Origin of the sequence: Echinicola soli, from assembly GCF_006575665.1 — a bacterium.
Classification (GTDB): domain Bacteria; phylum Bacteroidota; class Bacteroidia; order Cytophagales; family Cyclobacteriaceae; genus Echinicola; species Echinicola soli.
Window position 1 is genome coordinate 644,214 of sequence record NZ_CP041253.1, and the last position, 461,373, is coordinate 1,105,586.

The 461,373-nt window shown below is 44.4% G+C and carries 363 protein-coding genes and 3 tRNA genes (2 of these 366 running past the window's edge); 177 read left to right on the forward strand and 189 right to left on the reverse strand.

What is annotated here, in order from left to right:
• Together FKX85_RS02775 and uvrC are read left to right on the forward strand one after the other, a co-directional pair.
• Positions 1-1,961: the 3' portion of a penicillin-binding protein 1A gene (locus FKX85_RS02775; RefSeq protein ID WP_141613278.1), read on the forward strand. 352 nt of this gene lie to the left of the window's left edge; 1,961 of the gene's 2,313 nt are visible here — the last part of the coding sequence; its start codon lies beyond the left edge, outside the window; it ends in the stop codon at positions 1,959-1,961.
• Between the two features lie 209 nt (positions 1,962-2,170).
• Positions 2,171-3,973: an excinuclease ABC subunit UvrC gene (uvrC, locus tag FKX85_RS02780; RefSeq protein WP_141613279.1), complete on the forward strand. Its 1,803-nt coding sequence runs from the start codon at positions 2,171-2,173 to the stop codon at positions 3,971-3,973.
• Between the two features lie 45 nt (positions 3,974-4,018).
• Here the strand turns inward: uvrC and porN are convergent, their stop codons facing one another.
• The 8 genes from porN to FKX85_RS02820 all read right to left on the reverse strand — a co-directional run bounded on the left by porN (position 4,019) and on the right by FKX85_RS02820 (position 13,335).
• Positions 4,019-4,840: a type IX secretion system ring subunit PorN/GldN gene (gene porN, locus FKX85_RS02785; protein WP_141613280.1), complete on the reverse strand. Its 822-nt coding sequence runs from the start codon at positions 4,838-4,840 to the stop codon at positions 4,019-4,021.
• Positions 4,841-4,887: 47 nt separating this feature from the next.
• Entirely contained in the window at positions 4,888-6,489 is a 1,602-nt protein-coding gene (gene porM, locus FKX85_RS02790; protein ID WP_141613281.1) for a type IX secretion system motor protein PorM/GldM, read from the reverse strand.
• A 39-nt stretch (positions 6,490-6,528) separates the two neighbouring features.
• On the reverse strand, positions 6,529-7,344 hold the full coding sequence (gene porL / locus FKX85_RS02795) for a type IX secretion system motor protein PorL/GldL (protein WP_141613282.1): 816 nt from the start codon (positions 7,342-7,344) through the stop codon (positions 6,529-6,531).
• A gap of 71 nt (positions 7,345-7,415) precedes the next feature.
• Positions 7,416-8,504 (reverse strand): T9SS ring complex lipoprotein PorK/GldK, encoded by a 1,089-nt coding sequence (gene porK, locus FKX85_RS02800; protein ID WP_141613283.1) that lies wholly within the window; start codon positions 8,502-8,504, stop codon positions 7,416-7,418.
• A gap of 116 nt (positions 8,505-8,620) precedes the next feature.
• Complete coding sequence (locus FKX85_RS02805) at positions 8,621-9,598, reverse strand: PorP/SprF family type IX secretion system membrane protein (protein WP_141613284.1); 978 nt, start codon at positions 9,596-9,598, stop codon at positions 8,621-8,623.
• Between the two features lie 79 nt (positions 9,599-9,677).
• Positions 9,678-10,451, reverse strand: coding sequence for a uroporphyrinogen-III synthase (locus FKX85_RS02810; RefSeq protein ID WP_141613285.1), 774 nt, complete (start codon positions 10,449-10,451; stop codon positions 9,678-9,680).
• A gap of 42 nt (positions 10,452-10,493) precedes the next feature.
• Positions 10,494-11,600, reverse strand: coding sequence for a DUF4271 domain-containing protein (locus FKX85_RS02815; RefSeq protein ID WP_229239743.1), 1,107 nt, complete (start codon positions 11,598-11,600; stop codon positions 10,494-10,496).
• A 4-nt stretch (positions 11,601-11,604) separates the two neighbouring features.
• On the reverse strand, positions 11,605-13,335 hold the full coding sequence (locus tag FKX85_RS02820) for a POTRA domain-containing protein (protein ID WP_141613286.1): 1,731 nt from the start codon (positions 13,333-13,335) through the stop codon (positions 11,605-11,607).
• 50 nt (positions 13,336-13,385) lie between these two features.
• On the opposite strand from FKX85_RS02820, the gene hemW reads away from it, so the two are divergent.
• The 4 genes from hemW (at position 13,386) to pheS (ending at position 21,459) form a co-directional block, all read left to right on the forward strand.
• Positions 13,386-14,510, forward strand: coding sequence for a radical SAM family heme chaperone HemW (hemW, locus tag FKX85_RS02825; RefSeq protein ID WP_141613287.1), 1,125 nt, complete (start codon positions 13,386-13,388; stop codon positions 14,508-14,510).
• A gap of 206 nt (positions 14,511-14,716) precedes the next feature.
• Positions 14,717-15,031 carry a DUF721 domain-containing protein gene (locus FKX85_RS02830; protein WP_141613288.1) on the forward strand — a complete coding sequence of 105 codons (315 nt, stop codon included), beginning with the start codon at positions 14,717-14,719 and terminating at the stop codon, positions 15,029-15,031.
• Between the two features lie 949 nt (positions 15,032-15,980).
• Positions 15,981-20,291 (forward strand): hypothetical protein, encoded by a 4,311-nt coding sequence (locus FKX85_RS02835; protein ID WP_141613289.1) that lies wholly within the window; start codon positions 15,981-15,983, stop codon positions 20,289-20,291.
• 139 nt (positions 20,292-20,430) lie between these two features.
• Positions 20,431-21,459: a phenylalanine--tRNA ligase subunit alpha gene (pheS, locus tag FKX85_RS02840; protein WP_141613290.1), complete on the forward strand. Its 1,029-nt coding sequence runs from the start codon at positions 20,431-20,433 to the stop codon at positions 21,457-21,459.
• A 70-nt stretch (positions 21,460-21,529) separates the two neighbouring features.
• Here pheS and FKX85_RS02845 read toward each other — a convergent pair whose 3' ends face one another.
• From FKX85_RS02845 to FKX85_RS02870, 6 genes are all read right to left on the reverse strand, one after another.
• A complete protein-coding gene (locus tag FKX85_RS02845; RefSeq protein ID WP_141613291.1) occupies positions 21,530-22,939 on the reverse strand; it encodes a peptidylprolyl isomerase in 1,410 nt (469 codons plus the stop codon).
• The gene (locus tag FKX85_RS02850) at positions 22,932-23,816 is read right to left on the reverse strand and encodes a peptidylprolyl isomerase (protein ID WP_317130664.1); all 885 of its coding nucleotides are present in this window, start codon (positions 23,814-23,816) and stop codon (positions 22,932-22,934) included. The genes FKX85_RS02845 and FKX85_RS02850 overlap by 8 nt, the downstream gene beginning before the upstream one ends.
• Positions 23,803-25,818, reverse strand: coding sequence for a peptidylprolyl isomerase (locus FKX85_RS02855; RefSeq protein WP_141613293.1), 2,016 nt, complete (start codon positions 25,816-25,818; stop codon positions 23,803-23,805). The genes FKX85_RS02850 and FKX85_RS02855 overlap by 14 nt, the downstream gene beginning before the upstream one ends.
• Positions 25,819-25,910: 92 nt before the next feature.
• Positions 25,911-26,339, reverse strand: coding sequence for an ATP-binding protein (locus tag FKX85_RS02860; protein ID WP_141613294.1), 429 nt, complete (start codon positions 26,337-26,339; stop codon positions 25,911-25,913).
• The gene (locus FKX85_RS02865; RefSeq protein ID WP_141613295.1) at positions 26,329-26,673 is read right to left on the reverse strand and encodes an STAS domain-containing protein; all 345 of its coding nucleotides are present in this window, start codon (positions 26,671-26,673) and stop codon (positions 26,329-26,331) included. Before FKX85_RS02865 ends, FKX85_RS02860 begins: the two co-directional genes overlap by 11 nt.
• Before the next feature lie 33 nt (positions 26,674-26,706).
• Positions 26,707-28,764 (reverse strand): GAF domain-containing SpoIIE family protein phosphatase, encoded by a 2,058-nt coding sequence (locus FKX85_RS02870; protein ID WP_141613296.1) that lies wholly within the window; start codon positions 28,762-28,764, stop codon positions 26,707-26,709.
• Positions 28,765-28,846: 82 nt separating this feature from the next.
• On the opposite strand from FKX85_RS02870, the gene FKX85_RS02875 reads away from it, so the two are divergent.
• A complete protein-coding gene (locus tag FKX85_RS02875; protein WP_141616682.1) occupies positions 28,847-29,563 on the forward strand; it encodes a DUF4197 domain-containing protein in 717 nt (238 codons plus the stop codon).
• 1,651 nt (positions 29,564-31,214) lie between these two features.
• Here FKX85_RS02875 and FKX85_RS02880 read toward each other — a convergent pair.
• Positions 31,215-32,288, reverse strand: coding sequence for an RluA family pseudouridine synthase (locus FKX85_RS02880; RefSeq protein WP_141613297.1), 1,074 nt, complete (start codon positions 32,286-32,288; stop codon positions 31,215-31,217).
• Between the two features lie 66 nt (positions 32,289-32,354).
• Here FKX85_RS02880 and FKX85_RS02885 point away from each other — a divergent pair, with 66 nt between their 5' ends.
• Complete coding sequence (locus tag FKX85_RS02885; protein ID WP_317130665.1) at positions 32,355-33,272, forward strand: 1-aminocyclopropane-1-carboxylate deaminase/D-cysteine desulfhydrase; 918 nt, start codon at positions 32,355-32,357, stop codon at positions 33,270-33,272.
• Between the two features lie 244 nt (positions 33,273-33,516).
• On the opposite strand, the gene FKX85_RS02890 is transcribed toward FKX85_RS02885, so the two are convergent.
• The 16 genes from FKX85_RS02890 to FKX85_RS02965 all read right to left on the reverse strand — a co-directional run bounded on the left by FKX85_RS02890 (position 33,517) and on the right by FKX85_RS02965 (position 49,124).
• Entirely contained in the window at positions 33,517-34,026 is a 510-nt protein-coding gene (locus FKX85_RS02890) for a hypothetical protein (protein WP_141613298.1), read from the reverse strand.
• A 6-nt stretch (positions 34,027-34,032) separates the two neighbouring features.
• A complete protein-coding gene (locus tag FKX85_RS02895; protein WP_141613299.1) occupies positions 34,033-34,635 on the reverse strand; it encodes a DUF2179 domain-containing protein in 603 nt (200 codons plus the stop codon).
• Positions 34,636-34,661: 26 nt separating this feature from the next.
• Positions 34,662-35,840, reverse strand: coding sequence for a CynX/NimT family MFS transporter (locus FKX85_RS02900; protein ID WP_141613300.1), 1,179 nt, complete (start codon positions 35,838-35,840; stop codon positions 34,662-34,664).
• A 295-nt stretch (positions 35,841-36,135) separates the two neighbouring features.
• Entirely contained in the window at positions 36,136-37,167 is a 1,032-nt protein-coding gene (hemH, locus tag FKX85_RS02905; protein WP_141613301.1) for a ferrochelatase, read from the reverse strand.
• A gap of 722 nt (positions 37,168-37,889) precedes the next feature.
• Positions 37,890-38,378, reverse strand: coding sequence for a DUF4168 domain-containing protein (locus tag FKX85_RS02910; RefSeq protein WP_229239744.1), 489 nt, complete (start codon positions 38,376-38,378; stop codon positions 37,890-37,892).
• A gap of 609 nt (positions 38,379-38,987) precedes the next feature.
• A complete protein-coding gene (gene trxA, locus FKX85_RS02915) occupies positions 38,988-39,293 on the reverse strand; it encodes a thioredoxin (RefSeq protein ID WP_141613303.1) in 306 nt (101 codons plus the stop codon).
• Positions 39,294-39,501: 208 nt separating this feature from the next.
• On the reverse strand, positions 39,502-40,062 hold the full coding sequence (locus FKX85_RS02920; protein ID WP_141613304.1) for an OmpH family outer membrane protein: 561 nt from the start codon (positions 40,060-40,062) through the stop codon (positions 39,502-39,504).
• Positions 40,063-40,081: 19 nt separating this feature from the next.
• On the reverse strand, positions 40,082-40,621 hold the full coding sequence (locus FKX85_RS02925; RefSeq protein ID WP_141613305.1) for an OmpH family outer membrane protein: 540 nt from the start codon (positions 40,619-40,621) through the stop codon (positions 40,082-40,084).
• A 3-nt stretch (positions 40,622-40,624) separates the two neighbouring features.
• The gene (locus FKX85_RS02930) at positions 40,625-43,336 is read right to left on the reverse strand and encodes a BamA/OMP85 family outer membrane protein (protein WP_141616684.1); all 2,712 of its coding nucleotides are present in this window, start codon (positions 43,334-43,336) and stop codon (positions 40,625-40,627) included.
• Between the two features lie 5 nt (positions 43,337-43,341).
• Positions 43,342-44,079, reverse strand: a complete 738-nt coding sequence (locus FKX85_RS02935; RefSeq protein ID WP_141613306.1) for an isoprenyl transferase — start codon at positions 44,077-44,079, stop codon at positions 43,342-43,344.
• An 82-nt stretch (positions 44,080-44,161) separates the two neighbouring features.
• Positions 44,162-44,905, reverse strand: coding sequence for a type IX secretion system protein PorG (gene porG, locus FKX85_RS02940; RefSeq protein ID WP_449390384.1), 744 nt, complete (start codon positions 44,903-44,905; stop codon positions 44,162-44,164).
• A 122-nt stretch (positions 44,906-45,027) separates the two neighbouring features.
• A complete protein-coding gene (locus FKX85_RS02945) occupies positions 45,028-45,903 on the reverse strand; it encodes an NAD kinase (protein ID WP_141613308.1) in 876 nt (291 codons plus the stop codon).
• Between the two features lie 10 nt (positions 45,904-45,913).
• Entirely contained in the window at positions 45,914-46,579 is a 666-nt protein-coding gene (locus FKX85_RS02950; protein ID WP_141613309.1) for a CBS domain-containing protein, read from the reverse strand.
• 686 nt (positions 46,580-47,265) lie between these two features.
• Positions 47,266-47,835, reverse strand: coding sequence for an anthranilate synthase component II (locus FKX85_RS02955; RefSeq protein WP_141613310.1), 570 nt, complete (start codon positions 47,833-47,835; stop codon positions 47,266-47,268).
• Positions 47,819-48,364, reverse strand: coding sequence for a CvpA family protein (locus tag FKX85_RS02960; RefSeq protein WP_141613311.1), 546 nt, complete (start codon positions 48,362-48,364; stop codon positions 47,819-47,821). Before FKX85_RS02960 ends, FKX85_RS02955 begins: the two co-directional genes overlap by 17 nt.
• A 313-nt stretch (positions 48,365-48,677) precedes the next feature.
• Complete coding sequence (locus tag FKX85_RS02965; protein ID WP_141613312.1) at positions 48,678-49,124, reverse strand: GatB/YqeY domain-containing protein; 447 nt, start codon at positions 49,122-49,124, stop codon at positions 48,678-48,680.
• Positions 49,125-49,187: 63 nt separating this feature from the next.
• Here FKX85_RS02965 and FKX85_RS02970 point away from each other — a divergent pair, with 63 nt between their 5' ends.
• The 4 genes from FKX85_RS02970 (at position 49,188) to FKX85_RS02985 (ending at position 52,429) form a co-directional block, all read left to right on the forward strand.
• Positions 49,188-49,913 carry a pyridoxine 5'-phosphate synthase gene (locus FKX85_RS02970; protein WP_141613313.1) on the forward strand — a complete coding sequence of 242 codons (726 nt, stop codon included), beginning with the start codon at positions 49,188-49,190 and terminating at the stop codon, positions 49,911-49,913.
• Between the two features lie 119 nt (positions 49,914-50,032).
• Positions 50,033-50,794, forward strand: coding sequence for an alpha/beta fold hydrolase (locus tag FKX85_RS02975; RefSeq protein WP_141613314.1), 762 nt, complete (start codon positions 50,033-50,035; stop codon positions 50,792-50,794).
• A 104-nt stretch (positions 50,795-50,898) separates the two neighbouring features.
• On the forward strand, positions 50,899-51,612 hold the full coding sequence (locus tag FKX85_RS02980) for an SAM-dependent methyltransferase (RefSeq protein ID WP_141613315.1): 714 nt from the start codon (positions 50,899-50,901) through the stop codon (positions 51,610-51,612).
• 100 nt (positions 51,613-51,712) lie between these two features.
• Complete coding sequence (locus FKX85_RS02985) at positions 51,713-52,429, forward strand: class I SAM-dependent methyltransferase (protein WP_141613316.1); 717 nt, start codon at positions 51,713-51,715, stop codon at positions 52,427-52,429.
• A 101-nt stretch (positions 52,430-52,530) separates the two neighbouring features.
• Here the strand turns inward: FKX85_RS02985 and FKX85_RS02990 are convergent, their stop codons facing one another.
• The 6 genes from FKX85_RS02990 to lipB form a co-directional block, all read right to left on the reverse strand.
• Positions 52,531-53,160 (reverse strand): rhomboid family intramembrane serine protease, encoded by a 630-nt coding sequence (locus FKX85_RS02990; RefSeq protein ID WP_141613317.1) that lies wholly within the window; start codon positions 53,158-53,160, stop codon positions 52,531-52,533.
• A 36-nt stretch (positions 53,161-53,196) separates the two neighbouring features.
• Positions 53,197-54,189 (reverse strand): polyprenyl synthetase family protein, encoded by a 993-nt coding sequence (locus tag FKX85_RS02995; protein ID WP_141613318.1) that lies wholly within the window; start codon positions 54,187-54,189, stop codon positions 53,197-53,199.
• The gene (rnr, locus tag FKX85_RS03000) at positions 54,176-56,350 is read right to left on the reverse strand and encodes a ribonuclease R (RefSeq protein WP_141613319.1); all 2,175 of its coding nucleotides are present in this window, start codon (positions 56,348-56,350) and stop codon (positions 54,176-54,178) included. The genes FKX85_RS02995 and rnr overlap by 14 nt, the downstream gene beginning before the upstream one ends.
• 217 nt (positions 56,351-56,567) lie before the next feature.
• Positions 56,568-57,302, reverse strand: coding sequence for a 3'-5' exonuclease (locus FKX85_RS03005; protein WP_141613320.1), 735 nt, complete (start codon positions 57,300-57,302; stop codon positions 56,568-56,570).
• 8 nt (positions 57,303-57,310) lie between these two features.
• Positions 57,311-57,712, reverse strand: a complete 402-nt coding sequence (locus FKX85_RS03010) for a hypothetical protein (protein WP_141613321.1) — start codon at positions 57,710-57,712, stop codon at positions 57,311-57,313.
• A gap of 45 nt (positions 57,713-57,757) precedes the next feature.
• Positions 57,758-58,480 (reverse strand): lipoyl(octanoyl) transferase LipB, encoded by a 723-nt coding sequence (lipB, locus tag FKX85_RS03015; protein ID WP_141613322.1) that lies wholly within the window; start codon positions 58,478-58,480, stop codon positions 57,758-57,760.
• A 130-nt stretch (positions 58,481-58,610) separates the two neighbouring features.
• Here lipB and FKX85_RS03020 point away from each other — a divergent pair, with 130 nt between their 5' ends.
• Positions 58,611-58,967: a YraN family protein gene (locus FKX85_RS03020; protein WP_141613323.1), complete on the forward strand. Its 357-nt coding sequence runs from the start codon at positions 58,611-58,613 to the stop codon at positions 58,965-58,967.
• 552 nt (positions 58,968-59,519) lie between these two features.
• On the opposite strand, the gene FKX85_RS03025 is transcribed toward FKX85_RS03020, so the two are convergent.
• Complete coding sequence (locus tag FKX85_RS03025; RefSeq protein WP_141613324.1) at positions 59,520-60,383, reverse strand: toxin-antitoxin system YwqK family antitoxin; 864 nt, start codon at positions 60,381-60,383, stop codon at positions 59,520-59,522.
• 206 nt (positions 60,384-60,589) lie between these two features.
• Between FKX85_RS03025 and FKX85_RS03030 the strand changes: the two genes are divergently transcribed.
• Both FKX85_RS03030 and FKX85_RS03035 read left to right on the forward strand, forming a co-directional pair.
• The gene (locus FKX85_RS03030; RefSeq protein WP_141613325.1) at positions 60,590-61,792 is read left to right on the forward strand and encodes a pyridoxal phosphate-dependent aminotransferase; all 1,203 of its coding nucleotides are present in this window, start codon (positions 60,590-60,592) and stop codon (positions 61,790-61,792) included.
• Positions 61,793-61,920: 128 nt separating this feature from the next.
• Positions 61,921-62,631, forward strand: coding sequence for a glycosyltransferase (locus FKX85_RS03035; RefSeq protein WP_141613326.1), 711 nt, complete (start codon positions 61,921-61,923; stop codon positions 62,629-62,631).
• Here the strand turns inward: FKX85_RS03035 and FKX85_RS03040 are convergent.
• A complete protein-coding gene (locus tag FKX85_RS03040) occupies positions 62,628-63,422 on the reverse strand; it encodes a glycosyltransferase family 2 protein (protein WP_141613327.1) in 795 nt (264 codons plus the stop codon). The genes FKX85_RS03035 and FKX85_RS03040 overlap by 4 nt on opposite strands.
• A 1,645-nt stretch (positions 63,423-65,067) precedes the next feature.
• Between FKX85_RS03040 and FKX85_RS03045 the strand changes: the two genes are divergently transcribed.
• From FKX85_RS03045 to FKX85_RS03070, 6 genes are all read left to right on the forward strand, one after another.
• Positions 65,068-65,271, forward strand: a complete 204-nt coding sequence (locus FKX85_RS03045; RefSeq protein ID WP_141613328.1) for a hypothetical protein — start codon at positions 65,068-65,070, stop codon at positions 65,269-65,271.
• 149 nt (positions 65,272-65,420) lie between these two features.
• Positions 65,421-66,410, forward strand: coding sequence for a DUF4421 domain-containing protein (locus tag FKX85_RS03050; protein WP_229239746.1), 990 nt, complete (start codon positions 65,421-65,423; stop codon positions 66,408-66,410).
• A gap of 194 nt (positions 66,411-66,604) precedes the next feature.
• Positions 66,605-67,687, forward strand: a complete 1,083-nt coding sequence (locus tag FKX85_RS03055; protein WP_141613329.1) for an efflux RND transporter periplasmic adaptor subunit — start codon at positions 66,605-66,607, stop codon at positions 67,685-67,687.
• Between the two features lies 1 nt (position 67,688).
• The gene (locus FKX85_RS03060) at positions 67,689-70,751 is read left to right on the forward strand and encodes an efflux RND transporter permease subunit (RefSeq protein ID WP_141613330.1); all 3,063 of its coding nucleotides are present in this window, start codon (positions 67,689-67,691) and stop codon (positions 70,749-70,751) included.
• The gene (locus FKX85_RS03065; RefSeq protein ID WP_141613331.1) at positions 70,748-72,076 is read left to right on the forward strand and encodes a TolC family protein; all 1,329 of its coding nucleotides are present in this window, start codon (positions 70,748-70,750) and stop codon (positions 72,074-72,076) included. The genes FKX85_RS03060 and FKX85_RS03065 overlap by 4 nt, the downstream gene beginning before the upstream one ends.
• An 86-nt stretch (positions 72,077-72,162) precedes the next feature.
• Positions 72,163-74,328: a histidine kinase gene (locus FKX85_RS03070; RefSeq protein WP_141613332.1), complete on the forward strand. Its 2,166-nt coding sequence runs from the start codon at positions 72,163-72,165 to the stop codon at positions 74,326-74,328.
• On the opposite strand, the gene FKX85_RS03075 is transcribed toward FKX85_RS03070, so the two are convergent.
• Positions 74,325-74,804, reverse strand: coding sequence for a hypothetical protein (locus FKX85_RS03075; protein WP_141613333.1), 480 nt, complete (start codon positions 74,802-74,804; stop codon positions 74,325-74,327). The two genes, FKX85_RS03070 and FKX85_RS03075, sit on opposite strands and share 4 nt — an antisense overlap.
• A gap of 327 nt (positions 74,805-75,131) precedes the next feature.
• On the opposite strand from FKX85_RS03075, the gene FKX85_RS03080 reads away from it, so the two are divergent.
• Positions 75,132-75,902, forward strand: coding sequence for a LytR/AlgR family response regulator transcription factor (locus FKX85_RS03080; RefSeq protein ID WP_141613334.1), 771 nt, complete (start codon positions 75,132-75,134; stop codon positions 75,900-75,902).
• A 108-nt stretch (positions 75,903-76,010) separates the two neighbouring features.
• Positions 76,011-77,486, forward strand: a complete 1,476-nt coding sequence (locus FKX85_RS03085) for an MltF family protein (RefSeq protein ID WP_229239747.1) — start codon at positions 76,011-76,013, stop codon at positions 77,484-77,486.
• Between the two features lie 61 nt (positions 77,487-77,547).
• On the opposite strand, the gene FKX85_RS03090 is transcribed toward FKX85_RS03085, so the two are convergent.
• The 4 genes from FKX85_RS03090 to FKX85_RS03105 form a co-directional block, all read right to left on the reverse strand.
• Positions 77,548-79,014, reverse strand: coding sequence for a glycine--tRNA ligase (locus FKX85_RS03090; protein ID WP_141613335.1), 1,467 nt, complete (start codon positions 79,012-79,014; stop codon positions 77,548-77,550).
• A 435-nt stretch (positions 79,015-79,449) separates the two neighbouring features.
• Entirely contained in the window at positions 79,450-79,914 is a 465-nt protein-coding gene (locus FKX85_RS03095) for a Clp protease ClpB (RefSeq protein WP_141613336.1), read from the reverse strand.
• Positions 79,915-79,965: 51 nt separating this feature from the next.
• The gene (locus FKX85_RS03100) at positions 79,966-80,340 is read right to left on the reverse strand and encodes a hypothetical protein (protein WP_141613337.1); all 375 of its coding nucleotides are present in this window, start codon (positions 80,338-80,340) and stop codon (positions 79,966-79,968) included.
• A gap of 79 nt (positions 80,341-80,419) precedes the next feature.
• Positions 80,420-82,597 carry a S9 family peptidase gene (locus tag FKX85_RS03105; protein ID WP_141613338.1) on the reverse strand — a complete coding sequence of 726 codons (2,178 nt, stop codon included), beginning with the start codon at positions 82,595-82,597 and terminating at the stop codon, positions 80,420-80,422.
• Positions 82,598-82,824: 227 nt separating this feature from the next.
• Between FKX85_RS03105 and FKX85_RS03110 the strand changes: the two genes are divergently transcribed.
• On the forward strand, positions 82,825-83,058 hold the full coding sequence (locus tag FKX85_RS03110; RefSeq protein WP_141613339.1) for a hypothetical protein: 234 nt from the start codon (positions 82,825-82,827) through the stop codon (positions 83,056-83,058).
• Between the two features lie 1,291 nt (positions 83,059-84,349).
• Positions 84,350-85,336, forward strand: a complete 987-nt coding sequence (locus tag FKX85_RS03115; RefSeq protein WP_141613340.1) for a D-alanine--D-alanine ligase — start codon at positions 84,350-84,352, stop codon at positions 85,334-85,336.
• A gap of 1,030 nt (positions 85,337-86,366) precedes the next feature.
• Here the strand turns inward: FKX85_RS03115 and metK are convergent.
• From metK to cysS, 13 genes are all read right to left on the reverse strand, one after another.
• Positions 86,367-87,620 carry a methionine adenosyltransferase gene (gene metK / locus FKX85_RS03120; RefSeq protein WP_141613341.1) on the reverse strand — a complete coding sequence of 418 codons (1,254 nt, stop codon included), beginning with the start codon at positions 87,618-87,620 and terminating at the stop codon, positions 86,367-86,369.
• Positions 87,621-89,193: 1,573 nt separating this feature from the next.
• Entirely contained in the window at positions 89,194-89,511 is a 318-nt protein-coding gene (locus tag FKX85_RS03125; RefSeq protein ID WP_141613342.1) for a hypothetical protein, read from the reverse strand.
• 146 nt (positions 89,512-89,657) lie between these two features.
• A complete protein-coding gene (locus tag FKX85_RS03130) occupies positions 89,658-90,101 on the reverse strand; it encodes a hypothetical protein (RefSeq protein WP_141613343.1) in 444 nt (147 codons plus the stop codon).
• A 346-nt stretch (positions 90,102-90,447) separates the two neighbouring features.
• Positions 90,448-90,903, reverse strand: a complete 456-nt coding sequence (locus tag FKX85_RS03135) for a hypothetical protein (RefSeq protein ID WP_141613344.1) — start codon at positions 90,901-90,903, stop codon at positions 90,448-90,450.
• Between the two features lie 5 nt (positions 90,904-90,908).
• A complete protein-coding gene (locus FKX85_RS03140; protein ID WP_141613345.1) occupies positions 90,909-91,676 on the reverse strand; it encodes a M48 family metalloprotease in 768 nt (255 codons plus the stop codon).
• On the reverse strand, positions 91,673-92,464 hold the full coding sequence (locus FKX85_RS03145) for a hypothetical protein (RefSeq protein ID WP_141613346.1): 792 nt from the start codon (positions 92,462-92,464) through the stop codon (positions 91,673-91,675). The genes FKX85_RS03140 and FKX85_RS03145 overlap by 4 nt, the downstream gene beginning before the upstream one ends.
• A 5-nt stretch (positions 92,465-92,469) precedes the next feature.
• On the reverse strand, positions 92,470-92,637 hold the full coding sequence (locus FKX85_RS21375) for a hypothetical protein (protein ID WP_168196206.1): 168 nt from the start codon (positions 92,635-92,637) through the stop codon (positions 92,470-92,472).
• Positions 92,638-93,200: 563 nt separating this feature from the next.
• The gene (locus FKX85_RS03150) at positions 93,201-94,250 is read right to left on the reverse strand and encodes a UDP-glucose--hexose-1-phosphate uridylyltransferase (protein ID WP_141613347.1); all 1,050 of its coding nucleotides are present in this window, start codon (positions 94,248-94,250) and stop codon (positions 93,201-93,203) included.
• A gap of 138 nt (positions 94,251-94,388) precedes the next feature.
• Positions 94,389-95,540: a galactokinase gene (locus tag FKX85_RS03155; RefSeq protein ID WP_141613348.1), complete on the reverse strand. Its 1,152-nt coding sequence runs from the start codon at positions 95,538-95,540 to the stop codon at positions 94,389-94,391.
• A gap of 15 nt (positions 95,541-95,555) precedes the next feature.
• Positions 95,556-96,635 (reverse strand): aldose epimerase family protein, encoded by a 1,080-nt coding sequence (locus FKX85_RS03160; protein WP_141613349.1) that lies wholly within the window; start codon positions 96,633-96,635, stop codon positions 95,556-95,558.
• Positions 96,636-96,765: 130 nt separating this feature from the next.
• The gene (locus FKX85_RS03165) at positions 96,766-97,782 is read right to left on the reverse strand and encodes a LacI family DNA-binding transcriptional regulator (RefSeq protein WP_141613350.1); all 1,017 of its coding nucleotides are present in this window, start codon (positions 97,780-97,782) and stop codon (positions 96,766-96,768) included.
• Positions 97,783-98,159: 377 nt separating this feature from the next.
• Positions 98,160-99,146, reverse strand: coding sequence for a M28 family peptidase (locus FKX85_RS03170; protein WP_141613351.1), 987 nt, complete (start codon positions 99,144-99,146; stop codon positions 98,160-98,162).
• The gene (cysS, locus tag FKX85_RS03175) at positions 99,136-100,629 is read right to left on the reverse strand and encodes a cysteine--tRNA ligase (protein ID WP_141613352.1); all 1,494 of its coding nucleotides are present in this window, start codon (positions 100,627-100,629) and stop codon (positions 99,136-99,138) included. Before cysS ends, FKX85_RS03170 begins: the two co-directional genes overlap by 11 nt.
• Before the next feature lie 463 nt (positions 100,630-101,092).
• Here cysS and FKX85_RS03180 point away from each other — a divergent pair, with 463 nt between their 5' ends.
• The 4 genes from FKX85_RS03180 (at position 101,093) to FKX85_RS03195 (ending at position 106,655) form a co-directional block, all read left to right on the forward strand.
• Positions 101,093-101,563: a ribosome maturation factor RimP gene (locus FKX85_RS03180; RefSeq protein WP_141613353.1), complete on the forward strand. Its 471-nt coding sequence runs from the start codon at positions 101,093-101,095 to the stop codon at positions 101,561-101,563.
• Positions 101,564-101,568: 5 nt separating this feature from the next.
• Positions 101,569-102,816, forward strand: a complete 1,248-nt coding sequence (nusA, locus tag FKX85_RS03185; RefSeq protein ID WP_141613354.1) for a transcription termination factor NusA — start codon at positions 101,569-101,571, stop codon at positions 102,814-102,816.
• Between the two features lie 76 nt (positions 102,817-102,892).
• Positions 102,893-105,895, forward strand: a complete 3,003-nt coding sequence (gene infB / locus FKX85_RS03190) for a translation initiation factor IF-2 (protein ID WP_141613355.1) — start codon at positions 102,893-102,895, stop codon at positions 105,893-105,895.
• Positions 105,896-106,409: 514 nt separating this feature from the next.
• Complete coding sequence (locus tag FKX85_RS03195) at positions 106,410-106,655, forward strand: hypothetical protein (RefSeq protein WP_141613356.1); 246 nt, start codon at positions 106,410-106,412, stop codon at positions 106,653-106,655.
• Between the two features lie 48 nt (positions 106,656-106,703).
• Here the strand turns inward: FKX85_RS03195 and FKX85_RS03200 are convergent, their stop codons facing one another.
• A complete protein-coding gene (locus FKX85_RS03200) occupies positions 106,704-107,900 on the reverse strand; it encodes a THUMP-like domain-containing protein (RefSeq protein ID WP_141613357.1) in 1,197 nt (398 codons plus the stop codon).
• 2 nt (positions 107,901-107,902) lie between these two features.
• Complete coding sequence (locus FKX85_RS03205) at positions 107,903-108,892, reverse strand: aspartate-semialdehyde dehydrogenase (RefSeq protein ID WP_141613358.1); 990 nt, start codon at positions 108,890-108,892, stop codon at positions 107,903-107,905.
• Positions 108,893-109,105: 213 nt separating this feature from the next.
• Here FKX85_RS03205 and FKX85_RS03210 point away from each other — a divergent pair, with 213 nt between their 5' ends.
• Entirely contained in the window at positions 109,106-111,127 is a 2,022-nt protein-coding gene (locus FKX85_RS03210; protein WP_141613359.1) for a lamin tail domain-containing protein, read from the forward strand.
• A gap of 11 nt (positions 111,128-111,138) precedes the next feature.
• Here the strand turns inward: FKX85_RS03210 and FKX85_RS21380 are convergent, their stop codons facing one another.
• Together FKX85_RS21380 and FKX85_RS03215 are read right to left on the reverse strand one after the other, a co-directional pair.
• The gene (locus FKX85_RS21380; protein ID WP_168196207.1) at positions 111,139-111,285 is read right to left on the reverse strand and encodes a hypothetical protein; all 147 of its coding nucleotides are present in this window, start codon (positions 111,283-111,285) and stop codon (positions 111,139-111,141) included.
• 97 nt (positions 111,286-111,382) lie between these two features.
• A complete protein-coding gene (locus tag FKX85_RS03215) occupies positions 111,383-112,471 on the reverse strand; it encodes an isoaspartyl peptidase/L-asparaginase family protein (RefSeq protein WP_141613360.1) in 1,089 nt (362 codons plus the stop codon).
• A gap of 194 nt (positions 112,472-112,665) precedes the next feature.
• On the opposite strand from FKX85_RS03215, the gene FKX85_RS03220 reads away from it, so the two are divergent.
• The 5 genes from FKX85_RS03220 to FKX85_RS03240 all read left to right on the forward strand — a co-directional run bounded on the left by FKX85_RS03220 (position 112,666) and on the right by FKX85_RS03240 (position 117,262).
• On the forward strand, positions 112,666-113,049 hold the full coding sequence (locus tag FKX85_RS03220; protein WP_015264560.1) for a TraR/DksA family transcriptional regulator: 384 nt from the start codon (positions 112,666-112,668) through the stop codon (positions 113,047-113,049).
• A gap of 23 nt (positions 113,050-113,072) precedes the next feature.
• On the forward strand, positions 113,073-113,633 hold the full coding sequence (gene scpB, locus FKX85_RS03225; RefSeq protein ID WP_141613361.1) for an SMC-Scp complex subunit ScpB: 561 nt from the start codon (positions 113,073-113,075) through the stop codon (positions 113,631-113,633).
• Positions 113,634-113,851: 218 nt separating this feature from the next.
• Complete coding sequence (locus FKX85_RS03230) at positions 113,852-114,997, forward strand: pseudouridine synthase (protein WP_141613362.1); 1,146 nt, start codon at positions 113,852-113,854, stop codon at positions 114,995-114,997.
• Positions 114,998-115,598: 601 nt separating this feature from the next.
• Complete coding sequence (locus tag FKX85_RS03235; protein ID WP_141613363.1) at positions 115,599-115,880, forward strand: DUF427 domain-containing protein; 282 nt, start codon at positions 115,599-115,601, stop codon at positions 115,878-115,880.
• 5 nt (positions 115,881-115,885) lie between these two features.
• The gene (locus tag FKX85_RS03240; protein ID WP_141613364.1) at positions 115,886-117,262 is read left to right on the forward strand and encodes a mercuric reductase; all 1,377 of its coding nucleotides are present in this window, start codon (positions 115,886-115,888) and stop codon (positions 117,260-117,262) included.
• 64 nt (positions 117,263-117,326) lie between these two features.
• Here FKX85_RS03240 and FKX85_RS03245 read toward each other — a convergent pair whose 3' ends face one another.
• From FKX85_RS03245 to FKX85_RS03265, 5 genes are all read right to left on the reverse strand, one after another.
• Positions 117,327-117,800, reverse strand: a complete 474-nt coding sequence (locus FKX85_RS03245; protein ID WP_141613365.1) for a DUF4252 domain-containing protein — start codon at positions 117,798-117,800, stop codon at positions 117,327-117,329.
• Between the two features lie 30 nt (positions 117,801-117,830).
• Positions 117,831-118,370: a DUF4252 domain-containing protein gene (locus FKX85_RS03250; protein ID WP_141613366.1), complete on the reverse strand. Its 540-nt coding sequence runs from the start codon at positions 118,368-118,370 to the stop codon at positions 117,831-117,833.
• Positions 118,367-118,807, reverse strand: a complete 441-nt coding sequence (locus tag FKX85_RS03255) for a hypothetical protein (protein ID WP_141613367.1) — start codon at positions 118,805-118,807, stop codon at positions 118,367-118,369. The genes FKX85_RS03250 and FKX85_RS03255 overlap by 4 nt, the downstream gene beginning before the upstream one ends.
• Positions 118,804-119,292: an RNA polymerase sigma factor gene (locus FKX85_RS03260; RefSeq protein ID WP_141613368.1), complete on the reverse strand. Its 489-nt coding sequence runs from the start codon at positions 119,290-119,292 to the stop codon at positions 118,804-118,806. Before FKX85_RS03260 ends, FKX85_RS03255 begins: the two co-directional genes overlap by 4 nt.
• 980 nt (positions 119,293-120,272) lie before the next feature.
• Positions 120,273-120,345, reverse strand: a tRNA-Phe gene (locus tag FKX85_RS03265).
• Between the two features lie 101 nt (positions 120,346-120,446).
• Between FKX85_RS03265 and FKX85_RS03270 the strand changes: the two genes are divergently transcribed.
• The 6 genes from FKX85_RS03270 to FKX85_RS03295 all read left to right on the forward strand — a co-directional run bounded on the left by FKX85_RS03270 (position 120,447) and on the right by FKX85_RS03295 (position 128,250).
• A complete protein-coding gene (locus FKX85_RS03270) occupies positions 120,447-121,781 on the forward strand; it encodes a 4Fe-4S dicluster domain-containing protein (RefSeq protein ID WP_141613369.1) in 1,335 nt (444 codons plus the stop codon).
• Positions 121,782-121,800: 19 nt separating this feature from the next.
• Positions 121,801-122,595: a (Fe-S)-binding protein gene (locus FKX85_RS03275; protein ID WP_141613370.1), complete on the forward strand. Its 795-nt coding sequence runs from the start codon at positions 121,801-121,803 to the stop codon at positions 122,593-122,595.
• A gap of 179 nt (positions 122,596-122,774) precedes the next feature.
• Entirely contained in the window at positions 122,775-123,242 is a 468-nt protein-coding gene (locus FKX85_RS03280) for a hypothetical protein (protein ID WP_317130666.1), read from the forward strand.
• A 54-nt stretch (positions 123,243-123,296) separates the two neighbouring features.
• The gene (locus FKX85_RS03285) at positions 123,297-125,219 is read left to right on the forward strand and encodes an OmpA family protein (RefSeq protein WP_210416902.1); all 1,923 of its coding nucleotides are present in this window, start codon (positions 123,297-123,299) and stop codon (positions 125,217-125,219) included.
• Positions 125,220-125,749: 530 nt separating this feature from the next.
• Complete coding sequence (locus FKX85_RS03290; protein WP_141613372.1) at positions 125,750-126,913, forward strand: AIR synthase related protein; 1,164 nt, start codon at positions 125,750-125,752, stop codon at positions 126,911-126,913.
• 11 nt (positions 126,914-126,924) lie between these two features.
• On the forward strand, positions 126,925-128,250 hold the full coding sequence (locus FKX85_RS03295; RefSeq protein ID WP_141613373.1) for a neutral/alkaline non-lysosomal ceramidase N-terminal domain-containing protein: 1,326 nt from the start codon (positions 126,925-126,927) through the stop codon (positions 128,248-128,250).
• On the opposite strand, the gene FKX85_RS03300 is transcribed toward FKX85_RS03295, so the two are convergent.
• Together FKX85_RS03300 and FKX85_RS03305 are read right to left on the reverse strand one after the other, a co-directional pair.
• On the reverse strand, positions 128,231-128,608 hold the full coding sequence (locus FKX85_RS03300; RefSeq protein ID WP_141613374.1) for a hypothetical protein: 378 nt from the start codon (positions 128,606-128,608) through the stop codon (positions 128,231-128,233). The genes FKX85_RS03295 and FKX85_RS03300 overlap by 20 nt on opposite strands.
• A 566-nt stretch (positions 128,609-129,174) precedes the next feature.
• The gene (locus FKX85_RS03305) at positions 129,175-129,798 is read right to left on the reverse strand and encodes a class I SAM-dependent methyltransferase (protein ID WP_141613375.1); all 624 of its coding nucleotides are present in this window, start codon (positions 129,796-129,798) and stop codon (positions 129,175-129,177) included.
• A 260-nt stretch (positions 129,799-130,058) separates the two neighbouring features.
• Here FKX85_RS03305 and FKX85_RS03310 point away from each other — a divergent pair, with 260 nt between their 5' ends.
• Positions 130,059-131,417 (forward strand): acyl-CoA dehydrogenase family protein, encoded by a 1,359-nt coding sequence (locus tag FKX85_RS03310; protein WP_141613376.1) that lies wholly within the window; start codon positions 130,059-130,061, stop codon positions 131,415-131,417.
• Positions 131,418-131,620: 203 nt separating this feature from the next.
• On the opposite strand, the gene FKX85_RS03315 is transcribed toward FKX85_RS03310, so the two are convergent.
• Complete coding sequence (locus FKX85_RS03315; protein WP_141613377.1) at positions 131,621-132,475, reverse strand: hypothetical protein; 855 nt, start codon at positions 132,473-132,475, stop codon at positions 131,621-131,623.
• 85 nt (positions 132,476-132,560) lie between these two features.
• Here FKX85_RS03315 and FKX85_RS03320 point away from each other — a divergent pair, with 85 nt between their 5' ends.
• Positions 132,561-133,196 carry a GDSL-type esterase/lipase family protein gene (locus FKX85_RS03320; RefSeq protein ID WP_141613378.1) on the forward strand — a complete coding sequence of 212 codons (636 nt, stop codon included), beginning with the start codon at positions 132,561-132,563 and terminating at the stop codon, positions 133,194-133,196.
• Between the two features lie 249 nt (positions 133,197-133,445).
• Here the strand turns inward: FKX85_RS03320 and FKX85_RS03325 are convergent, their stop codons facing one another.
• The 6 genes from FKX85_RS03325 to FKX85_RS03350 all read right to left on the reverse strand — a co-directional run bounded on the left by FKX85_RS03325 (position 133,446) and on the right by FKX85_RS03350 (position 137,328).
• Positions 133,446-134,024 (reverse strand): NAD(P)H-dependent oxidoreductase, encoded by a 579-nt coding sequence (locus FKX85_RS03325; protein WP_141613379.1) that lies wholly within the window; start codon positions 134,022-134,024, stop codon positions 133,446-133,448.
• A 5-nt stretch (positions 134,025-134,029) separates the two neighbouring features.
• The gene (locus FKX85_RS03330) at positions 134,030-134,347 is read right to left on the reverse strand and encodes a hypothetical protein (protein WP_141613380.1); all 318 of its coding nucleotides are present in this window, start codon (positions 134,345-134,347) and stop codon (positions 134,030-134,032) included.
• 56 nt (positions 134,348-134,403) lie between these two features.
• Complete coding sequence (locus FKX85_RS03335) at positions 134,404-134,985, reverse strand: Crp/Fnr family transcriptional regulator (RefSeq protein WP_141613381.1); 582 nt, start codon at positions 134,983-134,985, stop codon at positions 134,404-134,406.
• A gap of 43 nt (positions 134,986-135,028) precedes the next feature.
• A complete protein-coding gene (locus tag FKX85_RS03340; protein WP_141613382.1) occupies positions 135,029-135,784 on the reverse strand; it encodes a hypothetical protein in 756 nt (251 codons plus the stop codon).
• A 15-nt stretch (positions 135,785-135,799) separates the two neighbouring features.
• On the reverse strand, positions 135,800-136,015 hold the full coding sequence (locus FKX85_RS03345; protein WP_141613383.1) for a helix-turn-helix domain-containing protein: 216 nt from the start codon (positions 136,013-136,015) through the stop codon (positions 135,800-135,802).
• 131 nt (positions 136,016-136,146) lie between these two features.
• Positions 136,147-137,328, reverse strand: coding sequence for an IS4 family transposase (locus FKX85_RS03350; protein ID WP_141613384.1), 1,182 nt, complete (start codon positions 137,326-137,328; stop codon positions 136,147-136,149).
• Between the two features lie 309 nt (positions 137,329-137,637).
• Here FKX85_RS03350 and FKX85_RS03355 point away from each other — a divergent pair, with 309 nt between their 5' ends.
• Positions 137,638-137,883 carry a hypothetical protein gene (locus FKX85_RS03355; protein ID WP_141613385.1) on the forward strand — a complete coding sequence of 82 codons (246 nt, stop codon included), beginning with the start codon at positions 137,638-137,640 and terminating at the stop codon, positions 137,881-137,883.
• A gap of 10 nt (positions 137,884-137,893) precedes the next feature.
• On the opposite strand, the gene gcvP is transcribed toward FKX85_RS03355, so the two are convergent.
• Entirely contained in the window at positions 137,894-140,794 is a 2,901-nt protein-coding gene (gene gcvP / locus FKX85_RS03360) for an aminomethyl-transferring glycine dehydrogenase (RefSeq protein ID WP_141613386.1), read from the reverse strand.
• Between the two features lie 401 nt (positions 140,795-141,195).
• Here gcvP and FKX85_RS03365 point away from each other — a divergent pair, with 401 nt between their 5' ends.
• Positions 141,196-142,692 carry a M28 family peptidase gene (locus FKX85_RS03365; protein ID WP_141613387.1) on the forward strand — a complete coding sequence of 499 codons (1,497 nt, stop codon included), beginning with the start codon at positions 141,196-141,198 and terminating at the stop codon, positions 142,690-142,692.
• Positions 142,693-142,840: 148 nt separating this feature from the next.
• On the opposite strand, the gene FKX85_RS03370 is transcribed toward FKX85_RS03365, so the two are convergent.
• On the reverse strand, positions 142,841-143,329 hold the full coding sequence (locus FKX85_RS03370) for a hypothetical protein (protein ID WP_141613388.1): 489 nt from the start codon (positions 143,327-143,329) through the stop codon (positions 142,841-142,843).
• Between the two features lie 301 nt (positions 143,330-143,630).
• Entirely contained in the window at positions 143,631-144,992 is a 1,362-nt protein-coding gene (locus FKX85_RS03375; RefSeq protein WP_141613389.1) for a DEAD/DEAH box helicase, read from the reverse strand.
• Positions 144,993-145,063: 71 nt separating this feature from the next.
• Here FKX85_RS03375 and FKX85_RS03380 point away from each other — a divergent pair, with 71 nt between their 5' ends.
• The 5 genes from FKX85_RS03380 to FKX85_RS03400 all read left to right on the forward strand — a co-directional run bounded on the left by FKX85_RS03380 (position 145,064) and on the right by FKX85_RS03400 (position 151,368).
• Complete coding sequence (locus FKX85_RS03380) at positions 145,064-146,413, forward strand: dihydroorotase (RefSeq protein WP_141613390.1); 1,350 nt, start codon at positions 145,064-145,066, stop codon at positions 146,411-146,413.
• A gap of 86 nt (positions 146,414-146,499) precedes the next feature.
• Positions 146,500-146,575, forward strand: a tRNA-His gene (locus FKX85_RS03385).
• 366 nt (positions 146,576-146,941) lie between these two features.
• Positions 146,942-148,858, forward strand: a complete 1,917-nt coding sequence (locus FKX85_RS03390) for an amylo-alpha-1,6-glucosidase (RefSeq protein WP_141613391.1) — start codon at positions 146,942-146,944, stop codon at positions 148,856-148,858.
• Positions 148,859-148,870: 12 nt separating this feature from the next.
• A complete protein-coding gene (locus FKX85_RS03395) occupies positions 148,871-150,160 on the forward strand; it encodes a glycosyltransferase family 4 protein (protein WP_141613392.1) in 1,290 nt (429 codons plus the stop codon).
• On the forward strand, positions 150,157-151,368 hold the full coding sequence (locus FKX85_RS03400) for a glycoside hydrolase family 57 protein (protein ID WP_141613393.1): 1,212 nt from the start codon (positions 150,157-150,159) through the stop codon (positions 151,366-151,368). The genes FKX85_RS03395 and FKX85_RS03400 overlap by 4 nt, the downstream gene beginning before the upstream one ends.
• A 97-nt stretch (positions 151,369-151,465) precedes the next feature.
• Here FKX85_RS03400 and clpB read toward each other — a convergent pair whose 3' ends face one another.
• The gene (gene clpB / locus FKX85_RS03405; protein ID WP_141613394.1) at positions 151,466-154,078 is read right to left on the reverse strand and encodes an ATP-dependent chaperone ClpB; all 2,613 of its coding nucleotides are present in this window, start codon (positions 154,076-154,078) and stop codon (positions 151,466-151,468) included.
• A gap of 470 nt (positions 154,079-154,548) precedes the next feature.
• Here clpB and rlmN point away from each other — a divergent pair, with 470 nt between their 5' ends.
• Both rlmN and FKX85_RS03415 read left to right on the forward strand, forming a co-directional pair.
• Positions 154,549-155,607 (forward strand): 23S rRNA (adenine(2503)-C(2))-methyltransferase RlmN, encoded by a 1,059-nt coding sequence (gene rlmN / locus FKX85_RS03410; RefSeq protein WP_141613395.1) that lies wholly within the window; start codon positions 154,549-154,551, stop codon positions 155,605-155,607.
• Positions 155,608-155,757: 150 nt separating this feature from the next.
• Entirely contained in the window at positions 155,758-156,228 is a 471-nt protein-coding gene (locus FKX85_RS03415) for an outer membrane beta-barrel protein (protein WP_141613396.1), read from the forward strand.
• 59 nt (positions 156,229-156,287) lie between these two features.
• Here FKX85_RS03415 and murQ read toward each other — a convergent pair whose 3' ends face one another.
• From murQ to FKX85_RS03450, 7 genes are all read right to left on the reverse strand, one after another.
• On the reverse strand, positions 156,288-157,094 hold the full coding sequence (gene murQ, locus FKX85_RS03420) for an N-acetylmuramic acid 6-phosphate etherase (protein ID WP_141613397.1): 807 nt from the start codon (positions 157,092-157,094) through the stop codon (positions 156,288-156,290).
• A gap of 126 nt (positions 157,095-157,220) precedes the next feature.
• Positions 157,221-158,063 (reverse strand): N-acetylglucosamine kinase, encoded by an 843-nt coding sequence (locus FKX85_RS03425; RefSeq protein WP_141613398.1) that lies wholly within the window; start codon positions 158,061-158,063, stop codon positions 157,221-157,223.
• On the reverse strand, positions 158,060-158,293 hold the full coding sequence (locus FKX85_RS03430) for a cytochrome b5 domain-containing protein (protein WP_141613399.1): 234 nt from the start codon (positions 158,291-158,293) through the stop codon (positions 158,060-158,062). Before FKX85_RS03430 ends, FKX85_RS03425 begins: the two co-directional genes overlap by 4 nt.
• Positions 158,294-158,295: 2 nt before the next feature.
• Entirely contained in the window at positions 158,296-159,447 is a 1,152-nt protein-coding gene (locus FKX85_RS03435; RefSeq protein WP_141613400.1) for a formimidoylglutamase, read from the reverse strand.
• A gap of 154 nt (positions 159,448-159,601) precedes the next feature.
• Entirely contained in the window at positions 159,602-160,906 is a 1,305-nt protein-coding gene (gene nqrF / locus FKX85_RS03440; RefSeq protein WP_141613401.1) for an NADH:ubiquinone reductase (Na(+)-transporting) subunit F, read from the reverse strand.
• A 128-nt stretch (positions 160,907-161,034) separates the two neighbouring features.
• Positions 161,035-161,877 (reverse strand): acetyl-CoA carboxylase, carboxyltransferase subunit beta, encoded by an 843-nt coding sequence (gene accD, locus FKX85_RS03445; RefSeq protein WP_141613402.1) that lies wholly within the window; start codon positions 161,875-161,877, stop codon positions 161,035-161,037.
• A 103-nt stretch (positions 161,878-161,980) separates the two neighbouring features.
• Entirely contained in the window at positions 161,981-163,030 is a 1,050-nt protein-coding gene (locus FKX85_RS03450; RefSeq protein ID WP_141613403.1) for a mechanosensitive ion channel family protein, read from the reverse strand.
• 228 nt (positions 163,031-163,258) lie between these two features.
• On the opposite strand from FKX85_RS03450, the gene FKX85_RS03455 reads away from it, so the two are divergent.
• A complete protein-coding gene (locus FKX85_RS03455; protein WP_141613404.1) occupies positions 163,259-164,893 on the forward strand; it encodes a carbon starvation CstA family protein in 1,635 nt (544 codons plus the stop codon).
• Positions 164,894-164,977: 84 nt separating this feature from the next.
• The gene (locus tag FKX85_RS03460; protein ID WP_141613405.1) at positions 164,978-165,772 is read left to right on the forward strand and encodes a zinc metalloprotease; all 795 of its coding nucleotides are present in this window, start codon (positions 164,978-164,980) and stop codon (positions 165,770-165,772) included.
• Positions 165,773-166,595: 823 nt separating this feature from the next.
• On the opposite strand, the gene FKX85_RS03465 is transcribed toward FKX85_RS03460, so the two are convergent.
• The 13 genes from FKX85_RS03465 to FKX85_RS03525 form a co-directional block, all read right to left on the reverse strand.
• Positions 166,596-166,850 (reverse strand): DUF4834 family protein, encoded by a 255-nt coding sequence (locus tag FKX85_RS03465; protein WP_137401287.1) that lies wholly within the window; start codon positions 166,848-166,850, stop codon positions 166,596-166,598.
• A 23-nt stretch (positions 166,851-166,873) separates the two neighbouring features.
• A complete protein-coding gene (gene carB, locus FKX85_RS03470) occupies positions 166,874-169,693 on the reverse strand; it encodes a carbamoyl-phosphate synthase large subunit (protein ID WP_141613406.1) in 2,820 nt (939 codons plus the stop codon).
• Between the two features lie 312 nt (positions 169,694-170,005).
• Positions 170,006-171,625: an LVIVD repeat-containing protein gene (locus tag FKX85_RS03475; RefSeq protein ID WP_141613407.1), complete on the reverse strand. Its 1,620-nt coding sequence runs from the start codon at positions 171,623-171,625 to the stop codon at positions 170,006-170,008.
• A 393-nt stretch (positions 171,626-172,018) separates the two neighbouring features.
• The gene (gene lpdA, locus FKX85_RS03480; protein WP_141613408.1) at positions 172,019-173,419 is read right to left on the reverse strand and encodes a dihydrolipoyl dehydrogenase; all 1,401 of its coding nucleotides are present in this window, start codon (positions 173,417-173,419) and stop codon (positions 172,019-172,021) included.
• A 55-nt stretch (positions 173,420-173,474) separates the two neighbouring features.
• Positions 173,475-173,828: a four helix bundle protein gene (locus tag FKX85_RS03485; RefSeq protein WP_141613409.1), complete on the reverse strand. Its 354-nt coding sequence runs from the start codon at positions 173,826-173,828 to the stop codon at positions 173,475-173,477.
• A gap of 132 nt (positions 173,829-173,960) precedes the next feature.
• On the reverse strand, positions 173,961-175,523 hold the full coding sequence (gene odhB, locus FKX85_RS03490) for a 2-oxoglutarate dehydrogenase complex dihydrolipoyllysine-residue succinyltransferase (protein WP_141613410.1): 1,563 nt from the start codon (positions 175,521-175,523) through the stop codon (positions 173,961-173,963).
• A gap of 120 nt (positions 175,524-175,643) precedes the next feature.
• Positions 175,644-178,442 carry a 2-oxoglutarate dehydrogenase E1 component gene (locus FKX85_RS03495; protein WP_141613411.1) on the reverse strand — a complete coding sequence of 933 codons (2,799 nt, stop codon included), beginning with the start codon at positions 178,440-178,442 and terminating at the stop codon, positions 175,644-175,646.
• A 239-nt stretch (positions 178,443-178,681) separates the two neighbouring features.
• A complete protein-coding gene (locus FKX85_RS03500; protein ID WP_141613412.1) occupies positions 178,682-179,500 on the reverse strand; it encodes an NAD(P)-binding domain-containing protein in 819 nt (272 codons plus the stop codon).
• A gap of 923 nt (positions 179,501-180,423) precedes the next feature.
• A complete protein-coding gene (locus FKX85_RS03505; protein WP_141613413.1) occupies positions 180,424-181,281 on the reverse strand; it encodes a hypothetical protein in 858 nt (285 codons plus the stop codon).
• 62 nt (positions 181,282-181,343) lie between these two features.
• Positions 181,344-182,495 (reverse strand): 6-bladed beta-propeller, encoded by a 1,152-nt coding sequence (locus FKX85_RS03510; protein ID WP_141613414.1) that lies wholly within the window; start codon positions 182,493-182,495, stop codon positions 181,344-181,346.
• Between the two features lie 1,012 nt (positions 182,496-183,507).
• On the reverse strand, positions 183,508-184,137 hold the full coding sequence (locus FKX85_RS03515) for a sterol desaturase family protein (protein WP_141613415.1): 630 nt from the start codon (positions 184,135-184,137) through the stop codon (positions 183,508-183,510).
• A 154-nt stretch (positions 184,138-184,291) separates the two neighbouring features.
• Positions 184,292-185,431: an N-acetyl-alpha-D-glucosaminyl L-malate synthase BshA gene (gene bshA / locus FKX85_RS03520; protein WP_141613416.1), complete on the reverse strand. Its 1,140-nt coding sequence runs from the start codon at positions 185,429-185,431 to the stop codon at positions 184,292-184,294.
• Between the two features lie 87 nt (positions 185,432-185,518).
• Entirely contained in the window at positions 185,519-188,494 is a 2,976-nt protein-coding gene (locus FKX85_RS03525) for a glycoside hydrolase family 3 N-terminal domain-containing protein (protein ID WP_141613417.1), read from the reverse strand.
• Positions 188,495-188,679: 185 nt separating this feature from the next.
• Here FKX85_RS03525 and FKX85_RS03530 point away from each other — a divergent pair, with 185 nt between their 5' ends.
• From FKX85_RS03530 to recQ, 6 genes are all read left to right on the forward strand, one after another.
• Positions 188,680-189,096, forward strand: coding sequence for a hypothetical protein (locus FKX85_RS03530; RefSeq protein ID WP_141613418.1), 417 nt, complete (start codon positions 188,680-188,682; stop codon positions 189,094-189,096).
• A complete protein-coding gene (mutL, locus tag FKX85_RS03535) occupies positions 189,089-190,963 on the forward strand; it encodes a DNA mismatch repair endonuclease MutL (protein ID WP_141613419.1) in 1,875 nt (624 codons plus the stop codon). Before FKX85_RS03530 ends, mutL begins: the two co-directional genes overlap by 8 nt.
• A 3-nt stretch (positions 190,964-190,966) precedes the next feature.
• Entirely contained in the window at positions 190,967-191,758 is a 792-nt protein-coding gene (locus FKX85_RS03540) for a rhomboid family intramembrane serine protease (protein ID WP_141613420.1), read from the forward strand.
• Between the two features lie 2 nt (positions 191,759-191,760).
• The gene (locus FKX85_RS03545) at positions 191,761-192,681 is read left to right on the forward strand and encodes a rhomboid family protein (protein WP_141613421.1); all 921 of its coding nucleotides are present in this window, start codon (positions 191,761-191,763) and stop codon (positions 192,679-192,681) included.
• Between the two features lie 803 nt (positions 192,682-193,484).
• Positions 193,485-195,002 carry a hypothetical protein gene (locus tag FKX85_RS03550; RefSeq protein ID WP_141613422.1) on the forward strand — a complete coding sequence of 506 codons (1,518 nt, stop codon included), beginning with the start codon at positions 193,485-193,487 and terminating at the stop codon, positions 195,000-195,002.
• A gap of 229 nt (positions 195,003-195,231) precedes the next feature.
• Positions 195,232-197,358 (forward strand): DNA helicase RecQ, encoded by a 2,127-nt coding sequence (gene recQ / locus FKX85_RS03555; protein ID WP_141613423.1) that lies wholly within the window; start codon positions 195,232-195,234, stop codon positions 197,356-197,358.
• 1,321 nt (positions 197,359-198,679) lie between these two features.
• On the opposite strand, the gene FKX85_RS03560 is transcribed toward recQ, so the two are convergent.
• The 4 genes from FKX85_RS03560 to FKX85_RS03575 all read right to left on the reverse strand — a co-directional run bounded on the left by FKX85_RS03560 (position 198,680) and on the right by FKX85_RS03575 (position 206,459).
• Complete coding sequence (locus FKX85_RS03560) at positions 198,680-199,681, reverse strand: acyl-ACP desaturase (protein WP_141613424.1); 1,002 nt, start codon at positions 199,679-199,681, stop codon at positions 198,680-198,682.
• A gap of 316 nt (positions 199,682-199,997) precedes the next feature.
• The gene (locus FKX85_RS03565) at positions 199,998-201,443 is read right to left on the reverse strand and encodes a SusD/RagB family nutrient-binding outer membrane lipoprotein (protein ID WP_141613425.1); all 1,446 of its coding nucleotides are present in this window, start codon (positions 201,441-201,443) and stop codon (positions 199,998-200,000) included.
• Positions 201,444-201,453: 10 nt separating this feature from the next.
• Positions 201,454-204,678 carry a SusC/RagA family TonB-linked outer membrane protein gene (locus FKX85_RS03570; protein WP_141613426.1) on the reverse strand — a complete coding sequence of 1,075 codons (3,225 nt, stop codon included), beginning with the start codon at positions 204,676-204,678 and terminating at the stop codon, positions 201,454-201,456.
• A gap of 893 nt (positions 204,679-205,571) precedes the next feature.
• Entirely contained in the window at positions 205,572-206,459 is an 888-nt protein-coding gene (locus FKX85_RS03575) for an SMP-30/gluconolactonase/LRE family protein (protein ID WP_141613427.1), read from the reverse strand.
• Positions 206,460-206,661: 202 nt separating this feature from the next.
• Between FKX85_RS03575 and FKX85_RS03580 the strand changes: the two genes are divergently transcribed.
• Positions 206,662-207,915: a dipeptidase gene (locus FKX85_RS03580; protein WP_141613428.1), complete on the forward strand. Its 1,254-nt coding sequence runs from the start codon at positions 206,662-206,664 to the stop codon at positions 207,913-207,915.
• A 2,716-nt stretch (positions 207,916-210,631) separates the two neighbouring features.
• On the opposite strand, the gene FKX85_RS03585 is transcribed toward FKX85_RS03580, so the two are convergent.
• Positions 210,632-212,257, reverse strand: a complete 1,626-nt coding sequence (locus tag FKX85_RS03585; protein WP_141613429.1) for a M1 family metallopeptidase — start codon at positions 212,255-212,257, stop codon at positions 210,632-210,634.
• Positions 212,258-212,539: 282 nt separating this feature from the next.
• On the opposite strand from FKX85_RS03585, the gene FKX85_RS03590 reads away from it, so the two are divergent.
• From FKX85_RS03590 to FKX85_RS03600, 3 genes are read left to right on the forward strand one after another with little or no spacing between them, the layout of a single operon-like run.
• The gene (locus tag FKX85_RS03590; protein ID WP_141613430.1) at positions 212,540-213,904 is read left to right on the forward strand and encodes a porin; all 1,365 of its coding nucleotides are present in this window, start codon (positions 212,540-212,542) and stop codon (positions 213,902-213,904) included.
• 11 nt (positions 213,905-213,915) lie between these two features.
• Entirely contained in the window at positions 213,916-215,505 is a 1,590-nt protein-coding gene (locus FKX85_RS03595) for a BCCT family transporter (RefSeq protein WP_141613431.1), read from the forward strand.
• On the forward strand, positions 215,502-216,359 hold the full coding sequence (locus tag FKX85_RS03600) for a universal stress protein (protein ID WP_141613432.1): 858 nt from the start codon (positions 215,502-215,504) through the stop codon (positions 216,357-216,359). The genes FKX85_RS03595 and FKX85_RS03600 overlap by 4 nt, the downstream gene beginning before the upstream one ends.
• 862 nt (positions 216,360-217,221) lie before the next feature.
• Here the strand turns inward: FKX85_RS03600 and FKX85_RS03605 are convergent.
• The 8 genes from FKX85_RS03605 to FKX85_RS03640 all read right to left on the reverse strand — a co-directional run bounded on the left by FKX85_RS03605 (position 217,222) and on the right by FKX85_RS03640 (position 226,244).
• On the reverse strand, positions 217,222-217,662 hold the full coding sequence (locus tag FKX85_RS03605) for a UPF0158 family protein (RefSeq protein ID WP_141613433.1): 441 nt from the start codon (positions 217,660-217,662) through the stop codon (positions 217,222-217,224).
• A gap of 259 nt (positions 217,663-217,921) precedes the next feature.
• Positions 217,922-218,701, reverse strand: coding sequence for a Rossmann-like and DUF2520 domain-containing protein (locus FKX85_RS03610; protein WP_141613434.1), 780 nt, complete (start codon positions 218,699-218,701; stop codon positions 217,922-217,924).
• 67 nt (positions 218,702-218,768) lie between these two features.
• A complete protein-coding gene (locus tag FKX85_RS03615) occupies positions 218,769-220,115 on the reverse strand; it encodes an IS4 family transposase (RefSeq protein ID WP_141613435.1) in 1,347 nt (448 codons plus the stop codon).
• A gap of 292 nt (positions 220,116-220,407) precedes the next feature.
• Complete coding sequence (ccsA, locus tag FKX85_RS03620) at positions 220,408-222,936, reverse strand: cytochrome c biogenesis protein CcsA (protein WP_141613436.1); 2,529 nt, start codon at positions 222,934-222,936, stop codon at positions 220,408-220,410.
• Between the two features lie 41 nt (positions 222,937-222,977).
• Positions 222,978-223,403 carry a cytochrome c maturation protein CcmE domain-containing protein gene (locus FKX85_RS03625; RefSeq protein ID WP_141613437.1) on the reverse strand — a complete coding sequence of 142 codons (426 nt, stop codon included), beginning with the start codon at positions 223,401-223,403 and terminating at the stop codon, positions 222,978-222,980.
• Positions 223,404-223,486: 83 nt separating this feature from the next.
• Positions 223,487-223,729 (reverse strand): CcmD family protein, encoded by a 243-nt coding sequence (locus FKX85_RS03630; protein ID WP_210416903.1) that lies wholly within the window; start codon positions 223,727-223,729, stop codon positions 223,487-223,489.
• 3 nt (positions 223,730-223,732) lie between these two features.
• Positions 223,733-224,434 carry a cytochrome c biogenesis protein gene (locus FKX85_RS03635; protein WP_262711619.1) on the reverse strand — a complete coding sequence of 234 codons (702 nt, stop codon included), beginning with the start codon at positions 224,432-224,434 and terminating at the stop codon, positions 223,733-223,735.
• Between the two features lie 1,144 nt (positions 224,435-225,578).
• Positions 225,579-226,244 carry a heme exporter protein CcmB gene (locus FKX85_RS03640; RefSeq protein ID WP_141613439.1) on the reverse strand — a complete coding sequence of 222 codons (666 nt, stop codon included), beginning with the start codon at positions 226,242-226,244 and terminating at the stop codon, positions 225,579-225,581.
• 643 nt (positions 226,245-226,887) lie between these two features.
• Here FKX85_RS03640 and FKX85_RS03645 point away from each other — a divergent pair.
• Entirely contained in the window at positions 226,888-228,312 is a 1,425-nt protein-coding gene (locus FKX85_RS03645; RefSeq protein WP_168196208.1) for a TlpA family protein disulfide reductase, read from the forward strand.
• A gap of 305 nt (positions 228,313-228,617) precedes the next feature.
• Here FKX85_RS03645 and serS read toward each other — a convergent pair whose 3' ends face one another.
• Positions 228,618-229,892, reverse strand: coding sequence for a serine--tRNA ligase (gene serS, locus FKX85_RS03650; RefSeq protein ID WP_141613441.1), 1,275 nt, complete (start codon positions 229,890-229,892; stop codon positions 228,618-228,620).
• Between the two features lie 593 nt (positions 229,893-230,485).
• Between serS and rho the strand changes: the two genes are divergently transcribed.
• From rho to FKX85_RS03665, 3 genes are all read left to right on the forward strand, one after another.
• Positions 230,486-232,291, forward strand: coding sequence for a transcription termination factor Rho (gene rho, locus FKX85_RS03655; protein WP_141613442.1), 1,806 nt, complete (start codon positions 230,486-230,488; stop codon positions 232,289-232,291).
• A 359-nt stretch (positions 232,292-232,650) separates the two neighbouring features.
• Positions 232,651-235,227, forward strand: coding sequence for a fibronectin type III domain-containing protein (locus tag FKX85_RS03660; RefSeq protein ID WP_141613443.1), 2,577 nt, complete (start codon positions 232,651-232,653; stop codon positions 235,225-235,227).
• Between the two features lie 381 nt (positions 235,228-235,608).
• Positions 235,609-237,486 (forward strand): glycine-rich domain-containing protein, encoded by a 1,878-nt coding sequence (locus FKX85_RS03665; RefSeq protein ID WP_168196209.1) that lies wholly within the window; start codon positions 235,609-235,611, stop codon positions 237,484-237,486.
• 29 nt (positions 237,487-237,515) lie between these two features.
• Here the strand turns inward: FKX85_RS03665 and FKX85_RS03670 are convergent, their stop codons facing one another.
• The 4 genes from FKX85_RS03670 to era form a co-directional block, all read right to left on the reverse strand.
• Positions 237,516-238,118, reverse strand: coding sequence for a SprT family zinc-dependent metalloprotease (locus FKX85_RS03670; RefSeq protein WP_229239748.1), 603 nt, complete (start codon positions 238,116-238,118; stop codon positions 237,516-237,518).
• Between the two features lie 107 nt (positions 238,119-238,225).
• A complete protein-coding gene (locus FKX85_RS03675; RefSeq protein WP_141613446.1) occupies positions 238,226-238,447 on the reverse strand; it encodes a hypothetical protein in 222 nt (73 codons plus the stop codon).
• 77 nt (positions 238,448-238,524) lie between these two features.
• Positions 238,525-239,838 carry a ribosome biogenesis GTPase Der gene (gene der / locus FKX85_RS03680; protein ID WP_141613447.1) on the reverse strand — a complete coding sequence of 438 codons (1,314 nt, stop codon included), beginning with the start codon at positions 239,836-239,838 and terminating at the stop codon, positions 238,525-238,527.
• Positions 239,839-239,858: 20 nt separating this feature from the next.
• A complete protein-coding gene (gene era / locus FKX85_RS03685) occupies positions 239,859-240,749 on the reverse strand; it encodes a GTPase Era (RefSeq protein ID WP_141613448.1) in 891 nt (296 codons plus the stop codon).
• Positions 240,750-240,888: 139 nt separating this feature from the next.
• Between era and FKX85_RS03690 the strand changes: the two genes are divergently transcribed.
• Positions 240,889-240,961: transfer RNA gene (locus FKX85_RS03690), tRNA-Met, on the forward strand.
• A gap of 450 nt (positions 240,962-241,411) precedes the next feature.
• Here the strand turns inward: FKX85_RS03690 and istB are convergent.
• Positions 241,412-242,131 carry an IS21-like element helper ATPase IstB gene (gene istB / locus FKX85_RS03695; protein WP_141613449.1) on the reverse strand — a complete coding sequence of 240 codons (720 nt, stop codon included), beginning with the start codon at positions 242,129-242,131 and terminating at the stop codon, positions 241,412-241,414.
• 12 nt (positions 242,132-242,143) lie between these two features.
• Positions 242,144-243,703 (reverse strand): IS21 family transposase, encoded by a 1,560-nt coding sequence (istA, locus tag FKX85_RS03700; protein WP_229239749.1) that lies wholly within the window; start codon positions 243,701-243,703, stop codon positions 242,144-242,146.
• A gap of 565 nt (positions 243,704-244,268) precedes the next feature.
• Here istA and FKX85_RS03705 point away from each other — a divergent pair.
• The 11 genes from FKX85_RS03705 (at position 244,269) to FKX85_RS03755 (ending at position 254,711) form a co-directional block, all read left to right on the forward strand.
• Positions 244,269-245,450, forward strand: coding sequence for an IS4 family transposase (locus FKX85_RS03705; RefSeq protein ID WP_141613451.1), 1,182 nt, complete (start codon positions 244,269-244,271; stop codon positions 245,448-245,450).
• Between the two features lie 238 nt (positions 245,451-245,688).
• A complete protein-coding gene (locus FKX85_RS03710; RefSeq protein WP_141613452.1) occupies positions 245,689-245,904 on the forward strand; it encodes a hypothetical protein in 216 nt (71 codons plus the stop codon).
• The gene (locus tag FKX85_RS03715) at positions 245,904-246,608 is read left to right on the forward strand and encodes a zeta toxin family protein (protein WP_141613453.1); all 705 of its coding nucleotides are present in this window, start codon (positions 245,904-245,906) and stop codon (positions 246,606-246,608) included. Before FKX85_RS03710 ends, FKX85_RS03715 begins: the two co-directional genes overlap by 1 nt.
• Positions 246,609-246,915: 307 nt before the next feature.
• The gene (locus tag FKX85_RS03720; RefSeq protein ID WP_141613454.1) at positions 246,916-247,191 is read left to right on the forward strand and encodes a hypothetical protein; all 276 of its coding nucleotides are present in this window, start codon (positions 246,916-246,918) and stop codon (positions 247,189-247,191) included.
• A 62-nt stretch (positions 247,192-247,253) separates the two neighbouring features.
• The gene (locus FKX85_RS03725) at positions 247,254-248,348 is read left to right on the forward strand and encodes an ADP-ribosylglycohydrolase family protein (RefSeq protein ID WP_141613455.1); all 1,095 of its coding nucleotides are present in this window, start codon (positions 247,254-247,256) and stop codon (positions 248,346-248,348) included.
• Positions 248,349-248,375: 27 nt separating this feature from the next.
• Positions 248,376-248,858, forward strand: a complete 483-nt coding sequence (locus FKX85_RS03730) for a 5' nucleotidase, NT5C type (protein WP_141613456.1) — start codon at positions 248,376-248,378, stop codon at positions 248,856-248,858.
• Entirely contained in the window at positions 248,839-249,189 is a 351-nt protein-coding gene (locus FKX85_RS21850) for an SOS response-associated peptidase (RefSeq protein WP_141613457.1), read from the forward strand. The genes FKX85_RS03730 and FKX85_RS21850 overlap by 20 nt, the downstream gene beginning before the upstream one ends.
• A gap of 1,029 nt (positions 249,190-250,218) precedes the next feature.
• Entirely contained in the window at positions 250,219-251,904 is a 1,686-nt protein-coding gene (locus FKX85_RS03740) for a PAS domain-containing protein (protein ID WP_141613458.1), read from the forward strand.
• A gap of 230 nt (positions 251,905-252,134) precedes the next feature.
• Entirely contained in the window at positions 252,135-253,676 is a 1,542-nt protein-coding gene (gene gltX / locus FKX85_RS03745) for a glutamate--tRNA ligase (RefSeq protein WP_141613459.1), read from the forward strand.
• Positions 253,677-253,754: 78 nt separating this feature from the next.
• Positions 253,755-253,958, forward strand: coding sequence for a hypothetical protein (locus FKX85_RS03750; RefSeq protein ID WP_141613460.1), 204 nt, complete (start codon positions 253,755-253,757; stop codon positions 253,956-253,958).
• A gap of 81 nt (positions 253,959-254,039) precedes the next feature.
• The gene (locus FKX85_RS03755) at positions 254,040-254,711 is read left to right on the forward strand and encodes a porin family protein (RefSeq protein ID WP_449390385.1); all 672 of its coding nucleotides are present in this window, start codon (positions 254,040-254,042) and stop codon (positions 254,709-254,711) included.
• 267 nt (positions 254,712-254,978) lie between these two features.
• On the opposite strand, the gene FKX85_RS03760 is transcribed toward FKX85_RS03755, so the two are convergent.
• The 4 genes from FKX85_RS03760 to FKX85_RS03775 all read right to left on the reverse strand — a co-directional run bounded on the left by FKX85_RS03760 (position 254,979) and on the right by FKX85_RS03775 (position 259,247).
• Positions 254,979-256,097 (reverse strand): DUF4221 family protein, encoded by a 1,119-nt coding sequence (locus FKX85_RS03760; protein WP_141613462.1) that lies wholly within the window; start codon positions 256,095-256,097, stop codon positions 254,979-254,981.
• A gap of 342 nt (positions 256,098-256,439) precedes the next feature.
• Positions 256,440-258,071 carry an L-glutamate gamma-semialdehyde dehydrogenase gene (gene pruA / locus FKX85_RS03765; protein ID WP_141613463.1) on the reverse strand — a complete coding sequence of 544 codons (1,632 nt, stop codon included), beginning with the start codon at positions 258,069-258,071 and terminating at the stop codon, positions 256,440-256,442.
• Positions 258,072-258,156: 85 nt separating this feature from the next.
• Positions 258,157-258,852 carry a YjjG family noncanonical pyrimidine nucleotidase gene (locus FKX85_RS03770; protein ID WP_141613464.1) on the reverse strand — a complete coding sequence of 232 codons (696 nt, stop codon included), beginning with the start codon at positions 258,850-258,852 and terminating at the stop codon, positions 258,157-258,159.
• Between the two features lie 14 nt (positions 258,853-258,866).
• Positions 258,867-259,247 carry an ArsR/SmtB family transcription factor gene (locus tag FKX85_RS03775; RefSeq protein WP_141613465.1) on the reverse strand — a complete coding sequence of 127 codons (381 nt, stop codon included), beginning with the start codon at positions 259,245-259,247 and terminating at the stop codon, positions 258,867-258,869.
• 135 nt (positions 259,248-259,382) lie between these two features.
• On the opposite strand from FKX85_RS03775, the gene FKX85_RS03780 reads away from it, so the two are divergent.
• Both FKX85_RS03780 and FKX85_RS03785 read left to right on the forward strand, forming a co-directional pair.
• On the forward strand, positions 259,383-260,030 hold the full coding sequence (locus FKX85_RS03780) for a carboxypeptidase-like regulatory domain-containing protein (protein ID WP_141613466.1): 648 nt from the start codon (positions 259,383-259,385) through the stop codon (positions 260,028-260,030).
• A 125-nt stretch (positions 260,031-260,155) separates the two neighbouring features.
• Entirely contained in the window at positions 260,156-260,470 is a 315-nt protein-coding gene (locus FKX85_RS03785; RefSeq protein WP_141613467.1) for a hypothetical protein, read from the forward strand.
• 122 nt (positions 260,471-260,592) lie between these two features.
• Here FKX85_RS03785 and FKX85_RS03790 read toward each other — a convergent pair whose 3' ends face one another.
• Positions 260,593-262,197 carry an aminopeptidase P N-terminal domain-containing protein gene (locus FKX85_RS03790; protein WP_141613468.1) on the reverse strand — a complete coding sequence of 535 codons (1,605 nt, stop codon included), beginning with the start codon at positions 262,195-262,197 and terminating at the stop codon, positions 260,593-260,595.
• A 215-nt stretch (positions 262,198-262,412) separates the two neighbouring features.
• Between FKX85_RS03790 and pafA the strand changes: the two genes are divergently transcribed.
• Positions 262,413-264,035, forward strand: a complete 1,623-nt coding sequence (gene pafA, locus FKX85_RS03795; RefSeq protein WP_141613469.1) for an alkaline phosphatase PafA — start codon at positions 262,413-262,415, stop codon at positions 264,033-264,035.
• A 94-nt stretch (positions 264,036-264,129) separates the two neighbouring features.
• Here pafA and FKX85_RS03800 read toward each other — a convergent pair whose 3' ends face one another.
• The 7 genes from FKX85_RS03800 to FKX85_RS03830 all read right to left on the reverse strand — a co-directional run bounded on the left by FKX85_RS03800 (position 264,130) and on the right by FKX85_RS03830 (position 277,010).
• Positions 264,130-266,898 carry a YCF48-related protein gene (locus FKX85_RS03800; RefSeq protein ID WP_229239750.1) on the reverse strand — a complete coding sequence of 923 codons (2,769 nt, stop codon included), beginning with the start codon at positions 266,896-266,898 and terminating at the stop codon, positions 264,130-264,132.
• 219 nt (positions 266,899-267,117) lie between these two features.
• Positions 267,118-269,550: a S9 family peptidase gene (locus FKX85_RS03805; RefSeq protein ID WP_141613470.1), complete on the reverse strand. Its 2,433-nt coding sequence runs from the start codon at positions 269,548-269,550 to the stop codon at positions 267,118-267,120.
• Positions 269,551-269,707: 157 nt separating this feature from the next.
• Positions 269,708-270,937 (reverse strand): gliding motility lipoprotein GldJ, encoded by a 1,230-nt coding sequence (gene gldJ / locus FKX85_RS03810; RefSeq protein WP_141613471.1) that lies wholly within the window; start codon positions 270,935-270,937, stop codon positions 269,708-269,710.
• Positions 270,938-271,105: 168 nt separating this feature from the next.
• Positions 271,106-274,456 carry a transcription-repair coupling factor gene (mfd, locus tag FKX85_RS03815; RefSeq protein WP_141613472.1) on the reverse strand — a complete coding sequence of 1,117 codons (3,351 nt, stop codon included), beginning with the start codon at positions 274,454-274,456 and terminating at the stop codon, positions 271,106-271,108.
• A 249-nt stretch (positions 274,457-274,705) separates the two neighbouring features.
• Positions 274,706-275,368 carry a class I SAM-dependent methyltransferase gene (locus FKX85_RS03820; protein ID WP_141613473.1) on the reverse strand — a complete coding sequence of 221 codons (663 nt, stop codon included), beginning with the start codon at positions 275,366-275,368 and terminating at the stop codon, positions 274,706-274,708.
• A gap of 74 nt (positions 275,369-275,442) precedes the next feature.
• On the reverse strand, positions 275,443-275,637 hold the full coding sequence (locus FKX85_RS03825) for a hypothetical protein (protein WP_141613474.1): 195 nt from the start codon (positions 275,635-275,637) through the stop codon (positions 275,443-275,445).
• A gap of 2 nt (positions 275,638-275,639) precedes the next feature.
• Positions 275,640-277,010, reverse strand: a complete 1,371-nt coding sequence (locus FKX85_RS03830) for an exopolysaccharide biosynthesis polyprenyl glycosylphosphotransferase (protein ID WP_141613475.1) — start codon at positions 277,008-277,010, stop codon at positions 275,640-275,642.
• Positions 277,011-277,595: 585 nt separating this feature from the next.
• Here FKX85_RS03830 and FKX85_RS03835 point away from each other — a divergent pair.
• Positions 277,596-279,023, forward strand: a complete 1,428-nt coding sequence (locus tag FKX85_RS03835) for an MBOAT family O-acyltransferase (RefSeq protein WP_141613476.1) — start codon at positions 277,596-277,598, stop codon at positions 279,021-279,023.
• A 6-nt stretch (positions 279,024-279,029) separates the two neighbouring features.
• A complete protein-coding gene (locus FKX85_RS03840; protein ID WP_141613477.1) occupies positions 279,030-279,992 on the forward strand; it encodes a hypothetical protein in 963 nt (320 codons plus the stop codon).
• Positions 279,993-279,994: 2 nt separating this feature from the next.
• Here FKX85_RS03840 and FKX85_RS03845 read toward each other — a convergent pair whose 3' ends face one another.
• Positions 279,995-281,341, reverse strand: coding sequence for a fasciclin domain-containing protein (locus FKX85_RS03845; protein WP_141613478.1), 1,347 nt, complete (start codon positions 281,339-281,341; stop codon positions 279,995-279,997).
• A 125-nt stretch (positions 281,342-281,466) separates the two neighbouring features.
• Here FKX85_RS03845 and gldB point away from each other — a divergent pair, with 125 nt between their 5' ends.
• From gldB to FKX85_RS03880, 7 genes are all read left to right on the forward strand, one after another.
• Positions 281,467-282,459 (forward strand): gliding motility lipoprotein GldB, encoded by a 993-nt coding sequence (gldB, locus tag FKX85_RS03850; RefSeq protein ID WP_141616690.1) that lies wholly within the window; start codon positions 281,467-281,469, stop codon positions 282,457-282,459.
• Positions 282,460-283,242: 783 nt separating this feature from the next.
• On the forward strand, positions 283,243-284,865 hold the full coding sequence (locus FKX85_RS03855; RefSeq protein WP_141613479.1) for a glycoside hydrolase family 28 protein: 1,623 nt from the start codon (positions 283,243-283,245) through the stop codon (positions 284,863-284,865).
• Positions 284,858-285,946 (forward strand): pectate lyase, encoded by a 1,089-nt coding sequence (gene pelA / locus FKX85_RS03860; protein WP_141613480.1) that lies wholly within the window; start codon positions 284,858-284,860, stop codon positions 285,944-285,946. The genes FKX85_RS03855 and pelA overlap by 8 nt, the downstream gene beginning before the upstream one ends.
• Positions 285,947-286,448: 502 nt before the next feature.
• A complete protein-coding gene (locus FKX85_RS03865; RefSeq protein ID WP_141613481.1) occupies positions 286,449-287,021 on the forward strand; it encodes an RNA polymerase sigma factor in 573 nt (190 codons plus the stop codon).
• A gap of 148 nt (positions 287,022-287,169) precedes the next feature.
• On the forward strand, positions 287,170-288,246 hold the full coding sequence (locus FKX85_RS03870) for a FecR family protein (RefSeq protein WP_141613482.1): 1,077 nt from the start codon (positions 287,170-287,172) through the stop codon (positions 288,244-288,246).
• A 112-nt stretch (positions 288,247-288,358) separates the two neighbouring features.
• Positions 288,359-291,880, forward strand: a complete 3,522-nt coding sequence (locus FKX85_RS03875; protein ID WP_141613483.1) for a TonB-dependent receptor — start codon at positions 288,359-288,361, stop codon at positions 291,878-291,880.
• A gap of 17 nt (positions 291,881-291,897) precedes the next feature.
• Positions 291,898-293,865 carry a RagB/SusD family nutrient uptake outer membrane protein gene (locus FKX85_RS03880; protein WP_141613484.1) on the forward strand — a complete coding sequence of 656 codons (1,968 nt, stop codon included), beginning with the start codon at positions 291,898-291,900 and terminating at the stop codon, positions 293,863-293,865.
• Positions 293,866-294,139: 274 nt separating this feature from the next.
• On the opposite strand, the gene FKX85_RS03885 is transcribed toward FKX85_RS03880, so the two are convergent.
• The 4 genes from FKX85_RS03885 to rpsU all read right to left on the reverse strand — a co-directional run bounded on the left by FKX85_RS03885 (position 294,140) and on the right by rpsU (position 296,464).
• Positions 294,140-294,856, reverse strand: a complete 717-nt coding sequence (locus tag FKX85_RS03885) for a phosphatase PAP2 family protein (RefSeq protein WP_141613485.1) — start codon at positions 294,854-294,856, stop codon at positions 294,140-294,142.
• A 137-nt stretch (positions 294,857-294,993) separates the two neighbouring features.
• Positions 294,994-295,299: a ribosome hibernation-promoting factor, HPF/YfiA family gene (gene hpf, locus FKX85_RS03890; protein ID WP_137401364.1), complete on the reverse strand. Its 306-nt coding sequence runs from the start codon at positions 295,297-295,299 to the stop codon at positions 294,994-294,996.
• A gap of 31 nt (positions 295,300-295,330) precedes the next feature.
• Positions 295,331-296,215 carry a tyrosine-type recombinase/integrase gene (locus tag FKX85_RS03895; RefSeq protein WP_141613486.1) on the reverse strand — a complete coding sequence of 295 codons (885 nt, stop codon included), beginning with the start codon at positions 296,213-296,215 and terminating at the stop codon, positions 295,331-295,333.
• Positions 296,216-296,269: 54 nt separating this feature from the next.
• Complete coding sequence (rpsU, locus tag FKX85_RS03900; protein WP_015264664.1) at positions 296,270-296,464, reverse strand: 30S ribosomal protein S21; 195 nt, start codon at positions 296,462-296,464, stop codon at positions 296,270-296,272.
• A gap of 298 nt (positions 296,465-296,762) precedes the next feature.
• Here rpsU and ruvB point away from each other — a divergent pair, with 298 nt between their 5' ends.
• Together ruvB and queG are read left to right on the forward strand one after the other, a co-directional pair.
• Positions 296,763-297,800, forward strand: coding sequence for a Holliday junction branch migration DNA helicase RuvB (ruvB, locus tag FKX85_RS03905; RefSeq protein ID WP_141613487.1), 1,038 nt, complete (start codon positions 296,763-296,765; stop codon positions 297,798-297,800).
• Between the two features lie 34 nt (positions 297,801-297,834).
• Positions 297,835-298,812, forward strand: coding sequence for a tRNA epoxyqueuosine(34) reductase QueG (queG, locus tag FKX85_RS03910; RefSeq protein WP_141613488.1), 978 nt, complete (start codon positions 297,835-297,837; stop codon positions 298,810-298,812).
• Positions 298,813-299,405: 593 nt separating this feature from the next.
• Here the strand turns inward: queG and lysA are convergent.
• Positions 299,406-300,638 (reverse strand): diaminopimelate decarboxylase, encoded by a 1,233-nt coding sequence (lysA, locus tag FKX85_RS03915; RefSeq protein WP_141613489.1) that lies wholly within the window; start codon positions 300,636-300,638, stop codon positions 299,406-299,408.
• A 150-nt stretch (positions 300,639-300,788) separates the two neighbouring features.
• On the reverse strand, positions 300,789-301,433 hold the full coding sequence (locus FKX85_RS03920; RefSeq protein WP_141613490.1) for a hypothetical protein: 645 nt from the start codon (positions 301,431-301,433) through the stop codon (positions 300,789-300,791).
• 195 nt (positions 301,434-301,628) lie between these two features.
• Here FKX85_RS03920 and FKX85_RS03925 point away from each other — a divergent pair, with 195 nt between their 5' ends.
• From FKX85_RS03925 to FKX85_RS04005, 17 genes are all read left to right on the forward strand, one after another.
• The gene (locus FKX85_RS03925) at positions 301,629-303,344 is read left to right on the forward strand and encodes a sensor histidine kinase (RefSeq protein ID WP_229239751.1); all 1,716 of its coding nucleotides are present in this window, start codon (positions 301,629-301,631) and stop codon (positions 303,342-303,344) included.
• A complete protein-coding gene (locus tag FKX85_RS03930; protein WP_141613491.1) occupies positions 303,341-304,039 on the forward strand; it encodes a response regulator transcription factor in 699 nt (232 codons plus the stop codon). The genes FKX85_RS03925 and FKX85_RS03930 overlap by 4 nt, the downstream gene beginning before the upstream one ends.
• Before the next feature lie 637 nt (positions 304,040-304,676).
• Positions 304,677-305,714: a FecR family protein gene (locus tag FKX85_RS03935; protein ID WP_141613492.1), complete on the forward strand. Its 1,038-nt coding sequence runs from the start codon at positions 304,677-304,679 to the stop codon at positions 305,712-305,714.
• 54 nt (positions 305,715-305,768) lie between these two features.
• Positions 305,769-309,146, forward strand: a complete 3,378-nt coding sequence (locus FKX85_RS03940) for a SusC/RagA family TonB-linked outer membrane protein (RefSeq protein WP_141613493.1) — start codon at positions 305,769-305,771, stop codon at positions 309,144-309,146.
• Positions 309,147-309,150: 4 nt separating this feature from the next.
• A complete protein-coding gene (locus FKX85_RS03945) occupies positions 309,151-310,776 on the forward strand; it encodes a RagB/SusD family nutrient uptake outer membrane protein (protein WP_141613494.1) in 1,626 nt (541 codons plus the stop codon).
• Positions 310,777-311,205: 429 nt separating this feature from the next.
• Positions 311,206-312,633: an L-fucose/L-arabinose isomerase family protein gene (locus FKX85_RS03950; protein WP_141613495.1), complete on the forward strand. Its 1,428-nt coding sequence runs from the start codon at positions 311,206-311,208 to the stop codon at positions 312,631-312,633.
• Positions 312,634-312,700: 67 nt separating this feature from the next.
• Positions 312,701-313,540 carry a transketolase gene (locus tag FKX85_RS03955; RefSeq protein WP_141613496.1) on the forward strand — a complete coding sequence of 280 codons (840 nt, stop codon included), beginning with the start codon at positions 312,701-312,703 and terminating at the stop codon, positions 313,538-313,540.
• The gene (locus FKX85_RS03960) at positions 313,540-314,499 is read left to right on the forward strand and encodes a transketolase family protein (protein WP_141613497.1); all 960 of its coding nucleotides are present in this window, start codon (positions 313,540-313,542) and stop codon (positions 314,497-314,499) included. Before FKX85_RS03955 ends, FKX85_RS03960 begins: the two co-directional genes overlap by 1 nt.
• Before the next feature lie 62 nt (positions 314,500-314,561).
• Positions 314,562-315,512 carry a D-ribose ABC transporter substrate-binding protein gene (locus FKX85_RS03965; protein WP_141613498.1) on the forward strand — a complete coding sequence of 317 codons (951 nt, stop codon included), beginning with the start codon at positions 314,562-314,564 and terminating at the stop codon, positions 315,510-315,512.
• A gap of 268 nt (positions 315,513-315,780) precedes the next feature.
• Positions 315,781-316,446, forward strand: a complete 666-nt coding sequence (locus tag FKX85_RS03970) for a DUF2291 domain-containing protein (RefSeq protein ID WP_141613499.1) — start codon at positions 315,781-315,783, stop codon at positions 316,444-316,446.
• Positions 316,433-317,950 (forward strand): sugar ABC transporter ATP-binding protein, encoded by a 1,518-nt coding sequence (locus FKX85_RS03975; protein WP_141613500.1) that lies wholly within the window; start codon positions 316,433-316,435, stop codon positions 317,948-317,950. Before FKX85_RS03970 ends, FKX85_RS03975 begins: the two co-directional genes overlap by 14 nt.
• A 200-nt stretch (positions 317,951-318,150) precedes the next feature.
• Positions 318,151-319,098 (forward strand): ABC transporter permease, encoded by a 948-nt coding sequence (locus FKX85_RS03980; protein ID WP_229239752.1) that lies wholly within the window; start codon positions 318,151-318,153, stop codon positions 319,096-319,098.
• A 93-nt stretch (positions 319,099-319,191) separates the two neighbouring features.
• Positions 319,192-320,688, forward strand: a complete 1,497-nt coding sequence (locus FKX85_RS03985; RefSeq protein ID WP_141613502.1) for an FGGY family carbohydrate kinase — start codon at positions 319,192-319,194, stop codon at positions 320,686-320,688.
• Between the two features lie 605 nt (positions 320,689-321,293).
• Complete coding sequence (locus tag FKX85_RS03990) at positions 321,294-322,220, forward strand: dihydrodipicolinate synthase family protein (protein WP_141613503.1); 927 nt, start codon at positions 321,294-321,296, stop codon at positions 322,218-322,220.
• Positions 322,221-322,260: 40 nt separating this feature from the next.
• Complete coding sequence (locus FKX85_RS03995; protein WP_141613504.1) at positions 322,261-323,760, forward strand: sodium:solute symporter; 1,500 nt, start codon at positions 322,261-322,263, stop codon at positions 323,758-323,760.
• A gap of 91 nt (positions 323,761-323,851) precedes the next feature.
• Positions 323,852-325,567, forward strand: a complete 1,716-nt coding sequence (locus FKX85_RS04000) for a hypothetical protein (protein ID WP_141613505.1) — start codon at positions 323,852-323,854, stop codon at positions 325,565-325,567.
• Between the two features lie 1,374 nt (positions 325,568-326,941).
• On the forward strand, positions 326,942-328,327 hold the full coding sequence (locus FKX85_RS04005; protein ID WP_141613506.1) for a DUF4403 family protein: 1,386 nt from the start codon (positions 326,942-326,944) through the stop codon (positions 328,325-328,327).
• Positions 328,328-328,330: 3 nt separating this feature from the next.
• Here the strand turns inward: FKX85_RS04005 and FKX85_RS04010 are convergent, their stop codons facing one another.
• From FKX85_RS04010 to FKX85_RS04040, 7 genes are all read right to left on the reverse strand, one after another.
• Positions 328,331-328,615 (reverse strand): DUF2442 domain-containing protein, encoded by a 285-nt coding sequence (locus FKX85_RS04010; RefSeq protein ID WP_141613507.1) that lies wholly within the window; start codon positions 328,613-328,615, stop codon positions 328,331-328,333.
• Between the two features lie 75 nt (positions 328,616-328,690).
• Positions 328,691-328,918 carry a DUF4160 domain-containing protein gene (locus FKX85_RS21855; protein ID WP_210416904.1) on the reverse strand — a complete coding sequence of 76 codons (228 nt, stop codon included), beginning with the start codon at positions 328,916-328,918 and terminating at the stop codon, positions 328,691-328,693.
• A gap of 46 nt (positions 328,919-328,964) precedes the next feature.
• The gene (locus FKX85_RS04020; RefSeq protein WP_229239753.1) at positions 328,965-329,639 is read right to left on the reverse strand and encodes a 3'-5' exonuclease; all 675 of its coding nucleotides are present in this window, start codon (positions 329,637-329,639) and stop codon (positions 328,965-328,967) included.
• On the reverse strand, positions 329,636-331,582 hold the full coding sequence (locus FKX85_RS04025; RefSeq protein WP_141613508.1) for a DUF294 nucleotidyltransferase-like domain-containing protein: 1,947 nt from the start codon (positions 331,580-331,582) through the stop codon (positions 329,636-329,638). Before FKX85_RS04025 ends, FKX85_RS04020 begins: the two co-directional genes overlap by 4 nt.
• A 264-nt stretch (positions 331,583-331,846) precedes the next feature.
• Complete coding sequence (acs, locus tag FKX85_RS04030) at positions 331,847-333,745, reverse strand: acetate--CoA ligase (RefSeq protein WP_141613509.1); 1,899 nt, start codon at positions 333,743-333,745, stop codon at positions 331,847-331,849.
• Between the two features lie 614 nt (positions 333,746-334,359).
• A complete protein-coding gene (locus tag FKX85_RS04035; protein ID WP_141613510.1) occupies positions 334,360-336,063 on the reverse strand; it encodes a sodium:solute symporter family protein in 1,704 nt (567 codons plus the stop codon).
• A 36-nt stretch (positions 336,064-336,099) separates the two neighbouring features.
• On the reverse strand, positions 336,100-336,357 hold the full coding sequence (locus FKX85_RS04040) for a DUF4212 domain-containing protein (protein ID WP_141613511.1): 258 nt from the start codon (positions 336,355-336,357) through the stop codon (positions 336,100-336,102).
• A 436-nt stretch (positions 336,358-336,793) separates the two neighbouring features.
• Here FKX85_RS04040 and nth point away from each other — a divergent pair, with 436 nt between their 5' ends.
• The 7 genes from nth (at position 336,794) to FKX85_RS04075 (ending at position 343,205) form a co-directional block, all read left to right on the forward strand.
• The gene (gene nth / locus FKX85_RS04045) at positions 336,794-337,477 is read left to right on the forward strand and encodes an endonuclease III (protein ID WP_141613512.1); all 684 of its coding nucleotides are present in this window, start codon (positions 336,794-336,796) and stop codon (positions 337,475-337,477) included.
• Between the two features lie 2 nt (positions 337,478-337,479).
• Positions 337,480-339,276: an asparagine synthase (glutamine-hydrolyzing) gene (asnB, locus tag FKX85_RS04050; protein ID WP_141613513.1), complete on the forward strand. Its 1,797-nt coding sequence runs from the start codon at positions 337,480-337,482 to the stop codon at positions 339,274-339,276.
• Positions 339,273-340,466 carry a glycosyltransferase family 4 protein gene (locus FKX85_RS04055; protein ID WP_141613514.1) on the forward strand — a complete coding sequence of 398 codons (1,194 nt, stop codon included), beginning with the start codon at positions 339,273-339,275 and terminating at the stop codon, positions 340,464-340,466. The genes asnB and FKX85_RS04055 overlap by 4 nt, the downstream gene beginning before the upstream one ends.
• Before the next feature lie 552 nt (positions 340,467-341,018).
• Entirely contained in the window at positions 341,019-341,357 is a 339-nt protein-coding gene (locus FKX85_RS21610; RefSeq protein WP_229239755.1) for a hypothetical protein, read from the forward strand.
• A gap of 360 nt (positions 341,358-341,717) precedes the next feature.
• Complete coding sequence (locus tag FKX85_RS04065) at positions 341,718-342,461, forward strand: hypothetical protein (RefSeq protein WP_141613515.1); 744 nt, start codon at positions 341,718-341,720, stop codon at positions 342,459-342,461.
• A gap of 184 nt (positions 342,462-342,645) precedes the next feature.
• On the forward strand, positions 342,646-343,089 hold the full coding sequence (msrB, locus tag FKX85_RS04070) for a peptide-methionine (R)-S-oxide reductase MsrB (protein ID WP_141613516.1): 444 nt from the start codon (positions 342,646-342,648) through the stop codon (positions 343,087-343,089).
• A gap of 20 nt (positions 343,090-343,109) precedes the next feature.
• Positions 343,110-343,205, forward strand: a complete 96-nt coding sequence (locus FKX85_RS04075) for a peptide-methionine (S)-S-oxide reductase (protein WP_141616693.1) — start codon at positions 343,110-343,112, stop codon at positions 343,203-343,205.
• Positions 343,206-343,307: 102 nt separating this feature from the next.
• On the opposite strand, the gene FKX85_RS04080 is transcribed toward FKX85_RS04075, so the two are convergent.
• The 4 genes from FKX85_RS04080 to FKX85_RS04095 all read right to left on the reverse strand — a co-directional run bounded on the left by FKX85_RS04080 (position 343,308) and on the right by FKX85_RS04095 (position 348,065).
• Positions 343,308-343,982 carry a TetR/AcrR family transcriptional regulator gene (locus tag FKX85_RS04080; protein ID WP_141613517.1) on the reverse strand — a complete coding sequence of 225 codons (675 nt, stop codon included), beginning with the start codon at positions 343,980-343,982 and terminating at the stop codon, positions 343,308-343,310.
• Between the two features lie 1,193 nt (positions 343,983-345,175).
• The gene (locus FKX85_RS04085; protein ID WP_229239756.1) at positions 345,176-346,654 is read right to left on the reverse strand and encodes a sulfatase family protein; all 1,479 of its coding nucleotides are present in this window, start codon (positions 346,652-346,654) and stop codon (positions 345,176-345,178) included.
• Between the two features lie 68 nt (positions 346,655-346,722).
• A complete protein-coding gene (locus FKX85_RS04090; protein WP_141613518.1) occupies positions 346,723-347,622 on the reverse strand; it encodes a MerR family transcriptional regulator in 900 nt (299 codons plus the stop codon).
• Positions 347,619-348,065, reverse strand: coding sequence for a sterol desaturase family protein (locus FKX85_RS04095; protein WP_141613519.1), 447 nt, complete (start codon positions 348,063-348,065; stop codon positions 347,619-347,621). The genes FKX85_RS04090 and FKX85_RS04095 overlap by 4 nt, the downstream gene beginning before the upstream one ends.
• A 185-nt stretch (positions 348,066-348,250) precedes the next feature.
• Between FKX85_RS04095 and FKX85_RS04100 the strand changes: the two genes are divergently transcribed.
• Positions 348,251-348,553, forward strand: a complete 303-nt coding sequence (locus FKX85_RS04100; RefSeq protein WP_141613520.1) for a DUF4286 family protein — start codon at positions 348,251-348,253, stop codon at positions 348,551-348,553.
• Between the two features lie 137 nt (positions 348,554-348,690).
• Here FKX85_RS04100 and FKX85_RS04105 read toward each other — a convergent pair whose 3' ends face one another.
• Positions 348,691-349,170, reverse strand: coding sequence for a GNAT family N-acetyltransferase (locus FKX85_RS04105; RefSeq protein WP_141613521.1), 480 nt, complete (start codon positions 349,168-349,170; stop codon positions 348,691-348,693).
• A 170-nt stretch (positions 349,171-349,340) separates the two neighbouring features.
• Between FKX85_RS04105 and FKX85_RS04110 the strand changes: the two genes are divergently transcribed.
• Positions 349,341-350,111: a type III pantothenate kinase gene (locus FKX85_RS04110; RefSeq protein ID WP_141613522.1), complete on the forward strand. Its 771-nt coding sequence runs from the start codon at positions 349,341-349,343 to the stop codon at positions 350,109-350,111.
• Between the two features lie 431 nt (positions 350,112-350,542).
• Positions 350,543-351,832, forward strand: coding sequence for a hypothetical protein (locus FKX85_RS04115; protein ID WP_141613523.1), 1,290 nt, complete (start codon positions 350,543-350,545; stop codon positions 351,830-351,832).
• 287 nt (positions 351,833-352,119) lie between these two features.
• Here FKX85_RS04115 and FKX85_RS04120 read toward each other — a convergent pair whose 3' ends face one another.
• The 3 genes from FKX85_RS04120 to FKX85_RS04130 all read right to left on the reverse strand — a co-directional run bounded on the left by FKX85_RS04120 (position 352,120) and on the right by FKX85_RS04130 (position 355,022).
• On the reverse strand, positions 352,120-353,691 hold the full coding sequence (locus tag FKX85_RS04120; protein WP_141613524.1) for an Rne/Rng family ribonuclease: 1,572 nt from the start codon (positions 353,689-353,691) through the stop codon (positions 352,120-352,122).
• A 182-nt stretch (positions 353,692-353,873) separates the two neighbouring features.
• Positions 353,874-354,692 (reverse strand): tetratricopeptide repeat protein, encoded by an 819-nt coding sequence (locus FKX85_RS04125; RefSeq protein ID WP_141613525.1) that lies wholly within the window; start codon positions 354,690-354,692, stop codon positions 353,874-353,876.
• A gap of 21 nt (positions 354,693-354,713) precedes the next feature.
• Complete coding sequence (locus FKX85_RS04130; protein ID WP_112784269.1) at positions 354,714-355,022, reverse strand: HU family DNA-binding protein; 309 nt, start codon at positions 355,020-355,022, stop codon at positions 354,714-354,716.
• A 158-nt stretch (positions 355,023-355,180) separates the two neighbouring features.
• On the opposite strand from FKX85_RS04130, the gene mutY reads away from it, so the two are divergent.
• From mutY to FKX85_RS04155, 5 genes are all read left to right on the forward strand, one after another.
• Positions 355,181-356,254: an A/G-specific adenine glycosylase gene (mutY, locus tag FKX85_RS04135; protein ID WP_141613526.1), complete on the forward strand. Its 1,074-nt coding sequence runs from the start codon at positions 355,181-355,183 to the stop codon at positions 356,252-356,254.
• 114 nt (positions 356,255-356,368) lie between these two features.
• Entirely contained in the window at positions 356,369-356,842 is a 474-nt protein-coding gene (locus FKX85_RS04140) for a single-stranded DNA-binding protein (RefSeq protein ID WP_141613527.1), read from the forward strand.
• A gap of 66 nt (positions 356,843-356,908) precedes the next feature.
• Positions 356,909-358,258 (forward strand): gliding motility-associated protein GldE, encoded by a 1,350-nt coding sequence (gldE, locus tag FKX85_RS04145; RefSeq protein ID WP_141613528.1) that lies wholly within the window; start codon positions 356,909-356,911, stop codon positions 358,256-358,258.
• A 485-nt stretch (positions 358,259-358,743) separates the two neighbouring features.
• On the forward strand, positions 358,744-363,243 hold the full coding sequence (gltB, locus tag FKX85_RS04150; protein WP_141613529.1) for a glutamate synthase large subunit: 4,500 nt from the start codon (positions 358,744-358,746) through the stop codon (positions 363,241-363,243).
• 1 nt (position 363,244) lies between these two features.
• Positions 363,245-364,726 carry a glutamate synthase subunit beta gene (locus FKX85_RS04155; protein WP_141613530.1) on the forward strand — a complete coding sequence of 494 codons (1,482 nt, stop codon included), beginning with the start codon at positions 363,245-363,247 and terminating at the stop codon, positions 364,724-364,726.
• Between the two features lie 395 nt (positions 364,727-365,121).
• On the opposite strand, the gene FKX85_RS04160 is transcribed toward FKX85_RS04155, so the two are convergent.
• Positions 365,122-365,727, reverse strand: coding sequence for a TIGR04282 family arsenosugar biosynthesis glycosyltransferase (locus FKX85_RS04160; protein ID WP_141613531.1), 606 nt, complete (start codon positions 365,725-365,727; stop codon positions 365,122-365,124).
• A gap of 159 nt (positions 365,728-365,886) precedes the next feature.
• Positions 365,887-366,291, reverse strand: coding sequence for a DUF4890 domain-containing protein (locus FKX85_RS04165; protein ID WP_141613532.1), 405 nt, complete (start codon positions 366,289-366,291; stop codon positions 365,887-365,889).
• A gap of 461 nt (positions 366,292-366,752) precedes the next feature.
• On the opposite strand from FKX85_RS04165, the gene FKX85_RS04170 reads away from it, so the two are divergent.
• Together FKX85_RS04170 and FKX85_RS04175 are read left to right on the forward strand one after the other, a co-directional pair.
• Positions 366,753-367,214, forward strand: a complete 462-nt coding sequence (locus tag FKX85_RS04170) for a CPBP family glutamic-type intramembrane protease (protein ID WP_168196210.1) — start codon at positions 366,753-366,755, stop codon at positions 367,212-367,214.
• 674 nt (positions 367,215-367,888) lie between these two features.
• Positions 367,889-368,335 (forward strand): gamma-glutamylcyclotransferase family protein, encoded by a 447-nt coding sequence (locus FKX85_RS04175; protein ID WP_141613534.1) that lies wholly within the window; start codon positions 367,889-367,891, stop codon positions 368,333-368,335.
• Between the two features lie 282 nt (positions 368,336-368,617).
• On the opposite strand, the gene FKX85_RS04180 is transcribed toward FKX85_RS04175, so the two are convergent.
• Positions 368,618-369,958: an NAD(P)/FAD-dependent oxidoreductase gene (locus FKX85_RS04180; protein WP_141613535.1), complete on the reverse strand. Its 1,341-nt coding sequence runs from the start codon at positions 369,956-369,958 to the stop codon at positions 368,618-368,620.
• A gap of 842 nt (positions 369,959-370,800) precedes the next feature.
• On the opposite strand from FKX85_RS04180, the gene FKX85_RS04185 reads away from it, so the two are divergent.
• The 4 genes from FKX85_RS04185 (at position 370,801) to FKX85_RS04200 (ending at position 372,802) form a co-directional block, all read left to right on the forward strand.
• Positions 370,801-371,508, forward strand: a complete 708-nt coding sequence (locus FKX85_RS04185) for a YebC/PmpR family DNA-binding transcriptional regulator (RefSeq protein WP_141613536.1) — start codon at positions 370,801-370,803, stop codon at positions 371,506-371,508.
• Positions 371,509-371,568: 60 nt separating this feature from the next.
• Entirely contained in the window at positions 371,569-372,153 is a 585-nt protein-coding gene (yjjX, locus tag FKX85_RS04190) for an inosine/xanthosine triphosphatase (protein ID WP_141613537.1), read from the forward strand.
• A 96-nt stretch (positions 372,154-372,249) separates the two neighbouring features.
• Positions 372,250-372,564: a thioredoxin family protein gene (locus tag FKX85_RS04195; protein ID WP_137401441.1), complete on the forward strand. Its 315-nt coding sequence runs from the start codon at positions 372,250-372,252 to the stop codon at positions 372,562-372,564.
• On the forward strand, positions 372,545-372,802 hold the full coding sequence (locus FKX85_RS04200) for a DUF6952 family protein (protein WP_141613538.1): 258 nt from the start codon (positions 372,545-372,547) through the stop codon (positions 372,800-372,802). The genes FKX85_RS04195 and FKX85_RS04200 overlap by 20 nt, the downstream gene beginning before the upstream one ends.
• 65 nt (positions 372,803-372,867) lie before the next feature.
• Here FKX85_RS04200 and FKX85_RS04205 read toward each other — a convergent pair whose 3' ends face one another.
• Positions 372,868-373,473 carry a nitroreductase family protein gene (locus FKX85_RS04205; RefSeq protein WP_141613539.1) on the reverse strand — a complete coding sequence of 202 codons (606 nt, stop codon included), beginning with the start codon at positions 373,471-373,473 and terminating at the stop codon, positions 372,868-372,870.
• 242 nt (positions 373,474-373,715) lie between these two features.
• Here FKX85_RS04205 and FKX85_RS04210 point away from each other — a divergent pair, with 242 nt between their 5' ends.
• The 8 genes from FKX85_RS04210 to FKX85_RS04245 all read left to right on the forward strand — a co-directional run bounded on the left by FKX85_RS04210 (position 373,716) and on the right by FKX85_RS04245 (position 385,400).
• On the forward strand, positions 373,716-374,153 hold the full coding sequence (locus tag FKX85_RS04210; RefSeq protein WP_141613540.1) for a VOC family protein: 438 nt from the start codon (positions 373,716-373,718) through the stop codon (positions 374,151-374,153).
• Between the two features lie 172 nt (positions 374,154-374,325).
• Positions 374,326-375,651, forward strand: a complete 1,326-nt coding sequence (locus FKX85_RS04215; protein WP_168196211.1) for a MutS-related protein — start codon at positions 374,326-374,328, stop codon at positions 375,649-375,651.
• Between the two features lie 98 nt (positions 375,652-375,749).
• Positions 375,750-376,091, forward strand: a complete 342-nt coding sequence (locus FKX85_RS04220; RefSeq protein WP_141613542.1) for a TfoX/Sxy family protein — start codon at positions 375,750-375,752, stop codon at positions 376,089-376,091.
• A 21-nt stretch (positions 376,092-376,112) separates the two neighbouring features.
• A complete protein-coding gene (locus FKX85_RS04225; RefSeq protein WP_141613543.1) occupies positions 376,113-377,285 on the forward strand; it encodes an MFS transporter in 1,173 nt (390 codons plus the stop codon).
• Between the two features lie 595 nt (positions 377,286-377,880).
• Positions 377,881-381,057: a SusC/RagA family TonB-linked outer membrane protein gene (locus FKX85_RS04230; RefSeq protein ID WP_141613544.1), complete on the forward strand. Its 3,177-nt coding sequence runs from the start codon at positions 377,881-377,883 to the stop codon at positions 381,055-381,057.
• A 20-nt stretch (positions 381,058-381,077) separates the two neighbouring features.
• Positions 381,078-382,781 carry a SusD/RagB family nutrient-binding outer membrane lipoprotein gene (locus FKX85_RS04235; protein WP_141613545.1) on the forward strand — a complete coding sequence of 568 codons (1,704 nt, stop codon included), beginning with the start codon at positions 381,078-381,080 and terminating at the stop codon, positions 382,779-382,781.
• A 234-nt stretch (positions 382,782-383,015) separates the two neighbouring features.
• Entirely contained in the window at positions 383,016-383,858 is an 843-nt protein-coding gene (locus FKX85_RS04240; protein WP_141613546.1) for a helix-turn-helix domain-containing protein, read from the forward strand.
• 138 nt (positions 383,859-383,996) lie between these two features.
• Positions 383,997-385,400: an FAD-binding oxidoreductase gene (locus tag FKX85_RS04245; RefSeq protein WP_229239757.1), complete on the forward strand. Its 1,404-nt coding sequence runs from the start codon at positions 383,997-383,999 to the stop codon at positions 385,398-385,400.
• Positions 385,401-385,489: 89 nt separating this feature from the next.
• Here the strand turns inward: FKX85_RS04245 and FKX85_RS04250 are convergent, their stop codons facing one another.
• Positions 385,490-386,536 (reverse strand): phosphotransferase enzyme family protein, encoded by a 1,047-nt coding sequence (locus FKX85_RS04250; RefSeq protein ID WP_229239758.1) that lies wholly within the window; start codon positions 386,534-386,536, stop codon positions 385,490-385,492.
• Between the two features lie 395 nt (positions 386,537-386,931).
• Between FKX85_RS04250 and FKX85_RS04255 the strand changes: the two genes are divergently transcribed.
• Positions 386,932-388,713: a sodium:solute symporter family protein gene (locus FKX85_RS04255; RefSeq protein WP_141613548.1), complete on the forward strand. Its 1,782-nt coding sequence runs from the start codon at positions 386,932-386,934 to the stop codon at positions 388,711-388,713.
• A 230-nt stretch (positions 388,714-388,943) separates the two neighbouring features.
• Here FKX85_RS04255 and FKX85_RS04260 read toward each other — a convergent pair whose 3' ends face one another.
• Complete coding sequence (locus tag FKX85_RS04260; protein WP_141613549.1) at positions 388,944-390,557, reverse strand: glycoside hydrolase family 10 protein; 1,614 nt, start codon at positions 390,555-390,557, stop codon at positions 388,944-388,946.
• Positions 390,558-390,611: 54 nt separating this feature from the next.
• Complete coding sequence (gene gldD, locus FKX85_RS04265) at positions 390,612-391,190, reverse strand: gliding motility lipoprotein GldD (protein ID WP_141613550.1); 579 nt, start codon at positions 391,188-391,190, stop codon at positions 390,612-390,614.
• 206 nt (positions 391,191-391,396) lie between these two features.
• On the opposite strand from gldD, the gene FKX85_RS04270 reads away from it, so the two are divergent.
• The 6 genes from FKX85_RS04270 (at position 391,397) to FKX85_RS04295 (ending at position 397,760) form a co-directional block, all read left to right on the forward strand.
• Positions 391,397-391,921 carry a DinB family protein gene (locus FKX85_RS04270; RefSeq protein ID WP_141613551.1) on the forward strand — a complete coding sequence of 175 codons (525 nt, stop codon included), beginning with the start codon at positions 391,397-391,399 and terminating at the stop codon, positions 391,919-391,921.
• Between the two features lie 789 nt (positions 391,922-392,710).
• Positions 392,711-393,715, forward strand: a complete 1,005-nt coding sequence (locus tag FKX85_RS04275; RefSeq protein ID WP_141613552.1) for a glycoside hydrolase family 43 protein — start codon at positions 392,711-392,713, stop codon at positions 393,713-393,715.
• A 249-nt stretch (positions 393,716-393,964) separates the two neighbouring features.
• Positions 393,965-394,987: a pyruvate dehydrogenase (acetyl-transferring) E1 component subunit alpha gene (gene pdhA, locus FKX85_RS04280; RefSeq protein WP_141613553.1), complete on the forward strand. Its 1,023-nt coding sequence runs from the start codon at positions 393,965-393,967 to the stop codon at positions 394,985-394,987.
• 122 nt (positions 394,988-395,109) lie between these two features.
• Positions 395,110-395,823, forward strand: a complete 714-nt coding sequence (locus FKX85_RS04285; RefSeq protein ID WP_141613554.1) for a tetratricopeptide repeat protein — start codon at positions 395,110-395,112, stop codon at positions 395,821-395,823.
• A gap of 99 nt (positions 395,824-395,922) precedes the next feature.
• On the forward strand, positions 395,923-396,399 hold the full coding sequence (gene ribH / locus FKX85_RS04290) for a 6,7-dimethyl-8-ribityllumazine synthase (protein ID WP_141613555.1): 477 nt from the start codon (positions 395,923-395,925) through the stop codon (positions 396,397-396,399).
• Positions 396,400-396,440: 41 nt separating this feature from the next.
• Entirely contained in the window at positions 396,441-397,760 is a 1,320-nt protein-coding gene (locus FKX85_RS04295) for an aspartate kinase (protein WP_141613556.1), read from the forward strand.
• 233 nt (positions 397,761-397,993) lie between these two features.
• Here FKX85_RS04295 and FKX85_RS04300 read toward each other — a convergent pair whose 3' ends face one another.
• Genes FKX85_RS04300 through FKX85_RS04315 form a run of 4 tightly spaced genes read right to left on the reverse strand, consistent with a single transcriptional unit; the run spans position 397,994 to position 402,356 of the window.
• Entirely contained in the window at positions 397,994-398,632 is a 639-nt protein-coding gene (locus tag FKX85_RS04300; protein ID WP_141613557.1) for an AlbA family DNA-binding domain-containing protein, read from the reverse strand.
• A 13-nt stretch (positions 398,633-398,645) separates the two neighbouring features.
• Complete coding sequence (locus FKX85_RS04305; RefSeq protein ID WP_141613558.1) at positions 398,646-399,083, reverse strand: hypothetical protein; 438 nt, start codon at positions 399,081-399,083, stop codon at positions 398,646-398,648.
• Positions 399,080-401,119 (reverse strand): excinuclease ABC subunit UvrB, encoded by a 2,040-nt coding sequence (gene uvrB / locus FKX85_RS04310; protein ID WP_141613559.1) that lies wholly within the window; start codon positions 401,117-401,119, stop codon positions 399,080-399,082. Before uvrB ends, FKX85_RS04305 begins: the two co-directional genes overlap by 4 nt.
• 52 nt (positions 401,120-401,171) lie before the next feature.
• Positions 401,172-402,356 (reverse strand): Lnb N-terminal periplasmic domain-containing protein, encoded by a 1,185-nt coding sequence (locus FKX85_RS04315; RefSeq protein WP_141613560.1) that lies wholly within the window; start codon positions 402,354-402,356, stop codon positions 401,172-401,174.
• Between the two features lie 20 nt (positions 402,357-402,376).
• Here FKX85_RS04315 and FKX85_RS04320 point away from each other — a divergent pair, with 20 nt between their 5' ends.
• From FKX85_RS04320 to FKX85_RS04330, 3 genes are all read left to right on the forward strand, one after another.
• Positions 402,377-404,710, forward strand: coding sequence for a T9SS type A sorting domain-containing protein (locus tag FKX85_RS04320; protein WP_141613561.1), 2,334 nt, complete (start codon positions 402,377-402,379; stop codon positions 404,708-404,710).
• 89 nt (positions 404,711-404,799) lie between these two features.
• On the forward strand, positions 404,800-405,939 hold the full coding sequence (locus FKX85_RS04325) for an acyl-CoA dehydrogenase (protein WP_141613562.1): 1,140 nt from the start codon (positions 404,800-404,802) through the stop codon (positions 405,937-405,939).
• 138 nt (positions 405,940-406,077) lie between these two features.
• Positions 406,078-407,007 carry an AraC family transcriptional regulator gene (locus FKX85_RS04330; RefSeq protein WP_141613563.1) on the forward strand — a complete coding sequence of 310 codons (930 nt, stop codon included), beginning with the start codon at positions 406,078-406,080 and terminating at the stop codon, positions 407,005-407,007.
• Here the strand turns inward: FKX85_RS04330 and FKX85_RS04335 are convergent.
• The 4 genes from FKX85_RS04335 to FKX85_RS04350 all read right to left on the reverse strand — a co-directional run bounded on the left by FKX85_RS04335 (position 406,990) and on the right by FKX85_RS04350 (position 409,146).
• Positions 406,990-407,772: a geranylgeranylglyceryl/heptaprenylglyceryl phosphate synthase gene (locus FKX85_RS04335; protein ID WP_229239759.1), complete on the reverse strand. Its 783-nt coding sequence runs from the start codon at positions 407,770-407,772 to the stop codon at positions 406,990-406,992. The genes FKX85_RS04330 and FKX85_RS04335 overlap by 18 nt on opposite strands.
• Positions 407,756-408,121: a hypothetical protein gene (locus FKX85_RS04340; RefSeq protein ID WP_141613565.1), complete on the reverse strand. Its 366-nt coding sequence runs from the start codon at positions 408,119-408,121 to the stop codon at positions 407,756-407,758. Before FKX85_RS04340 ends, FKX85_RS04335 begins: the two co-directional genes overlap by 17 nt.
• Positions 408,114-408,476: a phage holin family protein gene (locus FKX85_RS04345; protein ID WP_141613566.1), complete on the reverse strand. Its 363-nt coding sequence runs from the start codon at positions 408,474-408,476 to the stop codon at positions 408,114-408,116. The genes FKX85_RS04340 and FKX85_RS04345 overlap by 8 nt, the downstream gene beginning before the upstream one ends.
• A gap of 76 nt (positions 408,477-408,552) precedes the next feature.
• Entirely contained in the window at positions 408,553-409,146 is a 594-nt protein-coding gene (locus FKX85_RS04350; protein ID WP_229239760.1) for a YkgJ family cysteine cluster protein, read from the reverse strand.
• Positions 409,147-409,448: 302 nt separating this feature from the next.
• Here FKX85_RS04350 and FKX85_RS04355 point away from each other — a divergent pair, with 302 nt between their 5' ends.
• From FKX85_RS04355 to FKX85_RS04370, 4 genes are all read left to right on the forward strand, one after another.
• Positions 409,449-410,180 (forward strand): LOG family protein, encoded by a 732-nt coding sequence (locus FKX85_RS04355; RefSeq protein WP_141613567.1) that lies wholly within the window; start codon positions 409,449-409,451, stop codon positions 410,178-410,180.
• A 2-nt stretch (positions 410,181-410,182) separates the two neighbouring features.
• Positions 410,183-411,139, forward strand: coding sequence for a lytic transglycosylase domain-containing protein (locus tag FKX85_RS04360; RefSeq protein ID WP_229239761.1), 957 nt, complete (start codon positions 410,183-410,185; stop codon positions 411,137-411,139).
• 178 nt (positions 411,140-411,317) lie between these two features.
• Positions 411,318-412,211: a LysR family transcriptional regulator gene (locus tag FKX85_RS04365; RefSeq protein ID WP_141613568.1), complete on the forward strand. Its 894-nt coding sequence runs from the start codon at positions 411,318-411,320 to the stop codon at positions 412,209-412,211.
• Positions 412,212-412,289: 78 nt separating this feature from the next.
• Positions 412,290-413,267, forward strand: coding sequence for a YeiH family protein (locus FKX85_RS04370; RefSeq protein ID WP_229239762.1), 978 nt, complete (start codon positions 412,290-412,292; stop codon positions 413,265-413,267).
• Positions 413,268-413,320: 53 nt separating this feature from the next.
• Here the strand turns inward: FKX85_RS04370 and FKX85_RS21385 are convergent, their stop codons facing one another.
• The 7 genes from FKX85_RS21385 to FKX85_RS04400 form a co-directional block, all read right to left on the reverse strand.
• The gene (locus FKX85_RS21385) at positions 413,321-413,473 is read right to left on the reverse strand and encodes a hypothetical protein (protein WP_168196212.1); all 153 of its coding nucleotides are present in this window, start codon (positions 413,471-413,473) and stop codon (positions 413,321-413,323) included.
• Positions 413,474-413,593: 120 nt separating this feature from the next.
• Positions 413,594-415,738 (reverse strand): protein-disulfide reductase DsbD family protein, encoded by a 2,145-nt coding sequence (locus FKX85_RS04375; RefSeq protein WP_141613570.1) that lies wholly within the window; start codon positions 415,736-415,738, stop codon positions 413,594-413,596.
• A gap of 152 nt (positions 415,739-415,890) precedes the next feature.
• On the reverse strand, positions 415,891-417,279 hold the full coding sequence (locus FKX85_RS04380) for a dipeptidase (RefSeq protein WP_141613571.1): 1,389 nt from the start codon (positions 417,277-417,279) through the stop codon (positions 415,891-415,893).
• A 946-nt stretch (positions 417,280-418,225) separates the two neighbouring features.
• Positions 418,226-418,618 carry a GxxExxY protein gene (locus FKX85_RS04385; protein ID WP_141613572.1) on the reverse strand — a complete coding sequence of 131 codons (393 nt, stop codon included), beginning with the start codon at positions 418,616-418,618 and terminating at the stop codon, positions 418,226-418,228.
• A gap of 1,161 nt (positions 418,619-419,779) precedes the next feature.
• Positions 419,780-420,391, reverse strand: coding sequence for a trimeric intracellular cation channel family protein (locus FKX85_RS04390; protein WP_141613573.1), 612 nt, complete (start codon positions 420,389-420,391; stop codon positions 419,780-419,782).
• A gap of 161 nt (positions 420,392-420,552) precedes the next feature.
• Positions 420,553-421,173 carry a class I SAM-dependent methyltransferase gene (locus FKX85_RS04395; RefSeq protein WP_141613574.1) on the reverse strand — a complete coding sequence of 207 codons (621 nt, stop codon included), beginning with the start codon at positions 421,171-421,173 and terminating at the stop codon, positions 420,553-420,555.
• Entirely contained in the window at positions 421,170-422,057 is an 888-nt protein-coding gene (locus FKX85_RS04400) for a patatin-like phospholipase family protein (protein WP_141613575.1), read from the reverse strand. The genes FKX85_RS04395 and FKX85_RS04400 overlap by 4 nt, the downstream gene beginning before the upstream one ends.
• A gap of 290 nt (positions 422,058-422,347) precedes the next feature.
• On the opposite strand from FKX85_RS04400, the gene FKX85_RS04405 reads away from it, so the two are divergent.
• A complete protein-coding gene (locus tag FKX85_RS04405; RefSeq protein ID WP_141613576.1) occupies positions 422,348-423,217 on the forward strand; it encodes a hypothetical protein in 870 nt (289 codons plus the stop codon).
• 111 nt (positions 423,218-423,328) lie between these two features.
• Here the strand turns inward: FKX85_RS04405 and prmA are convergent, their stop codons facing one another.
• Together prmA and tpiA are read right to left on the reverse strand one after the other, a co-directional pair.
• Positions 423,329-424,159, reverse strand: coding sequence for a 50S ribosomal protein L11 methyltransferase (gene prmA / locus FKX85_RS04410; protein ID WP_141613577.1), 831 nt, complete (start codon positions 424,157-424,159; stop codon positions 423,329-423,331).
• A 175-nt stretch (positions 424,160-424,334) separates the two neighbouring features.
• On the reverse strand, positions 424,335-425,093 hold the full coding sequence (tpiA, locus tag FKX85_RS04415) for a triose-phosphate isomerase (RefSeq protein ID WP_141613578.1): 759 nt from the start codon (positions 425,091-425,093) through the stop codon (positions 424,335-424,337).
• Between the two features lie 95 nt (positions 425,094-425,188).
• Between tpiA and FKX85_RS04420 the strand changes: the two genes are divergently transcribed.
• From FKX85_RS04420 to FKX85_RS04435, 4 genes are all read left to right on the forward strand, one after another.
• Positions 425,189-425,716 (forward strand): regulatory protein RecX, encoded by a 528-nt coding sequence (locus FKX85_RS04420; RefSeq protein ID WP_141613579.1) that lies wholly within the window; start codon positions 425,189-425,191, stop codon positions 425,714-425,716.
• Positions 425,717-426,291: 575 nt separating this feature from the next.
• Positions 426,292-428,022, forward strand: coding sequence for a M14 family metallopeptidase (locus FKX85_RS04425; protein WP_141613580.1), 1,731 nt, complete (start codon positions 426,292-426,294; stop codon positions 428,020-428,022).
• Positions 428,023-428,214: 192 nt separating this feature from the next.
• Positions 428,215-428,538, forward strand: coding sequence for a DUF6787 family protein (locus FKX85_RS04430; RefSeq protein ID WP_141613581.1), 324 nt, complete (start codon positions 428,215-428,217; stop codon positions 428,536-428,538).
• Between the two features lie 123 nt (positions 428,539-428,661).
• Entirely contained in the window at positions 428,662-430,449 is a 1,788-nt protein-coding gene (locus tag FKX85_RS04435) for an ABC transporter ATP-binding protein (protein WP_141613582.1), read from the forward strand.
• A 132-nt stretch (positions 430,450-430,581) separates the two neighbouring features.
• Here the strand turns inward: FKX85_RS04435 and FKX85_RS04440 are convergent, their stop codons facing one another.
• Entirely contained in the window at positions 430,582-431,271 is a 690-nt protein-coding gene (locus tag FKX85_RS04440; RefSeq protein ID WP_141613583.1) for a peptidoglycan DD-metalloendopeptidase family protein, read from the reverse strand.
• Between the two features lie 57 nt (positions 431,272-431,328).
• Here FKX85_RS04440 and FKX85_RS04445 point away from each other — a divergent pair, with 57 nt between their 5' ends.
• The 4 genes from FKX85_RS04445 (at position 431,329) to rpiB (ending at position 435,588) form a co-directional block, all read left to right on the forward strand.
• Positions 431,329-432,288, forward strand: coding sequence for a pyridoxal-phosphate dependent enzyme (locus tag FKX85_RS04445; RefSeq protein WP_141613584.1), 960 nt, complete (start codon positions 431,329-431,331; stop codon positions 432,286-432,288).
• A 722-nt stretch (positions 432,289-433,010) separates the two neighbouring features.
• A complete protein-coding gene (locus FKX85_RS04450) occupies positions 433,011-434,279 on the forward strand; it encodes a serine hydroxymethyltransferase (RefSeq protein ID WP_141613585.1) in 1,269 nt (422 codons plus the stop codon).
• Between the two features lie 16 nt (positions 434,280-434,295).
• Positions 434,296-435,138 (forward strand): twin-arginine translocase subunit TatC, encoded by an 843-nt coding sequence (gene tatC / locus FKX85_RS04455; protein ID WP_141613586.1) that lies wholly within the window; start codon positions 434,296-434,298, stop codon positions 435,136-435,138.
• A gap of 12 nt (positions 435,139-435,150) precedes the next feature.
• Positions 435,151-435,588 (forward strand): ribose 5-phosphate isomerase B, encoded by a 438-nt coding sequence (rpiB, locus tag FKX85_RS04460; protein ID WP_141613587.1) that lies wholly within the window; start codon positions 435,151-435,153, stop codon positions 435,586-435,588.
• Positions 435,589-435,729: 141 nt separating this feature from the next.
• Here rpiB and FKX85_RS04465 read toward each other — a convergent pair whose 3' ends face one another.
• The 3 genes from FKX85_RS04465 to FKX85_RS04475 form a co-directional block, all read right to left on the reverse strand.
• Positions 435,730-436,164 (reverse strand): outer membrane insertion C- signal, encoded by a 435-nt coding sequence (locus tag FKX85_RS04465; RefSeq protein ID WP_229239763.1) that lies wholly within the window; start codon positions 436,162-436,164, stop codon positions 435,730-435,732.
• 298 nt (positions 436,165-436,462) lie between these two features.
• Positions 436,463-437,095, reverse strand: a complete 633-nt coding sequence (gene udk, locus FKX85_RS04470) for a uridine kinase (RefSeq protein ID WP_141613588.1) — start codon at positions 437,093-437,095, stop codon at positions 436,463-436,465.
• Positions 437,096-437,239: 144 nt separating this feature from the next.
• The gene (locus FKX85_RS04475) at positions 437,240-437,818 is read right to left on the reverse strand and encodes a non-canonical purine NTP diphosphatase (protein ID WP_141613589.1); all 579 of its coding nucleotides are present in this window, start codon (positions 437,816-437,818) and stop codon (positions 437,240-437,242) included.
• A gap of 533 nt (positions 437,819-438,351) precedes the next feature.
• Here FKX85_RS04475 and FKX85_RS04480 point away from each other — a divergent pair.
• From FKX85_RS04480 to FKX85_RS04515, 8 genes are all read left to right on the forward strand, one after another.
• Complete coding sequence (locus FKX85_RS04480) at positions 438,352-438,684, forward strand: hypothetical protein (RefSeq protein WP_229239764.1); 333 nt, start codon at positions 438,352-438,354, stop codon at positions 438,682-438,684.
• Positions 438,685-438,786: 102 nt separating this feature from the next.
• Positions 438,787-441,753 (forward strand): protein translocase subunit SecDF, encoded by a 2,967-nt coding sequence (secDF, locus tag FKX85_RS04485; protein WP_141613591.1) that lies wholly within the window; start codon positions 438,787-438,789, stop codon positions 441,751-441,753.
• Between the two features lie 264 nt (positions 441,754-442,017).
• A complete protein-coding gene (locus FKX85_RS04490) occupies positions 442,018-442,683 on the forward strand; it encodes a hypothetical protein (protein WP_141613592.1) in 666 nt (221 codons plus the stop codon).
• Between the two features lie 212 nt (positions 442,684-442,895).
• Positions 442,896-443,324, forward strand: coding sequence for a hypothetical protein (locus tag FKX85_RS04495; RefSeq protein WP_141613593.1), 429 nt, complete (start codon positions 442,896-442,898; stop codon positions 443,322-443,324).
• Positions 443,325-443,483: 159 nt separating this feature from the next.
• Positions 443,484-444,146, forward strand: a complete 663-nt coding sequence (locus FKX85_RS04500) for a hypothetical protein (RefSeq protein WP_141613594.1) — start codon at positions 443,484-443,486, stop codon at positions 444,144-444,146.
• A 1-nt stretch (position 444,147) separates the two neighbouring features.
• Positions 444,148-444,906 (forward strand): sensor histidine kinase, encoded by a 759-nt coding sequence (locus tag FKX85_RS04505; RefSeq protein WP_141616698.1) that lies wholly within the window; start codon positions 444,148-444,150, stop codon positions 444,904-444,906.
• A 155-nt stretch (positions 444,907-445,061) separates the two neighbouring features.
• Positions 445,062-445,688, forward strand: coding sequence for a response regulator transcription factor (locus FKX85_RS04510; RefSeq protein ID WP_141613595.1), 627 nt, complete (start codon positions 445,062-445,064; stop codon positions 445,686-445,688).
• On the forward strand, positions 445,689-446,720 hold the full coding sequence (locus FKX85_RS04515; RefSeq protein WP_141613596.1) for an oxidoreductase: 1,032 nt from the start codon (positions 445,689-445,691) through the stop codon (positions 446,718-446,720).
• A gap of 613 nt (positions 446,721-447,333) precedes the next feature.
• Here FKX85_RS04515 and FKX85_RS04520 read toward each other — a convergent pair.
• Positions 447,334-447,759, reverse strand: coding sequence for an SRPBCC domain-containing protein (locus FKX85_RS04520; RefSeq protein WP_141613597.1), 426 nt, complete (start codon positions 447,757-447,759; stop codon positions 447,334-447,336).
• A 61-nt stretch (positions 447,760-447,820) separates the two neighbouring features.
• Positions 447,821-448,411 (reverse strand): Crp/Fnr family transcriptional regulator, encoded by a 591-nt coding sequence (locus tag FKX85_RS04525; RefSeq protein ID WP_141613598.1) that lies wholly within the window; start codon positions 448,409-448,411, stop codon positions 447,821-447,823.
• Positions 448,412-448,862: 451 nt separating this feature from the next.
• Here FKX85_RS04525 and FKX85_RS04530 point away from each other — a divergent pair, with 451 nt between their 5' ends.
• Entirely contained in the window at positions 448,863-449,924 is a 1,062-nt protein-coding gene (locus FKX85_RS04530) for a copper resistance protein NlpE N-terminal domain-containing protein (RefSeq protein ID WP_141613599.1), read from the forward strand.
• A 10-nt stretch (positions 449,925-449,934) separates the two neighbouring features.
• Here the strand turns inward: FKX85_RS04530 and FKX85_RS04535 are convergent, their stop codons facing one another.
• The 5 genes from FKX85_RS04535 to mtgA all read right to left on the reverse strand — a co-directional run bounded on the left by FKX85_RS04535 (position 449,935) and on the right by mtgA (position 455,388).
• Complete coding sequence (locus FKX85_RS04535) at positions 449,935-450,471, reverse strand: hypothetical protein (protein ID WP_141613600.1); 537 nt, start codon at positions 450,469-450,471, stop codon at positions 449,935-449,937.
• Positions 450,472-450,588: 117 nt separating this feature from the next.
• Positions 450,589-450,882 carry an SGNH/GDSL hydrolase family protein gene (locus FKX85_RS04540; RefSeq protein ID WP_141613601.1) on the reverse strand — a complete coding sequence of 98 codons (294 nt, stop codon included), beginning with the start codon at positions 450,880-450,882 and terminating at the stop codon, positions 450,589-450,591.
• A 434-nt stretch (positions 450,883-451,316) separates the two neighbouring features.
• Positions 451,317-452,906, reverse strand: a complete 1,590-nt coding sequence (locus tag FKX85_RS04545) for an ATP-dependent DNA helicase (RefSeq protein ID WP_141613602.1) — start codon at positions 452,904-452,906, stop codon at positions 451,317-451,319.
• 132 nt (positions 452,907-453,038) lie between these two features.
• Positions 453,039-454,370, reverse strand: a complete 1,332-nt coding sequence (locus FKX85_RS04550; RefSeq protein WP_141613603.1) for a Gfo/Idh/MocA family protein — start codon at positions 454,368-454,370, stop codon at positions 453,039-453,041.
• A 325-nt stretch (positions 454,371-454,695) separates the two neighbouring features.
• Complete coding sequence (mtgA, locus tag FKX85_RS04555; RefSeq protein ID WP_141613604.1) at positions 454,696-455,388, reverse strand: monofunctional biosynthetic peptidoglycan transglycosylase; 693 nt, start codon at positions 455,386-455,388, stop codon at positions 454,696-454,698.
• A gap of 149 nt (positions 455,389-455,537) precedes the next feature.
• Here mtgA and FKX85_RS04560 point away from each other — a divergent pair, with 149 nt between their 5' ends.
• Entirely contained in the window at positions 455,538-456,935 is a 1,398-nt protein-coding gene (locus FKX85_RS04560) for a methyltransferase RsmF C-terminal domain-like protein (RefSeq protein WP_141613605.1), read from the forward strand.
• A 119-nt stretch (positions 456,936-457,054) separates the two neighbouring features.
• Here FKX85_RS04560 and hflX read toward each other — a convergent pair whose 3' ends face one another.
• Positions 457,055-458,320: a GTPase HflX gene (gene hflX, locus FKX85_RS04565; protein WP_141613606.1), complete on the reverse strand. Its 1,266-nt coding sequence runs from the start codon at positions 458,318-458,320 to the stop codon at positions 457,055-457,057.
• 233 nt (positions 458,321-458,553) lie between these two features.
• On the opposite strand from hflX, the gene rfbC reads away from it, so the two are divergent.
• The 4 genes from rfbC to FKX85_RS04585 all read left to right on the forward strand — a co-directional run.
• Entirely contained in the window at positions 458,554-459,105 is a 552-nt protein-coding gene (gene rfbC, locus FKX85_RS04570; protein WP_141613607.1) for a dTDP-4-dehydrorhamnose 3,5-epimerase, read from the forward strand.
• A 1-nt stretch (position 459,106) separates the two neighbouring features.
• Positions 459,107-459,850 carry a tyrosine-protein phosphatase gene (locus tag FKX85_RS04575; protein WP_141613608.1) on the forward strand — a complete coding sequence of 248 codons (744 nt, stop codon included), beginning with the start codon at positions 459,107-459,109 and terminating at the stop codon, positions 459,848-459,850.
• Positions 459,847-460,806 (forward strand): NAD-dependent epimerase/dehydratase family protein, encoded by a 960-nt coding sequence (locus tag FKX85_RS04580; protein WP_141613609.1) that lies wholly within the window; start codon positions 459,847-459,849, stop codon positions 460,804-460,806. The genes FKX85_RS04575 and FKX85_RS04580 overlap by 4 nt, the downstream gene beginning before the upstream one ends.
• A 122-nt stretch (positions 460,807-460,928) precedes the next feature.
• Positions 460,929-461,373: the beginning of a tetratricopeptide repeat protein gene (locus tag FKX85_RS04585; RefSeq protein WP_141613610.1), read on the forward strand. The gene runs 962 nt beyond the window's last position; only the first 445 of its 1,407 coding nucleotides appear in the window; it begins with the start codon at positions 460,929-460,931; its stop codon lies off the right edge, out of view.

Below are 461,373 nucleotides of genomic sequence, written 5' to 3' on the forward strand. Positions count from 1 at the left end.
TGGCAAGGGTCCTTTTTAAGACCATCCTAATGGGACAAAGCAGTGCCGGCGGGGGCAGTACACTCAGTCAGCAAACTGCCAAAAACCTCTTTAAAACCAGGGGAGAGGCATCACAAGGCACCTTAAGCGGCGTCCCCGGCCTTGGGATGCTCATTATCAAAACCAAAGAGTGGATCGTGGCCACACAGCTGGAAAAAGCCTATACCAAGGATGAGATCCTTACCATGTACCTGAATACTTCCGAGTTTGGCAGTAATGCTTTTGGCATCAAAACGGCTGCCAAGACCTTCTTCAACAAAGCTCCAAAAGACCTTAATATCCAGGAATCAGCTGTATTGGTAGGACTTTTCAAAGCTCCGACCTATTACAGTCCAGTTTATAATCCCGAAAATTCCACCAGAAGAAGAAATACGGTACTCGGTCAACTGATGAAGTATGACTACCTCACGCAAGCTCAGTACGACAGTATTTCCCAAATGCCAATTGAGCTGGACTACAACGTGGAAAGCCATAACAGAGGACTGGCCACCTATTTCCGTGAAATCGTGAAATCTGACCTTCTCAAATGGGCTAAGGAAAACCTTAAAGCTGATGGAGAGCCTTATGACCTTTATGGAGATGGGCTGAGAATTTATACGACCATTGACAGCCGTTTGCAGAAATATGCTGAGGAATCCGTTGATGAACACATGAGGGAACTCCAAGCTAAGTTCGTTACCGAACTCCGGGGTAGAGAGCCCTGGGTGGACAGTAACAACAGGGTAATACCAAACTTCCTGGAAACCATGATCAAAAGGACGGAAGCCTATCGTGTACTCGTCAATAAATACGGATCAGAATCTGATTCGGTGGCCATCAAGTTGAACGAGAAGAAAAAAATGAAAGTGTTCTCTTGGGAAAAAGGAGAAATCGATACCGTGATGAGCTCTATGGACTCTTTGCGCTATTACAAAACATTTCTGCAGGCAGGTTTTGTTTCGATGGACCCCCGATCTGGCCATATCAAAGCTTGGGTAGGTGGGCTGAACCACAAATACTTCAAGTATGATCACGTCCGAGAAGGGAGACGACAGCCAGGGTCTACCTTTAAGCCATTCGTCTATGCCGCAGCCATTGAAAATGGTTACAGCCCTTGCTATACGGTAGTGGACCAGCCGGTAGAAGTAAACATCCCCGGTCAACCTACTTGGAGCCCAAGCAATGCGGACGGTAAATTCACTTATGAAAAGATGACTATCCGCCAGGCCATGGCCCAATCCATCAACTCTATTACTGCTTACATGATGAAGCAGATAAGTCCTGAAGTGGTGGTCGAAATGGCCCATAGGCTTGGAATTACCAGCGACCTGGATCCCGTACCAGCATTGGCATTAGGAACAAGTGATGTTTCCATTTTGGAAATGGTAGGTGCCATGAGCACTTTTGCCAATAAAGGTGAACACATTAAACCTTACTATATCGATCGCATAGAAGATAAAAACGGCAATGTACTCCACCAGTTCCCAGCACGTAAAAGCCCTGCCATGAGTGAAGAGGACGCTTACTTAATGCTCCACATGCTACAAGGTGGCTTTCAAGAACGCGGCGGTACCAGCCAAGGCGTTCCGATGCACCTCAGGGAAGGCAATGAACTAGGGGGTAAAACAGGAACTACTCAGAATGCTTCGGACGGCTGGTATATCGGACTTAGCAAAGATTTGGTATCTGGCGTTTGGGTAGGCGGTGACGATAGGGCCGTCCACTTCAGAAGCTGGATCAGTGGTCAAGGAGCCAGAACCGCTCGTCCGATATGGGTAAAATACATGACCAAAGTGTATGAAGATCCTACCTTGGGAATCACCAAAGGTGCTTTTGAAAAGCCCGAAAGGCCACTTAGTGTCGAGCTGAACTGTGACGAATACGAAATCCAAACAGATGAATATACCGACTTCGACTATGACCAACGAAGCAATGACTTCTAATGGCCAAATGCCTTAGTCAAGCCACGGAAAGTTATCAAAAAACGAGGCTGTCTCATAAATTGACTCGACATCGCAGAAGGAGCGAAGTGATCTCAAGGAGCTATTTCTGCTACTACAAAGGGATTGCTTCAGCTAATATTCATCCGAATCATTCCCTTTGGGACAATGATGTAGTATTATGAGACAGCCCTTTTTTTTATATTTGTTTTATGCAAAGCCCTTCATACAGCCCTGAAGAATACAATAAGCTCCCTGATGTACCTGGGGTATACAAATATTACAATGATGACAGCAAGCTCATCTATGTAGGCAAGGCTAAGAGCCTCAAAAAACGGGTAGCCAGCTATTTCGTAAAGAGTACTGGACTAAACCTTAAAACACGACGAATGGTCAAAGAAATCCGTCGGATCGAATTTACCATTGTCAATTCGGAGTTTGATGCTTTGCTGCTGGAAAATAACCTGATCAAAAAAAACCAACCTCGGTATAATATCCTCCTAAAGGACGACAAAACATACCCCTACTTGTTGCTTACCAAGGAGCATTTCCCTCAGCTCTATCCCACCCGTAAGCTCATTCCTTCCAGAGGCACCTACTATGGCCCTTTTGCCAGTGTCAAGGCTATGAACAACGTGTTGGAACTGATCAGGAGTCTTTTTACAATACGTACTTGTAAGCTAGATCTAAATCCGTATAAAATCGCTGAGCAGAAATACAAAGTCTGTTTGGAATACCATATCGGTAATTGCCTGGGACCATGTGAAGGCTTACAGGGCGAACCTGACTATATGAAAGACATCGATCAGGCAAAGAACATCCTCAAAGGCAACCTTGGAGTGCCAAAGGCCTACTTTAAAAGCAGAATGCACGAAGCTGCCCAAAACCTAGCTTTTGAAAAAGCCCAGCGAATTAAGGACAAACTGGATCTGCTCGAAAAATACCAGGCCAAATCACTGGTGACCAACCCCCACGTCACGGACCTGGATGTCTTTGCCATTGTCTCTGCGGATAAATTTGCCTTTGTCAATTACCTAAACATCAAAAACGGGGCGATCAACATCACCAAAACCGTAGAGCTCAAGAAGAAACTCGACGAAACCGAACAAGAACTCCTTCTCACGGCCATCTTCCACCTGAAGGATCAGTTCCAAAGTGATGCAAAGGAGATCCTCAGTAATATTGACCTGGATGAACCTATCGAAGGATTGCACCTTACCGTGCCTAAAATAGGGGACAAGCGAAAGCTGGTCGAACTTTCCCTTAAAAATGCCATGTACTACAAAAAGGAAAAGGCATTGCTCAGCGGAAAGGCCAAAGAAAAGAAAAACAGGGTATTGCTCCAACTCCAAAAAGATCTCTCCCTTAAGGATATTCCTGATCATATCGAGTGCTTTGACAATTCCAATATACAAGGCAACTATCCTGTAGCCAGCATGGTGTGTTTTCTGGACGGAAAGCCCGCCAAAAAAGAATACAGGCACTTCCATGTCAAAACAGTAGAAGGGCCTGACGACTTTGCGAGTATGACAGAGATCGTAGGCAGAAGGTATAAAAGACTCATCAAGGAAGACAAGCCCCTTCCAAAACTCATTGTGATCGATGGTGGAAAAGGTCAACTTTCTGCAGCAGTGGAAGCCTTAAAATCCTTGGGCATCTACGGACAAGTACCTATCATCGGCATTGCCAAAAAACTGGAAGAGATCTATTTTCCTGGTGACTCATTTCCACTACATATCGACAAAAAATCTGAATCATTGCGTCTTATCCAGCGCACCAGGGACGAAGCCCACCGTTTTGCCATCACCTTTCACAGGGATATCCGCAGCAAAGACGCTTTTAAGACAGCACTTGATACCATCGAGGGCATTGGTCCCTCTACTTCCAATAAACTCTTAAAGCATTTCAAATCCTTGAAAAAAATCAGGGAAGCTTCTGAAGATGACCTTGCCGAGATCATTGGCAAAGACAAGGCCAGTAGGATCATCAACTTTATAAAACTGGAAAGCAGGTAATTTTACATCACCTGCTTTCCAGTTAATTTACTTAGCTTTTGGAAATTACCATTCCCAAAGACTGTTTTCGAATTCCAAAAGATCGTATTCAAATTTCAGCCCATCCAAATACGCCTGTAGCTCCGGATTGGGATTTTCAGGATTTACCATATCTGCAATCAGGGCATTGTCCGCATTGGAGTATTTCCTCACCACCGATTTAAACAGTCTCAGGTCAAAAGCCTGGCTATAGGAAAGATCCTTTGAAGTATTGCTGAAATTTATCCATTTTGCCTCGGGGTGGTTCTTGAAATACTCATAAAAGTCCTTGAACCGAATATAAGCGATGCTTTTTTCACCGGCATTGGCATTGGTCTGCGAAGGCATCACCAAGTGGATGTATTTCACATCAAATTTCACTTGGGAATGGTGCTTGTCAAACAAGAAATCTTCCCTGAAATCCAAATAATAAAGGTTCTTCACAAAGATGCTGTCACCATTGGCAGACATCCAGAAGTTATTCTGAAAATCAGCAATGGACAGGGGCTCAGTAAACTCCTCATCGGCAAATAGCTCAAATGCATTTTCCTCAGTCACTGCCTTATAAATGCTATAAATGATGCCATTACGTTTGGTATCTCCTGTACCGTAAAGGGGATGGTTGTATTTTTCACGAAGGTCTACCCTTCTCCACACACCTATCTGGTACATCTTATCGTCTTCCCGGATAGGATGGGCAGAAAAAACAGTATCCACCTCAAATTGCCTATCTCCAGTCGCCGAAGGATCTACACTCGTGGAACCAGTCTGTCCAAAGACACTTGGACTGACAGCCATCAAGATCACCATCAACAATGGAGCGATGTATTTTGCTTCTATTCGTTTCATAACCATGTATTTTGCTTCATAAGAAAAGCCATTAACCACACACCGAATTACTTAATTGCAATACGCTCTATATGGTTAACATTACTTTTTATCTTTTGACCTTGGAAGTTAGTTCTGGTCACTTCCGTTACTTGAATCACCAGATAATCACCACTTCGGGCAGCGGCAAGCAATTGTCTTATTGCTATATCCTCGCCACTAATATTGACCTGGTCCCTAGGCACTTCATTTCTCAGCAGTTTTACTACACCACCAGAAACCTGAAACCGTGCATCCTTAGGCATGGTCCTGCCAAAGGTAGGCTCTGGTACAGCTTTTATCTTTAGCTGAGAAGGTCCCGGAGCCGGAAAAGGCACACTGGTATCTATTTCTCTTTCCCCGTTAAAGGCTGTGATAGTCGGTGCAGGAACTGGGCGGATATCATAATTAACCGTTCCGATTTTGGCACCACCACTGCTTACGCCAATGTTTACTTTTCCTGAATTAGCAGGAATAATGGTCACATCACCAGGATTACTGCCCTTTATGGCCTGTCCATTGGTAACGGAAAACTCAGGTGCATAGCTATTGCCCAATGCGGGCACTTTAATGCTCAGTTCGTTTGCACATTGTGCATAAAGCTGCTGAATAGCCTCAGCGGTCACTTCGATGGTCGGATTGGCCACGAAATAGTCATAGTTTACACTCAACAGACTATCCTTACCATCGATATTTACAACCACTTCACCTTCCAAGGTACGCTTGGCAAGTCCCCTGTCATCATAACTGTCGGCAGGACCTACTGGAAAGCTAATTTTACCAAAACCGTTCTCCACAGGAACTTCTTTTCCGTTCACGCGCATTTTCGGTTGGGCCGAAGAAGAGGCCGAAGCGATAAACAGGTTGCCTTCAAATTTGGTCCCCGCCGCCACGATATTGGAGTTGGCAGCGACCATTGGTTCGAAGATATCGGCTTTATAGTAAAACGATCCCAAAGAGCGGGTAAGTGCTCCCAGGGATTCGGATTCGATATTTAGCACTTCGTTCTGATACTGACTTATAATGGCCAGCACCGCTCCGATAGGAGATTTTACAAAGTTCAGGTTTACGAAATCCTTGTACCTTACATCTGGGTCATTCTTGAACAAGTCGATTTCCTCGGCATCCTTGGCGATTCGCTCAAACTCCAACGGAATTCCAATTCCGCTCATTAATCCTTCGATCTCCTCCGGGTACCGATTAAGACGCTCTTGCATCTCATACCCTTTCTTGTTGTTATTAAAGATATTGCCAGCAATATCCGTATTTTTCAGAGCGCTGTTTTTGAATTGCCCTTCATCATTTTTTGCATTTGACTGCGTAATCAGTTCTTGTTTTAATCCTTCCAAATAGGAGAAAATCTCCGAAGTCTTTTCCCTGATTTGTTTAGCAGCTTCTACTTTGGGCAGGTCTTTTTCATTATTTCCCTGCTGTTCTACTGTTGCTTCAATATTACTGACGATCGATGCATTCTTTTCGATGTAGTTTTTGGAAGTTCTTTCCAAGCCATCGTTTAGAAGAATGAACTTTTGCAGTATTTGATTACTTACCTGTAGCGCCAAAAGAGCGGTCAGAACGAGATACATCATCCCGATCATCTTCTGCCTTGGCGTTTCTTTTCCACCGGCCATATATATCCAGTTAAATTATTAGTCCTACAATAAATTAAATTACCCCTTCATGGCCGTAAGCATACCGCCATAAATGCTGTTCAGGGAGCTAACGTTTTTATTTAGCTTGGCCAGTTCAGCTTTGAATGTTTCGGTTTCTTTACCTGCTTCATTCAAGCCTTCCATGGCTGCAGTAACGTTAGAATAGAATTTATTGAGCACCTTAACATGACTGTTAGCATCCTGCAATTCCATCTCATACACTGCGTTCAGTGCAGATAAATTTTGGGTCACTGAGACTACCTGATCTCTATACTCTTTGGCTTCATGGGAAGCATTTGACATTTCAGAAAGGGCCGCGGCAGTTTTACTGTAAGACTGGTTAATGTCCACCAAAGTCTTGGAAGCTACTTTTACATTTTCTGCATATTCATTGGTAGCCAGTGCAGCATCTGCTACTGTTCCCATTTTTTGGGTTGAATCAGCTAGATTTCTAAGCCCTTTACCAAGATTATCAATAAGGTCAGATCCAATATTGGCATCTTCAAGCATTTTGTCCAGCTTCTGAGCGGTCTGGTCACCGGAAGTCTGAACGGCCGCTCTTGCTTTCGGAGATGCCATCGGAGTAGATTCATCTGCAAGTTCTGGGTAGACCCTGCTCCAGTCCACCTCTTGGGATTTTGGTTCGAAAGCAGAAAGAAAGAAAATAACTGCTTCGGTGGACAATCCTACGCCGATCATTAGTGAAGCGAAAGGCCAATCCAAAATCTTGAACATTGCTCCCAAGATCACGACAGAGGCACCGATCCCATAAATTTTTGGCATTACTGAACCATAAAATTTGTGGGTGAAAGAAGTTTCGTTGTGTTTAGCCATAGGTAGTAAAAGTATGGTTTGTTAAATTAATGTGTAAGTGTGTGTGTGTGTGTGTGTATGTGTATAATTGATTAACGCCTTCTGGTAGCCCTAACATCCATGGAGCCAGATCGACCAATAAAGGTCATTACAGTTCTGAACCCAATATGGGCAGTTTTTACATCTTGGTACTCATAGGTGCGCGTACTGGTCTCCAGGTAATGGGCAATATCTTTCCAAGAGCCTCCACGAACGACCTTACGGGATTCGTTTATATCTTCATACTTGGGATCCAAGTCCCAGGTAAGTGCACTTCCTGCGGGATTATAAGCATCTTCTACCCATTCGGATACATTTCCTGCCATATTATAAATACCGAAATTGTTCGGGGCATAAGTATCTACCGGTGCCGTATACGCAAAACCATCATCGATATAGTTACCACGGCCTGGCTTAAAGTTGGCCATAAGGCATCCCCTCCTGTTTTTCAGGTAAGGACCTCCCCAAGGGTATTTGGCAATTTCCTTTCCTCCTTTGGCGGCATATTCCCATTCAGCTTCAGATGGCAACCTAAACCTTGGCATGTCATATTCCGACTTATCATTGGCATTCATATGGTAGCTCTTCCACTCACAAAACTTCTTGGCTTGTTCCCAACTGATTCCCACCACAGGATAATCATCAAAGGCAGGATGCTCAAAGTAGTATTCCATCAAAGGATCACCATAGTGGTGGGTAAAGCTCTGCGACCAAACAGTGGTGTCCGGCACGAGTTCATCGATATTAAACTGAGGAGGGTCTTTAAGCGTAGTTGGAGTAGACAGGGCCAATTCTCCCATTCTTACCGCTTCCAAAAACTGGCGGTATTTATTATTGGACACTTCGTATTTGTCCATATAAAACTCTGATATCGTTACCTGCTTGTTCAGCGAGGACTTGCTGACCGCAATATCTTCATCTGCTTGTCCCATCCAAAAAGTACCCGCTTTTACAGGCACCATCTCATGGGGAAGGGTCTGTTGCCATCCTGACCGATCCGGCACACCCGTAACTTCTCCAGACCTGTTGGCCTTTTCGCTAGCAGAACCCTTGCTACCAAATAGGCCGCATCCCTGCAGCAGTGCCATGGAAAGTAGCATCACGACCCCTGTCAAAAATCGTGAGTTCATTTTCTTGTACATATAAGACAATTTTGTTGACAATTCTTTATTTCTTCGATTAACGTGTTTTTACCAAGATCGAAATTTAAGAGAAAATACCAAAACATTGCAAAAAATCGGACAAAATTAACGGTTAATTAAAACCGGAATCTTGGTGTTCGTTGTATGATACTCTCTATTCTTTTAGTTACTGCTGGTAAATTATACGTTAACATAAACTCATGAGAGGTCGGGGCTTTTGCCTCGTTTCCACCCATCACCACATCAAAAGCATACCCTATCTTGAGGGATTTATCTCTCAACAATTTATACCCCAACAATACTGATAGGGACTCTTCGCCCCTATAGGCCAACCCACCGCTCATACGGTCATCATATGTCGCTATAACGCTCACATCATATGAAAAATTATTAAACCCTTCACTTTTTAATAAGATACTTGGGTCAAACGTTACTTGTGCAAAAGTCCTGATCTTATATCCCACCATCAAATAACTGTGATTGACCAGCTGGTTATCAAAAGTGTTTTCGCCAAAATCAAACGTCGGTTCATTGATATGACGACTGCTCAGTGCCAAGTAATACTTCGGTGCTTCATAAAGGATCCCTGCTCCAAAATTTGCACTCATCTGGCTTTCATTACCACTGGATGGGATGGAGGGGTCTGGATTCACCACATCGATCTCATCAAATTTGATGGTATTGGAAAACATTCCGCCCGAAACCCCTAAGCTCAAAACACCTCTTCTTATTTTCTTATGATAAGCTAAGGAAATATTCGCTTCTTGGCTGGTAGCAGGCCCAATGTCATCATTGATAAAAGTCACTCCCCAACCGAATGATGTCCCCGGGATCCTTCCGGAAGCTGTTACCAGTTGCGTGGTCGGAGCACCACCGTTTCCTGAGGATGTGGTGTAACCTAACCATTGGCTTCTATGCAATGCCGTAAATCGATAACCCGTATGATTTCCGGAGAAAGCAGGATTATAGTAGAGCCCATTATACATATACTGGGTAAACTGGGCATCTTGCTGTGCATAAACCATCGATGGACCAATACCCACAAGTAGTATTCCTGAAAAAAAAATAAAACTAAGGTAAATTCTCTTTTTCATGCGCTTCAAAAGTATATTGAATCTATATGACTAGTCTACACAATTATAATCGAATTTACCTTATAAATGTTGGGATTTTTTAGATGTTATTCACTTTTTTTATGTATAATTCAAGTGCCCCTGTCATACTTGGCGCATTGGGCATCGGTGCCTCAATGTCCAAAATCAAGTTTTGGTCCCGCACGCTTTTGGAAGTGGTAGGGCCAAAAGCAGCTATCCTGGTCGCTCCCTGATCAAAATCAGAAAAGTTGTGAATCAATGATTTGATGCCTGAAGGGCTGTAGAAAGCAAGGATGTCATACTTGATATCTTTCAAATCCGACAAATCGGCTGCCACCGTATGATAGATTACTGCTTCTGTAAATTCTATATTGGTCTTGGCCAAGTAATCTGGAATGTCATTTTTACGGATATCCGAACATGGGAAAAGATATTTTTCTCCTTTATGCTTCTTGAAGTAATCAAACAAATCCGCAGCTGTCCTTACGCCGACAAACAACTTACGCTTTCTGATCACGATGTACTTCTGAAGATAGTGAGCTGTCTGCTCAGAAATACAAAAGTACTTCATATCAGCAGGCATTTCGATTTTGAGTTCCTGGCAAATCTTAAAGAAATGATCGATGGCGTTACGGCTCGTAAAAATGACTGCCGTGTGCTTTAGAATATCGATTTTTTGCTTTCTAAACTCCCGGATTGAAACAGGTTCTACCTGTATAAAAGGCCTGAAATCAATTTTCAGATTGTATTTCTCGGCCAACTGAAAATAAGGAGATTTGGCATCTGAAGGTCGAGGCTGAGAAACCAAAATACTCTTCACCGGCCTAAATCTGTCCTTGGTAGATTTTGTCATATGCTCTTTTTCTTCTTTTGTTTTCTCTGGTATTTTTCCCGATTAGCCAACGATCAGTTTAACGATCACTAAAAAGGGAACCAATTCCGAACTGCAAAGGTAAGAAAATAAATGGTAACTTTTAAATGGGACTTTTTTTAACATTAAGTAAAAAAGTCTAAAAATTCCCACCAAATAGACCACCAGAAACAACCAAACGGCATAATTCATCATTTCGTCCATCGCTGTATATCCCTGTAGATAGAACCCCATGACGACAACATACAAAATCAACAACACCAACATCAAACTCTTTACCATGTAAAAAAACTGACTGAAATCAATTTTATCCAAGTGATAAACCACCGCAAAAATCTTAATCCACAGGTATTTTAAAAATGACATTACCATAAATATCACCGAACCCGACAGCCATATCAGCAAAAGTGAGTTAAGTCCATCCCCCAAAAATTCATCCAAAAGCCCAATCCCCGCAAAATGCAAATAGGAAAAAGCAAACAATGACATAAGCATACTGAACACCAGCATGTAAAAGATCACATCTGACGAAAATAACTTCATACCACTACTACCTTCGGAAAACTCTTCCTGAAACAATGAAACCGGCCTAAGAACGGACTGAAAAACCATCGGATAGGTCACCTTAAACAATGCCACCAATGCCAACACCACCACAAAAGCCAAAATCATAAAGTCTTTTACCGTATCCTTTTCTCTCAGCTGCTCATTGGGAACGTTGACTCCTCCTGCTACCGGCCTTCCCTTCCGAAAAACGCCTTTTTTCACAGATAACTGGTCACTGTCTATTCCCTCTTTATAAACCATCAGCGAGAGGGTTTTGGTGTTTTCCCCACTGATTTTTTTAAGCTGCTCCATAGGAATGACAAAACTGGTATCCGATACCGCATATAGCCAAAGTTTATCCCCTAAAAAAACAGCTGATTTTTCAGGGAATTCCAGTTGAAATGAAGACATTGGATAATCTTTTAGATTCAGATCTGCAATGGCTATCACTGAGGAAGGGATTAGCTCATATTTGTGTTCGATCACGATCTTTGGATTATAGTTTTCCAACACTTGGCCATGTAGTGCACCAAAAAGAAATCCCATAGCCAAGGTCACTACCAGCCTTTTTAAATCTTTCTTCATAAAACTAAAATCTGCCAATGTATCCAAAGTGAATCTTTGCGTAATTTATCCCCATTTTCTGCTCATTTGATTTCCCCATTCCATACAAAAACCTAAACTCTCCACTCCCCGTGCTTAAGTTAAGCCCACCGCCAAACGACAGCACCTTATCCCGGCTTTTGGGAACCGACCAGCCTGATTGCTCCAATGCCCCTACATCTGTAAACAGCAGAAAATAAGAATTTTCTTCAAAATAAAACCTGGGCTCAAAATTAGCATAAACATATCGGTTTGCGAAAAAGAAATTCTCATTAAACCCTCTGATGCTCCTTAGTCCTCCCAGTCGGTACATGTCATTCTTCAGGATGTTGTCCCCATAAAGCAGCCCTCCCCGCAGCCGCAAAAAACCGACCAATCTTTTGCTCACCCGCCAATATTCCTCTGCCGAAAACGTCCCAAAGGCCTGCAGCGCTTCCCGCCCCACTGACTCATAGAACACCTCCTCTATCGCTGTATTATGCAGAATCTTTTTATTGCCTACCCCCCCCTCAGCCATCAGCCTCCAACCGCTCATGGGAAGATAGCCGTCATCCAGGTCGTGATAACTTAGCCGTACACCATAACTGTGGTAACGGAAATCCAGTACTTCTGGCAGTTCATCGGCCGAACTGACTTCTGGTACCGAGAGCAAATCCCCTGATTGCCATCTGCTAAAAAAATCCATATATAACTGGGGCGTTACCTGAAATCCAAACCCGAACCTAAAATCCCTGTTCACAAAGCTCGTGTCCTCTTTGAGCAGGAAAAAGGAAGCATTCACATCTATCCCTGTCCCGAAAATCTGCGGTTCCAACGCCGCTATCTCCAGGTTTTGGCTGTACTGGGTGAGCCTTTGCCAGTGGAGCCCATATTGTCGGCCCTTACCAGCTGGATTATAAATATCCAAATCAAACTGTCCCGTCACCAGCAACTTATTGGCCTCCGCTTCGTTTGGCAGTAGCCCAATGATCCCATCAAGGGTATTGATCTTTCTGTTTTTCAAGGTAAGATATAGCGTTGCCTCGCTGTTTTGGAAACTCACCCTTGGCGGCTCTTCGAGTTTGTAATACGGTATATTTTGAATGGTTCGGATTGCAGCCTGGACTTTTTTCTGGGAATAGGGCTCCCCAGGCACAATACCAAGACTCCTCGCAAGAAACTCCACTTTCACACGGGCATTTCCCAGCACATTCAAACTGTCAAAACGGATATAAGGCCCCTCTTCCAGCGCTAGATGGGCACGAAGTGAATGGTCTCCTTGACGGATGCTATCAAGCCTTACGGCAGCAAAGGGGAACCCTTCGTTTTCCTTGAGCTCCAATATACGGTCAAAGAGGCGAGCCACCTGCTGATACGAAACAGGCTGCCCCTGAAAGAGACGGGCATCATAGCCTGCCCTCCTTAATAATTGGTCCGGTAAATTCCCACTTTCCAATGAAACCCAATCAAATCGCCCATGAGTCTGGATATGCGCTGTAACCAGGCTATCGCGAAACACTTTTCTCTCCACCTCAGCCATCAAATACCCCTCTTCCCGTAAACGCTCAATATGCGCTTTCATGAAAGCATTTACGGCAAGTGAATCGACCAATTGCGCCGAGCCTCTTTCACTCTTTTCACCTCTAATCTCATAATGCAATGCATACCGCTGCTGGGCCAGTAAAGACGTACTGAACCAACAAGCAAAAAACAATGCTATAATGAATCGGCGTTTCAAAAATCCTTCTCGTTGTTTTACTTAACTTTGTGTCGATAAAAGTAATCAATTTGGCAGGAATTTATATTCATATCCCCTTTTGCAGACAAGCGTGTCATTACTGTGACTTTCACTTCAGCACTTCTATAGCGCTGAAAGCCAAAATGGTCAGTATGATCTGCAAGGAACTCGTATTCCAAAAAAACTACTTTGGCAAAAACACCTCGATCAAAACCATTTATTTTGGAGGGGGAACCCCCTCATTGCTTTCATCGTCGGAGCTTTCTGCTATTTTGGATACTATTTCGCTTCACTATCGGCTTGACTTGGAAGAAATGACCATCGAAACCAATCCAGATGATCTCAGCCATGAAAAGCTGAAAGCACTGAAGGCACTTGGCTTTGATCGACTAAGCATCGGTATCCAGAGTTTCAGCGATGAGGTCTTGCGATTTTATAATCGCACGCACACTGCCAAAGAATCCTTACATTCCATTGAGGAAGCCAGGAAAACCGGTTTTGACAAACTGTCCATCGACCTGATGTATGGCTTTCCCGCTGGAGATCACCAGCTCTGGGAACATGATCTCAAACAGGCCATCCAGCTAGCACCGGGGCACATCAGCAGCTATTGCCTTACTGTAGAGGCGGATACTGCATTGGGGAAATGGGTTCAAAAAGGCACCTTCAATCCCGCCTCTGAGGATTTCAGTGCTGACCAGTTTGAACTGATGCAAAAACGGCTGGAAGACGCCGGATATATCCAGTATGAAATTTCCAATTTTGGCAAACCAGGCGCATTTGCCCTGCACAATAGCAACTATTGGAAAGGTATCCCTTATCTGGGCATTGGCCCGAGTGCCCATTCCTTTGACGGCACCTCTAGACAGCATAACCTCGCCAACAACCCCAAGTACATCAAGGCGCTGGAAAATGACTCCATCCCATTCGAAAAAGATATCCTTAGCCAAGATGACCTGCTAAACGAATACCTGCTCACTGCCCTTCGGACGATTTGGGGAGTCGACCTGCATAAAATCAAACAGCAGTTTGGCGTAGACATTATGCAGACCAAAGGAACACTGATCGAGCGCTTTCGCAAAGAAAAACTGGTGGAAGCAGATGCTGATCACCTTCGCCTCACTAAACAGGGAAAGCTTTTGGCAGACTATATCGCCGGTAAGCTGTTTGTTTAAATTAAAGGTATGCGATTAAAAAATCAGTACTTTCTTCTTTTCTCTCGACTCTTTTCCCTCCATCTAGTCCCTTGATACGGAGAGAGGACTTTCCTCTCTTGATGCTTGGGGTCAACTACTTGGCACGTTTTCCCTACTTTTCTGCCTAATCTTTTATGCCTGCTCATCATTGTTACTATGACAAAGTAACGCTACCTTTGACTACCATGAAAAAATATAAGGACTATAACCCGCGCAAAAAAGAAATCACCCCACTTAAGGAAGCGTTTGAGGACTTGCTTCAAGCCTACAAGCTCAAAGACCGCTTTAATGAAAGGAAGATCGTCAGTGCTTGGGGAGAAATGATGGGAAACTCTATTGCCAACAGGACATCCAGCATCTATGCCAAGGATAAAAAGTTGTTCGTAAAACTCTCCTCAGGCCCCATCAAAAAAGAACTTATGATGAACAAGTCACGTGTCCTCAACATCATCGAAGAAAAATTCGGAAAAGGAGCGATAGAAGACATCACATTTCTATAATAGCCATAAAAGCTTATTATTCTATTTTGGCATTTTTTTGTTTAATTGTTTTGCAGGGACCACCAAACCACCTATTGATCAATCATTAATTCTGCAAACACCAATATCACCACACTATTTTTTCGTCAAATCAAACTATTACTTCAATGTAAACTGCATGTTGCCATATTATTAAAATTTACCTTTATTTTTCATGATGAATTACAAATCAACATGCAACAACACCCATATAATTAAAATAATGTAAAATTCAACCGTTTTAATTGTGTAATTTTTAAAATTTAAACCTATTCATTACCTTTGAGCAATCCTTTAGTCAAAAGAGGCTAATTATACTGTAGGATGTTGAAATTGGCAGACAAGCCCTCCTGTCTCGGGGGTGGAGATTCTGGGATAAAGCACACATAGAGCTCTTGTGTTGCCTAACTTCTCCGTGGAGGTTCGAGTCCTTCTCCTACAGCATTGTGTTAAATTATTCAAAGAGGATGTTTTTATGGCAAAGGAGAGTGGGCAACCATTATGCATAAGAACGTTCTCTTTTTTTATTACAGATTTTTTTCAGGGATACAAGTATCAATTATAACCTAATTATAGTTTTTTTTCACCAGTCCATTTATTTCGGATTACCGAATATTTTGCCCTCCTTATCTCCCTATAATCCACATCTAACGTTTAAGGCATGAATTTTGAAAAGAACTTATTAAGGTAATCGAAAGGAGATCTTGACGCTACTTAGCAGCGGCGCTAACTATCGCGTTAAAATCATTCACAGATAACTTAACAGTCTTGTAGACGGCGTAATTATTTGGGGGATATCCTCTTTTGACTATCTTAGGAAAAGAAACTCCGTAGTTTTTCAGACTCTATTTTTTTAGGGGCTTGTGAACTTTGTTATGATCAACTTTATTTTATTTATAATAAAGTTTATTTTGCTTTATATGGTTAATTTATGGTAAAAAAGAACCAAAATAAAAAAAAACTGAAACGATCCCAGAGGCGGTTGATCCGGTTTTTTGCCATAGTCATTTTCTCTCTGGTACTTCTTCAAGTAGGGCTATACTTTGGATCTGATCTGCTATTACGAAGTTATGTCCAATCCAAGGTGGATGAAGCCTCGGGGGGGAAATACGAGGTGAGCTTTGATCGCTTCCACTTATCCATTTTTCAGCGGGGCTTTTACTTTGAAGGCTTCAGCCTTAGCCCTAATACATCAATTCTGGACTCACTCCCTGATGACAAACCGGTCTATAAAATCCAAGTTCCTCAAATAGCCGTAAAAGGCATTGGGTATAATTTTTCGGATAAAATACTGAGTGTAGGCAACTTGCAGTTTGTAGAGCCGATGATTCAGACCAAGCAGCGGCTCGACAGTCTCAGCTCAAACACCAAACTGGAACAACTTCAGCTGGAAATCAAAAAATCCTTGGATCGCGTTCCTTTGGAAGAAATCATTATTCATAACTTATTCATAGAACAGGCTGATTTACTGGTGGAGAACTTTGTCAGCCAAAAATCAGTAAAAGCTGAAAACACAAACTTTCACTTAAAGGATGTACACCTCTTAAACCCCAGGCCCGATCCCACCCCATTCAACGCCAAGGGATTTCGCTTGAACTTTGAAAACTTTGAAATGCTGCTGGCGGATAGTGTCCATACACTGCATGCGGAACAAATAGAGGTTTCCTCTCTGGACAATCATATCACTGCCAAGGAAGTAGCGCTTCGTCCCGACTTACAGAAGCCCGGGGAAGTCTACTACAGCATGAAACTCGATAACTTGATGCTTACCGATGCCGATATCAATCAGGTATTTTACACTACCGATGTAGCAGTCGGGAACCTCAACTTGAGCCATCCGGAGTTTCTGGTCTATTCAGAACTTTCACCGGAAGTGCAGGAAAAGTCCTTAATGGATTACAGCCTATATCCGTTGATAAAAGACATTTTATCATCCATAAACATCCGTCATCTGCAGATCGAAGAAGGAAGCTTCCTCCAAAGAGGTGTCCAGGACGAATATAAAAACAGGATTGAAACCGACAAGATCAATTTCGAAATGGAACAGGTCTATATCGGCCCTGATACAGAGCGTTCAAAGAACCAATTTTTCTATGCCGAAGAAGCTACTCTTTCCCTTTCCAATGTAAAAGTAGTCCTAGCAGATGGCGTACACTGGATCACCGGTAAGAAAGTATACTTATCCTCAAAAGAAGATGAGGTAAAGGTCACTGGAGCTAAGTTGGAGCCGTTTAGGAAGGTCACTGAGCAAATCCCGCTTTTCGAAATTGAAATCCCGGAATTCAACCTTGAAAACGCCAACCTTAAAAAGGTCTATAACCATAACATACTGGATGTAAAGGACATGGTATTCCGCCACCCCACCGTGAAATTCAGCAACCTTCAGAAAAAGGGAGGAGACATGAAAGGCCAGACGATCCAGGAGCTTACCAAAAACTTCCTGAGAGCGATCTACATTGACAGGCTCGAGCTTATTGAAGGAGACATGATCCTTAACAACACCCTAAAAGTCAATAAGGACAGTGTCTCATTCAAAAAAGCCAGCATGGTTTTGGAAAATTTTGCGGTAGACGAAAGAATCGAGCAGGATTCCTCCAGAATGTTTTTGGCAGAAGACCTTCAGCTAGAGCTGGATAATTATGCCATGAAGCTGACAGATGACATGCACCTTTTCAAGGCAGCCAAGATCTTTGTGGACACCAAGGAAAAGATGCTGAAAATAGAAGGATTCAGTTTTGAACCACTCCAGCCAGACAAGGTCATGGAAAACCTGCGCCGTCTAAACAAGAAAATGGTGCTTGAAGTACGTGTACCCGAGTTCTATCTGAGGGATGTGGATATTAGGAAGGCTTATTTTGATGGGATATTGGAGATAGGAATGGTAGAAGTCCCATCACCGGACATTAGGCTCAGCCGCTACATTGCCCCAAACCAAAGCAGGGAAAAAGTACAGATCAACGACTTATACCAGCTGGTAACAAGTTATTTTTCCCATGTCACCATCGACTCGCTCAATGTTATTGATGGATCCATTGCCTATGAAAATTATGTACAAAACAAGATCAAAACCTTCGCAGAGGATGATGTTTCCATCAAGATCAAAAATTTTGTACTGGATGAAAATGTAACCCCTCGCAATGCTGAAACTTTCTTTGCCGAAGAACTGGACATCAGCCTGAACAACTATGTCTTTAATATAGCCGATGGAAAATATTCCCTGCACGCAGATCAAATCAGCTATAATTCTTCGAAAGACGAACTCATCACGTCCAATGTGCGCCTACGTCCGCGAAGGGACCTAGGAGTAAAAGTAACTATCGGTGCCGATATCTCCAACCTTAACTTTACTGGTGTGGATATGGATCGGTTCTTCTTTGAAAACACTTTGGCCATGTCAAAGGTAAGCCTATCAGATGCCGAAGTAAACTTATTTATCGACCAAAACGGAACAAAGAGGAGCCAACGGAAAAAGTCCCCCAATAAGAAGCGAAATCTTCCCAAGAGGTTTGACATTATCCAAATCGACACCATCGAGGCTAAAAATGCCCGGTTCAATGCATTTTATAGCGACAATGGCAAAGAGCGAAACCTTATCAATTCGGGCATCAACCTTTCCTTTTATGGCTTTCTTTTGGATTCCACCAAACTGGCGAAAGGAGATATCGTAGGATTTTTCAACAACATGGCCTTGGACATTGATAATTTTAACCTGGCATTAAACGATAGTGTCCACACGCTTAATTTCAGCAAGGTGGAACTGGACACCAAAAGCGATATGATCGTGTTTGAAAACTTCAAGGTCATCCCAAAAAACTACACCGGTCAGCCCGGCAAACCCGTCATTGCTGCAGCCGTGCCCATGGTAAAGCTCCAAACCCATTCATTAACAAGTTTTCAAGAAACTGGTAAAATCGATTTTCAGCGTATAGAACTTCTAAACCCTGAAATAAGTGTGTATTTGGATCAAAAGGAGGTGAACAAGACAAGCGGAAAATCCGGTGAGGAAGCTGTCCAGGACATCATCAAAAACTTAAAAATAAATGATTTTAAGCTCATTGGCGGCAAACTTAATATCCTGGAGAAAGATTCGGCGTCTACCCTCCAATCCTTCAATGGCCTGAACATCGCCTTGAATGACCTCAGTTTTGACCTGTCCAAGACGGCGGCTTTTGATAAGGACATTTTTCTCGACAAGGACTTTTCCGTAGAATTGCCCGATTATGAAATCAAGCTTCCTGATAGCCTGAATGTCCTTCACATTGGTTTAGTCTCCATCCGTAGGGATCAAATGACACTTAAAGACGTGACATTAAGCCCTCGCTATGGCAAATATGAATACGTTCGTAAAGTAGGTTATCAGACCGATGTGGTAAAAGCGTATTTTCCGGCGATTAGGTTTGATGCGATCGATTTAAAAAAACTCATTGAACACCGAGAGATCGACGCTACGAAAATGGCTGTCCAAACGCCAAACATCCAGGTGTTCAGGGATAAACGGGTACCTTTCAATGACAGTATCTATAGGCCAATGCCCCAAGAACTGATGAGAAAATCGGGCATAAAACTGAAATTGGACACATTGGATTTAATCAATGCAGTCATTACATATGAAGAGTTCCCAGAGAAAGGGATGGTCCCGGGAAGCATCACCTTTGACTCATTATATGCCAAAATGTATCCATTTCATCTCAGTAAAACACTGGAAGACACCTTTGCGGTTGACAGCAGCTACCTGAAGGCTGCTGCCAGGATAAATGGCGTGGCCCCTATTGACATGACGGGGCAGTTTGGTTATAAGGCCCCATACCCAATGGACATCAATGTTCACTCGGGGAAATTTGACTTAAGGGCGGTAAACACCATTACGACCAGAAATGCCTTCCTCAAGATACGTGAAGGAATCGCGCAGCCATCCACATGGAGATTTACCGCTGACAATGAAACTGCCCATGGAACCATGACTTTTCATTACAACAACTTAAAAGTACAGCTCCTAAACGACAGGACCTTGAAAAAGGCAAAAGGAAGAAAGGCCATGCTAACCTTTGTCCTCAATGCCATTGCCTTGAGGGGCAATAACCCAAGAAAGATTTTTGGCACAGAAAAAGTCGCTCCCATTTATGTTCAAAGAGACAAAAGCAAATTTATCTTTAACTACTGGTGGAAAGCTTCCCTTTCAGGATTCCAGGGTTCTTTGGGACTTGGAGAAGCCGGCCCAGCCAAAAAGGAAGAGGACGAGTAGCCCATCTTCTACCACCCTTTAATTTAAGAAAACGGAGTTTTGTTGGTTTTAAAAGCCCCAGTACAAGAAACCAATTGATGAAATATGAGGTCATTAATTGATAATATTTTAGATTTGCATGTCAAAAAAGAACAGCTCTATGCATCAGGATAAAATTGAAGCATTAAAAATAGAAATTTCAGAGGCAGACGCCAGCAATCCGGAGGAACTGGAAGCATACCGTATGCGCTATATTAGTAAAAAGAGTGTCGTGGGAGCACTTTTTTCAGAAATGAAAAATGTACCGAATGATCAAAAAAAGGCTTATGGCCAAATGGTCAATAGTGTAAAGCAAGCGGCCGAGGAAAAGTTCAAGGCATTGATAGACAAGGTCAATGATGGAGAAAGCAAGTCGAAATCTTCCGATATAGACCTAACCCTCCCTGCCACTAACCAACCAGTAGGTGGCATTCATCCACTAACAGCTACCCGTCAGCGGATCATTGAGATTTTCGAAAGAATAGGCTTTAATTTATCCGAAGGGCCTGAAATAGAAGATGACTGGCATAATTTCACCGCATTGAATTTTCCTGAAAACCACCCTGCCAGAGAAATGCAGGACACGTTTTTTATCGAAAAGAATCCGGACATCGCACTGAGGACCCACACCTCCTCTGTCCAAGTAAGGGTAATGGAAAATCAAAAACCTCCTATCCGAACCTTATCACCAGGAAGGGTATTCAGAAACGAAGCGATCTCAGCAAGGGCACATTGTATATTCCATCAAGTAGAAGGCCTATATGTGGATGAAAACGTGAGCTTCGCCGACTTGAAGCAAACCCTCTACCACTTTGCCAAAGAAATGTTTGGTAAAGAGACCAAGGTTCGTTTTCGCCCATCGTATTTTCCCTTTACAGAGCCAAGTGCTGAAATCGATATTTCTTGCCTGCTATGTGGTGGTGATGGCTGCAATGTGTGCAAGGGAACAGGATGGGTAGAAATCGGAGGTTCCGGTATGGTAGACCCAAATGTACTTGAAAATTGTGGTATTGATTCGGAGAAATATACTGGCTTTGCATTTGGCATGGGTATCGAGCGCATCGCCATGCTGAAGTATCAAATCAAAGATTTAAGGCTATTTACTGAAAACGATATTCGATTCCTAAAGCAGTTTAAGCCACTGCTATAAAGTTAATAGAAACGAAAAAAGAGCACTTGATCAGATCAAGTGCTCTTTTTTTGTCAGTCAGCTGGGCTGGCTAATCCTCGTCTTCCTTAAGGGCATTACAGCGGTCATACGCTGGATCGATGTCAATATACACTTCATCCTTGGCAATTTTAAACCAATCTTCCAATGCCTCAGATTCTTTCTGCTTTTTGGTAGCCGCTTTGAGCTTTTCGTAATCATCCTCCAGATTTGCACGGTGTGCCGGATACTCATTTTTGAAATAAAGTAGGCGAACGGCCTTTTCTGGTTCACCTGTACGCTGATTCTGCTCTTCATAGCGCAAGGCATGGCTAATAGTACCTACCTGCATAGTATCTATAGTGAAATACAGAATAGGATCTTCAAGGGTCCTGGCAGAAAGCCTGTTTGCCCCAGTCGTAGGATCAGAAAAGAATCCACCATTATCAGAGGTGTTCCTATCTTCAGAAAAATCCTTAGCAGCCTTAGCAAAGCTCATGCTGTCTAATTTAATCAGGTTCCTGAGGCTGTCCAGTTCCCTTTCTGCTACAGCAATATCCTGTTCTGTAGGCCTTGGCTTAATGAGGATATGCCGGGTATTAAAGGAATCCGTCCTCTTTTCCAGCAGCTGGATCAAGTGGATTCCAAACTGCGATTCGACCGGCTCTCCAATTTCTCCTTCCCGGAGACTAAGTGCCATTGCTTCATATTCTGGTGCCAACTCCCCTTTACGGAAAAATCCCAAATCCCCGCCTTGGTTTTTTGACCCAGGATCTTCGGAATATTTGACGGCCATGGAGGCAAAATCCACCTCTCCTTCCAGGATCTGCTGCTTGATATCATTTAATTGCTTGATTACACGATCCTTTTCCTTCCGGCTGGGCGCGGGCTTTTTTACGATCTGGCCCACAGAAACCTCCGCAGAGAAAAACGGCAAAGAGTCTTTGGGTATCTTGTTATAAAATTCCCGCACCTCAGCAGGTGACACGGACATGCTCTGCACGATAGAGCTTCTCATCTTGGCAATGGTTTTTTGCTCTTTTACCAGGTCGTGGATCTCTGACTTCAGCTGTTCAGCAGTCTTGCCGTACGCCTCCACGAGGGTTTCCTCATTTCCTCCAAACTGCTGCAAAACCATATTGAACCGCTGGTTTACATCCATGATTACCTCTGCATCCGTAACGATTACGGAGTCTATTTCAGCCTTGGCCAGCATTAATTTATTCACCAACAGCGACTCAAACACTTCACACCTGGAAGGTGCTTCAAAGCCTTCCTGGGATTGTGAAATCGCCTCCAGGTATGACTTCTGGAGATCAGACTCCAAGATGATGTAATTATCTACCTTGGCGATGATTTTATCCAGTATCTGGCCTGAGGGCTTGGTTTCTTCCGTGCTGGTACTGTCTTTCTCCTGAGCATAAACTGTAATAGTGCTCAAAAAGCATAAAATAACGGCCAGCGTTTTAGTAAGGTTATTCATATATTTTAAATTCATTATTACCTTTTGCTCTCGAATAAACTTCATTTTGAAGGCGTTCTGCTAGGTTGACTTTTCTTTTATTGACAATAATTTTAGAGATTTCATCTCTGACAAATTCCACAGGAGGAACTTGATCTTGGAGCTTATATTCCAGCACCTTAAAATAGTACTTATATTGATCATCCTCGACTTTTATCAGGGACTTGCCCCTGGTAAGCAGCTGGACTTTGTTTTGGTTCTCTGCCAAAGGCGTATTTGTAATGATTTCATCGAATTTTACCCATGTGGAATCTTCCAAATAATAGTTTGCTGCAGACTTGATCGCTAATTCCCTCAACTCTTGTTTGGCAGATTCACTGGTTTGGGTTAACAGCTGGTCTGCTTGTTCATTTTGGGAAAGCGACTTGTCCATTTTGATAAAATTGGCCCGTACAATGATTTCTTTAAGGGTGAAATTATGAATATTTTCTTCATAATACGCTTTGATCTCCTCCTCTGTCACCGCCTTGTTTAGGTTTTTTTCGATATAGGCCTTTTCATACTCATAGACTATCAACGCATACTTATAGTCCAATAATTTCTTGTCGAGCTCCGCTTTACTGACAGACACCTTTTGACTGGCTTCTTTGATCATCAAGTGCTTCTTCACCCAAGATTGTACGTAACGATTTGCCAGGTCAGTGCTGTCACTTGCGGTGGTCGCTTCCCTGGTCACAAAATTTAAATCCGATTTACGCAAATAGATATCATCTACCGAGGCTACTGCAGGGCTATTACTGGAAGTGGCATCTTCTTCAGATTTTACCCTGAAAAATCCACAACCAGTCACCAGTCCCATCATAATGGACAGGAGTATGGCCCAGCTAGTTCTGTGCAACAACGATATTTTCGACTCTCGACTTTTCATCCTCATTAATCTGGATGATGAAATTCTGTTTTAGTAAACTGATCAATGTTTGGTTTAGATATTCTTGGTAATCCTGTATGACCTTCCCACGCGTTTCGTTAAATGCTTTTGGCCCCTCTGGATACTGTTTGCCCAAGAGCGCAATATAACGCTTATTATTCACCTCTACTTCCTGAAGCCCTGACTGTATTTCCATGGCCTTAAGAACGGGATTGTTATCGACTTCAAAAACCCCTTCTTCCACTTTATAAGATAACGTCGAAAGCGACGGTAAATGATCCACCAACGCTTCTTTTAAGCCTGCTTGATAATGGGTGCCGGCCAGGAAATCCTTGATGGGCTTTTCTGCTTCCGGTGCTAAAACCGATACGATCAACGCCTCAGTACGTTCTTCCCACATGTACTGATCTCGATGGCCTTCAAAATATTCCATTAGCCCAGCAGTATCCTTAAGTGCTTTCTGCCAAACCTGTTCATTCATTAGGTTAAACAGCAGGATTCCTTCCCTATATTCATTTACCAAAAGCCTAAAATCATCATTATTGGCCATGAGATCTGCTTCTTCGGCCTGGTCAAGCGTGGTTTCGACGAATTTACTGAACCACGCATCAAATGGATTTTTCCGCCCCACTTTCACGACCACTTCGTCACGCTCTACGAAATCCACCAAATCCGCCACCTTCTTGCTTTCTCCTTTAACAGTGAATAAGGTGCTGTCCATAATGTTTTGGGAAGTATATACCTCGCGAAGATCCTTTAATGCGGTGGACTGCCCAGTGACCAGCTCTTTGGCAGTGGCGATCACCGTACCATTTTCCATAAAATCATATCGTGATTTTTGGATGGCGATCACTTGGCTGTTGATAAGCCCAGATCGACTGTCTCTTAGGATCTTTGACTTCAGGCTTTCTTCCACTTGTTCATACGGCGCAAGTGGTTTTTCATCCTCTAACCGGATAATGTGATATCCGTAGGAAGTCTTGACCGGAGAAGAGATTTCACCAATTTCAGTTAGTCCGAAAGCCGCATCTTCAAACTCTTTCAGAAAAGCCCCTACCCCAAACCAGGGCAGCTCGCCGCCATTCTCCTTGGTGTTGGTATCTTCTGAAAACAACTCACATACCTCTTCCCAACTGGTATCCTCTTTCTGGAGGGCGGCATAAATATCGGTAATCTTCCGCTTGGCACGATCTTCGGAAAGAGGATCAGTAGGATCCGTCCGTATCAGAATATGAGACACCTTCACTTGGCCGGGGTTTGGTTTCCGGTCCAGGAGTTTGATGACATGATAGCCGAAATCCGTGAGCACAGGATCAGAAACCTGCCCAGGCTTCAATTGATAAACAGCGTCTTCAAATGGGTACACCATCTGCAGCGAAGTAAAATAGCCCAGATCACCTTGGTTGTTTTTGACGGAAGGGTCCTGGGAATATTCTTCTGCAAGTTTGGAAAACACTTCACCGGCCTCTGCCCGCTCTTTAATTTTTACAGCCATTCGAAACACTGCCACAGAGTCTTCTCGACCGGAATTGGCCGGAAAACGCAATAAGATATGCTGGGCATGGACGATTTCCTGCATTCTGGAATAGGCCTTTCTGATTTCCCCCTCTTGGAGAGAAGTCTCCAGGATGTATGGTTTCTTTAAATCCTCCTTAAACGCATTAAACTCTCGCTGAAACTCCACAGTCTCGTCCATACCAAGCGCCTCTGCTTCCTTCACCTTGAGTTTATAGTTCAGAAAAAGGTCAAAGTTCTCCTCAAACTCCTGTTTGCTGAGCTTATCCTCCTTCTGGTCAAACTCCCTATTCTTTGACAACATATGCATAAACTCCTCTGCAGACACGTTTTCGTTGCCTACTGTGAGAAGATACTGCGGCTCATCCGATAGTGGAGTGCTCTGTGAAACCTTGGAGTTTGGTGAACACGCCACCAATAGACCCAACACCCAAAGACACTGGTATGTAGTTTTCATCTTATTTACCATGCCAAAAACAATTGTGCAATGTTACAAATTTTAATGTAGAATGTGTGGATTTGCGGGTGATAAGTGGCAAGAATTAACAATTATTTGGAATTCAATCGCTTGATCAGTCTTACCATGTACCAAGATGGGTGGGATTCAATTTCTATGGTGTCCATGATGCGTTTCACCAGCAAAATACCTACGCCACCACCTGATTTGTTTTTTTGCCTGTCTTTAATGATCTCTTTTAAGTCCGGAGTCTTGTAATCCAAAATATCAAAAGGCTCTCCGTTATCGGTAATTTCAAAAATAATCCGGTCGTCTTGTTGATGGACTTTCACGTGGAGGTGATTGGAGGGATTGCAGCCGTGGGTGTGGATGATGCGGTTTGCGCACACCTCTTCCACGGCCAGCACCAATTCGTTTTTCAACACATCGGTGAGCTTGGCATGGGACAGCTCTGTGACCAAGAAATCTCTCAGATCAGCCAGTTTGGTCTTTTCGCAATATAGTCTCAATTCATGCTTCATGGATGGTCTCTAAGGCCTCGTCCTTGCTTGGTTTTATGGTGATTAACTGGTCCAACCCAAGGATATGGAACACATTGGCTACCTTTTCGGATAGCCCATAAATCAAAAAATGAATGTTTTTTTCTTCAAACTCCTCCAAATAAGACATAAAAACGCCTAATCCTGCGGAGGAAATATATTCTAACTTATTGCCGTCTACCAAGATATTCTTATGGTCTTGGGCCACGACATCATTTATTGCTTCATCCAGCTCTACTGAGTTGCTGGCATCCACCTGTCCATCGAGGATGAGGAGGATGTGATTGTCTTCTTGCTTCTTACTAATTGTCAACATAACTGATTATACGCTAAGTTTTTGCTAATGTTGTTATAAGAATTTTAATACCATCAAGGAGTAATCATCATCGGGTAATGATGCTTCTCCGACAAATTCATAGACCGACCGGATCAGGTGATTTTTGATCTTTTCAGGAGATTCGTTTTTATAGGTGTTCAATATTTCTTTTAGTCTCCCATAACCAAATTCCTCGCCGTTTTGATCCTTGCTCTCGATTATTCCGTCGGTATACATGACCAAAATATCACCAGGGTGATAGTGAATGGTCCTTTCATTCAAATATTCAGGGTACTTATCGCTCCGCAAAATACCTAAGCCCATCCCCTCCAAGTTGATGTAATCCGCCTCTCCGGCATTACTGTCATAGTACAGTGTGGGACAGTGTCCCGCCCTACAGAAGGTAATGGTTCCTTGAGCAGTATCGATCAAGTAGTAGGTAGTCGTGATAAACAGATTTTTGGCCAAACAACTGCTAAGGGCATTATTTGCCTTGGAGAGGAACTCCTTGGGTGAGAGGTCCAACTGCACGAGACTATGGAATACCCCCTTCATTTGCGACATGTTAAAGGCCGCAGAAAGCCCCTTTCCGGAGACGTCTCCTATGATCAGGGCAAACCGATTTTCATCAAACTGATATGTCTCATAGTAATCTCCTCCTACCTCATCGGCAGCCTCTGAAAACCCAAAAATATCAAAGTGGCTATTGTGATGCAGGTCAGAAGGCAATAAGCTGCGCTGCACCCGCTGGGCAATCTTCAATTCCTCCTTATATCGTTCATTTTTGATGGCCTCATTGAGCAACCGGTGGTTTTCGACAGAGATACTTGCTTGGCCCACAAAGGTGGCCACGATATTCAGCATCTCTTTGTTAAATCCATTTTTCACCTCCTTGAGCAAGAAAAGATAGCCCAAAAGATGCTTGTTTACCCAGATCGGAACGATCAGTGCAGACTTGTAAAGATCGTGCTCCACCACACTGTTAATATGATCAGTGGCAGATGGTGTCCTGAGGCTAAGGAAGCTACTGAAAATTTTATTCCTATCCATCAGCTCTTTGATCTCCTTACGGTCTTTGTTGGTAATAAACCGCTGGTGCAGAATCTGGAGTTTATTTTCCTCATCCACGATTTCAAGCCATGCAGCATCTGCATAGGCCGCGCTCATACAGCTGTCCACCAGAATATCCAGCACCTGGGTTTCACTTTGGCCCGGCTGGATGGATTGGCTCAGTTTTTGAAAATTAATAGCCTCGGTAAGTTTCTGTTCAAAAACCGAAGAGGTAGGCAGGTTAAACAGTGTCACCAAAAAGCTAAAAAGTGAATAGACAAACACAAACCCAAAAAGCCCCATCAGAAACAAATTGTCCATCAGGTTGATTTCTGCATGATGGCTTTGGTAGCTCATTGACTGCATGAAGAGAAAAGAAACCGTGATCAGGATGATCACAAAAAACAGGATAGATTTCCACTTGTCCTTAAAGGTAAGATAAGGAATCCACTTAAGGTTTACCGAAATGATGACCCCAAAGATAAGCAGGAATACCAAGCCAAAGAGGAAGGTGAAATCAAATGTATTCTGATTAAAATATACATAAAACATGCTCACTAAGAGCATGACTTCATATATTTGCCATTGCTGGACGGTATTTTTGTTCTTTTGGTATAAAATGAGTTTTTTCCACAATAAAGAACATGAAACAAGAAATAATGTCGTCAGGCCGAAATTCACATGGTAAAAGAAATTTCCCAAAAGGGGATCAGTGCTGAGACGGGTATCGTCCAGTGCTACATAGAATATCCTGATCAAAAACGCTACTCCAATGACGATAAGCCCCGTGGAAGCGGCTCGCCAGATAAGTTGAATAAAATTATTTTGTTCACTTCGATCTATGGAGCGGGAACAAAACAAATACACCAGGATAAAAAATATGATTTCAAGCGACCAAGTGATTTCGTGGGCAATGCCCAAATTCAGACGGTTTACTGTACCGAAAAGGCGTAGCAAGTCTACAAAAAGTAGTCCCAACCAGGTGAGCACAGTCACCAGGATCAGTATTTTTCCGATATTTATGTTGGGAAATTTGACCATGTACAAAACCATTACAATTATACGTAATGTCAACCAAATAACCTGAATCAATTTTAGTGGAAGTTTTTAACAAATGATAAAGATGCAAAAATGTGTACTGGCCGGTATGATGGCCATTCTAGTAATAATGATGAGCTGTACCACAGCAGATGTAAACAAGTTTATTCAAGGCGCTACTGAAGCCAGCCTCTCTGAAGCTGACGTGAGCAATGGACTGAAGGAAGCACTCCAAAAAGGCATTTCTGAAGGAGTGGGAATAGCAGGCAAACAAGATGGCTATTTGGGAAACGAGCTACTAAGAATCGGACTACCAGAAGATGTGCAAAAAGTAGAAAGCACCCTACGGAAAATCGGCCTTGGTGCGGAAGTGGACAAAGTAATCACCACCATCAACAGAGGTGCGGAAGATGCTGCCAAAGAGGCTAAGCCAATCTTCATAAGTGCCATTAAGCAAATGACGATTCAAGACGCTTGGGCAATTTTAAAGGGAGATGATGACGCGGCTACGCAGTATCTACAGCGAACCACGACGGACCAGCTGATAGCATTGTTTAAACCTCATGTGCAGGAATCCCTGGACAAAGTGGGCGCCGCCCGATACTACGGTGACCTCGTAAATAGCTATAATACCTTCCCTACCACCAATAAAAAATTGGACCCCGACCTGAACAGCTATGTCACGGACAAGGCAATAGAAGGATTGTTCAAATTGATCGCTGAAGAAGAAAAGGCCATCAGAGAAAATCCTCTAGAACGGACCAGCAGCATCTTGAAAAGGGTATTTGCTGCCCAGGATTAACAGGTCTTGGGGCCAGCGGAAAAGCCGGGGGCTATGTAGCTTCGCTTTTGGATAGCACGCAGATGACGCTGATTGGCCAGATTCTCGCCGATTCTATTTTAAAATTTGAAAAGCCCAGAGACGACAAATAAGCCCTGACAGGATTGGCAACTCTGTGGCTTCCATTATAAATGCCACAAAGGCTCCAAGGCACAAAAAGGTTTAGTTGGATTTTGGGACCAGCGGAAAAGCGGGGGCTATGTAGCTTCGCTTTTGGATAGCACGCAGATGACGCTGATTGGCCAGATTCTCGCCGATTCTATTTTAAAATTTGAAAAGCCCTGACAGGATTGGCAACTCCGTGGCTTCCATTATAAATGCCACAAAGGCTCCAAGGCACAAAAAGGTTTAGTTGGATTTTGGATCAAGCGGAAAAGCCGGGGGCTATGTAGCTTCGCTTTTGGATAGCACGCAGATGACGCTGTTTGGCCAGATTCTCGCTGATTCTATTTTAAAATTTGAAAAGCCCTGACCGGATTGGCAACTCCGCGGCTTCCATTATAAATGCCACAAAGGCTCCAAGGCACAAAAGGTTTAGTTGGATTTTGGATCAAGCGGAAAAGCCGGGGGCTATGTAGCTTCGCTTTTGGATAGCACGCAGGTGGCGCAGATCAATAAGATTTTCGCTGAATTTTTTATAATAACCTGAGCTCGATTTAAAATACCGTCATTGCGAGGAAGTATAGCCTGTCCCGAGCTATCGGGAACGTGGCAATCCCGTCTTAGGAATACGAGATTGCTTCCTCCCTCCGGTTGTCGCAATGACGTTTAACTAACCGGGATTGCTTCACTCCGCTACCACTGCGTTCGCCCCGATACTATCGGGGACGGATTTATACTGATTTTATAATCTACACATTCCTATTGCTAAATTAAAGAGAAATATGCTTACCAAAACCACCTGGAAATCTCTCATCTTCCAGAAATATTGCTTGGTTCTCAAAATGTGCTAAAAAGGAGGCAAGCGAAAAAGTTGAGGGCATGAATCCCTTTATTTTAAAAGGATTTCTTTTTTGTTTTTTTTCCACAAAGATTCTAAGACCCAAAGCTGTTTGTTTTCCATGAAATTTGGAATCCGCCTACAAAACACTTCGTGTCTTGGCGACTTCGTGGCGACATACCAAATGAATATAAATCTTCTCCCGCCCCCAGAAATATTGCTTGGTCTCTTGTTCGTGTAACCTCGAAAAATCAGGCAATAAAAAAAGCTATGAAATAGAATCTCATAGCTTTAGTCAATTAACAATAAACCCAAAATAACCTGTTGTAAGAAAAGGATTCGAACCTTATTGAGTGTTTCCACTGCCCACGTGCGGAATTTCCGCCTTACAATTCAATAACCAAACATTTTTTGCCTTTGATTACATCACAAAGATACGTCGAGAATTTTAAACTCAAAAATTTTCAAAAAAGTTTAACATATTTTTACATTTTTTTCAATGACAACGCTTACTATTTGAAAATATTATCCAGGAAACCTATTGATTCCGGTGATTTATTGAAAACTTAACAACGTACTTTGGGTTTCCTTTTGAAATCCCTTTAATGTTTATGTAGTAAAGTTAACGTATAGGCAATTATAAAGTTCATTTTTTAACATTTTTTTAAATAATTAATTTTCACCGTCAAAATTCACATAGTTTTCCCATCTTCCCAAAACGTTTTGCATATCTTCTGGTAAACCAGAATCAAACTGCATAAATTCATTGCTGACTGGATGAATAAAACCCAAAGATTTTGCGTGCAAAGCCTGTCGAGGAAGTAACTTAAAGCAATTGTTCACAAAAGCCTTATACTTGGAAAATTGGGTCCCTTTTCGGATCTTATCTCCTCCATACACAGCATCATTAAACAACGGATGCCCCAAAAACTTCATATGTGCACGAATCTGATGGGTTCTCCCTGTTTCTAGATTACATTGAACCAGCGAAATATAGCGGAGCCGCCGAAGCACCTTCCAGTGGGTAATGGCATTTTTTCCCTGATCGCCATCAGGAAACACATCCATGACTTTCCTATCACGTGCACTACGTCCTACATGTGCATTAATGATCCCTGCATCTTCCTTAGGCTCCCCCCATACGAGGGCAAGGTATGTACGCTCTATGGAATGATCAAAAAACTGTCGGGCCAGCTGTGTCATGGCCAGTTCGGACTTCGCGATCACCAACAGGCCACTTGTATCTTTATCAATCCGATGGACCAACCCCGGCCTACCACTATTTCCTGGCATTTCGGGAAGCTGGTTAAAGTGATACACCAGCCCATTGACCAAAGTACCCGTCCAGTTTCCATGGGCAGGATGGACGACCATTCCCGCTGGTTTATTGACCACCAGCAAGTGGTCATCTTCATAGACAATATCCAAATCAATTTTTTCCGGCAGTACCTCAGTCTCCCGCGGCTCCATCTCCAAGACTACCGTGATCACATCACCAGGTTTGATCTTATAATTGGCTTTGGTCTGCGCATCATTGATCCTGACCTGCCCAGTATCAATGGCCTGCTGCACCTTGTTCCGGGTGACATTGGCCACCTTGTCTGTCAGGAACTTATCTACCCTGACAGCCGCTTGCCCCTTGTCCACCTCAATCCTCAAGTGTTCATATCCCAAAGCTGCTCCTTCTTGGCCACCATCTGATGTCTCCTCAGATTCAAACAATTCGTCGTCCATTTCATCATTCATTCTGCAAAAATAACGGTATCCTGCCAAAGTTTTTGATAATTTTGAATCTATTCGAATAAGATCGGTGTGCTGGAAGCTAAAAAACATATTACCCAGGAGGTATCCTTGCCTGAAATGGAGGGAAAAGATGTCCGTCTTTTCGTTAAACGCCTGGACCTTATCCACCCCCTGGCCAGTGGCAACAAGTTCTACAAACTCAAATACAATCTGGAAACTGCCCAGCAATCCGGCCACGACACCGTATTGACATTTGGTGGTGCTTTTTCCAATCATATTTTTGCAACAGCAGCCGCTGCTAAAGCCGAAGGACTAAAGAGTATCGGCATCATCCGTGGAGAAAACACCTCACAGCTAAACGCTACGCTGCAACAAGCCCAAGCAAACGGAATGGTCCTTTCCTTTATGGACAGGAAGACATACCGCACCAAACATGAAGCGCAACACATTGACCAGTTGCGAGAGCAATTTGGTCGTTTTTTCCTGATTCCTGAAGGCGGTACCAACGCACTTGCCATCAAGGGTACCACGGAGATCTTAACCTCCGAAGACCAGCACATGGACTATCTTTGTTGCAGCATTGGCACTGGAGGTACTATCGCTGGTATGATTAATGCAGCCAAGCCTCATCAAAAAGTCCTCGGCTTCAGCTCCTTGAAAGGAAATTTTATCCACCAGGAGCTGCTGGACCTCCTAGAAACGCATCATATCGGATTTCAAAATAAATACGAACTGTTTACCAACTATCACTTTGGCGGATATGCCAAACACAAACCTGAGCTGATCACTTTTATAAAAAAATTCAAAAAAGAAACCGGCATCCCCTTGGATCCTGTATACACTGGAAAACTATTCTATGGCGTAGTCGATAAAATCAAATCCGGTTACTTTCCAAGTGGCAGCAGCATCCTTTTGATCCATTCGGGTGGTCTTCAAGGGATCAGTGGTTTTAACCAACGTTTTAACGAAACACTGGAAACGAAATAAGAACCTAAGTTCGACTAATAATTATTATAAAACGTCCCTGAAAATACCGGGGCAGTCTATTGCGAGCCTGTCTGATGCCAGGCAGGCTTGTCTGTAGCCAAACAGGCTTTTACTTTTAGGCTGGATAGTGGGTCGTAAAAGGGAGCAGTAATACCAAGACTCCGGTCGACCGGGATGACGATTTATAAATCGAACTGAGGTTAAGAAGAAAAGTCATACTTCAGTAGAGATGGTAAAATTCCTCTCAAAGCTTTGGCAAAATCTTACTGGCCCGGCTTTTAAAGCCGGCGCTTGCATAGGGCAAGGATGATTCGATTATTGCCTTCAGTTCTGGTTTGATCTCAGGGTATCTTTTCGAAAGGTTATAAACCACCTGCATCGAAAACACCCTAATGGCTATTGGTTCACTGGTATCTTCCAGCAGCCGAAAAGTAAGATCCAAAACCTCCCCTTCAAATTCCTCTGGAACTTCTTGATATTGCAGTATTCGGAGGATATTCCTTTTGATGCCCGCAAGGATATTTGGTTTTCCCAGCATCGAAATCACCGCACCATAATAAGGTATCAGCAAAGACGGGTATTTCTCCACCGCCATTGCCATCGGCCAGGAAGCTCGCTGGGTAATCCTGTAAGGGCCTGCAGCAAAAACCCCCATCAGCTCCCTGAACCTTTCTGGGTCATTACCTATATAAGATACGATACCGCTCGCCACTTCCTTCGAATGTGCCAGCCAAAGTTCGGCCTTAATGTCCATTCACATTTATTTTCGAACCCTGTTAAACACTCGTGTCGTAAACCGTGGTCTGTCTTCCATCACATTGAGATCATCTTCACTGATCCTTTTGACACTTTCTATGGTATAGAACGCCTTGTCATTAAATGATTTGATTTTACTCACAAAATCCTTTAGGCTCTCTCTTTTCATGACCGTAAATAACAAGTTTACTTTACCATACCTCCCTTCTGCGCCGACATTGGTAAACCGAAAATCCCTTTCTTTCATATATTCGATCAGCTCAGGCATCGGTTCCTTGGTAATCACCCTGACCAGCACCCTTCCAAGTGCCAATTTTTCCTCGAAAACCATTCCGATGTATGTCCCAGCTCCAAACCCACCAGCATACGCCAAATAAGACATGGGATTATCGATATTCTGAAAAATCTGCCCAATGGCCAACAGCCAGATCAAGGCTTCAAAAAAACCCAAAATGGGCGCCACATTCTTTTTTCCGTTCAGGACAAACATGATCCTTAAGGTGTTGATGGACACATCTCCCACCCTGGCCAAGAAAATCAACAAGGGCATGATGACATAGTTAAACAAATCGTCGTCCATTCCTATTCCGCTAAAGAATTCCTGCATAATTCAGCTGCTTTTAACTATTGAATTTAAATTTTTACATTTCTGCCCACCTTGGTTCCCAGCCATGTAAATGAAAGTGCACAAATAACCATCAGTATAATCAGCAGGTTATAATTTTGGAACAAGTCAAACAAGGCTCCTATCAGTAGCGGCCCCAAAGCCGCCAAATAATATCCCGCCGACTGCGCCATTCCTGATAACCTGGCCGTAGTGGCCCCTTCGGTACGTAATCCTATCAAAGTATACGCCAAACTGATGCTTGCTCCAAGACAAAAACCTATTAATGTCAGGGCAATGTAAATTACCCAATTTGCATCAAAAAACAGTCCAAGAAACCCAATGAAATAGATCATTCCGATACCAAAGGAAATCTTCACCTGTTTGGTATTCCTTACCGCTACCAAAGGAGCCGTAAAAGACCCCACAAGACCGACCACCTGCATCAGGCTCATCATCAGTCCCGCCTGTCCTGCGGTAAACCCTTTATGGATCAGCAAATCCGGCAGCCAAGCGATCAGGGTATAAAACATTGTGGACTGGATTCCCATGAAGATGCTGACTTGCCAGGCAAGCTTGGATTTCCAGACATTCTTTCCTCCAGTGAGTCCCTCATCCGGACCTTTTACTTTGTTGGGCTTGACCTGAGGTAACCAGATCACGATCGCCAAAGCAACAAGGGCCACCCATGCAAGCAAGGATCCCCTCCAGCCAAGCCCCATGCCCACTGCCAACGGCACACTTAGCCCCGTACCTACCGCGGCAAAAGCGGACATTCCTGTGGTATAGGAGCTCGTCATGATGCCGATTTTATGGGGAAGTTTTACTTTGATCAATGGAATGAGCAGTACGTTACAGATCACGATGCCTATTCCCGACACCGCCGTACCAAAATACAGCAAAAAGGAACCTCCCTGTACCCGCACAAATATACCAAAGGCAATTAGGAACAAGCCCATCAGGATCGCCCTTACATTACCAAGACGCGCTCCAATAGCGGAAGAGAACAGCGAAAATGTAGCAAATGACAGTAACGGTAAAGTGGTCAGAAAGCCTGCCCAGGCATTAGAAAGCCCGAGGTCCTCACGAATCGTCGGGATCAATGGCCCCACAGATGTAATCGAAGGCCTTAAACAAAAGGAGACCAAAATGATCCCTGTGATAAGCAATCCTTCAGATAAACCCTTGGTTGCAGTTGTCTTTTTCATTGGCCTACAAATTTCAGCAATTAAGAAGTACCTACAACCATTGGGACGCCAAAAAAATTCTTCTTTAACCGAAATTCTTCGACTTGGGATTATAGGTGGACAACAAAAATTCAAAAACCGTCACCCCGGTCGACCGGTGTCCCCGTATTACGGAAACAGATTGCTTCGTCACAAGCTCCCTGCCTATGACCGCAACTGGCTATGGTCCGGTGCCAAGCAGGATCGTACCAAAGGCATCCCGGTGTGGCAATGACAGTTTAATCCAATTTAATAGCCAAAACTCAGGTTAATAACATCAGTTCTGCTCCAACACCAGTGCCTTCACACAATCCACCCAGGTATCATGGGAGTTCAGGCAAGGCACCAAATCCCACTGCTGACCACCTTCTTCCTCAAAGACTTCTTTATATTCCTCTCCGACTTCCACTGTAGTCTCCAAGCAATCTGCCACAAAAGCGGGAGAAAAGGCCAGAACTTTTTTTGCCCCATTGCGGGCCAATTGCCGGATGGTATCTTCCGTATATGGCTGTATCCACGGATCCTTGCCCAGGCGGGACTGGAAAGCTGTATGAACTTTCTCCGCTGGTAAGCCTAGTTTATCGATCAATAGCCGTGTATTGTAAAAGCACTGTGCACGATAGCAGTATTGATTAGCAGGGGTCTGACGTGCACAGCATTTATCATTCAACTGGCAATAACCTTCACAAGAAGCCTTATTGATTTGCCTTTCCGGAATCCCATGGTAAGAAAACAGATAAGCATCATATTCTTCCTCTCCAATAAAATCAGCCGCAATGTCCTTCCAAGCTTGTAAATAAAGCGGGTGATCAACAAACCGTGGCACATAACTGATCGCAGGAATCACCTGCCATTCCTTCACGATTTCCATGACTTTATCGATCACCGACCCGTTCGTGGCAGAAGCATATTGTGGAAATAAGGGGAGGACAATGATTTTTTTTACACGTGCTTTTTGGAGCGCTTTTAGTCCCCGTTCGATGCTTGGGGATTGGTAACGCATCGCAATTTCTACATGGTACTTGGCTGTATCAAGTTTGTGTACGAGCTTATCCTTCAGATCTTCTGTGTGAAACAGCAATGGCGAACCACGATCTGTCCAAAGCTTCCGGTATTCCGCAGCAGATTTGGGCGCCCGAAATGGTGCTATAATACCGTTTACCAACAGCCAACGGGACAAAAAAGGAATATCAATAACCCGTCCATCCATTAAAAACTCCCTTAGGTACTTTCTCACATGTGGTACTGCCGTGCTGTCCGGCGTTCCTAAGTTAACCAGTAATACTCCAGTTTTTGCCTCTTTACTCATTGGTTTTGATCTCTTTACACGAATATACGTTTTCATGTCAGGAAAAGGATGTCCAGCAACCCAACAATGTCTCCCAATTGCCCGTAAATTCCTGAATTATGAATCCCGTATAATTTTTATGCTCATTAAAGCAAACCAAAAGTACGACCAATTGTTTCAAAATGCCAATGAATAAATCCACCTGCTCATAGACAACAGCTATCAGCAGTCTTAAGATCAAATATGAGGATTGAGCTCTAATTTAACGTGAGTTCGGGGTAAAGACTGTCATTCTGAGCCTGTCTGAAGTGTACATCCCTGATTAGTGTTGACCGGATTAATGATTGGGTTTAATTGTCAAACATAGTAATCATTGGTCTTTCAAACTCCTCCGGACTTTTGCTCATTATTGGTTATGACGGGTACTGCGCCCAGGCAGGGACTCAATATTTCTTAGCACCAGGGCAGAGGTCCGGTACTACCGCGTTTTAGCGTTGTCCCGCCGTCTCTGACGCGGGAGCACAAAGACTGAGTCTCCCGACTCAACCTAATATTTTTAATATCTGCATTTTTATTTTGCTCTTTTCCCCGATCTATCCCACCTAACCTCCCCGCCGTGTCGGGGAGCAGGTCTCTTTCTTCTTGGTCCTTTCATCTTTTGTCTATTAAGGCTTTACCTACTTCCAAAAAAAAAGCACCCGCCAGGCGGATGCTTTTTCAATCTATAATAAACACGTGATAACTTACTGCCCTTCCATTTTTTTGCTGATCAGTGTGTCCACCTTTGCCCGCACTTCTTGGCTTTGGTTATAGGCCATGGACATCTGCTGGAATTTCTGAACAGACAATTCATTGTCCTCGATCAAGCCCTCTGCTTTCGTCTGTATTTCTTTTTGGATTTCCATTACTTTCTGACCTGCTTTGTTAAACTTCCCAATCTCTTCAGGATCATCAGATGCGTCTGTCAACTTTCCTGTCTGCTGTGCCTGCATCAATTCTTGGAAGCGCTGTACGTCCAGTCCCTCTTCCTTGATCGCATCCATCATTTTCCCTTGGACTTCCTGCTGTACAGGAATCAGTTCTGCATTGATAGCCACAAATTTGTCGTATTCATCATTAGTGAAATCTGATGCTTTGGGAGCATCTTGAGGCGCTTGTGGTGAAATCTGCTGTGCATGCAGACCTAGCCCCATCAATAACAACAATGCTGAAAATAAACTTACCTTTTTCATTTGCTTGAAATTAATCATAATCGGTTGGTTTTTCATTTTACAATTTTCAAGGTACAAAAACTTCTACCCTTTGCCATAAAAACGAAAATTGAGATGTTAAATTATCCTAAAAAAGCAAAATAATACAAAAAAATCATAAATTTCAAATAAGAACCTAGTGCTTAGGCCTTTGCCACAAAGGCAACAAGTCTCTAAGTTTTTCCAAAGGCTGAAAGCCTAACTTACCAATTCATTCGTGTAAAAAAATTTATAGAACACCCAACCAATCTTTATATAAATGCCCTTACAGGGCGTTAGATGTATTGGATCGTACAATTTCACCCAAAGCGATTCATTGGGCTGGCATGAACCACCCGTTCAGGGTTCGATTTATTATCAATAATCTTGAACTGCGCACCGTGGTCAGTGAACTGAATACTAATATTCACCACTTTTAGTATTTAACCGTAAAAGCACAGCATCTGTTGGCCGAGGACCATAAACTACAACCCAATAACCAAACTCCAATCCTTCTTCCTTTGCCACAAAGGTACCAAGCCATTAAGTTTTGCCGAATCCCAAAGGCTAAAAGCCTTTCATTACCTTAATCCCAGACAACGCCTTGGGACATCAAACAAAACCCTTAAGTTGCTGCAAAAGCTCCCGCTTGGTCATCAACCCTCCCTTTCTCCACAGGATCTTTCCGCGCTTAAAAAGTATAAAATGGGGGATCGACCTCACCGCAAAGTGGTATGTCGCTTGTTGATTTTTGTCAATGTTTATTTTCAGTATTTTGACCTTACCACCAAGTTCTTTGGAGACTTCTTCCAGTAATGGAGACATCGTTTGGCAAGGCCCACACCAATCGGCATAAAAGTCCACCAACAACGGAACATCGGATTGCTGGATGATATCTTTAAATTTCTTCTTTGCCATAATCAAGATCTTTAATGAAATCTACAATTTAACAAGACGCTAAATATTGCTGCCACTAAGGCGCGAAGACACTAAGCTTTTTTTACTGGACACTAAAACCTAAGCCAACAACAACATCTTCGTGACTTGGTGACTTCGTGGCCTTCATTTCTTTAAAACAAAAAAAGCCCGGAAAACCCGGGCTCTTTGTTTCTAATGTCTCTACTGATTACTGAGGAAGGTCAGCATTTTCAGGCATTTGCTCAGGAAGTTCGATCCCCAATTTAGCTGCTACCAGTTCCGTAAACTTATCCGCTTCTTTGGTATAAAGCAGCACGGGAGATTGACCGGCAGTCTCCGACAAGATATGCGTATAATTATTTTCTGCTGCAACGGCGTTGATGGCATTAAATACCTTTGTTTGTACCGGCTCCAGCAGTTCGCTAAGCTTTCTCTGATAAGAAGTCTGCGCATCTTGCTCGTATTTGGCTACCTCATCTCTCAATTTGGTCAATTCCTGCTCTTTGGTAGCTCTGGCTTCTTCAGTCATGGTTTGCATGGCTTGCTGATAAGACTGTACTTCTCTTTGGAAGTTTTGTGTTTTTGTCTGTACGTTGGTTTGCAATTGCTTGCCATAATCCTGCATGTCGGCGTCGATCTGCTGCATCTCCGGCATCAGGCTCATCAGTACCTCCACATTCGTATAGCCAATTTTGATATCTTGCTGGGCTTTTGCCACAAAGCTCAAACAAAATAAAGCAACGGCTGATAAGATAATTCTCACTTTCATAATCTGTTGTTTAATTAAGTTATTTGTTTTCTTCTGTTTCCGTATTTTCGTCTATCCCCAATTCATCAATGACAAAATCAGAATAGTCATGGACGGGATCGGTATAGATCATGGACAAATCGGCAGCCTTGTCAAACATAATAGCGATGCCATTTCTTTTTGACACTTTGTCAATGGCATCGAAAATCTTTGACTGCAGGGGCTTCATCAGCTCATCCTGCTTCTGGTAGTATTCGCCATTGATGCCAAAGACCCTCGTATTATAGTTGCTGGCGGCTTTTTCTTGCTGTCGGATGTCCTCCATCCGCTCTTTGTACATATCCTCGGTCAGCAAGACTTCCTCCGCTTTCAGGGCATTGTACATTTCCTTGATCTCGTTCTCCAAATTCTGTGCCTCTTTTTTCCATGCTGATGCCTGCTTCTTAAGCTCTTCCTGGACGACTTTATAGTCCGGATGCTTGTTTAGGATGTATTCTGAGTCCACAAACCCTATTTTTTGGGCTTGTACCACAGATGCAGTCATCATCAGAAAAAATACTATTTTAAGACACTTTAACATTTCTTACCTGAATTGTTGACCAATGGTAAAGTGGAACATCCCTCCACTAGGCTGATAGGTACCAGGCGCAGCATCGAAGCCATAGCCCCAGTCGATCCCCAGCAGTCCGAAGGCCGGCATAAAGATCCTGGCACCAAACCCTGCTGACTTTTTCAAGTCATACGGGTTAAACTCCGCATAGTCACCCCAGTTGTTACCCGCTTCGGCAAAGCCCAATAGGAAGATGGTAGCCGATGGGTTGGGCGATACCAAGTAACGCAGTTCCATCACGTATTTGTTATAGACAATACCACCATACGGATCTGCCCCTTCTATCCCCCTGGTATTCCTACCTGGCGTCAACACCTGGTTTTCATACCCTCTCAGACCGATAATATCTTGTCCTAAGGAGAAGTTATTGAAAGTCATACCGTCACCCCCCATTACAAAGCGTTCTACTGGGATCATCCCCACTTTCTTGCTGTAGGATCCAAGAAAGCCCATATGCGTCCTTGCACTGACCACGAATTTACTGGAGCCAAATATAGGTGTATAAAATTTGGCATCAAACATCCATTTATGATATTCCAGCCATCTATACTTCTCCTGATCGGGGGAATCTTCTGTGATATTCTTGTTCAGCGAAGCATAAGGTGGTGTGAAGTTTACCCCCAAGGAAATATTGGATCCCATTCTAGGATAAATCGGGCTATCCACGTTTGATCGTGAAACGGTAGTATTAAAGACAAAGCTCTTCAGTCTTCCTGTTGGGAAGCTCAGTCCGAAACTGGTTCCGTATTGGTCAAATTCATATACCTGATACTGCAGGGAATTACTGATACTGAAGTAATCATCCGGCCAGGTCACCCGCTTGGCAAGGCCAACAGTAATACCGGTAATCTTGAAGAACCCTAGTTCATTACCAAAATTGGACTGGTTATAGATATCGATCTGTCGCTGCACAGAGTGGTTAAGACTTACGCTGAGGGCATTGGGTTTTTTGCCGCCAAACCAAGGTTCAGTAAAAGAGAAGCTATAGTTCTGGAAACTTTTACCATTGGCCTGGACCCTTAGGCTAAGCTTCTGGCCATCGCCCACCGGAAGTGGTCGCCACTTAGAAAAATCCCCGATATTTCGCACGGAGAAATTATTAAACACCAGACCTACGGTACCAACGAAGCCATAAAAGCCTCCCCAACCACCGGACAATTCAATCTGGTCATTTGGACGCTCTTCCAGCTGGAATACGATATCCACTGTCGCATCCTCAAAATTAGGCCTCAAGTCAGGATTGATCGTTTCTGGATCGAAGTACCCAATCTGCGAAAGTTCCCGAATCGTCCTTACCAATAAAGATCGATCAAATTTCTGTCCGGGAAGGATCCTGATTTCACGCATGACCACGTGATCGGATGTCCGCTCATTTCCTTCGATCGACACACTGTTTACGGTCACTTGTGGTCCCTCGAAGATCCGCATTTCGATATCGATGCTATCTGCAGCCACATTCACCTCTACCGGATCAATCTGGAAAAACAGGTAGCCATCATCTTGGTATAGCGAACTGATATCATCTCCCTTGGTAGGGTCATAGTTCAATCGCTTGTCCAAAAGCTCTTTATTATAGGTGTCCCCCGATTGAATCCCTAATTTTGCCAGGAGTTCAGCATCATCATGGATATAGTTACCCGTAAAGGAAATATTTCTATAATAGTATTTTCTGCCTTCTTCTAGGTCAATATCGATATTGACGGTTCGCTCATCAAAGTTGTAAACCGAATCGGCCAGGATTTCTGCGTCACGATAACCTTTGGTCTGGTAGAAGTTAATGACATTATCCTTATCGTTTCGGTACTCCTTCTTGTTGAACTTAGAGCTGTTGAAGAAATTTAGCTTGAAATTCTTGTTGATGTAGGTTTTCACCTCTTCATCAGTCACCGGATTACGGTGGGCGATGCTATTGCCTACCTTTTCGGCATCGGCATTTTTAAGTCTTTCGAAGACATCCTTAAAGATCCATACACGAGCATGCTCATTGGTCTTTTTCATCTTCTTTTTGAGCTTGCCGTCGGTGATTTCCTCATTTCCAGTGATGGCGATCTCATTGATTTTGACCTTGGACTTTTTGTCCACCTCAAAACGTAGTTTCACACTGTTTGGAAAAGAAGTGTCCCTTTCCTGGATGATTTTCACCTCCGTATTCAGGTAACCCTTCTCTACGAAATAATTGGTAATTTTTCTTTTGGAGGAATTCAGTACATCTTCACGGACCACACGTCCCCGAATCTGTACTTTGTCACGCAATTCGCTTTCCTGGGTGGAAGTCACTCCCAAAAATTCCACTATACTGAATCGCGGGCGTTCTGTCAGGTCCAGCAGTAGGTAAATTTCATCTCCTTCTATCTTGGTGACCAAGATCTTCACATCCCCGATGATCCCCTGTTGCCAGAGTTTTTTCAACGCATCGGAAACGGCATCTCCTGGCACGCTGATCTCATCGCCGACTTTCAGGCCGGAAAGGGAGATAATAGCTGTCTCATCCAAGGTGGAAAGCCCCACGGCCTTGATCTCTGCTATTTTATATTTCTTTGGCTGTGCATAGTTCAGCTCAAGAATATCGATAGGCTTTTGTGCGGAATAACGACTCTGCCCCAGTCTAATCTGGGCCTGCGTGACACCGGTAATCCCGATAAGCATCGGGAGGAATAAGCATATTACAAGTAAGCTCCTTCTCATTAATCTCATGATTTTATCTGGGCACCCGTTTTGCCAAAGCGTCTTTCTCTACGTTGATAATCCGCGACAGCTTCCATCAGGTGCTCTTTTCTAAAGTCCGGCCATAATACCTCTGTAAAATACAGTTCAGTATAGGCCAATTGCCAAAGCAGAAAATTACTGATCCTCAGCTCACCACTGGTCCTGATCAGGAGTTCCGGATCGGGATAGTCTTTGGTCAGCAGGTGATCGGCGATCATATCTTCTGTGATCTCATCTACATCAATTTCTTTGTCAGCTACTTTTTTGGCAATGTCTTTTACGGTATTGGTGATCTCCCATCTTCCACTGTAGCTCAGTGCCAGGATCAAGGTCAAGCCTGTATTTCCTGAAGTTTGTTCGATGGCTTCTTTAAGTTTTGTTTTTCCCCTTGAAGGCAGCATGTCCATATCGCCCACGAGGGTGAGCTTCACATTATCCTTCATCAGGTTAGGCACCTGGTCTGTCAGGGTTTTCACCAGCAGCTCCATGATGGCCTTTACCTCGAGTTTTGGTCTGGACCAGTTTTCTGTGGAAAATGTGTAAAGCGTCAAATACGCTACGCCCAAGTCATTGGCTCCTGTAATGGTCTCCCGCACGGCAGTGATGGCATTTCTGTGGCCAAATACACGCTTGGCACCCTTGCCCTGCGCCCACCGACCGTTACCATCCATGATTACAGCAATGTGCTTGGGAATCCTTTCCTTGTCTATCGCTTCCTTCATTCCAGTTTTATCCGAGCTTAATTTTTTTGGAGGTACAAAAATGCTATTTCTTTTTTAATATTCTATCCCCGATGCCAATTAATTAATAATTAAAGCATTCGATCTTGTGGAAGGAGTAACTGAGCGTTACGCCTAAAAAATAATACCAGTCCTTGTCCGCCTTGTTTCCATAGTTTGCACCATAGGGCAACGGGTAGGCGTCCGGGTCATCCGGAAGGGGTGTATCAGGATCAAGTGGAAACCGCGGCAAATAGGTGTCGTTTGGCTCGATCTTGTCCAAAAAGTCTGATAGGGTAGGCCTAAAACCAAACTCCACGGATAAAAACATCCGCTCTTTCAATTGATATTTCACACCTAAACCAAAGGGAATCACTGGCGTGGACAAGGAGTAATCACCCTCATCATTTGGAGGGATTTCCCCTTCATAAGATCGCCCTTCTCCGAAGAACATCGTATATCCTATCCCAAAGAAACCATATGGGGAATATCTCACCGGAGAATGCGGAGCCAGGTAATCGAGAAAATGATATTCCATCATGATATGCCCTTCTACCAACAGTCCTTTGAAATAAGCATTCCGCGCTTGGGCCATTGCATCCAGTGGTCTTACACTGTCCGCAGCATTTAAGCCGGACAAGGCTATCCCATACCGTAAACTCCAAACATTGTCAAATTTTCGTCTGCCAAACAACGTGCCTTGAAGTCCAATCTGGGAGGGATCCAATCTCCGGATAATATCTCCGGAATACGTCGCCACTCCTAGACCTAAGCCATATTCACTGGTCTTTTGTGCGTATCCTTGTCCAGCCGAAATTGACATAAACATCAAAATCAGAAGGGAATGACACAATAACTGAAAATTGACTTTTTTCAAGACGCTGCAATTTATAAAGTACTCAACGAATAAAAAACCCTGCCCAGTATTCTCCGGGTTAATTTATGTTAAAACTAATTTCTCATATCAAAGCCCCAATTCAGCTTTTTCCGCAAGGTATCAAAGAAGCTGTAATCGTGGAACTTAACCAATCTCGCCACAAATTTTTCCCGCTTGACCTTTAGCTTCACGGAAGCATCCACCGCCGTAGACCGGGAGTCCAATGATATCAAAAACTTCTTGCTTCTTCCTTCTATTGAAAAGGTGATTTCACTTTCCTCTGACACGATCATGGGCCTCACGTTCAAATTATGTGGGCTCACCGGTGTAATGACAAAGTTCTTTGCCGAAGGCGATATCAACGGCCCCCCACAACTAAGGGAATAGCCTGTGGAGCCTGTGGGAGTCGCGACTATCAGTCCATCCGCCCAGTAGCTGTTCAGGTACTCCCCATCAATATAGGTATGCACGATGATCATGGATGAAGTATCACGCTTATGAATCGTAAACTCGTTAAGGCCGTAAGGAACGCCGTTAAAAAGCTTCTGATCTGCCTCCAGGTGAATTAATATCCTGTCCTGAATGGTAAAATCCCCATCGAATAGCACCTGAACAGCCTTCTCCACATCCTCCTTCGCGATGGTGGCCAAGAATCCCATTCTGCCGGTATTGATTCCTACGATGGGCACTTCATACTCTCCCACCAGTGACACTGTATCCAGCAATGTACCGTCACCGCCCACAGAAATCACAAAGTCCATATCTGCAAGCTCATTCCGATCACCCAATACAGTGAATCCGGTAGCCTTTGCCCCGGATTTCATAAAATATTTTGAAAATGTCTCCGTCAGGAACAGATCGGTTCCGTGACCGTGCAGCACATCTATCAACTTCTCTATATATGGCACAAATTCCTTTTGAAAACTTATACCATGAATGGTTATCTTCATTTGTTTCCCGTTAGATATTTAAAAATCTCATCAGGTTATCCAGACGGTCTTGCTCTTTGTTTTCGTCCATTTCTTCCTGATAATGATCGATCACCTTGTACCCAAACCGCTCCAAGGTGGCCTTGATGTGCCGAAGTTCGGTTTTATCTACTTTTAACACCACTTTTATTTTACTTTCATCCAAGGGATCACTGGTTAAAAAGCTGCTCAGTACTTTAGCATTTTCAGACTCGATTACCCGGGCTATCTCATAGAGGCTGTAATCTGTCATAAACATGGACAGCACTAACACCCCGCCCTGCGCTTGAATGGACAAGGTATCCGCGAAGGCGGCTATGGCGTCCTCTAGCGTGACCACACCATGATAAATATGGTCACTATCCACCACGGCCACCATATTGCTTTGGAATTCTGAAGATACGCGGAGCACATCGTAGATATGCTTGTCCTTCAGCACAAAACAGCCTTCCGACTCTAATGGAACATCCGCCACAGGGATATCTTCTCTATTGATATTATAGATCATTTCATCGGTGACCAAGCCCCTGAACATCCCCTCCTCCACAACAGGCAATACATCCGTACGGATTTCTTCCATCCATGACAAAGCCATCTTCGTTTTATCAGTGAGTTTTAATGGGGGAATCATGTTGTTGATAAATTCGTACGCCTGCATATTTTAAAGATATTAAATAGTATCCATTTATTAAAACGTAAAAAGAATATACCTCGTCCAGCTATTGGTGTTTTTTATTTTCCCTGAATTCAACGTACGAGGTATAATGTACGAATTACCAAGGTTTGATTTTTTGGCCACGGATATATGGATACTTTTTAAGTATTCTTCAAAAACCGTCATTGCAGGCCTGTCTGAAGCCAAAGGCAGGCCTGTCTGAAGCCAAAGGCGGGCCTGTCTGAAGCCAGGCAGGCCTGTCTGAAGCCAAAGGCGGGCCTGTCTGAAGCCAAAGGCGAGCCTGTCTGAAGCCAGGCAGAGAGGAACGATGAGGCAGTCTCGTCCTAAGAGCAGGAGATTGCTTCACACCGTTGCTCTGCGTTCGCAATAAGGTTACCGACATGTCATGCCCATCTTTCGTACACAATGTACTTCCCTGATTATAGTTGACCGGATTAATTATTGGATTTCATTGTCAAACATAGTAACAACTGGTCTTTCCCTGGATGAAAGTTTTGACCAATTCCTTTCAAACTCCTCTGGATTTTTGCTCATTTTTGCTTTAACGAGAGCTGCAACCATCCATAACGAATTGTGCTTCTCTGCTCCGATCTACCCCACCTAACCTCCCCGTCGCCGCGGGGAGGAATTTGTCTCATATCTCAAGTCTCACATCTTGATACTATATACTAAAGTTTCACACAATTCCTTGCCCAGTTTTTGATCAATTCGACACCATACTCACTCAGATACGCTTCGGGATGAAATTGAATCCCTACAATAGGGAGCGTTCGGTGGGCCATGGCCATCAATTCGTGCTGGGCTGTTTCCAGCAATGGCTCCAAACAAGTTGGTAAATCCCTCAACTCCAAAGAATGATACCTTGTCACCATAAATCGATCGGGCAAGTCTTTCAGCAAGGGGTGGTCAGTAAGTTTGATAACGGGATATACCTTGCCATGCACCGGACGAGTACCTTTAACCAACTTTGCCCCAAAGAACTCTCCAATACACTGATGCCCCAAACACACGCCCATCACAGGCAGCTTATCGTGAAAATACTCAAAAATGCCCTGGAGATTACCTGCCCTTGATGGCGTCTCTGGCCCTGGAGAAAGAATCACTCCAGCATATTTTTTTTCTTTTAACAGTGCCAGCGGCGTGTCATTCCTGACGATGTCCAGATCAAAACCAGCCTGTCTAAAGTAATCAGCCAGGATATGTGAAAAAGAATCAAAATTATCAATTAGTAACAGCATCCTGCGATTTTTTTACCAGTTCATTGATCCGTCCCACGGCATCCTGAATGGCTGGCGTAATGGTTCCTACAGCATCAATCACCAATGGTGCAAAAGGCTCCAAGACCCCAAAAAGAGAACTCTTCTCCAATTCTTCTTGAGGCATCTCCATTCCAAAGGAGTCGGCCGCCCAAATCAGTAGGCTAAGCATAAAGCCCCATTTCAGCAAACCTAGAATAGCCCCCGCAAAATTATCAAAAGTCCCTAAAATGGTCAGGTCCAAGGTTTTCTTGACCAGAAAAGCCAAAATCCGTATCGTAATGGTCACTAACAAAAATATGATCAAAAAGGAGATAAAGGGCAGCATGAAAGTCAGGCTCTCCACGCGCGCCGCCAAAAGATCTGCCCCCCAATGCATAAACTTAAAAGCAAATACAATCCCAATAATAAAAGCCACAATAGATAATATGCCAATAAACAGTCCTTGCTTATAGCCACTATATGCCCCTATGGCCAATAAAATCAGTATAATTATATCGATTGTATTCAAATAAATACCTTTAACTACCTATTTTATCGAATTCTACAATGCCCAATACTTGTCACAAGTAATTTGCAGATTTACGATCTTTTTGTAGTGTTTAATACTATTTTTTTAGCTTACCCATTGGGCGAGTTGCTTCGTTTTCTTAGAGGGTAATCCCATAACATTATTTTAAAGGGGGGCATCAATTATGTTCCACTATTGATTTACCCTGTTCTCAATGTTTAGCTCTTCATCTCTTTTCCTTAGATGAAAAGAAACGAAGCAAGGAAAAAGACACAGCAATGCTTTCCTTTTAATGGCTTTAGACTTCCACGCTCTACGTCAAAAGCTGCTTTACTTTCTGTGAGATCAACTTACCATCAGCCTTCCCAGCCAGTTTCTTGGTAGCAGTGCCCATCACTTTGCCCATGTCTTTTGGCCCTTCAGCGCCCACTTCAGCAATAATGGCTTTCAGTTCGCCTTCAAGCTCTTCTTCGCTGAGTTGCTTTGGCAAAAATTCATTGATGATATCCAGCTCTGATTGCTCGGTAGCTGCCAAATCTTCACGCCCCTGCTGCTCGTAAATCTCCAGTGAATCCCTGCGCTGCTTGGCCGCTTTGGTCAAAAGTTTCATCTCTTCATCCTCGGTCATTCCTTTTTCTGCACCCTTGGTCTCTTCCAGCATGATCATGGACTTAATGGACCGCAAAGCACGCAAACGGTCTTTGTCCTTGGCACGCATAGCATTCTTGATCTCGGTTTCTATACTTTGCTTTAAACTCATTATCTTTATGTTTATGATATTTAAGGTGTAATTTTGAACAAAATTAGAGCATAATTTAATAAAATGACCAAACTCAGCGTAAATATTAACAAGATCGCCACCATCAGAAATGCCCGTGGCGGGAACAATCCAGATGTGGTCAAGGTCGCCTTGGATGCTGAAAAATTCGGTTCTCAAGGCATCACTGTACACCCTAGGCCGGACGAAAGGCACATTCGCTATGACGATGTCATGAAGCTCAAGGATGTCGTTACCACCGAATTTAATATCGAAGGCTATCCTGACAAACGTTTTATGGAAATAATTCGGCTGGTGCGACCTGCGCAGGCAACTTTGGTACCTGACCCACCCCATGTGCTCACTTCCAATACCGGCTGGGACACCATCGCCCATCAAGAGGAGCTAAAAGATATCATTGCTGAATTGCACCAATACGGTACACGCACTTCTATTTTCATCAATCCTGACAAAAAATACTTCGAACCGGCCAAACTCACGGGAACCGACAGAGTGGAGCTTTACACCGAGCCTTACGCCAGTCATTTCCATAAAAACAAACAGGAGGCCGTAAAACCCTACGTAGAAGTAGCCAAAATAGCCAAAGAACTTGGACTTGGCCTCAATGCCGGACATGACCTGGACCTGGACAACCTCCGCTTTCTCAAGGAAAGCATCCCTTTCTTAGACGAAGTATCCATTGGCCATGCGCTGATCTGCGATGCACTTTATTACGGACTGGAAAACACCATCCAAATGTACCGAAGGCAGTTGGAAATGGATGAAGAATAACCAGTAATGAGTATTGAGTCGTGAGAAACTAAAGCAGTTTTACCGAGGGCTGTGCCCCGATACAAAGTAAAGTTGAGCTTTTAGCTCGACAGTAAAACAATTCGACAAAAAACTACAGCATGAAACTAAACTATAAGAAAGTAGGTCAAGGCAAACCGCTGATCATTCTGCATGGACTTTTTGGCTCGGCTGACAACTGGCTCAGTGTCGCCAAGGAACTGGAAGAAGATTATACCATGTACCTCCTGGACCAGCGAAACCATGGCGACTCGCCCAAAAGTGATGAATGGAGCTATAAAGGAATGGTCGACGACCTGGCTGCATTTATGACTTCCCAAGGATTGGAAGCTGCCTATATCATGGGGCATTCCATGGGGGGAAAAACGGCCATGAACTTTGCACTAAAACACCCCAACAAAGTCCAAAAACTCATCATTGCGGACATTGCGCCACGATATTATCCTCCACACCACCAAAATATCCTGGCAGGACTAAATGCCATCGACATGGAATCCCTCAAGTCCAGAAAGGAGGCCGATGAAACCCTTGCCGAGCATATCCCTGAAGCAGGGGTAAGGCAATTTCTCATGAAAAGCCTGGGCAGGGATGAAAACCGCAAATTCGTATGGAAGATCAACCTTCCTGTCATCACCGAAAAGATCGAAAATGTCGGTGAAGGAATCGACAGCGACAAGGCCTATGATGGCCCGACCCTTTTTATGCGTGGTGCCAATTCTGATTATATCCAAGACAAGGACAAGGAAGATCTGGAAAAATATTTTCCAGAACACAAACTGATCACCATTAAAAACGCCGGCCATTGGCTCCATGCCGAGCAGCCCGGTGCCGTAGTGGAGACCGTCAAAGCATTTCTGGGATAAGAGACCATACCGGTGCTACCTCATACATCACCATCCGTGTTTTTCTGCAATATCCGGGAGAAATACCCCCTGACCGAGACAATACACACCATTAACCACTGATTATGAAAAAAGGAAAACTCTATCTGATCCCCAATGTTTTGGCAGAAGGCACATGCCAGGAGATCATCAGTCCCCAAGTAAAAGAGGTCATTCGTCATACTGCTTACTTTTTGGCTGAAAACCTCCGTACAGCCAGAAGGTACATTTCCAGCCTGAAGCTTGGACTGACGATCGAAGAGTTGCAGTTTGAGGTGTTGGATAAAAAGACCAAGGCCACCAATATGCCTCAATTGCTCCAGCCGATCTTTGACGGCCAGGACATAGGCATCATCTCGGAGGCCGGCTGTCCGGGGATCGCAGATCCGGGCGCAGTAGCCGTGGCATTTGCCCACCAAAACAACATCCAAGTAGTGCCACTTTCAGGACCTTCTTCCATGTTCATGGCGCTGATGGGCGCAGGATTCAATGGGCAGTCGTTTACCTTTCATGGCTATCTTCCCATTGACAAAAAAGCCCGTATACAGGCCATCAAAACCCTGGAAAGTGAGTCATCCCAGTACCGACGGACGCAACTTTTTATGGAAACCCCCTTCCGCAATAACCACCTGCTGGAAGACCTGAAAACCCACCTCCATCCCAACACCAAACTCTGCATCGCCAAAAACCTAACCGCCAAGGACGAATTTATCCAAACCAAAACGGTAGCTGAATGGCGAAAAATAAAAATTGACCTCCATAAAATCCCCACGGTTTTTGTACTGGACACGAATTATTGAGGTTGTGAGGCTAAAAGGTTTGAAGGTTTAACCCGAATTTAGCCTATCTATTGCAACCTGAAAGTGCTTCAAAACATCTATCAAAGTTTAACCGCAAATCATGACAACCAAATCAACCTTATCAGAAATTGAAAAGCGGTTCGACAACGATGTTGATCGATTTTCCGATCTCGAAACCGGCCAGGCTTCCACTGTGGATGCCCTTTTCAACTTGGAATTGATCACAGATGGCATCGCCCAGCTGTACCCGGATCTGACCCAACTTTTGGACATCGGATGCGGAGCGGGGAATTACACCGTAAAACTCTTGTCAAAGCTCAATGCTGCCACAAATGTCACCTTGGCAGACCTTAGCCAGCCCATGCTGGATCGGGCAAAAGAGAGAAGTGCTCCGCTCACTGATGGCGAAGTGACCACCACTAAAGGAGATTTTAGAAGTTTACCCTTAAAAGAAAACGCTTATGAAGTCATCATCGCCACGGCCGTATTGCATCACCTAAGGGATGATGAGGATTGGGAAACAGCCTTTGCCAAACTACATCGCCTATTAAAGCCGGACGGAAGCTTGTGGGTCTTTGATTTGGTCGCCCATAATGACACAAAAATCCAGGATTTTCTGTACCGGCAAAAATACGGACAGTTCTTAACCAACCTGAAAGATGAAAATTACCGTGATCATGTATTCGATTATATCGAAAAGGAAGACAGTCCAAGAAGCATCCTCTACCAGACCGATCTGCTTCGAAAAGTAGGCTTTCGCTCAGTGGAAATAATACACAAGCACCTTTGTTTCACCTCCTATGTGGCCTTCAAATAATCACACCGAAATCTGATGATCTAAACCACCGCTTGGTCTGAGTCAGGAGACTCCGACCCAAAGTCTATAGACTTTTTTCAAAACATCAGCGATCCATCCACTTAAAACAGGCTAAAATTCTTCACCTGATCGATAAAGTGCAGTCCACTTTCCGGTGATAGCACCAATATAAATACTATCCCAAATAAGGCCCCGTACAAATGGGCATCATGATTAATGCTGTCATTTTCCTGTTTGCTCTTGATGGCCGAATAGCCCAAGAACAGAATCCCCAGAATAAACCCGGGGAGGCACAGCAAACCGAAAAGACAAATATCAGCCATCGGCATAAGGATGATGCTGGCAAAAACCGCAGCAGCAGTTCCACCAGAAGCCCCTAAGGCCTGATAATGGGAATTATTCTTATGTTTGAGAAAAGTAGGGATATCTGCAATCACAATCGCTGCCACGTAAAACGCCACAAAAACAACGATGCCCACCATTCCCCCAAAACGATAGGTTAAATATTGCTCCACTAGCCTCCCAAAAAAGTAAAAGGTAATCATATTGAACAGCAAGTGCATGCCATCTTTGTGAATAAACCCAGAAAGGACAAAACGATCATATTGACCTTTTTGCTTTATTTGGTAAGGATTAAACATGCTTCTGGATAAGAAGGTATAATTCTTCCAGGCATAAAATGAGCTAAGGGCTGTGATGATGATGATCAGTACGGTTGCGGATAATTGCATTTCAAAAACTATTGGAAGGTGAACAATGCCGGGAAATTACTTTTCCCGGTCGATTAGATTTTGGGTCAGCTCTTTAAGTGCCGCCAATACTTCTGGCTTTTTGATCTCCAGGGCACTCAGCTGGGCAAACCCCTGCCGGAAATAACTTTCCATTTTTGTCTCAGCGATCTGCTTTATCCCCAAGGCATCATAAATGGCCGTAACCTTTTCCACCTTCTCCTCTTGGTCAAAATCATCTTTGCTCAACCAACTTTCCAGTTGTTGTTTTTCTTCTCCCGTGGCCAGTTCCCTGGCTTTGATCAGCAAAAAAGTCTTCTTGTTTGCCAAAATATCTCCGCCCACTTGCTTGCCAAATTTGGCCTTGTCCGCATACACATCCAGCAAATCGTCCTTCAGCTGAAACCCAATCCCCACATTAACGCCAAACTCATACAGGTGCCGGGAATCTTCCAGTGAAGCACCGCCCAGAATGGCACCATATTGCAAAGCAAAGCCCAACAACACCGCGGTCTTTTGCCTGATCATCTCCAGGTATTCCGGCTCAGAAACATGTCCCCGGGTTTCAAAATTCATATCATGCTGCTGCCCTTCGCAGACTTCGGCGGCGGTTTGGTTAAAAAGCCGGAGGCACACGGCCAATTTATCCTCCGGAACATGCAATAACATATCATACACCTTTACCAACATCACATCACCAGAGAGAATTGCCGTATTGGTGTCCCACTTTTTATGGACAGTAGTCTTTCCCCTTCTCAGGGGAGCCTCATCCATGATATCATCATGCACTAGGGTGAAATTATGAAAAACCTCCACCGCTGCTGCCGGGGTAAGGATTTTTTCATAATCATCCCGATAAAGGGAATATGCCAATAAGGTCAGCAGCGGCCTGATGCGCTTCCCGCCAAGCCCCATGATATAGGCAATAGGATCATAAAGCTCCTGTGGATTGTTACCAAAAGAATACGCTCCTATGTGCTTTTCCAGCTGTACCACCAGCTCATGGCTGAGGTTGGTTTTAGTCGTTGTCATCTGCAAATTCCAAATCTATGGTTCTTCTGTCTATATCCGTGTTCGTTACACGGACCCTTACCTGGTCTCCCAGCGTAATCATTTTTTTATTTTTTGCCCCAATCAGGCGCATGTTTTTCTCATCAAACTCGTAATAATCGTCCTCCAAATCCTGCAGCCTGATCATCCCTTCACATTTGGTCTCGGTGATTTCTACAAAAATCCCCCATTCGGTGACACCTGAGATGATGCCATCGTAGGCTTTGTCTTCGGCCAGGGACATAAATTCCACCTGTTTGTACTTAATAGAGGCCCTTTCGGCATCCGCAGCCCGTTTTTCACGCTCGCTGGAATGGATACACTTATCCTCCCAAGCTTCCTTATCGGCAGATTTACCACCATCCAGGTAATGCTGCAACAGACGATGCACCATCATATCCGGGTACCTTCGGATCGGAGAGGTAAAGTGGGTATAGTGCTTAAACGCCAATCCAAAGTGCCCTTTTGGCTCTGTGGTGTAGCGGGCTTTAGCCATACTCCTGATCGCTAGTTGCTCCAGCAGGTTCTGCTCTGGCTTACCTTCGATTTCTCCCATGAGCTTGTTCAAGGTGGAAGCGACACGAGTCTCTTCCGTCATGGAAACCTCATGGCCAAACTTTTTGGCGAAGTTCGCAAAAGTCTCCAAGCGTTCCAAGTCCGGATGGTCATGTGTTCTGTAAACAAAGGTATCATCGCCTTTGTTTTTATTAAATACAAATTCTGCCACCGCCTTATTGGCCAAAAGCATATACTCCTCGATCATTTTGTGGATATCCTTCCGCTCTTTTACCATGAGGCCAAGCGGTGTTCCCCGCTCGTCTAACTTAAACTTGACTTCCACGGTCTCAAAATTGATGGCGCCATGCTGGAACCTACGCTTACGGATCTTTTTGGCGAGGTTGTTCAGCAAGGTAAGCTCGGAATAAAAATCCCCTTCCTGCTTGTCTATATTTTCCTGTGCTTCTTCATAAGCAAACCTCCTGTCCGAGTGGATAATGGTTCGGCCAATCCAATGTTTTAGCACCTGCCCATCTTCATCCATTTCAAATACACAGGAAAACGTCAGCTTATCCTCATTGGGACGAAGAGAGCAAAGCCCATTGCTTAGCCGCTCTGGCAGCATGGGAATGGTCCGATCCACCAAATACACCGAGGTGGCCCGATCATACGCCTCCTTCTCCAAGTTGGTGTTGGGTTTCACATAATGGGTCACATCGGCGATGTGTACCCCCATTTCTATATTTCCATTGGGCAGACGCTGGTAGGATATCGCATCATCAAAATCCTTGGCATCCGCCGGGTCAATGGTGAAGGTGGTCACATCCCTGAAATCCTTTCTGGATTTGATTTCTGTTTTGGGAATCTTTTCGGAAATGGCTTCTGCCTCCTTCACGATTTCCTCTGGATATTCGAAAGGTAAACCAAACTCCGCCATGATGGAGTGAATTTCCACTTCATGCTCCCCTGCTTCACCGAGCACCTGCATCACCTTACCAGTTGGATTTTTATCTTCCTCCCGCCAATCAGTGATCTTGACCACTACTTTTTGGTTATGCTCGGCACCATTCAGGTCTGATTTACGAATGAAAATATCATGGTGCATCTTTTTGAAATCAGACACCACAAATGCAAATCGGGGGGAAATCTCCACACGACCGACAAATTCCTCGCGTGCTCGCTTGACGACCTCCAGCACCCTACCTTCCCGTTTTTGGCCGGGATGCTTGGGTGGATTTACCATCACGCGGACTTTGTCGTCATCCAGGGCATTTTTCATATCACGTGCCTTTACCAAAATATCCTCCTCATCCTTTCCCTTATTGTCCGGTACTACAAATGCAAACCGTGCATTAACAAAATCTACCGTTCCTTCGATAAAATCAGGTGTCTTGGTGGATGCAAAATGGTTTCGGGGATTTTTGGAGACACTACCAGCAGCCATCAGTTTGTTCAATACCGGCTCTACACCACCTTTGGTGATCTTGTCCCTGATGTTCAATTTCCTGATAATCTGCTTTAGCGAATATTCCTCACCATAGTGGCTATCCAAAAAATTGAGAATCCGCTCAGCCAGCTGGGCAGCATTATCGATTTTGCCCGGCTTGCCCTTGCCTTTTCCTTGTTTTCTTGATCTTTTGCTCATAAAAATTCTTTGTTTTCTTTGGCAGGTAGCTACCTGCTTTAAATCTCTTTTGGTGCCATACGTCTTTGCTGTTTTGTGACGCTTTGGCTATTTACTCTTTCTGACCGCCTCTTTATCTTAAAGACATTAAAACTTAGGTGATTGTTTTGTAAGCTTGGCGGATTTCAGATGAATTTACACATTAATTGGTTCTAATCACCATAACCTCATATTGGGCTTACCCTTCATTTTCGACGGAATGGATTATATTGATCTTCATGTCACCCGGGAGCCCTTGATAAGCCAAGTAAATTCTTGCAGTCACTTCTACATCTTTCAGACAGTAAGTGGCGATGGCCTTAAGGTCTCTTTGCTTATAGAAAACGGTATTGACCTCACTGCCGTCGATATTGTCCTTAGAACTCGGAATGTCAAAGATAGCCGCCAGCAGTTCTAATCTGGTATAATGCTTATAATCTCCAAACTTCCACAGTTCCAATGTGTCCAGATGCCTGATTTCCCATGGCTTTTTACCCGCCATTTGGAGCACTTCCGGTAAGGGCACTTTATTGATCAGCAACCTCCTGCAAAGATAGGGAAAGTCAAACTCTTTGCCGTTATGGGCGCAGAGTGTCCAGTGCTTTTTTTCAAGGATTTCTCTCAGCTCCAACAGTGTATCGTGCTCCTCTTCATGGGCGATGGCCTTGGTACGGAACTGCAGCTGGTCTTGGTCGGGATCATAAAGGAAATAGCCAAGTCCTACACAAACTACCCTTCCGAATTCAGCATATATACCCGCTTTCTCGAAATAAAGTTCCTCCGTACTTATATTGTTTTCATTGGACAGATGGCTTGATTTCTTGGCCCACTCTTCTTGCAGCCTTGGTGACAGGGCATCAATATGCCCCGTTAAAGAAGCTGTTTCGATGTCCAAAAATAAAATATCCTTCAAGTCACTCAAAAAATCTGCCATAGTCCAATTCAGGGATGTAAAACGCCTTCTAGGTCGAGCGCCGGAATATGTTGGATGTTTTTTTCGTCCATGCTGCCCTCCACGAAGACAAATTTCTTATCAAATATCTGATCCAATATATAATAACTTACCCAGAATTCATTATTCAGCACAAACAATTTAGGGTCAATGGGTTCGATCTTAGCAATACTCTCCGAGCCCAGTTCTTCGATCATATGTCTTAGTGTAGAAGTCTTGGTTTCTTCACCATTGAGCATGCCATACCCCTTGGAGGTTACCATCAGGTTCTTAAGCTCAATCAGGTTGTGGTTTATGATATATACGCCCCACTCCGTATTACCATTTACTTCCTCTCTGGCAATGGCCAGTTTCACTCCGGTGACCGGATGAAAATCAATATCTTTTTTCATGTAATTCCTCGAACATTTAAACCTTACTACTTTTAAACCTATAGGCTATGAATCTTCCCACTCCATCTCAAACAAATTGGCCAGGTGTTGCTTCACTTTTACCTTCACCTCTTCCTCATCCACCGGTCTCCCGAGCTCAAGGTGTAAGGAGGTCACGGCCTTGTCAGCAATGCCACAGGGAACGATATTACCGAAATAAGAAAGGTCGGCATTGACATTAAAAGCAAACCCGTGCATGGTCACCCATCTGCTGGATTTTACACCCAAAGCACAGATTTTCCGGGGATTAAGGCGCTCCTTATGGTCCAGCCAGACACCAGTAAGCCCTTCGATCCTTCCGGCCTCCACCCCATACTCTGCCAAGGTAAGTATGATCGCTTCTTCCAAATAGCGAAGGTATTTGTGGATATCCGTGAAGAAATTATCCAGGTCCAACAGCGGATAGCCCACCAGCTGCCCCGGACCATGATAGGTGATATCACCACCCCTGTTGATCTTATAGAATGTAGCATCTTTCCCGGCCAGCTGTGCTTCATCCAAAAGCAAGTGAGAAAGCTCCCCGCTCTTTCCCAAAGTGTACACATGGGGATGCTCCACAAAGAGCAGGTAATTGGTGGTAACCTGCTGATCTTTCAGCCCTTTTTTTCGATTTTCGATCTTAGTGGCCACGATCTCAGCAAAAAGCAACTCCTGATAATCCCAGGTCTCTTTATAGTCTTTCTTGCCTAAATCGATAAATTTTACTTTTTTATTAATAAAATGATTCACAACGGGTTCCTTCCAATGATTTATGGTGATCAACACCATTTTTTGACGATGGGTTCTATTTTTTGGCAATCCGCCCTTAACTGATCACGGTACCAAAACTTAACGTTTGACAAAATTAACAAAAAATATCATGGCACAGCACAATACAACAGGAAGCGATGCTGAAGGATTCGCAGCTGATTTTTTGATTTCCAAACACTACACCCTCTTGGAGAAAAACTACCGGCACAAACATGCGGAAATTGACCTGATCATGGAGCATCGGGGGCTACTGATTTTCGTGGAAGTAAAATTCCGTAGCGGAACGGGCTTTGGCTATGCGGAGGAATTTGTTGATTACAAAAAACGACAACTGATTATCAGGGCTGCCGACCATTACATTCACGAAAAAGGCTGGCATAAAGACATCCGTTTTGATATTGTCGGTGTCTACAAGGACAAGAAAGGTACAGTCAGGTTTAAGCATTTTGAAGATGCTTTTTACTAGTAAGCGGAGACTGAAGGAAGAGGGTTGCAAATCCCCACTGGTTTCAGTTCGGTGTTTCCCCAAAGGTACCCTCGGCGGCGGATAAATCCCAAACAGCCTGACGACAACAAGGTGATCTTGGTATCACTCTTTATGGCGCTAGACAGGCGCTCCGAGGTTGGCGATTCCATACATCTTGCCAACTCCGCTCAAGGCCTGTTACATCCTGAGTTTAATTGACACTTTTTTATTAATTCTTCCTTAATTACTTGCCATGGGCATTAGCGAAAAGGAAATAACAATGGTGCAGCCCTCGCCGCTAATGCCAAACTGCTACGCTTCATCTATTGCCAAGGGTGAAACCCATGTCCGCGGAGGCGGATTTCATCCCTACAGGGTTATAGCATGGCACATCTATTTCTATTATCATTCCTTTTACTATTTTGCCGTCCCTCCTGCACTTGATATTTCTTTATTCCCGTGTCTCACATCTCATGTCTCAATACTCACATCTCGGCTACTTAATACTTCTTATCTAACTCATGGGAGGAGAATCATCGTATTTCAAGCCCATTATCGTCCAGCCTGATAAATCAGCTGTCCATCAGCATTCCACTCGGCTTTGATATAAGGCCTGAAATTCTTGGTAAAAGGCTCGTCTTGGTATTGGATTTCGCGCTTGCGAATGGTCTTTCCACCATCGGTATTCCAGTATTCTGTCCATAGGCCCACTTTCTCACCATAACGGTATTCACCCATAACGGCCAACTGACCATTTTCATAAAAATGGAAAAAGTTACCTTCCTTCAGCTCATACTCCACCGGGATGACTTTCTCAATTTGTTGTTCGCCCTTGTTGTAATAAGTCACCCTGGAATCCTTCGGCCACCCTTCATAATAATGCCCCTTGTTCAGCAGGATGTTTTTTTGGTCAAAGGTCATCCAGCGCTCATGCTTGGTACCAAAATAAAACATCCCTTTCTCCACCACGGCATCATCAATGCGCCTTTCATAAGGGCCATGCAGCAAATACCCTCTTTCGGGATTGAATCCTTTAGTCCTGATCACATCATCTTTGGTATCCAACCAATACACATCCCTCACGTAAGGATTGACCATTTTATTTCTGGCAGTATAGTGAAACAGCTGATAATGGGTCTTTCCTCTGGCATCCACACGTATAAAGTCCTTGCGGGTGCGCTCGCCATAATAGATGTTTTTCTTCTGCTTTTTCCGCTTCTTTTTCTTCGCTTCTTTTCTTTTCTCATCGTCAAAAAGAAGAATGGGAGCGGTAGTAGGCAGTAGCATGCTCTCCACGACCCCTGAGGAGTCCGCTGCAGGCGATACCGACGACAGAGAATCAAAACGCTGCGCCTTTAGGACGCTGACCTTGACCAATAAAAGAAGTAGGATGAGGTATTTTTTCATGCCAAGCATATGCTAAACACTGGACTATTTTTAATGGTAACGTTTTAAATGGCAGATTCTATGCTCTAAATAAAAGAAAGGTTTAGAATTAACAAGCATAATCCTTAATTTTGCCCAATTATTAAAACGTCAGCGATCATTTCGATTGCATCTTGGGCAGAAAAGAAAAATAAAGGTAACAATAAACTGACCATATAAAAACAATTATAAAGCAAATGAGCAGTATTTTATCAGACCGTATTAATAATATGGAAGAGTCAGCTACGCTGGCGATGGCCAAAAAAGCAAGAGAGCTGAAAGGCCAAGGAATCGACATCATCAGTTTGAGTTTGGGAGAGCCTGATTTCAAGACTCCTCAGCACATCCAGGATGCAGCCAAGGCTGCCATAGATGAGGGGAAGTATTTCTCTTATTCTCCAGTAGCGGGTTACCAGGACCTCAGAGAGGCCATTGCCCAAAAGCTACAATCCCAAAATAAAATCACTGAAGCTAAGGCGGAAAATATCGTCCTTTCTACTGGCGCGAAACACTCCATTGCCAACATCTTCATGTGCCTGCTCAATGAAGGTGATGAAGTGGTGATCTTCTCCCCTTACTGGGTAAGTTACGCCGAAATCATCAAGCTGGCTGGCGGTGTACCCGTACTGATCGAAGGTACCCTTGAAAACAACTTCAAAGCGTCTGCTGACCAGCTGGAGGAGGCCATCACGGACAAGACCAAGGCAGTCATCTATTCTTCTCCCTGTAACCCAACAGGGTCTGTATTCAGCAAAGAAGAACTCGAAGCTATCGCTGAGGTCATCAAAAAGCACAAGGATATCTATATCGTAGCAGACGAGATCTACGAACTGATCAATTATACCGGACAGCATGCCAGCATGGCGGCACTTCCCGGAATGTTTGACAGGACCATCACGGTCAATGGCTTTTCCAAAGGATACGCCATGACCGGCTGGAGAGTGGGCTATATCTGCGCCCCGCTTTTCATTGCCAAGGCTTGTGAAAAAATCCAGGGACAATTCACTTCTGGCGGAACAGGCATCGCCCAACGTGCGGCACTGGCAGCCATCACTGGCGACCAGACGCCTTCTGTGGAAATGGAAAAAGCCTACAAAAAACGAAGAGAACTTGTGCTGGAATTGCTCAGAGGCATTCCAGGCATCAAGACACACGTGCCTGAAGGAGCTTTCTATTTCTTTCCTGACGTGACGGCCTTCTTTGGCAAGTCTGCAGGTGAGATCAAGATCGATAATGCAGATGACTTCTGCCTTTACATCCTGAACACGGCCCACGTTTCTGTAGTAACCGGTGCTGCTTTTGGAGCCCCTAACTGCGTGAGACTTTCTTATGCTGCTTCAGAAGAAGACCTTAAGGAAGCCCTGAAACGAATTAAAGAAGCCGTGGCTAAACTTAGCTAATGAAAAAGTAATCCGTCATTGCGAACGGCGTGAAGCAATCCCGAATAGATCGAGATCACTTCACCCCCCACTCGTGATGACGGTTATTTCCATTTAGAGTCCATCATTTTTTGTATCTTGCCGCTGTTATGGCCAAAGCACTTGTAATCACACCTGTCAAAAACTCGATCGAGACCACGCTGGAAACAGCCGAAGCCATCAAGGCATCATCCGTTCCGGTCATTCATAAAATCTTCAATGATTTCAGCACGGCCGAAACCAAAGCCTCCCTGGACAAAAACGCCCCAAAGACAGGCTATGAACTGGTGCACCTGGAAGAGGTCACCGACACTCCCTCCCCCAACTACAAACTGGTCCTGCAGATGGCCCAAAAAGAAGCCGTCGAAAAACAGCTCCCCTTGCTGGTGGTGGAATCTGATGTTACAGTAGAAAAAGACACCATCGAAAAAATGCTACAGTTCCTTCAGTCCCATCAAAACGCTGGCCTGGTAGGAGCCATCACGGTGGGCTATGACCAGAAGGTCAATTTCCCTTACCTTAAGTTCAAAGATGTCAGGGAAAAGATCATTGATACAAAAAGGAGCCTAAGTTTTTGCTGCACCCTGTTCAGCCCTGACTTTCTGGGAGCTTACGATTTCATGCAGCTGGATCAGTCCAAAGACTGGTACGACACATTTATCTCCAAAAAAGCCATCGAACTGGGGTATAGCAATTATGTACTGATGGACGTCCCTGTCCTTCACAAGCCCCACGGCAGCCGCCCTTGGAAGCAACTCAAATACAAAAATCCGCTAAAATACTACTTCCTGAAATTTTGGAAAGGGATGGACAAAATCTAAAGTATCCCAAGCCATTTCAGCATGGTATTGTAAGGCTTAGACCAGGACCGACGAAAACGAAGGGGGCCATTTAGTTCTCTTGAAAAATATGCTGCGTGCCTGGAGTTAAGAAATGCAATTCGTTCTCTTTTTATGGCAGCGCTTGACGTCTTCTTTCGCTTGCTATTTGGTGTAAGGCGATAGTAAAACCCTATAAAAGGCAACTGCACCACTTCCCCTCCATCTTTTAGCATTTTGATCCAAAACTCCCAGTCTTCCCTGCCCATAAAGCGCATTTCGACCGAGTATTTTCCTGCCTTTAGCCAGTCTTCCTTTCTAAACAAGGCGGAACAAAAAATCATATTGTCCAGTGCTAATTGATGTCGACTAAAAGGCTTTAAATTCCAGTTTTTCTCACCAGATTCATCAAACTTCACCCCTTGACTGTACACCACTTTCACCTCTGGATCATTCTTTAAAACCTTAACCCCAGCTTCGATGTAGTCTTTTGAAATAAGATCATCACCATCTAGCGGAAGTATGATACTGCCATTTGCTGCTTCGATCCCGGTATTTCTCGCCTTGGAAACTCCTCCATTTTCTTGATCAATGACTTTTACTTCTGAAAATTCTTCTTCCAGTGCTCCTGCAGCCTGAAGGGAATTGTCCTTTGACCCATCATTTACGATAATTACTTCCAGAGGGCAATAGGTAGAGTCAAGCACTGAAAGGACAGTTTCCCTGAGGTACTCCCCTTGGTTATAACACGGGATGACAACACTTACCAGATTTTCCTGTTCCGAAGCATGCATTGGTGGTGGGTTTTGCAAAGTTTCTTTCAAATGTCAAATATAAAAAGCTAATTCATTTCTTCACCTACAATAAACAATATATCATCGGATTATCTCTTTAGCCACCAAAGGAATCTATAGCATACCCTATAGAAAAGGCAGTAACCCTACTTTTTCATATGATGTTTATAATGAAATAAATCGTATCAGTAAAACAGTATATGATTATACGCAATTCTGCCAGTTTGAGCATATTCAGCAAACTGCCTTATATCAATCAATGATTAACATAAAAAAATTCGTGGCAATCCGTGTAATTCGTGGACTTTCTTCTAATGAATTTGATTACTTGCACAATTCCGTATAATCACAAAACAGTAAATTGACTGAAACACACTAAGACCATTCCACTCTTTTACGACTTTTCATTTAAAAAAACTATCCTACATCCATCCATACTGCTAAACATCCATTCTTGGAAAGAATATGCTTACCTAAACAAAAACCAACAGAACCTTTCATAAATACCTATATCATCCACAAATCACCTTTTATAGGTCTATACATCTTTTTTTGTTAAAAAACACTTAATAAACTTCATTTTGTCATTATTCCAGTAATAAATCCGATAATTTATAGAAATATATTTTGCTTTATATTGAAAAAAATCATTACATTTGTCTCGGGTGATTAAGCAACTTTTTCTACTACCGACTTTTAGTGTGTGTAATTGAGTTGGAGGTTATTTTAATAATTATTTTTTATCAACCTCCATTTTATTTTAAACGAAACAATAAAAACATCGATACCATTCTTACCAAAGCAAGAGTGGTTTTATTGATTATAACTTTCACGCTCTCCTCACACGTATTGATACAATCATCCCATGTAAAACAGTATCAAGCGAAAAAAATTGGGGCTGGGCATACCTGTCTAAGCGTCAGTTAGAGCTGAAGCTGTTTTATATGGAACGCAGGTAATGCTGATCCGCCCCGGCGGGACAGGTTGGGCAGATTTCCGCTGATTTTTTTTAAAAATTGGAAAGCCAAGAGGAGATAAATCAAGACTTGAAATGGCGTTATATCCATAGCCATGGGCAACGCCTATGGTAAACAGTCTAGCAAACCGATGTAGGTTTTAGGGATCGAGCGGAAAAGTTTTTGGGGGGGAATAGGGTTGCAGATGGCGCTGATTAATAAGATTTACGCTGATTTTTTATAATAAACGCGATTTAAAATACCGTCATAGCGAAGAAGTATAGCCTGTCCCGAGCTATCGGGAACGTGGCAATCCCGTATTAAGAAAACGAGATTGCTTCACTCCGTTGCTCTGCATTCGCAATGACGGATTTATACTGATTTTATAATCTACACATTCCTATTGCTACATTAAAGAGAAATATGCTTGCCAAAACCACCTGGAAATCTCGCATCTTCCAGAAATATGGCTTGGCCCCTAATTACCTTGCAGATTATTTTCCCTAAAAAAATAACTAACCATCGATAGTTAAACTCGAAAAATTCAGGAAGCGGTCACATAGGAAATCCATCAAAACCACAACTTTTTGAAAAACCACTCACCTAAACACCACCGAAAACACTGGTTTTCTGAATATTAACATAAACTTAAAATTGGATATTCCTCGGATTGCATAAAATTACCTTCCTTGCAGGAAGTTCAAAACAGCAAGGATACCATGATTCAGACAATTGCCAGTGCGTTTCTTTTATTTACTGCTTACTCCTTGGCCACTTTATCCTTCTTTAAATATCACGGTCAGGTCAAAGCCTTTTTCATCAAAGCCTTTTTAGTTTCGGGCACGGTAGCAGGCGCTTTGACCTTTTTTTACATGCAGCTCTTTGTCGGTTAAAAATTCTGGCATAGAGATCTGCACCTTTTTACTATAAACTCCCATATTTTTTTTATACTTACTGGATACTTTTTTGGCTATACCAAAGACTGTAATCCTTAAATACCATGTTCATGCGAAAACGGGGCTTTATACTGGCAATAATCGGAATGTTATTTTATACAGACCTCTTTGCGCAAATCCAGCATGACACCACTTATTTTGAGCGCTTCACCGAAATGGTGACGAGCAGGATATACTTCTCCAGAAAATACACTGGTATTGACATTAAGGATCGCCTGAAAGACGCGCCTTTGTTGCGTTACAGGCCAAATTCCACCCTGAACATGGGCGTGGGTGCATCTTACGATGTCTTCACGCTTAATCTTGCCCTGGGATTTGGCTTCTTAAATCCTGAAAGGGGCAAAGGTGACACCAAATACCTCGATGCTCAACTGCACGCATACCCCGATAAATGGGCCATTGACGGTTTCATACAGCTGTACAATGGATACCACTTGGTACCAGAAGGTGAATTTACAGCGGAAAACCAACACTACTATTACCGGCCGGACATCAAGGTTCGTGAGATCGGTGCTTCTGTGAAATATGTTTTTAATGGAGAAAAATTCAGCTATAAAGCAGCTTTCCTCCAGACAGAATGGCAAAAAAAATCTGCAGGAACCCTCTTGTTGGGCGGTGAAATATATGGAGGATTGGTAAAAGGCGATAGTTCCCTTATCCCAGGAAGCGTCATGCTCGACCCGTCCAGAGATTTTGACAAGTTGTTCTTTATGGAACTTGGCCCAAACATCGGATACGCCTATACGCTGGTAATTGCCAAACACTATTTCTTGATGGGATCTGCCACTGGGAACATTGGTGTTGGTTTTACCAACCAATACGGTCAGGAAAAATCCACCAATTGGTCGGTCAATGCCAACTACCTCCTGAAAGCCAGTGTGGGGTACAATTCCAAGCGCTGGGCCATCAATGCCAATTATGTCTACAGCAAGGTCCGGTTGGCACAGAACAACGATTTTAACAGCAGTCTCTTGACTGGAAATTACCGACTAAACCTCGTCTACCGGTTTGTCCCCAGTCCAAAAGGAAGAAAGATCCTGGACGCCATTAACCCTTACCAGTATTTGGACCAATAGGCCACCAACAGCAAAAACCTTTTAACCGAAACTTTTGCTAAATTATAACAGCAAAGTCAATGACCACTAAAAGTTTTCATTGACCACCTGTATTTTAATTGAGGTATGTTCCTGATTAATTGACTTACTTTAAAGTTTAGGAAAGGAAACTATTCTATAAACATCTCGAAGTATTCGACATTTTCATTAACCCAATGAAGAAACAAACTAAAATATTATTGATTGTGGCCATCATCGTGGTCATCGCTATTATTTTTCTATTCCCTCGCTTACAAGGAGACAGTGCCACCAAAAGTCCGAGCGAAACCACGCCAAGTGCCCCTGAAGAAATGACCGCGCTGCCTGTTGATGTCATAGAAGTCAAACCAGAAAGACTGGAAAACAACCTCAATGTCACCGGCAATGTGCTTTCGAATGAATCAGTAACGTTACGACCTGAAATCACAGGACTGGTAGAGTCCATCAACTTCGAAGAAGGCCAATTCGTTAAAAAGGGAACCCCGTTGGTCTACATCAATGACGACGAACTATCTGCCCAATTGGACAGGTTAGAATATACCAAGAAGCTATACGAGGGTCAGGAAAGCCGTCAGAAACAGCTTTTGGCCAGAGAAGCAATCAGTCAGGAAGAATACGACATTATCCTAAATCAATATAACACCACCCTTTCTGACATTAAACTCGTAAAGGCCCAACTGGACAAAACGGTGATCAAAGCGCCTTTTGACGGAGTGCTCGGTTTACGGCAAATTTCGGCGGGGTCCGTCATCAGCACCACTGATATCATCGCCAATATCGTCAATATCGACCCGATAAAAATCGAGTTTTCCATTCCTGAAAGGTACGCTGGCCAGGTGCAAGTAGGCTCTACCATTCAGTTTTCAAACAATGCATCCGATGGGCTCAAAAATGGAAAAGTCTATGCATACGAACCGGTAATCGATGCTGATACCAGGACATTGACACTGCGCGCCATCAGCCCAAACAAAGACAGGAAATTCCTCCCGGGCATGTTTGTGAACATTCGCTTTAACCTGGAAGTGGAAGAAGAAGCCCTTTTGGTACCTTCGGAATCCTTAATTCCTGAACTGAACGGCTACAAGGTTTTTCTGGTAAACAAAGAAGGAATCGTGGAAGAAAGGAAGGTAGAAATAGGCATCAGAACCGATAGCGAAGTACAAGTTTTAGAGGGCCTAAAAATTGGAGACCTGGTTCTGACCACCGGAGTCCTCCAAGCCAAGGAAGGTCTGCGGGTAAATCACAATAAAATCAACTGATATGGCAGGCCTATCCACCATAAGCATTAGAAGGCCGGTACTGGCCATCGTTTTCTCACTGACCATCTTGCTCTTTGGGATCATCGGCATGACCTTTTTGGGCGTCAGGGAGTATCCCAGCGTGGATCCTCCCATCATCAATGTCCGGACCACTTATGTAGGTGCCAATGCCGATGTCATCGAAGCCCAAATCACCGAACCTCTGGAAGAATCCATCAACGGTATTTCGGGCATCAAATCCCTTACTTCCACCAGTAATGATGGCACGAGTAATATCACTGTCGAATTTGATGTGGGAGCCGATATGGAAGCGGCAGCCAACGATGTCCGGGACAAAGTCTCCAGAGCACAGCGGAACCTGCCTCCTGATGCAGAGCCTCCGGTGGTTTCCAAGGCTGATGCTGATTCTGAGCCCATTGTTTTCCTCAATGTAAAGAGCGAACAAAAAACCCTGCTCCAGCTTTCTGACATTGCTGACAACATCTTCAAAGAGCGGCTCCAAACTATCCCTGGGGTGAGTGAAGTCAGGATTTGGGGCGAAAAAGAGTATGCGATGCGCCTCCGAATGGATCCCATCCGCATGGCATCCTACGGTGTCACCCCCTTGGATGTCCTCACTAAGGTACAAAGCGAAAATGTAGAATTGCCCTCTGGACGAATAGAAGGCAGCACGATCGAGCTATCGGTCCGTACCAAAAGCCGTCTTTCTACGCCTGATGAGTTCAATGACCTCATCATCAAAGAAAGCGAAAACAATATCGTCCGTTTTCAGGATGTTGGCAACGCCGAACTGGCCCCGCTCAATGAACGTACGGTCTTAAAGCGTGATGGCGTCCCGATGGTGGGCGTGGTCCTGGTGCCTCTGCCAGGTTCCAACAGTATTGAAATCGTAGACGAATTTTACAGAAGATTGGAGTTTATAAAAAAAGACCTTCCCGACGACATTGAGTTGGGAATTGGCTTTGACTCCACAGAATATATCCGAAACTCCATCAGTGAAGTGCAGGAAACCATCCTCTTGGCATTTTTGCTGGTGGTGGCCATCATCTTCCTGTTTTTAAGGGACTGGCGAACCACCTTTATCCCTGTCATCACCATACCAATTTCGCTGGTAGGAGTGTTTTTCGTCATGTACACGATGGATTTTTCGATCAATGTACTCACCTTGCTTGGGATCGTGTTATCCATTGGTTTGGTGGTAGATGATGCCATCGTAGTGCTGGAAAACATCTATGCCAAAATTGAAAAAGGGGAACAGCCTGAAGCAGCAGCGGAGAAAGGAGCAGAGGAAATCTTCTTTGCGGTCATTGCCACGACCATTGCCTTGGCAGCCGTATTTCTGCCGGTAATTTTCCTTACGGGCACCACTGGTAGGCTTTTCAGGGAATTCGGTGTGGTCGTAGCGGGATCAGTGATCATTTCCTCTTTTGTGGCACTGACCATGACCCCCATGCTCAGCTCCAAACTCCTAAAAAAGCGCGAAAAGCACAATTGGTTTTACAATGTCACTGAACCGGTTTTCCTTTGGCTCAACAGAAAATATGAAGCTGCCCTGGTTTGGTTCATGCAGTTTCGATGGGTGTCGTTTGTCATCATTTTGGTCATGGGCGGTGGTATTTACATGCTGTTCCATGCCATCCCTTCCGAGCTTGCCCCTACGGAAGACCGTGGCGAAATGCGCATCAACATGAGTGGACCCGAGGGTGCTACTTTTGACTACATGGACAGGGTCATCGACGAACTATTGTACGAGATGATGACCACAATCCCGGAGGACGTTTGGGACAGTTTTATATCCGTAACCTCTCCTGGATTTGGGACGGCCAGTACCAATTCCGGTTTTATCCGTGTCCGGCTCGTAGATGCTAGCCAGCGGACGGAAAGCCAGCAAGAAGTCTTCGAGGATGTGGCAGAAATTTTACGTAAAAAAACAGATGTGAAGGCATTTGCCTCACAGCCCCAGTCCATCGGAGACCGAAGGGGAGGACTGCCCATACAATACGTCCTCCAGGCACAAAACCTCGAAAAGCTGAAGGAGGTCATTCCTACCTTTATGGACGAGGTAAACCAATCCTCCATTTTCCAATTTTCGGATATCAACCTAAAGTTTACCAAGCCGGAAATCGAGGTAGAAATAGATCGAGATAAAGCCCGAAACATTGGTGTATCCGTACAGGAAATTGCCCGGACCCTACAGCTTTCCTATTCCGGTCAGCGCTTTGATTATTTTATTATGAACGGCAAACAATACCAGGTCGTCGGTGAAATGCAAAAAGAAGACAGGAATGCCCCTATAAACTTACGCATGCTTTACGTAAGGGCAGAAAACGGTCAATTGGTGCAGCTGGATAACCTGGTGAATATTACGGAAAAAAGCACGCCTCCACAGCTCTATCGCTTTAATCGTTTCGTGAGTGCCACGGTATCGGCTGGCCTTGCGCCAAAGTACACCATTGGTGACGGGCTGGACGAGATGGACCGTATCGCGGCAGAAGTACTGGACGAAAGCTTTACCACAGATGTGGCCGGCGTATCCAAAGAATTCCGTGAAAGCTCCAACAGTTTGATATTTGCCTTTCTTTTTGCCCTAATACTGATCTATTTAGTGCTTTCAGCACAATTTGAAAGCTTCACGGATCCACTGACCATCATGATCACAGTACCCTTGGCCTTGTTTGGGGCCCTGCTGTCCTTATGGCTGGGCGACTTCACCCTGAACATCTTTAGCCAAATCGGCATTATCATGCTCATCGGTCTGGTGACCAAAAACGGCATCCTGATCGTGGAATTTGCCAATCAACGAAAAGCCCATGGATTGGATGTAGACGAAGCGATCGTCGGTGCTGCCGTCGCTCGTTTCCGTCCCATCCTGATGACCAGTCTTTCCACTATTTTAGGGATATTGCCCATCGCCCTGGCCCTCGGAGCGGGCGCAGAAAGCCGAAGCCCAATGGGCGTGGCCGTTATTGGAGGCTTGGTACTTTCCACCATTTTGACCCTCTTCATAATACCGGGAGTTTATACTTATTTGACATCAAAATCATCAAGATTAGCAAGAATATGAGGAAGCAGTGTTTGGTTGTATTGTGCATGATGGCAGCGATATATTCGGCATTCGGACAGGAAGAGCTTTCTTTCGAAGAGGCCATCATCAAAGGGTTGGAAAACAATTATGATGTAAAGATTGCCCTTCAGGATAAAAAAATCACTGAAATCGATAAAAAAATAGGCGTAGGAGCTTTATTGCCCAGCCTGGATGCCACCTACGGCAGGACCACCAGTACAGAAGATGTGGAGCAGCAGTTTGTAAACGATAACAGTCCCAGAAACATCGATGGTGCCAAATCCACTGGAGAGAATTTTAACATCAATGCCATTTATGGGTTTCGTTACGATGCCGTGGTAGCCTTACAGCGGCTGGGAAAACTCGACGAAATCGGCGAATTACAAGCAAAGGTGGTTATAGAAAACACAGTAGCTGCGATTTCTGAAGCATATTACCGCCTCACCACCGAACTGGAGCGCTACAAGGTGCTCCAGGAAACCCTGGAACTCTCCCAGCAGCGTTTGGACATTGCCAAGTCCCAGTATGAGCTTGGCGGAAGCTCCAAAACAGAATATCTTGCCGCCCAAGTGGACTTTAACACGGACAGGTCTATGCTCGTCTCCCAAGAGCAGGTCATCCGTACCGCCCGCATTAACCTCAATGAGTTGATGGCGCTGGGAGATGAACAAAAATTCTCGATTATAGACAGCATCATGATCAATGATGACTTAAAATTGGGTCCCTTACTGGATCAGGCCATGGATCAAAACAAGATGTTACTCATCAATAGAAGGCAAGAAAATGTCGCCTACTTGGAGCTGAAGGAAATCCAGGCACAGCGCTTACCGTATTTATCATTGGACGGCAATTACCGTCAATCAGTGTCCAATTCTGATGCCGGATTCCTGATCCAAAACAAACGAGAAGGGTATTCCTTCGGCGCCACTGTCGGCATCAACCTCTTCAGCGGCTTTACCCTAAACCGCCAAATCCAACGAGCCCGCGTACAACAAGAAAGTCAAGCCCATATCCTTGACCAGTACGAAGTCCAGCTGAAATCGGATATTTACAGGGCTTTTAATGTCTATGAAAACAGCAAGCAGCGGCTGGATATTGAACGTGAAAATTACAAAGTAGTCCAAGAAAATACCGATATCGCTTTTGACAGGTTTAAGACCGGACTGACCAGCTACCTGGAATTCAGGGATGCCCAGGTCAATAGGCTGAATGCCGAAAGCCGGCTTATCGACGCCATTTTCAGTACGAAGGTGGCAGAAGTGGAACTGATGCGGCTGGCAGGAAAGATTTATTACAAGAGTAATGACGAAGAAATCCTAAGATAACGGATCTTCTCCTATCAAAAGCCGGGATCTTTTATGCATATATAAAATTTATTATGGATATTCATAAGGTATAAACAAAAATCCTTATGAAAGGGAATTGGCACTTTAGTGGGTATTTGCTTTATTTAGTACTGGCAATTTCATTGCCCGGAAGAGTTCTTGCAGAGGCAAGGCACATTCAAGATGGCCCTTTCAGTAGTGAAAGAAAGGCAAACCTGGCTGACTCTTTAGCGGTGGTCAATGCCATCCAGCTGTCGCGCGATATCCACAGGAGCAACCACGATGAGGATACAGAATACCAAGAAGCGGAGAAAGCAGTAAGCCTTTCCATAGAACTGGGTGATACCTTACTATACGCGAAAGCAATGGATAACCTCGGCCTGATGTACCGCTATCATCAGCGGTATGAAGAAGCCATCCCGCTACATGCCAAGGCCCTTGAACTGATAGCGGAGGAAGACTCCAGTTTCATGGAAAAAATGATCTTCGCCAATAATGCCGGCGTAGCCAGCCGCTATGCGGAAGATTTTGACCAAGCGGTGTACTTTTACTTGGAAGCCCTGAAAGTGGCAGAAGCGCAAAACAACTTAAGAAATATCGCTATTTCCTGTAATGGACTGGGCAACACCCTACTCCACCTCCCCGGCCGGGAAGAAGATGCATTGGCCTACTTCGAACGCTCCCTTGAAGCGGAGCGCAAGCGCAACAACACCCTTGGGATAGCGATGAACTATCTTTCTATTGGTGATTACTTCACTGAAAAAAAAGAATTCAACACTGCCAGAAGCTATCTGAATAAACTATTGGAAATAAACCAAGCCCGAAAGGACACTTTTGGATTGGGGATAACCTATGAATATTTTGGGCAGAACTACTTTCAGGAAGGGAAGGATTTGCAAAAAGCGGCGGCCTATTTTAACCAATCCAAAGATTTCTTTGAACACTTGGGAGACCTTCACAAACAAGCTGACATTGCCAAGCGACAAGGGGATGTTTACCGAAAATTAGGCCATTCAGAAGAAGCCATCAAGCTGTATAACGATTCTTGGGAACTTGCCGAAAAGGTCAAAAACAAAGGCCTCATCAAAGAATGTTCGTATTGGCTTTCCACTATCTATAAGCAGCGGGGCGAGTACCAGAAGGCACTCGAGTACCTCACCCTTTCTCAGCAGTATAAAGACAGTGTCGCACTCCTAAACCAGCAAACACAAATAGCGGCCATTGAAAAACGCTATGCCATCGAAAAAAAGGAATCACAGATTGAGCTTTTGCAAAAAGACAAAGCGCTGCAAAAGACCCAACTGGAAAGCCAACAAGCAGCCCTGAAGAGCCATCAGGTTATTCTGATCCTATTGGTGATCTTATTGGCCTTTATCGTGGTGATCGCATTTATGCAATTCCGAAATATCAAAGCCAAGAAACGAGCAAATGAGCTCCTCCATCGCCAAAACGACCAAATCAAAGAACAGCGGGACGAAATCAAGAAGGTCAACCAGCAGCTGGAAGTCACCTTTGAAGAGCTTATCCAGGAGCAAAAGAACACCGAAGAAAAGCGCATCAAACTGCTCGAAAGCAAATTTGAAAATCGCATCCAATCCTTGGCGATCCAATCCCTTGAATCACAAATGAACCCACATTTTTTGTTTAACGGCATGAATGCAGTACGCTGGCTGGTGATAAAAAACAAAAACGAAGAAGCCAAGGAGTATATTGATACCTTTGCACGACTACTTCGCATGAGCCTGACCAATAACCGCAAAAAATCCATTTCACTGGATGAGGAGCTCAAGTCTACCGCCCTCTACTTAAAAATCGAGCAGCTAAGGTTTGACAGTGAGTTTAATTATCATATCAATATTTCGCCTAGTGTAAACCCCAAAATGGTCAAAGTGCCACCCAAAATCCTACAACCACTGGTAGAAAATGCCATCAAACACGGACTCCTTCCAAGTCGTAAATCACCCAAGATCCTTGATATCAATGTCACTGAAACCGAAGAAGGTGTCAAGGTAGAAGTACTGGACAATGGAAAAGGCTTTTCCATCTCCAAGGAAAGCCCCAGCGAGCCTAAGCCTGACGGAACCCATCTAGGCTTGAAACTTATCGAAGAACGTCTAGTGATTTTTAATCAACAGCATCAAGGCAAAGTAACATTTGCTGTTACACCCAAGGATAGCTCGGGGGAAGATGCTACCGGTACCAGGGCTACCATATACATTATACATGTGGGCTCCTTAAATCCAACCTCCTAATCCCTCCTAAATAGGCCCGATACCCACAAACTGAAGAAGGACGAAAAGCCTGCTTTGCTTTCCGAAAAACGAATTGTCGAGACCGCATCGGCCTTTTCCAACTTAAACCGCTGATAGTGCCCCTCCCCCATATTTACCCGTATAATAATTTCACGATAATGGGTTAGCTTGGTTCCACAAAAATACTTTCTGCCATAATCCATCATCTTATAATTGGAGTCTCCGTTTACAAAAAACTGAAAGCCCGAAGTGGTTACCGAGGGATGAACCAACACTTCTGTTTTGAAAAAGTGATTGCAAGGATCATGCTCCAAAGCCACCCAACCAAAATCCCCCTCACTGACCTCCAAAACAATACGATCCCCTGGATCGGGTATTAGTATATAATATTGCACAACTGGCTTGCCTTCTGCTCCTACACAATGCCAAAAGACACTTTCAAGCAATAGGCAAAGAAGAATTAGTACTGATTTCATCACAGATTATTTTATCCCTTTGCACAAAAGCACGCCCCAGAGCCTTGGAGGAAACCCTGGAGCTAGCTTTTGCTTACTGATGTTAATAAAAAAGTAGTGTGTAAATAGTCAGTCATAAAATAATATACCTAAAGCTATCATAAATAATTCGTCGCAGGAATAGTAAAATAGTAGATAGAACCCAACAGTGAGTAGCCGAATGATTTCAGTTATTATTACGCAAAACCTCCCATATCCCACCAAAAATTTGCCTAATATTGATTATAGGCTAAGATGTTTCCTATATTAGCACTGGAAATAAATTTATTTGACCTCAAAAGATCATTAATGAAAGTTGGGATAATCGACGATGAAGTCCACTGCGTAGAAAGCTTGGCACTTGAGCTAGCGCAATTTAAGGATGAAGTAGAAATCGCTTTTTCCACCTCAAAAGTTGAGGAAGCACTGGCCTACCTTAAATCATCTCCCATCGACTTGATGTTTCTGGACGTGGAAATGCCTCGGCTGAATGGCTTTGAACTACTCGACATGATTGATGAGGTAGATTTTGAAGTCGTATTCACCACTGCCTACAGCCAATACGCCTTAAAAGCCTTTCAATACAAGGCCTTTGATTACCTGCTAAAACCTATCGGACACGAAGAACTCGCCGAAGTCTTAAAAAAATACAAAGGATATCACCAACATCTAAAAAAAGAACGCGAAGGTGATTTGATGGAATTTATTTCCTCATTAAAGAAAGACAATATCATCAAGTCCAAAATCGCGGTTCCCGTAAGTGAGGGCTTGGAGTTCATTAAGGTGGATGAAATTATTTTTGCCCAAAGCCAAAACAATTACACAATCCTGCACTTAAACAATAATTCCACGCTACTATTTAGCAAAACCCTGAAAGAGGTAGAAAGGACTTTAAAAAAGTATTTTTTCATACGAATCCACCAATCCTACTTGATTAACCCGAACTACATGAAAAAGTACTTTCGTCATGACGGAGGGGAAGTACAGATGGAAAACGGCAAATCCTTGCCCATCAGCCAACGAAAAAAAGAAGAAATCATCACCCTTTTTGAAGCTATCGTAAAGAACAAATCGCTTTAATCTATTTCATACACAGAATCATTTGATTCACCTCCAAAAAAAACCGATACTTTAAATGGTTCCTGTTGCTTTTTTGTAGATGTGGTGTAATTGTGTTATTATTGATCTATGCCACTTCACCAACACCTTGGCCAGGCCACGAATTTCAGACAGCGGATAGTAAGTATGCTATTACTGTGCATATTTTCCTTTCTGATAGGATGTGGTGAGGACAATAAAAAGAAAAAAGCAGCGGTTCCGTTCTGGGAAAAGCCTGTGCAGCTGGACTTGGAAGGCATCAAAAAGCGGGGTTTTATTAGAGCTGTCGTGGATAATTCCTCTACCAGTTATTACATCTATCGTGGCCGCAGAATGGGCTATGAATACGAACTCCTTCGCAACTTGGCCAAACAGCTGGATGTACAGCTGAGGCTTATCGTCAACGAAGATATAGAGAAAGCTTTCAAGATGCTCAATAACGGAAAAGCTGATATTGTGGCCATCAACCTTGTCGTAAATGAGGAGCGAAAAAAATACGGGAGTTTTACCACCAAACTAAATTTGCTCTCCTCTGTCCTCGTCCAAAGCCGAAAAACCCCGGTACTTGATTCCCTTCAGCAGTTGGACAATAAAACAGTCTACGTAAGAAAATCAGCCGTCTACAAGGATCAGCTCACGCTATTGGAGGACAGTTTACAGATTGATATTGACATCGTCGAGACCCCAAAAAACTCTGATGAATTAGTCGATGATGTGGTGATGGAAAATATAGACTTCACGTTAGTGGATGAAGATGTAGCATTGGTCAACTCAACGTATTATAGTGAAATCGACATTGGCCTGCACATCAACGCCCCATCACCTGTAGCTTGGCTCGTGCGAAAAAATTCACCTAACCTACTGGCCGCAGTGAATGACTGGATAGATAAGGGAAAACAATCTACCTACTTTGCAATCTTATATGGAAAATACTTCCTGAACAAAAAAAACAGCTATTACCGAAACAAAAGCCCGTTTTCTTCCATCTCCGGTGACCAGATTTCGAAGTACGATGAACTTATAAAGAAAGGGGGAGATTACCTGGGCTGGGATTGGCGACTTTTGGCTTCGTTGGTTTATAAAGAATCCAGGTTTAACACGGAAGCGACCAGCTACGCTGGTGCCAGGGGGCTCCTACAGCTGATGCCTGTAACATTGGAGCGTTTTGGAGTCGAAAACCCAAATGATCCTTCCGAAAGCCTCATGGGCGGGGTAAGGTACCTGAAGTACTTGGATAAGTTTTGGCTCGAAAGAGTCCCTGAAACCAATGAACGCATCAAGTTTATCCTGGCTTCCTACAATGTGGGGCATGGCCACGTTAATGATGCGTGGCGATTGGCGCTAAAATTCGGGAAAGATACCAGAAGATGGAGTGATGTCGCTTACTATCTTGAGCGAAAATCACAGCCAAAATATTATCGTGACCCTGTAGTCAGAAGTGGCTATGCCAAAGGCCATCTGGCAGTCGCCTATGTACGGGATATCCTGAGCATTTATGAATCCTACAGGATCTTGGTGAATCCATACCCTAAAAAAATAGAAGACCAGCCACTCGCTAGCAACTGATAGAAAAAAAGCATGGCACTAACAGCACCATGCCTTCTCTAACAGTAGCTTATCATGCTGTTTATATCTTGTTAAAGATATTTCTAAAGCTTGTTGCGGCTGCCAATTTACCATGGAGTTCATCGATATGGACACGCTCCTGTTCTGTAGTATCCCGATGACGGATGGTCACGGTATTATCTTCCAGGGTTTGGTGATCCACTGCGATACAGAACGGTGTTCCGATCAGGTCCTGGCGCGTATAACGCTTACCAATAGATGCCGCTTCTTCATACACCACATTGAAATCAAATTTCAATTTATCAAAGATTTCCCTGCCTTTGTCCGGCAAACCGTCTTTTTTGGTCAGCGGAAGTATCGCTGCTTTTACAGGAGCGATAGCCGGGTGAAACTTCAGGTAAGTTCTCTTTTTTCCCTCCTGCTCTTCTTCCGTAAAGGCATTGCAAAGTGTCATCAAGAACAAGCGATCAGCACCAATGGAAGTTTCGATCACATAAGGTATATAGTTCTGGTTTACCTCAGGATCAAAGTACTGCTGCTTCTTCTTGGAATATTCCTGATGACTCTTCAGGTCAAAGTCCGTTCTGGAGTGAATCCCTTCTACTTCCTTAAAGCCAAATGGAAAATCAAACTCAATATCCATGGCAGCATTAGCATAGTGGGCCAATTTATCGTGGTCGTGTGTCCTGAGTTTCTCATCAGGCACACCTAGTGCTTTGTGCCATTTCAAGCGGGTTTCCGACCAATTTTTGTACCAGTCCAGCTCAGTGCCAGGACGGACAAAATATTGCATTTCCATCTGCTCAAATTCCCGCATGCGGAAAATAAACTGACGTGCCACAATTTCATTTCTAAAAGCCTTCCCAATTTGTGCGATACCAAATGGCACCTTCATACGGGCAGTTTTTTGTACATTCAGGAAGTTGACAAAAATCCCTTGGGCGGTTTCTGGTCGTAGGTAGATGGTAGAAGCATCTTCGGCCACTGAGCCTACCTGTGTGGCAAACATCAGGTTAAATTGACGCACATCTGTCCAATTAGCCGTACCACTGACAGGGCAGGTGATGTTTTCATTTACGATCAGATCACGGACACCCTCCAGGTCTTCGGCTTCCAACAGCCTTCCCATTGCGGCAAGTAGTGATTTAGCTTCCTGCTCTTTTCCTGCTTTCTCCAGCTCGGCAGCCTTGTCTTCGATCAGTACATCGGCACGGTACCGTTTCTTACTGTCCTTATTATCGATCATAGGATCATTAAAGCTGTCCACGTGACCGGAAGCTTTCCAGGTGGTGGGATGCATAAAAATCGACGCATCGATTCCCACTATATTATCATTCAACCTGGTCATGGACTCCCACCATAGGCGCTTCAGGTTATTTTTGAGTTCCACGCCATAAGCGCCATAATCATAAACGGCCTGAAGGCCATCGTATATTTCGGATGAAGGATACACAAAGCCATATTCCTTGGCATGTGAGATAATGTCCTTCAATTGTGCATTTTCGGTTGCTTGTTCTGTCTTTGCCATAGCCGCAAAAATAGGGAAATAGGTTTTAAGATTGAAAGATAAGAAGATTGAAAAATCGGAAAATTATGGATTTAAAGAATATTCCTTCCAAATAGCCTTATGATACTGTCCTGTGCTTAACAATGAAATCGATGTCAATCCGTCATTGCTCCATCAGAATGCCTTTGGCACGAGCCTTTTTTAGGATGGGCTATGGAGCGAAAAGGGGGTGGAAGCGACAGTTTTTAAATCGAACCCAAATACTCCTTTAAACTACTGACGTCCGACTAAATTTCAAATATGATCAAAAACTATCTTTAAATAGAAATTTGAGGATTTTTATTCCAATCCCTAAAATGCCCCCATCCCCTAAAGGGGAGCTTTAGGGGATGGGGGGGGTGTAAACAGTTGATTTTTTTTTCAATTTGACGATTGTTTTCTCGGACACCAGTAACTTTAAACCTGCTTTTTTGTTCGATAAAACAGGTAACCTGCCGTTAGTGAGGTCAAGAAAAAAATCAATGTCGTCCACTCATAAGTCCTTTTGTTTGCTGCCACTGCAGCGATCTCATCATCTTTATTGTTCAATGCTCTTTTCAATTTGACAATGTCCTGCTCTTGTTTTTGGGCGATGTATTTATAATCATCCTTTTCGTATTTGATCTCGGTGGTTTCGATATTTTTAAGCATTTCCAGCTCATCCATAATCAAATTATCCTTAAGTATGATACGCTCCATCCACTCATTGGTTTTGATCATATCCTTCTTGGTGCGGTTGCCAAAAATACCGGATTTTTCCTTCTCGGAAGCCTTCCATTGCTGATGGAGTGCCTGTCGCTCCTCCACGAGCTTTCCCAATCGATCTTGTGCCACAGAAACCATCGGAACCAGTAGGCAAAATAACAGTAAGTATTTTATCATGGTAGTGAATTTTACGCCCATCATGATCAAATAACGTGCCGATTGGCACGATTACAACTTGAATTTACTGGTCTTCTTTCGCTTAAACTGCCCCTTCCGCCGCTTATTATTGGTATAGAAATTATAGAGATAATTGATCGCAAACGTGATCACGGCCAAGGGAACAAAGAAATCAGGCAACATTCTTTTAATCCCCAGAAGGATGAGGAGTGTGGCAATAATACCTACCTTAAAGGTGGTATGGCTCTCAGGATAAGTTTTTCGAATCAGAATAAGGCTTAGTATCTCTATAAATACCAAAAGAATAATCAGATAGGTAAGAAGCTTGAGGGCAGAAAGCTGGTCGTAAAATACCGACCAGCCTGCCAAACCGGCCACAGCAATAAGGCTAATCGACTGTAGAGAAGTGTTCAATCTTTCTTTCATAGGTAATTGGGTTTCTAACCAAGATAGCTGCTTTTCAGCTAAAAATCAATTCCTTAAAATCTTATCGCCTTTAAACCTCTTACAGCTTCTCTTTGATAAAGTTGGTCATCAGGTTATACAAATGCCAAGTGGTATTCCCTCCATAAATACCGTGGTTTCTATTTGGATAGTAAAAGGTCTCAAACTGCTTGTCGGCAGCCACCAAAGCATCCAAAAGTGCCACTGAATTTTGGAAATGGACATTATCATCACCTGTACCATGGATCAACAGGAAATTGCCCTTCAACTTGTCCACATGGGTCAGTGGGCTGTAATCATCATATCCTGAAGGATTCAGTTGGGGTGTCTGCAAGTACCTTTCAGTATAAATGGTATCGTAATACCTCCATGTGGTCACTGGCGCCACAGCGATGGCTGTCTTGAAGACATCATTGCCCAGCATCAGTGACAGAGAGCTCATGTAGCCACCATAAGACCAGCCCCAAATGCCAATCCTAGCTCCATCCACATATGGAAGGGAAGACAGGTATTTTGCCCCAGCAAGTTGATCCTGCACCTCCAAATTACCCAACTGGGCATACGTGGCGTGCTTAAAGGCACGGCCTCTTCCGCCCGTTCCTCTATTGTCCACACAAACTACGATATAACCTTCCGCTGCCAGGTGATGGTGCCAAAAGTCCCTTGTACCTCCCCAGCCATTTTTCACATTCACTGAACCAGGCCCGCCATAAACGTACATGAGCACGGGGTACTCTTTGCTTTCATCAAAATCCGCAGGCTTGATCATATAGCCATTGAGCGGTGTCCCGTCCACTGTCTGGAACTGGAAAAATTCCTTTTCACTCAACGCATATTCTCCCAAGCGATCTTTCAATGCTTGATTGTCCTCCAGTACTTTGATCACCTTCCCTTTGGTATCATGTAGGGTAATATGCAGCGGCTGATTGGCAGTGCTGTAATAGTCAATAAAATACTTCTGGTCACGGCTCATATTGATAGAATGGGATCCCTGAGCGGGCGTCAGTTCCTTTTTGCCTTTGCCATTAAGCTTGACCACATAAAGGTTTCTTTCCAGCGGTGACTTCTCTGTAGACACATAAAAGATCTTTTTGGATTTATCATCCACGCCGACCACTTCGGTCACTTCCCAATCTCCTGAAGTTACTTGCCGGATCAGCTCACCTTCCATATCATGATGGTAGATATGCTTATAACCATCTTGCTCAGAAGTCCTGATAAAGCCCTTACCGTCTTCGAGGTAAAGAAGATTGTCATTATAGTTGAGGTCTACATATGTTTCAGCGGCCTCCTTCAAAATCACTTTGCTGTCCCCTGTCTCCGAATCGGCATGGAAAAGATCCAGCTGGTTTTGCAGTCGATTGAGACGGATAAATGCCAAAGTCCGGCTATTACCAGCCCAGTAGATCCGGGGCAGATAGATATCCTTCTCCTGACCGGCTTCCATCTCGGTGGTAGCTTCCTTCTGAAGGTCGAAGACATGAATACTTACTTCTGCATTTTTCTCACCTGCCTTTGGGTATTTAAACTTATAGTCCTGTGGGTAAAGCGGCCCCCAAAGCTGCATGTTATATTCCGGCACTGCCGATTCATCAAAACGGATAAAAGCGATTTTCTGGCCGTCGGGAGACCACTCAAAAGCCTGAGCCATGGAAAACTCCTCTTCATACACCCAATCTGCCGAACCGTTGATCACATGGTTCCACTCGCCATCACTGGTGATCTGGTGTACCTTATTGTCCTGTAATGTGATATAATAAAGGTCATTCTCCTTTACAAAAGCCACTTTTGTATTGTCAGGTGAAAGGGTGGCATAGGAAATCTTCTCTCCGTCCATCAGTTTTTGGGATACCCCTGTAGTAATATCCACTACATAAAACACGCCTTTGGAAGACCTTCTATAGATGCTTTCCACCTCCGTAGCGACCAACGCTTTGGTTTCATCGTTATTGAAAGAATAGCTGGAAAATTCGATGCCCAGCTTATTGCCGTCTATCAGCACCCCCTCCTGCTCTCCTGTACTGATATTCATTTTGACCACCTTGGAGACACCGTCCTCTTTGACCAATGAGCTGTAGTACTGCCCGTCTTTCATCCAGTTGATTCCTCGAACAGTCTCTTGATCAAATACTCCTTCTTTGAAAATGGAGGCTAAGGAAACCTCCTTTTGCTGTGCGTAAATTTCTGTACACATACTGATCATTAATGCCGCTAGCGCGAAAATGCTTATTCGGTTCATAAATAGTTATATTGTGGATTTTATTCTGTGGGCTAAATATAATGAAATTGACCTGCAAGGTCACTATCTCTGGTACTGAGTTCACGTCACAGGTTGCTTTTCAATGATATTTTTAAGTTTTCACCCCTATTGTGCAATTATTATGCACAGACAAAAAGTAGATTTGGTCTTATCAAAGGTGTCCCATCCCTTAAGATGGGGTTATTTTAATCACAAACTGTACTTTTATGAAATCTTTTGAACAAAACGCATTCGATCTTAAAGAAATGGGCGTAGAAGAAATCTCCGATCTTCAGCAAAATGAAATCAACGGAGGACTTTCCCTTACCCTTCCGTCACTTTCTTCGCTATCCCTGCCCTCTGTAGATGCTTCTGCAGGATTAGGGCTAAGCCTGGCTGCAGTATTGGGCGGATTGACCGTTGGACTTGGACTTAACCTGGGGCTATCCGTGGATGCTTAATACAGGACGGTTATACACCATTTTAAAGCAGGAAAACTGATCGTTTTCCTGCTTTTTTAGTTTTTAACCATTGGCTTCCGAGTAAAGATTTTGCTTACGAATGAAATTCGTCAAAGTCCACCCTTAAATCCCCTACAGGGGACTTTCTGATCAGCCCTTCAGAGGACGGGACTGCCGCATCGTGCCTCCTCGCAGTGACGGTATTTAAAATCTAAATTGAAAGTAATCGTTTCTATTGCCACCAAGGTTTTTGTTTGCCTTTTTGGTGACCTCAGTTTGATTTAAAACATAATGACTATCGGTAATTTTACACGTAGTGGTACCATTACAAAATGCGATTTGGAAAGTTAAGGAAGTCCCTTGATGAGACCGGTTTAAGAAAAATGAGCAGGCCGTTAAGAAAATGAATTAGCTTGCGTCGTGGAACAGCGAGATCCATTCATTTTCAGGCCGGAGCAGTTTTCTTAAATTAAATTGGGTAACGTATTGTCCTCCCTGGAAAACGTGTCCTTCCCAAATTAAAGGGCTCACCACCGGACTGGATTTTCCGCCCTTTTCATCAATGGAAATGCGTAGCATTCATGAAGATCTATTAAAAGCAATTTTACCCCTGAATAAAAGGACGGAAACACTATTTATTCAATTATGCTTGGCTACGTCTATGATTACCGAGACTCATATAAAACATCCTAGCTGTCGAAGTAGGTCCTGCATTGTTATTTTAAACCACAGTAGATTTTCTGATGTATACTTACGGGTTAAAACCGAAATTTGCTTATGCCCAGGTCAAATGTGATTTTTAGCCCTTCCCCCTATCGAGAGCCAAAAGCTGAAAGCCTTTCCTGACCTTACTCCAATGCAAGGCCTAGGGGCATCGTCGTAATACATTCCCCTACCGCAGGCTGAAAGCCTTGCCCACCACTTCCATCTAGCCAAACAATATTCACAGGAGTACTTGGTTTTAGCTGCCCTTACAGGGCGCGCGTAGTATTCCCCCATAAATTAGCCCAATGCGTTACATTGGGCTGGATGAAGTCCCCCTTCCAGGGGAGCGTTCTAAAAACACCTTCAAACCTGCCTCTACGGTCGAACAGAGATTAGTAGGATAGGTAATTCGACATTTTGTGGTTTAGTCCTGCTTACATGATCACCAATATTGTTTGATTCGGTTATTCGCCTCTGGTCATCGGACTCTCCCTAAACCCTTTGTGACCTGGGGACTTAGTGGCAATATTTTTATTAATCCAGAAGAATATTTAGAAATCATAGGGAAGTCATTTAAATTTACTCCATGAAGAAAAGAATAGCTTTGGTAACGGGTGGTTTTACAGGAGAATCAGTGGTTTCACTGAAAAGTGCCGCTGTGGTGGAAACCCAGATCGACAGGAATCGCTATGACGTTTATAAAATAATCGTTGAAAAAAGCCATTGGTACTACACCGGCCAAGGTGGTCAAAAACACACTGTGGACCTTAACGACTTTTCTGTACTGGTCAATAAGGAAAAGATCACCTTTGACGGAGTATTTAACATCCTTCACGGGTCACCTGGAGAAGATGGTAAGCTGGCGGGATACTTTGATATGGTGGGGATTCCATATACTACCTGTGATCCGCTGACCTCAGCAATCACCATGAACAAGGGCTACACTAAAGCCATCATCCAGGACATCGAAGGCCTCCACGTTGCCAAGTCTCTTCAACTCTTCAAAAACACCCCTCAAAACACCCAGCGGGTAATTGATGAACTCAGCCTTCCCTACTTTGTGAAGCCGAATAATGGCGGCAGCAGCATCGGCATGAGCAAGGTGAAAAGCGAAGGCGAAGTCCAGGAAGCCTTGGACAAAGCTTTTGCTGAAGACAATCAAGTGCTGATCGAGGAATTTGTCTCAGGAAGGGAATTCTCGATCGGGATGTACAAGGTGGATGATGACGTCATCGTCCTTCCCGCTACGGAAATTGTCAGTTCCAAAGAGTTTTTCGACTTTGAAGCCAAATATACCGCTGGGGTCACCGAAGAAATCACCCCTGGGCGCATGACTGAAGAGGAAGTGAGCAGAGTAAAAGCCGTAGCCGAAAAAGTCTATCTAAAACTCAACTGTAAAGGGGCCGTGAGAATGGATTATTTCCTGGAGCAAAACACCGGAAAAATCTTCTTTATCGAAATCAACACCGTACCCGGCCAAACCGAAACCAGCCTTATTTCGCAGCAGGTAAGGGCCATTGGCAAAACGGTCAAAGAGTTCTATACAGAGATCATCGAGGAAATGTGGAAGTGAGGAAAATTATCTTCTACAAAGCCCATCATCACAAGAGGGATCTCTTCACTTCAATCTAAATTCACAACTTGCCCAGAAAGAATGATTCCGGGTTAAACCGTCATAGCGAGCCTGTCTGGCACCAGACAGGGAGGATGCGACAGTCCCGTCTTAAGAATACGAGATTGCTTCCTTCCTCTGGTCGTCGCAATGACGGTTTGAAATAAATCATACAGTCAAATTTAGGTTTATAAGGGGGAAGCGGAAAAATTGGGGATTAGGGTTGGTTTCGATAGCACGCAGATGATGCAGATTAATAAGATTTACGCTGATTTTTTATAATAAACGCGATTTAAAATACCGTCCTTGCGAATGCAGAGCAACGGAGTGAAGCAATCTCGTTTTCTTAATACGGGATTGCCACGTCGCAAGCTCCTCGCAATGACGGATTTATACTGATTTTATAATCTACACATTACTATTGCTTAATTAAAGAGAAATATGCTTACCAAAACCACCTGGAAATCTCTCATCTTCCAGAAATATTGCTTGATCCAAAATTGGGGGGGCATGATTCCTTTTATTTTAATATGCTTTCTTTTTTGTGTTTTTGCCACAAAGACGCGAAGGCACTAAGTTTTTTTGGGAAACAAAGGTGCAGACTACACGACACTTCCCAACAGATCTACTTTGTGACTTCGAGCCTTCGTGGAAAAAAAAACAGGCCACCTGTTGTTCCGGCAGCTGTACTGCGGAACCACTAGCGTTGGGTTTCTAACTCAACACTTGCCAAAGTACGGGCAGCATAGAACGTTAGTTCTTTTCTATTAAGTGGTAATCAACGCCAATTTGTTGCCCCGCCGCTAGGTGGGCTAGCTTGGTAACGTATAAGATACGGTCAACCACAAAGCTCTAAGACCCAAAGCTGTTTGTTTTCCATGAAGTTTGGAATCCTGCTATAAAACCCTTCGTACCTTGTCTTGGTGACTTCGTGGCGACGCACCAAATGAATGAAAATCTTATCCCGCCCACAGAAATATTGCTTGATCCTTTATAAGTTAAACTCTTTTTTCAGCCTATCCACATAATCCAGCTTTTCCCAAGTAAAGAGCTCCACATCCAAGGTGATGGAGGTGCCGTCCGGAGAAACAAAGGTCTTCTGCACCACCTCATTGGTTCTGCCCATGTGACCATAAGCGGCCGTTTCTTCATAAATAGGATTTCGAAGCTTCAGCCTTTGTTCGATCGCATAAGGACGCATGTCGAATATCTTTTGGATTTTTTCAGCGATTTCCCCATCCTTCATGTCCACTTTGCCAGTGCGGTAAGTATTGATATAAATGCCCATTGGCTCGGCCACGCCGATGGCATAGGACACCTGTACCAGCACTTCATCGGCAATTCCCGCGGCGACCATATTCTTGGCAATATGCCTAGTGGCGTAAGCGGCAGAACGATCCACTTTTGAGGGATCTTTTCCCGAAAATGCCCCTCCTCCGTGGGCTCCCTTACCACCATAGGTATCCACGATGATCTTACGACCTGTCAGACCAGCATCTCCATGTGGGCCACCGATCACAAACTTACCCGTAGGATTGATATGATAGGTAATGTCATCGGTAAAGAGTGACTGGATTTCCGGGATCAGCTGTGCCTTTACCCTTGGGATCAAGATACTGATCAGGTCCTCTTTGATCTTTTTCAACATGGTAGGCTCATCGGCAAACTCATCATGCTGCGTCGAAATCACAATGGCCTTGATCCGCTGGGGAACATTGTCGTCACTATATTCGATCGTCACCTGTGCTTTGGCATCCGGACGGAGGTAAGTGATTTCCTCATTCTCCCTTCTCAGCTCCGCAAGCTCCCTCAGCAGCCTGTGTGAAAGATCCAGGGCCAACGGCATGAAATTCTGGGTCTCATTGGTCGCATAACCAAACATCATCCCTTGGTCACCCGCTCCTTGCTCTTCGGGACTGGTACGGTCCACGCCTTGGTTGATATCAGGTGACTGGTCATGGATGGCCGAAAGCACCCCACAAGAACTCCCGTCAAACATGTATTCTCCCTTTACGTAGCCGATCCTGTTGATCACATCGCGGGCAATTTTCTGGACGTCCAGATAAGTATTGGACTTTACCTCTCCTGCCAAGACCACTTGTCCAGTGGTCACCAGCGTTTCACAAGCCACCTTGGACTGGGGATCAAACGCCAAAAAATTATCAATCAGTGCATCTGAGATCTGATCAGAGATTTTATCAGGATGTCCCTCAGAAACAGACTCCGAGGTAAATAAATAAGGCATATATCGAATTTTTAATTACAAGTAGAAATGGCGTGTAAAATTAAAGCATAAGCAGGAAATAAAAAACTTTTACTTTGGGATAAATGATTTCAGGGCTATACGCTTGCTCAATGGCTATTTTGGCCAGTAAAAGTCCAGCCATGCTGGCCGAGATTTTCCAGACTAATAGGTTTCAGTAAATGGTTGTTATTAGCCACAAAGATGCTGTGTTAAAAGCCAAGGTATAAGCCTATTTTTTTACCTGTTGTTCCGGCAGCTGTATTGCGGAACCACTAGCGTTGGGTTTTTAACTCAACACTTGCCAAAGTACGGGCAGCATAGAACGTTAGTTCTTTTCTTTTAAGTGGTATATCAACACCAATTGGTCTGCCCCGCCGTTAGCTGCGCTAGGTTGGTAACAAATAGGATACAGGTAAGCCACAAAGTCACCAAGCCACTAAGTTTTTTTGGGGAATCAAAGGTGCAGACTGCACGACACTTCCCAACCAATTCACTTTGTGACTTCGAGCCTTCGTGGCAAAAAAACAGGCCACCTGTTGTTCCGGCAGCTGTACTGCGGAACCACTAGCGTTGGGTTTTTAACTCAACACTTGCCAAAGTACGGGCAGCATAGAGCGTTAGTTCTTTTCTATTAATCGGTATATCAACACCAATTGGTCTGCCCCGCCGTTAGCTGCGCTAGCTTGGTAACAAATAGGATACGGGTAAGCCACAAAGTCACTAAGTTTTTTTTGGGGAATCAAAGGTGCAGACTGCACGACACTTCCCAACCAATTCACTTTGTGACTTCGAGCCTTCGTGGAAAAAAAACAGGCCACCTGTTGTTCCGGCAGCTGTACTGCGGAACCACTAGCGGTGGGTTTCTAACTCAACACTTGCCAAAGTATGGGCAGCATAGAACGTTAGTTCTTTTCTTTTAAGTGGTATATCAATGCCAATTGGTCTGCCCCGCCGTTAGCTGCGCTAGGTTGGTAACAAATAGGATACGGGTAAGCCACAAAGTCACCAAGCCACTAAGTTTTTTTTGGGGAATCAAAGGTGCAGACTGCACGACACTTCCCAACCAATTCACTTTGTGACTTCGAGCCTTCGTGGAAAAAAAACAGGCCACCTGTTGTTCCGGCAGCTGTACTGCGGAACCACTAGCGTTGGGTTTTTAACTCAACACTTGCCAAAGTACGGGCAGCATAGAACGTTAGTTCTTTTCTTTTAAGTGGTATATCAACACCAATTGGTCTGCCCCGCCGTTAGGTGGGCTAGCTTGGTAAAGAATAAGATATGGTAAACCTGATATGTGCCGTAGGTACATCAGCTGTGCAACCACCTTTTGGTAATGTACCTACGGCACATTTGGAGTGAATCCATTCCTGCTACCGTTACCAAGCTATTTTAATAGCTGATTAATAGTAAGCCACAAAGACTCGAAGGTGCAAAGTTTCTTATGGTGCCCAAGTCTCACGACTTCGACCAAAACTCCCAAATATCTTCGAACTTTGACATGGATTATCGATCATCTCCATGCATTTACAAAAAGGAAAGCCAAAAGGGATCTCCCTTCCGGCTTTGTCTATTATCAATCTCCCTCAATGACCTCCGCATTCTGGTAATCCTCTTCCGTGAAAGTGAAGCGGTAAATCTCCTCATCGATTATTTGATACGATGCTTCAAGCAGGATATTCCGTTCTGAGGGAGCAATATTGGCCCAGTCCTTTCCTGAAAAATTCACGTAAACCTGTTCCTTATCGCTATTAAAGGTCACCCGCACAGAATCTGCCCTGAAGGCATTACTAGGATTAAACTTAACCCCATGGTCATTATGCATTCGACGTTCTACAATCATTCCATTCGCATCCAAATATTCTGAAACGTACAATTTATTAAACTCGTACATTTCCACCGTTATCGGTTTACCGGTACCATTATAAAGCTGGTAGGTCCTAAATTCTTTTTTTGAAAACCCTCCACAACCTTACAGAACGATTAAAAAGAATACAATAACAGAAATATTTTTCATCTTACCGGCCTTGGGGCGTTTACTTATTCATTATCGATCAATACTGCATTTTTGTAGTCTTCTTCGGTTACATTATACCTCCTAACTACGTGAGTATCGTCAATGGATACCTTGGCATAATTCTCTTCAAAAAGGATATTTCTATCGGAGTATACTTCTGAGTAAACCAGTACTTTTTCCTTATTGAATAATATCCTAACAGAATCTCCTTCCAATAACATTTTGACAGGGATTTGCCTCCCTCCTGGTTCAGAAATTTGAAATTTATCGGACACCCATTCCCCCGCATTTTGAGCAAGTTCTATTTTCCTTACAAAAGTCCCATTAGTCCTTTCAAATATCAAAAACTCCAACTGATAGCCAGTATTGTTAACAATTCGATAACTTGAATAAATTTTCTTTCCACTATCACAAGAACATAATAGGAAAACCACAAGAGACATCCATATTTTAATATCTTTTTTCATCTTTTTAATACCAATTTTCAAATAATTCGCCAATGTATTTACTTGAATGATTCGTTGTCAGGTTTCCCATATTCTCTTTCCATCTCTTCCAAGATGTTGCCCCCTTTAATCCATCCTCAATCTGTTTTATGGTATATCATTAACCCTGTCCTTCGGATATTTAACAAACTCCTTTGAGTGAATATATTTATCATAACAACGCTCGACACCTTGATTACCATCATCTATCATATCGACCACAATGAAGTGTAAATTAGATCATTTGGATTTACTGCAGTGGGAGTGCTCTTTTGATTTTGGTAATTACCATTATTATAAGGATAATATCCTTCGGCTTTGTCTATTATCAATCTCCCTCAATGACCTCCGCATTCTGGTAATCCTCTTCCGTGAAAGTGAAACGGTATAGAATATTACTAACGACTTCAAAAACTCTATCATCTAAGATATTCCTAGTCGATTCCGGTAAACTTAAAAGTTCGTGGTCTTTATATGAATAATAGTATATTTGTCTTCTCGTATCATTATAAGTTACACCGACAGAATCCATTGATAAGGCTTCCGCACCACTAATATAATTGCCACCATCATTTGAAGACATTCCTTTTCTGATCAAACCGGTTCCTGAAATAATGACAGTTCCGGTATGATGCCCCATTTGATAAAAATCGACTTTCATATTATGTGACGTTCCATTTTTCAACTCATAATCCCTATTTACCCGTTCAAGTCTGTCAGTACCAATGCATGAACTTAGCAGCCATACGGAAATAATTTCCAATATAAAATTTTTACCTTTCATTTGTATCAATACCAATTCCCAAATAACTCTTCGAGATAGCCCTCAGTGGAATTATTCTCTCTGATTTTCATGTTATCTAACCAATCTTCCCATGAGGAAGCACCCTTTAGGCCGTTCTCTATTTGCTTAATTGTATAACCTGACACCCGATCCATTGGGTATGCCATACTGCCCCCATGACCTCTACTGTATCGTTGATTCTCTTCATCTATCATATCTACGACTGTAGGAGTATAGATTTTATCTATTGAGCGTACTGCATATTCAGTAACCTTTTGTTCTTGGTAATTCCCATTGCTTTTTCCCGAGATAAAAATATTAAATCCATACTCATATCCCTCTATTTTAAGCTTATTCTTATACCTCTCTTGGGCAAACATCCATTCCACTCCACGAGCCCAGCTTTCTATTACTGCTACATAGCTTTCTGTGCCTGTGTAAATATGTGAAAAATAACTAAAGGGAGGGACATACGCCTTCAAGATCATGGCCCTGAACACATCCCTATCCATGTCCCAATGGGCATAGTGCGCCAGCTCATGGGCAGTCACCGCATACACCCGATCAGCATCTTCTTCAAATGTACGGATATAAATGGACGGTAAAATCCCACCTGTCCTCGCATAAATGGCCGCATGGCTGGGCTTATCGTTCTGCCTCTCGGTAATGTCAGCGGCGATCTTGGTCTGTGGATTCAATGGGCCGTTTCTCGGGGGACTTGAAAGTCCAAACCGATGGTCATAGTAGTAGTCCCTGGCTGCCTGGAAGATCAATGCATAATCTGGAAGATCAATGCATAATATTGATGGGCATCACGGACCCCGGACGTGCCGCCAGTACCGCCCAAAATCTGGTGCCAGGCATTCCTGGTCTTTGGCCCGGACAGCTCCGCTTGGCCAAACGTCCCGGTACGTACACTGAAATGGTACTTTTCATATTTATAACTGTAGTTCGCCTTATTACTGAAAGTGCCGTCACAGGTAAAATTACCATTTCGATCGGTAGTTCCCTCATGGGTCGTAAACCACCGACGTGCCCTTACTTCCAGTCCCTCCACACCTACATGGCGCCCTGCCCTGTCGTCCCAGACCTTAATACTTCCTTTTGGAGTATAACGTGATCGCGAAGCTTCTGTTGCAGAACGTTTGTCCCCTTCTTCGAGATTCCCTGTAATGCGTAATGCCTCTGTTACGAGCAGTTCACTTAGACTGCGCGAAGTAATACGGCTTTCCGGTAATTCCTCCGGAATGAACAGTTCCTCCAGCACTTCATACGCCACACTATTTGTAAGCTGTTTGCCCTTGGGGACGGCACAGTACTGATAGGTAGGCTGTCCTTCGGGAACTTCGGGATCATGGTAATGGTCGCCACCTTCGGGGATCTCATGGTCCAGCGGATAGCTGTACAAGGCCAAAGTGGAGTCACTGTTCAGAATATCCAATTCAGCTTCGTCCCGTGGCTTGAACCTGATGTAAAGATGACTGGCATCGATGGTGATATCCTCATTGGCCAGTTTGCTGTTTGGATGAGACGCTTTTAGGTTTTGGTAGGCCTTGCGCATATTGGTCACCGAGTAAGGGTTCTCCAGCTTTTCCCCAATTGGATCATCCCATCACCACTCACTTCCTGAGTAGTCTGGTCTATGTGATGGGGGGGAATAATTTCTTCCTGGCAGGAACTGAATGCTGCCAAACTAATGACCATGGCGGCGAGGAGGTTATGGTGTTTCTTCATCTTAAAAGTGCTTAAGGTAAATACTTGCTGTAATGTAATAAGATGCATTTTTTATAAAGATCGCTACTCCTATCGATTCATAACAGTTCAAAAAAAACCTAAATACCAGCGATTTGTACATGAAAAATTAAATAAATCACCTTAAGTATTCAACGTCTTACGGCTTAGCCCCATCTTCGGACTTGCTATTGGTCGTAAAAAAAGAGGTCTTATGAAAAAGAGGTTTTCTCAGAAGTCATTCCCAAGGCAAACGCATTTAAAAAATTCAGTCCCTTTGGGGTTGCTAAATCTAGCCAAGCAATATGCACGGGATTACTTTTGACCATTAAGACTCTTAACTGGCCTTACAGGCCGCGGGTAGTGTCATCATCACCTATTCCAATGCGTTTCATTGGGCTGGATTAAGCACCCTTTTCAGGGGAGCGATTTAAAAACAATTTCCCTGATCCTTTTCGGTAAGTTGAGATATTCCCATAAGTGCCGAAAAGGTTAATATGCACAACCAATGGTCAGCTGTCCAACCCTTGAGGATCGAACAGTTAGGCCTGTTTTATTCATAAATACTACTTCCCTGCTTTATAATGCTCCTTTGGCTGGCTTTTCAGGATTTTCACGGCCGATTCTGCAGTGATATCACGTTGCGGATTGGCCAGCATCTCGTAGCCCACCATAAATTTCTTCACAGTAGCAGACCGTAGCAATGGCGGATAAAACACCATGTGCAGGTCCCATTCAGGATGGTTTTGGCCGTCCGTCGGAGCTTGGTGGATTCCTGCCGAATAGGGGAAAGAAACCTTAAAAACATTGTCATACATGATCGCCAGCTGTCGATATGCATCTGCCAAGGCTGCCATCTGGCCTTCATCCATGTCCGCCAGACTGGCTATATGCGTCTTGGGTGCGATCATCGCCTCAAAGGGCCATACCGCCCAAAATGGTACCAAGCCCACGAAATAATCATTCTCAAAAAGAATACGCTCGCCTTTCTTTAGTTCCTCGTATACATAATCAAGAACCATACTCCGTCCGTATTTTTGGTAATAATCACCAAACTTCACCTGCTTTTTGGCTGGCTCGACAGGAATGGATTCCTGTGCCCATATCTGCCCATGGGGATGGGGATTGGAGCAGCCCATCACGGATCCTTTATTCTCGAAAATCTGGACATGGTTGATAAAATCCTTGCTGCCCAATTCCCGGTACTCTGCCTTCCAGAGCTCCACCACCTTGGTAATCGCTTGTACATCCAGCTCCGGAATGGTCAGGTCATGTCGGGGCGAAAAACAGATTACTTTGCACGTCCCCCGTTCACTTTTGGCCTTGAAAAATTCTCCTTCGGACAGCTCGCCATTGGGGATATCTTCCGTCAAGGCTCCAAAATCATTTTGGAACACATAAGCCCCGGTGTAATCGGGGTTTTTCTCTCCATTTATCCGGGTATTGCCTGGACATAGATAGCACTTTTCATCATAGGCGGGCTTTGGGGCTTCGGAAGTATCTTCCTCCTGTCCCTGCCATGGTCGCTTGCCACGGTGCGGGGATACTTGTAGCCAGTCGCCGGTAAATGGATTATATCTTCGATGACTGTGATCTTCAAAATTAAAATCAGACATAAGGGTTGAATGTTGTAATGTTATATGGTTTTGAATGTTAATGGAACACAATTCACTTTATTGAGTCAGAGACTCAATTTTAGGGCGTGCTGGGACAGAGACCCAGCACAGCGAGTGCTTGCATCTAGCTACTTGATACTATCCAACCACCCTTGTTCCATCGGTAACGTCCACTTCATAGATCTTGAGGGATTTGTCGAAGGCTTCTTTATAGGCAGCGGCTACCTCTTTTTCAAAGGTCTCTTTGGAAGCTTTTGCTACCAAGTTAATGGTACAGCCGCCAAAGCCGCCACCCATCATCCGGGCACCGGCAACATCCTCACGGGATTTGGCAAAATCAGCTAAAAAATCCAACTCTTTACAACTCACCTCATACATCTCTGAAAGTCCATCATGGGAACCGTACATCTGCTGGCCGAAGCCTTTGATATCCCCTTTTTCCAGCAGCTCACATCCCCTCAGCAAACGGGCATTTTCTTCGATAACAAATTTGCAGCGCCTATAGACGACCTCACTGATTTTTGATTTGGCATCCTCCAGCATTTCCAGTGTCACATCACGGAGGCTCTTTACCGTTTGGTTGGTCTGCTGTACAGCGGCGACACCTTCTTGGCATTCTTTTCTGCGGTCATTATACGCCGAATCCGCAAGAGAATGCTTCACCTGTGTGTCACAAAGGATAATCTGGTATTCTCCCAGCTCCATGGGGAAATAGCTGTATTCCAGGGATCGGCAGTCCAAGCGGATGGCGTGGTTCTCCTTGCCCATCATGGAAGCAAACTGGTCCATGATCCCACACTGGACTCCAGCAAACTCGTGCTCTGCCTTTTGGGCAAACTTCAACATGTCCAAGCGCTCAAGTCCAAGGCCAAACAATTCTGACAAGGCCAGGCAAACGCCGTTTTCCACAGCGGCAGATGACGATAATCCCGCCCCCACGGGTACATCACCCCCAAATACCAGGTCAAACCCTTCGATAGGGTAGCCGGCTTTCTGCAATTGGGCCACTACGCCCATGACGTAATTGCCCCATCCACCTTCCATCCGCTCAAAATCGTTGAGGTCAAAGCTCAGGGATTCCTGAAAATCATGGGAAAACAAGCGGCATTCCTCGCTGTTATTCTTTTGGACAGCGATGATAATCTCCTTGTTGATCGCTGCAGGAAGGACAAAACCTTCGTTATAATCGGTATGCTCCCCGATCAGGTTGATCCTGCCGGGAGACTTCACAACAATAGGTTTTTTCCCAAACAATTCGACGAATGCTGACTTGATAATTTCTGGGTTCATGATAATATGGTTACGTTACTTAATGACTGAAAATTTAAAAGATGTATAGCTCTGAAATTGCTCTCCTGGATGGAGCACTACAGTAGGGAAATGGGCTTGGTTGGGCGAATCCGGGAAATGCTGTGTCTCAAGTGCTATCCCTCCATGCTTCGGATAAGTCTTCCCTTTTCCATGAAGTGTACCATCAAAATAATTGGCAGAATACAATTGAATGCCTGGCTCTGACGTGGCTACTTCCATGCGGATGCCAGACGATTCGGAAAAGAGCACTGCTGCGGGTTGATTTTTATCAAATACCAAGGTTTGGTCCAGCCCATTGGCAATCACCGTCTGTGGATGATCCGACTTCACTGCTTCCTTCACTTTCTTGGTTTGGAGAAAATCCAATGGCGTGTCTTTTACTGATAGTATTTCACCAGTAGGAATACTGCCCTCTTTGACTGCTATATAAAATGGTGCATTGACTTGCAGGTCATGCTCCAAAATAGTAGAGGAAAACTCCCCTGAAAGGTTAAAATAAGAATGGTTGGTAAGATTGATCACGGTAGTTTTATCCGTCTTGGCGCCGTAGGTAAGCTTCAGCTCATTTTCTTCCGAAAGCGTAAAGGCTACCGTCACGGTCAGCGTCCCGGGGTAGTTTTCCTCCCCGTCGGGGCTGGTATAGGTAAATTCCACACCCCCTTCGATGGTTTTTGCCTCCCAGATTTTTTTATCAAAACCTTCCTGCCCTCCATGTAGATGGTGCTCACCGTTATTCGCGGCCATCTGGTACAGTTTACCTTCCAGCCTAAACCGCCCATGGCCGATGCGATTACACACCCTGCCCACGGTACATCCCATAAAGGCTCCAGCTTTCCGGCTAGCCCCACTCACATAATCCTCAAAACGGTCAAAGCCAAGCACCACATCGGTCATTTTTCCCTCCTTGTCGGGAACCACCAAGTGGGTGAGCGTAGCACCGTAATTGGTCACGCAGGCTTTTGCTCCTTTGGAATTTTTCAGGGTAAACAAATGAATATCGCTGCCGGTGGTACTTTGACCAAAAACGGTCCTTTCGACAGTAATCTTATCGTGGCTAATGCTTTTTGTAGACAAAGGTAAAAGGTTTATTGACTGACAGTTTTCATAAATGTAACAGCCAATTTAAGGGATTAAAAAATGTTAATCAGGGCATTTTGAGCTAAATTCTGAAAAAAACGTTCCCGAAAACGTTTTCAAAAGCCAACTACTTTTCTGAGGACTTTCTAATGATCAATTCCGTATCCAAAACGATATTCTGCGGCTTGAAACTATCCGGATCCATAAGCTGGTCCAAGAGATTGTTGGCTGCCAGACGTCCCATCTCATAGGCAGGTTGGTCCACCGTGGACAGTGCCGGGTCAAGCGCATCGGACACGGGCATATTGGTAAAACCCACCAAGGCAATGTCCTGCGGAATGCGAATTCCTCTCCCTTTCAAAAACTTCATCACATCTATCGCCACAGGATCATTGATCGCAAAAATGGCGTCCGGCTGTTCAGGTTGGTTCAGCAGTTCATCCACCAGTGCCTGATTACTTACTGTGGTCAGCCCACTATTTTTGACCAAACTTGGCTCCACGGCTAAACCCTCTTCCTTAAGGGCTTTTTCATAACCCGCCATGCGCTTTTGGCTGATGTACATGCCTTCTGGCCCTGAAATAAAAGCGATACGCTTACAGCCCTGCGCTATCAAGTGCCGCGTCACCTTGTAGGCACCCAAGGTATCATCCACCGTCACCGTAGACACCGGCAAGCCTTCCAGGATCCGGTCAAAGAGTACAAAAGGAATTTCCCGATCGATCAGGTTTTGAAGATGCTCGAAGGAGACCGTCTCCCGGCTCAAGGAAATCAAAAGGCCATCTACCCGACTGGAAACCAGTGTACGGATATCGGATTTCTCCTGCTCAAAATTCTCATTGGACTGACAGATCATCACGTTATAACCTCTGCGATAGGCCGTGTCTTGGATGCCGCTGATATTGGAAGCAAAAAAATGAGAGGCAAGTTCGGGCACGACGATCCCGAGGGTCTTGGTCTTATTGACCCTTAAACTCTGGGCGACCACATTGGGCGAATAATTCAGTTTATCGGCCATGGCCAATACCTTCTTTCTTGTCTCCAGTTTGATTTCTGGCGAATTCCGCAAAGCCCTGGAAACAGTAGAAATGCTGATATTCAACTTTAACGCTATGTCCCTGATCGTGACTTGTCCTTTTTTCATTTTCTTCCAATTGACTTAAAAAATGAATATACAGTTTTTTTGCGGAAATAGCCTTTACCGTCAGTTCCGGATTACCTTTTTCAATCGGGACATTGCTCAACTTCCGAACAACTTAGGTTGGTGCGTTGGGTGTAATCTTTGCCCCAATACTGATAGCCATTGGGCCCCCGGCTCAAGAAATGAAGTGTAAAATACAAGTAGCACTAGCTTTCTGAAGAGAATTCAACGCCCAAAATTGATATTTAATCCCGAAACATGCATTAACCTATCTTTTGCGCCTGAAATTGCTCCAAAAAAAACCTCCTAACCTCCCCGCCGCGGCGGGGGAGGAACGTATCTTAAGTCTCAAGTCTCAGTACTCACTACTTGATACTCTTTTACTCTTGATAAATCGTAAACATCACCGTTTCTCCCACCGCTTTCAATGTCCGGGGGTCAATGAGATCCATATTATCTGAATGTTTATGATGGTAACGGCCAAACCCAAAGTCAGGCGAATAATCGATGATGTCGATCATAGGGATTTTGGCCACTTCGTTGACTGGAATATGGTCATCGGTGATCGGATGGGAATTACGCATCTGGAAAAAGTCGCTATGACCAATCGAGTGAGCATAGTTCCACACTTTATTCACGATTCCTTTGGCATATTGCATGGACACCCCTTCCTTATAAAAACGAGCACCCTTGGCGCCCACCATATCCAGAAGAATACCATAGTAAGCCGCATAGCCACGCTCATGGGGTGTTTTTGCCCAATGCTGCGAACCCAGGCACCACCATTTTGCGTCATTGGCACCTGCTTTCGATGATTCGGGCTTGCCGTCGTCTTCCCCATCAAAAAGGATAAAGTCAATCCCTACGTCTGGTTGCTTGGAAGCCGAAGTGATCACTCGTGCGATCTCCAACAAAACACCAACACCACTGGCACCGTCATTGGCGCCATCGATGGGCTCATTGATACGCTCAGTATCCTTATCTGCCACCCTCCGTGTATCCCAGTGGGCCCCCAAGAGTATCCGTTTCTTGGCATTGGGATTATAGGAAGCAATGATATTGGTCAGTTCCAGCTTCTTTCCATCATAGGCTTCCGCTGTAAATTCCTGTGCCTGTACCGTTAGCCCGTAAGAGGCCAACTTATCCTGTAGCCACTGGGAGGTGGCTCTATGACCTTCTGTATTAGGCACACGTGGGCCAAAATCCACTTGCTTTTGAATAAAAAGGTAAGCAGAATCAGCATTAAAAGCAGGAACTTCTGCCACAGGAACCTCAATAACTGGCTCCTGGACCGTTTCTTTTTTTGTTTCTCCACAAGCTGCCAGCAATAACCCAATGGCTACTGCCCAGATTATATTATTCTTCATAAGCCCAATCTACTTTTTCTTTCATGTCCTTGACCACAATACCGATGGATTTGAGTGCGGCACGGATCTCATCCACCTTGTCATAATTTTTGGCCAGTTTTGCTTCTTTATATAATTTCAGCAAAAGCTCCAACAGGGCTTGCTGCTTGTCGGACTTTTCCTCTACCAAACCTAAAATATCTTCTACAAAAACGATGAAAGTCTGGATTAATTTTTCGAAAACTTCTTTTCCCAAGATCGCCGCCTTAAGCTGTCCGGTAAAGATGCTATTGATCTTTTTGAGTAAATTAAAAAGCTGACCAATCGCCTGGGCCGTGTTAAAGTCATCGTTCATCGCACGATAGGCATTTTCAATGCTCTTCTCCACTTGCTGCACCTGCTTCTCATCCAGCACCACACCATCTGCTTGCTCATACTGCAAATCTTTGGCAATGCGAAGGGCATTGATGATCTTTTTGTAGCCCTTCTGGGCCGCCTTCAGGGCATCATTGGAAAAGTCCAAAGTAGACCTGTAATGCGCCGTAAGGATAAAATAACGGATGGTCATGGGACTATAGGCCTGCTCAAGTAAATCATGCTTGCCTTTGAAGAGCTCCTGTAGGGTAATGAAATTCCCCAGGGATTTTCCCATCTTTTGGCCATTAATGGTGATCATATTGTTGTGCATCCAGTACTTGGCCGGATCATGGCCATGGCCTGCATTGCCCTGGGCGATCTCGCACTCATGGTGGGGAAACATCAGGTCCATGCCACCACCATGGATATCAAACTGGTTGCCGAGGTATTTGGAGCTCATGGCCGTACATTCCAAGTGCCAGCCGGGAAAGCCGACACCCCAGGGAGAGTCCCACTTCATCAGGTGCTCAGGAGCGGCATTTTTCCAAAGTGCAAAGTCAATGGGATTGCGCTTTTCATCCTGCCCGTCCAGCTCACGACTTCCGCTCATCAGCTCTTCCACGACCCTTCCAGAAAGCTTTCCGTAAGGCTTCTCTTCGTTATATTTTACCACATCAAAATACACCGAGCCATTCACTTCATAAGCAAATCCAGCATCGAGGATATCCTGCACCAGCTTGATCTGTTCTGGAATGTGCCCTGTGGCCCTGGGTTCGATGTTAGGCTTAAAGGTATTGAGCAGGTCCATATCGCGATGGTAGGAATCGGTATAATGCTGGGCTACCTCCATGGGCTCCAATTGCTCCAATTTGGCCTTTTTGGCAATCTTATCCTCGCCATCATCCGCATCTCCTTGCAAGTGCCCCACATCGGTAATATTCCTTACATAACGTACCTTATATCCCTGATGCTTCAAGTACCTGTACACTGTATCAAACGTCACCGCCGGCCGGGCATGTCCCAAATGGGCATCTCCATACACTGTAGGACCACACACATACATCCCTACGAAGGGCGGTTTAAAAGGCTCAAAAAGTTCTTTTTCACGGCTAAGCGTGTTGTAAATCTTCAAATCTTTGGAAATCATAAAACAAATTTAATTAAACCGATAGGAAATCTGTAGGTATTTGGGCTACAAAACTATTCTTTAAAATTCAAATTCCATTTTATCAGAAGATAAAACTCCAGTACATTAAGAAAAATTCCATATTATTTTCAAATATAAAGTTTCTTTCCAAAACAATTAACGAGATTACGGTCACTGGAGAATTTACTTTACACTTGACCAAATCCATCTTGAAGACCATTACTTGGAGTAAGTATTCTTCACTTCCCCATGGATTTACTTGAAGCTATCTAAATAACAAGTAATTTCTATAAGGCATCATGACACTATTCATGGCTTATATTGCCCAAATTGCAGCCATACAAAAAATTATTCTCAACATCCCCACTTTTTTTCCGAAAAAAAATTCATTACATTTGTATCGTATTTAGTCGTTTATAAGAGGGGACACATCGTCCCCTCTTTCATTATAGGTAAATGTAATATGAGTTTGAAACAGACCATCGAAGAGATCGTCACCAAGCATTTGCCCGATGACGCCCATTTTGTAGTGGATGTCCTTCTTAATGAAAAAGGTCCAAAACAAAAAATCAGTATCCTCATCGATGCTGACGAAGGCTTAAACATCGACACCTGTGCCACAGTCAGCCGGGCTGTGGGTGAAGAGCTTGAAGCCAAGAATATGATAGACGATGCCTATGTCCTGGAAGTTTCTTCTCCAGGGCTGGATCATCCGCTGACAGGGAAAAGGCAGTATCAAAAGAACATTGGCCGGAACCTAAAAGTCACCATGGAAAATGGGGACACAATGGAAGGCAAGCTTACCGCAGTGGACCAATCGGAGATCACCTTGCTGGTAAAGCATAAAGAAAAAGGTAAGAAAGCTGTCGAGAAAGAAGAAAAGGTAGCTTTCGAACAAGTTAAGAAATCAATTGTATTAGTCTCTTTTAAATAAATAAAATGGATGCTAAAGTTCTGATAGATTCGTTTGCTGAATTTGCAAGATCTAAAAATGTGGATCGTCCTACGATGATCCGCATTCTGGAAGATGTGTTTAGAGCGATGATTCGCAAGAAATACGAAACAGACGAGAATTTTGATGTGATCATCAATGCCGATAAAGGAGACCTCGAAATCTGGAGAATCCGTGAGATTGTAGATGACAACTCCGAAGACATCTGGGACCACGATAAGATCAGCCATTCCGAGGCAAAGAAAATCGAGCCCGACTTCGAAATCGGCGAAGAGACTTACGAAAGAATCGAGCTGGAAGACTTTGGCAGGAGAGCTGTCATGATGGCCAGACAGACATTGATCCAAAAAATAAAGGATTTGGAGAAAGATTTGCTGTTTCAGCAATATGAAGAGCTGGTCGGTGAAATCATCACTGCAGAGGTTTACCAGATACTTGGGCGTGAAATGCTGCTGATGGACGGAGAAGGCAATGAACTGATCCTCCCCAAAGGCGAGCAAATCCCAAAAGACCGGTTCCGCAAAGGAGACACCATCCGCTCCATTGTCCATAAAGTGGAAATGGTAAATGGCAATCCACGTATTATCCTTTCAAGAACTTCTCCTATATTCTTGGAAAGATTATTCGAAAACGAAGTACCTGAAGTATACGATGGATTGATCACGATCAAGAAAATCGTCCGCGAACCAGGGGAACGGGCCAAAGTGGCCGTAGAATCCTACGATGACCGCATCGATCCGGTAGGTGCTTGTGTGGGCATGAAAGGAAGCCGTATCCACGCAGTGGTGCGCGAGCTCCAAAATGAAAACATCGATGTAATCAATTACACCGATAACCTGGAACTATATGTATCCCGGGCACTTAGCCCCGCCAAAGTAAGTTCCATTCAGGCCAATGAAGAAGAAAAGCGACTTTCTGTCTTTTTAAAGCCTGATCAAGTATCTTTGGCAATTGGAAAAGGAGGATATAACATCCGACTGGCCAGCAGGCTGGTAGGGTATGAAATCGACGTCTTCCGTGAACTTTCTGACTATGAAGAGGAAGAAGATGTTGACTTGTCTGAATTTTCCGATGAAATTGAGGGTTGGATAATTGAGGAGTTGAAAAAAACGGGTCTGGACACTGCGAAGAGTGTTTTGGCACTTTCCAGAGAAGACTTGACCCGAAGAACAGAACTTGAAGAAGAAACGATAGAAGAAATCTTCAGAATTTTAAAACAAGAATTTGAACAGTAAATTATTTGCCTAAGCGCAATATTAGTCAACGGCAGTATATATTTACATCAAAAAAATAAGCAAGAGGTTTTAGCGTATGTCAGAAGAAAAAATGATGCGATTAGGCCAGGTAGCCAGAAAACTCAACGTGGGTATTTCCACGATTGTTGAGTCTATGGCCAAGAAAGGCTTTGATGTAGAGAGTAACCCGAATTCCAAGATCAGCCAAGAGCAATTCAATATGCTGGCCAAGGAGTTTAAGTCCTCTGCTCAGGATAAGGAGGAAGCATCCCACCTGTCCATAGGTAAGCGGCACAATGAGACGTTTACCATCAAAGCTGAATCTGAGTCTGTGCCTGAAGAAGCAAAAAAAGAAGAGCCGGCCAAGCCCGCTCCCAAAAAAGAAGAAGCGCCCCAGAAAGCTCCAGAAAAAGAGGACAAAGTCACTTCTGAAGCAGAAAAACTTCCGGGCATAAAGGTTTTGGGCAAAATTGACCTTTCCAACAAGGAACAGGCCCAGAAAGAAGCGCCCAAAAAAGAAGCGCCTAAGCAAAAAGAAGCTGCTCCCAAGAAAGAGGAGAAAAAGCCAGCCGAGGAAACTCCCAAAGCAGAAAAACCTGCTGAGAAAGCTCCGGAAAAAGCTGTTGAAAAACCTAAAGATGAATCACCTAAGGCTGAGAAGTCTGAGCAAAAAGAAAACGCTAAACCTTCGACACCTGAAGCTGGGAAGCCACAGGAATCAAACGATGCATCTAAAGGCCAAAAGCAACAACCTGCTGAAAAACCAGCAACCCCTCCTTCTGACAACAAGCCAAAAGCTAAACCTGCTGAATCTACTGAACCAAAAGAAGCTAAAGAAACGCCTTCCAAAGAGGAAAAAAGTACTTCTGGATCTGTCATTTCTGCCAAAGCGGATGCCTTGAAAGGGCTGACCGTTCTTGGCAAGATAGAACTTCCCAAGGACAGGCCCAAGAAAAAGGCCAAACCAGTAGCTTCTTCAGACGAAAGAAACAAAGACAAAAAGAAAAGACCGCGCAAGCGGATAGACAAGCCAGGTACAGGCGGACCTCAAGGTGGCAACCGGGGAGGTGGCCCACAAGGAGGAAGAGGCGATAACCGTAACCAGGGCGGCGGCGGCCGAAAAAGACCGGTCGGTAATAACAGAGGTGGAGGAAAAGGCGGAAACCGTTTCCAAAAAGCGGAACCTACCCAAAAAGAAATCCAAGACCAAATCAAGCAGACACTGGCCCGTCTCCAAGGCGGTGGCAAGTCCGGTGGCGGCAAGAAAACCAGAAGAGATAAACAACGCGAAAGGGCCAAAGACCATCAGTCCGAAGGAATAGAGGAAAGCAAAGTACTTAAAGTGACCGAATTTATTTCGGCCAATGACCTGGCTTCCTTATTGGACGTTTCTGTAAACGAAATCATCTCAGTGTGCATGTCACTGGGAATGTTCGTTTCCATTAACCAACGTTTGGATGCGGAAGCAATCACCATCATTGCAGATGAATTTGGCTATGAAGTAGAATTTACCAAAGCAGACGAAGAAGAGGAGGTAGAGGAAGAAGTAGACAGCCCGGAAGATTTGGACGACAGAGCGCCAATCGTAACCATCATGGGTCACGTCGATCATGGTAAGACCTCCTTGCTTGATTATATCAGAAGTTCTAAAGTAACCAGCGGTGAAGCCGGTGGTATTACGCAGCACATCGGTGCATATGACGTAAGAACAGACAATGGCGACAAGATTGCCTTCTTGGACACCCCTGGTCACGAGGCCTTTACAGCCATGCGAGCCCGTGGTGCCAAAATCACCGATGTAGCGATTATTGTAATCGCTGCGGACGACAACATCATGCCGCAGACCAAAGAGGCCATTAATCACGCTCAGGTCGCTGGTGTACCGATGATCTTTGCGATCAATAAAATCGATAAGCCTAACGCAAATCCTAACAAGATCAAGGAAGAGCTGGCCAATATGAACCTCTTGGTGGAAGACTGGGGCGGTAAATACCAATCCCAAGAGATCTCCGCAAAAACGGGCCAAGGGGTGGATGAGCTTCTAGAGAAAGTACTGCTGGAAGCTGAAATCCTGGAACTAAAAGCAAACCCTGACCGTAAGGCAACTGGTACGGTAGTGGAAGCTTCCCTTGACAAAGGCAGAGGCTATGTATCTACTGTAATGATCCAAAACGGAACATTAAAAATAGGCGACATCATGCTTGCGGGCCAGCATTATGGCCGTGTGAAAGCGATGTTTGACCACCTGGGACAGAAAGTCGATAAGGCTGAGCCGTCTACACCTGTACAGGTACTGGGACTGAGCGGTGCGCCTCAGGCAGGTGATATTCTGAAAGTGTACGACACAGAGCGTGAAGCTAGGGAAATCGCTAACTCCAGAGAGCAGATCAACCGTGAACAAAGCATGCGTACCAAGAAACACATTACCTTGGACGAAATCGGAAGACGTCTTGCAATCGGAAGCTTTAAGGAACTTAACATCATCATCAAAGGTGACGTGGATGGATCTGTGGAAGCATTGTCTGATTCATTGCTGAAGCTTTCCAAAGACGAAGTAAGTGTAAACATCATCCACAAAGCCGTAGGTCAGATTTCAGAATCCGATGTGCTATTGGCCTCTGCTTCTGATGCGATTATCGTTGGTTTCCAAGTAAGGCCTTCCACCAGTGCGAAACGCATTGCTGAGCAGGAAGAAATCGAAATCAGACATTACTCGATCATCTATGATGCCATTAACCAAATCAAGGATGCCATCGAAGGTATGCTTGAGCCGGAATTTGAAGAAGTCATCACCGGAAACATCCAAGTGAGAGAAGTCTTCAAAATCTCTAAAGTGGGTACAGTGGCAGGTTGTTACGTTACCGACGGCTATGTGACCAGAAAGAACAAAATCAGAGTGGTCCGCGACGGTATCGTGATCCACGATGGCGAGATCGATCAGCTTAAGCGCTACAAAGACGATGTCTCTGAGGTGAAAGCAGGTTACGAATGTGGTATCTCTATCAAGGGCTACAATGACATCAAACTTGATGACACCATCGAAGGATACGAAATGCGAGAAATTAAACGAAAAAAGTAATTTAACTTAAGCATACACTTTAAGTAAAAAGGACAGTTTTATAAACTGTCCTTTTTATGTTTGGCCCCAATAGTAGATAAAACCATTTAGCTCATCAAATCCATCTATTAGCCGTACATAGTAGTGAGCAAGGGAAAATTGAAACATGATTACTCGTCACTCCCAGGCAATCAAGGATGATACATCACCAAGCTTTCTTTTGTATATGTCCAGAAGATCCAAGACAATACCAGGAAACACATCTTCCTACTAAATTATATTCATTATAGACAAGAAGTGGAAATACCTAAAATAAAATTAAACATATGTTGATCGCACTGGTTTTACTGTTGAAGACTTTCTGCTATGCTTCACTTGTGAGCATCATTGTGGGCTTCATCCGACCGGTTTTTGTACTTTGGTTTATGGACAAATGTAACCGTATGCGAGTTTTAACGTTCTATGGAACATTAGCACTAGTGTTTTATGTTTTATATGAACTAGTTAATCACCTACTACTCTAAAAATTAAAATTATGGAATACAATCCTGTAAACTCCAGCTACCATGATAGACTAGAAGCATGGTCTATAATAGGCACCGAATGTGACATTACCTATATCAAAGATGGGAAAGAAATATCTGTTCACTCCAAGGTGATCGGTATGCTGAACGTAAAAGATGGCGAATACCTTTTTGGTGAAAATGGCCTGGCCATTAGAATAGACAGTTTAGTAGCAATCAACGGTATCCCTGCAAAAAAAGAAGCGGTTGGAAAGTGACCCTTTTCCGAAAAACAGCACAGTCATCATGACCCTTATTAAACAGCTTTAGCCCATGCGCTTACATCGAAAAGCCTTAGGGGTACCATCCTGTACCGTACAGGCAATCAAATAATCTTCCCCTCCATCCTTTAGGCGAAACTTCTTCTTGATGATTTCAGGTTTCATAGGATAGTTGCGGGTGATGACATTGACCTGGCCAGAAGGGAATACCTTTCCGATGGTCTTTCTGTCCATCTTCACTTCCCCTTGGATCATAAATACCCTTCCTAGAATACCGGACGTCTTAGCTAGTTCATCTGTAGTGTAGAGGTGAGTATGCGGATGCAGTTTATGGAGCTGATAGCGGTTTCCAAAAGACTTAAAAGCCCCCGCCTTTAGGATAGCAGCAGAGGGAAGCACCAAATACTTTTCTGGCAAGCTGAAGGTGGCTGTGGCATGCTCCTCTTCTCCAAGCTTAAAACGAAAAGGCTCATCGGAAGGCAGGTCCCAAGTAATCACACGGGAAGATTCCTTCTCTCCCTCTTTCCACACCAACAACAATTCCTTTACTTCATTTTTTACCGCCACCACATGCACTTCACTGAGTGCCGGCAATTCTCGGATCGCTTCTTTGATGTCCAGCATCGGTGATGCCTTGACCATGATATTATGGGTCTTTTGGGTAAGGATATCCCAATGACTGATGATATTAGGCTCACAGTCTGCTAGTTTGTACAACTTTTGATTTCCCCCGCCCCGTCTGGCAGGATCCGCATATATCCAGTCTGCTTTTTCCTTAACAGTTTTCAGGAATGCCAAAGCATCATCACAATGCACCTGATACGTTCCTTCCATCCCACTTAGTACCGAAAAATTATAATCAGCTATAGCAGCAAGTTTTTCCTGCCTTTCTACATACACTACCTTTTCGAAATGCTTCCCGAGGTAGTAGGCATCTACGCCAAATCCCCCGGTAAGGTCCAGCAAAAACGCCCCCTTGGCGAGGCGCTGCTTAAAAGTGGCGGTTTGTTCCGAGGAACACTGCTCCATCGAAACAGCGGGAGGAAAAATCACGGCTTCATTGGCTGCCCATTCAGGGAGCTTCCGTAGCCCCTTTTGCCTGGCAGCGATCTGTGCGACGGCTTCTTTAAGGTCAAACTTATCAGACTGGCGATGCCTTAAAAGCAGTTGTGCAGGATCCTCAGTAAGATGATCCTGCACAAATTGAAATAGTTCCGGCGTATATATAGTGGATAGCTCCAAGCTTACACAAGGCTATGCTTTACCAAGTATTCGGCAATCTGAACAGCATTGGTAGCAGCACCTTTTCTCAGATTATCAGCCACGATCCACATGTTCAGCGTATTTGGCTGAGACTCGTCTCTTCGTAGTCTACCTACAAACACCTCATCTTTTTTATGGGCATTCATGGGCATGGGATAAACGTTATTGGCTACATCATCTTCCACGACTACGCCAGGAGTAGCTGCCAAAAGCTCCTTCACCTCTTCCAAATCAAAATCTTCCTTAAACTCAACATTTACAGCTTCCGAGTGACCTCCCATAACAGGAATTCTCACCGTAGTCGCCGTCACCTGGATGGATGGATCTTCGAAGATCTTCTTGGTCTCATTGATCATTTTCATTTCCTCTTTGGTGTAGCCGTTATCTTGGAACACATCGATATGTGGCAACACGTTAAGGTCAATTTTGTGAGGATAAGCTTTTTCACCTTCTTTTCCTGCACGTTCATCTTGGAGCTGGTTCACTGCTTTGAGACCACTACCGGTAACAGATTGGTAAGTGGAGACCACCACCCTCTTGATGCCATAGCGATCACGAAGCTTGGTCAGCGCCAATACCATCTGGATGGTCGAGCAGTTAGGATTAGCGATGATCCTATCGTCAATCTTCAGTGATTTAGCGTTGATCTCAGGAACCACCAGTTTCTTGGTAGGATCCATTCTCCAAGCAGAAGAATTATCTACCACGATAGTGCCCGCCTCAGCAAATTTCGGTGCCCATTCTTTGGACGTATCCCCTCCTGCAGAGAAAATGGCAATGTCTGGCTTTTCAGAAACCGCCTGAGCCAAACCTATCACTGTGTATTCCTTATCCTTGAATGCAATCTTTTTGCCTGCGGACCTTTCACTGGCCACCAACAGCAGTTCATCAAAAGGAAAATTGTGCTCTGCAAGCACTTCAAGAATCTCGGAGCCCACTAGACCTGTGGCTCCCACAACAGCTAATTTCATTGTTGAAAACTTTCTATTAATTGAAATTTATATTACTTTTTCTGTACGCCGACTTTCGTTTGCTGTAAACAAGATCGTTTTTACAGGCCACATTTAGTTTTTGCATACTTTCTGCCAAAAACACTACCTCAGCACATTTAATTTTTAATCACTACCCACAGAGACCATTTATTGTGACGCTTTTACTGTGCGTAGTCGAAAACCTCAAACGTTATGAACACCTCATATTGCTATTTACTAGGGTTGTGCTTCTTTGCCATACTTTCGGCCTTGTCCCCACTAACAAATGTTAACGTTTCTACAGTTCCGAAAACACAAGAGGACATCACGTTAAAGTCCACATTTATTTTTGGTGCCGCAAGTTACGGAAAATCATTCATTAACGAAGTAGAAAACCCTAAAATATACTATAACCACTCTATAAAGAGCCAAAAACTATTCCCCTTTCCAAATAACACCAAAGTCAAATCACCATATAACCACATAAACGGTCGTTTGGATCCCCAAGCATCCCCCTCCAGCCCTCTATACGGAAGGATGGTGTATCAAAACGAAAGACTCCTGTTACAAACAGCCAAGAAAAGTGATGCGGTGGACTTCAAAGCCATAGTTATCAATGAAGTCATGGCGGCCCCTAAAAAGAACAACCCGTTGCCTTACGCAGAATATGTGGAAATCTTCAATCCCTCGGACCAGGTCATTGACCTGGGTGGCTTCTACCTGAAAGACGCCAAAAAGGACGTGAAGCTGCCCGCGTACTCGATGGCACCAGAGGAATATCTAGTCCTGGTGGACAAAGATGACGCTCAGGATTTTGAGCCATTCGGAAAAGTACTTCCCTTATCCAGCTGGCCAGGCTATACCAACAGTCAAGGGGAAGTCTATCTATGTGATGACAATAAGGTGATCATCGATAGCTTAGTCTACAGCAACAAAAGCTACGGCAGTAGCAGCAAAGCCTCGGACGGGTTTAGCCTGGAAGTGGTCAATCCTTTCCTTACCTGTGATCAATCGTTGCTACTTCAGGCTTCTGCAGCCCCCAAAAAAGGCACACCGGGAAAGGAAAACTCAGTTTTTGACATTACACCTGACATGATGGGGCCTCAGGTGATCAGTGCTACCGTCCAAGATAGCATCAGCATTTTAGTGACCTTTGACAAAACGCTTTCTTCGTCTGCCTTATCTGCGAAATGGACACTCAGTAACGGGCTGAATATTATCCAGAACAACTTTGCCGAAGGTGCTATCAATGCCGTATCACTCACCCTTGACAGGCCATTAGAAGAAAAAACTGCATATAAAGTCACCGTGAGCGACCTGTACGACTGTGCTGGAAATAGTGTAGATCCTGCAGCCAATTCGGCTACCTTCCAGCTTCCTTCTTTGGCATCAGGAGGAGAAATAATCCTCAATGAACTGCTCTCCAATCCTCGCAGCGGTACACCCAAATTCGTAGAAATCTACAACCACAGCAGCAAATACATTGATCTAAATGGCTGGAAACTGGCCAATATTGATGATGGCACCATTGATAGCAGAAAAACCATTTCTGATGTTGCCAAAATCATTGCTCCCTTTGACTACCTGGTGGTCACAAAGGACATTGCAGAATTAAGTCTACAATATCCAAATGGGAAGAAAGAAAAATGGATAGAACTGAGTTCTTTGCCCAGCTACCCGATCAAAGGAGGAGCCGTCGTCTTACTGAGCCCCGATGAAAAATGGATTGAGCGACTGGACTACACCGAAAAGATGCACCATCCGCTCATTCAAAACCCAAAGGGCATTTCATTGGAGCGTTTTTCTCCTGAGGAATATGGCAACAACCCGGAGAACTGGCACTCTGCCGCTGCTGCCGCTGGTTATGCCACGCCAGGGTATAAAAATTCCCAACGGTTCTCACTGGAGCACACCGGTGCCGCTATCAGTATCCAGCCAAAGGTTTTTATTCCTGAAGCAGCTGGAGAACAGCCATTTACTACCATTTCATACGAACTGGCAGACGCTGGGTACCTGGGAACACTCAGGATCTTTGGAACAGACGGCCGGCTAGTGATGACGATTTGCCAAAATGAATTGTGGGGTACCAAGGGGTTTTACACCTGGAACGGCACCAACGAAAAAGGCCGTAGAGTCAGGCCTGGTTACTATATTCTATTGGCCGGCCTTGTCCACCCTAATGGCCATGTGAAGCAGATAAAAAAAACAATTGTAGTGGGAAGTAAGTTGAGGTGAAAGAGGACTTATCAGCAACAGGCATTACCAAACAGTCGGTTTTTGTTAAACCCAAAATCAATGCCGTTTAGTGAACGTATGCCCCCGATATCGGGAAGGTGGCAGTCCCATGTTTCGAAGCCGAGATTGCTTCCTTCCTCTGGTCGTCGCAACGTCATGATTATGACGTTCCCGTTTCTCGGCACCGTCGAAACTCAGGTTAAAAGCGACTTCTCTGGCATCCCGGCTAACTATTCGCCAAGATGCCAAGCTTGCCTAAAGCCCCTCGTTCTCATCATCATAGATGAAGGTATGAGGCTTTCCTTTTTCCTTGATATAGCCTCTGTACATCCCTGCAGAATTAAAGGGCATGGCGATGTTCCCATTTTTGTCCACAGCGATCACTCCGCCGCTACCTTCCATTTCTACCAACTGCTTCATCACTACTTCGTCGGCAGCATCAGAGATCGTTTTTCCTGTGTAGCGCATAATGGATGCTATTTCATGGGCCACCACATTCCTAATGAAAAACTCTCCATGCCCAGTAGCCGAAACTGCACAAGTAGCGTTATCGGCATAGGTACCGGCTCCGATTACCGGCACGTCACCTACTCTCCCATAGCGTTTATTGGTCATACCTCCAGTAGAGGTGGCAGCGGCCACATTGCCATCTTCATCCACTGCCACGGCTCCCACCGTGCCGTACTTTCTGTCATTGAAGTAGGGATCTTCGAGTTCCATCTCCCTAAGGGAAGAATGATCCAGTTGCGTCTTTTCAGCATCGATGATTCGCATCAATTGCTTGTATCTGCGCTCGTCCCTGAAATATTCAGGATCTACAATATCCAAATGCTGCTCAGCGGCAAATTGCTCGGCCCCTTTACCCACCATAAAAACATGTGGACTGCTCACCATAACCTCATAAGCGGCCGTAATGGGATTTTTGACCGTAGTAATACCAGCCACCGCTCCTGCATTGCGCGTCTTTCCATCCATGATGGCGGCATCCATTTCATTTTTTCCATCATGTGTAAAGACCGCCCCCTTCCCGGCATTGAAAAGCGGAGAGTCTTCCATTACCTTGATGGCTGTCATCACCGCCTGTAGCGCGGGCTTGCCTGACTCCAGCTCGGCATATCCCGCATTAAGGGCTTCACTCAACTTCTCGCGATAGGCTTTCTCCCGTTCTGGGGACATATTTTCCCTTCTGATCGTCCCCGCCCCTCCATGGATCACCAACGCTATAGGCTGCTCCCCGGTTGCTGATGCTATGGGTTTTTTATGCCCGTCGGTCTTTTTTTCGGAACATGCAGACCACAGCAAAAGAATAATTACGAATAAACCTTGAACTTTTAATCTCTTCATAGAATTTTATTAAACCATTTTGATACTATTAACCGTATTAAGATAATAAAGATAGCAGTATATCCACATGATGAATCTGAGCTAGTGTGAAATATGCCAGTGAATTTTTGATTCTAAAAAGTGCACCTTATTTTAGGGGACTTTTTGAAATCCAAAAAGATTATTTAGCTATCATCACTTAACGCCTGAGAACTATGAGTCAAGAAGAGAAAACATCATATTCCAGAGAAGAACTGAAAGAGTTTGAGGAATTGATCAACAACAAACTTGCTGTGGCAAGGGAAGAGCTAAACTCGTTAAAAGAAACGCTTAGCAAGAAGAATGACAGTGGAACCGACTTTACGGCCTCCACATCCAAATTATTGGAAGATGGTGCTGATACACTAGAAAGGGAAAGCCTCAGTCAGCTTGCTGCCCGCCAGCAAAAATTCATTATTAACCTGGAAAAAGCATTGATCCGAATAAAAAACGGAACATATGGCGTCTGTGTGGACACAGGGAAACTTATCGCTAAAGAAAGGCTTAAAGCCGTGCCGCACACCATGCATTCTATCGAAGCTAAACTTTCCAAAAAATAACCTAATCAGCGCCAATAAAATCAGTGGAATTTCTACACAGGCATATTGAAGCATTGATATTCTGTTCACCATCTCCGTTGGGCTTGGAAGATATCCGTAGATGCCTTTCGGAGATGTTTGAATCGGATGTACCCAAGGACCATGTAGAGGAAGCTATTGGAGAGTTGCAGGAAAAATACCTGCAGGATGATTTTTCCTTTGCTTTGGAACACTTGGGTAATGGCTATCAATTTCTGACCAAACCCGCCTATCAAACCAGCATTTCGATCCTCCTCAAGCAGCAATCCACCAAAAGACTGTCCACAGCCCAGATGGAAACGCTCTCTATCATTGCCTACAAACAGCCCGTCACCAAATCCGAAATGGAGCAAATCCGTGGCGTAAACTGTGACTATTCCGTTCAAAAACTCCTCGAAAAAGAGCTCGTGACCATCAAAGGAAAATCCGACAGCATCGGAAGGCCGCTCTTATATGGCACCAGTGACAAGTTTATGGAGTATTTTGGCATCAACAGTATCAAAGACCTCCCCCAGCCAAAAGACTTCAGCCAAGAGGAAAACCAGATCGGAAAGGAACAGGAGTAAGAAACCGAGCATGGCACAAGTGACACACAGACGGATAACTATAATATGCGAGATTCCATCTGGCCAATGGAAATAAATCATAAACAGATGAAATATTTCGTTACTTCATCAATAATCCATCAATAAGTCCTTATCTTTGCAGCCCATTTAGAATGGAGCACAATTCGCTCATATTAAAGGATTTAGAAACACTTATACAGCAGAGATGCTGCAATACTATGAAAAAGCATAACAGGAACAACAGGGACGGAAAGAGAAACTCAGGAGGGTCATCTTCCCGCACTAATAAATCTTCCGATTTCCGTTCTCAAGGCAAGCCTAGAAGAACAGAAAACAAATTTAGAAATTCTGACGATGACAGAGGAAAAAGGTCCAATTCAGATTTCTCTCCTCTACAAAAATACCGAAAAGATACGCCAAGTACTCCAAAAAACGACAAAGAAGACGAAACGCAATATAAGACCGTTTACAAAGGCCGTGGCAAAGACCAAAAACCCGTCTTTGGAAGTGAAAAGATAAGCGAACATAACCCTCGTTTAAAGGGTGGAAAATTCAATCAAAACCGCTTCATTAAAGGCAACCGGTTCGATCAGGAAGAAAAACCTGAATACAACCTTAAAAAGGTCAAGCCACAGCTTACCAAGTCAGACAGCAGAGAAATCAGGCTTAACAAATACATCGCCAACGCCGGCATATGCTCCAGAAGAGATGCTGACAAGCTGATCGAAAAGGGAGAGATCAAGGTAAACGGAGAAGTGATCACAGAACTTGGCCATAGAGTACTCCTGACGGACAAAGTGGTTTATAAAGGCAAACTGATCAATCCGGAAAAGCCAGTTTACGTATTGCTGAACAAACCTAAAGATTTCATCACCACCACCGACGACCCCATGAACCGCAAAACGGTCATGCACTTGGTCTCGGCTGCATGTGAGGAAAGGATTTTTCCTGTGGGAAGGCTTGACCGAAACACTACTGGCCTTTTGCTGTTCACCAATGATGGCGAACTGGCTGCCAAGCTCTCTCACCCAGCTGAAAAAATCAGGAAAATCTACCAAGTCACACTTGACAACCCCATTACCAAAGCACATATCGAGGAAATTGTAGAAGGCATTACACTGGAAGATGGACTTGTCAATGTGGATGATATCCAAATACTCTCCAAAGACAGGACCATTTTGGGACTGGAGATTCATGTCGGCAAAAACAGGATTGTGAGAAGGATTTTCGCACACTTGGGATACGAAGTTATTGCCCTTGACAGGGTGACTTATGCCGGTCTGACCAAAAAAGACCTTTCTAGGGGAAAATGGAGATTCCTGACAGAAAAAGAAGTCATAAACCTGAAGTTTATGAAAAAATAAGGAAATTCATATGCTTTAGCAACTGGAAACTGTATCAAAGAAAGGACTCCCTTCTTTTGTACAGTTTTTTTTTGCCCTGATAAAAGTAAGGGATCAGAAAATTTACATCACATTTTACTGCCATTCCATTACATCAATTTTTCCTCTCCGGAGGCATCAACATTACTTTTGATCTTTAAAAAGCACTTTCCATTCATTGAATAGCAATTAAACATTACCGAAACAAGATTTATAACTTTTTAAACAATAAATTATACTTTAAGACCCTTTAGATATCATAACATTACTTATTACCTTCACATCAGAACATTTAGCGATGTTCATATTTGTAGATGGGGAAGCCGAAAACCATTTTTTTTAGAGTAGGCAAGAATCTTTTAACCATAAAAAACCATGGATCTTATCACAAACTTACTTGATGTTGTTCTTGGTCTATTGTCTAGCCTTCTAGGTGGACTTTAATAGGAACCACTACTTTGAACTTAGCTGAAAACTTTTCAGCATGGGAACATTGTAAGAACGAAGCTGTCTTCATTAAGGAGGCAGCTTTCTTTTTTTAGGAAAGTTTTTGTTAAATTAAGGAACACTAACTTTTATACTTATGAGAGCCATCTGGAACGACCAAGTAATAGCCGACTCGGACACCACCATTATGATCGAAAACAACCATTATTTCCCACCGGCATCCATAAAAAAACCTTTTTTCACCCCATCAGAGACCACCTCGTCCTGTCCTTGGAAAGGAGAGGCAAGCTACTTTGATATCTGTGTAAATGGTGAGACGAACAAAGACGCCGCCTGGCACTATTATCAACCAAAAGAAGCTGCAATCCAAATCAAGGGGTACGTCGCATTTTGGAAAGGCGTAAAGATAACGAGATAACAAAGATGAAAAACTACGACGCTGTCATCGTAGGCGCAGGCCAATCAGGCATGCCCTTAGCAAAAAAAATCAGCAATTTAGGCCTTTCTGTTGCCCTGGTTGAGAAAAGGGCCATTGGCGGTACTTGCATCAATGACGGATGCTCACCTACCAAAACCATGGTCAGCTCAGCACGCCTAGCCCACCTCGTCTCCCGGGCAGCGGACTATGGCGTCATCCTGCCCAGCTACCACATTGATCAGGAAACCGTCAAAAAGCGGAAAGATCATATCGTGACGCTCTTTCGGGGCGGAGCTGAAAAAAGCCTCCGAAAAAATAAAAACATCGACATCCTGATGGGAACGGCCACCTTTAAAGACCGTCATACCATCGAAATCACCACCTCAGCAGGAACTACTAAAACGATAAAAGGTGAAAAAATCTTTATCAATACGGGTTCCGAACCTCGAATCCCGGAAATTGACGGCTTGGACAACACCCCATATCTCACCAGCACCACGATCATGGAACTGGAAGAAACACCAGAACACCTCTTGATAATGGGAGGAGGCTACATCGGACTGGAGTTTGCCCAGATGTTTCGCAGGTTTGGCAGCAAGGTTACCATTATTGACCGGGCCGGAAGGCTGGTCAGTAAGGAAGACGAAGATGTATGCAAAGAAATTTCGCAGATCTTTTCCGATGAAGGCATTGACACCATCTTTAATTCAGAAGTAAAGAAAGTCACCTATCAGGACGGCTTTAGCATTACCTCCAAGACTCCAGAAGGAGATATATCCCTTAAAGGCTCACACCTGCTGGTAGCCACCGGAAGAGTACCTTCCTCTGCTCGCCTAGGCCTGGAAAACACCAAAGTAAAAACGAGCGACAAAGGATTCCTCCATACGGATGATTTTCTCAAAACAGACGAAAATCACATATACGCTTTAGGCGATGTAGCCGGAAGTGCTCCATTTACCCATATCGCTTATCATGATGCACATATTGCGTTTCAGCATGCTTATAAAGGAAATGGGGTTTCGAAAAATAAGAGACTTGTGCCTTACTGTGTATTTATCGATCCACAGCTGGGCAGAATAGGCTTAAACGAACAAGAAGCCAAGACCAAAGGCATCCAATACAAAACAGGAAAATTCCTGATGAAACATGCCGGCAGGGCATTGGAAGTAGATGAAACACGTGGCTTTTTTAAAGTCCTGGTAGATCCCGAATCCAAAAAAATCCTTGGAGCCACCATCCTCAGCCTAGACGGTGGTGAAATCCTGGCTACGCTACAAATGGCCATGGTAGGAGGCGTCACCTATGACACGATTGCCACATTGCCCATTGCACACCCTACCTTGGCTGAAAGTTTGAACAATCTAATGGGACAAATTGAATAAACAATGACCTTGCTGGGAAGGTATTGCCAGCAAGGTCGTTTATCAAATCAACAGGAAAGTGTCTTTAAGGTATCGTCTGTGCCAAGGCCTGGCTTTCAAATTCACCTTCCAACTCAATGACCATAAAATCGTCATCGTCATCACCGGCAATCATCAGCACCAAGTCACTCAAAATGTCGTTCCCTTTGCTATAGATGATCACCTGACTGTCCTTTTCGGCGACTTCCATCATGAGGTCATACTTTTCCTTTCGAAGCCCTTTTTGGAGATCCTTGAAATCTGACTTCGCTATATTCTTTCCCACAGGAAGCTTAAAAAACTTCATTCTGTCCACTGACTTGGCAATGGTAGCCATCCCATCTTCCCCAAAGTCAAAATCAAGTCCATCGGCAAAATCAAAAAAACTTCCCGCCATGTCCAAATGAAAAAAATCTTCATTCCCCTCATACTTTTCGTATAGTTCACCTACACTTTTACTCTGAGCTTGCGCTACAATACACATACCCATCAGGGCAACAAACAAGCCTATCTTTTTCATAGTTATCTTATTTTAATGTTAGGTAATCGACTATTTATCTTTTTTCTTTCCTGAATTATATTCATTCATTCCTGGCAAATCGGTATTTTCTGCCAGCATATTAAGGTCCTGGTAAGTAAAATTCCCCAGCATACTCAGTAGCGTAAACTCACTCTTTGAGCCGGAGATCATCAACAGCTCCACCACCTTGCCATTTTCCTCCCGCACCATAAACTTCAGGCTACTCTCCTTGTCCTGCACATCCATGAGGTCTTCGTACTTGTTTTGTGTCAGTGTACCCATGGCCTCTTGGTACAATCGTTTACCATCTACTTTTTCTCCGCTCAAGATCCGGATTCCCCTGACTTTACTTATCAGCTGCCCCATCTCCTGGGCATCCTTGTCATTACCTTCATCGGCAGCTGATTTCAGAAAACCACCGGCCATCTGCATCATCTTTGGACTTATATAAACCCTGCTAAATTCATCGTTCTCCATGTACTTGGAGAAGAACTTCACAATGGCATCATCCTGCGCCTGTGCTGCAGATGCCATCATTACCAACACGATTATGCTTATCCATTTTTTCATTTCTCCTCCTCTTTGATTTCCTTGATATTAAATAATTCATTTGTAGCTCCGAGGTACCTGATATCTTCCAATGGCTTCATCGAAGCCCTCCCCTTTTCCATATTTTTCTGGATCAGGGCCAGCGCCTCCACGACCTGACGATAGGCTTCCTCCTCCTGCATCCTCTTTTGCTGCTCAAAGAAAAGCCATCCCAGCGCCAGAAAAACAACGGCGATCGCTGCTACCTTTTGCCAAGCGCCCAAACCTTTTCCTGCTCTTGGCACAGCCTTGTGGGAAGGCGCATTTAGGACCATTTCTTCCAATCCCAACACAAACATCCGCTCATCCTCAAACGCTGTTGATTGTCTCAACAGCTCCTTGAGGCGACCTTCCTCTTCCAAGGACGTTTCACCATCATAATACCTTGCCAGCAATGCCTTGATTTCCTCTTCCATCATTTCCGTTGATTTGTTAAAAACGATTGCAGCTTTTTTCGGGCCCTGAACATGTTTACTTTTACTTGCTCCATGGAAATTTCCATATATTCGGCAATCTCTTCATATGTCAGCCCTTCTACCTCCCTTAGCTGGAAAACTTCCTGCTGCTTTTCGGGAAGTTCCTTCAGAAACCTAAAGACCATCCTCACAGCCGGAGAGACCTCATCCACTTCATCGACCGCAATTTCCGGTAAAGATTCTTCGGATTCGATCACCACCCACCTCTGCTTGTCCCGCAGTTTCTGCAAACTTTGATTTTTCACCACTCGCACCATCCATCCTGTGGGATTGTCCATCTTTTGAAGCATTTCACGCTGGTACCAGGCCTTTTCCAGCGCTTCTTGCACCGCATCTTCGGCTTCATCCCGGTTCTTTAGCCAGAGATAAGCCATGCGGTATAGTTTGCTTCGCAAGGACCAGATATATGCTTCAAAAAATGTCTTCATTTAAGTAGGTGATGATCCCGGACAGTAAATGTTACAGGTAATTGGAAAATATTTTAAAAATAATCTAAAAACGTTCAGTCTAATAATGGGTCAAGTAAAAAAGTTGGGGGATTAGGGTTGGTTCCGATAGCACGCAGATGGCAGATTAATAAGATTTGCGCTGATTTTTTTATACTGGAGCACGCATTCCTATTGCTAAATTAAAGAGAAATATGCTTACCATAGTAACTACCTAGAAGTCTCTCATCCCTTAGAAATATTGCTTGGCCCCTAATAATCACCAAATGCCAGACAAAATAATGACTTTTTGCTACAAAGAGTCCCAAGGCACAAAATGCATACCTGTTGTTTTGACAGCTGTGCTGCGGAACAACAGGTAGGTACCTTCGTGTCTTTGTGCCTTTGTGGCCTCTGCTGTTAGTGCCACGAAGTCGCCAAGACACGAAGTGTTTTGTAGGAGGGGCCCAAATTTCACGGAAAAGAAACAGCTTTGGGTCTTAGAATCTTTGTGGCAGAAAAACCAAGTCACCAAGACCCCAAGTTATTTGCCAATAAAAGGTACCGATTGCAAGACAAATCCCTATCAATCTACCTTGTACCTTCGGATCTTTGTGGCAGAAAAACAAAAATTAAAATAAAGGGATTCATGCCCTCAACTTTTCCGCTTGCCCCCAAAAGAGGCTTAGCGTCTTAGGGCCTTTGTGGCTGTCGCTATAATTTGCAGACGATGTCCTCCAATGGGAAACCTCTCTAATGGATAAGAGCATTTCCAAATTCCACACCCTAAAATAGGCTGCATTCAAACAAAATAGATTAATTTTAAATTATCATTACAAATGGTATGCATGCGTACTAATTTGGTTAATTTGTACCATAGATTAAAAACCTGGCAATAGACTCATGAAAACAAACATAAAAACATACGGGAAGTTATCTTCAGCAAAGGGCATAAAAAAAGCCTTGAATTTCTTCAAGGCTTGTGGTGATGAGTGGGCTCGAACCACCGACTCACGGATTTTCAGTCCGATGCTCTACCAACTGAGCTACATCACCGTTGTAAAGTGATGCAAAGGTAGGTAAATGTTCTTTTGATGCAAACCTATAGAATAAAAAAATTACAACAAATTTAAAGAAACAACTTTAATTTATTCACTATGAGTATTTTACCTCAGGTAATTTTTCTCGTGATTTTTGTCGCTGCAGGATATGTGCTTTACAGAAGGATTTCCTTTCTGAAGAGAAACATCATGTTGGGCAAAAAGGAAGAAAGAAATGATCAGCCTGGAGAAAGATGGAAGACAATGCTATTGGTCGCTTTCGGCCAGCAGAAGATGTTTAAGCGATGGTTGCCAGCATTCCTGCACTTTCTAGTCTACGCAGGATTCATCATCATCAACTTGGAAGTAGCCGAGTTTATCATAGACGGATTCACAGGCCAGCACCGCATTTTTGCCCCTTTTCTAGGAGGCTTTTATACTTTTGCCATGAATGCATTTGAGTTCTTGGCAGTTGGTGTGTTGGTAGCATGTGTGGTCTTTTTGATCAGAAGGAATATCACGAAAGTGCCCCGCCTGACCATGAAAGAGCTCAAAGGGTGGCCGGCCATGGATGCCAATCTGATCCTAATCATTGAGATCTGTTTAATGATGGTCATTCTCAAAATGAATGCGGCCGATCAGATCCTGGCATCAAGAGGAGTGGAGCATTACACCCAATTGGGCACCCTCTTTTTCAGCAGCTTGCTAACACCGCTTCTGGAAGGGTTCAGCACCTCCTTTCTGGTTTTCACCGAAAGGGCAGCCTGGTGGTTCCACATTGTGGGAATATTGGGCTTTGCTATTTACGTAACCTATTCCAAGCACCTGCATATTTTCTTGGCATTTCCTAACACTTGGTATTCCAAGCTCCAGCCCAAAGGTGAAATGACCAATATGCCAGAGGTCACCAACGAAGTCAACATGATGTTGGGCATCCCCACCGAAGGAGCCCAGGAATCACCTGCAGAAATTGGCCGTTTTGGTGCCAAAGATGTTAACGACCTCAGTTGGATCAACATCATGAACGCCTACTCCTGCACGGAGTGTGGCCGGTGTACTGCCGAATGTCCTGCCAATATCACAGGCAAAAAGCTCTCGCCTCGTAAAATCATGATGGATGTCAGGGATAGGGCCGAAGAAGTCGGGAAAAGCGTAGACGCTGGAGGTAAAGGCCTGGAAGATGGCAAAAGCCTCTTGGGTGACTATACCACTGCGGAAGAGATCAACGCATGTACCAGCTGCAATGCCTGCGTGGAGGCTTGTCCGGTAAACATCGACCCATTATCTATCATTCTGCAAATGCGGCGCTACGTGGCCATGGAAGAAAGCGGCTCTCCAGCCCAATGGAACGCCATGTTCCAAAACATGGAAACCAGCTTCTCGCCATGGAAATTTGCTCCTACCGACCGCTTCAACTGGGCGGAGTCAGTAAAGGATGAAGAAATCAAGTAAAAAGAACGAACCGAACAATATGTCAAATTACAAAGTGCCTACCATGGCCGAAATGGCAGCCTCCGGCGAATCACCGGAAATCCTCTTTTGGGTAGGCTGTGCAGGCTCATTTGATGATCGCTACAAAGCCGTCACACAGGCTTTCGTAAAAATCCTCAACAAAGTCGGCGTAAGCTTTGCCGTCCTGGGGCCCGAAGAGACCTGTACAGGTGACCCTGCCAGAAGAGCGGGCAACGAGTTCCTCTTCCAAATGCAAGCAGTGGCCAATATTCAGGTAATGAACGGCTATAATATCAAGAAAGTAGTAACCGCCTGTCCGCACTGCTTTAACACCATCAAAAACGAATATCCTGCCCTTGGCGGAGCGTACGAGGTCATCCACCACAGCCAGTTTCTCCAATCGCTCATCAATGAGGGCAAAATCGTCATGAAGGGCGGCGGGGAATTCAAAGGCAAAAAAATCACCTTCCACGATTCCTGCTTCCTCGGCAGGGCAAACAACGTCTACGAGGCCCCAAGGGAAATTATCAAGGCACTGGATGTAGAATTGGTAGAGATGAAGCGATGCCGCACCAAAGGGCTTTGCTGTGGCGCCGGTGGCGCACAGATGTTCAAAGAACCGGAGCCTGGCAAAAAAGACATCAATGTCGAACGTACGGAAGAAGCACTCGGGACCGGAGCATCTGCCATCGCAGTAGGTTGTCCTTTCTGCCTGACCATGATGGCCGATGGCGTGAAGAACAAAGAAAAAGAGAACGAAGTGAAGGTAGTTGACCTGGCCGAACTTATCGCAAAAGACCTAGGGTTGGATTAAAGTGAAGTACATACCATTTGGCATCTAGCGTAAAGTTAAAAAATCGGAATTAACAGAATCATTCCTGCCCTTTTTAACGTTCTATATAAAAAGACACTTTGTATCCAAAGTGCTTTGGGTTTATATTTAATTATTGAATTAAAAGATTACAAGCGATTATGTATGTGCCATTCGAAACCATGCCCGATTCCGCAAGGGTATGGATATACCAAGCCAGCCGCCCATTTACGCAGGAAGAAAAAGAACTGATTACTTCCAGAATGACGGCATTCTGTAATCAGTGGAATACCCACGGCAATCTCATGCCTACTTCATTTGACATCAAGTACGACCAATTTATCATCCTTTCGGTAGACGAATCCAAACTTGGTGCGAGTGGATGTTCTATTGACAGTTCTGTCAGAACACTGCGGGAGCTCGACGAAGTTTTACAGGTAAACTTACTGGACCAAGGGAAGATTTCTTTCGTAAATCAGGATGAAATCACCATTAGCAACCTAGCCAAAATAAAAGCATTCATTCAAGAGGGGCAGCTCACTGAGACCACCAAGGTTTTTAACCCGATGATCCAGCGAAAAGAAGACCTCAATAGCAAATGGTTGATTCCTGCCAGCGAAAGTTGGTTAAGCAGATATTTTAGCAACTAATTATTTTAAAAGTTTTATATTAGAGGATACACATATTGATGACAGCCTGACTTTATGATGAAAAATTGTTTTCTGAGTTCTCTTTTTATCTTCCTTTTTTTGGTAGGGTGTACCAGTCTTCAGCAAAAAGGTGAAAAACAGTTTGCGGCTGGCGAATACCAAATGGCCATTGGTACTTTTTCAAAGGTACTCGCTGACAATCCGGATAACAGTGACGCAAACTATTACGTCGCTGAAAGCTATCGACTGTCCAACCGTATCGAAGACGCACTTCCCTATTATGACAAACTGCTGGAGGAAGAAGGGTCATTTGAGAATTACATGAAGAAAGCAAAAAGTCTGCGTGATCAAGGAGAATATGAAGCAGCCACAGAAGCTTACCGGCAGGCCAAAGAACATACCACCAGTGATTCCCTGATTGCACTCGCCGATTTGGGAGAAGAAAACATGTCCAAGATCGAATCCATCACCGATTATTGGCCTTACCATGAACTCCAAAATTATGAATTGCTCAACACTTCGGGAATAGATTACGCCCCTGTGGTCAGCGAAGATTTTCTGTATTTCACCAGTTCCAGGCGTGCCAGTGGCGTATATCCAGCCACCGGCCAGGGCTATACCAAACTCTATCGTGCAAGGGCCAACGGGGTAAAAGTGGATGTCCAAAACATTCAGGCTCTGCCAGAATTCCGAAATGAGGAAAACCTCAACCAAGGGGCTATCGCCATCAGTCCTGACGGCAACACCATCATCTACGCTCGTGGGAATAGCCTGAGCAAAAAAGACCTTCCTGAAGTCAACTTATTCATCAGCTATTTCAGGGGATCGGGTTTTACGGACCCGGTCTGGATGCCCGTAAATGAAGATGAAACATACTGGAACTCCACTCCTGCTTTCAGTGTGGATGGAGAGGTCCTTTATTTCGCTTCGAATAGACCTGGCGGTTATGGTGGAATTGACCTCTATAAAGCCACCAAACTGGCCAATGGAGACTTTGGCAACCCACAAAACCTAGGCGCAGAAATCAACACACCGGGTAATGAGATGTTTCCCCGTCCGGTGGGAGAGCAACTGTATTTTGCTTCTGATGGACATCCTGGGTTTGGCAAGCTAGATCTTTTTGTGGCCGAGGCCAAAGAAGGAAAGACCACTATCACTAACCTTGGCAAAAACATCAATTCCATCAGTGATGACTTTGGTATATTCTTCACCAATTTCCCCAAGGAGGGATTCCTCACCTCCAATCGAGAAGGAGGAGTGGGTGATGACGACATTTACTATTTTCAGGACAATACACCCAAGCCGAAAGTGGTCAATGTTTTCCTTAATGTAAAAACCCTGCAAAAAACTACTGAAGGCGAAACAGTGCTTCCAAGTGCCAGGGTAGCCCTTTATGACAGTACCAAACAAACGGTAGGTGGAGACTTCTCCAATGAACAAGGCCGACTAAGATTTAGACTGGAGCCTAATGCCGATTTCACATTGATCGCATCCAAAAACGGATATTTCACTAAAAGCGTCCCCTACAGTACTCTCGGCAAAACGCCAGCTCAAGAAGACCTGATCCAAGATGTCACCAATGTCACCCTTGACACGACTATTGTACTGGATAAGCTGGAACTGGAAAAGGCCATCGTACTGGAAAACATCTACTACGACCTGGACAAAGCTGACATCCGTCCAGACGCTGCCATAGAACTGGACAAACTGGTCAAAATACTTCAGGACAATCCTGAAATCAGCATTGAACTCAGCTCTCATACCGACAGCCGTGCCAGTGACGAATACAATAGGGACCTTTCCCAACGCAGGGCACAGTCTGCCGTGGACTACATCATTTCCCAAGGGATCGACAAATCACGCCTAGTGGCCAAAGGCTATGGTGAAGAGCAGCCGGTGATCGAAAATGCCCAAACAGAAGAGGAACACCAGCGCAACCGACGTACCGAATTTAAAGTTATCGACATTGAGGAATAAAAGGGTCGAAAGGTTAAAATGTTGGAAGGTTTTAAGGGTACTTCGGTACTATAAAAACTTCCCAGTGGCCTTCACCAGACAAACCTCATGGGCTAGTATCAACTGTCTCCATTCCCTCTAAATATCCTCCATTCTTTTACACTTTATAGGGTATGACGGAGGCTTTGCCCCGGCAGGGACTCAATGTTTCTTAGTATCAGGGCAGAGCCCCAGTACAACCACTTCGTAGCGTTGTCCCGCCGTCTCTGACGCGGGAGCACAAAGACTGAGTCTCCCGACTCAACCTTATATTTCTGCTATCTGAATTTTTACTTTGCTCTTTTTTCCGATCTACCCCACCTAACCTCCCCGGCCGCAGCGGGGAGTAACATGAAGCTCATGTCTCAATACTCATGTCTTACTACTTTTTTCTCTAACCTAGCTACTTCATACTTGACTTTTTTCTATCAGTGATACTTTCAAACATATATTTTCCCAATCCTTGCCAAAATCCTTAACTTTACGACAACATTAACCAAGTCGTTATTCAGATGGACGAAAGATACATGCAACGGGGCGTATCCGCCTCAAAAGAGGACGTACATAATGCCATATCGAATTTAGACAAAGGGCTGTACCCAAAAGCTTTTTGCAAAATCGTGGAAGACACCCTCGGCAATGACCCTGCCTATTGCAATGTCATGCATGCGGATGGCGCGGGAACAAAATCCTCTTTGGCATATCTTTACTGGAAAGAAACCGGTGACCTGAGTGTCTGGAAGGGTATTGCCCAAGATGCCATCATCATGAATACCGATGACCTGCTTTGTGTGGGCGCGGTCAACAACATCCTGGTATCCTCCACGATCGGAAGGAACAAAAACCTTATCCCGGGGGAAGTGATTTCGGCTATCATCAACGGCACCGAAGAAGTCCTCCAAATGCTTCGCGACAATGGCGTCAACATCGTCCTCACGGGAGGTGAAACAGCCGACGTAGGCGACTTGGTAAGGACAGTCATCGTGGACAGCACTGTCACCTGTCGTATGCGTAGGGACGAAGTGATCTCCAATGATCATATCAAACCAGGAGATGTCATCGTCGGACTGGCATCCCATGGCCAGGCCAAATACGAAGATAGCTATAACGGGGGCATGGGCAGCAATGGTCTTACCTCTGCCCGTCATGATGTCTTTAACAAAGTCCTGAAAACCAAGTATCCTGAAAGTTTTGACCCATCCGTACCGGACGATTTGGTTTATACAGGAAAGTATAACCTGACCGATCCTGCACCAGAAACTCCCGTGAATATGGGCAAGCTAGTGCTTTCCCCTACACGGACCTATGCCCCTATCATGGTAGAGGCCCTCAAATACCTCCAGCCACAAATCCACGGCCTGGTACACTGCAGCGGTGGAGCCCAGACCAAAGTCCTTCACTTCGTAGACAATGTCCACGTGGTCAAGGATAACCTTTTCGAAACGCCACCATTGTTCAAGATCATCCAAGAAGAAAGTGCCACGGACTGGAAAGAAATGTACAAGGTCTTCAACATGGGGCACCGTATGGAGGTCTATTTAGAAGAAAAATATGCCGAAGAAATCATTGATATCGCGGAATTCCACGGGGTGGATGCCCAGATCATCGGTCGCGTGGAGCCTTATGATGGCAAAAAAGTCACCATCAAAAGCGAACATGGTACATTTGAGTATTGATCTTCATTAACATGCGAAAACTCCTTAAAATACTGGCCTGGATAACGGGCCTTTTACTTTTGTTGGCAGTAACACTGCTCACTACGGTAAATTGGGCTGAGCCAAAGGATCAAGATTACTACAAAAGCTCGTTAAAGGCTATCCAAAACCTGCAACCAACCAAGTCTTCTGGCAATGCATGGATGGCCGGATGGGCGCAGGTCAATGTCACCCCCCAAGAGCCTATAGATCTAGTGGGCTATAAGCCTCGAGGTGCTTACGAATTTGTCCAGGACAGTAGTTTTGTCAAAGCCCTGGTCGTGGGAAGCGGTAACCAACAAGTAGCCTTTCTAAACTATGAACTACTAATTGTACATCCCGCTCTGGCCAAAGCTGTGGAAGCTGCCATCCGCAAGGCTAATATACCTGTCGATTTGGTGTACTTTACGGGCACCCACACACACAGCGGAATGGGAGGATATATGCCAGGCATCATGGGTAAAATCGCATTTGGGGGATATGACAAAAAAGTGGTCAATATGTTGGCAGAAAAATCTGCCCAAGCGGTAAAAAATGCACTTTCGACGCAGGATTCCGTTTCGATCGCTTACCAAAAATACAGCGCCCCACAGTTCGTGGCAAATCGATTTATCCCTGATGGCCCCATTGATCCATTTATCCGCCAGCTGGTCTTCACCAAAAATGATGGCACCAAGGGCACCTTCTTCACCTACACGGCCCATGCCACCTGCCTCAATAGCAATTTTATGGGACTTTCGGGGGATTATCCGTACTACCTGACACAGGATATGCTGAATGATTATTCGTTTTCGATGTTTGCCGCAGGAACTGTAGGCAGCCACCAGCCTTTGGCACCTGGAAGAGCCCTTGAGGATATCAAAGTCTATGCCCAGCAACTGGACAGCCTGATGGAACAGCCCGCTATTTTCCGAGATACTGTCAAACGTAGCATCCTTCGTCTGGGCACACTCACGCCGCAGCTCCCAGATGCTACCTATCGGATCTCCGACAATATCCGCCTCCGCCCATGGGTATTCAATGGCCTCTTCGGGGATACCAATGCGCATTTTGATATGGTACAGATAGGAAATACCTTAATGATCTCTTCAAGTGGAGAAATCTCCGGGATGTTTTACAAAAAATGGGAAGAATTTGCCAGCCAAAAAGACCTAAACCTCATCATCACCTCTTTCAATGGCGGCTACATGGGTTATATCGTCCCAGATCAATATTATGACCGCACCTATTTTGAGGCCAGGGACATGAATTGGTTTGGCCCGTACAGTGGCTCATTCTATGATATGATCGTCACTAACCTTATTCTTTCTGCGGAATGATCTCTAGTACTTCTTCCGGTTTCTTGAACTTTACTATAGGCATCTTGGCAGGATAATCTTCCGGCAACTCTTTCCTTTTTAGCTTATAATCCTTATCCGCGGGAAGCTGATAGATCGGAAAATTATGGTCAATAACATCCACATGGTCTTGCAGGTTAAAGTGTTTTGCAGCATAAGCTGTACTACCGAAGCCCATATCTTCAATGGCCGCCCTCAGACTATCAGTATTAAGTGGCTTTACATTTAGACTAAAACGATCGAAAGCAGGTTTATCAAAGTCCAATTCTTCCTGGGCATACAAATTCCCACCAACTACAAATAGCACACTAGTGATTACAGCACATTTAATATTCATCATGTAAAAGTTTAGTATGTTGCAAGTTACAAAATATCCCGGATCTATCTAACCTGAAAAAACGTTAAAAGTATTAATAAAATCAGCAATACTTGCCCCTGGTTTTTATCAGGATAGTTTTGGCACCTGATATTAAAATGGCTCTATGTGGAATACTGTGCGTAAATTATTCACGGGACTGTCCCACTTGTGCGGATAGATCAGGGAAATAGTTTTGTTCCTACGGCACAAAGCCCTCTCAAGGCAACCTGATTCTACCAGGCTTAAATGCCCAGTGGCATTGGTCAAGACTCCCTTCTCACTATTTTAGCCGACAGAAGTGTCAGCAGGGATGCTCCGTTAGGAGCATTAGCTTGGTAACAGAAATTGGATACAGCATCCTAACAGTGCCGTAGGTACTGACCATGGGCAAGGAAAACATATATCATTATCGACCGCATCAGGAGCATGGGCACCCAAATTCATCCGTCCACGCGATGCTTCGATCTCCATATCCTGCTAGGGCTCAGTTTGCCCATAGTAAATCATATAGAACCATTAAAATTGGCCCCCTAGACGGGACCGATGTCCTAAACCTTTTTAAAACAAGCTGCCTTTATCCAGCCTCCCTTGAAATTTTCTTCCTCCCTGAGCTTCCATCCATGTTTTTCGAAAAATTGGTGATACTTTGGCAGATCATTTCGAGGATTCCCAGTAGTTAACCTAAAAAATCGGATCATTATCCACTGAAGCCACCGCTTAGCGGGCTGATCAAAAAAATCTACCAAAATCCAGTGGGCCGATGGCTTTTCCCTCTGTTTGATCGCCAAAAACAAGCTATCAATCTCCTTATCAGACAGAATATCCAGCAGATATTGGGTGATTATCCAATCAAATAGTTGGTTCGGCAACACACTAAAATCTGTTTGATGTAGAAAGACCACACGGTCAAGCAGGTCTGCAGTGAGTTGGCTTTTGGCGCTCCCCATCATTTTTTGTGAAGCTTCTACGAAGTAAACTTTCCCTAGCCTACCTACCTTATTAGCTAGCACCGGAAGATTTTCTCCAGTGCCTCCACCTATGCATAATACCTGATCCCCTTCGCTCACCCTGTCTAAAAAAGCGTATTTACTTTCTTTATGTGCCGTTCCCAACACAGTCATCGCCAACCGATCATAAAAAAACACCACCTTGTCGTACAGGTTCTTTTTCATGCTTAAAGTTAAGACTAAGGGAGGGAAAGTTGGAAGGTTTTAAGGTTAAAAGCTAGTTTGTCCTTCTAGGCCAAAAAAATGGCTTCACTTATCTTTCCCCTGAAATTAATTGGTTACAATTCTGGACCATAATCCAAAGAAATTCAAGAATTAATTCGTGAAAATCATTGTAATCCGTGGACAACTCTTTTATTGTTAGTATTATTGGTACGATAGTGGATGTAACATCCGATCCTATTCACTTTTAACCCAAATACCGTATGAAAAATTTACTGCAGTCCTTTTCCAATATCAAATCACTGATCAAAAACATAGATTTTGCCAAACTCAACCAACTATCCCAGAAGGTCGACCTCAATGAAATGGTGGGAATCGTCTCACAAATGAGTGAATCAGACCTGGCCAAGATGATGAAAATGATGAAAGGAGGTGGCAAAAAAAGGGAGCTTCCACCGGTGAACGGAGATTTTTATGAATTGGAAAAAACGTTGGCACCGCACGAACAGGAAATCGTGGCCAAAGTCCGCGATTTTATGGAAAAAGAAGTACGTCCCATCGCCAATGAATACTGGAACAAGGGGCATTTCCCCATGCATATCATTCCAAAGATGGCCGAATTGGGCATTGCTGGCTTGACCTACAAAGGTTATGGCTGTCCGGGACACTCCGCACTGCTGGAAGGTTTTCTTGCCATGGAAATGGCCCGGGTAGACACGTCTATTTCCACCTTCTTTGGCGTACAATCCGGTCTGGCCATGGGCTCGATCTACGTCTGTGGTTCGGAAGAACAAAAGCAGGAATGGCTCCCTAAAATGCAAAAAATGGACGTTATCGGTGCCTTTGGATTGACGGAGCCCAAAGTAGGCTCAGGTGTGGCTGGAGGCCTGACAACCACCTGCAAACGAGAAGGAGACGAATGGGTCATCAATGGCCAGAAAAAGTGGATCGGCAATGCCACCTTCTCTGATATTACCGTGATCTGGGCAAGGGATTTGGACGACCATCAGGTCAAGGGGTTCATCGTCCGCAAAGACAACCCAGGCTTTCATCCAGAGAAAATTGAAAATAAAATGGCACTGCGAACGGTCCAAAATGCCTTGATCACCATGAAAGACTGCCGCGTTCCGGAAAGTGACCGCCTCCAAAATGCCAATTCATTTAAAGACACTTCCGAAATACTCAGACTTACCCGTGCTGGGGTGGCTTGGCAAGCTGTGGGCTGCGGACGAGGTGCTTACGAGGCCGCACTTCGCTATACCAATGAGCGAAAGCAATTTGGTCGGCCTATTGCTAGTTTCCAGCTGGTCCAGGACTTACTGGTCACCATGCTGGGAGATCTTACCGCCATGCAGACCATGGTCTACCGCCTGTCCAAAATGCAAGATGCCGGAGAACTAAAAGACGAACATGCTTCCCTAGCAAAAGTTTTCTGCACCCTGCGCATGCGTACCATTGTGGACCACTCACGTGAGCTGTTTGGCGGCAATGGCATACTCCTGGAATACGACATCGCCCGCTTTGTGGCCGATGCAGAGGCCATCTACTCCTATGAAGGCACCAAGGAAATCAACTCCCTCATCGTCGGCCGTGCCATCACAGGGCACAGTGCATTTGTGTAGTGGGCTGCCGACGGGCAACAGTCCATCGTCCAGTAAAAATTAAAAGCTTGGGAAAATCAGTTAAGCTAAAGCGAACGGAGGATTATGAAGCCGTTTCAGGCCGTAACAAAGGACTAATGCATATACCCTGGATTCAATTTTCAATAAAGCCCAAACCGAGTTAAGCGTTGAAACCTCAAACTTTCAAACATTGTAACATTATATTAAGCCACCAAAAAAAGCACAAAAGGAAGTAAATAGGCTGCATCGATCTGACGTCGGACGGCTTCTTTGCTGCGTTTGGCTTGTAGAAACGCACTTATATGGATCAAAAACATAATCACCAAAATGACCAGATAGATATAGTAAAAGGAACCTAATACAAAAAACATCCCCATCAAATACACCAGTTCCACCCACATCAATCCTGTCAAAAGGCTATGGGTCATGGAAATTCCCAAAACGCTGACGATGGAGCCCATCTCATCCCTGCTATCGCTGTCATAATCCATATAGGCCAGCAGAAGCAGGTTAAACCAGGCCATCAAAAAATACCCAAAGGCAAAATACCAAAACACCCTTGGCACGCCATCGTTGGTAAAGCGGATCATTGGCACGAGGGTAATTCCAGCGGTGTACAGGGCTGCTGTGGTAATCTCTTTCAGGATGGATACTTTCTTTCCAAAGAATTTCATGAAGACGATATTTCCAATGATCACCGTTCCCAATAGCATCCCAAAGGACATTAAATGCGAAAATTTGATAAAGTCAAAGGCCAAAATCACCGCGGTAACCACCACCAAGACTAACCAAATCAACAGGGTATTGAAGTTCACTTGATGAAACAAGTGCCTAGCTGAGCTGGCTTTCCCTTGGATATTGCGTGCATCCATCAGATGGTCAAAGGTATAAATTCCCCATACGGCCAGCGCCATCAGCAGATATACCACAGGTGTAAAACTAAGCTCCAGCAAGTGTTGGAAAAAATAAAGCCCCGCACAAGCCCCTAGCACCACATCCAGTGAAAGCCACTGAAAATAATTGTAATATTTCTTGAGTCCCTGTGTCTTCACAAACATAAATATACAACTCAAGTAATAGTTTTCGAATGATTCCCTATATTTAACACCATTGATTTTAAATTAACACCAAAAAACCACTAGAATGAAAAAATTCCTTCTGAGCCTCCTATTGCTCACGAGTATTTTCTTTAGCGCCACAGCCCAATCACCAATTAAGGTAGCCTGCGTTGGCAATAGCATTACCCAAGGACCTGGCAGAGACCACCCCGATAGCTGGCCACTGCTGATGCAAAACGTACTGGGTGATGATTACCTGGTCAAAAACTTCGGGGTCAGCGGACGTACCCTCCTCAAAAACGGTGATTACCCTTTCTGGAACGAGCCGCAGTTTCAAGAAGTCCAGGACTTTGGTGCTGACATCTTGGTCATCAAGCTGGGCACCAACGATTCCAAGCCCCAAAACTGGAAGTATAAAGATGAGTTTGTCCAGAATTATATTGACATGATCAATGTCTTCAGGGAAACTATGCCGGATGATGGTGAAGTATATGTCTGCATTCCCGTGCCGGTATTCAAAGATAATTTTGGCATCACTGAAAGTGTGATGGTCGATGAAATGCGCCCCATGCTAAAGGAAATCGCCAAAGCCACCAACTCCAAAATGATCAACCTCTACAAACCACTGAAAAAACACGGGGACCTATTTGCCGACGGCGTCCACCCAAACAAAGAAGGCAACCAGCTGATGGCCGAAGCCGTGGCCAAAAAGATTAAGTAGTTGGAGGTTGGAGGGTTTTAGTTGTTCCCAGCGGAACACTGTACAATAAATCTCTGCGAGTAACATACAGCATCCTCCTCCTTTGAAATAGAGGAGGATGCAATCCAGCCAGGTGATGTATCAAAACATTCCAGCCACCAGTTTGACAAAATAGCCACCAAAACCCTTCTATAAAATTGGAGCTTACCCTTCGAAACTTGTACGTGGCCAATTCATGCGCTATTATTTTCCTCAAACGATAGCTAAATTTTATATATGCTTTTGTCCCAGCTTTTCAACCTTCTCCAACCACCTTTCCCTAAACGTATCCTTTGATAGCCTTATCGGGCCAATACAGGTGATCCTTACCTTTTTTACCCCTATAAAGTTCAATGTCCCCTTTTTCATGGCATTATGGCTTGGACTTCCATAAATCAATCGATAATACCAAGCCGGTTGATCCAAGGTGCAAATTATCCTTGCTGTTTTGCCTATAAAGCATCTTTCCCACCACAAGGAATCCTTCCTTTTCTTAAAGGCAAAACCCGGCAGCAAGACACGATCCAAGAAGCCTTTCATCATAGCAGGCACAGAACCCCACCAAACTGGATAAACCCACACCAGGTGTTCGGCCCATTTCAGCTTCTCTTGCGCATCCAATAAGTCTGGTTCAAGCTCGGTTCGCTTTCGATAGCCAAATTGCAAGTTAGGGTTGAAATCCAAATCCCTGATATGAATTTCCTTTACGTCGGCACCTGATTTTTCAGCACCTGTCTTATAGGCTTCTGACAATCCAAAATTATAACTTTTCCTATCCGGATGGCCGTTGATGATCAGTATTTTTCTCATAGGATTTAAAAAATAGTTTTCAATTTCCCTTCCAACAGGGTGCTTGTCAAGCTTGGTGACTCGAAGAACTTATATAGAATAAAGCACGCTGGCACGGTTAAGAAAACCGAGCAAATAGCAAACGTAGCGACACCAAAAAACAGAGCCATGGCTTCAGCGCCAAAGGCTCCGACATAAGTGACGATTTGATCCTGTTGTGCTAAAAGATAACCGTATACCGATTGTCCATAGTCATAAAAGCGGATGCTTGTTTCGTAGCCCAGCCAGGTGGGATAAAACCATTTTCCCCAAAACGATGTAAGTAGTACGTTGTTTCTTTCCATTTCGCTTCTTTTTTTTCAAAAGTCGTTTTAATGGAAGTACCATCATTTGATCTAGATCAAATTCGGACTTTAGGACTCCGTATTCTGCTCAGGGTCTCCAAGGTAATTCCCAGGTATGAAGCAATATGGGTAAGGGGAATTCTATTGGTAATGTCAGGATGAATTTCTAAAAGTTGGCGATATCTTTCTTCAGCTCTGCTAAACTGAATGGTATCCAATCGCTCACACAGTCCCAGCATCGTCTCGGTGACCACTTTTCTGATCAACCGTTCAAAATCATGGTGCTTTTCAGAAAGGCCGTCCACGATGTCTTTTGAAAACTCCAACACGGTGGAATCTTCGACAAATTCCACATAATGGGGGCTTGGCTTGTCGCTAAAAAAGCTGACCACGGAGGCCATAAATTGATTTTCAAAGGTAAACCAGTCAGATATGTCCTTGCCGTTTTTTAGATAATAGGCCCTTGAGCATCCTTTTACGATCAGGTAACCACTTTTGGAATATTGACCTTCACGTACGACCACCTCTCCTTTCTTGAAGGTGCGAATTTTCAAACTGGCCATAAATTCCCGTCGGCATTCAGCGGATAGCGGAGAATAGACCGCTCCGACTTCGTTCAGGATGTTTTCAATATTCATTTTTAAATACACTTATGTTGCACTTTATCTCGGTCAATAACGGTTACTCTCTGTTTTTCATAATATCATTTTGTATTATGCTTTTTAGATAAATTTCTATAATCAGTATAAGCTTATTTTCCCAACCCACAAGCTCATCATCGGAGAAACCCGATAAAAATGCAAAAGCAAGTAAAGACGGACTAGGACTTTCTTCAAACTCGGTAATTAATGAAACATACGCTATAATATCATCATTATTTGTTTGAGCCTTTGCTAAGGCATAATAAAACAAACCGTTTCTATTTGGCTTCGGAAACTTATCTTTTAATTGTTGAAATTCCAGTTCATCTTTTATAACCCCTTTTTCATTCCCTTCACTTGTTAATGGAATCTCAATAATTTCTTCAAAATTCTCATCAATTTCACCGGAATTGCTAATTTCCTCACTTGATTCGTACTCTTCTATATATTTTTCAAAAGGGAACCGCTCATGATAAGCTTCACTTTCATAAAGCAAAATATCTTTCCTTAATCCTGATTTTTCTATTTGTAAAAGTGTTGAATAGCTCAAACTGTCATCAAATGTCCAGTTAATATTTTGTTTTTGAATATCTTTCAAAAACCCTTTAATCCTTTCTGATAAACTGTGTCTATTTGCATAATTTGATTTCAAAAATTTCTCAAAAGATCCTTCAAGCACAGAGTAAGCATATGCTTTTTCTTCACCTAGCGTTGAATCAAAAATGTCCCTGTCTACCTGCTGGCAAACGGAAACCCGTGAAAAAATAAAAAACAACAGAAAAAGATATAATCGCATGACTTTATATGGTTATTATTTCAGATTGTTTAGATCTTTACTGTTGACAGGTGCTAGTTCATGCCCAAACATCTGAAGAACTAAGTTAACCTTATCCATATTCAGATTTGTTTTGCCCTGTTCGATTTTGCGTACCACAGTTAGTGCGATTCCTGCACGTTCCGCAAATTCTTCCTGAGTTAGGTTAACTTTTTTTCTCCGTTCTTTCACAAACTCTGCTAATGGCTTCATTATATGTATTTGGATATAATATTGAACAAACACACTAAATTATATGTAATTAAATATAATTCAATCAATGCTGTCCTAAATAATTTTTGATTTACCCTTTAGTCTGTATTTGAAAGCAAATTGGGGACATATTAAGGAGTTTGAGCAAACAGATCCCCCTGTACTATTTTCAGGGGTGGTTTTTCGGGTTCCGTAAATGGGCTATCAAGCCATTTTTGCAGTTCGATTTTCACGAATATATTGAGCCGGATAAAGGCCACCAGATTGGACAGGTGCCAGCCGAATTTAGCTGTTGCCTTCATGACTTTGATCAGCAGGATGGTGATCAAAGCCGTCCATATCTGGATCATTACTGCATTTTTAGAGGTTCCGATAAAGGTTTTGATATGCAATAGCTGCTTGATGTCCCGAAAAAACACCTCAATCTCCCATCTTGATTTGTAGAGGTCCCCAATGGTCTGGGCCGCCCAGGCAAAGTTGTTGGTGATCAGTTCAATGGTCTGCCGGTTTTCCTCATCCCACACGGCCACTCTTCTGAGCCTTCCCTTATACTTGGTTTTGGATTGTGGGTTGGTCAGTTCGATTTCTTCGTCTTTGAGCACATGTTGGGCGGTTGTTTCGGGCAGCTCCCGTTCTTCGACGGTGCTGAAGGCAAGGTTTCCCTTGTGCCTGATCACGAAGAACACCCCTTTGCTGTCCCAGACGTTGAGCATGGGGAAGTCATTGTAATACCGGTCGGCGACGATCACCGAGCCCTTTTCCAAGGGAATGTCGTAAGCTCCTTTATTATCCCCGACACTCCCCTCGGTAATGTTCACGTAAACAGGGAGTTTCCCGTCATATTCCAGCAGGGTGTGCATCTTTACAGCTCCCTTTTTGGTACGGAAAGTAGCCCAGTCAAACACCGAAAGACAAAGGCTGATCACCGTGGCATCGAGCAGGTAAACGGGGACCTTGATCCTGAGTTTGGACCTCTTGACAGCTGCCTGCTGTCCTAAACTTCCCAGTAGGGAATAGTAAAGGTCCCTGAACAGGTCCGAATCCCTTCGTTTGTTCTGATAGCTGATACTTGATTTGGAGGGGGCTTTGGCAATACCAAGATGGTTAAGGTTCCCGGTAGCAGACCGGAGTCCGTTGGAAATGTCCCTTACCGAGGTGCTCTTGGCAAAATGGCAGAACAACATCGAGACAAGATGCGTCCAGCTGTCAAATCCCTTGCAGCCCTTATCGGTTTGCTTTTCCTTGACCAATTTCTTGAAAATTGATCGGTCTATCTTTTTAATAATCTGTGAAAACAATGTAATATTACACATGAGAGGTTCGTGTTTTTTGGTGCAAACCCAAAATAACTTTTTTGGGCAAAAAATAGAACCTCTCATTTTTTATTTAGGACGCTATTGTAATTCAATAATAAAACATATATTTATATGCTTTAGCATATAGTTAAAAAATCAAACAAAGTCTACTTAGATCTTAAAAACTTTCCTCATTTGAAATGAGGCGATCCCGAGCTGAACAATTACAACGCCAGTCATATCATTCCATCATCTTTTATCTCCTAAAAAATATTCGTGTAAATTCACCTAGACCAATCTAATTGGATCAAGCAATATTTTCGGGGGATGAGAGATTTACAGGCAGCTATGGTGAGCATATTTCTCTTTAATTTATTAATAGGAATGCGTGCTCCAGAAAAACAATCAGCGCAAATCTTATTAACCTGCGCCATCTGCGTGCTATCCGAACCAACCCTAATCCCCCAACTTTTTCACTTGCCCCATTTAATTTTAAGCAGTCCATTTGAGCCATTTCCCAAAAATGAAAAAGGCTCCACTTATGATGGAGCCTTTTCTATATCATTAATCTAACGAGCTGTTACTAAATGTTAGATACTTCTTCGGCATAATCTTCCGTAGGAATGCAGCTGCAGACCAAGTTCCTGTCACCGTAAGCAGAATCGATCCTTCTGACGGTTGGCCAGAATTTGCTGTTTTTTACATATTCCAGTGGATAAACCGCTTTTTCTCTGCTGTAAGGTAAGTTCCAGGCATCACTCATTACCATGCCAGCCGTATGCGGGGCATTTTTCAGCACATTGTTTTCAGCATCTGCCTTACCTTCTTCGATCTCACGGATTTCGCCGCGGATGGAGATCAGCGCATCACAGAACCTGTCCAGCTCGGCTTTGCTTTCTGATTCGGTAGGCTCGATCATCATGGTGCCCGCCACTGGGAAAGAAACGGTCGGTGAATGGAAGCCGTAATCGATCAATCGCTTGGCAATGTCTTCCACTTCCACACCTACTGTCTTAAACTCCCTGAAATCCACAATCATCTCGTGAGCCGCTCTCCCTTGCGCACCTGTGTAAAGTGTCGGGAAAAACTCACCAAGGCGTGCTTTGATATAGTTGGCATTCAGGATGGCCGTTTGAGTGGCATGTTTCAGACCTTCCCTGCCCATCATGGCGATGTAAGCATAGGATATTGGCAGGATGCTGGCACTACCGAAAGGTGCTGCTGAAATGGCAGAAATAGATTGCTGGCCTCCTGTCTTCACCAATGGGCTGCTCGGCAAAAATTCCTCCAGGTGCTTGGCCACACAAATTGGCCCCATGCCTGGCCCACCGCCGCCGTGAGGGATGCAGAAGGTTTTGTGCAGGTTGAGGTGGCACACATCAGCACCGATAACACCTGGACTGGTAAGCCCTACCTGTGCATTCATATTGGCACCGTCCATGTACACCTGACCGCCATTTTCATGAACGATCCGGCACATTTCCCGAATAGCCTCTTCGAACACTCCGTGAGTGGACGGATAGGTCACCAGGAAGGAAGATAGGTTATCTTTATGCTTTTCTGCTTTTTCTTTCAGGTCGCCAAGGTCAATATTTCCCTTGTCATCACATTTTACGATGACTACTTTCATACCGGCCATAACGGCTGAGGCGGGATTGGTACCGTGTGCGGATGAAGGGATCAAGGCGATATTTCGATGGCTTTCGCCCCTGCTTTCGTGGTAAGCACGTATCACCATGAGTCCGGCAAATTCCCCTTGCGCCCCTGAGTTGGGCTGAAGGGAAGTTTCGGCAAAGCCAGTGATCTCTGACAGCCAATTTCTTAAGTCTTGGAACAGCGCATAGTAGCCTGCTGCCTGATCCTGCGGCACAAATGGATGCAGCTGACCAAACTCTGGCCAAGTAACCGGAATCATCTCAGCAGTTGCATTCAGCTTCATCGTACATGAACCAAGCGAAATCATGGAATGCACCAGAGACAGGTCCCTGTTTTCCAATCGCTTGATATAACGCAACATCTCGTGCTCAGAGTGAAATGCATTGAAGATCATATGGTCCATGTAGTCAGATGTCCTTTTCAGGCCATCGGCTACCTCAAAGCTGAGATGATCTACCATGGATCCCAAATCCACCACATCGGCACTTGAGTGCGTCGTCCGGGCAAATACTTCAATGATCTCTTGGACATCCTCCACCGTCTTGGCTTCATCAAATGCCAAATAAATATACCCCGGCTCGTAGCGGAAGTTCATTTCATGTGACAGCGCAAAGGCCTTGATCTTGGACTGCTTCACATCATCCACTTTGATCTTAAGGGTGTCGAAGTAGTTTTCGTTTTCTTGCTCAAAACCCAGCTTGGCCAATCCCTGGGCGGTCAGCTTGGCCAGCCCGTGGATTTTCAAAGCAATGTCTTTCAGCCCCTTTGGTCCGTGGTATACGGCGTACATCCCCGCCATCACGGCCAATAGCACCTGTGCGGTACAGATATTGGATGTGGCTCTTTCGCGCTTGATGTGCTGCTCCCGTGTCTGCAAGGCCATTCTGTAGGCCTTATTGCCGTCTCTGTCGACCGAAATACCGATGATTCGGCCAGGCACTTGACGCTTATAAGCATCCTTGGTCGCAAAATAAGCGGCATGGGGCCCTCCAAAGCCCATTGGTACACCAAATCGCTGCGTGGTTCCAACAACCACATCGGCTCCCATTTCACCCGGAGGGGTCAGCAGGGTAAGGGCAAGCAGATCCGCAGAGAAAGCGGTGGCTACGCTATTTTCCTTGGCTGTTTCCACCAAGGCTTTATAATCTATCGCTTCCCCGTCAGCATTCGGGTACTGAAGCAGTACACCATAAAGTTCCGGATCTTCTAGGTTCAGTTCTCTCAATGGCCCTTCCACCAAGGTCACGCCTATCGGAAGCGCCCTGGTTTTAAGGATTTCTTTGGTTTGGACAAATACCTTCTCGTCCACAAAAAACTTTGTGGCTTTTTTCTTGTCCCTTGGACGGGTTGCAAACAGCATATTCATCGCTTCAGCGGCTGCTGTGCCCTCATCCAATAGGGAGGCATTGGCCAGCTCCATACCGGTAAGGTCCATTACCATGGTCTGGAAATTCACCAGTGCTTCCAGTCTTCCCTGGGCGATTTCTGCCTGATAAGGAGTATAAGCCGTGTACCATCCTGGGTTTTCGAGTACATTTCTCAAAATCACACCAGGCGTGATGGTATCGTAATAACCTAATCCGATAAATGACTTATAGATTTTGTTTTTAGCGGCCATTTTTCGGAAATCCTTCAGAAATGCGGCTTCTGATTTTGCCTCGGGCAGGTTAAGGGGATTGTCCAGTTGGATGGCTTTGGGGATGGTTTGATCGATCAGCTCATCAATGCTGGCAGCACCGATTTTCGCAAGCATCTCCGACACGTCGTTGGCGGAGGGGCCGTTATGGCGATCTTCAAACTTCACGGAGGGGGTCAAATCAATTTTCATAGTCCAGATAATGCGTAATATACTTGGGTAATATTCCTCTTTTCGTACAGATGTGCAAAGGTATAAATTCTTGAGCGATAATGATTTTCTTTTCCAAATTTTCTACGGTATGTAAAGGGGTAATTTATGCAAAGAGAGAAGTAACATTATTTTTAAGAGAAAGATGAAATTAATCACAGATGAATAGAATAAACACAAATGATTTTGATCCTCCTATAAATCCGTATTCATCTATATGTATATCCGTAGATAGCTTATTGGAGTAGGGGAAAGGTACACCAGTGGGCAAGCACCCTCATCAACACCACCAATATCCCGGCCATTTCGACCATCTATTTGACAGATTCAGAAAATAATAGCTAGCTTTAGGGGCAAATTTTACTAATAACTCAAATATAGGCATGAAGAGAAATTATATCTTGGCCGCTGCCATGGGCCTTATGCTTTCCTGGCAAGCCACTGCCCAAGAGCAGTCACTGGCTGAAAAATACGCCGGTACGATCAGTGATGCAGACTTAGAGGAACACCTTTCCTATTTGGCATCAGATGAAATGGAAGGCAGGGAAACAGGTGAAAAAGGCCAGAAAATGGCTGCAGAATACCTGAGCGGATTTTATAACGAAATCGGACTGGAAGGACCAGTCGATGGCAAATACAGCCAGCCGTTCTCCTTGGCCAGCGTTTCCTTTGGAGACATTTACCTCAAAGTGGGCAAGCAAAAGCTGGTCAACAACGAAGACTTTGTGTTCATCGGTGACGGTGATGTGAAAAAGGAAAAAACAGAGCTGGTTTTCCTGGGCCTTGCCAATGAAGAGAACCTCGAAAAGGTGGACGTGGAAGGTAAATTCGTCGGCCTGTGGGCCATCGGCCAGCAAGCAGGCGGCTTGATGGACCAAATCTGGGAAGCAGGCGCCACAGGTATCATCGTGGTGACCATGGAAGGCCAATCCAACTTTGACCGCTTGGCCAACCGCTACAAATCTCTTAGCGGAAAAGGCCGATTGGGCTTTGAAAAGCCAACCGAGCAAAAGCCGGTATTCCTGGTAAGCTCCGATAAAATGGCCAGCTTGTTCGAGAAATCCGTAGAAGAACTTAAGCAAGCTGCCAAAGACGATCCTGCCAGCATTTCTTCCCAAAAAGTGCGCTACAAGATCGAAAAGAACAAAGAAATGGTAGGCACCGAAAATGTAATGGGCTACCTAGAAGGCACGGACAAAAAAGATGAAGTCCTCGTGATCTCTTCCCACTATGACCACATTGGTATCAATAGCAAAGGGGAAATCAACAATGGTGCAGATGATGATGGCTCCGGTACAGTTTCTGTCATGGAAATAGCCCAGGCATTTGCTACCGCCGCAAAGGAAGGCGACCGACCAAGGAGATCGGTACTTTTCCTCAATGTCTCTGGTGAAGAAAAAGGCCTCTTGGGATCGGAGTATTATACCGAAAACCCCATTTTCCCGCTCGAAAACACCGTAAATAACCTTAACATCGACATGGTGGGCCGAGTGGACTACGAATACCAAGATGCCGAAGACCAGGATTATGTCTATGTGATCGGTTCTGAAATGCTGGCTTCTCAGCTGAAAACCATCATCGAATACAATAACATTACCCACACGGATTTGATATTGGATTACCGCTATGATGCGGAAGATGATCCGAACAGGTTCTACTACCGTTCTGACCATTATAACTTCGCCAAGCACAATATCCCCGTAGCATTCTTCTTTAACGGTGTGCATGACGACTATCACCAGCCTACTGACACCGTGGACAAGATCGAATTTGGTCTACTGGAAAAAAGGGCCAAACTGATCTTCTACACCGCCTGGGACCTGGCCAACAGGGACAAAAGAACGCCCGTGGACGGCAGCAACGACCGGGGTGAACGATAATATCACCAAAAGCTAAAGGCCTGAATGCCAAAAGTAAAAAACCGCAGATCTATCGATACTGCGGTTTTTTTGGCTTTTACCGACCCTCGTTTATAACAAGCGGCCGAATGAGCATGGCATTTGTTATGCCAGTAAAGCGTTATTTATATCACCTGGTCAGTTCCAAATAAGGTTCGGTGTTAACCTCTGAATCATTCCAGATACTATCACCATTATACCATACTTCTTCTTGGATTACCCCGTTCTTTGGATAACGAAAAACAGCTTCCAATGTATCTGTGTCATTTTCATTCCATTCCAGGTAAGTAACAGGTTTCTCTTCGGATTCAGTATAGTTTAGAGAGATTCGAAGCCTGTATTCATTTTGATGCTCAATATGGCTTATATTCCTTGGAGAACTCAAATTCCCATCATAAACTTCTTGCACCTCACCATCTACTTTATAAAATAACCGTAAGGCCTCCACGTCTATCGCATCCGGATGGGATGGATCCAATATATCTTCTCCATCTTCATTTTTTACGGCTAATTCAACTGCCGTATCGATTATTGTGTTATCGCTTGGTTCGTCCACTTTATCACATGAAGTCACCGCCAAAAAAAACAATAAAAACAAAATTCTAGAGTAGTGTAACATAAAAAAACTGTTTAGTATGAAATAATAATATTCAATGAATCACTAAGGAGAAGAAAAAAAATTAAAATACCAAAAGTACTATTCCTGACCCTCACCAATAACGAGTGGCCGAATAAGTCCGGCATTTGTAATGCCAGTAAAGCATTGCTTATATCACCTGATCCGTTCCAAAGACGGTTATCATCCATCGAGTCAAAGATGTGACACTAGCCAGTGCCGGGGCACAGCCCCAAATGTCTCATATCTCAAGTCCCAATACTCATATCTCACTACTCGATACTTACATCTTGATACTCTATTCTTAGCGTTTGCCGCCTTTTTTCTTCATCTGGTTACGGTTCTTTTTGGCTTTGCTGTTCTTGTTGCCACGGACTTTTTTCTTATCTGGATTATAGTGGGGATTGCTGGTGGCACGGGCTTTTTTCTCATGAAAGGCACCTTTGAAGGTCGGGTCTGCTTTTTGTTTTTGCTTGTCGATCTCACGGTCATAGGCCTGCTTTTCAGCAAATGGCGTCTCGGCAATGCGCACCTCCTTGGGAATCGGCTCTTCGGGAACATCCATACGGATGATTTCCTCGATCCGACCAAAATGGTATTCTTCTGCCGGATTGATAAAAGTAAAAGCCGCACCTTCCTGTTCTGCTCGTCCGGTCCGTCCCACACGATGGACATAGTCCTCATAGATCAGCGGCACATCAAAATTCACCACATGGCTGACCATGCTGATATCCAGCCCCCTGGCCGCCACATCCGTCGCCACGAGAATCCGTACATTTCCTGACTTAAAATCATCCACGGAATTGATACGGGTATTTTGGCCTTTGTTGGCATGGATCACGCGGATTTCACCGTGTTTTCTACGCTCCAGGTATTGGTAGACTGCCTCAGCATTTTTACGGGATTTGGTAAAGACGATTACCCGATTGATCTCCTGATTCTGAAGGAGATGGTCCAGCAGGGTGATCTTGGTCTTCAGATTGGGAACAAAATACTTGGTCTGTGACACCGTATCTGCCGTAGTCGCTTGCAGCGCTATTTCAATCCGCTCCGGAAACTCCAGAAATTCGTGTGAAATACCCTCCACCCTTTCGGAGAAAGTCGCCGAAAAAAGCATGTTTTGCCGCTTTACCGGAATGACTTCCAAAATCGATCGGATCTGTGGCATAAAACCCATGTCCATCATTTTATCCGCTTCGTCCATCACCATGGTCTTGATATTGCGCACGAAGATTTCTCCTTTGCTATAGATATCCATAAATCGACCGGGAGTGGCGATGATAATGTCCACGCCCTCACGGATCTTTTCGATCTGTGGTGTAGGCCCGATACCTCCGTACAGGCACACATACCGCAGGTCAGTATATTTTCCAAGATCCAGGATAGCCTGTTCTATCTGAATCACCAGTTCCCGCGTCGGCGCCAAGATCAATGCCCTGGCATGTTCACCTTGGGCATATTTGGCCTTCATGAGTAGTGGGAGCACATAGGCAGCCGTCTTGCCGGTTCCGGTCTGGGCGATGCCCAAAATGTCCTGGCCACCGAGTGCCAGCGGAATGGTTTTTTCCTGAATAGGGGTAGGCTTGGTGTAGCCTGCCTCTTTCACTGCTTCCAAAAGCTGCTTATTCAGTTTAAAATTCTCGAAAGACTGCGGGCTATCGGACATGATTTATTAATTTTAGCTTCAAATTGATTTGGGATATTTTCTACTCCTGCAAACTCGAATAAAATAGTGTTATGAAGAAGCGTATATTGATCACTGATGCAAATATAGTAAATGAAGGTAAGATTATTCGTGGGGATGTCTTTATACAGGACGGATTGATTTTCTCAGCAGGAGGAAACCTAAAGGATTTTAAAGCAGAGGCGGATGTGACCATTGATGCAAAAGGAAAATATTTGCTTCCCGGGCTGATCGATGACCAAGTCCACTTCCGCGAGCCCGGCCTTACGCATAAAGCCGAAATCTACACCGAGGCGAAGGCTGCCGTGGCTGGCGGGGTCACCACTTTTATGGAAATGCCCAACACCGTTCCACAAGCTACTACATTGGAGCTCTTGGAGGAAAAATATAACATCGCTGCTGAGAAATCACTGGCAAACTACTCTTTTTACCTTGGCGCCACCAATGACAACCTGGACGAGCTACTCAAAGCCGATCCTAGCACCATCTGTGGCATCAAGGTGTTCCAGGGCTCTTCTACGGGCAATATGCTGGTGGACAATCAGGAGACCCTGGAAAGCATCTTCGAAAAATGCGAGATGCTCATCGCTACGCACAGCGAAAATGATGACATCATCAAGGCCAACCTTGAAAAATACAAAGCGGAATACGGCGATGACATTCCCGTGAAATACCACCCTAAAATCCGCTCGGCAGAAGCCTGCTATGATGCCTCCAAGCGCGTGGTGGACCTGGCCAGAAAATACGGCACCAAACTTCACATCCTCCACATCAGCACGGCCAAGGAGGTGATGCTCTTTGACAACACCCTTCCGCTGGAGGAAAAACGCATCACAGCAGAAGCCTGTATTCACCATATGTGGTTTTCCGAGGAAGATTATGATAAAAAAGGCACCTTGATCAAGTGGAATCCTGCCGTAAAAACGGCCAAAGACCGTGACGAGATCCTAAAAGGTGTACTGGATGACCATATCGACGTCATTGCTACGGATCACGCTCCACACACCCTGGAAGAAAAGGACAATCCTTACACCAAAGCCCCTTCCGGTGGCCCGTTGGTGCAGCACAGTTTGGTCGCACTGCTGGAAATGTATCATCAAGGCAAGATTTCCTTGGAGCAAATTGTTCAAAAGGCCTGTCATAATGTCGCAATCCTATTTGAAATTGATAAAAGAGGCTATATCCGTCCTGGTTATCATGCCGATTTGGTGCTAGTGGATTTGGATGCTCCCTGGGAAGTAAAAAAAGAAAACATCCTTTCGAAATGCGGCTGGTCGCCTTTTGAAGGACAAACTTTCCAGTCAAAAATCACGCACACAATAGTTTCCGGACACATTGCGTACGAAAATGAGACATTCCACGAAGATCAAAAAGGACAACGACTTAAATTTTCCAGAAAATAATCAGCATTAGCTATTGTTTGAAAAAAAACCGTGTATTACCTTTGCAGTCCGTTCAGGGAAAAGACCTGAATAGAACTGATAAATATGGTGGTTGTAGCTCAGCTGGTTAGAGCGCTGGTTTGTGGCACCAGAGGTCGCCGGTTCGAACCCGGTCTTCCACCCAAAACCCCTCATAATGAGGGGTTTTTATTTTTATAGACACCACAAGGAACTAATTCGGCATACTATTTGTCGGAAGAATGTATCATCAAAACAGTGTAGTAATGTTTACATTATTCAAACAACGACCTACCTTTCCAAAGGTAAAACCTGTAAATTTGAAGGATATTCAAATGTATATGGCAAAATTCGAGGAATCTTTGAAGAACTTCGATGAGGTACAAAAAGAAAACGTTAAGTCAATTACCAGATAAAAGTAAAAAGGTCACAATTTAGTGACCTTTATTTTTTCGGATTTTATTTTTCTTTTCGCAGTATTAGGGTATTTTTAGTAAACACTCAAGAACCACTTTTAACTGCAAAAATTCAATGAGCTACATCCATTTTGATAAGACAGAATTAATTAACTTAAATTATTCTCTCGAAAAAGAAACCATCAGGTCTAACCGTTCAGGATGCTATACCAGCACCACGATTATCGGATGTAACACTAGAAAGTACCATGGATTACTGGTGGCACCACAACCACAGATCGACACCCAGCTCCATGTCCTGTTATCCACCATTCACGAAACGGTCATCCAGCGAGGTGCCAGCTTTAACTTGGGCATCTGCAAATACCCGGGCACATACTCCCCCAGAGGACATAAATACCTGGAGGACTATAGCTCCGAACCTATCCCCAACCTTATTTATCGAGTGGGCGGTGTGGTCTTACAAAAAGAAATCATTCTCGACACCACCGCGGACAGAATGATGATCAAATACACACTGCTCGATGCCCATTCACCCACCACCTTACGGCTTAGCCCTTTTTTGGCCTTCAGAGGATATCACGGCTTATCCAAGGCCAACACCTTTGTCAATAAAAAATACAACAAAGTAAAAAATGGCCTTGAATTCAAACTGTACGACGCCTACTCTCCTTTATCCCTACAAATCTCCAAAAAAAGTGATTTTATAGCGGTTCCTGATTGGTATTACGATATTGAATACATCAGGGAAAAAGAGCGAGGCTACGATTTCCTGGAAGACCTTTATGTACCTGGCTACTTTGAATTCCCCATCGAAAAGGGGGAATCTGTCATATTCGCCGCCGGTCTGAAGGAAGCAGATCCTGATTCATTGGCAGGAGCTTTTGACCGGGAACTCAAGAGAAGAACCCCAAGGGACAATTTTGAAAACTGCCTCAAAAATGCTGCGGGGCAATTTATAAGTCGCCGCGGTGACGAAACCAGGGTCATCGCCGGATACCCTTGGTTTGGCTGGTGGGGCAGGGATACCTTGATCGCTCTCCCTGGACTCACCCTTACTCAAGGCGACTACACCACCTTTAAAGATGTCATGCACACCCTCTCCAATGACATCCAAGGAGCCATGTTTCCCAATATTGGCAGCGGAGGACAATTTAACATGAACACCTTGGATGCTCCACTATGGTATTTTTGGGCTTGGCAGCAATATGAAAGCTATACTGGCGACCGTAAAACCATCACCGATCAGTACCTCCCTAAACTTAAAGGCATCATCGACGGTCTCTTGGCCGGAAGTGACTTTAACATCAAAGTTCAAGAGAATGGCTTGCTCTATGGCGGTAAAGAAGGCGTCGCACTGACCTGGATGGATGCGGTGACCACCGATGGCCCAGTCACCCCCAGGATCGGCTGTCCAGTAGAAATCAACGCCCTTTGGTACAATGCGCTGTGCTATTACCATGAACTCACCAATGAAGCTTTCGCCAAGGAGCTCGCTGAAAGGGTAAAATCCTCTTTTATCGATGCGTTTTGGGACAAAGGAAAAGGCTACCTCGCTGATGTCGTCAATGGCGACTACAAAGACTGGTCAATCCGTCCCAATATGGTTTTCAGCACCTCCTTACCCTATAGTCCCCTGGAAGAGACCCAAAAGGCGGAAGTCCTGGAAGCCATTAAACTCTACCTCCTCACCCCTAGAGGACTGAGAACCCTTGCTCCGGGAAATCCCGCCTACAAAGGCTATTACCAAGGCAATCAATATCAACGGGACAACGCCTATCACCAAGGCACGGTCTGGCCATGGCTTCTCGGCCACTTTGTAGAAGGCTATTTGAAAATTCACGGCAAAGCCGGCAAAAGTATGATCGAAAAGCTGATCAGAGGCTTTGATGATACGATGTCCCAGTATGGGGTTGGCACCATAGCGGAGATTTACGATGGCGATCCACCACATAGAGCAAAAGGGGCTATATCACAAGCCTGGAGTGTCGGAGAACTTCTCCGGAGCATGCATTTAGTTAATCACTATTAAACGTCACTTTTTATGAAGGTATTAATGTTTGGATGGGAATTTCCACCGCATATCTCAGGTGGATTGGGAACGGCCTGTTATGGGCTACTGAAAGGAATGTCACATTTTGATCATGAAGTGATTTTTGTCGTCCCAAAACTATATGGAGACGAAGATCCTTTAGCTGATTTCGTAAATGCCAGTGAGGTCGAAATCGATTACAGGGAAAAGCGATTCAAACAGATTTGGAAAAACCTCACTTATCTGGAAGTGAGCTCCTTTTTGATACCATATTTGGGTCCTGAGGAATTTTCCCGCTTTACAGACAAAGCACTCCATGATCGTACGGACGTGGACGAAAGCATCTTTGCCAATAAATTTTCCTTTAGCGGAAAATACAATAAGGACCTTATTATGGAAGTATCGCGCTATGCCTTAGTAGCCGGTCAAATTGCCAAAAACAAGGAACATGACATCATCCATGCGCACGACTGGCTCTCCTTCCCTGCTGGAATCGCTGCGAAACAAATTAGCGGCAAACCACTCGTCGTGCATGTTCATGCCACGGAATTTGATCGTTCTGGAGAAAATGTCAACCAGCGTGTATATGACATCGAGCGGTCAGGAATGGAAATGGCAGATAAAATCATCGCAGTAAGCCACCTTACAAAAAAAACGATCATCACCCGTTATGGCATTCCGGAAGAAAAGGTCACTGTCATCCATAATGCTGTCCTTGACACCAGCATCATCACCAGTACAGCCACCAAAAAAGTCCCGGAAAAAATAGTCACCTTCCTCGGCAGGATCACCTTCCAAAAAGGCCCTGAATACTTTATCGAAGCAGCCAACAAAGTCCTCAAAAAAGACGATAATGTCCGCTTTGTGATGGCGGGATCCGGCGACCTGATGAACAGGATGATCGACCGTGTGGCGGAATTGCGAATAGCCACCAAATTCCATTTCACTGGCTTTCTAAAAGGCGAAGATGTAGACCAGATGTTTGCCATCAGCGATGTCTACGTAATGCCCTCCGTCTCCGAGCCTTTTGGCATCTCCCCCCTGGAAGCCGTCCGGTATAATACGCCCGTGATTATCTCAAAGCAGTCGGGAGTCGCAGAAGTCCTTACCAATGCCCTAAAAATAGATTTTTGGGACATTGATGCCATGGCGGACGCCATCTTTGCCCTGCTTCACTATGGGGGTATATCTACGATGTTCCGACAATGCGGAAGCGAAGAACTCAAAAAAATGAAATGGGAGCACGTCGCTGAAAAAATCTTCGCCCTATATGATAAAACTCTAACCGTAACACATTCATGAGAACCATTTGTTTTTATTTCCAGGTACACCAGCCCTATCGGCTAAAACCATATCGATTCTTTGACATTGGCGAAGACCACCATTACTGGGATGAATTTGCCAATAAAAGCATCATGCGAAAAGTAGCAGAAAAATGCTATCTGCCCATGAATGCCCTGCTGCTGGAGTTGATAGAAAAATATCAAGGCCAGTTTAAAGTCAGCTTTTCCCTGTCGGGAGTATTTATGGACCAGATGGAAGAGTATGCCCCTGACGTTCTGGAGAGCTTCCAGAAACTCGTAGCCACCGGCCATGTAGAGCTAATGAACGAAACCTACGCCCACGCCCTTTCTGCCTTAAAAAGCAAAGAAGAATTTCATGACATGGTACGCGCACAGCAAGAGAAAGTCAAAAAACTCTTTAACGGATACACCCCTAAAGTATTCCGTAATACCGAATTGATCTATTCGGATATCATCGGAGAAATGGTCGCAGAACTTGGCTATGAGGCCATCCTTACAGAAGGTGCCAAACATATTCTGGGCTGGAAGAGCCCCAATTATGTCTATTGCAATGCCATCGAACCAAAGTTGAAAGTGCTGCTTAAGAACTTCCGCTTAAGTGATGATATCGCCTTCCGGTTTGGAGAAAAAGCATGGCCAGATTGGCCGCTCACCACGGACAAATTTGTCAACTGGATCAATCAAATCCCTCAAGAAGAAGAGGTTATCAACTTGTTTATGGACTATGAAACCTTTGGTGAACACCAATGGGCGGAAAGTGGGATTTTTGAATTTATGCGCCACCTACCTGACGCAGTACTGAGCCAATCAAACTTCACTTTCTCCACACCATCAGAGGTGGTAGCAGAAGCAGCTCCTGTCGGTAAAATCCACGTTCCCGTCCCTATTTCCTGGGCCGATGAAGAGCGCGACCTTACCGCATGGCTAGGCAACGACCTTCAGGATGAAGCTTTTGATCGCCTCTACGAACTGGAACCGCTGGTCCGACAGTCCAAGGATCCACAAATCCAAAAAGACTGGAAATACCTCCAGACCAGTGACCACTTCTATTACATGTGTACCAAGTTCTTCTCAGATGGAGATATTCACGCTTATTTCAGTCCTTATGAAAGTCCTTATGAGGCATTTATCAATTTCATGAATGTCCTTAGCGATTTTATGCTAAGGCTGAAAAAAGAGCAGAATGCACCCGTCACGGAAGAATAAAAAAATAAAAAATCCCCGGAATCACTACCGGGGATTTTTTTATAAGATTCATCCATGAACACCTGCATGAGCACCGTCATCGGTATTCTGTTCTACATCACACTTCCACATCTTCCACATTCTTAAAGTACACCTGTTTATCTGCATCCAAGTCCACCAACACCGCCGCATCATTTTTGATGTATCCACTTAAGATCTGTTTGGACAATTCATTCAAGACCAGTCGCTGCATGGTACGCTTCAGTGGCCTCGCACCAAACTGGGGATCAAAACCTACCTCTCCTAGATAGCCCAGAACTTCCCTTGTAGCGTCGATCTCAATGCCTGCGTTAGCTAACCTTTGCTGGATTTCCTTCCACTGGATGTCGACAATCTTACGGGTAATCGCCCTGTTTAATGGTTCAAACATGACGGTCTCATCTATTCTGTTCAAGAATTCCGGCCGAACCGAATTTTTCAACAGCTCAAACACTTCCTTCTTGGTGTCTTCCATCACCTGCTCTTTGTTCCAGTCCTCGATGGCAGAAAACCGTTCTTGGATCAACTGCGAACCGATGTTAGTAGTGAGGATAATGATGGTATTTTTGAAATTGGCGATACGGCCCTTATTATCCGTCAGCCTACCATCATCCAATACCTGCAAGAGGATATTGAACACATCTGGGTGGGCTTTCTCTATCTCATCCAAAAGAATGACGGAATAAGGCTTCCTTCTCACCGCTTCTGTCAACTGGCCACCTTCGTCATAGCCCACATAACCTGGAGGCGCTCCCACCAGCCTGCTGACTGCATGCCGCTCCTGGTATTCGGACATATCGATCCGCACCATGGCATTATCGTCATTGAAAAGGTATTCGGCCAGCGCTTTGGCCAGCTCCGTCTTACCTACTCCAGTGGTCCCCATAAAGATGAAGGAACCAATGGGCCGTTTTGGATCCTGCAGCCCAGCCCGGCTTCTGCGTACGGCATCGGACAAAGCAGCAATTGCTTCTTGCTGGCCAGCCACGCGCTTGCCAAGTTCATCTTCCAGGTGGAGTAACTTCTCCCGTTCACTTTCCAGCATCCTGGAAAGGGGGATGCCCGTCCACTTGGCCACTACTGCCGCTACATCCTCAGTGTCCACTTCCTCCTTCAGCAATGGCGAACCTTCCTGCATCTCCTGAAGCTGCTGCTTGAACGACTCCAGTTTTTGTTCACTTTCGCTGATCTTCCCGTAACGGATCTCCGCTACTTTTCCAAAATCCCCCGCACGTTCAGCTTGCTCGGCTTCCAATTTAAACTTGTCGATATTCTCCTTCTCGCGCTGAATGCCCATAATGACCGCCTTTTCACTTTCCCATTTGGCCTTTACTGCCTGACGCTTTTCGGATAGCTCCGCAATTTCCCTGCTCAGCACCGATTCCTTGTCCTTGTTTTTCTCTCGACGGATGGCCTCTCGTTCGATTTCCAATTGCATGATCCGCCTGTTCAGCTCATCCAATTCCTGAGGAAGTGAGTCAATTTCCATCCTCAGCTTGGCAGCGGCCTCATCCATCAAGTCAATGGCCTTATCAGGCAAGAACCGATCAGAAATATAACGTTGGGACAGTTCCACCGCAGAAATGACCGCATCATCTTTAACCCTCACACCATGGTGAAGCTCGTACTTGTCCTTGATACCTCGCAAGATGGAAATGGCATCGGCAGCATCCGGCTCGTCCACCAGTACCGCCTGAAATCTCCGCTCCAGTGCCTTGTCCTTCTCCACGTATTTTTGATATTCCTTCAGCGTGGTGGCACCAATAGCATGAAGCTCCCCTCGTGCCAATGCAGGCTTAAGCAAGTTGGCCGCATCCATGGCACCTTCACCTCCTCCACCGGCACCGATCAACGTATGGATCTCATCGATGAAAAGGATGATCTCTCCATCAGAATCGGTCACCTCTTTTATTACCGCTTTCAGTCTTTCTTCAAATTCACCTTTATATTTGGCCCCTGCTACCAGCAGCCCCATATCCAGGGATATCAAGGTTTTGGACTTCAGGTTTTCAGGAACATCACCACTGACAATCCGCTGCGCCAATCCTTCCACTATGGCCGTCTTTCCCACACCCGGTTCACCCAGCAGGATTGGGTTGTTTTTGGTTCTTCGTGCCAAAATCTGTAGCACTCGCCTAATCTCTTCATCACGACCAATGACAGGATCAATTTTCCCTTTCTTGGCCAATTCATTCAGGTTCTTTGAGTACTTCTCCAGGGACCTGTATTTTGATTCTGCGTTTTGGTCGGTCACTTTATTGCCTTGTCTTAATTCATTGATGGCTTCGATCAGCCCTTTTTCGGTCATGCCCTGATCTTTTAGCAATTGGGCAGATTTATCGCTACCGGAAAGGATTCCAAGTAGCAAATGCTCTATCGCCACAAACTCATCCCCAAAGGTCTTCAAATAACCTTTCGCCTTGGCCAATGCTTGGTTTCCTGCATTGGACAGGTACGGTTGCTGTCCACTGACCTTGGGAAACGATTGGATGATTTCTTCCAGTTTCTGGGAAATAAGTTTCCTGTTTACCCCAAGTTTTTTGAAAACAAAATCAACCACACTCTCATCCTCAGCAAGGATCCCTTTAAGCACGTGCGCCGGCTCAATGGCCTGCTGCTGCTCTGCCATACAGAGCTCCGCGGCTTTCTGAATGGCCTCCTGCGATTTGATCGTAAATTGTTTAAAATCCATTTTTATCTATTGCTTATTTTTTTCAATATTATCCTTGAGCTTTGCGCTCAGTATTACATTTATCAAATCCAGCACCAATCCCTAAAAATCGACTTTTTCGGAAAAAATGTCCGAAAACACTTGTTAAAAACTAATTTTTAGGACTTTATGGCAGTAAAATTGCATCATCAAGGGAAAACAGGCTCCATATTCGTCACAGGCCAAAGCTACTTACCCACCGCTCTCTGCTAACCTCAATTCGATTTAAAAATCGTCACTGCGAAGCGTGAAAAGGGAAATTTGAGGGCTTTTATTCCAATCCCTAAAATGCCCCCATCCCCTAAAGGGAGCTTTAGAAAGTCCCCTTTAGGGGATTTAGGGGTAAAAACAGTTCATTTTTTCAATTTGACGATTGTTTTCTCGGACGCCAGTAATATATAACCATACTTTTGCAAGGTTTAACAATCCCATAAATTCCCTACCTTTGCATTATGATAACGGGTGAGAAAAAAGATATCAGGAAATTGAGCTTGGAAGAACTCCAAGACTTCTTCCTATCTGTAGGGGATAAAAAATTCAGGGCCAATCAAGTTTATGACTGGCTGTGGAACAAGTCATTGAAGAACTTTGATGACATGACCAATATTTCCCTGCCCACCCGTGAAATGCTCAAGGCCAATTTTACCATCAACCACGTCAAGGTGGACCTGATGCAGCATTCCAATGATGGCACCATCAAAAATGCTGTCAAACTCTACGACAATAAAATCGTGGAATCCGTGTTGATCCCTACCTCCAAGCGGATCACGGCCTGTGTTTCGTCCCAAGTGGGCTGCAGTCTTGACTGTAATTTCTGTGCAACTGCCCGGCTAAAAAGGATGCGAAACCTGAACCCAGATGAAATCTATGACCAGGTCGTGGCCATCAAAGATGAGGCGGAGAAGTACTTCCAACGTCCCCTGACGAATATCGTCTTTATGGGCATGGGCGAGCCCTTGCTAAATTACGCAAATGTCATTGGCGCCATCGACAAGATCACCGCCCCAGAGGGACTTGGCATGGCACCGAGGAGAATTACACTTTCTACGGTAGGCATTCCCAAGATAATCAAGAAAATGGCTGACGATGAAGTGAAATTTAACCTGGCCATCTCTCTCCATTCCGCTATCAACGCCACCAGAAGCCGCCTGATGCCCATCAATGACAAAAGCCCGGTAGAGGAGCTGGCGGAAGCCTTGAAATACTGGTACCAAAAAACCCAGCGCAAAGTTACTTATGAGTACGTGATATGGGACGGCATCAACGACGATGAAGAACACGCACTAGCCCTGGCCAAATTCTGCAAGCACATTCCTTCCAAGGTCAACATCATCCAGTACAACCCCATCGATGAAGGGGAGTTTAGGCAAGCCTCACAAGAAGCAGTGGATATGTACGTCCGTACCCTCGAAGGCCGAGGAATCATGGCCAAAGTCAGGAAATCCAGAGGCCAGGACATCGATGCTGCCTGTGGTCAGCTAGCCAACAAAAATGAAGTAGCAGAAATATAACCATTTGAACATTTAATTGTCGAAAATCACAACTATTTTTGCAACCCAGCGTTTGACAAAAGGAAAACAACATTAGGTATACCAATTTAACTTTAAATGATTATCTCCTTTGCTTTTGGATTTTATTTAACCAAACTTTTATAAACAATTATGAAAAAGTTATTCTTACTAGGACTGTTCGCATTGACAGTATCATTTGCACAAGCACAAAGTGCGGGCGATATCAGATTACAAGTCGGTGGTGATTTTGGATTCGATACGGAGCTTTTCGGATTGAATTTTGGTGGTGAATACCTCATCACAGACAATATATCTGCCGCTCCAAATTTCACCATCTATTTCCCTGACGGTTACAATGCCAGCACATTGAACATTGACGCTCGGTATTATTTTACCCGCGACATCTTGCAGTGGTATGGTCTTTTGGGATTTACCAATAACTGGGCATCAGCTGAATATATGGGGTTTGAAGATAAAAACAGCCGGGCTGGCGCCAATATCGGTGCTGGTGGAGTGTTAAAGTTTGCGGATAATTTCGCCTTTAATCCTGAGCTGAAGTACCAAGCCCAAAAAGGTGGCCAGGCAGTATTCAGACTTGCCTTGGTATATCTCTTGCCATAAATTTAGCCATAAGGCTAATAGATTATATACAAAAGGCTCCGATCGGAGCCTTTTGTATTTTACTTTTGCTTCCAATCTTCAAGGGCATCTTTTACCGAGCCAAATTTCAAAAGGCGCTCCTTAGCTTGGGCTTCGTCCAAGCCAGTCGTTTCCATGACCATCTTGGTTCCCCTTTCTACCAACTTTTCATTGGAAAGCTGCATATTGACCATTTTATTGCCCTTCACTTTCCCGAGCTTGATCATCACGGAAGTGGAAATCATGTTGAGTACCAATTTCTGTGCTGTCCCTGATTTCATTCGGGTACTGCCCGTCACAAACTCCGGCCCCACCACCACCTCAACGGGGTATTCTGCCGCAGCGGCCAAGGGGGAGCCTTCGTTACACGTAACACAGCCTGTAAGTAGCCCTTGTTCCCTTGCAGTTTTCAGCCCACCAATGACATAAGGTGTCGTCCCCGAAGCTGCTATTCCAATCACTGTATCCAATTCCTTGATGCCATTGGCTTTTAAGTCTTGCCAGGATTGATCCGGATCATCCTCTGCCTTCTCTACGGATTTCCGGATGGCCGTATCCCCACCGGCAATCAGCCCGATCACCATATCGTGCGATACGCCATAAGTCGGCGGGCATTCGGAAGCATCCAGAATGCCCAGACGCCCACTTGTGCCCGCGCCAATGTAAAAAAGTCTTCCTCCTTTTTCCATCCGTAGGACAATTTGTTCGATCAGCCTTTCGATTGCCGGCAGTGCTTTGCCCACCGCCTTAGGCACCGTTTGATCTTCTTTATTCATATTGGTAATGAGCTCGATCACGCTCATATTTTCCAAGTTGTCGTAATGGGAACTGCTCTCAGTCGTTTTCATGTGTTTTTATTGATTTTAGAGGCCACAAAGCTCGTCCCGAACCTCTCTGCCTCAGGCAGGTTTAAATCGGGAGCATCCTACACGGTGATAATTACCTTCTATGTATCACTTTTGTCAACCTCGATTTCATGGGTTGTTTTTATGGTATAATGTCAAACCTGCTATCGGGCTTTCCAGAATCAAATGCACTTTGACCTGCATATCTCTAGCGGCTTTACGCAAAATATCACTATTATAAAAAGCTACAGAACCTACAAAACTTACCGGCTTCTCTTTATAGCCCTTATACCTCATGACATGCTTTTTGAAGAAATCCTGGAAGCTGTTATAGTACAATAAATAGCAATAAGGATCGGCCACATGCTCTGTGATAAACCGGCAAAAGCTCGCCATGTACCTACCTGGAAATGGTTTTCGGTAAACATTGTCTTGTATTACCTGCGCTGTAAGCTGAAACCGCTCGGAGACTTTCCGCTTAAGTGCTGCTGGCATTTCATCATGGATAAAATCTTGAAGGAATCGTTTACCAATATAGGTACCACCGCCTTCATCACCCAAAATAAACCCCGGGGAAGGCCTGGAATCGACGATTTCCTCACCATCATAATCGCAGCTATTTGAGCCTGTGCCCAGGATGCAAGCGATGCCTTCCTCATGACCGCATGTGGCCCTCGCGGCTGCCAGCAGATCATGTTCAATTTTTATGGTGGCATTACCAAACAGATTGCCCAAGGCTGTAGCCACCCCCGTTTTATTTTCAGGAGTGGAGCAGCCCGCACCATAATAATAAATGGCCACTACCTCTTCTTTGAGGTTCAGCAAAAACTCATCGTTCAGCTCTGTGGCCATTTCTTCAGGCGTCTGGTAGTAAGGATTAAAACCTACCCCCCTGAATTGGCTGACATTGCCGTCCCTGTCGATTCCTCGCCAGTCCGTTTTGCTCGATCCACTGTCTGCGATTAATATCATTGCTCTATCAATTGGCCAATCGGCTCAAATTTATCAAATACATTGGCGGTATGGGGAGCATCTACCAGCTCAGCCGTCAAATCCTGCCCTGCCCAATGCTCATAATGTTTCCCATTCTTCCACAACCGCGAACGGGAGACATCATAGATTTTCCCCTGAAAAGCCACCCATATTTCAGGTCTATCCTGGCCATTTCTCAAGGCCAGCTGTTGTCGGGTATATGTTTTCATGCTCAGTATAACTTTAACTGGGCATTGACCCATCTGTCGGGCACCTCTCCCCTTTGGGCAGTTTGGTAATCCTGATAGCTACAAGGGATAATGGTATCCCGTTCAAATTTCTCCTTGCTTGTCTGGGGCACCTCCATCCACCATTTAGCACTGAGTTTACTTTTGTAGAAAACAATCGTCGATGGCTTAGAATCCAACGAAACGGTGTATTTGGTATAATCGTTACTCTTAAAAGACAAACTGTCCTTGCGGTGGTAAAATCCTTCGATAAAATACCATACCATCGTAGCCATGACAGAAGCTGTCTTGAACCTTCTATCGTCATAGGAAGGCTGGTAACCATAAACCCCCATGGAGCTGAGTTTCTCGTTCATTCCCGCAAACCAAGCAATTTGACAGGCCTCCTCCGCCGTCAACCCAAAAGGTTGCGCATCACAGGCTCCTGGTGCATCTGCAGATTGTATGGCGCAAACGTCAAAACTCAACAGGTCAGCATTACGGATGAGAGGTTCCACCTCTTTAAAATTATCCCTTAGCTGTCCCAGCCTTACATGATCAAAATACAATTTTTCCATGACATTAACTAGGTCTCGATCAGTCAAAAAACTTTGGTAAGCAAGCTGGGTATAATTAAACAAGAAATTGGGCTGGTGCAGGATAATGTCCTGGGAATGCACCTCAAAGGGCCGGCCCTCATCATCCATATCTATTTTGGCATCCACGGTAAGCATGCTGACCAATTTCTTCATCCCCTCATAAGAAAGGTACTGGCCAATATCCAAATCATGGGTACCACCGATATAAATAGGAAGGATCTGTTTCTTCATCAACTCTTCCCCCACTGTCTTGATCCGAATATACGTTTCCTTAAGGTCCACACCGCTTCGGAGATTGCCCAAATCGGCTATTTTATAATGGGCCAAGCCGCGCTTAAGCTGAAAAAGACGTTTCCGTACTTCATGTGCCGCTTGATCAACGGACTCGGCATCATCCGTCCCACGCACCTCTTCCAGGCCAATGATCGCAATCTGTATTCCCTTTAAGTCAGGAAAAAGCTCACCGTGGTAATTGATATGCTTAAAGAAGGAATTGTGCGCATATTTATGTTGCGTAATTGATTCCGGAACAGGGTCAAAGAATAGCTTAAGATCCATAATTGATAGTTTAATGCCATCGGGCAATAAAATGATGGTCGCCCAATAAGATGGAAACTGTCCAAGCTCGGAAAAGCGGACTTTCCTTCAAAATTAAACAAAAAAGTCAAGGGGGGAATTAAAAAAGGCCCTGCATTTGCAGAGCCTTTTTCTTTTAACCACCGAAGTCGTCAAATCTAATATTTTCCTTGGGAACACCCATGTCATCCAACAGCTTCAACACGGCTGAGTTCATCAACGGAGGTCCGCAGAGGTAATACTCTACCTCATCTGGTTCAGGATGGTCTTTCAGGTAATTATCATACAGTACCTGGTGGATAAAGCCCACATAACCATCTCCTTCCCTATCTTCCAAATCCTTCTTGATCTTCCAGTTATCTTCCGGAAGTGGCTCAGAAAGCCCGATATGGAACCTAAAGTTATCAAAGTCTTTTTCGATATCCCTGAAGTGAGGAACGTAGAACAATTCTTTCTTGGATCTACCACCGTACCAGTAGGACACTTTTCTATTGGTCTTTTCAGTATGGAAAAGGTGGAAAATGTGCGACCTCAACGGTGCCATACCTGCTCCACCACCGATATAGATCATTTCTCTTTCGGTAGGGTTGATGTGGAATTCCCCATAAGGTCCGGAAATCGTCACTTTATCACCTGGCTTACGAGAGAATACGTAAGAAGAGCATACACCAGGGTTTACATCCATCCATTTGTTATTTGCCCTGTCCCATGGTGGGGTCGCGATACGAATGGTCAGCATGATGATGTTACCTTCTGCAGGGTGGTTGGCCATGGAGTAAGCACGGAAGAGCTCTTCATCATTCTTCATCACCAAATCCCACAGTCCAAACTTGTCCCAATCACTTTGGTAAACGTCGTCAGGGTGCTCCAGCTCAGGGTGAGGAGCGATGTCGATGTCCTTAAAGTTAACAGTAATTTCAGGAACGTCGATTTGAATATATCCACCGGATTCGAAATCCAAGTTTTCGCCTTCAGGAAGTTTTACCTTAAATTCCTTGATGAAGGTAGAAACGTTGTAGTTTGAAACCACTTCGCATTCCCACTTCTTAATACCAAAGATTTCTTCTGGAATACGGATTCTCATATCCTGCTTCACCTTCACCTGACAGGAAAGCCTCACGTTGCTTTGCTGCTCGGCTCTGCTAAGGTGCCCTACTTCGGTAGGCAGCACTTCTCCCCCGCCTTCTTCGACAGTACATTTGCACATCGCACATGTACCACCGCCTCCACAGGCAGAAGGAAGAAAGATTTTTTGGCCACCCAAGGTAGATAACAAGGTAGAACCCGCAGAAGCCACCACAGGGTTGGACTCATCTCCATTGATAATAATGTTTACATCTCCCGATGCTACCAGCTTAGACTGTGCAAACAGCAGAATAAAAACAAGTAGCAATATGATCAAAGTAAATGCTACAATTGACGTAATAATTACTGAACTCATTTAATAAAGCTTTTTCTAGTTCTCTTTCAGTATATAATGTGCCTTTCTAGAGGCACACAAATATATTTATTATTCCCTAAAATTGCCGTGTGATTGCATAAATTTTAAAGAGAATAATCCTGGTCCTGCTAATTCTTCAATAATCCCAGCAATGTAGACAGCCTGGACTTCAGCTGCCTTCTATCCACGATGAAATCCAAGAACCCATGCTCCAAAACAAACTCAGCACTTTGGAATCCCTTTGGAAGGTCTTTTCCGATTGTTTCGCGGATTACACGTGGCCCTGCAAAACCAATAAGCGCACCTGGTTCGGCGATATTAAAATCACCCAACATGGCATAAGAAGCCGTCACCCCGCCTGTAGTAGGATCCGTAAGCATGGAAATATAGGGGATCTTGGCCTCCGCCAATAGTGCCAGCTTCGCAGAAGTCTTCGCCATTTGCATTAAGCTAAAGCCGGCTTCCATCATTCTGGCTCCACCTGACTTTGATATCATTAAAAATGGAATATTGTTTTTCAGGGAATGATCTATGGCCCGGGCGATTTTTTCACCTACCACGGATCCCATCGATCCACCAATAAACCCAAAATCCATACATGCCACGACAATGTCCTGTCCGTCCAGCTTGCCCACTGCAGACCTCACAGCATCTTTCAGGCCGGTCTTGTTGATGGTCGCTTCAATTCGGGATGTATATGGCTTGCTGTCCACAAAATCCAAGGGGTCGCCAGAGATCATATTTTCATCAAGCTCTTGAAACTTATTGCCGTCAAACAATATTTCAAAGTACTCCTTCGAGCCTATCTTTACGTGATAATCATCATCCGGACAAACATAAGCATTGCTTTTCAGCTCTCGGGTGTGAATGATATTTCCTTTGGGAGTTTTAAACCAGAGTCCATCTGGTGTGTCTTTTTTCTCCTTTGTTGAGGTCTTTATACCTGCGTCTTTTCTCTTAAACCAAGCCATATATGAAGTTTTAAGGCTGAAAATATCTTTTCAGGACTACAAATTTATAGGTAATATCCGGTAAATAAAACGAAATGTAGCATTCTCCTGAACTTGGCTCAATTTAAGTATTTTTTACTTCTTCCTGTTTGTCCATTAAAACACGGGCTTTTGGCAGGGAGCCGGGATATTTCTCTTGAATATAGGTAATCATTTGCTCCCTTACCAGGCAGCGCAAATCAAAAGCTGAAGGACTGTCCCTGGCACTCATAAGACAGCGTAACTCGACCGTTCTTTCCCTCACGTCGGTCACCTGGAGCACCTGTACCTTCCTGTCCCAGAGCGCGGTACCGTCCAGAATGTCCTTTAGTTTGGCCTTTAAGTCTGCCACCGGGATCGTATGGTCCACGTATAAGAATACTGTCCCCCAAATATCAGCAGTATTCCGCGTCCAATTCTGAAAAGGCTTCTCCAAAAAATAATTGATAGGCAGCACCAACCTGCGCTGGTCCCAGATACAAACCACTACATAGGTAAAATTAATCTCTTCGATTTTTCCCCATTCCCCTTCCACGACGACTACATCATCGATCCGAATAGGCTGGGTAAAGGCAATCTGGAAACCTGCCAGAAAGTTGGCAATGGACTTTTGTGCCGCCAGACCAATGATGATACCGGCTATCCCTGCGGAGGTCAGTAACCCTTGCCCAAACTTCTTAGCTTCGTCAAAGTGCATCATAATTGCCGAAAAGGCCACAATGACAATGATGGCTACTACTATTTTCTGGATGAACGTCACCTGCGTATACAAGGACCTCTCTCGAAGATTATCCAGCTTGGCATAAGAATGGCTGTCCAAAAAAACATACTTCAACAACTTCAGCAAAGAAACCAAAATCCAGGCAAGGTTAATGATAAACAGGATCTGAAAAATCTTAAACTGGCTCAGATAAGCCCATCCATCTGGCGAAATATAGGGCTCTAGCAATGGAAAAAGCACAAAAAACAGTCCCCATTTTATGGAGTTGCTCATTTGAGCCATGGCCTTTTCTCCGGCTGTTGAGCTAGGCTTATAAAAGATCCTGACCAACGGCTTAAAAACAAACCATAGCAGCAGGTGTGTCCCCACGAGCAACGCTAATCCAAACAAGACAAAATAGAGCTTGTCATTCATTTTTTAAAATGCTTTTGGTAAGAAATGAATAGGCAAGGTTATTGGGTTTGGCGTAAACGGACCGGCTGGCCATTCTGTTAATCAACAGTTTTCGACTTTTAGAAACTTCACAAGTCAAAATAGTTTAATTACATTTGTCAGTTAAATGATAAATCAAAAAGATAGACCACAAACCAACTCAGTCACCACATAATATACAGACTACCAACCATAAATCCAAAGCTCTACATGACCCTGTCTTCTCTATTGCTCATCGCTGCCATCACACTCATCGCCGCTTATTTCATTTACGGGAAGTTTGTTTTCAAGAAACTGGACATCCGGAACGACCGTGTCACTCCTGCCCATAAACACCAAGATGGCGTGGATTATGAGCCCAGCCGGCCAATTGTGGTATTGGGACATCACTTTGCTTCCATCGCTGGTGCAGGCCCTATCGTGGGGCCTATCATTGCGGTGACTTTTGGGTGGATTCCTGCGGTGATCTGGATTTTGATTGGTGGAATTTTTTTCGGTGCGGTACATGACCTGGGCAGCATGGTAGCATCCTTGCGCAATGAAGGAAAATCCATTGGTACCATAATCAAAAATTACATCGGACAAAGTGGTAAACAGCTCTTTATGTTGTTTAGTTTTTCCACACTGATTCTGGTGATCGCAGTCTTTGCGGATATTATTGCCAAAACATTTATCAATAACCCCGGTGTGGCTTCTGCATCGATACTTTTCATCCTCTTAGCGGTCGTTTTTGGACTGGTAAACAGATCCGTCGCCCATCGCAAAAGCCTATTTCTACTTACCTCAGTAATCGGAGTGGTACTAATGTATTATTTCGTTTACCTGGGGATGCAGCTGCCTTTTGAGCTGGATTACCAAATATGGCTCTATGTCCTTCTTGCCTATGCCTTTATCGCTTCCGTGACTCCTGTATCCTTATTGCTGCAGCCCCGTGATTACCTGAACAGCTTTCTCCTTTATGGCCTGATTATCTTTGCAGTACTGGGGATTCTTTATGCCAACCCTGAAATAAAAATGGACAACCAAGTCCATATTGCCTCCGATAATCTTGGCTATTTGTTTCCAGTCCTGTTTGTCACCATCGCTTGTGGGGCTATCAGCGGCTTTCATAGCCTGGTGGCTTCTGGGACTACTTCCAAGCAAATCGACAAAGAAGGAGATGCTAAAATCGTAGGCTTTGGGGGCATGCTTATCGAATCCTTCCTGGCGATCATTTCTGTAGGTGCTGTGATCGTTCTGAGTCGCGAAGAATACGCTGCGACCCTTACCGCCAAAGGCCCCGTCACCATGTTTTCCGATGGACTGGGCGCAATGATGGCTACCTTGGGCATTCCAGAGGGACTGGCAGTAAGTTTTGTGGCCCTTACTGTCTCGGCCTTTGCCCTGACCACCCTTGACACCTGCACCCGTTTGGCACGGTTTACTTTTCAGGAGTACTTCGAGGGAGCAAAAGGACCAGTGGGAAAAACTTTTTCTTCAAATAGATATATAAGCACGAGCATTGTCGTTATTCTTTCTATACTTCTGATAAGCTCTGGAGGATTTACGACACTTTGGCCGATATTTGGCTCTGCCAATCAATTGCTTGCTGCCCTCGCCTTACTAGCTTTGGCAGTGTGGCTGATCAAAAAGAAAGTAAACGCCACATTCGTCATCATCCCGATGTTTTTCATGTTTACCGTTACCCTCACCTCATTGGGAATATTTGCATGGAAAAATTTTCAGGACAAAGCTTATATTCTATCCATAATAGCAGGAGGATTGTTTGTACTCTCTGTGGTGTTGGTCATCCTTGCCAAAAAAAGTTTGACTTCACAGTCCTCCCTTTCACCCTCCCAAAATTAGCCACTGATGTTGCTGGCATTTTGGACTGAGTTTTGCATGGATTAATTATTGTTATTATTTTAAGGGAAATATTATACATACAAAATGCATTTTAATACCGGCAAAAAACAGTCACACATAAAGTATCCATGGATATTCATTTTGGGACTTTTACTGATCAGTACGTCCTGTTTTAAGGATAATGAAGTAGACGAGCGCGTACATAGTATCAAGGCGGCCAAACGTGCTCCCGGAATTTCTGCACACGAGATACTATCTTCCGATACTTACAAAAGCATTAAGCTGGAAATTCACCATATGGAAGGTTATCCCCTCAGCCCATCCACTGCTTCTACCCTTATCAACTGGCTGGAAGGCTTGGTAAATAAGCCCTCGGGCATTCAGCTAGTCACTAAAGCCATTCCAGCGCTGGGCAAAGAAAAATACAGTGTACAGGAAGTCCGGGATATCGAAGATGAAAACAGGACAGCCTATAATACAGGCGATGAACTCGGAATGTATATTTTGGTGGTTGACGGCTATTTCGAAAAGGATACGGAAACGGAAGCCAGTCTTGGCTTTGCCCACCGAAATACATCCCTCGTTCTGTTGGGCAAACGCGTGGATGAAAACTCCAACCGCTTTGGCAAGCCTGACAAAGACCGTCTGGAAGCCACTGTGCTAGAGCACGAACTGGGCCATCTCCTTGGACTGGTAAACCTCGGCACAGAAATGACCCAAGGACATGAAGACAACGAAAACACCGGGCACTGCGACAATGAGGATTGCCTGATGTACTGGGCGGTGGAAACCAACAATATCTTCAATACCCTTAATCAGCCCGTCCCGACCCTGGACGAGAATTGCCGCAATGACCTGAAGGCAAACGGGGGTAAATAAATTACTAAAATATCTTGAGCAAGCCTTATTTATGCACAAAATGACTGTAGATTGTTTAGCTAAATGAGTTTACTATCGGCTTGAGGTTATGCTGCATCTATATCCACTTTAAAAACCTTCATTTAGAGCCAGCCCGGCACTAAACGTAGCTTAAACCGGGAATCAATCCGGATCAAGCAATATTTCTGGGGGCGGAGAAGATTTATATTCATTTGGTATGTCGCCACGAAGTCGCCAAGACACGAAGTGTTTTGTAGGCGGATTCCAAATTTCATGGAAAACAAACAGCTTTGGGTCTTAGAATCTTTGTGGCAAAAAAACAAAAAAGAAATCCTTTTAAAATAAAGGGATTCATGCCCTCAACTTTTTCGCTTGCTTCCTTTTTAGCACATTTTGAGGACCAAACAATATTTCTGGAAGATGAGAGATTTCCAGGTGGTTTTGGTAAGCATATTTCTCTTTAATGTAGCAATAGGAATGTGTAGATTATAAAATCAGTATTAATCCGTCATTGCGAGGAGCTTGCGACGTGGCAATCCCGTATTAAGAAAACGAGATTGCTTCACTCCGTTGCTCTGCATTCGCAATGACGGTATTTTAAATCGCGTTTATTATAAAAATCAGCGTAAATCTTATTAATCTGCATCATCTGCGTGCTATCGAAACCAACCCTAATCCCCCCAACTTTTCCGCTTGATCCATCAATCCATCAAACTGTTTTTACAGAAACCTGGGTTGATACTAACAATGCGGGGAATAAAGAAAAAGGAGCCCGATATGAGCTCCTCTTCATTGTTTGTATGGAAATAAGGTGAAATCTTCGTCAGTCCTTCACCTCTTCATAATCTACGTATTCACCGCCTTTAATATCCTTGCTTCTTCTTTCGTCATAGGACTTGGGCACATAGTCCACATGAATGTCTCCATTGTCGTTGGCCCTTCGTTGTGCTTGCTCCTGCTCCTTGGCCGCCTGGTTTACCTGCTGGGCAAAACGCGCCAACTTAGACCTTAGAAAATAACGGACCAACTGCCCGAGCAACCACCCAACACCAAGAACTATTAAAAGAAATTTAATCAAAACGATGTAATTTTTGTTGACAATTATCTACTTAGATAAAGGTTTCTCTCTGAGTAAATTTTCAGGAAGTAATCATCCATCAAATCATCAATGAAGTAAATTGCCTCCCCTGTAGATTTCATTTCAGGTCCCAACTCTTTATTTACGTTGGGGAATTTATGGAAAGAGAAAACCGGCTCCTTGATAGCATAACCTTTTTTGAAAGGTTTAAATTCAAAGTCGGTTACTTTATTTTCTCCCAACATCACTTTTACGGCATAATTTACATAAGGTTCTCTATATGCCTTACAAATAAACGGTACCGTCCTGGAAGCCCTGGGATTAGCCTCGATGACATAAACCTTATCATCTTTCACTGCAAACTGGATATTGATCAGTCCCTTGGTCTCCAGTGCCAAGGCAATCTTCTCCGTAAACGTTTCGATTTGTCGCACCACCAAGTCTCCAAGGTTATATGGAGGCAATACGGCATACGAATCCCCGGAGTGAATCCCTGCCGGCTCTATATGCTGCATGATACCGATGATATAAACATTCTCCCCGTCACAGATAGCATCGGCCTCTGCTTCAATGGCTCCTTCGAGGAAGTGATCAAGCAGTATTTCATTATCAGGAATATCCTTCAATACCTCCACCACATGTTGCTCCAGTTCCTTTTCATTGATCACGATCTTCATCCCTTGTCCACCAAGGACATAGGAAGGTCTTACCAAAAGTGGGAAACCGATCGTCTTACAAAGTTCCAGCGCCTCATCTGTACTGTGGATGGTACCAAATTCGGGATAAGGAACGTCATTTTCTTTCAGCAAGCTGGAAAATTCACCACGGTCCTCTGCCAAGTCAAGTGCTTCGTAACTTGTTCCCAAAATTTTGATTCCATATTTGTCGAGCTTTTCGGCCAACTTAAGTGCCGTCTGCCCGCCAAGCTGCACTATCACCCCTTCAGGTTTTTCGTGCAGGATGATCTCATAGATATGCTCCCAGAATACAGGCTCAAAATACAGTTTATCTGCAATGTCAAAATCCGTAGAGACGGTCTCTGGGTTACAGTTGATCATGATGGTTTCATAGCCACACTCCTTGGCGGCCAAAACGCCATGGACACAAGAATAATCAAACTCAATTCCCTGCCCTACCCGGTTAGGACCAGAGCCCAGTACGATGACTTTCTTGCGATCAGAAACCTTGGATTCATTTTCTTCGCCAAACGAAGAATAGTAGTATGGCGTCTGCGCCTCAAATTCCGCAGCACAGGTATCTACCAACTTGTACATCCGCTTGATGCCCATCTCTTCCCTTCTCTTATTGAAGACCTCACTTTCCAGGCAGCCCAGCAAGTGCGCAATCTGACGGTCCGCATAGCCTTTTTGTTTGGCCACCATCATCAGGTCCTTAGGGATGGTATCCAGGGTATATTTGTCAAGGGTAATGTCCAGGTGTACCAACTCCTCGATTTGCTTCAGGAACCACTTATCGATCTTGGTAAGATCGTGGATAGTCCTGAAAGAAATGCCCAGTTTGAAGGCATCGTAAATATGGAAAAGCCTGTTCCAGCTAGGATGCTCTAGGCTATAAAGGATCTGCTCTTGATTTTTGAGCTCTTTACCATCCGCACCCAGGCCATTACGTTTTATTTCAAGTGATTGACAGGCTTTTTGGAGGGCCTCCTGGAAGTTTCCTCCGATACCCATCACTTCACCCACAGCCTTCATGGAAAGTCCCAGACGACGATCAGATCCTTTGAATTTATCAAAATTCCAACGAGGGATCTTTACAATTACATAATCAATGGCCGGCTCAAAGAATGCTGAAGTATTGCCTGTAATGGAGTTTTTAAGCTCATCCAGGTTATAGCCTATGGCAAGCTTGGCAGCCACTTTGGCAATCGGATATCCTGTAGCTTTAGATGCCAGGGCGGATGAACGTGAAACTCGTGGATTGATCTCAATACCAATGATGGTTTGATTATCAGGGCTCACGGAAAACTGCACGTTACAGCCCCCTGCAAAGTTACCAATGCCATTCATCATCTTAATGGCGAGGTTTCTCATTTCTTGATAAACTGTATCCGGAAGCGTCATGGCAGGTGCCACCGTAATGGAATCCCCCGTATGGACACCCATTGGGTCAAAGTTCTCGATAGAACAGATCACCACCATATTTCCTTTGCTGTCCCTCAATACCTCCAGCTCATACTCCTTCCAGCCAAGGATACTCTGTTCGATCAGCACTTCGTGGGTCGGTGAGGCTTTCAAACCGCCCATTAGGGCATTTTCGAACTCTTCTTCTTTTTCCACGAAGCCTCCACCGGTACCACCAAGGGTATAAGAAGGCCGGATCACCAATGGAAAACCAATTTCCTGGGCGATTTCTTTGCCCTGTAAGAAGGACGTAGCTGTTTTACCTATACAAACTCCCACATTGAGTTTTTCCAGAAGTGCCTTGAACTTCTCACGGTTTTCAGCCGTCTCGATGGCATCGATATCCACACCGATCATCCTGACATTGTATTTGTCCCAGATACCGGCCTTGTCTGCCTCTATGGCTAGGTTCAGTGCTGTCTGTCCTCCCATAGTAGGAAGCACACAGTCGATGTCAGGATGCTCTTCTAGAATTTTTATGAGAGATTTTTTCTCCAATGGAAGCAGATAAACATTGTCTGCGGTAACCGGATCGGTCATGATTGTCGCCGGATTGGAATTGATCAGCGTGACGGTAATCCCTTCTTCTCGAAGGGACCTTGCTGCCTGGGATCCTGCATAATCAAATTCACAGGCTTGGCCAATTACAATCGGACCACTTCCAATAATCAGTACATGTTTAATGCTATTGTCTTTAGGCATGCTTAGAGAGGTTTGGAATAAGAATTTTACTTATGGCTAAATTGGTGCAAAATTAAGTAAATTATTCAAAGTAGCAGGTATTCTGTTAAAAAACATTCCACTTCAGAAGGATATTTTATGGGGATCGCCTCACCATAATCAAAATATAAATCACCACTCCAATGGGATTTTCACAAAAATCCTGCTTTATTATCCACAAAAGCAGTTTTTTTCCGTATTGGAAGATTTGATGTATAGGAGGAAAAGATTACAAAAATGGCTGCCTTTCCGTAGAAGAGCAGCCATTCAGACTTAATAGAAGAGTCAATAGACCTAGTTTAATTTTCCTTCAGTATCATTAAATTCACCTGTTACCGTTGCGCCGTTGTTCCACACATTACCATACACTGTAATGGAAGAATCATCACCCAAGAACTCCAAGCTGGCACCGCTGTTCAGCGTCAGGTTGCCGTAGATCACCAGACTTCCCGCTATCTTCATGGTGCTATTGATCTGAAGACCGGTATCCTGACCATATTGGCCTACTACCATGGACCCACGCATGTTAAAGGTTCCGCCGGAATTGATATTAGCCCAGCCTTTTACCGACAATGAACCACAGTAGGTAAAGTCATCATTGACATTTAAGCCATCTGCCACCACGGAACCTGAATATGCCTGCGGCTCTCCAGAATTGATATTCATCCAAGTGCTACCCGTATATGCAGGCAGATCTGTACACACATCATCTATTATATCATCGGCAAGGTTGATTTTCAAAATTTGGAGTCCTTGCAAACCAGACGCTACAAATAGGTATTCGTCATTGGCCCTTACATAATTTGATGAACCATACAGGTCAAGTACACCAAGGGTTTTCACGTCTTCACCAAGTGCTACAGCACTCACACCTGCGGATCCGTTTGCCATAAACAAGTGCCGCTCATTGGTCGTCACGGCATTCGTAACGATCTCTTCAGTAACTAAGCCGGTAGAAACCACTGGGATCTCGATTCTACTTTGCTCACTACCATTCGAAAGGGTATAAATACCAGCTCCATTGGCGCCTTCTGAAACCACCAAAGTCTCCCCATGGACATCCATGGTTCTCTTAGCTCCAGAATAGTCAGCGCCCAAAGCGATAGAAAATTCCTTCGCCAATGTAACTGGATCAAGCGAGTTTACGCCTTCTTCACCGTCCAGTACAAACAGCTTTCCTCCCCCGTAAGTTACTGATCTCAAATCAGCAAATGCCGCTTGCGCAACAACTAATGAGTTGCTCTTGTCAAACAGCGTCACCATACCTTCTGTACCACTCACATTTACTATATTGGCATCCGTATGCGCCACATCCGTACTTACATAACCTTCTACGGAAGAAAACTGAAAATCCGAAGTAAAAGCACCGTTAGAAGTGGACACTGTAATCAAATTGGCCGGACCATCCACACCGTAATCGGCGTCTACATCCACGGCAGCAGCAATGTATAGCCTACCCTCTACAAAATCCACCGCATTCAAGTCAGCATCTGTAAAAATCGCTTGGCTCTTGATCACGGGGTTATGCACGTCACTGATATCGAAAATATCAATAGCACCTAAATACTTCGCACCTATGGTGTTATAGGTCACATACGCATAATCTCCATCAATATCCACATGGGTAGCTTGCAAAACATCCCCATCATGTGTAGGAGCCTCCACTTTGGCTATCAGCTCCAAAGGAAGGGAACCTGCAGGTATCTCTTCCGCATTGATCCGTGCATTTGCAGCGGCCTCAGAAGTAATCCCCACGACTCCTGTATTATTTTTGCTGAAACGCTTACTTAAGGACTCAGCATCACTGCTCAAGAGGATCGCATCATTTCCAGTTCCCGGAACATCATCTTCCCTGTTACAGGATGAAAACACCACAATGGCCAATAAAACCATTGACAGTAAATTATTTTTCATATTAATAGCTTTTTTTTGTGTATAAATAGGTACTTTTAGTCTATGACCGCAAAGATAATACTAAACTTAGTCCTAATATACTTTTCACCAAAATTCTTAATCGATTGATATGCAGAACACTAGGACATCTGTACAAATTACCTACTAAAAACCGCTGCATACCTGGATTGACGGCATATTTCAAAAAGGATCCTTAAAAAATATTTTTTACAAAAACTAACAAAACAATCAAATCAGCGGAAATCAAGCCCACATACCAGTCCAAAACATAGAAAATTTTCCCTTCTATGGAATAAAAATCAAAAAAAGAGGCAGCCTCATGCCCCGGTAGGGATCATCATAAAACCGCCTCTTTTAGGTTTATTATACACATTTCATTTTCAGAGCATATACTTATACGTGCAGTGCCCTATTTTCGGTTGCTGCCAAACATGCTTCCTTAAAGGCCTCTGTGTAGGTGGGGTGGGCATGGGACATTCTCGCAATATCCTCTGCTGAGGCCCTATACTCCATGGCGACTACAGCTTCTGCGATCATATCTGCTGTCCTGGGCCCTATCATGTGTACGCCCAAGATTTCGTCCGTTTCCGCATCAGCCAATACCTTCACCAACCCATCCATGTCCATGGAAGCCCGCGCACGGCCGGAGGCCATAAATGGAAACTTCCCCGTCTTGTACTTGACACCTTTTTCTTTCAGCTCTTCTTCTGTATGGCCTACTGCTGCCACTTCAGGCCATGTATAGACCACACCGGGAATTAGGTTATAGTTGATATGTGGCTTTTGGCCTGCCAGCTGCTCCACGACCAGTACACCTTCTTCTTCTGCCTTGTGTGCCAACATAGCACCTTTTACGACATCACCGATCGCATAGATATTATCGGTAGAAGTTTTCAGGTGTTCATCTACCTCTACCTGCCCACGGTCATTCAGCTTCACACCGGCAGCTTCAGGGTTCAGCCCTTCAGTATAAGGCTTCCTGCCGATGGACACCAATACATAGTCACCCTTCACTTCCACTGCTTCACCTTTGCTGTTTTCAGCAGTTACGGTCACCTGTTTGGCCGTGCTCTTGACAGCAGTCACTTTATGCTTCAGGTAAAATTCAAAGCCTAGTTTTTTGAGGGATTTTTGCAATTCCTTACCCATGGTCTTGTCCATGGACGGAATCAACGAGTCCATAAACTCTACCACAGAAACTTTAGCTCCCATCCTGGCATACACCGATCCCAGCTCCATTCCGATCACGCCTCCACCGATCACGATCATGTGCTTGGGCACTTCTTTCATTTTCAAGGCCTCAGTAGACGTAATAATGCGCTTCTTATCGATTTCGATAAAGGGAAGCGAAGCTGGTTTGGATCCAGTTGCAATGATGATGTTCTTCCCCGTAATCTCATCTGACTTGCCATCATCCTTGGTCACCTTCACGGTGTTCTTGTCCACAAAAGAACCAACTCCCTGGTGTACATCGATTTTGTTCTTTTTCATCAGGTACTGAATTCCATCGACGTTCTGCTTTACCACATCATCTTTGCGGGAAATCATTTGCTTCAGGTTTACCTTCAGATCCTTCAGGTCAATACCATGGGTTTTAAAAGTATGGGCAGCATTGTGGTAGTGCTCTGTCGAGTCCAACAGTGCTTTCGAAGGAATACAACCCACATTTAGGCATGTCCCTCCGAGCGTAGGATATTTCTCGATAATGGCAGTTTTCATACCGAGTTGAGCCCCTCTGATAGCGGCCACATAGCCTCCCGGCCCAGATCCGATTACGATTAAGTCGTATTTCATGATTGTTTATTTTGAACAAAGTACAAGGTACAAAGTACGATGTACGAAGAATATGTTATTTGTTTAAACTCCGTTTCAGTCCAAAGATCATATTATGAATGGTCTCTAAATTCTTTGACACTTTCACATAATCACTTTTCTCTATATAATCCAGCTTATTGGAAATGATTAATTGTGTGTCCAACTCAAAGGCTGACCCTAATGCAATACCTAAAAACCGATCAAAGTCCTTATTGGAATTTCTGCCAGCCCCCTCGGCTATATTTGAGGGAATAGAAACAACAGCTCTATTAATTTGACTGATTAATCCAAATTTTTCCTGTTTAGGTAGCTTCTCTGTTATTTCATAAATATCAACAGCTAATTCAGTAGCATTTTTCCAAACCTGAAGTTCTTTGTATCTGTGCATGATAAATAAGTTAAATTAATAATGATAAAAGGCAGGCAGTAAGCCTACCTTATTAATTTAATAATTATTTATCACACGAAATATTAGGCAAAATAGCAGGTGGTACATTGTACATAGTACCTTGTACTTATTCTACACCCCAAGCAGCAACCTCGCCGGGTCTTCCAGCAATTGCTTCAATCTCACCAAGAAGCTTACCGACTCGCGGCCATCGATGATCCTGTGGTCATAGGACAGGGCGATGTACATCATAGGAAGTATTTTCACCTCGCCATTTACCGCCATTGGCCTTTCCACGATGTTGTGCATCCCAAGGATGGCAGACTGTGGCTGATTGATGATCGGGGTGGACATCATGGAACCAAAGATACCTCCATTGGTGATGGTAAAGGTGCCGCCGGTCATCTCTTCTATGGTCAGTTTTCCGTCCCTTGCCTTGGTGGCCAATCGAACTACTTCTTTCTCCACTTGGTCAAAAGACAGGGATTCCGCATTTCTAATGACAGGGACTACCAAGCCTTTTGGTGCGGATACGGCAATGGACACATCACAGAAATCGTGGTAAATGATCTCATTGCCATCAATCTGTGCGTTTACTGCCGGCCACTCCTGAAGGGCTACACATACAGCCTTGGTAAAGAACGACATAAACCCAAGGTTTACATTGTGCTTCTCTTTGAACATCTCTTTGTACTGCTTTCTAAGGTCCATGATCGGTTTCATGTTGACCTCGTTAAAAGTGGTGAGCATGGCCGTTTCGTTTTTGGCCGCTACCAGTCTCTTGGAAATGGTCTTTCTGAGGGAAGACATTTTCTCCCGCTTCATATTTCTTTCTCCTGCTACTTTCGGAGCCTCAGGAGCAGCTTCTTTTTTCTCTGATTTAGAAGGCTGCGATGCGGCAGGTTTGGCTGCGGGCTTTTGTGCTTTTTCAGCATCTTCCTTGGTAATTCTGCCATCTTTGCCCGTACCTTTCACATCCTTTGCATCAATGCCCTTTTCGGCCAGGATCTTTGCCGCAGCTGGTGAAGCATGGCCCTCGGCATAGCTTCCCGATCCTCCAGATGGTGCAGACGAAGAACTTTCTTCTGATTTAGCAGCATCATCGGCTTCAGGAGCATCTCCTTCTACCACCTCGATCTTACAGATCAAGCCACCAATCTCAAGCGTATCGCCTTCCTCAGCCACACGTTTCAAAATCCCCTGGGCCTCTGCAGGCAATTCAAAGGTCGCTTTATCGGAATCTACCTCAGCAATGATTTCATCCATTTCGACAAAATCTCCGTCTTCCTTTAACCATGAAGCCAAGGTCACTTCGGTGATGGATTCCCCTACGGTAGGCACGACCATTTCCTTCACTTCCCCTGTTTTGCCGGATTTACTTTCCGCAGGTTCCTTGGTTTCCTTACTGTCTGAAGGAGTCTCTTTCTCTTCTTTGGCGGGAGCGGTATCTCCTTCGGAAGCCTTGGTATCGATCTCGCAGATCACGGCCCCTATTTCAAGGGTCTCACCGGCTTCTGCCTTCACGGTAAGTACACCGTCGGCTTCCGCTGTCAGTTCAAAAGTGGCCTTGTCAGATTCCAATTCGCAGATTACCTCGTCCATTTCGACGTATTCTCCGCTATTTTTAAACCACTGACCAATAGTTACTTCAGTAATGGATTCGCCCACAGCGGGGACTTTGATTTCTAAACTCATGGCTTTTTATTTTTCCCCCAAACCTGTTGGTTTAAGGTTAATTTCTAATTATCGATTTAAAATAATAAAATTAAACCCAAAAATGGCACTGCGAAGGTCAAATCGCAGTGCCCTGGGGGATTACTTGATTCTTAAAGCTTTATTGATAATGTGCTGTTGCTCTTCCTGGTGTACTTTGAAATACCCTGTCGCCGGTGAAGCACTGGCTTTTCGGGCGATCACGTCCATAGGGAAATCCCTGAACAGCGCACGCATCATATACGTCCAGTAGCCCATATTTTCCGGCTCTTCCTGTACCCAGACAACTTCTTTATTTTTGCTATAGGATTTTACAACTTCCACGATTTGCTTTTCCGGAAGTGGGTGCAGTTGCTCCACTCGGACGATGGCCACATCTTTTACCTTTTCCTTTTCCCTGGCCTCGATCAGTTCATAGTAGATCTTTCCAGAGCAAAGTAACACTCTCGTGACATCTTTTTCTTTTACCGTGCTGTCGCCTAGCACTTCCCTGAAGCCACCTTTGGTAAACTCATCGATCGGGGAGACTACCTTGGGATGTCTCAAAAGCGACTTAGGTGACATGACGATGCACGGCTTTCTGAATTCCCAAGCCAACTGCCTTCTTAGCAAGTGGAAGAAGTTGGAAGGTTCCGTGATATTGGCCACCACCATATTGTACTCCGCAGAAAGCTGTAAGAATCGCTCAGGACGGGCATTGGAGTGCTCCGGCCCCTGACCTTCATAACCATGCGGCAATAACATCACCAAACCATTCATCTTTTGCCATTTGGACTCACCGGAACTGATAAACTGGTCGATCATGGTCTGGGCGCCATTGGCAAAGTCCCCGAACTGTGCTTCCCATATGGTCAGGGCATTTGGATTGGCCATGGCATATCCATACTCAAAGCCCAACACGGCATACTCCGACAAAAGCGAGTTATAAATATGGAATTGCCCTTTATTATCCTTCATCTCCTTGAGGGAGTTGTACGATTTATTGGTATTCGCATCGTGAAGGACCGCATGTCGGTGGGAGAAAGTACCCCTTCTACAGTCCTGCCCCGTCAATCGCACGGTCTTGCCTTCCAATAACAACGACCCATAAGCCAATAGCTCCGCAGCCGCCCAGTTTAGGGATTTGGAACTATAGAACATGTCCTTACGCTGCTTCATCTGTGCTTCGATCTGCTTGATCGGCTTAAAGCCTTTTGGCAAGGAAGTAAGCGCCTCGGCCACTTTCTTGATCGCATCTTCTGAGATGGAAGTATCCGGAGACTTGTCAAAGTCGGCTGGCTCGGATTTCCTCAGTTCTTTCCATGCCTGCTCAAAAGGAGAAGATTTATAAGGTAGCGGTTTTTCCTTTACCATGTTCAGCCTGTCCTGGAGAAGCTTTCTGAATTCCTTGTCCATTTGCTTGGCCAGCTTGGCATCCACATCACCTCTTTCGAGCAATTCTTTATTATATATTTCCCTTGGGTTGGGATGCTTCGAAATGATATTATAGAGATTTGGCTGCGTAAACTTCGGCTCATCGGATTCATTATGGCCATGACGGCGGTAGCACACCATGTCAATAAAGATATCCTGGTTGTATTTTTGTCTGAAATCAGCCGCCAAATTGGCGGCAAACACTACTGCCTCGGGATCATCACCATTTACGTGGATCACCGGCGCATCGATGATCTTCGCCACATCGGTACAGTAGATAGAGCTTCGCGCATCGTCAAAGTCCGTGGTAAAGCCCACTTGGTTATTGATCACAAAGTGGATGGTACCGCCGGTGTTATAGCCTTTAAGGTTAGCCATCTGCGTCACCTCATAGACAATTCCTTGCCCTGCTACGGCGGAGTCACCGTGGATCAAGATCGGCACCACTTTATCTTTATTCCCTTCGTATTGGTGGTCGATCTTAGCCCTTACGAACCCCTCCACCACAGGATTTACAGCTTCGAGGTGAGAAGGATTTGGTGCCAATTTCAAGTTGATTTTTTTCTCACTTGGCGTGGTAATTTCACTGGAAAATCCCATGTGGTATTTCACATCACCATCGCCCATGGTCAGGTCAGGCTTGGCCGTTCCTTCAAATTCTGAAAAAATCTGCTCGTACGTTTTGCCCATGACATTGGCCAGGACATTCAAGCGGCCACGGTGAGCCATGCCGATCATCACTTCTTCAGCGCCCAAATCAGCAGATTTATTGATCACCGCATCCAAAAACGGGATCGTACTCTCTCCACCTTCCAGCGAAAAACGCTTTTGTCCCAAGTATTTGGTATGAAGGAAGTTTTCGAATACAACCGCTTCATTGAGCTTATAAAGTATCCTTTCCTTTTCCTCCGCAGGAGGATCAAAGGCCAACGCTTCCTTTTCGATTTTTTGCCTAAACCAATCCAACATCTCCGGATCCCGGATATTCAGGTATTCAAAACCCATCGTCCCTTCATAAATCTTCTTCAGGGACTCCAAAATCTTGCTCAGTTTCGCATCACCGATACCGATTTCGTTTCCAGCCTGGAAGTCGGTGTTAAGATCCGATTCACTTAAGCCAAAATCTTCAAGGTCAATCAGTGCTTTTCTGTCCCGTCTTTCCCTTACAGGGTTAGTCTTGGAACGAAGGTGTGCCCTGGAGCGATAGGCATGGATTAATGCCCTCACTTTGATTTCCTTCGGCAATTGCTCCATGTCCATGATGGTGCCTTTTGTGGCCAGTGCACCATTTTTTGCAGTACCACTGGCTCCTTCAGCACTTGCCGCCCCTCCATTCTCATCTTCTCCAAACTTGGTGATGGCAAAGTCAAATCCATCAAAAAATGTCTTCCAACTTGGCTCGATTGATTCTGGGTCTTTTTTGTAGTCCTCATATAGCTCATCGATGTAGGCTACATGGGCATTGGAAATGTATGAATATTTGTCCATGATTTGTTTTGTTCGCTTTGCAAATATATATGATTATGTATTTTTAATAAAACCGCTTATTCGTATATACAAATATTACTGGTTTTCAGTAAATTACATTTATCACGTCAGAATATAAATTGCAAAATGGAGGCATTTGTCTAATATAAATTTGGTAATCGGTTATTTTTAAAAGGAGGTTTGGATTGTAACACTCAATTCCTCCCGTTTAGGTATTGAAAACTTTATTTTTTTTTATTCTACAGTGTATAATAAAAGGATAATGGATTTTTATACCTGAACTCAAACCCAGTCTTACGGATTTTCTCAGCATTTACTCTCTTCCAGTCTGGCTGATCACTTTGTGCCCTATAACTTGAAGGAGGAGCAAAGCCCAACTCATTTGCATTCTTCTCATATACTGCTCTCTTCAAAGGATGAACAGGACAAACACCATTATACGTCTCCTCCCAAAGCCCCTTATCGATCACATGGGCAAGCAGCCGCACTGCATCTTCCTGATGGATATAATTTACCGGAATATCGCCTGCCACCTGCTCTTTCCCTGAAAAATATCTGCCAGGCACCCGGTCCATTCCCAACAAACCTCCAAAACGAATCACGGTCAGATCGTAATTTCTATCCGCCCACAGTATTCTCTCCGCTTCGTAAACGGCCGAATGCCCTGTACTATTAAGACACAATTCTGTCGATTCGGTCACTTCTCCATTGACATTGGGATAGACCGAGGTAGAACTGGTATAGATCACTTTACCTATTCCTGCCTGTTGGATAAGTGTCTTGAGGTATTTTATTTGCTCGGGATGAAAAGTTTCCGGCATTGACCTGCGCTTTGGCGGAACATTGACCACCACTAGGTCAGCATCAAAAAGGCGGTTAAATCCTTCACCAGAAGGGTGGGGATCAAGTCTGAACAGCACATTATCGATGCCTTCTTCCGCTAATTGCCGATGCTTTTCCGGTGAAGTCGTACTTCCCAAAATTCGGTGACCTTGCTGTGCCAAGGATTTTGCCAAGGGCAGTCCCAGCCATCCAAGGCCTATAATACTTATTTTCATATCTAATATTGATGACAGCAAAAACCAATAACAGTGCTACATTCGCCTCTGAAGCCCATTGACATTTTTCTTCCTTTCCTAACGTAAAGTATGGGCATAAAGTTAAAACTAATTGGAAGACTTGTTTTTAATTGCCCATAGAATATTTAGGCACTTTCCATATACAGGATTCACTATCACAGCCAAAACTGACCATCTTAAGGAAATGAAATCGCACGGTTTAAAAAGACAACAACATACTAAAGAGCAATGTTTTCATAAATATTTCAATGATGATATATTAAGATTAGTCAATACCTTTTAACTGTGCTTTCGTTTATAAATACTATTTACCAAAAACAAAATAATCATACCGTAATCAGGGAATCGCTTTTAGATGAGTGACTGCGTATTCCACTAGCTATGCCATTTTAACTGCCTTTATCATTCCGATCCCGATACATCGGAAAGGAATCTCTTATTTAAAATTGAAATCCCTCCTCAAGTCGGGATGACATCGAATTATAAATTGTGATTTATACAACATTTTTTTAAAAAGCGATTGCCCTGATACTGTAATTAAAAACATCCCTACTCCAAGTACGTCAATAATACCACCTTCATTAGCACCCTTGGGAATACCGATTATTTTCCCACTTAAAAATAAGGCGATAAATATCCCTCCACCTATTGCATTGACGATTTATTGTTCATTAAATTTTTCATATATCAGATTTTGCTTTCATTATTAGAAGTGAGCAACATTTGAGCTGCTCTAATTAACCTCAGTTCGGGCTAACAACGATAAAAAAACGTTCCCTAATCAGTATCAGGGCAGGCTATTACGAGCCTCTCTGCACCAGGCAGACCCTTCTGGTAGGTTTTGTGAGCTGGAAAGGGCATGGCAAAAAAAGAAAACAAATTCCCCATCGGCTTGCGCCCCCCTAGGCAACCATCTTACGGACATGGGCAAAGCGTCTGGATTTCTCGCGATCCATGAAAGCACGGGCATACCGATGCCGCGAACTGGTTTGCTGTACATAGTAACTACCCAACGACCGTAAATAGGAATCTAGCCCAAAGATAGTAGCTGTCACTCGGTCAGCATCCCTCAGATCAGAAAATCTTATTGATCTAAGAACGTCCCTTATCATTACTCCAGAAGCTCCCCACAGCACCATAAACAGGGGATAGAAATCGCCCCCCTCAAAATAAGTTATCCCTAAGCTGCCCACAATGACCCACAACCAAAAACAGCAGGCCATAAGCAGCATATGCTTCCATTGCTTGTGCGAATATATCGCTACAGCCACCTGCACTTGCCATTGGGAATCCGAATCCATACCTTTCCGAAAGTTCTTCCCAACGACCAATATGTCTGTAAAAGGTATTCTAACTATACGTTTTTGGTTCATTTCGGTATATAGCAAGGTTACTTCCTGCTTCTTATTGCCCGATATGGGAATAATCACTCGCTCAGTGATGTGACCTCCTCCCCCAAATACGTAATACAACCATTTTTTTCCGACATACAAATAAAAAGTAACAAGCAATACACCTACTCCGGTTATTGCCAGAAATAATGGAAAATTACCCTTATATAAGTCATCCATCCGATGACCGTTAGCGGAAACGAGGTACATAAAACCAAACAGCAAGGCAGCTTCAAGCAAGATCGCCAATGCCTTTTTAAAGGTAAACCCGCTTAAAAAAGCATTCTTCCCATTGTAAAAAAGCTCCGTGGTCAAGAAAACTAAAGTCAGCCCCAAAGAGGCCGAGATCAAATATAAAACAGGTGTCATATTAATATATTATTCTTCCTCAATGGTCCCAACTTACCAATGCATTACATTGCCGTAACATACTACTTCAAATAATACTTTGCTAAAATCAAAGGAGTATCTTCCGTCACGTCTTTGGCAAACCGGTAAAAAGCACTGTTCTCAGGTATTCCTCCTTCTTCAAATCGGTCAATCACCCAAGAAGGCTCCATTACCAAAAACAATACCCTATCCCTTAACAATACTGGGCGCATCCATTCCAAACCAAAGTCCACATCATTTTCAATTTTGGAAAAAACCATGCTCTTCCCCGTCTTCTTGGAATAGATCAACTCTGTAAGAATCCCCTTGTCCACCAACCGCGTAACCAAATAATTATCATTCTCCAGTAAATTGGGGAAATGGTAATAGTATGACATTCTTATTTTGTCGGGAATATTACTCAAGCTTTTCTGATCCTTCACCAGGTCTAGGGGAAGGTACTGCTTATCAGACTTGAAATATCGTCTCTCGATAATCTCACCACTAAAATTATATGAATAAATAGTATCGCTAAAATGGGTAGAAAAAAGAACCTTTTGACCAAATAACCGCAAGTTATTGTATTCCCTGACAAATGGAAAACGAAAGTCCTGCATCGGCGAAGATACTGGGGCAATTTGTCCATCCTCAGCACCCCATATCCATAATACGGATTGAATGTCGCCCCCCTTTAAACTAGGGTGGGAACCTGTAGGCGTATACACCAAGTACTTATCTGCCGACAGGTGCTGAATTTTATAGAAAAAGAAAGGTGTCCTGAATTCATTTACAAAGTTCCCTTTAAAGTCATACTGAATCAATTTATTTAAAGACAGTATATCCACAGTACTTTTATCCGTATTGATTGTAAAATCAGAAATGTCACGAAACTCACCGGGCCCCTCTCCATAATTCCTGATATTCGCAACATGGTTCATTGAACTGTCAATGACAGAAACCGACATCGTCATATCATAATCCCCCAAGAAATAAAGTGAATCATAGACCAAAGCCTTACTTACGCGCAGGGCAGAAATGCTTTCCGGAAGTAAAAAGTATTCAATTTTTGACACAAAGTCGCTTAGCCGGGCAGTTCCCGATGAAGGAACGGGAATGGGGCTTTGGAGAAGATTTACGTTTTCGACGTTATTATCGCCCTTGCAGCCAAAATTCAAAATCAACAGCCAAAGTGAAAACCACCGCAAATGTACCATTCTTATCTTCTTTTACCAGGTCCAAACTGCACATGCTTCTCCACAAGGTATTTGTTCAAATACTGCACAGTAATCACCTCCTCGTGGTTTACATTTAATCACGATCGACGTACATCCTTGAATATACATTCCGCAATAATCGTCTTGTACATGATACTCGCATGAAACTCCATCATAACAACCACTCCCCTTGGTAGTAGAAGGCATTATAATAATGGTTGAACTGATCACTGCCATCAAAATGAATATTAGCTTTTTCATAATGCTATTATTTAAATTTTCAGTATATAAGTTAATTCACTTGACTTAAGATATAGATACAAACACAACTTTGCAACCATATATATGATCTTTTAAATATAAAATTCCAATAAAATATATTTTTTCAGAATAATACTTAACAATTACCATAAATAATTAATAATAACCTATTAATTAAAAGTGCAATCAGTGTTCAACCAATAATTCCAAAGAGTGATTATGCTATAGGAGGGGAATCAGGGAAGTATAAAATAAAAGTTAGGAGTATCCTGCATTTGGTGGCAAGAGAAACATGTCAAGTATCAGCCTTCTGATGAAAACGTTAAGGATTATTTTTACCGCAGTGACGCGGAGGACGCAAAGTTTTTATTGGCTCGATATGAACCATCTCCTAAATTAAAGGGAAAAGTGGTGAGAGATGGGGGCAAATACTATTCAAGTGATCATCGCCCGCCGCGGCGGGGTGCACAGCTAAGTCGATTGGGGAAGTATAGTTCTATTGTGCACTATGCTCCTCCTATGTGGTTAACCTAAAGACATCCCCCAGAAATATGGCTTGCCCCCAACCTCCACGTAGGGTTTTGAAAAATTCATTTGATGACGAAATAAAAAAGAGGCTGTTTCATAACTTGTCATTTCGACGGTAGGAGAAATCTCATCAATTTGATTTCATTTGATAATCAATCGCTTGAGATTCTTCCTCTCGTCAGAATGACATACGACTCCGACTTATGAAACGGCCTCTCCTAAATCATTTGTCTTTTTTTGGCATCGTTCCTAAGATCACGTCCCAAAGCGGGGAACTTACCCCAAAGGCCACATCAGGATCTTTATAATGATGGATGGCGTGGTTTACCCATAGGATCTTCAAGGCATTCTTAGGAGGCTGGAAAGCATGTACGATATAGTGCACTCCCAAATACAAGGCATAACCAGCCAAAAAACCAGGAAGAAAATACAGCGCATAATCTCCCATTATGAACGTAAATACGAAGTAGAAAATACATGCGTACAGCCCACTGATAAATGGCGGCATCGCCAAGCGGTCCTTGTCCTTTGGGTAATCATGATGGACACCATGAACCGAATATTGCAACTTATCCTTCATCGGTGTGTCAGGCACCATATGAAAGAAATACTTATGCATCAAATATTCCACGAGCGTAAACACCAACAATCCAATCAAGGCAACCAACAGCCCTGTCCCTATAGCAATAGTAGTGGCAGTAAATGCATAATATAGTGAAACACCACCAATCACAAGAAACATGACAATAGGAATACTTATATGTGTTCTGGACATTTTCTCCAGCACAGGATTCTGGAACATGTGTGCCGATCCATTATTATCAGGCCTCTCCAGTCTTCCAATTTTTTTCATCCTAATATTTTATTTTTTTTATATACTCACTCAAGAGGTTGATATGCAAATATTTACCCACAACCACAAACAACACCTCAAGAATTTCACCACAAATTTAACGGATTGAATTCAAAAGAGGTTATTCTTTTCGGGAAATAATGACCAAAATCAGTTATTTGGACAGTGAAAGGGTTTTATCGATGGTTTTTTTATAGAATTCTTCGTACCGGGGAAGAATATTGGACACATCAAATTCCTTTGCCCTGGCCAATGCCCGTTTCTTGAAAGCTGGCAGATTTTGGTCTGAAAGGATATGTAATGCCTTTTCGGTCATGTCCTGTATATCCCCTACCTCACAGGCAAAGCCCGTCACCCCGTCAATGTTCAACTCTGGAATACCACCTGCATTGGAAGACAACACCGGCACTTCACAGGCCATCGCTTCCAAAGCGGCCAGCCCGAAGCTTTCTTTCTCAGATGGAATCAGGAACAGGTCTGCTACGGAAAGGACTTCCTCCACCGCATCCAATTTCCCTAAGAAACGGGTATCTTCACAGGTTCCCAGCTCCCTGCAGAGCCTTTCCATCTTATCCCTTTCGGGGCCATCTCCCACCAACAACAACTTGGCAGGAACCACTTTTCGCACTTCATAAAACACTCTGATGACGTCCTCTACACGTTTTACCTTCCTAAAATTGGAAGTGTGTACCAGTAATTTCTCATCATCTGGACATATTGCTTTTTTAAAGTGTTCTTTCCGTTGTTTTTTAAAGCGGTCCAGATCGATGAAGTTGGGAATGACCTGAATCCCGTTCTTGATATCAAAATGATCATAGGTCGCCCGCTTCAAATCCTCGGAGACAGCAGTCACCCCATCGGATTGGTTGATGCTGAAGGTCACCACGGGCTCATAGCTGGGATCTTTGCCCACCAGCGTAATGTCCGTGCCGTGCAGAGTCGTCACCACCGGAATCTCGATGCCTTGGGTTTTCAGGATCTGCTTGGCCATATACGCTGCCGAAGCATGCGGAATAGCATAATGTACGTGCAGCAGATCCAGCTCTTCGAACTTCACCACGTTGACCATTTTACTGGCCAATGCCAGCTCATATGGTGCATGCTCAAATAACGGATAGCTTTTGATGTCTACTTCGTGATAGAAAAGGTTTTCGCTCAAAAAATCCAACCGGGTAGGCTGCTTATAGGTAATGAAGTGAACTTCATGACCTTCCTTGGCAAGGGCTTTTCCCAATTCTGTGGCCACTACACCACTCCCACCAAATGTGGGATAACAGACAATTCCGATTTTCATGTTTTCAGTGTTAAAAAACTATTGTTCTTAGAATTTAGAAGCTATAACCTTTCCTTTCGGAATTTTGTTCACCAAAGGCTCATTTTTTCACTTCCGGATGGACCGGTAGATAATATCCTGAATATCCGTCCGTACATTATCTCTCAGCAATGAATTGTTACTGGCATTGGGATACACCCTATTGGACAGGAACACGTAGATCAGGTCTTCATCAGGATCAGCCCATACGGCGGTACCGGTAAAACCTGTATGTCCAAAAGTGCTCTTGGATGCCAACTTTCCTGCCGGCCCGCCTTTATCAGGCGCTGGATCAGGTTTATCCCAGCCCCAGCCTCTCCTGCTTTGGCTGGACTGTCTCTTGGTAAATTCTTTAACGGTTTTGGCATCCAATAGGTTTATCCCACCATACTCGCCTCCCTGCAGCATCATCTGCATCATCACCGCCAGGTCATGGGCAGTACTAAACAATCCCGCATGGCCAGCCACGCCGCCATACATGGCCGCTCCGGGGTCATGCACATAGCCACGGATCAGCTTATGCCTAAAGACCAAATCATTTTCCGTAGGTGCAATCCTGTCAGCAGCAATCTCCTTCAATGGCCAATAAGTCAAGGTGTACAAGCCCAAGGGTTGGTAAAAATTCTGCTCCAAAAATTCATCCATCGGCTGGTTAAGAATCCGCTCCACTACGCGCTGCATAATGTACATGGTCAAATCCGAGTATTTGTAATCATGCTTATTGCTGCCGGAAGATTTTCTTCTGAGCGGTGAATCCACGGTCCATTTCCATACACTGTCCGGTAGGGCATCCATGCCATACATTCCTTCGGCCACCTCTATGCTGTAACCACTTCCTTTTTGGGAATGATAATAAACAGGGTCCCACTTGCCAGAAGAAATCGTCTTGGTATAATGCGGCAACCACGCGGCTAGCCCAGCCTCATGCGCCATAATGTCCTTAATCTTAAGATCTGCCTTGTTGGTGCCTTTTAGCTCAGGAAGGTACTTAACCACTGGATCCTTCATATTGAGCAGCCCCCGGCTTTCCAGAAACATCACCGTTTGCGTGGTGGCCATGACCTTGGTGATCGATGCCAGGTCATAGACGGTCTCTGGTGTTACCTCCTGTCCTTTGTTATAATCCAAATGACCATATCCCTTTTCGAAGACCACCTTACCATTTTTAGCTACCAAAACACAGGCTCCCGGTGTAGATTTTCTTCGGATGGCCCGATTGACCACTTTGTCGATGCCATTGAGCGTACGGCTGTCCATGCCTTCATTCTCAGGAAGACTGTAGCCCAACCTGTCACGGGAATCAAAGGGCACGGAAATGCCTGCAGGCAATCCAGTGCTTACCGTAGCCGGCAAGGCGCCATTCACACCCCTGGCACCAAAAATCACTTGGGGTGCCAGCTTCTCTGTGTATTCATTCTCTTCATAAGCCACCAGCACATTGGGCATGTCATCGAGGTATTTGGCCGCATAGGCATTGCCGAAGAGGACCGTGATGACATTGTACTTTTCACTGAGGTTTTTAATAAAGTACATGTCCTCTTGCTTGATCCCGAAATTACGCCTCGGACTGTTGCTTACATCTGTAATGCCCACCACAATGGTATTATAATCACGAAGATTTTGCTCTAGCGCTCGATAAGATTGGTTATTGCTGTTTCTGGTGAGCCTATAATGCTTGAATTTCCCAAATTTATCGAGGTATTTCTGGAAGGTCTCACCGCCATTTCCCAGTGTAATGGAAGCCATTTTCAACAAGTCCTGATTACGGATAGGCAAGAAGTTCCCTTTATTGGCCACCATGGTCATGGATCCAGCATACAGCCGCTCCACCAATGCCGAAGTCTCGTAGGTGCTGAGCCGCTCCACCAGCTGATTGGTGTCTACATGTTGCGGTTTGTTCAGCCCTGCCCAGTATTTAGCCTTGAGGATCTTTCTTACCCGTGCGTCAATCTGGTCTTTGGAGATCCGGCCATCGGCTACCGCCTGAACAATCAAGCGCTTGGACTTGGGAACATCCTCTGCATAAAGCAGCACGTCATTTCCTGCCAGTAGTGCTAGTAGATCTACCTCTCCTGGTGCATGTAAATTACTCACACCTCTCATGTTCAGCGCATCGGTAAACACCAATCCCTCAAAGCCCATGTCCTTCTTGAGCAAGTCATTGACCACGGCAGGGGTGAGCGTGGTCGGCTTGCCGGAAGTGGTACCCAAGCTGGGAATATGCAGGTGGGCGACCATGACACTCATCAGGTTTTCCTTGATCAGCTGACGGTAAGGGTATAAATCAATGTTTTGAATCTGTGATTTGGAATTATTGATCACTGGCGTGGTGTAGTGGGAATCGGAATCAGTGTCTCCATGTCCAGGAAAATGCTTGGCATTGGCCATCACACCGTGGTCTTGAAGCCCTTTCATGTAGGCGACAGCTTTCCTGGCTACCTTTTCCTTTTGCTCTCCAAATGCCCGATAGCCAATAACAGGATTGTTTGGATTGGAATTGACATCCACTACGGGGGCAAAGTTGATGTGCATTCCCAGTTCCTTAAACTGCCTTGCGATCTCGGTACCCATGTCATATATCAGCTGATCATCGCGGATGGCACCCAAGGTCATTTGTTTGGGAAATTGGAGGACACTGTCCAGCCGCATGCTGACGCCCCATTCGGCATCCATGGCGATCATCAGCGGTGTCTTGGTGATGGATTGGTAATAATTGGTCAGGTGCGCCTGCCTCACGGGCCCTCCCTGGAAGAAGATCAATCCGCCCAGTTGCTCTTCCCGGATGAGTTTGGCTATTTTCTGTTTATGGGCTTCTCCACGATTGGAATAAGCCGCCACCATAAACAGCTGCCCCAAGCGCTCCTCAAAGGTCAGGCTGTTGAAGACACTGTCCACCCATTTCTTCTGGGCCACATAATCACGCGTGCGAAGTGGATCGCCCGGATTTTCACTACTTTCCTTGTCAAACCCAAAAGATAGTTGAAAAAAGACCATCCCCCCGATCAGCATCAAGACGAACGGCACCCGCCAAACTTTTTGATTCATCCGATTGTTTAATTTTTATTGCTTAAAATTTAAAATAACTTTGTATAGATTACTTTCAACAGTTTCTTGCAAGTAATCTCCAAATTTACAAATATTCCAGCTTTTCTCTACCATAAATAGCGACAAGCAAAACCAACATTACCATATTTAACGTTATGATAGTGTAAACGAATTCAATTATCAGCATGAAATTTCCATCCATATTTAGAACTGCCCATCCTATGCGCTTTGACATCAAGCCAAGGCACTATGATCCTGTGAAAGAAGAAATCGAACAACGCACATCCAGGATCAAGCGACAGCTGGAAGCTGAGGGCTTGCTCTCTAATGGAAAAGACCAAGATATTGAAGAAGCCTATCGAAGAGCCGAAAGTTCTTCCATTCGAGGCGCCTTTACCCAGGGAAGCCCCATTCGAAACAAGCCTTCTGAACTCTTTTCCAGTGCAGGAATGCTGAGAATGATTATCCTGCTGATTTTAGTTGGTACGATCACCGGTTACTTATACTGGGGAATAGAAGCATTGTACACGCTACTGTATGTTGGAATCGGAATAGCCGTCGTGCTGTTCTTGTTAAGATTGAAAGGCAAAACAAATGAGTGATATTATCCAACTGCTGCCGGATGCTATCGCTAACCAGATTGCCGCCGGTGAAGTAGTGCAACGTCCCTCATCAGCATTAAAGGAACTTTTGGAAAACGCCGTTGATGCGGGAGCCACAGATATTCAAGTATTGGTCAAAGAAGCGGGCAAAATACTTATCCAGGTCATCGACAACGGCAAGGGCATGAGCATCACCGATGCCCGAATGTGCTTTGAGCGTCACGCCACTTCCAAGATCAGAAGTTCTGAGGACCTCTTTGCCATCCGGACCTTTGGCTTTCGAGGGGAGGCCATGGCATCCATCGCAGCGGTGGCCCAAGTGGAACTCAAGACAAGGGCCAAAGGAGAAGAACTGGGCACATTGATCTGTATCGAAGGCTCGGAAGTCAAAAAACAGGAGCCCGTCGTATGTCCTGAGGGCACCTCCATTGCCGTAAAGAACCTTTTCTTCAACGTGCCTGCTCGAAGAAACTTCCTCAAGTCCAACCCCGTGGAAATGAAGCATATCGTCGAGGAATTTCAGCGGGTGGCCCTGGCCAATCCCGAAGTGGGCTTCAGCCTTGTGCATAATGACATGGAGCTGTTTAAGCTCAGTCCTGGAAAACTCAGCCAGCGAATAGTGGGGATATTTGGAAAAAACTACCAAAGCCAACTGGTCGCCTGTGAAGAAGAAACTCCGCATGTCACCATAAAAGGTTATGTGGGCAAACCTGAAAATGCCAAGAAATCGCGCGGAGAGCAATTCTTCTTCGTAAACAATCGCTATATCAAAAGCAATTACCTCAATCATGCGGTTTCTAACGCTTTCGAAGGGCTCATGGCTTCTGACCAGCATCCTTTTTACGTCTTGTTCCTAGCCCTCGACCCTTCGCATATCGATATCAATGTCCATCCCACCAAGACAGAGATCAAATTTGATGATGAACGCACCATCTACTCGGTGGTCAGAGCGGGCGTGAAGCAAGCTTTGGGAGCACATAACGTCGTCCCCATGCTTGATTTTAGCCTGGATGTCAATTTTACCGAAAACTGGAAAAACGACGAAATCAGGAAAGACGAAGTAAGCCGGGAAAACAGTTATAAAACGTACAGCAGCCCTACCATCAAAAAACAGGACACTGCTGGCTGGGAGAGATTGTTTGAAGGAGAAAAAAGCGACGACGTTAGGGAAAGGGCCATGAAGGACACGGTTGACGATTCCTCGGAACTGCTTACCTTTTCCAGCCGTGCCAACGAAGAGGAAGTAGAAAGCACCATCACTCCTGATCCCGTGACGGCTGTATTACAGCCTGAAGAGCGCAACGCCGGGACGACCTTTCAGGTGGAGTTAAATTATATCGTGGCACAGCTGGGCACAGGCCTTCTACTGATCGACCAGCAAGCAAGCCATGAACGCATCTTGTACGAACGTTACATCAAGCAACTGAAAAACACCGGTGGCGCCTCACAGCAATGCCTCTTTCCTCAAAGCTTAAGCCTGAGCTTGGCAGATTATACCTTGGCCATGGACCTTCATGAGGAGCTCAACAGTTTGGGGTTTGTCATAGAGGAATTTGGAAAAAACACCCTGCTTATCAAAGGGGTACCTGCTGATGTGCAGATCAACAATGAAAAAGCCTTGTTTGAAGGTTTGCTGGAGCAGTTTAAGCACTTCAAATCCGAATTATCGCTGGATAACAAGGAAAACTTGGCGCGGTCTTTGGCGAAGAAATCATCGATCAAAAAAGGCACCAAACTCAAAAGCCAGGAAATGGAAACCTTGGTCGGGCAGTTATTTGCCTGCCAAAATCCAAATTATGGACTTTCGGGGAACAAAACCTTTGTAAAACTTGATTTAAGTAAAATACGTAGCTTTTTTGAAAAATAATATATGTTTAGATCACTAACCCCCGTCGTCAAAAACCTATTACTGATCAATGTGGGCCTTTATGTCGTCGCAAGCTTCCTTCTGCCGCAATTGGGAGGGTTCTTTGCCTTGTACTACATCGAGAGCAAATATTTTATGCCGTTTCAGTTTTTGACGTACATGTTTATGCACGCTGGGCTTTGGCACCTGATCAGCAATATGTTTGGACTGTTTATCTTTGGCCCCTTGCTGGAGCAATTCCTCGGCCCCAAAAAACTGCTTATCCTATGGATGGTCTGTGGTATCGGATCGGGGGTCCTATACTCTGGCTACACGGCCTTTCAGATGAACCAGCTGAACCAAAAGGTGGAGACCTTCTATAACAATCCCGACCCGGAGGTATTCAATCAATTTGTCTCTGATAACAGCTACATGTTTAATACTGGTGTTTATGATTTTATAGACAAATTCAGCCGTGATCCAGGCAATAAGACCTATATCCAAAATGCCAAAACAGTCATGAACGACATCCGGGAGCAAAAATCCAATATCCCAATGGTAGGTGCCTCCGGCGCCCTGTTTGGAGTACTGGTGGCCTTTGGGATGCTGTTTCCAAACACCCAGCTGTTTTTGCTCTTTCCCCCTATGCCGATCAAGGCCAAGTACCTGGTGCTTTTCTATGGTCTCTATACGGTTTATAACATTATTGTCAACAATCCCACGGATAATGTGGCCCACTTTGCGCATTTTAGTGGTTTAATAATCGGCGCGATTTTGGTAACTTTCTGGAAAAAGGATAGAACTAGCTTTTACTAATCATGTACGGAGGATTCTGGTATTATTTGAAAAACGCATTTAACCAAAGAGACAACAGTCTATACAAACTGCTGGCCATTAATATCTTGGTCTTTCTGGTTTTTTTAGTGCTTAGGGTGTTCCTTACCATCAGTGGTGAAGGAGCGCTTTACCAACAAATCCTAAGTTACTTTATGATGCCTGCCGAGGTGGGCAGGATCATCACGCAGCCATGGTCCATCTTCACCTACATGTTTATGCATGAAGGCATTTTCCATATCCTTTTCAATATGCTTTTCCTGTATTGGTTTGGACTGCTGATTCAGGAATACCTGGGAAGCAGGAAGCTTGCCAACCTCTATATTCTGGGTGGACTCGCTGGCGCAGTACTCTATGTCATCATGTATAATGTGGCACCATTCTTCATCGAACAAAGAGATATGGCACTCATGCTGGGAGCCAGTGCAGGTGTCTATGCCATTGTCGTAGGGGCGGCGACACTTACCCCTGACACGACATTTCATTTGATCCTATTAGGACCTGTCAAGATAAAGTATATCGCAATTTTCTATGTGCTCATTGCCTTCGCCAACAGCACTGGTGCCAATGCCGGTGGTGAATTGGCCCACTTGGGCGGCGCAGCCTTGGGTTATTTATATATCACTATGCTTCGCAAAGGAACCGATTTGGGAGCTCCTGTTCAGGCAGTAGGTAAGTTCTTCGAAAACCTCATCGCCGGCCGACCAAATGTCAAGGTGTCCTACCGCAAGAAAAACGCTCCCTACAAAAGCGAGCCGCTCCGTGATACGGAAACGAAATCCACCAAAAAAGATGGTACCACCCAGGAAGAAATCGACAAAATCCTCGACAAAATTGCCGATAAAGGCTATGACAGCCTGAGCAAAGAAGAAAAAAGGAAGCTGTTTGAATACAGTAATAAATAGACGTAAGTCTTGAGATGTGAGTATTGAGACTTGAATCCGATGTTCCTTTCCGCCGCGGCGGGGGAGGTTAGGTGGGGTAGATTGGAGCAGACAAGCACAATTCGTTATGGATGGTTGCTGCTCTCGTTATAGCAAAAATGATCAAAAGTACGGAGGAGCTTGAAAGGAATTGGTCAAAACTTCCGTCCAGGAAAGAACCGGTTATTATAATGTTTGACAATGAAAACCAATAATTAATCCGGTCAACTATAATCAGAGAAGCACATCACTTTTTTTCTTTGCTCTTGTACATCCATCTTGATACTTGTATTTAGCTACTAAGCTCAGCTTGACGCTGTAATCAAGCATGAAGGATTGGTTTAGATGGTGTTTTTAAAAGACTCCCCTGAAAGGGTTATTTAATCCAGCTCAATGAAACGCATTGGGCTAATTGGTAGGAATGACACTACCTGCGGCCTGTAAGGTCAGCTAAAAATTATCACTATTACAAGTATTCCCGTGAACATTGTTTGGCTAGATGAAAGTGGCGTGAGCTAGGCTTTCAGCCTGCAATAGGGGAATGGGTTTGGGTCTATTCCCCAGGGTTAAAGTTAGGAAAGGCTTTCAGCCTTCGACTCTTGACAGGGGAATCACACTTGATATGGGCATAAGCTAAATTTCGGGTTTAGATTAGCAATGCAGGATTTACTTCGACAGCTAAGATGTTATAAATCGAACTGAGGTTATTAGATAAATTAGAAAACACATATGAAATAAACTTTAAATCACTACATTATAGTCATAAATACCTTTTCTAGATTATAATGAAAGGTCAATCACGCCATTTACTACTGGTGATGTTTCTAGTGGTTTTGTCCATGCATTCTACCGCTATCGCCCAGCAATACACCTACGCCCCTACCAATCCAGGATGTAATGGACAGTGGATTAACGGAGACTGTTGGGATATTACCTACCCCGACCCTTCCTGTACCGTCAGCAATTCCTACCCCCCTGGGGCAAGCACTTGCCATACCGAAATCATTATTAATGACGACTTGTCGCGTCTCACTTCGATAAGCTTCCCCGGCAATACAGACATCTATATCAATGATGGCGCTTCGCTCACTTTTGGCAATAACGTCACCATAGATGATGACAAAACGATGAACGTAGTTTTTGAAGAGCCCATGTCCACATTAACTATCGGTGGGAACCTAACTGTGAATGACCAAGCTACCTTCTCCCTAACTGGAGACACCGACCGGCTACCATCAGATCCTACATCCAATTTTTCCAATATCGGCAATGTGAAGATTGATGGAACAGGCACGATCGCCATTGATGCCAATGCCGGTATGGATATCGAAGGTAACTTGGATATCCATACGCCATCCAACAATTCTGCAGACTTTGCCTTGATTGATGTAGATGGTATTTTCAATACCACGTCCATCATTGTTCGTGGTAACTCACACCTGGTATTTGAAGTTGCTGAAAACAGTACGGTTATCGCTTCAGAACCCGAAGGGACGCTTGAAATGAACGGCAATTCAAGTATGACATTCATCGGTGACTATAATGAACCTGGAGGCGATGAAGATGGGGATAGCATCGTAGAAGTGGGCGGCAACATCGATACCAATGGCAGCGGTGCACTGATCACCGCTGATGATGCCACTATTTACACCTGTTATGAATTCCCTTCCGGAATTTCCACCGAAGAATTCCGCGAAGGGCAGTTTTTTGAGGGAGAATGTTCAATATTACCCGTGATCTGGCTGGATTTCTCGGCTGAATTTGATCCCACTACTGGTTATGCAAAACTCCATTGGTCCACTGCAAAGGAATGGGAAAGCAGCCATTTTGAAATAGAGCGGGTGCATGCTTCGTTGGATTCTTTCCAGATAGTCGGACAGCTTACCGCCAAAGGATGGTCAGACCAGCCTTCCTCTTACTCTTACTACGACAAGATTGACACTTTCCTGATCGATAAGTTACATTATCGTATAAAACAGGTGGATTTCGATGAAACACACACATATACTAAAGTCATCGCACTTACTATCCCCATAAATGCTAAAAACACGTGGACCGCGTACCCTAACCCCAGCACTGGCCAGCTTTTTCTTCTACGACCAAAGCACTTTTCCGGCACCATCCAAGAAATCAGCGTTCGTCTCTATTCTCCTGCCACTTCCAATGAGATCGGCCATCTAAAACTCCCCGCCCAACAGATTATTCCAATTTATTCCTTGATGAGCAAAGCACCGCTGGGATTGTTGATTCTAGAGATCAATTGGGATGATAAAACCGAACATATCAAGATTCTCCACCAATGAATCGAGCAAAGATGAAAAAAAATTAATCAGATCTGAGTACAAATTTGTCATGTCTCGCATCTTGCTACTACCTTGCTTTGCCCGTTTTTACTACCATAAGACACCTTCAAGTCCTACTGGTAAATACTACTGCTTTTTAGTTTAGTGTACATTAGTTTGGTTTTTCAAAAATTCATTTCCCTTGAAAAGTTGATTAACTTTAAGGATTGTAGAATGACTAAAGCAGCGCATGATTACCCCAAAGGAAGTACTGAAGAATTTTTATGGATACGATAGTTTTCGCGGTCAGCAAGAGGCCATTATCCAGAGCATTTTAAAAAAACAGGATACTATTGTCCTGATGCCTACCGGTGGGGGAAAATCCGTTTGCTATCAAATCCCAGCCATGGTCAATGAGGGCCTTACACTGGTCATCTCCCCGTTGATTGCGCTGATGAAGGACCAAGTGGACGCATTAAATGGCATTGGCATCGCCGCGGCTTACCTGAATTCTTCGCAGAGCACCAGCGAACAGCGCTTTGTATCCGAAGAGATCAAGTCGGGCAAGCTGAAACTCCTGTATGTAGCCCCAGAAAGACTCTTTGGTGGTGTTTTCCCACTGACTGAGACCCTAAAGACGACTCCTATTTCCCTGGTGGCCATTGATGAGGCACACTGTGTCTCGCAGTGGGGGCATGATTTCAGGCCTGATTACCTGATGATCGGTCGGCTGAGACAGGAGCTTCCTTCTGTACCCTTTGCTGCACTCACTGCCACCGCAGACAAACAGACCCGGGCTGACATCGCTGATAAGTTAGGGCTAAAAAATCCAAAATGGTTCATCTCCAGCTTCGACAGACCAAACATCACCTACCGCATTGTACCCAAAAGAAACTCATTTGACAAGCTTTTGGGGTTTCTGGAATACCACCACAAAAATTCCGGCATCATCTACTGCCTGTCCAGAAAAAACGTCGAGGACATGGCTGATCGGCTGCAAGCAGCGGGCCTCTCGGCCTTGCCCTACCATGCTGGCCTCGACAGACAGACCCGGGCAAAGCACCAAGAAAAATTCATCAAAGACGAAGTAAAGATCATGGTGGCCACCATTGCCTTTGGCATGGGGATCGACAAATCCAATGTGCGGTTTGTGGTACACATGAACATGCCGCAAAACGTCGAGGGCTACTATCAGGAAACAGGGCGTGCCGGCCGGGATGGCCTTCCCAGTGATGCGCTGCTCTTTTACAGCTATGCCGATGTCATGACGCTCCAGCGCATGATCGATACGCCTGAGAACCCTGATTACTCAGAAGTAATGCTTGCCAAGCTGGATAAGATGAAGCACTTCTGCCAGTCCACCACCTGTCGCAGGCGCTATCTGCTGGGCTATTTTGATGAAGAAGAAAAAAAAGACTGTGGCAATTGCGATCGCTGTCTGAGCAAAGGCAACAAACAAGACATGACCATGCCTTCCCAGATGTTACTGTCCGCTATCGTCCGGCTTAAAGAAAGCTATGGCCTTGGCTATTGCATACTGGTACTGCGAGGATCAAAATCTGCCAAAGTCCAAGAAGACCACAAAGCCCTATCGGTCTATGGCGTGGGCAAAGACAAATCAGAAGATTTTTGGAAAAAGCTGGGCCAGCACCTCCAACAGGAAGGGTATTTGGCAGAAGCCGGCACACAGTTTCCCACCTTAAAACTCACTACCACCGCTTGGGAAAAATTGAAAAGCCGAGAAAAATTCCTTCTCAACATGGAAGAGGGAGCGCTAGAGCATCAAAAGAGAAGTACGCCTTATGAAGAAACACTTTTTGAGGAGCTGAAGCGTATCCGTTTTGGTCTAGCCCAGAAGGAAAACGTACCGCCTTATGTGATATTCTCTGACAATACCCTTGTGGAAATGGCCACCTATTTACCGCAAGACCATGACAGCTTTTTGCAAATGTCCGGTGTGGGCCAGCTAAAAGCCGAAAACTATGAAAATCATTTCATTCCAGTGATCAAGGCCTATACGGAAGAGAACCAACTCAAGCCCAGAAAAAAACTCTCTGCCAGTAAATCCTCGAAGTCCAACAGCACCGGCATCTCCAAGACAGAACTGGTGACCCTACAATACCTTAAAGATGGGTTGAACATATTTGAAATTGCCAAGGCAAGGGAAATGAGTCTTACCACCATCGAAGGGCATATTGCCAAATTGGTAAAGATGAAAAAACTGGACGCCGAGAAGTTTATGTCAAAGGACGACCTGCTGAACATCCGATTATTCTATAGAAGGCAAGAGGGTCGGTTTCTAAAACCAATAAAAGAACATTTTGGTGACCGCTATTCATACTTCCAGATAAAAGTCGCCATTGCTGAGGAACAGTAAGAAATACTGGTGTAGTTAAAGCGTCACTGGCCACAAAAGTACCAGGATGAAAAGTCAAGTGAAGACCAACACCCGGATCAAGTGAAAAAATGGGGGGATTAGGGTTGGTTTCGATAGCACGCAGATGATGCAGATTAATAAGATTTGCGCTGATTTTTTATAATAAACGCGATTTAAAATACCGTCCTTGCGAGGAAGTATAGCCTGTCCCGAGCTATCGGGAACGTGGCAATCCCGTATTAAGAAAACGAGATTGCTTCACTCCGTTGCTCTGCATTCGCAATGACGGATTTATACTGATTTTATAATTACACATTCCTATTGCTACATTAAAGAGAAATATGCTTACCAAAACCACCTGGAAATCTCTCATCTTCCAGAAATATTGCTTGGTCCTCAAAATGTGCGAAAAAGGAGGCAAACGAAAAAGTTGAGGGCATGAATCCCTTTATTTTAATAGGATTTCCTTTTTGTTTTTTTGCCACAAAGATTCTAAGACCCAAAGCTGTTTGTTTTCCATGAAATTTGGAATCCGCCTACAAAACACTTCGTGTCTTGGCGACTTCGTGGCGACATACCAAATGAATATAAATCTTCTCCCGCCCCCAGAAATATTGCTTGATCCCAACACCCTCCCTCACTAAATGCTCCTCCCTCCTCCAAAGACCGATAAAGGATCAAGGCGAAAACAGAGATCAACTAGAGAACAAATGATAACCACTAGGAAGACAGGGAAGTAAATCAAGTGGAGTAAATTGATTTACTTAATCTTAAAAACTCAGCTATTAGCCGTTTCAATAACTAAATTCAAGCAATTCCCAGAAATATAGCTTGATCAAGTTTTAACACTACTCCCCACACAAAGCCCCCTTTAACCCCCATAATAACCTATCGAACAATCGGTTACATACAAAAAACCCATTTTTTACCAACGCCCCTAAATAATAAACGAAGTGCATAAAAACCAAAAAATACCCCAAACTGGGTATTTTTTGGGAAATCTTTATGGCCTACCTTTGGAGTAGGGTGATTAAGCAACTTTTTCCACTTTGTTTTAAGTGAATAACGAAATATCAAGAGGCCATTTTAGTTCTTACTTTTTACGGCCTCTTATTTTCAACCCACATTCCAAGACTTAGAAAAAAGTAACGTAAAATAGCTGTCTTGGGAAAGCAGCACATTCGATAAATGAAAAACCTCCCTAAGTTAGAAGGCATACCGCAGTATATTTTCTAATGCATATTGTGGGTTTACTTTCTGTTCAATAAAAAAGCCGGCAAATTGCCGGCCATATTTAAAATTCACTACATCTCATTTCAACTTACTTTAACCAAGCAAGGCTAATTTCATCTGGCGTTTTCAGCCTGTCAGCAAGGCGCATGTAGCGATCAGCCAATCCTGACAGGTATTCCTGCGCTTTAGCCGCTCTTCCTTCTAAGCCTGTAAGGTTTTCGATTTTCCATAATTTGACCAAATGATCAATAATTCGTGCATAATCCCATCCGGTATACACACCAATTTTTTGGGTAATGGCCGAAAACTGATCGAAAAGTGTGGGATTTGGCCCTCCTTTGCCCATCAATACCGCAGGCATCACGATCTGCTTTCTCATCATCTTTTCGAATGCCAACACCGCTCCATTTGGATCTATTTCAAAGATCCGCGACATAAAAGACTTATAAGCCTTTTCGTGCCTCGCTTCATCTCCAGCGATAGTTTTACATATCCTTGACAAGGAGATATCCCCCGCCTTATCTGCCAACTTTCCGGTATTCACGTGACTTACTTTGGTGGCACGCTCCTGAAAAGAAGTATAGATCATGGCCTGATAGGGATCTTTCTCTGATTTAGGATCAAATCCATTATATATCAATCGATGGATGGTCTGTTCTACGAGCTTCATATCGGCCCTTCCTGACAAATACAAATACTTGTTCAGCAAATCACCATGTCGGTTTTCTTCTGCCGTCCAAGCTTTTGACCACCTTACCCATCCGCGATCCGAGAGCAGACTACCTTCCGGATTGATCCCTTCCAGCAGGTTAAAATAAGTTTGGTAACTAGGAAGCGCTTCTTCTGTAATCATATTACCAATCAAGCTGGTAATCACCGTGTCTGGTATTTCAGCAGCTCTTTCCTGAATTTTCCTAATCTCATCAAAGGCATCGGGCTGGCTCATATCAGGCAGAAAATCTGTAGGCTGCCAGCACTCATCTGGATTGACCAACACCGAATCCACCGTTTCACCGACAAACTTATCCAGTTGGTTGGTTACTTCGAGATTTTTCTCCAATTCATAATTAATGGGTTCCGTACCTTTCATACTAAATTTCTTCTATTTGGGCGTTTAAAGAGTATGACCTGCTTCCTCTACGCATATTCTTTATTTACACCACCTCAGGTCTTCTTCTTTACAGTAAGTGTGGTATTAGTGAAAACGTTTAATCAGGTCAATATGTTTTCCAAAACACCACAAGTTAGCTATTTAATAGCAAGACACATAAAAAAGAGAAAAAATTCTATCTGTAGACAGGATAAAGAAGGTTTTTAGGTAAATAATAATAATCTATTTTCCCAAAAAAAAAATGCTACCCACATTCGCAGGTAGCATTTTCTAACTTCTAAAGTATATAAAGGTATTAATTTACGTCCCAGAACAGTGCAGTTTCACCACTGTCACCACCAATGGCTTCAGCGGCTGCTGCCCTATTTGCTCCGTTCAATGTCTGCTCGTTGACAGGATAGATCATTCTCAATGGAATAACAAGAGCACTGGCACCGTCCACTTCAGGAGGCTGCAAATTAGGAGCGTCTAGCCTTCTCCACTCAAGCCATGCATCATAGCCTCTGTTGTATAGTGCTATCCACTTTTGCGTCCCGATCACCTGTTTCCATCCTCCTGGTGCGGTGATATAGTTCACTGAAGGCTGCGCCAGGTAGGCGGTCACATCACTTGCAGATCCACCCCAATAGGTGATCGAAGCAGTAACGGCACTGGTATAATGCTCCACTGCTGTACCGCTCACACTATATCCTCTCTCCGCTGCTTCTGCCAAAAGGAAACTTACCTCTGCAAAATCCAACAACACTCCCTCTTGAGTAGGATCAGCAATTTTTTCACTTACAGTGGAAAAATTCGCATAGCTGTTCTCAAAACCATATCTTCCTCCAATAAATTCTCCGTCAACTTGACTAAAATACTGGATTCTCCTAGGGTCATTTCGATCGTTCATCGCATCTACAAGTGTACTTGCCGCTACGTAATCTTCCCGAGTAGAATATTGTCCTTTTACATTGGATGAAACCGGGTTATTATTTGGTTCGGCACCCATGTAAGGAAAAGCTGCATTATCGTCGTTACTTGTAAAGACATTTGCGGCAGCTTCCTCAGCTAACGTCTGGGCCTGGGCAGCATCAGAATCAGCAATGACCAACGCCAACTTAAGCTTTAGGGAATTTCCGAATTTCACCCATTTCTCCATATCTCCATTGTAGAAGAGATCGCCGTCTTCAAAACCATCAGCATCCACAGAAATCAGATCCAGGGACTGGTCAAGCCGCGAAAGGATATCATTATAAATGGTCTGGGCATCATCATACTTCGGCAATGTAATATCCGGATTCAACGCCTCAGTATAGGGGACATCCCCGAAGGTATTCACCAAAACAGACCATGCATACACCTCCATGATCCCAATCTGGGCCATTTGGTTATTTTTGATGTCCTCTTCAATGAAATTGTCGGCAGACAATAACCTTTTGGACTCCTTAAGGTCCATCAGTGTATTTCTGTAAAGCCTATCCCACATATTTTGGGGGATAAGCCTGGAGGTCATATTGTAGCGAGGCTCGTCCAGATATTGTGTGGAAGTCCAATGCTGCGCATAAAACCTGTAATTGTTTACGTTCACATTCGGAGTCATTAACGCATCCGAAAGTTCCTTTACGGCATTCGTAAATAAAGTAACGGGCGGCACTTCATCTGATGCATTTTTCTGATCCACATTGTATTCATCCAAATTATTGACGCAGGATGATACCAGGATCAGAAAACAAGATAGTAATGTTATATGTATCTTTTTCATGTCCGTCGATTTAGAAATTTAATTTGATGTTGAAGCCATAGTTTCTCATAGCAGGATAGGCTCCACTTTGATAGCCGCGGGCGGCATTTCCTGAACTCAATCCTTCTTCAGGATCGGAGTATTCCATGTTCTTGTGGATGATCCACAAGTTACGTCCTACCAACTGCAGGTCTATACCCTTGATGGCTCCCATTCTTGAAATAAGTGATTGTGGTAAAGAGTAAGACAATACCAGTTCACGAAGTTTTACGAAACTTCCGTCATAAACGTACATTGCACGAGGAGCACCTGCATAGTTATTGGCAGCATAGCCAAATGGTGTCAATCCATTTCCATCTTGGTTTTCCGCATAGATGTCATTTGGTGAACCATCTTCCTTGACACCAGGAAGCAAAACACCACCTCCTTCAGATACAGGATCCCTTGAAGGGTTTCCTTTTGCATTTAGGCCAGCACTATTTGGGTACAGGCCGGTAGCTTCTCCGTACCACTGGTCAAGGGAGAAAACATCACCGCCTTTTTTGATATCAATAAGAAATGCAAGTGATACGCCTTTATAGGTAAGGGTGTTGTTAATACCACCCATCCAATCTGGATTAGGGTCACCAATGATCTCGTTAGCCGACCCTGTAGCCATGTAATAGCCATTCTCATCTACTGTTCTTTGACCATCTGTGAGGAAAAAGTCCGTACCTCTGATCACCCCATATGGTTGGCCTACAGCTGCATTCACCGACACGCCCCCTTGGAATGATTCGATGGGTATATTATCCACCTTGTTTTCACCTTCACCGTATAGGCTAATTACTTTGTTACGGTTCAAGGTGAAGTTCAGGTTCATGTTCCACATAAAGTCACTGGTCTGGATAGGGGTGACATAAGCGGCTATTTCAATCCCTTTATTCTCCATCTCACCGGCATTTACAAACCTTTCGGAGTATCCAGTGGCAGTGGTAGTAGCAACTGGCAGGATTTGGTTAATAGTACTGGACTTATATACCGTAAAGTCAAAGCCAAACAAGCTGTTGAAGAAGTCCATTTCCACACCAGCCTCAAAGCTTCGTTGTCTTTCCGGTACTAACTGGTTATTGTTTCTTGTATCTGGAATAGAGAAAAGAGGAACAGAACCAAATGAAGTCGGTTTGCTATATACATCATAGACACTTAATGGAGGAGCATCATTACCCACTTCTGCGTAGTTGATCCTTGCTTTGGCATGGGATAACCACGGTGCGTTTTCGATTACTTCTGAAAACACGAAGTTGGCACCAGCTGCTGGGTAGAAATAAGTGTTATTGCCATCCGGTAATGTAGTGGATTTATCTTGACGTGCAGAAAGCTCCAGGAAGAGCATTTCTTTGTATCCCAAGTTAGCATTGGCATAGACACCATCCACTCCTCTTCTTGTATATCGTTCTACTGGTGGTTCGATAGGACTTGCGGAATTGGACAATGAATACAGTCTTGGTACCACCAATCCGCCGTTAGTTTCCGCCCTGATATCGCTGGTTTCTTCCCTACGGATATTACCACCCAAAAGGCCGTTTATCTTAAAGTCCTCAGAAAGTTGTTTGTTGAAATTCAGGATCAGGTCATAGTTTGATTCCCTATGGGACCTGTTATACCTTGCATACTCGGCCACTCCGGCACTTCCTACAGCAATGCGCTCTTCTTGCATGTCAAAGGTAGAGTTCAGCGTCGCCCGTCCCATGATGCTCAACCAATCTGTCAGCTCATACTTAGCCATGGCAAAACCATAAAGGTTGTCCCTGCTGTCGTTTGAGTAATTTTCATACGCTGACCAATATGGGTTGTCAGAGTAAATCGGTCCTGTATTGGAAGAGTTCCAGTTCCACGTGTCGTTTTGTCTGTTTCTAAAATAAGCAGCTTCTTGCTCCTTAAGGTCCACATTGGTTTGCCACCACTGTCTGAACTGCTGGTTAGGATTTCGTCCATTGTACCCAGTTCCATACCTTCCGATACCATCTACACGGCTGTAGTTGGCAGAAGCACTTACCGTCAGCTTTTCTGTGGCATCATAAGAACCTGAAAAATTAAGCATATTCTTGTCAATGCTACTATTGGGCAGGTTTCCCTTGATATCGTTTCTGGTGTATCCCAAATTAAAAGTACTCTGCTCTCCACCGCCACTTACGGCAATGCTTTGATTGGAGTTTAATCCGGTCTCATAGTAAGAGCTAGGGCCGTTTTGGGCCATAACCCAAGGTCTTGTCTGACCATAATAAGGAGAAGTCGGATCCACGGCATCCCAGTGGTAAACCTGTAGGTTTGGATCATAAGCAGGACCATAAGAAGCATCATCCTGGAACCTTACCACAGGCGCTACTCCGTCACCCCAATCTTGGGAAGCACGGAAATCCTGGGAATATCCACCACCGTACTCCGTCTGGTAGGTAGGAAAGGTACTTTTATCCATAGAACTCCATATCACACCACTGTTGATAGAGATGTTCATGCTGTTCTTTTTCCCTTTTTTAGTGGTAATCATGATCACCCCGTTGGCAGCTCGTGATCCGTAAAGTGCAGTAGCGGCAGCACCTTTAAGCACGTTTACCGAAGCGATGTTGTCAGGGTTGATATCCGAGGCAGCATTACCATAATCGGTACCTACCCCACCACCTGCTTGATCAGTGGTATTATTATTGGCGTTACTCACAGGGACGCCATCAATCACAAACAGGGCCTGGTTATTACCAGAAATAGAAGAATATCCCCTGATCACCACGTTTGTGGCTCCACCCATGGTATTGTTGGTCCGGATATCCAGGCCAGCCACTTTACCGGAAAGGGTGCTTACAAAATCTGCAGATCTGGCACGTGACACCTGATCACCTTTTACTTCCTGAGCTGCGTATGCAAGCTCGTTTCTGTTTCTTTCTACACCCAAAGCTGTCACGACCACTTCCGATAATTCCTTTGCATCGGAAGCCATCGACACATCAATGACCGTTCTGTTATTAATTGGCACCTCCTGAGTGGTCATGCCAATAAAAGAGAAGATCAATACTTCTCCACCTGCTGGTACTTCTAATGAGTACTTACCATCCAAGTCTGTGACGGCACCACGCGAGGTACCTTTCACTAGAATGCTTACGCCTGGGATCGGCTCTTCGCTATCAGCTGAAGTAACCGTCCCTGTTACTGATGTAGTCTGTGCAAAAGAATATTGCAAAAACATACATAGCAAGAGGGCTAATTGTACACTTTTCTTCATATGCGGTTGATTTGATTTTGGCACAAAGTAGAAATCTCCATGCTAAAAAAAAACTTTATGATTTTTTAACATTTTGATAACCCTAAGCCATACCTCGTCAAATTATTGGTTTTCAGTAATTTAACGATTTTAAAATTAATTAAAAAAAATTGTCCTTTTCTAATAGTCTATAGCACTAATTCAACCAAGGGATAATTGTATGGAAATCGATTTCCTAAAAAATAAATTGAAACAAATTCACATGTATACACAAGAAAATTTCATCAAAATACAGAAAACCCATCTTTAATTTTTAAGTTTCCAAATTAAATTTTACAACCAAATGCCTTTTAACAGGATGCTTTTTATTACAGTTAGCATAAATTCAAAATCAAAATAAAATTCTGATTTTACCGATAAAACAAAAGCAGGCAATTTTAAAGACAATCCTATTTCCACATGAAAATAAATGAAATTAATGGATCGGTATTTACCCTATTTTCTTTATGAAATCACACTATTTAAAGAAACAAGTTCTTAAATATGGCCTAAAGCCCACAAATGCCATTCCAAGTAGTTTAAAATTTTTGTAGCAATAATCCAAAAATCACCTCATAAAGCCGATTCAAAATATCACTTCGTATTGACACCATCTACAACAACTTACTGCTTTCGGTCCTTCACGAACCCATTCGCTGTTGCCCCAATAAAATAGCCGTACCAAGAAACCTATTTGGTTTCCTGATACGGCTATTTGCTACATGCATTTCTAAATCCGTGCTCAATTAAAGATAAGCGAAGTTAGCCACCCAGCTCGACTCAGATGAGAACAAAACCATTGGGAAAAATAAGCACTATCCACATTTCTATGGAAAATTGATAATCCATTCACACGTGGATAAGACCTGACCAAATCAATAACTCAGTTTATACGCAGCCACCTTATTCTTCATGAAGGTAGGTACCAACACTAAATTCTCCTCCTCCAAGTATCCAATATCAGCAGTATTGGACTGGACATCCTTGGTATCCAGGAGCTTGGTCTCGCTGTCACCTTGGATGATCCATACTTCACCTGCCCATCTGCTGGCCAAGTAATTTCCTTCTCCCAAGATGATCAATCCATCACCACCTGTCACGGTACTGTTCAGTACTTCTGGGGTTCCATCGGCTGAGTATCTCTTCAGCCCTTCACCATCGAGTCCATACAGGATGCCATTGCCATCCACTCGCAGGCCATTGATATTTGTCTGACCCTCTGCCAAAGTACTGATCTCGCCGTCTTCCAATACATGGATCAATCCATTTTCCATATCAGAGAAATAAACTTTATTGCCATGCACATCTAAGTCGTTCAAAAAACTCGCTCCCTCCACAGGATACGTATTTATAATTTCACCTTTTTCGATATCGATCTCTACGATATCATCGATATCCGTCACATAGAGCTTTCCGTCCAGAATACCCATACCTTTGGGCCCGTCCATTCCGGCCACCCATTCTTTTTCCAGTATTTCACCATCCTTCGAAATAATGGATATAAACCCTTTACCATCATGCTCCCGGGCGTCCCCATCAATATTGGCCACGTATATGGTACCTGTGGACGGATCCACCAACACGGACTCACAGGTGGTGAGTTCTGCCGGTGTTTCCCAGACCAAGGTCATACTTGGTGCTACTTTTTCCTCCACCACAGTGATTTCCTCTTCCTGAACCTGCTCTTTCTTTTCACCGCCACATTGGCAAAAAAGCACCGGTGAAGCGGCCAATAGCATTAATAATTGATTGCGTTTTTTCATGTCTTGTGTTTTTTATGGTTAATGTAATTTCAAAAATATTTTATTAAAATTAGTAAATTTCCATACCTTTTAATAAGTTTTGCCTACTCCTATATTCAGTAGCTATACGAATATTTGTTTATACCCATTATACACCGCTGATCATTATCTTTTCGGCACCTGTAAGGTTTTGCTGTACCTTATCCTAAAAATTATCAAACGTATGAAACAAACATTTCTACCAAAAGCTAGTACCTTCTTGCTCCTCGCTGCACTTAGCTGTAATGAAAAAACGACCCAAGTAGATTATACCACCCTTTCAGACGAAGCAAGGCTTGAAGCAGCCAAGGAAATCGCCCATGAGACCATCATGGTGGACGGCCACGTAGACCTGCCCTATCGTATGAAAGTTGGCGGCTTTACCCTGCAGCGGGAAATTCTCGACGTATCAGAAAGAACAGAGGGGGGGAACTTTGATTTTCCCAGGGCGAAGGAAGGTGGTCTGGATGCTCCCTTTATGTCCATTTATCTGCCTGCCCGCTATCAGCAGACCGGTGGTGCAAAAACCTTAGCAGATTCGCTGATCCTAATGACCAAACGCCTAGCAGAAACATGGCCTGAAAAGTTTGCCATGGCCTACGGCCCCGATGATATTGAAGCCAATTTCAAAGCAGGAAAAGTCTCCCTTCCCATGGGCATGGAAAATGGTGCCGGCATTGAAGATGACATAAACAATGTGGCCTACTTTCATGAAAAGGGCATTCGATACATAACCCTTACTCACGGAAAGGACAACCTTATCGGTGACTCATCCTATGACACCAGCAGGACCCATGGCGGGCTCACTACATTTGGCGAGCAGGTGGTAAAAGAAATGAACCGTGTCGGCATCATGGTGGACATCTCGCATGTCTCGGATGACACATTTTACGATGTCATGAAATTAACGGATATACCGGTCATTGCCTCCCACAGCTCATGCAGAAAATATACTCCGGGATTTGAGCGGAACATGGATGATGAAATGATCAAACTACTGGGCAAGAAAAACGGCGTGATCATGATCAACTTTGGCGGAAGCTTCATCGACGGTGACTATAATGAAAGAACCGCGGCAGTACGCGAACATATCGTCAACTGGCTCGCAAAAAATGAGCTTAGCCGCTCTGACTCCACGGCCAAGGCGTACATCGAAAAATATACTGGGGAAAACAATGTCTTTCCAGACGTTAGCCTGGTGGCAGACCATATTGATCATGTCGTAGAAATCGCAGGCATTGACCATGTAGGCTTCGGATCGGACTTTGATGGAGTAGGCGATTCCCTCCCCAATGGTCTTAAAGATGTTTCCATGTATCCCAACTTGCTCGCTGAACTGCTCAAGAGAGGTTACAGCAAGGATGATATCGAAAAAATCTGCTACAAAAATGTCTTCCGCGTGTGGCGGGCCGTAGAAGACGCGGCAAAGGCTTCCTGAGTGCATTGAATAGTGGATAAACCCGGATTTAGCACCGTTTAGTTAACGCATATCCCCGATAGTCATGCGGGGCAGGCTATCTTGATCCCAACAGATCGGGAAAGGATCTTTTCAATTGTGTTATAGGAGAAAGATTCCCTCGCCACGGCGAAATGACGGCTTTATCACTGTCTGCTTATCTAAACGGCATTGAATTCAGGGTTAATGTCGTTTAGACAAGTGCCTTTTATATAAATAAAAGGCAACCTGAACAGACCTGTCTAGTCGGCCATAGCCGTCAGTTTAAGCTGCTATCGGTACGCCAACTGCCACGAATAGCCCCGACGCGCACAGTGCGGGACGGGTTAAAGTTGAGCTCGTACCTTCCCCGTATTTGAGCTGAAAGCTCAGTTTCAAAGTTCCCGCAGTACAGCTGCAGGAACAACAGGTGGCCTGTTTTTTTGCCACGAAGACTCGAAGTCACAAAGTAGATTTGTTGGGAAGTGTCGTGCAGTCTGCACCTTTGATTCCCCAAAAAAACTTAGTGCCTTGGTGACTTTGTGGCTTACCCATATCTTACTCGTTACCAAGCTGGCCCACCTAACGGCGGGGCAGACCAATTGGCGGTGATATACCACTTAATAGAAAAGACTAACGCTCTATGCTGCCCGTACTTTGACAAGTGTATAGTAAAAACCCAACGCTAGTGGTTCCGCAGCACAGCTGTCGGAACAACAGGTGGCCTGTTTTTTTTGCCACGAAGGCTCGAAGTCACAAAGTAGATTTGTTGGGAAGTGTCGTGCAGTCTGCACCTTTGATTCCCCAAAAAAAAACTTAGAGCCTTGGTGACTTTGTGGCTTACCCGTATCTTACTCGTTACCAAGCTGGCCCACCTAACGGCGGGGCAGACCAATTGGCGGTGATATACCACTTAATAGAAAAGACTAACGCTCTATGCTGCCCGTACTTTGACAAGTGTATAGTAAAAACCCAACGCTAGTGGTTCCGCAGCACAGCTGTCGGAACAACAGGTGGCCTGTTTTTTTTGCCACGAAGGCTCGAAGTCACAAAGTAGATTTGTTGGGAAGTGTCGTGCAGTCTGCACCTTTGATTCCCCAAAAAAAAACTTAGAGCCTTGGTGACTTTGTGGCTTACCCGTATCTTACTCGTTACCAAGCTGGCCCACCTAACGGCGGGGCAGACCAATTGGCGGTGATATACCACTTAATAGAAAAGACTAACGCTCTATGCTGCCCGTACTTTGACAAGTGTATAGTAAAAACCCACTGCTTGTGGTTCCGCAGCACAGCTGTCGGCACAACAGTTGGCCTGCTTTTTTTTGCCACGATGGCTCGAAGTCACAAAGTAGATTTGTTGGGAAGTGTCGTGCAGTCTGCACCTTTGATTCCCCAAAAAAAAACTTAGAGCCTTGGTGACTTTGTGGCTTACCCGTATCTTACTCGTTACCAAGCTGGCCCACCTAACGGCGGGGCAGACCAATTGGCGGTGATATACCACTTAATAGAAAAGACTAACGCTCTATGCTGCCCGTACTTTGACAAGTGTATAGTAAAAACCCACTGCTTGTGGTTCCGCAGCACAGCTGTCGGCACAACAGTTGGCCTGCTTTTTTTTGCCACGATGGCTCGAAGTCACAAAGTAGATTTGTTGGGAAGTGTCGTGCAGTCTGCACCTTTGTATTCCAAAAAAAACTTAGTGGCTTGGTGACTTTGTGGCTTACCCGTATCTTATTTGTTACCAAACTAGCGCAGCTAACGGCGGGGCAGACCAATTGGCGGTGATATACCGATTAATAGAAAAGACTAACGCTCTATGCTGCCCTTACTTTGGCAAGTGTTGAGTTAAAAACCCACTGCTAGTGGTTCCGCAGCACAGCTGTCGGCACAACAGTTGGCCTGCTTTTTTTTGCCACGACGACTCGAAGTCACAAAGTGAATTGGTTGGGAAGTGTCGTGCAGTCTGCACCTTTGATTCCCCAAAAAAACTTAGTGCCTTGGTGACTTTGTGGCTTACCCATATCCTATTTGTTACCAAACTAGCGCAGCTAACGGCGGGGCAGACCAATTGGTGTTGATATACCACATAATAGAAAAGAACTAACGCTCTATGCTGCCCGTACTTTGGCAAGTGTTGAGTTAAAAAACCAACGCTAGTGGTTCCGCAGTACAGTTGTCGGAACAACAGTTGGCCTGCTTTTTTTTGCCACGATGGCTCGAAGTCACAAAGTGAATTGGTTGGGAAGTGTCGTGCAGTCTGCACCTTTGATTCCCCAAAAAAAACTTAGAGCCTTGGTGACTTTGTGGCTTACCCGTATCTTATTCCTTGGCTTTTAATACAAAATATTTATGCACTTGTAACCTCACTTCGATTAATGGAATTTTGATGAAAACGGTTATAACGTCCCCGAAAGTATCGGGACAGGCTATTGCGAGGAGCTTGCGACGCGACAATCTCGTTATCAGATACGGAATCGCTTCACTACGTTCGCGATCACGGTTTTTCCTACGTTGCGAGCCTGTCTACAGCCAAAGGCAGGCTTGTCTGGTGCCAAACAGGCCTGTTGCACCAGGCAGTCCCTTTTATAATGGATAGTGCATTGGAAAAGGCTGTGGCAGCTCCTTTACGCAAACTCCCTTCTCACGCTTCACAGTGACGATTTTTAAATCGAACGGAGATTTGTAGCAATATTTTTTGTGCTCAACTATAGGGTCACGCTCTATTCATCAAAAAGATACCAGCCATTCGGATCCACTACGATCTTCTCATCACTCTTAATTCTCACAGCATCCCGTGACAACTCCACCACCTCAATACCATCAGAGGTTTTGATTTCCACGGGCAGGCTAAAATCAATATTGCTCAAGCGCACATCATAGCGCCTTTTCCGCTTGCGCTTCACCTTTAGCTTGGGCAGCTTGGTAGAGTAAAGGTACATGTCAAAAAAACCTTCGAGGTCTTTTCCTGAATATTCCTCTATGAAATCCACAAAGTCTTTAGTATCGACCTGATGTGCGTAAGTAAAGCTATCTTCTTGCAAAAATGCCTTTAGCATAGGAAAGAACACCTCATCTCCCAGCACAAACCTAAGCGAATGCAACACAAAGGCTCCTTTTGTGTAAATATCCGGGTGATAGGCCTCAGCACTGCTAATGTCCCCTCTTTTTACCAGCGGCTGATCATTTTTGATCTGTGTTCTCGTATCTGCAGCTTTCTCCAAATAAGCGTTCTGTCCTCCATGTTCTTGGTAAAACAGCATATCACCATAAGAGCATATCCCTTCATGGATCCAAAAGTCCTTCCAGTCTGCCACCGACACTTTATTTCCCCACCATTCATGTCCAAGCTCATGGTGCAAGAGCCAATCAAAGGCCGTAGTACCCACTTGAGTATATTGGAAGTTATTGCCGTAGGCATTGATCGTCTGGTGTTCCATTCCTAAATACGGTGTCTCCACCACCGCGATCTTATCCTTTGCAAATGGATAAGGGCCAAAAAACTTTTCCTGCGTCTCCACACTCGTTTTCAGTACATCCAATAGCCCCGGTGCTTTTTCCTTGTGCTCACTCAGCACATAAGCATGCATCGGAATTTTACTACCATCTACCGAGGTATACCACTCGGCCCCTTCAAAAAAACGCCCCATGGTAAAATTGATATTATAGTTGCTAATCGGATAGGAGGTCGCCCATTGGAAATAATTATATCCGGAACTGGTGGCCTGATTTAATAATCGTCCATTAGCCGCTACGAAGTACGGAAAGGGCACTTTAATATAGAGATCCACGCCATTGCTAGCCTTACTGGATGGATGGTCCAAGCAGGGCATGAAAACCTTAGCTCCTTCATGCTGACAGGAAAGTCCTACCCAATGATTTCCTTCATTGTCCTCTGACCAAGTGAAGCCGCCGGACCATGGGGGATTTTCCGCGACGGGCGGTCTTCCCCTGTAAAAAATCTTGACGCGCCGGGAGACTGTATCTGGATAAATGTCCAATATATCACCACGATGGTCAAAATCCAGTGAATGGCCGTAGCTTTCCACCCTGGTTACTTCATAATTGGAAATCAAGTCTAGCCTAAGTGTGTCCAGGGATCCCAAAGGATTGTAAGTCATTTCCATCACGGCATTGATACCTTGGATGCGAGGAAGAATCTCCAGGTCCAGCGAATAATGTACCACCTGAAATTGCTCTTGGAGCGGATCCATTTGCCCTCCCCACATCCAGCCTGCATCCTTCTGTGCAAACACATCATTTGCCAAAAGCAAAAAAATGCCCATACTGGTCAAAAAGTAATTTACATACTTTCTCAACCTATTGATTCCGAATAACTCTCTTTTCATTGTCGCAGAAGTCGCCTTAAAGTAAAACTTAAAAGTAGAACGTTATTTACACATTACAAAACGGTTTGGCCATGGCCAAGAGTACCAATAACAAGCATCTTTTCATCACTTTCTCTAATATATTACTTTTAAGGATTTATTTTGAAGGAAAAGCAATAATTAAACCGACATTAATACAATTTTCATTGGGATTACTCCCTATATACCTTATATTTATTGTGGTTGCTGAGCGCAAAATTGCTTTTCAGCTCCTTTTTTTAAATTGGCAAAACTTAATATAGCATGTCATTTTGGAAATCATTTCTATTCTTTCTGCTCACCTTCTGCACATGGTTGTCTTTGGTCTATCCTCAGCTTGGCTATACTGCACCATTCCGACAGGACACAACCATTGAAAACCAATCTCGCTTTGGACTTTTCAAGAAAGATCACGGCAAGCACAAGGCCACTATAGAAAATACCGTGGAATCCCACAAAGAAATGAACCGCGACACATCATGGCTAAAAGTTGGTGGCGCGCTCCGCTTAAACACGATCTATGCGATCTACGAAGGACAAACATTCCCTTTGGGCACCAATTCCAGAAATGAATGGACCTGGGATACCTGGAGGATCAATGTCGACTCTTACTCAGACGGCCTCCAATTTGCCTTTGAGTATCGCTTCTATCCCACATTCAATACCCATTTTGTCAAATACGGCTGGATTGGCTACCGTTTTTCAAAAAAATATAACCTCCAATTAGGCATTACCCAAGTTCCTTTTGGCCTACTGACGTATGCCTCGCATAGTTGGTGGTTTCAGGTTCCCTATTACTTGGGACTGGAAGATGACCATCAGATAGGACTTAACCTGACACATAACCGGGACAACTGGACCTTTAACCTTGCCTATTTCCCCTTATCCGAGCCCAGAGGCACCAATGATCCTGCTTTTGGGGAATATTCTACTGCGCGCTATTCTTACGATGTGGTTCCCATTGAGGGGAATAGTAATATCGAACGCAACCAGCTAAACCTTCGGGCCAATTATCACTTGGACGACTGGAAAATTGGCGGTTCCTTTCAAGTAATGGAGATCTACAATCAGCAAACCACCAATCGCGGCAACCAGCTTGCTGCTGCCCTTCACGCCGAATGGACCAAGGTACCGTGGAACTTTAAAACTGAAGTTATCTATTACGGTTATAATGATGTAAGGGATGATGACGGCAGGTTGCTGAACAGTGTCCAGATGGGCGCTTATGGGTTTGGAACCTATGACGTGGCAAGCGAAGCAATCGTCTATGTCATAGGATTGGCGCATGATTTCCCTGTAAGCTGGGGGCCTATTTCCAATGTCCAAGTGTACAATGACTATAGTTTAATCCAGAAATTTGGAGAAATGTCAATCAATGGTGTTTTAACACCCTTTCAGAAAACACAACAAAATGTCCTGGGTGCCCTGATTACTGCCGGCAAAATCTACACCTACGTTGACGCAGCCATGGGCTATAATCACTCTTGGATCAGTGATGCATTTGGAGGCAACTCAATGGGCCCCGGCAGAGGAGTAAATTACAAAGCTCCCGTATCGGACAACAATCCCATTGATCCGAATCCGGGCTGGAATACACGAATTAACATTAATATAGGGTACTATTTCTAAACACCTTTTCTATGCTAAAAAAATATTTTGATGTACACGCACCAGTTTTCTGGCCAGCATCCATACTGATCATTATCTTTATTACCGTGACATTGATCGTGGGGGAGCCAATGGAAAAAGCCTTTGATGCGATAAAGTTCTTTATCACGGACAAGACGGGGTGGCTTTTTATCATAGCCATCAATATTTTTATTGTATTCTGTTTCTACCTGGCCTTTAGTAAATACGGCAACATCAGACTGGGCGGCAAAGACGCCGAAACGGAATTTTCGACCTCCGCATGGTTTGCCATGCTCTTCAGTGCGGGGATGGGAATCGGCCTTCTATTCTGGGGAGTGGCCGAGCCAGTTTCCCATTACGCAAAACCTCCTTATGGAGAACCCTTTAGCATCGCCTCTGCCCAACGCGGCATGAACCTTACCTTTCTGCACTGGGGATTCCATGCATGGGCCATCTATGCGGTAGTAGCCCTTTCATTGGCATTTTTCACCTTTAACAGAAAACTCCCGCTCACCATCCGCTCGATCTTCTATCCCATTTTGGGCGACCGCATCTATGGTTGGATTGGCGATGTCATTGACATCATGGCGGTACTGGCTACTTTATTTGGCCTGGCCACCTCCTTGGGATTTGGGGTGAGACAGATTAATGGCGGACTAAATTATCTTTTCGGATTGGACATTTCAGTGAACGTTCAGGTCTTGCTGATCTGTGGCATCACCCTCATGGCTACGATCTCGGTATTTTCTGGACTGGACAAAGGCGTTCGCTTCCTTAGTGAATGGAACGTCCGAATTGCCGCTGCCCTTTTGATTTTTGTATTAATAGCTGGACCTACAGTGTATATTTTGAGGGGATTTGTCCAGAATCTTGGAAATTACCTTAACCAATTTATCGCTGTATCCACCTGGACGGAAGCATATCGTGCCAATGAATGGCAAGGAACCTGGACCATATTTTACTGGGCATGGTGGGTTTCTTGGTCACCTTTTGTAGGAATGTTTATCGCTCGTATCTCAAAGGGAAGGACTATTAGAGAGTTTATTTTAGGGGTACTTTTAGTACCGGCCTTACTGACATTCTTCTGGCTTACCGCTATGGGGGGAAGTGCCATCTTTATGGACATGCAAAACGAAACCCACGAATTTGCGAGCGCCATCATCAAGGATGAATCGACAGCCTTATTTGTTTTTCTTCATGAGTTTCCGCTCAGTACCCTTGGCTCAGGTATCGGGGTGTTATTGGTCATGAGCTTCTTTGTCACTTCTTCTGACTCTGGATCACTGGTTATCGATAGCATTACAGCAGGAGGAAAACTGGATGCTCCCGTAGGACAGCGGATCTTTTGGGCACTTACAGAAGGTGCCGTGGCAGCTGTTTTGCTGATTGGCGGCGGTCTGACAGCGCTCCAGACGGCTACTATCACCACAGGTTTGCCGTTTTTGATCATCCTACTAATCATGTGCTATAGCCTCTTTAAAGGGCTTCAGAAAGAACACGCGCGAAAAGAAACCCTAAAACAGGACATCAACCGGAAAAACTATGAAAAAAACCTCACTGAAATCATCAAAAAGAACCTCCCTAAAGACACGCCAAAATGAAAAACCTAAATAACATAGCGCTCTGCGTCGACCTGACTGATATGGACAACCTGCTATTGAGCTATATCAAAAAACTGGATGATGCCTTTGATTTTAAAAGCCTTACCGTCCTCCACCTTATTGAACTGGAGGAGCTCCCCGACAATATCCAATCTCTCCTTCCCAATCTGGGGAAAAGTATCATTCAGATGATCGAATCTGAGATCCAAGAAAAGGTGGACAGTGTTTTTGATAGCAACAGCAACATTAAAATCCATATACACAGTGGTGGCAATGTGGAAGATTTTGCAAATTATATTGATTCCCAAAAATTCGATTTACTGCTGATGGGCAAAAAAAGCAGTCACTTCGGCGCGGGCATCCTAAGCGGCAGGCTGGCCCGATTGACCTCCTGTGACACATTATTTTTGCCAGAAATCGCTGTGCCCACTTTTGACAATATTTCCTTGGCATTGGATTTCAGTTCCTATTCTGAAAAACTTCTGCAGATAGGCACCAACCTATCTAAAAAAGTCAACGGTGAACTTCACCCTATCCATGTGATCAAGATCGGAATGCAGTATTTTCCCTATATCAAAAACTACCAAAAGATCAGTGAGGAGCTGGAAAAAGAAGCCTTAAAATCCTACAAAAAACTGCAAAAGCAGTATGGACTGTCCAGCCCCTTGACCATTATCAAAGACAATGAACAACACATTAGCCGACTGATCTATAACAATGCCGTCCTTACTTCGGCAAATTTGATCCTCGTGGGAAACAAAGGGAAAAAGGATGAGGGCGACCTCCTGATCGGCAGTGTGGCAGAGCAACTGATCGCCTATGACAAAAATCTCCCGGTATGGATCGTTAAATAACCCTTTTGAATAAGGATCAAGCCATATTTCTGGGGGCGGGGCAAGGTTTCCATTCATTTGGTATGTCGCCACGAAATCGCCAAGACACGAAGTGTTTTGTAGGAGGATTCCAAATTTCATGGAAAACAAACAGCTTTGGGGCTTAGAATCTCGTTGGCTTACTATTAAAATAGTGAAGGGGCCGGAAAGCCGACTAGCTGAATTTACCCCTATCGTGTCCTATGTTCCTATGAACCTCAGTTAGACCATGAATTCGATGTCAATCCGTTGCGAACTTGTCTGGTAACGGTAGCAGGAACGGGTTCACTCCAAATGCCCCGTAGGCACATTACCAAAAGGTGCGTGCACAGCTGATGTACCTACGGCACATATTAGGTTCACCGTATCTTGTTCGTTACCAAGCTAGCCAACCTAACGGCGGGGCAGACCAATTGGCGTTGATATACCACTTAATAGAAAAGACCTAACGCTCTATGCTGCCCGTACTTTGACAAGTGTTGAGTTAAAAACTCACTGCTCATAGTTCCGCAACACAACTGTCAGAACAACAGGTAAAAAGCAGCCTTATACCTTGGCTTTTAAACACAGAATCTTTGTGGCAAAAAAAGAAATCTTATTAAAGATAAAGGAGTTCATGCCCCAGCTTTTCCGCTTGCCCCTTGAATAAGAAGTTTGAGTGGTAAATCCATCTAAATGTAATTTCTGAAAAGCTAAAAAAAGAGGCTGTCTCATAAGTTACCATCATTACTTCATTCCATGAATATCGAATGAAGTAATCCTTTCCTACGTACAATGAATACACATCGAGATCACTTCGCCTGGCTCGTGATGACGTAGCTTCTTATTATGAGACAGCCTATTATTAATCTTCCAGGGTGTTATAGCTATCCACTTGCTCCATCACCCAGTCTTTATATTTCTGAAGGCGATAATCAAGCCACTTCTGCTTATAGGTGTTTGATTCCTCGATTAGAAAGGTAAATCTCTCCATGGCCTTACTTTTGGTGAGTGCGTCATAAAGGTCTTCCTGAAAGGACTTGCTCTCCACAAACCGTTCAGCAAATTGATCCATTAAGAGCGATTCCTGGGCAGGTTCCATCTTCACGAATTCTGCATAGTTCATCGGCTCTGCATCAATTTCATCCAGCAGATCCTCTTCTTCAGGAGTCAGGTTCTCATTGAAGTTTTCCTCCTCGTCGGGAAGGTGATGAATGATTTTTTTGTCCTCCTGATAATAGCAAACCTTGCCCTTTAATAAATAATTGGCAATGGCGGCAATTTCTTTTTCTGTTAGTTTAAGCATTGGTTTATGTATGTGAAACTAAAATTACTAGAAAAATAATTAATGGTCCATAAAAATCAAATAAGTGCTAGACTCAATTGAAAATATATTTTAACGTGAAGGCTAAATCAAAAACCTGAAAACCCTAAATTCTCGCCTAAATATTGATTTACACCTACATAAAATCACCAATAAACTGGCCTCATGTAAGTAAAAACCCCAATAATTCATACCTTTTTAAGGGGGAATTTATCCGATGTCAACAAAGCAAACCAACAGATCAATTGGCATCGATTATATCCTGTGAAACAATCTTGTAGATTTCGGCTACCTGATCATTATAATTTAGAAATTGGTAGTGGAGATCCAAGACATTTAAATCACCTCGAACGGCAGGTCCCGTTTGGGCAGCTTTTGCTCCCATTTCCAGGGTCTTGCTGATTTGCTCGATGATGAGCGGCTGCAACATCCCAAAGTCCAATCCCTGCCGCCGCATGACTTCTTCTGCTATTCTGATCATATGATTGGTAAAGTTGCTTGCAAACACTGCAGCTATATGCAGTGCCTTTCGATCTTTGGACTTCACAACATAGCAATTGGGCGAAAGGCTTTTAGCGAGCTTTTTGAGGCATTGAAGGGTCTCTTGGTCATCAGATTCCAAGAGAAAAGGAACCTCATCTATGTCTATTGGACGTGACTTGCTAAAACTCTGCAAAGGATAAAATATCCCTGTATAGCTGGCCGAACTATAATTTAGTGTATCCAATGGCATACTTCCTGAAGTGTGTACGAGAATGCTGTCTTCCGGTAAAATAATTCCATCTGCTATCTGGCCGATGGCCGTATCACTGACAGCAATAATGTACACCTGAGCTTTGCTTTCAGAAAAATCAAGGTCGGTTTTGACTTCAGCAGTATAAAGCTGATTCACGATTTTTTCGGCCCGGTGAGTATCTCTGCTATAGATTTCGGTGATGGTATGTCCTGCATTTTCCAATGCCGGTGCCAAATGCCAAGCGACATTCCCTGTGCCAATCACTGCTATATTGTACTTTCCCATACGGTTAAGCTTTAGTTCAGTTGGCTTCTAAATTACAGTTTTAACCCGAATTATCAATGTCGTTTAGTTAAGGTTTATAAGTTATAAAATTGCTGGGTCTAGCGCTATACCTTTTTATTCTTGGAACTGACCTGTTGGGCCGCACTATTTCAAGCTGAAGCAATAGTTTGAAAGCGTAATCGGATATTTTTCCGATGATTTTGTCGATCCCTTTGTTCAGTTGATCAAGTATAGGTTTGGTTTTACGATAAGCCTGGGTTCTGTTGATCTGATAAGTATTTTTCCGTTTTTTGTTACAGTAGTCAACCCCTTTTTTGGTAAGTGTTTTACTGAGGATGTTGCTCAAGTTGGCCCTGAGAATGATGCTGTTAAAATCTTGGAGAACGGCCCTGGCCGTCTTTCCGCTCAGGTTTTCAAGTTCCGCCCTGGTTTTCAGTAGTTTGAACGACTCTTCAACAGGCCATCTTTTCCTATAAAGCTCACGGATTTCCTTGACAGGGTACTTTTTATGGTCAACCAGGTTGGTTACCAATATATGGTCTTCTCCTGATTCAATCGGTACCCGTACCAGTCTTAATTTGAGTGCCTCAGTAGAAATATTCCTTTCCTTACACCTGTATATGGCCTCTTTGGAAGGGGAGACCTCTATTAACTGCTGTTTTTGGGTAGATGCTAAAAATGCCTTTGCCTGTTTCCACCTGTTTGCCTTTACCCTGATGACAAAAGATTTTTGTTGCTGAACCAATGAGGGCATGAGCCAAAAGGCCGCATAGGCCCGATCCATTATAAGCAGGTCTCCCTGCCCCAGACAGGGAAGGTGACTTTCACAGAGAGAAAGTTCACTTGTCCTGTAATGCTTGATTTTGGCATCTATGCTGATTTGATTGAGTACATCGTAGGCTTGGGAAACACGGGCCAGGACTACTTTTCTGCCGTTTTCAGTCCGGGTTTCGAACTGGCCAAAACCTTTTGCCAGTTCTTTACTGTAAGGAAGCTGCAGAGTACTGCCGTCAATACCTATAAGCCGAAAACCTTTCCATCTACGGACATGGCTGGCTTTATTATAATAAAAAGAACATTGTTTTCCATTCAGCCAGGTAAACACCTTGGGGTTTAGTTTGGATCGCTGCTGACTGAAAGCTCCTTTGGAACAGCTGACCAATTTATCCGAAAAAAAATCATCCAGCTCTTGCTGAACACTGGATTTACCTAAACCTAACATAAAGTAGATAAGATCAGTAAACCCCAAACACCGCTGGCGAACAAATGCTTTGTTAGTCGTACGGAACCTGTCTCGTGTCAATCCATTTTCTATATTGTTTTTTAATAGTTTTAAAAAGTCCTCCGAAAAGGAAAAGGACTTTCTCGTTGTCAGATTTCTTTCAAAAAAACTACGCTCCCTTTGCTTACCCAAAAATTAAAAAAAATCCTTAACTAAACGACATTGCCCGAATTATGCATTAGGAATCGTTAAGAGACTTGAAACTGCAAGAAAAGCAGGCTATTTGGAGATTGAGGCATCGCCATGGCATAATCGAAAACAGCAGCGTAGCAGCTGATTTTGAAGCAGTTTCAGGTCGTAATAACCTGTGCGCTCCCGAAATAGTCCGGGACAGGCTGTGGCATAGATAGGCCCATGCCTATTCGGGTTTAACACAAATCATAAAAAAGCCCGCTCCTGAATTAGGAAGCGGGCAGCATTTTATTTACTCGAGACCTTTATCACGCATCTTTATAAATTCATCATAGCGCCTGTAAATTGCCACTGCAAATCCCATCAGCAGGATGATTGTGCCCACCCAAAGCACATTGATATACGGCTTTACCAATGCTTTCATCACCACATAATCCTTCTGATAGCTATTCACGGTAAAGATGAACTGGTTGCTTTCGGGGCTGATATTGTCCACTTGGACTTTGATGCCTAAATCATGGTTGGTCACAGGTATTCTTCCTACCTGATTTCCCCGGATGAGGAAAATGGGCTCGAGACGGATTTGTTTGTCATGATCCTGAATGACCAAGTTTGCTTTTACGGCGACATCACCCTCTTTGAGTTCCACTCCTTCTACACTTTCCACGACTTCTCCTCCTTCAAAAGTAGTCACATAATCACCAAGGTGAAACTGCTCTCCCGGAGTGGCTTTGTACTCCTTGTCCTCACCCCATTCAGGGTCTTCATAATTGTTGATCGCGGAGATGTGTGTATAGAGGTCCTTGTTCAGGTAATGCTTAGAGTCGGGTGAGGAGATCAGCCCCATCGTCGGATTGGGCTGTGACATGGGAAATAGGGTAAATTGCAGCTGCTGATCTTGATAATATTCGATTTCGAAATAACTGTTTTCCTCCAGTACAATATCCACTTCATCACCTTTCTTGTGATAGGTTTCTCCATCCACCACGATATCCTCCAGGGCAATGGCTTTGTTTTGTTGGCCTGTCATTTCGAGCTTGCCTACACTGACATAGCCGGGCACGCCTTCCAGTTTCTTGTTCCTTCCACGATAAACCACTTCATAATCTTTCATCTGTAGTGGCTGGTTGATCCAGAGCAGGACATTTTCTTTGTTCAGCTCATCCTCCCAATCCCGCTTGTAGGTGAGTCCGGACATGTTAATGCTGACTGTATCTGAATAGCCTGAAGAAAACATCACTCCAATGAGCATCAAGCCAATTCCAATGTGAGCCAGCGATCCACCAGCCAGTTTAAAGGTGGATTTTCGGAGAATTTTGATGAGTATAGTGGCATTGGCCACCACCGTGAATGTACCTGCCATGACGATGATCATGTAGGTGATGTTCCATACTTGGGCCAAGCTGATGATAAGAGCCGCCAAGAGCAATGAAATAATATATGGAGTCACCAAGGCACTTTTAAGGGCTGCCTTGTCCATTTTTTTCCACCAGAAGAACTGCCCCACTGCTGTGAGCAAGGCAACCACTACGCCAAACCAAAGTTGGAATTTGGTATAAAATCCGACTTGATCTGCCGGCGGTGCCATGTTGGAGATTCCTCCAAAGGCCTCGATGATGGCATTATAGACCGGAATAGAAGTCGGCAGGATAACCTGAAAAGCCATCAATCCCAAGGTCGTGGCACCGATAAAGATCCAAAACTCCCGAGAGTAAACCGAGGCTTCCCGCTCGGAACTTGGAATATCCTTCCACGCCCTGGCAGAAAAGAAGATCGCCACAAACAGGAAAAAGAAAAGATAAATCAGCAATTGGCCTGAAAGGCCTAAATCCGTAAAGGAGTGTACCGAAGTATCCCCCAGCACCCCACTTCTAACCAAGAATGTGGCATAGAGTACTAATATAAACTGAGTAATCACCAACACAATGGAGGTCTTCAGGGCAGTACTGCTTTTCTTAAAGGTGATCATGGTATGGATGGAAGCCACAATGATCAGCCAAGGTACATAAGAAGCATTTTCCACCGGATCCCAGTTCCAATAGCCTCCAAAGTTCAGCGTAACATAGGCCCAATATGCGCCCATGATGATGCCCATGCCCAGAATCAAAGCAGAAAATATGGTCCATGGAAGTGCTGGCCTGATCCATTCCTTATAGCGTCCAGTCCACAATCCTGCCATCAGGTAAGCAAACGGCACAAGTGTAGAAGCATAACCCAAGAAGAGTGTCGGCGGATGGATCACCATCCATATGTTCTGCAATAGCGGGTTAAGACCTGTACCATCTTCCGGCACGAAGTCAGGATTCATTTGGAAAATGGGCGCATTGGCTACATCCCTCAATAATATGAAAGGGGAACTACCAATCTTCAAATCACCAATCACCACCCCTAGGATCATGGACACCAGGAATGCCTGCACCAGTGAAAACACAACCATAACAGGCCCTTCCCAGGACTTATTGGTATGGATCAGAAACAGGCCCAACAGGACATCCCAAAATATCCAAAGGATAAAACTTCCTTCCTGACCTTCCCAGAAACTGGAAATCATGTAGTGTACAGGAAGTGCTTCGGAAGAGTGGGAATAAGCGTAGAAATATTCGAAACGGTGATTGTAAATAATGTTAAAAAGGATCACGCCGATGGACACGGCGGATACCGCATGGATATAAAAGAAAACCCTGCTGAATTTTCTCCAAGAGGCTTTTTCCGTTTCGGGAACTATCGTGTATTGATAATAAGACCAAGCGGTGATGATCGCACTAACAAAAGCCAAGATCACCATGAAATGGCCCAGGTTACCAATAAAGGTATTAATCATAATTTTTTACAGAAATCAGGTTGAGCAATGGGACAGGTCATTTATTTTTTGGAAGCGGTAACATCTCTAAATTCATTGTCCTGGTATTTTGAGGGGCATTTCATCAGGATCTTGTCAGCTACAAACATCTGATCGGTCTTATAAGCACCGATGACTACCACTTGTTCTGATCTGGTAAAATCAGCAGGGACTGGCTCGTTATAATACACTTGCTGCTCGGTACCGTCATTATCGACCATGGTGAAGGTAAAGGAGGTTTTGTCCTGGCTGACTTCCAGTCCAGTTACCGTGCCTCGACTGTCTTTTTTCAAATGACCGACCACATGGATAGGGTCTTCGTCACCATTGCTGGCCATGTCCTTTGCGGTGGAGAAGCTTTCGTAAGAGCTGGCGTCACCTATGGAAGAAATAATGATGACGATCGCCACTGCGATAATCCCAAGACCGATGATATGTCCTTTTTTCATGAGTTGTTTACGTTTATCAGCCGATGATATTCTGCTGATGGATGTACTTAGAAACCTTACGCAAATCGCAATCGTAGGTTTGCTCAGTTTCTAAATTCTTTTTCAAGTCGGGACAGTTTTTTGTCTGTACCTACAAGGTAGACCAAAATCCCACCCATTACAATTCCAATTACCCCTACTAACACGTAGATCTTTCCATTGGACCGCATTTCGTCGGCCATGTCTACACTATAGTTTTCGTAATCTTCAGTATTGATTTCTTTTTTTTCCTGCGCCATCACCTGAAGGCTGATAAACAACAGAAAAACCACTAGCCACTTTTGCATTTGCTATTGATTAATAAGTTTGTCTTCTAATATTCTTTCCAGTCGTTTGGCCCTGATGCGCAGGCTTGCCAGCCACACCCCCAGTAAAGTCCAAGCGATAATGGCCGGATAAAAGACCATTCGGAGGTTACTGTCAAGGTCATAAGCATTAAAGCCTGGATTGCCACCATTTCCTGGGTGAAGGCTGTCTGTAAGCCGCGGCAAAACAAAAATCAACGGAATAAATGCGGCAAAAGCAAAAATATTATAAACAGCACCGATCCTGGCACGCTGATGGACATCCACCAGTGAGTTTCTCAGGATGAGGTAGGCAAAGTAAATGAGCAAACCAATCGCCGCTGCATTCTGCTTGGGATCCCCACTCCAATAATCTCCCCAGGTAAACTTGGCCCACAGCATCCCCGTCACAATCCCCAACACGCCGAATAGGATGGCAGCATTGGTAAATTCAATGGCAATGTCATCATCTTGTAGATTTCCCGACCTTAAGTATTTCACGCTATAAATGACCGCCACGACCAGCATAATGATCATACCAAACCACATGGTCACATGGAAGTGCAGGGCTCGAATGGTTTCGTTGAGAATGGGTAATCTAGGTGCTTCGAAGAGAAGGCCGGCGATGATCGTGTATGCTAATAGAATGACCGCCAATACTTTCCACCAATTTGCTCGCATGGTAATTACTTTGCTATTGTGGTGCAAAAGTAAGGGATAACTTCTTCATTTTCGACCTTTTCACCAAAAAGTTGACCAGCGGCGACTGTTCAGGACTCCTAAAGGGCAAACTTTCTCCCTCCCCGCACCCCTCAATCCCCTAAAAGGGGAAGAACCCTCTCTCGGTGATCGGTAAGCAGTAACCGGTAACCAGTAGCAGGTCAGATGCTGGGCTAGCCATCGTCGGTGGACAGCAAACTTTACAACATTAAACATTCCTACATGACCCTCCCCGAACCCCTCAGTCCCCTAAAAGGGGAAGAACCCGCCCTCGGTGATCGGTAAGCAGTAACCGGTAACCTGTGGCCGGTCAGATGCTGGGCTAGCCATCGTCGGTGGACAGCAAATTTACAACATTAAACATTCCTACATGACCCTCCCCGAACCCCTCAGTCCCCTAAAAGGGGAAGAACCCGCCCTCGGTGATCGGTAAGCAGTAACCGGTAACCAGTAGCAGGTCAGATGCTGGGCTAGCCATCGTCGGTGGACAGCAAGTTTACAACATTAAACATTCCTACATAACCCTCCCCGCACCCCTCAGTCCCCTAAAAGGGGAAGAACCCGCCCTCGGTGATCGGTAAACAGTAACCGGTAACCAGTAGCAGGTCAGATGCTGGGCTAGCCATCGTCGGTGGACAGCAAACTTTACAACATTAAACATTCCTACATGACCCTCCCCGAACCCCTCAATCCCCTAAAAGGGGAAGAACCCGCCCTCGGTGATCGGTAAACAGTAACCGGTAACCTGTGGCCGGTCAGATGCTGGGCTAGCCATCGTCGGTGGACAGCAAACTTTACAACATTAAACATTCCTACATGACCCTCCCCGAACCCCTCAGTCCCCTAAAAGGGGAAGAACCCGCCCTCGGTGATCGGTAAACAGTAACCGGTAACCTGTGGCCGGTCAGATGCTGGGCTAGCCATCGTCGGTGGACAGCAAACTTTACAACATTAAACATTCCTACATGAGCCTCCCCGCACCCCTCAGTCCCCTAAAAGGGGAAGAACCCTCTCTCGGTGATCGGTAAGCAGTAACCGGTAACCAGTAGCCGGTCAGATGCTGGGCTAAACATCGTCGGTGGACAGCAAACTTTACAACATTAAACATTCCTACATCACCAACATTCAACCCTCAACTCCTCCACAGATAAGGAAAAAGGATGTATGCGGTAGTTCCAATGATGGCGTTTATGGCGAGGAGGGTCAGTAATTTGTCTGCACTAACGCCCCTATCCAATCCATCGATGGCGTTTTTGGAAATGCGAATGGCCATGAGTAAGATAGGAATGATAATGGGGAAGCTCAGGATTGCCATAAGAGTGGCGTTATTGCTGGCCTTGGAAGCGATGCCCGACACCATGGTCAAGCAAGCCGAAAAACCAATCGCCCCCAATAGCAAGTTCAACACAAACAGCCCCTGGTCCTGCACGGGATTGCCCAGAATAACGCTAAAAACCAAATATCCCAAGATCGCCAAAACAGCCGTCAACAGGGTATTATAGATGATTTTGGAGATAATGATTCCTTCTGGCGAAGCGATCATATAATAATAGAGCTGTCGACCTTGGTGCTCCTGAACGAAACTTTTGGCGACGGCATTAACAGATGAAAAGAGGATGATGATCCAGTAAAGCGCATTCCACGTAGGAACGGAAATATTGCCTTGCTTGGCCCCCACACTCAGATAAGTGATAAAAACAGCACTGACCACATAAAGCAAGATGCCGTTAAGTGCATATTTTTGGCGCCATTCCAGCGTGACCTCTTTTTTGATCAGTACGATGATTTCTTTCCACATGCTGCCGCAAATATAGCAAAAGTGAAAAGCATAATCGTAGAAGACATCCAAAAGTCTAGGGCAAACACATTTACCAAGGATGAGCAAAATTAATGGTTTTATGAATAACAGGCCTGACTGTCCGATCCCCAAGGGTTGGGCAATTCAGCATTGGTTGTGCATATTAACCCTTTCTGCGGTTTTTGGAATATATCAACTTACCGATAAGGATCAGCGAAATTGTTTTTGCATCACTCCCCTGAAAAGGGGTGCTTAATCCAGCCCAATGAAACGCATTGGGCCAATAGGTGATGATGAGACTGATCGCGGCCTGTAAGGCCAGCTAAAAATCTTAACGGTTAAACCTGAGTAGATTATGGATACAATATCATTCCGTCATACTAAGTTAGTATCGGGAAAAATGTTGTAAAATTATCGGAATATTATTTGGTTTGCCTGAAAAGCGGGACGCTGCTACCAGGTAAAGGTATTCCCGTACATATTGTTTGACTAGATGGAAGAACTGAGCTGGGCTTTCAGCCTTAATGGCTACGAGCGATTTTCTGATAATAGGGCTCATTAATAGGGAATTATTGCTATTTTTAGAAATGGTTTTTTTAGCCAATTAATAAACATGTATTTTTACATCAAACCCAAGTATTTTATGAAAAGTAAATTGTTTTTGTTGCCACTGCTGGCGTTGTTGGCCTGTGGAAAGGCAGAAAAGAATCCTGCTGTACAATTGACCCTTGATCTGGAAAACATTGATGATGCTTCAGTGTTGAATATATACGACTTATCGGCCCAACTGGGAGGAGATTTACTGAGCCCAATATCCAGCATTGCTGCAGATTCCACGGGGACATTTCAGGTCACAATGGACTCTATCCAGCCAGGATTTTATGGACTGGAAGTCAATGACCAAGGATTCACAACACTCTATTTGTACGATGGTGTAAACATGGCGGTCAAAGGAGATCCTAAGAAACCCAAGCAACTGGCATATTCGGGTGAAGGTGCCGGCGAAGCTATATTTTACAGGGACTTTGCGGCCCTTTCCACGCAGAGCCTAGGGGTATTTGTAGAAGAAGACGAGTCAAATTTCGTAAGGAAACTGGATTCTGCTTATCAGGCGGGAATGAACGAAATCAATGAAGCGGACTCTTTGAACAATACGTTTATCACAAACGAAAAAGCGTTGCTCACAGCAAGGAGAGCCTTATATACGAGCTATTATCCAAGGGGACGCCAGCGCTTGATGCAGTCAGCGGAAGAAATCTTACTACCGGATTCTGTTAAGGCCTATAAAACCATGGCTATAACCTTGGCAAACGAAGGGTTGTTAATCCCCGAATACCGAAGGGTAATGGATAACCTCCATCAGACTGCGTTTAACAAAGTGATGAACGAATACTCGGAAGCACATCCCGATGAGAATTGGGGAATGACTGAATACATCGAAATGCGCAGGGATTATATCCTAGAAGATGAAGATGAAGCACTAAAAGATTATCTGCTAGCCAAGCTGGCCCTAGATGCAATCAGCTATTATGGTGATGAAGCAGCCGCCTTAGCGTACGATACATATCTGGAAAAGTACCCTGACTCCCCTTTTAAGGAATACTTGGAAGCGGTGAACAAAAAGTGGGAAAAGCTAGCCAAAGGGAAACCTGCTATAGAAGTGGAAGGTTCTGCACCTGATGGCAGCAAGGTAAAATTATCCGATTTTGAAGGGAAAGTGATCTATCTGGATACTTGGGCGACTTGGTGTGGGCCTTGCCGCGGGGAGTTTCCTGCAGCCAAAAAGCTTAAGGAAGAGTATAAAGATCAGAAAGATGTCGTATTTATGTATGCTTCCATAGACAGTGATAAAGAAGCTTGGGAAAAGTACCTCAAAGAAGATCCCGATTTCAAAGGCATCCACCTCTATGTAGATGGTGCTTGGCAGTCTGACCTTTGCCATGATTACATGATCAATGCCATCCCCCGGTATATCCTGATTGATAAAAACGGAAATATAGCCAATGTAAAAGCCCCTAGGCCAAGCAGTGGTGAAACTATTAGAAATGAGATCAATGCACTGCTCTGATAGCATAAGTGGGCCAAGAAGTTGTTTTCAATAAATGAAGGCTGTCTTATAAATCCTCATAGCGAGCCTGCTACGCGACAATCTCGTCTTCAAAGGAAAGATTGCTTCAGCTGCGTTCGCAATAGCCTGCCCCTATAGTTTCGGGACAGGCTATTGCAATCGTAGCGAAGAGAAGCAATCTCCTGATACCTGCAATGAGAATACATTGAGATCACTTTTCCGTCACTGAGTAATTGTGATCACCGGCCCCGATGGCTATCGGAGACGTAATTTTAATTATAAGACAGCCTCTTTTCTTTTCAAGCCTAATCAATCCACTCAAAACCCAAATAAGGAACCAGTACTTCTGGCATTTTGATGCCTTTTTCGGTCTGGTTATTTTCAAGAATGGCCGCGACGATCCTTGGCAAAGCCAATGCGCTTCCATTCAGTGTATGAGCGAGTGTGGTCTTCTTGTCATCATCCTTAAAGCGCAGCTTTAGCCGGTTGGCCTGATATGTCTCAAAGTTACTCACAGAACTTACTTCCAACCACATTTCCTGGGCGGCAGAGTACACCTCCATATCGTAGGTCAGGGCAGAAGTGAAGCCTGTATCCCCTCCACAAAGCCGGAGTACACGGTATTGCAAGCCCAGCTTTTTCAGCAATTCCTGAACATAAGTGCTCATGTCCTCCAGTGTCTCATAAGACTTGTCGGGATGGGTGATTTGGACCAGCTCTACTTTGTCAAACTGGTGAAGCCTGTTTAGCCCTCTTACATGTGCGCCCCAACTACCCGCTTCTCTTCGAAAGCAAGGCGTGAAAGCCGTGTTTTTGATCGGCAGATTACTGGCCTTTAGCATCACATCCCGGTACATATTAGTTATCGGCACTTCTGCGGTAGGGATCAGAAAAAGGTCGTCATGGGTAATGTGGTACATTTGACCTTCCTTGTCCGGAAGCTGACCGGTGCCATAACCGCTTTCTTCATTGATAAGGATAGGCGGCTGCACTTCATTGTAGCCATGTTTGGTAGCTTCATCCAAGAAAAAGTTCACCAAAGCTCGCTGTAGTCGGGCGCCTTTGCCTTTATAAATGGGAAATCCCGCTCCAGTGATTTTATTGCCCAGCTCAAAGTCAATGATGTCGTGTTTTTTGATCAGGTCCCAATGGGCTTGCTTGCCCTCGTAAAGTGTTGGTGCCTCACCATGCTCCAATACCACTTCATTGTCATCAGCTGATTTTCCAGCCTTTACGCTAGCATGTGGCACATTGGGAATGGTATAGAGCAATTGCTTCAAGGCCTCCTCTATTTCACCGTATTTTTCTTCCAGGGATTTTATCTGGCTTTTGATTTCGGCAGTACGCTTTTTGATCGTTTCGGCCTCGTCCTTTTTGCCCTCCCGCATCAATAGACCAATTTGCTTGGAAATGGAATTGGATTCAGCCTGCAGCTGGTCCCTTTGCAGCTGGGTTTCTTTTCTTTCTTTGTCTAAATCCAGGACTTTTTGCAGTCTTTCCTTTGGCTCGGCAAAGAAGCGTTTCTGCAATCCTTCCACTGCCTGGTCAAAATTTTCACGGATAAAATTTACCTGTAGCATGTCGTATAAGCTTTATTTTAGAAATGCAAAGATAGTGATTTCAAACAGAGCTCAGGAGCGGAATGGTAAAAAATCGAAATGAGATGCCAGTAGCAGGGGCTCTCATGGATGGCATGGATCTTCGTCGATGAAATTTCGGAAAACACACAGATGGAAACAGCCTTTTCCGATGCATTCCCAGGTATCCATATCCTTTTATTGACAGGGCATTCTCCGAGATAAACCTGACAAGAGCCTTCAATTGTTACCTGTGTACAGAAAGTTTCAAGGGATTTGATAATAAACGGAATCTTTTTTCCGTTTTTGGTGTAAAGAAAGAGAAACAGGTAAAATCAGTCCATTTTAACTGGATACTAATCTTTTTCTTGTATATTTGGAAAGCATAAACTCGCTAATTTTCTGATAAATACACATCCTCAAAGAAAAAGTTTGCGTATTAAAATTGCTTACTGTAATATTGTGAAGTCAAAAAGTTCATAATCCACGCCCTGTGGATTCATCTTATTTCATAAGACACCTTTTTATACCAATCAATTAAATAGTCACAGTACTCATTTCTATTAATCACATCAAGTACCTCTTATACGTTTTTTATGTATAATATTGAAGAACTAAAAATTAGATTGCTATCCGAATTGAAGGAGATAGCAGAAGAACTGGGGGTGAAAAATTTTAAATCCCTAAAGAAGGACGATCTCATCTATGCGATCTTAGATCAGCAAGCAATCACCCCCGAGAAAGCCCTTCCCAAGAAAAAGCCGGCCAAAGCAGAAGTGGAGAAACCGGTACCGGATACTCCTGAAAAGAAACCTGAGCATAAACCATCCGCCGAAGACAATAAGGAAACCAAGCCTAAGTTTAAGCGGGAGAATGTAACGGAATCCAAAAAAGAAGATTCGCCAAAAGCGGAAGACAAGCCGGCCAAAAAACCAAAGGATAGTGCCAAGGACACTCCTAAAGAAAGAAAGCCTAAGCGGAGTGAAGCGCCTAAATCTGAAAACAAGCCGGAAAGCAAACCTGAAAGCAAGCCCGTAGGAAAGTCTGACAGCAAAGCAGAAACAAAACAGGACAAACCTTCTTCTGATGAAAATCGACCAAGAAGCTTCAGACCCAGAAGGAAAGCAGTGATAGATGAAGAAGCCCAGCGTGTGGCAACAGAAAGGCCACAGGAACCAGAGGTCGATCTTCCAAAAAGAAAAAATTTCAAAGAGGTATCTGATGAGCAGCCCAGCCAACCTTCCATTGGCAGCAGCAGAAAGAAATATGCTTCTTTGGTAAAGGAATTTGATGGAATAATAGAAAACGAAGGGGTCTTGGAAATCATGTCCGACGGATATGGCTTCTTGCGCTCTCTCGATTATAACTACCTGGCTTCACCGGATGACATTTATGTGTCGCCGTCCCAGATCAAGCTTTTTGGACTGAAGACCGGTGATAATATCAAAGGACAAATCAGGCCTCCTAAAGAAGGCGAAAAGTATTTCGCTCTGCTGAAAGTGTCTTCTGTAAACGGTAAGACCACCGAGGAAATCCGTGACAGGATACCATTTGAATACCTTACCCCATTATTCCCCGAAGAAAGGCTAAACCTGACCACGCGAGCGGACAATTTCTCTACCCGAATTGTAGACTTGTTTGCTCCTATCGGAAAAGGACAGCGGGGCATGATCGTAGCGCAGCCAAAAACAGGCAAGACCGTCCTACTGCAAAAGATTGCCAATGCGATTGCAGAAAACCATCCAGAGTGCCACCTGATGATCCTTCTGATCGACGAGCGTCCAGAAGAAGTCACGGACATGGCAAGGTCAGTAAAAGCAGAAGTGATTTCTTCCACCTTTGACGAGCAAGCTGAGCGTCACGTGAAAGTATCTTCCATGGTACTGGAAAAAGCCAAAAGAATGGTGGAATGCGGTCATGATGTGGTAATCCTATTGGATTCCATTACCAGGCTGGCCAGGGCCTACAATACCGTGGTACCATCTTCAGGAAAGATCCTATCCGGTGGTGTGGACGCCAATGCACTTCACAAGCCTAAGAGATTTTTTGGTGCGGCCAGAAACGTGGAAAACGGTGGCTCACTGACCATCATTGCCACTGCACTGGTAGAAACCGGCTCTAAAATGGACGAGGTGATCTTTGAAGAATTTAAAGGTACGGGCAATATGGAACTGAGCCTGGACAGAAAACTCTCCAACAGGAGAATTTACCCTGCGATCGATGTACCGGGATCTGGTACACGAAGGGAAGACCTCTTGATGGAAAAAGAAGAGATGCAGCGCGTTTGGATTTTGAGAAAACTTATGTCTGACATGACCTCCCAGGAAGCCATGGAATTCTTGCTCCAACGAATGAGAGGCACACGCGACAATGCCGAATTCTTGATCAGCATGAACGGATAAAATCAAGTGCTTCAAAAGTCAAAAGCCTCAAACCTCTGGGTTTGAGGCTTTTTTGTTGTATTATGGATTTCGTTTTCTGTTGTTTTATATCAAAAATATGCTTTTTAAAATATTATTTTGTATTATTTTTAATTATGTGGTTTTTATTCTATCTATGTAATGAAAACGTTCATCACAACACATAGTACTAATAAGATTATTGGTTACTCCCAACAGTAACTAACAACACCAAATTCATACGCTATCACAAGCAATCACAGGGGCTTCGCTTTATGGTACCAACCTATCAACGAAAGCCGCTGAATACCATGATCAAGCAGTGGTAATAAGTACCTGTTTTATTTAAAAATCAAAGGTGCATGAAGAAACACGCTACTCGAAAATTTAAATTGCAACTCCTCTTTCACGTAATAACGGTGATATTACTGGCCGTGCAGGTGGATCATAATTCCTTTGCCGAAGGATCTGGTGATTGGGGCACGGCTCCCGACCGAAGGAGCTGGCTATGGATTCCCGCAAATAGCAGCAACGACAACGGTGGATATGGAAGCCGCGGATACATGATGATGCCCTCCAAGACCAATAACTATAACGCCGCCCACAGGATGTTTGTCTATGTAAAGCCGGGAGAGAAGGTATATTGGGGCTTTAGAAATGAAGAGGAATTTGATTTTTTAGGATGGAACTATTACAATAACTACTCAGACATTAGAGTGAAGTGGTTTTACGATGATACCGATACTGGCTTTTTTCCTGACAAAAGGTACGGTATCGAAGTGGATAACGAGTATTATGATGCCCATTCCAATGGAGGAAGAAGAGGAAGACCAGCAAATGCCCAAGCAGCAGCCAATGGACCGTCGGATTTGGTAGGAGCTACTGGTTATGAAGCGTATTCATTTACCAATACTACAGAAGAAGCACGGGCCTTTTGGGTGGAGATTTCCCGAACTAACGGGGATCCCATTAGGGACGGGCTCCCCATTAGTTTTTGGGATGTCACCGTAGCCAATGATGCAGGAGAAGTACAGCCGGGAAGGTTGTATTGCAAGTATTGGAGTATCCTGAACGGGTTGCCAAGGGAAGCCGGTGAGGTAAATGACCGTGCATTCCATTACGATTTTGGCTTTTACGTTCCGGTGGATGACACGTTTGGTGGCACAGGCGATACCTATTTCGTGAAGCACGCCCAGTTCCCCAATTCCAATGGTGGCTTTGTAAACTTCTTTGCCAATCAGGATGGCCCACGAAATAACACCGGTAGTCACGTGGAAAATCGTAAATCCATTGAGGGTGTCTCTTCCAATTACCAGTATCCCCTCTTTCTTAACGACCCCGACCTGGAGTTTTGGCCTACGACAGTAGAACCAACCGCTAACTTGGACATCACTTATGAAGAAAGAGATCCCACAGGCAATGGTGGGCATGCATGGGTGGATATTGATATCAGCCTGCCTGGGATTGTGGATGTATTGATCGACCTGAATGGAAACGGCACGTATGATGCAGGAACTGACCTGATCATGAGTGAAAAATACGATGCCAGTGGAGAATACACCATTTATTGGGACGGAAAAGATGCCAATGACAATGTCGTCACAAGTGGGTCCCCCATAGGTGTTTTTGCCGCGGTAATATTTTCCCCTGTCCACTTCCCCGTCTATGATATGGAGCAAAGTTTAGGAATTACCATCACCAATGTCCGGCCTGGTGACCCGGAGGATAATACTATTTATTGGGATGATTCATTGATTCCAAGGGACGGGGAATCTGGATTTGAAGAACTGGATGATTGGTGGAAAACCAGCGCTGTTTCCCTTCCAGTCAATGTGACCGGTGAAGCGGGCGACAGTCATATCTGGCACGCTGACGGGAATAATGGCTTTAGTGAAACCAACACCATCAACACCTGGGCAGCATCGTACTATGCAGAGGTCAATGAAGACGATGAGTACCGCTACCTGACCTTTCAGGGCAATGTCTATGACGATGACGATGGCGTGGAAGATGGCCTCATCCATGGTCAGCCGACTGCAGCGGAAGGGCTTTATGTGCTGATCGTGGATGAGAACAATGAAGTGGTGGCCACCGTGCCCGTGGCGGCAGACGGAAAGTACTGCGTCGATCGTGTGCCGGATGGCACTTATAACGCAATCCTCTCCACGGTGACGGTCATCCCGGGCGAGCAAAGTCCAGGACCTATCCTGCCCGAGGATTGGGAGAATACCGGCGCCCAGCTGGGAACAGAACAGGACCAAAATCTATATGAGCCATCTGGGGTACTGGGTGAATTGATCCTAAACAACACCTCGGTAAGAGATGCCAATTTTGGCTTGAGGATCATGGGGATACTCCCAGTGGTTTGGCAGGATTTTGATGCCAAGAAAGTCACCGGTGAGCGGAAGGTAAAACTACAATGGAGTGTCAGCAAGGAATGGGAAAACAGCCACTATGAGATCGAACGATCAAAAAATGGCTCATCGGATTTTCAAAAGATTGGAGAGATTGCCGCCGTGGGCTGGACAGATGAACTGACCCAATATCAATTTACCGATGAGGAAATCCCCTTGTCTGGCGGTCAGTTTTACTACCGCCTAAAGCAGGTCAACTTGGACAATAGCTTTTCCTATAGCTCACTCCGCCAGGTGACTGTTCCAAAAGTCATTTACACCACAGGTGTTTGGCGGGCATTTCCAAATCCGGTCAAGGGCCATGAACTGAAACTGGAGTTATTAGATGACAGCACTTATCAGGGTGGGAAAATTAGCCTTAGGGTCATTAATGCATTGAATAAGTCTGCAGGAACTACAGTCGAATCGCTGGATCAACTGAATCCCAGGGTCGCTCAGGTGCTGCAATTCTTTGGCAAGGGACTGGTAATCCTAGAGGTAAGGTGGGAAAACAAAGTGCAATACTTAAAAGTATTGCTCGAATAATCTTTTAGAATTACTAAACCAACGACACGGCTCAAACTATTTTTGAGCCGTTTTTTTGATAAGTCATGTTTTGAAAAATCGGTACGTGAACACACGGTTAAGAGAAGTATTGACACAATTTCCGAAAGGGCTGGTGGTCGTAAAAGCGCATTGGGCATGTGAGTTTCAACTCATCAAATTATTGCTTTAGGAATTAAACAAAATGTAATATATCATATACAGAATTAGATTATACAAGAAACCTATTTTGAGTTCCTTAGTTTTTGTATGTTTGCATAACACACCTGTTATCCCTAATGTATGAGCATCCTTTATGGTCGATTAAAGTATTCGATTTTTTATTTTAACCTACTTATTGCAATAGTTGGCTGGCTTTTCGTAATGGCAAGCGAAGTGCAAGCACAATGCTCTAACACCATTACCATTCCTTCTGGTGACAGCGAGATCAACATAGAGCTCGAGCTTACTGAAATCATTACTCACAACACTTATTGCCCGAATGGTTTTGAATATCGTGTGAAGATCGATTATAACGTGAATTTCACTGGCCCTGCCCCTACACTGTGGACACTTCAGGGGTATTTGATATGTGATAACGGCACGGAACGTGATGAAAACTATTTTGACCTTCCGGAAGGAGGAGGCAGCGGTTCAGTATTGGCCGCTCAAAGCGATTGGCATACCTGTTATTCCAATCCTCCACATCCAAGCCCTGCTGATTTGGGCTGTTTTGAATTTAGGTTGAATATAGATGGCCCCGATATTGATGAAGATAATGAAGAAGTTATTGCAGGGGTTTGTGGGAACACCAATTCCTGTATGGAGGAAGTGCAGGTTTCTGAATTGGAGCGATTGTATATATACCGTTGCGATGGACCATTTACGGTACCAGCTGAGTTTGATGATGCCGAAGTGATGCTGGTCGCTGGAGGAGGTGGCGGCGGTTATGGAGAAAGCGCCGGTGGTGGCGGAGCAGGCGGGCTGGTTTATGAGCCATCGGTTTCCTTAACCCCCGGAGAGACTTATCCAGTATATGTGGGCAACGGAGGCACGGGCGCCACTGCTCCCAATGAGACTGGCCAAAACGGCATGAATTCTTTTTTTAACGGTATTACGGCCATCGGTGGGGGAGGTGGCGGTTCTTATTTTCCCAATGCTGGAATAAACACGGGCAATACAGGCGGCTCTGGTGGCGGACATGCCAGTAACTCGTCAGCTAGCATCCGCTCACAAGGATCCCAAGGTAATGGCGGCGGACTTGGCGAGGAGAGTGGTAATGGCAACGGTAACGGTAACGGCAACGGTAACGGCAACGGTAACGGCAACGGTAACGAAGGCGCCCGATCAGGTGGTGGTGGTGGCGGTCATTTGTCCGCTGGAATAAACGGCAACGGAGCAAGAGGCGGCAACGGAGGCGAAGGAGCAGCCTCTCCTATTTTGGAAGATCTGTCCGTGGATGTGGGCATAGATAATATATTTGCGGCAGGCGGTGGCGGTACGGGCAGACCTGGACAGGGCAATAACCAAGGGACTGGTGGAAGTGGTATTGGTGGTGACGCCGATACGGACACGGGCAGATCTGGTGCACAAAATACTGGATCGGGTGGAGGCGCAGGTTGGGATGGCGGAGGAAATGGAGCTGACGGTATGGTGATCATTCGATTACGTCTGTCCAGCTTGCCGGTGGAATGGAATGCTATTAAAGTAGCCTATCAATTGGCCAAAAATACCGTCCAATTAGACTGGCAAGTTAAAGAAGAGCCTACTACCAGCCATTATGAACTAGAGCGCTCGCTAGAGGGAATTGGAGATTTTCATCATATAGCCAGCGTTGATGCTGTGGGATCGACAGATGGCTTGACGGACTACCAGTACGACGATCATCAATTACCATCCTCAGGAGGACGACTTTATTACCGGATCAAAGAAGTAGATATCGATGGAAAAGCATCCTATTCGGAGGTCTTTTCTGTTAAACTACCTGCCTCCCAAAAGTCAAATAAGGCCTGGAAAGTATACCCTAACCCAGCATCTGGTCATGATATAAACGTTTCCTATTCAGGATCAGCTGAAAACCCAGGAACTATTCGATTTCGATTGGTTTCACCTTTACAGTCCACTGACTATTTCCAGATAAATGAAGAAAGCGAGCTTGAAGATGCCCTAAGGAGGGTTTTCACTACACTGGAGACTGGTGTATGGGTGCTGGAAATGAGATGGAATGAAAAATCCGAGTTTATCAAACTTGTAAAAAAATAGGCCACTTCAAAGCACCGATACAGTAAAAATCAGTCTTTACCATGATGGGATAAAGTAATTTCCGCATTACCTGAAATTAGATAATGCCTACCTGAAATAATTTCTTCGCACAAAATCCTGGTCCTCCGGGGCTGTACTTTTTTAAACTTCCTACCCCTGAGTTCAAATACCGTTCCTATGGTAATTTCGTTGAGATAGGTAGCTTTTATGCCATTTCGTGTTGGATCGTACTTTCTCAATTCCCGGTTTAACCAAAAGTCCGCACTGGAACTTGCTTTTGGATTGTCCATATGCCTTTTTAGTGGAATGAGCAAGTCTTTGGGAAACACCTCGTCCGTCAGGACCGGGATCATCAAATTCCTGAACATGCTTTTCCATTCCCGTCCATGGGGCTTGATACGCGTACCATGTGCTTTGAAAGCACGATGATGCGCCACTTCGTGGATATAGGTGATCAGAAATTGGTATGGGTTGAGGTTATGGTTTATCGTGATGGTTTGGACGGATTGGTCGGCCCTAAAGCGAAAGTCCCCCAGCTTAGATAACCTCGACTTGGACACGGTAAAGTGAAACGGTGACTCCTTCCACAGCTTCAAGCAATATGAAACGGCAGTTTCTGGCATCTTGGCCATTAAAATTTGGGCTAATTTAGCTGTTGCACTCGATTTCATCTCCTGCTAATATAAAAAAAAGCACCGATTGCTCGGTGCTTTGACGAATTTCACTTTTAATGAGAGGATTAACCGTTGATTTCTTCAGTTACCTCTTCTACAGTTTCTTCAACTGAATTTACAGTATCTTCTACTGTTTCCTCAAGTTGCTCCACTGATTCCTCAATCACCTGCTCAGTTTCTTCGATCTGAGTTTCGATCGTCTCTTCAGTTTGTTCAACTTCCTTTTTTCCACAAGAAGTGGTGAATGCCAGACCAGCCAGCGCAAACAATACAATTGTTCTTTTCATGATTTTGATTCTTAAAATAAGCATGCAAATGTACTGCTGCGGATGATATTTACAAGCGAAATAAGAATAAATATTTTTTATTTTTTCTTATAGGTAACCTTGATCGGAACACCCTGAAAATCAAAGTGATCCCTTATCCTGTTTTCCAAATACCTGGTATATGGTGCCTTGAGGTACTGCGGCAGATTACAGAAGAATGCAAACACCGGATTTTTGGTTGGTAGCTGGGTGATATACTTGATTTTGATGTACTTTCCTTTCCATGCCGGTGGCGGATACCGTTCGATTTCTGGCAGCATTTTATCGTTCAGCTGAGAAGTGGTGATTTTCCGGGTCTTGTTTTCATACACCTGCACAGCCAATTCAATTGCCTGGAAAATCCGTTGCTTGGTCAGCATAGACGTAAAGATGATGGGAATCCATCGGTTTTCTCCCAATTTTTCCATCATGTCATCTTTAAACTTGTTCATGGTCTTATGATCCTTTTCGATAAGGTCCCATTTGTTGACCATAATCATGACGCCCTTGTTGTTTTTGATAGCAAGAGAAATCAAGTTAATATCCTGTGCTTCAAGTCCACGGCTAGCATCTACCATGACGATGACCACATCAGAATCTTCCAAGGTCCGTAATGAACGCATCACGGAGTAAAACTCAATATCTTCTTTTACCCTTGACTTTTTACGGATTCCGGCGGTATCAGAGATGATAAAGTTTTTCCCATAAAGAGTATAATGGGAATTGATGGTATCCCGTGTAGTCCCTGCTTCGTCGGTGACAATGGTTCGTTCCGTGCCCAACAGCGCATTCAGGAAAGAAGATTTCCCTACATTGGGACGGCCCAGGATGGCAATTTTGGGAATTCCTTCATCTGGATTTTCTATGCCATCATCATCAAAATTGGTAATCAGCTCGTCCAATAGGTCACCGGTGCCACTCCCACTGGCTGCTGCGACCGGATAGACAGCACCATCTCCCAGTCCCAGCTCATAAAACTCATTGGCCATAAAGGACCTCTCTTGTGTATCAGCTTTATTAGCGACGATATATAGGGGCTTCTTGGCACCACGTAATTCATTGGCAAATTCCCTATCCAAATCTGTCAATCCATCGATACAATCTACCACAAAAAGGATAACAGAAGCTTCTTCCACTGCCAGCTTTACCTGTTTACGGATTTCCGCCTCGAAAACATCCTCCGAACCGGTAACATACCCGCCGGTATCGATCACCGAGAAAAACTTTCCTCCCCACTGGGCATGCCCGTAATGACGGTCTCTAGTAACCCCACTTTCATTGTCTTCGATAGCCTTACGCTGTTCGACGAGACGGTTGAAGAAAGTGGATTTGCCCACATTTGGCCTCCCTACTATTGCTACAATATTTGCCATTTTTTCTACGCTTTGTTAGGTTACTGATCGTAACCGAATTTTCTTAGTTTGTTTTTATTTTTCCGCCAGTCGTCCTCTACCTTCACATGGGTTTCGAGAAATACCTGTTTGCCAAAAAAAGCTTCCAGTGCTGCCCGGGACTGAATGCCCACGTTCTTTATGGCTTTACCTTTATCACCTATAATGATGCCCTTTTGACTGGATCGCTCCACAAAGATAATAGCTCTGATGCGGATGATCTTATCATCTTCGGTAAATTGGTCAATAGCTACCTCAGTACTGTAGGGAATTTCTTTTTTGTAATTGGTGAAAATCTTTTCCCTGATGATCTCAGAGGCAAAAAAACGCTCTGGTCTATCAGTAAGTTCCTCTTTGTCATAATAGGGCGGATGAACAGGCAGCCTGTCCAGGATTTCCTGCATGATCCGCTCAATATTAAAGTTTTCGAGGGCCGACACGGGAATGACCGTATCCGCCTTCAGCCGCTCAGTCCAGTATTGGGTGACTTCTTCCAGCTTATTATCTTTAGAAAGATCAATCTTATTGATGACCAATAATACGGGCGCTCCAGAAGCATTGATTTTATCTATGACCTCCTCTATTTCATTGTCTGTTTCGAACAGATCTGTTACAAACACGATGACATCTGCGTCTTCCAACGATAGGTTGACAAAGCTCATCATGCTTTTGTGCAACTCGTATTTGGGCTTCAGCATCCCAGGTGTATCCGAAAAAACGATCTGATAGTCAGCATCATTCATAAGCCCAAGAATACGGTGCCGGGTAGTTTGGGCTTTGGAAGAGATGATAGAAAGCCGCTCACCCACCAGTACGTTCATCAGGGTGGACTTACCGACATTGGGTTTGCCGATGATGTTTACAAAACCAGCCTTATGTGTTTTTTCGGTCATAGAAATAAATTTTTCACAAAGGTACTTGATTTTTCACAGATTCTACTTACCTTTGTATCACAATAAAGGGAACAAGGTATTGAAAAAGTCAAACCACCTTTAATTTAGACAAAAGATATAAAATAATTATAAGATATATCGCGGGATGGAGCAGTTGGTAGCTCGTCGGGCTCATAACCCGAAGGTCACAGGTTCGAGTCCTGTTCCCGCTACTACGAAGGATACTGGAAACAGTATCCTTTTTTTATGCCAAAATCTAGGGAAAAATAATAAGCCCTGAGCAAAGTCCGGGCTTATCTGTTCAAATTTTATAGTGCAGCCCATAGGCTTGCTATGCGGGACACTCAGGATTATCAAGAATGTTATAGAACTATTTTTTGATGTTGACTTTTTCTCCTTAACTTTTTTTGTCTTGAATCAACTTAGTAATGTTTATGGGAGGAAGGAGGTATCCGCCGGGATTTCGATTCAAACTGTGCAGCTGGAGATTCATGTTGACCAAATCTTGAATCTGCTTATCCCTCTTGTCCACTGTCCTGTTGGAATGTTTTGGCTAATATTGACGGTCAATTTGGATATTCTGGATGATACTGACCCCTCTCCGGGGATATTGACCCCTCTAAAAGTTGGTTTGGTCCTGTGAATCCAATGGTATGACAATTTTACATTTTTTTTCTTAGACTATCACCTTTAAGTTCGATTCTGTATGATGAGTGTACCAATCTGTCAAGAATGGCGTCGGCTATCGTTTCTTCACCGATCACCTCATACCAGCTGGATATGGGCAACTGGCTTGCGATGATGGTGGATTTCTTCCCGTGCCGGTCCTCAATGAGCTCCATAAAGTCCATCTGATGCTGTTTTTCCAGATGTGTGAGCCCAAAATCATCCATGATGAGCAGGTCGGCTTTTGCCAACTTGTCAAAGAACTTGATAGCGGTGCCTTCCAGCCTTACCATCTTGGTTTTGAGCATCAGTTTCTGGGTATTAAAATAGGCGGCCTTGAACCCTTGGATACAGGCCTGGTGTCCCAGTGCGGATGCCAGGTAACTTTTACCACAGCCGGTGGCCCCTGTTATCAGCACCGATTCCCCTTTGGTGATGTAGTCTCCGGTGGACAGGGATGCCAGCACCATATCGTCCAACCCCCTGGTTTTATCAAGCTTGAGTTCTTCCAGGGAGGCCTTATACCTGAATCCGGCATTGGACTCCAGCCTTCTGAACCTCCTGTTGTCCCTTTCCTGCTCCTCGGCCTGGAGCATCATCTCAAGGCCTTCTGTCAACGTGAGGTTTTGGGTTTTGCGGGTTTCCTTCAGGGCTGTCCATGTTTTGGACATGCCGTGCAGTTTAAGCCTGGTCATTTGTGCTTCGATCTGGTTCATATTCATTAGGTGTTAAAATTGGAGTTTCTGTTGGTCGTAATATTCCTTGCCCCGGACATTGTCGTGTTTGGGCAGGGCTTTTTGTGTAGTATCGGGCTGTTCATGGGCCATGTTGTTTTCAAGGATGTTCCTGATAAACCCATAAGAATAGACCTGGTGATCCATGGCTATTTTGCAGGCCCTGTCAAAGGTATCCGGGTCGGACTTCCTGCTTAAGGCCAGTAAGCCATCACAGGTTCTGTAAAGCTGCTCGGGATACCGGTTCTGCTCAAACAGCAAGGATACATATTGATAAAGAACTGCTGATTTTTTACGGGCAAGCTCCCGGTAGTATTCAGGGCTCCTATCCCTGTAATGCCCGTGCTGGGAACACAGATGGTCTTCAACGGTAGAATAGCCGCCCTTGGTGCTTCTGGCATGGACGGCTACCTTTTTACCTTCATGGTACACATAGAACATGGACCTGGTGTAGACTACCTTCACTTTCTTGCCAATAAGGGTATACGGGACACTGTAATATTGCTTGTCCCTTGCCAGATATACATGATTGTTTTTTGCCACAGTCAGCAAGGCATGGTACCGTAGCTCAAACCGGTCCTCGGGAAGTTTTCCCAACAGGGGTTTTTCATCGGCCAAAAACTTCTCTTCCCGGCAGTAGGGCTTGCGCTGCATCCGTGTCTGGTTATGTGCCCTGATCCGCATTTTAATGGCCTGGTTGAGTGCATAAAGGTCAAAGAACTGCATGTTCCTCAGCTTGGCATATACTCTGGAGTAGAGCATGTTGACCTGGTTCTCGACCAGGGCCTTGTCCTGAGGCTTTCTGACCCTTGCCGGCAGGACAGCCGTACCGTAATGATTGGCAAAGTCTTCCAGTGCCCGGTTGATATCCGGTTCGTACTTGTCGGCCTTGTTCACTGCTGACTTCAGGTTGTCAGGGACCAGCAGGGAAGGGACTCCGCCCAAATGTTCCAGGCAGCAGGCCAGGGCATGGAGAAAATCAGCTATACGCTGGCTGGGCACGGCCATGGCAAAAGCATAGTCCGAACAGGGCAGGCAGGCCACAAAAAACTGGCAGGAAATGACTTCTCCGGTTTCCCGGTCTATGTAGTCAATCGTTTTGCCGGCAAAATCAATATAAAGCTTTTCCCCGGGCTGATGATCAAGTACCATAGTTGGTTTTGATCGGGCAAGATCATGCTGGTCAAGGTGATGGCAGAACTGTGAGTAGCTGTAACCATCCGGATGGGACTGTCTGTATTCTTCCCATAAAAGTGCCCTGGTAACCCCGGTACGCTTCAGCTCTTTACGAAAATATTCAAGACGCATTTTAAAATGATCGTACCGGGGATCCTTATAGGAAGGGTTGCCAGGATGGAAACGGGAATGGATCTCCGGCTCTTCAAGGGCGAGCAGATCATCTATGGTTAGGCTCGTACCTGTCTGCCCCAGCAGCTTTTCCAGCTTGACCAGGTAGGCTTTTACGGTATTCTTGCTCATGCCAAGCATTCGGGCAATGGTCTTGATCCCTTTGCCCTGCTTGTTGAGAATGATCAATTGTTTTATCTGACTCATTGGTTTTGGTTTTCCTGCCATTGGATCACGGTTAGTGGTATATAAATCATCCGCTAAAAAACCAAAACCAGCATTATGAGGGGGCAATATGTTCCGGAATCTGACAACAGAGGGGTCAATATGCTCCGGAATTATTGCTGAAATATTACTTTAGGGGGTCAGCATCCGCCGGAATGGCAGTTGAAAACAGCCGCTTAAGCCACTTTTCAACCTCCGGTTCATTCCCGGATCATGGGGTCAACATGCTCCGGAATATCCAGTCAATTCAATAAAAACCAATCTTTTATACTTTATTTATCCCCAAAAAACCGTGGATAACCCAGCTTGAAACCTCTTTTTCCAAAACACCAAACAAAATCCAGCAACATCGCACTCAAAGACAGGTAACGAAGAAAAAACCTGACCAAGAGTTAATGAAATTACAACCTGAGTAATTACAAATCATTTTGTAAATCATGCGTGATATACAACTTATACTCAATAGCATCCTAAATAAAAAATGAGAGGCTCTATTTTTTGCCCAAAAAAGTTATTTTGGGTTTGCACCAAAAAACACGAACCTCTCATGTGTAATATTACATTGTTTTCACAGATTATTAAAAAGATAGACCGATCAATTTTCAAGAAGTTGGTCAAGGAAAAGCAAACCGATAAGGGCTGCAAGGGATTTGACAGCTGGACGCATCTTGTCTCGATGTTGTTCTGCCATTTTGCCAAGAGCACCTCGGTAAGGGACATTTCCAACGGACTCCGGTCTGCTACCGGGAACCTTAACCATCTTGGTATTGCCAAAGCCCCCTCCAAATCAAGTATCAGCTATCAGAACAAACGAAGGGATTCGGACCTGTTCAGGGACCTTTACTATTCCCTACTGGGAAGTTTAGGACAGCAGGCAGCTGTCAAGAGGTCCAAACTCAGGATCAAGGTCCCCGTTTACCTGCTCGATGCCACGGTGATCAGCCTTTGTCTTTCGGTGTTTGACTGGGCTACTTTCCGTACCAAAAAGGGAGCTGTAAAGATGCACACCCTGCTGGAATATGACGGGAAACTCCCTGTTTACGTGAACATTACCGAGGGGAGTGTCGGGGATAATAAAGGAGCTTACGACATTCCCTTGGAAAAGGGCTCGGTGATCGTCGCCGACCGGTATTACAATGACTTCCCCATGCTCAACGTCTGGGACAGCAAAGGGGTGTTCTTCGTGATCAGGCACAAGGGAAACCTTGCCTTCAGCACCCTCGAAGAACGGGAGCTGCCCGAAACAACCGCCCAACATGTGCTCAAAGACGAAGAAATCGAACTGACCAACCCACAATCCAAAACCAAGTATAAGGGAAGGCTCAGAAGAGTGGCCGTGTGGGATGAGGAAAACCAGCAGACCATAGAGTTGATCACCAAAACTTTGTCCTGGGCCGCCCAGACCATTGGGGACCTCTATAAGTCAAGGTGGGAGATTGAGGTGTTTTTTCGGGACATCAAACAGCTGTTGCATATCAAAACCTTTATCGAAAGCTCCAAAAATGCGGTAATGATCCAGATATGGACTGCTTTGATCACCATCCTGCTGCTCAAAGTCATGAAGGCAACAGCTAAATTCGGCTGGCACCTGTCCAATCTGGTCGCCTTTATCCGGCTCAATATCTTTGTTAAAATCGAACTGCAAAAATGGCTCGACAGCCCTTTTATGGAACCCGACAAACCACCCCAGAACACATCACAGGGGGATCTGTTTCTTCAAGCCCCTTAATATGCCCCTAATTTGAACCCAAAGGCAGACCAAATTGCCAATCAAAAATTATTTAGGACAGCATTGACCGATAGTCATTTAAACTAATTTGGAATATACAAACGCAAATAGCACCCTTTTTTCGTTTGTTTTGAGGAATTTATTAAGGTTTACGAACAGTCTATATCCTATTTGCACTAAATCAATTAATACAGTGTAGTTTTAGTTAATCACCATTATTATATATATTGTAAATATTATGAGTAAGGAAAATTTAAAATATATCAGCACCCGTTTGGTGGAAAGGAAATCATCCAAGGCATTCAAAGAAGGAGCCAAAAAGGCCATGGAAATCAATGGCTATGTGATGGTAGCCGAGAATGGTTGGGTGGTCAAAAAATTTAAAGATGGGCAAATAGAAAAAGTGAAAGAAATCAGTCATGGAAGTGAAAACCAAAAACTGATTCTCGACTGATGACCAAACGAATGCGAATATTTGCAGGGCCCAACGGTTCAGGCAAAAGTTCCATAATAAAAGCCATTAGAAATACCGAAGTTCAAGCTGGTAAAACACTGGACTTCGGTATTTATATTAATGCCGATGATATAGCCCAAAATCTCTATGTCAATGGGCTTGATTTTTCTACTTATAAAATAATGTATGGTCAGGGCGAGTTTGAGGAAATTGTTCAAAATTCTGGATTGCTTAGAAGGGAGTTTCCACTATCGAGGCTACTTCAATGCATAAAAGTATCCAATAACCGTTTAAAGGTTATTCGAAAAGTTGCCGATGAAAAGAACGACAACCCCTATGAAAGAATCGCCCAAATACTGGCTGATTTTTTAAGAAAGAAGCTATTAAAAGAAGGAGTGAAATTTTCCTTCGAAACGGTTTTTTCCCATCCGAGTAAAGTAGCCATCATCAAACAGGCCAAGGAAGAAGGGTATAAGGTTTACCTTTACTTTGTTTCCACAGAGGATCCAACAATAAATGTTCATAGGGTAAAGAAAGTCAGAGTTCCCCAAGATGGACACGATGTCCCGGAAGGCAAGATTATTGACATGTATTATCGCTCCATGGATTTGTTATACGAGGCAGCTCAGCATTGTTACCAGGCCTATTTTTTGATAATTCAAAAGAAGGAGAACGGCATAACCTATTTGCACAATTCAAGCTGAATGCAAGTGGGACGAAGGTTTGGAATGATATCAAAAATGAAGAAGTGCCGCAATGGTTCAAGCATTATTATTCGGGGAAAATAGGCTAATTGTGGGGCTGATATTTAATAGATTCTTACGAAATTTCTATGGAAATCAACAACGCTAAAAATGAAGGCAATGATTTGTTAGAACGTGTTTAATTTATAGCACTTTTATTGAACAGCACTATCTAGAAAAGGAAGGTCACTATATTTTTGACCTTGCAAAACTCAACAAGGAACTACATGGTGATTATGCCTCCTTTTTATCGGATGAAGACAAACAAATGGTAGTATGGAATGACGCTTCGGAAGACTGTCTGGAAGCCTTTATGGATGGAGCCAATATAGTGGTCGAATATTGCCTTGGAGCCGGCTATGATGAGGAAATCAAATCATGGGTCAATCAATGTAAAAAGATGGAAATTGAAACCCAATGGGCTCAAGTCTCCTGTAATACCGAAACCGCTAAAAAAAGGATAGAAAAAGCCTGGGGTACCCCAATTATTTTTCTTCCATTAACTATATGGAAGACACGACAACAGTCTTTACCGAAATTTTAGAATCCATCCGAATAACCAAAGATTTGGGGTATACGGATAACATCAACTGATAAACATTAACTATGTCATTTGAAGAAAAGTTGAACAAGTACCAAGGATGTTTGCTTGGTGGAGCGGTGGGTGATGCCCTGGGTGCTCCTATAGAATTTTTGTCCCAGGGACATATTCTTGATCGATTTGGTCAAATGGGGGTTACGGACTATGTAGAATTTGGTAATGGAACGGGAGAATTCACTGACGACACCCAGATGACATTATTTACTGCAGAAGGGCTTTTGAGAGCCAAGCATAGGGCCATGCTAAAAGGAATCGGTGGGGCTTTGCACCAAATCACCTACCATTCTTACCTAAGGTGGCTGGAAACCCAGCACTTTCCTCGTCAGGGCAATTCCATCAATCCACAACAATTGTCCACTGGATGGCTAATTAACCAAAAGGGACTTTATACCCGAAGGGCTCCCGGAAACACTTGTTTATTGGCCTTGGCCAGCGGAAAAACAGGAACTATCAACAAGCCTATCAATGACAGCAAAGGCTGCGGAACAATCATGCGAATGGCACCGGTGGGATTGACTTTTTCTGATGATGCGGTCAAAGCTTTTGAGGAAGGATGTCACCTCTCTGCAATCACCCATGGCCACCCAAGCGGCTATTTGAGCGGAGGCTTTTTCGCTGCATTGATTGCTTACCTGACACAGGGAAAATCCTTATTGGAAAGCATACAGCTCTGTACCGGAATTCTTGAGGAATGGGAAAAGCATACCGAAGTAAAACAGGCAGTCCAAACGGTACTGATATGCCACAACCAAGGAATTTCAGCAGATTTAAAGCCTGAAGATATCGCACAATTCGGTGAGGGCTGGGTGGCAGAAGAAGCCTTGGCTATCAGTCTGTATTGCGCACTAAGGTACCCTAGTAATTTTGATAAAGGGGTGATTGCAGCTATTAATCATGGTGGAGACTCGGACAGCACCGGCTCCCTTACTGGCAATATTTTAGGCCTGATCAATGGTCTGGGAGGAATTCCTGAACCTTGGAAACAAAAATTAAAATACGCAGACATCGTTTTGGATATGGGAAAGGACTTGGCCATTGGCATAAAAGGTAACAGTTATGAAGAGGATGAAGATTGGTGGGAAAGGTATCCTGGATTTTAAAGATTGAATATTATTAAAGCATAGAAGATGAAGAAAAAAATTGTTTACATAGACATGGATAATGTGCTCGTGGACTTTCCTTCAGGGATAGACAGGCTGGACAACGAGACGAGGGAAGCTTACTCAGGCAGAATGGATGAAGTCCCTGGTATATTTTCAAAAATGGATCCTTATCCATTGGCGATCGAATCGGTACAAAAATTGGCAGATAAATTCGATTTGTATATACTTTCAACTGCTCCTTGGCTCAACCCAACCGCATGGATAGATAAAGTAAAATGGGTACACAAGCATTTTGGAAATAAAGAAGAAGACCTGTTTTACAAAAGATTGATCCTTTCCCACAACAAGCACCTCAACATAGGGGACTACCTTATAGATGACCGCCCTAACAATGGAGCAAAGGATTTTAGTGGAGAATGGCTGCACTTTGGAAGCGACAAGCTTCCAAACTGGGAATCGATTACTGATTATTTATTAGAGGTTCAAGTTGATCGTATTTCCAAGTAAAAAGCACCCTTATCAATTTTATTTACCCGAGCGTGATGTTTTCACTTTTGCCGGACTTTGGTCAAAATGCGTGCTCCCTGATAAATCCGAGTATTATTCCTTTACCATACTAACTACCAACCCAAATAGGTTGACTAGTGAGGTTCATGACCGGATGCCAGTAATCCTTTCCGAAGAAGATTCAAAATATTGGATGGATATGGACCAAAATCCCAACGACCTATTGGAACTACTTACTCCCTACCCAGCCGATGCCATGGATGCATACGAAATTTCTATGGTCATTAATAATGTTAGAAATGAAGGGGAGGAATCATTATGTCGTTTATGATATGCAAGGTTAGTTTGTGTCTCATGAATAAGACAATAATAATTACTGATTTACGATGTCAAAAGAACTACAATTGACGACATTTTAAGTTGCCCAGGCAGGCAACTCCTGCTGCAAAAGCTTCACAGAGCCATAGAAATAGCCCAAAATAAACTGAATAAAGAAGATAGGTAATAAGCCCGATGAAAAAATTTTTGATATCGAATTTAACCTGTTTTTATGCCGGGGAAATCGCTTTTAAAAAAATATTGTATAAATCACAATTTCTAATTCGTTGTCATCCCGACTTGAGGAGGGATCTCAATTTTAAATAAGAGATTCCTTCCCGATGTATCGTGATCGGAATAGCCTGCCCCGGTGGATATCGGGGACAATGGCATTGTTAGAATGGCGTAGCTAGTGGAATACGCAGTAGCTCATCTAAAAGCGATTGCCCTGGTTTTTATGCAATTTCTCCCCTTAAGCTATGTAATTCTCATTTTTAGAAGTCCCTAGGCTATATAAATGATGTTTATTATGGAATAAAGGCCTTTTTAGCGACTATTTATAGCTCGTTGAATACTAGGCAATTTCCTGCTTTTTGAAAGAATGCAAGTAATGGAACTGTTGTAAACTATGCAATTTGCTGAATATTCTTTAACTGGCAGAAAAGCATATTGTCTAATCTAACGAATTTTAGCCCATTAGCCGATTCATTCCCCTTCTAATTACTTAAGTCCACAGAGGTTAAAACACTATTTTAACGATGTTTTTAGCATTATTTTATCGTTGAATCATTTGTGATCTCTGATCTTAATCATTTTTATCTAAAACAAACTAGCAAAAACCACATGATTTATTCGATAAAATCCAATATTTGGCATATCCGCCTATTAAAGGCTGATGGCTTGTCAATTTTAAAGGTTTAAATTGAAAATTACTGTGTATGTATTACATAAAATAATATATTTATAACTAATTTATCCTTATAACCAGTTTTGGCATTTATAGCATTTAATACAAATTGATTACCTCCCTACTGCCCTACCTATGTTGCAAGACATTAACATATTTTACGTTTCTATCTCATTGGTTCCAGCATTGTTTAATGCAGCTATATTTTGCTATATCTTTTATGTATACCCCAGTACCAGGGAGACCAATATTTTTCTGTTGTTTTTGGTTTCATTAATTGTTTGGCAAATACAAGATACCTTAATGAGGTTGAATATTGATTATGAAACCGCCTGCCATATTTCCCGATCATTGGATTTTGGATGGATGTTCATCGGTGCCTTGATACTTCATTTTTTGTGTTACTATACCAACCACCATGTCATCAAAAACCGATCTTTCCTTATAATTATTTATGGAGTTTCGGCCTTATTGTACATTTGCTATCTGGCCAATTTGGATGAAGTAATCCTCAGCTATGACAAAAACTGGGGATACATTACCGGGATTCGTCCAGGTTCTTATGACCTGCTTAGCCGGGCTTGGGTAGCAATTTTGGCCTTGGCTAGCCTGGGGATACTGGTGGTAGAATATTTTAACAAGCGAAATAGCCCCATCATGAGAAAACAGATACTGGTGTTATTTTTGGGCGCATTTCTTCCCGTCCTTCAAGGTGCCGTTACCCAACTTTATTTTTCTGCAGTAGGCATGACTGATATACCGGTAACTTCTACTACCCTTACTTGTTTTTCCTTTGCCTCAGTTATTGCGCTGAGGAAATTTAAACTGTTTGACGTATCATCGTCGATCGCCTCTGGCAAGATCGTAAAACAGATCGAAAATGGTGTGATGGCCCTTTCTCCTGATGACAAAATCGTATACCTCAATCCCAGCGCATGCAAATTATTTGGAGTAGACAGGCATGACGGGGATCTCGGCACCTTAAAGAAGTTTTTTGAAACGGAATCAGCATATAAAAATTTCTTGAAAGACCTTCGGTTCCAATTGGGCAAAAGGAAAATGGAAAGCTGTAGCGCCCAATTGATCTCCCAAGACGGAAAACTGCTGCAAATACTATTTACCGCCAGTGTGTTTGACTATGGAATGGGCAAAAAAGGCACCCTCGTGATTTTCAATGACATCACCGAACTAAAAGAGGCCAACCACGTCATTCAAATGGTCAATAAACGGTATGACTTTATCACCAGGGCATCCGAAGAAGCAGTTTGGGAGTGGTCATTCGAGGATAAAACGATCTATTGGAATGAAAACTACGAAGGATTATTCGGGCATAAAGCCCCCTTTGGGAAGTCCTCATACCAGCATTGGATAGACCAATTGCATCCAGAAGACAAAGACCGTGTTTTGGACAAGATGAACGAGCATATTTCCAAAAAGCTAGAAACACGCTGGGAAGAAAAATACCGTTTTCGCAAATCTGACGGCACATACGCCAACGTATTTGACAAAGGGTTCATCATCTATGATGAACATGGAGAAGCCGTAAGAATGGTCGGCACGATGCAAGATCTCTCCAAGATAAAAGTTTATATAGACAAGATCGAGCGTCAAAACCAAGAATTCACTGAAATTACCTGGATGCAGTCCCATGAAGTAAGGGCTCCGCTATCAAGACTGATGGGAATGGTAAATTATATCAAAGAATACGGATATGACGAGGAAGCTGACAAATGTTTTTTAAATGAAATAGCAGCTTCATGTGACGAGTTGGACCGAGTAGTGCACCGTATAATCGACAGGGTCCAGAAACTAAGAAATTAAACATCCTACTGGTATACATTCCAAGGATCATTTCCTTTAACACTGATGACCGATAGCACTTAAACTTCCAGGCTATCTGTTTGGCATAGACGCGCAGGTTAATGGAAGCGGCCTGCTGAAAACTGCACCCGAATTACCTTTCCTTTGGCATCTTTTTGTATCTTTGCTGATTGAATCGAAATCTGAATTTCCCGGTAATCTCACCTTATATTAAAAGGAAAAATCAAAGCATGAATAAAGAAGTACGCGTTCGTTTTGCCCCATCTCCCACAGGAGCCCTTCATATTGGCGGTGTCCGCACGGCCCTATACAATTACCTTTTTGCCAAGAAAAATCAGGGGAAGTTTCTTCTGAGGATAGAAGATACTGACCAGACGAGGTTTGTAAAGGGTGCGGAGGAATACATCAAAGAGGCATTGGAATGGATTGGGATCACTCCAGACGAAAGCCCTTGGAAAGAAGGACCCCATGGCCCTTACAGGCAATCTGAGCGAAAGCCCCTTTATATGCAGTACGCGATGGACCTTGTGGATAAAGGTCATGCGTATTATGCTTTTGATACTTCCGAAGAACTCGATGCCATGCGGGAGAGGCTTACTGCAGCGAGGGTGGTTTCCCCTCAGTACAATTCGATCACCAGAACCCAAATGAAAAATTCCCTCACACTTCCAGAAGATGAGGTGAAATCCCGGTTGGAATCAGGTGATCCCTATGTGATCCGCCTAAAGGTTCCAAGAAAAGAAGAAATCCGTCTAAATGACATGATCCGTGGCTGGGTAATGGTGCATTCCAATACCTTGGACGACAAAGTGCTGATGAAATCTGACGGCATGCCTACTTACCACCTTGCCAATATCGTAGATGACCATCTGATGGGAATCACGCATGTAATTCGTGGAGAGGAATGGCTGCCTTCTGCACCTATTCACGTTTTATTGTACAGATACTTGGGATGGGAAGACACTATGCCGCAGTTTGCACACCTTCCACTACTGCTAAAACCTGACGGTAATGGCAAACTCTCCAAGAGAGATGCCGATAAGAATGGCTTCCCTATTTTCCCAATGGACTGGACCGATCCTCGTACGGGAGATTTCTCCCAGGGATTTAGGCAAGCAGGTTATTTCCCGGATGCATTTGTGAACTTTCTGGCCTTCTTGGGTTGGAATCCCGGCGATAACCAAGAACTCTTCAGCATGGAAGAACTGATCAATGCATTCTCCGTGGAGCGCATCGGTAAATCAGGAACGAAATTTGATATCAATAAAGCCAAATGGTTTAACGAACAATACCTTAAGGCAAAGTCAAACCATGATCTGGCACAATACCTGATCGAAGACCTGAAGAAGGAAAACATCGAAATCCTCCAGGCCAAAGCCGAACAAATCGTGGCCATTATGAAAGAGAGGGCCACTTTCCCAGGAGATCTTTGGAAGGAAGGACGTTTCATGCTGATCGCTCCTACTGAATTTGACGAGAAAGTAGCGGATAAAAAATGGAATGATGATGTCGTGACCGTACTTACGGCCTACAAGGCGTCCCTTGGTAAATTTGAAGGAGAATTTAGCCCTCAAAGTGCCAAATCAATGCTGGAATCTGCTGCGGAAAGCCAAGAAATAAAGCTTGGAAAAGTAATGCAGGCAGTGCGTCTGGCTGTCACGGGAGTGGGTGCCGGCCCTGACCTGATGGAGATTTTTACCATTATTGGTAAAAATGAGTTAATCAAAAGGATCGATTTTGCGTTAAATACCTTAGAGGTCAAAGCAAAGTAATCGTACGTCACTGCCATTTGCGTAGCTTTTGATCTTTTGATACCAAAAAAATGGCTGTATAAACAGAAAGGATGCGTCATGGCTAAAAAAAGCAAAAAAGAGGAAAACCCTAAAGTAAATCCCGAATTAGATGGCTTCAAAATGAACATCGATTCATTTGGGGAAATTTCAAGCTCTTTTCCCATTGATAAAATCAATGAGTTTTTGAACAAAAATGTAGAGGATAAAAAGCTCAAGGACAGGGACGACCTGGACGAGATCAAAAATGACAAGAAAAAATAGTCCGCCACGGCGGGCTATTTTTTCCTTTTTTACCTTACTTGGCAAAAAAAGCAGTTTAATCACATCATATTGAAATCAAGCATTACACCTGTCTATAAATTTATCGTTCTCTGCCTGCTGCTGACAGGAACGACAACATTGGCACATGCCCAACTTAGCGTGGGCTTCCGTGGGGGAATTTCTTACTCCGGCATGTCATATCGACCTACAGTGGCCATTCCAAAGAAAAAGGTCCATGGGGTAAAGAGCAAGCCGGTTTACGGCATTGCGATCGAGCACTACTTTAAGGACCATGCAGGAGTGGAGCTGGATATCCAATACTTGACTACCGGCTACGTCGAATACAATGATGATGAAACGCTCTCTAACGAAACTGAACTGGATTACCTAAAAATCCCTCTTCTATCCAGTTTCTATTTTGGAAGGACAGGAAGATTCCATATTAAAATGGGCCCCCACTTTGGTTACTTGCTAAACGCTACTGATGTAAGGAGGGAATTCGAATCAAACAATGCTGACCTGCCTATTTTACCTACCTACGGCCAGCCAGGAGATGATCCCAAGAAATTTATGTATGGACTTACTGCCGGTGCTGGTATTTCCAAGGTTTTTGGCAAAAGTACCATCGTCGCTGAAGTAAGGGCTTCTTATGAACTGGGCAGGCCGGAAAGCCAAGACCGGATTTTTGATATGTCCGTCACTAACCTGGAATTTACGGTTTCCTACCTCTTCCAAGTGATGGAGAGAAAGTAAGGGAGAACCTCAGTTCGATTTAAAAATCGTCATGCGAGCCTGCCTTTGGCTTGTCTGAAGCCAAACAGGCTTGTCTGGTGCCAAACAGGCTTGTCTGAAGCCAAACAAGGCTTAGAACCGGACTTGAGGGATATCAAAATGTGAGTATTGAGACAATGAGACAGGAAGCGGGATCATGTGCGGAGTTCAAAGGAGTGCATCTTCATCCATAGCCAGTAATATTCGGAACAAATCGGAAGCTGAACAAGTCGAATCCGAGGAATCACACTACCCCATCCCGGGCAAAACAATCCTTGCATATCCTATTTTATCATCACTTTGCTGCTGGGCAAGTTTCAGGTAAAAACCATTGGGTGTAAAAAATCCCAAGGCTGAAAACTCATCAGATGTAAAGGTCAGCTCAGCGGTTTTTGCTAAGCGTTCATCCAGAACAATAAAGCTACGGCTTTCAACTTGCCGCTCTAAATCCATCCCTAATTTGACCGCTCTTACCAATACCTTATGCCAAGGGCTGTACTGTAACGTTCCATATTGGCTGGATTCAGGATTAGGATTGAAGACAATATATTCACCGCTTTTTTCGGTTGTCCCTCTAAGAAATTCCATTGGCTCTTCACTTCCCGCATCCACCCAAACACGTTTTCCATCTTTAATGCAGAGTAGTTTATCATCCGCTGCAAATGAAACATAATGCTCCTTTTTGTTGTCCGAATAAGCGTGGGAATAATGACAAAATTCCGAGTCATCCAAAAAACCTTCATACTTCTCAGGAAACGTAAAACGTACGTAACCCTCCTCACCAGTCTCCAAATCATACTTCAAGAGCCACTTTTCATATTCCAACATAGGTGCTTTCAGTACAAAGGGGACATCAGTAACAGTGACTTTGTTCCCTTTTAAGTGAATCGGATTATGGACAAACGTAGCATAATGGGAGCTTCCCCGCACGGTGCTTTCATGGGTAGGAAGGTCGTGTCTGCTGAGCACCTTTCCACCATGATCTGCTATGATCAGCTGCTTTCCTCCTGATAGGACCAACATGCTGTCTTGGCTGATCAAACTGCCCGAAATAAAACTGCCAATGCCATTGGGGCCTTCCTCCTCAAAGGATTGGGCAGACAGGAGATCACCCAATGTATAGTCATATACCAACAACCTGCGGTCATTAAACTGGCAAAGCAGTTTCTTTCCTCCTTTTTCCAGGTATGTAAAATCAGTGCCCAGCCATTGTGTATTTATATCTTTCTCGAGATACAAAGTATCCTTTACTAAATCCGTCAGTGTGCCGGACGTAAATGCATTGTTATTGTCTGATTTACTATTGCAGCTGAAAAGAAAGCTGGCAAGTAAGAAACAGGTAATATATCTGGTAAATTGGTAGAACATGGCAAAAATTTTGTAAAAACTACTAAAAATATAGTCGTCAGGCAATCTTGATTCTATATTATTTAGGGGTAAAACCTATTTTAAAGATGAATGCATCGATAATCATATATGCTTTTCTTGCCCGTGGTTAGTACCTACGGCACTATTAAGATGCTGTATCCACTTACTGTTACCTACCCATGCTCCATGTGGTGCCCCAATAAGTTAGCTGTTTTACATTACTATTTTTTCTAAATCTTGGGATGTGGGGTGAAGCGCGCATTAAATAAAGTCATCCTAAAACAAAAAAGCCATCCGCCGCAGCAGATGGCAATATTCAACTATTACAATATTTCAATCTTCTCAATCTTCCCCAAGGAATGGATAACGATAGTCCGTCGGTGTGACGAAGGTTTCCTTGATGGTCCTTGGAGATACCCAACGCAGCATGTTGATCATCGCTCCGGCCTTATCGTTGGTACCGGATTTTCTGGCACCGCCAAATGGCTGTTGGCCTACTACCGCTCCGGTTGGCTTGTCATTGATATAGAAGTTACCCGCGGCATTTCTCAGCTTTTGGGTAGCCAACTGCGCAGCGTAACGATCATGGGAGAAAATTGCCCCTGTCAATCCATACGGGGAAGTCTTGTCCACTAGTTCGAGTGCTTCCTCGAAATGGTCTTCCTGATACACGTAAATGGTCAGTACAGGACCGAAGATCTCTTCACACATAGTGGTGTACATTGGATCTGTGGTAAGCAGCACCGTTGGCTCCACGAAATAGCCCTTTGACTTATCATAGTTGCCGCCAGCCACGATTTCCAATCCATTAGCCTTGGCATTATCGATGTATTTGGCGATTTTATCAAATGATTTTTCATCGATTACGGCATTGACGAAGTTACTGAAGTCTTCAGGCCCGCCCATTTTGATAGTGGCCAAGTCTTCTTGCATATATTTCTTCACATCTTCCCAGAGATTTGAGGGGACATACGCCCTGGAAGCAGCAGAACACTTTTGTCCTTGGAATTCAAACGCTCCCCGCACGAGGCCAGTGGCCAATTGCTTGGCATCGGTAGACTTATGGGCGATCACAAAGTCTTTGCCGCCAGTCTCCCCAACGATTCTAGGATAAGATTTATATTTTTCGATATTGTTACCGATCGTCTTCCAGATGGTCTGGAATACAGCAGTGGATCCTGTAAAGTGAATACCTGCGAACTCAGGGTGTTCGAAAATCACCTCACCAGCAGAAGGCCCATCTACATAGACCAAATTGATAACACCATCAGGTACACCCGCTTCCCTGAACACTTGCATCAAGACGTTGGCAGCGTAAATCTGCGTATAGGCAGGTTTCCACACCACCGTATTGCCCATCATCGCCGGTGCTGTGGGCAGGTTTCCTGCAATGGCAGTAAAGTTAAACGGCGTCAGTGCAAAGATAAACCCTTCCAATGGTCGCTGTTCCAATCTATTCCAAACACCATCTCCCGAAATTGGAGGCTGTTGCTTGTAGATTTCGGTCATATATTTAACATTGAACCGCAGGAAATCCACGATTTCACATGCCGAATCAATCTCAGCTTGGAAAGCATTTTTTGATTGGCCCAGCATAGTGGCTGCGTTCATTTTATATCGATAAGGGCCTGCGATCAGGTCGGCGGCTTTCAGAAAAATTGCGGCTCGCTGTTCCCATTCCATAGTTTCCCAGGCTTCCTTGGCTCCCAAAGCGGCATTGATCGCCTGTTCTACATGAGACTTGTCCCCTTCATGAAAATGCCCAAGAAGATGCTGATGGTCATGAGGAGGTGACAGTGGAATCTTATTCCCTGTTCTTACTTCTTCACTTCCAATGTACATCGGAACATCTACCTCCTTGGAGCGGGCCTCTTGAAGCGCTGCTTGCAGCTTGGCCCGTTCTGGTGTTCCTGGTGCATAATCGAAAACCGGTTCGTTTTTTGGTTCCGGAACATTAAAAAAACCTTTTAGCATAATGATTTGAGTTTTATATATTCTGTATGAAACAAATATAGGAATATAGCCTAAAATTCCATGCCAAAGTAGGTCTTTGGAGGGATTATAGTATCTTTTTCAATTCCTCTAAATCACTAATGGTATACGTCGCCATTAGCGCATTGTTTAGCTTGGAAGGATTAAAAAACACTTGGTCGATGGAAGCATTCCGGGCTCCTTCTATATCTGAAACTGGATTGTCCCCGATCATGAGGCACTCATCCGGGGAAGTCCCTAATTGGTTCATAGCATATTCAAAAATCCGTCTATCAGGTTTTTTATGCCCTGTGGTTTCCGACGTGACCACTAGCTGAAAGAACGACTGGATGCCGGAAGAGGTCATTTTCAGTGCTTGGCTTTCATTGAAGCCATTGGTGATGATATGGAGCTCGTATTTGGGATGAAGGTAATTCAGGATTTCTTTTGAATATCGAAACAGGTGCGGTTTTGAGGAAGTACGTTTCATAAAATCCTCTTCCATGGCCTTGGGTACTGGCACATCATGTGCGCCAAATTCATCAAATATTCTCCTAAATCGCTCCTTTCTCAGGGTTACCTTGTCCATGGTGCCTACATTATAATGCTCCCAGAGACCATAGTTTACCTGAAGGAATGTGTTGTAGAAATCATGGTTCGTGGGCACGCCTAGCCCCTCAAGAGCATATATTTCATACAGTTCTGATAAGGACTCCTGCACATTGCGGTCATAATCCCACAAGGTGTGGTCTAGGTCAAAAAAAAGGTGCTTGTATTTTTTCAAAATGTTACCTTGGTTTACCGATATGGATGGTTTACAATTTTATTAATGGCCAGTTCCCGATTGGAACGTAGTATCTCATAAATCTCCTGATCACGTAAAAGGTTCGCATCTTTTTCAATAAACTTAAAAATCTGGTTAATGATATCAATGGCTTCATCCAAAATGTAATAAAATGTCCACTGGTCAATCCTTTTACTGCCCACTAAGCCGGCATTTTTCAGGTAAGCAAGGTGTCGACTTGTTTTGGTTTGGGTAAAGTCAAGGATATGTTCCAAATCCGAAATGCACATTTCCTTATTTTGGATCAGTAGGTGGATGATCCTTACCCTCGGCTCTTCAGAAAGTGCCTTAAATACCCGCATCCCATAATTCAAACTGATATTTTTAAGTCGCATTTAATAACTTTTAACGAAGAAACCTGCCTGAAATTAAGAAAATACAGTGAAAATAACCTATAATAGCAGTTGAATTCGCGGGGTGTAGGACGAACTATTTTAGCGTCCCATCGTTTCTTTTAAAAAAGGGCAATTTTGAAAACATCATTTACATATCTTGGTTTCTTTTTATGTTTTGTACTGGTTTTCTTGCTAAACTCCAATGCACAGGCACAGGATACGCAAGAAAGAAAGGTGGTCCAACTGTCAGGGATTATTCTAAATGCTGACAGTACCAGTGCTGTATCTGGCGTAAATGTGTACGTACCACGAAAAGGACGTGGTACAAGTTCCAATCAATTTGGCTATTTCTCGATGCCGGTAGCAGAAGGAGACAGCGTGGTGTTTAGTTTTGTGGGCCTTAAAAACCAAGCGTTCAAGGTTCCAGAAAAAGTAAATGACGATAAACTCAGCCTGATCCTTACCATGGCCCAAGATGAAATTGCCCTTGGTGAAGTGGAAGTAATGCCCTACCCAACGGAAGAGGAATTTAAACAAGCGGTATTGGCAATGCATGTCGAGGAAATGCCACTTGACCGTGGCAACCTAAGCCCTCAGATGCTCCTCCGATGGGCTGAACAGATGCCTGCTTCTGCCAATGAAAACTTCCGCACCTTCCAAAGCGGCCAAATGCAACAGCTTCAAGACCGGTATGGTCCAAGGTCTTTCCCACTGCTTAATCCTTTTGCATGGGCAGAATTTATCAAATCCATCAAGCGCGGCGACCTGAAAAATGATGACTAGCATTCTCTAAATGCTCATTTTGTAAAAGGCATATTCAGTTATTGGTAATTTTACAGTATTTTAAGTGATTTTAACCTTCAATAGTTGAATTGTATTATAAGAAACTATTATAACAATTGGGAACTATGATAATTTGGTCTGGAAGAGGGATATTCTCCATTTTGGTTTTATTGCTTTCTGTTGCACTTTTTATGAGTGTATTGGGCAATGCTTATTTGCAATACGCTTTTTCATTGTCCTTTTTTGTGGCAGGTGTATTTAGCTGGGTGATGGGCAGGAAATGGAACAGCGATGAGGGAAAAACCTTGGTGGACAAAAAGACCGGACAGGAGTTTTCAGTAAAACCCCATCACAGCATCTTCTGGATCAAAATGCAATATTGGGGACCTGTTTTTATCATTTTGGGATTGCTGGTGATGTTCTTAATGGGTCAGGAATGACTTTTCCCTCCCTAGCCGCCACCACCGCAAGTGAAGGAGGGATCTTTCCCATACTATTTGGGATAGAAAGATCCTTCCTATCGACAGAATGCCACTTACAACTGATAGATATTAATTTAATATTATAGCTCAGGCAGTACCCAATTTTCGAGCACACTCGGCTTTGCCATCATGGCTTCTACCTCCTTGCTGGTCCTTGGGGCATCAGATGACAAGTTCTCGAAACCATCTTCGGTAATCACCACATCATCTTCTATTCTGACTGCGATGTTCCACCATTTTGGGTCGCAGTCACTTCCTTCGGGGATGTAGACTCCGGGTTCTACGGTCAGTACCATGCCTTCCTCCAGTGGACCATATGCACCACGGTCATGCACATCCAGCCCAAGATGGTGACTAGTGCCATGAGGGAAATAGCGGTGTCGTTGTCCCCGGATAATGATACCAAGTTCTTCCAATCCTTCATTGATGACCCTTTTGGCGACTTGGCTGATTTCACCAAACTCTACCCCTGGCTTACAAGCCTGCATGGCGGCTTCTTGGGCTTTATACACCAAGTCGTAAATGGCCTTTTCCTCAGGAGTAAATTTTCCCGAAATAGGGATTGTCCTGGTCACATCAGCCGTATAGCCTCTCCATTCAGCTCCAAGGTCCATAAGCATCAGGCGCTTGTCGGGATCTCTGAGGTCATTGGAAATATAATGAAGAATACAGCCGTTTTTTCCCGCTCCTACGATAGAGGGATAACCGACATTTTCGGCACCATATCGTTTGTAGACAAATTCATGGATGCCCTGTACCTCACGTTCGGACATACCCGGCTTCAATGCTTTCATGACTTCAATTTGGCCAATAGCAGAGATTCTTATGGCCTTTTTGAGCATTCCGATTTCTTCCTTGGTCTTGACTCCACGGAGTTTGGTCATGATCTCTGGGAGTGCGGAGATGTTCAGTTGCTGTGAAGGAATTTTTTTGGCCACGTCCATTCTTTTTTCGGGACTGTCTGCATTGGCAAATTCCATTAGGACATCATCATTTTCCACCTCTGGATAGTACTTTCTATATCGACCAATGACCTGTGCGACATTGGCAGAATTTTCCTGGTCCGTGGCCCGGATGAGTTCGTACATTTTGCTGGTGACAGCAGACATTTCCTCGGGGTATGCTGTTTCGGTTTTGAATTGTTCACGCATATCGAGCATGGCTTTGTTTGCACTGCTTTCCTCGATGTTTTCCGAGAGGCTAAAAGTGAGGATTTCATCGAATTGGTCAAATTCAAGTACAGGATCCGTCCCAAAGTCCTCATTAAGGTAAACCGCTTCAATTCCCAGCTTGGCTTTTACCCCTGCTACGCCCAATCGCTTGCCATTCCACATTTCAGCATCTTCATCACGGGGCTGGACATAGATGATCTCCTCGGTCATTGTTCCTCCTATTTCGCGCGCTTCACTAAAGACCAGCAGCACCGCGTTTGGTTCGCGGAAGCCTGTCAGGTAAAAGAAATCGGTATTGGGGTGATAAATAAAATCAACGTCATTTGACCTGTTTTTGACCGGGTTGGTAAAGATCATCGCCACTGAATTTGCTGGCAATAACTGCCTAAGCGCCGCTCTTCTTTCCCGGTGAAATTCCTGGTCCAGTCCATCGTCAAAGTATGACTGGGAAAAGGATGGTGAAACCCCCATGGAAATGAACAAGCCAGTGAATAGTAATTTTAATATTCTCATAATGATAAAATTTCCCGAATATAAAGAGTAGTACTGTATTTCGCGAAATATTTTACATAAAGGCCTTAAAGCGTTTTTTAAACCACCATTCCTGTACAGCATAAACCTTTTGTCTCACCAATTACAAAGAAGGTAGACTTCACCAAAAGTTTACGTTAAAGTAAGGGCATAATCATTAAATTTGTCTGTTACGTTTCATCAAAAAACTATTACCCATGAAAAAAGCTTTTCTTACCGGCCTGGCCGTGTTAATCACCCTTGCCGGCTTTGCCCAAGATTCCAAAAAACCAAAACTGGTAGTGGGGATTGTCGTGGATCAAATGCGCTACGAATATTTACATAAATTCAATGACCGTTTTACCGATGGCGGATTTAAGCGGCTTATGAACGATGGGTTTGTGATGAAAAATGCACACTATAACTATATTCCTACCTATACTGGTCCTGGCCATTCCTCAGTCTATACTGGAACTACTCCAGCTACCCACGGTATTATCAGTAATAATTGGTATGTGAGGGACCTGGGAAAGATGATCTATTGCGCGGAGGACAGTACGGTTACCAATGTGGGCGGAAGTGGCGACAGTGGTGAGATTTCACCTCGAAACTTACTGACCACGACCATTACCGATGAGCTTCGCCTTTCTACAAACCAGCGCTCGAAGGTGGTAGGTGTCGCCATCAAAGATCGTGGGGCTGCGCTTCCTGCCGGTCATCTGGGAGATGCCTACTGGTTTGATAAGGAAACCGGTGATTTTATGACTTCCACCTACTATAAGGATGAAGTGCCTGATTGGTTACGGAAGTTCAATAAGAAAAAACTAGCCGAAAAGTACCTGTCCAATACTTGGAAGCCACTTTATAAAACCAAAACCTATATCCAGAGTGTAGCTGACAATAATGACTTCGAGGTCCCCTTTACCGGAATGGAGACACCCGAATTCCCATATGATCTTAAGAAGCTAATGGATAAGAATGGCGGCATTGGCTTGATTGCCAGCACGCCTTTTGGCAATGACCTGACCTTAGACATGGCCTATGCGGCTTTGGAAGGTGAAGAACTGGGCAAAGGTGATGAGACAGATTTTCTGGCTGTCAGCTTCTCTTCCACCGATTATGTAGGACACCGATTTGGTCCTTCTTCCATGGAGCTTGAAGATACTTACCTGAGGCTAGACCAAAGTTTGGAAGAGTTCTTTGAATATTTGGACAAGGAATATGGCCAGGGAGAATACATGGTTTTTTTGACGGCTGATCATGCAGTTGCTGATGTAGTAAATTATATGAAAAGCATCGAAGTGCCCACAGGAAGTTTTAATTCCCGTTTTGCGCTGACACAGCTCAAAGGGTTTACGAGAGAGCACTACGGTGAGGGTGACTGGATCCTAAACACTTCCAATGAGCAAATTTTCCTTAATAGAAAGCTGGTTGCCGAAAAGGGCCTTGACCTGGAAAAGGTACAGCGGGAAATTGCCGATTTTATGCTTCGCTTTGATGGAATCAAAGAAGCTTATACCGCGTCAGACATGAAGCGCTTTGAGTACACAGAAGGCCGTAAACATTTACTTCAGATGGGTTTTAACCACAAGGCTTCCGGCGATGTACTGCTGATCTTGGAACCGGCCTGGCTAACCAATTCCTCTAGAGGAACCACGCACGGCACGGGATATATTTATGATACGCATGTACCAGTATTGTTTTATGGCTGGCAAATTAAACCTGGATTTAGTACTCGCTACTGTACCATTACGGATATTGCTCCGACAGTTTCAATGTTACTGGATATTCGCATTCCAAATGGTGCCACTGGCCAGCCCATTCAAGAAATCACTGATTAATTTCTGGAATGATACGGCACTCGATTCGAAAAAATCCCAAGCTGACAAACTTGGGATTTTTTTTACTTTTTTGATAAAATCAAACAAAAATCAATTACTTTATCCACACTTTATCCACTGTCTTTCCTGCCGCTGTTTCGACTTCAATTAGCCACAATCCAGCGGGTAAATTTTCGATATAAAAATCAAATATATCGTGATGGGGGGTGATTTTCCGTAAATATTTGCCCAAAGGGTCCACCACTCTTATTTCCCTGACACTTCCTGCCCCTTTTACCTCAATGTGGATATTTCCACTGGATGGATTTGGGTAGATTTTAACCTGTGCATTTTCAGCTTCTTTTTCAATGCCTGTAATGAGGTTCACGTTGACATTAAGCTGCTGTGAGGCACCTTCATTACAGCTGTTGCTTGGGGTGACTTCCAGCAGAAAATCACCTTCTCTCTCCCAGTTGACTAGGGCCGAATGAGTGCCTTGTCCTGAGATGATGCTTCCTCCCTCTGTGGACCATTGGTAATTTATACCATCTACTGCAGTGACTTCATACAACTGCTCTTCCAGTCCGACTTGCGCCAGTCCCATGATGGTCTCCGGTTGTGCAGGTGCCCGGGTAACGGTGATTGCTTTGTTGGTCGCAGAGGTTTCCCCGCAGGCATTTTTGGGGAAGACACTCAGCTGCTGCTGCCCCTCTGATTCCCATTCGATAGCGACATGGGCAGTACCTTGGCCTGACTGGATGATTCCGTTATTGGCTGTCCAGATATATTCCATCCCCGGTATCGAATCTACTTCATAATTGCTGACCCTTTTTAAACAGGCCACCCCATTACCGGTGATTTCCATTATCTTTTCCGGTGTGGTGGAGACAGTGACTTCCAGTGCTGTGGTGGGACCATCACCGCAAACATTTTGACTTTTCACCAATACACCATTCCGGCCAGGGCTTTCCCATTGGACGACAATTCTATCCGAACCTTGTCCTTCGATGATGCTGCCACCGTCCACACGCCATTCGTAGGTCAAGCCTTCGCTTCCCTCATTTTCCAAGGTGTAAATCTGTTGGCTTAGGCAAATATTATCTTGCCCGGTGATAGTCCCGGTAAAGGTGGGCACTTCACAGCTGTACTGATAAATCATTCCATACTCGCCCACTGCATAGCCTGTATTGACATCACCAAAGCTAATTGCCCTAAAGTCCTGAAAAGTTTCGGTGTCCACCTGCCTCCAGGTTTCCCCTTGGTCAGTGGTCTGAAGGAGCATGCCTTCATCCCCTACAATAAACCCGGTCAGACTGTCCAAGAAGGCTACATCGCGAAGGTGTTGAGTAGAATGGGTATTAAGCTGTTTCCAATTCCCTCCCTGATCTTCTGTCAAAAATGCCTGCCCATTATCACCCACCATGACGGCGGAGGTCTCGCTGATCACAAAAATCCCGTTCAGATTGCTGGTGATGCCAAGATAAACCTCTTGCCAATCCTCCGCACCGGAATTTCTAAACACACGGCCTCCTTCGCCGACAATGATCCCGGATCCATCTTGAAAAAAATCAACATCGTAAAAATCGAACGATTTATCGCCGGCATTGATGGTCGTCCAGTTTATGCCACGATTTTCTGTTTTGGCGAGATATCCATCTTCGCCCACAATATAGCCCGTGTCAGCATCAGAGAAGTATAGGCCAAAAAGGTCCTTCTCGGTGTTGGGGTTTAAGGCAGTCCAAGACCCTCCAGAGTTGGTGGTGTTCAAAATCGTCCCATCATTGCCCACTACATAGCCAAAAGCACTGGATACAAAAGCGATGTCATGAAAATCGGTTGTTAGCGGACGGGAATAATCAGCAAAGGAGTTACCACTATTGGTAGTCCGTAAAATCACGGCTTCCTTGCCAGCGATATAGCCACGACTATCGCTTACAAAATCCGTAGCCAAAAAATCTTTGGGATTACCTGTAAATAGTGACGTCCAGGAGCTTCCCGAATTGGTGGAGCGGAGGATAGTCCCCGCATCAGCCACGGCAAAGACCGTGTTGGTGCTCTGCTTGTAGGCAATATTGTTAATGTCTTCTACGGTTCGACTGTTTCGAATGGCGAAGGTCAGTCCTGCATTATTGGTAAATAAGACAGTACCTGCTTCTCCTACGATAATGCCCGTATCAGGGCTGTCCCTATTAAAAGCTACCCGCTTATAATCGTAGTTGGTCCCACTCTGGATAAACGCCCAATTATCCCCTGCATCAATGGTCTTTAAAATCACCCCCTCATCGCCCACTGCATAGCCGGTAGTATCATTGGTGAAGCAGAGGTCATTTATAGGCGTATTGATCGATGAGGCGAGTGGCTGCCAGGTCTGCCCTCCATCTGAAGTTTTGTAAATCGCTCCAGAGGAAGTCCCCAAATAGCCCCTGTCATTGCTCGGGAAGAACAGCGTGCTGATATCAGCAGTGATTCCAGGCTCCACCGATGTCCATGAATCTCCGCCATTGGAAGAGTATTGTAAAGTACCTGATGTTCCCGCGATCCAAATATTATCTTTGGTAAGGTACTTGACCGTTAGTAAATCTTCAGTGGAGCTCAGCTCGACGGCCTTCCAGGACTGGCCACCGTCTTTGGTTTGCAGAAGTACGCCATTTTCGCCTGACATCGCACCATTTTCGTGATCATAGAAATCTACTGAAAGCAAACTGGCCTCCATCGGCATGGATATTTCCGTCCAGCTGTCACCACCATCGGTAGTTTTGAGCATAATTTGATCCCCTGAAGCAAAAGCCACGTCTTCATTGACCCAATGGATGTCTGTCAGTTCATTGCCCCGGTCACTGATCCTTTGCCAGCTTTGGGAAAAAGCTGATTGAAATAGTGACATAGAGAAAAAAATCAGGAGTAAATGGTTCTTCATATGATCTTGGAACGACATGGTTTTACCTACAAAAATAAAGGTAAATTACGGTTTACGGATAAGCGCTTGGTGTTTATTGGCTTTTCTCTCCTGATAAATTACAAAAAAATCCCGCATATACCAGTATGCGGGATCTTTGATTTTGCGCTATATCTTCCTTAGGCAATCAGGGGTATTGCTGAACACTCACTTTCCCCTGTTCTTTACCCATTTGTCCAACCACTCATTCATCTCATATAAGGTGTGCATAATGGATTCCTGGGCGGCATAACCGTGGCTTTCGTTTGGCAAAAACACCAACCTGGCAGTAGCACCATGTCCTTTCAGTGCGTTGTAATAACGCTCCGACTGGATGGGGAAGGTACCGGAATTATTATCTGCTTCGCCGTGGATCAGCAGGATTGGCGATTTTACTTTGTCAGCGTGCATGAATGGGGACATATTGAAATATACTTCCGGGGCTTCCCAATATGTGCGTTGTTCATATTGAAAGCCAAAAGGGGTCAGTGTACGGTTATAAGCACCGCTTCGGGCGATTCCGGCAGCAAACAGATTACTGTGTGAAAGGAGATTGGCCGTCATAAAGGCTCCATAAGAGTGGCCGCCCACAGCTATCCTGTCTCGGTCACCAATGCCCCTATCCACGATATAGTCAATGGCTGCTTCGGCATTGGCCACCAATTGCTCAATGAAGAAATCATTGGGTTCTTTATCTCCTTCACCGACGATGGGCATTTCCGTTCGGTCCATGATGGCGTAGCCCTGGGTGACCCAATAGAGCGGAGTCCCCCAATACAGCCGGGTAAATTCGTATTTAGATCCTCTCACTTGAGCGGCCACTTCCTTCGACTTGTATTCTCGCGGGTAGGCCCACATCAGCACGGGAAGGCTACCGTCTTTTGTTGGCTCATAGTCGGCAGGCGTATAAATGGTAGCAGATAGGTTCAATCCGTCATTTCTGGTGTATGTGACCAGTTCTTTCTGTATCCCTTTCAGGGAAGGATAAGGATCTTCAAATTCAGTCAACTGAATCGGAGCGATTCGTTTTCTTGTGTTGACCAGCCAGTAGTTTGGCTGGATGTCGGTACTTTGCTTGCTGGTGATGAAGCTGTGCCCCTTATCATCCAGCACTTTTACCACTTGCTCGTAAAAAGGTGCTTGGCAGCGCCAGAGGATTTCCTGCTCACCTGAGCTTACATCAAAGGTGCTAAGGAAAGGCATGCTTCCTTCAGGCGAGCCACCTTCACTGGTCATAAATAGTTTGTCGCCATTTCTAAGAAGGACATATTCACCAAGTTCGTTGGTCGTCATCACAGGATCGCCCGGGTCATTATAAATATCCGAATAGCTTCTTTCAATAAATATTTTCTGGGACTGACCAGGCAGGGAAGGATTGATGAGGGATCGTTTTTCTTGTCGGGAATCAAACCACCGTTCGTTCAGCACCGCAAAATCATCATCCGACCATTGTATGCTTGAATATCGTAAGCTGGTAGAGGCCAATTTTTGCTTATTTCCTGTGAATGGCGCATCCAGTGTGTAGATAATATCACGCTCTTCGATTTTCACTTTGGGATCTCCACCATCCTGCGCTTCTGCCCAATATAGGGTAGCAGGAGTATCTCTTCGCCAAGTGATCGATCTCGGTCCTGTTACAGTAGCATCAAAACCGGTAGGCCTTACTTCGTCCAGCGGGATTTCCGCGATAGTTACTTGATCTGACCCATCGATACGCCATGCTTCTACATGGTAAGGAAAACGGTAAGCTGGTACCAAGTAAGAAAACGGGGGCTGAATGGACTCCACAAGGACGTATTGGCCGTCAGGCGAGACATCCATGGATTTGATCATGGCCGGTTTTCCCAGGGGCTCGGCACTTCCATCCAAATCCACGATCATCAGCTGGGTATCCATAAAATAGGCAAAAAGCTGCTCATCGTATTCGTTTTCCAGCAAGTCCTGATACGTCCTGCTGGGAGCGGCATTGCCGGAAGTCTCTTGGATGATGGGACTGGAAGGCACTTGTGGTTTTTCGGGAAGGGTACCACGGTTTGGATTAATGGCTTTTACCAAAAGTGAATGGTCTGGTAGCCAGGTAAAGGCAGTCCCATAGGCATCGTTAATGATTTCATCCGTTACTTGTTTGGCGGTTTTGGTGGCCAGGTCAGCTACCCACAGGCTAATGCCCTCATCGCCCACCATGCCAAAGGCAAGATATTGCTCATCATCTGACCAGCTGATCCCGCTGATTTTAGCATTTTCGGGCAACCCTGAAACGGTCATCTCTTCACCTGATTTTACGTCTTTCACCTTGATGCCGCTGTAGGATGATGATCGGCTGGGCCCATTGGTCTTCGGGTTGATACGGATCCCGCCGATGCGCAATTCTGGCTGTGACACTTCCTTGAGGGATTTGTAGCCGGGCCTTTCCAACATGAGCATGATATCTCCCTTCTTGCTGAAATAGACAGAAGGGGTCACAGGGGCATTGACCAGGTCTTGAATTGATTGGGGAGGGGTTTTGTACCCTGTGTTCTCTTGGGCAATGGCATTTCCAAATAGAAAGGCCAAGGCCAATAGGCACATAAAGTGCCTTGGGATTAGAAAATTTAGGTTCATATTCTATTCGTTTATCTTAGCAAATTACAAAAAAATAGCGCAGCCCGGGCACTATACTGGGTGAGTCAAAAAGTAAAATTGATAAGCGGTAAAAATCAAATAAAAAGGGATGCTTCAAGCTTGAAACATCCCCTGATCAATCAGTTAATTTTTATTTTTACATATCGTCTGCACCTACAGAGATCATTGCACATCTAAACCCGATATGGTTCGTGGCAGAATCTTGGTGCATAAACCGTCTCGTTCCTGGTGATAGCCAATAAGCAACATCTCTCCAACTGCCACCCTTGTAAACACGATAATTGTCATCTATTAAGGAAGTCCTATAGGCTTCTGCTTCATCGTTAGTACCATCTCTCCTCAGCGGATTGAGGTCTTCAAAGTCCTGATAAGATAGCGGCCTGTAAACATCCTCTACCCATTCGTTCATGTTACCGGACATATTGTATAGCCCAAAATCATTTGGAGGGTATTCGTAAACGTTGGCAGGGATGATGTCGCCATCATTGGTCACACCACCGGCGATACCGGCATAGTCACCACGGCCTCTTTTAAAGTTGGCCAAAAGGTCACCTTGTCGGCCTTTGCGTTTAACGTCGTAGGGGTTTCTGACACCACGTCCATCCCAAGGGTAAATACGTCCATTTTCTTGGTTTTCGTCCAAGTACTGCGTGCCGATCATTGCTTTGGCAGCGTATTCCCATTCGGCTTCGTTCGGCAGCCTGTAGTTTGGCAATACTACTCCTCGCTCGATAAGCAGGTTTTTGCTCATGGTAGAGTCAAGGCCTTCTTTTTCGCGGTAAAGCTCATTCACGTAAGCAGTTCTCCATTTACAATATGCATTGGCTTGCTCCCATGTTACGCCCGCTACAGGATAGAAGTTAAAGCCAGGGTGCCTGAAATAGTAGGTGGAATAAACGTCATTGTAAGAAAGTGCTTCTGTCCAGACGTCTTCTCGAGGTTCCAGTTGTTTTACCGAGTCCGCATTGGAGCGCTTTCTCATGTCAAAGAGAAATTCCTTGTAGTCCAGGTTGGTCACTTCTGTCTCGTCCATGTAGAATGAAGCGATGGTCACGGTTCTTTCGGCATTGTCACGGAAGGCCATGACATCCTGTTCCTGGGTGCCCAGTACTGCACGCCCCCCTTGAATGTACTTCAATTTAGGGCCTTTGGCAGGCTCTTTTAACTTGACTACTGTAAATTGGGTAGTATCTTCCAGATCAAAGTTTAACTCAGCACCTGTGGCTGCACTGACTTTTCCGGGGCTTCCTGCAGTCCTTCGCCCGTAAGTTGGGCCGTTGTTTTTGGAACACGAAGCCAAAAACGTCATTGACAGCATCAAAAACGCCGTAAATATTATGTTTATATTTTTGTTGCTTTTCACCATGTGAAAGTTGGTTTATTCCTCGCCGATTAATACTGCTAATATATAATCAATAATGACATATAACAATATTTTTACTTTACGTTCATTTTATTAAACTAGTATTAAGCACCATAAATGAACACTTCATAGAGCATAACAAATAAGGGAATTGAAAAGATAAAAGCAAATTTAAGCACTCATTTCGCTGAGCCATTGCTTGGCTTTGTCTACGGATTTGATGCCACCAATGGTAAGAATTAAACGATTTTTATGTTCTTTTATTTTACAGAACTTTCCATGACCTTGAATAAAGCTAATGATATTTCCAAAAACATCGGACTTAAAGTAGCTTTCCCGCGTGCTGGGCACGAAGTAGCACTTCATCTGGCCATTCTTAAGCACCAGCTTTTCAAAACCTAGCCTTTCTGCAAACCAGCGTAACCGGACCGTTTCAAAAAGGGCTTCCACTGCCGCTGGTATTGGGCCAAACCGATCCAATACAGAATTGGCAAATTTGGCCAGTTCTTCTTCTGTCTTGATATTGTCCAGTTTGGAATATAAGTTTAGCCGTTCTGAAATATTGGTTACATAGTCCTCAGGAATCAATAGTTCCATGTCCGTTTCGATCACACAGTCCTGAACCAAAACTTTCACTTTTTCCTTCAGGTCTACTTCGAAGAGACTGGCAAATTCATTTTCCTTGAGCTCTTGGACTGCTTCGTCCAGGATTTTGTGGTACATCTCAAATCCCAGATCAGTGATAAAGCCACTTTGCTCGGCTCCCAAAAGATTGCCGGCACCACGGATGTCCAGGTCTCTCATGGCTACTTTAAAGCCATCTCCCAGATCAGAAAACTCCTCAAGGGTCTGAAGCCGTTTACGTGCTTCTGCCGTGAGCCCTGACATGGGGGAAGTGAGAAGGTAACAATAGGCTTTTTTATTGCTCCTGCCTACCCTGCCTCGCATCTGGTGAAGGTCGCTGAGGCCAAACATATGGGCCCTGTTGATGATAATGGTATTGGCATTGGGGATGTCAAGGCCCGACTCGATAATATTGGTCGATACCAGCACGTCAAATTCGCCTTCAATAAATCGGATCATCACTTTTTCCAGTTGTTTACCGTCCATCTGGCCATGGGCTCCGGCCACTTTGGCATCGGGGATCAGGCGCATGATAAGATTGGCGATGGAGTCAATTTCACCTACCCTGTTATGGACAAAAAACACCTGGCCACCGCGCTGCAGTTCTCTGGAAACTGCGTCTCGGATAACTTCTTCCTCAAAAGTGTGGATTTCAGTGGTCACGGGCTGCCTGTTGGGTGGAGGCGTGGCGATCACCGAAAGGTCACGGGCTCCCATTAGGGAAAAGTGCAAGGTCCTGGGGATGGGTGTTGCTGTCAAGGTGAGCACATCCACGTTGACACGGAGTTCTTTTAGTTGGTCTTTTACCTTTACACCAAATTTCTGTTCCTCATCGATAATGAGCAGCCCCAGGTCTTTAAACTGAATGTCTTTGTTGACGATGCGGTGTGTGCCTACGAGAATATCGATTTCCCCTGAAGTTACCTGTTTGGTAATTTCCTTGACTTGCTTGGTACTGCGAAAACGGTTAATATAATCCACCTTAACGGGAAATCCTTCCAGTCGTTCCTTGAATGTACGGTAATGCTGCATGGCCAGAATGGTGGTAGGCACCAATACCGCCACTTGTTTGCGGTCATTGATAGCTTTAAAGGCAGCCCGGATGGCTACTTCTGTCTTTCCGAACCCCACGTCCCCACATACCAGTCTGTCCATCGGGTAAGGTTTTTCCATATCGGTCTTTACATCGCCAGTAGCCACTGCCTGATCAGGGGTGTCTTCAAAGATAAATGAACTCTCGAGCTCCACTTGGAGCACACTGTCCTGAGCATATTGGTGACCTGGAGCAGTTCTCCGTTTGGCGTAGAGATCAATGAGATCTTTGGCGATATCCTTGACCTTTCGCTTTACTTTTTTCTTTTTATTTTCCCATTCTGGAGAGCCCAGCTTGGACATGGTGGGAAGGGTTCCTTCCTGGCCGGAGTATTTTGATATCTTGTGTAGGGAATGAATGTTCACATAAAGGAGATCATCATCCCGAAATATCAGCCGCACGGCTTCTTGGAAATTGCCGTTGACTTCGACTTTTTCCAGCCCGGCAAAACGGCCCACACCGTAATCCACGTGAACCACATAATCCCCTGCCTGTAGGGTCTTGAGTTCCTTAAGGGTAAGCGCTTTGGTCTTGCTGGCTTTTTTGTTGCTTTTATACCGATGATAACGCTCAAAAATCTGGTGATCGGTATAACACGCGATCATGACAGAATGATCCACAAAACCCTCTCTGATGCTTACAGGCAAAGATTGGACTTTCAGGGTAGGATCCAGTTCCTGAAAGATGTTCTGTAACCGCTCCACCTGCTTTTCGCTCTCTGAACAGATAATGTTCAGTAAACCCTTGCGCTCATTGTCCACCAGGTTTTCGACCAAAAGGTCAAAATTCTTATTGAAAGATGGCTGGGGCTTAATGTCAAAATCAAAAGTTTTGGATGGTGGCAGGTGAAACTGATTGCCAAATTCAATTTTGGTCAAGAGGTCAAGAGACTGCAAGAATGCCGCCCCATCATCAAAAAGATTTTCTGGCTTGAGCACCAGGCTCTTGCTTCCGGTTTGGTCGACGATCTTTTCAAATTGCTGGCTGGCCTTTTCGAAGGCATTGTCCAGCATGTCCATGGTGAACTGGAGGTCTTTGATCCATACACAGGTTTCTTTGGGCATGAAGTCCGTGAAGGATTGCCGCACCTCCTGCATCAGCTTGGTCTGTACATTGGGGATGATGCTGATGTGGTCGAGCTCTTCCTTGGATAGCTGGCTTTCAGTGTCAAAAGTCCTGATACTCTCTATTTCTTTCCCAAAGAGCTCTATACGGTAAGGAGATTCATTGGCAAAGGAGAATACATCGATGATGCCGCCGCGTATGGCAAATTGGCCTGGCTCATATACAAAATCCGTTTTATCAAAGTCATAAGTGCTAAGTAGCTCGGCGATAAACCCAATGTCCACTTTCTCGCCCACCTTTGCGACGAAAGTGTTTTCTTGGAGAGACTTTTTGTTAATGACTTTTTCGTAAAGCGCCTCGGGATAGGACACGATAATCTCCATGTCATTATCCTTGGTGAGTACTTTGTTCAGGATTTCTGCACGCATCAGCACATTGGCATTGTCCACCTCTTCGTGCTGATAGGGACGCTTATAGGAAGAGGGAAATACCTGTGGTTCCACTTTATCCAACAGACTACTGAGGTCACTTGCCAGGTAGGCCGCTTCTTCCTTGTCATGTGCGATGATCAGGTGGCTGCTACGGCGGAGGTTTATAAATGCAGCCAACAGAACCATGTCCATACTGCCTGAAATGCCCTTAAAAGCAAAGTTGCTACCGGCAGATGACTCAATGGCCTTTGCCACGGTTTTGATATAGGAATCTTGCTCGTATAGGGTGAGAAACGCTTTCTTTTCCAAAATAAATAGTTCTTGTTTAAGAAGATAATCCGGACATTGACTTTCAAGTTGCAAGTTATAAAAAAGCTGTAGATTCTGGCGCACAAAAGGAGCCATCCTGGAAAATGTCTAAAGGATACTCGGTGGACATGTAAAGCGTCACTTCAACAAGCCTGGTCAAGAAAGCTGAAAAATTTCAACCCACCAGTGGGCGGTTTACTGAAAGAGTAAAATTGTGCTTGCTGCTGCAACCACAAACCATCAGAAAAGTCAGTATTTGGAAAAATAGAAGCAAGCCTGATCGCCATCCTTTTGTTCATTAAGGGACCGGGCTTGATTTTCAAAATCATTGATTTCCTGCTTTAAAAAATGAGATGCATTATCTGCTTCATGAAAGGGGATGTTACGTTGGTACAATTCGCTTCCTGTAAATTGAAATGCGGTACTGTCATAGATAACCTTGTCCAGTTTAAGCCCAGCACTTTCTGCGAGGTTTAGAATGGAAGCTTCACTATGGATAAAAAGATGTCTTGGAGCGTCCAATTGTACCCAGTCTGTACCGTATTTTCTCCAAGCGGCTTTTTGGGCCACAGGAATTCTGATGAGTAGCTTTCCATTTGGATTTAACAGCTGGACAGTTTTTTTGATAGTGGCGGCAGGATGGTCCATATGCTCAAAAGAGTGATGCATCATGATACAATCAAATTTCCCTTCCAACTCAAACACTGATTTTTTAACCAGGTGGATATGGGAGTTTATCTGAATTGATTTTTCCATGAAAGGATCTGCTCCTGTGAAGTGAGAGTATCCACACGCATAAAACTCATACAACAATTGGCCGTTTCCACAGCCCAGATCAAGGATCTTACTTTCCAGGGGAAGGGCCAGGTTTTTCAACCAATCACCATAGTGGTAATGTTTGAAAATATTCATTTTAGTGACACGAAACAGCGAATACCTCAGTCTTTTTATGCATCGTACAGGCCAGCTGGAAAGGTTTATCTTCCCTAATGAATAATAGTCACTTGGGTAATGGCGGCAAGATTATCAGGTATCGTAAAATTCTGTATGGAATGGCACTTTCCACATTCCAAGTAACTAAACTTGTCACGAGTGCCAAACATCATTTCCCGGACTTCATGGACCTTGTTCCCCCCATTATTTCCACACAGTTTGCAGGCAGCAGCAGTAGAAGCTTCCATGCTTAATATACGTTTTCCCGGTTCAGTCCCATTTCACGGATGGTTCTGAAAACAATCCTTAAGTCCATCCACATGGTCCAGTTTTGGATATAAAAATAATCCAGGCGCACTCTTGATCGGATTTGGTAGGGTTTAATGATTTCGCCACGATAGCCTTTTACCTGAGCCAGTCCAGTGATGCCAGGTTTGATCTTATGGCGGGCATTGTATTTTTCGATTTGGGTCTTGAATGTCTCGTTCATGGGGACCGTATGCGGACGAGGGCCTACGATGGACATGTCACCGATCAGAACGTTTAAAAACTGAGGCATTTCGTCCAAAGACGAGCTACGAAGAAATCTTCCTATGCGTGTAACCCTCGGGTCGTTTTTGGTAGCCTGGTGAGTGTCGGCATAATCGTTTGGTGTCATGGACCGGAACTTAAGGCATTTAAAAATGCGGTTGTTTTCTCCGTTTCTCAACTGAATGAAGAAGATGGGACCCTGTGATTCCAGTCTGATCAGGAAGCCTACGAGCGGGATCATCCAGCTCAATATAAAGACTGTCACCACCAAAGAAAATAAAATGTCGAAAACCCGCTTGCCCACCCTGTTAAAGGCATTGTCAAGCGGTATGGCGTTTACATTGATGACGAAGAAGTCCCCATACTTGGAGAATGATAGTTTTTTCTCCAACTGCAGACTCCCGCCCGGGATCACTTTGACTTTAATATAATGTTCGTCAGCATAACGGACAATTTTCTTGATAGTAGGTAGATCAAGGCGCTCGTTGATATAGATCAGGTCAAGCTCCATGTTCCTTACTTCAGCAAAAAAATCATCTAAATTTCCACGTGTCTCCACACATGAACTCATTTCGTCATAATAGCCCAGGAAGTTAATCCCAAAATCCCTTCTGGTCTGGAAGACTTTTGCCAGTTTATAGCTTGTCCCTCCCTTTCCTATGATGACCGCATTCCTGTAATTTCCGCCACGTGATCGATACTGCTTAAGTGCGATATGTGTCCCCACCCTGTACAGACTTAGCAACAGTGTCATGGACGCCGCATCGACCAATAGGAACAATCTACTTAAGTGGTAGGCCTGAAAAGCTATCCAAAGCACAGAAACGATGGAGAAAAACCATAAAATGGTTCCAAAGAGCTTCTGAAGGGTAAAGAAATAATCTGTCGTTCGCCCTACTTTATAATCTTTTCTAAATGCAGCCAATATTCCCCAAATAAGTAAATACAGCCCGTATAAAAGCGGATTCATGTTATTGATAACAACTATTTTACTGACAACCCAATTCGTCAGAAGTAGGGAAAGTGCTATTACCAAAACATCACCAAGGAGAAATAACCAAGGAAAGTATTTGTAAAACCGTCTCGCCATAAAAATTTTTTACTTCACTAAAATTTTGCAACGCTACAGCAATTTAAATACCATTTTCTTTTCGTTGTAAAAAATTGCCAATGCTCTCTTAAAATAGTAGTTATTCATTTTTATAATTGTGAGGTAAAATTATGAAAATTTATTTTGTAATCAGCATTAAATATCTGTTAATCTAAGTTTTTGAGGAGCAAATTCAAGCTGACACATGATAAAATGCCATTAAACTGAAATATTTTGTGGTTGAATTTATCAAAAAGGTATCAGGATGCTAAAAACCGAGCTTCTCCTGTTCATTCATTTGGGAAATTTTGCAGCTAGCAACGATCAAAGTCCTTTCACGTTCAGTTTTTCGGTCATCAAAACCGCCTTTTCAGCAAGAAACAAAACGTTCATATCTACACATTTGTTTTTTACATACGTAAATTTGCTTTTAAGATTATAGTTTCTTTCTTTTACAAAACCAATTGCAGGTACTGTAACACGTCAATCGCCTTTCAGGAAAGGTATTTTATAGAAGGGGCGCTGACGAAGCAAGTGAAAATTAAAAAATGAATGTACTTAATGGCCTTATGTTAGGTTTTTCTTATGCTGACCACGTCATTAGAGTTTGCCATATTCTTGCCCATTGTATTTTTTCTGTATTGGTTTGTTTTTAAAAACAAGCTAAGGTTACAGAATGCCTTGATTTTGGTGGCCAGCTACGTATTCTATGGCTGGTGGGATTGGCGTTTTTTGATACTTATCGCTATCAGTAGTTTTGTGGATTTTTTGGTCGGCCTTGCACTGAATAACACTCCCGAAAAACAAAAACGAACCATGCTCCTGGGCATCAGCTTGCTAGTAAACTTAGGAATGTTGGGCTTTTTCAAGTATTACAATTTTTTCCTTGACAGTTTTGTAGGGGCTTTTACGCTCTTTGGCTATAACATGTCGCCCGAGCGGCTCAATATTATATTGCCTGTCGGTATCAGCTTTTACACCTTGCAGACCCTCAGTTATACCATTGATGTATACGATCGCAAACTAAAGGGAACAAAGGATTTCTTTGCTTTTTTTGCCTATGTGAGCTTTTTCCCCCAACTGGTAGCGGGTCCTATCGAGCGGGCCACACACCTCCTGCCCCAGTTTCAGCGTAAGCGGGAGTTTGATTACACAAGTGCTGGAGACGGTATGCGCCAAATATTGTGGGGGCTTTTTAAAAAGATCGTGGTGGCGGATAATCTGGCAGTGTACACCTATACGATTTCCATGAATTATCAGGATCATAGCGCGAGTACTCTGGCGTTATGCCTGCTCATGTTTTCATTTCAATTTTACTGTGATTTTTCCGGATATTCCGACATTGCAATTGGTACAGGAAGGCTTTTTGGATTTCGGCTGATGAAGAATTTCGACTATCCTATTTTTGCAAGGAACGTAGCTGAATTTTGGCAAAAATGGCACATTTCACTGTTTACCTGGTTTAGGGATTATATCATTCTACGCCTGAAGAGGTTTAGAAAATGGCAGGTGGCAAGAAATGTTTTGGTGATTTTTTTGATAACAGGGCTTTGGCATGGTGCTGCGTGGACTTATGTGACCTGGGGGCTGCTTCATGCCCTGGTTTTTATGCAATATATCGCGTGGAAACGGGAGAAGTTTCGGACCCCCGTGGCTGCAGGAAAGCTATTGCCCAGCTTAAACGAGCTATGGATGATGTGTCGTACTACCTTGCTGTTTACGCTCTTGGGACTTTTCTTTTTTATCCAGCCTGTTTCCAAATGCCTTGATTATCTCGTGTCGATGGTAGATGTTTCCATTGTCAGCATACCATTGCTGCCTGAAAACAAGGCCTTGGCAGGCATTGCCTTATTGATAGTAATTGAGTGGCTTCAGCGGGAAAAAGAACATGGGCTGGAAATTTCCGGAAGGTATTTACCGAAATTTGTGCGATGGGGTGTTTATTATGGTTTATTGTTCGCCATATTTTATTATGGAGGTAAGCCACAGGATTTTCTATACTTTCAATTTTAGTTCGCAATGAGGAAATTTCTGATCAATATCGCTGCATATGTTTTCCCATTGGCCTTGGTATTTATTCCCATGGAAATGTACCTTAGGGACAACATTTACCAAGCCAAAAGCGATTACCTGGAAAACCACATGGAGGAGATCGAGGCACTTATTTTAGGCCCTTCCTATTCTTGGCGGGCCATAAATCCTGTGAGCATGGAAATCCCGACTGTCTCATTGGCCCACGAGGCCAGTGCCATTAATACCAATTTGATGCTTTTTGATAAGTTTTCACCTCAATTGCCAAGACTGAAATATGTCCTTTTTGATCTCTCATTAGGGTATATGGAAAATGATAACGACGACCGATGGGAAAGCAACCACCTGTTTAATATCTACTATGATATCCAAAATTACGAGCCTGATGTGAAAAACAATTTTCTGCTTACGGCTAATTTCCGTTTTTACGTTAAGCTTTTTTGTGCCTACATGAAGGACAAAAAAAATGTAGAACGGTTTAATGAAAGTGGTTTTATCTATGAAGTTTCCGATTATAATAATCTGTTTGGCGAATATGAATATGATACTGCTAGGCTGAGAGCCTCGGGTGAACTTTTTAAGCGACTGTCATTCCAAAACTCCATTCACGACGAATGCTACTTTAAGAATGAAAAGCTGTTAGTGGATATGGTGGAAAAATGTAAGGTTAGGGGAATCCAAGTGGTGTTCATTGCTCCTCCAAAATTTTGTCTGAACAATAATGCGGCCACTCCCGAAGTCATAGAGCGAAGGGATCGATTTTTAACTACCTATGTGGATGATGATCAAGTCGTCTTCTGGAACTATGAGCATGTCCTTGAGGATAACCCCCATTACTTTCTGGACAACACCCACCTCAATCCTCAGGGAGCAGAAATATTTACAGAGATTCTGAACAAGCGCCTCAGCGGACTTCACCTCAGCAGACGGCAAGCCCAAGATACCAATTAGCACTAGGAAGGCTGTTCGAAAACAGCTTGAACACCATGAATGACGCCATTTGTACCTATTTTATTGATATAGTTGGTATCAAGACTAGCTCCATTAACGGATCCTGCTTCACTGTCTATTTCTAATGGAGCAGCATTTAGCCAAGTAGAAAGTAGTTGCCCATCTTGAAAATCTTGAGTGAAATACCTACCAACAGCAATATGGTATAGTAGCGTTTCCCGGAGCAGTGTTTCATCCACCTCATAATATCCGGCCACTCCAAGTTTTTCGTACCAATCTTTGAAGGCCTCGTTATCTGGGGCAAATATCGTCAAGGGCACATTCTCTTCCAGAGCACTTAATAATTGGGCATAGATCAGGGCCGCCTTGAACTCGGCATAACCATTTCCCTGGGTGCTTTCCGAAACGACTGTAGCAAGTGATTGATCCGGTGCTGTGATGACATGGTCCAAACCATGGATAAGTCCATTACCTCCTTGGATGTCCTTTTCTTGGAGGGAGCCGTTTCCATTAAGCCAAATTTCTCCTTCCTGATTACTGATATAAAGCGTGTCGCCTGTGAGGCTGATACGCGGCCCTGCTGCCAGCTGTGCACTGTCCAAGGATTCATCCAAAACAAAATACCTCATAAAATCCTCCAGCCTGGAAAAGCCAAGCCAATCCTCTTCAGAAATCTCATTGGCCTGAAAGTACATTTCAAACGCCTCATCAGTGGGAGCGAATAAAGTGAAATGCTGTTCTCTATCCTCCAAAAATTGATCCAGCCCTGACTGTAAAAGGCCTTTTACGAAAATATTGAATCCTCGATTTTGAGCCATGAAGGTGACATTCAATGCTTGGGGTTCCAAGAGCCCTTCGAGGATGTGGACCACACCATTTTTCAGGTCAATATCACCGGAAAGCATCTTGGTTTCGCCATTAATATCGATCTCATTTTCATTTTTATTGACCAGCCAGTAATAACCTGGCAATAGACTTTCCTGCACCGTTCCTATAAGCTGGTCACTGCTGAGCGCCCCAGGCACAATGTGGTAATCCAGTAACCGCTGCCATTCATCGGCAGAAAGATCATTTACCGATTCGATATTTTCTTCTGAAAGGGCCTTGTCACTTGGCAGGAGCATGGTATAAGGGCCATTTTGGTCAAGACTATCTTTCCAGGTAGTCAGCTCGACGGCATCTGCAATCACACTGAAATTGGGGTCTTGCGAAACGAAGACACCTATGCTGAGCGCGTTGAAGTCTGGAGAAGGCTCATCATCACCACAGGCTCCCACTGAGAGAACGGTGCATGCTGCCAGTAAAAAGCGAATGCTTGATAGTAATGGGGAAAAAGCTCCTTTTGCCATGAAAATTTATTTACCTTTTCTTTTGGAGAACCGCAAAAGCCATGCTTAAGTTTACACTAAGATGCTACGGGGCAAGGCCTTTTATGCAGCGAATAGTTTACTTTACTTTTGCAAAAGTACATCAGATGAACAGAAATTCGGGAATATTCCTTCTAATTTTAGCATTATTCTTTGCCTGTAAGCAGGAGCAAGAAGACTGTACGATTTCCGAAAAAGTGGGCGATATTCCATTGGATCTTACGATAAAGCGCTTGGAGCAGCCGCTATTCGAAGCCAAAAGCGAAGAGGATATTGCTTATTTTTTGGAGGAACATCCTTATTTTTCTGAAATGTACCTGAGAGATGAACTGTATCCCAGCAAGGAACATTTGGTTTCCACGTTGTATGGCATTCCCAAGGATACCTTGATGCAAGAGCTCTATCAGGAGGTCAATGCCAACTTTCCTTCTATCGACAAGCTGCAAACAGATTTGCTCCATGCATTTAAACATATAAAATACTACTATCCCGATTTTGAAGTACCAAAGGTGTATACTTTCGTCAGTGGATTTACTACGGACCTGTACATGGATAATGACATGATCGTCATTGGGCTGGATTACTTTCTACCTTCTGATCACCGTTTTCAGCCACCAGATCTTCCCAAGTACATGACGGACCGTTATAACAAGGATCATTTGGTGCCGATGATCGTTACTGCCATTTCCTCGCGGTACAACAAGTCGGATTTAGAAGATAATTCACTCCTTGCCGAAATGATTTTCTATGGAAAGGCCTACCATTTCACCCAGGCCATGCTTCCCTGTACACCAGAAGAGCAGATCATCGGCTATACACCAGAAGAGCTTGCGGCATGTTATGCCAATGAGGACTTTATCTGGACGCAGCTGATCGAGCAAGAAGCAATTTATGAAACCAACCCCTTTGAGGTGCGGAAGTATACCGGTGAAGCACCTTTTACCGATGCGATCAGCCCCGATGCTCCTGGAAGAGTAGGGAGATGGGTTGGCTGGAACATCGTGGATGCCTATGCTGAGAAAAAGAACATTGATCTGGTCCATTTGATGGATGAAAAAAACACACAGAAAATTTTCATGAATTCTGCTTATAAGCCTTAAAGGGGATGTGGCTTAAGGTTGCAATGTTTTAAGTTTTCAAGGTTGGAAATAAGTGGGTGGCAGAATGGAGTGCAGTCCACGGTCTACTGGATGCATTTACCCTCTGACATCCTTAAAGAGTAACCGATTACGGAGGGCTGGTCCTTCCCCTCTCAGGGGATCGAGGGGTGTGCGGTAGGATGTGGTTTAAGGTTGCAATGTTTTAAGTTTTTAAGGTTGGAAATAAGTGGGTGGCAGAATGGAGTGCAGTCCTCGGTCTACTGGATGCATTTACCCTCTGACATCCTTAAAGAGTAACCGATTACGGAGGGCTGGTCCTTCCCCTCTCAGGGGATCGAGGGGTGTGCGGTAGGATGTGGCTTAAGGTTGCAATGTTTTAAGTTTTCAAGGTTGGAAATAAGTGGGTGGCAGAATGGAGTGCAGTCCACGGTCTACTGGATGCATTTACCCTCTGACATCCTTAAAGAGTAACCGATTACGGAGGGCTGGTCCTTCCCCTCTCAGGGGATCGAGGGGTGTGCGGTAGGATGTGGCTTAAGGTTGCAATGTTTTAGGTTTTTAAGGTTGGAAATAAGTGGGTGGCTGTTGACAGTCGTCTGTGGACTCAATATTATTCCATAACATGGCCGATCTTGCGACTTCGCAAGAGAACTAATACCGGCATTGAAGATGACAAATAGGGATTCCATCGGCCACTACTGCTTCAGGATACGGCAGGATGGCAGGCCAAGGCAAAATGCCTAATTTGAAGGATCATAGGACACCCGAAACTCAAAATTGACCATGAAACCGATCCTAAAAGAAACTGCTTTTTTGCTATTATTGCCCATTCTGCTGGCCGCCTGCTCAGGAGAGGCCACGAAGGAATCACCTACCTATTTTCCCCTGGACAGCCTCATGACCAGGGACCAGGTAGGGGCGTCCAACTTACCAGAAGAAATAGCACCCGTGGAGGCTCCATTTGCCATGCCAGAATTCAAAAAACCTGTTTTCCCGGATTTGACGATCAATATCCAAGAGCACGGTGCCGAAGAAGGAAAATTGGCAACAAGTATTATCCAGGGAGCCATTGATGAGGCCAGTGCCCAGGGCGGTGGCATGGTGGTGGTGCCAGCCGGAAAGTGGAAGACTGGTCGGATCAGCCTAAAGAGTAATGTCAATTTCCATCTTCAAGAAGGCGCTGAGCTTTACTTTAGTGGCCAGTTGGAAGATTATAGACCTGCAGTCTTTACCCGGCATGAAGGAGTGGAAGTGATGTCACTGGGTGCTTGCATCTATGCATATCAGCAAGAGAACATTGCCATTACCGGAAAAGGCACTTTGTACGGACCGGAAGAAGGCCCCGTGAAGGAACAAATGATGACCGAGGATGTTACCGAGAAATTTGTGCCCATCGAAAAACCTGTGGAAGAGCGGGTGTACGAAGGCTACAATGGAGAGTCCATTTTCTTGCCCATGTTCATTTCCCCTACTGATTGTAAGAACGTTTATATCGAAGGCGTGACCCTGGAACGCACGGCATTTTGGAACATCGTACCCGTGTACTGTGATGGCGTGATCATCCGTGGGGTGACGGTCAACTCGGTGGGAATTCCCCGTGGTGATGGCATAGACATTGAGTCTTCCAGAAATGTCCTGATCGAATACTCCACACTAAACAATGGCGATGATTGTTTTACGATGAAAGCTGGACGAGGCAAGGACGGTATACGGGTAAATAAACCAACCGAGAATGTAGTAGTCCGCTATTGCTTGGCAAAAGAAGGGCATGGTGGCATTACCATTGGCAGTGAGACAGCAGGAAAAATCAACAACCTCTATATACACGACTGTGTATTTGACAACACAGGTGTAGGCATCCGCTTCAAAACCCGTCGTCCCAGAGGTGGTGGAGGGCAAAATCTCTACTACGAAAGGCTGAGGATGAACCTTCGCCAGACGGCATTCCGCTGGGATATGCTTGGACAGGAGCTGTATGTAGGGGATCTGGCCAAAAGAAAGCCACTCCGGGAAGTCAATGAGCTTACACCAAAGTTTAAGGATATCACCATCAAGGACATCTTAGTGGAAACAGCATCTACGTTTGTCAATATTAATGGGATTCCTGAATCGCCATTGGAAAATCTACATATGGAAAATGTGGTGGTCAAAGACAGCAAGAAATTTTTCAATGCTGATGATGCCAAGAATTTGACCTTTAAGCATGTGGAAGTGACCAGTCAGGATTCGTTGATGAAGTTTTTGGACACCAGGAATGTAGTGTTTGAGGATGCTGTATTTCATGTGCCTGGAGGAAAGGTTTTTACCCAGATGAAAGGAGACTTGACCGATAGCATTCGTTATATAAACACCCAACCACAGCAACCGGAAAATTGGGAAACATCAACTTATGTGAAAAATGAGTAGTTTATCGAAACGCATCGTAGTCGCTGCTGTCCAATTTTTGGCCATTTCCACCTTGGCCATGGCCCAAAGCGAAAAAACCCTCTCCTGGAGTGCCGCCCAAAGGCAAGATCAGGCGTGGTACAGCAGTGATGAGGCCAAGAGAATTGCAGACAATGTATTGGTTTACCAACATGAAAATGGCGGCTGGTATAAAAATATCGACATGGCTGAGCCACTCAGCAAAAATGGGCAGAAACAGCTTCTAAAAGAAAAAAACGACCCCAAGGGAACCACCATTGACAATGGTGCCACCATTTCCCAGCTGGAATATTTGGGAAAGGTCTATCACACTACGCAGGAAGAAAAGTACAAAGCAGCTTTTCTAAAAGGCATCGACTACCTGCTCGAAGCCCAGTATGAAAATGGTGGATGGCCGCAGTATTACCCTATCCGCAAAGGATACTATCAGCACATTACCTATAATGACAATGCCATGATCGGGGTGATGCGGCTGCTCCGCGAGGTGGCGGAGGAAAATTCGTCTTATGACCTTGTGGATGCCAAAAGGAGGGCTGCTTCTAGAGAAGCGATTGACAGAGGGCTTGAAACGATCCTGAAAACCCAAGTGAAAATCAACGGAAAACTCACCATCTGGTGTGCCCAGCATGATAAAAACACGCTGGAGCCAGTGAATGCAAGAGCTTTTGAGCTGGCCAGCCTCAGTGGGGCCGAGAGTGTAAATATCGTACGATACCTCATGCAGTTGCCAAATCCAGGTTCCGCCGTCATCAATGCGGTAGAAAATGCCGTAGCCTGGTTTGAGGGGCATAAGGTCGAAGGTAAGGAAATCAAAAAGGTAAAAGATGCCAGCTTGGCAAAAGGATATGACCTCGTCGTGGTGGATCAGCCGGAAGCATCACCGCTTTGGGCACGGTTTTATGACCTGAAAACACAGCAGCCGATTTTTGTTGGCCGTGATGGCATAAAAAGAGCTGAGCTCAAGGACATCGAATATGAGCGGCGCGTAGGTTATAGCTATTTGGGAAATTATGCAGGACGCTTGCTTGAGAAGGAATACCCTCGGTGGAAGGCAGGGCTGTAAGATTGTAGTCTAGGTATCTGGGAGTTTCTTTGATATAAAACCCACCTATATCAGATTGAAAGAATAGAATAGTGGAAAATCTGATCAACCAACGGTACCTTTCCCCCTGAGTTGAATCTGTGTGCAATCAAAACCGACCTCGGTTCTAACTGATGTTTAGACAGGCACGCCCTTATCCCCTAACTTTCCCCCTCTATCCAACTTTCATGAGGAATATTTAGACAATTGTAGGGATTATAAATTCCTAACAGTCAATTTTTTAAAACATTATTAAGCTGAAGTAACCTTCAAATTTTATGATTTCTGGAAAAAATTGCATTTAAGTGGATGCATGCTTATAGCAGCAGGTAAGTACAGGGAGGTTTTTTATTGGAGGAAAATAACTTTGTATAAGCTACAAAAACCCAATGAACTGTAGTTCTTTCAATTAGAAGTCTTGCCGCTTGATCTGAAGTGTAGGATGGGGTCAGAAGAGACCATGCTGTAACAAAACCCAGAAGCAATGAATTATGAAGGACTAAATGATACGCAAATATGGAAGCTGATTTCGGCGGATGACAGGAAGGCTTTTGGCTATTCATTTAAATTGTACGCCAAAGCCCTCTTCAGGTATGGTCAGAAATTCACCAGTGCCCGCCAAGTGGTGGAAGATGCCATCCAGGATGTCTTTTTGGACCTTTGGAACAAGCGCAAAACCACGAATATCGACCAGTCCATCAAGTTCTATCTATTTACGGCATTCAGAAGGGAAATCATCAGGAAGCTGTCTCGGCTGAGGATGCAGGAGCCCATGGACTATTTTACACCCGAACACCTATTGGAGGCTTCTTACATGGAAGGGCTTATTGTGCAGCAGGGGAAAAATGAATCCAACCAGAAGTTGTACAAGGCCATCAGAAACTTGTCAGAGCGACAGCGAGAGGCGGTTTATCTCCGCTATTTTGCCAATTTGACGTATAAGGAAATATCAGGAATGATGGGGATTAGTGTAGAAGCGCTGTATAACCTGATCTTTAAATCCATCAAAGTGCTCAAGGCTTCCCTGCGGGAAAGCGTACAGTATCAGACAAAATAGTTTTTTTTAATAGATATGCTGTTTGAGCAACATGATTCTTAACAATTGACTGAAAATTTTAAGTTTTATGCAAATATCAAATTTTTCTTACAAAATAATGATGAGAATTTAACGATATACTCCCCTTATGATTAAAGGGCAATAGATTTTGAACAAATCATTTCGACATATAGAAGATTTTCTCGAGGACGAGACTTTCCGCACCTGGGTACTCAGCAAAGGAAATATGAGGAGTTTGTTCTGGGAGAATTGGCTGAAAGACCATCCCGGCCGATCGGCGATCTTGTATGAAGCAAAGGAAATCTTGCTTGCTTTGGAAGAGGAGAATGTAGAGGAAGAAGTCTGGAATGAAGCCGATCAAACGAGGCTTCTGAACACGATCAATACGGCTATTGATTTACCCGACCGGCAGCCTGAAAAAGGTAAAGTCAGAGAGCACTATTCCACCAAGAGCAATCAATTTATTTGGTTGAAAGTGTCGATGATTTTATTGGTAATGGTGGTGAGTGCTGTTATTCTCAGCAATCTTGGGGTATTCCGCGAGCCTTTACCAGCAAACAAGGAGGAGCTTGGTTGGATTACACGAGAGGCTCTTCCTGGAGAGAAGAAGAAGGTATCTCTCCCCGACGGAAGTAGTGTGGTTTTGAATTCGGGGAGTATGCTTCGGTATAGAGCGGACTTTGGAACTATCCACCGGAATATCACCCTCCATGGGGAATCCTATTTTGAGGTGGCTAAAGATTCGTTGCTGCCTTTTAAGGTCTACAGTGGTGAGCTGATGACCGAAGCGGTGGGCACGGCATTTAATATTACCGCCTTCGACGGGGAACCCACAGCAGTGAAATTAATAAAAGGGAAAGTAAAGGTAGAGCTGCAGCCAAAGAACACTACAGAAGTTGACCGAATTTACCTGGATCCAGGGGAGCAGGCCCTGGCATCAGCGGAGGCCTTTTCCAAAGGCACGTTTGATCTGCGCACGGCACTGCTCTGGACAGAAGGGACATTGTATTTTGATGACCAGCCATTGTCCAAGGTCATAAAGGCACTGGAAAGATGGTATGGTGTAACGATAAAAACGGAAGGGCAAAAGCCTTCCGCGCTACGGGTCTCGGGGGAGTTTCACCGGGATAATCTGGAAAATGTTCTTCAGAGCATTTCTTACTCGTTTGATTTTGATTTTAACATTGATCACAAACAGGTTTCAATACATTTTAATAAGCATTAGTCAGTATGATAACATAACCCAAAACAACAATTTATCCCAATGGAACGCTGAAAACTCGGGCATTTAGGATCCCGGGCGGCAGCATTAACAATTAACCTAAATACCAATGATTATGAAGAAAATGTTACACAGCCTTTACAGCCTGGGCAGGTTATGCCTGGTGGGGTTTGTAATGCAGGTGTTTTTGATCAGCACCTTGCATGCTGAAAGGCATGCAGACCAAGACCCAAAAGACCTAAATGAAATTATGGTGAGCCTCAATGTAAACAATACCTCCATGGAGGATGTGCTGGCCACCCTGAAGACCAAGACAGATTTTTCCTTTGTGTACAATAAGGGAATGGTCAGCAAATTGGCACCGGTAACCTTGCATGTGGCCAACGAAAGTTTGGAGGATGTACTGCTTCAATTAGCAGATTCACACCAGCTTTCCTTCCAGCAGGTAAATGACCGTATCAGCGTCAAGGCAGCAGAGGTCAACAAACGCGAAGTGACACCCGCAGCAGTAAGAGTGACCATCACCGGTACCGTGACCGACGAAGAAGGAGAGCCGCTTCCAGGAGCGACTGTGACGGTAGTAGGAAGTTCTAAGGGAACTGTTACAGATGCAGATGGAAAGTATTCACTTGATGTAGAAGAGGGCGAGACGTTACAGTTTAGCTTTATTGGCTTTGAGAAGCAGCAGCAAGTAGTGGGTAACCAGTCCGTGATTGATGTAGTCCTGAAAATGGATGAGAGCTCGCTGCAAGAAGTAGTGGTCGTAGGTTATGGAGAGCAGAAGAAAGAACACTTGACAGGAGCGGTAGAAACGGTAGATATGGAGGAGCTTGAAGATCTTCCTGTTGGTGACCTTGCTACTGCTATGCGAGGAAAACTACCGGGTGTTAATATCTCAGGTGGTTCAGCTCGTCCAGGAAGAAAGCCTGTCCTTACGATTAGAAATCCTATTTCAATGTCAAAAGATGGTGGGAATAACCAGCCTTTGTACATTATCGATGGAGTGCTGCAGATCGATGAACAGGGGCGAAATGATGCTACCCTATTTAACCAACTGGATCCATCTGAAGTAGAAAGCATTAGTATTTTGAAAGATGCAGCGGCGGCCGTATATGGATCCAGAGGTGCCAATGGAGCCGTAGTGATAAAAACAAAACGTGGTAAAGCAGGCCCTCCCAAGTTTAGTTATAATGGTTCCTTTGGTATCACCGATGAACAGTACCGTACAAAAATGCTAAGCGCAGCAGAATATGGTCGGTTTATGAATGAACTTAATGGCCCCTATGGTAACCCAAATATCGATAGAAATGCCAGTAATAGTGCCAATTATTTCTTTTCAGATGATGAAATTGCCCATTTTGAAAACAATAGTTATGACTGGCTCGATCGAGCGTGGTCTTCAGCCACCACACAGAGACACTCTGTTAATGCCAGCGGTGGTGCAGAAGGAGCAACCTATTTTGCGGGTGTTTCTTATTATCAACAAACAGGGAACCTGGCAAATGTAGACTATGACAAATGGACCTTCCGTGCAGGGACAAGTGTCGATATTGCGACCGGCTTGAACGCAAACTTACAGGTGTCTGGTAATTTCTCGAACCGCTCATCCACTTTTAATAAAGTAAGCGGCGAAAATGAAGAAGATGATTATAACAACCTCCTTCGTGCACCGAAATATGTCCCTCCTTATATTAACGGAATGCCTGTGAATATTCCTCAAGGCGGAGTTGGTGGAGATGGCTATCATTACTTTGCCATCCAAGACCTTAATAACTTCGCAACTAATGAGAATCAGACGTTAACGTTTAATATGAACGTAGCGTATGAGGTTCCTTTTGTTGATGGATTGGCATTTAGAGCTACTTACGGTAGAAATATGGGAAACGGAAAACTTCATCAATTAGGGACCGTCTATAAGCTTTATAATTTTGAGCAAAGCGGGGAAAACGGTCATATTTATTTGCCGGATGCACAGGTGATCGGTGATCCAGTGGAAGTAGAGAATGGAGACCGTATCTTCTATAGAAATTCCGATAGTTTCTCCCATCAGATGAATTTTGTAGGTACTTATAATAAGACATTTGGAAAGCACACCATTGGTGCTCTGGCTACTATTGAGCGTAGTGAATCCGAAGGCTCGCAACAGCAAGTAAGAAGAGAAGAAGTGGCACCCAATTCAAATGGTGAATTTAACTCGGCATTTGGCCCACAAGAAGGATATACTTGGAAGTATGAGTCAGGTGCACTTTCTTATGTGGGGCGTGTGAACTACCGGTATGACGATAAATACCTTTTTGAGTTTTTGTATCGCTCTGATGCATCTACCAAGTTCGCTCCTGAAAATTACTGGGGACACTTTTACTCCCTTTCAGGTGGTTGGATTATCTCCGAAGAGGACTTCTTCGATTCCAATGTGATTGATTTCTTCAAAATCCGTGTATCCCATGGTAAGTTAGGAAAAGACGATACCAAAATGTGGGCTTGGAGGCAGCGTTATACATATCAAATAGCACAGGGTGCTGTATTTGGTGGCGACGCGGGTACATCTGATGGATTTAAGATGGAACTATCGCCAAACAGAGACGCCATCTGGAGTGATGATTATAAGAATAACCTCGGTATTGATATGAGGTTTTTGAACAACAGGTTATCTGTTACGGCTGATGCGTTTTATAACAAAGGACGAAACATGCTGATTGAACGAACAGGCTCCATACCATTCTCCATTGGTGGTACTGTGGCAGCAGAGAATTATGGTGAAGTTAACTTCTGGGGTGGAGAGCTTTCTATTGGATGGCAGGATGATATTGGCCCGGACTTTAGCTATGGTATTGACTTGAACAGCGGCTGGAGTACCAATAAGGTACTAGTGGGCAATTTTGATGAAAGCTCAGCTTTGCCTTGGAATAATGGCCCTGGAGAGTCTTCCATGATCGGGACATGGGGCTATGATTACCTTGGAATGTTTAAAAACCAAGCTGAAATCGACGCCTACGTAGATCAGTATAATATCCAACAAGTGTTTGGTACACCGGCAGATCAGCTTAAGCCTGGCATGCTGTATTACCGTGATGTTCGCGGAAATCATTTGGGTGATGGTGAGTTTGCCGAACCAGATGGTGTGATCAATGATAATGACCGTGTAGAGATTCAGCGACCTAACTCTACATATGGTATTGGTTCTACTATCCGGTTGAAGTACAAGCAGTTTAGTTTGCAGGCAACACTTGGCATGTCTTGGGGAGGATATCATGATATCGACGCCCGGAACATTGATATCGAACCAAGAATTGACCAAAGTTTCCAAAGTGTGCCAAAAATATGGAACAATATCTATAACCCGGATACCAATCCGAATGGCACCATGCCCAACCCCTATTTTGCTGAAATCAATAACAGACCGTCAGAATTTTGGAGGGTAAGTAGTTTTAGGTTTTCCATGCCAAACTTAAATGTAGGGTATTCCCTGCCAAAGCAAACTGTTGAAAAATTGAACCTGTCGGCATTGAGTGTAAGGGTTAGTGCCATTAACCCGGTGAACTTTGTGAATCCATATTCCTATAAGAGTGCTAACAGTTCATGGTATGGATACCCAACGTTAAGTACCTATTCCCTAGGTCTAAACATCAGACCATAACCTAAAAATTGAATATAATGAAGACAACTAATATAAATAACATAAGCAGATTGTTCTTGCTGGCATTTGTAGTCCTGTTTGCCTCTTGTAATGATGATTTCCTTCAGGAAAAGCAGGACTGGACAGGGGTTAACGAGCAGGTGTTTCAGGATGAATTACGGGCTACAGCCTATGTTGACTATGTTTACGGACTGTTCCTGCCTTCAGATGGAAATGTACCGCAGTGGTATTACAGTTCCCATAATGATGACCTGATGCAGACCAGTGATGAGGCCTATGGACAAACCAGATGGAACCAAGTGTGGGCCGCGATTTCTCCCAGTGAATACCACTGCTGGGATTATATTGGGAGGAGGATGGATACCAAAATTGATAACGACACCTATACCAGAATTCGTCAAATCAACTTGTTTATCAATAGCGTAGATGAATATGATGGAATCGAGGAACCCATGAAAAGTTATCTGAAAGGACAGATGTATTTCTGGAGAGGGTATCAGTATTATGATTTGGCTACTTGGTATGGTGGTGTTCCAATTGAGTTGGAAGCCGAGAACCCTATCGTGAATCCTTCAGGAGGTACGCCAAGGGCATCTGCCAGAGAAACACTGGCACAGGCTATGGCCGACCTCGACAGTGCCAAGAATTTACTGCCAGGCTATTGGACGGATGCTTCCGATTGGGGACGCGTGACCAGTGGAGCGGCGGCTGCGTTGAAAGGACGTGCTGCCTTGTTGTGGGCAAGTCCTCAGTTTAACAGGGGTGATGAAAGAGAACGTTGGGAAGCTGCCTATCAGGCCAATAAAGAAGCCATAGAGATTTTGGAAGATAATGGCTTTGGCCTTTACCAAGGTGAGTGGGCCGATATTTGGAATGAGGAAGTCGGCAATCCAGAAGCTGTTTGGGTTTGGGGCTTTAATACGATGACAAATGATTCTGAGATGAACAGTGGATGGGAAACCGTTACCCGTCCCAGTGATCAGGAGGCGTTTAACCAGCTGAAACCTACCAAGCAAACCGTAGATGCTTTCCCGATGAAGGATGGTCGCCCAATTGGCGAATCCGATGCGTATAGCTATGATCTACAGACTTTCTATAAAAACAGGGATCCCCGCTTTTACGCAACATTTGTCGTTCCAGGCGACAAATTCCCTTATGCGGATGACGCTGAATACCGTTCATGGAACTATACTTGGTTCAGCGAAGAAGGATTGGACAATCCTGATGAGGATACTGGTGACGCAGCCAATGGAAGTGGTTTTTACGTGAAGAAAATGACCAAGGCTGATGAATCCGGAGAGGATTTTTTTAGAACTTCCGGAAATGATTATATCGAAATACGTTTTGCCGAAGTGGTCTTGAACCTGGCAGAAGCAGCAATTGGCTCCGACAGATTGGAGGAAGGCAAGCAGGGCATCATGGAGATTCGTGAGCGTGCAGGCATCGAGAACCTTGACGGAAGCTATGGCTTAGCTAATGTGAATACCAGAGATGGATTGTTTGGTGCCGCAGTAAGAGAACGTCAGGTAGAATTAGCTTACGAGCGTCAGAAAAGGTACCATACCTTGAAGCGCTGGATGCTGTTCAATGATGATTACAATACCTGTACAAGGTTGGGCATTGAGCCTCTTGACGGAACCCGAAGAACTGGTTTCTATTTTATAGCCCAAGATGGAAATGGTGCTGACTATGTGGGTAGCGAAGATCCGTTTGGCGGTGATGATGCTCCTGTAGTAAATAGAGAACCAGAGGAATTCCCTGAGGGAATTGCCAATCAAGATGAGTATTCTGAATGGCTGAGAGACAATTACTTCCGTGTCCAAGAAAGGGACAATTTGGATCCAAACGAAAATGACTGGACCTTTACTTGGTATAACGAATATTATTTCCTCGGAATTTATCAGGATTTAGTAGATACCAACCCTTACCTACAGCAGTACCAAACCGAAGGTTGGGGAGGAACTTGGGATCCTTTGGCAGATTAATAGAAATTAAAATGGTTTAATGATAACGAAAGCCTTCCCGAGCCGGTATTCCGGTGATCGGGGAGGTTTTTTTATTGGCATTAATAATAAGACAGAGGCAAATAGCCGTAGGCTCCCTGGACCGTATTGGGTGATCATCTCAGCTGCTATTACCAATGCATCTCCCAATGAACAGTCAACGGATGGCTTTTGGAATTGCGAACAAAGAGCAAATTAGGGGGAGAAACATACCAGCTACAGGACATGGCAAATTGGTAAGACAATGCCAGATCAGCTAAAAAGGCCATTTCCAAGGCCTGATCCTGATGCGAACCGGCTGAAAGCCGGGCTTTAGCTCCGAAAGGGCTACTTTTTTCTTTCGTAATAACCCTTTTTTGTAGGGCTTTCCTTTAAAATAATTTCTCACAATGACCCTGGCGGCAAATGCAGAGCTTACTCCTATCACAGAGCCAGCTAGCACATCAGCAATAAAATGCTGCATAAGGTACACCCTGCTAAAACCGACCAATACAGCGACCAGGAGAAAAACCACCTGAAGCCTGTGCCGTTTTGGATAGAGCATGGCCAGCATGGTCATCAGGGCAAAGGCTGTTGCGGTATGGCCGGATGGAAATGAATGCCAGTGGTACATGGGGACACCAGCTATCTCCACCAGATCGATGTCCTTGAAAAATTCGGCCGGACGAGGTGAATGGACAAATACCATTCGCTTTAGGATTACTGAAAGCACCATATGGATGGCCGCATTAAACACACAGAGGAGGCCGTGGGCAAACCGATATAACAATAACACTGGAAATACTGCCAAAAAGATCAACCCATCACCGATATGGGTGACTAAAGAAAAAAACAAATCGGCCAGTAAAAAATGATGCCGATTAATAAAAAGCTCGTAATCCCCTTTGGGCACATTTAGTAAAACAATCCCGCCAATAATGAAAGTCAAAAAATAAAAGAAGAGATAAACTTCAGGTATAGATTTCTTTTTCATCGCTTTACGTTACTGTATCAAAGGTAAAAGCTTCTCATAACAAGTACGTTAAGTAAAAATCATGGCTACGTTAAAAAAACAAAACCCGCTCACTTGAGCGGGTTTGTCATTGCATTATTTGGAATTGGGTTATATTGTCATTGTCGTGCGAGTACCATTTTTTCCTTGAACTTTTTGATCTGTCTCCTGAGGCCTTCGATAGCCTCATCAGCAGCGCCCTCAAAGCTGTCTGTCTGATGCTTTGCAAACAACTGCTTTCCGGGTACATTCAATTTGATTTCAACGATCTTGTTCTTATTATTCTCGTTTTTATCGAGCCTCATAAACACCTCACCGTCTATAATGTGATCATAAAACGTATCCAGCTTGTCGGCCTTTTTTTGGATAAAATCAATCAGCTTTTGATCAGCGTCGAAATGGATTGAATGCATTTGTAATTTCATAGTGTTAACGTTTTAAAAGTTAAACTTTTATTTAGGCTTTAGGATGTGCTTGATCAAACACAGCCTTAAGTTTCTCCATAGAATTATGTGTGTAAACTTGCGTGGCAGCGAGGTTAGCATGTCCAAGCAAGTCTTTTACCGCGTTGAGGTCAGCGCCTTTGTTGAGCAGGTGCGTCGCAAAAGTGTGTCTCAGAAGGTGAGGACTACGCTTGGACGTCTGCGCAAAAAGGTCTAAATATTTCCTCACTATCCGGTAAATTATCATAGGGTATGCTTGCTTTTTACTAATAGTAACGATAAAATAATCACTCTCGTTTACATTTGAAAATGTTTCTTCAAATTCTTTTTTATATGAAATAATATTCTTTAATAACACATCTGTTAGTGGTATTATTCGTTGTTTTTTTATTTTTCCATAAACTTTTACCGTTCGCTCAGGCAGATCGATATCTTTCCACCTTAAACCGATCAATTCGGAAAGGCGGACGCCTGTCATGTATAAAAATTCCATGACCATCTTATCGCGCTGTCCTTCGAAGCCTGCTTCGTATGTAACTTCATTGAGTAATTGCTCCATGGTGGATTCTTGGACAAACTCAGGAAGCTTCTTTGGGGTTTTTAGGGCCCTTAACTTATAGGTGGGGTCTTTGGAAATCTCTCCTGATCGGAGCAAAAATTTATAAAATGACCTTAATGTAGCCATCTTCCTATTGACAGTAGTGGCCGAAAGCCCCTGCTCTACCAAGTCCACCATCCATGCCCTGATCTCTCCGTGCCCGGCCTGGGTGATGTCTTCTGTGTCAAAGGACAGTTTTAAAAATTCCTTGAACTGTTCAAGGTCCTTTTCATAGGCTAGCACAGTATGCGCGCTGGCCCGTTTTTCATGTTCGAGATAGTTTATAAAAGAAAAGAGCATATCGGTGTAAATCTTACACCAATATGCTCAATTATTTTCAGGAAGGAAAATAAATTATTTACCTTCTTCGTCTCTCAGTCGTTGTTTGTAAGAAGCTTTGATCACTTCCGTTCTTCTTTTTACAGAAGGCTTTTCAAAATGCTGACGAGATCTCAGTTCACGGATTGCTCCTGTTCTGTCAAATTTCTTCTTAAAACGCTTCAGCGCTTTTTCGATAGATTCGTTCTCTTTTACGTTTACTACGATCATATATAACACCTCCTTTCGGCTGCAAATGTAGGAAGATCATTTGGCAAAACCTATATTCCGTGGAGAATTATCAAGACAGCCCCCAACTATGCTTCTTTTGGGACTTTCTAGGAACATAAGACACAGGCAGGGCTAAATCCCCAAATTGACCCGCAAAATTAAACACAGCCTAAATGTCTGCTGGGAGCTTTTAGACGTTTGTTGCAGAGAAAGCTGGACGGTTTGGCACTGGAAGTCAGTGCTGGGATCATGGCGGATGCAAACATTTCCTATATTTGTATTCAAGGAAAGAGGAAATATGAGAGAAGATTATCTAAAGGGTGATGATGAGCACATGAACCAGACGGACAAGGAGTTTGAAAAAGCTTTGCGGCCGCTGAGTTTTGATGACTTTACCGGACAGCAAAAGATCGTGGACAATATCAAGATATTTGTGTTGGCTGCCAAAAAACGGGGGGAGTCGCTGGACCATGTGCTTTTGCACGGGCCTCCTGGTCTGGGAAAGACTACCCTGAGCCACATTATTGCCAACGAGCTGGAATCCAGTTTGAAGATTACTTCAGGTCCGGTATTGGACAAGCCTTCCGATCTGGCGGGGCTCTTGACTAACCTCGAAGAAGGTGATGTGCTGTTCATTGATGAAATCCACCGGCTCAATGCCGTCGTGGAAGAATATCTCTATTCGGCCATGGAAGATTTTCGCATTGACATCATGTTGGATTCAGGGCCTAATGCCCGTTCAGTCCAGATTTCCCTAAATCCCTTTACGCTCATCGGGGCCACGACCAGGTCTGGTTTGCTCACTTCTCCGCTGCGCGCACGATTTGGGATCAATGCCCGTTTGGAATACTACGACGCCAAGCTTCTGACCACCATCGTCACGCGGTCTGCCAATATTTTGGGAGCACCGATGGACGAAGTGGCAGCATATGAAATCGCACGTCGCAGCCGTGGTACGCCAAGGATCGCCAATACGCTCCTGCGGAGAACGCGTGATTTTGCGGATATTAAAGGTAATGGCACCATCAATCTTGAAATCGCCAAATTCGCCTTGGATGCCTTGGATGTGGATGAAAATGGCCTTGATGAAATGGATAACCGGATACTTACCACCATTATTGAGAAATTTAAGGGCGGGCCTGTTGGGATTTCGACAATCGCCACTGCCTGTGGAGAAGAAGGAGAGACCATCGAGGAAGTATATGAACCCTTTTTGATCCAGGAAGGTTACTTGAAAAGGACTTCCAGAGGGAGGATCGCCACGGAATTGGCTTATAAGCATCTTAACATCCGCCCCCATTTTGGAGGTAACAGCGGCAGTCTCTTTGGAGAGTAATGTTTTGGGGCTGGGATAAAATGGAGCAGAGGTAATGTCAGCAATGATCCAAGAAGATAAGCATGCAGCAATCATCAAGCGACTCGCCCGAGAGTTGGGCTTTGACTTTTGTGGGATTGCGAAAGCAGGTTTTCTGGAAGAGGAGGCGCCCAGGTTGGAAGCTTGGCTGAACAACCATTATCATGGAAAAATGGCCTATATGGCCAATCATTTTGACAAAAGACTGGACCCTACCAAACTGGTAGAAGGTGCTACTATCGTGGTCAGCCTCATATATAATTACTTTCCCGAAAAAAAATTGCCCGAAGGTGAGAAAGATTATAAAATAGCCAAATACGCTTATGGCAAGGATTATCACTTTGTCATAAAAGATAAGTTGAAAGAATACCTATATCGCTTAAAAGAAGAAGTGGGCGATGTAGAAGGCAGGGCTTTTGTGGATTCCGCCCCTGTCATGGAGCGTCAGTGGGCAGAGAAGGCAGGGCTCGGCTGGAGGGGCAAAAACAGCCTCTTGCTAAACCGGAATATGGGGAGTTTCTTTTTCATTGCTGAACTGATCATTGACCTAAAGGCTACTCCGGACGACCCCGTGACCAAGGATTATTGCGGCAGCTGTACCAGATGCATGGATGCTTGTCCTACTGATGCCATTGTCCAGCCCGGTGTGGTGGACGGTAGTAGCTGTATTTCTTATTTTACGATTGAGCTGAAAGATGAGCTGCCCTCTTCCATGAAGGATAAATTTGCCAATTGGATGTTTGGCTGTGATATTTGCCAGGATGTGTGCCCCTGGAACCGTTTTTCAAGACCTCATCAGGAACCCGAATTCCTACCACACCCCGAAATGGAAGAAATGTCCAAGCGGGATTGGGAAGAGATCACCCAGGAAACTTTCAGTAAGGTGTTTCAAAAGTCCGCTGTCAAACGGACCAAATTGACTGGACTTAGGAGGAACGTCCGATTCTTGAAAGAATCCAATAAGGAAATTACGAATGGCCAGGTAGAGGATTAAGGACCAAGCAATATTTCTGGGGCAAATAAATTTCAATCTTCTTTTTTCAAAATTCCTTTTTCCTATTGATTATGGAAATAGTGCTCCACTGGCGTGGATCGGGTTTTAGTGTAAATTTGCGGGCATTGGTCAGGTGATCGATGCTAAAACCTACATCGGTTTGCTAGAATGGTTACCATAGGCGTTGCCCAGGGCTATGGATATAGCACCATTTCAAGTCTTGATTTATCTCCTTGTGGCTTTACAATTTTAAAAAAATCAGCGGAAATCTGCCCAACCTGTCCCGCCGAGGCGGATCAGCGTTACCTACATTCCATATAAAACAGCTTCAGCTCTAACTCACGCTTAGATAGGTATGCCCAGCCCCCAGCTTTTCCGCTTGATCCAGGATTAAGCCCCGGTACTTTTGAAATTGTATATGCCAATGCTTAAATAAAAATAAAGTCCGGAGAGTTGGCTCCGGACTTTGGTGAATTTAAATTATTACTACCAGGGCTTGTGCTTGGTTTACTTCCTGCTAATTTAATTATATACTGCTAATGCTCAAAGTTTTATCTTCGATAAAATTGTTACAAATTACCTAAACACCTTAATTATAGCCCTATATCAATTTGATGACGTAAAATATCCGAGAAGCTCTCGCGCGCTCGGATCAAGTGTGCTTTTCCATCTAGCACCAAGACTTCCGCCGGGCGAAGCCTGGAATTATAATTGGATGCCATACTGAAGCCATAGGCACCGGCATTTTTGATCGCCAGGACATCACCTTCCTTGACTTCTTTGAGTTTTCTGTCCGCAGCGATGGTGTCCGTTTCACAAATATACCCCACGATGGTATATACCCTATCCGGGCCAGTAATACGGGAAATGTTTTCCACACCATGGTATGCGTCATACATCATCGGTCTAATCAGGTGGTTAAGTCCAGAATCAACCCCGATGAATGTAGATGCAGGAGTAGATTTTACGACATTGGCTTGGACAAGGAGGTAGCCACACTCACTGACCAAAAATTTGCCCGGTTCAAACCAGATTTCAAGCTCCCTGCCGTAGTTTTTGCAAAACTCCTTAAAAGCCGCAGAGACTTTTCTCCCTACTTCGGCCATATCTGTGGTGATATCGCCTTCCTTGTAACCTACCTTAAATCCCCCTCCAAAATCGAGAAATTGCAAATCTTTGAATTCTTTGGCAGCGTCAAACAGGATTTCCGCACCTTTTAGAAAAACCTCCGCGTCCAGTATATCAGAGCCGGTATGCACGTGGAGCCCTTCGACTTTTAGATTATGGACTTCTACGATTTTGAGCACATGCTTCAACTGAAGGATAGAAATACCAAACTTACTATCAATGTGTCCTACGGAAATCTTGGCATTTCCCCCTGCGAGGATATGAGGATTTAGCCGGATGCAAAGCGGTACACTATTGCCATAATAGGTGCCAAAATGCTCCAGCATAGGAATATTATCGATATTGATCATGACGCCCAAGTCCACGGCTGCTTGAATTTCTTCAAAAGCCACACAGTTTGGCGTGAACATGATTTCAGATGGATCATAACCGACATGAAGACAAAGCTTCACCTCCTCGATAGACACCGCATCCACACCAGTCCCGGCCTTTTTCATCAGTTTAAGGATGTTGATATTGGAAAGGGCCTTGGTGGCGTATTTTATCTTCAGGTTTACAGAAGAAAAGGCGTTTTGTAATGTGGCTACTTGATCCAGTATTTTCTGTCCGTCATAGACATAAACTGGCGTGCCATACTCCTTGGCGATGTCCAAAAGCGGAACACCCTGAATCTGGTATTGTTGGTTGTCAATAGTCATGATACATCCATAATAAATTAAGAGGGCAAAGATAGAAAAGGCAGGCCAACAAAAAAAGGAAGACTTTGCCTTCCTCTTCTCTAATCAAAACCTTGTCATGAAGTCCCAGTGCCTCCTCGCGACCAAATGCCAGGGTATTTTACATTACGGTCATTCTTTCTGTTTTTTGGACGCTTTTAGTTCTTCGATAAGCTTTTCGAGCCGTACGATGGTCTTGTCAGCCTCTTCTTCGTTCATTTGGATCTGGCCATTTTCATCTTTATCAAATGCAAAAACCTCCACTTGGCGATCTTTGCTGTACACCATCGCATTGCCTCCTTCTATTTCATCAGTGTCAAAATCGAAATCTCTTTGATAGGACGGCACACCAAGGACTACTTTCTTGGTGGATTTGGGAGCGGAGCTTTTAAAGGTCTGGACCGATTTTCCATCTTTGATAATAGCCATTTCTACATGGTCGTCCCGATTTACCCATGTGACATTTTTGCCCCTGTGGCTGGTAAACTGCATCGTAGAGAGGCTTACTTTTTTATGGTCTATGGTGGTTTCCAAAACCAACTTCTCGTGCTCAACCTTCGGTAGCACTATTCCCAAATCCTTAAAGAAGGCATCCTTCTCCATCACAAGGCGGCTATCATAAGTCTTCGTAACCTCTTCTTTTACACCATCTTTTTCAGAAGAAACATTCAGGTAGTACCTGATTTGTGTATCGCCTTCTTTTTCTTGGCCGAATGATACTCCTGAAATAATAAAGCAGCAACATGCAACCAACATCCATCTTAATTCTGTTTTCATAGCGGTATGGGTTAGGTGGAAAAACAGGTTTAGGGGTAAGATCCACTAAAACATCATTGGCTTGCTAATGTAGCATACAATTGAACATTATAAATATAGCTGTTTCCAAAATAAAATTCTAAAAACGTACTGCTAAGCGTTGTTAAAAATTGTTAAGCTTCGGGCTTACTTGGCAAGAACCTATAAATTTGTAACATGTCTAAGACAAAAATGAAAATTATCATTCTGTTAATGTCGCTGGCCTGCTTGGGTTTGGTGGGCTTCCAGTATTACTGGGTGGCCAATGCCATCAAGATCAATCAGGAGCGATTCGAACAGAACGTTTACCAGTCTTTGGCGGCGAGCATTACCAAATTGGAAAAGGGCGAGACCAGTGATATAATCCTCAGCACCATGGCCAGGGACAGCACTTTCAAGCAGATGCTCTTTCAAAAAATAGAGCCTATAGAGGTCAATATCCGCCGTAGACTGTCCTTTGAAAGAAGGCCTTCGGTGATGGATTCCGTTTTTAAAGAACCTTTGCCAAAAGTTTCCTCCACTTTTGAACGTATCATTGCCTCTAGGGGCGGTAAGCCAGAGGATGAATTTGAGCTGCAGAAGTACTTTGAGCTTCCGGCTTCGGTGGCCAGGCAGCTGTTTACGCCAGATGAGATGGCGATTTACCTGAAGGAAAAGGAAAAATACCTGGAATTTGTCAGCCGCAGGGACAGTTTTGTCCAGGCGCAGGATTATATGATGAACCGCAAAGCGATTATCACCGAAGAGTATGACATTTCTGAAGATGTCGCGGAAAACATTATTAAGGCCAATAAAAAAATAGAACTGATGCAGGTCGTTTTTACGCAGCTTTTGGCAGACACACAGGAAAACATCCTCTACCGAGTGGATACGACAGAACTTCACCGCGATATTTCCAGCCAGTTGAGGAAAAGAGGCATTACAGGGGATTTTGAATTGGCGATTCTAAGCAATAAAGGTTCATTGATTCCCATCAATAGGATTTCAGATCAAATGGGATTCAGAAAAAACAGTATCAAAGCCGAACTGTTTCCAGGGGATCTGGTCGGTCAGGAAAATTTCATGGTAATCCATTTTCCCAATAAGCAGCTGTATGTGCTCAAGCAGATCTGGCTACCACTGTCCAGCTCGCTTGTTTTCTTGCTGATCATTATTTTATGTTTTGTCTATGCGATCAAAGTCATCATTCGCCAGAAGAAACTTTCGGAGACCAAAAATGATTTTATCAATAACATGACCCATGAATTTAAAACGCCAATAGCCACTGTAAGCTTGGCGGTGGAAGCTCTCCAGGACCCAGAGCTGATCAATCAGGACACCTTCCGCAACCGCTATCTGGGCATCATTAAAGACGAAAACAAACGCTTAGGTTCGCAAGTGGAGAAAGTCTTGCAGGCAGCAGCACTGGACAAAAAGGATTTCAAACTGAAGTTTGAACAAGTAAATATAGTAGACTTGATCAAGGATACGAAGAAGCATTTTGACCTACAGGTAGAGAAAAATGGCGGGCGTATTTTGTTGGATATTGATGTGAAAGACCCTTACCTCGAAGCAGATGCCTTTCATCTTTCCAATATCATCAATAACTTGCTGGACAATGCCAATAAATATTCAGCTGATAAGCCACAAATTGCGTTAAAGGTAAAGGAACTGGCAGGACGTTTTTCTATTACCATCAAAGACAATGGGATGGGCATGTCCAAGGAATCCGTAAAGAAGATCTTTGATAAATTCTATAGAGTGCCTACAGGAAATGTCCATGATGTAAAGGGATTTGGTCTAGGTCTGGCCTATGTCAAAACCATGGTGGAGGAGCACAATGGAGAGATCGCTGTAGAAAGTGAAATCAATAAAGGAAGTACATTTACGATCACGTTACCCCGAAAAAAATGAGCAAAGCAAAACTTTTAGTAGTGGAAGATGATCCCAACCTGGGAGACATTTTACAAGAATACCTGACCATGAAAGGATATGATACCATGCTCTGCAGGGATGGTGAAGAAGGCTGGAACAACTTCAAAAAAGGCAAATACGATCTGGCCATTTTGGATATCATGATGCCCAAAAAGGATGGGTTCACCTTGGGAAAGGATATAAAGAAAATAGAAGAAGGCCTCCCTATCATCTACCTGACAGCCAAAAACATGAAAGATGATGTGATCGAGGGGCTTAAGATCGGTGCGGATGATTACATTACAAAGCCCTTTAGCATGGAAGAACTGCTGCTTCGAATTGGCGCGATCCTCCGGCGTACCCAGAGGGAAGACGATGTAACGCAGGCTTTAAAAAACTATGCTTTTGGAGACTTGGTACTGCACTATGATGAGCAGATGCTGGAGAGCAATGAGGGAAAGCACAAGCTTACTTCCAAAGAAAATGAATTACTTCGACTTTTGGCAGCAGAGCTGAACAAGCCTGTAAACAGAAGTTATGCGCTCAAGCAAATCTGGGGTGATGACAGTTATTTTAATGCTCGCAGCATGGATGTTTACCTCAGCAAAATCCGTAAACTCATCAAAGTAGATCCAAAAGTGCAGATCATCACCTTGCATGGAGAAGGCTTTAAGATGGTCGTCAGTGAGGAGTAATAGTTAGAAAATATTGTATGGATTGCTTAGTTCCAGTATTCGGGTCAAGCGTATAGGTAGAGCTCCCAATTTTGGCAATAATGAAATCACGGAAAAAACTCGTTAATTCCGTGATTTCTGTAAGCCATTTTTTTGCTCCATACGCCATTCTAAAACAATAGTCCTACTTTCTCAATTAAACGTTTTATTCAAACAAATCCCTCGTCCGTCGCGGCGGATGACAGCGTATTTTGTCCCCAATATTCTTCTACGGAGATTACGGATCAAACGAAAAGTTGGGGGTAAATACAATTCAAATGGTCATCTCCTAAAGCATAAGGCGTGCAACTAAGTCAACTGGGGAAGTATGGTCCTATTGTTCCTATTTGGTTAACCTAAAGACACTCCCCCAGAAATATCGCTTGGTCCGAGATTACCTTTACATTTTTGTAATCAATTTTCCTTTTTGGGTTTTATTGCCCTGATTTTGAATTTTTGGTAAGCCTTTGGAGCCTCTAGATATTAGCCTGAATTCGATTTAAATACCGTCGCTGCGAGCTTGTCTGAAGCCAATTTGCTTTCAGCCTTCATTTTTTATTAAAAACCCGGTATCATTTCCGGTTTCCTGCTCTTGTATTGGTAAACGGCAGCTAAAAGAGTGGATCATAAGAAGAAAAACATATTCTACGAACTTATCGCAAGGAGAGACTTTGTCGATTGGGTAAAGCATCCATCTGGTAAACGGAATTATTTCTGGCAGAAATGGATCCAAGAGCATCCAGCTTGTCACGAAGACTTCCTAAAGGCCAGGGAATTTGTCGGGCGCCTTCAGGTCAACCAGCACCAATTGGATGAACTAGCCCTGGATAGCATCCTTGACAAGGTAGTAGCGGCAGATAAAGAACTTCCAAAACGTGATTTCTTCACTAAGGGCCATGGCTATTTTGGCCAATGGCTCAAGGTGGCGGCCATTTTGTTCTTTTGTTTGATATCAGCACTCATTGGTGGCAAGGTGATCACGGATCCGGAGGTGACTCCTCAACAAGAAATCACGTGGAAATCAGTGGAGAATCCCCGCGGCAGAAAATCGACGGTCAACTTACCTGACGGTACCGTTGTCCACCTAAATTATGAAAGCAAGTTGGAATTCCCCGAGCAGTTTGATGCAGATCGGCGGGTGGTAAAGCTCGATGGTGAGGCGTTTTTTGACGTCACCCACGCTCCCAGCCATCCTTTTATTGTGCAGACAGATGGCGTAGAGACCCAAGTACTGGGAACATCCTTTAATGTGAAGGCGCCAAAATACAGCCATGGCACCGAAGTGTCTCTGGTCACGGGAAAAGTGAAAGTAAAACTTAACGACCTCAAAGAACACCTCCTGGCTCCGGGTCAGCAACTCACCTATGACGACCAGAGTGGCTTGCTTTCAAGAAGAAATTTCGATGTTTCACAGGTCACCGCTTGGAAGGAAGGAGTGATGATCTTCATCGATACGGGCTTTGAGGAATTTATTGATAAGCTCAGCAAATGGTACGGTGTGGATTTTCAGATTTATGGAAGTACTCCTGAAAATTGGAAAGTAAATGGCCGGTATGAAAATGAAAAGCTAGAAGATATCCTCACGGGGATGCAGTTTATGTACGATGTAAAATTCAAGATCGATGGTAATAACGTAACCCTAAAATTCACCCCATAAAACCTCAAGAGAACACCTATTCAAAACTGATCAACCAATTAACAACCCAAAATTATGAAAGGAAAAATACAAACGATCTGCTGGCTAAGCAGCATTTGGCTATTGGGGCTGATGCTTATGAGCAGCACTGTAAGTGCTGCCATTGCCCAAGACAAGCCCCTCCCGGCCATGATTGCAATGAACAACCAAGCAAAAGATTTGAACATGACCCTCTCGGTCAATTATGACCAGGCATCCGCCAAAGAGGTGTTTCAGCATATCGAGTCACAAACGGGCTTTCGGTTTGTTTATGACCGTCAAGCGGTTGCTTTGGGCAATCGTTTTACCATTCAGGAGAAAAACATCAGGCTGTATGATCTTTTGATGGAAATCTCCCAAGTGTCCCCACTTCGTTTCAAGCAGGTGGATGATCAAATCAACGTTCGGTTAGAACAGCTCCAGCCCACCCAGAAGGAAGAAGTGGCCAGAGAGATCACCGTAACCGGTAGCGTGACCGACACCGACGGCGAACCCCTCCCAGGGGCCTCCATTGTGGTGGACGGCACCCAAAATGGTACGGTCACTGACCTGGACGGTAAGTACTCCATTGAGGTTCCTGAGGGGGCCACACTGACAGTTTCCTATATTGGCTTCCAGAGCAAACGCGTGGAAGTAGGCAATCAGACCACCCTGGACATCGTCCTGGATAGTGACCTTGCCGGCCTCGATGAAGTGGTCGTAGTGGGATATGGGGAAGTCAAGAAAAAAGACCTTACAGGAGCCGTATCCTCCATAGGCAACAGGGAAATCAATAGTGTGGGGGCGACCAACCCCATGAAAGCCCTTCAAGCCAATGCTGCCGGTGTCAATATCACCCAGCGGACAGGTTCTGTAGGTAGTGGATTTGACATCCAGATCCGTGGTGCCAATTCCCTGACGGGTGGTAATCCACTCTATGTGGTGGATGGTGTCATGACCGATAATATCGACTTCCTGAACCCCAATGACATCGAGCGTATAGACATCTTGAAGGATGCTTCTTCCACCGCAATTTACGGATCCAGAGGATCCAATGGCGTCGTCATCGTGACGACCCGCTCCGGCGAAGGGCTGTCCAATCAGAAGCCTACGTTTTCCTATTCAGGTTTTGTAGGGGTAAGGAACTTTACTAACATGCCTGATTTCCTCAACACCTATGATGAAAGTGTCCAGTGGAACATTGACCGTCAAGCAACCCGTGATTTGGTACAGGGCGTACCTATCGTCGATTCACCTACCTATAGTTTCCCAGAGGTAATTTCCGATGATGGCACCAATTACTGGGGGGAAGTATTGTCCAACAGACGTGGGACTGATTGGCTGGGAGAATTTCTGAAGCCAAGTATCCAGCAAAACCATTTCATCTCCGCTGCTGGAGCTACTGACAATGTCAGTTATGTCGTCGGGTTTGGCTATCAAAGTGACGACGGAAATGTGGAAGGCCAATATTTCAAGAAATATAATTTTAAAGCCAGCGTGGATGCCCGTCCAAATGACATGTTTGCCATTGGGGCAAATATCAATTTAGCCTTCTCCAACAGAGAGCTGATCTCTCGTCAGGGCTATACCCAACAGCTTTTCCGTATGCCTACTTATGCTCCGGCCTTTGACGCTGATGGCAATGTTATCCAGTCTCCCATGATCGGTATCTCAGGAAATGTAAACCCTTATGCTTTTTTGGAAAGTGGCTCAAGGTATAATGAAGAGCAGTTTTATGCCATTACCAATTTCTATTTGAGGTTTAGCCCCATCAAGGATCTTAGCTTTAAAACCACCTTTTCTCCCAATGTGAAATTTGGCCGGACCGGGGAGTATTTTGACCGTTTTGCGACACGCTCCATTTCAGTGGCCAGGATGTGGAACGACAACAACATCTCCTATATCTGGGACAATCAAGTGAATTACAAAAAGGAGTTTGGCGATCATCGTATCTCCTATGATTTTATCCAATCTGCCCAGATGAACCGTATCGAAAATGCCTTTGCCTATGGTAGAGACGTGCCGTTTAATTCCCTTTGGTACAATGTACAAAGTGCACCACAGCGGGATGCGACGACAGCTTATAACAAGTTTACGCTCCTTTCATTCACAAACAGGCTAAATTATTCCTTTAAGGATAAATTTCTCGTTACCGGTACCATCCGCTGGGATGGATCCTCCAAACTTTCCGAAGGTAACAAATGGGCGTCTTTCCCCTCCGCGGCAGTGGCCTGGAGAATGACAGAAGAACCTTTTCTAAAAGGCTCTCCGGTAGTCGACAATTTAAAGCTACGCGTAAGCTATGGCTATACTGGAAACAATAACATCCCAGCATATTCCACTCAATCTTCACTCAACCGACAGAAATACTACGATTGGGACGGAACTACCGCAGATGGTTTTGTGCCTAGTGCCATTGCCAATTCCAACCTCACTTGGGAGCGTACTCGGGAATGGAATTTTGGTGCCGACTTTGGCTTCTTCAAAAACCGCATCAGCGGTGAAATCAACGTTTACGACAGAATGTCCCTTAACCTGCTGATGGAACGAAAGCTCGCCATGCCCACCGGCTGGGAGGTCATGATGGACAATGTAGGTTCTGTCAGCAACAAAGGGGTGGAACTACAAGTAAAAACGGTCAATGTGGAAACGGGGGATTTCACTTGGGAAACCAATTTCATCTTCTCCAAAAACACCAATAAGATCGTGGAGCTGTACGGAAAGAAAGAAGATGATGTGCCCAACAGGTGGTTTATCGGCCAGCCCGTGGATGTAGTTTATGCAATGGTCTTTGACGGAGTATGGCAAAGAGATGAATTGTCCACAGAAGATCAGCAGGCCATGGAAGGTACTGCCAAAGTAAAAGACCTCAATGGCGATGGCAATATAGATATTGACAATGACATGACGGTATTGGGATCTCCTGCACCAAGCTGGATCGGTACATTCACGACTAATTTCAGGTACAGAAACTGGGACCTTTCGGCTTCGGTCTACACCAAACAAGGGGTCTACACTTACAGCCCATTCCATGGAGAGTTTACCGATTTTAACAGCAAAGTGATTTTGGATGTCCCTTACTACTTGAGGGATAGTGAAGTGACCACCCCGCGCTACTCCAATGAATACCCCCAACCAAGCTACATGGGCCAATACTACGGCGAGGACTCCGAGGACTATGGCTATCCGGGCTTCAATAAGGATGCATCATTTGTCCGCATCCAAAACATCACCTTGGGCTATAATTTCGCTCCTGGAGCATTGGAGCGATGGGGAGTGACGTCGATGCGAATCTATGCCAATGCACTGAATCCATTTCTATTCACCAATTACGAAGGCTTTGATCCTGAATGGGCCGGTGCCGGTATGTCAGGCGTGGATGCCACCAATACTTCGTATGCCATTTATCAGCTAGGTGCAAACATTAAATTCTAAGATCATGAAAAGCATAAAAACAATCATATATACAGCAGTGTTGGGCTTGACGGTTTCTGGCTGTTCTGGATACCTGGATGAGGAAAATCTGGGAAACACCACTGCTGAAAACTATTATGGAGACCAAGCAGGATATGAAGGGCTTATCAATGCCACCTATTCTACCTTGAGGGACGTTTACCAACCGACACCTTACATCTTTTGTGCTGGTACGGATTTATTCTTTGCCGCCCATGCGGAAGTACCTTTGGGTTTGGCGTCTTACCAAACCTTGACACCTGGCAATGGCCAAGTGGAGGAACTCTTCAAGACCCTTTATCAAAGCATCCAAATTGCCAATATGGCCCTAGAGTATTCGGATGAAACTACGCCTTACACAGCGCTGGAAACGCGAGTGGCAGAAGTGAGGGCCATTCGTGCCTATTATTATTTTCTGTTGGTCCAAAACTTTGGCGATGTGACATTGGTGACCGATTTGATCAAAGAACCCATTGTCAGCTTTGGGCGTAACCCTGCTGGTGAAGTGTATGATTTTATCATCAGCGAACTGGAGACCGCTATCGAAATGCTACCGATGGACCAACCTGATTTTGGCCGGGTAGACAAGCGTGTCGCACAGCATATTTTGGCCAAAGTCCATCTCACCAGAGGCTATGATACCGAAAATGGTGGTTCAGCTGCAGATTTCACTCGAGCAGCACAGTTGGCCGACGCAGCCATTGACGGTCAAGCGTTGAATTTAGCATTTGGGGAGCTGTTTGAATACCAAAATGACAATAACGAGGAAATCCTTTGGTCCATTCAGTATGCAGAAGCATCCACCTTAAATTCCCCGGCCCACAATTGGGACTATCCATGGGGGCCACTGGTACAAGGCAGCGACGATGGCGTCAATAAGAAAAATGCGCTGCACCCTACCGCGTACCTGTTTACTCTTTATCAAGATGCCGATACCCGCTTTGAAGGAACCTTCCTGAATATCAAAACCAGCCCTTACACCGGCTATATCTTGAATCCTGAAAGTACTCCTGTAAATTATTATTACCCACGCACTGCAGCCCAATTGGCTGACACGACCGCTTGGCGAGCAGCTTCTCCTAATCGCACCGAGACCATTATCACGCCGATTGGCCCATATTGGTGGGATGGGCTTAACCAGACCGATTTTCCTGCATTGAAAAAATTTGACCGCCTGCAGTTGCCGGACATCCGTTATACGCATGACTTGTATTTGGCGAGATTGGGCGAAACGTATTTGATTGCCGCCGAGGCCTATCTCCAAGCAGGAGATCCAGGGACAGCCTTGGCCAGGGTGAATGAAGTACGACGAAGGGCTGCTGCCCCTGGAATGGAAGCGGCCATGCAAGTATCTTCCGTGGACTTGGACTTTATACTTGATGAACGTGCCCGGGAACTGGCCGGTGAAGGGCTTCGCTGGTTAGATTTAAAGCGAACCGGGAAGTTGATGGAGTACACGGCAGTTCGTAATCCCGATATCAAAACGATCTATGACAGCGGTACAGACCCGTTCTTAGGCGCCAATGGTGAATATAAAATCCTGCGTCCCATTCCATTGTCGGCCATTTCACTCGACGCAGGTGATTATCCACAGAATCCTGCTTACGAATAAGAATTTCATTGGGATTTTTTGATGCTGACCAATCTCTCCGCTTTTCCACTTCTGAAATGGAAAAGGGAGAGATTTTTTTGTAAAGTTTTCCCAATGGCAGGAATGTGCAGGATGGGAATGATTGGTCCAAATAGGATATTAGACTGTGACAATAAGCTGAAAAGCAGTTAAAAGCGCATTTTCAGCAGTCTTTAAGTTTAGGTGAAATTAGTTTATCTTCTGATGGATGCATTGATCCTAAGCTATTACCTGATAAACCCCGAGGGCCCGATATGAAATGCCAATTTCGGTATGTTTTCATCAAGGCCATGCAGCTGTTTAGCTGCCTCCTTTTACTATTTATAAAGTCAATTATACAAGTCAAATCAAGTGACAGACACTGTGAACGCGTTCCTAGTGGCCTGCTACCCAAAACCGAGAGAAAGTAAAATGCTATTTACAGGTAAAACCTTAAAGCCCATGACCTTGGGCGTAATTATAGGGAACCGTGATTTTTTCCCTGACAAGCTGGTGTCCGAAGCACGGAAGGATGTGTTGGAATTGTTGGAAAAGCTTCATATCCGTCCCGTCATCCTGGATGATCAGGAAACCAAGCTCGGAGGAGTCGAAACCTTTCAGGAAGCCACCAAATGTGCCCAACTATTCAAAAAGCACCGAGATGACATCATGGGTGTGCTGGTAGTCCTCCCCAATTTTGGTGACGAGCGTGGTGTGGCGGAAACACTTAAACTGGCCAATCTCAATGTACCCGTATTGGTCCAAGGGTATCCTGATGACCTGAATAAACTGGACGTCGCCCGAAGAAGGGATGCGTGGTGCGGCAAGATTTCCGTATGCAATAACCTTTACCAGTTTGGAATCCCTTATACGATTACCACCGACCATGTAGTGCATCCCTCGGACCCTAAATTCACAGAAGACTTACAACGGTTTACCGCCGTTTGCCGCATTGTAAAAGGCCTGCGCAATGCACGGATTGGTGCCATTGGTGCCCGGCCAGGCGGGTTTAATACGGTACGCTACAGTGAAAAACTGCTCCAACGAAGCGGTATCTCTGTGACCACTATTGACCTGTCGGAGATCTTGGGCAGGGCAGAGCGGCTGGATGCTGAAGAAGCCAGGGTAAAGGAGCGACTGGAAAAAATCCATGCCTATGCATCAGTGGGCAAGACCCCTCAACATGCCTTACATCAAATTGCCAAGATGGATGTAGTGCTCAATGAGTTTATGGAAGAAAATGTATTGGATGCTACGGCCATCCAGTGCTGGACATCGGTACAGCAAAATTACGGCTGTAATGTCTGCACCAGCATGAGCATGATGAGTGAAAACATGATGCCCAGCGCCTGTGAAGTGGACGTGACCGGCACGCTGACCATGTATGCCATGCAGTTGGCATCTGGTTCTCCAAGTGCTTTGGTGGACTGGAACAATAATTACGCCGACGACCCTGAAAAGTGCGTACTTTTCCACTGTGGCAACTGGGCCAAGTCTTTCTTACCGGACATCGAAATCAGCACGGCCCCGATCTTGGGCACTACAGTGGGCGAGGAAAATACCTATGGTGCACTTTCCGGCAGAACGCCTGCTTCACCTTTGACCTACGGGAGAATCAGCACCGATGACCCACAGGGCAAAATCAAAGCCTATATCGGCGAAGGTCACCTGACAGACGATGAGCTAAACACCTTTGGCAATAGAGCGGTCTCCAAAATTCCTGACCTGCAGGGCCTGATGCAGTATATCTGCAAAAATGGCTTTGAACACCATGTAGTCATGAATGCCTCCCATACCGCCAATATCCTCGAAGAGGCCTTTGGCAATTATATGGGCTGGGAAGTGTACCGACATGGCTGAGGTTAGACATGAGACAAATTCCCCCTTTTAGGGAGCTAGGGGGTAAACAACCAATAACAAAACAACCATGACAACCAAAGAACTCGAAATAAAGTCGCTGAATTACCGCAAGAAGGTACTTCAGTACATAAAGAAAGCCAAAGCGGGGCATACTGGAGGAAGCCTTTCCTGCACCGACATCCTCAATGTGCTCTACAATGAGGTGATGAATGTCTCTCCAGAGAATTTCCAAGACCCAAACCGTGACCGCTACATCCAAAGCAAGGGCCATTCTGTGGAAGCACTGTTCGTGGTGTTGGCAGATCAGGGGTTTTATCCGGAAAGCAATATCGAAACCCTATGTCAGTACCAATCCCACTTCATCGGCCATCCGACGCGGAAAGTGCCCGGTGTGGAGCAAAATACCGGAGCTCTGGGACACGGACTTCCCATCAGCGTAGGAACTGCCCTGGCCGGGAAAATGGATGGCTTGGATTACCGGGTGTTTACCCTGATGGGCGACGGGGAATTGCTGGAAGGCTCCAATTGGGAAGCAGCCATGGCCGCCTCGCACTATAAATTGGATAATCTGGTGGCGATCTTGGATTACAACAAATTGCAGATCACCGGTGCAGTAAAGGATGTCTGCAATTCCGAACCTATAGACCAAAAGTTTGAAGCCTTTGGCTGGAGTGTAAAGCATGTGGACGGGAATAATGTGGAAGCGCTGAGCGAAACCTTAAAATCAGCACCATTTGAACAAGGAAAGCCCAGCTTTATTATCGCCCATACCGTGAAGGGCAAGGGCATTAGTTTTATGGAAAACAACATCAAATGGCACCATGGCGTGCCCAGTGATGAACAATATGCCGAGGCCCAAAAAGAACTGGACAGCCAGCTGGAAGAACTTTCAAAAGAAATTATCTGATGACAGTAAACATAACCAATACATTAAAACAAGGCCAGGCCAACCTGGAAGTCTTTTCGGCTACATTGCAAGACTTGGCAGAAGCGGATAAAAATATCATCGCGGTGACCAGCGATTCCAGAGGATCGGGAAAGCTCGTGCCTTTCGCAGCCCAATATCCCAAACAGATCGTGGAAGTAGGCATTGCAGAGCAAAATCTGGTGGGCGTATCAGCCGGATTGGCCTCTACAGGGAAAAAAGTATTTGCCGTTTCCCCGGCTTGTTTCCTGACTGCCCGTTCTCTCGAGCAGATCAAAAATGACATTGCCTATTCAGATAACCCGGTGAATGTCATCGGCATTAGTGCAGGGGTGAGTTATGGCGCATTGGGTTCTACGCATCACAGCCTTCATGACTTTGCCGTCCTACGTGCGGTCAATAACATCATGGTGGTAGCACCTGGAGATAATTTTGAAACAGAGATGGCCATCCGTCAGGCCGCGGCGTTGGAAGCACCCGTGTACCTCCGCTTTGGCAAGAAGCCCATGCCCTTTCTGAGCGATAACAAGGATTTTGCCCTTGGCAAGGGACGAGAAATCCGTGAAGGCAATGATTTAGCTATAGTGGCCACAGGCGAGACTGTTTGGCCGGCGATGCAAGCAGCGATGTTGCTGGAAGAGGAAAAAGGCATCGAAGTAGGCGTGATCAGCATGCACACCATCAAACCGCTGGATACAGCCCTGTTGGAAAGCATAGCCAGTAGATATTCTGCGATCATCACGGTAGAGGAACACAGCATTTATGGCGGCCTCGGCGAAGCCTGCGCTTCATTCCTTTTGCAATCGGGCTATCAGAAGAAGTTTAAGATCATGGGAATCCCTGATGAATATACCGTGACGGGTTCGCAATTGGACATCCTTGGCCATTATGGCATTTCTGAAAAAGGAATTGCCGCTGAGGTGCTCAAATTGCTGCGGTAAATATCGACCAAAAGACCTTGCAGTTTTTCAACACCTACAAGGTCTTCCTTAAAACAGAATTGATGAAAAAAATAACCCAAAATACCCTAATGTGGTGCTTGCCTCTGCTGTTGCTGGTAGGCGCCTGTGAAAGTAAGTCGGCTACAGACGCCAAGGGAAAGATAGCAGTCATCGTCTCTACCTTGAATAACCCCTGGTTTGTGGTACTGGCTGAAACGGCGGCGAAGGAAGCAGAAACACTGGGCTATGAAGTCAGCATCTTTGATTCGCAGAACAACACGGCCTTGGAGAACAACCATTTTGAGAATGCGATCACAGCAGGCTATCAAGCCATACTTTTTAACCCCACTGATGCCGAAGGCTCGGTCAGCAATGTGGCAAAGGCAGCAGAAGCCGGTATTGCGGTGTTCTGTATGGACCGTGAAGTAAATTCCACCTTGCCCACTTCCCAAATCCTCTCGGACAACTATGCAGGCTGTGTGTCGCTTGGAAAATACTTTGTCGATCAATTGGACAAATCGGGCAACTATGTCGAAATCCTCGGGCTGGTCGGTGACAATAATACCTGGAACCGCTCAAAGGGTTTTCATAGCGTGGTGGATCACTATCCAGGTTTGAAGATGGTGGCGCAGCAAAGTGCAGATTTTGACCGGAACAAGGCCATGGAAGTGATGGAATCCATCCTTCAGGTACACCGGGACATTGATGCGGTGTTCTGTGGAAACGACGCCATGGCAATGGGAGCCTATCAAGCCCTCAAAGCGGCAGGCTTGGAAAATAAGGTAGAGGTATTTGGCTTTGATGGCGCAGCCGATGTGGTGGATGCTGTAAAGGATGGAAGAATCGCCGCCACCGCTATGCAATTCCCAAAAGTAATGGCCAAAACGGCTGCACAGCTGGCAGACAAGTTTATCCGGGGGGAGAAGGCCTTTGTCAAAAAACTGCCGGTAGATGTGGAGCTGGTGCATCCGGGGAATGTGGAGCACTATGCCGCTTATGGGAAAAAAGAATAAAGCGTCGAATCCGTAATATGAATTATGAATCGTAATAGATAGGTTAATGCATATTCCGGGTTGAAAAGTTTGAAAGTTGCCAGGTTTGAAGGCTGGCCTTCGAATGGTGTTAAGGAGAGAAGTTTACCGGAGGCGAACCAGCTTGGTAACCGGTCAGATAATAACCGATTCTCATGTGCTGACGGTACCTGACCCCGAAACATGCCATTAATTCACGCAGTGACGAATTGGTTCTAAGACTCAATACTCATGACTCAATACTAAAGAAATGAAACGAAAATGGATTAAAAATAGCATCATTGGCGTCCTCTTGCTGGTCGCATTGGGCAGCTCGATAAGCATCAAAAAACTGGATGAAGTACGCGCCAGTGCCTCCGAAGAGGAATTCGACGCAGTGGCTTATGCTGAAGATTTTTGGGAAAAGGAGCTGATCCCTGATTTGGAAGAGGCAGTAGAAGTGAACCACTTGACCCATTTACTCAGAAACCGGCCTAAGGAAGCGTTTGAGCAGCATTCAGAAGCTTTGGGCATCGGTAATATTCGTTTTTTTATGATCCAGGGAAAAGGCGAAATCCGTCAAGTCGGTGAAGATGACCTTACAGTGCTGGTGGAGACTGATACCAGTAGCCAAGTGGTAAAAATCGAAACCGAGTACATCTTTGGCAATGCTGTCCGCGATGCCAGTGGCAAGGTGGACCTGACCAAGTTTGAGCAAACCATGGACTTTAACAACGTTTCGGCAGCTATTAACCAACTAGTAAGGGAAAAGGTCTTGCCTTCCTTGAAAGCAAATGCTGAAGTGGGAAAAGAGATTGCTTTTGTAGGGGCCGTGGAAATGAATCGCGAGCAGGTGGATTTGAGCGAAATAGCCTTGATTCCAGTGAATGCCACTTTTTTGGAGGGAAAAGATCAGACCGTCTATGCTGACCGTTAAAAACATCACCAAGGAGTTTGCCGGAGTAAAGGCCTTGGACAATGTCAGCTTGGAGTTACAAGCAGGGCAGGTTACAGCCATCTTGGGTGAAAATGGTGCAGGAAAATCCACGCTCATGAAAATTCTTTCCGGGGTTTACCCGGACTATGATGGCACCATTTATTTTCATGGAAAGCCTGTCAAATTCCAAAATACCAAAGAAGCCCAAGAAATAGGCATCAATATTATCCATCAAGAGCTGAACCTCATCCCCTATCTCGGTATTCGGGAAAACATCTTTTTGGGCAGGGAGCTGGAAACGGCCATCGGACTACTGGATGTGGCCAAGATGCACAAGGAATCAGTGAAGCTGCTCAAAAAACTCAAGCTGGACATGGATCCAGAAACCCCCGTCAGCCAACTCAAAGTAGGTCAACAGCAGCTGGTGGAAATTGCCAAAGCGCTTTCACTGGAAAGTCAGGTGATCATCATGGACGAGCCTACTTCGGCGATTTCCGACCAAGAGGTGGAAATTCTGTTTGAGATCGTCAGGCATTTAAAGGAGGAAGGAAAGGCCATTGCCTATATCTCCCATAAACTTGACGAGCTTTTTGCCATTGCTGACCGCTATGTCGTGCTCCGGGATGGACAGATGATCGAAGCAGGCAAAATGGAAGGCATGACCGAGGACGCCCTGATCCAAAAAATGGTGGGCAGGGAAGTGGTCATTGAACGGTCCTGCACCGACAGACAATTTGATGAAAAGATACTTTCTGTAAAAAATTTAACTGTCAAGCATCCCAAAATTGTCGATAAGTTCCTGCTTAAGGATATCAACTTTGAGTTAGGCAAGGGAGAGGTGCTGGGCATATTTGGCCTGATGGGAGCAGGACGGACCGAGTTGATGGAAGCACTCTTTGGGGTACTTCCGCATCAGGGAGCAGAGATCACACTTGCTGGAAAAGTCCATGAATTCAAAAAGCCCCTGGAAGCGATGGATGCAGGATTGGCCTTGGTGCCGGAAGACCGGAAACATGATGGTCTGGTGCTGTGCATGGATGTCTGTACCAATTCCAGTTTGACCGTAGTGGACAGTGTCCTAAGTGGAGGACTTTTGGACGAGAAGAAGGAAAAAGGCCTTGCCCAAAAGTACATGGGCGAACTTAAAATCAAGGCTTCTTCCCACCGACAAGTCGTGGAAAAACTAAGTGGGGGCAACCAGCAGAAAGTGGTCTTGGCCAAATGGCTGGCAACACGTCCAAAAGTACTCATGCTGGACGAGCCCACCAGGGGGATCGACATCAATGCCAAAAATGAGATTTATAAGCTGATCAGACAATTGGCCAGTGAGGGACTCGGATTGATCGTGGTTTCTTCGGAATTGCCAGAGATCTTGGCCATTTCCGATCGGGTTTTGGTCATGGCAGAGGGAAGGCTGACGGCCAATATCCCCATCAGTAAGCAGACTTCAGAGGATGAAATCCTGCAAGCTGCCATTCCTAAAAACAAGGAAAGAATCAAGTAGCTAGTATCAAGATGTGAGACTTGAGACAAAGTAACCAAGGCTGTTCCGGATTTGTAATCCGGAACCTGTGATAAAGGGGATTTACAATCCCCAAAACCAGTCCACCTGAGAACTGATTTTCGTCAAGCAGCTACATTTAAACCTTAAAATTAACAACCAATAACCACCCCATGATTACCTTAAAAAAACCAATGCCATCGATGGCAAAATTCCAATCACTGATTGCGTTGCTCATATTGTGCCTGGTACTCAGCCTGCTTTCGGACCGCTTTTTGACCCTGGCCAATGGTTGGAATGTGATGCGGCAAGTGTCTGTCAATATCTGCATCTCAGTGGGCATGACCCTCGTAATTCTCACGGCGGGCATAGACCTCTCTGTTGGATCCATTTTGGCCCTTTGCGGTGCTGTGACGGCTTCACTGATCAAAAACGGCATTGCCGTGGAGGGGATGAACTTGCATATTGGCTTTGAACCGCTCGGGGCAGTCATCATTGGTGTGGGGCTTGGGTTTGGTCTGGGCTGGTTTAATGGCTGGACGATTACACGCTTTAAGGTGCCGCCTTTCGTGGCGACCTTGGCCATGTTGACCATCGCTCGTGGGCTGACGATGCTGTGGACGGGAGGATTTCCAATCAATGGCCTTGGGGCAGACTTTGCCTTCTTAGGTACAGGATGGTTTTTGGGCATTCCCATGCCCGTCTGGATCACGGCGGTGATAGTGGCATTGGCGACCTTGCTGACCAAAAAGACCAAGTTTGGTCGATATGTGTACGCTATCGGCGGCAATGAGCGGGCAGCAAGACTATCAGGCATCAATATCAGCAGGGTAAAAATGACCGTTTATGCTATCGCCGGTGGCTTGGCAGCCGTGGGCGGGATGATCGTCACGTCGCGCTTGGATTCTGCACAACCCAATGCAGGGATCAGTTATGAGCTGGACGCCATCGCAGCGGTAGTCATCGGAGGGACATCACTTTCGGGAGGCAAAGGTACGATTATGGGCGCCGTCCTAGGCGGCATTATCATCGGAGTCCTGAACAATGGCCTGGTCCTGCTCAATGTTTCCCCTTTCTGGCAGCAAGTGGTCAAAGGAGCCGTCATCTTGCTGGCAGTGGTGATCGATAAGGCAAACAGTAAGGAGGATTAAAGTGAGGTTTGAAGGTTAAAGGTTGGAAAGTCGATAATACCCTTGGCGTTGGGCTTCAAACTAACTTATGAAAATAATAATTGATATATATCCATGAATAATACTAACCAATTTATCCTTTCCATCGACCAAGGAACCAGTGGAACCAAAGCATTGGTATTCGATGAAAACGGTCAACAAGTGGTCAAGGCAACTGTGCCACTCAAAACCCACTACCTGGACGGAGGTTTGGTGGAACAGGATCCGGAGGCCATTTATCAAAATGTCCTGGAGGCCGTTGGCATCTGCTTGGCGGATTTCCAGTTTCAAGGTCATTCTTTGGACGCTATTAGCTGTGGAGGCATCTCCAACCAGCGGGAGACCTTCTTGCTTTGGGGCAAAGATGGCAAGCCGCTTTACAATGCGGTAGTCTGGCAGTGCAAGCGTTCAATTGGGGTCTGTGATCGGCTGAAGGAAGAAGGGCTTGAATCCATGATCATGGAAAAAACCGGACTGATCATTGACCCGTATTTTTCAGGCACCAAGCTGATTTGGTTATATGAAAATGAACCGGACATTAAAGCCGCCATCGATGTGGGCGAGGCATATTTCGGCACAGTAGATACGTGGCTACTGTATCGGCTGACCAACGGAAAAGCCTACCTCACTGATTATACCAATGCCTCCAGAACCCTATTCTTTAACCTGGACACCTTGGAATGGGATAAGGAACTGTTGGCTAAAATGGGACTTTCTGGACTACATCTACCAACAGTAAGACCGTCTTCGACCAATTTTGGGCAAACCGATTTTGAGGGACTGTTGGACCAAGCATTGCCGATATGTTCGATGATCGGCGATTCGCATGCGGCTGCATTTGGGCAAGCGTGTTTTGAACCGGGCACCGCCAAGGCCACTTTGGGAACCGGCTGCTCTGTGTTGATGAATATTGGTGCAGCACGTAAATCTTCCGGTCACGGCATGGTCAGTACCATCTGCTGGAGCACAGAAGGTCAGGTCAATTATGCCTTGGAGGGCGTGATCGTTACCTGTGGTGCCACGATCGAATGGCTGAAAAATGAACTGGGGTTGATTCAAGACAGTAGCGAAACCGAGGCCATGGCCAAAGCAGTTTCATCCAATCAAGGGGTATATTTGGTGCCGGCATTTAGTGGATTGGGAGCACCTCACTGGGACATGAAGCGAAAGGCTTCCCTGGTTGGGATGACCTTTGACAGCGGTAAAAACCATATCGTCCGTGCTGCACTGGAATCCATTCCTTACCAGATCAAAGATGTGATCGGTGCGATGGAAGAAGACGCTAAGCTCAGATTGGAAGTACTGAATGTAGATGGTGGCATCAGTGCAAACGGTTTTGTCATTGATTTCTTGGCGGACTTGTTGGAAAAGCCAGTAGCACGTGTGGGAATCGCAGATGTATCTGCTCTCGGGGCAGCTTATTTGGCCGGCTTAAAGGCGGAAATATTCAGGGACTTGGCATATCTCCAACAGCTACAGCAAAAGCAATGTACCTCTCCAAATGGGCCATGCGAGGCCATAAACCTTGCTTATGAAGGCTGGAAAAACGCTGTTAGAGGAATTAATAGGTAGGGGAGTGGTACAGGGCAAACGTATTTGCCAAGGAAAATTATTTTTAAATCCCTCCCCTGAAAGGTGTGCTTAATCCAGCCCAATGAAACGCATTGGGCCAATAGGTGATGATGAGACTGATCGCGGCCTGTAAGGCCAGCTAAAAATCTTAACGGTTAAACCTGAGTAGATTATGGATACAATATCATTCCGTCCCCGATAGTATCGGGGCAGGCTATTGCGACAACCGGAGGGAGGAAGCAATCTTGTATTCTTAAGACGGGATTGCCACGTCGCAGGCTCCTCGCAATGACGTAAATAAACCCAGGTTAAAGGTATTCCCGTGCATATTGTTTGGCTAGATGGAAGAACTGAGCTGGGCTTTCAGCCTTAATGGCTACAAGCGATTTTTCTGATTTTGAAGCAATTTCGGGTCACAACAGATAGACAAATGCATATGTTTCCCCGGAAATTCCAAAAGAGCGCTCCCCTCCATCCCGTAAGTGCAGGATAGTCATTTGTCGTTAAAGGCTAAGTTTGTACCATGTTCTTTTATTAGCGGGCAACCTGGGGAAGCGACAAACTTCTGCAATAGCCTTAAACCCACAAAAGCAGTACTTTAACTGATGAAAACAATACAACCTTTACCGCGCCCTTTTAAGGGAATCGTGCCTCCGATGATCACACCATTGGTTGATGATAACCAACTTGACGTTCCTGGATTGGAGCGATTGATCAATCACATCATCGCAGGAGGCGTTCATGGATTATTCATTTTGGGGACTACGGGAGAGTCTACCAGCCTATCATATGAAATCCGTCATGAACTGGTAAAGCGTACTTGCGAAATGGTGGACAGACGAGTGCCCGTACTGGTGGGAATCACCGATACCGCCGCCACGGAAAGTCTGCGACTGGCCGAAACCGCAGCAAATGCAGGTGCTGCCGCTGTAGTGGCCGCTCCCCCCTACTATTTTAGCCTTGGCCAGCCAGAATTGATCGAATACTATGAGTACCTGGTGGAGAGACTAGCCCTACCATTGTTCTTGTACAATATGCCTTCCCATACTAAAATCGTCATCGAGCCAGCTACCGTAAAAACACTCAGCCAGTATGATAATATTGTCGGCCTCAAAGACAGTTCTGCCAATAATGCCTACTTCAACAAGGTGATGACCAAAATGAATGATCGACCAGACTTTTCACTTTTTGTAGGACCGGAAGAAATCATGGCAGAATCGGTTCTGTTGGGTGCCCACGGCGGGGTAAATGGTGGAGCCAATATGTTTCCAAAGCTGTATGTGAAGCTATTTGAAGCAGCCGAGTCAGGCGACATGGAAACGGTCAAAAAGCTCCACGGCATCGTCATGCAAATATCGACCAAAATGTATTCCCTTGGCCAGTTTGGCTCCAGCTATTTAAAGGGCATCAAAGGTGCATTGAGTCTCCTTGGAATCTGTAGTGATTATATGGCATCGCCCCTGCATCGCTTTAGGGAAAAAGAACGTGAGGTCCTCGCTGCCCAATTAAAGGATATCCAACAGCAGCTTTAGTCAAAACGCCCAGAAACACGACAACCTAACCCAATAGACCATGCAACTACCCATTATTGACCTGATCATTTTTTTGATTTATATGCTGGGCATCCTGCTGTTTGGAGCATCATTCTACTTCAGAAAAGGCAGGACTACGGACGATTATATGGTCGGGGGAAGGCGATTACCGTCTTGGGCCATTGGCATGTCGATCTTTGCGACCTTTGTGAGCAGTATCAGTTTTTTGGCCTTGCCGGGAAATGCTTATCTGACCAACTGGAACAGCTTTGTTTTTAGCCTTTCCATTCCCATCGCAGCGCTGATTGCGGTCAAGTTTTTTGTTCCACTGTACCGCGGGGTGCAGAGTGAGTCTGCGTATTATTATTTGGAAACACGATTTGGCCCTTGGGCAAGGACATATGCTTCCATCTGCTACCTACTGACACAGCTGGCCAGGATGGGAACGATCCTCTACTTGCTGGCTTTACCGATGAATGCATTGCTAGGTTGGGATATTGCCACCATTATCATTGTCACGGGAATCTCAGTCATCATTTATGCAGCCATGGGAGGAATTGAGGCCGTCATCTGGACCGATGCCATTCAAGGGATCGTGCTAATCCTTGGTGCCTTGACCTGTTTGGGGATCATTCTCTTTTCCATGCCGGAAGGCCCCATGCAAGTCATAGAAATTGGTCAAGCACATGATAAATTCAGCCTTGGCAGCTATGGCTTAAGTTTGACAGAGGCTACATTTTGGGTGATTTTGATCTATGGCCTGTTTATCAATCTCCAGAATTTTGGCGTGGACCAAAACTACGTGCAGCGTTACATGAGTGCCAAAACCGAAAAGGAAGCCATCAAATCCACTTGGTTTGGGAGCAGCCTTTATGTGCCGGTATCGCTCCTGTTTTTCTTTATCGGAACTGCCTTGTTTGCCTATTACCAAGTCTTTCCCGACTTATTGCCCGAAGCACTTCACGCCAAAGATGCAGCGGATAGAATATTCCCCTTCTTCATCGTAGACGGCCTTCCAAAGGGCCTTACGGGCCTACTGATCGCCTCTATCTTTGCTGCCGGAATGAGTACCATCTCGACCAGCTTAAACAGCTCCGCTACGGTCATTTTAACAGACCACTACAAAAAATACATGAATCGAAATCCTACTGGCAAGGACAATTTCAGGATACTGACCATAGCAGCAGTGATCATGGGATCACTTAGTATTGTCGTATCCTTGGCCATGACAGAGGTAAAAAGTGCACTGGATGCTTGGTGGGCATTGAGTTCTGTATTTAGCGGAGGGGTATTGGGCTTGTTTCTCTTGGGCTACTTCTCCAAAAATGTCCAACAAACCGAAGCCGCCATTGGCGTGGTAATCGGTATCCTGGTCATTGCCTGGATGAGCCTCACGCCCATCTTCATCACCGAAGGCCCTTGGCTGTCTTTCCGAAACCCCATGCACGCCAACCTGACCATAGTGATCGGAACCTTAGTCATCTTTTTAACAGGATTTCTCCTATCAAAAGTGTTTAACAGAAAGAAATTACAACCATAAAGAAAATCGAGCATGATGCTTAACCTCCCACAGAGGAAAGATTACAAATCCTGCGAGGTTCCATGCGGCCTTTGAAAGAAAATCATAAAACATGAAAGCAACCTTATTATCCAGATCCGTCAAACCCGCTACCGGAAAACCGGTCATTGGCGTGTTTGCACCTTGTGACCCACGCATAGATGCGGCCAGCAGGGAACGTAGCACCAACATCATCAAGCACACCGCAGAGTCCCTTGCCGGAAAGATCAAACTGCCGGATGGAACTGCCGCGGAGGTCGTCTATTCAGATGTGCTCATCGATGCTGAAGGCCAAGCAGACCAAGTGGCCAGCCAATTTAAAGAAGCCGGTGTCAGTGTGCTCGTATGTGTGCCGGACACCTGGTCATTCCCGCAGCTGACGACCATTTCGCTTCTTTCCCATTTTCCAAAGGATATCCCTATCAATTTTACCACTGGTAATAGCGCCACACGGCCTGGAGTGGTCTATACCCATGCCACCTCAGGGGCTATAGCCCAGTACGGAAAATTAACACACATCAACGTAGGCAAGTGGCCTGATGAAGGACAAAACCCACAAATGAGCGCTCCTACGCTCAAAGCCCTGGTGGACTGGTGCTATGCTGCCGTGACCTTCCAAGGCCTCAAAGGAAAGCGTGTGGTGGTCTTTGGGCATGATTCCATGGGCATGGAGACGGCACTTCCCCATGTATTGGAAACCAGAAACCAGTTTGGCATAGAAGTGACCAGACTGGACATGAAGCTCTTGGCGGATATGCTCAAAAAAGAATCTTATGACAAAGAAGAGCTCAAAAAGCTAAGAACGTGGCTGGAAGAACACGCTGGCGACCGCATCGAACTTCCTGATGGGGAAAAAGACAGCGAGCTACTTGACCAAAGCCTGGCACTATACCTGATCGTCAGAGACCTGATGCAGGAAATAGATGCGGTGGGTGGTGGCTTTATGAGCCAGCTGGAATGGGGCTCTGATGATCGTGGCATCCAGCTTCCAGTAGCAGACATTATGGAGTCCCTTTTCAATAGTACCTTTGACCACAACGGACCAAAAGCCGTGCTGCCCTTTGCGACAGAAGCTGATGTACAGGCCTTGTTGACACAGCTGTTTATGACATGGCTGTCAGGCGGTCATCCTCCACTCTTTATGGACTTTAGAAAGGCCTGGGACAAGGAAGACATCACTGAACTGGCTGCACAAAACAGCTACCAGCCAAACGGCGGCGAGCCTTGGCTCCAGAAAGGCTTTGTGGATGGTGTAAACTCAGGTTCGGCTTCTTTTAATTGGGCGGCCATGCCCGGCACCGAAGAAAAGGAGATCATGAAAAAAATCACCTTCCCCAAGGCTGTGGATTACTTTTATTACCTGGGCAATTCGGTGCACTTTATTTCACCGGGCAATATCAAAGGGCTTGCCGCCAGATTGGCCTACAGCTCACTGTCGGGAATGTTCTCAATGATCTGGGACGAAGCAGAAACAGTAGCACTTCCAGATAACTTGGCCAAAAAAATCTGTGATGGTGCCAACCCAACTTGGCCACATACTTTCGTTGTGCCCAAATACGCTTCCATGACCGAATACAAGCAATATGCTCCAGCCAATCACTTCCACATGACCTGGGACTTGGAACCGGCAAGACTGCAATTCTGGATGGACTTCTGTAATGTGCTTTCTGTTGCTCCATGGCAGAAGCGACCGGCATTTATCGAGAAAGTTGATCGGCCAGTACCGCTATTGTATTTGCTGAATGGTGGTGAAGATGCCACCAAAAAGCTTAAAGCAGGAAAACACTGATGGCTTTATAAGAAACGTTACCATTTCGGCCTTGGAGACAATTCCAAGGCCATTTTTTTATTGTTTTGGATCTAAATACTCCTATATTTTTTGCCACAAAGGCTCGAAGGCACAAAGAGGATTGATAGGGATTTGCCGTGTACTTGGCCCTTATTTTCCCAAAAAACTTGGGGCTTGGGGACTTGGTGGCTCCTATGTTTTTTGCCACAAAGGCTCGAAGACACAAAGGGGATTGATAGGGATTTGCCGTGTACTTGACCCTTATTTTCCCAAAAAACTTGGGGCTTGGGGACTTGGTGGCTCCTATGTTTTTTACCACAAAGGATCGAAGACACAAAGAGGATTGATAGGGATTTGCCGTGTACTTGGCCCTTATTTTCCCTAAAGACTTGAGGGCTTGGGGACTTGGTGGCTCCTATATTTTTCGCCACAAAGGCTCGAAGGCACAAAGGGGATTGATAGGGATTTGCCCTGTACTTGGCCCTTATTTCCCAAAAGACTTGAGGGCTTGGGGACTTGGTGGCTCCTATATTTTTCGCCACAACGGCTCGAAGGCACAAAAGGGCGCCCGTGGAGGCAAAACTTGATTCTAGCAAGCTTTAATGGCTAGTGGTATTGGCCAGGACACCCAACTCACTATTATCGCAGACGGAAGTGTCAGCAGGGATGCTCCGCTAGGAGCATTAGCTTGGTAACAGAAAGGGGAAATTGGATCCTAACAGTGCCGTAGGTACTGACCACGGGGAAGGAAAGCATATATGGTTATCAACTCTTTCAGGAACATGGAGGACAAATTCACACCTATTAAGTCCTTTGTTCCATGTAATTAATATCAATCATAATCCTAAGAATAATGTGGTACGTGGTGTTGAGTTAAAAACTCAATGTTCGTGGTTCCGCAGCACAGCTGTCGGAACAACAGGGGATTGATGGGGATTTGCCGTGTACTTGACCCTTATTTTCCTAAAAGACTTGAGGGATTGGGGACTTGGTGGCTCCTATATTTTTTGCCACAAAGGCTCGAAGGCACAAAGGGGATTGATGGGGATTTGCCGTGTACTTGGCCCTTATTTTCCCAAAAAACTTGGGGCTTGGGGACTTGGTGCCTCCTATATTTTTTGCCACAAAGGCTCGAAGGCACAAAGGGGATTGATAGGGATTTGCCGTGTACTTGGCCCTTATTTTCCCTAAAGACTTGAGGGCTTAGCGGCCCCTTTGTTTCAAAAAGCCGTTTGAATATACTGATCCATACAGTCGAAGGGCTTTGAAGTTTGAGCATTAATAAAATTTAACACACGATTTTTGTAATTCTTCGGCCTTGGCATCTTGATTTTCATCATGATTCGTTATTCTTGTAAGCCCGAAAAGTTCATTATGAAAAGTAATCTCCTCATCATCAGTATTATTCTGCTGATCATTTCCTGTAAAAGCATCAATCCTGAAAAGCCAAAGTTTTCAGGAGAACCAACAGCATTGCCTGAGGCTATGTCCCGTGTCAATGTTCCTTTGGAAATCCCCCTGGACTATATCGAGCGCAACCTGAACCGCGAGCTCAGCGAATTACTTTATACTGAAAAAGGGTTAAACATGGGCAATGGCATTTTAGCTGACCTGGACGTTAATAGGACTGGTGATATTTCACTTTCCTCCCTCGGCCAAAACAAACTGGAAATCAACCTCCCCCTACAGCTAAAAGGGCAAATCAATATCCAAAAAAAGATTTTCGGCCAGAGCATTTCTACAGCAGTGCCCTTTGACGAAGATCTTGCGCCACAGGTGAGCTTTGAGCCTGTCATCGGGCGAAATTGGGACATAGGCATCTCCAATGTGAACATCGAAAGCTGGGGGAGATCACTGAAATACAATTTGCTGGGCTATGAGATTGACTTTGGTCCAATGCTAAAAGAGCATGTAGAAAAAATGCTCGACGAGCAACTCACAGGTGAAAACCTCAGCCGTATCAGCTTCAAAAGCATGATGGAAGAAACATGGCAAGCCTATGGCAAGCCGGTAAAATTTGAGCAAGACGGCATCGATGCTTACATTTACACGGTTCCTCACAAGATCAAAGTCCGAGAGCAGTTCACTGCGGACCAAAAACTCAAGCTTACCATTGGCATCGAGGGAGAAGTGTTTACCCAAATCGGAAGTGCCCCGGACATTTCCCCCAGCCCACTTCCCAATCTTTATTTTAATGAAGACAGCCGAAACTATATTGACATCATGCTTCCGCTGTCGATTCCTTACCAGGACCTGGACAAGTACCTTAACGAGATGCTTTCCCAACAGCAATTTAGGATGGACAGCAAAACGGTCTTAACGCCCAAGGCCTTTGAAACACAAAGTTTTGGGGACAAAGCCTTGGTAAAGGTGGACTTTACAGTCACGCGAAATGACAAGAAAGATATAAACGGCAATATATACTTGGTAGGAAAACCTACCTATGATCCTTTGCGCGAGGCCATCATTTTTGAGGACATTGATTTTGACCTGAACACCAAGAATATCTTAGCAAACAGTGCCAGCTGGATGAAGCAAGGGGCGGTTTTGGAAGAAATAAAAAAGTATGCCATTTATCCGATTGGAGAGTATATTCAAGCGGCCAGGCTAGAGCTCCAACAACAAGGATACATCGAAACTGACTATGCTTCTTTTAGGGTAAAAAGACCTGCCTTGGACGTTGAAGGCATTTACACCACCGAAAAAGACATCCGTCTTTATTTACGTTCCAAAGGTGAAATGGAGGTGAAGTTGAAGTAAGAGCTAAAATGCTATTTTACCCTTATACAAATCCGAAATTGGAAAAATCATTTCATAGTCCCCCCATTGAAGGTTATCATCCTTAACCTTAAAATCTCTAAATTGATCTTCATCTAAGTACTTTTGGATTTCCGGATGCGTATAATGGCTTAGAAAAGGCCTAAAATCAACTGTCTTTTCTGTTTTGTCCTTGAAAAATATCCTAATGCGAAATTGTCCAACATATTCTGCCGCTTCTATGCCTATAAAAGTTGCCCTATATGCTACAAACTCTTCCCGAACTTTCATTTTAGTTTCGTGGTGATTTTTTCAAAACTTACTTTTCTTTGATAAACGAAATAATCGACCCAATTTGTTACAATCTCATTGCCATATTTTACTACAAAATTTTTTTAAATTTTGTAAATCTTGGCCTTTAAGGGAACTCCTTCCTTGTACATTTGAAATAATAATCTCATCTATTACACCTTCTCTCATTATAAATGAGACTTTAGTTTCCTTTCCCGATTTTGCAGCGTGGTCATAGACTGGTTCGTGCTCATTTGAATAGAAGTATAAGACAATACCTAAATATTCGAAAATCTTGGGCATCTAAAAATATAAGAAGTTTACACCCGCATTCAAAATTCATCAACTATTACCACCGCATCAAATCACCATACGTAACTACTCCTTTCTTTTCAGCTTCCTTAAGCAACTTGATGAGCAGTTGGGCGGTCAGGAAAGCATCTCCTGCTGCGGTGTGGCGGTCATGCACGGGGACTTTGTATCGTTCACACAATTTATCCAGGCTATAATCGCGCAGGTTGATCCGGGAAGGGTCATAATGAATGCCATGTTCCAGCCTCATTGCCAGATCGCCTGTGTCCACTACTGGATTTTGAAGCTTTCTAAGCCCAAGGGGCTCGCATATTTTTTCTAGCATCGCAAGATCAAATCCGGCATGATGTGCCACTAGGATATCGCTCCCCAGATAAGGCAAAAATCCCCTTACAAACTCCCTTGGAGAAACCGCATTCTGCGGCTGTAAGATTTCATGGATTTTGATGCTGGATGCATTCTTTCTCTTCGATTGCACAAATTGCTCCCGTGAGCTCTGTACCAGGATTCGGTTATTCGTGATTTTTATCCCACCAAAAGCCAAGATATGATCTTTTTTTGGATCCAAGCCGCTAGTTTCCGTATCCACCACCACAAAAGTCAATTCACTAATAGGTAATTTCTTCGAAATTGGCTTCGTGAAATTTTCCTCATAATGCTTCACCATAGCGGACTTCATCGGCCGCTTTTTGAAAATTTTCCACCAGCTCATTTTGGAATATAATCGGTTTGAAATCGGATTGTAAGCACTTCCTGTATTTGATGGATGGGTGCAAAAGCATTTTTGAGCAATTGCCGCTGTAGCTTGCCCAGTGACCGTGGAGTGATGTACCGACCGGATGTACCACTGGCAATCCCCTCCAATGCCCTTAGCCTCAAAAATATCTCATACGCACTGGCTGCTTCTTCATAAAGTGCCGCATTCTTTGGTTCCAGCAAAGCGAGCTTCTCAAAACGATCGAAGGTATTATTGATTCCCAGTACTTTATGGCTCAGGATAAGTAAGCGTGCAGCGTCTGCCAATGGCATCATCGCCCGGAGTTTGATGTCAAACTGATCCTGGTGTTCCCCGGATTTTTCCACGATAAAATTCTTGAAAAAGCCCAATGGTGGGGGATTGAGCAATGCATTTTTTGCCAGAAAACCCAAAAAAGTTTTCCGCTCCTCGATGACTTGGTAAATATGATGCGTCATATCTTCGGCTAAGGACTTGGCACCATAAACGGCCCTAAAATCAAAGAAAATCGTCGCCTTCATTAATGATTCTTCCTCGGGAAGGTTCACCCAATGGCTGAAATATTCCTTCCAGACAGCAAGTGGTTGGCACCATTTAGGGTTATTTGCCATCACTTCATTTGGACAGGGGTGGAAGCCACAGGCAATCAACGTCTGAATCACGTCTTGGGACAGGGCCTCAAAATAGGCTTTGGTACGCGGCAACTTATCCTCTTCGACATCCTTAAAAACCAGGGCATTGTCCAGGTCAGTGCGTAATAACTGTTCCTGCCTTCCTTCACTTCCCAGCGACAGGAAACAAAATGGCACTTTACTTTCCTCCTGGTAATCTTTATCCAGTTTTTTCCTGGCCAAAAATACCGCCCTTCTGATGATCACATCATTGATTTCTGACAAGATGCTTGCGACAAAATCTATGGCCACTTCATTTTCCAGAAAATAGCCTAATAACGATTCCGCCCGGTCACGGATACCTTTCATTTCCTGCACGTCCCAGGTATTCATAAGTCCGTGAATCAACACCGCGGGGCTGTTGCCATGGGACAAAAACACATCGTGATCGGAGATGATCCCCGTCATTTTACTTTTGTCCGTACCGTCCTCGGTGAGCACCAAGTGATGCAAGCGGTTCTTGATCATGGTCAGGTAAATGCCGGGAAAGTCACTTTCGTGATGCATGGTCAATACCGGCCTGGTCATGATTTGATCCACCTCCACATCATAAGCCAGACCAGATGCTACCAATCGGTTTCTAATATCCTTATCTGTAATGATGCCTACGGGAAAATCCTGCTGATTCACCACCACAATGGAGCCAACATCCTTTAGCTGCATCTTTTTTGCAGCCTCTCCAACCCGGGTACCTTGTTTGCAACTCAACACTTCGGTAGGGAAGTTCAATTTGCGCTTTTCCATAAACAGGGAAAGGCCATGGTCGGAACTGGCATCCCGGAGTAGCTTTCTGGCTTTTTGGGACTGGGAAAGATCCGTTCTGACCACTACTTGCCCTGCGGCAAATCCCGCCGCAAAGTACAGACTGACTTCGCTGTTTTCCTTAAGCACGGTGTCAAAAACATCTACCGGAACTGCATAGAGCAAACTGTCTTCTGCCACATAGCCATTGAGCACATAAGGGCGTTGCCCCAAAAGGGCCAACACACCAAAGACTTCCCCTTCATCACAATAATCCTTCACCACCATCTTTCCGGAGTCTTCTTCCGTCAGATAAACAGATCCTTCTTTGAGCACAAAAAAATGGGGGCTGGCCGGATTTCCTTTTCTGAAAATATATTCCCCTTTGGTGAAATACATCAGTTCTACCTCCCTGGCGACACTTTCCAGCAATGTATCTGACAGAAAACTGAATGGCGGATACCTATGGAGAAACTCCTTTACCCGATTGACAATGACATTTGACATGGCTATTTGGAAAAGGGACTTGATTCAACGGTGTTAAGCCCTAATAGGGAAGCAATCTACTCAAAAAGAGGCGAAAGGAAAAGAGATGGAACGCAGATGACGCTGATAAGAAGGATGAGGCAGATATTCTTGAGGGACAGTGCTGGCAGGACAACGGGGATAGACGGTGGACAGTGGCCCGTCGACAGTGCACAAGGAAAGATAAACAAAAAAAGCCGCCCCAAAGCGGAGCAGCTTCTATTTATCATTACAAACAAAGCAAACCTATTCCACCCTTCCCTTAATAATGTCTTCGACCACAGAAGGATCCAGCAGGGTGGAAGTATCTCCCATATTATCAAAGCTTCCTTCCGCCACTTTTCTCAGGATTCTTCGCATGATCTTACCGGAACGGGTCTTTGGTAAACCCGATACGATCTGGATCTTGTCCGGCTTGGCGATAGGCCCAATGATCTTACTGATGGTATCCTTGATCTCTCCTTTAAGGTTTTCTTCTGTTCTGTTTTTCATATCACAGATCACGTAGGCATAGATTCCCTGTCCTTTGACCTCATGGGGATAACCCACCACGGCAGATTCGATCACTTTAGGGTGCTCGTTGATAGCATTTTCTACTTCGGCCGTTCCCATGCGGTGGCCGGAGACATTGATCACGTCATCCACACGGCCCAGGATTCGGTAATAGCCATCGTGGTCTCTCTTCACGCCATCACCTGTAAAATACATCCCCGGATAGGCCGAGAAATACGTTTGCTTGCAACGCTCATGGTCACCGTAAGTTGTCCGGATCATGCCCGGCCAGGGGAATTTTATACAAAGGTTGCCCTCCACAGAATTGCCTTTCAGCACCTTTCCTTCCGGATCCACAATTTCCAGCTGCACGCCCGGCAGAGGCAGGGTGGCATAGGCCGGCTTGGTGGGGGTTACGCCCGCCAATGGTGAAACCATGATCCCGCCGGTTTCGGTCTGCCACCAGGTATCCACGATCGGGCAGCGGTTTTTACCAATGTGTGTATGGTACCAGTGCCAAGCTTCCTCGTTAATGGGTTCACCTACTGATCCCAGTACTTTGAGCGAATCCAGTTTGTAAGGTTCGATAGGTTTGGTACCGTGTGCTTCCAATGCCCGAATAGCGGTTGGTGCCGTATAAAACTGATTGACTTTATATTTATCCACAATGGCCCAAAACCTTCCGGCATCCGGATAGGTGGGTACACCTTCAAACATGATGGAAGTAGCACCGGCCAAAAGCGGACCGTACACGATATAGGAGTGGCCGGTAATCCATCCGATATCCGCAGTACACCAGTACACATCCCCTGGCGAGTATTGGAATACATTTTCAAACGTGTACTTTGAATATACCATGTATCCACCCGTGGTATGTACCACGCCTTTGGGCTTTCCAGTGGATCCTGAGGTGTACAGGATGAAGAGCATATCCTCACTGTCCATCACTTCCGCCTCGTTGGTATCTGGCTGTTCTTTGATGGCATCATGCCACCAGATATCGCGGCCTTCGACCATATTGATATCCTGTTTTGTTCTTTGATAGACCATCACCGTTTCCACGGTAGAGGTTCTTTCGAGCGCCTCATCCACCACGGCCTTTACCGCTATTTTTTTAGTACCGCGGAAGTTTCCGTCTGAGGTAAGCACTGCCTTTGCCTCGCAGTCATTGATCCTATCGGAAAGAGCATTGCTGGAAAAACCCGCAAAAACCACCGAATGGACTGCTCCGATCCGCGCACAGGCCAGCATCGCAATGGCTGCTTCAGGGACCATCGGCATATAGATGATTACTTTATCCCCTTTGCCGATTCCTTTGGATTTTAAGGCATTGGAAAACTTGCAGACTTCATGGTAAAGCTGACGGTAAGTAAGCGTCCTACCTTCCTCATTCGGGTCGTTGGGTTCCCAAATGATGGCTGGACGATCGCCCATTACAAAAAGGTGTCGCTCAAGAATATTTTCAGTGATATTTACTTTTCCATTCACAAACCACTTCACATCGGGACCTTCAAAGTTCCAGTCCAACACTTTATCCCATCGCTTTTTCCAGTGAAAGGAATCCGCTATTCTGGCCCAAAAACTTTCCGGTTCCGTGACACTTTTTTGATACTCATGGAAATAACCACTAAGGGTATGAATTCTATCACTCATCGTCAAATAATGATTTTAGGTTTTATTATTAATTCAATTTTGCCTTGTCGAACACGACTGCACAAACGAAATATTTTACTCAACTGGTTTTTATTAAAGGAAAATTTCCAAAAAGAACCAATCGATTTTCAATATTTAATCATTCCTAAATCTAAGCAATTAATTGTTTTTTTCTAGGAGAAAGCAGGAGGGTTTTTGAAGTAAATTACTTTTTCTTCTTCAGCCTTTCAGGATTTTGGCGTGCTATCCCTGATTGGTGTTGACCGGATTAATCATTGGTTTTTATTGTCAAACATTATAATAATTGGTCTTTCCCTAGATGAAAGTTTTGACCGATTCCTTTCAAACCTTTCCAAGCTTTTGCCCATTATTGGTTATGACGGGGGCTATGCCCAGGCAGGGACTCAATGTTTCTTAGTATCGGCAGAAAACCGGTACAACCGCCTCTTAGTGTTGTCCCACCGTCTCTGACGCGGGAGCTCAAAGACTGAGCCTCCCGACTCAACCTTATGTTTTTGCTATCTGCATTTTTACTTTACTCTTTTCTCCGATCTACCCCACCTAACTTCCCCGCCGCAGCGGGAAGGAACATCTCACTACTCATATCTAATATCCTAATGCCCCTGCGCTTGTCCCGCTCCTCTCGGGATTCGAATATCTTCTACCATCTCCTGTACCGTTTCAGGTGGAGCCGGTGTTACCCTGGACACTACAAAGCTCACCAGAAAGTTCAGCGCCATCCCAATAGAGCCGATGCCTTCTGGAGAAATGCCAAACCACCAATGCTCTGGCGCGAGACTTTCGGCAGGAATACCAAACAGGTCAGTCCCAAACTTGAAGTAGATGATATAAGAAAGCGTAAATACCAACCCCACCAGCATGCCGGCAATGGCTCCTTCTTTGTTCATACGCTTGGAGAAGATCCCCATGATGATCACCGGAAAGAAAGATGCCGCGGCCAATCCAAAAGCAAAAGCCACCACTTCGGCCACAAATCCCGGAGGGTTAACACCGAAATACCCCGCTACCACTACTGCCACTGCTGCTGCCAATCGGGCTATCAACAATTCCTGTTTATCAGAAATCCCAGGATTAAAGTTTTTGACCAGATCCCTGGAGACAGAGGTCGAAATGACCAATAATAAGCCGGCCGCCGTGGAAAGTGCCGCGGCCATCCCTCCGGCTGCCACAAGTCCAACCACCCAATTGGGCAGTTGGGCGATCTCCGGATTGGCCAGTACCATGATATCCTTATCGATGGTAAATTCATTCCTGTCTGGATCCGCTACATATTGTACCACACCATCCTGGTTTTTGTCATTGATCTTGATCAGCTGGGTCTGCTGCCAATTGGTCACCCACTCTGGTAAATCGTCAATTTGCTTTTCAGAAACGGATTCTATGGCATTATAAATACCAAATGCAGAAACAGCCGGTGCTGTGGTATAAAGAATGGCTATAAATCCCAACGCATATCCTGCGGAAAGTCGCGCGTCTTTCACCCTTGGTACCGTAAAGAATCGAACGATTACATGTGGCAAACCTGCAGTCCCCACCATCAAGGCCAAGGTGATCGCAAACATGTCCCCCATAGATTTTTTCCCACTTGTATATGCATTAAAGCCCAGATCTGTTAACACCCCATCCAGTTTATCCAGCAAATATGTTCCATCCTCCACTGTCCCTCCCAGGCCAAGCTGTGGAATAGGATTACTGGTCAATTGCATGGAGATAAAAATAGCGGGCACCATAAAAGCAAAGATCAGCACACAATACTGGGCCACCTGGGTGTAGGTAATCCCTTTCATCCCTCCCAAAACGGCATAAAAGAACACGATGCACATACCGATGATCACCCCGGTATTAATGTCCACTTCCAGGTAGCGGGAGAAGACGATCCCGACCCCGCGCATCTGCCCGGCCACATAGGTAAACGAAATAAATATAGCACAGAAAACGGCCACCACGCGGGCTTTATTGGAATAATAGCGATCCCCAACAAAATCAGGAACGGTGAATTTCCCAAATTTTCGCAGATAAGGAGCCAGCAGAAGTGCCAGCAATACGTAACCTCCTGTCCAGCCCATCAGATAAACGGAACCGTCATAGCCCATAAAGGAAATCAGTCCGGCCATGGAAATAAAGGAAGCCGCAGACATCCAGTCTGCGCCTGTTGCCATGCCATTTGCCAATGGAGAAACCCCTCCACCGGCCACATAGAATTCTTTGGTAGAACCTGCCCGGCTCCAGATCGCAATGCCAATGTACAGGGCAAAAGAAAGCCCTACAAGTATATAAGTCCAAGTTAAAATATCCATTGTTTAGAAGGTTGTGGTTATAAAAAACAGTAAAAATTATTCGTGCACATCAAATTCCCGATCCAGCTTGTTCAACAGTCGGACATACACAAAAACCAGGATCACAAAAACATAAATGGATCCTTGCTGCGCAAACCAAAAGCCCAGCTTAAAACCTCCTAGCTGAACTTTATTTAATACATCTACGAGCAAAATACCACATCCAAAGGAAACGGTAAACCAAACAGCCAGAAGGGAAAGCAAAATTTTTATATTTCTCCTCCAATAGGCCTTCATCTTTTCTTGTTGACTCATGTCAGGCATTGATTATTATGGGTTATAATGTTGAATATACGTGGTCAAATCAGAAAATAAGCGGAGCAATGTTCACCTCTTCCATCCTCTAATAAATTGAACCGATTCTTTTCAGCTTATTAATTAACGACAAAAAGCCTGATAATCCAGTTGAATCCAAAAGATTTTTTCGCCAAACCATCACACTACAGCACACTCGACAGCCCTCCGTCAGCAGCTTAGTGTAGCACTTTTCCGCTTGAATGCGTATTGATTCTTTATACCATCCAATCATATTCTGATGATAAATATCAATGTGAAATTAAGGGTTATTTCCATTTTTATGGTGGCAACAGATCTGCTAATACATTTTCGGCTCAAAACGTAGCGAAATCAGGATGGACTTTCCAATTCGCCTTGTTTTCCCTTATCTTTGGGCTGGACCAGGAAAAGAGACATGTTAAAGAAAGAGCGTTACGAAGCATTTATTGACCATTTTTCCACGCACATGCCCACTGCAGAGACGGAACTGCAGTATGAAACGCCGTTTCAGTTATTAACAGCAGTCATCTTAAGTGCCCAATGTACCGATAAGCGCATCAATATGGTCACACCAGCTATTTTCAGGGACTTCCCGACTCCTGAGCATTTGGCTGCATCGCATTTTGACGAGCTTTTCCCTTATATCAAATCGGTTTCTTACCCCAACAACAAAACCAAGCACCTGCTGGGCATGGCCAAAATGTTGGTGGAGGATTTTAACAGTGAGATTCCAGATACGGTCAAAGAGCTGATCAAACTCCCTGGGGTGGGCAGAAAGACGGCCAATGTCATCACATCAGTGGTCTGGAACCAGCCCAATATGGCGGTGGACACCCATGTTTTCCGCGTTTCCAAACGCCTTGGACTAGTGCCTCAGAATGCTAAAACACCCCTTGAGGTAGAAAAACAGCTGATCAAGCATATCCCCAAAGAACACATCCATGTGGCCCATCACTGGCTGATCCTGCACGGCCGCTATGTCTGCCTGGCCAGAAGTCCAAAGTGTACCGAATGTGAGATCACGCACTTTTGCCGGTATTTTGAAAAAAACCAAGCCAAAATAGAATCCGGGAAAGAGTTACTTCCCAAAAGAAAATAGCCATGTGCGGGATCAACCTGGCAATGAACTTTTCCAAAGATGGGGAAACCGCCATTCAGCAAATGATGCAGGCCACCGCACACCGTGGACCAGATCATTCCGCCTGGTGCAGGATCAACGATCAGTTATTCGTGGCAGGAAACCGTCTGAAGACCGTTGACCTGGGTGATTGGTCCAACCAGCCTGTGCAAATCGATGACGGGGCATTTACACTCGTGTGGAACGGGGCCATTTACAATTCCGACGAACTCCGGAATGAACTTTTGAAGAAGGGAGTCGTTTTCGAAAGCCGCTCCGACAGTGAAGTCCTGCTTCGATGGCTAAAAATGCATGGGACTTCAGGCATAAGATCCCTTCAGGGGATGTACGCATTGGTTTTTATCCATAAAGAAAATAAAGAAGTCATCATCGCCAGAGACCCACATGGTAAAAAACCACTGTATTACTTTCACCAAAACACCCGTTGGCTCCTTTCATCGGAAGCACGCAGCATCATTTCTTCCGGGCTTATCCCAAAGCGGCTGGACAAAGCCCAATTGTTGCCCTATTTTTACTCCAGGCACAGCTTTCCGGACAAAAGTTTCTTCCAGCAAATCCAGCAAGTATTTCCCGGGAAAGTAATTCAGCTGGATTTTGAGGGAAATATTACGCGTGAGCACTGCACTGAAATCCCCACACAGAGCCAAAAGCTCCCTGACAAAAACCGCTTCCGGTCCCTTATAACCGATGCAGTATTGAAGCATTTTCAGGCGGATGTACCAGTGGGTATTTTACTGAGCGGTGGTGCAGACAGTAGTTTGCTTCTGCAATGCTGGGCACAGGAAACAGATATCCCACTACATACGTTTACGATAGGTTTTGAGCAGAAGTACCTGAAAAAATATCCTGATCCGGTCTATGCACGTAACGTCTCCGAAAAATACCGCTGTGCCCACCATGAAGTTCTCATCACCCCAGAACTTTTACTTCAGCAGTTGCCCGATTACATCGCATCGCTAGACCAGCCAGTGGGTGACAGTGCGAGTTTCCTCAGCTGGATGATTGCCAAAGAAGCCAAACAGCATGTCCGCATCCTCATCAGCGGTGCTGGTGCAGACGAGCTGTTCAGCGGGTATAACCGACACGAAGCATTTAAACACTATCTGCAGCACAAAGCACTTGCTCTAAAAGTAGCCAAATCCATCGGCAACCTTCCGTTCTCAGGCAGGCATTCCCGGAAATTGGGAAAGGGAATAAAAGAAGATGAAGCCACTACTTTCTTAAACTTCAGTTCACTAAACACTATTCCAGAAAATCACATTAGCGCATTCTCTGGCTACTATCCCAAAGGTTTCACGCCATACATGGCTGCCCTGGAGTGGGACCGCAGCTATTATCTGGTAAATGACGTACTCAAAATCCACGACAATGCCCTGATGGCCCATGGTGTGGAGGGCAGGGCTCCTTATTTGGACAGGGCATTGGTCAGCCTGAGCAAATCACTCAGCCAAGAACAGCACCTCTCCCTAAAGCCTAAAGAATGGATCAAGGCCCTCTTGGTTGATGGGGGACAAGCAAAGGTCGCTTCCCGCAAAAAAATGGGCTTTGGTTTACCCTTGCGGGAATGGCTTGAAGAAGACAAAACGCTCCAGTCTTTGGTTTTTCAAACGATCAAAACCTTTGCCCAAGAGCAACAGGGCACTATTCCTGAAGAAATGCTTACCTTGGCACTCGAACCAGGCAAAAACCTGAAGGCCCATTTTCTGGAAATCTGGAACCTGTATATCCTCGCCGCCTGGTGTAAGTATCATAAACTATGAGAATCATCTACATCCATCAATACTTCGTCACCCCAGAAGAAGGCGGGGCAGTTCGCTCATATCACCTGGCCAAAGGGATGGTAGAAGCCGGCATGGACGTGGAGATGATCACCGCCCACAATGAAGGGCGATATAAGCTGAAAGAGGTCGATGGCATAAACGTCCATTACCTTCCTGTCCCTTATGACAATTGTTTTGGTTTTTACCACCGCATCTGGGCATTCTATAAGTTTGTACAGCATGCAAAAAAACTGATAAAACAGCTTCAGCGTCCTGATCTGCTGTATATCACCTCTACACCACTGACCACTGGACTGATAGGATTATGGGCCAAAAGGAGCCTTCGACTACCCTACGTTTTTGAAGTACGGGACCTATGGCCGGAAGCCCCCATCCAGGTAGGAATGATCAGAAATTCGTTTTTGAAGAAAGCACTTTACCGGCTGGAGAAAAATATCTATGACCAAGCAATAAAGGTCATTGGACTATCTGAAGGGATCTGTGCATACATTTGCGACAAAGTCCCCAATCAAAAAGTAAGTTTGATTCCAAATTTTTCTGATGTGGATTTCTTCTCCCCATCCGCAAAAAAAAATCACGGCTTTCTGCATGAGATGGGCTGGAGCCCCGATCACCTGACTATCGCTTACACAGGGGCAGTGGGTGATGTAAATGCTGTGGACGAATTGGTATCACTTGCGGCACTATCGCAAATAAAACAGAAACCCTGGCAATTTGCAATCATGGGGAAAGGCAAGCAGCTGGATGCTATCAAAGCCAAATCATATCGTTTGGGACTAAAAAACCTCCGGTTTCTGCCTTTTGGGGATAAAGAGCAGGTCAAAAAACTGCTTAGCCACGCTGACGTGTCATTCGTTTCCTTTGACCATTTACCAGTACTGGAAACCAATAGTCCCAACAAATTCTTCGACGCCATCGCGATGGGCAATGCCATCCTGATCAACCACCGTGGGTGGATTTTGGAACTTGTAATGGCTCATGGGCTTGGACTGTTCTTCGATCACAAAAAACCACAACAGACACTGCTTGAACTGGAGAAATTAGAAAAGAATCCCGAGCTGTTGAGAGGCATGAAATTACGATCCAGGGAATTGGCAGTAAGTCGCTTTTCCGCACCAATTGCAGTCGAAAAACTGTTGAAATTCCTTGGGGACAGTCCACCTTTCTAAATATCTCTCCCCATGATCGATCTCTGTTTTAAGGAAACTATAACAGAAATTATCAATTAGCAGAATCGTTTTTTAAGCGCAAATTAAGTATATTAAAATACTGTCGTCCGACTAAATTTCACATACGCTGAAAAAGTAGGTTTAAACGAAAAGAGAAAAGATTTTTTCGATTTCCTAAAACTACCCCTTCCGCTGAAGGGCTGATCAGAAAGTCCCCCTTAAGGGGATTTAGGGGTAGGTTTTGACGAATTTCCTTCGAAAGGAAAATCTTTACTCGGACGCCAATGATATTAAAATACAAATACGCTGATTTTTAACCCGGTTTATCAATGTCGTTTAGTTAAGGATTTTTTTTAATTTTTGGGTAAGAAAAGGGAGCGTAGTTTTTTTGAAAGAAATCTGACAACGAAAAAGTCCTTTTCCTTTTCGGAGGACTTTTTAAAACTATTAAAAAACAATATAGAAAATGGATTGACACGAGACAGGTTCCGTACGACTAACAAAGCATTTGTTCGCCAGCGGTGTTTGGGGTTTACTGATCTTATCTACTTTATGTTAGGTTTAGGTAAATCCAGTGTTCAGCAAGAGCTGGATGATTTTTTTTCGGATAAATTGGTCAGCTGTTCCAAAGGAGCTTTCAGTCAGCAGCGATCCAAACTAAACCCCAAGGTGTTTACCTGGCTGAATGAAAAACAATGTTCTTTTTATTATAATAAAGCCAGCCATGTCCGTAGATGGAAAGGTTTTCGGCTTATAGGTATTGACGGCAGTACTCTGCAGCTTCCTTACAGTAAAGAACTGGCAAAAGGTTTTGGCCAGTTCGAAACCCGGACTGAAAACGGCAGAAAATATCCGATTACGCTTTCAAACTATTGCTTCAGCTTGAAATAGTGCGGCCCAACAGGTCGGTTCCAAAAATAAAAAGGTATAGCGCTAGACCCAGCAATTTTATAACTTATAATCCTTAACTAAACGACATTGCCCGGTTTATGCATTAGGAATCGTTGTGGCCTGTCCTCCCGAAATCCTTCGGGACAGGCTGACGGATATCGGGAAGAGCTGAAACTGCAAGAACATCAGTTGGTTTGGAGGTATGGGCGTAGCACCGTTACGGTGTACCCTGTCTGGCCGCCAGGTAAAACCTAAAACTAAAGCGTAGCGGCTGATTTTAAAGCAATTTCGGGTCACAATAGATAGGCTAATACATATTCCGGGTTTAACAGCTTACAAACCCCTCATGCTTCTTTTGCCATGAAAAACATTCGACATATATGGTTTTTCTTGCTACTGCTTTTGGCTAGCTGCACTTCTGGTCACCAGGAAAAGAAAACGTTTTCTTCCGAACTGGGGGCTGAAAAAATGCAGGCTCTCTCCATGCTCATTGATTCGTATGGGCGGTTTTTGAAGGTAAATTATGCTGATATCTCTAGCCAGGAGGAAAAGACAAGGCACTTTCTTGAGGACATTTTTCGTCAACGCCCCATCACTGCTATCAAACAAATGCCGGGAATCACTGAAGCGCTCCAAGCCATGGAAAGCTCAGGTCTCCGAAAGGACATTTATATCTATGAACATGAAGTGGATAACTATCCCGAATATCCTGTCAAGCAGCTTATGCCCTCCAACTTTCCTGATTATTCCCTAAGCAGTCATCGATTGAGGTCTGGGATCATTGCCCACACTACTTTAACAATTTCATCACCTTCCACTGTAACACTCCGCAAAAAAACTTCACTTACATTTAACAAAGATGGGCTCTTTATGTATGCTTTGGCCACGGCCAAGTTAAACGATGGGACTTTTATGAACTACCTAAAGTTACGGTACAAAACCTCAGATATCCACCCCTATTTTTCAGCAGAGAATTTTTTGGACAATCAGCAAAGGAATGCTCCTTTATGGTTTGAACAGCTGCCGATCATCATTGACATCTATTACAAAATGCTACTAACCGATGAAAAAACGATCGATGGAGGACTGATGAGCTATCGCTAATAATATCAAGTCCCGTAGGTGATCCCAATATACCTAACAAAGACCTTAGTGAATTTGTGGCAGGAAAAGATGTTAACCAGGTTTGGAGCTAATCATGGAAAAGTTTTGTTGTGTAGTAGGAATTATTTAAGCGTAATTTCAAAACCAATTATAAATTCGATTTGAGAAATAAACTTCACCGATCATGCTAAACTGGTCAAACGTCATTCATTTTGCAAACAACGGTAGCCCGGCTCCCAAGAAAAGGACAGAAAAAAGTGAAGAGGAATGGAAAGGCCTCCTTACTCCAGAGCAATTTAATATCACCCGTCTAAAAGGCACCGAGAGAGCGCATAGTTCAGAGATGTGTAGCCTTTTCGAACCTGGAAAATATGCCTGCATCTGTTGTGACACATTACTTTTCGATGCGGGGGAAAAATTCGAAAGTGGCACGGGCTGGCCCTCCTTCACCCAGCCCGTGGAAGAAAGTGCAGTGGCTTATCATAAGGACGTAGGCTTTGGAATGGTTCGCGTGGAAATCACATGTAATTCTTGTGATGCACACTTGGGGCACGTTTTTCCAGACGGCCCCGAACCTAGTGGACTCCGCTACTGTGTCAATGCCGTTTCCATGAAAAAAGTTACTTAATCCGGTAATAAGCAACCACCATATTACAAACCTCGGTATTTGGGGGAGGATGCCATTGGGGTACTGAAGCAGTGTTACAGCATTTGGAAGGCGTCCAAGAAGGGCAGCAGGGCTGAGTATTCTAATTTTCCGAAGCCCTGCTTAAGCTCCATGCTGTTTTAACGCCATCGTCTGGCAGCATTGAGGTATTCCTATAAATTGGTTCTTACTGAAAATATTTATACTGTTGCATTACCCAGGGCTCGGTCTTCATATTGATAGCCGTATTGCTCAACAACGGACTTAAAGGATGTTTTCCCCTCTTCTGTCATGTAGGGAATAATAAGTTCCCAAATATGATGAGCCATTTCCCCCTCAGGTTTATCCTGTTGATTCCCCAATACCTCTCGCTGAGCCAACCAAAATGTGATTATAATACGAATGGTCCTTTTAAGCCTTTCAGCATAAGTTTTTATTTCATCCTTTACAAAGCCATCCTTCATAAAGCGTTCAAAGAACTCGGCCATTTGCTTGTTTCTCAATCCTATGGTTTCCTTCAGCAGCTGACTTACTTCTGGATAGGATCGTGAGATTTCTAAAACATCCTGATTAAAAAACCTGTACTTAAACTGAAACGCTTCCAAATGAAGCAAAAGCATATGGAAATCGGCAAACGAAGAAGTAGATCCCGTCCCAATTTCATAGGAAGCGCTCATTTCTTTCCTCATTTGCTTGTAGATTGCTACAAGAATGGCCTCACGGTTTTTATAATGGTAATCGAGATTACCATGGCTTATCCCTAATTCCGCAGCAATATGCCTGCTTGTAATATTGTGGGCTCCATGTTCATTATAGAGACGAATGGCCTCGTTGATAATCCGTTGTTTTGTAGAGACTTTTTTCTTCTTTTCCATAATTTTAAAACTAACGCACGGTGCATTTATTATTATACTGGTTAAATATCACTAAAAATGCTTTAAATCACCAATTTAAAACACTTTTCACTGTTTTAGTGATTCTTTTCACTCTAAAAGAAGTAGTTTTTTTTACTTTATACCGTTTATTTATGTTTGGCGAATTCGGTCTTTTCGTAATATAAGCTTGCCAGAGGCATATCCATTCACAAACAAGACCTGTGGAACCTCCTTTGGTTTATGTTAAGCTTATTGAAACCTCTTCCCGAAGGATTTCTTAACAATGATTTAAAATAGTTGTTTTTTTAAATCATTAGGAGTAAAGTATTTCGGTTCTATATGATTAATTGGGTAAACTGAGCGCTAGGGGCTATGGAGATCGAAGAATCGTGTGGAGGGATGAATTGGTTGCCCATGCTCCTGACGCAGTCGATAATCATATATGTCTTCCGTGCCCATCCTCACAGTACCTACGGCACTGTGAGGATGCTATATCCAATTTCTGTTACCAAACTAATGCTCCTAACGGGGCATTCCTGCTGACACTTCTGTCGGCTAAAATAGTGAAGAGGGATTCCTGACCAATGTCACTAGGCATTTAAACCTGGTAAAATCAGGTTGCCTCTAGGGGTTTTTGTGCCGTAGGAACAAAACTATTTCCCTGATCTATCCGCACAAGCAGGGGGCAGTCCCGTAGATAATTTACCCACTGTATTCCATATAGAACCAGTATTTCATTACTCAAACCCCAAACATTAAAGGTTTGGGTTGTTAAGAGCTCAGATCTATTAATTTGGTTTGCATGTTAGGCGGTGTTGATTTACTATTTCACCTCTAAAATAAAGCCAATTTTAAAAATAAAAAACCAATACATAATTTAAACAATTAGAACAATCGACCTAATTATACTATCAATTCTTGGATTTCGGCAATTTCTATCATATCCTTTGTCATAGCTTAAAACGCCATAGACACTAAAAAACATTGCCAATGAGCACGTAATAAACTATTATCCAGTTTATTACAAAAGAAACGGAACATGTCTGCCCAAGGAGAAATCCACGCTAAGGTCACCTATTTTTTAATAATCAACCCGCAGGTTCGTCCAAAGTTCATTCCCCTTATCAATCCCCAATTTTAAAAACTGTCCATTTAAGAGCTAGTACAAAACACCCATTTTAGGTGGATTATCTCTATCCTTCGATTTCACGTAGCAATTTTACTAACTCACTTACTTTTTCAGGATACTTCCCATAGAGATTGTCTTGCTCACCAGGATCCCGGTCCAAATTGTACAATTGTCCATCGGTAGCAATCCCATAGCCATCAGGGAATATTCCATCACTAAAGCCTCCTGATTTTGGTGAAAGGATAAGCTTCCACGCTCCTTTCCGGATAGCAAAGACGCCCTGGTGGGAGTGGTGTACCAAATGTTCTCTGACCGGCGCATCATTGTCCTTCAGGGCTTCCAGCAGGCTAACACCATCCGGAGAAACATCCGGCTTGGAATCCATCCCCAGGATATCCAGGACAGTAGCCATAATGTCCAACGAGGAAACCAGACCATTATTCCACTCTCCCGGGGCCACATGACCAGGCCACTTTACCATAAAGGGCACGCGATGCCCTCCTTCCCAGGCATCCCCTTTAAGGCCTCTCCATGGACCATTGGCCCTGTCGCCGTAATCTTCTATGACCGATGCAATGGGGCCCGAAGAGTTTTCTCCGTTCCTTGCCGGTGATCCATTATCACTGGTAAATACCACAATTGTATTGTCTGCAATACCTTTCTGCTCCAGTACTTCCATCACCTGCCCTACCGTCCAGTCCACTTCCTGTACAAAATCCCCATAAGCACCGGCTTCGCTGGTTCGCTTAAATTGCTCCGACGGAGCAATAGGTGTATGTGGTGCGGTCAGCGCAAAATATAAGAAAAACGGCTGTTCCTTATCAGCTGCCTCTTCTATGTAATCGACAGCCTTTTGGGTAATGGCCGGCATCACTCCTTCCAGTGTCCAACCCGGAGCCATAGCCCCGGAATGACCAAATAGTCCTTTTGGTTTCTGGACTGTTGGCAGCACTTCCACATTTTCGTTTTTGATAAATGTGTAAGGAGGAAAGTTAGGCACATCGTCTCCAAAATAATAATCAAATCCAGCAGCAAGTGGACCACCAGTGATGGATTTGGAATAATCTACCTCCATTCCATTATTCTCTGTAGCGGGCATATTATCCTGTGTAGGCCAGTTCCATCCCAAATGCCACTTCCCTATCGCTGCCGTACGATAACCGGCAGTTTTGAGCATTTTCGGAAGCGTTTCTCTTTCTTCCTCGATCAATGGCCCATCCCATGGCCAAAGTACTCCCTTTTTCAGTCCTGTCCGCCAGCTGTACCGCCCCGTCAAAATCCCGTACCTAGTTGGTGTACAGACTGCAGAGGGAGAATGCGCATCTGTAAATGCCATTCCTTCTGATGCCAATTTATCAATATAAGGTGTCTTGACCTTTGCTGAAGGATTATAGGCTACGACGTCGCCATAGCCCATGTCATCGGCCAAGATCAGCACAATATTGGGCTTTCTGGAATCTTTTCGGGGCTTGGAACTACATGAAGCAAACAACTGCGAGAGCAGCATAACTGTCACATAAAAAACTGATAAGCGAATGATCATTACTGGTCCTTTTGGACTAAAAATATAGAAAAGTTTTCAGACAACCTACTTTATTTAAACCCCCCCCCTTAACTTACAGCATTTTCTTTCGCTTCAAGCGATTCTACAAAGCCTTTGATATCCTCAATCTTTTCCAATAATCTTACATTCCCTGGCAGCTCGACCGGTGTTCTCAAAATCTGATACCCCGAAACAATCAATTCGCTGTCACAAAAAATATCACCCAACTCATCCAAGTAAGCCTGTAAATCTTCGGTATCAGGGGAAGTGGTGATGACCGTGATCAAAAATTCGGGTTGATGATAATTATACACTTCGATCAAGTCATCCTTAGGGGTACTTTGGCCCAAATAGATCACCCGATGTCCTTCGCGCTTGATCAAGTAAGAAGCAAATAGTAAGGATATTTCATGCAATTCTCCTTCCGGAAGAAAAAGCAAAAATTTCTTTCCACTGCCCTGGTAGACAAACTGGTCAATGGCTACGATTAGCTTTTGGCGAATAAGGTTACTTATAAAGTGCTCCTGCGCAGGACTGATACTGCCTATCTGCCATAGCAAACCTATCTTAGCCAAAAAAGGATATATCACACGAAGCATCGTCTCATCAAAACCAATGCTGCGCTGGTTAATGGACAATATCCTATCGAAACTCTCTTCATCTATTTCAATCATGGAAACGGTCAATGCATGGATCTGATCTTCATATGCAAGTGCCCCTTCAGTGAGTGAAATCACCTTATTCCGAATGTCTGCTGGTGACATTTTGACAATTTTCGAAATCTTAAAGCCATTGTTATTGAGTAGCGCAACATTTAGAATGAGCTTTAGATCTGTATCGTCATAGTATCGGATATTCGTTTTCGTGCGTTTAGGCTGCACCAAATTGTATCGCTGCTCCCAAATTCTCAATGTATGGGCTTTGATACCAGATAAGTGCTCTAGATCTTTGATCGAATAGCTACTCATTTCTCTCCTGCTTTGAAATACTTAAATGGCACAAAGAACAACCCGTAGGCCTCTGAACCTCTTCTCTTGTTATCCGCGTGATGAGCTTGGTGCGCCCTTACAAAACCTCTCCAAAAACCCCTTCCGGGTCTTTTGAACCATTTCACTCTTCGGTGTATAATGACATCATGAAAGAAAAAATAACTCATTCCATAAGCGCTTATCCCTATCCCAAGCCAAAACCGGTAGTCGAATTGATCGTATCCCAAAAGCATCAAGGCAATCGCTATTCCACCAAACAAGGCAGAAAACACATCATTCCTTTCGAACGGGCCTTTTGTAGCCTGATGATGGGTTTTATGGATATTCCAAAAGATTCCATGCATCAGGTATTTATGGATGCCCCATCCGGCAAGTTCCATAAAAACAAAGCCAATAACCACATACAATACTGCTTCCAACATGTTTCAATAACTTTCCTCGGAGTCCAATTGTTTATTTAGCGTGATGATAAAAACCAAGCCAAGGTTCCTTTTATGCCTTTTCCACTTATCAAATCAACTGAAATGGCTACTTTTGCATTGGCATATTAAAGCAAATCTACACCTTTTGTTTAACAAGATCACTAATAAAGATAAACAAAATAATAATGATTTTATACAACGTTACCGTTAACATCGACCAATCAGTAGAAAAAGAATGGATCAAATGGATGAAGGACGAGCATATTCCGGCAGTGATGGCCACTGGCCTATTTGTCGAAAACAAGTTTTTCCGATTGATGCACGATAATGAAGATGGTGGGGTGAATTATTCTATACAATTCTTCGCCGATTCGATGGAAAAAATAAAGGAATACCAAGAAAAACACGCAAAGGACCTGCAGGAAAAATTCAGACTGCGCTTTCAGGATCGTTACGTTATATTCAGATCACTACTTGAGCAGGTGTAAACTAGTTAAACACTAAAATGTATTATTTTAGCCAAACCCCTCATAGCCTCCCCTGATCAGTGCAGGAGAGGCTAAGGGGGATCCGGCTAGATACTCGTGGCCCGATACTTTCTTTTTCTTTCCTCTTGGTTCTATATTTACTGCCCTAGCCGCTCTCTAATTTCTGTAGACTGCAGGTGGCAGTTATACCATCCGCCTTCTATTGCAGCGTTATATTTGTTGTAAAAATTGATTGCAGGGTCGTTCCAGTCCAGCACTTGCCACATCATACCAGTGCAGTTCTCTTCAATGGACTTTTTCATTACCCTCTCAAAAAGCAACTTGCCGGCACCCTTTCCGCGTTCTTTCTCCGTCACAATATAATCCTCCAAATACAGCCGTTTGCCTTTCCAGGTACTGTACCGATAATAGTATATCGCCGTACCAATGATCTCTTGGCTACTGTCCTTCTCCAATACAAAAAAGCCGTACACCGGATTGGGACCAAAACCATCCTTTTCCATCATTGCCACCGTATTGGTCACCTCTTCAGGGGCTTTTTCATACAATGCCAGTTCTTCAATAAGCTCAAAGATCCTGGGCAAATCTTCTATTTTTCCTTCTCTGATCGTATACATATATTCGAAATTAGAAAATTTTGGAAAAAGAACTAACCTCGCACTTCTTTTTGGGCATTTCAGATGCTAGATTTAGATGGAATGCACATAAGGACTGATAGAAGCCTTGGTGCCACTAGTTTGACAACCGAATCTGCTTTTCTAAAAAACCATTATTAAATATCATAGTTATGTTTTTGTCCATTGATGCAGGTAATTCTAATATCGTTTTTGGTTTCTATGATTCCAAAAAGCAAAAATGGGACCCGGTGCTCCGTATTGACACACAGCGGGCCAGGGAGTTTAACTACCTGCAGAAAAACATGAATCTATTCTTTTTGGAATCCCACATTTCCCCATCGGACATTTCCACCGTTGGTATCAGCTCTGTAGTCCCAGAGATCAATGATAACCTTAAAAAGGCAGTAAGAACCTTTCTCCATCAAGATGCCTTTTTCATCACCGAAAGGAGCTACAAGCCTATGACAGTTACCACCAAAAAACCGGCAGAAATGGGTACTGACCTGATGGCAAATGCCGTAGCGGCCTTTGACTACTACGGATCGGCCTGTATTGTCGTTGATTTTGGTACTGCGCTGACCTTTACCATAATTGACAGTAAAGGCGAAATTCTAGGGGTCAACATCGTCCCCGGCCTAAAGACAGCAATCAATTCTCTTTTCACAAATACTTCAAAATTACCAGAAGTCCAACTAGAACTGCCAACATCAGCCATTGGGAAAAACACTGTTCACTCCATCCAGGCAGGTATTTTATATGGCTATACCGGCCTGGTTCGCGGTATGCTGGAAGCCATCAGAAAGGAACTTCCCCAACACTTTAAAGTCATGGCCACTGGAGGATTGTCTAAAATTCTTACCAATCTAGAAGGGGATTTTGATAAGGTCGATAAAAACCTTACACTAAAGGGCATAAAACTAATCACTGAAAAAAACAGCTAATATGATTTTTATAACGCTTATTCCGGCATTAATGCCGTTTTAGCTAGGAGCAGACAGTGACAAAGCTGTCATTCCGACGAATAGCCTGTCCTGATACATCGGGAAGGAATCTCTCTCACACATACTGATTGAAAAGATCCTTTCCAGATCTGTCGGGATCAGGATAGCCTGCCCAGCATGACTATCGGGGACATACGGTAACTAAACGGCATTGATTCCGGCACCCTAATTCTTCCAACTTTCACTCTTAACACTCCTTAAAACAACTGCAGAAGTCTCCCAATGTTTTCATGGTATTATTCAACAATATGAAGTATAATTTAATAATTATAATTAATATAAAACTATTTAGGCTATTTTTAATTAAAAATTATACTTTTTGAATATTACTTTTCATATATTAAACCTGTTCGAATCATTATTTAATTATTATGAGACCCTTATTTAAAGATAGGATAGCAAGCGTTAAAATCCATTTACTTTCATTCTTTTGTTTATTTCAATTGCAGTTTTCCTGCGGCACCATACCTGATTTAGTACCTCCCGCTACCCCAGACCAAGTCCAGAATGTTTTCGATGAATTGGATTCCAGGTACGTTTTTGCCAGTGCACTATCTTCAATTCTGTCTGATGCGGACATTCGGAAATTTATCAAGGCAAAGGTTATGGAGCAATTTGATGGTGATTATAATTTTCTATATATCCAAGCAAAAGACGAAGCTATTGGGGGATCAGCACTTAGTGGTCGTACATTAAAACAGGCTTTATCCGAAACAAGTGCCGAGAAAAAACCAATATTCGAGCACTTTGAATTTGATCCTTTGTTACAAATCGCTATTCGTGGAATACCCGGTGCCGCCGAAAATTGGGATCCAGATACATACCAACCATTAGTGCTCTATATTCCGGAAAAAACAGATCCGGACAAAGCCCCTTTCCTTCCCGCCATTACCCCTTCTGGAGAGTTAATCGAGTTCAATCATAAAGAGGCATCCGAGATGCCCGTTATTCTCATCGATATAAATGAACGCATTATTAAGACCCCAAAAGAAATAGTCCTTGGAGAAAAAACTTCTTTTTATGATGGTAATGTTGCGCCGTATTTTAGTGATCATCAATTTAACTACTTTCTTATCACACAGCTCAGTAATTCCAATACTGAACCAAATACGGAAGGAAGTCAAGAAGGCCAGACTAAGGAAAGACAATACGCTCACTTTTTTGAAAAAGAGCTTCTCGAAGCGTTTAAGTTTACTACGCACCGTGCGCTTATAAACGCCGTACCATGGCTTGATGGTAAACCTGAATTAAGATTTTTTGTTATCTGGAACATCCACTCAATCGCCAATATAGATTATTTTCACAAATGGCTACCCATGTCAAAGGACAGGAGTAGATACAAAGATTGCGGCTTCCTAGGTGGGTGCACCACTGAATGGGTTGATTCGGGTGAATCGTTATTTCATTGGGATTTGAATGCCCACTCAGAAACGGTAGTTTATCATTGGTTTGAAGTGGACGCCGGTAGAAACGATAATTTTAGATATATCTATTCCAATAATGTAATGGGAGTAAATGATGTTCCTCAAAAAATGCAAATTACATTAAGGGGAATAGATAGTAATGATGATGACCTGGGAAATACAAAGGTTAATTTTTATGACGAGCTAAAAACAGTGTACTCCACTGGAATCATTGACTTTTCTTTAGGCATCAAATAATCGTGTCCTCTTTTCCTGTAAATTAGTGATCAATCCATCGAATACCTTCTGTTCTCGACTGGTACACCTTTCTAATCCCTAATTGGTGTCGAGGTAATTTTGGACGGAGCGCAGGAGATCTGAGATGGCAGGACCAGTCGCGTAGATTGGGCAGATTTTCGATAATTCTCTTTTTTAGCCACAAAGGCGCCAAGACATAACAAATGAATGAAAACCTTACCCCGCCCACAGAAATATGGCTTGACCACATATTTCGTGTTAATCGACATTCCAAAAAAAAACGGAGCTTATTCGGCTCCGTCTTTTACATTAAGTTCTATTTCTTCTCCTGTTTCATCCAGGAATTTATACTCCGTCACTGGTAATGAAGAATCTTTGATCAGTTTTACCCACTTGAAATACTTAAAAAACCATTTCACCCTTTTCGAGAACATGCCTTGGGTAAAGTAGGCATGAAGATAAGGGTGCAAACCTATTTTTATACTTGGTAAGTTTTGGTGTACTGCAGTATAATCAAGGTCTCTTTCCAGTTTATCAGCCACCAGGATGGAAGCCTGGATTTTTCCTGTACCATTACATGAAGGACAGGTTTCTTTCGTTACAATGTTTACTTCGGGTCTTACACGCTGCCTGGTAATCTGCATTAGACCAAACTTGGTAAGGGGCAGCACTGTATTTTTTGACCTATCGTCCTTCATTGCAGTTTTCATCGCATCATAAACGGCCCTTTTGTTATCGGCCTTTTTCATGTCGATGAAGTCAATGACGATAATCCCCCCCATATCTCGGAGGCGAAGTTGTCTGGCAATTTCTTTGACAGCCACCAGGTTAGTTTTTAATGCTGTTGTCTCCTGGTCGCTTTCTTGATTGGACTTGTTTCCGCTGTTCACGTCGATGACGTGTAGCGCTTCGGTGTGCTCGATGATGAGATAGCCACCGTGGGGTAGGCTCACCGACTGTCCAAAGAGACTCTTTATCTGCTTTTCTATTCCAAAACTTTCAAAGAGCTTAGCTTTTCCGTTGTAAAGCTTAACAATTTTTTCCTTTTCAGGGGCGATCGATCTAATATAAGATCGAATCTGATCATAGATTAATTCATCCTCTACCGTGATTGCATCGAATGATTCATTGAGCAAGTCTCTCACAATGGAGCTCGCCATGCTCATTTCTCCTATCACCTTGTCTTTACTCTTGGCCTTCATCAGCTTTTTCATGCCATCATCCCAGGATTGCACCAGATTTCTGAGGTCTTTGTCCAGTTCTGTGACGGACTGGCTCTCTGCTACTGTTCTGATGATCACCCCGAAATTATCGGGCTTAATGGAAGTGATGAGCCTGGCCAGCCTTCTTCGTTCTTCAGCTTTTCGGATCTTCTTGGATACGTTTACTGCATTAGAAAAAGGCACCAGTACCAAATAACGACCGGCTAAGGAGAGCTCACAGGATAGTCGTGGGCCTTTCGTGGAGATCGGCTCCTTTACAACCTGAACTAATATTTGATTATTTTTAGAAAGGACTTGGGAAATCTTTCCCAGCTTTTCTATCTCAGGTTCTAGTTTAAACCCTTTAAGTGTAGGTTGCTCTGTGTGATTGTTCCTGATCTGTTTGATATACTTGATCAGGCTCTTCACCTTCGGCCCCAAGTCCTGGTAATGCAAAAAAGCATCCTTTTCGTATCCGACATCAATGAATCCTGCATTCAGGCCATTGACGATCTTTCGGACCGTTCCCAGGTACATGTCCCCCACTTTAAACTGGTTGTTCTCTTCATCGGAATGAAGCTCTACCAGTCCTTTATTTTTCAAAAGGGCTATGCGACTACCGTTTTGAGCAGAATCAATTACTAATTCCGTACTCAAATCGTGTCTCCTTTCTTATGTTAATGAACGTTTTTGTGTAAAAACTCAAAAAGAAGAAGTGTATTACTTCTTCTTATGTCTGTTTTTTCTCAGTCTTTTCTTACGCTTGTGCGTAGAGATCTTATGTCTTTTTCTTTTTTTACCGCAAGGCATAATCTTATGGATTTAAGTTTAACAATTTTTTATAGTTGTCCCAGATAGTTGTCGACACTGGAGAGGATCATAGGATCTTCGGTCATGTCTTTCACCTTCTGAAACTGATTTTTTGCTTTTTTCTTTTGCTTCGATTCAAAGTAGCTTACTCCTAGGTAAAACTGCCCTTGAACATTCTCAGGATAATAACCCACCAAGGTCTCAAAACGTTCCACCGCCCGCTTGTATTGGCCTGACTGCATGGAGAGTATCCCCATATTGTACAAGGCTTCTTGATTTTCCGGATCCTCTTCTAGCACCTCACGGATCATCATGATCCCCTGCATGGGGTTAGAAGAAGACACATAGGTCATGGCCACCTTGGTCTTCAGGTCAAGCCGGTCAGGATTTGCTTCCAAGACCTGGTTCAGGTAAGCTCTGGTCTTTTCGGCCAGCATGCTCATTTTTTCCTGATCCATTGCGAAACCGTATGCTTCGTAATATGCATTACCTGCTTTTTCTTTTAATTCCATATCCGAAAACTGATCAGCCCCTTTGCCCAAATAGTAAGCAGCACTGTCATACATACCGGCTTTCTGGTAAAAAGCAGCCAATGAATCTGCAAAGATAGTAAAATTTTCTTTACTTTCAGCGTTTTCCAAATTGGCTATCAGACCACTAACGGTTCCACGCTCCGTTTCAGGAATCTGGACATCGTGTGCCTGCACCACAGAATCAGATGCCGCAACATCCTCCTGACCGATGTTTTCATTGTTTTCTTCGTTGTCAACCACCACACGTGGCAGGGAATATAATACCCCCACAACGACAATGACCACAACGACCAGGATGATTTGCGTCTTTTTCATACCGTCTTGTTCATCTCAGGATTAATCCTGAAAAGCTACCTCTTTAACCTTTTTACTGTTTTTGATTTTGTCGATAAACACTTTGGAAGGCTTGAAAGCCGGCACATAATGCTCATCGATTACGATAGCAGTGTTTTTGCTGATGTTTCTGGCGATCTTCTTAGCTCTCTTCTTGTTGATGAAGCTACCGAATCCCCTCACATAAATATTCTCTCCCTCAGACATGGAATCTTTTACAACTTTGAAGAATGCCTCAATGGTTTGAGTTACATCGTCCTTCTGAATTCCTGTCTTGTCCGAAATCTTGGTAATTACCTCTGCTTTAGTCACTGTATTTAAATTTTAATTTGATTAAATTGCTTAACAATCTATTAACCAACTAATTTTGGGATTGCAAATTTAAATGATGGTTTTCAATATAAAAACAAATTGACGAAAATTAGCGTCTTTTGTTCAACGAAAACTTAATTCTTAAAATTCCAAAAGTTTTGACTTTCAGCCATTTTCCCCATAAGCTACTGCATTGGTACCCCCAAAATAAAAGGGATCTGCCTTGGAGAAACACCCAAAATCCATACATCATTTGGTTATCAGAAATAATCTTACAGCAAACCCGTGTCGCTCAAGGACTCCCTTACTTTGAAGAATTTGTTAGGCACTACCCCACTGTGCAAGAACTGGCCAAAGCACCAGTAGAAGAGGTCCTCAGGCTTTGGCAGGGACTTGGGTACTATAGCCGAGCAAGGAACCTGCATCAGTGTGCGCGTCAAGTGAGTGAGGAATTTGACGGGAACTTTCCGGACAATTATAAGGCACTACTAAAGCTAAAGGGTGTCGGCCAGTACACCGCTGCTGCGATTGCCTCCTTTGCCTTTAAGGAAAAAGTGGCCGTGCTGGACGGCAACGTCTTCAGGGTACTCAGCCGCTATTTTGGCATAGATTCGGACATCAGCAGTCCGAAAGGCAAAAAGCAATTCCAGGAACTTGCCGATAAGCTAATCCCTTCCGGCCAGCCGGATGAATACAATCAAGCCATTATGGAGTTTGGCGCCCTCCAGTGCACACCCAAGAGGGCAGATTGCCTGCATTGCCCGCTGCGGGACAGCTGCTACGCCTATGCCAATGACCAAGTGGAAACCCTTCCCGTGAAGATCAAAAAGACGAAAGTTACTACCCGTGCCTTTTTGTACCATGATATTGACTGTGGCAATAAAAAAATCGTAAAAACACGAGGCCCTAAGGACATTTGGCAAGGACTAACGGACTTTCCACTGGTGGAATTTGCCGACCCTGAAAAGATCGATCCCGAAAATTCAGATTTGTTTCAAGAGCTTCAGGCATTTAAGCCTCTCATCGATTATAAAAGTGAAAAGACCTATAAACATATACTGTCCCATCAAAAAATTTTTTCAAACTTTGTCTCGTTAACAATAGCGTCCGAAAAGCTCCCTGAAGTAAAAAAATGGGCTGACACCAAGGGCTATCAATGCTGTGATGCAGACCAGCTGGAGGCCTTGGGCAAACCACAACTGATCGTGCGCTATTTGAACGATAAAAAATAATCCTTAATTTAGACTAAACGCTCTGATCGCTCCATGGATTCTGGTCAATATTTAAAAGAACCCCTGGAGCAATCAACATCAAATAAATTTAAATACTGAATATTAACGCAAAATATGGCCGGTGTAAACAAAGTAATATTAGTTGGCAATTTGGGCAAAGACCCAGAAGTGAGACATTTGGAAAGTGGCAGTGTGGTGGCCAACGTAGCACTAGCGACAACAGAAGCCTACAAAGACAGAAACGGAAACCGAGTAGAAAATACCGAGTGGCATGACCTTGAAATGTGGGATGGCCAAGCCAAAGTGGCTGAGCAGTACCTCAAAAAAGGGAGCCAAATTTTCGTAGAAGGAAAAATCAAATCGGATACCTGGCAAGACGAACAGGGCAATAACCGTAAAAAAGTCCGGATCCGTGTGCTGAGCTTCACCATGCTGGGCTCCAGAAGCATGGACGGAGGGGCTCAAGGGGGAAGTTCCGGCAATACTGGACAAGCTCCCCAGTCCGCCCCTAGTAATGCGCAACCTGCTGCCTCCATGCCATCATCAGGAGGCAATACCGATGACGTAGAAGATGATCTACCATTCTAATACAGTCAGTATGAGATTTATAATGGATAAATCATTATTTTTGCCAATCAACATTTGAATCATTTAATGGACGATCCATACCCGAGTATTTTATTGCTGGCTGAAATCAACCAGGTTTCGGCCGGCTATATCATTACCAACAGCCTTATTTTTCTTTTTCTGTTAATGGGGTCTGCCTTGGTCTCAGGATCAGAAGTGGCTTATTTTTCACTCTCACACGACGATCTCAATTTACTCAATACAGAATCGGACGAGAAGTCAGCATTGGTTATTCACCTGATAGAAGCACCCCAGCGGCTCCTCAGCACCATATTGATCCTAAATAATATGATCAATATCGGCATTGTGACCTTGACGACTTTCTTTACGCTTACCCTCTTTGGGGCCAATGCCACCGGAATAGTAGTAGTCTTGATACAGACCATCGGGATCACCTTTGCCATCGTGTTCTTTGGCGAGATCGTACCAAAGGTGTACGCGAACAACGCCAGGGTTACCTTTAGTAAACTGATGGCCAAAACGCTGAATTTCTTCTCCATCATATTGGCTCCGCTTTCGTCGTTTTTGATGACCATCAGCAATGTCATCGAACGGAGGATCGAGCGCAAAGGCTATACGCTCTCTGTCAATGAGCTTCACCAAGCCTTGGAAATCACCTCTGAAAACACCACTGAAGGCGAAAAGGATATTTTCAAAGGCATCGTGAACTTTGGGACCTTATCTGTCAAGCAGGTAATGTGCTCCCGTATGGACATCACTGCAGTGGATGTAGAAATGGACTTTCACGAGCTCATGGACAAGATCAACAAAAGCGGCTACTCCCGTATCCCCGTGTACCGCGAAACCATTGACAATATCGAAGGTATTCTCTATATCAAAGACCTCCTGACCCACATCGAAAAAGACGAGGATTTTCAGTGGCAGACCTTGCCCCGCAAAGGGTTCTTCGTGCCTGAAAACAAAAAAGTGGATGCCCTGCTCAAGGACTTCCAGAACAAACGGGTGCACATGGCCATCGTCGTGGACGAGTATGGTGGCACTTCTGGCCTCGTGACACTGGAAGACCTGATCGAAGAAATCATCGGCGAGATCAACGATGAATTTGACGATGAAGACGATATGTTTTATAAGCAAATTGACGACAGCACTTATGTCTTTGAAGGGAAAGTGTCGCTTAATGATTTTTGCAAAAAACTGGAGCTGGATGCTCAGGTATTTGACGAGGTAAAGGGAGACAGTGAATCACTTGGAGGCCTGCTGCTGGAGCTGAACACCAAATTCCCCAACACAGGCACGAAGATCCAGTTCGAGCACTTCACCTTTACCATCATGGCCGTGGATGCCAGAAGGATCAAAAAGGTGAAAGTACATTTAGAACGTCAAGAAGCCAAAGGGGCAGCCCATAATGAGGATTAATTAAATCACAGATAGCTTACAACCTTGATTTTGTGCTAATTTTGAATTTTTCTAAATAGTGTATAAACAGTTAAACCCCTGTATCTTTACCCCGTCAATCCGGTGTTATTCAATACAATTAGGTTTTTTTTACATTTTTAGCAATAATTTCTTTGCAGTGTGTCAGAACCGGAAATTTTAAAAAAAATTCAATTTTTATCAAAAAATCTTAAACTTCAATTTTATGAACCTTTTTTCGAAGTTTTTACATTTTTTTCAATAAAACGAGCGTAAAAAAAAGCCTATTTCAACAATTTTAGCATAAAATTACAAATACTGGACACGTATCACTTCCATATTTACATTTTAATAATTGTAAAAATCAAGGGGCAACTTGGTTATTAATGCATTTTTTTCGTTCTTTTGTTGCCGAGATTTTAAAAAAAGAAAAATTCTTTGTAATTTATTCAATCGAATTTACAAACCTATATTAAATAACACTAACTATGAATGAAGGATTATACCGTTCACAGTTTGAGCATGACGCCTGTGGGATTGGCGCCGTGATCAATGTGAAGGGCGTGAAAAGCCATGAGACGATCAGCGATGCGCTATTTATGCTGAGCAATATGGAGCACAGAGGAGGAAGAGGCAGCGATCCTAAGACCGGTGATGGAGCAGGCATTTTGATTCAAGTACCCCACGATTTTCTGAAGATAGTAACCCATCGTGCTGGCTTTGAGCTGCCTGAAGAAGGAAGCTATGGCATAGGCATGACATTTTTTCCCAAAAACAAACAGCTACATAAAAAATCAAAAACGTTGCTCAACAAAATCCTGGAGGAAATGGATTTTGAGCTTATCGGCTATAGAACAGTGCCTGTGGACGAAACCGTGCCGGGTTCTGGTGCACTGGAGGTAATGCCTAATATCGAGCAGCTATTTGTAAAACACAAGGAAGGGCTCGTAGGAGCTGCACTGGAGCGTAAGCTATATGTCCTGAGAAACTACGCTTCCGAGGCCATCAATTCCAGTATCCCAGGAGTAAACAGGTCTTTTTATTTTGCCAGTTTCAGTTCAAGAACCCTTATCTATAAGGGCCAACTTAAAACGGATCAGGTATTGGCATTTTATAAGGATCTCCAAAACAACAAAATCACCTCTGCCCTGGCACTGGTACACTCCAGGTTCTCCACCAATACTTTCCCTAACTGGAGACTGGCACAGCCATTCAGGTACCTTTCCCACAATGGCGAGATCAATACCATCCGTGGTAACCTGAACAAAATGCGTTCTAAGGAGTACCTTATGAAATCTTCATTGTTTACAGATGAAGAACTGGATAAGCTGATGCCAGTGACCAATTCCACCTATTCGGATTCAGCTAACTTGGATGCGATGGTCGAATTGCTTACCCTCAATGGTCGGTCATTGCCACATGTTATGATGATGCTGGTACCGGAGGCTTGGCAGGACAATAAGGGTATGAACAAGGCCAAGAAAGCTTTCTATAAGTTCCACGCAGCCCTTATGGAGCCATGGGATGGCCCTGCTGCCTTGCTCTTTACCGATGGCAAGTCACTGGGTGCGACTCTTGACCGAAACGGCCTGAGACCATTGCGTTACTTCACCACAAGTGATGACCGCTTGATACTTTCTTCCGAAGCAGGAGCTTTGCCAATTCGCGAAGCTACCGTAACCGAAAAAGGACGCATCAGTCCGGGCAGAATGATCCTTGCCGACCTCGAAAAAGGCAAAGTGATGTTTGACGAAGAGGTGAAAGCTGAAGTTTGTGAAAACAAGCCTTATGATGCCTGGGTAAGAAAAGAGCGATTAAAGCTGAGGCTTATGCCTACACCCAAAAAGCTTTCTCAGCCTTACAATACACAAAATATCAAGCAGCGACAGTCTGTATTTGGGTTTACTACCGAGGACGTAAACACGATCCTTGCGCCAATGGGCGATACCGCTTATGAGCCACTGGGATCCATGGGAGCAGATACTCCTCCTGCAGTCCTTTCCAAGCAGAGTCAACATATTTCGAATTACTTTAAGCAGCTATTTGCGCAGGTAAGTAACCCGCCAATCGATCCGATAAGGGAACGACTGGTAATGTCACTCTTTACCAGACTGGGAGAGAGTTATAATATCCTGGAAGAAAGCTCGCTTCATACACGTCAGATCCACATTTCTCAGCCCGTATTGCTGAATGAGGATTTGGAAAAAATCAAACACTTAGAGAGCAAAGGCTACCGTGCCAAGACACTCTATGCCCACTTCGTGGCCGACCACAAGCCGGGCAGAATGCTCGAAGCACTGAACAAGCTTTGCCAAGATGCCGTAGATGCCATCAACGATGACTATAACATCCTGATCATCTCTGATAGAAATACCTATGAGGGCATTGCTCCCATACCTTCCTTATTGGCCATTGGCGCTGTCCACCACCACTTGGTGAATACCAAAATGAGGACCAAGGCCGGACTGGTAGTCGAAGCAGGGGATATCAAAGAAACCCACCACTTCGCCACGGTGATCGGATATGGTGCGAGTGCCATCAACCCTTACTTGGCATTGGAAACATTGGTACACCTCAATGAGACCGAGCAGCTTTCCAAAGTTTATGAACAGCAAGAACTCTTCGAAAACTATCAAACAGCTATTGGTAAAGGCCTGCTAAAAGTACTCTCCAAAATGGGGATCAGTACGCTGCAATCTTACCAAAGTGCTCAGATCTTCGAAGCAGTAGGTTTAGGGCCAGAAGTAATCGAAAGATGCTTTAAAGGAACCATCAGCCGTATCAGCGGGATTTCTTTTGACGAATTGGCCGAGGAGGTCCTTACCCGTCATAATGCTGCCTATGGCTATGAAGGGCCAAGGCTGGAGACCGGTGGTATCTATCAATGGAAAAGGAGAGGCGAAAAGCACCTTTTCAATCCGGAAACCATCCACTTGCTGCAGAAATCCACTGCAAACAACGATTACGGACTATATAAGAAGTTTGCTGAAAAAATAAACAACCAAACCAAAGATGCCCTGACAATCAGGGGACTGTTTGAGTTTAAGAAAAGAATCTCTATCCCAATCGAGGAAGTAGAACCAGCAGAAATGATCATGAAGCGATTTGCCACTGGTGCGATGTCGTTTGGTTCGATTTCCCACGAAGCCCACTCTACCTTGGCCATCGCCATGAACAGAATCGGCGGCAAGTCCAACAGTGGTGAAGGTGGAGAGGATGAAATACGCTTTGAAGTAAAAGAAAATGGTGATTGGGAAAGATCTGCGATCAAGCAGGTGGCTTCAGGTAGATTTGGAGTGACCAGTAACTACCTGACCAACGCCGAAGAGCTACAGATCAAAATGGCCCAAGGAGCCAAGCCTGGTGAGGGTGGACAGCTTCCCGGCCACAAAGTGGACGACTGGATCGGTCGTGTAAGACACTCCACTCCGGGTGTAGGTCTTATCTCGCCTCCACCGCACCACGATATTTATTCCATTGAGGATTTGGCACAGCTCATCTATGACCTTAAAAATGCCAACAGAAAAGCACGTATCAACGTGAAGCTTGTTTCCCAAGCAGGCGTAGGTACTGTAGCAGCTGGTGTGGCCAAGGCCCAGTCGGATGTTATCCTGATCTCAGGGGCTGACGGCGGTACTGGTGCTTCGCCACTAAGCTCAATCAGGCATGCGGGTCTTCCATGGGAACTTGGATTGGCAGAAGCCCACCAGACTTTGGTGATCAACAACCTCCGAAGCCGTGTGACCTTGCAAACTGACGGACAGGTAAGAACCGGCCGTGACTTGGCGATTGCTGCCATGCTAGGAGCCGAAGAGTGGGGCATCTCCACCGCGGCACTGGTGGTAGAAGGCTGTATCATGATGAGAAAATGCCACCTTAACACTTGCCCGGTAGGTATCGCTACACAGAATCCCGAGCTGAGAAAACTCTTTACCGGTAATCCAGACCACGTGGTGAATTTCTTCAAGTTCCTTGCTGAGGATTTGAGAGAGATCATGGCATCGCTTGGCTTCAGAACGGTAAATGAAATGGTAGGCCAGTCTAATGTACTTAAATCTACCGGTCACCTAAACCACTGGAAGTGGGATAAGCTGGATCTCAGCCCTATTTTCCACATGGTGGAGGTTCCTGAGCACGTAGGCATCTATAAGCAGATCGATCAGGATTTCAAACTGAAAAAAGTCTTGGACAGGAAGCTGATCAAGGCGGCGCTTCCAGCACTGGAACAAGCCAATTCGGTAAAGGAGAAGTTCCAGATCAAAAATATAGATCGTTCGGTAGGCGCCATGCTTTCCAATGAAATCTCCAAGATTTATGGAAGTCCAGGTTTGCCTGACGACACCATCCATTTTAAGTTCAGTGGGTCTGCCGGGCAGAGTTTTGGTCTTTTCCTAGCCCAAGGGGTTACATTCGAATTGGAAGGAGAAGCCAATGACTATTTTGGAAAGGGACTTTCTGGTGGCCAATTGGTAGTCTATCCTAGCCGAAATGCCAACTTCAAGGCAGAAGATAATATCATCATCGGAAACGTGGCCTTCTATGGTGCCACTTCCGGTAATGCTTATATCAATGGTAAAGGTGGAGAACGTTTCTGTGTGAGAAATTCCGGTGTAAAGACGGTGGTAGAAGGAATTGGTGACCATGGCTGTGAATACATGACCGGTGGCCAAGTGATTATTCTTGGTGAAATCGGCAGAAACTTCGCGGCAGGTATGAGTGGCGGTGTTGCCTACCTGTTCAAGGAAAATGTGAAACAGATCAATCAGGAGATGGTAGACCTCGATCCGCTTTCTGATGAAGATTTTGCGATCATCAAGGAGGAACTTGAATTTCATCACAAGTACACCAATAGTAGCGCCGCAGCAAGATTCCTTGAGAACTGGGACACGGAGAAGGAGAAATTCATCAAGGTATTCCCTAGGGATTACAAAGCCGTGCTACAAAAGAGAGCTGAAAAACAAGAAGAACAATCAAAAACGTTAGTGTAAGATGGGTGCGAAAGACGGATTCTTAAAATATAAAAGAGAATTAGAATCAGATAGAGACCGAAACGAAAGGGTCAAAGACTATAACGATATACATATTCCGATCAAGCCTGAAACCCTGAACAAACAGGCAGCCAGGTGCATGGATTGCGGCATTCCTTTTTGTCATCAAGGGTGCCCACTGGGCAATATCATTCCGGAATTTAACGATGCCGTTTACCGCAAAGAGTGGGGCGAGGCATGGGACATTCTGAGAAGTACCAATAACTTCCCGGAATTTACCGGTAGAATCTGCCCTGCACCCTGTGAGGCAAGCTGTGTATTGGGGATCAATAAAGATCCTGTGGCGATCGAGCTGATCGAAAAGAACATTGCCGAAAAGGCATATGAACATGATCTGGCCAAGCCATTGGTTCCTGAAACCAGAACGGGCAAAACCGTAGCGGTAGTAGGTGCAGGTCCCGCTGGAATGGCTGCTGCCGATCAGCTGAACCAAGCCGGCCATGAGGTTACCTTGTACGAGAAGGACCAAAAAGTAGGTGGCTTGCTTAGGTATGGGATCCCTGATTTCAAAATGGAAAAATGGGTAATCGACCGCAGGGTAAAGCTGATGGAAGAAGAAGGTGTAAACTTTGCCACAGGTACAGAGATCGGCAAGACTATTACTGCTGATGAAATCCTGAGCAAATTTGACGCTGTGGTGATTTCTACCGGCGCGCAGGAGCCAAGAGACCTGAAAATCAAAGGTCGGGAGTTTAACGGTGTGCACTTTGCCATGGATTTCCTTGGTGAGCAAAACCGTCTGGTAAGTGGCGAGAGGGAGGGCGATAACCCCATCAGCGCCAAAGGTAAGCACGTCATTGTCATAGGTGGTGGTGATACAGGAAGTGACTGTATCGGTACTTCCAACCGTCATGGAGCGGCTTCTGTGACACAGCTGGAGCTATTGCCGAAGCCTCCACAGCAGCGAGCGCAGCTCAATCCTTGGCCGGAATGGCCCATGACGCTGAAGACCACCACTTCGCACGAAGAAGGTGCCGAAAGGGTTTGGTCTGTATTGACCAAGGAATTTACCAAAGACGACAAGGGCAATGTAAATGGCCTGGTTTTGGTGGACATCGAATGGAAAGAAAAAAATGGCAGAATGCAGTTCGTAGAAGTAGAAGGTACCGAAAGGACCGTTCCTTGTGATCTGGCACTACTGGCCATTGGCTATACCGGACCTAAGCAAAACGGTATGCTGGAGGCATTTGGAGTGGAATCCATGGAAAACACTCTGCCAAAATCCAAGGACTACCAAAGCACCAATAACAAAGTGTTCCTGGCAGGAGATATGCGCAGAGGCCAATCTCTAGTGGTCTGGGCCATCTCTGAAGGTCGTGAAGCAGCCGTGAAGGTGGATGAATTCCTAATGGGAAAATCCAACCTTCCGCGCAAAGATAGATCGTTCTTCGAGAACGTAGAAGACGCTGAATTCTGTGAATAACAGTAGTTTAGTTTATTTAACATAAGTTTGTTAATTCGATGAAAAGCTTCCTGCGTTAGCGGGAGGCTTTTTTTATTTTCAAGGAAATGCTGCGCAAAAAAGGGATCAAGCGGAAAAGTTGGGATAAATATGATTCAAGTGGTCATCACCTAAAACATAGGGTGAGCAGTTAAGTCGATTGGGGAAGTATAGTCCTATTGTTCCTATTTGGTTAGCCTAAAGACATTCCCCCAGAATTATGGTTTGATCCGAAAAGGAGGGGGGAGGTAAAAATTCCCTTAACGAAACGGCATTAAACCCAGGTATAGACAATCATGCTCAAAAAAAAACTTGGGAAACAAAAAAAGGTGCGGCCATAGGCTACACCTTGAATCTTAAATCATCATTTATTTTATTTAACGGATATTTAAAAGCCCTTTTAAGCTCTTGAGATCCTCGTATTGTTCCACCTCGTAAAGCTCCGGCAGTTTGTGCATTTCCAACTCCATTTCCTTCGCCTCCTGGGTCAATTCGCTGATCAGGCTATCAGACTTCCAATCATTGTGATCAAACACTTTACCATGAACCTGGCTCATTCCCAAAAGATAAATGGTACCGTCATGTGCGGGACCGACCACCAGGTCTTGGTAGCTCAAGGCTTCAAATGCCTCGTCCAAAATATCGATGGAAAGCTCCATCGTTCCTGCCACGCGAATAAATAAGGCTTTCTCATAGCCTTGGTCTAGTACATCAGCAAATGAACGCTGCATCCGCTCACCCAAGAGCCCTTTGCCTTGTAAGCCAAGGTGATATTGGTCATTTAACAGATAATCTTCATCGACATCGTCAAGGAAGTAAACAAACACATCAGCTGGGTAATTCTTGACCAAATCGTGGGTATGATGGAGGAGGTATTCATACACTTCCACCGCCTTTTCACTGCCAATGACCTCGCCCAATCTGGTCTTCACCTTTCCGGGCACCGGATTTTCCTGAAAAATTATTATCGCATGTTCTTTCATAGTAATAGCTGTTATATTCGGGTAGTCAATTATAAACAGATTTTATGACATATAGGTTATCAAAACCACTGCCAAAACAAAAAAAAAGAAGACCAAATTTGATCTTCTTTATGTTTTTTAACTGAAGCTGGCACTTTTCAATGGTTTCACCGCACAGCTTTAGAGTTCCATACCGGGTTTTCTACGAACTTTTCCTCTCCTGTCCCGCGTACGCTCTCTGGACTCCCTCCGGTATTCCTTCCATTTTTCCAATTGCTCGGGAGTAAGGATTTCTACCAATTCCTGATCGTGTTTGTCTTGGTCTGCCTTCATCTTTTCGCGTATCGCCTTACGCTCATCCTTGGACTCTTGAATGGCTTCCATGCGCTCATTGGTGCTTTTCAGGGTGAGCTCATAGACTTCTTTTTGTTGTGCCTCATCCAGCGAAAGCTCCTCGGTCATTTTTTCAGTGATTCGCTCGGCCATTAATTCCGGAGATACGTCCCTTCTTCCTTTTCGCTGCTGCGCATTGGCAGCAATAGCCGTAACGGTCATCAGGGCAATTACAAACAATAGCTTCTTCATAGTTTTCAAATTTTGTTTATACTCCTTTGACCTCAACTTTTAAGTTAGGTTTAAAAAGTGTTGGAGATTTTTACACATGCGTACATCTGCGTAGCCGTATTTTTGCCACGAAGTCAGGAAAGGAATATCTTGTTTATGAAGGGCTTACAATGGGTTGCAACTAGTGACCAAAGCCAAAATGTGAAATCCAGTATTTACAATTTTTATGTCGCCAAAGGCCATCAATCTAGTAAGGTCAACTAATGTTGTGACATTTTTAAAAGAAAACTACTCACGGAATGGAAATCATTGCCAAATTCAAACAATTCCTGATCAAACCCCGAAAATCCGAAGAATACACGGATATAGGATTCTAGGATTTTATATCCCTGCTTATCCTCAATCTACTGCTCATTATTCCCTTTGTATTTATTGATCAATTCCTCAACTACGAAGATCTTGGTCACAAGCTTGAGAAGCTATTGACTGAAAATAAATGGCTGTTTCTGATCATGGGAGTTGTTATTGCGCCTCTACTTGAAGAGCCTATTTTCCGTCTCCACCTTAACCTAAAAAAATCTTCCATCTGGTGGGGATTGGTACTGTCACTGTTAATTGTCTTCTCCGATTGGTTTATTGGTCTGGCCTTTATGATTTATTTGGTTTACCTCCTTATTATGCTCGGTGAGAAATCAACACCCAACCTGAAAATGGTCGTCTATACCTCCTCAGCCTTCTTTGCGCTGGTCCATTTAAGCAACTTTACCAATTTTGAATTCGGAGACCACTTTTACCTGACTCCTTTTTTGGTGGGCTCTCAGTTCATTACAGGGCTATTCCTTAGCTATATCCGGCTAAATCATGGAATGAAATGGTGTATCCTCTTTCATGGTACTTTTAACGCCGTACTCCTAATTCCGATGGCGTTGTTTATGGAGGTATAGGAAATTCCCTGTAATGAAGTTCTTGACAATACTTCTACTAACCATGGCCACATTGTTTCTTTTCAATACCATTTACGCCATGTTCTATCCGGATAAATTATAGGATTATTAGTTTTCGGTCAATAGGACTGCGCTTGTCATGTATAATTTAAGTTTAGTTATTGGAATATACTTTTCGATATATCGAAAATGGAAGGGGGGAATAATTTGGGCTTCTCTTAAAATCCTCATTTACCTTACGTCGTACATCTACGTATCCCATTATTTCTTACTTAATCGCCTACTTATTATTTTAAAACAACTAAAAACGCCGCTATATAAGCAAAGAAAATCATAAAAGTAATATTGGCAGCACTAGCAATTGCCTTTGCTATCGACTTAAGGATCAATTGGGAAGATGCCAAAAATGGATTTCTCGCCCGATATAACTCTGTAGAATGTCAGGTTAAGTAGAAATAGCGTATTTAAAGAACTAGAAGCTATAAAAAGAGAAATAGTCGCTTAAAAAATCACGTTACCATCCTGACAATCTTTACGGCTATGGTGCTCATTTCATGACCTATAATTATTTGGCTGATATAGGGATTTGATATGCATTAGATGCTTTGCGCCCTCCGACCACCATGGACATCTCCACTTTTTTCATTAGCTTCATCAAACCAATAACACAACTTATGTCTACACGTCTGTATTTTGGTTATGCCAGCAATCTGGATCAGGATACATTGGTAGGAAGATTACAGCATCCTCCCAAACTGATCGGGATCGGTGTGCTTCTCCATCATGGCTTCCGCTTTAACCATCCCAACCCCGATGGCTCTGCCCGCGCCAATATCGTTCCCAGCCCAAATGAAAATGTGTACGGGGCCGTTTATGAAATTGCAGAAGCCGACGTCTCGTACTTTTTGACTTCAGAGGAGGCCTATGATTTTACAGAGGTCCGCGCCCAAACACAAAAAGGTGAAGTCCCTGCTTTCACCTTTATCTCCAAACAAAATGTATCCAATATTTTTCCTGAACAAGCTTATTTTGATACCATTATCCGGGGTGGGAAAGCACTGCAGTTACCCAGCACCTATCTTACCAGTATCATGAACAGACTGCCAAACGAACTGTTCTAAATCAATATTGAACTGTATATTTTACAGCATGAAACAACGTGTTGACTATTCAATTTATTGTGTGTTCAGCTTACTATTTTGCAAATTTGAATGCCATTGACTGTATCGGATAGGACCTTTTATTGATTCGGAGACCTGTTTAGTGCCAGACAAGCTCAATGCTCATCTGGACTGAGGCGGTGCCCACCGCACTGGTTTTGAAGTCTTTGCCCTAGAATAACCCAACGTACCTCTCCTTCAAGGGGAGTCTAAAATCTAAGTTCTCACATCTTATACTTCCTTCTAATCGTGTTTTTCCTCCACCAGCTCTTCCTGCTCCTTGGGCTTGACGTAACGAGGACGGATGAGCAGTCTCAAGGCCGGGTCAAATGACAGGTAATTCCAAGCCCAATCAATAAAGATAAGAATCCTGTTCTTTACGCCCACGATGGCCATCAAGTGCACAAACAACCAAGTGATCCATGCAGCGAATCCCTGAAACTTGATAAAAGGCAAGTCCACAACCGCCAATTTTCTCCCCACTGTGGCCATAGAACCAAGATCCTTATATTTGAATTTTTTCATGGGGCGGTTATCCGCGACGGCCTTTAGGTTATTGCCCAGATTGTCTGCTTGCTGGATCGCGACTTGGGCCACCTGCGGATGGCCTTTAGGATAGTCTTCGTCCATCTGGACGCATAGGTCTCCTACCACATATATCCCTTCCGCTTCTTTCAGCTTGTTGTACTGATCGACGATAAGGCGACCATTTCGGATCATTTGGTCTTCCCGAAGTCCCTTTATATGGTTCGGCTTGACACCTGCAGCCCATAGCAATGTCTTGGTCTTTAGACTTTCGTGCTCCTTGATTTTGATCGTCAGCCCATCATAATCCTCCACGGCAGCATTGACCATAATTTCTACTCCCAGTTTATCCAGGTAAACGACGGCCTTTTCACTGGCTTCTTTTGACATTCCGGCCAAAAGCTTCGGGCCGGCCTCTGCCAGCACTACGCGCATGTTTTTAAAGTTGAGCTCAGGATAATCCTTTGGAAACACATTATTGCGCAGCTCAGCGATGGCACCTGCCAGCTCTACGCCTGTGGGCCCACCACCTACGATCACCACATTCATCAGGGCTTTGCGCCGATTGACATCCTCTATGTTGATGGCTTTTTCATAGTTGGAAATGATCCTGTTCCGGACGTATAATGCTTCGGATACGGTCTTCATAGGCGTACCGTATTCCATGATATTTTTCATTCCAAAATAATTGGTATCGGCACCCATGGCCAGCACCAGCTGATCATAATCCACATAACCAACATTGGTGAACAATCTTTTTCCCTCTTGGTCTATTTCAAGGGCTTCGGCCATACGAAAGGAAACATTGGGAGTATGGTGAAAAACCCGCCGCAATGGAAAAGAGATTGCACTTGGCTCCAGGGAAGCAGTGGCCACCTGATAGAAAAGCGGCTGAAACTGATGATAATTATTTTTATCCAGAAGGATTACCTGATAATCGGACTTTACCATCTTCCGCGCTAGCTTCAGGCCTGCAAAGCCGCCTCCGAGAATGACCAGTTTTGGTCTGTTTGAAACTGGCAAATTTGGAATCGGATTGTTTGCAATTACATGTTCCATAGCTTTCATGGTTTAGATGTAAAATCAGATAGAAAAGGTTACTTCAGCGGGGTTGTACAAATATAAAAATACCTGTAGTGAAAAGCACTTGTTTTGACCATTAAATTCTAATTAAAACGAAATGTAATGGCAGTATTTTTTCATGAATAATAATAAACATAAGACTCTATTAATTATTTGCTATTAAAACCAGCAAAATATTAACAGTAAACAAACTTACCGTTTACTAGATCAACCTTATTTATCCAATTGTTATCAAGTAGTCTACATGACCACACCTACAGTACGATTTTCCTAACAAATGGTTGATTGATCTACACCTAAATTTAGCTCAATATTAATCGTCCCGGGGCACAGCCCTCGGTACAACCGTTCCCGTTCTTATATGACTCATGGTTCTTTGTACTTACCTGATTATAGTTGACCGGATTAATTATTAGATTTCATTGTCAGACATAGTAATAATTGATCCTTCATTAGATGAAAGTTTTGACCAATTCCTTTCAAACTCCTCCGGACTTTTGCTCATTTTTGCTATAACGAGAGCTGTGACCAAGCATGACGAATTGTTTGCGCCAGGCAGGAACAGCTTGTCCCGGAAGCTATCGGGAACGAGGCAGTCTCGTCTAAAGAGAAGGAGATTGCTTCTCTTCGCTACGATTGCAATAGCCTGCTCCGATACTTTCGGGGACGTTATGCTCAGGTCTCAATCCTCATGTCTCACTACTTGATACTTCGCTCTGGAATCTTTCTTGGTACTCAAATTACGATTTGGTATAGTGCAAATGATGGGGCAATACAAAAGATTTATTATTTTTACGCACCTGAAAAGTAAATTATGTATGGGAAGAGCATTCGAATTTAGAAAAGAGAGAAAATTCAAGCGTTGGAGCAAGATGTCCAAGGTCTTCACCCGGCTGGGCAAGGAGATCGTCACAGCGGTAAAGGTGGGAGGCCCCGACCCGGACAGTAATCCCAAGCTAAGGACGGTCATGCAAAACGCCAAAGGTGCCGCTATGCCCAAAGACCGTATCGAAGCAGCCATCAAGCGGGCCAGCAATAAGGATCAAAGCAATTACGAAGAAGTCGTATATGAAGGCTATGCCCCCCATGGTGTAGCCATTCTGGTGGAAGCCTCCACCGATAACATCAATAGGACCGTGGCCAATGTAAGGCATTATTTCACCAAGGGTGGTGGCTCATTGGGAACATCCGGTTCTGTGAGCTTCATGTTTGACCACAAGGCTGTTTTCCGCTTTCCTATAGGCGAACACGATATGGAAGAATTGGAGCTCGAGCTAATCGATTTTGGATTGGAGGATATTGACGAAAACGAAGGAGAGATTTTCATTTACACTGAATTTGAGGACTTTGGCAATATGCAAAAGGCCCTTGAGGACAAAAACATTGAGGTGACCAGTGGAGATTTTCAGCGTTTTCCCACCACGACTGTAGAACTTACAGAGGAACAAGAAGAAGAGGTCAACAAGATGATCGAGCGCATGGAAGACGACGATGATGTCAATAACGTCTACCATAATATCGCTTAAACATACCAGTCCAAGCCTTTGGAAAAGCTCCAAAGGCTTTTTTATTTTTATATAAACAACATGGCATTTCCAAAAAGAAAAAACATCCAGCCCGAGAGGCAGCGGGAAAGAGAGCTCCTCGTGGTCGTAGGCAGCAAAAATCCCGTCAAGGTCCAATGCACAGAGAATGGTTTTCAACGGGCATTTGGAGAACGCCATTTTATTGTGGAAGGATTGAACATTAATTCAGAAGTCAGAGACCAGCCATTTGGGGATAAAGAAACCTCTCTCGGGGCTTATAATAGGGCAAAAAATGCCAAAAACACCTTTCCTGAGGCCGACTATTGGGTAGGCATAGAAGGGGGAGTGGAAGAATTAAATGATGAAATGGCGGCTTATGCCTGGATAACCATCATGGACAGAAACGGTAAAGTGGGCAAGTCCAAAACGGCTACTTTTATCCTTCCCGGGGCTATTAGCAAACTGATTAGTAGCGGCATGGAGCTGGGAGAAGCAGATGATAAAGTTTTTGACCGTGAAAATTCCAAACAAGGAAACGGAGCGGTGGGAATGCTGACCAATGGCACTATCGACCGAACAGAATATTATGAGCAGGCAGTGGTATTGGCACTGATTCCTTTTATCAGCGAGAAGCTCTATAAATAAAATCGATCCGTGATAGTTTTTATCAATTGGACTCAAAAAACTATAGGCGTTATCTTTGTGTTAGCAAATAAGAAAAACAGCTAAATCAAAAACGATATGTTACAAGAATTAGAACAAGACAACTTAAAAGAAATCATTGCTGACAATGATAAAGTGATCGTCCAGTACGGTGCTACTTGGTGCGGTAACTGTAGAATCATGAAACCTAAGATGAAGCGATTATCAGGCGATTATGAAGGGATTACCTTTTTATACGTGGATGCCGAAAAACTTCCAGAATCCCGCAAGCTGGCCGAGGTAAACAACCTGCCAACTTTCGCTTCTTTTAAAGGCGGTGAATTGGTAAACCAAACCCAAACAAATAAAGAAGATAACCTAAAAGCGCTAATAGATGAGATTGCCAATAATTAAGCATGTCCTTACCTTCATCGAAGAAAATGACGAGGATTGGGTAAACGAAACCATTGAGCTTCTGGAAAACATGACGGAAATCTCCTCACTCAAAGATGAGGAAATAGAAGTGATGGGCGAACTCCTGTCCAATCTCCACGGAACCCTCGAGGTCAATAAAATGATCAAGGAAGGAATGGATAAAAAAGAAGCCATGAACGCCTTTATGAAAAGGGTCATGGGTTCGATAGATAAATAATAAAAAAGAGGATGTCTTATAACTGAAGGACATCCTCTTTTTACTTTTTTGGCAAGTGTGTTAACTTACTCCCTTACCCAGGTGACTTTATCTTCGATTGGCTTTCTCCTTCCTGCTGGCCATCCGTCCAAGGTAGGCTTGGCCACAAAGAAAAATCCCATAAACAAGTCGTCTTCTTCCAGGCCAAAATAGGACTTTGCTTCTGGATAGAAAGTCACTCCACCTGTGCCCCAATACGCTGCTAACCCATGGGCACTGGCGGTGAGGTACATGTTCTGGACAGCCATGGATACTGCGGCGATTTCCTCCATATCAGGGATTCCAGCAGTCAGGTGTCGTTTCATACCGATGGCAATCACATGGCTACACTTTAAAGGGTTCTGCTGAAGTTTCTCATAAACTGCTTCCTTGAACGTGCCATTCTTCTCTGCTCTTCCTTTATAAAGCTCAGACTGAAACCTGGCCAGTTCTTTTAAGCCCTCCCCACTGAAAACCGTAAATCGCCAAGGTTCTGTCAATTTATGCGTCGGTGCCCAATTGGCATTTTCCAGCATTTCGTGGATGATGCTGTCTTCCACTGGATCATTTTCTTTGAATTGTGCCACAAACATGGATCGACGGTTCCTTATAATATTGTTCACTTCTTCGATATCAAACATCGGTTTCTCCATAAATAAAATTGCTAATGCGGTAATTTTGTTGTTGAACTTGATTTTATAACTGAGACAACAAAATTACAAGGTGTTAAGTTTTCTACGATAACCGCACATGTAAAATCAAGTGTTGAAAATCACCATAATTACTGACAAACAAGTAATTAAAGCAAATTTTACTTTAAATTTCACTAGTGATTAGCTGGCAAAAATCCTATCTTCAAAATCCTAACCATTTCTATAACCAAAATCAAATTACCATGCCTGCAGTAAATCCTTATCTCACTTTTCTAGGCAACTGTGAAGAAGCCTTTACCTTTTACAAGTCTGTTTTTGGTGGTGAATTTTCCTATATAGGTAAATTTGCAGATATGCCTCCCCAGGAAGGCGTTACCCTTTCGGAAGAAGAAAAAAACAAGGTCATGCACGTGTCCTTACCCATCGGACCTGATACCATTTTGATGGGAAGTGACACGGGTGGGGAATGGGCGCCACCTACCGTTATCGGCAATAACATCACCATCTCTATCACGGCAGATACAAAAGGAGATGCTGATCGATACTTTAACGAACTCTCCAAAGGCGGAAAAGTCACGATGCCTTTGGCGGACACCTTCTGGGGAGATTATTTCGGCATGTTCACTGACAAGTTTGACATCAACTGGATGGTCAGCTTCAATGAAAATCCCGGTAAATAAAGAAAAAGAATACACGGACTTTATTCACTAGGCAAATATTGCTTTGGAGGCTGTCTTCTCAGGGACAGCCTTTTCCATGGTCATTCATAGAAACTCCAAGAAGCGATTTATAGTCAGTGCCACAACCTTTTTCAGCTGCTTTGCCGTATTAATAACTAAAACTTTCTTAGACATGGCCTTCGAGATTGACCCGCAGACCATCAGGGATTTAGAACTTTTCAATGACAAGCCTGATGGTAAAAGCATCTTTTCCTTTTTCAACCGCACCCAGACCTTTGGTGGCAAGCTCCAGCTCAAAGGCCTGATGCAATCTCCCTTGGACAACATGGAGGAACTCCATAGAAGATCCGGCATCATCAGGTTTTTTATGCATCAAGGATTTACCCTACCCATAAATTCCAGCCAGATGGACTTCATTGACCATTATTTCAGGGTAAATAAAACTGTGCTAAAGCCCAATTCAATTGATGGTTATTTCCAAAAGCACTTTGTCCGACAAAACAATAAAAACGACCAATACCTGATCGAAACAGGAATAGAAAAGATGATTTTTTTATTGTTGGCCTTAACGGGGACTTTAGAAAAAATCCCAAAAATAAAAGTCCCTGTAAGCCTTCGTCAGTACTTCTCCCTTATCCAAAATTATCTGGACAAACCGGAGATCAAGGCAATGCTTAAAGAGCTCGGGCCAAAGCCCCGTAAAATCAAACACTATCGCTACGATTACCTTTTTAGACACAAATACCTACTCGAAACCCGAGATTTGGTCAAAACGATATACCTCTTCGATGCGTTTAATGCCGTCGCACAAACGGCAATAAGTCACCAGCTGTGCTTAGCGGACTATTCTGAATCCCCGCTCCCGCAGTTGACAATCACCCAACTCTTTCACCCATTCCTGGAAAAACCCGTAAGGAATTCGATCAGCACAAAAGCACATCAAAACATTTGTTTCCTGACCGGCCCCAATATGGCCGGAAAATCCACTTTTCTAAAATCCCTGGGGCTGGCCATTTACCTTGCGCACCTTGGTTTTCCTGTTCCCGCCACGAGCATGAAAACCCCCATTTACAAAGGTCTCTCCACCACAATCAACTTACCGGACGACATGGGGCTCGGTTACAGCCATTTTTACTCAGAAGTAAACAGGATCAAAGACGTCGCCCTTCACATCCAGCAAAAGAAGCAGGTCTTTGTGATCTTTGATGAACTCTTCCGGGGGACCAACGTCAAAGACGCCTATGAAGCGTCACTGGCAGTCCTGGAGGCCTTTTCCTGTATCAAGGGAAGCACCTTTTTTATCTCATCCCATATTTTGGAAGTGGCCGAAAAGCTACACGAAAACAACAGTATCCTGTTCAGGTACTTTGATGCCAGCCTGAAGGACCAAAAGCTCCATTACACCTATCAACTATGCAAAGGCATCTCCCATGAGCGACTGGGCATGTATATTTTACAAAGGGAAAGCGTCATCGACATCCTACGATCTCTGAAGTAATTGCCAGAAGTCGCTAAAATGGATTTCTCCAATTCTTATTGCCCCATTGACTTCACCATTTTATTTGGTTAAATTACGTTTCACCCAAAACCAAAAAAATGGCTTTTAACACACTTTTGGCAAATCGTATAGAAAACTTGCTCTCCCGAACAGAACAGGCTTTTGAAGCCAAAAAGATGATGGGAGGAATCTGTTTTATGGTCAATGGCAAGATGTGTATTGGCGTGCACGAAGATCGCATCATGGCCAGGGTAGGGCCAGACCAATACGAGGAAGCCCTTCAGCAGGCAGGCTCTATGGAGATGAATTTCACAGGAAAAAGCATGAGAGGATACGTATTTGTAGATGGGAAAGTAGTGGATACAGAGCCTCAGTTGGAATATTGGGTGGACAAATGTCTTCTTTTTAACCCCATGGCCAAGTCCAGTAAAAGAAAATGATTTTTTGGCTATTTTTGGACAATGAGCCAACAGCGACCCGTCCTTACCATAATTGTTACAGCCCAATTTTGCTGCACTTCCCTTTGGTTTGCCAGCAATGCCGTGATGGGCGCTCTGTTGCTGGATTTTGGATTAGAAAGCACGGCACTGGGGCATCTTACCACTGCTGTTCAGGTTGGATTTATTGTCGGCACTTTGATGTTTGCACTGTTTGCTGTTTCGGACAGGGTGTCTCCATCAAAACTATTTCTCATCTGTGCTATCGTGGGGAGTACTTTAAACCTGTGCATCCTTTTGCCGGAAAACAACCTATCCAGCCTAGTTGCCAGTAGGAGCCTTGTGGGCTTTAGTTTAGCGGGCATATATCCGGTGGGCATGAAAATCGCCGCTGATTATTTTGAAAAAGGCCTGGGGAAATCTCTTGGCTTCTTGGTAGGCGCATTGGTGCTGGGGACAGCTTTTCCGCATTTTATCAGTGCCTTCACCACAGGACTTGCCTGGAAATCGGTCATCATTGGTACCTCTGCTTTGGCTGCCATCGGGGGACTTATGCTATGGATTTTGGTCCCGGATGGTCCTTATCGAAAAGCTTCCCAGAAGCTGGATCTATCAGCCATTTTTAAAATTTTCCAAAAACCAACCTTCCGAACTGCCGCCCAAGGGTACTTTGGCCATATGTGGGAGCTTTATGCTTTCTGGGCTTTTGTGCCAGCAATGCTCACCATCTATGCAACATTACACAATTATCCTTCTATTTCAGATCGTTCGGCTGTATGGTCATTTTTGATCATTGGCATTGGAGGAATTGGCTGTGTGGCCAGCGGTATGTTTTCAGAAAAGTGGGGAAATAAACGAATGGCTTCCATATCCTTGGCATCCTCTGGGATTTGTTGCCTGATTTCACCTTTCCTTTTTATGACAAGCCCTGCTATATTTCTGGGATTTTTACTTTTCTGGGGACTTACTGTCGTGGCTGACAGCCCAATCTTTTCTACCATGGTAGCCCAAAATGCCCCATTGCAGTATAAGGGCACCGCACTGACAATCGTAAACTCCATGGGATATGCTATTTCCATTTTCAGCATTCAGCTACTTAATCACCTAATACTCACCTATGATGCCAGGTACATATTTGTTTTTATGGCCATTGGGCCTGCTGCGGGGCTTTGGAAACAATGGATTCGTAGACGATAATGACCAGTCCAATTTTCCCCTCGCTATAATTCAAAAACGATGGTAAATCGAGCTGCTCCCTTTTGCTCTTGAGTGTAACAGGTGATGATTTTGATAGGCTTCGGTAAGCGTCAAATACAGCTACATTTTTAAGGTTATTTTATGCATAAAACTAGATAAAATCATTATCAATTGTCAAAAAAAGAACTTAAATTATTTATATTGTCCATTCTTTTTTAAGTCACCTACAATAAACAAAAATTAATTAATCCTCATCATAATTTATATATAAACACCGAAAAAGAATTTCTTTATGGCATTTCATATATAAAATATGATTTTCACACATTCTAGGATCTATAGAAATCAATCATGTTTGTAGAATTTATACAGGATGTTTTTCGATATAGTATATTTTTTATATATATTGAACTAAGTTAATTGAAAACTTAAGTGATTTTTTTCCCGAATGGGATGAGAATCCAATTCTTCTTTGGGGAAAGCCACTTATTTTATCGGTAACTATTATCAGTTACCGTAATAGCAAAATGGTTCACCAATTCGCTTGGTGATTTTAAATCTCATTAAATACAACCTTTACCCTTAACAAAATTTTATGAACGCTAAATCTTTACCATTGCTTAAACCAGTAGCTGCATTGGCTTTGGTCGGTTGCTTCCTGCAACCGATTGCGGACAATAACGTTCTGGCAAGAGAGATGACGGGAAAATTTACCCCAAGAGCAATTGACATGGCTGAAGTCACAGTCACAGGTACTGTCACCGGCAGTGAAGACGGAAACCCCATCCCAGGAGTAAGCATTACCATCGTGGGCACATCGAAAGGAACCATTACCGACTTGGATGGAAATTACAGTATTTTAGTGGACGAGGGACAGACACTAAAGTTCTCGTACTTGGGTTATACGGCCCAAACCATTTCGGTGGGAAGCCAAACTACTATCGATGTTGTTTTGGAGCAAGACACCGAAGAACTTAGTGAGATCGTCGTTACAGCTTTCGGTATTGAAAAGGACAAAAAATCACTTGGATATGCCGTACAAAAAGTAGATGGCGAGGACATTAATACCGTAAAAGCTTCTACCAGCGCAGTATCCAACCTGAAAGGACGTGTAGCAGGGGTCAATATCACCGAATCTGGATCAGGACCTGGAGCTGGTGTTCGTGTGATTATTCGTGGTAACAATTCACTCACCCAAAGCAATCAGCCCCTTTATGTAGTGGACGGTATTCCGATGGACAACTCCAGCACCAACGAAGGAGGCAATATGTACACCAGTACCAATACAGGATCAGGTATCTCTGACCTCAACCCAGATGATATCGAATCGATGACCGTGCTGAAAGGGCCAAACGCTGCTGCCCTATACGGCTCCAGAGCTGCCAATGGTGTGATTATGATCACTACCAAAAAAGGTACGCACAGAAAAGGTGTCGGTGTAGACTTCTCCAGTAGTTCTGTTTTCTCCAATCCTATGCTCCTGCCAGAATTCCAAAACGAATATGGACAGGGAACGCAAGGACGAACCCCCACCGATTACGCTGAACTGCGTACCACTGGAGGCTCTTGGGGTGGCAAGCTGGACGGAAGTGACCAACTTTATTGGGATGGAAGTACCAAACCATACGCTGCACAGCCCGATAACGTGGAAAACTTCTTTAACACCGGCGGAAACTTCGTCAACACAGTAGCCCTTACAGGTGGCACGGAAAAGGTAACAGCCAGATTCTCCTATACCAATACCTATAACGAGGCAATGGTAGAGAATTCTTTTCTTAAAAGAAACAACTTTAACTTAAGGGCAACTGCCAAACTATCCAGCAAACTATCCTTGGATACCAAAGCCACCTACACCAACCAATTTACGCGAAACAGGGTAAATCAAGGTTCTGAAGGCTTGCTTGCAGGTGTGTACAATGTCCCAAGAAATGCCATCATGGATGATTTTAGGGATTACCGTGACGAAGAAACTGGATTGGCAAGGAATTATGCAGAGAGTGCCATAAATCCGTACTGGACCCTAAACTATGACAAAGCAGAAGACACCCGTAACAGATTTATAGGTTTTGCGAAGATCCAGTACCAATTTACCGATTGGCTTTCTGCCCATGCCCGTGTAGGTACGGACTGGACCGACATCCGCTATGAAAGTGCCACACAGCCTGGCCATTGGTTCTACCCTGATGGTCGTGTAGGATTCTCTAATAATCGCTACCAGGAGACCAACGCGGACTTCTTGTTCATGATCGATAAAAGCATCACGGAAAAACTAAGAGTAACGGCCAATATCGGTGGCAATCACTTAAAGCAGCTTTCACAAGGTATGAGCCTAAACGGCCAAAACTTGAGAATCCCTACCAAAACAACAATTGGCAGTGCTGACCAAGTAAATTACAGTGCCGGCGTACCCACAGAACGCGTGACCAATTCCCTTTATGCTTCTGCATCATTTGATTATGCAGGATTGGTGTTCTTGGATGTGACAGGCAGAAATGACTGGACTTCTACGCTACCATCCAATAACCGGTCTTATTTCTATCCATCTGTAAACTTAGCAGTAATGGTCAGCGAATTTATCGATCCTGACCAAACATTGATGGATTACTTGAAAGTAAGAGGTAGCTGGGCAAGCGTAGGTAAGGACGCCTCAGCATGGAGCCTTCAAAACAGCTATAACCTGAAAAACAAAAACAACAGTTACTTGGGCATTACTACGCTGACTGTACCTTCTGTATGGTATGACCAGAACCTGAGTCCCGAGTTTACCAAAACGTATGAGGTCGGCCTCGAAGGTAGTTTCTTCAGAAACCGTTTGTACTTTGACTTTGCCTACTATGATATCAGTTCTACTGACCTGATTGATATTGTGGAAACTGATAACTTGGCCGTAAACCCTCTCGGTCGGGCTGAAGTACATACCAATGTAGGTGAAATAACCAACAAAGGGATTGAAGTAATGCTAGGAGGCACTCCTATCCGGAACGAACATTTCACTTGGAATACCAACCTCAATTTCTCCCACAACAGAAATGAGCTGAAGGAATTTTTACCGGATGCCTTTAACCGCCAGTGGAACGTGAACAATTCAGGTTCTGCTGAAACACGTGCCACTGTAGGATCAGGGTACGGTGAGATTTGGGCCACGGACATCATGACTGACCCAGAAACAGGTGATTGGATCCTCACTGCCAACGGCATGCCACAGGCCACCGCCCAGCGTGTGAAAGTTGGCGACTTCCAGCCTGATTACCTGCTTGGTTTCAACAACTCGTTCAGCTATAAAGACTTCACCTTGAAGTTTTTGATTGACGGCCGATTTGGTGGAGAAATGTATGCCGGTACACAAGCTGCCATGGACGGTGCCGGTATCTCAAAAAAGACTCTACAATACAGAGAAGAAGGCATCATCGTAGATGGACTGATCGAAAACGAAGATGGTAACTTCACCGAAAACACACAGCCTATCACGGCCCAGCAGTATTGGGGAGCTATGAGTGGCATCGGGTCAAACTACATCATGGATCAGACCAATGTCCGTTTGAGAGAACTTTCACTGACCTACCGCCTGCCTACTTCCTTCTTGGGCAACAGCGTGGTGAGATCCGCTTCCATCAGCTTTATCGGAAGGAACCTGTTTTTCTTCTACAAAGGATTTGACGGGGGATTTGATCCGGAATCCACTCTTGGGACCAGCAATGCGGGACAAGGTTATCTTTATTACGCCATGCCTACGGCCAGATCCCTTGGATTTAACCTGAACGTGAAATTTTAATTTCCCTTAACGAGCCAATTATGAATATTTTACATAAAACAACATTAGTGGGACTGATGACATTGACCCTTGGGGCTTGTACATCGAACTTCGAGGAGATGAACACCAATCCCAACCTGATAGGCGAGGATGATGCCAGTGCAAAATACTTCCTTACCGAATTGATGATCAGGCCGTACATTCCGGCCAGATATGCCTATTGGAGGGCAAACCTTATCCATACCGACCGTTATGCCGGACATTTTACCTTCGGCCAAAATGGTAGCTGGTGGAGTGATGAACTGGGCTATTCGTATGACGTAGCCTATACCGACGCCGCTTGGGACCATTTCAGTGGCCTATTGGGTACTGTCAAACAGTTACTGGAATTTACTGCACCAGATGGTGCTTTTGAAAATGAGCTTACTCATGCGGTGGTGCTGATCCTGAAGAGCCACTATTTTCAGCTATACACAGACACTTTTGGGATGATCCCTTACAGTGAGGTTTTTTCCGACAAAAATATCTCTTTACCAAAGTTTGATTCCCAAAAGGACATCTATAAAGGCATCATCGCTGACCTGGATGCGGCCATGGCAGCCATCGGTGACAATACCAGTACCGGAGACGCCCTGGAAGATCTTGGTGACAATGACGTCATCTATGATGGTGATCTTCAAAAATGGAAGCGATTTGCCAATACGCTGAAGCTAAAAGTGGCCATGCGGGCCTTGGGAGCAGAAGGTGATGACTTCAGTCAAGTAGCCATCAATGAAGCACTGGCAGCTCCTCTGCTAACGGAAGGAGAAAGTGCCTTGATAGAAAAAGACTTGGAAATTTCCCAATGGGATTACTCTACCTATGCTGATGTGTGGCATAATTTTGGAGTAGGTTCTGATTGGGTACTGGGGCGAGAATTGATCGATTACCTCAGGGACAATAATGACCCACGTCTGGAGCAGTACGCCAAACCTGCTGAAGGAGGAACGTTTACCCTTACCCGTCCAACTGAGTCCGAGGATGGTGAAGGATATGCACTCTTCCCCAAAAGGACCAATTTCCTTAAGGGACTCTTTGACCAATCTGGAGCTGAGTACACTTGGGATGACCAAGGCGACGCCATCGTGGTAACCATGCCAGAAAACACCAATTTCATCGGCCAGCCAGTAAGGCTCAGCGGAGAAATGTCTTCGTTACTGCAATTTGGGTTCTTCAGTAAACCAAGTAACCTGGTGATCCAACAGAAAAACCAAGGTGGCTCTGCAACACCAGAAACCGTATTGCTTTCTGCAGAATCCTATTTCTTACAGGCTGAGGCTGCCCTCAAAGGAATCGGCGCAGGCAATGCTCAGGACCTGTACCAAATGGGCATCAAAGAAGCCATGAGAGTCTGGGCGGTAGACGATGCTGCCATTGACGCTTTCTTGGCCGCTGAACCTATCGCTCAGCTGGACGGAACAGTGGACGAAAACCTGGAAAAAGTAGCTATCCAGCGATGGATCGCCCATTACACCGATGGCTATGAAGCGTGGGCAATTGTAAGGGATACGGGATATCCAGCTTCTCTAGCAGCCGGGGTGAGTGACTATGAGCTGTATGGGCCGGGCACCATTACAGCCGGTGGCTACCCTCAGCGTCTCCGCTATGGAAGTAGTCTTCAGGCTTCCAATCCAGATAATTATGGAAAAGCAATTGACGTGCAAGGCCCTGACATGCAGGGCACCAAGCTATGGTGGGCTAAATAAGGCCTCAAAAACAACTTAATATCGAAAAAGGCTACTTCGAGTATGGAGTAGCCTTTTTTATATCAACTGCCTTTAAAGGGTAATCAGAAGGTAGTATGTTGGAACATACCATGATCCAGGACAATTGCCGAAATAATCATAAGCATTGATTAGTTTTAATTACCTGTTTTACAGAACATTACATTTGTTAAGAGCATTTTTATTTGTTAACTTAAAGGATTAAACAAATTCCCTATGCATCCGCCTATCCACACCAATCCGGGAATGACAGTTATTAAAGACTACGACATTTCCTATGAACTCATTTCTATGGAATGTGACGAGGAGTTTAAAGTGATTTTTCCTCGGATAGGGTACTTGGTTCTAAATATTTTTATAGGTGATGGGCTTTCTTGTCGTTTTTTAAATTATAGTCAAAAAAGCATGATCGTAAACAAAGTTTATATGACTGGACTATTTACGGACAGTTCCTTGCACTTTGGTATGAACCATAATGGAAAAGGATATGCAATAAAAATTCATCCCGTCATAGGTTACCACATTCTAAAATGTCCCATGCGTGAAATGACCAATATGCCAGTGATGATAAGCGAGGTGTTGGAAAAAGAAGGAAAGCACCTTAGCTATTTGGAAAACAATGTGAAGGTCAAATCCATTCATCAGTTGGAGCTGCAGAAGGCTTTCATGTCCTTACTTCCAGACAAATCTAGTTTTGTCGATGACCCCATCTTTCATATTGTCAATGAGATCATTCGAAAAAAAGGGCTGATAAATGTTAAAAGGCTTGGCCAACAAGCATGCATGTCCGAGCGCACACTAAACAGGCATTTTTTACATAAGGTAGGTATTTCTGTACAGGCTTACGCCAAAATCATCCAATTGGAATATGCCATATTTTTGTTACGATCTGCTAAAAACAGGAGTCTTTCTGAAATTGCCTTTGAGGCCGGCTACTATGATGTAGCACATCTTGCCCATGATTTTAAATCCAAGGTGTCCCTTACGCCTTCCGGCATGAAAAAAGATGACAATCCATTGGCTTCTTCCTATCTGGATAGATCAACGATTTTGCATTAAGATCTAAAATTGGCGGATTTTTACAGTAACACCGGATTAGGACTTTGGTAACTTCACCACTGTAAGCTATTGGTTACCAATACCAAATAGCTAATGTCAATTCTTCTGATTTTTAAGCATCGCTTTAACACGACAATTATGCAAACTCCAAATTCCACTTCTTCGGTAATTTCAGCAGATCACCTCAAAACGCTAATGGAATTGCTACAAGGTTCACTAATCCAACCACACGATGATGAATATGAGAGCACCAGAAAGGTTTACAACGGCATGATCGATAAATATCCTTCCCTTATTGCAAAGTGCAAGGATGTAGCTGATGTCCTGCACTGTGTCAATTTTGGGCGTGAGCACAATCTGACTGTGGCTGTAAGGTCCGGTGGCCATAATGCGGGTGGACTGGGCATTGTGGATGATGGATTGGTTATTGACCTTGTGGAAATGAATGGGATAAGGGTCAATCCGGACAGGGAAACGGTCCGCGTGGAAGGAGGCTGTCTACTTCAGGATGTCGACCATGCCACGCAGCCCTTTGGCAAAGCCGTACCTACTGGTATCCTATCCACCACTGGAATCTCCGGTCTCACACTTGGAGGGGGGCTGGGCCACCTTTCCAGGGCGTACGGATTAGCTATTGACAGCCTTTTGGAAGCAGACGTAGTACTTGCAGATGGTAGCCTGATTACTGTCAGCGAAACCCAGCATTCAGATTTATTTTGGGCGATTCGCGGAGGCGGGGGAAATTTTGGCATTGTAGTATCCTTTCTCTTTAAGCTACATGATGCTGGCATGGTTCAGGGCGGGCCCATGCTTTGGCACCTAGAAGAAACAGAAGAGATGATGCGCTTCTATCAGGATTTTATCCTAAAAGCCCCAAAACATATATACTGCTATTTTGCCTTCCTGACTGTGCCCCCAGTGGATCTTTTTCCCGAAGCTCTCCACCTCAAAAAAATGTGTGGCCTAGTCTGGTGCAATGTAGGCAATAAGGCTGACTCAGAGGCTGCACTTCAAAAATTCAGGGACTTCAAAAAACCGGCACTGGATTATGTAGACTCAATGCCGTATGCCTCGCTACAGCAGCTATTTGACGGTCTTTACCCAACGGGATTACAGTGGTACTGGAAGGCCGACTTTATCAAGGAGCTTTCCGGTGAGGCCATTCAAGAAAATATCCAATTTGCCAAAAAACTTCCTAGCGTCCATTCCACCGTTCACTTCTACCCTATTAATGGCGCATGCCATGACAAGAACAATGCTGACACTGCTTGGGCTTACCGCCATGCGAACTGGTCACAAGTGATCGTAGGCGTGGATCCAGATCCAGCCAATAAAGACAAAATCAGCAGCTGGGCCAAAAGCTACTGGGAGGCCATCCATCCCCATTCAGCTGGTGGTGCATATGTAAACTTCATGATGGAAGAAGGCCAAGATCGTGTAAAAGCCTCCTACGGAGACAATTATTCGCGTTTAAGCCAAATCAAGACCAAATACGACCCCAAAAACTTCTTCCATGTCAACCAAAACATAAAACCAACTTAGCCTATTTCAACTCTTATCAAAAAAAGCAATTTCCAAAAAAAACTAAATAAGTAGATTATGTGCCACTAAACACATGTTTGCTGATGGATTTATAACTTCTCAGCAAGATCTAAAATCTCCTCCCGTTTACCTTGCAATGCCTGTAGCAATAGGCCTTGGTTTTTGGCTCGGTGGAGGTTTTGTTCGGGATAGCTGATGGGATAATAGACATTGCCATTGAGATAATCGGTCAAGAACCGAAGCCCCATGATACAGGCCATCATTTCCCCTCCGAAGGTCAGGGATGCTTTTTCGTCGGCGGTCAGCTTATCGCCCAAGGCCTCTCCAAAACCCTTCAGCAAGGCAGCGTACTTCTCCAAGTCCACATCGATTTTTTCCCAATCGGTGGACGCTTCCTCCTCTGTACAGACTACCGTGCGTACCAAATCCCCAAAGTCATAAAAAACATAGCCCGCCATCACTGTATCCAGGTCTATCACCGCATTGATCTTATTAAAATCATCGGCATAGATGACATTGTTGATCTTGGTGTCGTTATGGGTTACGCGAAGCGGAAGGATATCCACAAAGCGTCGAAATTTTCGCACCAATAAAACCTGCTTTTTATAAAACTCCACCCATTCCTTCACTTCTCCTTCGAGTTTCACCTGGGTGCTTTTCAGGGCATTTTCAAACTGTCGATAGCGAAGGGACAGGTCATGAAAACCCTCAATCACTTCTTCCATGCCGTCGGTCTTTATTGCTGAACAAGCGTTGATAAAACCGCCAAAAGCGCGTGCCGCCAAATAAGCCTGCTGTGGATTCTCGACCTTATCGATACACTTGCCTGGCACAAAGGGGAACAGTCGATAAAAACCATCCCCATGACCCGAAAAAAGCGCTCCTTCGGTAGTTTTCATTGGCAAGGGCAATTTATAATCAAGCTCGTTTTCCTTCAGGTGATCTCTTACCAATTGGAGATTTCCTGATATCCGGTCAGGATAGGGAAACACTTTTTGGTTAAAACTCTGAAGAATAAATTGCTCTTTGGAACTGTCCACTAAAAAAGTCTTGTGAATGTGGCCCGAGCCATATCGGCTCACTTTGACATCCAGTGTGTCGTGGCCGTAACTTTCCAGAAGCTGCCCGATTATCATATGTATAGCGTTGTCTATTGCACTGAGGGAAACCATAATTGTCCTTATGAGTCAGATCAGCTATGTTAAACCTGTTTTATTTAAATTAGTTCCTAAAATCTAAAATAAAAAAGATTATGAAACATTTCATACCTTAAAACGAACGTAAAAATAAAAAATATATATTGGAATATATGTTTTCGTTAATATTTCTTTTCTTTGGGCAAATGAAAATATTTATCACTGAAATACTTTTTTTGTATTTCGTGAATTATTGAATACATTAGTAAAATTTCTTCGTTAAGTAGGTTTTGTTAATTATAAAATTTTATAAAACTTATTTTTACAAAGGAAATAGTCATCATTAGTGAATAAGCGATTACAGTTAAAGAATTATCAAAAGACAATTATAGACTATGAACATTTCTCCTATCGACTGGGGCATTATCGCTGCCTTTTTCATTATTTCGTTACTGATAGGCATATTTACTTCCAAATCCGCCGGTAAAAGTTCTAAAGACTTCTTCCTATCCGGGAGGAATATGCCTTGGTGGTTACTGGGCGTATCGATGGTAGCCACGACATTTTCTGCTGATACCCCAAACTTGGTTACGGACATTGTCCGTGTAAATGGTGTATCTGGCAACTGGGGATGGTGGTGCTTCCTACTGACCGGTATGCTGACTGTTTTTGTCTATGCCAAACTATGGAGAAGGTCAGAAATCACCACTGATCTGGAGTTTTACGAACTTCGCTATGGCGGCAAACCTGCTGCTTTTCTGCGTGGTTTTAGGGCCATTTACTTGGGCGTTTTTTTTAACATCATGATCATGGCGACCGTTTCACTGGCAGCCATTAAGATCGGCGGTGTGATGCTTGGATTGACACCTGTTCAGACCTTACTGATCGCTTCTATCGTAACGGTAATTTACAGTTCACTGGGTGGACTTAAGGGCGTTTTGCTTACAGACTTCTTTCAGTTCTTTATCGCGATGGCCGGTGCCATCGGTGCAGCTATCTACATCATTGACTTACCACAGATAGGTTCACTCGATAACCTCCTGACGCACCCCAATGTCTCAGACAAACTTTCGTTCTTTCCTGACTTTAGCAATATGAACGAAGTGATCCCTATGCTTTTGGTTCCCATTGCCATCCAGTGGTGGGCCACTTGGTATCCAGGTGCTGAGCCAGGAGGGGGAGGATATATCGCCCAAAGGATGCTTTCTGCCAAAAACGAGAAAAATGCCATTGGCGCGACGCTTTTCTTTAATGTGGCCCATTATGCGCTTCGTCCTTGGCCATGGATTATTATTGCCTTGTCTTCATTGATCGTGTTTCCGGAAATCAGTGATCTGCAAAAAGCATTTCCACACATGCCCGCCGATAAGCTTGGAAATGACCTTGCCTATTCTGCTATGCTGACATACCTGCCCACAGGCTTGATCGGAATCGTATTGGCATCCTTGATCGCTGCGGTGATGTCCACGCTTTCTACCCACCTTAACTGGGGATCATCCTATGTCGTTAATGACTTCTATCTGCGTTTTGTAAAGCCAGAGGCTTCTGATAAGGAATTGGTAAATGTGGGAAGGATTTCCACTGTGATACTCATGGGACTGGCGGCATTGCTGGCACTGGCTCTTTCCAATGCCCTGGAAGCCTTCAATATTCTGCTCCAAATCGGTGCCGGCACTGGCTTGATATTTATCCTGAGATGGTTCTGGTGGAGAATCAATTCCTACACCGAAATCTCCGCGATGATCATTTCCTTTATTGTTGCCCTATTCTTTGAGACCATTAACCCTAAATTTAATATTATCAGCATCCCTGAAGGAATGGAATACCTGAAGCTGCTGTATGGCGTGAGTATTACCACCGCCACTTGGCTGACGGTAACCTTGGTGACCAGGCCCGAGAAGGACGAGGTACTCCTTTCCTTCTATAAAAAAGTAAAACCCGCTGCTTACGGATGGAGAAAAGTCCTGGACAAGCATCCAGAAGTAGAAGCCGAGCAAGGTCAGTTACCATTTGAAATCGGGCTGATGGTTACCGGTTCTGTGGCCATTTATTCGGCGCTGTTTGCCATTGGATTTTGGCTGTATGACAATCTTCTCTCCGCAAGTATCGCCACGGTCATCAGTGCCATTGGCTTCTTTATCCTCTTTAAAAGCTGGAATAAAATCAAACTGTTTTAGGTAGCATATTTTAAGCTATTGAAAAAAGCTGTCTATGAAAATAGACAGCTTTTTTTGTATTCGTACTAAATCCGTTTTCTATCCTCCTGACTCATAAAACAAAGGTGCTGTATGAGCTGCTTGGCTAAATTTTAGCACTGACGCGCCAACCTTCCAGTAGTTCCTGTATCCAAACCTCATAATCAGTGAGTCACCCTCCTTTTTAACCAAGCCTATTTCTGGAAGCACCCCTACGGCTTCCACACGTTCATCTGCGAAAGCTCACCATAGTTTCCCATAAAGCCCACTGCGAGGTATTGGTAATTCTGGATCATAAAGCTATCGAAGGCAAAAGTCTCCCCATCAATCGAAGTACTCGTACGCTGACTTTCTACGAGCTCCCATTTGCCACTTGGCGATAGGCCAAAAAGGACAACCGCCTCGGACAAGTAAGCATTGGTGATTTTTAATTGCAGCCCCCTGTCGGCCAGGTGGGAACTCTCCACTTCGGGCACCAAGTCCCGCATCACGCCAGAACTCACTTGGAGTGCTGGCGTTAATACAGGGTTGATGTAATTATTTTGGAGCAGGAGATTGGCCACGTCCCGGTTATTGCCCATCATGGACTTTGCCCTGAAAAACACATTCCCTTTGATGCCGGGAATGTTTCTTCCCAATGCTACCTGATTGGGGATTTCGAAACTGCTATTCCAGCTTTCATCAGCATCACTACGGATTTTATAGGAGGCATTGCCCACATAGACTTTCGTGTTGTAAGCATTATCCGACCACCATTTGATAAGGGTTTTATAAGAGGCAGCCGGGAAGTCCAGGCTCCAATAGATTTGTGGGGCAATATAATCGACCCAGCCATTTTTCATCCACACAAGTGGATCTGCATAAAGATCATCATAGTTGGTATGCCCCGCTCTGGTGTTCGAACCGCGAGGATCTACCGAGGCATTGCGCCACACGCCAAAAGGACTTACGCCAAACTGTACCCAAGGCTTTTCATCCTTGATTGTCTCACTGACATTTCGGATAAGCTGATCAACATTGGTGCGCCGCCAATCGGCCAATGATAGGCTATTGCTATACTTTTGAAAGGCACTTTTATCATCGAATTCGACTCCTTTGATCTTATAAGGATAAAAATAATCGTCAAAGTGAATTCCGTCAACATCATAATTTCTGGTCACTTCCTTAACGACCTCCACTAAGTGCTCCCTTACGGCAGGAAGACCGGGATTATAATAAAGTTTGGTGCCGTATTTCACCATCCATTCAGGATGGCGGTAGTAATCATGCGAGGGACTTAGCTCATCTACATTGAGGTTAAAGGATGCTCTGTATGGATTCAGCCAGGCATGGAATTCCATTCCCCGCTCATGCACGGCCTGCACCATCCACTTCAATGGATCTATGACAGTAGCCGGCTCCTTTCCTTCTTTTCCAGTCAAATACCGAGACCAAGGAGCCAACTTGCTGGGATAAAAAGCATCTCCCGCGGCCCTTATCTGGACAAAAACAGCATTAAAATTTCGCTGTTTATAAAAATCCAATATTTGGATAAAATCGCGCTGCTGCTGTTCAAAACTGTCCGTACTCGAGGAAGGCCAGTCTATATTGGCCACCGTGGCAATCCACACCCCTCTCATCTCCCGCTCGGGAGCAACAAACATCGGCAAAGTCTCTGGTTGCGGTGCATCGACGGTCTTCTCATCAGGGACAGTTGGCACTTCAGGAGCTTTATCATTGGGCAAAGGTGCGGGTGATGGTGCTTTGCTGACCTTTTTGGAACCTGCACAGGAAGCCATCAACAGCACCAGGGCGATGATACCGTAAAACCAAATCGTACTTTTCATGTAGTAAATGTCAACCTTTAGTGATAAGCAGTGTCAAACATCAAAAACCAGACCTTAATTTTTAAACTCCAGTGTATTCATCAGATGTACCATATCCTCCTTGATGTATTCGATTACAGGAGCCAAGCTATCGTTTTTGACCGCGGTATTAAAATACAATGCACCTCTTAAAAAATTCTGGGTAGAATCGGTCACAAAAAACTGAAATTGGGTAGGCACCTCCCCACTGAGTTCTGCCACCACACCGACATAGCCTTTCGGTGTCCTGGTCACTGCCTCATCGATGCTATAGGCTTTGATTTGGTGTTTTGCGGTCAGCTTGAATGCATCATCCAAAATATCCCTGAGTCTGGCTTCATTTCCATTGATCGCCTTGTATGTCAGGTGGACTTTTGCACCCAGGGAATGATAAGCCAAGTTGATCCAATTTTCTTCGGCCAGGTTAAAGGTGTCCGCCTCCACCATACTGTGAACCGATCGTTCAAACTGGTACGGGTAATCTTCCTGAAGGGAAACAAATACTCGTTCAGGAAGGTCTATGCGGTTGTAGCCTTTGGGTTTTGGTAAATAATCTCTCCCTCCACAAGCTACCAATACCAAAAGTACCAAACCGAAAATCACGCTGTTTCTCATGCTACCAAAGTTAGGAAAATGATCCCAATCTCTCATTTTACATGGTAGATATTGTCTGTTCTCATGTTTAAAATGATTAAATTAGGTGCGTCAGTGGCCACATAGGGCTATTGACATCGCAAAAAAGATTTTCTAATGTGAAAATGATCCTCCCAATGATAACTGGCAGCATTCTTTTCATGACAACTAACCAAAACCTAAATATTATGATCAAAATTTTCAAACCCATCGTATTATCGCTTTGCTTGATGCTAAGCGCTTTTTATGCCAATGCCCAAACCAATCAAGAAGAGTTCTCCTCAAAATGGAACACCATGAAAGAATACACGGTAGAGATTCTGGAAGCCATGCCCGATGACAAACTTGACTTTAAACCTGTAGATGATGTCATGAGCTTTCGCGAAATGGTCATGCACATCGCCGGCGCCAATATCATGATGGCCAATAACTTTCTCAAAGAGGGTGATGCAGGTGTGAACCTGGAAAAGAAAGACATGAGCAAAGCCGAGCTAAAAGAGGCTGTGGAGAAATCTTTCGATTTTGTAACCGAGACCGCGGCTTCCTTGACGGATGCTGAGCTTGACGAAGAAGTTGAGGTCTTTGGAGGAAATAAAATCACACGCAGACAAGTGGAAAACCTCATCGATACCCATGGCATCCACCACAGGGGAAACCTCATCGTCTACCTAAGACTCAATGGCATAGAGCCTCCTGCATTCAGGGCTTGGTAACAAAAACTATTTCTCACGGATTACTCAGGTTTACATGGATATAATACATTGGCGTCCGAGTAAAGATTTTTCCCTTGGAAGGAAATTCGACAAAATCCACCCCTAAATCCCCTAAAGGGGACTTTCTGACCACCCCTTCCTCTGAAGGGGTGGTTTTAGGAAATGGAAAAAATCTTTTCTTTTTTTGTTTAAACCTACTTTTCGGCGTATGCGAAATTTTGTCGGACGACAGTAGATATAATAGACAGAAAAATCCTAAATAGTGATTTCCTGAGTAATTCGTGAAAAGTTTTTTAACCTGATTTTCAATGTTAAAAACCGTCATTGCAACGCGCCTTTGGCCTACAGGCAGGCCTGTTTGGCACCAGGCAGGCCTGTTTGGCACCAGGCAGGCTCGCAATGAATGACGGATTGGCAGCGAATTTATGGTCGAACTCAGGTTTTTATTTTGGCTCCACTTGGCCACCAAGTTTTTTGGAACAAGGGGCCAAGTGTACCGCCAATCCCAACCAATCCTCTTTGTGCCTTCGAGCCTTTGTGGCAGAAAAGATTAAGTGTTTTTTTGGTTTGACTACATAGGAACCTAGGCTTAGTAGGCTTAAACCCGAAATAAGCATAATACGGGTTAAACTCACCAAACCTAGATATCCTGAGACCTTTGTGGTCGGGCAACTGATTTGTATTTGGGCAAAACACTTATCAGTTTTCGTGTATTTTTGACACTTTATGTTTTTGAAATGGATCAATATTGATATCTTTACCCGAATTGATCAACCAAATACCTTAAAAATGAACCTCATTAAAATAGCCCTTGCAGTGGCTTTGGCCATTTCCTGCACCGAAAACCTCATCGGACAAGAACTTCAATTTGATAATCCCATTGCTGAACAGCGCGCCGATCCATGGGTATATAAAACAGATGATGGCACCTATTATCTCATCGCCACAGTTCCAGATTACGACCGCATCGTCCTCAGAAAAGCCAGCACCATAAACGGTCTAAAAACTGCCGAAGAAAAAACACTATGGACCAAGCACGAAAAAGGAGTGATGGGGCACCATATCTGGGCTCCTGAACTGCATAAAGTAGATGGCAAGTGGTACATCTATTTTGCCGCTGGGGAAGCGGAGAATATCTGGAACATCCGGATGTGGGCCCTTTCGAATGATGCTGACGATCCTATGGAAGGTGAATGGAAAGAAGAAGGCCAGATCAAAACGGATATTGAATCCTTTTCACTGGATGCCACCACTTTTGAGCATAAAGGCAAAAGATACATGATCTGGGCACAAAATGTCCACGGGGGAGAGCACGGCACGGCTTTGGTCATGTCCGAAATGAAAGATGCCACCACCCTCACTGGCCCTGAAGTTATATTGACAGCACCTGAGTTTAACTGGGAAAGAGTAAAATACAATGTCAATGAAGGCCCTGCAGTCATCAAGCATGATGAAAAAATCTTCGTCACCTATTCTGCCAGTGCCACTAATGACAATTATTGCGTAGGCCTATTGTGGATCGACGAAGCTGCTGACCTCCTGGATAAGGATAATTGGAACAAGTCACCGGGACCAGTATTCTATACCAATGAAGATGTCAAAAGATACGGCCCCGGCCACAATTCCTTCACTACTGCTGAAGATGACGAAACATTGATCATGATTTACCATGCCCGTGATTACAGAGAAATCCAAGGCCCTGAACTATCTGATCCAAACCGAGCTACCCGAGCAAGAGTCGTGAAATGGACGCCAAGTGGTTTCCCTGATTTCATGCAGAAGGTAGGGGATTAAACCCGGAAATGCGTTAGCCTATCTATTAAGATCTGAAACTTCTTCAAGATCAAAAGGTCTTCTGGCTATTTGGCCTTTGGCTTTAGGTACATAGCTATAGCCGAATTCAGCTAATATTTTCCCTTCCAGTCATCCATACTAAAGCAGATATTTAGGGAATCCCTTTCCAGATTCGCAAAAGGCTTTGCTAATCAGTGAATACTTATTTATATTTGAGCCCCTAAAAATGCATATTTTATAACTATCGATATGGCGAAAAAGAGTTCGACAACCACTAAATCCAAAGTAAAATACTCCAAAGAGACCTATACCTTTTGGTATGAGAGCATGTTGCTCATGAGGAGGTTTGAAGAAAAGGCTGGCCAACTTTACGGTCAACAAAAAATCAGAGGTTTTTGTCACTTATATATAGGTCAGGAAGCTTGTGCTGCAGGTGCTATTACTGCCCTTGAAAAAGACGATAAGTGGATCACTGCCTACAGGGACCATGCCCACCCGCTGGGATTGGGAACAGATCCAGGCGCAGTGATGGCTGAGCTGTTTGGCAAGGCTACAGGCACCACTAAAGGAAAAGGCGGATCCATGCACATCTTTGATAAAGAGCGTAACTTCATGGGAGGCCACGGCATTGTAGGTGCCCAAGTACCAATGGGGCTTGGAATTGGTTTTGCCGAGAAGTACAAAGGCACCAAAAACCTATGTATCTGCCATATGGGAGATGGTGCCGTAAGACAGGGCGCCGTACACGAGTCCTTTAACTTGGCCATGCTTTACAAAGTGCCTGTGATCTTCGTGATCGAAAACAACGGCTATGCCATGGGAACCTCAGTGAAGCGTTCTTCCAATGTAAATGACCTTTCCACGCTAGGCGAATCTTACGACATGCCTTCTTTCGCAGTGGACGGCATGAATGTAGAAGAAGTACATGAAGCAGTAGCCGAAGCAGCTGAAAGAGCGAGAAAAGGCGATGGCCCTACCTTGCTGGAAATAAGAACTTATCGCTACAAGGGTCACTCCATGTCCGACCCACAAAAATACAGAACACGTGAGGAGGTAGAAGAGTATAAAGCAAAAGACCCGATCGAGCAGGTGAAGAAAACCATTCTGGACAATAAGATCCTGAGCGAAGATGATATCAAGGAGATCGACACCAAAGTGAAGAAGCAAGTAGCTGATGCGGTGAAGTTCGCGGAGGAATCTCCATGGCCTGACGGCCAAAAAGCATTTGAAGATGTTTACATGCAGGAGGATTATCCTTTTGTAATGGAATAATATAGTTTACAGGGAAAAAGTCAGCTGAAAGAGGAAATATTTCCGCCAAAACAGCTGACTTTTTTTGTTATAGTTTGCAGATAAACGAAAACCGTTATCTTTGCGACTGAAATTTTAAAAGAATGGCTAAGAAAGAAATAAAAAAAGGGCAGCATCAGGAAGAGCATGATCTGCTCGAAAACCCTGAGGCAATTGCCGATTCGTTGGGGAAAGGTGAAGCTTTCTTGAAGAAAAACTCACGTATCGTTGGTGGAATTATCATCGTAGGAATCCTGGTCATTGCAGGCATTCTTTACTTCCAGTTTGACAAAGCCAATAAAGACAAGCAAGCACAAGCAGATATGTTCCAGGCGGTGTACTATTACGAGCAGGACAGCTTGGGCCTAGCATTGAATGGTGACGGTGTCAATGACGGTTTCCTCCAAATCTTGGACGATTACAGCGGAACCAGTTCTGCTAATCTTGCCCATTTCTACACGGGCTCTATCTATCTCACCCAAGGGGAATTCCAAAAAGCAGTAGATCATTTAGAGAACTTCTCTGCAGATGATTTCTTTGTACAGGCTAAAGCGCTCAGTCTTTTGGGAGATGCCCACTTGGAGCTTGGCCAAACCAGCGAAGCCATCAGTGCTTACGAAAAAGCAGCTACTTATAAGGAGAATAAGTTCTTTACACCAATGTATCTGAACAAACTTGCGGTTGCCTATGAAGCAGATGGGCAGTTGGAAAAGGCGATCAGCACCTATGGAAAAATCGAAAAGAATTATCCAGAGTCATACGAGTTTACATTAGCACGAAAGCATAAAGCACGCTTGGAGGGCCTTGCTTCTAAGTAATGCTTTAGTGATATAACAGCATTTAAATAGAGTAAGGCCAGACGGTCTTACTCTTTTTGTATTTATACCCATTTAGAAAATACCAATAACATATAAAAAATGGCAACATCACTTAAAAACCTCAGCCAGCACTCTGACACAAACATCACCGATATCAGTAATAAAACGTTCGGGATCGTAGTTTCAGAGTGGAATGAAGAGATCACCGAATCCCTTTACGAGGGAGCCGTGGAAACCCTAAGGAGCCATGGAGCTAAAAAAGAGAACATCTTCCGGAAAAATGTCCCAGGTTCCTTTGAGCTTTCCCTTGGTGCCCAATGGGTGGCAGAGGTAAAGGAAATCGACGCGGTCATTTGTCTTGGATGCGTCATCCAAGGGGAAACCAAGCATTTTGATTTCATCTGTGACGCCGTGGCACATGGTATCACCAACGTAGGACTGAAATATAATAAACCAGTCATCTTTGGTGTGCTTACTCCTGACAACCAACAACAGGCATTGGACCGCGCCGGAGGCAAACATGGCAATAAAGGCGATGAAGCCGCTATCACTGCCATCAAAATGCTGGGATTCTAATCCGAACAAAACAAACCATTAACATACATTCCACTTATCCCATGAAAATCATGAAATTTGGGGGCACCTCAGTAGGCAAACCCGAAAGAATGCACCAGGTAAAAGACCTGATCACACGTGATAACGACAGAAAAATCATCGTACTTTCTGCCCTTTCTGGCACAACCAATGCCCTTGTAGGCATCGGTGAAGCCCTTGCTGAAGGCAAAAAAGACTTGGCAAAGGAGCGCATCGATACGCTACATGCCCATTATCAAGAATTCTATAAGGAACTGCTCGAATCAGAAGCCGGGCGCAAAAAGGCCGAAAAAATCATCAAAGAGCACTTTGAGTTCTTAAACATCATCCTCAAAATCTCTTTCAATGAAGCCATCAACAGGGATATATTGGCACAAGGGGAACTGCTTTCCACCAAGCTTTTCTACACCTTGCTAGAGGAAAAGGACATTCCAGCTATCTTCCTGCCTGCCTTGGAATACATGAGCATTGATGAAAATTCTGAACCAGAAGTAGCCAAAATCAGCGATCGGCTTAAAGCCATTCTGAAAAATTACGATAAAGACACGCTCTTTGTCACTCAGGGATATATCTGCAAAAACCATCGCAATGAAGTGGATAATCTGAAGCGCGGCGGAAGTGATTACACGGCATCACTCATCGGTGCCGCCATCAAAGCCAGTGTGGTAGAGATCTGGACGGATATCGATGGCATGCACAATAACGACCCAAGAGTGGTGGACAAAACCCGTCCTATCGCCCAGCTGTCATTTGACGAAGCTGCCGAGCTAGCTTATTTCGGGGCTAAGATCCTCCATCCTGCTTCCATCTGGCCAGCACAAACATACAATATCCCTGTAAAACTGCTGAACACCATGCAGCCTGAAGCTCCCGGCACCACCATTACCGCTGAGGAAACAGGCAAAGGCGTAAAGGCCATTGCTGCCAAAGACGGTATCATCGCCGTAAAAATCAAATCCAGCAGGATGCTCTTGGCCTATGGGTTCTTAAGAAAAGTATTTGAGATTTTCGAAAAATACAAAACGCCAATCGATATGATCACCACTTCTGAAGTGGCGGTATCGGTGACCATTGATGATGACACCCACCTGAAAGAAATCATCATGGAACTTGAGAAATTTGGCAATACTGAAATTGACTATCACCAGACCATTGTCTGCGTGGCCGGTAATATGATCGCCGAAAACACTGGCATGATCAAAGAGGTAGTCGTAGCACTACAGGACTTCCCTGTCAGGATGGTTTCCTATGGCGGTAGCCGAAATAACGTCTCTATCCTCCTAGACACCAAGTTCAAAAATGAAGCCCTCCAACGGCTCAATGACGAGTTGTTTCAGTGGTAAAACATTGATTTAGCTTATCTACTTGAGTCGACTATCAAATTGATATCAAGCCCTCATTGCGAGAAAGTATAGCCGTCCCCGACAGTATCGGGGACGGCTTTCCTTACGTTGCGAACGTTAACTTTACTCTGGACTTTTTATCTGAAAGAGTTTTTGAAAACAATTTAATCGCATATTCTTTAAGTGATTTTCCAGCGGAAATCCCACAATCGGGTTATTTGATAGAATCGTTTCTAATTCGACTTAAGCTTAAAAAGGTCCTCCTGCTCTTGGGGAATAACCTGCAGCACATTGGCGAGCACCAATCTCACGAGGGTCTTGGAAGCGATAAACCGTGGCAATCTCGCCATTTTTGAGTATTCTTTTAGGGTGATCGTCTCTCGCTCGCCAAGGGCATGCATCAATTTAGTTTCCTTTTCACCATAATTGAAGATGATATCCTTCTCTTTCTTGCCTCTTCTTAAAATTTCCCATACTTCCTTACTGGCCTGGACCGTCCTGTCCTCTACCCGCACAAAGGACCTTTTTCGGCCTTCATCGTATAAGTAATGAGGCCTTTTGGGGCTTCTATAAAAATGGTAAATCGCCACGCCCTTCTTTTCCGTGATAGGAATGACAACGTGCTCAAAATCCACCAAAGGGCGGATCAGTTCCTTGATGGCCTTGTTCAGCACATAGACATCCTCTTCCACATAACGCTGGCCACTCACTGTCCCATCGTCATCCACTCCTACCAGCAAATAGCCTCCTTCCGTATTGGCCAGGGCAATCACTTCACGAACGATCTTGTCAGGGTGAGCGACCTTCTTCTTAAATTCGATATGTAGCCCTTCACCTTGACGTGCCAGCCTGGTGATCTCCTGAAGTGTCATGTCGAGAATTGTTTTAGTTGATCAATATACCAATGGCGGCCCTCAAACCAGCCACATTGGTCACGGCATAATAATCCACCATCCCTTCTAGCCGCACACGGTAAGAAAGGTTAACCGTATACCCCGCACCAAGTGCTATGTCACTGTCCTTTCCGATCATGCCTCGTACCCGTAGAAAAGCAGGTTCTAGCGGATAATACCTTCCCCCAAGTGTCACTTGGTTGGGTCGGTTATAGTTAAATTCATATCCACCCGAGAAGGAAATATTATACCAGTGAAAATAGTTGGCTTCCAAGCCAAATTGATAGCGTTTGATTACTCCTGGTGCATCCGTACGCACCAAATCCAAGGCACCAGAAACCAAATAACTGCCTTCGGCCTGCTGTGCCATGACTTCCTGACCTCCCCACAAAAACAGTGGGAATGCCAGTAATATTAAAATTTTTTTCATCCATCCATTCGTTTGAGCTCTTCCAATCGTTTTTTGAGTCCCTGCCACTCGTCGCGCAAGCGGGCCGCTTCCATAAAGTTGAGTTCCTTGGCGGCTTTTTCCATCTGCTTTTGCGTTTGGGGGATCAGCTTTTCGAGCTTGTCCGTGCTCAAATATTGTACCACGGGATCTGCCGCGTAGGCATTTTCTTCCGTAAAGTGATCATCGTAGAATTTGGCATTTTTCTTACTATCTGCCACCTTCGTTTGCCCCATGATTTTGTCCTTGGACTTGATGACAGTTTTGGGTGTGATGCCATGTTCCTCATTATAGGCCATTTGGATGCCTCTCCTCCTTTTGGTTTCATCGATGGCACGCTGCATGGAAGCCGTCACGCGATCAGCATACATGATGACCCTTCCATTTTCATTCCGTGCCGCACGGCCAATGGTCTGTACCAAACTACGCTCATTTCTTAGGAAACCTTCCTTGTCCGCATCTAAAATGGCAACAAGGGAAACCTCTGGCAAGTCCAGCCCTTCCCGCAGCAGGTTTACCCCCACCAATACATCAAAAACCCCAAGGCGCAACTCACGCAAAATCTCCACACGATCCAGGGATTTTACCTCTGAGTGGATATAGCGGGACTTGATCCCGGCCCTTTCCAGAAATTTATTGAGCTCTTCGGCCATTCGTTTGGTAAGGGTGGTCACCAAAATACGGTCGCCGCTTTTTATAGTCTGATCGATTTCCTCCAGGAGGTCATCGATCTGGTCGCCACTGGGCCGTACCTCTATCAATGGATCCAATAGGCCTGTAGGGCGAATGATCTGTTCCACCACCACACCATCGGTCTGGTTCAATTCATAATCTGCTGGGGTGGCACTTACATAAATGACCTGATTGGTCAGGGATTCAAACTCGTCGAATTTCAGTGGCCGGTTATCCAAAGCTGAAGGAAGTCGAAATCCGTACTCCACAAGGTTCACTTTTCTGGAACGGTCACCGCCCCACATGGCCCGTACTTGGGGCACGGTCACGTGGCTCTCATCGATCACCAGCATATAGTCATCCGGAAAATAGTCCATCAAACAGAAAGGACGCGCCCCTGCCGACCTCCGATCAAAATACCGGGAATAATTCTCCACTCCTGAGCAATAGCCCAGCTCCCTGATCATCTCCAGATCAAATTCCGTACGCTCCCTGAGCCTGCTGGCTTCTTCAAGCCGCATATCCTTTTCGAAAAAAGAAATCTGGCTCATCAAGTCGTCCTGAATTTCCTTGATGGCCACATCAATCGTGTCCCTGCCCGTCACAAAGAGATTGGCAGGGAAAATGGTGATCTGCTTTTCACTGCTGATCCGCTTTCCTGTCCCAGGGTCAATCCGCTGGATCGCTTCGATTTCATCCCCCCAGAAATAGATCCTATAGGCAAAGTCTGCATAGGCCACAAAGATGTCCACTGTATCCCCCTTTACACGGAAAGTACCATGCTTAAACTCCGCATTGGCACGGCTGTACAGGATGTCTACCAACTGGAACAGTAGCTGGTTTCGCGGTATCCGTTGTCCCTCCTCCAGGTTCACCACGTTCTTGCCAAACTCCTCCGGATTACCAATGCCGTAAATGCAGGAAACAGAGGCCACCACGATCACATCCCGTCTACCGCTCAGCAAGGCCGACGTAGCACTCAAACGAAGCTTTTCGATCTCCTCATTGATCGACAGGTCCTTTTCGATGTACACGCCGCTGGTGGGTATAAATGCCTCTGGCTGGTAGTAGTCGTAATAAGAGATAAAATACTCTACCGCATTGTCCGGAAAAAACTGCTTAAATTCCCCATAAAGCTGCGCCGCCAAGGTCTTGTTATGACAGAGTACCAATGTCGGGCGCTGCACCTCTTGGATGACATTGGCTACGGTAAAGGTCTTTCCTGAGCCGGTAACCCCCAACAGTACCTGCGATGGCTCTCCGCTGGAAATCCCTTCGGTTAGGTTTTTGATCGCATTTGGCTGGTCACCGGTGGGGCTATAATCTGAAATGATCTTAAAATCCATAGTATTTCTTCGGTATCCTTACACTAACGTATCGGAACGGGTGAAAAGTTTTTTAACCGCTGATTATCCTCCTTTGGGCCTTGATTCTGTCCACATTATAATACAGGTAATTGGTCCGCAGGATCACCACTAAGATCAGCGGCAATACGCTGGGATGGAAAGACTGCCATCCCAAAATCCAAAACACAACCGCCGCATCTGCCATGATCAGCGCAAACAACAGGTACTTCTTGAGCCAAGGTGCGGGAACTTTCATCCCCAAGCCATAAACCAACAATCCATGTAGCGGAAATGCCCAAAGCAAATTCCAATTGTACTTGGTAGCCGTGTGCTCGGTAAAAAACCAAAGCAATACCACCACAATGCCCAACACGCCCAATATCCCAAAGAAACCCTGATCAAAACCAATAAAAAGTCGCTTTTTCCTAAATCCAATATAGGTAATCACCATAAAGAAAATGGCAATACCCCAGAAAAGAAAATAAGGATTGAAAAGACTAGGAGCCACATCCACCGGTGGCAGGTCCAGCAGGGTCATATGGCTTTTTACAAGAGGCCGCGTGGGTCCATCTCCCACGATCTCGGCCCTATCAAATGCCGCTTCCATATAGTCTGGCAAAAACTGCTTTTCACGTTCACTTGCCTCCACATCGATCACACTGCCCAAGGCCAGGTCAATCCCCAAATCGCCCCAAGGAAGCGGGTACACGTATTCATCAATGAGGTTGCGGAAGGTACTTTCTTCTTCCCCCTCTGGATCATTCCACTCCAATTGCTTGCCCAGCACGGTTTCTAGCATATCACGAATCCGTGTAGCACAATTGTCATAAAAAAAATCATAACGGTAATAGCGGTTATCCGGCTGGTAATTGATCTGTAGAAACTCCACCATTTTGGCGGCCTGCTGGTCATTGAGATCAAGTACTTGCTCACGCACAGCCTGCCCCAGATAGGTATAGTGTCCGATAAACCGATCGTAAGGACTTACAGACAGCCAATAGTCCAATTTTCCCCTGGCGAATTTCATATAAAAACTAGGGTTAAAATCAAAGGTGCCATAATTATACACCAGATCCCTACCCGTCTCCATATCGGTTACCCGCACAGCACTATGACCAAACACACTGTAAAGTTCTCCGCCTGGATCACAGGTCAGAAGGCTCACCCTGTAATTTTTCGCATATAATTGGCTAAAAGCCAATAGGATAATGGTAAAAAGTAAGACGGATTTTTTCATTGTCAGACTTATATTTATGGATGATGATGTTCAATTTTTTTCAACTTGATTATAAAATACTACTTACCAACCAAGCCGGTTTTAATCCAAAACGAATTTACAAGATATTATTCGTAATTTTTATTGTATCTGGTATATTCTCAGCTCCTACATACGGTCAAGAAGTCAATGCATACAGGACGATCACAAGCGGGGATTATGACCAAGTGGCCATTTGGGAAATATACAATGGAAACACCTGGAACACAGCTACCCAGCCTCCCAATGAGGCCAATGATGTTTATATCGATTTTGACCATGAAGTCACCCTCACCCAAAATGAAACTGTCAAATCACTCTACCTGAATGCTGAAACGGGAACTGGCAAAAAACTAAATTTAAATGGCTTTGAGCTAGCTCTCCTTGGTAGCCTGAATGCCTTTTCAGGGGCTGCTCCAGGCTCACCATCAGGAACCTGGAACAATATCGACTGGATTGGTGATAGTGAAGAGAGCAAACTGATATTCAAAGGAACATCAAGAGTCGCCGTACCGGAAGGAGCGTGGAGTGCTTTTTCCACACGGAGCCGGTATACCCTGGTTTTCGCTCCCGATCCTGGAGCTACCCTCACGGTCCAAGAATCTATAAAGGCCAGTAGGATCGTGGTCGCCTCAGGAACCGTCATCCAAGAAACATCAGGGGGAGCTTGCTCCACATTCTCCTTCAATAACGACCCCGCCGTACCTGGAGCATATGGCAGCCTGGTCATCGAGGACAATGCCACGCTGGAGAGCTATTGCAGTGAAAGCATTGTCCAACGATCCGCTTCCCTACCCGCTCTAGAAGTCACCGTTTCAGATCGCGGGACATTGGTTTTACATGGCCCAAACCCCGAGATCAATGCTGCAAATATACACCTGCTGGGAGAAGTACGCTATGTTGGAGCTTCAGGTACCCAGGGGTTTATCACCAGCACTATGCCTGGCGTCCAGCAACCCATACAATACCATGATGTTACTTTTAAAGGTGATGCTGAAAAAATACTTCCCCCCACTCTCATTCTTTTAGGAAACATGGCCAATACCGGCACGGGAGACATTAATGCCAACACAACTTCACTGTCCATAGAAGGGACAGAAAACCAAGAAATCACCGGCATGGCACTACTTGCAAGGGATTTGGAAATGAATAAATCTAACGGAAAAGTACACCTTGACAGTGACCTTACTATTTTGCGTGACTTTATTATGACGGCGGGGGAGTTGGATTTTAGCGGAAATGAAATGACGATCAACGCAGCCGGATCGGGAGAATACCAGTACTTGGCTGGGAAGTGGCATGATCTCCAGTCATTGCATTACCACAGCACACCTCATTCTTTAACGGTCCAAAATGCCAGCTTCCCCTTTGTAGATAAATATGAGGAAGGAGTGAGACTGCTACAGGTTTTGGGAGCCAACGATACTGGTGGCGAAAACCTCACGATTCAGTACACCCAACTTCCCGGTGTCGATCATGATGCAGACTTCTTCGACAATGACGGCACGTGGATATTATACCAATTGTATAGTTATTTCAGTTTCTCAGGATTTTCTAGTGGAAACAATTTCATCAATATTCGCATCGCTGCCGATGAACTTATAGTCGATGACGTGAACGATCTGAGAATCGTCGCTGACCACGAACCTGCAGCAGGCAGTCATCTAAGTGGCCTGGATGAAAACGGTACTTTTTGGGCAAAAAGAAGACTACGGCGCAATGCTCTCCACCATAACAAATTCACCATCGGAAGTGAACGGGTGGCCACTATCTTACCCATCGCTTGGTTAAACTATCAAGGTGAAGCCATCGGAAAAAGCAACATCCTACAATGGGAGGTACCTGCAGACAGCCGGGTGAAAGGCTTTACAATCTATCGCTCTGCTCACAATGTGGATAACTTTATACCCATAGGCACAATCACGTCTGAAAGTATCTCTGGGCGAGTTTTGACCTATCAGTTTACGGACGAAACACCTCCAAATCATGGATATTCCTATTATAGGATAGCCAGTTTTTCCCCTTCAGGAAAGGAGGACTTTACACCGGTCTTTCATGTGTATAGAAAACAAGCACAGACCAATTACAATACCATTTCCCCAAATCCCCATTCCGGCGGAAATGTCCACTTAAGCATCTCCCGCCAAATGCAAGGCGACCATATTGAATGCATCATCTTGGATGTCCAAGGAGGAGTAGTCTTTGGGGTAAATGGAAAAAGCGAAAACACCATCCGGAGGGTAGAAGAAAAATTACCCCTTCTCCCTAAAGGGATCTACATCATCCGCATTTCGGACAGCAGTATACATCAAACTATTCGTTGGATAAAGTTATAGCTGACTAGCTCATGTTAATAAGGATACATTGCGGTATACAATTTTTTACACTATATTCCTTTGCTGTTATCAATGTAAACCCAAATCGCATGGAATTTACCCTAACTGAAGAACACCTAGCTGTACAAGCTGCTGCTAAAGATTTTGCCATAACGGAACTACTTCCCGGTGTGATAGACCGAGACACCAACGCTATGTTTCCCCATGCACAGGTCAAGAAAATGGGAGAACTGGGTTTTTTGGGCATGATGGTCTCTCCTGAATACAACGGCGGAGGAATGGACACCCTTTCTTACGTGCTTGCTTTGGAGGAAATTTCCAAAATAGATGCCTCTGCAGCGGTGGCCATGTCTGTCAATAATTCCCTGGTATGCTGGGGACTGGAAGAATACGGCACAGAGACCCAGAAAGAAAAATACCTAAAGCCCTTAGCGGCAGGAGAAATTTTGGGAGCATTCTGTCTATCAGAACCTGAAGCAGGTTCCGATGCCACATCCCAAAAGACCTCTGCCGAAAAAGAAGAAGATCATTACATTCTGAACGGCACCAAAAACTGGATCACCAATGGCAGCACCGCTAGCGTGTACTTGGTCATGGCACAGACCGATCCAGCGTTAAGACATAAGGGTATCTCCACGTTCATCGTAGAAAAAGACATGGAAGGTTTCCAAGTGGGCAGGAAAGAGGACAAATTGGGAATCAGAGGATCTGACACCCATTCACTGATGTTCAATGACGTAAAAGTGCCCAAAGAAAATAGGATTGGAGATGATGGCTTTGGTTTTACCTACGCCATGCACAGCTTGGATGGTGGACGAATAGGCATCGCCGCACAAGCACTGGGAATAGCCGGTGGAGCTTATGAGCTGGCCCTTGCATATTCCAAGGAGCGAAAGGCATTTGGAAAAGCCATTAGCCAACACCAAGCCATCCAGTTTAAGCTAGCAGACATGGCCACAGAAATAGAAGCGGCAAGGTTATTGGTGTGGAAAGCAGCCTGGCTAAAGGACCGGGGCGAATCATACGCCCATGCCAGCGCCATGGCGAAACTGTACGCCTCCAAGGTCGCAATGGAAACTACCATTGAAGCTGTACAAATCCATGGCGGTTATGGATTTGTCAAAGAATATCATGTAGAACGACTCATGAGAGATGCTAAAATCACCCAGATATACGAAGGAACGAGTGAGATTCAAAAAATAGTTATATCCCGTAACTTATTAAGATAAAATTCCAAAAACAAAAAACAGCCTCATAACCTTAAAATTCACATAATCATTCGGCTGATGTTGAATTTTTCGTTAATTTTATTATATTTTAATTAAAAAAGTCATACTTTTACAAGTATCAACATAATAACATCTGTCATGGAATATTACAATAAAGTCATAGAATCCGTGGGTGTGCGGTATACGAGGGGGAATAACTACAAAGTAGAGCGACCTATTACCGTGACGGACTACTTAGAACCTGAAAACACCGTTATTCTATTACATCAAGGAACATTGAAGTTTGGTGATGAACAAGAACTTGTCAACGAAGGCGAAATTTTGTTTATTCCAGCCGGTAGAGCATGTAAGGTCTCCTTTGGTCAAGCTACCAAAAGGAATGAGATGTCTAACAACAGCTTTTTGGAAAATAAAAAGAAACACTTACAATCCGTAAGCTTTAAGGACATTAAATCCATCGAAGAAGACTGCATCACATTAGTAACATTTGAGGCCAAAGTCTTCGATGTTGTTAATTTCTTCAATTCTCTCGGTATCCCTCCATTCATTATTAGATTTAACGATCGCCTTGCATCCATTATTGAAGATGTGGTCAAGGAATCTGAGCAAAATACACCTGGTAAGGAACGTGTCATCAAAATCCACACTGAATTACTGGTCGTGGAACTGGTAAGGCACATTTTGAAAAACCGATTGTTTGTGGAAGAAATGTCGACGAACAGTACTTACTTCAAAGACCCTCGCTTGATTGATATGTTTAATTATATCAAGAAAAATATCGGAGGTGATCTCTCAAACAAGATCTTGGCAAAAGTAGCCAATGTTTCTGAGGATTATGTAGGCCAATACTTCAAAATGCTTACAGGTATCAACCCGCAGGATTACATCGAATACCAGCGTATGGAAGCTGCTGTCGAACTACTCCGCACTACCAAGAAAAGCATTCGAGACATTGGAAAAGAGGTAGGCTATAAAGATACCGCTTATTTCTGTCGACGATTTAAAATGATGTACGGATTACCAGCAGGAAAAATGCGAAGGAGGGAGTCACTAATTAACGTTCAGTGATAAATTATAAACCTTCGCTAAATCAGTCACCTCGGCCAGTAGGCCGGGGTTTTTTTCGGTCCCATTGCCCAAGACAATAAGGTCTGCACCTGCCTCCCAAGCATTTCTAGCTTTTTCCACCGTATCAATTCCTCCACCCACAATCAGCGGGGCATCGATCTTCTTACTGACGGCACTGATCACAGATTTATGCACAGGAGCTTTGGCACCGCTTCCAGCATCCAAGAAAAAATACTGCATTCCCATAAATTGCCCGGCCAGGGCTGTTGCCACTGCTAATGCAGGTTTGTCATTGGGCAGGGGAATGGTCTGACTAATGTAACTGGCACTTGTAATTTGGCCATCATTGACCAGCATATACCCGGTGGGGAGAACCTCCAGTGATGATTTTTCCAATAATGGTGCAGCCGTCACCTGTTGTCCTATCAGAAGCTCTGGATTTCTTCCAGATATCAGGGACAGAAACAAGATACCATCGGCCTTGCTGCTTACTTGAATGACATTTCCAGGAAAGAGCACCACGGGGATTTTCTGGGCATAAATCCTGATCTTTTGGATAAGGGCATCCAAATTGTTCTCGTCAATAAGGCTACCGCCCAAAAAGATAAAATCAACCTTCTGGGTCACTGCCAATCTGACCAATCGCTCCAATGCTTCCTCTTCTCCACACTTCTCCGGATCGATCAGCAGCGCCACACCTTTCACACCATTCTTATGTAGCCCGCTTAGCGCAGCAGCAATAATGGACTTACTTTTTCTTGGCATCACTTGCTTGCTTGGACAAAACATCAACCAATTTAGCCTGGCCCAGTGTTAAGGCCACCATAAAAAGACGCTTGCCCAAACCACCTGCAAAAGAGGATTTCTTAGGCTTTGGCGGGGCAATGTAATCAGTTGAGCCCTGCTTGCTTTGCTTCGCTTTTTTTGAAACCTTTTTAGATTTCTTCTTTTTGCCTTTGAACAATTTTTTTGTTCCATAAACAAGCATACTGCCGGCCAATACGGCACCACCAACTTTTGCCCAGGAAACAGATTCCTGCTTTAGAAGCCCCAGCTGCTGGTCCAGTTGCTTTTCCAGGTCCTCTTCTTGTTTTTTAAGATCTACTTTACTCATGGTCGCCACTGTTTTTTTTGCGAAAGAAAAGGAATGCGCTCAGCACAGCACCCACATTCTTCTGGATCCCCTTGGAATCCTTGGTGATGTAAAGGAAAATCAGGATGCCCAAATACATCAGGCCTACATATAAAAACCCAAGTGAATTGGAATAGGTAAGCTCGGCAAAATAAAAGGCAAGGGCAATGCTCCCAAAAAGCAAGATCAATACCGACACAATCACCATCATAGAAAGAATAGCTACTCTCGTGATGACGGCAGAAAGTTCATCCTGCATATCTTTTTTGAGCATCTGAATCTTTACTTCGATGAGCTTTTTTACTGTATTGATTATTTCAGAGAAGTTAAGCATCATAGTTCGGTTATTATGAAAAATTATTTCTTTGAGATAAATTCAATACAATATACATCAAAAACCATGCTTTAAAAATTTATACCGCCTCTCCTTCTATGTAATAATAAAAGGAATACACCGCTTCCAATGCTTTTCTGATGGCCATATTGATGGGAAGCTGCTGCTCAGCAAGATGAAAATCGATCGCATATAAGCGAGTATAATAGTCAGCACTTCCCGGTACTTCCATTCCATTTTGGATCGCAGTACTTACCATTTGGTATCGGTCATGCTGGTCCTCTTTGATCAGCTTACAGGTAATCAACTCTTTTTTGCCTTCCCTATTCCGCCTGGCCGAACTACCAAAAAGCCGGCAGATCAGTCCACGATGGGAATAGTGACTACAAAGCCCTCCACTTCCTCCAATGGTCATCTGGTGAAGCACGACACAATAACTGTCTTCCCCAGATTCCTCTAGCTGAGCCAGGAGTCCCTCTGCAACCCCGGTGTGATAAAGCTCAAAAGCCAATGGCAAAAACTCCAGCACGGTAGCTGGTACTTTAGGATTGGCGCAACATTTCCCGCAGCCGGTAAGGCATTTTAATTGGCTCTGCTCATTAAACTGTTGGGTTTCAATTGCCAGGTCTTTGAATAGCTCATTGACAGCCAGGGACTTTTCTATCAGGTTCATTCATATACTTAAAAGAGCACGAAAGTACATGAATGACCGAACATTCACAACAGTTATTTTCACTGAACCAGCCTTTTTTCTATACTTTACTAGTGTAACAATTTATCGGTTAACTTCATCTATAAAAAAAGCACATTTTCCATTGATTGTAAGCAAGTTGGGGTACAGCTTCCGTCACCATCATATGGATAATTGGCAAATCCATTTTCTATTTATCATCAAAAAAATTAAATTTAGTACCTGAAAGTAGCCACTTTTAGCAGTTTATATCGTATTAGTTTTTTAACATCAGTCAAAAAGTTATGAGCGAAGAATCAGAAAAAATCAACTTGGAAGAAGAAAGAATCCGTAAAGCTTTTAAAGAAAAAGACTGGAGCGAGATCAAAAGTGCCAACTCTTGGGTGATCTTCAAGGTAATGTCGGAGTTCGTAGAGGGCTTTGAAAAGCTGGCGAAGATAGGTCCTTGTGTATCCATTTTTGGTTCAGCCCGAACTCCCCAGGACAATAAATACTATAAAATAGCCGAAGAGATCGCTGCCAAACTGGTAAGGCATGGCTATGGTGTCATCACTGGTGGAGGCCCTGGAATCATGGAAGCGGGCAATAAGGGAGCCCACTCTGAAAAAGGAAAATCCGTAGGGCTTAATATTCACCTGCCTTTCGAACAGTTTAATAACATGTACATTGATCAGGACAAATTGATCACTTTTGATTATTTCTTTGTCCGAAAGGTGATGTTTGTAAAATATGCCCAGGGATTCATCGTTTTACCGGGAGGGTTTGGCACGATGGATGAGCTCTTTGAAGCATTAACGTTGGTGCAGACCAAGAAAACAGGGAAATTCCCCATTATCCTCGTAGGCAAGGAATTTTGGGAAGGATTGATCGACTGGATCAAAACCATTATGCTAGAGCGACACATTAACATCAGTCCAGAGGACATGGAACTGTTTTCGGTAGTGGACACTGCCACCGAGGCCGTGGAGGCCATCGATGAGTTTTACAACAAATATTTACTCTCTCCAAATTTCTAGTTTTGAAAAATATTCATGCATTTATCTTGTACGGCCTAGTAGCCGTACTTTTTGTTATGATCATTCGTAACCAAGCTGGACCAAGGTCCGATGAAAGGGAACCTGCGTCGCCAGATCAATCTGATAATTTCTTCCGGAGTAACACTTCATCAAGCGAAGATGAACAAAACCTACAGGTAAAACTCTTTGACCTTCCTAAAAAGGTGGAGTTTGCCGGTGAACGGGTGCCCTTGGACAAAATGGATATCAAGGAGCGATTTGAACGCGAAATATATGTGAATGCCTTCTGGGAATCCAATATGCTCCTCATGATGAAGCGGTCGGCCAAGTACCTCCCCACCATCGAAAAGATCCTTGCCGATTATAATATTCCTGACGATTTTAAATACGTGGCCATGATCGAATCGGGCCTTCAAAACGTGGTCTCTCCAGCTGGTGCCCGTGGATTTTGGCAATTTCTGGATGGCACCGCCAAAGACTATGGCCTAGAGGTAACCCGGGAAGTGGATGAACGCTACGATTTTGAAAAAGCCACGCACGCTGCCTGCAAATACCTCCAACAATCCTATGCCAAGTTTGGCAAATGGACCAGTGTGGCTGCCAGTTATAACATCGGCCAAGCTGGACTGAGGCGAAGAATGAACGACCAGCAGCAACCCGACTATTATGAACTATTGCTAAATGAAGAAACAGGCCGATACATGTTCAGGATATTGGCTTTTAAGGAGATTTTTGAGCATCCCAAAAAATATGGTTTCCATCTCACAGAGAAGGATTATTACCATATGCCGGCAACGAAGACCCTGGTCATCAAAAACACCGAAAAGGACCTGGCCGATTGGGCAATAAAAAATGGCACTAACTATAAACAGCTGAAAATTTATAATCCATGGCTGAGAACACCCAAACTTACTGTAAAAAGTGGCCGGGAATACCATATAAAACTTCCTGCAGATTGACTCCGTGCCCATCTTTTTGAATAATATGCATATATTGCGCAAGGATTTATAACAAAGCTAATCCCAAGAGTGATGCTTTTAAACCAATTGGGGGAGCATTCTCATTTACGTCAGTTTATCCCGATTACCCTATAGAGACAGCCCCTCCTGTCAAGTCCAAATGATTAATCACCGTGCCATGTTTGATTTCAGACTTCAGGTTTTTCATACGGTAGCCAGGCGCTTGAACTTTACCAAAGCTGCCGAAGAACTCTATATCTCCCAACCTGCCGTCACCAAGCACATCAGACAGATCGAATCCCACTATCAGGTGAAGCTTTTCGACCGGCAGGGAAGCAAAATCTCCCTTACGCCCGCAGGAAAAACACTCTTTGAGCATGCAGAGCAAATTTTTACGATCTATCGTGATCTGGAGTTTGAGCTTAATCACTTTACCAAGGACCATCGTGGTGAGCTGCGCATAGGTGCCAGCACTACCATTGCCCAATATGTATTGCCGCCTATTTTGGCTGCATTTCATGAAAAATTCCATGATATCAGGCTTAGTCTTAGCACACACAATACAGAGCAAATTGGTAAATCCCTGGAGAATGGGGAAATCGATTTGGGGATCATCGAGGGCCAGACCAAGCAGTCCCAGTTTAAATACACGGAGTTTACCAAGGACGAGATTCTACTTATCGCCCGGGCAGATCACCCGTTGGCCAAGAAGGAGTCCATCGATACCCAAGAACTATTGGAAGTGCCGCTGCTGCTCAGAGAACCAGGATCTGGCACCTTGGAAGTGATCGCCCATGCACTGAAGCCATTGGGGCTAAAGCTGGGCCAGCTCAAAAAAGAGATGCAGCTCGGAAGTACTGAAAGTATCAAAGGCTACCTTATGAACTCCAATGCCATGGCCTTCCTTTCAGTTTTTACCGTTTTGGATGAGCTCCACAGCAAAAAATTCAATGTAATCGAGGTCAATAACCTGAACATAGAACGGTCGTTTCTTTTTATCCAGCCCCATGGCACCAAAGAAGGTATCGCCGATCTCTTTATGAAATTTGCCCAACGTCATAACTTGAGGTAATCGATCATTGCTAAAAACGATTTCCTTTGACCTCTTTGTTTTTGCATTTTTGTATGGTGCAAAACAGAAGTTATGGACATGGAAAAAGCAAAGACCCTTTTCTTAAAATGTAGAAGCATCCAATATCTGCTGGATCGCGGGCTGACCATTCGAGAAATTCTCTTTTGGTTGACTGCGATGGGTTGCCTCTTGCCTGGCATGACGGCTCCGATAGCCTTGTCCATGGGATTGCTTTTTGCGAATCTCCTGGGGCATCCATACACCAAAACAGGATCGAAGGCTACTGACTACCTGCTACAATTTGCCGTAGTCGGCTTGGGCTTTGGTATCGGAGCAGAACAGGCCTTCTATGCCAGCAAGGAGGGTTTTTCGATGACCATCATCGCAATTGCCTGTACGTTGGTACTGGGGTTGATTTTAGGGAAATTTCTCAAAATAGAGCAAAAGACCTCCTTTTTGGTAGCGGTAGGGACAGCCATATGCGGTGGCAGTGCCATCGCAGCTGTATCTCCGGCCATCAAGGCACGGCAGCATCAGACTTCCATGGCCTTGGGCGCTGTCTTTGTCCTGAATTCCATGGCATTGTTCCTGTTTCCACCGCTCGGAAAATTCCTGGGGTTAAGTGCTGAGCAGTTTGGTACATGGTGTGCCATCGCGATCCACGACACTAGCTCAGTAGTGGGAGCCGCCAGCCAATACGGGAATGAAGCCCTTAAAATCGCCACGACCGTAAAGTTGGCCCGGGCACTCTGGATCATTCCTGTGGCCTTCTTATCAGCCGTTGCTTTTGGACAAGGAAAAGGTAAAATCAAGGTTCCCTATTTCATTGGACTGTTTATCTTGGCTGTTTTGGCCAACAGCTATTTGCCTTTCGTAAAACTGATCGCTCCCTTTATAGACCGCTTGGCGCATATGGCCCTGTGTCTTTCCATCTTCCTTATCGGCTGTGGGCTTTCCAGAAAACTGTTGTTTGCAGGTGGACTGCGGGTACTTGGTCAGGCGAGTATATTGTGGATAATTATTGCGGGCTTGACGCTATTGGTAGTGGCTTTGTAATCAGGACGTAATCACTGTTAATGTGGTTATTGGATAGCGGAACCCTCTTCGCTTTATTTACTGCGAATGCTTTTTAAGTATTCTTCAGCGGTCATAACAGGAATCAGGGACTTTTTATAATCCAAATCATTGGGAATACTGTTTCCGGAGGAAATACTTTTCTCAAACCTCCCGGGATGCTGTGCGGCCATACTCGGGATGGGCATGGTTTAATAATTGATGTATTCCTAAGAATCGATTATGTAAGAAGAAAATAAACCTGTCTTCTTCGTTCTTTCACCCAAAAAAGGCAAAGCAAAAAAAGAGTCCAATGAACAGTTTTACTTTCACTCCTCAAACGCTGCCTTGGCCTTGTCCAGAAACTCCACGAAATTTTGGGGATTGGTGTCATAGGCCTTTGGCTTGACCAAAGGGTTTTCGTCATGATCCAGGATCACATAATACGGTTGTGCGTTATTGTTGAACCGGGTGATCTGGAAGTCCGCATTTTGCTTGCCGATAGTTTTCTTCACTTTGTCATCATAGGCAGAGGTGTACCATTCTTCTTCAGGCAGCTCTGTCCGCTCGTCCACATAAAGGGCCACCAGCACAAAATCATTCTTCAACCGCTGGAGCACTTCTGGTTGCGACCAGACTTTGGCTTCCATCTCTCGGCAGTTGACACAGCCATGGCCTGTAAAGTCGATAAAAAGCGGTTTGTTTTCCTTTTTGGCAACGCTTAGCGCTTGGTCATAGTCAAAATACCCTTGTAGTCCGTGTGGCCAATGCAGCAAATCCCCATGCTTGGGTACTTCTGTCATTTCGCTTTGGACCGTGGTTCCTCCTCCACGGTTTTCACGGATCAGCTTTTCGATGTTAAAATCATGTGTGTGGATCGGTGGCAGGTAGCCACTCAGGGACTTGAGCGGAGCACCAAACAAACCTGGCACCAAATACACCACAAAGATGAAGGTAACCGTCGCCAATAGCAGCCGAGGAACACTCAGCTTTTCCATGGGGGAATCATGCGGCAAACGGATTTTGCCGAGCAGGTATAAACCCATCAGCGCAAAAATCACGATCCAAATCGCGATGTAAATGTCGCGGTCCAGCAGCCCCCAATGGTACACCTGATCGGCCACGCTCAGGAATTTGAATGCCAGCGCCAGCTCCAAAAATCCCAGCACCACTTTCACGGAATTTAACCATCCTCCCGACTTGGGCAGGCCATTGAGCCATTCGGGAAAGATTGCAAAAAGGGTAAAAGGAATGGCAAAGGCCAACGAAAAGGCCAACATGCCCAGGATAGGTTTTAGGATTTCTCCACCTGCAGATTCGATCAATATCGATCCCACTATCGGGCCCGTACATGAAAAGGAAACCAATACCAGGGTGAATGCCATAAAAAACACGCCTGTAAGTCCTCCTTTGTCTGCTTTTGCATCCATTTTATTGACCAATCCACTGGGCAAGGTGATCTCAAACAAGCCCAGAAAAGCCAGGGCAAAGAAGATAAATACCAAGAAGAAAAAGATATTGGGCGCCCAATGCGTCGAGAGCCAATTGGCAAACTCTGGCCCCTGGACAGCTGCCACGATGGTGCCCGCCAACGTATAAATGACAATGATGCTTAGCCCATAGATAATGGCATTTCTGATCCCCTGTGTCTTGCTTTTACTCCTCCCTGTAAAGAACGTCACCGTCATTGGGATCATCGGGAAGACACATGGGGTGAGCAGTGCGGCCAATCCTCCCAAAAAAGCGGCAATTACAAATGGCCACATGGAAGTGGCATCTCCCTGCTTGCCTTCTGGGTCGAGGTTGACCTCTGGTACTTTGGTGCCTACTTTTTTGGTGGAGGATTTAGCGGCAATCTTTTGGCTTTCGTCTGATTCATCTGAGGGTGCTTCAGCTATGTTTGCGGTAGTCTCCTGCTGAGGCAAGGGTGATTCATCAGCAACCTCTTCTCCACCTCCTTGTGCATTTTGAGTTTCTTGAGCAGCTTCCTTCTTGATGGAAGCATTGACAGCCTGGGAAAAATCCTCCTCGTAAGGCACGCATTGGCCTGTCACATCCGAACACATTTGGTAGCTCATCACTCCTATGATCTTCACGGCGGTCTTGGTGATCTTGACTTTCTGTCTGAATTCAGCAGTGCCTGTAAAGTAGCTTACTTCTCCGTCCCAGATTTCATCGATTTTCCGTTTTGGATCGATAGGTTTGAGTTTCCCAATAGGCTCAATGCCTTCAGACCCTTCCAGGCTAAGCTCCGTCAGCATGGGGCCAAGGTCCGGATCAAAATCGTTGGAATAAATGTACCAATCCCGGGGAATGTCAGCCTTAAAAATAAGTTCGATCTCATCATCCACAAAGGGTGTCTGCTCCGAAAGGGTCATTTGCCACTTTGGAGGTTCTATCAGCTGCGCAAACGAAGCAATACTGGTAAGGCAAAACAGGAATACTAATGGGAGGGATTTTTTTAGACTCTTCATAACTAACGTTAAAACTACCTTGACGCATTAAGGGTTTCATATAAAATAAGTAAACCACAAAAACTTGTGCTAATCAACTGGAAGTTTTAGGGCAAAGCCCCAAAATCAAGTGCTTACTTCTTGTGGTTTACTGGAAAAAGTCAATTAAGGTTTTATTTTTCTGACAGTTTCCTAAAATATTTAAAGAAGGCTGCTATTGTTTCAATCCCCAAAAGATAGTTTTTGACCCCATAATGCTCGTTGGGAGAGTGGATGGCGTCTGTGTCCAATCCAAAGCCCAATAATATGGGATCCAGCTTCAGTTCTTCCTGGAAGAGTGACGTGATCGGCACGGAGCCTCCTTCTCTGGTAGGGATGGCCTTTTTCCCAAACACCTCAGTGATGGCCTCTTCTGCGGCTTTATAGCCGACCGATGAAGTAGGCACTACGGCCGGTTTTCCGCCATGGTGAGGTGTCACTTTTACCTTTACCGACTCCGGTGCGAGGGATTCAAAGTGCCTCTGGAAGAGCTCAGAGATTTCGTGGTGATTTTGGTGCGGTACCAGTCGCATAGAAATCTTTGCATAGGCTTTAGATGGAAGGACGGTTTTGGCACCTTCACCGATATATCCTCCCCAGATGCCATTGACATCCAAGGTCGGGCGGATTCCGGTACGCTCCAGGGTGGTAAAGCCAGCCTCACCTTCTACTTCTTTGATATCAAGTTTCCGTTTATAATCGTTCAGGTCGAAAGGCGCTTCGTTCAGTTTTTTGCGGTACGCTGCTGAAAGCTCCTCCACTTTGTCGTAAAATCCAGGAACGGTAATCCTCCGGTCTTCATCCTGAAGCTGCGCAATCATTTTACAGAGGATATTGATCGGGTTGGCCACGGCACCGCCGTAGGTACCACTGTGCAGATCGCGGTTTGGGCCGGTGACTTCCACTTGCATATAGGCCAATCCACGAAGACCTACGGTCACGGAAGGCGTCTCCAGCGAAAGCATGCTGGTATCCGAAATCAGGACCACATCAGATTGTAGCTTTTCTTTATTTTCCTTGATGAAATTGGCCAAATTATCAGAACCAACTTCCTCCTCACCTTCGATCATAAACTTCACATTGCAGGTCAGCTCACCCTCGGCCATCATGGCCTCAAATGCCTTCACATGCATGAAGAACTGGCCTTTGTCATCGGCAGAACCACGGGCGAAGATCGCTCCCTCGGGATGTAGATCGGTCTTTTTGATCACTGGCTCAAAGGGTGCAGAATCCCACAATTCATACGGATCGGCAGGCTGTACATCATAGTGGCCGTACACCAAGACCGTGGGCAAAGTCGGATCGATGATCTTCTCTCCATATACCACTGGATAGCCCGGGGTAGGGCAGATTTCTACTTTATCCGCGCCTGCGTGCGTCAGGCTTTCTTTAACATATTCTGCGGCTTTAAGTACGTCTTCTTTGAATTTGGGGTCCGCACTCACGGAAGGAATGCGGAGTAGTTCCAAAAGTTCTTCAATGAATTTATCCTGGTTTTGCTGGATATAGTCTTTTGATGCCATATTTGGGATTTTAGATTGAACGTTCGAATGATCAAAATTACACTTTTCTTAAGTGATTTCCATGGTATTGGCCAGATAGGATTTTCTACAGAAGCTTGGTGACTTCGTAACTATATTTTTCGCCACTAAGACCCGAAGACACAAAGGGGGTTGGTTGGGATTAGCAGTACACCTAGCCCCTTATTCCCAAAAAAACTTGGTGACTTCGTGGCTATATTTTTCGCCACTAAGACCCGAAGACACAAAGGGGGTTGGTTGGGATTAGCAGTACACCTAGCCCCTTATTCCCAAAAAAACTTGGTGACTTCGTGGCTATATTTTTCGCCACTAATACCCGAAGACACAAAGAGGGTTGGTTGGGATTAGCAGTACACCTAGCCCCTTATTCCTAAAAACTTCGTGACTTGGTGACTTCGTGGCTATATTTTTCGCCACTAAGGCTCGAAGACACAAAGGGGGTTGGTTGGGATTAGCAGTACACCTAGCCCCTTATTCCAAAAAAACTTCGTGACTTGGTGATTTCGTGGCTTACTTTCTTCCACCACTAAGACCCGAAGACACAAAGGGGGGTGGTTGGGATTAGCAGTACACCTAGCCCCTTATTCCTAAAAACTTCGTGACTTGGTGACTTCGTGGCTATATTTTTCGCCACTAAGGCTCGAAGACACAAAGAGGGTTGGTTGGGATTAGCAGTACACCTAGCCCCTTATTCCAAAAAAACTTCGTGACTTGGTGACTTCGTGGCTTACTTTCTTCCACCACTAAGACCCGAAGACACAAAGGGGGTTGGTTGGGATTAGCAGTACACCTAGCCCCTTATTCCAAAAAAACTTCGTGACTTGGTGACTTCGTGGCTATATTTTTCGCCACTAAGACCCGAAGGCACAAAGGGGGTTGGTAGGAATATGCTGTGCACTTGGTGACTCTTGATAGCAATTCCAATCTCTCATGCTCTAAACCTTCTTATCCCATTTTTAATGATAGGAACATTAAAATTTATTAGATATCCCAAATTAAGTTTTGTTAATTTTAGATGACTTATAATTTGAGCCTCCCAGACTGTATTGACTTCTTCCACTGCTTTGAGTTCTACGATTACTATTTCATTTACAAGTAAATCCAGCCTTAATCCTTCATCAAACCTAATATTTTCATAATAGATTGGAATACTTACTTGTCTTTTTACATCAAAGCCATCTTTTCGAAGTTCATGTGCCATACAGGCTTCATATATTTTTTCAAGCAAGCCCGGTCCAAGTTCCGAATGAACTTTAAATGCTGCATTGACGACAGCTCTTCCTATTCTTTCTTCTTCATCTGTTAATTCTGAATATTTCATAATCAATTATACTGAAAATTATTAATAGCAACTATCACAATATTTGATGACTTCGTAACTTTTGTTTTTCTGCCACTAATACCCGAAGGCACAAAGGGGGTTGGTTGGGATTAGCAGTACACCTAGCCCCTTATTCCTAAAAACTTCGTGACTTGGTGACTTCGTGGCTATATTTTTAGCCACTAAGGCTCGAAGACACAAAGAGGGTTGGTTGGGATTAGCAGTACACCTAGCCCCTTATTCCAAAAAAAACTTCGTGACTTCGTGGCTATATTTTTCGCCACTAAGACCCGAAGGCACAAAGGGGGTTGGTTGGGATTAGCAGTACACCTAGCCCCTTATTCCTAAAAACTTCGTGACTTGGTGACTTCGTGGCTATATTTTTCGCCACTAAGACCCGAAGGCACAAAGGGGGTTGGTTGGGATTAGCAGTACACCTAGCCCCTTATTCCCAAAAACTTCGTGACTTGGTGACTTCGTGGCTATATTTTTCGCCACTAAGGCTCGAAGACACAAAGAGGGTTGGTTGGGATTAGCAGTACACCTAGCCCCTTATTCCAAAAAAACTTCGTGACTTGGTGACTTCGTGGCTATATTTTTCGCCACTAAGGCTCGAAGACACAAAGAGGGTTGGTTGGGATTAGCAGTACACCTAGCCCCTTATTCCAAAAAAACTTCGTGACTTGGTGACTTCGTGGCTATATTTTTCGCCACTAAGACCCGAAGACACAAAGGGGGTTGGTTGGGATTAGCAGTACACCTAGCCCCTTATTCCAAAAAAACTTCGTGACTTGGTGACTTCGTGGCTATATTTTTCGCCACTAAGGCTCGAAGACACAAAGAGGGTTGGTTGGGATTAGCAGTACACCTAGCCCCTTATTCCTAAAAACTTCGTGACTTGGTGACTTCGTGGCTATATTTTTCGCCACTAAGACCCGAAGGCACAAAGGGGGTTGGTTGGGATTAGCAGTACACCTAGCCCCTTATTCCCAAAAACTTCGTGACTTGGTGACTTCGTGGCTATATTTTTCGCCACTAAGACCCGAAGACACAAAGGGGGTTGGTTGGGATTAGCAGTACACCTAGCCCCTTATTCCTAAAAACTTCGTGACTTCGTGGCTATATTTTTCGCCACTAAGGCTCGAAGGCTGAAAGACTAGCTCACTTCTTCCAATCCAGTTGTGGTAGGCTCAGTTTGAAACGAACGGCGATCAATCGGATGGTCACTACCAAAAGAAATGACAGGATCAAGTTGATATTGCGCTCTACCCCAATATTCTGGAGGACAATGACCAATATCGCTCCACTTAGACATGCGGTGGCATAAACCTCCTTCTTAAGCAAAATGGGTGTGGCATTGCACAGCATGTCCCTGATGACACCGCCCATTACCGCTGAAAACATGCCCATCATTGCCGCAATTTCTGGCCTTACTCCTAAGCTAAGGGCCTTTTCGGCACCCAGTACAGAAAACAAAGCGATCCCCAAAGTATCAAACAAAAACAGTGTTTTCCTGAGCTTGGACATAATTTTAAAAAATAAAATGGCCGTAAGAATACCAGCAAAGATAGCGTAGAGATAACGGACATCATCTATCCACACTAATGGATAACTGTTCAATAGCACATCCCGTAAGGTGCCACCTCCAATGGCCGTAATAAAGCCCGTAAACCCTGCTCCAAACACATCGTGCTCCCGGTCATGCACTGCCAGTGCCCCTGACACCGCAAAGAAGTACGTACCGACCAATTCGAAAATAAACTGTAAATCCATAATGCTTTAATTATTTGTGTTAATAGAAACAATTTGATACGGGGAGGTCGATCCACCAAGGCGGAGGCAGGGGACTCGACCTTGAGAAGAGAAACATTGTTGATAATCCTTTGGGACATCTAAGGAATAAAAACGAAGAGTTGGACTTGGAAAATAATGCATCACTCACCTTTCTCCATCACAAAAACTCCCATCGCACGAAGGTCATGAACCAACACGGATTTAGGTGGTTCCACATACCTTAGCCTGTATTTTATCATGACTTGTTTCATCAATTCTTCGGTAAGTAAAAAGCGGGTAGACCCGTCCAGCAACCTGAACATACCCTCTCCGACTTTTTCACTGGCGGTCTCCATTCCCCCAAACCCAGTGGTCATCCGCAAGAACAACTTGCCACCGGGCGCCAAAACACGCATCATCTCATCAAACATTGCATAAAAGTGGGCGGTATCCCTGGCAAAATGCAAAACAGCCGAGCTGATCACAGCCTGAAAAGCCCCCTGATGAAAAGGTATGTCCTCCACAGGAGCCACTTGTAATCTCAACGGATCATATTCACGGTCAATGGTTTTGGCATAGATCCTTGCCATTTGGATGGCCGTTGGATTTAGGTCCACACCGAAGACCTGAAAGCCCTCATGTAGAAAGTAAATTAAATTTCTTCCTTCACCGCAGCCGGCATCGAGAATCCGCATGTCTTTCGTAAATCGCCCCTTCAGTATTTGGTCCAGCAGGTAAATGTCAATATTGCCCAGTAATTTATTCAGTTCAGCAATGTTCATGGATTGAGTTGCTTTAAAGTGGCATGGGTAAGGTCTTTTCCCACTTCGATTATTTCCCTGGCACGGTAGAACTCAAAGGTACCACACTGCCTTCTGGACATCTGCACCACGGCATCTACGGTGTGTGCCTGCAGAATATAGTCCGATAGCCTATCCTGCATCATCTCAAAGGAGAGGTTCATCAAATCCAGGAAACTGGGACTCTTGGGCTTTTCTTTTCGCTCTTGTGGAAAGAATTTGCTCATTTTAGTGCGATATTCCGTGACCCATTGTGGAACGGTGATCAGTGGTTTTCCGTCCTTTTGTGCCTGATGCTCACGGACGAGGCAAGCAATGGGCGCATTGACATCGGAAGCGATCAGCAGGTCGCTTTCAAAATCCTTGGCCAAATCAACCGGAATAGGATTGAGCAGGGCACCGTCCACAAATTCCTCCTGTCCGATAACAAAGGGCTTGAAGACCGTGGGAATGGCAGCAGAAGCCCTGATGGCCTGAAATAGGCTGCCGCTGGCAAAAGTCGTTTCTTCACCAGAAGAAATGTTCACTGCATTGCAGGAAAAGGGTATCGGCAGGTTTTCGATCAACCCATCGCCTACCAATGATTCCACCGCTTGGAAAACTTTATTTCCCTTGATAAAACCCCTGGTGGAAATGGTAAAGTCCATCAACGAAAACACATCAATACGGTCCAAATTACAGATCCACTCTTTGTAGGCATTTAACTTCCCACGGGCATAAATCCCCCCGATCAGCGCTCCCATGGAGCACCCGGCGATGGCATTAATTTTATAGCCACGCTCCTCCAGTGCCTCAATGACCCCAATATGTGCCAATCCACGGGCACCGCCACTGGAAAGCACAAGAGAAACTGTTTTATTTGCCATGGTGTTTTTTGTTAACCCCTAATTTCAAGGTCTAAATTACTAAACGTTCCCATAGTTATATATAATGCTTCGCTACATTTTCTCTTATGACTATCTGAAATTTGGTGTAATGTATCAAGTATGTGGTATTTGGTACGTATTAGTCTGGATCTCCAGTGACCGATGACCAGTGTAAGGTGTATTAACCGAAGACGGGAGAAAGTAAAATGGTAAGTGATATCAAGGATGATGTATTAACGAGTTCAAGAAATTTCTTTTAAATTTATGTGCTCCTCTTACAAGTTGTTGTCATGAATAAGGTTTTAAAGTTTTACAGAGAGAACCTACTATTTCTTTTTGCACTAATTATTATATCGGTAATGTATCTCACCGATCTTCAAATTATCGGTACTTATACCTACTATTATTATCCCCCTAAAGTGCCTGAACCGCCAAACTATTTGCTAAGCACCTTAATCTTTTTTAGAAATTTATCAGCACTATTGATGCTAAGGTATATTTATAAAAAGAAAGAAAATATTTTGGATGTGTTTTATAGGATTTATAGTCGATATGATGACCCTACGGATCAAAGCGACATTGTCCAAATGATGGAAATGAATAGAATTAACAAAAAAGCAGGGCTATACATCATGGATAAAAATGAAAAAAGCCTTTTCACCCTTTCTAACGGTTTTTACGTTCCAGCAATACTTCAAAAAAACTATTATGTGGATCTTTCGCAAGAAATAGAAGTAAAACCTAGCACCCTAAAAAACAGTTTACTAGGTTTTATTTTCGTTCTTATCTCACTACTAGTGTTTAAAATGATCCTTGAAACCGATTTTAAAACCAACAAAGATCTTTCCGCCTTCATTGGGCCCATTATTTTATTAATTATTGGCTTATACCTCCTAATAAAAGCGTTTTCTAAAAAATTACTATTTAAAATCACCAAGACAGGAATACTCACTGATAATAAAATGTACAAGTGGTCTGACATCCAATTTGTTTTTTTCTACGAAGTGATTGGAAAAAATAGTTTATTTCGGTTAAATATTATGCTGCATGATAGCGATTCTCCGGTATCACTTCTTAGTGATCTAAGTATGATAAACTATAATAAGAAGAAATTGGGACATATCTTAGAGTCCTATCACAGGAAATATAATAATAAATAGTGCCGGTATTTTAAACCTTTAAATGGAGATAATAGTAAAGGTTAATTTGTTACCCTCAGCCTAGTTGAAGAATACTGATTACCGAAGACAAACTATCTTGGGCAGAACGTCCTATTTTTTTTCAAAAACAATAGCAGCCCAGTTGTCTTTCACTTTTTGCCCTTTGAGGTGTAGGCCAAGGGATTCAGCCTTGTATTGGAGATCAGGGATGTCGTGCTCATAAAAACCGCTCAGAAAAAGTTTTGCCTCTGGTTTCATCAATGAAACGTATACTTCCATTTCATCCAAGAGCACATTTTTGTTGATATTGGCCATGACGATGTCAAAAGGCCCTTTGGGGTTGACTTCGTGGATGGTGCCGTGCCCCATCTTTACTTGGCCCATGTCGTTAAGAGCGAAATTTTCGTTGCCATTTTCCACACACCAATTGTCGATGTCAAAAGCCTCAATGTGAGTGGCGCCCAGTTTATGGGCCATGATGGCCAATATCCCCGTTCCCGAGCCAATGTCAATCATGCTTTTTCCTTCATGCGGCACTTCCAGCTGGTGGGAAAGCATCAGGTAAGTGGTGGCATGGTGTCCCGTGCCAAAGGACATTTTGGGATTGATCAGAATATCGTGTTTGACATCTTCTCTCGGGGCGTGAAAGGATGCCCTGACATATACCTCATTGCCGATGGATATGGGATCATAGTGTTTTTCCCATTCCTCATTCCAATTGACCTTGGGCATTTTACCTTCGATGAGTGAAATACTGGCCAATTCCTGATAGCGGCCAATTACTTCCTGAAACGTCTCCCGATCAAAAAGATCTTCCTGGATATAAGCGTCTACACCATTGTCTGTTTCCAAAAAAGAGTCAAAGCCGATCTCACTTAATTCTGCCATGAGGATCTCCGAAAATTCTTGTGAACAGGAAATTTTAAACTCGAGGTATTCCATCGTTTATAGAAAAGTTTGTGGTGTAATGCTACAATTAAGAGGCTGTCTCATAAATTGTCACTTGGACGATAGAAGAAATCTCACATTCCTATAATTCTAGTGAAATGCATATTTGAGATTCTTCCTTTCGTGAGAATGACAGTCAATTTGACTTATAAAACAGCCTCTATTTGTCTTAGAAGGACTTGATGATGTCTACAAAGTCCCTGGATTTTAGCGAAGCGCCACCGATCAATCCACCATCCACATCTGGTTTGGAGAAAATCTCAGGTGCATTGTCCGGCTTACAGCTCCCTCCATAAAGGATGCTGGTGCCGTCAGCGACCTTCCCATATTTACTGGCCAAGTGCGTTCTGATGGCTGCGTGCATTTCCTGCGCTTGGTCAGAAGAAGCCGTTTTACCAGTACCGATAGCCCAAATGGGTTCATAAGCAATCACGATTTTGGCAAAATCCGCCTCGCTCAGGCCAAAAAGGCTTTCTGTTAATTGATCTTTTACATATTCTTCATGCGTGCCAGCCTCTCTGATTTCAAGTGGCTCACCACAGCAGAAAATAGGAGTAAGGCCGTTTTCCAAGGCCAGTTTTACCTTTTCGGTAAGTTGCGCATTGGACTCTGCAAAATATTCTCTACGCTCACTATGGCCAATGATCACGTAAGTGGCACCAAAAGATGCCAGGATGCTGGCAGAAGTTTCACCAGTGTAAGCACCGGATGCTTTATCAGAGCAGTTTTGTCCGCCCAGGAAGATGTTATCTACTCCACCGATCAGTTTTTTCACATTGGAAGCGTGGACAAAAGGAGGATTCAAGACCACAGTGACATCACTGATCCTTTCGTCTTTGACCATATTGACAATCTCAGAAGTCAGCTTTTGGCCTTCTTCCTGCGTTCCGTTCATTTTCCAGTTACCGGCGACGATTTTCTTGCGCATGATAATTTAGGTTAGGTTTGATATATTTGAATGAGAAAAGACTCCAAGGGTGATTTTGGCCCCTTGAAGATGTTTCGCTGCTAAAATTACATAAAATGTCCTTCCCAAGAAAAGATTATTCCCAAGAGCCTCAGAAAAAAAACCTTACCCCTGGTCAAGCTAAGGTGAAGATTGCGGCATTTTGTGCCTACCAAGAGCGGAGCCAGCAGGAAGTCAGGGACAAACTTTACACCTATGGCCTGTATCAAGATGAGGTGGAGGAATTGATTTCGGTGATGATTACAGAGAATTTCCTCAATGAGGAACGGTTTGCAGAAGCCTACGTCAGGGGAAAATTTCACCTTAAAAAGTGGGGGCGGCTGAAGATTGAGCAGGGTTTGAAGCAGCATCGGCTGTCGGCAAACTGCATTAAACTTGGAATGCGGGAAATTGACCCGGATGATTATTGGAAGGAGCTGTTGCAGCTTGCTGGAAAAAAATGGGAAGCCACCCAAGAAAGCGACTCCTTCAAGAAAAAAGCCAAAATCCACCGATTTTTGATCAGCAGGGGTTTTGAATATGATTTGGTGAATAGTGCTTTGCAGGAGGTAGCCTCAGAAAATCAGGATCGCATGGATCATTAAAATGGCTTTTCTCCCTTTAAATGAAATCGATGTCAATCCGTCATACCGAGCCTGTCTGGTGCCAAACAGACCTGTCTGTATAGGCCATAGGCAGGGAGCATGCGACGCTGAAATCTTGTTTTCAGGCAAGAGATTGCTTCGTTCCCCTCGCATGACGTTTTCCATTCATTGCGAGCCTGTCTGGAGCCAAAGGCAGGCCCTTTTAGAATGGGATGTGGTGAGCGAGGCATTCAGCCTGCGGTAGGGGAATGCGTTTGGGGCTATGCCTTGGGTTAAGATCAGGAAAGACTTTCAGCCTTTGGCTCCCGATAGGGGAAGGGTTAAAAATCACATTTGACGTAGGTATAAGCCAAATTTCGGTTTAACCCGCAACATGCCTTAACCTATCTGTTGCGAACTGAGGTAATTGACTTAATAGCGTTGAAACACCCCGATGGGTAAAGCCCCTTTAAAAAGTTAAATTCAATGGAGCCCTACTTTACAAAAAATTTCCCTGCGCTTATAAAAGTGTCTTTTCTCATAAAGCATTCTTTGATTACCTTGCTGGGATATCGATATTATGTAAATCAACCGTTATGAAAAAAATCATACTTGTACTGACGTTGGCTGGATTTGTTTTTACGGCCTTTGGACAGCAGCAGTACACCACGTTGTTTGAGACATCGGGTGGGACAGAAACCCCGGAATACGCCGATGTGATTGCTTATTACGAAAAATTGGCTGAAGATTTTTCTGAGGTCCAGCTCAAAACCATGGGCGGAACGGACAGCGGCAAGCCCCTGCACTTGATCCTACTGGATAAAAAAGGAAGTTTTGACCCTGAAAGCTGGCGGTCTGAAGAGCGTTTGGTGGTTTTTGTGAACAATGGCATCCATCCAGGAGAGCCAGTTGGCATCGATGCATCCATGATGTACCTTCGGGATATTCTACAGGGAAAACAAAATTGGGATGAAGACATGGTCCTCGCGATAATTCCCATTTACAATATCGGCGGACATCTCAACAGGAATTCGACCACACGGGTAAACCAAGAAGGCCCCAAAGCCCATGGCTTCCGAGGCAATGCCCGTAACTATGACTTGAACAGGGATTTTATCAAGACGGATACCAAGAATTCAGAGAGTTTTCAGGAAATCTTCCAGTGGCTGCAGCCGCATGTATTTATCGACACGCACACCAGCAATGGCGCGGATTACCAGCACGTCATGACCCTCATCGAAACACAGCACAATATGCTTGGCGGAGCGGCTGGAAAGTACATGTACGAAAAACTCACGCCCGGGCTTTTCAGCCAGATGAAAGAGCGCGGTTCCCCGCTGGTGCCTTATGTGAATGTTTGGGGGGATGTGCCGGAAAATGGCTGGTCGCAGTTTAAGGACTCGCCACGCTACTCCAGCGGTTATGCATCCCTTTTTCATACAATCAGTTATGTACCGGAAGCCCACATGCTCAAAACGTACCGACAACGGGTAGAAAGTATGTACAAGCTCTTCCAGTCCTACACCACGATTTTTGAGCGGGACAAAAAGGAGATTGTCAAAGTCGTGCGAGCGGATAGGGGGGCCACTAGAAATCAAGAAAACTTCGACTTTAACTACCAGTTGGTAAAGGAAAATCCAGTCAAAATCGATTTCCTGGGCTACGAATCAAACCATAAGCCCAGTGAAATCTCAGGTAAGTCAAGGCTTTTGTATGATCGCAACAAGCCTTTTGAGGCAGACGTGGATTTCTATGATACCTATTTGCCTTCGCTCACCATCAAAAAGCCAAACTATTACGTTATTCCCCAAGGTTGGCAAAAGGTGATCGAGAACCTGCAGCGAAACCAGGTCCAACTGAAGGCGGTCAAGGCAGACACGACCATGAATGTAACAGCATACTACATCACAGACTTCGAAACACTGCAAAGCCCTTACGAAGGGCATTATCTCCACTCCAGCATTCACGTAAGAAAGACCTCCCAAGAGGTTAGCTTACGTGCCGGTGACTGGCTCGTGCCCATGGACCAGTCCTCCAACGACTTCATCATGGAAGTGCTGGAACCGCAAGGAGAGGATAGCTACTTTGCTTGGAATTACTTCGACACCATCCTTCAGTCCAAGGAAGGCTATTCAGCCTACGTGTTTGAAGATTTGGCAGCAGACTATCTTGCGCAAAATCCTGGCTTGAAGGAAGAGCTGGAAAAGAAGAAGGCTGCGGATCCTGCCTTCGCACAGGACGGTTCTGCCCAATTGAGATGGGTGTATGAGCATTCTCCTTGGAAAGAAAAGGAGCACATGCGGTATCCGATTTTCAGGATAGATTAATCCTGCATTATAGAGATCCCTTCACCATGGCGAGATGACATAACGTTTGTCCCGAGGCATGAGGGATCTCTAAAATGCACTTTCTTAATTTGACAAAGTAGAATCAATATAATTTGTATATTGATCATTTGATCTTGTTATTCAATATTAAATTTCCGGATAATTTACCTGTCCAAATGAAGTGAACCCATCATGAATGAAGAAGGTTTCTTAAAAAGACTCCAACAAAAATGGCAACTCAAAAGCATCTGGCAGGTCCTGTTGGTGCTGTTGGCTTTTGCCTGCACGGGATTTACGGTGCTTTATATCAAGCAACCGATTTTTGATCTATTGGGAGTGGATATGTCCTCAGGAGGCTTTTGGAAGACAGTGATATACTTGCTGCTAGTTTTGCCCCTTTACCAGATCATGCTGCTGTTCTATGGCTTTCTCTTTGGTCAGTTTTCTTTTTTCTGGGAGAAGGAGAAAAAAATCTTCAAAAGAATTGGCGCACTGCTCATCCGAAAAAGAAAATAGACCGTAGCTAAATATAGCATTTACCGACTGGTTCCGCATTTTCTATTGATATAGCGAACGTTATCATTTATAAACCAAATCATGTACATTTGTAGCCGCAAATGTACAAGTAGCCCACCCGATATGGCAAAAAAGAAAAAAACACTGGAAGAACACGAAAAGAGGAAGCTGAACAAGAAAAATCTCAGTAAGCTAATTGGAATTTTTAATTTTGTTTTGCCGTACAAGGGGGTTTTCACGGTAGGGTTGATCTTCCTGCTGTTTTCGAGCCTTACACTGTTGGCCTTTCCGTATGTCGCCGGGAAGCTTATCGATGTAGCCCAAGGAAAGGAATGGATGTTCTCAGATATCAACACCATCGCCTTGGTCCTTATCGGAATCCTATTCGTACAGAGTGTGTTTTCATTTTTCAGGGTTTGGTTATTTGCCTTGGTAAGTGAGCGGTCCATGCGAGATATCCGGCTTTCGCTTTATAGCAGATTGGTCCACCTGCCGATGAGTTTCTTTGACAGGCGCCGCACAGGCGAACTGATCAGTAGGATTACTTCTGATGTCAGCTTGCTACAAGATACGTTTTCCGTTACATTGGCGGAGCTCTTCAGGCAGATCATCACTTTACTGGCAGGTACCGTTTTCCTCTTTGTGACCACTCCACGGTTGACACTGTTTATGCTGGCAACTTTCCCCGTTTTGGTGATCATTGCCATGGTCTTTGGTAAATTTATCCGAAAACTCTCCAAGGAAACCCAAGATGAACTGGCCTCTGCCAATGTCATTGTAGAAGAAACATTACAATCCATCAGTACTGTGAAGTCCTTTGCCGGCGAATCCTATGAAGCAGCTCGCTACGAAAAAGGGCTGAACAAAGTGATCAAAGTAGCGCTGAAAGCGGCAGGCTTTAGAGGTGCCTTTATTTCCTTTATCATCTTTGCCTTGTTTGGCGGGATCGTCGCTGTCATGTGGTACGGTGCCATGATGGTAAGCACCGGCGCGATGAGCATTGGCGATTTGGTGTCGTTTGTGCTGTACACCACCTTTATTGGAGGTTCGATTGCAGGATTGGGTGATATTTACGGGCAAGTGCAAAAAGCCATCGGTTCGTCTGAGCGAGTATTGGAGATTTTGGACGAAAGTCCGGAGGAATCCATGGCTGACTATCAGAAAGTGGCTGTCAAGGGTGACGTCGCCTTCAATGATGTCAGCTTTAACTATCCCACCAGGCCAGATGCAGATGTCCTCAAGCATGTCAACTTCTCGATCAAGTCCGGCGAAAAGATTGCTTTGGCCGGTCACTCAGGTGCAGGAAAATCCACCATCATCCAGCTGCTCATGAAGTTTTACTCGATCAATTTTGGTGAAATTACCATAGATGGCAAACCCATTAAAGACTGGAATCTCAAGCAACTCCGCTCCAATATCGGGATCGTTCCTCAGGAAGTACTGCTATTTGGGGGAAGTATCCGTGAAAACATTGCTTATGCCAAACCAGCAGCCTCAGAAGAAGAAATCATCGAAGCTGCCAAAAAGGCCAATGCCTGGCAATTTATCGGTAAATTTCCCGAAGGACTGGATACATTGGTCGGGGAGCGGGGAATCAAGCTCTCTGGTGGCCAGCGGCAGCGGATTGCCATTGCCCGGGCTATTCTGAAAAATCCGTCCATCTTGATCCTCGATGAAGCCACATCCTCCTTGGATGCTGAATCAGAGGCATTGGTGCAGGAAGCATTGGACGAATTGATGAAAAACCGTACGACGATTGTCATTGCCCACCGATTGGCCACCATTCGCAAAGTGGATCGGATCTATGTCATGAAAGATGGTGAAATCGTGGAAGAAGGCAGCCATGATGACCTGGCCATGCAGGAGGGCGGGTTCTACGCCAATTTGGTGAAGCTCCAGTTTGCCGACTAAGGTTTGGAAACTGGAAAGTTGAGGCACCAAAGGGACTTACCACTTCCTAGCCCCTTATAGAGAGCATCACTGTTGGATATACCATCATCCCTGCTAAATACAGGTTGAAAACGACCAAATACTGGTCACTTCTTATTGAATACCTTCCTGCATATCCAACAGCAGTTCGGGGTCAGGGCAATTGTTCCGGTAAAAATCCAGGTCATTTGGTGCACATACTCCTGGGTAGTCGCCCCAGTGATTTTCTAAGTCCAGTATCAGCTGGAAATGAAGATGTGGAGGCCAATCGCCATTTTCGGGAAATGGGCCGATGTGGGCAAATTCCTGTCCTGCGTGGATGGCTTGGCCTACTTCCAGTCCTTCCAAATCTATTTTAGTCAAATGGCCATAGAGGGAAAATAGGAGCAAATCTTCGCATTGATGTTCTAGGATAATGGTGGGACCATAGTTGCCATAGCCTTCGTTGTTTCGGAAGCTATGTACCCGTCCTGCCAAAGGCGCATAGATAGGCTGTCCGGCCTTTGCCCAAATGTCCACTCCCAAGTGGATAGATCTTTTTTTCTCCTCATCTTTTCCAAAGACCTCACTCCGATGGTAAATGGCCCTCGGCTCCAAGTATCCGCCGATGCCAAAGCGCTTATTGGCCGCATTCAGCTGACCAAAGACATAGTCGTCAAATAATGGTGTGCTGGAAATATCCAAGGTGGCCAAATCTTCGTTTTTAGCAGTAAAATCCAACAAAATGCTGTTTGTAGTAGTTAATTTCACCCCCACAAGAGGGTAAATATCGTTGGTTATTAGTGAATCAAGTGGTTTTTTCATCTTGGATAATTTGGCGAAATATACACATTTTGGGTTCAAAATGTTAACTTTATGAGTATGCAGCAAACCTATAGAATACCACAGCTTATTGATATCAAACAGGCCTATCAGCGGATAATGGCCTATATTCATCACACTCCTATTTTGACCTGCGAAGCAATCAACACCATAGCAGATTGCCAAATTTATTTCAAGTGTGAAAATTTCCAAAAAGTAGGAGCCTTCAAAGCAAGAGGGGCGACCAACGCTATCTTGAAATTGCCTCCTGAATTAAAGCAAAATGGAGTGGCTACCCATAGCAGTGGTAACCATGCAGCTGCACTGGCACGAGCGGCCAAGGAGACAGGAACCAAAGCCTACATCGTGATGCCATCCACAGCTCCTGCCATCAAAAAAGCAGCGGTAAAGCATTATGGTGGAGAAATCATCGAATGTGAACCTACGCTAAAGGCGCGCGAAGCTGCCCTGGAAAAAGTGGTGGAGGAAACCGGTGCAGCATTTATTCCTCCTTATGATTATATGGATGTCATCGAAGGCCAAGCCACCTGTGCCCTGGAGATGTGGGATGAAGGAATTCCCTTTGATGCGATCATCACGCCGGTGGGCGGTGGAGGACTATTGGCAGGGACTGCCTTGACCACGCACTACCTATCACGTAAGACACCCGTTTATGGTGCTGAACCCAAAGGAGCAGATGATGCCTTTCGCAGCCTAAAGGCCAACCGCATCATTCCAATGGAAAATCCTGATACCATTGCGGATGGGCTGCGCACTTCCCTCGGTCAGCGCAACTTTACCATTATATCACCGCATGTGGAAGACATCCTTACAGTTTCTGATGAAGAGATCATTGCGGCGATGAGGCTGGTCTTTGAGCGGATGAAGATCGTCATTGAGCCCAGCAGTGCTGTTCCTCTTGCTGCTGTTTTGGCCAATAAAGCCCTTTTTAAAAACAAGCGGGTAGGTGTGGTGTTTTCAGGAGGCAATGTGGATGTCAGCAAACTGCCTTTTAAATAATCGGTACTTTGTTGGCATTTCGCTCGGAATGTACAGGCTCCGATGGATTCAATGACCAATTGAAAGATTGGAAAATTAAGATATCTCTATGGGAAACATAATCCCCTCGGTTGTTCCGACAGCTGAGCTGCGGAACAGTTAAAAAAAACCCTGCCTTGTATACTTTCCCGGAACCAAGCAGGGATTTGAGAGGAGGAAGCCGCGGCAGTCTAGGTTGCCGCGCCCGTTCCAACGCACGATCTATCCCAAAAGGGCCTGCCTGGAGCAGAGAGACTTGCTTGGTACAGACAAGCTCGTGCCAAAGTCAACCCCATGGGGCAATGACGTTATAACCGTTTTTTATCGAATTGCATAAATTGAACTGAGGTTAATATAATCCATATAGAACCCCCTTATCCACCTACAGAGGATCATGCCGTACGCATGAAAGTTTGGTAACAACCTCGAACATCAACCTCTCATAATGTGCCGTAGGTACACCACATTGGAAGGTGTTCCGGGGAGACCATTTGATCAATTAAATTTTTCAAAAGCTATTTGCCTAAGCAATTTCCCAATCAATTGGATAATACATTGTTTCGAACTAATTTTGGGCAGCCAAAAATACATTCGATTTTCCCGAAGTGATCAGTGCAAGTGATGTGGAAAGCGAATCATTCCCGACTGCCATTGGGAAAGGCCAAAGCACAGACCAATAAAGACTGTAAAACAAGATCATACTCATGAAAAGAGACCAGGTAATATTTGACCTTATCCAAAAAGAAGAAGACCGTCAAAAAAGAGGCATCGAGTTAATTGCTTCTGAAAATTTCACCAGCAAGCAGGTGATGGAAGCTGCCGGTAGTGTCCTGACCAACAAATATGCAGAGGGACTTCCAAAGAAGCGTTATTATGGAGGTTGTGAAGTCGTGGATGACATCGAGCAGATAGCCATTGACCGGGCGAAAGAGCTTTTTGGAGCTACTTGGGCAAATGTACAGCCACACTCAGGTGCACAGGCCAATGCCGCTGTATTTTTGGCCTGTTTGAATCCTGGTGACCATATTCTTGGTTTTGACCTTTCCCATGGTGGACACTTGACACACGGCTCTCCGGTAAACTTCTCTGGTAAGAATTACAAGCCGCACTTCTATGGAGTCGAGGAAGAAACCGGTATCGTCGATATGGACAAAGTGGCCGAAAAGGCTCGCGAAGTAAAGCCCAAGCTGATCATCTGTGGTGCTTCTGCCTATAGCCGTGATTGGGATTATGCCCGATTCAGGGAGATTGCCGATGAAGTGGGCGCATTGCTGTTGGCAGATATTTCACACCCTGCCGGATTGATAGCGCGGGGTCTCTTGAATGATCCCTTGGAGCATTGCCATATCGTGACCACGACCACGCACAAGACCCTCAGGGGCACCCGTGGTGGGCTGATCATGATGAGGGATGATTTTGAAAATCCTTTTGGCATCAAAAACCCCAAAGGAGAGCTGAGAAAAATGACCCAATTGCTGGATTCTGCGGTATTCCCCGGCATGCAGGGTGGTCCTTTGGAGCACATCATTGCGGCCAAGGCTGTGGCTTTCCAAGAAGCCCTTTCTGACGAGTACATGGAGTACATCCTCCAAGTGAAGAAAAATGCTTCCATGATGGCCGAGGCTTTCGTGGAAAAAGGTTATAAGCTGATTTCTGGTGGCACAGACAATCACCTGATGCTGATCGACCTGCGCAACAAGGACCTTTCCGGTAAAATCGCCGAAGAGACCCTGGGCAAGGTGGACATCACCATCAATAAAAACATGGTTCCTTTCGATACCCGTTCGCCATTTGTGACGTCCGGTATGCGAGTGGGCACCGCCGCCATTACCTCTCGTGGCCTGAAAGAGCAAGACATGACCAAGATCGTGGACTTGATCGACAGGACATTAATGAACCATGAAGACGAGGCTGCCCTTGCTGAGATCAAGCAGGAAGTCAACGATTGGATGGTTCAATTTCCATTGTATTAAGTAAACTAGAAATTACGTGGCATTAGATCAATACCGGGAAGAGGAGGAAGAAGAAGGAATGTCGTTTTTGGACCACCTAGAGCAATTGCGTTGGCATTTGGTCCGGTCCGTAGCAGCTGTTCTGATTTTCTCCGTACTAGCTTTCCTTTCTAAGAGTTTTGTTTTTGGACAGGTGATTTTGGGGCCATCCAAGGTGGAATTTTTCACCTACAGGATGCTTTGCAAGGTTTCTGAAGCCCTGAATATCCCGGCGTTGTGTATAGATGAGCTGCCTTTTATCCTTCAGAGTAGGCAGATGACGGGGCAGTTTTCCATGCACATGACCTCCAGTTTGGTGGTCGGTCTGATCGTGGCTTTCCCGTATGTTTTCTGGGAAGTGTGGCGGTTTATCAGTCCGGGGCTCTATTCCAAGGAAAGAAATGCAGCCAGAGGGGCGGTGTTCTTTGTAAGTTTGCTGTTCTTTATGGGCGCTGCTTTCGGATATTATATCCTATCCCCACTGTCCATTAATTTCCTGTCGCATTATCGACTGGATCCATCCATTGCCAATGAGTTTGATATCACTTCGTATATCTCCACCTTGGTGATGTTGGTATTGGCCTCGGCGGTGATGTTCCAGCTTCCCGTGGTGATTTACTTCCTGTCCATGTCGGGACTGGTAAATGCTGCCATGCTGAAATCCTACAGAAGGCATGCCATCGTGGTCATCCTATTGCTATCGGCAATAATCACTCCGCCGGATGTAATCAGTCAGCTGTTGATTGCCATGCCGATATTGGTGTTGTATGAAGCAGGAATTATGATTGCCAAGCGGCTGGAGCGAAGACGACGGGAAGAACGAGAGGAAGAAGATTATTAATCCATATCAATCATGTCAAAAAAAATAGCCATCGGCGGTGACCACGCCGGATTTGATTACAAACAGCAATTAGTGGCCTATCTGGAAGCGGAAGGTTATGAGGTGAAGGACTTCGGACCTTTTTCAGATGCTTCCGTGGATTATCCGGATTATGTCCATCCTTTGTGTGATGCCATCGAAACCGGGGAGTTTAAGCAGGGCATCGTGGTCTGCGGTAGCGGCAATGGTGTCGCCATCACGGCCAATAAACACCAAGGTATCCGTGCAGCCATCTGCTGGAACACCGACCTGGCTGCACTCAGCCGCCAGCACAATGATGCCAATGTGATCTCTATCCCCGCGAGGTTTGTCCCCTATGAATTGGCCCAGGAAATGGTAGGCACCTTCCTAAGCACGGAATTCGAAGGCGGAAGACATGCTAACCGGGTGAATAAGATCGCTTGTAAATAATCGGAAAATGGCCGCCAAAGCGTTGGCTAAGACTGAAGGTGCAAAGCCTAATGTTTAGGGGGCTGAAATTATAATAAAAATAGAAAAGCCTTGCAGCTGTTAGTAGCTGCAAGGCTTTTTGTATTAGGCATTAAACGTCTTTTAGCGGAACGTATATTTTAGACCGATTCCGGCACGGAGGTAGGCAGTATCTGCATTGGGAATAAACAGTGGACTCGTCTCCAACAGAAAGCCAAAATTCCTGGTAGCGGGGAATGGTTTCACCAACACGCCCAATGGAATTCCGAAATAGCCTGAGCTTCCTTCACCGACATTGATGATCCCGGCATGGACGCCGCTGTAAAAATTCACTTCTTCCTTCTGGATAAAATTGTACCCAAAAGTACCTTCAATATCCACCTCGTTGCCACCTTCCAGTCGGCCTTCGCCAAACATCTTTTTGTCCGGATCACTCCCGATGGCAAGGTAGGTGCCGAAATTTTGCTGGTAAATACCAACACTGACTTGTGCCTTGGACTCTTCATGTTGCAGTAGTAAAAATACTGTCAATGCTGCGAATAATAACTTTTTCATCATGTATTACTTGGTTTAATTTGGTTCAGCTTAACAAACACTTTGCCATTTTTATGGCCCTGACAAAAGTTTTGGGAATGATATAAATCATGTTCACTGGCCGGCTATGTATGGGTCCCATAACAGGAGGCAAAGGAATAGTGTGTTTTCGAATGCGTTTACGAGGATTACAAATCCCGAACAGCGGAACCGCGTAAACAGCTGTAGCGTATAACGGGCAAGCGTTCGTCCTTTTCTTTGGAATCTCCTTCTAAGGTTAAGCTTTCAAACGTTCCAACCCACAAATAGCGCTGATTTTCTCTCAAATACAAGGTTGGTTGTTGATCTTTTCCTTGAGGAAAATCCTGACCATTTCCAGGCCATTGTCAAAACTGTCATTGTTGGGGATGATCAGGTCGGCATCGTGCTTGGAAGGATCAATATATTTTTCATAGGTAGGCATGACATGCTTTTCGTAGCGGTAGAGCACATCATCGAGGTCATAGCCCCGCTCTACTTTGTCCCGCACGATCCTTCGTTTCAGCTTGATATAATCCTTGGCGTCGATAAAGACCTTCAGGTCCAGCAGGTTGGTCAATTTGGGGGAATACAGCACAAAAATACCTTCTACCACTACAACAGGAGCGGGCTTAAACTCCAGCATCTGCGGAGTCTTTGCGGGGTTGTTAAAGGTGTATTCCTGGCGAAAAACATGCTCCCCACGCTGAATCTTTTTGATATCCTCCGCATAAGCATCAAAATCAAACGAAAAAGGTGTGTCGTAATTTTCTACCCCCTCCTCATCCAGCGGTTGTTGGTCGATCGGCTTATAATAATTGTCCTGGGAAATGAGGCAGACTTCTCCCGGGTCGAAGCTTTGCAGCAACCTGCTTAGGAAAAGGGTTTTGCCAGAGGCACTTCCCCCCGTGATACCAACGATATAAGGCTTTCTCATGGAGTTACAATTTCTTGCAAAGGCACAGTTATTATTAATGTAAGTATAGCGGAACAACTTATAATTCATTGCGAACGATGCGACAGCAAAGTGAAGCAATGTCCTCGTGAATATATACTTGCGTTGCCAATAAAAGGTGAAGTGCTAGCGATAGCTGTTCAGGAAGTGAATGAGCTTGCGTACGGCCTTTCCACGGTGACTGATCTCATTTTTCTGCTCCATGCTGAGCTCGGCGAAAGTCTCCTCGTAATCTTCGGGACGAAATACCGGGTCATAGCCAAATCCTCCATCGCCTTTCCTTTCTTGTATGATCTCACCCTTTGCCACTCCCTCAAAACTGTATTCCTTGCCGTCTAGGATCAATGCGATCACGGTTCTGAATTGAGCCTTACGGTCGGTTTTGCCCTGCATGTTCTTGAGCAATAGCGCTACATTGCGTTCATCGCTACGGGGTTCACCGGCATACCTGCCGGAATATACTCCAGGTGCTCCTTCCAGCGCAACTACTTCCAGCCCTGTGTCATCAGCAAAACAGCTTACCCCGTAATTTTCGAAGACATGTCGTGCTTTCTGGAAGGCATTGAAGTCCAAGGTATCACCCGTTTCGGGCAGTTCCTCTTCGTAGCCGATTTCCTTCAGCGAGACAATGGTGAAATCCTTGCCCAAAGCGGCCTTTACTTCTTCGATCTTTTTAGGATTATTGGTAGCAAAACAAATTTTCATGTTACAAAAATAAGTAAAATTTTTCCGAAGCGAAGTAAGGTACTGTTTTATATTACAGGGTGGATCAGGAGTGACAAATGCCGTTGGCATGAAAGCTTGGAGATCGTAATAAACACGGATATCTTCCAATGCACAGCAAGTGCATCGTCTTCTATTTGTATTTGATGTAATGTACCTACGGCATATGATGCGATCATAGTATTCTATCCCTTACAAGCTTGCCTACTAAATGGCGGGGCAGACAAATCAACTTTGTATAAGCAAAATAAAAAGCTATTATCTCTCCAAAACGCCAGTTACTTGAAAGGACCAATTACTGGTCAAATCAAAAGGAAACATTTGTGTCTTCGAGTCTTTATGACAATGTTTACTTTTTTCTATACTCAAATTATTTTCCATATTAATAGGCTAACTGACTTTTGAGATAACCCCTAACATTTTTTCTTTTAAAATGCTTTTGTTTTAAAAAATGGCTACATTTGCTGTCTATGAATGGTAAGAAAGGCGCAAAAAGAAATATAATTCACGAAAGGATGGTCATCCTTTTAGTGGCTATTTGCTGCTTTATCATTTCCAATTCTCAGTATTTTTTGAGTTCGACGGATAAGCCACTAGACGGTGACCGCATCGAATACTCCCGGCATTCCGGGGATGAAGATCAGGACAATCAGACGTTTTTGGACGTCGCTACTGACGCAGTCGTTGTTCCCTTTGCGAGCTTGGTGGCTGAGAGCACGATGAAGCTGATCTATGAAATCATAGGTTTTGAACAGCAACGTGCTGTGCCCGAAGCGACGAAGGCACGATATCCAAGTCTTTTTTTAGAAGTACTATTGGAGCAGATCGTGGCTCCCAATGCGCCGTAGAGTTACTTTTTCATCCCGCTAGCAGCAGGCTTATACACCTGCTGATCATTATCCATTGAATTTCAATCAACAATAATTATAGTTATTTCATTTAAGTAAATCATGCAAAATAAAGGGATCATTGTGTTTTTGACAGTGATTGTTACAGCATTGTGCTTGTACTATCTGTCATTTACCTACGTTTCGAGTAATGTCCAGAAGGACGCGATCGCCTATGCGACAGACGCAGAAGGCAATCTTGATTTCGCAAAAAAACAATCTTACCTGGATTCGATCTGGCGCGAGCCGGTGTATAACTTTCTGGGCATAGAATACACCTTTAAAGAAGTGAAAGAGACCGAGCTTGGACTTGGGCTGGACCTTCAGGGAGGTATGCACGTTACCTTGGCGGTTTCTCCAGTGGAGATTGTAAAAGGCCTTGCCGGAAACAGCAAGAACGAAGCATTCAATGCAGCAGTGGACGAGGCAGAAGCACTAAACAGAACTTCCAATGAGAAGTATGTGGATCTTTTCTATGATGCCTGGAAAGAAAAATCCGGTGGCAAGCAATTGAACACCATCTATGCTACTGCTGCCAACCGTGGAAGGATTTCCTTGGAAACTTCCGACAGTGAAATCCTAAGCATCATCGATGAAGAAGTGGAAAATGCCATCGACCGTTCTTTCAATATCCTGAGAACGCGTATTGACCGTTTTGGTACATCGCAGCCTAATATCCAACGAATCCAAGGTACAGGCAGAATCCAAATCGAGCTGCCAGGTGTGGATAACCAAGAACGGGTAAGGAACTTGCTTCAGGGAGTGGCCAAGCTGCAGTTTTGGAGAGTGGCCGAGATTGATGAATACGGTGATGCCCTGCAAAGAATCAACGCGGCATTGGTGGCCGAGGCAAAAACCAACAAGCCTGCTGCGGCATCGGCAGAAGCAGATTCCACTGGAGCTGCATCAGACACGACTATGACCGATCTGGAGCGTCAGCTAGCGGAAGGTGGCGATGAGACCGACTCGCTATCCTCGGAAGTCTCTCCTCTTTTCTCACTTTTGAAGGCGAACTATGGGTTGGTTTATGACGTGAAGGATACCGTTACCATTAACAGAATCCTGAACAGAGAAGACATCAAACCACTACTTCCACGTGGACTGACGTTTATGTGGTCAGTGAAGCCTCGTGAAGTAGAGGGAGAAGAACTCCTCGAGCTTCATGCGATGGAAACACCAAGAGGTACAGAGCAGGCTCCCTTGGAAGGTGATGTGATCACTGATGCCAAGCAAGTGCTCGACCAAAGCTCCAACCCTGCAGTAAGCATGAGCATGAATGCAGACGGTGCTAGAAAATGGAGAAAAATGACTGCCGAAAATATCGGTAGAAGGATTGCCGTGGTACTGGATAATTATGTCTACACAGCACCAAATATTCTTGGAGAGATCCCAGGCGGCCAATCAGAAATTACCGGTAACTTCACCATTGAAGAAGCCAAGGATTTGGCCAATATCTTGAAGTCAGGTACTTTGCCTGCACCTACTAATATCGTAGAAGAAGCGATCATCGGCCCGACATTGGGCAAAGAAGCACAGGCCCAGGGTATCAATTCCATGGTGGCCGGTTTGGTGATTGTGGTGCTGTTTATGATTGCGTATTACGCCAAAGGTGGTTTTGTGGCCATCGCAGCATTGGTGTTCAATATCTTCTTTATCCTGGGGATCCTTGCGCAGCTGGGCACAGCACTTACCCTGCCAGGTATCGCAGGTATCGTACTGACCATCGGTATGTCCATCGATGCCAATGTACTGATCTTCGAAAGGATCAAAGAAGAACTGGCAGCTGGAGCTGGTTTGTTACAGGCTATTACCAGTGGGTATAATAAGGCTTTCAGTGCCATCCTTGACTCCAACGTGACCACGTTCCTGACCGGAGCCATTCTTTACGCCCTTGGTCAAGGCCCTGTGAAAGGATTTGCGATTGTATTGATGATCGGTATTGCTTCCTCCTTCTTCTCTTCAGTATTCATCACACGGGTAATTGTGTACTGGATGAGCAAAAAAGGGGAGAAAAGCAAAATCTCCTTTACTTCGCCATTCTCCAAAAACCTGTTCAGTGATCTGAGTATTGACTTCCTTGGTAAGCGAAAAGTGGCGTACCTGATTTCTACCGGTATCATCGTCATCGGTCTTGCCTTTGCGGCGATCAACGGATTGAAATTTGGTGTGGATTTCACGGGCGGTAGATCTTATATAGTCGAATTTGCCGAGCCGGTGGCTGCATCTGAACTGAAGACTGGGCTCGACAAGGCTTTTGACGGCTCTGTAGAAGCCAAGACTTACGGGTCCAATAATGTTATCAAAATCACCACTTCTTACCTGATCAATGACGATTCTGATGAGGCCAATAGCGAAGTAGCGACCAAAGTACGTGAAGGCATCGCTACTATAACGGGCTTTAACTTCGTCAATGATATAGCCCAGATGGATGACAGTTCTTTTGCCATCACCGGTTCTTCGAAGGTAGGTGCCACTGTGGCAGATGATATCAAGAACTCCTCCATGGAGGCCATGTTCTTTGCCTTGGTGGCCATCTTCTTGTACATCCTCTTGAGGTTCCGTAAGTGGCAGTATTCACTGGCTTCCATCATTGCCTTGGCCCACGACACCTTGTTTGTGGTAGCTGCTTTTGCTATTGCCAGTGCCTTTGGGGCTACATTCGAAATCGACCAGGTATTTATCGCGGCGATGCTAACTGTTATCGGTTACTCTATAAATGATACGGTGATTGTATTTGACCGTATTCGGGAAAACATCTCTAACCGCGGTACTTCTAAATTGGTTAGAATGTTTAACGATGCCATCAACCAAACCATGGCCAGAACATTGATCACTTCATTCACTACCATAATCGTGGTGATTGTATTGCTGATCTTTGGTGGTGAAGTCCTGAGAGGATTCTCGTTTGCTTTGTTTGTTGGGGTATTGGTCGGAACTTACTCTTCCATCTACATCGCTACACCGATTGTAGTAGACTTGATGAAGAGAGAAATCGAACAAGAAAAAGAAGAAAGCCAAAAGGTAGCTTAATAGCCTGCCGTTTTACATAAGTTATAGGGCACCTTGTCTATTGGCAGGGTGCCCTTTTTACTTGCACGCCGTGCATATATTATTTACTGAATTGGTAGTACCCTACTTTTCACTTGATCCAACAATTCTCATTCTTACAGGCTAAAAATACCATGATCATGGTATTTTCCCCTAATTATTAAGCGGTTACCTTAGCATATTGGAAGAAATCAATTATAAATCTATCCTTGTCTTTAGGTTAGATTTTAATGTAGGGGGAAATTTATGAGTCAAACCGCATATTTAGGGGTCATTCTTTGCAGTTTAGTGGGAGGAATGATCTGCTATTTCTATAACAAACCAACTTACAAGTCTACTCACAAATTACTACTAATTACACTCTTGTTTGTGTTTTTGCTGGAAGCAGTGGGTGAATATACAGCCAGTAAACAAATCAATAATCTATTGCTTTATAATGTTTGCTGGATCTATGTTGAGTCTTATCTTATTGTCTACTACTTTACCCTATTAGAGCATAAGAAAAAACTAAAGAGGTTATATTTTGTGCTTTTTGGTGTAGTTTTGATTTGGAGCCTATATAATTCCATGGCTATTCAGCCAATCCAGGCTCATTTCCAATATTACAGTTTGCTTCCTATGGGCTTGCTTATACTGGGATTGTCGGCCAGGTTTTTCTACAGTGTGATTAGCTTGGAAAAATATCCACAATCTGATTTGCTGAGCATCCCACATTTATGGATTGTGGCATTTATTACTTTCTTTTATGCCGAAGCACTTACCTTGTTTGGATTTATGGAGTTTTATGCTGCTGCCAACATAGAGATTATCATTGCCTGGACAAAACTGAACAGGGTTTTAGCAGGAGTCATGTACCTTTCTTTTGGACTGGCCTTTTATACGCCCTACCTTTTTGAGGAGAAATATGCTTAACCAAAAGCATTGTCGTATAACCGGATGTCTCCCTTAGATACAAAAAACAGGCAACCGATTTATGAGATGATTTAAATTAGACACTGAAAGCTCAACTTATGCCTTATTGGTACAAACATGTATCATCCGATCAGGGCTTTATAGTGAAAGTTTAATAGAAAAGGTATAATTTTCAGGAATCATTAATTTATCACCTATAAACATAAAATGACATGAAGGATAAGAAGAACAGCCTCACGAAAAAACAGTTTAAAGCGGTTACGAGAAAGTACAGGAGTGAAATCGGCAGTGGCAAGGCAGGTTTGGGCATAAAAGGGGAAATCACCAACCAAACCCGATGGATATGGTTTGACAGGGAACAGATCGAAAAAGTCCTCAAAAAGACCGATGGGAAGACAGGCGGTATCAAGTTTTACTTTGGTGAATATGATGAAAGTTTTATCGAGGAGTTAGGCTCAAATTATGTAGGCAGAATGATGCTGGCGATGGTGCCTTGTGATCAAGATGATTTAAATAAGAAGGCTGCTAACCTTAAGGGACTGGAGGCCATCGATTTTGAGGATGGTGATGACGAAGAGGAACAAGATGATGAAGAGGATGAGGCTGAAAATGGTGGAAGAATCTGCCCTCCAAATTGTTAGTCGGCGCATGATAAGACTGTAATCTATCCACGGAGGATTTTAAGCAGATATTAGCGAGGCGTCGCCATATATTATAAAAGATTTAACGATCTTTGATGGTGAATTGCCCGTCATTCGGGCAATTCATTGTTTTAATCAGGATCATAATGCTATTTTTTTATGGGATTTAGTGTTTATTTAATTTGTATTTTCCTGGGCTCCATCACCTGTGCAGGAGTATTTTTCCTCCGGGACCTGCAATCAAAAAGCACATCTTATAAGTTGCTTTTTGTGTTACTGCTTACCGTGCTCGTATTTGAGTATGTTGCCAACTACTTGGTTGAAAATCACAACCTTCCCAATTTGGTCGTTTACAATGTATTTTTTGTTTACCTGGAGACCATCCTCCTTGTGCTGTATTTTTATCGGCTGATGACCAAAAAGGGCAAGCAGCTGATCAGGGTTGGTTTGATCGGTTTTCTGATGATTGGTGTGATAAACAGCTTGTACTTTCAGAGCATTACGGAGAAATTCCAAAATATCAGCTTCGCTGTAGCAGTGCTGCTGATCCTGTCATGCTGTATTTGGTTTTTCTTCGACATCTTCCGCCTGAAGCGGTACCAAAATGTAAACATCCTCTCCGTTCCTGAGTTTTGGATTACGACTTCCATTCTGTTTTTCTATAGTTCGGGTTTTGTTTATTTTATGCCCATCCGGTATTTTGATACTATGGAGATGCAATTGCTTGAATTATTGAGTAATGTAAACCGTTTTTTGGCTGGCTTGATGTACCTTATATTTGGGTTTGCATTTTATGCTCCCTTGGTATTTAAAAATGAGTAATATGAATTACGAGCCTACCCAGATTTTCTTCATAGTGCTCAGCGGGATTGTTTTGATGCTCCTGATGAGTGGGTTTATCATCGTGATGGTATTGCTCCACCGTCAGCAGCAGCTGCGTAACCGCCAAAAAATGGACAACCTTAGGGCGGAGTATGAAAAAACCATGCTAAAGGTAGAAAAGGAAATCCAGGACCAAACGCTTTCCTTTATCGGACAAGAGCTACATGATAATCTCGGCCAGATATTGTCCCTGGCCAAATTAACCCTGAACAGTCCGGACGAAGAAAACTACTCAGAGGGTAAACGCTTGATAAACCACGCCATTAAGGAAGTGCGTTCCCTGTCCAAGCGGCTTAATCTGGATTGGGTAAAAGAAGTAAGTTTACTGGATTTTATCAGTGGAGAACTCCAGAAAATCGAAAACTTCGGCTTTTGTAAGACGCAGTTTGAAACAGATGTGGAACCCATAGAGCTGGACCTGGATAAAAAGCTCGTGCTGATCCGCATCATCCAAGAATGCCTGAACAATATTATGAAGCACGCCGAACCGTCGGTTATTTATATTTCGCTGGCACAGAAAAAGGATTCTTTAAGCATAACCGTGAAGGATGACGGGAAAGGGTTTGATGTGGATGATAAATCCAAAGGAATGGGGCTTCACAACCTAAAATCGCGCATAGAAACCATTGGCGGAAAATTAATCCTCTCTTCCATCATTGGAATCGGAACAGAAATCAAACTTTTATTGCCGTTTGAATAGATAAAAGTTAAATTAGTAGCTGCAAACACCCTAAATGGCTTGAATCGATAATCACTGGCACTCTTTTCCTGGTAGATTATTAGGGAAAGAGATATATTTTCCTTTGAGCAGTAAAGTTTGTAAAATCAATACTAAGAGATCTCACCAACCAAAAGATGATTCGAGTAGTTTTAGCTGACGACCATAAAATGTTTGCCAAGGGCATTGCAAACCTTCTAGAAAAAGAGGAGGATATCCAGGTGATGGGTGTTTTTAACAACGGCAAAGACCTCGTGGAGTTTTTGAAAAACAAAAAAGTGGATTTGGTGCTTACCGATATGAACATGCCTGGCATGGATGGATTGGCAGCAATTCAGCAAATCAACAAAGAAAAAATCAGCACCAAACTCATCGTGCTCTCAATGTATGATGATGAGGATATCTTTAAAAAATGCCAAAAGCAGGGAGTGGACGGCTATGTGCTGAAAGATGCCGATCCTGACGAACTGATCTACACCATTAGGGAAGTGATCAACGGCCATCATGTAATGCACTTCCAGCGGGTGCTGAAGCAAGTGGACGAAGACCAGTATTATGATGCTTTTAAACAAAAATTCAAGCTCTCCCGAAGGGAACTTCAGATTCTCTCATTGATTAAAGATGGACATACCAATCAGTCCATTGCGGATGAACTTTTCCTGAGTATATTTACCGTGGAGACCCATAGAAAAAATATCCATCATAAACTTGGCGTAAATACAGTCGTGGAACTGATGAAGAAAGCCATGGAAATGAACCTGTAAATGACACAACCTCTTAAAACAGGACTTGTAGGATTTGGCAAAGTCGCCCAGACCATGCATGCTCCTTTGATTCACCGAGAACCTTTACTTGAGCTGACCGCAGTGGTGGAGCGGCACCATCAATACTCAAAAGAGAAATACCCTAATGTCACCGTTTACAAAAGTCTAGAAGAACTTCTTGCTAAAGCGGAGGTAGACCTGATCGTCATCTGTACGCCAAATGAGTATCATTTTCCGCAAGCCAAGATGGCATTGGAAGCGGGTAAGCACGTGGTGGTGGATAAGCCTATCACGGTCACCTCATCCGAAGCTGAAGCACTCGTGGCATTGGCCAAAAAGCAAGGGATGCTGCTTTCTGCCTTCCAAAACCGACGATGGGATGGAGATTTTCAGACTATCATCAAACTGCTCGAAGAAGAGACATTGGGAAGGATCGTTCATTTCGAATCACACTTTGACCGCTTCAGGCCTGAGCCCAATGACAACTGGCGTGAAAAGGAAGTACCAGGAAGTGGTATCCTCTATGATCTGGGAGCACACCTGATCGATCAGGCATTATTGCTATTTGGGCAGCCTACTTGGATCTATGCAGAGATATTAAAGCAACGTAAGGGCGTCGAAGCTGATGATTTTTTTGACCTTACACTGATGTATCCCGAGACCAAGGTAAGGCTAAGTGCCAGCATCTTGATGAATGCACCGTTGCCGAAGTTTTTGGTGCTGGGCGAAAAAGGCAGCTATAGCAAATACGGCCTGGATGTCCAAGAGGCTGCCTTTAAGGCCGGCGTAGTTCCCGGGAGCGAGAATTGGGGCGTGGAAGATGCTTCCTCCTATGGGAACGTTTACCTTGAAGGCAAACACTTTTCCTATCCTACTGTCAATGGCAATTATTTGGCCTATTATGAGAATATTGCTGAATCCATCCAAGGAAAAGCTTCCTTAAAAGTAAAGCCCGAGGAGGCAATCCAAGTGCTGAAAGTCATCGAAGCAGCCCAGCAAAGCCATGCTGAAGGAAAGCGGATTTTCCTCTAATCAGGACTGCGATGAGCAAGGAAGTGTTGCAAATCCCAAAATGCCTGCCGACGTTAGATGGAAGTATTCCTGATCAAGTAATATTCAGGGAATGTTCATCTTTGTGCCATAAAAATGGAAGCTACGAAGTCGCCAAGACACGAAGTGTTTTGTAGGTGGATTCCAAATTTCATGGAAAACAAACAGCTTTGGGTCTTGGAATCTTTGTGGCAAAAAAACAAAAAGGAAATCCTTTTAAAATAAAGGGATTCATGCCCTCAACTTTTTCGCTTGCCTCCTTTTTAGCACCAAGCAATATTTCTGGAAGATGAGAGATTTCCAGGTGGTTTTGGTAAGCATATTTCTCTTTGATTTAGCAATAGGAATGTGTAGATTATAAAATCAGTATAAATCCGTCATTGCGAATGCAGAGCAACGGAGTGAAGCGATCCCGTATCTGAAAACGGGATTGCCACGTTCCCGATAGCTCGGGACAGGCTATACTTCCTCGCAAGGACGGTATTTTAAATCGCGTTTATTATAAAAAATCAGCGCAAATCTTATTAATCTGCATCATCTGCGTGCTATCAAAACCAACCCTAATCCTCCCAACTTTTCCGCTTGATCCCCAAAATCACTGAGCCGCCTTGCTTTCCACGCGGTTTTTCAGCGCCCTATTCATCGCTTCAAATCCATCATTTGTGGTGGTAAGAAGCTTTTTTTTGAACAATGGAACCAGCAATCCGCTGAATGTTTCACTATGCAAAAACAGGGTGCAGTCATTGTCAGCAGCTTGGAGCTGGAAGCTGTGCTCGCCATCGAATAGCCCTTTTATCAGCAACTTTCCTCGCCAACGGAATTCCCTGTTTGGTTTTAGGGCCAAGACTGTAGGAGTAAAGGTCATGCCTGGTAGTTTTACCTTGATCCTCTTACCTTCGGCCACCTCACCGGACAGGGACTGCACAAAAGGGTTCCACTGGGGATATTGCTTTGTGTCCATTAATACTTTCCAGACCTCCTGCGGTTTGGCGCTAATGTGAATGTGGGTTGCTATTTTCATGCCTTGTTACTTTGATCATCACAAAAGTCAGGAGAAACCCGTAGGATTATCTTGATCTAGATCAAGAATTATAATTTTTTCTGATTCTGCTGAGCGTTTCAGGTGCCATGCCGATCATGGAGGCCAAGTAATGCAGGGGCACTTCATTGAACAAGGGCTTCTTCAATTGAAAAAGCTGATGGTAACGCTCTTCCGCGGTCAGGGCCAGAAAGCCAAAAATCCTGTCCTCCAGGGTCATGAAACATTTGGCAATGAACAGTTTCTCTATTTCCGGCCACTGGGGAATTTCACTGGAAAGGGAGGAGTATGCTTGCTTGTTGATGGTATATAGCTCACACGCTGATATGGACTGAATATGGCGTCTAGCTGCTTTTCCAAAGACCAAACTGCCCAAGTCAGTAGTGAATTCCCCCTTCGAACTTATCCACTGGGTGACTTCCTTCCCATTTTCTGCCGTTTCATAAATCCTCAGGTAGCCGCTTTTTATAAAGCTGAGTTTTTCACATGGCTTTCCCGACCGGGCAAAAAACTCCCCTTTCCCAAGTGTTTCCAGCTGGAACAAGTCAGCTAATTTCTCAAGCTGGTCAGTTGTTAGGGAAAAGTAATTGCTGAGGTAATTTTGGAGCTCAGTCTTGGTTTCATGTGTTGACATACCCGTTGGCCATTGATAGGTGAAATATAGGGATTTTAATAAAAATTATATGAGTCTCCGTAATCATACATGTAGCCAAACATAATTGAATAAATTGTGTTTCCGTCCTTTTATTCAGGTGTAAAATTACTTTCAATAGATCTTCATGAATGCTACGCATTTCCATTGATGAAAAGGACGGAAAATCCAGTCCGGTGGTAAGCCCTTTAAATTGGGAAGGACACGTTTTCCAGTGAGGACAATACGCTACCTAATTTAATCTAAGAAAACTGCTCCGGCCTGCTCATTTTTCTTAAACCGGCATCACCAAGGGACTTCCTTAACCTTCGAAATCGCATTTTGTAATGGTACCACTACGTGTAAAATTACGGATAATCAATAAAAATTATGTGCTCGGAGTAGCGATTGGTCTATATTTTGCGTAATTATAGAAACAATAAACACTTTTATCATGAAGCAGTTACTTTATGGAAGTTTTTTGAGTCTTGTGCTATTAAGTGCTTGTACCAAAGAAAAGTCTGAATTGCCAACAGGCACTTTTTATACCGTTTTGCCTTGTGCCGATTGCCCAGGGATCAGTTATGCGCTTGATTTGAAAGCCGATTCCAGCTATTCCGAAAGGATGGTCTATCAGGAAAGGAGTGAGCAAGTCTCCGAGCATAGCGGCCATCTTTCCTTCCGGGATGACCACGTGTTGGTACTGGACAAGGAAGAAAAAGAAGGCATGCGCCTCTTTAAAATCCATGGTGACAGCCTACAAATGCTGGACATAGAGGGCAAGCCAATCGAAAGTCCTTTTGCCGACCGCTATTTCCTGACCAAGGAAAAGCCAGAGGAATTCAATATGAAACTTAAGGAGAAGTCTTTTGTAGGTTTTAAGGCCAGAGGAAATGAACCTTTCTGGTCGTTGGAGATGGATTTCAGCAAACAAATGGTCTTTAAGCCCATGGAAGGCGAACCGCTCATCACACCCATCCCGAAACCGGTTAGACCGCAAGATGTAAATGCCGTTAGCTATCGGGCAGAAACAGAAAAGGGAACACTTCACGTGACAGTATTCCGTAGAAAATGTCAAGATACCATGTCTGGAGAGGAATTTGGATATGAAGTAAACGTACGCGTCAAGCAAGGCAAAGACAGTGAATTTCGTGACTATTCTGGCTGCGGAGACTATCAAGGGGATTATCGCCTAAATGACATTTGGGCCCTAGAGACCCTAAATGGCGAACAACTAATCAAAGACGGAAAGACTCCCAATCTAGAGTTTAACTTGATGGAAAACCGCTTTTATGGATTTGGTGGATGTAATAGGTTCAGCGGTGCAATTTCCATTAACAAGCAGCAAGTCAGTTTTACCAAAGCAGCAACGACCGAAATGGCCTGTCCAAATTTGGAAGCAGAGGGGATTTTTATGCAGCATATTACCGACCAAACGTATGATTTTAAGATCGATGGACTAAAGTTAACGCTTAGCAATGACCAAGCCATTATGGTCTTTCGAAAAATTGATTGATAGGGTATGGTTAAAATCGCTTACAAAAACCGACCGCTAAGTTCCAGGTATTATAGCCTTTTTTGATGTCAAGGGCAAAGGACGGGATGAACTCCCACTGCTGTCCCATTTCTACCGAGTATTCAGTTCCTATTCTAATGACAGGCAAGTTTTCATGCTTCTCCAGCTCGATTCCTCCCCCTCCAAAAACCGACCAATGCTCCATCAGTTCATAATTGGCAATCAGTGCAAAAAGCATGGACCGCTCCCGCTCTAAGTTTTCGTCCCGAATGATGTAATGCTCCAATTCCCAATCCCACATTAAACCAACTTCCCAACGCTCGTGTACCTTTCTGAAATAATCAAATCCAATGGCAGGCACAAAAAAACCCCCATCAGATTCAGCCTCATCTAAATCATCAGCTTGCGGAATCCACGTATAACCTAAGGAAAACACTACCCTGTTGAGCGTTGCGGTTTCCGCTGGCTCAGCTTCCTCTTGGGCCATGACCTGACCTCCAAAAAACATAAAAAGGAAAATGATGGAAAGCAGGAATTTATAAGTCATGACGGCGCATTTAAGTATAGTGGCAAATCGAGATACGATCCCTAAAATAAATATTTGCCCGCTAAAAATCAGTAAAAATATCAGTTTGGATAGGCTATTGGATAATTCTTTGCAAACTTATAATGGAAGGCCTTCCCTGATCAAGCGGGCAATTTCCAGCATGCCGGTATCACCTGGATGCCTGGCCACTCCCTCATGTTCATATTCCCCCAAAGCCATGTTTACCTCATCTTCACTTAAATACGTAATATCGATTACGGTCCATTTTTCCTTAGCTGCTGCCCATCTTATTTGCTCATTCATCACCGGATTGGCCCAGAAGGTAGTAGTAACGACCACTTTGCTCTCTTGACTTTTCTTTAGATAATCTACAAAACTGATCAAGGCCTTACCGAAATTATGGTCTTCCACATTATCTGTATTGACATTTTCGCCAAGGCGTACAATGACAAGGTCTGCTCCAAATTCCTTTAGGTCAGCATATTCAGAATAGTCCAGTGAGGAAAAATAAACTTCAAACGGATAGACATTCTCACGGATAACTTCGATGCCGGGATTGTAGGCTTTTAAGTCATTTTGGAGGATACTGAAATAGTCATTTTACGGTCTGCTAGCGGCCATTCCCCAACCATTATTCCAACCAATATCAGGGGCCGGCGGATGGTAAGTGATACTATTTCCTATCACAAGCACCCTATCAAGGAGCTTTTTCTTTGGCGCCTCATCATCACATGATGAACCAATCAATATCAGTAAACTGGAAAGGAAGAGAAAAACCGAGCGGGATATAAAAGATCGTGTCATTTTTTAGGAAGACCTTGATAACATATAATGTGCTAAATAAACTATTTTCTGCAATAAAACCGATCTTCCAGTGCATCTTTTAGTCTTAGAAATTGATGCCATTTTGGATAGACCGTTACATCATGAATGGTCATGACCTCATCAAACATCTGTTGGGCGACTTCATATTGGCCTTTTCGGAAAGCACGGAAAGCATGTTTCAGGAGTTGCATGGCGCGTGCGAGTTCCAGCTCCTCCTCAATCTGCTCGCTGGCAAGTCGCTGACGGCTAAACTCCAGGCTTTCGGGACTTACTTTGACACTGAACTGCCTGATGGGTGATTTCAGTACCAATCCATTTAGGGTGGTGCACCTGCTTAGTGCGACATACGCCTGCCCAGCTTCAAAAGACCTGCTGATGTCCAAAATTGCCCGGTCAAAGGTGAGCCCTTGGCTCTTATGTACAGTGATCGCCCATGCCAGCTTAAGGGGAAATTGGATGAATGTGCCGATGACCTTAGCGTCTAGATGTTCTTCCTCTTCATTATAGACGAATTCTACATTCTCCCATACTTCACGATGAACTTCATAGATAAAACCACGACGGTCTTCCACTTCTATCATCTCGTCCTCCATTTTGGTGACCTTTCCGATCATTCCGTTATAGTATCTGGCATCAGGATTATTGCGCATAAAAATCACCTGTGCGCCGATCTTCAAGGTAAGGTCGATCGGATCGAACGGCGCCATATTTAGTGGAAAGTCATCTTTTATCTCTGCTATGTAAGTGCGGGGTTCTTTTCTGAGCTCAGCCAATTTTCGCTTGTTGATTTCGGCAATGGTGGCGTTATGCGTACCGATCAGAATATACTCCTCATCCAATAGGTCAAAGCGATATTTTTGGGCGGTTTCATTTAGGAGCTTGATGTCTGCGGGCGTATGTTCACTTTCCCTGATGCGGTTGAGAATGGCTTTAAATTGCTCATCTTTCTGGCGGTAGATTTTTTGCAGCTCAATATGCAGTGGCTGCAGGGCCTGAAAAGCATGGGAACTGAAGAAAAACCTAGAGCCATAATGTGGGGCGAGGTGTTCCCAATCTGTATTCCTGACCACCGGAGGCAGCTGGAAAGGATCTCCGATAAAAATCATCTGAACCCCACCAAAGGGCAAATGCATCTTTTTCCGGTATACACGTAGCAATTGATCAATGACATCCAACAACTCCACACGAACCATGGACACTTCATCGATGACCAGCATGTCCATGCGATTGATCAGGTCACGATGCTTTTTTCGGTACTGAAACTGCTCAAAAATATTAAGCCCTTTTTCTTTTTTCGTTGGCTGAAGCCTAGAATCCCCCGGCAAAAATAGCTGGCGGGGATCGATCTTAAAGAAAGAGTGAATGGTCTTTCCTTTGGCATTGATGGCCGCTACACCGGTCGGGGCCACCACGGCCATGTTTTTGTCTTGGTTGAGCTTTCGGAGAGTATGTAAAAAAGTGGTTTTTCCCGTGCCGGCTTTTCCGGTAAGAAACAGGGACTTGTCCGAGAACAGCGCTACTTCCAATGCATGGATAAAAGCCTCGTTATCGGTGTCCAATCCTCGAGCAGAAAATTCTTGGTAAAGATATCCCTTGATGGAAAAAGCCATAAACAAAGTTAAGGAATGAAATCCGAAAAATCTTTACGGACCACTTTCTATCAGTAGCTGAACCAATAAAACAAAAGGGAGGCCTACATGAGCCCTCCCTTTTGTCCACATGGCAATTATTTTACTGTATATTTAAAACTCCCTGTAAGGAGCATCCAGTAGTTCATTCACTTCATCTTCCTTGAACCGGGCTTTTTCCGCGTCCCAGTGAAGCTTTTTGTTAGGGAAGCGGCCTGCCAAGGTGCCCAAGAGGATGGTTTCTGTTAATCTGGCAGCATAGGAGAAAGGAGCGCTACACTCATCCTTGCCCAGACAGGCATCCACAAATTGATGGTAATGTTTTTTACCTTCGCTGGCATATTCCCTAACGGGTTCTCCCAAATGTTCCGTTCCGCTGAGGTCCAGTTCTTGGTATTCATTGTCCACGATGAGCTTGGGCAGCTGCATAAAGTGCGGAAGGAGTAACCTTCTTCCATCTTCACCGATAAACATGGCACCTTGGGCAGGTAGTTCATCCCCATTGGGGAGTTTTAGGTCTTTGTGCTTGGCAGGAGCTCCAGGACCATCGGACCAAACCCACTTTAGGGTATCGGTGGTATGGGCCGTGCCAGGGAAGACGTAGGTCACCTCGTTGTTTTCAGGAAACCCAAAGCCCGTAGGCTTACGACACTTGTTTTTAATGGTCATGGGTACATCTAGCTCCAGGGCATTGTATGGAGTGTCAAAGATATGTACCCCCATGTCCCCTAATGTGCCACAGCCAAAATCCAATACTTTTCTCCAATTTCCGGGATGGTAATAACCTTCTTTATAGTCCCTTTCGGAAGAAGTCCCCAGCCAAAGATTCCAATCCAAATTTGACGGAACAGGATCTGATCCCTCTGGAGCCGGGCCATCAAAGCCCCAGTTTTTTGGTGACCAGGCACGCACGGTTTTCACTTTTCCGATGATGCCGTTTCTGATCAAATGCGTGGCCAATTGGTAATCATAAAATGAATGGACCTGAATACCCATTTGAGTAGTGATATTGTTCTCAGCAGCAAATTTGTTCATTGCCCTGGCCTCGGAGACGTGATGGGTCAATGGCTTCTGGCAATAGACGGATTTGCCTTTTTCCATGGCCATCATTGAAGCAGGTGCATGCGTATGATCAGGAGTAGACACTACTACTGCATCTATTCCGTCGGTCATATCGTTGAACATTTCACGGTAATCTGCATAGGTCTTGGCCTTGGGATGCATGGCTTTGGCAGCTGCGAGGGCGTTCTTATCCACATCACACAGTGCCACTACATCTACCAATTCATGACTGGAAATTGCCTTTAAGTCTTCCATGCCCATATTGGATACGCCGATGTGGGCTGTCCGGAGACGCTGGCCTTTGGCGAGCGACCAAACTGATCCAGGAAGCATGGAAACTGCGGCCAGAGCAGCCGTATTTTTGAGAAATGTTCGTTTTTTCATGAAACAATGAATTTATAGTTTGCTGTATTTTCGTCCAATTATTTAACTTTTAAACTAACACATCCAAGATACAAAAAAAAATAACTTAACTAGCGACCATTAGTGTAAGTATTTGAACTTTTTGAAGATGGATAGATTTTAATTTTTCCAACTATCGATATTAACGAATATATTAATCAAATATTCAACGAAAGTAATATGGTTACTATCAACCTTTCTCCTAATCTAATACATGGGACTGGGCTGAAACTCCAGAAAAGACATACAAAAAAATGATTTGTTGTTCCATCATGCCTGATGGGATCCGAAACCCACTCATTTGTAGTCAATCCTGTTTTCCAAAGCCCACAGGATTGAGATTGTTCATATTTCTTAGTATCCATGCCTGGCGCTTGTAATTATAGGCTGTGGGACGGGTGGGAGACCATCGCAGGGGATTGGGCAGTACCGCTGCGATCATGGCTGCTTCCTGGCGGCTGAGCTTGGCAGCCGATTTATGGTAAAATGCCTGAGAGGCTGCCTCCACACCATAAATTCCATCTCCCATTTCGATGACATTAAGGTAAACTTCCATGATACGCTCCTTTGACCATAGTAATTCGATAAGCAGGGTAAAGTATGCTTCCAAACCTTTGCGGACATAGTTTCTTCCCGGCCAGAGAAATACATTTTTTGCTGTTTGATTAGAAATGGTGCTGCCACCGCGAATACGTTTACCAGAACTATTTTCCTCCATTGCCTTGTCAATGGCGTCCATATCAAAACCGAAGTGGTCCAAGAACTTTTGGTCCTCAGAAGCTACCACAGCCTGTGCCATGTGCTTGGAAATACGATCCATGGAAACCCAGTCCTTTTTTAGGCGCACCTCCCGTTTTTCATCTGCCGCCTGCTCTACCATTCTGATGACCATTAGTGGCGTGATGTACACGGGAACAAACTTGTACACCAAGGTCATTCCAATGGAAATAATAAAGAACCAGAGCACGAGTTTTCTGATAAACCGCCAAAATTTTTTCATAGAAGTACGCTGAAATTTCAGGTACAAATTACAGCTATTTCTTGATGTGTCAAGGAAGGCAGGGCAATTATCAGGAATTCAACACTTACGCTCAGGTGGGGCAAAAAAATCAAATTCTCTATATTTGCATTCTCAAAAAACAGCTAGCAATGACCAGTCAAGACTCCCCCAGACTTCCGGAAGCTTTCGAGCACCAGATGGCTTCCTTACTGGAAGCCAACGAATTTATGCGCTTTAAAGCTGCATTATTTACGCCTTCCAAAACATCCATCCGGATCAACCCGAGAAAAAAAGCCCCCTTACCCCAAAACACTTCTCCTGTTCCATGGAATGTCAAAGGCCACTTTTTACCCCAACGGCCTAAGTTCACCTTTGATCCACTATTCCATGCCGGAGCCTATTATGTGCAGGAAGCTTCTTCTATGTTTATAGGCCATATTCTGAATCATATCAAGCCCCCCAAAGAAGGGCTCTATCTGGACCTGTGCGCCGCACCAGGGGGCAAGAGCTCCCTTCTAGCTGATTATATTGGCGAGGAAGGCCTACTGGTAGCCAATGAGGTCATCAAAACCCGCGCAAGCATCCTCCGGGAAAATATGATCAAGTGGGGTCTGGGCAATACAGTTGTGACCAATAACGATCCTGCCCATTTCGGGTCATTGGAAGGTTTTTTTGATGTGGTACTGGTGGATGCGCCTTGCTCGGGAGAAGGCATGTTCCGAAAGGATGCCCAAGCCAGGGAAGAATGGTCCCCCGAAAACGTCAAACGCTGTTCGGCACGCCAGCAGCGCATTCTTGACCAAGCCGGAACACTTCCTGGTGCTGATGGCTACCTGATTTATAGTACCTGCACCTTTAACGAACAGGAAAATGAAGAAATGATCCGCTTTCTCACCGATGAATTTGCCTATGAGCCGGTACAGATCCCGCTGGATCCGGAATGGGGAATCGTAGAAACGGAAACAGACACGGAATGGGGGACTTTTTACGGGTATCGGTTCTTTCCACATTTGGTATCCGGAGAAGGTTTCTTCATTACCGTCCTCAAAAGACCTTCCGATGCCCAGTTTCAGCAGCCCAAAAAAATGAAAGACCTTAAGCACATCCTGCTACAGCGTACAAGCAAAGCTGAGAAAAACCTTCTCAGGCAGGAACTGACGCTGAATGATACGTTTGATTTTTATAAGTTAAAAAAGAGCTTTTTTGCGATTAAACGTGCCTGGACCAAGCATTTTGAAGTCCTTGCCACTACACTAAACATCAAATATTTTGGCACGGAACTGGGGAAATTCAATAAAGACCAGTTCATTCCCACTCATGCCTTGGCGATAAGTATCTTACCAAAAAACTTCCCACATTATGAAGCACGTATCGAGGAGGCACACACATATCTGAAAAAAGAAGATCTCGACCTCAATATCCAGCACGACGGCTGGGTCATACTTACCTACCAAAACCTCCCCTTGGGTTGGGTAAAAAACATTGGAAACCGTATCAATAATTACTACCCCAAAGAATGGCGCATCCGTATGAAAATAGTGGATTAAGTGAATCATTATAATTGGAAAATTAGAAATTGTAAAATTGTCCAATCCCTTTAATTAAGGGATTCAGGGTTTATAATCTTACAATCTCCAATTTTACAACGATGTAATTTTCCAATCCCTTAATCCATGCCCTCAAACTGGGAAAGGTCGTAGGTCTCTGATTCCAGGTAATGAGGATAAATTTTCTTGTGCTGCTTTTTAACCTCCCGCACAAGAGATTTTCTGAACTCCTCGATATTGGTGCCATCCTGCGCGGCCATGAATACCGGCTCGATGCCCATTTTCTTAGCGTACACCTTCTTAAGCTTGTCCAAATCCAAGTAATTGGCTTCTTCCACTTCCAATTCGGACATGTTCATAAGCTCCTCCTCAGAAGGCATCTTAGGCACCAGGTCGATTTTGTTAAATACCAACAGGACAGGCTTATCACCAGCTCCCAATTCATTTAATGTCTGGTTCACCACCGAAATGTGATCTTCAAAACCGGGATGGGAAATATCCACCACATGCACCAAAAGATCCGCTTCCTTAATCTCCATCAAAGTAGACTTAAAGGACTCAATCAAGTGAGTAGGCAGCTTTCGGATAAACCCTACAGTATCTGATAGCAGAAAAGGAATATTCTCCAGCACCACTTTTCTCACAGTAGAGTCTACGGTGGCAAACAACTTGTTCTCTGCCAGCACATGGGATTTGGTCACCAAGTTCATCAACGTACTTTTCCCCACATTGGTATAGCCGACCAGGGCCACACGGACGATTCCTTTTCTGCCTTTCCGCTGTGTCTCGCCTTGTTTCTCGATCTTTCTCAGTTTTTCTTTGAGCAGCGTGATTTGGTTTCGAATGATCCGCTTATCAGTCTCGATCTCTTTCTCACCGGCACCACCCCTGGTAGCGGTACCACCTCGCTGCCGCTCCAAGTGAGTCCACATTCTGGTCAAACGAGGCAACAGGTACTGGAATCTGGCCAGCTCCACCTGCGTCTTGGCTTGGGCGGTTTGGGCCCTGTTCAGGAAAATATCGAGAATCAGTAGCGAGCGGTCGTACACTTGCACCTTCAGCTCATTTTCGAGGTTCCTCATCTGGGAAGGAGAAAGGTCATCGTCAAAAATCACCATATCCACCTCAAAATGCTTTACATAAGCTTGGATTTCTTCCAGCTTACCTGAACCAACAAAGCTCCTCACGTCTGGCTTGTCCAGCCGCTGCGTGAAACGGTAAATTTCTTTGGCGCCCAAGGTTTCCGTCAAAAAAGCCAGTTCATCCAAATGCTCCTCTACCTCTTGCTCAGATTGATTTTGTTTGATCAAGGCTACCAGCACCGCAGTTTCATCTACAGGAGCGGTATCGATCAGTTTTTTTAATTTTCTTGTATATTTACTCATTCAGTTCGTTTCTGATCAGAAATTGTATTTGATTCGATAATCTTACATTCATCGTAATTAGTTCATCATAACAGCGTTTATACTTATTCAACGTACATTACATTCAGGAAGTTATTAACACAATAAAAGCCATTTCCATTCGGCAAATTTCTAAATTATTTTGATGAAAATTAGTCTGTTAAGCAGAAAGAACGGAAATTTATGGCTTGTTTTTGAAAATCGACAGTAAATAAATGGAAATACGAAATACACCCATCGAAGATGTTTTTGAACTCTACCCGAAAGTTTTTAACGATGCCAGGGGATATTTCCTGGAAACATACCGCGAAGACCTTTTGGCAGAAAAGGGCATTAACACCCGCTGGGTACAGGATAACCAGTCTTTCTCTATCGCAGGAACGGTAAGAGGACTGCACTTTCAGCATGCACCCCATGCCCAGGCAAAGCTCGTCAGGGTCATCACTGGTAAAGTTTATGATGTTTGTGTTGATCTGAGAAAGGATTCCCCTACCTTTGGCCATTGTCATGGGGTGATCTTGGACAGTGCACAGCATAACATGCTTTACGTACCGGAAGGTTTTGCTCATGGATTTTCTGTATTGGAAGATGCAGTATTTTCGTACAAGTGTTCCAATTTTTATAGCAAACCCAGCGAAGGTGGTATTATCTGGAATGATAGGCAGCTGGATATTGACTGGAAAGTGGGTGCTCCCATTATCTCGGATAAGGATTTGGAGTTGCCTTCATTGGAAGAATTTAAGCAGCAATCAGGAGGAGGACTGTAAGATGGGATTAATGGATTTGTTCAAAAGTTCAAAAAAGGCTGAACCGCTATGCCTTGAGTGGATGGAAGTGGATATGCACTCCCACCTCATTCCGGGGATCGATGATGGTGCTGAATCTTTGAAAGAATCCGTGGCCCTGATCAAGCGACTGCAGGACCTTGGGCTACGTAAGCTCATCACCACGCCGCACGTGATGACCGAATTTTACAAAAATACACCTAAAATCATCTCTGAGGGGCTATCCAAATTACAGGAAGTACTGAAGGAAGAAAATATACAGGTTGAAATAGAAGCCGCTGCAGAATACTACCTGGACGAAATTTTCGTGGAAAAGCTCGAAAAAGATGAACCACTGCTCACATTTGGGGACAATTATATCTTAGTGGAAACGGGTTTTATGAACAGGCCCCATATGCTTCAAGAGACCTTTTTCGCACTGGAGACCAAAGGTTACAAGCCGATTTTGGCCCATCCGGAGCGCTATCTTTACCTCCAGCAAGACCCATCCATGCTGGAATCGCTGATCGAGAAGGGCATTTATTTCCAAATAAACCTTCTTTCTTTTACAGGCTATTATTCAAAACCTATAAAAGCCATGGCCGAAAAACTACTGGAAAGGAGATTGGTGCGTTTTGTAGGTACAGACTGCCATAATCACCGGTATCTGGACGCGCTCGAGCGACTTCCTGCCACCAAAAGCTACGATATCCTGAAGGACTCCAAATTTATGAATTCCCTATTATGAGAATATTGATCACAGGTATCACCGGTCTGTTTGGCAGCTATCTGGCACGGGAATTTTGTGCAATAGGAGAAATCCACGGACTCAAACGACCAAGCAGTAGCACCAAGATCCTAGAGGACATTGAAGAACAAATCACTTGGCATGAAGGTGATATCAACGACTATCAGTCTTTGCAAAGAGCCTTTAAAGGCATGGATCTGATCATCCATGCGGCAGGTCTGGTATCCTTTTCCAAAAAAGATAAAAACCAACTGCTCAAAGTAAACTATGAAGGCACCACCAACGTGGTCAATGTCATGTTAGCGCTGGGTATAAAGCGTTTGGTCCACATCAGCTCAGTAGCTGCCTTGGGCAGAACTCCCGATCAGCAAACGGTAAATGAAAACCATAAATGGGTGGATTCGCCATGGAACACGCCTTACGCGATCTCCAAATACCTAGGCGAACTGGAAGTATGGCGTGGTGTGCAGGAAGGACTGGAAGCCTTGGTGGTCAATCCCGCGGTGCTCCTTGCCCGCGAATCAGAAACACGCAGCAGTGCAGAAATCTATCGGTATGTGGCTGAAGGCAACCGGTTTTACCCAAAAGGAGACATCAACTTCATCGACATCAGGGATGCTGCCAGCATCACCTACCAACTCTATCGAGACAATCAATGGGAGGAGCGTTTTATCCTCAGCAAAGGGAGTTTGTCCTTCCAGGCATTTTTTACCACCATGGCGGAGACAATGGACAGACAGCCACCCAAAATTGCCGTCAATAATTTCATGATCACCCTGGCCACTACTTGGGGCCAGATCAAGCAGCTTTTTGGTCTCAAGCCGCTCCTGAACAAACAAACAGCCATGGTCGCACAGCTGCCCATTACCTTTGACAATCAAAAAGTTAACAAACTCACTGGGTACCAATACCGCTCCCTGAAGGAAACCTTTCAGTGGGCAGTGAACAAAAAATGAAGGGTTTTCGTTAACCCCAAAACAATTATAGGAATTCCAAAAGGTCCTAAAAATAATTTGATATAGGCATTTGAGCTACCGATTAATTTGGTATCTTAAAATATAAATTCAACCCGACACATATGACTGGAGATTTTGATCACAACAGGGAAGAAGAGCGGGCATTGATAGAGCGGTTTGAGAACTCCCTAAAAGCCAACTTGGATCTTTTCTTTGATGAAGAAGAGTTGGAGGATATTATCCGGTACTATTTTGACACTCAGAAATTTAAAAAGTCCCTCAAGGCAAGTAAAATTGCACTGGAGCGTTTCCCCTTTTCCATAGAAATCAAATTGATGTACGGGCAGTGCTTGATCTTCAATGATGAACTGGAAGAAGGCCTGGAAGTGCTGGAAAACATCAACAACCTTTCGCCAAACAATGAAGAGATCATCCTCGCCCTTTCCAATGGCCTGCTCCTAAATGGCAGCATAAGAGAGGCCATCCAAATACTTGAAGACTTCCTCCCCTTGGCAGAGGATAAGGCGGAAATCTATTATTCGCTGGGCAATTTCTATCGTGCGGAAA

Excerpts from the sequence above, each read along its gene's own strand:
- uvrC (WP_141613279.1), top strand. The coding sequence starts at position 2,171 with ATGCAAAGCCCTTCATACAGCCCTGAAGAATACAATAAGCTCCCTGAT.
- porN (WP_141613280.1), bottom strand. The coding sequence starts at position 4,840 with ATGAAACGAATAGAAGCAAAATACATCGCTCCATTGTTGATGGTGATC.
- porM (WP_141613281.1), bottom strand. The coding sequence starts at position 6,489 with ATGGCCGGTGGAAAAGAAACGCCAAGGCAGAAGATGATCGGGATGATG.
- porL (WP_141613282.1), bottom strand. The coding sequence starts at position 7,344 with ATGGCTAAACACAACGAAACTTCTTTCACCCACAAATTTTATGGTTCA.
- porK (WP_141613283.1), bottom strand. The coding sequence starts at position 8,504 with ATGTACAAGAAAATGAACTCACGATTTTTGACAGGGGTCGTGATGCTA.
- FKX85_RS02805 (WP_141613284.1), bottom strand. The coding sequence starts at position 9,598 with ATGAAAAAGAGAATTTACCTTAGTTTTATTTTTTTTTCAGGAATACTA.
- FKX85_RS02810 (WP_141613285.1), bottom strand. The coding sequence starts at position 10,451 with ATGACAAAATCTACCAAGGACAGATTTAGGCCGGTGAAGAGTATTTTG.
- FKX85_RS02815 (WP_229239743.1), bottom strand. The coding sequence starts at position 11,600 with ATGAAGAAAGATTTAAAAAGGCTGGTAGTGACCTTGGCTATGGGATTT.
- FKX85_RS02830 (WP_141613288.1), top strand. The coding sequence starts at position 14,717 with ATGAAAAAATATAAGGACTATAACCCGCGCAAAAAAGAAATCACCCCA.
- FKX85_RS02835 (WP_141613289.1), top strand. The coding sequence starts at position 15,981 with ATGGTAAAAAAGAACCAAAATAAAAAAAAACTGAAACGATCCCAGAGG.
- pheS (WP_141613290.1), top strand. The coding sequence starts at position 20,431 with ATGCATCAGGATAAAATTGAAGCATTAAAAATAGAAATTTCAGAGGCA.
- FKX85_RS02845 (WP_141613291.1), bottom strand. The coding sequence starts at position 22,939 with ATGAATAACCTTACTAAAACGCTGGCCGTTATTTTATGCTTTTTGAGC.
- FKX85_RS02855 (WP_141613293.1), bottom strand. The coding sequence starts at position 25,818 with ATGAAAACTACATACCAGTGTCTTTGGGTGTTGGGTCTATTGGTGGCG.
- FKX85_RS02860 (WP_141613294.1), bottom strand. The coding sequence starts at position 26,339 with ATGAAGCATGAATTGAGACTATATTGCGAAAAGACCAAACTGGCTGAT.
- FKX85_RS02865 (WP_141613295.1), bottom strand. The coding sequence starts at position 26,673 with ATGTTGACAATTAGTAAGAAGCAAGAAGACAATCACATCCTCCTCATC.
- FKX85_RS02870 (WP_141613296.1), bottom strand. The coding sequence starts at position 28,764 with ATGGTCAAATTTCCCAACATAAATATCGGAAAAATACTGATCCTGGTG.
- FKX85_RS02875 (WP_141616682.1), top strand. The coding sequence starts at position 28,847 with ATGCAAAAATGTGTACTGGCCGGTATGATGGCCATTCTAGTAATAATG.
- FKX85_RS02880 (WP_141613297.1), bottom strand. The coding sequence starts at position 32,288 with ATGAATGATGAAATGGACGACGAATTGTTTGAATCTGAGGAGACATCA.
- FKX85_RS02890 (WP_141613298.1), bottom strand. The coding sequence starts at position 34,026 with ATGGACATTAAGGCCGAACTTTGGCTGGCACATTCGAAGGAAGTGGCG.
- FKX85_RS02895 (WP_141613299.1), bottom strand. The coding sequence starts at position 34,635 with ATGCAGGAATTCTTTAGCGGAATAGGAATGGACGACGATTTGTTTAAC.
- FKX85_RS02900 (WP_141613300.1), bottom strand. The coding sequence starts at position 35,840 with ATGAAAAAGACAACTGCAACCAAGGGTTTATCTGAAGGATTGCTTATC.
- hemH (WP_141613301.1), bottom strand. The coding sequence starts at position 37,167 with ATGAGTAAAGAGGCAAAAACTGGAGTATTACTGGTTAACTTAGGAACG.
- FKX85_RS02910 (WP_229239744.1), bottom strand. The coding sequence starts at position 38,378 with ATGAAAAAGGTAAGTTTATTTTCAGCATTGTTGTTATTGATGGGGCTA.
- trxA (WP_141613303.1), bottom strand. The coding sequence starts at position 39,293 with ATGGCAAAGAAGAAATTTAAAGATATCATCCAGCAATCCGATGTTCCG.
- FKX85_RS02920 (WP_141613304.1), bottom strand. The coding sequence starts at position 40,062 with ATGAAAGTGAGAATTATCTTATCAGCCGTTGCTTTATTTTGTTTGAGC.
- FKX85_RS02925 (WP_141613305.1), bottom strand. The coding sequence starts at position 40,621 with ATGTTAAAGTGTCTTAAAATAGTATTTTTTCTGATGATGACTGCATCT.
- FKX85_RS02930 (WP_141616684.1), bottom strand. The coding sequence starts at position 43,336 with ATGAGAAGGAGCTTACTTGTAATATGCTTATTCCTCCCGATGCTTATC.
- FKX85_RS02935 (WP_141613306.1), bottom strand. The coding sequence starts at position 44,079 with ATGAAGGAAGCGATAGACAAGGAAAGGATTCCCAAGCACATTGCTGTA.
- porG (WP_449390384.1), bottom strand. The coding sequence starts at position 44,905 with ATGTTTATGTCAATTTCGGCTGGACAAGGATACGCACAAAAGACCAGT.
- FKX85_RS02945 (WP_141613308.1), bottom strand. The coding sequence starts at position 45,903 with ATGAAGATAACCATTCATGGTATAAGTTTTCAAAAGGAATTTGTGCCA.
- FKX85_RS02950 (WP_141613309.1), bottom strand. The coding sequence starts at position 46,579 with ATGCAGGCGTACGAATTTATCAACAACATGATTCCCCCATTAAAACTC.
- FKX85_RS02955 (WP_141613310.1), bottom strand. The coding sequence starts at position 47,835 with ATGCTGTTACTAATTGATAATTTTGATTCTTTTTCACATATCCTGGCT.
- FKX85_RS02965 (WP_141613312.1), bottom strand. The coding sequence starts at position 49,124 with ATGAGTTTAAAGCAAAGTATAGAAACCGAGATCAAGAATGCTATGCGT.
- FKX85_RS02970 (WP_141613313.1), top strand. The coding sequence starts at position 49,188 with ATGACCAAACTCAGCGTAAATATTAACAAGATCGCCACCATCAGAAAT.
- FKX85_RS02975 (WP_141613314.1), top strand. The coding sequence starts at position 50,033 with ATGAAACTAAACTATAAGAAAGTAGGTCAAGGCAAACCGCTGATCATT.
- FKX85_RS02980 (WP_141613315.1), top strand. The coding sequence starts at position 50,899 with ATGAAAAAAGGAAAACTCTATCTGATCCCCAATGTTTTGGCAGAAGGC.
- FKX85_RS02985 (WP_141613316.1), top strand. The coding sequence starts at position 51,713 with ATGACAACCAAATCAACCTTATCAGAAATTGAAAAGCGGTTCGACAAC.
- FKX85_RS02990 (WP_141613317.1), bottom strand. The coding sequence starts at position 53,160 with ATGCAATTATCCGCAACCGTACTGATCATCATCATCACAGCCCTTAGC.
- FKX85_RS02995 (WP_141613318.1), bottom strand. The coding sequence starts at position 54,189 with ATGACAACGACTAAAACCAACCTCAGCCATGAGCTGGTGGTACAGCTG.
- rnr (WP_141613319.1), bottom strand. The coding sequence starts at position 56,350 with ATGAGCAAAAGATCAAGAAAACAAGGAAAAGGCAAGGGCAAGCCGGGC.
- FKX85_RS03005 (WP_141613320.1), bottom strand. The coding sequence starts at position 57,302 with ATGGCAGATTTTTTGAGTGACTTGAAGGATATTTTATTTTTGGACATC.
- FKX85_RS03010 (WP_141613321.1), bottom strand. The coding sequence starts at position 57,712 with ATGAAAAAAGATATTGATTTTCATCCGGTCACCGGAGTGAAACTGGCC.
- FKX85_RS03020 (WP_141613323.1), top strand. The coding sequence starts at position 58,611 with ATGGCACAGCACAATACAACAGGAAGCGATGCTGAAGGATTCGCAGCT.
- FKX85_RS03025 (WP_141613324.1), bottom strand. The coding sequence starts at position 60,383 with ATGCTTGGCATGAAAAAATACCTCATCCTACTTCTTTTATTGGTCAAG.
- FKX85_RS03030 (WP_141613325.1), top strand. The coding sequence starts at position 60,590 with ATGAGCAGTATTTTATCAGACCGTATTAATAATATGGAAGAGTCAGCT.
- FKX85_RS03035 (WP_141613326.1), top strand. The coding sequence starts at position 61,921 with ATGGCCAAAGCACTTGTAATCACACCTGTCAAAAACTCGATCGAGACC.
- FKX85_RS03040 (WP_141613327.1), bottom strand. The coding sequence starts at position 63,422 with ATGCATGCTTCGGAACAGGAAAATCTGGTAAGTGTTGTCATCCCGTGT.
- FKX85_RS03050 (WP_229239746.1), top strand. The coding sequence starts at position 65,421 with ATGTTATTTTATACAGACCTCTTTGCGCAAATCCAGCATGACACCACT.
- FKX85_RS03055 (WP_141613329.1), top strand. The coding sequence starts at position 66,605 with ATGAAGAAACAAACTAAAATATTATTGATTGTGGCCATCATCGTGGTC.
- FKX85_RS03060 (WP_141613330.1), top strand. The coding sequence starts at position 67,689 with ATGGCAGGCCTATCCACCATAAGCATTAGAAGGCCGGTACTGGCCATC.
- FKX85_RS03065 (WP_141613331.1), top strand. The coding sequence starts at position 70,748 with ATGAGGAAGCAGTGTTTGGTTGTATTGTGCATGATGGCAGCGATATAT.
- FKX85_RS03070 (WP_141613332.1), top strand. The coding sequence starts at position 72,163 with ATGAAAGGGAATTGGCACTTTAGTGGGTATTTGCTTTATTTAGTACTG.
- FKX85_RS03075 (WP_141613333.1), bottom strand. The coding sequence starts at position 74,804 with ATGAAATCAGTACTAATTCTTCTTTGCCTATTGCTTGAAAGTGTCTTT.
- FKX85_RS03080 (WP_141613334.1), top strand. The coding sequence starts at position 75,132 with ATGAAAGTTGGGATAATCGACGATGAAGTCCACTGCGTAGAAAGCTTG.
- FKX85_RS03085 (WP_229239747.1), top strand. The coding sequence starts at position 76,011 with ATGCCACTTCACCAACACCTTGGCCAGGCCACGAATTTCAGACAGCGG.
- FKX85_RS03090 (WP_141613335.1), bottom strand. The coding sequence starts at position 79,014 with ATGGCAAAGACAGAACAAGCAACCGAAAATGCACAATTGAAGGACATT.
- FKX85_RS03095 (WP_141613336.1), bottom strand. The coding sequence starts at position 79,914 with ATGATAAAATACTTACTGTTATTTTGCCTACTGGTTCCGATGGTTTCT.
- FKX85_RS03100 (WP_141613337.1), bottom strand. The coding sequence starts at position 80,340 with ATGAAAGAAAGATTGAACACTTCTCTACAGTCGATTAGCCTTATTGCT.
- FKX85_RS03105 (WP_141613338.1), bottom strand. The coding sequence starts at position 82,597 with ATGAACCGAATAAGCATTTTCGCGCTAGCGGCATTAATGATCAGTATG.
- FKX85_RS03110 (WP_141613339.1), top strand. The coding sequence starts at position 82,825 with ATGAAATCTTTTGAACAAAACGCATTCGATCTTAAAGAAATGGGCGTA.
- FKX85_RS03115 (WP_141613340.1), top strand. The coding sequence starts at position 84,350 with ATGAAGAAAAGAATAGCTTTGGTAACGGGTGGTTTTACAGGAGAATCA.
- metK (WP_141613341.1), bottom strand. The coding sequence starts at position 87,620 with ATGCCTTATTTATTTACCTCGGAGTCTGTTTCTGAGGGACATCCTGAT.
- FKX85_RS03125 (WP_141613342.1), bottom strand. The coding sequence starts at position 89,511 with ATGTACGAGTTTAATAAATTGTACGTTTCAGAATATTTGGATGCGAAT.
- FKX85_RS03130 (WP_141613343.1), bottom strand. The coding sequence starts at position 90,101 with ATGAAAAAAGATATTAAAATATGGATGTCTCTTGTGGTTTTCCTATTA.
- FKX85_RS03135 (WP_141613344.1), bottom strand. The coding sequence starts at position 90,903 with ATGAAAGGTAAAAATTTTATATTGGAAATTATTTCCGTATGGCTGCTA.
- FKX85_RS03145 (WP_141613346.1), bottom strand. The coding sequence starts at position 92,464 with ATGCGCAAGGCCTACCAAAACCTAAAAGCGTCTCATCCAAACAGCAAA.
- FKX85_RS21375 (WP_168196206.1), bottom strand. The coding sequence starts at position 92,637 with ATGAAGAAACACCATAACCTCCTCGCCGCCATGGTCATTAGTTTGGCA.
- FKX85_RS03150 (WP_141613347.1), bottom strand. The coding sequence starts at position 94,250 with ATGTCTGATTTTAATTTTGAAGATCACAGTCATCGAAGATATAATCCA.
- FKX85_RS03155 (WP_141613348.1), bottom strand. The coding sequence starts at position 95,540 with ATGAACCCAGAAATTATCAAGTCAGCATTCGTCGAATTGTTTGGGAAA.
- FKX85_RS03165 (WP_141613350.1), bottom strand. The coding sequence starts at position 97,782 with ATGAAAAAAGGACAAGTCACGATCAGGGACATAGCGTTAAAGTTGAAT.
- FKX85_RS03170 (WP_141613351.1), bottom strand. The coding sequence starts at position 99,146 with ATGAAGAATAATATAATCTGGGCAGTAGCCATTGGGTTATTGCTGGCA.
- cysS (WP_141613352.1), bottom strand. The coding sequence starts at position 100,629 with ATGATTTCCAAAGATTTGAAGATTTACAACACGCTTAGCCGTGAAAAA.
- FKX85_RS03180 (WP_141613353.1), top strand. The coding sequence starts at position 101,093 with ATGAGTTTGAAACAGACCATCGAAGAGATCGTCACCAAGCATTTGCCC.
- nusA (WP_141613354.1), top strand. The coding sequence starts at position 101,569 with ATGGATGCTAAAGTTCTGATAGATTCGTTTGCTGAATTTGCAAGATCT.
- infB (WP_141613355.1), top strand. The coding sequence starts at position 102,893 with ATGTCAGAAGAAAAAATGATGCGATTAGGCCAGGTAGCCAGAAAACTC.
- FKX85_RS03195 (WP_141613356.1), top strand. The coding sequence starts at position 106,410 with ATGGAATACAATCCTGTAAACTCCAGCTACCATGATAGACTAGAAGCA.
- FKX85_RS03205 (WP_141613358.1), bottom strand. The coding sequence starts at position 108,892 with ATGAAATTAGCTGTTGTGGGAGCCACAGGTCTAGTGGGCTCCGAGATT.
- FKX85_RS03210 (WP_141613359.1), top strand. The coding sequence starts at position 109,106 with ATGAACACCTCATATTGCTATTTACTAGGGTTGTGCTTCTTTGCCATA.
- FKX85_RS21380 (WP_168196207.1), bottom strand. The coding sequence starts at position 111,285 with ATGACGTTGCGACGACCAGAGGAAGGAAGCAATCTCGGCTTCGAAACA.
- FKX85_RS03215 (WP_141613360.1), bottom strand. The coding sequence starts at position 112,471 with ATGAAGAGATTAAAAGTTCAAGGTTTATTCGTAATTATTCTTTTGCTG.
- FKX85_RS03220 (WP_015264560.1), top strand. The coding sequence starts at position 112,666 with ATGAGTCAAGAAGAGAAAACATCATATTCCAGAGAAGAACTGAAAGAG.
- FKX85_RS03230 (WP_141613362.1), top strand. The coding sequence starts at position 113,852 with ATGAAAAAGCATAACAGGAACAACAGGGACGGAAAGAGAAACTCAGGA.
- FKX85_RS03235 (WP_141613363.1), top strand. The coding sequence starts at position 115,599 with ATGAGAGCCATCTGGAACGACCAAGTAATAGCCGACTCGGACACCACC.
- FKX85_RS03240 (WP_141613364.1), top strand. The coding sequence starts at position 115,886 with ATGAAAAACTACGACGCTGTCATCGTAGGCGCAGGCCAATCAGGCATG.
- FKX85_RS03245 (WP_141613365.1), bottom strand. The coding sequence starts at position 117,800 with ATGAAAAAGATAGGCTTGTTTGTTGCCCTGATGGGTATGTGTATTGTA.
- FKX85_RS03250 (WP_141613366.1), bottom strand. The coding sequence starts at position 118,370 with ATGAAAAAATGGATAAGCATAATCGTGTTGGTAATGATGGCATCTGCA.
- FKX85_RS03255 (WP_141613367.1), bottom strand. The coding sequence starts at position 118,807 with ATGATGGAAGAGGAAATCAAGGCATTGCTGGCAAGGTATTATGATGGT.
- FKX85_RS03260 (WP_141613368.1), bottom strand. The coding sequence starts at position 119,292 with ATGAAGACATTTTTTGAAGCATATATCTGGTCCTTGCGAAGCAAACTA.
- FKX85_RS03270 (WP_141613369.1), top strand. The coding sequence starts at position 120,447 with ATGAGTATTTTACCTCAGGTAATTTTTCTCGTGATTTTTGTCGCTGCA.
- FKX85_RS03275 (WP_141613370.1), top strand. The coding sequence starts at position 121,801 with ATGTCAAATTACAAAGTGCCTACCATGGCCGAAATGGCAGCCTCCGGC.
- FKX85_RS03280 (WP_317130666.1), top strand. The coding sequence starts at position 122,775 with ATGCCCGATTCCGCAAGGGTATGGATATACCAAGCCAGCCGCCCATTT.
- FKX85_RS03285 (WP_210416902.1), top strand. The coding sequence starts at position 123,297 with ATGATGAAAAATTGTTTTCTGAGTTCTCTTTTTATCTTCCTTTTTTTG.
- FKX85_RS03290 (WP_141613372.1), top strand. The coding sequence starts at position 125,750 with ATGGACGAAAGATACATGCAACGGGGCGTATCCGCCTCAAAAGAGGAC.
- FKX85_RS03295 (WP_141613373.1), top strand. The coding sequence starts at position 126,925 with ATGCGAAAACTCCTTAAAATACTGGCCTGGATAACGGGCCTTTTACTT.
- FKX85_RS03300 (WP_141613374.1), bottom strand. The coding sequence starts at position 128,608 with ATGATGAATATTAAATGTGCTGTAATCACTAGTGTGCTATTTGTAGTT.
- FKX85_RS03305 (WP_141613375.1), bottom strand. The coding sequence starts at position 129,798 with ATGAAAAAGAACCTGTACGACAAGGTGGTGTTTTTTTATGATCGGTTG.
- FKX85_RS03310 (WP_141613376.1), top strand. The coding sequence starts at position 130,059 with ATGAAAAATTTACTGCAGTCCTTTTCCAATATCAAATCACTGATCAAA.
- FKX85_RS03315 (WP_141613377.1), bottom strand. The coding sequence starts at position 132,475 with ATGTTTGTGAAGACACAGGGACTCAAGAAATATTACAATTATTTTCAG.
- FKX85_RS03320 (WP_141613378.1), top strand. The coding sequence starts at position 132,561 with ATGAAAAAATTCCTTCTGAGCCTCCTATTGCTCACGAGTATTTTCTTT.
- FKX85_RS03325 (WP_141613379.1), bottom strand. The coding sequence starts at position 134,024 with ATGAGAAAAATACTGATCATCAACGGCCATCCGGATAGGAAAAGTTAT.
- FKX85_RS03330 (WP_141613380.1), bottom strand. The coding sequence starts at position 134,347 with ATGGAAAGAAACAACGTACTACTTACATCGTTTTGGGGAAAATGGTTT.
- FKX85_RS03335 (WP_141613381.1), bottom strand. The coding sequence starts at position 134,985 with ATGAATATTGAAAACATCCTGAACGAAGTCGGAGCGGTCTATTCTCCG.
- FKX85_RS03340 (WP_141613382.1), bottom strand. The coding sequence starts at position 135,784 with ATGCGATTATATCTTTTTCTGTTGTTTTTTATTTTTTCACGGGTTTCC.
- FKX85_RS03345 (WP_141613383.1), bottom strand. The coding sequence starts at position 136,015 with ATGAAGCCATTAGCAGAGTTTGTGAAAGAACGGAGAAAAAAAGTTAAC.
- FKX85_RS03350 (WP_141613384.1), bottom strand. The coding sequence starts at position 137,328 with ATGTGTAATATTACATTGTTTTCACAGATTATTAAAAAGATAGACCGA.
- FKX85_RS03355 (WP_141613385.1), top strand. The coding sequence starts at position 137,638 with ATGAGAGATTTACAGGCAGCTATGGTGAGCATATTTCTCTTTAATTTA.
- gcvP (WP_141613386.1), bottom strand. The coding sequence starts at position 140,794 with ATGAAAATTGATTTGACCCCCTCCGTGAAGTTTGAAGATCGCCATAAC.
- FKX85_RS03365 (WP_141613387.1), top strand. The coding sequence starts at position 141,196 with ATGAAGAGAAATTATATCTTGGCCGCTGCCATGGGCCTTATGCTTTCC.
- FKX85_RS03370 (WP_141613388.1), bottom strand. The coding sequence starts at position 143,329 with ATGTTACACTACTCTAGAATTTTGTTTTTATTGTTTTTTTTGGCGGTG.
- FKX85_RS03375 (WP_141613389.1), bottom strand. The coding sequence starts at position 144,992 with ATGTCCGATAGCCCGCAGTCTTTCGAGAATTTTAAACTGAATAAGCAG.
- FKX85_RS03380 (WP_141613390.1), top strand. The coding sequence starts at position 145,064 with ATGAAGAAGCGTATATTGATCACTGATGCAAATATAGTAAATGAAGGT.
- FKX85_RS03390 (WP_141613391.1), top strand. The coding sequence starts at position 146,942 with ATGAGCTACATCCATTTTGATAAGACAGAATTAATTAACTTAAATTAT.
- FKX85_RS03395 (WP_141613392.1), top strand. The coding sequence starts at position 148,871 with ATGAAGGTATTAATGTTTGGATGGGAATTTCCACCGCATATCTCAGGT.
- FKX85_RS03400 (WP_141613393.1), top strand. The coding sequence starts at position 150,157 with ATGAGAACCATTTGTTTTTATTTCCAGGTACACCAGCCCTATCGGCTA.
- clpB (WP_141613394.1), bottom strand. The coding sequence starts at position 154,078 with ATGGATTTTAAACAATTTACGATCAAATCGCAGGAGGCCATTCAGAAA.
- rlmN (WP_141613395.1), top strand. The coding sequence starts at position 154,549 with ATGATAACGGGTGAGAAAAAAGATATCAGGAAATTGAGCTTGGAAGAA.
- FKX85_RS03415 (WP_141613396.1), top strand. The coding sequence starts at position 155,758 with ATGAAAAAGTTATTCTTACTAGGACTGTTCGCATTGACAGTATCATTT.
- murQ (WP_141613397.1), bottom strand. The coding sequence starts at position 157,094 with ATGAAAACGACTGAGAGCAGTTCCCATTACGACAACTTGGAAAATATG.
- FKX85_RS03425 (WP_141613398.1), bottom strand. The coding sequence starts at position 158,063 with ATGATATTAATCGCAGACAGTGGATCGAGCAAAACGGACTGGCGAGGA.
- FKX85_RS03430 (WP_141613399.1), bottom strand. The coding sequence starts at position 158,293 with ATGAAAACATATACCCGACAACAGCTGGCCTTGAGAAATGGCCAGGAT.
- FKX85_RS03435 (WP_141613400.1), bottom strand. The coding sequence starts at position 159,447 with ATGGATCTTAAGCTATTCTTTGACCCTGTTCCGGAATCAATTACGCAA.
- nqrF (WP_141613401.1), bottom strand. The coding sequence starts at position 160,906 with ATGAGTTCAGTAATTATTACGTCAATTGTAGCATTTACTTTGATCATA.
- accD (WP_141613402.1), bottom strand. The coding sequence starts at position 161,877 with ATGGCTTGGTTTAAGAGAAAAGACGCAGGTATAAAGACCTCAACAAAG.
- FKX85_RS03450 (WP_141613403.1), bottom strand. The coding sequence starts at position 163,030 with ATGAATGACAAGCTCTATTTTGTCTTGTTTGGATTAGCGTTGCTCGTG.
- FKX85_RS03455 (WP_141613404.1), top strand. The coding sequence starts at position 163,259 with ATGACCCTGTCTTCTCTATTGCTCATCGCTGCCATCACACTCATCGCC.
- FKX85_RS03460 (WP_141613405.1), top strand. The coding sequence starts at position 164,978 with ATGCATTTTAATACCGGCAAAAAACAGTCACACATAAAGTATCCATGG.
- carB (WP_141613406.1), bottom strand. The coding sequence starts at position 169,693 with ATGCCTAAAGACAATAGCATTAAACATGTACTGATTATTGGAAGTGGT.
- FKX85_RS03475 (WP_141613407.1), bottom strand. The coding sequence starts at position 171,625 with ATGAAAAATAATTTACTGTCAATGGTTTTATTGGCCATTGTGGTGTTT.
- lpdA (WP_141613408.1), bottom strand. The coding sequence starts at position 173,419 with ATGAAATACGACTTAATCGTAATCGGATCTGGGCCGGGAGGCTATGTG.
- FKX85_RS03485 (WP_141613409.1), bottom strand. The coding sequence starts at position 173,828 with ATGCACAGATACAAAGAACTTCAGGTTTGGAAAAATGCTACTGAATTA.
- odhB (WP_141613410.1), bottom strand. The coding sequence starts at position 175,523 with ATGAGTTTAGAAATCAAAGTCCCCGCTGTGGGCGAATCCATTACTGAA.
- FKX85_RS03495 (WP_141613411.1), bottom strand. The coding sequence starts at position 178,442 with ATGGACAAATATTCATACATTTCCAATGCCCATGTAGCCTACATCGAT.
- FKX85_RS03500 (WP_141613412.1), bottom strand. The coding sequence starts at position 179,500 with ATGAAAATAAGTATTATAGGCCTTGGATGGCTGGGACTGCCCTTGGCA.
- FKX85_RS03505 (WP_141613413.1), bottom strand. The coding sequence starts at position 181,281 with ATGACACCTGTTTTATATTTGATCTCGGCCTCTTTGGGGCTGACTTTA.
- FKX85_RS03510 (WP_141613414.1), bottom strand. The coding sequence starts at position 182,495 with ATGGTACATTTGCGGTGGTTTTCACTTTGGCTGTTGATTTTGAATTTT.
- FKX85_RS03515 (WP_141613415.1), bottom strand. The coding sequence starts at position 184,137 with ATGAAAAAAATTGGAAGACTGGAGAGGCCTGATAATAATGGATCGGCA.
- bshA (WP_141613416.1), bottom strand. The coding sequence starts at position 185,431 with ATGAAAATCGGAATTGTCTGTTATCCCACATTTGGTGGGAGTGGTGTA.
- FKX85_RS03525 (WP_141613417.1), bottom strand. The coding sequence starts at position 188,494 with ATGAATCAAAAAGTTTGGCGGGTGCCGTTCGTCTTGATGCTGATCGGG.
- FKX85_RS03530 (WP_141613418.1), top strand. The coding sequence starts at position 188,680 with ATGAAATTTCCATCCATATTTAGAACTGCCCATCCTATGCGCTTTGAC.
- mutL (WP_141613419.1), top strand. The coding sequence starts at position 189,089 with ATGAGTGATATTATCCAACTGCTGCCGGATGCTATCGCTAACCAGATT.
- FKX85_RS03540 (WP_141613420.1), top strand. The coding sequence starts at position 190,967 with ATGTTTAGATCACTAACCCCCGTCGTCAAAAACCTATTACTGATCAAT.
- FKX85_RS03545 (WP_141613421.1), top strand. The coding sequence starts at position 191,761 with ATGTACGGAGGATTCTGGTATTATTTGAAAAACGCATTTAACCAAAGA.
- FKX85_RS03550 (WP_141613422.1), top strand. The coding sequence starts at position 193,485 with ATGAAAGGTCAATCACGCCATTTACTACTGGTGATGTTTCTAGTGGTT.
- recQ (WP_141613423.1), top strand. The coding sequence starts at position 195,232 with ATGATTACCCCAAAGGAAGTACTGAAGAATTTTTATGGATACGATAGT.
- FKX85_RS03560 (WP_141613424.1), bottom strand. The coding sequence starts at position 199,681 with ATGAAAGGTACGGAACCCATTAATTATGAATTGGAGAAAAATCTCGAA.
- FKX85_RS03565 (WP_141613425.1), bottom strand. The coding sequence starts at position 201,443 with ATGAAAAAGATACATATAACATTACTATCTTGTTTTCTGATCCTGGTA.
- FKX85_RS03570 (WP_141613426.1), bottom strand. The coding sequence starts at position 204,678 with ATGAAGAAAAGTGTACAATTAGCCCTCTTGCTATGTATGTTTTTGCAA.
- FKX85_RS03575 (WP_141613427.1), bottom strand. The coding sequence starts at position 206,459 with ATGAAAAAACGCAATCAATTATTAATGCTATTGGCCGCTTCACCGGTG.
- FKX85_RS03580 (WP_141613428.1), top strand. The coding sequence starts at position 206,662 with ATGAAACAAACATTTCTACCAAAAGCTAGTACCTTCTTGCTCCTCGCT.
- FKX85_RS03585 (WP_141613429.1), bottom strand. The coding sequence starts at position 212,257 with ATGAAAAGAGAGTTATTCGGAATCAATAGGTTGAGAAAGTATGTAAAT.
- FKX85_RS03590 (WP_141613430.1), top strand. The coding sequence starts at position 212,540 with ATGTCATTTTGGAAATCATTTCTATTCTTTCTGCTCACCTTCTGCACA.
- FKX85_RS03595 (WP_141613431.1), top strand. The coding sequence starts at position 213,916 with ATGCTAAAAAAATATTTTGATGTACACGCACCAGTTTTCTGGCCAGCA.
- FKX85_RS03600 (WP_141613432.1), top strand. The coding sequence starts at position 215,502 with ATGAAAAACCTAAATAACATAGCGCTCTGCGTCGACCTGACTGATATG.
- FKX85_RS03605 (WP_141613433.1), bottom strand. The coding sequence starts at position 217,662 with ATGCTTAAACTAACAGAAAAAGAAATTGCCGCCATTGCCAATTATTTA.
- FKX85_RS03610 (WP_141613434.1), bottom strand. The coding sequence starts at position 218,701 with ATGGGAAAGTACAATATAGCAGTGATTGGCACAGGGAATGTCGCTTGG.
- ccsA (WP_141613436.1), bottom strand. The coding sequence starts at position 222,936 with ATGATTAATACCTTTATTGGTAACCTGGGCCATTTCATGGTGATCTTG.
- FKX85_RS03625 (WP_141613437.1), bottom strand. The coding sequence starts at position 223,403 with ATGAAAAAAGGACATATCATCGGTCTTGGGATTATCGCAGTGGCGATC.
- FKX85_RS03630 (WP_210416903.1), bottom strand. The coding sequence starts at position 223,729 with ATGCAAAAGTGGCTAGTGGTTTTTCTGTTGTTTATCAGCCTTCAGGTG.
- FKX85_RS03640 (WP_141613439.1), bottom strand. The coding sequence starts at position 226,244 with ATGTGGAAAGAAATCATCGTACTGATCAAAAAAGAGGTCACGCTGGAA.
- FKX85_RS03645 (WP_168196208.1), top strand. The coding sequence starts at position 226,888 with ATGAAAAGTAAATTGTTTTTGTTGCCACTGCTGGCGTTGTTGGCCTGT.
- serS (WP_141613441.1), bottom strand. The coding sequence starts at position 229,892 with ATGCTACAGGTAAATTTTATCCGTGAAAATTTTGACCAGGCAGTGGAA.
- rho (WP_141613442.1), top strand. The coding sequence starts at position 230,486 with ATGTATAATATTGAAGAACTAAAAATTAGATTGCTATCCGAATTGAAG.
- FKX85_RS03660 (WP_141613443.1), top strand. The coding sequence starts at position 232,651 with ATGAAGAAACACGCTACTCGAAAATTTAAATTGCAACTCCTCTTTCAC.
- FKX85_RS03665 (WP_168196209.1), top strand. The coding sequence starts at position 235,609 with ATGGCAAGCGAAGTGCAAGCACAATGCTCTAACACCATTACCATTCCT.
- FKX85_RS03670 (WP_229239748.1), bottom strand. The coding sequence starts at position 238,118 with ATGGCCAAGATGCCAGAAACTGCCGTTTCATATTGCTTGAAGCTGTGG.
- FKX85_RS03675 (WP_141613446.1), bottom strand. The coding sequence starts at position 238,447 with ATGAAAAGAACAATTGTATTGTTTGCGCTGGCTGGTCTGGCATTCACC.
- der (WP_141613447.1), bottom strand. The coding sequence starts at position 239,838 with ATGGCAAATATTGTAGCAATAGTAGGGAGGCCAAATGTGGGCAAATCC.
- era (WP_141613448.1), bottom strand. The coding sequence starts at position 240,749 with ATGACCGAAAAAACACATAAGGCTGGTTTTGTAAACATCATCGGCAAA.
- istB (WP_141613449.1), bottom strand. The coding sequence starts at position 242,131 with ATGAACCAGATCGAAGCACAAATGACCAGGCTTAAACTGCACGGCATG.
- istA (WP_229239749.1), bottom strand. The coding sequence starts at position 243,703 with ATGAGTCAGATAAAACAATTGATCATTCTCAACAAGCAGGGCAAAGGG.
- FKX85_RS03705 (WP_141613451.1), top strand. The coding sequence starts at position 244,269 with ATGTGTAATATTACATTGTTTTCACAGATTATTAAAAAGATAGACCGA.
- FKX85_RS03710 (WP_141613452.1), top strand. The coding sequence starts at position 245,689 with ATGAGTAAGGAAAATTTAAAATATATCAGCACCCGTTTGGTGGAAAGG.
- FKX85_RS03715 (WP_141613453.1), top strand. The coding sequence starts at position 245,904 with ATGACCAAACGAATGCGAATATTTGCAGGGCCCAACGGTTCAGGCAAA.
- FKX85_RS03720 (WP_141613454.1), top strand. The coding sequence starts at position 246,916 with ATGGTAGTATGGAATGACGCTTCGGAAGACTGTCTGGAAGCCTTTATG.
- FKX85_RS03725 (WP_141613455.1), top strand. The coding sequence starts at position 247,254 with ATGTCATTTGAAGAAAAGTTGAACAAGTACCAAGGATGTTTGCTTGGT.
- FKX85_RS03730 (WP_141613456.1), top strand. The coding sequence starts at position 248,376 with ATGAAGAAAAAAATTGTTTACATAGACATGGATAATGTGCTCGTGGAC.
- FKX85_RS03740 (WP_141613458.1), top strand. The coding sequence starts at position 250,219 with ATGTTGCAAGACATTAACATATTTTACGTTTCTATCTCATTGGTTCCA.
- gltX (WP_141613459.1), top strand. The coding sequence starts at position 252,135 with ATGAATAAAGAAGTACGCGTTCGTTTTGCCCCATCTCCCACAGGAGCC.
- FKX85_RS03750 (WP_141613460.1), top strand. The coding sequence starts at position 253,755 with ATGGCTAAAAAAAGCAAAAAAGAGGAAAACCCTAAAGTAAATCCCGAA.
- FKX85_RS03760 (WP_141613462.1), bottom strand. The coding sequence starts at position 256,097 with ATGTTCTACCAATTTACCAGATATATTACCTGTTTCTTACTTGCCAGC.
- pruA (WP_141613463.1), bottom strand. The coding sequence starts at position 258,071 with ATGCTAAAAGGTTTTTTTAATGTTCCGGAACCAAAAAACGAACCGGTT.
- FKX85_RS03775 (WP_141613465.1), bottom strand. The coding sequence starts at position 259,247 with ATGCGACTTAAAAATATCAGTTTGAATTATGGGATGCGGGTATTTAAG.
- FKX85_RS03785 (WP_141613467.1), top strand. The coding sequence starts at position 260,156 with ATGATAATTTGGTCTGGAAGAGGGATATTCTCCATTTTGGTTTTATTG.
- FKX85_RS03790 (WP_141613468.1), bottom strand. The coding sequence starts at position 262,197 with ATGAGAATATTAAAATTACTATTCACTGGCTTGTTCATTTCCATGGGG.
- pafA (WP_141613469.1), top strand. The coding sequence starts at position 262,413 with ATGAAAAAAGCTTTTCTTACCGGCCTGGCCGTGTTAATCACCCTTGCC.
- FKX85_RS03800 (WP_229239750.1), bottom strand. The coding sequence starts at position 266,898 with ATGTCACTATTTCAATCAGCTTTTTCCCAAAGCTGGCAAAGGATCAGT.
- FKX85_RS03805 (WP_141613470.1), bottom strand. The coding sequence starts at position 269,550 with ATGAACCTAAATTTTCTAATCCCAAGGCACTTTATGTGCCTATTGGCC.
- gldJ (WP_141613471.1), bottom strand. The coding sequence starts at position 270,937 with ATGGTGAAAAGCAACAAAAATATAAACATAATATTTACGGCGTTTTTG.
- FKX85_RS03820 (WP_141613473.1), bottom strand. The coding sequence starts at position 275,368 with ATGAATATTTTCAAACATTACCACTATGGTGATTGGTTGAAAAACCTG.
- FKX85_RS03825 (WP_141613474.1), bottom strand. The coding sequence starts at position 275,637 with ATGGAAGCTTCTACTGCTGCTGCCTGCAAACTGTGTGGAAATAATGGG.
- FKX85_RS03830 (WP_141613475.1), bottom strand. The coding sequence starts at position 277,010 with ATGGCGAGACGGTTTTACAAATACTTTCCTTGGTTATTTCTCCTTGGT.
- FKX85_RS03835 (WP_141613476.1), top strand. The coding sequence starts at position 277,596 with ATGCTGACCACGTCATTAGAGTTTGCCATATTCTTGCCCATTGTATTT.
- FKX85_RS03840 (WP_141613477.1), top strand. The coding sequence starts at position 279,030 with ATGAGGAAATTTCTGATCAATATCGCTGCATATGTTTTCCCATTGGCC.
- FKX85_RS03845 (WP_141613478.1), bottom strand. The coding sequence starts at position 281,341 with ATGGCAAAAGGAGCTTTTTCCCCATTACTATCAAGCATTCGCTTTTTA.
- gldB (WP_141616690.1), top strand. The coding sequence starts at position 281,467 with ATGAACAGAAATTCGGGAATATTCCTTCTAATTTTAGCATTATTCTTT.
- FKX85_RS03855 (WP_141613479.1), top strand. The coding sequence starts at position 283,243 with ATGAAACCGATCCTAAAAGAAACTGCTTTTTTGCTATTATTGCCCATT.
- pelA (WP_141613480.1), top strand. The coding sequence starts at position 284,858 with ATGAGTAGTTTATCGAAACGCATCGTAGTCGCTGCTGTCCAATTTTTG.
- FKX85_RS03865 (WP_141613481.1), top strand. The coding sequence starts at position 286,449 with ATGAATTATGAAGGACTAAATGATACGCAAATATGGAAGCTGATTTCG.
- FKX85_RS03875 (WP_141613483.1), top strand. The coding sequence starts at position 288,359 with ATGAAGAAAATGTTACACAGCCTTTACAGCCTGGGCAGGTTATGCCTG.
- FKX85_RS03880 (WP_141613484.1), top strand. The coding sequence starts at position 291,898 with ATGAAGACAACTAATATAAATAACATAAGCAGATTGTTCTTGCTGGCA.
- FKX85_RS03885 (WP_141613485.1), bottom strand. The coding sequence starts at position 294,856 with ATGAAAAAGAAATCTATACCTGAAGTTTATCTCTTCTTTTATTTTTTG.
- hpf (WP_137401364.1), bottom strand. The coding sequence starts at position 295,299 with ATGAAATTACAAATGCATTCAATCCATTTCGACGCTGATCAAAAGCTG.
- FKX85_RS03895 (WP_141613486.1), bottom strand. The coding sequence starts at position 296,215 with ATGCTCTTTTCTTTTATAAACTATCTCGAACATGAAAAACGGGCCAGC.
- rpsU (WP_015264664.1), bottom strand. The coding sequence starts at position 296,464 with ATGATCGTAGTAAACGTAAAAGAGAACGAATCTATCGAAAAAGCGCTG.
- ruvB (WP_141613487.1), top strand. The coding sequence starts at position 296,763 with ATGAGAGAAGATTATCTAAAGGGTGATGATGAGCACATGAACCAGACG.
- queG (WP_141613488.1), top strand. The coding sequence starts at position 297,835 with ATGTCAGCAATGATCCAAGAAGATAAGCATGCAGCAATCATCAAGCGA.
- lysA (WP_141613489.1), bottom strand. The coding sequence starts at position 300,638 with ATGACTATTGACAACCAACAATACCAGATTCAGGGTGTTCCGCTTTTG.
- FKX85_RS03920 (WP_141613490.1), bottom strand. The coding sequence starts at position 301,433 with ATGAAAACAGAATTAAGATGGATGTTGGTTGCATGTTGCTGCTTTATT.
- FKX85_RS03925 (WP_229239751.1), top strand. The coding sequence starts at position 301,629 with ATGTCTAAGACAAAAATGAAAATTATCATTCTGTTAATGTCGCTGGCC.
- FKX85_RS03930 (WP_141613491.1), top strand. The coding sequence starts at position 303,341 with ATGAGCAAAGCAAAACTTTTAGTAGTGGAAGATGATCCCAACCTGGGA.
- FKX85_RS03940 (WP_141613493.1), top strand. The coding sequence starts at position 305,769 with ATGAAAGGAAAAATACAAACGATCTGCTGGCTAAGCAGCATTTGGCTA.
- FKX85_RS03945 (WP_141613494.1), top strand. The coding sequence starts at position 309,151 with ATGAAAAGCATAAAAACAATCATATATACAGCAGTGTTGGGCTTGACG.
- FKX85_RS03950 (WP_141613495.1), top strand. The coding sequence starts at position 311,206 with ATGCTATTTACAGGTAAAACCTTAAAGCCCATGACCTTGGGCGTAATT.
- FKX85_RS03955 (WP_141613496.1), top strand. The coding sequence starts at position 312,701 with ATGACAACCAAAGAACTCGAAATAAAGTCGCTGAATTACCGCAAGAAG.
- FKX85_RS03960 (WP_141613497.1), top strand. The coding sequence starts at position 313,540 with ATGACAGTAAACATAACCAATACATTAAAACAAGGCCAGGCCAACCTG.
- FKX85_RS03965 (WP_141613498.1), top strand. The coding sequence starts at position 314,562 with ATGAAAAAAATAACCCAAAATACCCTAATGTGGTGCTTGCCTCTGCTG.
- FKX85_RS03970 (WP_141613499.1), top strand. The coding sequence starts at position 315,781 with ATGAAACGAAAATGGATTAAAAATAGCATCATTGGCGTCCTCTTGCTG.
- FKX85_RS03975 (WP_141613500.1), top strand. The coding sequence starts at position 316,433 with ATGCTGACCGTTAAAAACATCACCAAGGAGTTTGCCGGAGTAAAGGCC.
- FKX85_RS03980 (WP_229239752.1), top strand. The coding sequence starts at position 318,151 with ATGGCAAAATTCCAATCACTGATTGCGTTGCTCATATTGTGCCTGGTA.
- FKX85_RS03985 (WP_141613502.1), top strand. The coding sequence starts at position 319,192 with ATGAATAATACTAACCAATTTATCCTTTCCATCGACCAAGGAACCAGT.
- FKX85_RS03990 (WP_141613503.1), top strand. The coding sequence starts at position 321,294 with ATGAAAACAATACAACCTTTACCGCGCCCTTTTAAGGGAATCGTGCCT.
- FKX85_RS03995 (WP_141613504.1), top strand. The coding sequence starts at position 322,261 with ATGCAACTACCCATTATTGACCTGATCATTTTTTTGATTTATATGCTG.
- FKX85_RS04000 (WP_141613505.1), top strand. The coding sequence starts at position 323,852 with ATGAAAGCAACCTTATTATCCAGATCCGTCAAACCCGCTACCGGAAAA.
- FKX85_RS04005 (WP_141613506.1), top strand. The coding sequence starts at position 326,942 with ATGAAAAGTAATCTCCTCATCATCAGTATTATTCTGCTGATCATTTCC.
- FKX85_RS04010 (WP_141613507.1), bottom strand. The coding sequence starts at position 328,615 with ATGAAAGTTCGGGAAGAGTTTGTAGCATATAGGGCAACTTTTATAGGC.
- FKX85_RS21855 (WP_210416904.1), bottom strand. The coding sequence starts at position 328,918 with ATGCCCAAGATTTTCGAATATTTAGGTATTGTCTTATACTTCTATTCA.
- FKX85_RS04020 (WP_229239753.1), bottom strand. The coding sequence starts at position 329,639 with ATGAGCTGGTGGAAAATTTTCAAAAAGCGGCCGATGAAGTCCGCTATG.
- FKX85_RS04025 (WP_141613508.1), bottom strand. The coding sequence starts at position 331,582 with ATGTCAAATGTCATTGTCAATCGGGTAAAGGAGTTTCTCCATAGGTAT.
- acs (WP_141613509.1), bottom strand. The coding sequence starts at position 333,745 with ATGAGTGATAGAATTCATACCCTTAGTGGTTATTTCCATGAGTATCAA.
- FKX85_RS04035 (WP_141613510.1), bottom strand. The coding sequence starts at position 336,063 with ATGGATATTTTAACTTGGACTTATATACTTGTAGGGCTTTCTTTTGCC.
- FKX85_RS04040 (WP_141613511.1), bottom strand. The coding sequence starts at position 336,357 with ATGAGTCAACAAGAAAAGATGAAGGCCTATTGGAGGAGAAATATAAAA.
- nth (WP_141613512.1), top strand. The coding sequence starts at position 336,794 with ATGTTAAAGAAAGAGCGTTACGAAGCATTTATTGACCATTTTTCCACG.
- asnB (WP_141613513.1), top strand. The coding sequence starts at position 337,480 with ATGTGCGGGATCAACCTGGCAATGAACTTTTCCAAAGATGGGGAAACC.
- FKX85_RS04055 (WP_141613514.1), top strand. The coding sequence starts at position 339,273 with ATGAGAATCATCTACATCCATCAATACTTCGTCACCCCAGAAGAAGGC.
- FKX85_RS21610 (WP_229239755.1), top strand. The coding sequence starts at position 341,019 with ATGTTAGGTTTAGGTAAATCCAGTGTTCAGCAAGAGCTGGATGATTTT.
- FKX85_RS04065 (WP_141613515.1), top strand. The coding sequence starts at position 341,718 with ATGAAAAACATTCGACATATATGGTTTTTCTTGCTACTGCTTTTGGCT.
- msrB (WP_141613516.1), top strand. The coding sequence starts at position 342,646 with ATGCTAAACTGGTCAAACGTCATTCATTTTGCAAACAACGGTAGCCCG.
- FKX85_RS04080 (WP_141613517.1), bottom strand. The coding sequence starts at position 343,982 with ATGGAAAAGAAGAAAAAAGTCTCTACAAAACAACGGATTATCAACGAG.
- FKX85_RS04085 (WP_229239756.1), bottom strand. The coding sequence starts at position 346,654 with ATGATCATTCGCTTATCAGTTTTTTATGTGACAGTTATGCTGCTCTCG.
- FKX85_RS04090 (WP_141613518.1), bottom strand. The coding sequence starts at position 347,622 with ATGAGTAGCTATTCGATCAAAGATCTAGAGCACTTATCTGGTATCAAA.
- FKX85_RS04095 (WP_141613519.1), bottom strand. The coding sequence starts at position 348,065 with ATGTTGGAAGCAGTATTGTATGTGGTTATTGGCTTTGTTTTTATGGAA.
- FKX85_RS04100 (WP_141613520.1), top strand. The coding sequence starts at position 348,251 with ATGATTTTATACAACGTTACCGTTAACATCGACCAATCAGTAGAAAAA.
- FKX85_RS04105 (WP_141613521.1), bottom strand. The coding sequence starts at position 349,170 with ATGTATACGATCAGAGAAGGAAAAATAGAAGATTTGCCCAGGATCTTT.
- FKX85_RS04110 (WP_141613522.1), top strand. The coding sequence starts at position 349,341 with ATGTTTTTGTCCATTGATGCAGGTAATTCTAATATCGTTTTTGGTTTC.
- FKX85_RS04115 (WP_141613523.1), top strand. The coding sequence starts at position 350,543 with ATGAGACCCTTATTTAAAGATAGGATAGCAAGCGTTAAAATCCATTTA.
- FKX85_RS04125 (WP_141613525.1), bottom strand. The coding sequence starts at position 354,692 with ATGAAAAAGACGCAAATCATCCTGGTCGTTGTGGTCATTGTCGTTGTG.
- FKX85_RS04140 (WP_141613527.1), top strand. The coding sequence starts at position 356,369 with ATGGCCGGTGTAAACAAAGTAATATTAGTTGGCAATTTGGGCAAAGAC.
- gldE (WP_141613528.1), top strand. The coding sequence starts at position 356,909 with ATGGACGATCCATACCCGAGTATTTTATTGCTGGCTGAAATCAACCAG.
- gltB (WP_141613529.1), top strand. The coding sequence starts at position 358,744 with ATGAATGAAGGATTATACCGTTCACAGTTTGAGCATGACGCCTGTGGG.
- FKX85_RS04155 (WP_141613530.1), top strand. The coding sequence starts at position 363,245 with ATGGGTGCGAAAGACGGATTCTTAAAATATAAAAGAGAATTAGAATCA.
- FKX85_RS04160 (WP_141613531.1), bottom strand. The coding sequence starts at position 365,727 with ATGAAAGAACATGCGATAATAATTTTTCAGGAAAATCCGGTGCCCGGA.
- FKX85_RS04165 (WP_141613532.1), bottom strand. The coding sequence starts at position 366,291 with ATGAAGAAGCTATTGTTTGTAATTGCCCTGATGACCGTTACGGCTATT.
- FKX85_RS04175 (WP_141613534.1), top strand. The coding sequence starts at position 367,889 with ATGTCTACACGTCTGTATTTTGGTTATGCCAGCAATCTGGATCAGGAT.
- FKX85_RS04180 (WP_141613535.1), bottom strand. The coding sequence starts at position 369,958 with ATGGAACATGTAATTGCAAACAATCCGATTCCAAATTTGCCAGTTTCA.
- FKX85_RS04185 (WP_141613536.1), top strand. The coding sequence starts at position 370,801 with ATGGGAAGAGCATTCGAATTTAGAAAAGAGAGAAAATTCAAGCGTTGG.
- yjjX (WP_141613537.1), top strand. The coding sequence starts at position 371,569 with ATGGCATTTCCAAAAAGAAAAAACATCCAGCCCGAGAGGCAGCGGGAA.
- FKX85_RS04195 (WP_137401441.1), top strand. The coding sequence starts at position 372,250 with ATGTTACAAGAATTAGAACAAGACAACTTAAAAGAAATCATTGCTGAC.
- FKX85_RS04200 (WP_141613538.1), top strand. The coding sequence starts at position 372,545 with ATGAGATTGCCAATAATTAAGCATGTCCTTACCTTCATCGAAGAAAAT.
- FKX85_RS04205 (WP_141613539.1), bottom strand. The coding sequence starts at position 373,473 with ATGGAGAAACCGATGTTTGATATCGAAGAAGTGAACAATATTATAAGG.
- FKX85_RS04210 (WP_141613540.1), top strand. The coding sequence starts at position 373,716 with ATGCCTGCAGTAAATCCTTATCTCACTTTTCTAGGCAACTGTGAAGAA.
- FKX85_RS04215 (WP_168196211.1), top strand. The coding sequence starts at position 374,326 with ATGGCCTTCGAGATTGACCCGCAGACCATCAGGGATTTAGAACTTTTC.
- FKX85_RS04220 (WP_141613542.1), top strand. The coding sequence starts at position 375,750 with ATGGCTTTTAACACACTTTTGGCAAATCGTATAGAAAACTTGCTCTCC.
- FKX85_RS04225 (WP_141613543.1), top strand. The coding sequence starts at position 376,113 with ATGAGCCAACAGCGACCCGTCCTTACCATAATTGTTACAGCCCAATTT.
- FKX85_RS04230 (WP_141613544.1), top strand. The coding sequence starts at position 377,881 with ATGAACGCTAAATCTTTACCATTGCTTAAACCAGTAGCTGCATTGGCT.
- FKX85_RS04235 (WP_141613545.1), top strand. The coding sequence starts at position 381,078 with ATGAATATTTTACATAAAACAACATTAGTGGGACTGATGACATTGACC.
- FKX85_RS04240 (WP_141613546.1), top strand. The coding sequence starts at position 383,016 with ATGCATCCGCCTATCCACACCAATCCGGGAATGACAGTTATTAAAGAC.
- FKX85_RS04245 (WP_229239757.1), top strand. The coding sequence starts at position 383,997 with ATGCAAACTCCAAATTCCACTTCTTCGGTAATTTCAGCAGATCACCTC.
- FKX85_RS04250 (WP_229239758.1), bottom strand. The coding sequence starts at position 386,536 with ATGATAATCGGGCAGCTTCTGGAAAGTTACGGCCACGACACACTGGAT.
- FKX85_RS04255 (WP_141613548.1), top strand. The coding sequence starts at position 386,932 with ATGAACATTTCTCCTATCGACTGGGGCATTATCGCTGCCTTTTTCATT.
- FKX85_RS04260 (WP_141613549.1), bottom strand. The coding sequence starts at position 390,557 with ATGAAAAGTACGATTTGGTTTTACGGTATCATCGCCCTGGTGCTGTTG.
- gldD (WP_141613550.1), bottom strand. The coding sequence starts at position 391,190 with ATGAGAAACAGCGTGATTTTCGGTTTGGTACTTTTGGTATTGGTAGCT.
- FKX85_RS04270 (WP_141613551.1), top strand. The coding sequence starts at position 391,397 with ATGATCAAAATTTTCAAACCCATCGTATTATCGCTTTGCTTGATGCTA.
- FKX85_RS04275 (WP_141613552.1), top strand. The coding sequence starts at position 392,711 with ATGAACCTCATTAAAATAGCCCTTGCAGTGGCTTTGGCCATTTCCTGC.
- pdhA (WP_141613553.1), top strand. The coding sequence starts at position 393,965 with ATGGCGAAAAAGAGTTCGACAACCACTAAATCCAAAGTAAAATACTCC.
- FKX85_RS04285 (WP_141613554.1), top strand. The coding sequence starts at position 395,110 with ATGGCTAAGAAAGAAATAAAAAAAGGGCAGCATCAGGAAGAGCATGAT.
- ribH (WP_141613555.1), top strand. The coding sequence starts at position 395,923 with ATGGCAACATCACTTAAAAACCTCAGCCAGCACTCTGACACAAACATC.
- FKX85_RS04295 (WP_141613556.1), top strand. The coding sequence starts at position 396,441 with ATGAAAATCATGAAATTTGGGGGCACCTCAGTAGGCAAACCCGAAAGA.
- FKX85_RS04300 (WP_141613557.1), bottom strand. The coding sequence starts at position 398,632 with ATGACACTTCAGGAGATCACCAGGCTGGCACGTCAAGGTGAAGGGCTA.
- FKX85_RS04305 (WP_141613558.1), bottom strand. The coding sequence starts at position 399,083 with ATGAAAAAAATTTTAATATTACTGGCATTCCCACTGTTTTTGTGGGGA.
- uvrB (WP_141613559.1), bottom strand. The coding sequence starts at position 401,119 with ATGGATTTTAAGATCATTTCAGATTATAGCCCCACCGGTGACCAGCCA.
- FKX85_RS04315 (WP_141613560.1), bottom strand. The coding sequence starts at position 402,356 with ATGAAAAAATCCGTCTTACTTTTTACCATTATCCTATTGGCTTTTAGC.
- FKX85_RS04320 (WP_141613561.1), top strand. The coding sequence starts at position 402,377 with ATGATGATGTTCAATTTTTTTCAACTTGATTATAAAATACTACTTACC.
- FKX85_RS04325 (WP_141613562.1), top strand. The coding sequence starts at position 404,800 with ATGGAATTTACCCTAACTGAAGAACACCTAGCTGTACAAGCTGCTGCT.
- FKX85_RS04330 (WP_141613563.1), top strand. The coding sequence starts at position 406,078 with ATGGAATATTACAATAAAGTCATAGAATCCGTGGGTGTGCGGTATACG.
- FKX85_RS04335 (WP_229239759.1), bottom strand. The coding sequence starts at position 407,772 with ATGCCAAGAAAAAGTAAGTCCATTATTGCTGCTGCGCTAAGCGGGCTA.
- FKX85_RS04340 (WP_141613565.1), bottom strand. The coding sequence starts at position 408,121 with ATGAGTAAAGTAGATCTTAAAAAACAAGAAGAGGACCTGGAAAAGCAA.
- FKX85_RS04345 (WP_141613566.1), bottom strand. The coding sequence starts at position 408,476 with ATGATGCTTAACTTCTCTGAAATAATCAATACAGTAAAAAAGCTCATC.
- FKX85_RS04350 (WP_229239760.1), bottom strand. The coding sequence starts at position 409,146 with ATGAACCTGATAGAAAAGTCCCTGGCTGTCAATGAGCTATTCAAAGAC.
- FKX85_RS04355 (WP_141613567.1), top strand. The coding sequence starts at position 409,449 with ATGAGCGAAGAATCAGAAAAAATCAACTTGGAAGAAGAAAGAATCCGT.
- FKX85_RS04365 (WP_141613568.1), top strand. The coding sequence starts at position 411,318 with ATGTTTGATTTCAGACTTCAGGTTTTTCATACGGTAGCCAGGCGCTTG.
- FKX85_RS04370 (WP_229239762.1), top strand. The coding sequence starts at position 412,290 with ATGGAAAAAGCAAAGACCCTTTTCTTAAAATGTAGAAGCATCCAATAT.
- FKX85_RS21385 (WP_168196212.1), bottom strand. The coding sequence starts at position 413,473 with ATGCCCATCCCGAGTATGGCCGCACAGCATCCCGGGAGGTTTGAGAAA.
- FKX85_RS04375 (WP_141613570.1), bottom strand. The coding sequence starts at position 415,738 with ATGAAGAGTCTAAAAAAATCCCTCCCATTAGTATTCCTGTTTTGCCTT.
- FKX85_RS04380 (WP_141613571.1), bottom strand. The coding sequence starts at position 417,279 with ATGGCATCAAAAGACTATATCCAGCAAAACCAGGATAAATTCATTGAA.
- FKX85_RS04385 (WP_141613572.1), bottom strand. The coding sequence starts at position 418,618 with ATGAAATATTCAGAATTAACAGATGAAGAAGAAAGAATAGGAAGAGCT.
- FKX85_RS04390 (WP_141613573.1), bottom strand. The coding sequence starts at position 420,391 with ATGGATTTACAGTTTATTTTCGAATTGGTCGGTACGTACTTCTTTGCG.
- FKX85_RS04395 (WP_141613574.1), bottom strand. The coding sequence starts at position 421,173 with ATGAACATTGCTGAACTGAATAAATTACTGGGCAATATTGACATTTAC.
- FKX85_RS04400 (WP_141613575.1), bottom strand. The coding sequence starts at position 422,057 with ATGGCAAATAAAACAGTTTCTCTTGTGCTTTCCAGTGGCGGTGCCCGT.
- FKX85_RS04405 (WP_141613576.1), top strand. The coding sequence starts at position 422,348 with ATGAATAAGGTTTTAAAGTTTTACAGAGAGAACCTACTATTTCTTTTT.
- prmA (WP_141613577.1), bottom strand. The coding sequence starts at position 424,159 with ATGGAATACCTCGAGTTTAAAATTTCCTGTTCACAAGAATTTTCGGAG.
- tpiA (WP_141613578.1), bottom strand. The coding sequence starts at position 425,093 with ATGCGCAAGAAAATCGTCGCCGGTAACTGGAAAATGAACGGAACGCAG.
- FKX85_RS04420 (WP_141613579.1), top strand. The coding sequence starts at position 425,189 with ATGTCCTTCCCAAGAAAAGATTATTCCCAAGAGCCTCAGAAAAAAAAC.
- FKX85_RS04425 (WP_141613580.1), top strand. The coding sequence starts at position 426,292 with ATGAAAAAAATCATACTTGTACTGACGTTGGCTGGATTTGTTTTTACG.
- FKX85_RS04430 (WP_141613581.1), top strand. The coding sequence starts at position 428,215 with ATGAATGAAGAAGGTTTCTTAAAAAGACTCCAACAAAAATGGCAACTC.
- FKX85_RS04435 (WP_141613582.1), top strand. The coding sequence starts at position 428,662 with ATGGCAAAAAAGAAAAAAACACTGGAAGAACACGAAAAGAGGAAGCTG.
- FKX85_RS04440 (WP_141613583.1), bottom strand. The coding sequence starts at position 431,271 with ATGAAAAAACCACTTGATTCACTAATAACCAACGATATTTACCCTCTT.
- FKX85_RS04445 (WP_141613584.1), top strand. The coding sequence starts at position 431,329 with ATGCAGCAAACCTATAGAATACCACAGCTTATTGATATCAAACAGGCC.
- FKX85_RS04450 (WP_141613585.1), top strand. The coding sequence starts at position 433,011 with ATGAAAAGAGACCAGGTAATATTTGACCTTATCCAAAAAGAAGAAGAC.
- rpiB (WP_141613587.1), top strand. The coding sequence starts at position 435,151 with ATGTCAAAAAAAATAGCCATCGGCGGTGACCACGCCGGATTTGATTAC.
- FKX85_RS04465 (WP_229239763.1), bottom strand. The coding sequence starts at position 436,164 with ATGATGAAAAAGTTATTATTCGCAGCATTGACAGTATTTTTACTACTG.
- udk (WP_141613588.1), bottom strand. The coding sequence starts at position 437,095 with ATGAGAAAGCCTTATATCGTTGGTATCACGGGGGGAAGTGCCTCTGGC.
- FKX85_RS04475 (WP_141613589.1), bottom strand. The coding sequence starts at position 437,818 with ATGAAAATTTGTTTTGCTACCAATAATCCTAAAAAGATCGAAGAAGTA.
- FKX85_RS04480 (WP_229239764.1), top strand. The coding sequence starts at position 438,352 with ATGGTCATCCTTTTAGTGGCTATTTGCTGCTTTATCATTTCCAATTCT.
- secDF (WP_141613591.1), top strand. The coding sequence starts at position 438,787 with ATGCAAAATAAAGGGATCATTGTGTTTTTGACAGTGATTGTTACAGCA.
- FKX85_RS04490 (WP_141613592.1), top strand. The coding sequence starts at position 442,018 with ATGAGTCAAACCGCATATTTAGGGGTCATTCTTTGCAGTTTAGTGGGA.
- FKX85_RS04495 (WP_141613593.1), top strand. The coding sequence starts at position 442,896 with ATGAAGGATAAGAAGAACAGCCTCACGAAAAAACAGTTTAAAGCGGTT.
- FKX85_RS04500 (WP_141613594.1), top strand. The coding sequence starts at position 443,484 with ATGGGATTTAGTGTTTATTTAATTTGTATTTTCCTGGGCTCCATCACC.
- FKX85_RS04505 (WP_141616698.1), top strand. The coding sequence starts at position 444,148 with ATGAATTACGAGCCTACCCAGATTTTCTTCATAGTGCTCAGCGGGATT.
- FKX85_RS04510 (WP_141613595.1), top strand. The coding sequence starts at position 445,062 with ATGATTCGAGTAGTTTTAGCTGACGACCATAAAATGTTTGCCAAGGGC.
- FKX85_RS04515 (WP_141613596.1), top strand. The coding sequence starts at position 445,689 with ATGACACAACCTCTTAAAACAGGACTTGTAGGATTTGGCAAAGTCGCC.
- FKX85_RS04520 (WP_141613597.1), bottom strand. The coding sequence starts at position 447,759 with ATGAAAATAGCAACCCACATTCACATTAGCGCCAAACCGCAGGAGGTC.
- FKX85_RS04525 (WP_141613598.1), bottom strand. The coding sequence starts at position 448,411 with ATGTCAACACATGAAACCAAGACTGAGCTCCAAAATTACCTCAGCAAT.
- FKX85_RS04530 (WP_141613599.1), top strand. The coding sequence starts at position 448,863 with ATGAAGCAGTTACTTTATGGAAGTTTTTTGAGTCTTGTGCTATTAAGT.
- FKX85_RS04535 (WP_141613600.1), bottom strand. The coding sequence starts at position 450,471 with ATGACTTATAAATTCCTGCTTTCCATCATTTTCCTTTTTATGTTTTTT.
- FKX85_RS04545 (WP_141613602.1), bottom strand. The coding sequence starts at position 452,906 with ATGGCTTTTTCCATCAAGGGATATCTTTACCAAGAATTTTCTGCTCGA.
- FKX85_RS04550 (WP_141613603.1), bottom strand. The coding sequence starts at position 454,370 with ATGAAAAAACGAACATTTCTCAAAAATACGGCTGCTCTGGCCGCAGTT.
- mtgA (WP_141613604.1), bottom strand. The coding sequence starts at position 455,388 with ATGAAAAAATTTTGGCGGTTTATCAGAAAACTCGTGCTCTGGTTCTTT.
- FKX85_RS04560 (WP_141613605.1), top strand. The coding sequence starts at position 455,538 with ATGACCAGTCAAGACTCCCCCAGACTTCCGGAAGCTTTCGAGCACCAG.
- hflX (WP_141613606.1), bottom strand. The coding sequence starts at position 458,320 with ATGAGTAAATATACAAGAAAATTAAAAAAACTGATCGATACCGCTCCT.
- rfbC (WP_141613607.1), top strand. The coding sequence starts at position 458,554 with ATGGAAATACGAAATACACCCATCGAAGATGTTTTTGAACTCTACCCG.
- FKX85_RS04575 (WP_141613608.1), top strand. The coding sequence starts at position 459,107 with ATGGGATTAATGGATTTGTTCAAAAGTTCAAAAAAGGCTGAACCGCTA.
- FKX85_RS04580 (WP_141613609.1), top strand. The coding sequence starts at position 459,847 with ATGAGAATATTGATCACAGGTATCACCGGTCTGTTTGGCAGCTATCTG.